The sequence below is a fragment of the Candidatus Leptovillus gracilis genome, from assembly GCA_016716065.1.
In the GTDB taxonomy this organism is placed as follows: domain Bacteria; phylum Chloroflexota; class Anaerolineae; order Promineifilales; family Promineifilaceae; genus Leptovillus; species Leptovillus gracilis.
Genome location: JADJXA010000002.1, coordinates 115,343 through 576,715, shown reverse-complemented (window position 1 = coordinate 576,715; position 461,373 = coordinate 115,343). Strand labels below are relative to the sequence as shown.

The following is a 461,373-nucleotide window of genomic DNA, read 5'->3' as shown; positions in this document are numbered from 1 at the left end:
GGAGAGGAAACAAACCAAAGAAAGGCCCAAATGCTAAGTATCTGGGTATATACACCAGCCTCTGCCCAAGTCGCACCAAAAATTACGGCAAAAAGATCATGGCCGATGAAAGTCAACATCAGCATAGGAAATAACCCAATCATCACCAATCGTTGAAAGGTGTTTTCTACTACAGCAGCTAGCTCTCCACGTAAGTGAGCTTCCGAGGCCCGTTGAAAAAATACCTGACCAATGGCGCTGCCAATGAAACTCATTGGTATTTGTAGAATTCGATAACCAAAAGCATAGTAGCCAACAATAGTTGAAGAGAAGAAACTCGATAGCATAAGTACTGGTAATTGCCACGAAGCTGTATTGAGCAAAGCTGACCATGTGTCGTAAAGTGGGAACTTACGATATCGCTTGATCTCTTGCAACATTTCTTGCCACTTGATAGATCCCAGAAACAGCTTTTTGTCTTCCCGCCAGGTCTGTCCACCAAGAACCGCGGTGGCTAACGCACTCCCACCCACACTGGCGCCGATAAGAGTACCACCGGTGGCAAACCCCACAAACCCAAGTCCAAGCTGCACCGAAGTAGAAAGTACGGATCGGCTCACCTGGGCAATAGAAATTCGACCAAAATGTTTAGTGCGAGAATTCCAGTAATTAAGGGATCCAAAAACACCGGACACAAAAACGGCCACTGGCAGCAACCAGAGATAAGGTCTTAAACCCGGTGCATTTAACCAATATAGCAAAGGTTCTTTAACCAACCAAACTACCAGCACAGTTAATAAGGAGACAATGATGGTAAAAAATAAACTGACACCCAACAGATTAGCTGCTTCCTCATCACTTTCCGGAAGCATGATGGCTAATTCGTAACGCATGCAAACCATCACACCTAAAATACTAGTAATTGAAGTAAAAAGCGCCAGAATGCCAAACGCTTCAGGAGGATATAAGCGTGTTAAGATAGGCGAGGCTGCTATTCCCAAGAATTGGGCAATAGCGGTGCCTGAAACGAGCTTCAGCACATCTCCAGCAAAGCTGGTTTTACGCTTTACCAGCACCGCTTCTGCAGAATCGGCAATAGTCTCAGGCAAATCCATCTGGTCAGCTTCCCCGCCCTATTACCCGGTATACAAAATTACCAGCATTCACCTGGCTCAAGCTAAACAGATGACGACCATCAATCAAAACAGGCGTGCGCATAATCGCGCCAATTTCTATCAAATCAACTGTTTTATAGGCAGTATGAGCCACCATCAAGACGGCCGCGTCACAACCGCGTACACAATCTAACAAGTCGCCCTCGTACTCAGCCACCCAGGGATCATGAATCCGCACCTCAGCCCCAGCAGCCCGGAGCCGCTCCACCAAAACTGCGCTGGGCGTATTGCGCGTATCGTCAGAATTCTCCAGATAAGCGTACCCCAACACCGCCACCCGCGCCTGGGACAGAGCAATCCCCTGTGTCTCCAGGGCGCTCTGCAACAGGTCAACCATGTGCAGCGGCATCTGGTTATTGACCCGCCGCGCCGCCGGAATCAAGGAAAGATCAAGTTGCCCCTGAGCGCCGTAAGCCAATAGCCAGGGATCCTTGGGAATACAGTGTCCGCCCACGCCCGCACCAGGGAAGTGCATATTCCGGCCGGGGCTTTTATTCACCAGTTCGCGCACCCGCCAGACATCACCGCCCACCGCCTCGCAAATCAAGGCCACCTCATTGGCAAAAGCGATATTCACGTCGCGGAAAGCGTTTTCCGTTGTCTTGACCAGTTCGGCGGTAACGCAGTCAGCCACATCCAGATCCGCCGCCACAATATGACGGTACAGGGCAACCATCAATTCGGCAATCTCCGGCGTACTGCCGCCGCAAACGCGGCTCATCTGGCGCAAATTAGCCAGCAGCTTGCCAGGCATCACCCGCTCCGGGCAAGCCCCCAGGTAAAAGCCCTCATTGATGCCCCGGCCGTTCGCTTCCGCCAGCAGCGGTCCCACAACCCGATCCATCGTGCCGGGCGCGATGGTAGATTCGACAATCACCAACGCGCCCTCCCGTAAAACCGCCCCTAAGGCGCGGCAGGCCGCTTTCAGGGCCACATATTGGGGCTGGTGGTTATCATCAACCGGCGTCTCCACATCAATCAAGATCACGTCTGCCTGGCTTAAGTCCTGGTAGTCGGTCGTTGCCTGCAACTTGCCAGCACCCGCCACCTCAGCCAACAGGTCGGCCAATCCCGGCTCTTCCCCCTCAATGGGGCAAACGCCTTGATTGATAAGGTTTACCCGCTCCGCCTTAATATCTACGCCAATGACCTGAAACCCGGTCTGGGCGAAAACGGCGGCCACCGGCAGCCCCACATACCCCAGGCCAATCACGCCAATAACGGCTTCTTTCCGTTCAATTTTTTGTTTTAATTGTGACAGCATAGATTTTCTTACCCAATCTTGATGGGCCGGTTTTCCAGGCCAGAGGTAACAACCGCCTGCGCCAGTTCCAGCGCCTTCAGACCATCCTCGCCGGTGACGGCGACCGGGGCTTCGCCGCGCACGGCCGCCAAAAAGGCTTCCTGCTCCGCCCGCAGCGGTTCTTTCTTGGCCACCACATGGCGAATCATTCGCCCCTCGCTGACGCCGCGCAGCATACGAATGGTGTCCCAATCTTCCCCATTGGCCGTCGCATTCTCATAAAAGTATAGGTCTTGGGTCAAATAATCCACGCGGAACAGGCCAGTTTCGCCCGTTACCAACAGTTCGCGGATTTTGGTCGGCGTCAGCCAGTTGATGATCAACGTACCGATGGCCCCGTCATCCATCCGAATCAGACCGGTCAACAAATCCTCGTGGGAACTATGGATGCGCCGCTCCGTTTCAGCATAAACTCGCACGACTTCAGACCCGCTCACATAACGCATCACATCCAGATCGTGAACGGCCAGATCAATCACCACGCCCACATCCTGCACGCGGGCCGGGAAGGGTCCTTGCCGGTGGGCGTCCATCTGAAAGACGCGCCCCAACTCACCAGCAGCCAGCCGGTTTTTCAAGGCAGTGACGGCCGGGTTAAACCGTTCAATATGGCCGATCATCAGCTTAACTCCCGCCGCATCGGCCGCCTGGATAATCTGACGCGCCTCATCGCCGGTAAAAGCAATCGGCTTTTCAATCAACAAATGAATGCCCCGCTCAATAACAGCCAGGGCCACTTCCAGATGATCCACAGTGGGTACGGCAATGGTGACAGCTTCCGGTTTTTGTTCATCTAACAGACGAATGTAGTCGGTATAGCTCTCCGTGCCATAACGCCGGGCAATTTGGGCGGCAGCCGCTTCGTTGGCGTCAACCACGCCAACCAGCGTCGCCTCCGGTAATTCCGTATACACGCGGGCATGGTTGCGCCCCATAGAGCCTACGCCGATAACGGCAACTTTGGCGCTCATAGCTTGTTCACCTCACTGACAATCGTCTCTAAATCACTCTGGGAAAGCTGCGGATGCACCGGCAGCGAAATCACCTCAGTGGCTATCTGCTCGGTAACGGGCAAGGTATCGCCGCCCAACCCCATCGCCGCCAGATGGCTCTGCTTATTGGCCGGTACAGGGTAAAAAATACCCGTGCCAATGCCTGCTTCCGTCAACTGCTTGACTGCTTCATCCCGGTTACGGCCACCGTTGACGCGGACAGTGTATTGATGCCAGACATGATCGTACCCTTCCTGCACAGTCGGGGTCTTCACGCTGGTAATGTGGGCGTTTAGATAAGCGGCGTTAGCACGACGCTTGCTCGTAAACTCATCAAGGCGGTCTAACTGCGCCAGCCCAATAGCGGCGTGAAGATCGGTCATGCGAAAGTTAAAACCCAACATATCATGGTAGTAGCGGCGCTGCATCCCATGATTGCGGATCATTCGGCAGCGTTGGGCAATATCGTCATCATTGGTGGTGATCATGCCGCCTTCGGCCGACATCACATTTTTGGTGGCGTATAGGCTGAAACAACCCGTGCCAAAGCTGCCAGTCATTTTCCCTTTATAGGTGGCGCCAATAGATTGGGCCGCATCCTCAATAACCGCCAGACCATGCTGGTCAGCGATAGACATAATGGCGTCCATATCGCACGGATAGCCATAAAGATGCACTGGCATAATCGCTTTCGTGCGCGGAGTAATAGCCGCCGCCAGCAGATCGGGGTTGATGTTGAACGTCTCCGGATCAATGTCCACAAAAACCGGCTTAGCGCCTGTATAAACAATGCTGTTCACCGAGGCGATAAAGGTAAAGGGGGTGGTAATAACTTCGTCGCCAGGCCCGATACCGTGAGCCAGCAGCGCAATATGCAGGGCCGTGGTGCCGGAAGAGGCAGCCACAGCATGTTTAACGCCGCAAACAGCGGCAAACTTCTCTTCAAAAGCGGCGGTGCGCGGGCCTTGGGCCAGCATACCGGAGTCCAGGACGGCCATTACCGCCTGTTTTTCAGCTTCACCAATAAAGGGTTTGGAAATAGGGATCACGTGATTTGCTCCTTTGAGTGTTGAACATGATTATTTTACAAGTTGATCATACTCGTTAAGGGGAATAGATATTTCAGCCTGACATTGGGAACAGCGCATTAACACTGTGTTGCCAGTCTGTTCTGATTTAAATGAAGCGCGTTCTAACTTAGCGCCACAAGGACAGACAAAACCGTGCAATTTAGCCGGGTTGCCGTAAACAAGCCCGTAATCGGGGACATTTTTCGTTACCACAGCGCCAGCGCCAATCATGGCCCAACGACCGATGGTCACGCCGCAAACAATGGTTGCATGAGCGCCGATAGAAGCGCCGGTACGCACCAGCGTTTCGCTCAATATCCAGTCGTCAGCCGCTTTTAACGAACCATCGGGATTGATGGCCCGTGGCTGGCGGTCGTTGGTGAAGACGCAGTGGGGGCCGCAGAATACGCCATCTTCCAGGGTGACGCCGTGGTAAACGGAAATGCCATTCTGGATTTTGACGTTGTCGCCAATTTGTACGCCAAAGTCAATATAGACTCCTTTGCTTAGAACGCAATTCCGACCAATAACTGCACTCTCTCTTATCTGGACATGGTTCCAAATAGCAGAACCATTGCCGAGTGATGCTTTGGGGCTTACTTCTGCCGTGGGATGAATACGGATATTCATAAAGGTATACTCTGTCTAAACTATGTTATGTATCGTCTGACCAAATGATCAGCCGCTTTACCGCAAATTCCTTGTCAGCTTACATCCTTTTCAATTTTCAGCAATGGTTATTTTGTCCAACCCGCGTTGGCGGCCAATCAGTCAACAGCGATTATCGGAAATCAAAGTTCTCGCGCCGAGGCGCAAAGACGCAAAGGAAAACACCGCCGCGCCTCTGCGGGCCATCAAGTTATTTCCAATAAAGTCTAATGTAACATCTCAATCATCTGGGGAGCCTCCGGGAGGCTTGTCGTAACCGTCACGGCCGTCTCTAGCCCCGTTTACGGGGCGTCGTTGTTTAGCCTGGGGCTTTAGCTCCAGGCGCAGCAGACAGCCGGCAATGACCAGCTAAAGCGCCGGTCTATAAAACAACGCCGGGTAAACCCGGCTTTTACCTCTTTGCCACCGATTGACCCTGACATATTGAGAAGATACCGGCGGCTGATGGGGGATGGCCGAAGGCGGCAAAGAAGCCCCGCGCAGCGGCAGCCGGGACGCTGTTCCCGGCAAAAAAACCCCAAAGCGCCTGGCGCAAGTTTCTTCCGAAGAAACTTTTTTTTCTTCGGAAGAAACCGATCCGTTCTTGGGAAGAAACTTTTTTTTCTTCGGAAGAAACTCTTCGGAAGAAATTCTTCGGAAGAAACTTCCGGCAAGGAGTTCTTCCGAAGAACAGCACGGACCGATGCCCTAATTAACTGGCGACCATTACTGTCAACTTAAGACCTGACAGGTTTTCTCAGGTCTGCCGCTTAAGTTGACACTTATGAACTGGCGACATTTTCCGGGTTTTGGCCGTTCCACATCGCCACCAGCTCATTGCCGGTTTTGCCGATGTTTTCCCGGTTTTCGATCTTACCCTGGAATGCGCCCTGGGCGTTGATGGCGTTTTTCAGGGATTGGTCGGCGCGGTGGCTGATTTTGATCTTGCCCTCCAGGTCAATGGAAGGGGCATAGGTCCCCAGCCCTTCCAGTTTCACGGACCGTCCTTGTTTGTTAAAAAAGATGACGGTGTCGCGCAGTTCCAACAAAACCTGGCGCACGCCGCTTTCGTTTAGCCCGGTGCTGCGGGCGATAAACTCCACCAGTTCACTGGTTTCGGCCGTGCGCCCCAGTTTTATCTTGGGACGATACGCATTGATAGCCTGAATTCTACTTGCCATGATAATTTACCTCCATTCACAAAAATATAAGATTTTTGTCCCCTCAACAGGTCTGGCGCCCAGACCTGCGGAAACTCGACTGTTGTGCCTGCGCCGCGCCCACTGGCAAGTGGCGCTGTCGGCGCATGGCGTCCAACCGCTGCACGTTTAAGCTGCTGCCGTTGGTCCGGCTGGGGCCGTTGGTTCGGCCGAGGCCGTTGGTCCGGCTGAAGCCGTTGGTTCGGCTGAAGCCGTTGGTTTCGACAGGCTCAACCAACTCTGCCGCGCTTTTTTGAGAAGATACTACCTTGACAATGTTACAGTCATGCACCACAGGCGCCAGGGAATGAATTCCCTGGCTAAGACAGGGCAGTATGCTTCAGCACTATCTTTGCAGTTTTAGTGTAACTACGAAGCCGGTCATTCCCGCGAAGGCGGGAATCCACTCTGGCGATGATGATGGATACCCGCTTTCGCGGGTATGACAACCAGAGGGGGCTTAGTAGTTACGTTTTAGTACGATTTACTTTTTCGGTACGCAAGTTGCAGGTTATGTCATGCTGAACGGAGTCTTCGGCCCTGAGCAACGTCGAAGGAATGACGCCATGGCCGCCGCGGCAGCGCCACAGGTATATGACACCGGCTGTTCGTGTACCGTGTTCCGGGCATGGTTCATTCCAGGCGATATTGTGCTTTACAAATTTGGCAAGAAAGCGCGTCATGCTGAGAGCCTGTGCTGAGGCCGCCGAAGCATCCTCCGAAGCATCCCCCTCCTCTGGCGGGAGCGGGATGCTTCCCCGTTCGACGTTGCTCAGGGCCGAAGACTCCGCTCAGCATGACAACGCAGCGCAAATTTGTAAAGAAGATGTCTTGCTTGATGAACCATGCCGTGTTCCGTACTACGCTTACGGCTTACGGCTTACCACAGCTTATAGCCGCGGTATCCCTACCGCGCTTACTACCCGCCACCGGCCACCTGCGCATACCAGGCAATCGTCTCCGCCAGGCCATCGGCAAACGGCCGTTTCGCCTCAAAACCAAACAACTCCCGCGCCCGCGTCGTATCCAGCTTACGCCGTGGCTGCCCATTCGGTTTACTCGTATCCCAGACAATCCGGCCGGCAAAACCCGTCAACCCGGCAATCGTCTCCAGCAGCTCTTTAATGCTGATTTCATACGCGCTGCCCAGATTCACCGGCTCAGAACCATCATACCGCTCCGCGGCCAGCAAAATCCCCTCCGCGGCGTCCGCCACGTACAAAAACTCCCGCGTTGGCGAGCCATCACCCCAGGCCACCATATGGTCATCGCCCCGCGCCTGCCCATCCAGGCATTTGCGGATCAGCGCCGGGATCACATGGCTGCTCTCCAGGTCAAAGTTGTCGCGTGGGCCATACAGATTCACCGGCAGCAGAAAAATCGAGTTAAAGCCATACTGCTCGCGGTAGGTCTGGCTCTGCACCAGCATCATCTTCTTGGCCAGGCCATACGGCGCGTTGGTCTCCTCCGGGTAGCCATTCCACAAATCCTCTTCACGGAACGGGATAGGGGCAAACTTGGGATAAGCGCACACTGTGCCCACCGCCACAAACTTGGGCACACCGTGCAGATAGCTCTCGTGAATCAGCTGCGCGCCCATCATCAGATTGTCATAAAAAAAGGTGGCCGGATTCTCTCGATTGGCCCCAATGCCGCCAACACGCGCCGCCAGATGAATCACCATGTCAATTTGGGATTGCGGCTTGCGGCTTGCGGATTGGGGATTGTAGCCAGCGTCGCGGAACAGTTGGCGGATGGCCTCTAGTTGGGTCAAGTCGTAGTCGGCGCTGCGCGGTACAATGACCTCCGCCGCGCCACGCTGGCGCAGTTTGTCCACTACAAAGGAGCCAAGGAAACCGGCCCCGCCGGTCACAATCACCTGTTTATCTTGCCAAAAAGCACGGCCGTTCGGCCAATTCTGTTCCGTCATTCATCATCTCCCAAAAACACAACCCATTCACAATTCACAATTCACAATTCACAATTCACAATTCACAATTCCTACAGCCTGACCACACGCCCTTGCGCCGTTAGATTGCGGTGGGTCAATGCGTTGCGTGTGTCCACAATCACCGGGGCGCAGTCGGCAATGGCCTGATAATCAAAATCCCGATGGTCGGTCACAATCACCACACAATCGGCCGCAGCCAGCGTGTCAGCCGTCAGGTCCACCGATTGCAGATCAAAGCCTTCATGTGTCAGGTCGGCCACGTAAGGATCGTGGTAACTCACCACCGCCCCCCGCTCTTGCAGCAGATGGATGACATCCAACGCCGGGCTTTCACGCACATCGCCGACGTTGGGTTTGTAAGCCACACCCAGAACCAAAACCTGGCTGCCATTGACAGCCTTGCGTTCGGTGTTCAGCGCCGCGCCGACCTTGTCTACCACGTATTCCGGCATGTGGCTGTTCACGTCGCTGGCTAATTCAATAAAGCGGGCGGTGTAATTCACCGTCTTCAACTTCCAACTGAGATAATGAGGATCAATGGGGATGCAATGGCCGCCCAGCCCTGGCCCCGGCGTAAATTTCATGAAACCATATGGCTTGGTATCCGCCGCCGCCACCACTTCCCAAACGTTCAACCCCAGGCGGTCGCACATAATCGCCACTTCGTTGACCAGGCCGATGTTCACGGCGCGGAAGGTGTTCTCCAGCAGCTTCACCATTTCGGCCGTGGCCGTGCCGGAAACGGGCACAGGCTGGTCTACCACCGTGCTGTACAGCGCCAGAGCCACTGCGACGCAATCGGCCGTCACCCCGCCCACTACCTTGGGCGTCGTGCGGAAGGTGAAATCAGTCCGGCCGGGATCAATACGCTCCGGCGAAAAAGCCAGGAAAAAATCCACACCCACCTGATAGCCGTTTTCGCTCAGGCGGGGCAGAATCAGCTCATCGGTAGTGCCAGGATAGGTGGTGGATTCCAGCACCACCAGTTTGCCCGCCCCACCACCGGCCGCCATGATGCTGTCGGTGGCGCTGATAATATAAGAAACGTCTGGGTCTTTGGTTTTACGCAGCGGCGTGGGCACGCAGATAAAAATAGCGTCTACCTGGCTCAGGTCGCAGTAATCGGTGCTGGCGCGCAGTTTGCCGGCGGCCACCAACGGCCGTAACTGGCTGTCCGGCACATCCTCCACATAACTCTCCCCCTGGTTCAACATGGCGACTTTACGGCCGTCTACATCCACACCCAATACGGTAAAGCCCTCTTCAGCAAAAGCCACAGCCTCCGGCAGCCCCACATAACCCATGCCAATAATGCCAATCGTCGCCTCTCGGGCGGCAAACTTCTGTAATAATGTTTCCTTCGTAGTCACGTCTTTTTACTCCATAAATTAGAAATCAGTTTCTTGCACGCTCCGCCCTTCCGACACAACGGGCAAGGGCAAGCCAATCATAACCGCCAGGGCACAGAAATCGCCGTCCCTAAACTGCGAGACGGCCGTACCCATCACATTTGTTTTTCGATTGTAGAATGGTTGCCTTAAAGCGCCAATTACCACCCCCGTATCAACCATCGCCATCAACCTGCCGCCAACCATCAGACGTTACCATAAAAGCAACCACCCCAAAACGCCATAGTACCTTACAACCAACGAACCAACTAACCAGCTTCGCCATCCACTTTGCGCACATGCTGCGCATCCAGTTTCACCGGCTTAGGCTGGGCGCTCAGAAAGGCCAGCAGCACCTGCACCCGCTCCTTACCTGGCAGCCGGGCGTCAAAAATCGCCTCATACCCGGCCAGCGGTCCAGACACAATCCGTACCCGGTCGCCAGGCTGAAACGTTTCCGCTGTCAGCCCGCCGACCGCCTCAATCTTCTGCAAACGGCCGCGTATCTCGGCAATCAACGATTCATGGACCACCGCCGGGACGCCGCCAAACATCACCAGGCCATGCACGCCCGGCAGCCAGCGATAGGCGTCCACTCCTTCCTGCTCAATATCTAACTGCACAAAGAGATAACCGGGGAAAAACGGCCGTACCGTCGCCGAGCGTGGATTGACAGGCTTCACCCGCACAGACGGGTAATAAAACTGTACCGACTGCGCCTGTAACTGCTGGCAAACAAACTGTTCCTTATGCGGTTTAACGCGCAGCGCATACCAACGTATAGACATCATGAATCCCGACTCAGACAGGCTTTCTTGAACAGATCAATCTGGTTGCAAGTCTAGCAGGTTGTCGGAAAAGTAGAAATGGATACACGGATGACACGGATTTCTGATTGACTGACAAAACTTATCTAACAGCGGAGAACGCAGAGAGCGCGGAGGCTTTACCAGAGAAAATCTCCGCGTCCTCCGCGCTCTCCGCGGTGAAAATCTGAGATTTGTCACTCAACCAGCCTGCGCGCCATCAAGTTATTTCCGATAGAGTCTCATCACTTGCAAAATTGCAGGGATGAGACAGACAGCGTAAACAGACCGGCGATGCGCATTTTCCGACTGGCGGGCATAAGCCCCTCTTCGTGATAGTAACCACTGTTATGATAGTAATAGTAATTACCGCGGCGCGCATCTATCTTGTTCAGCAAGACGCCAGCGATATGACCATTAACGGCCGTTATCTGCTGCACCGAGTCAACCAGCGCCTGCGTGCGCGTCCGTCCCGCTTCCACAACTATCAGCGTCGTATCGGTGATCTGCGACAGCAAAACCGCATCCGTTACCACCAAAACCGGCGGGCTGTCAAAAATCACATAATCAGCCTGTTCGGCCAAAACCGCAACGAGCCGAGTCATTCGCTCCGAGGCAATCAGTTCAGCCGGAAAAGGCGGCAGTGGACCAGAAGTGAGGACACGCAGATCCGGCACATTGGTCTCCTGAAAATAGGTATCGTTGCCGTCCGGGTTCAACAGCAAATTGGTCAATCCTTCATGGTTCGTCAGGTCAAATAGGCGGTGCAAAGACGGCCGGCGCAGATCGGCGTCCACCAAAAGCGTGCGATGTCCCGCCTGAGCCAGAGCAACAGCCAGGTTGGAAGCGGTGGTTGATTTTCCCTCGGCCATATTGGCGCTGGTGACCAACATAGTCCTTAGTTCATGGATGACGCCCACATACTGAACATTGGTGCGCAGTTGACGATACGCTTCGGCCGTCGGCGAACGAGGCTCATGAATCATCACCAAACAATTTTCCCCTTCGGGCGCCTGCATCCGCGAAATATTGCCCAAAAGCGCCAGCCCCACAGACTGCTCAACGCTGGTTGGATCAGCAATGGTATCGTCCAGATACTCAATCAGGAAAATCGCTCCCACGGCCACCATCCCCCCAACAATAAGCGCCAGCAGCGTATTGGTCACTGTTCGCGGACGGACGGTCACGTCGGGTATGCGGGCATATTCGTCAATGATGATGTTATTCAGGCTGCTGGCTTCGGCGACGCGAATATCTTCAAAGTTTTGCAGGATGCGTGTATGGGTATCGCGCAGTTGAATGGATTGGTTAGAAAGGCGGTCAATCGTAGCCTGCGCCGCGCCATTGCGCTGCGCTTCGGCCAGCGCGGCGTCAATGCCCGTCAACTCTGCCCGCAGATCCAGAAGCTCGCTTTCCAGATTAGCCTTAGAATTGGCGTACCGTTCCAGTTGGATGGCTTGATTTCGTTCGGCAAAAACAGTCGGGATCTCATTAGCCAACAAAGCGGCTATACGCGGATCGGTATGCTCTACATTCAAGGAGATGAGCTGAGAGTTATTCAACAAAGAAACACGGGTATTCTTTTTCAGGTCACCCGGTTCCAACGATATCCCCAAATTGGTAATGGCCTGCGCCAGGACCTCATAGTTGGTCAACCGTTGAACGTAGGATTGCGCCAAACGTTCGCTGTACTGAAGAGAACTGAAATCTGTGCTTGTGTTGGCTGCGCCCTCAGAAATAAACAAAATAGAAGTGGCTTCGTAAACAGGGTCTTGGGCGCGGCTTATCAGGAAAGAGGCTGCCCCGGCAGCCAACGCCCCCATCACAATGAGCCACCACCAACGCCAAAGAACCGCTATATATTGCCGAATTTCCATATGACCACCCAATTTATCATTGCCAGTAACTACCTCTTTTGCCGCGTTGTCTGGCAAAAGAATATGTCATTCTGACGAGTCTTCGAGGAAGAATCCCCTTGCGGCAGGAAAAAGGGGAGTCTTCGGTTCGCAGACTCCGCTCAGACAGGTCCTGAGCAGCGCCGAAGGAATGACAACTAATTGTCGAGAGTGGCTCTGTTAACGCCTATAGGACTAAACTCACTGACTGCGCGGCAAACGAGCATAACAAAAGTCCACAGTTGAAAATGAACGAACCCCGCGCAATTGATTGGCTGCAAACAAGCTGTTGCTTTCCCGGCACGGAAAACTAGAACTAACGCTGGAATCGTTCTAACTTAAAGTGTCAGAACAACCTGGTCCGTACATAACAATACTGCTCCAACATGCCACACTGTTTTGGTTATTCAAATGTCTAACTATTTCGTAGCTGTTCACCACGGCGTCAATGAGAATACCGAGATTGAACGCAACTAAGCCGGTCATTCCCGCAAAGTTCGTAGCTGTTCACCACGGCGTCAATGAGAATACCGAGATTGAACGTAACTAAGCCGGTCATTCCCGCGAAGTTCGTAGCTGTTCACCACGGCGTCAATGAGAATACCGAGATTGAACCTAACTAAGCCGGTCATTCCCGCGAAGTTCGTAGCTGTTCACCACGGCGTCAATGAGAATACCGAGATTGAACGTAACTAAGCCGGTCATTCCCGCGAAGTTCGTAGCTGTTCACCACGGCGTCAATGAGAATACCGAGATTGAACGTAACTAAGCCGGTCATTCCCGCGAAGGCGGGAATCCACTCTGGCGATGATGATGGATACCCGCTTTCGCGGGTATGACAACCAGAGAGGGCTTAGTAGTTACGATTGAACCTGTAAATCCTCGATACGCTCGGCGTCTCGGTGGTGCAATCCCAAAGGGGCTGTATAGTTACAATATTTCTAAGGAATTGGTCCGGCTACTATAATTATTGGCTCAGGAAACAACTATAGACCTCTTTGAGGAATAGTGCAAATCAGGGTGCGCTAGAATCAGCGCTGCGTCCAATGCGCCACGCCCAATGCGCCACGCCCCACAACCCGGCTGCTTGCGCCAGCAGCAGCAGCCCCACGGCCACGCCACCGCCGTTTTGACCCGGCAGGCCAGCCAACAGCGCCCAACGGCCGTTAAACCCCAGCGTCAGCGGCAGCCCCAGCAGCGTCAGGCAGCCATAGGCCATCAAGCCAACGGCCAACGGCCGTCGCCATACCCCCAACCGGCCAACACCAGCCAACAGCAAACCAGCCGCGCGCCCGACATGAATAGACACGGCCGTTTGCCAGCCCAACGCCCCCGGCAGCAGCAAAACCAGCAACCCCGCACCGACATCCAGCAGCAGCAAACTGACCAGCAAATCATCCCAATCAGCCGCCGTCGCCGCCAACAGACCACCCAACACGGCCGTCATCAGCCCACTCCAACGCAGCCAGGTTTGGAACCCAGGATCCGCCTGCCAATCAGGGCGCACTTGCAGCCAGCTAAACAAAAAGGCCATCACCACCAACGGCGCGCCGCCAAACAAAAACGGCCGCAGCAGCGGACCCGCCTGCCGCGCCGTCGGCCGCACCCACAGCATAAATGGAAAACCGCCCACCAGAATAATGGATGCCACCGCCAACACCCGCGCCGCGCCCAATGGCAGGGCGCCCGGCGCGTCGGCCAGCCAACCGACCAACAGCAGCATAGGCAGCGCCAACAGCGCCATCATCAGGTAGCGCCAGGCGGCCATCGCCGACCTTACCCCCGCCGCTCCGTTGGCGGCGGCCACCGCCGCTCCGTTGGCGGCGCCCACTGCCAGCAGAACCGCCGCCAACACCAGGAACAACGCTCCCAGGGTCAACGGCCGTACCATCACCATCGCCGCCAGCGGCGACACAGCCGCCAGACAAGCCGGCAGGGCGTGGCGTCCTGGCGGCCAGCGCAGCGCCAGCACAAACAGCAGCCCCAGCAGCAGGAGAAGCCCCTGGAACAATGCCCGCCCTTCGTCAGTCAGCACAAAAGAAACGCCAAACAGCGGCCACTGGCTGCCGCTGGACAGCCGCAAGGCCAACCACAACGCGCCAGACGCCACCGCGCCACTGACGGCCGTCAGCCGCGCCCAGCGCTGCAATAACACGGCCGTCAGCCCCCCCAGCAGCGGGCCAATAATTAGTAAAAAGGGTCCAGAATTCATCATTGGTAGTTTGACAATGTTAGATTAGCCACCTCTGGAGACCACCGAATGAATTCGGCGGCTGCCATAAAAAGTCTGCTCAAGCAGACTATCAGAGCGGCGCTGCCAGAGTATGCTTCAGCATACTGCCCTGTTTTAGCCAGGGAATTCATTCCCTGGCGCTTGTGGTGCATGAATGTAACACTGTCCAGTTAGTCCTGGTTGACTGACAAATCTCAGATTTTCACCGCGGAGAGCGCGGAGATTTTCTCTAGCAGGTTGTCGGAAAAGTAGAAATGGATACACGGATGACACGGATTTAACGGATTGACACCAACACCATGTTTGCACTTTTGATTGTCATTCCCGCGAATGCGGGAATCCACTCTGGTGAATCAGATGGATACCCGCCTTCGCGGGTATGACATCCTCTCTGGTAGGTCTAAAAACTGCAAAGATAGTGACCGATTTTCTGGTGATTTCTCCGTAAAAATCCGTCGAATCCGTTCAATCCGTGTACCTATCCTGAGTTCTCCGACAGGCTGCTAGTACAGCCTCCGCGCTCTCTGCGTTCTCCGCGGTTAGATAAGTTTTGTCAGTCAATCAGCCAGTTAGTCAGAAGTTCAGCGTTGACAATCTTCTACCATGCCAGGAAACCTTTCGGCTCTTAGCAGCTACAGTTTATCACCGGAAGCCACAAATGCTTAACTTAATCATATTGGCTCGCCACCTGCCGCAAAATCTCGGTGATGAAGTCCGCTTTGGCGTTGGTGTAGGCGAGTGGATCGGCGCGGTATTGGGCGGCCAGGCTGGTTTTCAGACGGCCGTATGCCGCCGCCGCCTCCGGGTGGGCGCGTAAATAGTCACGGAAGCCCAGATGACGGCTGATTTCCAGGCTGCCGGCCTGATAGACGTGGATGTGGTGGGTGTGGAATGCGTCGCTGCCCTTGCGAAAGTAACGGCGGCCAGCGATGCCATGCTCGCCCCTGGCAATGTAACCCAAAGCAGCCATCTGCGGATTCAGGGCATCCACCTGGGCGATGTCCGTGACGACCGGCATGATGTCCAGGGTGGGTTTGGCCGGCAGACCAGGCACGGCCGTGCTGCCGATGTGGTGCAGGGCGACGAGGATAGGGCGGAAAACGGCCGTCAGCCGCTCCGCCTCAGCGACAAACATCTCTGCCCAGGCCGGGTCATACGGACAAATTTCTACCAGACGTTTGGCCTCTTGTCTGTCCACACTGGTCAATTTTAGCGCACCGTCACGTCGGTATATGCTTCATACGTGTTCCCGTCCAGGTCCTCCACGATGAAGCCTACCACATACTCACCAACGGCCGCGTCCAATTCTTGCCAGGTAAACATCTGGTCGCCAAACGTCAGTGTGCCGCCATCCTGGTAAGTGGTCTCGACAACCTCACCGCTGGCGTCCAGGTCCAGCCATTTCTCCAGCACAGTAAACGTGTCCCCGGTTTGCGGGATGATTTCACGCGGCGCGCCGGTACTGTCCTGGCCGGTAAAGCCAAACACCTGCCGCAGCACGCCATCGCGGAAAAAGAGCCGCGCATAGCGCGTTTCACCGCCATCGGCGTAGGTATACATCCCGTCAACCGTGTAAGTGGCGTCGGCCGGTTCCGCCCCGTAGTTTTGCGGCGACAACGCGCCCAACACCGAGTTTGTGCCGTCGCTGATGGCAAACATCAACGGCTCCCACTCAAATTCTAGTGTAAATTCCTCCTGGCCCCAGGCAGGGTAATAGACGCCATCCACCACCAGCGTTTCGCCGCTTTGCAGGTAATCGGTGTCGGCGACAAAAATGGAATTGGCGGCCTGGTCATAAAAACCGGTCCAGAAGTAGATGTAGCCGATAGCGTCGCCGCTGATGTCGGCGCTCAGCAGCACCGGCTGACCGGGCGCGGCTTCGCTGCCAGACAGAGTGATGGCGCTGATCTGGACGGCGGCCGCGCCGGGGGCGGTCACGGCCGTATTGCGGTCCGGCACAGCCAATTCGGCGGCGGTTGGTTCAAAAGCGCGGCTGGTGTAATGGTAGGCCAGATAATCGTCCCACAGGGAGGATTGGGCGAAGCGGCTGGCAATCGCCGTGTACGACTGCGGCCCGGTCAGCGGATTGCGGTACAACTGCGAATTCGGAAAATAAATGGAGATGCCGCTGGCCCCCTGCCGCTGCGGTCCATGCCGCTCCGCAATGATGGACTGGTTGATGGCCGTCAGCAGGGCGTCGCCGGCCTGGGAGACGCTGCTGTTGCGGGCTTCGCGCTGCAAAATTTGCACAAAATGGCCCAGGTCAATATAAGATGCCGGGACATCACCGCCAAACACACTGGTGAAGGATTGGGCATAGGTACGCGCCTGAGCGACGGCCGGTTGATTGGCGGTTTGCAGGGCGTAAGCCAGACTGTTGAGGCGGGTCAGTACGTTGGGGATGGCGGCCAGGTCTACGGCCGTTAACGTAATATCCTGCCCCAACTGCGTGGCGACCTGCCGCGCCGAAGGGCCGCCCAGCAGGCTGCCAAACGGCGACCCCCGCTGCAAAAACTCCGCCCGCGCGGCGTCGTCCACAATGCGCTGATCGTCCTGAATGTAACTGGCGACAATTTGCCGCCCCAAGTCGGCGCCGGTCATGTCCGGGTTGCTGGTGAGATCCGAGAGGAAGCTGGTATAGGCCCAGCCGAGCGCCGGTTCCACCTCCTGCGAGGCGACGGCGTAGCGGGCATGGGGCGCCAGGGCGCTGAACACCTCAATGTGGCTCATCAGGCAGGCGTCCATGCCGATCAGTTCAAACTGGTCCACGCCGGTCTGGCGGCGAATTTCGCCCAGCGCTTCGTCTATTTCCATCAGGTACAACTGGTCGCCTATCGCCTCGGCCAGGGGAATGCGGCTGTCGCCCGCCGCACCCGGCGCGGGGTCGCTCCAGCCGCCCGGCCAACCCATGCCATGATCCGACAAGATGAGGACGTATTTGTCGGCCGGATAAGTTTGCATGGCCCAGGTGGCGAAATCTATGAGGGTACGGCCGTCGGCCATATTCACCTCACCCAGGTCGGCCATCATCTCCGAGTTAATGCGGTTCAGGTCGTCGTCTTGGGTAATATAATAGCGCCGCGCCGATGTCCAGTCGCCATCACCCTGAAAGCCCTTCTTAAAGCGGTCCAGCTGGGCCACAATGTGCACCCGGTCGGTCGAACCAGCGCGCTCCGCCTCGTTCAGGTCCAGGAAAATGTCTTGCTCCAGGATTTTGTCGTCGGCGTCGGCGTAGAGCATGACCAGCCAGGTTTGCCCGGCCGTGCTGGCGGGCGGCGGCAGGAATGGCTCGTTGTTGGTTGTGGCTCCTTCGGCGAAAGAACCGGCCGAATTGGCCGCCGGCTGCCCGGACGAGGCGTTGTTAACCGGCGCGCTGCTGCTTGCCGGTTCGCCGTCGTCATCGCCGCCAAACAGGAACATCAGCGGCAGGCCGCACACCAGCAGCAAAATAACCAGGCCAATCAGCAGCAGGCTGGGCGGCTGGCCGCCGCCGCCGGAACCTGAGGACGAACTCGGTCTGGGTGAACTGCCGCCGCCGCCAGACGGGGGCGGCGACGCCGGGCGTTGGCGCTGCGGCGCCTCGGCGCGATCACGCGGTCCGTCGCTGGTGCTGGGCCGCCGCCGTTCCGCGCGGATGGTTTTTTTCTCGCCATCGGCCAAAAAGATAGTTACTTCGGCTGTTACCAGAAGGTGGTTCATGATTTGCTCCTGCCCGTGGAGCCGATAGGTCTCAAGAAACCTGTCGAGTCTACATAATGTAGGGCGAACCGGCGTCGGTTTTTTTCATGCCATCGGCGTCCAGCATGACATTGACGCAGGCGGGTTGGCCGGAGGCGAAAGCGCGGGCCAGGGCCGGGCCAATATCGCCAGGCTCTTCCACCAGTTCGCCGTAGCCACCGAGCGCCTGCACCACTTTGTCGTAGCGGGCGCGGGTGAGGTGGGTTCCGGGAGCGCGGCCCATCATCGTCTGAATGGGGTTGCGGATTTGCCCCCAGCCGCCGTCGTTGCCGACGATGGCGACGATGGGCAGGTTAAAGCGCACGGCCGTGTCAAATTCAAAGCCATTCAGCCCAAACGAGCCATCGCCGCTGATAATCAGCACCTTTTTGTCTGGGTGAAGGAACTGCGCCGCCAACGCAAAGGGCGCGCCCACACCCAGGCAGCCCAACGGGCCGGGGTCCAGCCATTGGCCGGGTTGGGTCACAGCCACCACTTTAGCCACCGCGCTGACAATGTCGCCGCCATCGCCAATGAGGATGGTATCTTCGTCCACCAGGCGGTTAATCTCCGCCCCCAGGCGAAAGTGGTTAACCGGCGCATCGTCGAACGCTTCCCAGATGGCTTGCTGTGCGCGTTTTTTGGCCTCCATCACGCTCACTTCGCCCAACCAGGCGTCGTAGCGGATGCCCTGCAAGCCTTCAGCCAGCGCTTCTAGCGCCAGCCGCGAATCGGCCACCAGGGCAGCATCTGCCTGGCGGTTGTGGTTGAGTTCGGCCGGGTCGTTTTCGATCTGGATGAGTTTGCTTTGCGGGTTCCAACCCTGCCCGTAGCGCAGGCGAAAATCTATGGGCGTGCCAATCAGCAGCACCAGGTCGGCTTCTTTGAGGGCTTTGCCGCGGCTGGCTTTGAAGCAGTGGGGGTGGGTCATGGGCAGCGTGCCGCGCCCGCCGCCGTTGGTAAAGACCGGGATGCCCGTCTGATCGGTGAGGTCGCGCAGGGCGTCGTGGGCGGCGTCCCAATAGACCTGGGTCCCGGCTACCAGGATGGGCTTTTGCGCGGCGCGCAGCAGCTCGAAGATGCGCTGCATGGCGCTGACCTCTGGCTCGACCGGCGTCACGATCACTTTGGGGTAAATGGTTGCGTCGGCCAGCGTGCCAAACAGCACATCCAGCGGAATTTCGACAAAAACGGGACCAGGACGGCCGTTCAGCGCCGTCTCGAAGGCAGCGTGCAGGTTGGCCGGAATATCCTCGGTTTTTTCGATGGTGAAGCTGGCTTTGGTGAAGGTTTGGAACATCTCCACCTGGGGCATTTCTTGCAGCGCCCCCTGGCCGCGTGTGTTCAGCGGCGCAGACCCGCCCAGTAAGATGAGCGGGCTGCGCGCCTGATAGGCGTTGGCAACGGCCGTTACCGCATCCGTCACCCCTGGCCCGGCCGTCACCACAGCCACGCCGACATTGCGCGTCAGGCGGGCATGGGCATCGGCGGCATGGCCGGCCGCCTGCTCGTGGCGCACGTCTATGATGGCGATGTTGTTGTTGACACAGCCATCAAAAATAGGGGCGATGTGGCCGCCGCACAGGCCGTAAACGGCCGTAACCCCCTGCGCCGCCAACTGCCGGGCAATCAGTTCACCACCATGTAAATACTGCATCTCGTCTCCCTTAATCGTCAATCCCCATATCCCTGCGGATGGGCCACATGCCAATCCCAGGCGGTCTGGATGATGTCGCGCAGGTGTGGGTAGCGCGGCCGCCAGCCCAGATCGTGGTTGATGGTTTCGCTGCTGCCGATGAGGATGGCCGGGTCGCCGGGGCGGCGCGGCCCCACCACCGCCGGGATGGGATGGCCGGTCACGACGCGGGCCGTTTCGATGACTTGTTGGATGGAGTAGCCACGGCCGTTGCCCAGATTATACTTGCGGCTGCCTTTGTCCAGGTCATGCAGCGCCAGGATATGCGCCTGGGCCAGGTCTACCACGTGAATGTAGTCACGCACGCACGTGCCGTCCGGCGTGGCGTAATCATCGCCGAAAATGGTGATTTTGTCACGCTGCCCCAGGGCCACTTGCAGCACCAACGGAATGATGTGCGTTTCCGGGTCGTGGTCTTCGCCGCGCTCGGCGGTGGCCCCGCTGGCGTTGAAGTAGCGCAAGCAGGCGTAGCGGAAACCATACAACTGATCCATCCAATGCAGGTAGCGCTCCAATATGAATTTCGATTCACCGTAGGGGCTGCCGGGCTGAATGCGCTCATCCTCGGCGATGGGCATGTGCAGCGGGTCGTCGAATAAATTGGCCGTAGACGAGAGGATGAAGCGGCGCACGCCATGTTCCACGGCGCTCTGGATCAGGTTCAGGCCGTTGACCACGTTGTCGCGCAGATAGAGAAACGGCCGTTCCATAGATTCGCCCACTAAGGTATACGAGGCAAAGTGCATAATGCCGTCCGGTTGGTGGGTACGCATCAGGGTGTCAACGGCCGTTTTGTCGGCCAAATCCCCCTGCACAAACACAGCCTGCGGATGCACCGCGTCCCGATGTCCCTGGAACAAATTGTCAAAGACAACCACTTCTTCGCCGGCCTCAATCAACTGCTCAACCGTCACGCTGCCAATGTAACCGGCTCCGCCGGTGACTAAAACTTTCATGTAGATAGCCTCTTGGTTGTGTTAGATTCGTTTAGAAATAAGTTCCGACTAGACCACGCTGGCCCCATCGGCCGCCTGGCAAATGTAAATGTTGGGCTGCAAGCCGCTGGCCGCCTGATAACAGGCGGTGACAGCGTCAGCAAAGGCTTTGGCGCTAACGTCGCGGACCAGGGCCACAGCGCAGCCGCCAAAACCGGCGCCGGTCATGCGCGCGCCAAAACAAGCCGTCTCGCGGCGCTGGGCGCAAGTCACAATCTGGTCTAGTTTGGCGCTGGAGACGGCGAAATCGTCGCGCAGGCTGACGTGGCTGGCGTTGAGGAGTTGGCCCAACGCCTGAGCGTCTTGTTGCAGCATAGCAACCATGGCGTCAATGGTACGTTGATTTTCGCTGATGACGTGCCTCGCCCGCTGCCGCGTCAACTCGTCTAGTTCGGCGGCGCGGGCATTGAAAGTTGCCAGGTCCACGTCGCGCAGGGCGGGCACGCCGAAGAAGCAGGCGGCGGCCTCGCACTGGGCGCGGCGTTCGTTGTAGGCGGAATCTACCAGCCCGCGCCGGGTGGCAGTGTCCATGATGACCACGGCTGTGCCCGGCGGTAGCGGCGCGAGCGACGTTTCCAGGCTGCGGCAGTCAATCAGCAGGGCGTGGCCCGCCTTGCCCGCCGCCGAAATCATCTGATCCATGATGCCGCAGTTCACGCCGACCCACTGGTTTTCCGCCAATTGGGCCAGCCGGGCCATCTGCGCCGTGTCCCAGGCAAAGCCAGACACAGTGGCAAAGGTTCGCGCCACCGCCAATTCCAGCGCCGCCGACGACGACAGCCCAGCGCCCACGGGAATGTCCCCGGCGGAGACGCCTTCCCAACCTTGCAGCGCCAGCCCGGCCCCTTGCAGCGCCCAGGCCACGCCCTTCACGTACTCGGTCCAGCCGCCATTCGTATGCTGCAAATCGTCCAGGGCAAAATCGGCCGTCGGCTCTAAATCCAGCGAGTGCAGCGCCACGCGCCGGTCGCTGCGCGGCCGCAGGGCAATCCAGATGGCCCGGTCAATCGCCATCGGCAGCACAAAGCCATCGTTGTAATCGGTGTGTTCACCGATGAGGTTGACACGCCCCGGCGCGCGCACGACGTAGGACGGCCGTTCGCCAAACCGGGCGCTAAATTCTATGGTAACACGTTCATGGAGGTCATTCATGAGAGAAAGTTCTTGCCCTTTCACCAAGTTTCTGGTTTGGTAAAAGTACCCTGAGCATCTTCAAGTGTAGTGGGAAAAAGACACCTGGACAACACGCCTTGCCGGATGTTTTTGACAAAATCTGCATGGGCAATCAACACTTTACTGGGATGCTTCTGAGGATTAAGGATACCGATTTTCTTGCCCAATTCTCGCTTAACAAACTGAATCGGCAACAACAAATCAGAATCATTGGAGACGACAACAGCTACGTCATAAACATTTTTGTAGCCATCGCTTAACAAATGAAGGGCCAAATTGACATCAGACCCCTTTTCTTCGGTCTTAATCACTTTGATATACCCGCTTTGTGGCGGGGCCAGAGGCATCATAATTTCGTGAGTGAGAAAGTGACCGAAGATAATTTTCAGGTTAGGAATGGTGCGCAAAGCGCGCAGATAAACTTGCTGGCGCGTGAGTTGGTCCGGATCGGTGGGTCGTGGATTGACGAGAGCGGTGAAGTATTTTATCTCCTTGATGGTGTCGTGGGGCAGCATCAAGCGGCAAAGTTCAGCGATGTTCAACCAGCGATATGGGGTTTTCTTTAAGGCCCCATAGTAAAGGTTGAAACCGTCTACATAGATGTTTGCTTGCAAGTGGCCTCCGTAAACACGGAGGCCGTCCCATAAGGACGGCCTCGCACCCTTTCGCCGAAGCTACCGGGGGAGATATATAGTAATTATAACACGTTGAACGTCGTTGTGAAAGGACAATTTGATTGTTTATCTGAGCAGCAGGCCGACATCACGGCCGTTTACCACCACCTTCTCCCCCTGCACAACGGCCGTCAACGCCCCATCGCTGAAGTTGAGCAAAATGGTGTAAGGGCCGCGCCGGGCGGCCAGCAGGCCGGGCGGTAAATCGGCCAGGCGCGTGATGGCTAACTGCCCGGCCAGGTGCGTGAGCAGGGCGGTGGCCTGCGCCGGGGTGGGATAGAAACCGAGGTAAAGGACACGGCCGTTACCCACCCCATGCTCCGTCAGCGCCGCACCGGAGCCGTCGGTGTAGGCGGCCAGGGACACGGCTGTTTCGGCCGCCAATGTCTCTACCCAGTAAGTGGCCGGGCCGGTCAGGTTGGGGATGTCGCTCTGGAACGCTGCGCCAATGTCTGGCGGCAGCGAACGCCAGGTCGTCACCCGCGCCCCGGCTAACGGCCGTAACGCGCCGGGCAAAGGCTGGTCGGTGACGCGGTTGTCGGGCAGCTTAAAGCCGGAGCGCACGCCCAGCAGCAGGGTCCCGCCGTTGGTAACGTAGCTGTGCAGGGGAACGGCCGTCTCTTCATCCGCCAGGTGCAGCGATGGCGCGATAACCAGTTTGTAGGCCGACAAATCGGCCTGCCGCGAGACGATCTTCACCGGCACGCCCAACCGCTGCAAGGCGTGGTAAAAGGCGAAGATGTGGCGCAAATAATCAAAATCGCGCCGGTGGGGCAGCATTTGCAGCGCCCACACATCGGCAAAGTCGAACAAAATGGCGACTTCGGCCGTCAGCGGCGCGGCGGCGATTTCGTCTAGCAGCGGCTTGTCTTGCGCCAACTGCAACTGCTCGAAGTAACCCACGTCGGCGCTGCCATCGTGGCGCAGCAGGCCGGAATGGTACTGTTCTTGCGCCAGCAGCGTTGCCCGCCAGCGAAAATGGACGATGGCCTCTGCCCCGGCGCAAATGGCCTGCCAGACCCACAACCGCGGCGTGCCCGGCCGCACCCAGGGATTCACAATGCCCCAATTGATGTGGCCCATCTGCTGCTCCATGATCCAAAATGGCGCATCTTTCAGCCCATACGTCAGGGCGTGGGCCAGGCCGCTGATCAGCGGATCGCCCACGTCGTAGGCGTAAACCGGGTCGCTGCGGCTCCAATCCGCACCCGGCGGATACAACTGCTGCCGCCAACGGTCGGGGTTGCCGGTGGGGTAATTGTCCCAGGTGGCAAAATCCAGCCCACGCGCCAGGTCAAACTGATCCAGGTCGCGGTACAACCCCATGAAGTTGTGGGTGATGAAGCGCCCCGGCGCAAGCTGGCGCAATATGTCTAGCTGCTCCTGCTGGTAGCCAACGTAAGCATCGGACGAGAAACGGTAAAAATCCAGCAGGTGGCCGGGGTTTTTGTAGTTTACCGCGTCGCCGGGCAGAGTGATTTGCGTCCAGTCGGTGTAAGTTTGTGACCAGAAGATGGTCCCCCATGCTTCGTTCAGGGCGTCGAGCGTGCCGTATTTTGCGCGCAGCCAATCACGGAACGCAGCGGCGCAGTGGTCGCAGTAGCAGCGGGCGGTGCCGCCGCCGCCAAATTCGTTGTCTATTTGCCAGCCGATGATGCGCGGATCACGGCCGTAGCGCTCCCCCATCGCCTGCACAATCTGGCGGCTGAACTGGCGGTAGGTGGGGCTGTTGGGGCAATAGTGGCGGCGGGCGCCGTGGTCGCGGGCACGGCCGTTGGCGTCCACGCGCAGCACGTCGGGATGGGCGCGGGTCAACCAGGCGGGCGGCGTGGCCGTGGGCGTGCCCAACACCACCGCCAGCCCGGCGTCGGCCAATACGCCGATAGCCCGGTCCAGCCAGGCCCAATCGAACTGACCCGGCGCGGGTTCCATTTTGGCCCAGGCAAACTCGGCGATACGCACCAAATCCAGACCCAATTCGCGCATCAACCGCGCATCTTCCGGCCAGCGTTCTTCCGGCCAATGTTCAGGGTAATAACAAACGCCAAATTTCATAGGATACTTCCTTGATGGGAGCGCAGGCGTCTCGCCTGCAGCGGACGGGACGTCCGCGCTCCCAGGAGTTAGCCCCAGGCTTGAACCAATTCGATGGCGCGGAGCCAACGGCCGTAACCGGCATCCCGCTCTGTTGTGGTCATGGCTGGCTCGAATAAGGTGTGTGAACCGGGCAGCGGCGGCAGGGCATCTGCGCCGGGCCAAAAGTTGGCCCCCAGGCCGGCCAACAGCCCGGCAGCCCAGGCGGTGGTCTCGGCGAAGGTGGGGCGCAGCACGGGGATACCGAGCAAATCGGCCTGAATCTGGCAGGCCAGGTCGCTGGCGGAGACGCCGCCGCCGACCAGCAGTTGGTCTACCTGCACCCCGGCCTCGTTGGTGATGGTGTCCAGGATGGCGCGAATCTGGTAGCCGATGGATTCCAGAAAGGCGCGGGCGATGTGCCGCCGGTCGTGGCCCAGAGCCAGGCCGAAAAAGGTGGCGCGGGCACGGCCGTCGTTGTAGGGCACGTCTAACCCGGTGAAAGCGGGCACAATGGTGACGCCGCCGGTGTCGGGCACGGCCGCCGCCAGTTCGCTGAGGTGTTCGTAGCTGTCTATCAGCCGGGCGTTGTCGCGCAGCCAGCGGATAGCCGCCCCGGTGACGGTGGTGGGCGCTTCCAGGCAGTAGGTCTGACGGCCGTCCAGATTCCAGGCGTAGTAGACGTTGATATTGGCCTGCTCAGCGGCCTGTTCGCCCAGGAAAACTTTGACATAGGAGGCGGTGCCATGCGTGCATTCGGCCGCGCCGGGCGTGCGGCAGCCGTGGCCGAACAGCGCCGACTGCTGGTCGGCGATCATCGCCAGGACAGGCACGTCGGCGGTTTGGCCGTTGGGGGCATGGATATGCAGGCTGCCGAAGTCGTGGATGGTGGGCACGGCCGTGGGCAGGGCGTCGGCGGGCACGCCCAGCCATTCCAGCCATTCAGCCCAATACACCTGTCGGCGAAAATCGTAAAGGCCGGTGGCCTGCACCAGCGAAGTGTCCATCAGGTGGGCGGACGGCCGTCCCAGGGCGCGTATCAGCCAGGCGGCAGACAGGCCGACCTGCAAATTGTGATCGTGGGCGGCTTCGCGAACGGCCGTCTGGTGTATCAGCCGCCAGGCCAGGTGCAGGGCGGCCATGTAGGGGCCGGGCGGGTAGCCCAGACGGTAGGTGGCTTCGGCGGCCAGGGGCCAGCGTTTCAGGTCGTCGAGCAGGGGTTGGACGCGGAGGTCTTGCCAGGTGATGGCGTGGGCCAGGGAACGGCCGCTGCGGCTGTCCCAGACAAATTCGGTGTTGCGCTGGCTGGTGATGCCGCAGGCGGCAATCTCATCGGGGCGAATGCCCGCCTTGCCGATGGCCTCGGTGATAGCCGCGGCCACGCCCTGGGCGACGGCATTCGGGTCTTGCTCCACCCAGTTGGGCTGGGGATAGAGCCGTTCCAACGGCCGGTAGGCGTAACCATGCACCTGCCCTTCACGGTCTAAAATCACCGCTTTGCTGCCGCTGGTTCCCTGGTCGATGCCGAGTAAGAATGGTTTAGACATGATGATTGGCGATTGGTCCTGAGCTTGCCGAAGGATTGGCGATTTAGGCTGGCAGCAGGTCGCTGAGCCGCCGGATGACGTAGGTTGGTTGGATGGCTGATTGGGCCAGGGCGGTTTCGTCTGTCGCCCCGGTCAGGGTGAGCGCGCCGGACATGCCCGCGTTCAGGCCCATCAGCACATCGGTCTCCAGCCGGTCGCCGGTCATGATACAGCGTTCTGGCGGCAAGTTCAACAGGCTGAGGACAGCTTCGGCCATGAAGTGGGACGGTTTGCCGACGACGGCTTCGACCTGTTTGCCAGTGCAGGCTTCGATGGCGGCGATCATGGCGGCGGCGTCTGGCTGGCCGCCGCCGGGGACCGGGCAGTAGCGGTCGGCGTTGGTGGCAAAGAAGCGCGCCCCGTGGCGAATGGCGTCGAAGGCGATTTGCAGTTTGTGGTAAGTAAAAGTACGGTCAAAACTGGCGATAACGGCGTCTACGGCCGTTGCCTCTTCCGTCAGCTCAAACCCGGCGCGGCGCAGTTCGCCGCACAGCGATTCCTCCCCCACCACAAACAACCTGGCCCCCGGCATTTGTTTTTTAAGAAAATCGGCCATGACGTAAGAGGAGTTGATCACGTCGTCCGACGGCGTGGGCAAGCCCAGCCGCGTCAGTTTAGCCGCATACTCCTCGCGGGTGTGCGATGGATTGTTGGACAGAAAAACCGTGCGTTTGCCCAGGCTGCGCAGGTGGGTGATGGTGGAAACGGCCGTCGGCAGCAGCACCTCCCCCAAATACACCGTCCCATCCAGGTCAAAAATGTAAGCGTCGTACTCTATCATTCACAATTCACAATTACCCATTCACAATTCACAATTCAATCAGCCCTTCACGCCGCTGCTGGTGGCGCTTTCGACGAAAAAGCGTTGGCCGAAAATAAAGATGATCATCGGCGGCAAAATGGCGATGGCTGCGCCGGCCAGGATCAGGTTTGGGCTGTCGGAGGCGCGACCGCGCAAGACGTTCAGCGACAGCGTCAGCACATGATTATCCACGTTGCCGGTGTTGATGACCACCAGCGGCCAGAAAAAGCTGTTCCAGGCGTACAAGAAGGTGAATGTTGCCAGAGTCGCCAGGGCCGGGGTGCTGGCCGGGATAAAAATGCGCCACAAGATTTCCAGCCGCGACGCGCCATCCATTAAGGCGGCTTCTTCAATTTCTTTGGGGACGGTGATGAAGAACTGGCGCATCAAAAATGTGCCGTAAGCCGTAAAAACCCAGGGCACAATCAGCGCCGCCAGCTTATCCACCCAACCAATCGTCACCATCAACTGGTAAAGGGGCGTAATCAGCACCACGAAGGGGATCATGATGGTTCCCAGGTAGACGACAAACAGCTTGTCGCGGCCGGGGAAGCGCAGGCGGGCAAAGGCGTAGCCGCCCAGAATGGAGGTGGTAAGCTGCCCCAGAACCACCAAAATCGTCACCAGGGCGGTGTTGGACAGGCTGCGATCCATGCCTTGCAAGGCCACCACCTGGCTGTAATTTTCCGGGTGGGCGGCCAGTTGTTCGACGGGCTGGCTGAGACGCACATTTTGCAGCACTTCGCGGGAGAGGTTGTTGGGGTCGGCGAAACGGCCGTATGCCGTCTGGCTCACCTGGATCATCGGCACAACCACGCCATTGACCGGCACATCCCATAATTTTTGTTCCTCGCCGTCTATGGTGATGGTTTCCTGGTTGGTGAAGCCGCCACGGGGTTCGATGTCGCTGGACGGCCGTTCCACCGTCGCCGCCAGATTGTTCGGGTCGGCATAGACGCCAATACGGATGTTGCTTTCCACCAGGACAAACTCCTCGCGCTCGCCATCAATGTCCACGTAATACAACGGCAGTGGGGCGTCAAAACCGGTCACTTCCAGCGTCAGGGCGTCTTGGGGCAGCAGCCGGGGCGGGTAGCGGAAGGTATCCTTAGGCAGTTTAAAGGAGGTGGTGAGCATGTACAAAAACGGAAAGATCATCACGGCCGCAAACAAGATCAGCACGGCGTAAATCAAAAAATGTTTGAGGGCGTTGGTTAGTCGGTAAGAGTTCATCTCGTTTTCTCTTTGTTCCGTGTTCCGTGTTCCGTTTACGGTTTACGGCTCACGGCTTACGCATCATACGACGAGCCGCTGGCGCGTTGGCGTTGGAATTGGAAGAGGGTTGCGCCGAAAATGATGACAAACAATACCCAGGCGATGGCCGACGCATACCCCTGCTCGAATCGCTGGAACCCTTTTTGGTACAGATACAGCACCAGGGTCAGCGTAGAGTTGTTGGGGCCGGCCGGGTTCGTCGGTATGAGAATAAACACCTGCTCAAAAATCTGCATGGCCTGGATGGTGGTGGTGGTGATGACAAAAAAGGTGGTAGGGGCTAATAGGGGCAGCGTCACTTTCCAGAACTGCTGCCATTCGTTGGCTCCGTCTACGGTGGCCGCTTCGTAAAGCGTGCGGGGGATGTTTTGCAGCCCGGCCAGGAACAGCACCGTGTTAAAGCCAATCCACTGCCAGGCAGCGACGATGACGACGGCCAGCAGGGCCGTGTTACTGTCGGACAGCCAGCGGATTTGTGGGTCGAAAAATGAGCCGCCCAGGCTGTTGAGAAAATTCACCAGCACGGTGATAAAGTAGTTGATGTAGCCGATGGTGGCATTGAACAACCACTGCCAGACCAGGGCAATGCCGACGACGGCCGCGACGCTGGGCAAAAAATAAATGGCGCGGAAGATTTTCATGCCGGCGATTTTGCTGTTGAGTAAATTGGCAAGAATGAGCGCCGGGATGACGCTGAGCGGCACAGCCAGCAGCACAAAGGCCAGGGTATTACGCAGGGACAGCCAGAATAATTTGTCTTGCGCGCCGACGATGTAGCTGCGGCCCAAAATATCGAAGCGGGTCAATTCGTCGTAGACTTTGACATCTATGGCTTCGCTGGCAAGCTGGTTGATGGCCTCCAGTTGGGCGATGTCCAGGTTGACAATGCGGGCATAATTGTCCAGCCCGATCCAATCCTGGGTGCCAAAGGCGTCTGAATTGGTGAAGCTGACGTACAACGACAGCAGCAGCGGCCCGGCGAAAAAAAACAGGAAGCCCAGCAAATTGGGCGACAAAAACAGGTAGCCGCTGAGCATTTCGTTGTCGGCGTTGGTGGCCTGCATGGCTTCGGCGCTGGGCTGCCGCCACATGGCCCAGAGCGTGATGGCGAACACGGCCGTTCCCCCCACCATCGCCAAAATTAACGGATTCGTCAACTTGCCCAGCAGCGCCAGCACGCCATTGTGGATGCCCACCGCCAACAAAAAAGCCACCCCAGACACAACCATCACCGCTTTGCTGGTTTGCCGCAGGGCGCGCTGCGTGGCCGGGTTTTGGTAACGGTCGGTCAATGTGCCGATGAAAAAACCGGCGAACAGCAAAATCAGGAAGGGAATGCCGCGCATGAAGGAATCGGCCAGGGAATCTATGCCGGTGAAAACGCCGATGAGGTGCATGCTGCCAAAGAGGGTGAAGAGAAAATAGAGGTAGTTGACAGCCAGGGAAATGGTTCGGCCGCGATGTTTGCGCTTGTTGATGTCCACGACGGCGATGGCCGAGAAGACGGCCGTTAACAGCAGCGCCACCGATCCCAAAGCCTGCACCCAAATGCTTTGCTCCGCGCCGCCGAACCATAAGTAGACAATCCCTCCCAGGCTGCTTAGTCCTAGAAACACATGCCAGATCAGCAGCAGACGCAGCCAAAAATCAACCCGTGACTCCGGCGCTTGCTTTTCGCTTAAACCAACAGTTGCAGCGGTCATGGGGAAACTCCACGGTACAAAAAGGGCGGGCTTGAGGCCCGCCCTTTCTCATTTTGTCAGATGTTACTGATTAAACGCTTTGTTGGCTTCGTTGCAAATGCTGGCGGCAAAGTCGTCTATGCTGGTTTGTCCGTTCAACACAGAGGCGACGGCCGGTCCCATCACCGCGTCAAATTCCGGCCAGCTTCCAGCCCACAACGGGCCTTCGGTGGCGGGATTGTTGGCCAGACCGTTCAAGAAAGCCTGGTTATTGGCCGGGGGGGTGAAGGTGACAAAAGCGTCCAACGCTTCCTGGCTGACGCGGCTGGGCACGTTGGCCCCCAGAGAGGCGATTTTGCCTTGCACTTCGGCGGCCGTTAGCGCCTGCACCAGCTTCCACGCTTCTTCGGGATGCTGCGTATTGGCGTTGACGACATAAGCGCCCCAGAAGAGCCAGTTGCTCGGTCCGGCCGGCCCATCTGGCAGTTCGACCACGTCCCAATTAAAGTTGGCGCTGGAACGAACGCCGGGGGTGGCCCAACGGCCGTTCTGGAACAAGCCCACTTTACCGGCCAGGAACGGCGGTTCGCTGTCTTCGCCATACGGCACAGCAATGTCAAATTCCTGGTAGATGCGCTGTTCAAATTCCAAACCGGCCAGCGATTCTGACGTGTCCAGGGCGCAAGCGGTGCGGTCCTCATTAAAGAAACCACCGCCGGCCGAATTGAGCCAATAACCATATGGACCCCACCACGCATTTTGGCCGTAACCAAAAATGTCATCGCCCAGGGCGTCAATCGCCGAAGCAACTTCAATGAAGCTGTCCCAATTCCATTCGCCGTTGGCCGCCAATTCACGCGGGTCGGGCGCGCCGGATTCGGCCAACAGGTCCAGGTTGATGTACAGGGCAAACGTAGACACGTCACGCGGCAGACCCCATAACGCCTCGCCCGTCATGCTGGTTTCCGGGTTGAAGGTCAGGTGGTACATTGGGCCAGGGTAGAAATCGGCGTCGCTGTAGCCGTCAGTGGCGTTCGCCAGATCACGCAGGTTCAGGATCAGGCCGCGTGTGGCAAAGTCGGCCACGTCGGTTCCGGGGATCCAGAAAACATCGGGAGCCGTGCCTGCGCCCAGTTCGGTCTTCAACACGTCCTGGTAGCTGGAGGTCTCGCTGCCGCCCGCTTCATACTTCAGGTCAATCCCTACCAGGCTGCCAGACAGCTCGTCGCTAACGGATTGATAGACATCAATTTCGGCCTGGTTGTCGGGCCGGGTGCGCCAGCGCAGGGTCACGTCGGCCATGGCTGGTTCTTCGGCGGGAGCCTCTACTACGGGAACTTCGGTGGCGGCGGGCGCTTCAACGGCCGTTTCCGTTGCGCCACCACCACAGGCTACCAGCATCAGGCCCAGAGCCAACAATAAGAGTATTAATAGTGAAAATCGTTTGTTCATGATTTAAATTCTCCTCCTAACAGAGATGTGGGTTAATGGGGAAATTGCTTGAACATATTGCGTTACCTATTGGGCGTCTATCTTATTGTGGTCTTCACCTCCTCGTTCATGATTTGGCAGATTGGGCAAATCTTTGAGATTTGCCCAATCTTGTTTTTACCCTTTGGGCGCGCCGGTGGAGCGGCGCACGATTAGTTCTGCCGGCAAGCGTAAATGCTGGCGTGGCGCGCCTGGCGTTTCCAGGCTGCGAATGAGCAGTTTGGCGGCTTCGCGGCCAATTTGCAGGAAATCTTGTTTGATGGTGGTCAGCGGCGGCTCCAGGTAAGCAGCCATGGGAATATCGTCCACGCCGATGACGGCCAACTGTTCCGGCACGCGCCGTCCCAGATCGTGGGCGGCGCGCAAGACCCCGGCGGCCATCAAATCATTTTGGGCAAAAATCGCGCTGGGGATGGCGCCGTTTTCGGCAAAAGCCATCAGCGCGTCATAGCCGGAGCGCGCCGACCAGTCGCCTTCGATGACCCAGGCGGGTTGTGGGGTGATGCCGGCCGTGTGCAGCGCCGTTTCGTAGCCCAGGCTGCGGTCTTGGGAGCAATCTTCGGCCAGCGGCCCGGTGATGAGGCCGATTTCACGATGGCCCAGCGCCAACAGGTGCTTGGTGGCGGCCAGGCCGACGGCTTCGTCGTTCAGGGCGACGGAGTTGGTGGCGTCTTCGCGGGGGCGCGCCCCGCCAAAAACGACGGGAAAATCGGCTGGCAGGTGGGTGTAACGGCCGTCGGCAAACGGGTTAATCACCATCACCGCTTCTGTGCGCCGGCTGGTAATCAGCTCGTCCATCAGGGCGACAAAGGTGCTTTCGTCTGGGGCGGAAGCCGAGAGCAAAAAGTAACCGTGCTGCCGCGCTTCGATTTCGGCGCCGTTGATCAGGCTGGCGAAGGTGTAGTCGGTGAGGTTGGGGGCGATGCAAGCCAGGATGCCGGATCGCCCTTTGGCCATGGATTGGGCGATGGCGTTGGGGCGGTAATCCAGTTGGGTGATGGCCGCTTCGACGCGGGTTCTGGTATGGGGCAAGACGCGCTCGCTGCCATTGATGACGCGGGAAACGGTTTGGTGCGAAACACCGGCCAGCGCGGCAACGTCGCGGATGGTTACGTGGGAACGGGAAGCCATTTTCTCTCCTCGCCAGGCATCTCCGGTGACGGGACGCCATGTTACCGGTCATGTGAACGGTAACATGATGATAAAACAGGAACGGCCGTTTGTCAAGCAGCAAATTACCGGACAAGGTGACATCTAACAGGGTGACAACAAGGGTGAAATCAGGACAATCGGTGGACCGATTTCCGCTTTCTTGTGCGCGGAACGGGCATTTCATACTATGGCCGGAGCGGGACACACCACACACGGGATCATGCCCCAGGAATCTGATAAACTTATATGGATGCAAACCTGCCTGACTGACAATTCTTATTGACATAGGCCGCAAAACACGGATTTCCTGGATTTGCGGAGAAGGTCAATCGAGGAAAGATAGCCGTCAATCCAGCCAATCCGTTGTCAATTGGACTGAGAGTTTTGTCGGTCAACCAGACAGAAAGGCTGTGTTGAAGCAAACTAAAGGGGCAAATAAGATGGCGCAATATCTGAGCATACTCTTGTATGTGGTTGGGTTGGTGGCCGGGCTGTGGCTGGCAGGCGGCACAATCTGGGTCAATCTGGAAACATCGCTGTTTGCTTCGGGCGTGCAGCGGGAGGCGAAGTTGACGCCGCTGGATTGCCCCAAGCTGTTGTCGGCCACGGAGACAGGGGTGGTGCGGACAAAGTTTAGCAATGAGACCGAACGGCCGTTAAACTTTGTAGTGCGCGCCAACATTAGCAATGGGTATCTGACATTGATACGCCAGGAGCGGGCCACGCTGCGGCTGCAACCGGGTGAGACGCAGGAATTGGCCTGGGAGGTAGCGGCGGCGGACGCGGTTTACGGCCGTGTGATTATGGTACGGGTCAATGTGCTGCGCAATCTGTCTAATCCGGCGCGCGATGCCACCTGTGGCATTTTGCTGATTCGTTCGCCGCTGACAGGCGGGCAGGCGGTGGCCCTGGCGCTGCTGTTGACTGTTGGCGGCATGGGCGGTGGGCTGGCGCTGTGGATATGGAGCAAACGGCCGTTAACCGGTCGAGCGCGGGAAATGACTTGGATCGCTGGCTGGCTGGCGCTGCTGGTGATGATGCTGGTGGCTGCCGGGCTGCTGCGTTATTGGATGATTGGGGTGCTGCTGCTGGCCTTTATGTTGTTGATGGCTGGTGTACTGCTGGAACGGTGGGGTCATCTGAAGTCAGTGACCAGTGTTCAATGACCAGTGTTCAGTCTGGATTACTTCTGGCAAACACCCACTTGAATACTGAACACTGAACACCGAATACTGAATACTGAATACTGAACACTCTTCCAACTCACCTCACGGAGTTGCCATGGCGATGATACGCGCATTTGTGGCGGTGCAGCTGCCCGCCGAGGTTCGGACAGAGTTGGGGCTGATGGTTGATGTGTTGGCCGGGCAAACAGCAGAACGCAGCGTTCGCTGGGTGAAGCCGGAGCTGATACACCTGACGCTGCGCTTTTTGGGCGATACGGCCGTCGCCAACCTACCGGGTATCACCATCGCCTTGGACAGGGCCGGCCAGCAGGCTGCGCCTTTTTCACTGCGGCTGGGCAGTCTGGGCTGTTTCCCTAACCCACAGCGGCCACGGGTGATTTGGGTAGGGCTGGATGGGGACAAACAACCGCTGTTGGCATTGAAGCAGGCCGTAGACACGGCGTTGCAGCCGTTGGGCTGGGCAGTGGAGACACGGCCGTTTCAGGCCCACCTTACTCTGGGGCGAGTCAATGACGGCCGTCAGGCGACCGGTTTGCATTGGCGTACAGAGGTGCGGCCGTTGGCGGTTCCGGTAACGGCCGTACATCTCATCGAAAGTCAGTTGCAGCGTGGCGGGCCGGTTTACACGGTACGCCACAGCAGCCATTTGCTGGGGTGAAGCGGCGGACAAATACGGCCGTGTCTGGCGCTATGCAGGGGTAGGCAAACAAACCATCAAACCGGTCAACGAACCAATTTTCTCGCAGCAGTCTGATAGTTCAGCGGATCGGCCAGAAAAAGGCGCATGTCGGTCCGTGAGCGCAGGTGAATGATACGTTTCTCTGCGCCTAACTGGACCAACCGGCGCTCCACATCAGGCCGGGCGCGGTCTGGATACTGCCAGATACGAATCAGAAAATCGGGGAAATCGGGACCAAACAACGTCTCCCGGCAGCCAGCGGCCATGTCTGGTCGCGGACGGTGGTGATATTGAATGCGCCGCCGCATGGCCTGCCAGGCGCACAGCCAACGCGGCATGTCCAAAAAAACGACCGTGTCGGCGGCTTGCAGACGGACGGTCAGGGTTTGGCGATAGTTGCCATCTATGATCCATCGCGGCTGCTGAATGAGTTCGTGGACGGTTTCTTGCCAGAGGGGAACGGCCGTTTCTATCCAGCCCGGCTGCCAGAAATATTGGTCCAGATGAATAACCGGCAGTCCGGTTCGGGTTCCTAACTTTCTCGCCAGCGTAGATTTGCCTGAACCGCTGGAACCGATGATCACCACCCGCTCCATATTAATCTTTGGTTTTCCACCAGGGAGCGCTAAATGACCAATCGGCCGCTCTATGGGATAATAGGCATTAGCCGCATGGTTGCGCTGTGATTGGTCACGAGAGCGGACTAAGTAGGGCGACTTACTCAGAATCATGCGTGTTCTTCCGTTACAAATGTGTGATTACTGGTAATGAATGTTGATGATTGTTCAATAATATCTCTCTGAGTTATGGTCAGAATTATCTGAATCGTAGCGGAAGGATTGGAAATTTGAGTGAATTTGCCGTAAATACTCCCTGGGCATCAGACCAAAGTACTACCTGGCGCTGGTTATATTCCCATTTACGGCGGCACGTTTGGCTGCTGCTGCTGATGTTTGTGGGCGCTTTTGGCAATGCGGCGCTGGCGGCCGTTGTGCCGGTGTTGGTGGGCATGGCCTTTAACGCGGTCCTGGCCGAGCCGATAGATACGCGGCTGATTGGACTGGCGGCGGTGGGCATTATTGTCAGCCAGACGGTGCGGGCTGTGCTGCAATTGGGGCGCAATTTTTCCAGCGCTGTCGTGGGTGAGCGGCTGGAGCGAGACATGCGGCAAGAGCTGTATATCAGTCTGCTGGGCAAAAGTATGACATTCCACGATTTGCAGCCCGTGGGCGACACAATGGCCCGCGCCACCAACGACGTTCATGAATTGAACTTGATGATGTACCCCGGCATCAACCTGGTGGTGGGATCGTTGAATTTTATGATGATGCCGCTGCTGTTTGCGCCGCGCTACGATTGGCAGCTGCTTTTGGCGCCAGCCTTTTTTGTCGTCACCTATGTGCTGGCTTTGGCGCGTTACATGGGCACGCTGGACCCGGTGACAGAGCGGGTGCGGCGGACGTTTGGCGAGATGAACAGCCGACTGGCCGAGGCGATTGACGGCATTGAGATGGTGAAAGGAGTGGCCCAAGAACCGGCCGAGATCGCCCGATTTGGCGTGAATGCCCAGGCGTATCGAGAAGCGGCGGTGGCCCAGGGGAGAATCGAGGCCCGCTTTTTGCCGCTGCTGCTGTTTGGCATCACCGAGGCCATCGGGCTGATCCATGCCCTGCTGCTTTTCCGCGCCGGCCGGATGGACGTGGGTGACGTGGTGGCCTACATGGGGCTGTTGGCGCTGTTTGGCTTCCCCACATTCATCTCGCTGACAGCTTATTCACGGGTTTCTCTGGGGGTGGCCGGCGCGCGCCGGGTGTTGGAACTGATGCGTCAGGAGACGCAGTTGGATGAAAATGTGGCCGGGTATGAAGGGGTGATGAACGGCCGTATCACCTTCGAGCGGGTCACATTTGGCTATCGGCCCGACATGCCCGTGCTGCAAGATGTGTCGTTTACAGTGGAGCCGGGGCAAACAGTGGCTGTGGTGGGGCAGACCGGCGCAGGCAAGAGCAGCCTGGCGAAGTTGGTAAACCGGACTTATGAAGTGGGCAGCGGCCGGATTCTCTAGATTTGCCGTGACGCGCGCGATTGGAACCTGGCTGCTCTGCGCCGCCAAATTTCCATCATCGAGCAAGACATCTTCCTTTTTTCGCGCACGGTGGCCGAAAACATCGCCTTTGGTTGTCCCCAGGCCACCCAGGCGATGATTGAAGCCGCCGCCAGAGCCGCTCAGGCCCACGACTTCATCATGCACTTCAAGGATGGCTACGAGACGCGCATTGGCGAACGGGGCGTCACCTTATCCGGCGGGCAGCGGCAGCGGCTGGCCCTGGCCCGCGCTTTTTTAACCCAACCACACATCCTCATCTTAGACGATTCCACCAGCGCTGTGGACAGCGCCACCGAGGACCAGATTCAACAGGCCATTGTGCAGGCAGCGCAGCGCCAGACGACGATTCTGATCACCCACCGGCTGTCGCAAATTCGCTGGGCCGACCTGGTGCTGGTTTTGCGCCGCGGTCGCCTGGAGGCCGCCGGCAACCACGAGACGCTGATGCAAACATCGCCCGCCTACCGGCGCATTTTTGCGCAATATGAGGCAAGCGCCAAACCAGGAGACGAACAACTCCCAACCAACAACTCCCAACTAACAACTCCTAACTAACAACTACTATGAAACCATTAGTCTATTACTGTCGGTGGCAGGGGGCAGTTTTGCGGCTGCGAGGACGCGATGATACGGCCGTGTGGGGCCATCTGGTCTTTGCCGCCAACGCCAACCCCGAACAAACCCAAGAATTCCACTTCGATTTGCGTACCAGCCAGCTCACCCTGAAAACCGCGGCCGGCGATGAACTGCTGCAACTGGACGAAATGGGCATCGTCCTAAGCCGTCAGTGATCAGCCAGAAATCACATCGCCCAGATTGGACCAATCTTAGAGATTGGTCCAATCTAAAAAACAGGGTAACTATACAGGTCTAAAACCTGTGGTATAAATGATAAGCATGGACGAAGTACAACAACTGCGAGCAGAAAACAAGCAACTTAAGCGAGAAGTCCAAGAACTCCGCGAAAAGTTGACCGTTGCTGAGGCAAATCAAGCATTTAGCCGAGTTGCTTGGTCAAAAGCCACTAACTCCAGTTGGCGTCCAGCCACGATAAGGCGACAAAAGCCTAAGCCCAAAAGTCTGCGGCCACAAACAGAGCGCAAAGCTGGTGGACAGGAAGGACATGAAGGGCATACGCTTGAGTTCAATCCAAAACCAGATCTCATTGAATCGCACGTCCAGCCCAATGTAGCCATGCCAAGCCCCATTGCCCGGGAAGAATTGCAGCCAGTAGTTACCAAACGGCAGGCCTTTGAATACCGCCTCTGCGCCAGGACCATCGAACACCAAGCCGAAACCCTCATATGTCCCTGTTGTGGTGAAGCAACAACAGGTGAATTTCCAGCGGATGTGAGCAATCCGGTGCAGTATGGTTCGCAAGTCGGTTGTCAGTTTATCTGCGCAATGAGCAGTTCATCCCGTATGAACGAGAGCGACAGATGTTGGCGACTTGTTTGAATTGCTGATTGTCTGTTTGTTAGCGGCCAAACAATTGGTTGCCGAAGCCTATCAGGCAGGTGAAACCGAATTGTCAGTCGAGCAACTGCAACGAATCCACCAGGTGTATGACACCATTGTTGCCTTCGGTTTAGAGAAAAACCCGTTACCCGATGAACATCCGCCCCCTGTCAAACGAGGGCGGCGCAAAAAAAAACAAAGGCGCGTAATTTGGTGGAACGATTTGACAAGCAGCAGGAGGCTATCTTACGTTTTGTCCATGATTTTAAGGTGCCGTTTGATAACAACTTGGCTGAACGAGACATCAGAATGATGAAGGTGCAGCAGAAAATCTCAGGCTCTTTTCGCAGTTGGGAAGGCGCTGAACAATTCTGTTCGCTGCGCACCTATATTTCCACGATTCGTAAACAGGGTCTCAATGTATGGGAAGCTTTAGGGTCTCTGTTTGACGATGATGTTCTCATGCCTCAACTCACACCTGTATAGTTACAAAACAGGAAGTTATTCTTAGACGAACCCTTAGCTAACAGCTTACGGCCTAGTCCCATATCACGTCCACCTTTGCCGGCGGGCTTCGATGACGTTGGGCAGGTTCTCGAATTTTTGCAGCAGCCAGTTTAACTGATCCAGAGTAACGATTTCCACCACCAGGTAAACAGTAAGCAAACTGCCGTTGGTGATGGTTTTGGTTTTAGGCGCGGTAATATGCTGCCCGCGCAAAATGCCGGCCATTTCGTCCACCAGGCCAGGGCGTCGGTATGCCTTAACGACGATGGGGATGGGGAATCGCTCTTCCTCGCCGCCCCAGTCCACTTCGATCAGCCGTTCGCGGTCGGTAATTACCTCTACCTGTTTGCAATCTTTACGATGGATGGTGACGCCCTGCCCGCGGGTAATGTAGCCGATAATCTCTTCCGGGGGGATGGGGTTACAGCAGCCAGCCATTTTGGTATACAGCCCGCTCAGCCCGCGCACCATGAGGCCCTTGGGTTTGCTGGGTTCCTGGAGTAACGGCCGTAACTCATCATCCGGCCGTAAACTTTGCTTCAGCATGGCTATCGCCCCGCTGATTTGCGTACTTTGAATGTCGCCAAACCAACCTTCGCCAGAAAAGAGTCTACGTCGTCATATTTTAGCGCTTCAGCAATATCCGCTACGCTGTACACGTCGCTCAGCCCCAGCCGCCGCAGTTCCCGCTCCACTACTTCGCGTCCTTGCAGGATGTTTTGTTCCCGTTCTTGCGCGCGGAACCATTGGCGAATTTTGCTGCGCGTGCGTGCGCTGCCCGTGTAGCCCAGGCTGGCGTTCATCCAATCGCGGCTGGGACCGCCCCGTTTGGCTGTAAGAATCTCCACGCGCTGCCCAGACTTTAGCTTATAATCCAGGCTGACCATCTTGCCGTTCACCCGCGCGCCGCGGCAGCGGTGGCCTACTTCGGTGTGAATCTGGTAGGCAAAATCGATGGGCGTCGAGCCGACAGGCAGATCGACCACGTCGCCGCGCGGCGTGAAGGCGTATATGCGTTCAGCCAGGAGTTCCGTTTCAAAGATTTCGCTGTCGGTGGTGGGGTCGCCTACCTCGCGCAGAGCTACCAGCAGTTCGCGCAGGTTTTGAATGCGCCGCTGCACGGAGGCGGTCACACGCGCGCCATCTTCCTTGTAAGCCCAGTGGGCGGCGATACCTTTTTCTGCCTCTTCGTGCATGCGCGCCGTGCGAATTTGCACTTCTAGCGTCTGGCCGGAGAGATTGTCGATAACGGCCGTGTGCAGCGACTTATATCCGTTAGCCTTTGGCGAAGCGATGTAGTCGTCAAACTCCTTCGGAATCGGCTGCCACAAGCTGTGTACCGCCCCCAGCACCTGATAACAGAGATTGCGGTCTGTTTCATCTTTTTCCTTGAGGCTCATCTTCGCGTAGGCGTCTTTGTCCGACGGCTCCAATATCACCCGCACGGCGTGTACGTCAAAAATCTGCTCAAACGAGATTTGCTTGCGCTTCATCTTGCGGGCGATGGAATAGATGTGCTTGGGCCTGCCGGTCACCGTCGCCTTCAGCCCCATTTCTTTCAGCCGGGTGGATAACCGTCCCGTGGCCTGATCAATACGTTCCGCCCGGCCAGTGCGTCGCTCTGCCAGTTTGCTGGCGATTTCGCGATACGCTTCAGGTTCCAGATAGCGGAAAGCCAGGTCTTCTAATTCCCATTTGAACTGCCACACCCCTAACCGGTTGGCCAGCGGCGCGTAAATGTTCATGGCCTCATTGGCGATGGCCAACTGCTGTTCACGAGGCAAACCGCTGGCCTTGCGCAAATCCTGCAAACAATCGGCCATGCGAATAAGGATCACCCGAATGTCGCCTTCGATAATGCTGAGAATGGCGCGCCGGGTGGCTTCCAGGCGCGCGCTGCCGCTTTCGTCCGTTTGCTGGTTCATGCGGGATTGTTGTTCCGCATAAGCGTAGAGCTTATTGACGCCCACCACCAGAGCGGTGATTTCTTCCCCAAACGCCTGGCGCAAATCTCCCTCACGTTTGGTTGTATGCGCGTACAGACAGTCGTGGAGCAGCCCGGCGACAATGGTGTGGGCATCCACGCCTAACTTAACCAGGACTTGCGCCACCCCCAAATCGTGTTCGAGATACGATTCGCCAGAAACACGTCGTTCTTCGGCGTGGGCCTCTTTGGCGAACAGGTAGGCTCGGGAAATCGAATCCGTGGTTTTGCCAGTTGCGCCTTCAGGTAATGCGGCCAGAAGTTCGGATATGGTCGTAATTTCGGATTGGGTCATGACAAACGTAAAAAAACAGGCGTCTTCGGGATGAAGAGTCGCCTGTTCATATGTTGGGATGAACTTCTAGCGGTAAACTGTCGGAACGCGCTGTTTTAGCTTTGGGCTGCATCCTCATTGGCAGAATCGGCGCCTGCTTCATTCGTAGCCTCCTTGTGGATGCCCGGCTCCAAAATGATTCGCGCCTGTTCCTGGATGCGCTCGCCGGTGGTCGTGGCTCGTTGGCGCGCCTCGGAGATGGCGCTGTCGGCGCGTTCCAAGTATTCCTGGGAATATGAATCGGCCAGTTCGCGATAATGTTGCATTCGTTCGCTGCTGACCTGACGTAGTTCTTGCCCTTTGTTAGCGATTTGACCGCGCATTTCTTGCCCGGACTGCGGGGCCAGGATAAGGGCCGTGGCGGCGCCCACCAGCCCGCCAATGACAAATCCGGCCAAAAAAGCGCCAAAATCGCTGTTGTTTTCGCTCATTGCGTTTACTCCTCAAACTATCTCTACTTTAAATTTTTGCGGGGATTGCCGAATAAAGTTTGCATCCCCCGGCGTATGCCGGCGGCATAACTGCTGGCAGTGGTCATGGGTTTGACGACGTTTTCGCTCATGAACACAGTGGTGCCGCGCACCATGCCGATGGTTTCGTTGGTTCGCTCTAAAATCGGCTTGATTTCAAATTCCAGCATGTTCACCAGTCGAATCACCATCACCAGCAGGATCATCAGGGCGATGCCGAAGATGCAGGATTCTAAAGCCAGCGCGATGATGAAGATGTCGCGCAGGGCTTCGATGGTGGTGGCATGGTATTGGGCGGCCCAGGCGACAAAGGCGATGAACAAGGCCATCAATATCAGGGTGACCACGACGCCAATCACCACGTATTTGGTGGGAATTAGCGGTTCGCGCGGCGATTCGATGACTGTTTGACCATAAGGGTCGTAGTTCACAGGTTGTGTCGATAAATCTGTTGGCGTTTCACTATTCATTGATGTCCCCTCATGGAACCAAGTATAACACCATTAAAAATTGTATTCAAAAGAAAGCGTAATCTCAGCTTTCTTGTCCGGCCAGCCACCAACTGGCGATGAGCGCCAGCCACGCGCCCAAGCTGGCGCTGAAAAGATGCAGTGCGCCAAGTTTGAGAAACTCGATGTTGAGCAGATCGCCCAGGAAATGACCAATGGCGAAGCCCATCCAGGCGGCGAGGAGGTAGAGGATGATGCGCCGCGCCGGGCCGCCTAGTATAAAATGGAAGCCGGCGCCATAGGCGGTGGAAAGCAGAAATCCGAGGACGAGGGCTGATGCTGTTCCGTTCACGTTGGCTCCTTGCCGTTGTTGTGGGCCTGGGTGGGTTGGGTTTCATCGTCGATAATGCCGCCGCCGAGGCATTCGTCGCCCTGGAAGAGGACTACGCCTTGCCCGGCGGTGATCCCTATAACCGGTTCAGGGAAGGTGACCCGGATACGGCCGTTTCCCCCCTCTTCCCTCACGTACCCAGCCACCGGCGCGGCCCGGTAACGTATCTTCACCTGCACTGGCCGGTCGGGAGGGGGCGGCGCGCCGGCGATCCAGTTCACCTGCCGCGCCGTCAGGCTGCGCTGCCCCAGCGCTGCGTGCGGGCCGACGATGAGGGCGTTGTGGGCGCCATCCTTGCGCAGCACAAACAGCGGCTCCGGCGCGGATAGGCCCAGGCCTTTGCGCTGGCCGACGGTGTAGAAAGGTAGGCCGTGGTGCTGGCCGAGGAGACGGCCGTCTTCATCCATAATCGGTCCCGGCTGCCCGGCGCGCTGGCTGTACTGGCGCAAAAAGCGACGATAGTCGCCATCGCCCAAGAAGCACAAATCCTGGCTCTCCGACTTGGCGGCCACCGGCAGGTTGAATCTGACCGCCAACTGGCGCACTTCGGCCTTGGTGTACTCGCCTACCGGCAGTTTGACGTGGGCCAGGTGTTCTTGCGTCAGCATGTGCAGCACATAAGCCTGGTCTTTGGCGGCGTCTACGCCCTGGTGCAGGCGGTAGCCGGCGGACGTAGGGTCGATGCGGGCGTAGTGGCCGGTGGCCAGGTAGTTGGCGTCCAGGGCCAGAGCCTGATTCAGCAGGAAGGTGAAGCGAATCTGGCGGTTGCATTCCAGGCAGGGATTGGGGGTACGGCCGTGTTCGTGCTCATCAATAAAAAACTGCACAATCGTGCGCCGGAAATGCTCTTGCACGTCCACCACATAAAACGGGATGCGCAGTTGGTCGGCCACGCGGCGGGCATCGGCCATCTGGTCAGGGGTGCAGCAGCGGTTGGTCGGGGCGTCGGCGCCAATGGCCGGCTCGCTCCAGAGGCGCATCATCATGCCCACCACATCGTAGCCCTGCTCCACCAGCAGCGCGGCGGCGACGGAGCTGTCTACTCCGCCGCTCATGGCGACCACAACGCGATTTTCGACGGTAGAATCTGGCTTGAAAAGAGTCACAAGGTTTCGTGTAGGTGAGATTGGTCCAATCTTTAAGATTGGACCAATCTTGTGCATATCAGGCAAGCATCGCGGCCAATTTTTGCAGTTTGGGCACGATGGCATGCAATTGTTCCAGAGTGTAATCCACGTCTTGCGCCGTGGTTTGCGTGCCGACAGTGAGGCGCAGCCCGCCTTTGGTCCAGCTTTCGTCCAGGCCGATGGCTTGCAGCGTGGCCGCCGGTTTGGGATTGCCCGTCTTGCAGGCCGAGCCGCTGCTGGCGGCGATACCGGCCATGTCCAGGTGCATCAGCAAATCGTTGCCGCTGAGATGGCGGAAGGCGAAGCTGGCGTTGTGGGGCAGCCGGTCGGTGGGATGGCCGGTCAGGCGGCAGTCTTCCGGGAAGGCGGCCAGCAGGCCGGTTGTCAGGCGGTTGGTAAGCGTGTGGTAATGGGCCGTGCGCGTTTCCAGTTCATCGTAAACCAGCTGTAGGGCGGTGGCGGCGCCAACGGCAAAGGCGACGTTCGATGTGCCGGCGCGACGGCCGTCTTCCTGCCCGCCGCCCGTTTGTGGCGATAATAGCTCAACGCCCTGGCGCACGTATAAAATACCTACGCCCTTCGGCCCGTAAAATTTATGCGGGGCCATACTTAGCAGGTCAATCTGCTCGCGGCGCATGTCCCAGCGGCGCACGGCCGCCGCCTGGATGGCGTCGGTGTGGAACAGCACGCCGTTGGCGCGGGCCAGCGCGCCAATCTCGGCGATGGGTTGGAAGCTGCCGATCTCGTTGTTGGCGGCTATGATGCTGATGAGCGTGGGGTCTGGTTGGATGGCGGTGGTCAGTTTGTTTGGGCGAATCTGGCCGTTTTCATCTACGGGCATGATGGTGAGGTCGAAGCCGAAGTGGTCGCGGAGCTGTACGGCCGTATGCAGCACTGCGCTGTGTTCGATGGCGCTGACGATGAGATGGCTGCCGGTTGCCTGGGCGCGGGCGGCGTGCATCACCCCGCGCAGGGCGATGTTGTCGCTTTCGGAGCCGCAGCCGGTGAAGACGATTTCGTCCGGTTGGGCGCGGATGAGGCCGGCGATGGCGGCGCGGGCTTCTTCCAGGGCGCGGGCAGCGGCACGGCCGTAAGCGTGCATCGACGACGGGTTGCCGTACACGTCGCTCCAAAAGGGCAGCATAGCCGCCAAAACTCGCGGGTCTACCGGGGTCGAAGCCCCATGATCCAGGTAAATCGATCGTTTGGCCATCATAGGTTATCCAGACATCAGGTATCGCCCACAGGGCGTGGAGGCCACGGCGCCTGAATCTCTTAAACATTATTCGCAATTCGCCCTGATCAGGGCGTGATTTGGGCAGCGTTAACGGCTTCCGATATGGGAATAAACTTCGATGATGGGGAAGCGCACGGTGAAGGTTGTGCCTTTGCCTTCGGTGCTGCTGACGTCGATGGTGCCTTTATAATGTTCCACGCTTTCTTTGACCATGTACAGCCCTAAACCGGTGCCGGCGATACCTCGTTCTACGGCCGTTTGCGCTCGGAAGAAACGCCCAAACAAATTGGGCAAACTCTCCTTCGGAATGCCGATGCCCTGGTCTTTAACAACCACATGAACCCAGCCCGCCTTGTGAAAAGCATCCACCCGGATCGTGCCAGACATGGTGAACTTGGTGGCGTTTTCAATCAGGTTCTTAAAAATCAAATAAAACGTGTCCCGGTTGCCCAGCACCGGCGGCAAATCCGCTTCAATACGCTGACTAAAGGCCAATCCCTTTTCTGTCGCCTGGTCAGCCAGCGGGGGCAGCATCTCATCAAACAAAGGATTTAGGTCCACCGGTTCCGGGCTGCGCTGGAGTTCGCGCGCTTCTAGTTTGGCTACTTGCAGCATTTGGCGCACCATTTTTTGCAGCCGGTCACTTTCCCGCTCAATCACGCCCAGGAAGCGGTCCGCTTTTTCTTTGTCTTGCGCTTTGCCTTCGCGCAGCAGGCGGGCATACATCAAAATGGTCGCCAGCGGGGTGCGCAGTTCATGGATGATGCCGTGGAAGAAGTCATCGCGCATCCGCTCCACTTCGCGCACCTGCCGCAAATCACTGAACACGTAAATAATTTCGTTCACCTGGCCGCTGTCGTCGGGCACAGACGCTCCACTGATGAGTACCGGAGCCGTTTCGCCGTCCGGCTGGTAAATGTCTGTGGCCAGTTGGGAAATTCGTGCTCGGCGGCCAGCACGTCCTGGCGGAAGGCTTCCAACGACCCGGAGCGCAGACGAATGGCCGTATTGGCCGGTTTGCCGATCAGGGCCTGGTCTTCAGCGTTGAGCAGCGTCAGTAAGGCGTCGTTGGTGCGGGTGATCAGGCCGTCGCTGTTTACCGTCAGCAGTCCTTCGGACATGCTGTTGATGATGGTTTCGATGCGCCGTTTTTCGGCGATGACGTCGCTGTGCAGGCGGGCGTTTTCAATGGCCGCCGCCAGCGGGCCGCCAATTGCCTGCAGCAGGCGCAAATCGTGCTCATTAAAGTCGCCGCTCTTTTTGTTGATGGCTTGCAGCACGCCGATCATGCGCTCTTCCACTTGCAGGGGGATGCACACCATCGAATTGGTGCGGAAGCCAGACTGCCGGTCTACACGGGCAAAGAAGCGCTGGTCGGATAAACGTCGTTGATGATAACCGCCTGTCCATGTTCGGCCACCCAACCGGCGATACCCTGCCCTTTTTTGATGTGTACCGGCGGTAAATTGGCAAACATTGGCCCCAGGAGAGTCTGAACAAAGGTGATGTCGCCGCTGGTGGCGTCTATCAGGCCAACAGAAATCGTTTCTACAATGAGGGTGCGGCGCACGGGGTCTATCAACTGCTCATAAATTTTTTGCAGGCTCAGCGTAGAGGTAAGGGCAAAACTGATGTCGGAGACGACGCTAAATTCGATGTTTTGCCGGTGGACTTGCTGGCGCAGGTAAGCGCGGTCCAGGAAAACGGTCATGTTGGCGACCAGGGGTTCGATATTGTCCAGGTTCAGAAAGCAATCGCCGCCGGGATCTATCAGGCAGAGGATGCCGGGGGGTGTAACGGGATCAGAATGGCCGGGTAAGGGCATGGGCACGGCCAGGATGCGTTCACGCGGCAGCTGCCATAGGGCGCTGCTGACGAGTTGGCCGGGTGGCAGGGTGAATTTGTCCTGGTAGGCAGCGCGCCCTTTATCCAGCAGGGGATCAAAAGTGGCCCGCTGTGGGTCCCAGCGGGACTGCTGCACGTTGCCTTGTGGATCACACACCCATACGTCGTAGTAATGGCGGCCGGGGTCGCTGATGCCGACGACGGTGGTGGTGTTGGTATGGCGGGCAACTTCGGTGGCGACGGTGGCGCAGACGTAGTGGGCATCGAAGATGCCGGTCAGTTCGGCCGTTAAGGTTTCCCACAGTTGGTGGATGTTGTTGGGCGTAAGGGTGATCGGATCTTGTTTCATCAAAGGGAAGTCTAATCATCTGCGAGGGAGTTGGCAAGAGCAGGTCGGTAAAAGACCGGCCAAGTTCATGACAAATTGAGAATTGATGGGCCGCCGCGCCGCGCATTGGCAACCGGCAAGTGAAGGGCTACAATCGCAGTTTGCGTATGATGACATTTATACCTGGATTGTTGATTGGCTTGCTTTTGCTGGGGGCCGCGTTGGTGGCCGCCGTGACTCGTTACCGTCCACGATGGGTGGGGGCAACGGCCGTTACCCCGCTCATTCTGGCGCTCCTCCTGTGGTTGGGGCTGCGCACGGCCGTACCTGTGCTGCCAGACCCAACCCTTGCCGCATCCGCCTGGCCGACGTTACGCGCCTGGCAGGTGGATGCGTGGACCTGGTCTCTGGGCGGCGTTTGGCTGGTGGTACTGTTGGCGGCTGCCTTGCTGGCGCATCATCCGGCCCGGCAAACGCCGCTTTCTTTCTTTCCTCAGCGTAGTCTCATGTTGCTCATTGGCGCGGTGACGCTGGCGACGCTGTGGGCCGGTACACCAGCGTTGTTGGTGACCGCCTGGTTGGCGTCGGTCTTGGTCTGGGCAGTCATGGCATTGTTCACCAGCCACAAGGCGGAAGATCGTCTTGGGCCGGGCGCAGCGCTGATTCTGCTGCCGGGGGCGTTGGGTCTCTGGTACGCCGCCGCGCTGGCGGCGGCGCCGAGTGGAACACGTGGTCGGCGGCGGCGCGAGCGGCGGCCTTGTTGGCTGGTGTGGCATACCTGACGGCCGTTCCCCTGTTCGGTTGGCGTGTTCTCATTGAAGGGGCGAAACGGGAAACGGCCGTGCTGCTGTTGTTGTCGCCGCTGTTGGCCGGGGCGGCTCTGCTGGCCCGGCTGTCGGCCACCGGACCAATGCCTGGCCTGCTGCTGTTCACCCTGGCGGGCCTGCTGCTCATTTTGGCCGGGTTGTGGCGCGCCTGGGAACATCGGACTGACCCGGCGCGTTTTGGCGCGGCGCTGGCGCTGGCAGCGGCTGGGTTTGTACTGCTGGCCGGTTTGTGGGCTGGTCCAGACGCCGCCGCCGCCGAAGCGCGGGCGTGGAGCCTGGCCGTGGCCGGGCTGTTCCTGGTCGCTCGCTGGCGGCGCGTGGCTCCGGCAGACCAGGCCGGTTGGCTGGCAAATGGACAGCGCCTGATCGGATTGGTTTTGGCGCTGGCGGCGCTGACCGGTCTGCCGCTGACGGCCGGGTTTAACGGCCGTGCCGCTCTGTTTGAGGCGTGGCTGGCAGCCGGTGGCTGGGTATTGGTTGCGGTGCTGGCGCTGCTGCAAGTGGGATTGGTGACGGCCGTTTGCCTCTTTGGTCTGGGGCAGCAAGAAACGTCTGACCAGGCAGGGCCGGCTGCGCCGGACCTGGCAGAAAGCGCGGCGCGGCTGCTGCTGGCGCTGGGGCTGCTGGCCTGGCCGGTTTTGGGCGGCGTGTCCTGGGTCGTTTGGACGGCACTGCTGCTGCCGCTGTTGGGTGGACTGCTGCTGGCTCGTTTATTACAGAATGCACCCCCTGCGCCGACGGCCGTGCGCTGGCCGGTTATTCTTGCCTCAGGCCACTGGGGCGGCGGGCTGCGGCTGCTAGTCAGCGCCGTGCGTGATGCCGCTGCCTTGTTAGAAGGCGAACGCGGCCTGTTATGGCTGCTGCTGTTGGCCGCCCTCATTTTGTTAACACCATGACAATAGACGATTAGCGTATGACAATTTTTGATTGGTTGCAGCGGTTGGAATTTTTGCGCGGTGAACCGGCGGCATGGTTGGTAGGGCTAACGGCCGTCATTGTTGTGGTCGTCCCCGATGCGCGGCTGGCGCTTTTGGCCATGGCCGGGCACTATTTTGCCGCGCTGCTGCTGTTTGTAGACGTGTTGGACCCGCGTTTAGCCATCGTCAAGCTGCTGGTAGGTTGGTTTGTCTGCCTCATTTTGTATCTGACCGGGCGGCAGGTGAATTGGGGCCACGCGCCGGACGACCTGACGGAAGCCGAGGCGGCTCAGTGGCGGCAGCCGCAGACGGTACGAGTGTGGCGGTACCGTTTGCCGCTGTGGGCGGTGCGCGTCCTGCTTGCCGGGTTGGCGCTGCCGCTGGTACTCTGGCTGTCTGGTCGGCCCAACGTCTATTTGCCGCTGCTCCCAGACAACCTGGCTTATCTGAATCTGGCGGTGATTGCGCTGTTGGTTTTAGGGCTGCTGCACATGGCCCTGGCCGTCCACCCGCTGGAGGCCGGTATGGGCGCGCTGTTGTTTCTGACCGGGTTTGAACTATTTTACAGCAGCCTGGACCAATCGTTGGCGGCGCTGACATTGTTGGCGGCCGTTAACCTGGCCGTCGCCCTGGCGACCGCTTATCTGGCGCAGGCACAGTATGAGAAAATTACTCTCGACAGGCTTATACCAGGAGACTCGCCTAAAGACATTTTTGGTATCTACTAAGGGTTCGTTTGCAATTAACTTTGGAGTTTCCAGATTGGACCAATCTCCAAGATTGGTCCAATCTCACCAGGTTAAAAACATATGAACCCTAAGCCCTCACCACGGAGGCGCAGAGAACACGGATTTACAAGATTTGCAGTTTAGCGTGGTCGAGGAGTAAATTCGTAAACCCTGCCAATCATGCTGTCCCTTTAACTGAGATGAAACAGACCCGTTGGCAAATCGCGTTACGACACCAGAAGTCGGCGTAATTTTGCATAGACTCCAGCAAACAAGAATTCGGCCAATGACCCAATTAGACACGCCACGTTTACGCCTGTTGGCTCTTTCGCTGGCTCAATTGCAGCTAATTGACCAAGATCCCGGCCTGCTAAACGTTGCTTTGTGTGTGGCGGTGCTGCCATCTGTGGTGACGCCTGTTGTGGCCCAGGCGATTCGGGCCAAGTTGTCTAAAATGCGTCTGGCCGACCCGCGCAGCCATGATTGGTACACCTATTGGCTTATTACGCGACCAGAGATCAACCTGGGGATTGGCCTGATTGGCTTTAAAGGGATGCCCAACGGCCGTGCCGAGGTCGAAATCGGCTATGGGCTGGCCCCGGAACAGCAGGGCCAGGGTTTGATGACCGAAGCCGCCGGGGCATTGGTCGCCTGGGCGCTGCGCCAACCGGGGTGTACGGCCGTCACCGCCTGGACCCAGGCACATAACGCGGCCTCGCAGCGCGTTCTGGAAAAAATCGGCATGGTGCGCGATGTGCAACAAAACAATCAATACCATTGGCGCACGCCGGAAGCCGCCGCGCATTCCTGATGGGCGAGTGGCGCATCACTAACGGAGTAATCATATGAAAATTGACCAAATTACCCCAGACGCCTGTACTCAGGCTGCCGGCCTCGTAGTCGTCATTGACGTGCTGCGCGCTTTTACCACAGCCGCCTTTGCCTTTGCCGCTGGCGCAGCCGAAATGATGTTGGTCAGCAGCGTGGATGAGGCGTTTGCCGGCCGCCAGCAGTGGCCGGATGCCTTGCTGATGGGCGAAGTAAACGGCCGTCACATCCCCGGTTTCGATTTCAGCAATTCCCCCACAGACCTGGTGGGCGTGGACCTGAACGGCCGTCGCCTCATCCAACGCACCAGCGCCGGGACACAGGGGGTGGTACGCAGCGTGAACGCCACCGCCGTTTTTAGCGCCAGTTTTGTGTGCGCCGGGGCCACCGTCCGCGCCGTCCAGGCCATGCAGCCGGAGCAAGTGACCTTTGTCAACACCGATGACCGCCCTGGTGGTTACGGCGAAGAAGATAGAGCCTGTTCCGATTATCTATCGGCGCTGCTGCGCGGCGAACAGCCCGACCCGGCGCCGTATCTGGACCGGGTACGTCATTCGATGAACGGCCGTTTCTTTGCCAATCCCGCTTTTACCCACGTGCCCATTACCGACCTGGAATACGCGCTGGACCTGGACCGGTTTTCTTTTGCCATGCGCGCCAGGCAGGAGAGCGGTGTGTGGTTGATGACGGCCGTTGCCATCTGAAAAATCCTATCATTGGACGAAAACCCGGCGTAGTGTCAAAATAGAGGCCAGCAAATACCACCCCAATGAGGAACAAATATGGCAAAAGCACAGTATTCTGGAAAGAGTCCGGCTGATCCCCAAAAGCCAGGTAAAAACAACAAACCCTATTCCAAGATAAATGGAACTGGCGCAAAAACGGCCGTCGCCAAACAACGCAAATCCTACCTCACGGCCATTATCCTGCTCATCCTGGTTGTCAACATCGTCTTGACCATCCTGCTGTTCAACGAAAAGCGGATACTGGGCATGAGCTTCGCCGATGTACCCTGGTATGCGTGGCTGATGATCGTCACCAGCGTTATCAACGCATCGCGGCTGCGACCGCTTTGTGGTATTGGAAAAAATGGGGCTTGTATCTCTACCTCGCCTCCGCCGCCGCCACCACCGTGATCATGGTTTTGGCCGGGATGGTCGGTGCGGGCTTCAGCGCCCTGGCCCCGGCAGCCATCGTCAGCTACCTGGTCGGCCTGAACTGGAAGCAGTTTGAGTAGTATCCTGAGATTGACAATTTTTTAGATTGGACCCATCTTGAAGATGGGTCCAACCTGTGCCACATAATTGTTAGACGGCTACTGAGACCTGAGGCCGGTCAGGTTTCCACTCTCAGGTCTCTCTATTTTAGCGAACCTTAAACCTATACCCCCTGTTCAGGCATAACCCCAAAATGGAACCTATTCGCCTCGAACTGCCAACCGGACTCGACGTAGGGCCGGTCAACGTCTACCTTTTTCGTCAGCCGGAACCGGTGCTAATAGACGCTGGCCTGAAGTCGCCGGCCAGTTGGGAGGCGCTGCAATTTGGTCTGGCCGAGCATAACCTGACGGTCATGGACATCTCGCGGGTGATCATCACCCATCCGCACATAGACCATTTTGGGCAGGCGGGAACCATCGCCGCCCACAGCGACGCCGATGTGTGGATTTGCGAATTGGGCGCGGATTGGCTGCGTGATACGGCCGTTATGTGGCAGCAGCGCATGGCTTACTTTCGTGATGCGTTCTTGCGTCGGGTGGGGTTGGATGATGATACGGCCGCATTGATTGTGCTCGGCATGACGGCCGTTGCCGCTCAACTCGACCCCATCCCGCCCGAACGCCTGCACACCTTCCCGGCCAATGGCCTGCTGCAATTGGGCGGCCTGCCCTGGCAGGTAATCCACACGCCGGGCCACGCCAGCGCCCAAACCTGCTTCTACCAGCCAGACACCAAACAGCTGCTTTCCGCCGACCATTTGCTGCAAACGACGCCGACGCCGGTGGTGGAACGGCCGTTATGCGATGAAGAGCGCATCCCCGCCCTGCCCCAATTTATGCAGTCGCTGGACCGGGTAGCGGCGTTGGATATTGAAGCGGTGTTTCCGGGGCATGGACGGCCGTTTGGCCCCCGCTTCAACCTCGACCACCACACTGTCATCCACAAACAGCGCCAGCGCATCCAGCAGCGCAAAGCCGAATGCCTGACCCACATCCAACAAGGCGCCCACACCCCCGCCGCCCTTGTAGACAAAATGTACGCCCATCATCCACCCCAGTTTCGCTTCGCCGGCCTCTGGATGCTCATCGGCTACCTGGACCTGCTTCTCGCCGATGGCGCTATCCACCAGGAAACCATTTCAGGAGTATGGCACTATTTCATAAGCGAGAGCTAGAGCGAGAGAGGGCATCTCTCGCTCATAAAGGACAATGAGACTAACCTTCCCCACCCCCACCGACCTGCAACCACTGCCCTGCTACCTGCGCCAGACCGTGCCGGATGATTATCTGGACGCGATGGGGCATATGAACGTGCGCTACTACCTGGCCTTGTTCGACACGGCCGCCTGGGACTTGTTCACCAGTTTTGGCATGGACCAGGCCTATTACGATTCCAAAGCTGGCGGCGCATTTGCCCTGCAACATTTCATCAACTACCTGGCCGAAGTTCACGAAGGCAACGAATTGACCATACGCGCCCGGCTCATCGGCCGTTCGGCCAAACGGATTCACTTTATGCTGTTCATGATCAATGAAACCCAGGGCAAACTGGCCGCCACCCTGGAATCCATGGGAGCGCACGCCGACCTGACCCAACGCCGCATCTCCCCCTTCCCACCCAACATCGCCGCCAACATAGACGCTCTGATGACCGAACACAGCCAACTTCATTGGCAAGCGCCCGTTTGTGGGGTGATAAGACCGTGATCCGTGTTCCGTAACCGGATTACGGATTACGATTCAGCACAATTTCACAAGGAGAGTATGACAATGCAAGGTTTGATGATGAATTACCAGTTGACGATGGACCGCATTTTGGAATATGCCAACCGCATGTTCCCCAAAAAGCAAATTTCTACCATGCTGCCCGATGGTTCCATGCACCGTTACACCTACGCCGACATGTACAAACGGGTCAAGCGCCTGTCCAAAGCGTTGGTTAAATTAGGCATCGAGCCGGGCGACCGGGTAGGGACCTTTGCCTGGAACCATTACCAACATATGGAACTGTATTACGCCATCCCCGGCGCAGGGGCCGTCTGCCATACCCTCAACATTCGCCTCTTCCCAGAGCAGCTCTCCTACATTGTGGACCACGCCGAAGACCAGATCGTCTTCATAGACGCCACCTTGCTGCCGCTTTATGAACGGGTCGCTCACCAGATTACCAGCGTCAAGCATTACGTTTTGCTCAACGCGCCCAAAGGCACGCCCACCAAATTGCGCAACGTCCTTTACTACGAAGACCTCATCGCCGATTCCGATGAAGACTTTGCCTGGCGCTCCACCGACGAAAACATGGCAATGGGCCTTTGTTACACCAGCGGCACCACCGGCCATCCCAAAGGTGCGCTGTACAGCCACCGCTCCATGTATCTGCACACCCTGGGTGAAAACCAGGCGGCTGCCCTGGGCATGTTGGAATCAGACGTGGTACTGCCTGTCGTGCCGCAGTTCCACGCGATGGCCTGGGGGCTGCCTTATGCCTGCGCTATGGCCGGCTCCGATGTGGTGATGCCTGGCCCACACCTGAAACCGGAACCATTGGCGATGCTTATCGAACAGGAAAAAGTGACCATTGCTGCTGGTGTGCCCACCATTTGGACGGCGCTGTATCACGAACTGAAACAAAACCCCCGCGACATTTCCAGCGTACGCGCCCTCATCGTCGGTGGATCGGCGATGCCGCGCCAACTCATCAAGGATTTTGAGAGCCAATTGGGCGTCAGTGTGCTGCACGCCTGGGGGATGACGGAACTATCGCCGCTGGGCACGGTTTCTATCTTGCAAGGCCATCATCAGGATTTATCCGACGAAGAGAAGTGGGATATCAAAGCCAAACAAGGGTATGCCATTTGCGGCGTGGAGATGCGCATTGTGGACGCCATCGGCCGGGAACTGCCCTGGGACGGCAAGCAAATGGGCGAACTGCAAGTACGCGGCCCGTGGATTATCAGCCAATACTTTAAGCGCGACATTACCGACGATTACATGACCGACGATGGTTGGTTCCGCACCGGCGACGTGTCTACGATTGATGAACACGGCATTATGAACATCACCGACCGCACGAAGGACCTGGTGAAGAGCGGCGGCGAGTGGATTTCGTCGGTGGAGTTGGAGAACGTGCTGATGGCCCATCCGAAAGTGATGGAAGCGGCCGTGATCGCCATCCCGGATGAGAAGTGGTCGGAACGGCCGTTAGCCGCCATCGTCCCCACCAAAGACGGTTACGACCTGACCGTTGACGACCTGAAAGAGTTCCTGGCCGCCCGCGTCGCCAAATTCTGGATTCCCGACGACTTCGTCTTCATCACCGAAATCCCCAAAACCAGCGTTGGCAAATTCAGCAAAGCCACCCTGCGGAAGTTGTACGCGGATGGGCAGCTTGTTCCATAGGCGGTAAGAAGTAAGCAGTGTTCAGTGTTCAGCAAACAGTTTAACGAACACTGAACACTGAACGCTGACCACTGAAAACTCCCATGACCACCCCCCTCACCTCCCTCAAACTCCTGGATTTCTCCACCCTGCTGCCTGGCCCGTTTGCCTCCATGTTGTTGGCCGACATAGGCGCAGACGTGGTGCGCGTGGAAGCGCCGCATCGCGCCGACCTGGTGCGCATGATGCCCCCCTTTGACGGCGCTATTTCCGGCTGGCATGGGGTACTGAATCGCAACAAGCGCTCCATCGGCCTGGATTTGAAACAGCCAGAAGCGGTAGAGGTCGTCAAACGACTGGTGGCCGCCGATGGCGGCGGCTACGACGTGGTGCTGGAGCAGTTTCGCCCCGGCGTCATGGCCCGGCTTGGCCTGGGGTACAACGACCTGAAGGCGGTAAATCCCGGCCTGATCTACTGCGCCATCACCGGTTACGGCCAGACCGGCCCCTACAAAGATCGCGCCGGTCACGACAACAACTATCTGGCCCTGTCCGGCCTGATGAGCCATTCCGGCCGCCAGAGCAGCGGCCCGCCGCCGCTGGGCGCGCAAATCGCCGACGTGGGCGGCGGCTCGTTGGGCGCGGTGATGGGGATTCTCACGGCCGTTATCCACCGCCACGTCACCGGCCAGGGGCAAATGGTAGACGTGAGCATGTTAGATATGGCCATCGCCTGGCAGGCCCACATCGCCAGCCATTTCCTGGTGGGCGGCGAGACGCCGCAGCGGGAAGGCTGGATGCTCAACGGCGGCAGTTTTTATGATTATTACCAGACGGCCGACGGCCGTTACCTCTCCGTGGGCAGCCTGGAACCCAAGTTCTGGCAGGGTTTCTGCCAGGCCATCGGCCGCCCCGACCTGATCGGGCGCGGCCTGGACCAGTCGCCGGCCAACCAGCAGGCGCTGAAGGCGGAGATTGCGGCGGAGATTGGGCAACGGCCGTTAGCGGCATGGACGGCCGTGTTTGCCGAACTGGACGTCTGCGTGGAACCGGTGCTGACCATCCCCAAAATGCTGGAGCATCCCCAGGTGCAGGCGCGCGGACTGGTGGTGGACGTGCCCAAGCCCGACGGCGGCACGCAAAAGCAAATCGGCAGCCCGCTCAAGTTTTCGGCGGGAGAAGCGGAATATAGGGGGGTGGGAACGGCCGTAGGCGCCCACACCGACGAAGTTCTGCAAAAATTGGGGTTTTCTGCTGACAGAATTGAGGATTTGCGCAACTCCGGCGCAATCGGATAATGAACAGCACGTAATAGCCGGGTTCACCCGGCGTCGTTCGGCTGCCGGGGTGTTTACGCCCCGGTTCAAAAGGAGGAGCAAATGAATTTTCAACCGTTTAACCAACCGGCCCCGGAACTGGGCAACCAGTACGACGACGACCGGGTGCTGCGCTCTTACCTGCGGCGCATGCTTCCAGAAGAAATTCGCCGCGACATCGAACCGGCCTTGCGCGAATTAGGTGACTTGTCCGGCGGCGAACTGTACCAGATGCAGCTTGCCGATTTACCCAACGAACCAATCCTTACCCAATGGGACCCCTGGGGCAACCGCATTGATCAGATCGAAATCACATCCCTCTGGAAGCGGGCGGAAAAGCTGGCGGCCGAATTTGGCGTGGTGGCGGCGGCGTATGAGGGACGATACGGCCGTTTCGACCGCCTCAACCAGTTCACCCGCGCTTATCTCTTCCACCCGTCCACCGATGTCTACACCTGCCCACTGGCGATGACCGACGGAGCCACCCGCACGCTGCTCAAATCGGGCAACCGGGCGCTGATTGACCAGGCGATCCCCCATCTCACCAGCCGCGATCCGGCCACCTTTTGGACCAGCGGCCAGTGGATGACCGAATCCACCGGCGGCTCGGACGTGGGCCTGAGCGAGACGGTGGCGCGGCAGGAAGATGGCGAATGGCGGCTGTACGGCCGTAAATGGTTCACCAGCGCCACCACCTCCCCCATGACCCTCACCCTGGCCCGCCCTGAAGGCAACCCCGGCGGCGGACGCGGGTTGGCCCTCTTTTACCTGGAACTGCGCGACGAGGCGGGAAAGCTGCAAAACATCGAAGTCGCCCGCCTGAAGGACAAACTGGGTACGCGCAAAGTGCCCACCGCCGAACTCTACATGCATGGAACCCCGGCCACGCCGGTGATGGAGTTGGCGAACGGCGTGCGCAACATCGTGCCGATGCTGCACCTGACGCGCACCTGGAACAGCGTGACGGCCGTTTCCTTCATGCGGCGCGGGTTGGCATTGGCGCGTGACTACGCGCAAAAGAGATGGGCCTTCGGCGCGCATCTGGCGCAAAAGCCGCTGCACCTGGACACCCTGGCGGCCATCCAGGCGGAATTTGAAGCCGCTTTTATGCTCAGTTTCTTTGTGGTCGAGCTGATCGGCAAAGAAGAAAATGGCGATCTGACGGAGGAAGAAGGCCACCTGCTGCGGCTGCTCACATCCATCAACAAACTGGTCACCGGCAAGCAGGCGGTGGCCGCCGCCAGCGAAGTGCTGGAGGCGTTTGGCGGCGCGGGCTATGTGGAAGATACTGGCCTGCCGCTGCTGCTGCGCGACAGCCAGGTCTTGCCCATCTGGGAGGGCACGACCAACGTGCTGGCGCTCGACGCCCTGCGTGCCCTGACCAGTGAAGAAGGCGAAGGGCTGCGGGCGCTAAAGAGCAAAATACACGCCTGCACCGCCAGCGCCCGGCAGCCGTCGCTGGCGCAAACGGGGCAGTTTGCCATCACGGCCGTCACCCACGCCGAACAATGGCTGCTCCAGGCGCTGAGCGCCGGACAACCGGCGGTGGAAGCCGGGGCGCGCCGTTTTGCGTTAACCCTGGGTAGGGCGTTAGAATTAGCCCTGCTGGCAGAACACGCGCAGTGGTCGTTGGCGGTGGAAAAAGACGGCCGTGCTCTGGCCGCCGCCCGCCGCTTTGCCCAAACCGGCATTGATCTGATTGGCGACATAGACCGGGACGACGCCGTGGCGCTGGCAAACGATTGGCCGCTGCCACTGCCTTAATAGTCTGACTGAGAATGGGATGCGGATAAACGCAGATACAGCGGATTTTCGCGGATAGACCACAAAAAATCCGCGTCCCATTCCCCAAAAGTTGGCCGGGAAACGGCCGTTTATTGGAAGTTGTGGCCCACTCTGACCGGTGACGCCGCCATACCCTCAGGAGGGAAGCGTGAAGTATCGCAAGTTCGCTCTTTTTGTTCTCATCGCCCTGGTGGCGCTGGCCGGCTGCCAGCGCAGCCAGGAAAGCGCCAGCCCACAAAACAATTACGCCGCCGGCTCTTTGGGGTTTCCGGTGCTGCTGAATGGCGTCGGTATTCAGGTGGAGCAGGCCGGTTTATTGTCTGTGCGTGATGAAGGCAACCCGGATTACGCCCACGTTGTCCTGGCGCTAACAATTACCAATCAGAGTGAGTATGACGTGGTGCCGCCAACGATGACGCTGGTGGACGCGCACGGCAACATTTACCCCGCCTGGCAATCTCCCCTGCCCTACGAAGAGCAGATTACCCGCCTGCCGTTATCTGTGCCTCAAGGGGGGTCGGGTATCGGCAATCTGGTGTTTATTGTGCCCAAAACGGCCGTGCAAGACAATTTACGCCTGCGTTGGGACTCAGCCATCCACGGCTCACGCATAGATGTCTACCTCGGCTCCATCGGCCAGCGGATGCAATAACATGCCTGACGACCTGACCATAAAAGAATGTCAGCGGGTTGTAGATGAGTGGGTGACAACCATTGGCGTGCGTTATTATTCGGAGCTGACGAATACGGCCGTTCTCATGGAAGAAGTCGGTGAAGTGGCCCGGCTGATGGCCCGGTTGTATGGCGACCAATCCTTCAAGAAATCAGACGAAGCCTATGACCTGGCCGACGAAATGGCCGACGTGCTGTTTGTTCTTATTTGCCTGGCAAACCAGACCGGCATAGACCTGACGGCCGCCTTCGTTAAAAATATGGCTAAAAAAACCAGCCGCGACCGCGACCGCCACGCCAACAATCCAAAACTAAGAACGATTGACGATTGACCATTCTCTTCAAGGAGTCCCCATGTCCATTGACCTCGAACAAGTCCTTAACCACGCATTCAAGTCTGCGCCGAGCGTTTACGACGAGGATGACGCCATTCTCTACGCCCTGTCCATTGGCATGGGCGCCAACCCGGTAGACCCGGCCGAACTGCCGTTTGTCTACGAACTGCACGGATCCGGCTTTCAAGCGCTTCCCACGCTGGCCGTCACGTTTCCGTTTACGTTGTTCTGGCAAATTGTGGACGTGCCCGGCCTGAGTTTTAACCCGATGATGCTGCTGCATGGCGAACAGAGCGTGGAATTGAAACGGCCGTTACCCCCCAGCGCCACCTTCACCAACCAGGCCCGCATCACCAACATCTACGACAAAGGCTCCGGCGCACTGGTCATCCTGGAAGTACAAACAGTGGACGAAACTGGCGCCGAAGTGGCCCTAAACCGCAGTTCCCTCTTCATCCGCGGGTTGGGCGGCTTCGGCGGCGACCGTGGCCCATCTGCCAGCAAGGCCAATCAGCCGCCCGATCGCGCCCCGGACGCCATTGTCCGCGAACAAACGCAGCCCAATCAAGCCCTGCTGTATCGCCTCTCGTCCAAAGACCGCAATCCGCTGCACGCCGATCCACAAATGGCCGCTTTTGGCGGCTTCGACCGGCCCATTTTGCATGGCCTGTGTACGTATGGCTTCGCCGCCCGCGCTGTGATGAAGACGTTTACTGGCTATGAAGTAAGCCGTTTCAAAGGAATGCAGGCGCGTTTTAGCAAACATGTCTTTCCCGGCGAGACGCTCATCACCGAAATGTGGCAGGAGTCGGCCAATCGGGTTGTTTTCCAATGCAAAGCGGCCGAACGAGACGAAATTGTCTTAGCAAATGCCGTGATAGACCTGCATTAACCCATAGCAATCATCTAAGAATAACTTCCTGTTTTTAGATTGGACCAATCTTGGAGATTGGTCCAATCTGGGCCATGTAATTTCTAGATGATCACATAGTGAGCGGCTGTGAACTGGCCGCTACCCTGCGCCAGGCGACATGGTTCATTTCAGGACACGCTTAGATTGGACAAATCGCAGAAGATTTGTCCAATCTTCCGTATAAACAAAGCGTCCCGTTATTCTGACTGGAGCGGGATGCTTCGCTCTGACTCTGTGCCTTCTGTGTCCCCGTGGTGAGTTGCTGTTGTATTTCTATTGCAGCGGCAGCGGTTCGCCCAACACCGGCGGCGGAACCTGCCGGATCACATCCCACAGAGCCACCAACGTCGCCACCGTTTCACGAAATTCATACCAACCCGCCCCACGATAACTGCGCAAATCGGCCGACACCCCGACGCTTGTCACCCCCAACTGGCGACAGGTGAACAACGCCCGCGGCAGGTGAAACGCCTGCGTCACCAAAACGGCCGTATCCACCTGAAAAATAGCCCGCGCCCGGTAGCAAGTATCATAGGTGCGCCGCCCGCCATAGTCGGGCTGCACGTCTTCGGGCGGCACGCCCTGGGCGATGGCGTAGGCCACCATGGCGCTCGGTTCGTCGTAGTCCAGCGTTTGATTGTCGCCAGACATGATTATTTTGTTGACCTGGCCGCTTTGATACAACTGCACGGCCGTTTGCACTCTGTCACGCAAAATAGGACTGAGACGGCCGTTGCCATACACCGCCGCGCCAAATACCACCGCCGCCCGCTGCGCCGGAACCGCCTCAGCCGTGTAGATGTGGCGCTGGTAATACCACTTAACGGCCGTGCGCCAAAAAAAGGGCAAACTCGCCATCAGCGCCAGACCCATCAGCAGCCAAAAACAGCCGCGATAGCCCAGGCGCACCTTAATAGATTCTTGGTTTTCATCGTTGTCTTGCATAACAGCGATCTTATCCCTACTCCTGAAAAAACGGTAATGTGGCCGTTGGCCCTGTCTCTGGCGGCTAATCCCCTTCTCATAAAGCCGGACAAATATTAGACATCATTGAGATAATGTCTAAATTAGATTGACAAAACATTGACAAACTCGTAAGATGTTGGACATAACCACGTGCTGCCCTTTCAGTGGCAGACAATTGTGCAGAACAATGTGCAAAACAACATGACAAATAGTTCAAGGAGAGATCATTTCATGAAACGCCTGACCCTTTTGAGTTTGTTAACGATTTTAGCCTTATTCATCGCCGCCTGTGGCTCAGCGGAGCCGACGCCCATGCCTACGGCCGTCCCCGCCCCCACTGAGGAACCGATGGCCGCAGCCAATACCATTGTAGACATTGCCGTGGCCGACGGCCGTTTTAACACCCTGGTCGCCGCCGTCACCGCCGCCGGGCTGGCCGAAACGCTGGCTGGCGAAGGCTCTTTCACCGTCTTCGCCCCGACCGATGATGCCTTTGCCGCCCTGCCGGCCGGCACCGTCGAAAGCCTGCTGCAAGACCCCGAAGGCGCGCTGAAAGACATTTTGCTCTACCATGTGGTGGATGGCAAAGTGATGGCCGCCGATGTGGTTAACCTGACATCCGCCACCACCATCCAGGGCGAAGACATCGCTATCAGCGTAGAAGGTGGTAACGTGATGCTGAATGGCAGCGCCACCGTCATTATCACCGACATCGAAGCCTCGAACGGCGTCATCCACGTCATTGACGCGGTGATTTTGCCCCCTACCATGACCACCGCCGCGGAAACGCTGCCCTCTATTGTAGACATTGCTGTGGCCGACGGCCGTTTTAACACCCTGGTCGCCGCCGTCACCGCCGCCGGGCTGGCCGAAACGCTGGCTGGCGAAGGCTCTTTCACCGTCTTCGCCCCGACCGATGATGCCTTTGCCGCCCTGCCGGCCGGCACCGTCGAAAGCCTGCTGCAAGACCCCGAAGGCGCGTTGAAAGACATTTTGCTCTACCACGTGGTAGATGGCAAAGTCATGGCCGCCGATGTGGTTAACCTGACATCCGCCACCACCATCCAGGGCGAAGACATCGCTGTCAGCGTAGAAGGTGGTAACGTGATGCTGAATGGCAGCGCCACCGTCATTATCACCGACATCGAAGCCTCGAACGGCGTCATCCACGTCATTGACGCGGTGATTTTGCCCCCTACCATGACTGCGGCCGCAACTGACACGATGGCCCTGCCTTCTATTGTAGACATTGCTGTGGCCGACGGCCGTTTTAACACCCTCGTCGCCGCCGTCACCGCCGCCGGGCTGGCCGAAACGCTGGCTGGCGAAGGCTCTTTCACCGTCTTCGCCCCGACCGATGATGCCTTTGCCGCCCTACCGGCCGGCACTGTCGAAAGCCTGCTGCAAGACCCCGAAGGCGCGCTGAAAGACATTTTGCTCTACCACGTGGTAGATGGCAAAGTGATGGCCGCCGATGTGGTTAACCTGACATCCGCCACCACCCTGTTGGGCCAGGACGTCGCCATTAGCATAGTTGGTGGCAGCGTTATACTCAACGGCAGCGCCACCGTCATCATCACCGACATCGAAGCCTCGAACGGGGTTATCCACGTGATTGACGCGGTCTTACTGCCCGCCAATTAGTTCAACTAAATCTCCTCCCAAAGCAAACTGAGCGGCCCATCTTTTGATGCTGTCCGCTCAGTTTGCTTTTCCGGCAACTTTCACGGCTGAGAGGGCACAAGCCGCCGCCCGTCTCGCCCTCTTCTTTGCCCGGCACAGGCGTTTATCGGGCAAGTTGGGCAAGATGGCGCGAGAATATGCCGTTCGCTGCGGCAAATACCATACCGCGCCATCTCGCCCCTACACAAGGCGTAACTCAAATGAAACACACCATTAAGAATTGTTGAAATTCTGTGCAATACATTGACGAATCTTTGTGTAATATGTACAATATCTGAAATGCAACGATTTGCACACGTTTAATTGAGACGATCCATGAATTCGAGCAAAACAGCCATGATTTGGGGGGCCAACGGCGGCATCGGCCGTGGCCTGGTTCAGCACCTTGTCGCGCACGATTGGACGGTTGCTGCCATCAACCGCCAACCAGAAAAAACCAGCGATCTCACCCCCCACAGTTTCGCTGCCGATGTCACCAACGACCTGGCAGTGCAAAGCGCTATCATAGATACCCATTATGCCCTGGGGGAAATTGCCTTGTGGGTGTATAGGAAATTGTATTATGCCCAGATTTGATTATGCCTTTATGGTGAATGCGCCACTCACGGCCGTTTCCGCCTTTCACCACAACACCCACGTCCTGAAGACCCTGACGCCGCCGCCCATCTTCGCCCAAATTCACCACTTCGATCCGCTGGCCGATGGGGCCATCGCCGAATTTACGCTCTGGTTTGGTCCGCTGCCGGTGCGCTGGAAGGCGATCCACAGCCAGGTCAGCGAAAACGGCTTCACCGATACCCAGGTTAGCGGGCCGCTGCAAAGCTGGCGGCACACCCATACGTTTGCCGCCGTCACCCCCACCACCACCCGCGTCCACGAGCACATCGAATACAGCCATTTTGACGGCCGTCGTGGACTGCTGAGCCGTCTACTCTTTGCCAAACCAGGGCTGTTTCTGCTCTTCACCGCCCGCCAGCTGATCACCCGCTGGCATCTGGAACTGACGCCGGCGCAGCGGCAAGACGCGCTGGGCGCGGCCGGGCTGCTGGCCGCGGCCAGCGGCCTGCTGCTGTGGCGACGCCGCCGATGATCCGCCTGCCCCACACCCTCATCATCGGCGCAGGCATTGGCGGGCTGACGGCCGCGGCGCTGCTGCTAGACGCCGGCCACCGCGTCACGGTGTTGGAAAGCCACACGTATCCTGGTGGCAGCGCCGGAACCTTTTACCACAAGGGCTTCCGCTTCGACGCCGGGGCGACCCTGGCCGGTGGATTTGCCCCCGGCGGCCCTCACGCCCGGCTGGCCGAAATCTTGCGGCTGGAATGGCCGGTCCATCCGGTAGACCCGGCCTGGGTGGTGCATTTGCCCGACGGCCGGGCCATCACCCAATGGGCCGATCCGCAGCAGTGGCAGGCCGAATGGCGCGCCGCTTTCCCACAAAGCGGCGGCTTTTGGCGCACCCAGGAAAAACTGGCCGACATCAGTTGGGACATTTCCAGCCGTCCCTTTCCCTGGCCGCCAGAATCGGCCGGCGACCTGTGGCGCCTGACCAAAGCGCTGCGGCCCCGCACCATGCAAGCCCTGCCTTATCTGTTTCACACGGTGGGCAGCGTCGCCAATGCCCAAGACCCCATGTTCAAAGCGTTCCTGGACGGCCAACTGCTCATTGCCGCCCAGACCACATCCGATTCGGCCCAGGCGCTGTATGGCAGCGCCGCGCTGGATTTGCCGCGGCGCGGCGTCAACCATGTGCAGGGCGGCATCGGCGCGTTGGCGCAAACATTGGTGGATTGGATTCGGGCGCACGGCGGCGAGGTGTTGTACCGCCAGCGGGTGACAAAAATAGAAGTGGAGAGGGGGCAGGCAACGGCCATTGTCACCCAAAAAGGGCAGCGCTTCAGCGGCGACGCCATCCTGGCGAACCTGACGCCCTGGGCGCTGGCCGACCTGCTGGGTGAACAGGTCCCGGCGAGGCTGCAAAAAGAAATCGCCCGGCGCGAGCCTACCTGGGGCGCCTTTACCCTGTACCTGGGATTGGACGCCGCCCGGCTGCCCGCTCTCAGCGCCGAACACCATCAGGTGATTGTGGACCACACCCAACCGCTGGGCGAGGGCAACTCCGTGTTTATCTCGTTGTCTGATGCGGCGGACAGCCGTCGTGGACCAACGGGCACGCGCACGGCGACATTGTCTACCCATACGGCCGTCGCCCCATGGTGGCGGCTGCGGCAGGGGAACGACGAGGCCGCCTATCGCCAACGGCGTGATGTTTATACCACAAAGCTGCTCAACGCCGCCGAGCAGGCTGTTCCCGGCATCGGCCAGGCCATCACGCTCTGCCTGCCTGGCACGCCGGTGACGTTCCAATTTTATACGGGACGGCCGTTGGGCATGGTGGGTGGTTTTGCCCAAACGTCGCTCTTCAAAGCACGTGGACCGGGCACAGGCGTGGGCAATTTGTGGCTGGTGGGCGATTCGATTTTCCCCGGCCAATCCACCGCCGGGGTGACGTTGGGCGGGATGCGCGTGGCTGCGGCCGTGTTGCAGGCCAACAACCCGACTAGATCGCGCCGGCCAAACGCATTATCTCCCGCCGGAGATTGAGGCGGGCGGGTGATTCCCAGACTGCATGGGCCGGCACGGCGCCGGCCAGCAATTGGTAGAGCGACGGCCGTGCCAGCAATTGTTCCAATACGGCTGTTCGCCCCTGGCGGTAAACCACTTCCGGCACATGGGCATACTCGCGGCGAATGGCCTGGGCATAGGCGTCGTAGCGGAGGGGTTTTGCCGCCAGGATAGCCAGGTCAGCGTCTAGCAGGATATGGCCATCGGTGTCGGTGACGGCCGTTTCGTGCCGTTCAGTTAGCGCAATCAGGCGGCTTACTTCGTCAATCAGGCCCACAGGCAGAGAAAACTGGCTTAAAACAGCGGCCGCGTAGGCGGCGCTTTGCGCTTCGTTGTCGTGGCGGCGCGGGTCATAAATGGCATCGTGGAACCAGGCGGCCAACTGCACGGCCAATGGTTGGCGCGCCTGGGGCAGATGGGGCTGTATGTGGTGGAGAACGTCGTCAATGTGGGCCAGGGTGTGGTGGAAACGGCCGTCGGCCGCATAACGCGCCTGTACGTCAACCCAAACAGCCTCTACCAGACGAAAATCGCCCGGAAGCAAGTCCGGCAAATGCCAGGCGCCAGCCTCAGGCGGCACGAACAGCCGCCGCTTGCCGCACAATCTCGGCAATTTGCTCCAGGTGGTTGGCGTCGTGGTACAGACCGAGGACAAAACGAGCGATGGCGTTAATGGGTCTGACTCCTGGACCTGGCGGCGTCAGGTCCAGGTGGGCCGGCTCCGGCCATACGTCCAGGCAGGCCAGGCGCATTCGGCGGCTTTCTTCCAGGCGTGCGCGGCATTGGGCGATGGTGGTGATGGTTTGCCAGGGGATTTCGTAACGCGAACGGCCGTCGCGCACCACCCCCCGCGCCATTTCCGCCGCCAAAAAGGCGCTCTCCTCGGCGGAAGCCGTAACGTGGACAATCACATGGGCCAGAGTCCAGGAAAGATGCACATCGGCGCTGTCGGTGGCGTAAGCGTCATAAGCGTTGGGGTCGGCAGGTTGAAAGGTGACGGCTGCATCGTCGCTGTCGGTAATCAGATCCACCATCCGGTCAATCATTTCGTTGGTCAGGTCACGCAAATCATCAGCGGTTAACGATTCTGTCAACTGGCTCAGGGTCGTTGTTTTGTTGCGCAGCGTGGTAAAGTCTAGCATGGTGGACGGATTTCGGATTTCGGATTAGGGTCTACGGACAAGTCGGCCAGTCTACGCCTTGCCAGGTATTGGCGTTATTGGACACGCCGTCCACAGGCCAGGTGGCTAATTCACCGGTGTACAAAACCTGAACCATCTGGCCGTAGGGATTGGTCAGGGCGGCCATTTCGGCGGCGATGTCTATGCTCATCTCCACCACCCATTGATTGCTGCCGGTTTCACCGATGACGGCCGTCCAGTTTCCACTGCTATACCCGGCATTCCAGAACTGCCCATCGGAATTGCTGCCAATGCCCGCCTGCACCGCCAGCGAGCCACTGCGCACGATCTGGAAGAACCGGTCAGACGTATCCGGGTCGCCCAGGTTGCGCGTCGTATCAAAGAACAGGCGCAAAGAATCGCTGGCGTCGTTGGTGGTGTCGTTGATTAGCCAGGCCATGTAAAGGGTACTGCCACTGCGCCCCAGAAAACCCTGCACCAGACCGGCCGGATTCCCATCTGGCTGGAATTGGATTTGTGGCAGGCCGGGCCATTCCACCGGGCTGTAACTACCGTCCAACACCGGCGGAACGACCAGACAGGCCACCACCGGATTGGGCTGCGGCGTATTGGTGGGGGTGGCGGTGATGGTCGGCGTGGCCGTCGGCGAACCGGTGGGCGTGGCCGTTGGCGTGCTAGATGGGGTGAAAGTGGCCGTCGGCGTCGGCGTGATAGAGGGTGTCGCCGTTGGCGTCCAGGTGGAGGTGGGTGTCCAAGTGGCTGTAGGCGGTCCTGGCGTGCCGGTGGGTGTGGGCGAGAAGATAGTTGTTACTGTGGGCGTCGGCGTGTGGAAAACCAGTGGGTTTAAGCCTCTGGCTACCGCTTCGCCATCGGAAATGCCATCGCCAGACGTATCACGCCGCAGTGGGTCTGTGCCCCAGGTCAGCACTTCATCGCCGTCAATCAAAATGTCCTTATCGGTGTCCCGGTCCAGGGGGTTGGTTCCATAACGCAGAACTTCTTCACCATCGCTCAGGCGGTCCAGGTCGGTATCCGGGTTGTTGGGGTCTGTGCCGATGATCAGTTCTTGCGCATCGCTCAGGCCATCGCCGTCGCTGTCCTGGCCGGGTGCGGGGGTGATGGTAACGGCCGTTAAATCAACTGTTGGCGTCAGGGCAACGGCCGTTTGTGTCAGGTCAATCGCCGCCACCAGCGTGGGGGTGGCCGTAGAGCGGCCACCGCCAAACAGGTCGTCGCCGACGTTAAACGCCAGCGCCAAGCCGCCCAACGCGCTGCAAAACACCACCACCGCCAGCACCGTGTACAGCAGCGCCACCGGAATAGCCGGTCCGGTCCGCGCCTCGCCGTTCAAGGTGACGCGGCCGCCAGCCTGCGACGCCACATCTACCTCAAAGGGGTACATCTCGCCGCCACCGAGCCAGCTTTGCTGCCGCGCTTCCAACTCCAGGTCAACGGCCGTCGCCTGACCGGCGGCCAAAGGAATACGGCCGCGCTCGCCACGAATTTTCAGGGCGCGCTGCGGATCACGGGTGGTGACGCTAAATTCACCGGCCTCGTTGCCGGTGTTCTCAATACGCACGCTCACGTTGTCGGGTAGGCGAATCTGGCTGCTGCTCATGCTGGCCTCAAACGAGACAAAGCCACCGACAATAAGCGACAGATTGACGCCCACTCTCAGGTGGCGCTGTCGCTGCGAAACCAATTCCAGGCGCACACGCTGCCGCCCAACTGGCGTGCTGCGATGGCGCGGCGGGCGCACAGCCAGGGAGATTTGCGTGGTCGCCCCGGCGGGCAAATCAATAAACTCGCCGGTCGTACTCACCCACTCCTGGGGAATGCCCTGCGCCCGCACCGTCACCCGGTCGTCTACAGCGCCCCGGTTTAAGATTTCCAGATTCACCGTCAGCCGCCGGCCCGGTTCCACTGTGAACGTCTCCTGGGGCAAAAAGATGGCTAACGGCTCTTCCCGGTCAATGGCTTCTGCCGAAGGGGTGGTGCGGCCCAAAGAAACGGCCGTTGCCCCCACCGACGTAACCACTCTGTCAGACTCATACGGTGTCTCTTCCGGCCCACGCAGCGAGAGGGCATAAGGGCCAATTCGCACCCGCATCCCCGGGGCCAACGCCGTGGGATCGTCGGCGCGGAGGCGGTGGTCGTTGAGAAACGTGCCGTTGATGCCGCCCAAATCCTGCACTTCCCAACCCAGGGGGGTCGCTTGCAGGCGCGCATGGTTGCGCGAGACGCCTTCGGCCGGCAGCACAATGTCGTTGTCGGCGCTGCGTCCTAGAGTGATGACTGCCTGGGTCAGCGGCACCTTGCTGGTGGGGTGGCCGGGGGTGTCTATGAGCAGTTCGTAGCCGGGCGGCGGGTCGTTCACCTGCGCCAGGATGTCTGATTCTGGCGTCATAATTTGGGTGGCTGCGCCGGAAAGGGAGAGCGACGCGCCTTGTAGGGCGGTGTCTAGCTCCAGGCCATTGGCGTAGCGGTTAGCCGGGTCTTTGTCCAGCAGTTTGCCCAGAATGGCGTCCAGGATGGGCGGGATGTCCGGGCGGACTTCATGAGCGGGCGGCGGCATCACCCCTTTGCTGTGGGCGGCTACAGCTTCCGACAGGTTTTGGAAGGAGAAAGGCAGGCGGTTGGTGAACAGTTCGTACAACACCACGCCCAGGCCGTAGAGGTCGGAACGGCCGTCTAGCGCCCCACCTTCACACTGTTCCGGCGACATGTAGGTCGGTGTGCCCAGGGTCATGCCCGTTTTGGTCATGTCGGAGCCTTCGGACAGTTTAACCAGGCCAAAATCGGTCAGCACGGCGCGGAAAGGTTGTTCGCCCGGTTTGTCGCCACGGGCCAGGCGCTTGAGGATGATGTTGCCCGGCTTCACGTCGCGGTGGACGATACCCCGGCGGTGGGCGTAATCCAAAGCCAAGGCAATGTGGCTGCCAATTTGCAGGCTCTGCGCCAGCGGCAGATATTTGCGGTCTTGCTGCAAACGGCGCAGGTGTGCCCGCAGGCTGCCGCCATCCACATACTCCATAGCAATAAACAAGCCTTCGTCGGACGAGCCAAAATCAAAGATGCGCACGATGGAGGGATGGTCCAATTGGGCGGCGGTCTGCGCTTCCTGAATAAGCCGGTTGCGAAATTCAGTCTGGCGCGCATATTGCTCGTGCATCAGCTTGATGGCAACTTGCCGGTTCAGGTTGCGGTCATGGGCGCGGTACACGGCTCCCATGCCGCCATCGCCTAACAATGATTCAAGCTGATACCGATTGTTGATGACACGACCCAATTTTGTGGTCATAACCACCTCTCTTTATGGCCGATTTCGGATTTTGGATTGTGGATTATGATGTGAATCGTCACTCGGTCACAATTTGCTGCAAGGTTGCCAGGAAGGTTTCGATATCCTGGTCGCTAATCCAGTAATGGGTGACGGCGCGAAAGCTGCGACGGCCGTTATCGCCCAACCACACATTAGCCCGCTGCCGCAAAGCGGCGATGACATCATCGGCCGTCAGGGGAACTTCATCGCTGAGGGCGAAGAAGACCATGTTGGTCTTCACCATCTCTGGCTGCACGCTGATGCCGGGGATTTGGGCCAATCCCTGGGCCAAATCCTGGGCGCGGCGGTGGTCATCGGCCAGACGTTCGACCATCTGGCGCAGGCTGACCAGCCCGGCGGCGGCCAGAATGCCCGCCTGCCGCATCCCGCCGCCGACTGTTTTGCGCATCCGGTGGGCCTGTTGCATAAATTCGGCCGAGCCGCACAGCACAGAACCAACCGGGGCGCACAACCCTTTGCTGAGGCAGAAGGTGACGGAATCTACGTATTGGGTAACGGCCGTCGCCGGGATATTCTGCGCCACGGCGGCGTTGAACAGGCGCGCCCCATCCATATGCACCGCCAATCCGTGCCGGTCGGCGATGGCGCGCACTTGGGCGAAATAGGCCGGTGGCAGGGGGTAGCCATGTTTGCTGCCATAGCTGTTTTCCACCAGGATGAGGCGGGTGCGGGGAAAATGGGAGTCTGGGGGAGATACGGCCGTCTCGATCCGCCCCAAGTCCATTTGCCCCATTTCGTCCGTCGGCAGCATCCGCGGAAACACACCGCCCAGCGCCGCCATGCCACCGGCTTCATACAGGCAGGTGTGGGAATCCTCGCCGACAATAGCCTCATCGCCGCGGCCGGCGTGGGCTAAAATAGCCACCAGGTTGCCCATCGTGCCGCTGGCGACAAACAAGGCGGCCTCTTTGCCGGTCATTTCGGCCGCCAGCGCTTCCAATTCACGTACAGTGGGGTCTTCCCCGTATACATCATCGCCCACTTTGGCCTGGGCCATCGCTTCACGCATAGTCGGCGTGGGCCAGGAAACGGTATCGGAACGAAAATCTATTCTATCCATGATTTAAGTTTACGTAATATCGGGTAGTTTGCAAGTATGTGGCAGCAATTCTCCATTTGGCGAAACGGTAAACAAAGAAGGCAAATTGGGCAGTTACTATGGTTTATGGTACAGAGATTTCCCTTACAAGCATTTTTCAAAGCGTGTCAAACCGCCTGAGTTGACTCGCCAGACCAGCGTCAACCAGGCCCCAACACAAAGTGTGCTTATACGGAAGATCGGACAAATCTTCGGAGATCTGGCATTGGCATTCGTGCCAGAGAACGGTTTGGAAAATCGTTCGACGCGGTTTACTCTGTCGCCACGCCCAGTTCCTCAGCCAACGCCGCCGCTTCCTGGCGCATGATATTGCTGCGCGAGGCAGCGCCCTGGGCTGCCTCATACTCTGCCCAGGCTTGCAGCGTGCGGATTTGCTCGCGGTAGGTGCGCGGGCTGGGTCCGCCGGCGCGGCGCAGCAGGCGCAGGCTTTCCTGGAAACAATCGCCCGGCTGATAGGCCCGGTCATTGAGCATCAGCGGCAGTTCCTCCGGCGACATTTGCCGGCTTGTCAGCCCCATGACATACCAGGTAATGCCCCGCAACCTATCGTCGGCCATGTGCAGGGCGAGAGTTTGGGCCTGGAGGACAGCTTGTTGGGCTGCGGCCGTTTTCCCCTGCCCCAACACCGCTTCCGCCAAAAACAGATACGCCGCGCCCGTGCCGCGCCATTGGCCGACAGCCTCTTTGCTTTCGGCGTACTGGATAATTCGCCGCAGCAGCCGCTCCGCCACAGCATGTTGCCCAACGCTGGCCAGCGCGCCGCCCAAATCGGTGCGGTAGGCCATTTCGCCATAGCGGTCGCCGACGGCGCTGGCAGTGGCTAACGCCTCGCGGTAGGCGGGAATGGCCGCGCGGGCATCGCCGCGCAAATAAGCCACATTGCCTAATCGGTGCAGCGCCTGGGCCACATCTTGCTGGCGTTCTAGCTGTCTGGCGCGGCGCAGCGCCAGCAGCAGGTCCTGCTCGGCCGCTGCATATCGCCCCATTTTCAGGCGCAAGTCACCCAATGCCTGATACGCCAGAATTAGTGTTGGCCCGCTGCGCTTATCGGCTGCCCAATCGGCCGCCAACGTTTGCAGTCGCTCCAGGAAATGCAGCGCATGGGTCTGCCGTCCCCAATCAATATACAACGAAGACAACAAGTGCAGGCTGCGGATGATGGCCGGGGCATCGCCCAGCCGTTCACTGAATTCCAGGGCTTGCCGCGCCGAAGCCAACGCCAGCGAATTATCGCCCAGGCGGTGATAGGCTTCGCTTTTGAAACAGAGGGCCTGGGCCAACTGCCCATCGTCGCTGACCAGCCAGGCCACTTTTTCAGCGCGGGTGGCGTTTTCCAGCAGGTTGGCGTACTGCATTTGCTCCAGCATAATGTCCGACAAACCGTTTAGCGCCCGGGCCTGAGCCGATAAATCACCGTCTGTTTCGGCCGTCTGGCGCATGGAACGGTAGGTGGCGGCGGCCTCTACCAACTGCGCTTGCAGGCGCAGCAGACGCGCCTGGCGCTCTTGCACGCTCACCTGCCAGGCGGCGTGGACCGGACTATCGGCCAACAAGGCCAGGACACGGCCGTAATGCTGCAAAGCCAACGCCGGATTGGACATCTCCTGGGCGCGCATGGCCGCCATTTCGTGCATCTCGGCGGCGGGCACAGGTTCATCGGCCTGTTCGTAATGCTCGGCAATCAGGCTGGCATATTCGGCCACCCGGTCGCCGCTTTGCTCCGCCAGCCAACCGGCGACCTGTTTGTGGTATGCCGGTCGGGTGCGCAGCAGAACGCTTTCGTAGGTCACTTCGCGCAGCATCTCATGTTTGAACAAAAACGCCTGGCTGCCGGCAAAAACCGAGGCGTCACGGTGGAAGACCATCTCGCGCTTTTCCAGCGCTTGCAGCGCCACCACCGTCTCCGGCTCGCGGATGACGTTTTCGGCGGCCAGGGCATTCATCAGGATAACGGCCGTATCCCAAAATACCCGCCCAATCACCGCCGCCCGCTGCAACGTCACCCGTTCCAGCGAAGAGAGCCGGTCCAGGCGCGCTTGCAGCACGCCGGTCAACGTCAGCGGCACGCGCACATTGGTCAGATGTTTGGCTTGCACACGCCACGCCTGCTCGCCTGGGATGATGACGCCATCTTCGATCAACACCTTGACCAATTCCTCGACGTAAAAAGGATTGCCTTCCGCCCGGTCCACAATCAGGTTACACAAATCGGCCGGAATTTCCGGCAGGTGGCGCAAAATATCTTCCACCAACTGGCGGCTTTCGGCGCGGTTCAACGCCCGTAGGGTGATGGTAGACTGCGGCGTCTGCTCTGGCTGACGTCCACTTTCGCCGCCGCCGCCCCAACCCAGCCGCCGATCAAACAACGAAGGCCGGGTGACAGCCAGAATCAACAGCGGGGCATGGGCGCATAACTGCGCCAGGTGGTCCACCAGGTCCAACGACCCCTCATCGGCCCAATGGACATCTTCCAGGATCATCAGGGTAGCCCGGCTGTGGCTCATCATGGCCTGCAAATAAACGGCCGTATCCTCAAAAGCATGTTCCCGAACCCGTGTCACCTCGCTGCTGTTCAACGCCAACGGGGGGTATTCATCCTCCAGATTCAACCCCAAAAGCTGCGCCAGCGAATGAATGCGGCGCTGCCATTCGGCGGCGTTATGGTCGCTGAGCAGATCGCCCAATCCTTGCTGCAACTTTTCTCTCACCACCACCGCCGAATCGGTGTCTTGAATGCCCAGACTGGTCACCAGCAAGTCGCGCATCAGCGCATAGGGCAGTTGTTTCATGCTCTGGTCCATGCGCCCCTTCAACAGCAAAATCGTCGTCGGCAGCGTCTGCACCCATTGGGTAAACTCATACGTCAGGCGCGATTTGCCTACCCCGGCGTCACCGACGATGGTGATGGCTCGACCGACCTGATTTTGCACCACCCGACCCAGCGCTTTCTGCAAAGACCGCAGTTCGGCGTCGCGGCCTACCATCTGAGTTTCTACGCCTTCCACGCCACGCCCCTTGCGATAAAAACGGTGCGATTTGGCCCCCAACGCCAGATACACGGCGATGGGGTCACGTTTGCCTTTGATCTGAACCGGGCCAAGCGGCTCAAACTCAAAATCGCCGCGCACCAACTGGTAGGTCTCGTGGGAGATGAGGATGCCGCCGGCCGGGGCCAGGCGTTCCAGGCGGCTGGCGACGTTAACCGGATCGCCGATGACGGTGTATTCTTCGCTGGTTCCTACTTCGCCCAGCAGCACCGGCCCGGTGTTGATGCCGATGCGCAGGCGCAAATCGGCCAGGTTGGGAGATGCTGGCGCTTCGTCCGACGGCCGTTCCGCCATCACCTCATTGATAAAGTCACTGAGGACGGCGCGCATCGCCAGGGCGGCGCGAATGGCGTTGGCCGGGTCATCTTCGCCGGCCACCGGCACGCCAAAGAGACCCATCACCGCGTCGCCGATGTGTTTGTCTACCATGCCACCGTGGGCGGTAATGGCCTCGTCCAGCCGCCGCCAGAGCAGGTTGATGATGTTGAGCATACTGGTGTCGGGCACAGATTCGGCCACCCCAGAGAAGCCAAAGACGTTGGCAAAGAGGATGGTGACTTGTTTACGTTGGGTAGCGCGGGGCGGCGGTGGGGGAGGAACGGCCGTTTTCGCAGCCAACGCGGCCAATTTCTCCCGCAGCGCGGCGACGGTTACGTCCGTCACCTTGTCGCCCAGAGCAGCCCGCTGCGCTTCTAGCACCGTGATGGCGTACTGCAAATCCTCTTGTCTAGTCATCAATCTCGCCACCTGCCGAAAAATCTTCGGCCATCATGCGGCGTAAATCGGCCAACAATTCGTGGAAGAACGCCAGCCGCATTCCGGCAGCCCGCCCGGTCAACCAATCCACGATCTGCGCCTGAGCCGCGCGGCGGGTATCGGCCGCTATCGGTGCGGCCGCCACCTGGCGCAGCACATCGTGGGCCACCTGATATTCCAAGACGCCGGGCAGCGCCGAGGTATGGCGGCGGACGATAAAATCCTTTTGTTCCAGGCTGTCCAACGCGCCGGCCACCTGCTGTGGCGGGTGGCCCTGGGCGGCGACCAGCATCTGCACCGGGCCATCCCAAAATTGGTCACCAAACAGCACGGCCGTTTGCAGTATCGTCAGTTCCACCGGTGACAAACAGGCAACGCGGGCCTGAAACAAGGCGGCCAGACTGTCTGGCAGTGGCGCCTCTTCCAATTTACTCAGGTTCACCTGCCAATGGCCCTTCTGCCAGCCAATAACGCCATTGTCCAGAAACAGCCGGGCCAACTGCTCGGCAAACAGCGGGTTGCCTTGCGCGCCATAGGCTGCCAGGTCCAACAGCTTAACAGGCAGGTTGGGCACATCTTCCAAAATGTGGGCCAGCAGGTGCCGGGCGTCAATAGCACTCAGCGGCGGCAAAGCCAGGGTAGTGATAGGGTTGAAGGGATCGTTCGATTGCCAGGACGGCCGTTTCACTACCAGCTCTGGCCGCGTCAGGCAAACCACCAACAATGGCAGGTCGGCGCAGCGCGCCAGCAGCCATTCAATCAGGTCCAGCGAGGCCGCGTCGGCCCACTGCGCGTTTTCCACCAGCCAGACCACCGGCGGGCAGTTGTTCACCAGGTCGGTGAAAAAGCGGGCCAGGTCGTTGTGGGCGTAGGTTGAGAGTTTGACTGGGTCAGCCAACAGATTTTTCAGATAAGGGCTGTCGGCAAAATCGAGGCCAACAAAGTGGCCCATGACATGGGCCTGTTCACGGGCGCTCATCTGGTGCGCCCGCATGGTCTCTTCGACGCCACGCACAAACTTTTCCCGGCTAACGGCCGTGCTGCTGCGCGGATGAATCTCAAACAATTGGGTGAAGAGGTCACGCATCAGGGCATAAGGGGCGTCCTGGGTGCTTTCTCTGGCCTGGGCGCGTAAAACACAACCGCGCACCGGCAGCAAGTCCATGAGGCGTTCAAATTCATCAAACAGGCGCGATTTCCCAACGCCGGTTTCGCCGACCACGGTGATAACTTGCATGATGCTGTTGTTCATCGTCTCTTGCAAAGCAAATTGCAGCCGGTCCAATTCGGCCGTGCGGTCAATAAAGCGCGTTTTGAATTCTTGTCGGCCGCGCCCGTTGGTCTGAAACGCGCGCGCTTTTTCTTTTTGAACCACGTACACGGCCAGTGCGTCCGAACGGCCGGGGATATGCAGCAGTTCCGGGGTGTTGACCTCAAATTGACCATAAACCTGGCGATAGACGTCATAGGAAACAAGGGCACGACCCACCGGCGCGGCCTGCTGCAAGTATTCGGCAATGGTGATGGTTTCGCCAACGGCCGTTAATTCCTTGCTTGTCCCCACCTGAGCCAACACCACAGGGCCGGCATGTATGCCAATGCGCATTCGCAGTTCGCCATTGGCTTTGCGCCACTCTAGCGGACCCGTGTCCGGCCGGCTGCGCGTCGCTTCGTTAAAGAGAGCCATCTCCATTTGCATGTCCAGCGCCGCTAACACCGCCCGTTCGGTGTCATCCTGCCGCGCTGTCGGCGCGCCAAAGAGGGCTATCAGGCCATCGCCGGTATGTTTGTCTATGCTGCCACCCCAGGCGCGGACCACATTGTCCAGCCTGTCCCACAAGGCGTTGACCATGTCGCGCACCTGTTCAGCGTCCATCTCGGCCGACATCGCCGTAAAGCCAGACAAATCTGCCTGTAAAACGGCAACCATCTCATGGGTCTCGGCCACCTGGGTGGAGGATGGAGGCGCGGCCAATGTGTGCAATTTTTCCTGGAGGACAGCAACGGCCGTTGTCACCACCGCGTCGCCCAAAATGGCGCGATGGGTACGAATGGTGTCAATGGCATCCTCAAGAAATCGCTGATCAATCACGACATACCCTGTCAGTACAGACGAGACGCTTTAGTATGAGCGGGCAAAGCCACAAGATGGCAGAGCAAACAACGCCCACGATTATATAGCGAGAAGAAGCGGAAGGCGATTGTTTTACCCTTGCCGAGTTGCCAACTTCTTACTATACTGCCCGACGCGGTGTCGGAATTCCGAGTACAGTAGCCAGTGTACGGTAGCCAGTGTTCAGTATTCACTGTTCAGTTCAGCATCTGAATACAAAACGCGGAACGCGGAATACCGACCACGAAATACGGAATACCGACCACGGAATAGGGACCACGAAATACGGAATACGGAATACATGCGCCTAAAAAAACTAAGCCTGCAAGGGTACAAAACCTTCGCCAGCAAAACCGAGTTTCTCTTTGATGAAGGCATCACCTCCATTGTTGGGCCAAACGGCAGCGGCAAAAGCAACGTCGCCGACGCCATCCGCTGGGTATTGGGTGAGCAAAGCTACGGCGCGCTGCGCGGCAAACGCACCACCGACATGATCTTCGCCGGCAGCCAGACACGTCCGCGCGCCGGCATGGCCCAGGCCATCCTCACCCTGGACAACAGCGATGGCTGGCTGCCCATAGATTACACCGAAGTAGAAATCGGTCGTCGCGCTTACCGCTCCGGCGAAAATGAATACATTCTCAACGGCCAAAAAGTGCGTCTAAAGGACATCAGCGATCTGCTGGCGACCAGTGGGCTGGCCGAACGTACCTATACCATCATCGGCCAGGGGTTGGTAGACCAGGCGCTTTCGCTGCGCGCCGAAGAGCGGCGGGCTTTATTTGAGGAAGCCGCCGGTATCAACCATTACAAAAGCCGTCGCGCCGAAACCCTACGGCGGCTGACCGAAACACAGCATAACCTGGAGCGCGTCCACGACATTTTGGCCGAAATTGGGCCGCGAATGAACGCGCTGAAGCGGCAGGCGGCGCGAGCGCGCAACTACGAGCAGGTGGCCGCCGATTTGCGCCACCTGCTGCGCATTTGGTATGGCTACAAATGGGAACAGGCCAAACGAGAGATGCGCCAGGCGCGGGAAACGGCCGTAGCCGCCGAAAAGTTGTGGCAAAGCGCCCGCATAGACCTGCTGGCCCAACAAGACAAAATAGACGCCGCCCGCCGTCGCATCAACCAACTGCAAGAGCAAACGGCCGTCACCCGCAGCCAACGCGACGACCTCCGCGACCAGCTCGAAAAAGCCCGCCGCCAGGTCGCCATCCTGCAAGAACGGCAAGAATCGCTGCAACGCCAACTGGCCGACGTAGATCAGGAACTGCCAGACCTGGAGCAGCAGCGCCAGCGGGCGCAAGATGATCTGGCCGCCGCCACCGCCGAACTGGGAACGGCCCAGGCCAGCTTGCAGCAAAACCAGGCCGAACTGCGCCAGTTCAACGCCAGTTTCCAGCAGCAGCAGGCGGAAATCAGCCATTGGCAGCAGCAGCTAGGCCAGACCGAGCAGCAGCAGCGGGCCGCGCAGACCCGGCTGGCCCAGGCCGAAGGGCAGCTTAGCCAACTGCAAGAGCGCCTGAAAGAGCAAACGGCCGTCATCCCCACCAACGCCCCCGACGAATGGAGCAGCCTGGAGGCGCGGTCGGAAAAGTTAACGGCCGTCCTCACCTCCGCCCAAAAACAGGCCGACGAACTGGCCCAAAGCCGCAGCGCCGCCCTCGACGAACGGCAGGTGTTGGTAGCCGAACTGAAAAAACTGCGCGCCGCCGCCCACGACCAGCAGCAGCAGCTTAACCGGCGGCGCAACGACCTGGCCCGCCTGGAAGCCCGCGCCGACATGCTGGACCAGATGCGCCACAAAGAAGCCCAACTCGGCGGCGGCGCGCGCGCTCTCGGCCAACTGGCTTCGCTGATGACCATTCCGGCGGCGTATGAAACGGCCGTTGCCGCCGCCCTGGCCCATCATCTGGCCGCCCTGGTGCTGCCCGACAGCGCCAATTTGTGGCGGCTGCTCAACAGCGACGGCCGTCAGGCAGTGACGGCCGTCGCCCTGGACCACCTGCAAGCGCCGCCGCAGCCAGATATGAAGGGAGACACGGCCGTCATCGGCTGGGCCAATCAACTGGTCAGCGGCAACCCGGTGGTGAAACCGGTGATTGATGTGCTGCTGGGGCCAATTTTGCTGGTGAAAGATGCCGCCGCAGCCTACCGGCTGGCGCTCAGTCTGCCGCCGGGCGCACTGGCTGTGGCCCCCGATGGCTTCATCGCCCACGCCGGTGGGTTGGTGGAGACGGGCGGCGCCGACAAGCAGAACAGCCTGCTGGCGCGGGAAGCGGAATGGCGCGCCGCCAAAGCCGACGGCGACAAACTGCGCGCCGAATTGGACCAGCTAGAAAACGACCTGGCCGCCGCCCAGGTGACCATTGAGACCAAACAAACCGCCGCCGACGCCCTGCAAAACGAAGAACGCCGCCTGGCGCGTCTGCAAAATGAAGCCGGGCAGCGGCTGTCCCAGGCGCAGCGCGACCAGGACCGGGTGAAGCAGCAGCAGACCTTTTGGCAGCGGCAGCAGGCCGGGCGGCAGCAGGAAGCGGAACGGCTGCAAACGCGCATTGCAGCGGTGCAGCAGGAGATGGCGCTGGGGCGGGAAACGGCCGTTACCCTGCAACAAGCCGTCGCCACCGCCCGCGCCCACCTGGACGCCCTGCCCATCGCCGAGGCGCAGCAGCAGCGCCAAACCATCCAGCAGCAAATGAACGCCGCCAGCACCATCCTGGCCGGGCGACAGGCGGTGGTAGACAGCCGCCGCGCCACGTTGCAGCAGGTGGAGCGGCAGTTGGCCCGCGTGCAGGAGCGGCAGGCATCGCTGCGCCGCCAGCAGGCGCAAAACATCCTCAGTGACGAGGAACAGGCGTTGTTGGCGCAGCAGAAGCAGTTGGCCGAATTGGATGCGGCGCTGGCGCCGTTACAACAGCAGTTGGCCGACGGCCGTAAAGCGATGATGGCTCTGGAAGAGGCAGCGGCCGTCATCCAAAAACAGGCCCACGACAAAGAAACCCAATACACCCAGGCCAGAATCGCCCTCAGCCAGCAGCAAAACGGCATCGAAGGGCTGCAAGAGCGCATCAAGGCCGACGTTGGCCTGGTAGCCCTGACCTATGATGAAGACCAGACCGGCCCGACGCCGCTGCCCATCGGCGAGGTGGTGGAAGAACTGCCGTTGGTGGATGAACTGCCGGGCGACATCGCCGAGACCATTCAGACCTACCGGGCGCAGATGCAGCGCATGGGGGCCATCAACCCAGACGCCCCGGCTGAATACGACGAAGTCAGCACCCGCTATGAGTTTTTGACGCAGCAGGTAGAAGACCTGGCAGAAACCGACAAACAACTGCGCCGGGTGATTGAGGAATTGGACGAGTTGACCTCGCGGGCATTTGGCGAGACGGTAGACAAAGTGAACGCCGTTTTTGGCGACATTTTCACCCAATTGTTTGGCGGTGGCGCGGCGCGGCTGATTCTGACCGACCCCGACGACCTGACCATCAGCGGCGTGGACATCATCGCCCGGCTGCCCAACCGGCGCGAACAAGGGCTGGGGCTGCTATCCGGCGGCGAACGCTCGCTGACGGCCGCTGCCCTCATTTTCTCGCTGCTCAAGGTATCGCCCACCCCGTTCTGCGTGATGGACGAGGTAGACGCGGCGCTGGACGAGGCCAATATCAACCGTTTCCGTGAGCTGCTGCGCGAATTGAGCCTAAAAAGTCAGTTTGTGGTGATCACCCACAACCGGGGCACGGTGCAGGCGGCGCAGACCATCTACGGCATCAGCATGGGCACAGACAGCGCCAGCCAGGTGATTTCCATCAAGCCAGAAGATTATATCAAGCAGGCAGCGCTGGTTTAGACAAAAAACCTCCGCGGCCTGAGAGGCCGCGGAGGTTTTTTTGAGTGTCCGTTTTAGGTTGTCTGAGCGCTTTCCTGTGGCTGCCCCCGTTTTATTGCGCCTAACGACGGTGAACGGCCGTGCCTTCATCCGTCAACGCGCCAGCCCCATCTTTGAACCGGGTCAAATCAATCTCCAGCGTGGCATACTGCCCATCTGGTTTGCGCGTGATGACATAAGGCAGCTTTTGCAAAACAGTCAAAATGGCGACGTTGTTGTTCATCACATCGGCCACCAATTTCTGAATACCACGGGCGCGCGCTTCTTCGGTAAGCAGTTGCAGCAGCTTTGTGGCAATTCCCTTGCCCTGCATGTCGTCGCGCACGGAAACGGCCGTTTCCGCCCGGCCCTCCCCCAGACAAACGTAACGCGCCGCGCCAACGGGGGTATTGGGCTGGCCTGGTAGATCGGCAAAGGCCAACAGCCCCCCTTGTTTCGCCTGGTCTAGATGAGCGATGCTTTCCGCTTCGCGCCAGATACGCTCCGGCTGCAAGTTATCGGCCGTTTGGTGAAAGCGACGATAGCGGCTTTCTGAACTCATATGCTCAAAAATGTCTACCAGATTGGGGGCATCCGTATAGCGCAGAGGCCGCGCGCCAATCTCTTGTCCATCTTTGGTCTTAAACACGTACTCCATCTCTTTTCTGTTCATTTTTCAACCCTCAATTCGGTTGCGTTTGGCAGTGGCTAAAACCCATCTGGGTTTCACCATGGCATTGTGAATGTTTCACCGATTAGAATCCTTCGGGTTTCTCGGCAGGCTTTACAGCTGCTGAGTTTGGCGTTTACCCAAGGCCGTTTATGACGTCATCGTCAGTTTAACGGTGTGGGATGAAAGGGGTGCAGATTGATTTTAGCTCCCGTGACGCAATGCGTCATAAACGAGAATAACACATATCACCAACGAACGCAAGACAGACAACTGTCCTACTGAGCCAGTCAGAGGAAGGCGCTGCCGGCAACGGCCATTGGCAGCTTGTCATCTGCAAAAGGTGACAAGTGTAACTGGTGGAAACGGCCGTTTCCGCCTACACTGGCATCATCACAACCAAGCGTTTTATTCACCATCATCGTCTACACCGCAATTGCAAGTCGGCCGGCGCTGATCCACCCACCGGCCTATGGAGGTGAAATCATGGCGCAAGTGACAAACGGCAGCAACCACGCCACACAACATTCCCCCGATAAACTCAACGAAATGCGCTTTTTAGCCCGGTCTGTCGGCCTGTTAGCCCTGCTTACCGGCCTCATTTATTTGCGCGTTATCGGCTCCGAGAGCTTCTTGACCACCAGTTCCAGACCAGGAAATGATCATGGCCTTCTCCTATTTGCTCTGGTGGCCGCAGCCACTTTGGGCATTTTGTGCGCCTGGCGTTGGGAAGCGGTCGGCGGCATTGTCGCCAGCGTGAGCGCTTTGGGCATCGCTTTGCTGGCCTACTTTACATTTCCAGAGCAGCGCTGGTTTGCCGCCTTTGCTTACAGTTCGCCCTTTCTGGTGACGGGCTTATTGTTCCTGGGCTGCTGGCAGAGCAACCGCCACCCCGCCTGAATAATAAGAAGTTCAATTTCTGCGGAGAAGTTGAACTTCTCTTATCCCCTCTATCATTCATCATTTGTGCAATAATTCACAAAGAGTACATCCGTCACGCCTTTCGGGTGACACTTGTCACTGTGTGCAAAACGCCCAATAAAGTAATGTATGTTTTTGGAGGTATTGCCTAATGCTGACCGAGCTAATCTTGGTAATTGCCGTTGTTTTGTGCGCGTTTCAGGCGCTGCGAACCAGACAACTCCTGGTAGCGGCCATCTGGTTAGCCTGCAGCAGCGCATTTGTCGCCGCCCTGCTCTATGCGCTTGGCGCGCACGAAGTCGCCGTGATTGAATTAAGCGTAGGCGCGGGATTGGTGACCATCTTGTTTGTGTTTGGCATCACCATTGCCGGTGAAGACGCCATGGAGATGGGGCGGCTGGTCCCGTGGGCATTGGGCGGAGGATTGGCCCTGGCCTTTATTGGATTGGTCGGCTGGTTTGTTTTGCCGTTGAAAGATGCGGCAACGGCCGTTACCGAACCCACCTTCTCCACCATGCTTTGGGAAAACCGGGGCCTGGACATGCTGGTGCAAATCGGTCTGATTTTCGCCGGGGTCATGGGTATTCTGGGTATCCTGGCCGAACGAGAAACAGCCGAAGAACGGGCCAGAGCCAACTTCAAAGCGCGCCAGATACAACCACTGCTGCCGCCAATCCCGGCCAAAACCATAGACCCATCCCCCGAAACCCACATCCAGGAGGCCCACATATGAGTACAGAACTGAACATCATTGCTGGCGGCGTTCTCTGTCTGCTCGGCGTTGCGCTGTATGCCTGTTGATGGTGCGCAACCTGTTCCAGATCATCATCGCCTTGCAGCTGCTGGTCAAAGGGGCGCTCATCGCCCTGGTACTGGCCGGGAAGATCAGCGGGCAGGTGAATTTGGGCCAAAGCCTGGCCGTCACCGTCATCGTCGCCGATACCATTGTGGCTGTGATCGGCCTGGCTCTAGCCGTCCAGGTGAAGCGCCACACCGGCTCGCTGGACGTTAAAGATTTGTCTACCCTGCGGAGGTAAGCCATGAGCGCCTGGTTGATTATGTTAACAATTGGACTGGCCTGGCTGGGCGCGCTGGTGGTCTGGCTGGTCAGCGACAAACGGCCGCGCGCCCAACACGCCCTGGCCGTTGTTTTCTCCGCCGCCGCCGGTCTGGCCGCTCTGTCCCTTATCCCCAACACCAACGCGCAGGCGGTGATCCGCCTGGACATGGGCGGCGTGTTTGGGGTCTTCACGTTCGTACCGGATGGATTGGCGGTATTCCTGGCCATCGTAGCTACGGTGATTGGCAGTCTGGCGGTGATTTTTTCGGTGGAATATATGCGCGGCGAGGCGCAGTTGGGGCGTTATTACGCCCTGGTGCTGCTCTTCATCGGTTCGATGGCCGGGCTGGTGCTGGCCGGCAGCCTGTTCTTGATGTTTATCTTTTGGGAGATGACGGCGCTCTGTTCCTATGCCCTCATCTCATTTTACAACGACGATCCGAAGGCGGTGCGCGGCGGCATGAAGGCGCTAATCATCACCCAGTTGGGCGGCATTGGCCTGCTGCTGGGCACGTTGGCGGCTTACGTTTATCTGGGCGACTACCAGATCGGCACGCTGCTGGCGAACGCCCACACACTGCCGCCGGGCGTACTGAGCTTCATTGCCTTCACCTTCCTCTTTGCGGCGATGGCCAAATCGGCGCAGGTTCCGTTCCACACCTGGCTGCCGGACGCCATGGAAGCGCCGACACCGGTTAGTGCGCTCATCCATGCGGCGACGATGGTGAACGCGGGCGTCTATTTGCTGGCGCGGTTTTATCCGGCGTTTGCCGAGGTGGCGGGCTGGGGCACGGCCGTTCTCATCATCGGTCTTGTCACGGCGCTGTTAGCCGCCCTCATGGCCGTCGTCGCCACCGACCTGAAGCGGGTGCTGGCCTACTCCACCGTCAGCCAGCTTGGCTATATGGTGTACGCCATTGGCGTGGGCGGCGTCTTTGCCAGCCAGTTCCATCTGTTCAGCCACGCTGTTTTTAAGGCGCTGCTCTTCCTGGGCGCAGGCGCGGTCATCCATGCCGCGGGCACGCGCGATATGCGCCAGATGGGCGGCCTGCGCCGACAGATGCCTTTGGTCAGCACTGTTTTCATCATTGGCGCGGCGGCGCTGGCCGGGCTGCCCATCTTGAACGGCTTTTGGAGCAAGGAGCTGATTTTGGAAAGCGGCCTGGAGCATGGACCGCTGTGGGCTTATATTGGCATGGTTTTAGGCGCGGGCATCACCGCCTTTTACACCTTCCGCATGGTGTGGCTGGTCTTCTTCGGCCGGCCGCAGAGCGAGAAACAGGTTCACGACGTGGGCACGCCGATGAAAACGGCGCTTATCCCGCTGGCGCTGGGCACGCTGACGACCTGGCTGCTGATTGGGTTGTTTGGCGAATGGCTGCAAGCGACGCTGCCTTACCACGACCTGCACGTCGAAACCAGCAGCGAGATGCTGCTGGCAATTCTGACGGCGCCGGCCACCTGGCTGGCGCTGGTGGTGGTGGCTTTAGGATTGGCGACCTGGTGGCAGCGCGACCATTTGGGCGGCACAGCCCAGGCGCTGCAGGGGTTGGGGCGCGCCGCTGCCAACGGTTTTGGCTTTGAAGCGCTCAATCGCGGCGCTGTGAACCTGACGCAGAAAACGGCCGTCGCCCTCCAGGTGACCCAAACGGGCCAATTAAACTGGAACGTGCTGGGCATCGTCCTGGCGCTGGTGGTGGTGTTGGTCCTGTTGGCTGGCGCAGCCTGACCGGGAGATATGTTTATGGACATTCTAGCTTTCACCCAACTTCCCGTTTTTCTATGGCTGATCTGGCTGCCACTGTTGTGGTCGCCGCTGATTTATTTGATTGGCCGCCTGGTGCAGCGGCAGACGGTGGCCGACACAGGCGCCGGCCGGTGGGTGGCCCTGTTGGCCGTTCTCAGCACCTGGCTGCCGTTTGGCCTGACATGGCAGGCCTTTCAGGCCAATGGCGCACTCAGCTATACGCTGGGCACGATTACACTGCGGCTGGATGGGATGAGTTTGCTGCTGGCAACGGCCGTCCTCACCCTCTCCACCCTGGTCATTCTGTACTCCGCCATGTACGTGCGCGGCGATTTGGGCGAGACCAAATATTACGCCATGCTCGTCGCCATGTCTGGCGTAATGATTGGCCTGGGCTGCGCCGCCGACCTGTTTAATCTGTGGCTGTGGTTCGAGGCCATGGCCATCACCTCCTACTTGCTAGTCGCTTTTTACCGCGATCAACCCGCCTCTTTGGAAGCGGGCGTGAAATACCTGGTGCAAAGCGCGGTTGGTTCGGTGTTGGTGCTGTTGGGCATCGCCCTGGTATTAGCCCAGACCGGTACGTTGGATATTTTGCAGATCCAGGCTTACGTCGCCGGGCAGCCCACTTCGCTGGCGCTGCTAGCCGCCGGTGGGTTATTCATCATTGGCTTTGGCGTGAAGGTGGCCATTGTGCCCATGCACACCTGGCTGCCAGACGCCCATTCGCAGGCGCCCAGCGGCATCAGCGCCATGTTGTCTGGCGTGGTGATCGAGGCAGGGCTGATTGCCTTGCTGCGCGGGCTGGGACCATTGGCGGGCACAACGGCCGTTTGGGGCACGCTGCTCATCTTCTTCGGCGTGTTGAACATGATTTTTGGCAATTTGCTGGCGCTGCGGCAGCAGCAGGTGAAGCGCCTGCTCGCCTTTTCCAGCATCGCCCATGTGGGCTACATGCTCATTGGCCTGGGCATCGCCATTTCTGTGGGCCAAGCGGCCGGGGCGGAAGGCAGCTTCTTCCACCTGCTCAGCCATGGCCTGATGAAGGGCCTGGCATTCCTCTCGGCCGGGGCGCTGTTGTATGCGCTGCACACGGCGCGCGGCGACCACGACCCACTGCTGATTGGCGACCTGGCCGGGGCGGCGCAGAAGTACCCGTTGATTGCCCTGGTGTTTAGTCTGGCGCTGTTGGGTCTGGGCGGGCTGCCGCCGCTGGTGGGGTTTATGTCCAAATGGCAAATTCTGGTGGCCGGTTTTGCCACGCAGAACCTGGTCATGTATGCGGTGATTGCGTTGGTGGCTTTTAACAGTGTGCTGTCGCTGGCCTATTATGCGCCGCTGGTGAACGCGGTGTACCGAAAACGGCCGTCTACGGCCGTGCAAACCGGATTATCTGTACCAGTTTTGATGAATGTGCCGCTGGTGGTGCTGGCGACGGCCGTGCTCATCATTGGTTTGTGGCCGAGTCTGGTGAGTGGGCTGGTGCAGCCGGCCGGCGCAGCGTTGATGGCCGCGTTCGGCGGCTAATTTCATCGTGGAGTCATCTTATGAGTTTTCTTCTCATCCCACCGATTGCTTTTGTGCTTTATCTGCTGTTGGTAGGCATTTTGTCTGGCCTGGGCAAACTATTGGCCGGCAAGGAACATCCCAACCCGATCAAATCAAGCAGTTACACCGGCGGTGAAGCGATGTCTGGCAAAATTGGCGTACCGGGGTATCGGCCGTTTTTTGTCATTGCCCTGTTTTTTGCCATCCTGCACCTGGGCGTGTTGATGTTGGGCAGCAGCACAGCCTCGCCCATTTCCATCTTATATCTGGCCGGGTTGATGATGGCCCTGGTCGCCTTGATTTTGGGCTAAGTAATCGTCTAAGAATAACTTCCTGTTTTTTAGATTGGACCAATCTTGAAGACTGGTCCAATCGGGGCCATTTAATTATTAGATGATCACTGAGGATCGCCCATGAAATAGCCTACGGAACTGCTGTGGGTGAAAGAGAGCAAATCCATGACGAACTTTAATCTGACCGATGAATGGGACAACATTTTAATCAAGCTCAGAAAATGGGCGCGGGTGAACTCGCCCTGGGCCATTCATTACAACAGCGGCTCGTGCAATGGCTGCGATATTGAGATTTTAGCCACGCTGACGCCGCGTTATGACGTGGAACGACTAGGCGTGAAGTTGCAAGGCAGCCCACGCCACGCCGATGTGTTGATCTGCACCGGGCCGGTGACGCTGCAATCACGAGACCGGCTGCGGCTGATCTACGAACAGATGCCCGACCCCAAGTTTGTGGTGGCGGTGGGTTCGTGCGCCATTTCCGGCGGCGTATTCCAGGGCTGCTACAACGTAGTGGGGCACATTGACGAGGTGATTCCGGTGGATGCTTATATTCCGGGTTGCCCACCCCGCCCTGAAGCAATTATTGATGGGCTGGTGAAGCTGTTGACGATGATTAAGCAAGGCGTCCCGCCAGAAACCGTCGCTGTGCCGCAGTTGGCAACGGAGGTACATGATGCAATCTGAGATTCACGATGCGGTGCAGGCGCAGGTGACGATGGCGCTGCTGGCGGCGCAAAAGCTGTTAGCCCCGTGGGCGACGCAGGCGGCCGAAGCACGACATATGCGGGTAGCCGGCAACGGCCGTGCCGATTCCCTCACCCTCACTATCCAGCCCGACCAACTGCTGGCCGCCGTCCAGAGTTTGATAAACGCCGGTTGGGGCTACCTGATCACCATCACCGGGCTGGATTTGGGGCCGGAGGCCGGGGAAATTGAGGTCTTGTATCATTTTGCGGCTGGCGCGGCCGTGGTGACATTGTGCGTGAAGGTGAAGCGAGAGACGGCCGTTGTGCCCAGCGTTTGCCCCATCATCCCTTCGGCCAGCTTCTTCGAGCGCGAACTCAGCGAAATGTTGGGCGTTACCGTGCAAAACACGCCCAACACCGACCGCCTCTTTCTGCCCGACAACTGGCCGGCCGGCGTTTATCCGCTGCGCAAGGAATTTAAAACCGAAGGCCCACAACCCAGCGACTCTTGAACAACAGGAAGGAAAAGCATATGACGGCCGTTACCACACCTAAAAAAGAAAAATTCATCGTCCCCATTGGTCCGCAGCATCCGGCGCTCAAAGAACCGGGCCACTTTGAATTTGCTGTAGATGGCGAAGTTGTCACCGACGCCACCGTGCGCCTGGGCTACGTCCATCGCGGCATCGAAAAAGGAGCCGAAAACCGCAACTGGACGCAAAACCTTTACCTGGTCGAGCGGATTTGTGGCATCTGTTCCCACATCCACGCCCTTACCTACGCCCTCGGCGTGGAGGCCCTGGCCGAAGTCGAAGCGCCGCCGCGCGCCCAGGCTATCCGCGTGCTGGTTGCCGAATTGGAGCGTGTCCACAGCCACCTGCTCTGGTTTGGCATCGCCGCCCACGAAGCCGGGTTCGACACCCTGTTCATGTACTCCTGGCGCGACCGCGAAACCATCATGGACATTCTGGAAGCGCTAACCGGCAACCGGGTCAATTACTCGGCCAACCTGCTTGGCGGCGTCAAATTCGACGTCACCGACGCGCAGCGCGCTATCATCCTCGAAGGCATCAATTTTCTGGAAGAACGCACCCACCATTATCTCAACGTCGCCACCAGTGATGGCATGTTCTTACAGCGCACCCGCGGCATCGGCGTCACCCGGCTGCAAGACGCGCAGCGATTGGGCATTGTCGGGCCAACCGCCCGCGCCTCCGGCGTGATGCGCGATGTGCGCGTGGACGCCCCCTATGCCGCCTACGACGCCTTTCCCATCAACATCGTCATCGAAACCAGCGGCGACCTGGAAGCCCGCTTTGTCGTCCGCCTGAAAGAGTTGTTTGAGAGTTTTCGGCTCATTCGGGAAATTTTAGACAACTTGCCGCCTGGCGATCTGCAAGTCAAGCGTTTTCCACGGCGCATCAAGCCCGGCGAGGTCATCAGCCGCGTCGAAGCGCCGCGCGGTGAAGTGTTTTATTACATTCGCAGCAACGGCTCCGAGCAGCCAGACCGGGTAAAAGTCCGCACGCCAACCCTATGCAACATGGCCTCCGTCCTCTCCCTATCCATCGGCCACCACCTGGCCGACGTGCCGATGCTGCTGGTGGGCATTGACCCGTGCTTCTCCTGCAATGATCGCGGCGTGGTGGTTTGCTCGTCCGAAGGCAGCCACGACCAATGGACCTGGGAGCGTCTGCGCCAATATGGCATTGAGTATTACGCGAAGAAGGTGTAACGATGGAAAGCGTCATAAACGTAGCTGCCCTGCTTGTCTTTCCTGGGGGATTATTTGTCATTGTCACCGGTCTGTTTTACCAGTGGATTGACCGGAAAATCATCGCCCGGCTGCAAAACCGGTTGGGACCCCGCTGGTTCCAACCCTTTGCCGACACGGTAAAATCGTTGGCGAAAGAAGAAGTTGTGCCCGACCATGTAAACCCTTTTTTGTTTGTGGCTTTGCCCATCGCCGCTCTGGCCGGGGCGTTAACGGCCGCGCTCTACGTGCCCATGGCCGGTCTGCGGCCGGCGTTTAGCTTCCCCGGCGACCTCATCGTCACCGTTTACATGCTCAGTCTGCTGACGCTTTGCACTGGCCTGGCCGGGGCCAATACCCGTGACCGGTTCTCCCTGGTGGGGGCGACACGGGCCTTAACCCAGCTGTTTGCCTACGAAGCCCCCTTCCTGCTGGCTTTGCTTGGGCCGGCCATCGTGGCCGGAAGCTGGCAGATCAGCGAGATTACGGCATACGCGCAAGCCCATACCTGGATGTTGGTGATGCAGCCTATCGGTTTCATCGTGGCGCTGATTGGCTTGATGGGCAAGTTGGAACTGCCGCCCTTCGATTCACCGGAAGCGGAGACGGAAATTGTGGCCGGGGCGATGACCGAATACAGCGGCCGGGGTCTGGCTGTTTTTCACCTGGGGCAGGCCGTGGAATTGGTGATTGGTCTGACGCTGATTACCTCTTTTTACATGGGCGGCTTTAGCAACCCGTTAGAATTTTTGCTGAAAACGATTGGCGTGCTGGTGGTGTTGGCCGGGCTGCAATCGCTGATGACCCGCCTGCGGATTGACCAGACGGTGGGCATGTGGTGGCGCTATGGCGCTCTGCTGGTCCTGGCGCAGTGGTTGGTCTTGTTTGTCGTTGAGCTGCTGTATACCTGAGAAGTATAACGCTTGGCTATTTCGCTTGATTTACGGAGCAAGGTATGAAAATCGCAACAATGTTTAGCGATATCTGGCGTTCAATCTGGCAGCCGCCGGTGACGCAGAAGTACCCGTTTGAACGCCGGGAAGCGCCGGAGCGCCTGCGCGGCAAACTTCATTGGAATTCTGAAAACTGCACTGGCTGCGCGCTGTGCAGCAAAGATTGCCCGGCGAACGCGATTGAACTGATTACGATTGACAAAAAAGAGAAACGCTTCGTCATGAAATATCACATGGACCGCTGCACGTATTGCGCCCAGTGTGTGGAAAGCTGCCGCTTCAACTGCATTGAGATGTCTGACAAAGAGTGGGAATTGGCGGCTGCCACCAAGGAGCCGTTTACGGTTTATTACGGCACGGACGATGATTTACAACAACTCATGGCAAAGCTCGCTGGCGCAGACCCTGAAGCAGCTACGCCAGCAGCGTGAATCTGTGGAACGGCCGTTGCGTCTGGTAATTATGGGCATCGGCCATGAACTGCGGGGGGATGACGCGGCCGGATTGGTTGTCGTTCGGCAGATAGCAGAGAAGTTGGGCACGGCCGTTCCCCCCAACCTGCTCCTCATTGCAGGCGGCCATGCGCCGGAAAACCACACCGGCCCCATTCGCCGCTTTGCCCCGGACCTGGTGCTGCTGATTGACGTGGCGTTGATGGGCCGGGAACCGGGCGAGATTGGCTGGCTGCCCTGGCAGGCCACGTCCGGGTTAAGCGCTTCCAGCCATACGATGCCGTTGTATATGCTGGCGTGGTTTTTAACGGCCGATTTACACTGCGAAGTAGCGCTGATTGGTATTCAACCGCAAGATACCAGCCTGACCAACACACTGACGCCCACTGTACAGGCGTCAGTTGCCGCCATCGCAGCTGGAATAATTGACATAACGCATGGAATCTCCCGGAGGTTGTAAACCTCCGGGAGATTCTAGACTGACCTCTTTTACGGTGACTGCACAAACTGCGGCGGCACAGCCTGGACAAAGATTTCAATCACTTCGTTGGCGTCGGTGAAACCGCGGAAGCGCCACGCCGGTTGGACCACAAACTGGCTCAGTTGAAAGTCCTCAGCAAAAATCGGCGTGAAAATGTACACCAGATCAATACTGTCTATCGTCGCCTCATTGATGCGATACGGCTCAAAGGGCAGGGGTTCAACCATTGGCTCTTCGATGACCGGCTCGTATTCAATGATACGGTCCATGTTTTGCCAGCTAAAACCCGTCTGACCATCGGCCATCGTGGTACGCCAGCCATACAGATACACCCGTTCGCCATCGGCGATGTCTGTCGGTGGCTGTTCCAGCACAAACACCTCGCCGCCATCGGCATTGAACTGCACCCCATCGCCCACGCGCTGAATCGTGCCGGGTAAACCGGGCAGGTATTGGAATGCGTCCTGATCCACCGGCTCCCAGGCTGCCAGTTCAATCGCCTTCTGGGTGGCCGATTGGCGCACCGTGCCGCTGACGCGAATTTGCTGGTAGGCGTATTCGGCAATGGCGCGCAAATCGGCGTCGCTGCCCAGCAGCAGGTATTGGTCCACCTGGATGCGCGGCGGCGCCTGCCCATCTACCGCAACGTGGACCGTGGGGTACGGATAGATGGTGATGGCGTCGCCATCATTGTACTGCCGCTGCCAGCTTTTGTAGAGGTCGGCGTAAGGGTCCACATAAGGTTCCGGCACCGGCGGCGTCCAGTTAGGACCGGGATAGGTGATGAAGGTGGCGCTCTGGTAATCTATGCCATCCGCCAACACCTGCCGCCAGGCATCCTCGGCCGTGCGCAGCGGGTAGAGGCCAATGTTGCTGAGCTGAGTTAAGGGCTGGTAAGAGACGGATATGACCTGACCTTCATCGTTGACACTGACAAAAAATTCGGCCAGCATGACAGGACGGCCGTCTACCAACCGCCGGAATTCCACATCGCTGCCGCCCGCTGTGGGGCGCATCTCATACGGAAAGTCCAACAAACCACGCTCCAACAAGAACGCCTCGGCGATGGGCGCGGACTGTTCATAGCTGCCGGCCTGGGCAAAATAGTCCGGCGCGGCGCTCTGATCAAAGTAATACAGGCCATCGGTGCGCACGGCCAGCGTGCGTGGACCATCAAAGACAAAGTACACCGGTGACATAACGTAATCGGCCGGCATGTCGGGCCAGGGTACATCGGTGAAAATAGGGCCGGCAAGGCCAAAGAGGTCGGCGTAACGCCGCGCGTCTGCCTGGGTTAGCATGTTTTGGCCGGGTTGGCTGTACACCGGCTGCGCCACCGGTTCAGTGGGGAAACCGGCGTTCATGATGTAAGTTGTACCGCTCAAGGGGTTCCAGGGCGCGGGAATGATGTCTACCGGCATTGCTTCGCCGGATAGATCGCCGGTCAGGCTGGCGTCGCCGCCGCCGCCCATGCCCATGCTAATGCCGCTGGCGCTGCCCAGGCCAGGCAAGGGCAGCGCCGAGGCGGGGTCGGCGGTGGGTTGAGACACGGCCGTTGCCGGCGGCGTTATGCGGACCACTTCGGTTGCAGGCCTAAATAAAAGGTCATTGACCAGCGACTCGTCGGTGGGGTAGACTTCGATGACAGCCTCGGTGGGGGCGACGGCCGTTGCCCCCGTATCAGCAATCGCACCCAGTCCAGGCACGACGCTGCTTTGCCAGGCAGACCAGGCAAAGTAGCCGATGATTAGCAGGGTGGCAAGCGCACCTATAGCAAGCGTCATTCGTTTCATGGTAAATCCTTCCTTTATCGTTTCGATAACCTGCTGCCAGACCGAAGGTGGCCTGACAGTCGGTTTGTCGAGCCGGGTTGGGGAGGCAGCAGCGTTTAACCGCGCCTCCAGGTTGGTAAAAAAAGCCGGCTCCAGAGATTGGTTTGCCGCCAATTCCAGCAGCGCCCCGGCCAGACGCGCCTCTTCTTGCACGTCGGCAGCGGGGGTGAACGGCCGTCCCTCTAACTGCGCCGTCAAAAAATCATCCAGTTCCTGCGCCAATCGTTCCTCATTCTTCATCATGATTTCGTCTCCTCCACCAGCCCAGACTGCGCTTGTAAGTCGCGCAAACCGCGAAAGACCAACATGCGCACGGCCGCCTCATTCTTCGCCATCATCCGGGCAATTTCGGCCACTTCCAGGCCGGCAAACAGGCGCAAGGCCACCGCTTCGGCCCGGTCTGGGCTGATGGTATGCAGCTTGCGCGTGACCATTTCCATTTGCAGCGTTCGCCCCACCACTTCGTCCAACGATTCGCTGTGGTCTGCCAGGGCTACGGCCGTTTGCAAATCTTGTTCCGGCCGGCGCGCCCGAAAATGGTCGGCCGCTTTGTGGCGGGCAATGCCCAACAGCCAGGCCACAAAGGGCGTTTGCTGGCGAAAACGGGGCAATCCTTCCATCGCCGCCATAAAGGTCTGCGAAGTCAGGTCTTGCGCGTCGTCCACGTTGCCCACCCGCACCAGCAAATAGCGATATACACGGACAGCGTGCCGCCGATACAGTTCGGCAAAAGCGTCTTTGTTGTGTTGGGCCTGCTGCACCAACACCAGGTCGTCATCCAGACCCACTGACAATCGGTCCGGCGCGCCCATAAGTTGAGTCGTTATCATCTCTTACCCTCCCAGGAAGGTGGTTGTTCGGATTGTCTATGATGTATTCGGGGATGGAACGATTTTTATAACAGACAATTTTAAATGAATTCAGATAGAGAAGAAACTATCTCCCCGATAGGCAAAATTCGGTTACAATACAGGCTGAAAATGGGAGATTTATGCCATGCAAAAAATGACCGCCAACGAAGCAAAAGCCTTTTTGTTAACCGGCACACGAACGGGCAAGTTTGCCTCGGTGCGACCAGACGGCCGGGCGCACGTTGCGCCGGTCTGGTTTTTACTGGATGGTGAAGACCTGCTCTTCACCACCTGGCATGAATCGGTGAAGGCCAAAAACATCCGCCACAATCCTCAGGTGAGCCTGTGCGTAGACGACGAGACGCCGCCGTTTGCCTTTGTGCTGGTGGAAGGAACGGCCGTACTGGAAGACAACCCCACCGCCCTGGCCTATTGGGCTGCCCAAATCGGCGGCCGGTACATGGGCCAGGAGCAGGCCGAGGCCTTTGGCAGGCGCAACAGCGTGCCCGGCGAACTGCTGGTGCGGCTGACGCCAGGCAAAATCATCGCCCAAAAAGACGTAGCCGGCTGGTAAACGTCACACGTCATAGGCAAACCTGGCAGGTTTATGACCTGCACCATGCAAAAGGAAACAAATGGCACGAAAAACAGTTGGTTACACAGAACTCGAATGGACCTGCCCGTTTTGCGGCACGCGCAACCCCGGCTCGGCCAAACTATGCACCGGCTGCCATGCCCCCATGCCCGCCGATACCCAGTTTGAACAGGCCGCCGAAGAAAAGCTGATCACCGACGCGGCCAGAATTGCCGAAGTGCAGGCAGGCCCGGATGTCCACTGCCCCTTCTGCGGGGCGCGCAACCCGGCCGGAGCCACCACTTGCGTGCAGTGTCTGGCCGAACTAAGCGAAGCGACGCTGCGCGAAAAGGGCAAAGTGATCGGCGCGCATCGGGATAAACCGGCCGACGACGTCGCCTGCCGTTACTGCGGCGCGATGAACCCGGCCGCAGCCATGAGCTGCCACCAATGCGGCGCAAGTCTGGCCGAAACCAGAGAAAAACCACCGGTAACGGCCGTGCCCGCCCCCCCCAACCGCAGCGTCATTTATGCCATCATTGGCGTGGTTGCTGTGCTGCTGCTGCTGTGCGGCGCGTTTTTCTTCTTCACCAACCGCACCGACGATGTGGTCGGCACAGTGTCCGATGTGCAGTGGGTGCGCACCGTGTCCATCGAGGCGCTGCAGCCAGTGGAGAAGCAGAACTGGGAGGACCAGATTCCCGCCGGGGCCAAAGTTCTCTCCTGCGAGCAGGAGGTTCGCTCCACGCAGCCCGACCCCGCGCCCAACTCCGTAGAAGTTTGTGGCACGCCTTACACGGTGGATACGGGCACAGGCGCCGGCGAAGTGGTCCAGGACTGTGAGTATCAGATATATGACGATTTCTGCCGCTACACGGCCGAAGAGTGGCAGGTGATAGACCAGGTTCGGCTGCAAGGTAACGATCTGAACCCGCGCTGGCCGGAGTTTCAACCGGCGGCCGGGCAGCGGGCCGGCGCGCAAGACGCCCGCTATGTCATCATCTTCCGCACCGACGGCAATACCTATGAATACAGCACCAACGAAACGGAGTTCTTGCAGGCGCAGCCGGGCAGCGAGTGGATTTTGAAAATCAACACATTTAACAACGTGAATGATATTGAACCGGCGAATTGAGCTGTAGACTGCCGGCTGTCAGCGTATAAGCTAACAGTCGGCAGCTTCATCAATGGCAGCGCGAATTTTGGCGGCCATTACGCTGACATTGGGTTCTTCGAGCAGCATGGCGTGGGTTCCGGGAACCACTTCATGATGCAGTTCCCCGGTGATCAGTTCGGACCAGCGTAAATGCCAGGTTTTGTCGGCCATCAGGGCCGATTCCTGGCTGCGAATGAACAAGACATCCCCGGCAACCACCCCCTCAGCCTGGTACTGCTTGAACGCTTCCCGATGGGCCTTGCGCACATTCACGGCATGGCGAATTTCTGACGACCCGATGCGGTAGGCGATAAACTGCTGGTAAGCCAGCCCTAGCTTCCACTGGAGCGCCGGCCATAAACGGCCGTCTCGCCAATAAAACGCCAACCGATTGAGATAATAACGCCACGCCGGGATAGGGGGCGGCGCGATGTTGGGCGGTTCCGAATCCACCAGGACCAACAAACTCACCTCCTCCCCCTGCATTTGCAGTTGGCGCGCCATTTCAAATGCCACCCAGTTACCGGCGCAGTGCCCGCCAATCATGTAGGGTCCCGTTGGTTGGAGCGTTTGTATTTCCTTGATGTAGTGGGTGGCCATCTCTTCGATGCGCTCATGGGCGGGGTGGACGCCATCTAACCCCTGCGGCTGCAAACCATAAAACGGTTGGTCTGGACCAATATCTTGGGCTAACTGCGAAAAGCTCAGCACGCTAATCAAAAACGGGGCAACGTGGTAAAACGGCGGACGGCTGCCCTTTTCCTGGATAGGAACCAACGATTTCCAGTCGGGCTGCCAACCGGCGCTGCGCAAGACCGCGGCCAATTTGGCCGGTGTGGGGGCGCGAAACAGGGTGGTCAGCGGCAGGTCAACGTTGCTAAACGCCTGAATACCGGCAAATACCCGAATGCCCAACAGCGAATGGCCACCCAGATCAAAAAAATTGTCGTCGCGGCCGATGCCCGACAAGCCTAATACTTTCTCCCAGATGACGATAATCTGGCGTTCCAGAGCGTCTTGGGGCACGGCCGTTGGCCCAGGCGCGCTCCCACCATCCAGGCCGGTTGGCAAGGGCAAGGCGCGGCGGTCAATCTTGCGATTGGGGGTCAGCGGGAAGGCGTCCAGCGGCAGCAGCGCCACCGGGACCATATAATCTGGCAAGAGGCCGCGCAAATAGCTGCGCAAATCATGGGGCGTCACCGCGGCCACGGCTTCGTTGGGGATGTAGTAGCCCACCAACCGCCAGTCGTCGGGACCAAACGAATGCACCGTAACGACTGCTTCACGCACGGCCGTATGCTCCGCCAGGTGCGCCTCAATTTCGCCCAACTCAATCCGGTAGCCGCGCACCTTCACCTGGTTGTCCATACGGCAATAATATTCAACACGGCCGTCGGCTAAAAAGAAGGCCAGATCACCCGTGCGATACACTCGGCTTTTGGCGGCTGCCGGTTGGCGCGCCGGGAGCGCCACATCGTCCAGCGGCACAAATTTCTCCGCCGTCAGTTCTGGGCGGTTCAGGTAGCCGCGCGCCAGACCCGCGCCGCCAATCAGCAGTTCGCCGGGCACGCCGATGGGCAGCGGCCGCTGCGCCTTGTCTACAATGGTAAACGTGGTGTTGTCAATTGGGCGGCCAATGGTGATGGGACCAGCGTCGGCCAACACGCGCTGCACCGATGACCAGACTGTCGTTTCGGTTGGGCCATACATGTTCCACAGCTCGCCGCAGCGCGGCAGCAGCCGGTCGGCCAGTTCGCGGCTCATTGCTTCGCCGCCGCAGAGGACTTTGAGGCGCGGGTCGCCGGGCCAGTCGGCTTCCAGCAACATGCGCCAGGTGGTGGGGGTAGCCTGCATAAGGGTGGCCCGTGATTGCTGCAAAGCGGCCATGAGCGCCTGGGCGTTCACGGCCGTTTCCCGGCTCACCAACTCCACCCGCGCCCCATTCAGCAGCGGCAGAAAAATCTCCAACACGGCAATGTCAAAGGAGAGGGTGGTCACAGACAGCAGCACATCGTCCTGGGTCAGGCCTGGCTGGCGGCGCATAGCGTTGAGGAAGTTGACGGCGCTGCGATGCTCAATTTGCACCCCTTTGGGCTTGCCGGTGGAACCGGAGGTGTAGATGACGTAGGCCAGGTCAGTGGCAACGGCCGTGTGCGGCAGGTTGTGGTCGTCGGTTGGCGAGAATACGGCCGTGTCCCCATCCACACACACAACGGCCAGCCCCGTAACCTCCCGCCGGTCGGCCAGCAGGCTGGTTTGGCTGATGAGGACGCGGGCCTGGGAATCGGCCAGCATGAAGTCCAGGCGCTCCTGCGGGAAGGCAGGGTCCAGCGGAACGTAGGCTGCGCCCGCTTTGTGGACGGCAAAAAGGGCCACCACCATCGCCAGCGACCGCTCCAGGTTGATGCCCACCAGGTCGCCGGGGCCGACGACGCCCAGGCTTTGCAGGTGGCGGGCAAGCTGGTTGGCCTGCCGATTGAGTTGGTCGTAAGTGAGGGAGTGGTCGGCGAATGTGACGGCCGCTGCTTGCGGCATCCGGGCTGCCTGTTCTTCAAAGAGGTGGTGCAGGCAGGCGTTATCAGGATAAGTAACGGCCGTGTTGTTCCACTCGTTTAGCTGCTGGATTTCGGCCTCGGTTAGCAGGGGCAGATCGGCAATCGGGCGGTCGGGGTGGGCGACGGCGGTGGTCAACAAGGTCCATAAATGGCCCAGCAGCCGCTCCATCCGATCGGCGTCGAACAAATCGGTGTTGTATTCCAGAACGGCCGTGTGGCTGACAATCATATCCACCGACAATGACAGATCGAACTGCGCCGCCGCCCGATCAATCAGCAACACCTCCATACCGGTGACGCCGGGTAAAACCGGGAACGCAAAAGGCGCGTTTTGCACGTTGAAAAACGTCTGGAAAAGCGGTGACCGACTCGTGTCGCGGGTCGGCTGCAGCGCTTCCACCAACTGCTCAAACGGGGCATCCTGGTGGGCATAGGCGTCCAACGCCATGGTTTGCACGCGCTGGAGAAGCTGGCGAAACGTAGGATTGCCGGACAAATCGGTGCGCAGCACCAGCGTATTGACCAATGTGGTGATGAGGGTTTCGCTGTCCAGGTGGTGACGATTGGCGATGGGCGAGCCAACAGCAATATCTTCCATGCCGGTGTAGCGATATAGCAGCAGCTTAAACCCCGCCAGCAAGATCATAAATGGCGATACGCTTGCCTGATGGCTCAACCGTTGCAGCCCGTCGAGCAATCCGGGCGGCAGCGGAGCCGTCAAAATCGCGCCGCTGCTGGTCTGTATGGCCGGGCGCGGGCGGTCCGTTGGCAGGTCCAACGGCGTCAGGTCGGCAAGCTGCCGCTGCCAGTAAACCAACTGGTCGGCGAAGGCGCCGTCGGCGGCCAGTTGGCGCTGCCAGACAGCGTGGTCGGCCGCCTGAATGGGCATCGCCGGCAAATCGGGCGGCTGGCCCAGCACAAACGCCCGGTAATAGCTGCCCAGGTCGCGGGTAAAGACGCCCAACGACCACTGGTCGGAGATAATGTGGTGCATGGCGATGAGCAGGATATATTCCTCGTCGTCTAGCTGGAACAGTTTGATCTGGAACAGCGGCAGTTGGTCCAGCCGGAAGGGGGTGCGGGCGGCCTGCTGCGCTGCACCGAGGGCCTGGGGCAAGCGCTGCGCGGGCGGCAGCGCCCGGTAATCGGCCACAGGCAGGGTGAAGTGGTAGGTGGGTTCAATGGTGGTGGTGGGTTGGCCGTCAACGGCCGTAAACCGGGTGCGCAAACTCTCGTGCCGGGCGATGATCTGATTGATGCTCCACTCCAGCGCCCCACTGTCCAGCGCGCCCCGCAGGCGAACCGCGCCGGGGATGTTGTAGGCCGTGCTGTCGGGGTCGAGCTGGTAGAAGAACCACATCCGCTCCTGAGAGAAAGAGAGTGGCAGGGGCGCGGTGCGGCCGGCGGGAAGCAGCGGCCGTGCCGCGCCGGGCGATTGGCTGGCCTGCAAGTCGGCCAATCGTTCAGCCAATTCACCCACAGTGGGCGCTTCAAAAATGGCGCGGATGGGCAGTTCTACCTGGGTCATTTTGCGAATGCGGGAGACGATTTGCGTCGCCAGCAGAGAATGGCCGCCCAGCTCAAAAAAGTTGTCGTGGAGGCCAACTGGCTGTACGTGCAACACCTGCGCCCACAGGTCGGCCAGCAGTTTTTCCTGCATGGTTTGGGGCGGCGCATAGGCCCTGGCCGGGTCCGGCGCCAAGACATCGGGTGGCGGCAGCGCTTTGCGGTCCACTTTGCCGTTAGGTGATAAGGGCAGCGTCGGTAGGGTAACAAAAGCGGCCGGGATCATGAAGTGGGGCAGTTTTTGCAGCAAAAATTGGCGCAGGTCGGTGGGGGTGAGTATCAGGTTTTCATTGGGGACCAGATAGGCGATGAGGCGGTTGTGGCCGTTGGCTTCCGTGTGGGCGGTAACGGCCGTTGCCCGTATCGCCGGATGCAATCCCAATGCAGCCTCAATCTCGCCCAGTTCCACGCGGAATCCGCGCACCTTTACCTGCGAGTCCACCCGTCCCAGATATTCGATGCTGCCATCTGGCAAAAAACGGGCCAGGTCGCCGGTGCGATACAATTTCAGATTTTGGCTTGCGGACTGCGGATTCGGCGCAAACGCGGCCATTCCAGAGCCAACATCGGCCATTGGGACGAATTTCTCGGCCGTCAATTCCGGCCGATTCAGGTAGCCGCGCGCCAGTCCCATGCCGCCGATCCACAATTCGCCGGGCACGCCGATGGGCGCGGGCTGTCGTTGTTCGTTCAGGATGTAAGTCTGGACGTTGGCGATGGGCTGACCGATGGGCACTTTGGCGGCGGGGCTGGCCGGGGCAGTGGTCAGGTCGTGGATGGTGGAGATGATGCTGGCTTCGGTGGCGCCGTAGGTGTTCAGCAGGCGTACACGCTGCCCCACAATCTTTTGCCAGGCAGCGACTCGTTCGGCCAATGCCGCTTCGCCGCCGATGATGACCAATCGTAATGGGGCGGGTAGCGCCGATTGTTCGGCGAGAACGGCCGTAACCTCATGCCAATACGCGGTGGGCAAATCCACCACTGTCACGCCTAGACCGTCGCAGCGCTGCCAGAACAGGGCGGGGTCGTCTATCATCGCCTCGTCGCGCAGCGCCAGCGCCGCCCCAGACGCCAAGCAGGGCAAAATCTCCTCGGCCGAGGTGTCGAAGCTGAAAGAGGCGAACTGCAATACGCGGTCTTGCGGCGTCAGGGCAAACGACTCGATGGCCGCCACGGTGTAATTAACCAGGGAACGATGAGCCACCATCACCCCTTTGGGCGCGCCGGTGGAACCAGACGTGTAAATGACGTAAGCCAGACTGTCAGCGGTGGGTTGGGGTAGATTCTGGTGGCTGTGTTGGGCAATATCGGCCCAGTCGCGGTCCAGACAGATGGGGGATGGTCCGCCCGGTGTCAGGTTCGCCGGTAAGCGAGGCAGCAGGGTTTGCTGCGTCAGCAGCAGCGTTGGCTGCGCGTCGGCCAGCATGAAAGCCAGGCGTTCCGGCGGGTAGGCGGGGTCCAGCGGCAGGTATGCGCCGCCAGCCTTCCACACACCCAACAGGGCGATGATCATTTCTGGCGATCGTTCGAGGAAGATGCCGACGAAGGTTTCTGGGCCAACGCCGCTGGCGCGGAGGTAGTGGGCCAGTTGGTTGGCGCGCCGGTTGAGTTCGGCGTAGGTGAGCTGCTGGCTGCCGGAGATAACGGCCGTCGCCTCTGGCCTCAGTTCTGCCTGCTGCTCAAATAGCTGATGGATGGAGTGAATTGGGGGCAGGGAAACGGCCGTGTCGTTCCAATCCGCCAACAACCGCCGCTCTGCTTCCGGCAGCAGCGACAGGTCGGCCAGAGGGCTGTCGGGATCGGCCAGGATGTTTGCCAACAAGACCTGGAACTGCTCCGCCATACGCACAATGGTTTCCCGCTGGTATAAATTGGCGCTGTATTTCAGGTCGCCAATCAGTCTGTCATCCAGGTCCAAAACGTCCAGATTCAGGCCAAAGTCTTCCACCTGTTGGCCGGTTTCAATATCCAGGCCGCACGCGGTAAACGCCCCCAGCGTTACCTGGCGTCCGCCCGTTGGTTCCAGGGACATGATGACCAACTCTTGCAAATGCTTTGGTGGGCGCAGGAGATTGAACAACACCTGGGTCAAGGGCATGTGCGACGTTTCACGCACTGGCTGCAAGCGTTCCACCAGCAAGGAAAAAGGGAAATCGGCATGAGCCAGGGCTGCCAGAACCCGGTCGTTGGTCGCCCGTAAATGTTGGCGGAAGGATTTTTGGGGGGTGATTTGACCGCGCATCACGGCCGTGTTCACAAAATAGCCAATCTGCTGCAAAAACCGCTTGTCGCTGCGCCCCAAAACCGGCGTGCCAATCAGAATATCTTCCTGACCTGAATAGCGCCACAAGAAAACCTGAAAAGCAGCCAACAGAATCCGGTAAAGCGTGGCCTCTTCGGCGTGCGCCAACTGCCGTAGCTGCCCGGCCATCTCTTGGGGGAAGATAAATTGATGCGAAGCCCCGGCAAAGCGCTGCTTCTGGACCAAGTTAAAATCCGTTGCCATGTTTAAGGCGGTCAGCCCGCCAGCAAGCGTTTCGCGCCAGAACGACCACAACTGCTCCCCTTTTTCGGCGAGCATGTCTGACTGCCACTGCACAAAATCGCTGTATTGATGTTCCAACGGCGCCAGCGGGATGGGCTGATTTGCCAGACGCGCCGCGTACCCCTGTTGTATATCCCCAATTAATATCCAGGCCGACCAACCATCGGCCGAAATGTGGTGAGTCACCATTTGCAGCGCGAATTTGTTCTCGGCACGAACGTAAAGACGGGACCGAAATATTTTGTCGTTGGTGAGATCAAATGACTGGTTCTGATTGCTTTGCAGACTTTGTAAAAAGTCGGCTTCCGTCCAGTTTGTGGCGTCTAATACGGCAAAATCGGCCTCTTGTCTGTCAAAAACGATTTGAAATGGCTGTCCATCAATCGAATCGTAACAAGTCCGAAAGTTAGAATGACGATCCACAACCGCTTGTAGGGCATCGCGCATTGCCTGAATGTCAATGGCTGAAGCAATGTGTAAGGTGACGCCAATATTGTATGAGACGTTGTCTGGCTCAATTTGCTGTATCAACCACAATGCGCGCTGATTATGTGACAGAGGTTGAACCTGATTGTCTGAAACCTGGTACTTTTTTTGCAGTTGGGCAAGTAGACTTTGCTGGTCTATGCTGCCTGGTTTTTCAGTTTGTGCCGCATTCATTTGGATGAAAGTCCTTTCTCTGTTCGCCACAGGAAACGCAAAGCGTGCATGTAGATTTTGGGAAGCCGCCCGGCCAAGACATAAGATATAGTCCAATTGGCTCTTGGTACTACTTGTTGCGGTGAGAGATTCTGGCACGCGAACATAATTCATTTCTTATCTGGTCAGTTCGTTGTTTGCTGCTCAGTGTGCTTCGACCAGAGTGCAACCGTATTATAAGACAATAACTCTTAAATCTAAAGTTAAGCGTTTAGATCAATTGTTTTTGTGCTGGTAAGATGATGTTATGAATAGATGAACGCGACAGTGGGCAACGGCCGTTGGGCGCAATTCGCATTGGCAAAGGCAGCCGCATTGGGTCGAACGCGGTGGTGGTGAAAGACGTGGAACCGAATTACTATTTGTAAAACAAAAGCGGCGCACCTCAAAAAAGTGCGCCGCTTTTACGAACACTTATGGTCCGGCGAAAGTTTCCACCGGGTCATACCGCTCAAAGTAATGGTTAGGGTCGGAGGTGTGGACCCAGACCCACAAGTCGTTGGGGGCGTTTTTGGACCAGTTGAAGACCCATTCGGCGTCGCGGGGGGGCATGTTGATACAGCCGTGACTGTGTTTGTAGCCAAAGCGGTCGTGCCAGAATGCGCCATGCAGCGCAATTTCGGTGACACGATCAATGTACATGGTGTGGGGCACGTCTTCAATAAAGTAATAATCAATTTTGCCTTCCGCGCCAGACATTTTGGTCTTCTCAAAACGGTCCCATACCTGGAAAATCCCTTCATAAGTCGGCCAACGGTTCAGGCCAGTAGAAACCAAACCAGCGTAGACCATGCGGTCGCCCACGTAGGCAGCCATGCGCTGCTCATAAATGTCCACTTCCACCCAATACTCATCCGGGCCAATTTCCTCCGGCCGTTGGTGGATTTCCGTAATGCTGACATAGGTTTGTTTCATCCAATAACCGCTGCCGATGTTGTACCAAATCCAGCCCTGATCATCTATCTGCGCGTCGTAGACTTCAAAGAAGGTGTAGCGGGGCAGTTTGGGATCACCGGGCGTAGGTTCCGCACCCGGTTCGCGGCTGGGCCAATAGTCTACCAGCATCCAGCCAAACGGCCGTACCGGCTGCTGATGAATCTCGACACCGGAAAATTCGGAATCTTCGTGGACACGTAAGTCTTCGGCGCGAACATATTCACCAGGGTTAATCACATACCAGCGGTTGCCGTCGTCACCGGTCACCCACCAGGTGAATGTCACAAACAGGTAGCCATCCCCCACGTTGCGAACCTGCGGGGAAGAAAGACTCGCCTCCGAATAGACCCAAATGTTGTCATTCAGGCGGGCGTATTGCTGCGTGGGGATAAAGCTGCCAATGGGCGACTGCGGTTCCACAAAAGTCGGCTGCGACGGTTCTGCCTCACAAACCAGTCCGATACTACTGGTATATGTGTAGCAGTTGGCGGCCAGAACCGGCTGCAACATAAAAAACCAGGTGGCTGCCATTACCCCCAGAACAACAAAGATACGCATCAATCGAGTCATAAGCTATCCATACTCCTTCGAAAATGTTCCACAGATTTCGCAGATTGCACAGATTAAACAGATTTAGTCCGCATCATCCGCGTTTATCTACTTCCTATTTTCTTTCATACATCGTGGTGCGCTGCCGCCCAGGTGAACTCCTTTGCAATGGACGTCACACGAGCATAAAGCGGTTGAATACAAATTAAGCCAATCATAGTTTACCCGAAATCCGCCTTAACGTCTAATTGCAGGTAAACAGCAATTCCAATGATGAACCTGTTCGTTGAAGGCGGGACAGGCGGGCTAAGGTCTCGGCCATTCTCCAACACCTCTGCGGCCGCCTGCCTCGCCCGGTTGAAGCGAAAATGGGGGACAGGGCGTGGGAAAATACTGTCCCTATCGCCCAGTGAACGATTTGGAAAATCGTTCTACACATTGCGCGAAGATTTCACGGAAGATTTACATGAATCGGAAAAACACCTGATTGCTCAAAAAATAGGCCTTAGGCGTCAGGAATAAACGACCGTTCTCCACCACCACCAACCCCCACTCCGCCAACTGCGCCAAAACCCCCGGATACGCCTCGTCCAATGTCTGGCCGAAGCGGGCAGCGAAGGCGTCCAGGTCCAGCCCTTCTTGCAGCAGGCGCAGTTGGGTGATGATGGCGTCAGTCATGGCCTCTTCGCGGCTGATGGTATGGTGATCGACAACGGCCGTAGACAACGGATACCCCCCAGCCTGACCCGCTTGCAGCCGCCGAATGTACACCCTGGGCTGCTTCACCACCTGATAACGTGTCCCTCCGGCGTGGCCGTGCGCCCCTGCCCCCAGGCCCAGATACTCGCCATCACGCCAATAGGTCAGGTTATGGGCGCATTCGCCGCCCGGTTTAGCCCAATTAGAAATCTCGTAATGGCTGTAACCGCGCTGCGCCAGTAAGGCGCAAGCCAGGTCATATTGGTCGGCGGCCAGGTCGGGGTCGGGAGGCTGGATACGGCCGTTTTGCAGCCAGCGCTGCATCGGCGTGCCCGGCTCAATGGTCAGACAGTAAAGGCTGAGATGGGGCGGTTCCAGGGCCAGTACCGCCTCCAGGCTTTCGCGCCAGGAGGCCAGCGTTTGCCCTGGCACGCCGTAAATCAAGTCCAGGTTAAAGTTGGGCAGTCCGGCGGCGCGGGCCATTTGCACGGCGGCAACGGCCGTCGCAAAATCGTGAGTGCGCTCCAAAAGGGCCAGTTCACCAGCCACCGCGCTCTGCACGCCAAAACTCAGCCGGTTCACACCGGCGGCGGCCACCGCCGCCAGATAAGCGCCATCTACCGTGCCCGGATTGGCCTCCAGGGTAATTTCTGGCGCGCCCAGCGGCATAAAATGGGCGTCTACGGTCTGCAAAATTTGGCGAATGGTCTCCGGCGGCATCAGGGAGGGCGTGCCGCCGCCGAAAAAAAGGGTGTGATACGGCCGTTTCACCTGCCCCGCCACCTGCGCCAACTCCACACACACCGCATCGGCATACACCGCCTTCAAATCACCCAGGCTGGTGTAGGTATTAAAATCGCAGTAAGCACAGCGATGGCTGCAAAATGGAATATGGATATAGAGACTGAGAGTCATGACGATTGGTCCTGAGCTTGCCGAAGGATTGACGATTGATTAAACTCGCTTGTCTGTGCTGCCAGCATACTTTATCATACACACAAGTCAATGCTTGCTCACGGTCAATTCAGGTCCGGCGCAGTGACACCGGCGCGCCACCTGACCAGGAGACAGAATCCATGCCCACGCAGACGCCAAAGCAGCAGTCCTCGTCACACCCCACTGCACAGCCAACCATAGACGCCCCACGCCTGGCCCGTTTGGTGGAGATTAGCCGGGTCCTCAATTCGGCCACCAACGTGGATGAGCTGCTCCATTATATCATCACCCAGGCCGCCGACCTGACCGGTTCGGAGGCGGCGTCCATTATGCTGCTCGACCCACATACCCGCGAGCTTTTTTTCAAAGCCTCCTCGAACGCCCGCGACGCGCTGCCGGCCAACATGCCTATTCCTCTGGATAACAGCATCGCCGGTTCCATTTTGCTGCAAAATCGCCCTCTGCTCGTCGCCGATGTGACACAGGACCCACGCTGGAACCGCGATGTATCACAGGCCATTAATTTCCAGACCCATTCCATTCTGGGCGTGCCCCTGCATGACGCCGAGCGCCAGGCCATTGGCGTGTTGGAGGCGTTGAACAAGCAGCACGGCCGTTTCACCCGCCAGGATGCCGAAACACTCACCATTCTGGCCGACATTGCCGGGGTGGCCGTGGCTCGCGCCCAATTGACGGAAGATTTACAGCGGGCTTACCGCGAACTGAACGAACTGGACCAGGTAAAAACGGATTTCATCGCCGTCGCCTCGCATGAATTGCGCACGCCGCTGTCGGTGATCATGGGCTACGTCTCATTTTTGCGCGAGGAAGCGGGGCCGGAGATGGCCGGGCAGCTGGACAGCGTCATGGACGCGGCCGTTCACCTGCGTAACCTGATCCAGAATATGCTGAATTTGCGTTACGTAGATGCCGGGGAAGCGACGCTGGATTTGCAGACGGTGGATTTGGGCGAACTGGTGGCCGAACTGACGGCCGTTCCCGACGAAACGGCCATCTCCCGCCACCAGACCATCACCTGCCACATCCCGCCGCACCCCCTGCCCATCCACGCTGACCGCGACGTGATGCTGACCGCCCTGAATAACCTGCTGCACAACGCCATCAGATTTACCCCCGATGGCGGTCAGATTGACCTGCGCCTGGTGCGGCGCGGCGACGAAGCCTGGTTCCGCATTCGTGATACCGGCATCGGCATCCCCGCCGATAAGCTGGAATGGATCTTCAAGCGCTTTGGCCAGGTGGAGCCGGCGCTGCGCCGCCGCTACGAGGGGCTGGGATTAGGCCTTTCGATTGCCAAAGATTTGGTGGAACTGCACAACGGCCGTATCTGGGCCGAAAGTGTCCCCCAACAAGGCAGCACCTTCACCATCGCCCTCCCCCTCCTGTTAGAGGCTTAAATGATGCAAAAACTAACCCTCGTTCTTCTGCTTCTGGCTCTACTGCTCACCGGCCTGAGCCAGGCATTCGCCCAAAACAGCAGCGTCCTGCTGCTGGAAATTGAAGGCCCCGTCACCCCGGCCATGGCCGAATATTTCGCCCGTGGCATCCGCGCCGCCGAAAGAGAGGAGGCGACGGCCCTGGTCATCCAACTCAATACGCCTGGCGGGGCCATTGACACCACGCAAAAGATTGTGCAGAGCATCCGCGCCGCCCGCGTGCCGGTCATCGTCTTTATTGCGCCACGCGGGGCGCAGGCCGCTTCGGCCGGCAGCATCATCACCATCGCCGCCCACGCCGCCGGCATGGCCCCGGAAACAGTCATCGGCGCGGCTTCGCCGGTGGGCCAGGATGGCGCGGAACTGGACGAAACCCTTTTCCGCAAAATCACCGAAGATCTAAAAGCCTCCATTCGCAGCCTGGCCGCCCGCCGCGGGCCAGAGGTCGTGGAACTGGCCGAGGCGATGATAGACGAAGCCCGCGCCGTCCACGCCGAAGAAGCGCTGGACGCTGGCCTGATTGACGCCATCGCCAACGACGTGCCCGACCTGCTGCGCCAGTTGGACGGCCTGACGGTCATCGTCGCCGACCAACCGACCACTTTGCATACCGCCGACGCCCCCATACGGCCGGTTCGCATGAATCTGGTAGAAGGCGTCTTGCACGCCCTTTCTAATCCGGTCTTAATCGGACTCTTGCTGGCGATTGGGGTGCAGGCCATTTTAATCGAGATTTCCAACCCTGGCGGCTGGGTGGCCGGGTTCATTGGTGTGGTCCTCTTGTCGCTGGCCTTGTACGGCTTGGGGCAGTTGCCCGCCAATTGGTTTGGCCTGGGGCTGATTATTATCGCCTTTGTGTTATTCTTGTTAGAAGTGAAGGCTCCCGTGCATGGCGCGTTAGCCGTTACTGGAGTAATTACGATGTTTGCCGGCTTCATGGTACTGTTTAACTCACCCGGCACGCCGGAATTTGCCCGAATTTCCATCGTCAGCGCCCTGCTGATCACCCTGCCAACGGCCGCTTTTTTCATCTTTTTGGTCTATATGGTGGTGCGTGGGCAGCGGCGCAAGCCGATCACCGGCCAGCAGGGACTCATCGGCCAACAAGGGCCGGTGCGTAAGGCCATTGTTTTGCAGCCCGGAGCCGAGCAGTTTGCCGGTATGGCGCTGGTTCAGGGCGAATTGTGGCGCGCTGAGGCAGAAGAGGCGATTTATGAAGGGGAAGAGGTGGAGGTAACGGCCGTTCACGGCTTTACATTACAAGTCAAACGAGTATAACCGGTGGGCGGAGCCTGAAAAGTGGCGACTCATAAGCAGCATCACCTGTATCCATGAAGGAGGCTTGTATCATGAATACGATCAACCAGCTTTTACAAAACAAAGGCTACCAGGTGTGGACCATCAGCCCGGACGAAACTGTTCTGGCTGCCCTGGAATTGATGGCTGAGAAGGACATTGGCGCGCTGCCGGTGGTGGAAAACGGCCGTGTCTGCGGCCTCTTCTCCGAACGGGATTATGCGCGTAAAGTGATTTTGCACGGCCGTGCCTCCCACAGCACCCCCGTTCGCGCCATCATGACCACCCAGGTCATCTTCATGCGGCCCACAGAAAGTATCCACCGCTGCATGACCCTGATGACCGACAAACACGTCCGCCATCTGCCCGTCTTAGACGAAGAGGAGCATCTGCTGGGCATTATTTCCATCGGCGATGTGGTCAAAACGATCATTACCGAGCAACAAGCGCTCATTGACCACCTGCAAAACTACATCACCGGCGTCCACAGCTGACGCACATTCATCGTTCATCGTTCACTTATGGCAAAATTCACCATTCATCTTAACAACCAGGACATAGACCTGGAAGTCACCCGGCAGGGCAATTTGCTGTCTGTAACCCATCATGGCCAGACAGCCGCATTAGAGATCGTCTACCGCGAAGGCCCCGCCCTGCTGCTGGAGCTGATTCGGCCCGATGGCACGCGTCAGCGTATTCGCGCCGCCGGGCACATGGAGCAAGGGGATCAACGGCAGGTGTGGGTAAACGGCCGTACCCTCACCTACCAACGGGTGCGGCAGCGCGGCAGCAGCGGCAGCGCGGTTGACAACGCTCTGGCGGCCACCATCCCGGCCGTCGTCACCCAAATCCTCGTCCAACCCGGCGACAGGGTAGACGAAGGCGACAAACTCATCCTGCTGGAATCCATGAAAATGGTGATCCCCATCCTGGCCCCCTACAGCGGCGTTATCGCCGCCCTGAAATGCCAGCCAGGCGAATCTGTCCCCGCCGGCGTGCCCCTGGTCGAAATGGAACGCGCAAGGTGACAAAAATGTCAGACAGATACATATGACCATTGCGCGTATGAACCCATAACGCCAGAATCCCTTCCCCCAACGAGTAAAAAATATGAACCAAATCCGTATTGAACGCTTACAACAAGAAATGACCCGGCGCGGGCTGGATGGTATTGCCCTGATGCCCGGCCCGAATCAAGTGTATTTTAGCCACATCCATACCCACGTCAGCGAACGGCCGATTTTGCTTTTCTTGCCGGCCGCCGCCCCGCCGGCCATCATCATCCCCACCCTGGAAGCGATGAAAGCCCAGGCGGTGGGCATTCCTGAAGAGCGCATCTTTGCCTGGAGCGACGAGGAGTGGTTTGCCGGCGCTTTTGCCCGCGCCGCCGCCGCGCTGAAGTTGGCCGGGGCGCATTGGGGCGTGGAGGCCCTGGCGCTGCGGTTGCTGGAACTGGAAGCGCTGCATCAGGTGGCCCCTGGTCTGCGCACGTCGCACGCCGAACCGGCCGTCATGGCCCTGCGCGCCGTCAAAGACGCCGCGGAAATTGCGGCTATGGAAAAAGCGGTGGCGGTGGCCGAGCGAGCCATCGAGAGGCTGCTGCCGCAAATTAAAATCGGCCAGACAGAAAAGCAGGTGGCCGCCATGCTGAACAACCTGCTCATGGCCGAAGGAGCCGAGACGGTCGCCTTTTCGCCCATCGTCTCCACCGGACCCAACAGCGCCTCGCCCCACGCCGTGCCCACGGAACGGCCGTTAGCCGCCGGTGATTTTCTAGTGATTGACTGGGGTGTATACGTAGACGGCTATCCGTCGGACATTACGCGCACTTTTGCTGTGGGGCATGTAGACCATGAGATGGCCCGCATCTATGACATCGTGCGCCAGGCCAACGAGCAGGGCAAACTGGCCGCCCGTCCCGGCGCAACCGGCGCCGAGGTGGACCGCGCCGCCCGCAATGTAATTGAAGCTGCCGGCTATGGCAGCTATTTTATCCATCGCACCGGGCATGGTCTGGGGCTGGAAGTGCATGAAGTGCCTTCGATGGTCGCGGGGAACCGGGAGCCGCTGGCGGCGGGTAATGTGTTTACGGTGGAACCGGGCATCTATCTGCCGGGGCGCGGCGGCGTGCGCATTGAGGATGATGTGGTCGTGACAGAAACGGGCCACCGCTCGCTGACCAGTTTCACGCGGGAGCTGCTCACGGTTGGGTAAACAACAGCACAACAGCCGCCAATTGTGGATTGTGTGGTGGATGGTAACGGCCGTACTCCTGACGGCCGTTTCCGCCTGCCGCCCCACCGCCCCCACCGCCACACCCATCGTCTTGCCGACGAATACGGCCGCTGCCCTGGTAACGCCGGCCGCGCTGCCAACGGCCTACCCTGCCCCGGAAACGGCCGTGCCCATGGCTCCTCCTTACCCGGCGCCAGTAACGGCCGTGCCATCTGCCCCTTATCCTGCACCCCCTCTCCAACCCGGCAGCGAAGAGACCTACCTGCCCTACGTCGGGCAGGATGGCGCGGCGACTGCCACCCCGCTGCCCTCGCCCAGTCCATCGGCGATGGCGTCGGCGATGCCATCGCCAACGCCTTCACCTACACCCATCCCCACAGTTGACTTCGCCGCCGTTCGCGCCGACTTGCAAGCCCAGGGGCAAGACCTGGCTTTTGTCAAAATCGGCTTCCACGTGGGCGTAGGCGGCAATACCGATGGTCTGGATGAATGGATGGACCAGTTGGACGCTGCCGGTGTGCCCTTTTTCTTGAAAAGTGTGGACAACGCCCAACCTCTCTACATCGCGCAGGAGATGATGCGCCAGAGCGGCGTGCCTCACATCCTGGTGTTTCGTAAGGTGGCCGGCGGCAACCATGTCAGCGTGCCCAATTACAACCTGCCCCCAGAAGCAGCCGCGCAGCAGCATTGGCGGCTGCACACCGACGATTTCCCGCCGGAACTGGACCCCAGCCTGGTGTGGATGGAGACGATGAACGAGGTAGATAAGAACCGGTCTGAGTGGCTGGCCCAATTTGCCCTGACAACAGCGGAATTGGCTTTGCGCGACGGCCGTAAGTGGGCGGCGTTTGGCTGGTCGGCCGGCGAACCGGAACCGGCCGACTGGGAAAGCCCAGTGATGCTGCAATTCCTACGGCTGCTGGGCGACCACCCCGACCAACTGGCAATTGCCGTCCACGAATACAGCTATAACCGGGACGACATTGGCGATGGGTTTCCGTATAAAATCGGCCGTTTTTTGGAAATCTTCCGCGTAGCGGATAAATACGGCATCCCCCGCCCCACCATCCTCATCACCGAATGGGGCTGGACCTACGAACACGTGCCTGAACCGGCGCCAGCCATCGCCGACATTGCTTGGGCCGCCCGCTTTTACGCCCCCTACCCGCAAATTAAGGGCGCGGCCATCTGGTATCTAGGCAGCGGCGATACCTTCGCCGAAATTGCCGAGGAAACCCAGCGCCTCATCACCCCCCTGCGCATCTACGCCCTCACCACCTATTTTGCCATCCCCCAATCCCCCGAGCAGGCCGCGCTAGACGCGGAAGCGTATCGGCCGTAAAGGCCGTTAGCCATTAACCGTATACGTTTAGATTGGACCAATCTTCTGAATCGGTCCAATCTAAACGTCCAGATTATCGGTTTCCGCCCTTCTTCTACACGATTACCGGGCGGAGGCTTGTTTTTTGCCGGTAATGGATACAATTGCAGGCCATATGACGACTTTATCGAACCAGGCCACAAAGCAGGCAGCCTGGCGTCTGTTGACTGTCTGGCTGCTGTTGGCCGTTGGCAGCCTGGCGCTGACGCGGATTTTGTTTGAAGGCTTTTTCCCCTGGCTGCAATGGCTGGCACGGCCGTTTCCGGCCATCACACTTTCTCTGGGAACGGCCGTTCTTCTCACCTGGGCCATGAATAGGCCGCCGATAAACGCGGCTGAACGCGGATTGTTTTGGCTGCCGTTGCTTTTGAATCTGTTGTGGCTGTTTGATCCGGCGGTGGATTTAGTGGGCAGTCGGTTGATTTTTGCCGCGTCCTTGTGGCTGGCGGCGCTGCTGCTGGCCCGCCAGATGGCCGCACCGCAAACGTGGCGCTGGTTGGGCGTGCTGTTTGTGCTGGCCGCTCTGCTGCCCATCTACCTGCTGACCATGCCCCATGCCGTCGGTCAGGCGGATACTTTTGAGTTTCAGGTGGTCGCGCCACAGTTGGGCATCGCCCACCCCACCGGCTACCCGCTGTTTTTGCTGCTGGGCAAGTTATTCACCCTGGTTCCCATCCATACCGTCGCCTGGCGGCTGAATGTTGGCGTGATGGTCTATGGACTGGCGGCGCTTAGTTTGTTGTTTGGCTTGGGGTATCGGTTGAGGGCCAGGGGGGAAGTGGCGGTATTAACGGCCGTTGCCCTCGGCCTCACCCCCACCTTCTGGAGTCAGGCCATCGAGGCCGAAGTCTACACCCTGCACGCCCTCATCGTGGTGGCGGCCTTGTTTGTGATGCGGGAGATTGGCGGTTGGGCATTTGACAAGGAGACAGGGAGACAGGGAGAGGGGGAGACGGGAAGAACAGGCGGCAAGAGGACAATCACTCTCGCACTCCTCTTCTTCCTCCTCGGCCTGGGCCTCACCAATCATCTCACCACCATCTTCCTCCTCCCCGCCGCCTTCCTGACCCTTTTATTCAAGCGTCACGCCGCAAAAATTCACAATTCACAATTCACAATTCACAATTCACAATTTCTCCTCCTCCTCCCTCTCGCCTTCCTCCTACCCCTCCTCCTCTATGCCTACCTGCCCATCCGTTGGGCGGCCATCCATGGCGAACCGATTGGGTTGAGCCGTTTTGTGGATTGGGTGCTGGGCGGCCGTTTTCAGGGAGCGCTGCAATGGCGGGCCTGGTTGGACGACCCCACCCGCTACGAAGTCGTCGGGCGCATCTTCCTGGCGAATTGGGGCTGGGCAAATCTGGCGCTGGTCGGCGTCGGTCTGTTCTATTTGCTGCTGCGCCACCGGCAGCTCGCCGCCATCCTGCTCGTCACCTGGCTTGGCGTCACCTTCTACGCCCTCAACTACTACGTGCCCGACCTGGCCGTCTTTCTGATGGGCGCACAAATCATCACTGCCGTCTGGTGGCTGGCCGGTGCGGAGACAATTGTCAATCACCCATTCACCATTCACCATTCACCATTCACCATTCACAATTCTCTTCTCCTTCTCCTCGCCCTCCCAACCATCCTCCTCGCCGCAGCCAACTGGCGCACCATTGACCAAGCCAACGACGACGGACTGCTGCCCTGGGGCCAGGGCGTGCTGGCGCTGCCGCTGGCCGATGGCGCGGCGATTCTGGCCGACAGCGAAAAAATCGCCCCACTCTATTACTTGCAGCAGGCGGAAGACGCCCGCCCCGACCTGGACATCATGGTGCTGCCCGATGAGGCTGCCTACCGCGCCGAACTCGACCAACGCATCGCCGCCGGACAAACCGTTTATCTGGCCCGTTTTTTGCCAGGCTTGGAAGGCATCTACCACCTGCGCTCAATGGGACCGCTGACCGAAGTGAGCGCCGAACCGCTGACCGACCTGCCAGACACGGCCGTTCCCAGCCAACTCGCTGTCAATTCCATCCAACTGCGCGCCTACGACTGGCAGTCGGAAGCCGCCACAGACCCCACCCAATCAGCCATCACCCTTTACTGGCAAACCAACCAACCAACCAACCAAGCCCTCCAGGTCTATTTGCGCCTGGGCGGTTACACGAGCAGCGGCCGTTTCCCCGCCAACAACTTCTACCCCACCAACGCCTGGAAGGGGGCTGAAATCGTGGCCGATTTCCACCTGCTGCCCCGCCCGATTTTAGACCACCCACAAACGATGAACCTGCAAGTCGCCCTGGCCCCGCCCTTCACCCCGCCCGACGAATTGGACTGGCAGACGGTGACGGCCGTTACCCTGCCCGCCACGCCAACAATGGAATTGACACGGCCGATTCGCGCCCAGATCGGCCCGGCTGCTTTGCTGTCCGCCGACTTCCCGGCGCAAATTCGGCCGCAGCAGCCCTTTACCGTGCTGCTTTCCGGTTATGGCGATCCGTCCGGCATCCAGGTTGTCCTGTTGGGCGCCGGGCAAACCCTGCCGGAAACCACACAGTATCGGACCATCTATCGTCAATCATGGCGTGAGTGGCCGTTTACGGCTGCCAGAATGGTGGAGGGCGCCGGGGAAAACGGCCGTTACCAGCTCCTCCTCACCCGCCCCGACCAAACCATCATTTGCGGCTGGCTCCAGCCGGTCAGCGCCCACTGCGTACTGGGCGAGGTCGTTGTCAGCGGCGCACCGCTGCCGGAAGGGGTTAGCAACTACGACGACAAAATCGCCTTGTTGGACGTAGCCATCGCCGACAAAACGCTGCAACCCGGCGGACAACTTCATCTGACCCTACAATGGCAAGGGCTGGCCCCCATGGCCGACAATTACACCCTCTTTCTGCAAGTGCTAGACGCCCAAGACCGCATTGTCGGGCAGGTGGACGCCTGGCCGCTGCAAGGCACGCTGCCCACCAGCGGCTGGACTCCCGGCCAGACCCTCACCGACCCCCACACCATCCAGCTTTCGGGCGACATGCCACCCGGCAATTACCGCCTGCTCATCGGCTGGTATCGCCTGGCCGACCTGCGCCGCCTGCCCCTCCTCAACGCCGACGGTACGCCGGTGGATGACAAGTTGGTTGTGCCGGGTCTATTGGTGGAATAAACGGCCGTCAGTTGAGCGATCAACGGTTCTTCGCAAATTCATGCAAATATGAGTAATCCTTCCACATAATTGTTGCTTTACAAGAGTATCTGCCTGTTTTAGAATATGATTTACCTTCTGCTGAAGAGGGTTACAAGCAGGCGGCATTAGGATGCATTTTCATATTTAGAATGTGCCGGGAAGCCATTCCCGTGATGGGTGCAATACAGACGTCATATATCCACCTCGAAAGGCCAGATCCATCCGGGTTGGTGAAAAATAAAGTCGTTCCTTAAGTCAATATCCCTTACCATCATGCCATTCTGGCCGGCTCGTCTTACACTCTACTTTCTTTTGTAGCAACAACCTGCAAACCGGCAACCTCTAACAAACACTCAAGGGCATCCAAGAAATTTACCAGAATTAGAGAATTCACCTACGAAAACCGGTAAGTCTCATAATGACTTTCAGAGGAGATTCGTGGCATTATGTCATCAAAGGAAAGTTTCTTGGACTTTCGGAATTTTACCCCAACCTGTGAGTCTCATAATATCAGAGCTTTCTGTTCAACGTACAGGTAGACCCTTCCATAAAGCCACCTGCTACACCGGTCAGCTATGGTGAATGCGTGGAAATGGCTGTAAACGTGTGGCAATAGTGCCTGTTTCATATCTGAGGTGGGCCAGGAGCCATCTCCTGTGGGGGAAAGCAATGGACAAGCTATATATCACCCTGATGGGTCAATTTCAGATGCGCTGGCAGGAAACGGCAGTTATCCCCCTTGCCCCTCCCCGCCATCAAGTGTTGCTCGCCTACCTGGTCCTGCACGCCAACCAGGTACATACACGTCAACATCTAGCCTTCACCTTCTGGCCTGACTCTAACGAGGATCAGGCCCGCACCAATTTGCGTAAAGCCTTGCACCATCTACGGCATGTGCTACCACAAGCTAACCAATTCCTTCTAGCGGATTGGCATGTGGTGAGATGGTGCGAGGATGCGCCTTATAGCCTTGATGTGGCGGAGTTCGCAACGGCCGTTGCCCACGTCCACCAGTCCACCACTCCCGCCGACCGACGGCATTATCTGGAAACAGCCATTCACCTCTACCAGGGCGATCTGCTCCCCGGCCATTACGACGACTGGGTTCTGGCTCACCGCGAAGTACTGCGGCAGCAATATCTTGAATGCCTGATGCAGCAAATTCAACTCCTTGAAGCAGCACGAGAGTATGCGGCAGCAGCCAATTTTGCCCGGCTGCTGCTGCAAGCCGATCCGCTGCACGAGACCGCCTATCGTCGCCTGATGCGCTTGCAGGCGCTTGGCGGCGACCGGGTCGGGGCGCTGCGCACCTATAACGCCTGCGCCGCTGCCTTGCAGCAGGAGCTGAGCGTCCTTCCCAGCGCTTCTACTCAGAAGGCGTACCAGCTATTGCTGACGCCGGTAGCGTCGGCAGATGGTCAGGCAGCGCGGCTCCCACTTGTTGGGCGGACGCGGGCCTGGTCGGCTTTGCAGGCAAGCTGGCGGCGGGTGATGGGGGAACGGCCGTTGTTCACCTTGATTCGCGGTGAGGCGGGCGTTGGCAAAACACGCCTGGCCGAAGAGATGCTGGATTGGACGGCGCGGCAGGGCATCCCGGCACTACACGCTGCCGGGCACGCGCTCACTCACAACCTCCCCTACGCTCCCATCGCCGATTGGCTGCGGGGCGCGGCTTTGCGCCAGCCGTTGCGCAGCCTGGCCGATGTCTGGCTGCGCGAAATTAGCCGCCTGCTGCCAGAATTGCTGGTGGAACGGCCCGACCTGACTCCGCCCGGTCCCATCAGCGAGACGTGGCAGCGAGAGCGCTTCTTCACTGCTTTGGCCCAGGTGGTTTTGCAGCTTCCTCAGCCCTTTTTGCTATTCATGGATGATCTGCAGTGGTGCGATGTAGACACGCTGGAATGGTTCTGCTTTCTGCTGTACTTTGCGCCAGAAGCGCGTTTTTTACTCCTGGGCGCGATCCGGGAGGAAGAGGTGTCCCCCCACCACCCGCTCAGCCCGCTGTGCCACGACTTGCAGCACGGCAGCAGTTTTGTGCAGATTGAATTGGGGCGTCTGGAGGAAATGGCCGTTGCCGAGTTGGCGATGCACGTGACCGGACGGCCGTTGGATGCCGTGCAAACGGCGCAGTTGTATGCGGAAACGGAAGGCGTGCCGCTGTTTGTGGTGGAGATGGCCGGGAGTTGGGCTAATAATGGGGAGTGGGAGTGTGAGCGATTGCCGGATAAGGTACAGGCGCTGCTTGAGGAAAGGCTGGCGGATTTGTCGCCAATGGCGCGCGAAGTGGTGGATCTGGCAGCGACGATTGGTCGTTCTTTTCGTTTCGACCTGCTGGCGGCGGCCAGCGACGCGCCGGAGACAATGCTGGTGGAGGCGCTGGACGAACTGTGCCAGCGGCGCATTCTGCTGGAGCAGGGGGCGGACGCCTATATCTTCAGCCACGACAAGCTGCGCCAGGCAGCTTATGCTTCTTTGAGCTGTGCCAGACGACGGCTGCTGCGCGACCGGGTCAGCGCGGCCCTTGCCAGGTGATCTTTCCTCTTTTCGCCAACAATCGAGCGGTTGCGCCTGCCAGAGAACGATTTGGGAACGGAACGGCCGTTATACTCAGGAAGAATAGTGGTCTAAATGTCCCACACCTTATACGAATTTTCAGGGATTGATAAGCGAATGACTGAAACAGGTAAATTCATTTCGCGAACATTATTGGCAAGGGGCTCGCGTCGCATCCAAAAGAGTAAAAGTGGAGGTTTGAAATGGAACCCAATTTGTTACCAACTGGAGAATTTACTTTTACGATCCCGGCCGATTTGTTGAAGGAGTTCAAAAATGAGGTGCGGATTGTCATCAGACACCCCTGGGTCATTGGTATTCCCGCGCCTGACTTCTTGTTCAAAGACCCATCAATGCTGGCACGGTTGGAGCAGTTTGAGGTTATGCTTGTGCCAAAAGACATGAGGAGACTCTGATTCTTGTTGGGAATGTGAACCGGTTTGCTTTTTGAGAGGTAATCAGTTCACACTCCCATTAGGCCAGAAAAACAAGTGCAACAAAAAGCATTGAGAACAGATCGTTGAAGGCTGGTCATATCGCTATTGGTCACACAATGTCACTCAGCGTATGAGAGGTGATGTTCCATGGAAGATAAGCCATTGGAAATGCCTTTTCTAAAAAACATCGGACTACTGATGACATATAAGTGTCAAGTAGCCTGTCCTCACTGCATTATTGAGGCCGGACCAGACCGGACAGAAGAAATGCCATGCAGTGATCTACTTGACTGGATTCGGCAAATTGCTGATTATCGTGATGGATATATCAAGGTTCTTTCACTGACAGGTGGTGAGCCATTCTTCAATATAGAAGTCTTGAAAAGTGTCTCTGAGTATGGTGCAGCTCAGGGGCTGTTTGTTTCTGTTGTCACAAATGCTTATTGGGCAACAACAGAAAGAGAGGCTGTCCGCTTACTTGGAGACCTGCCAGCCATTCGGATGATCTCCATCAGCACTGATATGTATCATCAAAAATTCATCCCTTTTGCCAGGGTCAGGAATGCTATTGCGGCCGCAGAAACTCATAATATTCCTTATACGATAGCTGTATGCACCGAAAATGAGACAGACCGTGCATATCAGGGCATTATCAAGAAGTTAAAGCAAGTTACCGATGAAGGGAGAATTTTAACGGCCGTTACCTTCCGTGCGGGTCGCGCTCTACACAAAACCGGCAGTAACTATGAAACATTAGCTACTCCGCCAAAATCTGCTTGTGCGGCTGGAAGCTCGCCAATAATTTTCCCTGATGGTCGCATCACAGCGTGTATTGGCCCAATCATAGATCTGACCTCTGATCATCCTTTAGTCTTAGGTGATCTGCGGAAAGAGAGTTTGGCGACTATTTTGGACTGTGCCGAGCTTAATCCTATCTTACATGCTATTCGCATTTGGGGGCCACGTCGGCTGATTTCTCTTGCCGAAGACGCTGGTTTAGGCAAGGAACTGCCCACAGAATATATAAAAGATAGCACATGTCACGCATGTTATGATTTGATGGCTAATGATAGGCTGAGGCAATTCTATGCTGATTTAAAGGACGACGAAGAATTCGTTAGAAAAGTTGCTTATGGACGAGCCTATTATCTGTGTGAGACAGCAATGATTCAGTCTGTTCATGACAGAGAGTAGGATGATCGCGAGAAAAACAAAACTTTTCCTCCCTGGTGCACACTCGCTATTTTCGTCAAGGAGTTGACGTGACCGTTGCAGACGTAGCAGTCTTGATCCCCGGTTTTCTCAGATTCGACCAGATTGGTCAGTCTCCCATACTGAACGCTCGGTCAATCGGCGAATTGCCCTGTTACATGCCCTAAAACAGCTAAAGGAAATCGCGCAAAATCTTAATGAATGAACCTCTTTGCAGGTTCTGGTTTGTATATCCTGACAGATGTCATCTGTCAGGTTAAAGGAGGTTTACATGAAGATCAAGGACCTTAGAAAAGAGCTTAAGGCTCGCAATGCCCGGTGGGAGGTGCCGGCCGATATCTCGGATGATGCCACCGTAGAAGACATAGCCACAAAGTTTCCTCTGGGTGCACTGACACCCAGCCCAGGCGCACCAACTACTCGTTTCCCCAGAATGCGCCGGGTTTCCGATAATGCATTCTTTCTCTGGCAGCCCAATGTGAATCGGCTGGCGCTGGCAGCGGCTAATGCCTTACCGCAATCATGGGATTGGCGCAACGTGGCCGGGAAAAATTGGGTTTCGCCTCCTAAAAGTCAGGGCGGCTGCGGTTCGTGCGTTGCCTTTGGGGTCGCCGCAGCGCTTGAATCGCACCAGCGCATTGAGACGAACGATGCCTCCCTGAACATTGACGTTTCCGAAGCGGCTTTGTTTTTCATCAATGAGCGCCAGTGTAATCAGGGCGACCCTCGTTATGGTTGGTCTACCCCGCCTGCGCTGGATTTTTTGGTTGACGAGGGTGTTTGTTTTGAAGAAAACTACCCATATCGCGGCGTTAATCAAAATGCAGAACTGGTTGAGGGAACTGTATTAACCCTGAAAATCACCGGTTACGATTCGACGACCCAAACCAGTTTGATGAAACGCTGGTTGTGTGAAGAAGGCCCGCTGGTTGCCGGATACACGGTGTATCGGGATTTCGATACGTATTGGGCCACCGGAGCGAACGGCATTTATACCTATGATAGGGTTTCGGCCGTCCGCGGCGGGCACGCGATTGCCGTCATCGGCTATGACGATGGTCAATCGTGCTGGATTTGTAAAAACAGTTGGGGGCCGACCCGCGGCAACGACGGCTGTTTCCGCATTGGATATGGGGAGTGCGGGATTGACGGCCGTATGTACCTGATTCAAGACGTTTACGAAGTCTATACCCGCGACGAACTACCCTACAATCCCAGAAACCTGCGCATTGTTGATGAAGGAGCGCGCGGCTGGTTGCTAACCGACGGCGTCAGTCGCATGAAAATGCTGGACAACAAAGAAGATGCTCGCAACGCCCTGAGAGTTGCCCGACGGCACAACCGGCATGGATTCGTAGGCCGAGACAATCCCCGTGGGAATCGCATTGATTACATTACAGAATATTGGACGGGCAATAGCGGCCTACCGCACGAACCGTTGACCAAAGTTGATTGCATCCCCTATAACCCAACCAAAGTTGTCGCCGAAGACCTGGATGAAAAAGGTTGGCGCTTGAAAGAAGGAAACCACTGGATGCTGCTGGCAGATGATCTCAATGACGCCCTCGCCATCTTGAGACTGGTAGAACGGCATACTAGAATGTGCTTTATTGGCCGAGATAATCACCGCCCCAACCGCAAGTCATATATCATGACCTATTGGGAATAACCATACTAAATAGCGGTTACTTGTATTTTCGGCAGGGCGATGTTGAAGATCGCCCTGCCGTACACCCGATAATGGAGGAGCCAATGATTCGTTACCGCATTTTATCTTTAGATGGCGGTGGTATTCGTGGCTTGCTTACTTTAGTACTCTTGCAAAAACTCGACAAGCTGGTCGCCGACTGGCTTTCGCGCGTGGATTTAATTGCCGGTACCTCTACCGGCGGCATCATCGCTCTGGCTCTGGCCCATGGATTGCCACCTGGCGAAATCCGCAAACTGTATGAGGAGAAGTGTGGCGTCATTTTCGACGATTCCTGGTTGGACGACTTGCTGGATGTGGGCAACCTGAGAGGCGCGGCGTACGACAATAAAGGGTTACGGCGAGAAGTCAGGCGCATCCTGGGTGATACGAAATTGAAAGACCTGGGGAAAAATGTGTTGATTTCCACGTTTGACCTGGACAATGAGGCTGAAGAACCCGCCCAAAGACACTGGAAAGCCAAATACTTCCACAATTTTGCTGGCGCAGATTCCGATGGCGAAGCGTTGACCTATCAAGTGGCACTCTACACCAGCGCCGCTCCCAGTTACTTTCCGGCCGTTGACGGGTACGTGGATGGCGGCGTGGTGACGAACAACCCAAGCATGGCCGCCCTGGCCCAGACCCAGGATTCGCGCGCGCATATTGAAAATCGGCCGGCGCTGGACGAGATTGCCTTGCTGTCCATTGGCACGGGCCAGCAGTTATATCGAATTGAAGGAAAACGACTCGATTGGGGTTGGGGCAATGGGCGCGGCCGATCATCAATGTGATGTTGGATGGCGGGATGCGCGTTGTTGATTATCAGTGCCAGCAAATCCTGAAAGCCCATTACCACCGGGTATGCCCGGTCACGACCCCCCCAATTGCCCTAGATGATTACCGCAAAACGGCCGTTCTCGTCGCTCTGGGTGAAACAACCCCGCTGGACGAAACCGCGCAGTGGTTGCAGACATACTGGATGTAAACAACTCACTTGGCTGGATTCGTCTCTGTCTGATTCTTGCTGTGAAGGAGGTGGGCAATGCGACTAGCAGCTTATAACGTGGAAAACTTATTTGATCGCGCCAGGGTAATGAACCTGGATAGTTGGGATGATGGAAGGCCGATTCTCGAGCGGTTCGCCGCGCTCAATTCGCTGCTTGGGCAGGCTGTCTATAGTTCGGAGCAAAAGCACGAGATGGTCAGGCTCCTCATCGAACTGGGCCTGGAAAAATACGATCAGTCACACTTTGTAATGCTCCGTCGTAACAGAGGGAAGCTGCTAAAGCGTCCGCGAAATGGCGGAATTGAAATCATCGCCAACGGCCGCGCAGACTGGGCTGGTTCATTAGAACTTCGCGATGAGCCAATAGACGTAGACGCCATGCGCAATACGGCTCGCGTTATGAGCGACATTCAAGCAGATGTCCTGGGGGTGGTTGAAGCCGAAGACCGGCCTGGTCTGGCTCTGTTCAATGCCCGGATTCTCCCAGCTATCGGTGGAGTTCCGTTTCGCCATATCATGCTCATAGACGGGAACGACGAAAGAGGCATTGACGTGGGCATCATGACGCGAGAAGGCTTCCCTATTGGTGAGCTTCACAGTCATGTGGATGATCGCCTCCCTAATGGTTCTCCTATGTTCTCTCGCGATTGTCCAGAATTTACAGTAACGACACCGACGGGCAATAAAGTTATCGTCATGGTCAATCACTTCAAAAGCAAGGGGTATGGTGGGCAAGCGGCGTCTGACGCACGTCGTAAAGCACAGGCCGAGCGAGTTAAAGCGATTTATCAGGGTTTAATCGCAGACGGATGGGAATTTGTCGCTGTTATTGGCGATCTCAATGACACGCCAGGCAGCGGCCCACTACAACCCCTTATCGCTAACAGCGACCTGAAAGACGCTTTTGACCATCCTACCTTCGACAATGGCGGATATCCTGGCACGTTTGGTTTGTGCAATGCGGAGAACAAGATTGACTACTTGCTTCTTTCACCAGCGCTGTTTGAGCATGTTCAAGGCGGAGGGGTATTTCGCAAAGGCATGTGGCCTGGAGTTAAGCCAAAGCGGTGGGACACGTATCCCGAACTTTGCAAGCGGAATGATGCGGCGTCCGATCACGCTGCTATCTGGGTGGATATTGATGTGTAACTGAAGGCACCCTCAGACAACTGTCTATCGAAATAAAGCCAAAATCGAATATTAATCCCAAAAAGGAGGCCTCTAAAAAGATACCAGAGTTCAAGTTCCCACACGGCTAAGTAGACAATGAATCTTATGACAAGGAAAACTACCATGAAGAGAATTCTTGTTGTTGGTTCCCTTCACGAAAAAGACCCTAGCAAAAATCCCATCAAAGAGAACCAGCCGTATGACGAAAAGATAAATAGGTTTAAGGCAGCCTGCCTTGCTCTTGGTTGGGCGTTAGCCAAGACCGACCATGTGATAATGGTGGCGATACCTGAATGGAAAATGCTGAAAGACTGTGACACCGCTTGCAATTTTGTCATGGTGGGTGCCGACCAGGCATCTTCTGAAGTTGGGAAAAAGACCAACGTTATTTTCTATGGGCCAAGGGAAATCGCACCAGAAGAGAATCTAACTCCGGATACTGTGGACAGTTTTCAGGAATTAAAGTCCCTGGAACACGTTGATATAACACCTGGATACCTTAGCCATGGAGCATTCAAAGCCAAGCTAATCACCAATGTAAATGATGCAGACGGTGTCATCATCATCGGCGGAACTGACGGAACTGCCACCATAGGGTACGCTGCCTGTTCCATGCATAAACCGATTGTAGCCTTACCCTCATTGGGTGGTGCGGCTCAACAAGTTCACATGGATGTTTTGCAAGATGAATACGATCAACTTATTAGTACAACTGATGTACGCGGTCTGGAAGTCTACTGGGAACCCACGATGGAGGACAACAAGGAAAATGCGTTGAACGTTGTCACCATAATCGACAAGTTAATCGCCGCCAAAAATAAAAGTAGTAAAAAAGTTCGAAATGCCCTGATGATTACTTTGGGCTTTCAGTTGTGTTTCTTATTAGCTTGGATGGTATTTTTTTTGGCCGCATCGCGTTGCACTGCAGAACAAGCATTATGTGGATTAATAGTAAATGTCGCATTCTTTGCACTGCTCTTTATCTCGGCATTGCTAGGAACCGGATTGCGTACTTTGATAGCCTATCATGAAGAAAAGCTGACACAACTCACAATGTCAGGATTTTTTCTAGAATCGGTCATTTCTCTAATACTGGCATTTGCGTTGTCGCTCTTCTACCTGATCGGAGGAATATCGTTCACGGGCGGAGTAGTCGTATTGGACACCTATGGTTCAGATTCAAATACATTCAACGCATTCGCAACGATCTCAATTAGCATGTCACTTATTGGCCTAGCTGCGGGATACTTGGTGCCACTTACGCAACTTCAAGAACGTCTTAATAATATTATTTCGCAAGAGCAGAAGTAACAGAACCTCTGTGCGCTATGGCGATACTCGAGTGCCGAGGAGTCAAACTAAAGGTATTCTTAGACAACCGTCTATTGAAATAGAGCCAAAATCAAATGTTCAATCTCAAAAGGAGGTAAATGGTATGGCAAGGTTAATCGTAAATGCATTCTCTGAAGACACTATGGCAGCTCCTGGAAACCGACAACCCAACTACATCATTGTGTCCGTTACAAATGCTAACGGAACGCCGGTCACAGGGCTTGTAGTGTCCGACTTCAAAGTGGATCCGATGATCGTTGGGCCTGGTGGAGCATTGGTGAATATGACTGGTGTCACAGCGGGAAGACTTCCCGGCTTCTACCACGTCAATGTGGTGCCCATTATAACAGAGACCTGGAAGAGCGGTGTTCATATTTTTGCCATCGCTGTTGAAAAAGGGGCAAATAAGGGCCAGACGCTGGCAACTGTGTTGATGGATTGAAGTAGTCTACACGATTGCTTGCTGGAGTACGAAGGGATAACCACCTGGGGAAACGGCCGTTTCCTGCCGTCACCGCTGCCTAATGAATTTGGGCGGGCAGATGGGGAAACGGCCGTTCCTGATTTTTTTGTTGTGGCGGGAAGCGGTACGCTGGGGAGGCCGCTGCCTGATGGACCAGGTTAAAGGGAGGAAAACATGCAAAAAAAACTTTCATTTCTACTGCGTCGCTGTTTTGGCCAGAGCGGCTGGCTTCAACCCGGCAGACGCACTGACCATCGCCTACGCGTCGCAATATACGGATAACGCCACGGAGAGCGAACAGATCCGGCTGGCGGGTGACGTCAATTTTGATCCGGTTTGCACGACCTATGATAAATTAGAGGATTTGGGCCGGGCTGTTTTGAACTGGTCGGCACAGAAGCGCGTGTATATTCCTTTTCATTTCATTCCACCCCAGCGATTTAACCCTTCCCAAAACGGCTCATATTCCTTTGTCACAAACCAAGATTCAAAATTTGCCAATTGGCTCTTAAACGAGGCTGCCAGAGAGCCATTGAAAAACAATAAGCATCGCCTGTGTCGCATCGGCATCGCTCTACACATGTTTGCCGACACCTGGGCGCACAAGGGTTTTTCGGGGCGTCTAAACCGGGTCGAAAATGATATTGACGGTATCAAGGTTTTTGATCCAGATACCAATCAGTACCAGGCAGTAACGCCGGGCGAGCGAATCCTGTTAAACATTCTCCCAGAAATTGGCCACGCTGAAGCTTGTTATTTTCCTGATTTGTCCTATGCAAAATGGCAGTATGCTTATGAGCGGCAAAACACTCCCCCGGTCCTACGTGACAACGTCACCGATTATTTGCAAGCGGCGCAAAAAATTTACGGCTATCTGAGCCAGGTCAAAAAACAGAATCCGGCGTCCCCTATCCCCTGGGAAGACTTAAAGCCTGACTTCCAGCGCTTGTTTGCTTACAGACCGGCGGACTCGCTGGGCCTGAAAGATTTGTTCTCGCGCGCAGCTTATGACGCTTACCATGCATTTCAGGAAAATGAACGTTGCGAACTATGGCGCACCACATTCGAGCATCTCTTTGCGCCACACGCGCTGACTTATAACAAAGAGGATTGGCGCCGGCAGGCTTTTGCGGGGGATACAAATTGGGATAGTTTCACACCTCAAGAGTGGGCGCAGGGGCCGCCTATTACCCCCCGGCCTGATTTCTGGGATTCCCTATGGGTCCATTTTCATCGGGCAGCGCTGCGCCATAGGCACCTTGTGCTGGAAAACCTGCCCTAAAAATAGATACTGGCTACTCAGGTAGAGGGTTTGGGAAACGGCCGTTCCAAATTCATAGGTTGAGGCGATGCAAGAGGTTCAGACAGAGTCGCAGTTGTTTACGCTGCGGGTATGGCGGGAGGAGGTGGGTGGCGGCCGTTCAGAAATCCGCGGTACCCTCACCCATGTCCTCTCCGGCAAGGCCCATTACTTCCGCGATTGGGCCACCCTCATCCAATTAATCGAATCGTTTGTAGCTTCGGCCTCCCAATCACAATCGCCCTGAGACGGATTCTTTCCGGGCTAAAACAGTTAACAGGCGACCGTTGCTGTGGTTGCTATCGTTAAACCCCCACGCCCCATAACCCACCACCCGCTCCTTCCGCCCGGCCGTGTCGCCAGAGTTGCGCAAATCCAGCCGGTGGACGGTTAGATGGCGCATTTGCGCGGCCAGCAGCAACCCTTGAATGGGCCGCCGCCCACACGCCTGATCACGGCCGATGGCTGCGGGATTAAGCTGCTCAATGGCTTCGGCCGTAGCCGCGTCCATCCGCTGCGCCGTGGCATAATCATGGTAATGGCTCAGGTCAGAACTGATGACGATGAGCGTTTCCGGCCCGCCCCAGAGAAGGTCGAGTACGGCCGTTACCTCTTCCGCCCACACATCGCCCACCACCAACGGAACCAGCCTAAACGCCCCACCCACCACCACCTGCAAAAACGGCAGATGCACCTCCAGCCCATGCTCGCGGGCATGGGCGGCGGGCAATACTTGCACCGACGGCAGCGCCAGGATGCTGTCCAGCGCCGCCCAATCCAACAGCACTTCGCCCAACGGCGTGGCAAAGCTGTCGGCGTCGGGGGCGGCCAAGCCGTCGAAGGCCAGGGTGTGGGCTGGCCCCAGCAGCACAACGCGCTGCACCTGGCTGGCAAACTGCCGCAGCGCCGCATACGCCGCCGCGGCAGTCGGCCCAGAGTAGATGTACCCGGCGTGCGGGGCGATGATGGCTTTGGGCGCGGTCGGGAGCGGTGGGACGACGGCCGTGCCTACAAACTCCTCCACCATCCGGCGCAACTCATCTGGCCGGGCCGGGTAAAATGTACCGGCGACGGCCGGTTGGCGTACTGTGGTGATAACAACCTCCCTGGCAATTGGGGATTTCGGAGTGCGGAGTGAAATGTGCCGTTTGCCGTTCATTTTGCGCCAATCTACCTGTAGTATAATGAATTTTGTCGGGAACTGGCGACAGGTTACAAAACGCTTCTGAGCCTTTTGTAGGCTGCGAACTGGAGAAAGAGCATGAATGCACTCCTAAACGACACGATTTCAACCGTTTACTGGCACAAGCTGGCTGACGGCCGTATCCAATGCGACGTTTGCCCACGCGAATGTAAGTTACACAACGGGCAGCGCGGCCTGTGTTTTGTGCGCCTGGCCCAGGACGACCAGATTGTGCTGACGACTTACGGCCGTTCCAGCGGCTTTTGCATAGACCCCATCGAGAAAAAACCGCTCAACCACTTTTGTCCCGGCACGGCCGTTTTGTCTTTTGGCACGGCCGGCTGCAACCTGGCTTGCAAATTCTGCCAGAACTGGGACATCAGCAAATCGCGCGAATTTGACACGCTGGCCGATCAGGCCGCGCCGCAAACCATCGCCCGCGCCGCCCAAGAACTGGGCTGCCGCAGCGTCGCCTACACCTACAACGATCCCACCATCTTTCTGGAATATGCCATAGACGTGGCCCAGGCGTGCCACGAACGGGGCATTTATTCCGTGGCCGTGACGGCCGGTTACATCAACGAACCGGCGCGGCGCGACCTGTACCGCCACATGGACGCCGCCAACATAGATCTGAAAGGCTTTACCGAGAAGTTTTACCAGCAGTTGTGCGCCGGCAGCCTGTCACCGGTGTTGGATACCCTGCTATATCTGAGACATGAAACGGCCGTCTGGCTGGAGATCACCACTCTGCTCATTCCGGGGCAAAACGACAGCAATGCCGAGCTGGACGCGCTGACGCGCTGGGTGGTGGACGAACTAGGGCCAGACGTGCCGCTGCACTTCACCGCCTTTCACCCCGACTACAAAATGATGGACACCCCGCCCACCCCGCCGGCCACCCTGACCCGCGCCCGCCATATCGCCCAGGCCAACGGCGTGCGTTACGCCTACACCGGCAACGTCCACGATGGCGCGGGCGGCAGCACCTACTGCCACGCCTGCGGCGAAAAGCTGATCGGTCGGGATTGGTATGTGCTGAAAGAGTGGAATTTGGCTGGAGACGGCCGTTGCCGTTTCTGCCACACCCCCTGCGCCGGTCACTTCGACCCGCAGCCGGGGAAATGGGGGGCGCGCCGCCAGCCGGTGAGGATTTAGATTTGTCCAATCTCAGAAGATTGGACAAATCTGCGGACGCCAACTTGCAGTTTGATACACCCCAAGTCATTATGAAGATACAACATAAGCCAATCATCCACCAGCGAACATATCACGCGGGTCCAGGCGGGTGATGCCGTCAATCTGGTCGAAGTGACTGTCCGTGGAGATGATGTGGGTGAGCTGGTGCGTGTGCATAACGGCCGTATGTACCACATCCCGCGCTTTCACCCCTTTTGACGCATACTCAGCAAAGAGAGCAACGGCCGTTTTCATATCCTCAACCGTCACAGGCAGCATGTTGGGAATCAAATCCATGAGATTCTGCGCCAGTTGTACTCCCATTTGGGCCTGCCCTAAAGCTCCGTAACGATACAAGATTTCCTGAATGATTTCGGTACTAATGACGATTTCTAAACGGCCGTTGGCGATTTCCGTCAGCACCCAAACGCAAGATTCCTTATACAGATGCTCTTTACCAGCCGCGTACATTGGCACATTCACGTCCAAGAAGTAGGGTGCATCACTCATCTAGCGCCCCCTGCTCAATTTCTGCTTCCATTTGCGGCCAATCAGCGACCGGCGCGTCTAGCGCCAGCAAATTCGCCAGCGCCTGCTGCCGTTTTTGCGCGTCAACCCTCATCAGATACCGTTCGACAACCGCTTCACGAATCATGACGCTCAGTGGCTTTTGCTCGTTTTCGGCCAGTTCCATTAACTGATCATACTGCTCTTTGGTCAGGACTGTTTGTACCCGTTCTGTATAATTTGCCATTTTCATACTCCCGGCAAGATACTATCTCATAGTAGTATCAAAACGATACTACCGTTTAATCGTATTGTCAAGCGAACCAGACACAAAAAAACGGCCGTTCGCTCTAACAAACGGCCGTTTCACCCAACCTCAATGCAATCATCCACCAACGAACATATTACGTCAGGGCAAGATTAAGATCGTCACGAATCAGTGGAGTGACTTCTTCCTCAAGCTGGACCTCAATTTCGTCGCGCGTCTTTTCCAGGTCGTAAAGCGACTGCAAATTCATCCAGAGTTCTGCGGACGTGCCAAAGTAACGGCTCAGACGTAGAGCGGTATCGGCCGTAATCGCCCGCTGTCCATGAACAATTTCATTGATTTTACGCGGATAAACGTTCATTTCTTTTGCCAGCCGATACTGGCTGATGCCCAATGGCTTGAGGAAATCTTCGAGCAAAACTTCACCAGGATGTACCGGAGGAATTTTCTGTTGGGTCATCATTCACCTTTATTTGTGATAGTCCACAATTTCGACTTCATAAGCATCACCATCTAGCCATTCGAAGCAAACGCGCCACTGATCATTGATGCGAATACTGTACTGTCCTTGTCGATCACCTTGCAGCCTTTCCAACCGATTCGAGGGCGGGAGAAGCAAATCGTTCAAGTCTTTGGCTGAATGCAAAAAGGCCAATTTCCGATAAGCAGTTGATTGAATGTTTTGTGGAAGCCTGCGAGAAAAGAGACGATTAAACACCTTTTCCGCTTCTTTCGACTTGAAGGATTTAATCATACTAAATAATACCGCCGCACAGTAATACCGTCAAACGATGCACAAAGTCTCTAACCAGCTATCCAATCTCTAATCTCCAATCCCCCTCTTCCGGCAAATAAACAACCGCCGCAAACCAACCAGCGGCATCAGGGTGTTTTTCGTGCGCTCCTCAATCCAGTAGCCCAGGTTGATGAACCAGTCCGGGCCGGCCGGGATGAGGACGGTAGTTTCGCTGTGTTCGATGTGGAAACCGACGTCGCGGATCATGGATTGAAGACGGCCGTAGCCCAAAAAGCGGTGTGGCCCTTCCGAATGGTGTAGGCCGGTGATCGCCGCCAGGGCGTGCATCGGCTCCCAAAAGACGTTGGGCGTGCTGAGGATCAGTGCGCCGCCCGGTTTGGTGACACGCGAGAGTTCATGCAGCAGGTAGTATGGTTTGGAAAAATGCTCAATGCTTTCCAGACACAACGCAATATCGAATTCGCCGCTGGCAAAAGGCCAGTTATAGTCGGTGATGTGGACCCAGCGCACAGCTTGCAGCCCGGCGGCGTGCACCCGTTCCAGGCAAATTTTGCCCATCTCGCGGGAAACATCGGCGCAAACGGCCGTGCCCACCTTACCCGCCTTAAAAAACTCGGCCGTGCCATTGCCCGACCGCGCCTGAAAATCGAGAAAATGCGCCCCGTCCGGCAAATCGGCCAGACGCAGCGTATCGGTGAAGCGGCGGAAATAAGAGTCTGCGCCTTTGTTAATCTCGTCGTAATCGGCCGCCAGCCAATCGAAATACGCCTCCACGTCAGCCATCGCCCAATCGCGCTGCGTCCAATACTTCAATTCATCGCCTAGTTGTCTGATTGCTCTGTTCATGGTCAAAAACAAACTCCACGTTCGCCAGCCCCTTCCGCTTGGTCGGTTTGGACAAATCTTTCCAGGTTCTACGCAAGGTATTAAACAGCGGTCCCACCAGGCTGAGGGGCAGCACCTCGATGATTCGCCGCGCCAGCCGGGTGCGGCCTACCAGAAAAATACCGCTGATGACCACCTCCACCAGTTTGCGCGAGATGGGCACGGCCGTTGGCCGGTAGCCATACTCCGGGACCCGCCGCCCCCATTTACGCCGCCAATCCAGCCGGATGAACGCGCCGCGCTTCTTAAAGTCCAGCATGTGGCCGTGCATACTCAGGGCGTCGTCCAGGCTGGTTTCGTCCAGCACGAGCGCACCGTTGGCGGCCATTTCTTGCAGCAGCGCCTCGCCCTGCGCGGTGCGCGCCGCCACCACCGAGAAGCCCGCCCCTTGCGCCTCATAACGTGGATGCCAGGCGTCGCCGACCGAAATGTCGGTCAGTTCGTTGGTGAAATCTACCGACAGCAGGCTGCTGCGGGTGATGAAGAAGGGGATGAGGTAGTTGTAGTAAAACTTTTCGGCGCGGAAGATACGGCCGTCTTTCAGACGTATCAACAAATGGCCCGGCCACTCGCCCTCCCGGTACTTCAACTCAACAACTTCATCCAGCGAATGGACGCCTTGCGAACGCAAATAGCTGGCGATGGCTTCCAGGTACAAATTGGTCCCGGTGTACGGCCCCAGCACCAGAGCCACCTTCAACGCGCCGGGATGGCCCTGCCGCTGCAATTCGCGCAGCGCCGCCACCTGGTCCGGCAGGCCGACGTAGGCCAGACGGCCGTTAAACCCCGCCATCGCCGCCAGAATCTCATTCACCGGCACGGGCTGGTAGACGCTTTGCGCCGCCGCCAAAATTTGCGCCGGGCTGGTGGCGATGATGGGGCGGGCCAAGTAGGCTTTGGGCTGGCCTTGCTGCACGACGACGGCGCCCTGGATACGGCCGTTCTCCAACAAATACAACAACGTCTGCGTGATCACCCCGCCAGACGCGCCGCGCCGCCGCACCCCTTCATCACCGGCGTAGCCAATGAACACGCTCCGGTAGTTGCCCATCAACCCATTTTCCGGCTGGCCGCCAAAGACAAACTGGCGCAAGCCGGGGTAATCCACCCCCTTGCCCGGACAGGCAGCATAGGCCAGCGGCGGCAGGTGTACGTGCTGCCCACCGCGCACCGGCTGCGGCAGCGGGCCATCTGGCGTCTGAACCATCTGCAAATGCCCCCGCGCCAGCCCGACACAAGCGCCGCAGTGGGTACACAACCCGGCGTCCACCACCTCTGTTTGCAGCCTGCGCCACGTCTCGTTAACCGTTACAGCCAAACGTACCAACCTCCTCTACTCCCGATAATCATTTGGCATTCGCCGGTTAATCAGCTCCGCCAGCAGGCCGATGACAAACACCTGAAACGAGGTCATGACGATGACCAGCGTGCTGATGTCGGCGATTTGGCCGGTGACGAGCAGGGTCAGCGTGCCCCAGGCGATACCCAAAATTAGCAGCCACAGGCTGAGCGGCAGGAACAGCTTCAGCGGCGCAAAATAGAGGCCAATGCGCAAAACGAGCTGCATAAAATTGATGGTGTCGTGGATAGGGCGGATTTTCGATTGGCCCACCCGCGCAAAATAATCAATCGGCACATACAGCACCCGGTACTGGTTGGTCAACATCGCCAGGGTGATGGTGGTGGTGAAAGAAAATTGGTTGGGCAAGATATTAAAGAAGCGCATCACCACCTCGCGCCGGAAGACGCGCAGGCCGGAATTCAGGTCGGGGATGGGTTCATTGGCAACGTAGGCGGCCACGCGGCCCAGCGCCCATTTGGCCGGCCGCCGCACCAGCGGAATCTGCACGTTCGCGCCAATCCGCGCCCCAACCACCATGTCGTAGCCCTCATTGGTAAGCAGGTTAACAAGTTGGGGGATACGGCCGTTGGGATACGTGCCATCGGCGTCGGTGATGCAGATGATGTCGTACTGCGCCTGGCGGATGCCGGTTTTCAGCGCTGCGCCGTACCCCTTGTTCACCTGGTGGCGCAGGGCAATGACGGGGTATTGGGCAGCGATAACGGCCGTATCATCCTTCGACCCATCGTCCACCACAATCACCTCAAACGGGCCGCCCGCCTGGGCCATGTCCGCCAGCAGCGCCGTCAGCACTGGCCCCAGGCCATGCTCTTCGTTATAAGCCGGAATGACGATTGAAACAGGTTCCATAAAAGCCTTTACCTCAGTGCTATTGGTTCAATCTTCAAGATTGAACCAATCTGATACAAGCATAACGCACAGGGCAAGCAGCACAAAAAATCTGCATTCAGCCGCGCCCCGCTGCGTCCCAATCCCTTTGGCCCAAATCCGACCAGCGCAGGCCGGCCAACACCATGTAGACCGCGCCCAAAACAGTGCTGGACAGCCAGAAGGTGGTATGGACAACGACAGTATAGGCCGCCGCCAACGCCCCATCCACGCCCATAAACGTCAGGGTGGCGATGATCGGCAAATCGAACGTACCGACAAAACCGGGAGTAGACGGCAAAATTGTCGCCAGATTCACGATGCCATTGGTCAACATCAAGGCCACAAAGCTGACCTGGAACGGGAAGGCCAGCATCACAAACCAATACTTGGCCGTCTCCACCAGCCAGATGAGGACAGAGAGGAGGAGTACGGCCGTTACCCCCCGCCCACTCCTTAACGCCGCCAAGCCTTGCAAAAAACGGCCGCTCATACCCAACACACCCTCGCGCCAGCGCCCCGGCACAAACCGGTTCACCCCCCACACCACCACCCGCTGCGCCCGGTCGGGCTGCAAGGCCAGTCCCACAAACAGCGCCAGCAGGCCAAAAAACAACACGCTGGCCGAAACGACCAGCGCCTGCACCTGAATGCCGGGCAAATCCAGCAGCGGCAGCGCCACAAAAACCAGCGCCAGCACAGCCAACCCATCAAAGACCCTCTCCACCAACAGCGTCGCCAGCCCGCCGCTGACCGGCACGCCTTCCCAGCGGTTTAGCGCCAGCACCCGCAGCAGTTCGCCAATGCGGAAGGGGTAGATATTGTTGCCCAGGTAGCCCAGAACCACCACCCCGGACAAGCGCCGCCAGGCGATCTGTTTGACGGGCGCAATCACCACCTGCCAACGCCAGGCGCGCAGGCCAATGGTGACAAAATAGGCCAGCACAGTCGGCAGCAGCCAGATGTAATTAGCCCCGCGCAGGTTTGCCACCACCTCGCCCAGGTGCAGGTTGCGCAGCGCCAACCACAGAAACACAAAGCTGATGAGCAGCCCCAGGCCAAACTGCCATTGTTTGCTGCGCCGGTTGTGGAAGGGCAGCGACTGCTGCCGTTCATCGTCCATACCCAAATCTCCAGTCCCCAATCATATGCCGAACAAACACCAACACCAACATGACCATTGTTTCATTCACGGCCGTTTTAGCGCACTTTTTATAGACAAGACGCCTCGCTCACTGGCATAATGTCAACATAGCTGGCAGTGGGCAGCGGGCAGCGCGTTCGATTCTGCCCGCCACGCTCTGCACGCCAAAGGAGCCAATTATGCGTCACTTTTTGTTTATTCTCAGTTTGCCGCTTTTGCTCTTGTCCGGTCTGCTGTTGACGCTGCATCTTCACCCCAACCCCACCCAGGCTGCCGCCAACGATCTGGAACCACGCTCCTACCTGCCTGTTGTGGCCTACATCGTCTCCCCGCCACCGCCGCCACCAGGCGCGCCCTGGATCGAGACCGGCGTTATCACCATTCAAGCCTACCAATATGACCATCCCGACTGCCTCATCGCCACCCTGCCCGGCGACTTTGTCTATCCCTACCCACGCCTGAACCACGACTGTGTTTTCCAGAAACCGCTGATGACGCGGGAATTTCGGGCGATTACGCTACATAATGATTACACGGCCGTCACCGTGCTGCCAGAATTAGGCGGCCGTCTCTACCGTTGGCTGGATAAAACCACCGGGCGGCAGCTTTTGTACAACAACCCCGTCCTCAAACCCACCGCCTGGGGAAATCGCGGCTGGTGGCTGGCGGCCGGCGGCATCGAATGGGCCTTTCCCACCGACGAACATGGCCTGAACGAATACCGACCCTGGCTGGCGCAAACGGCCGTCTTCTCGCAAACCGTCACCATCACCGTCAGCGACGTGGAAGACCAGACCGGCATGACTGTCGGCGTTACCCTGGCGCTGGACGCCGACCACAGCTACCTCACCCTCCAGCCCTGGGTGGTCAACAACACCGCCAACGCCCACAGTTACCAATACTGGCTCAACGCGATGATCGCCCCGGACGACAACCACGCCACCGACGCCATCGAATTTGTCTTGCCAACCGCCGAAATTGTCATCCACTCCACCGGCGACCCGCAAATTCCCGGCGAACACAGCCTGATAAGCTGGCCGGAGTATAACGGCCGTTTCCTCAACCAATACGCCACCTGGAACGGTTGGATTGGCTTCTTCGCCCCGGCCATCCAGTCCAATTACAGCGGCGTCTACGACCATCACATGAATCAGGGCCTCCTGCGCATCGCCGACCGGGTGGTCATCCCTGGCCACAAATTCTTCGGCCCAGACACGCTGGGACCTGGCCTGTGGACCGACGACGACAGCACCTATGTGGAGATGTGGAGCAGCGGCGTCACCGCCGATTTCTGGACCTATACCACCCTGGACGCCGGGCAGAGTGTCCAATGGACCGAGCATTGGTATCCGGTCAGCGGCATCGCTGGCCTGGCGGCAGCCAACGAGCAGGGCGCGCTTCGTCTGGCGGAAACGTGGCAGGGGGTGGAGATGGCGGTGGCGGTAACGGCCGTCACCCCCAGTACAGTCCAGCTTTATGTCAACGGCAATATGGTTCAGGAATGGCCGGTGCAACTGGTTCCCGGACCGGCCTGGCAGACGGTGGGACAGCGGCCGTCGGGCATGTCTGGGCCATTGGGCCTGCGATTGATAGACCACAATGGCGGGGTACTGCTAACCACCGGCGTCACGCCGTAAAAATAAGGCGGGTCAGGTCTATTTTTCGTTTTGGTTTTGGCCTGATTTATGCTACTATCTTTCTGGTTATGTGAAGCAAACAGATATTTCCGCGTCAGGGCGAACCAACCGCCAGATACGCACCCATTCGGAGAGCAAGGATATGAGCAACCAGGACCCAACCCGCGCCCAAATGCTTGGCAGTCTAATCCGCGACGCCCGCTTGTACGCCGGCCGTGAACCCGAAGAAACGGCCGTTGTGCTGAGCCTGACGCCGGAAACCTATGCCCAAATTGAGACGGGCGAATACGCCACGTCGCTGCCAGAGTTGGAAGTGCTGGCTCTGTTCCTCAAAGTGCCGATGGGCTATTTTTGGGGACGTGACGAACTGGTGACGCCGCGGCCGGTGGATTACCAGAGCCTGATAGCGATTCGCCACCGTGTCATTGGCGTCATGCTGCGCCAACTACGCCTTCAGGCGCGCCAGACGCAAAAAGATTTCGCCGCCATGCTGGGTCTGGACGAAGCAGCCATTGCTGCTTATGAAACAGGGGCGACGGCCGTTCCCTACCTCCATCTGGAGCAAATCAGCCGCCACCTCAACGTGCCCATCACCTATTTCGTAGATGATCAGCATGGCCCCCTGGGCCGCCACGAGGCGGAGCAGCGCCTGCAAAAGATATTCAGCGAGTTAGGCCCGGACATGCAAGCCTTTCTCACCAATCCTACCAACGTCACCTACATGCAAACGGCCAAAATCCTCAGCGAGATGGACGTGCAGCGGCTGCGACAGGTCGCCGAAAGCATTCTGGACATTACGTTTTAATCCGGCAGGCAAACCCTCATGAACAACACAACAGCCAACTACCTGAAAGAAGAAGGGTTGCAGCAGTTTCAGCGCGGCGAATATGATGCGGCGCTAACGACATTTGCAACGGCCGTTACCGCCTACGCCGCCATCGAAGACCACACCGGCCAGACGGAAATGTACAACAACATCGGCGTCATCCACCGCCTGCGCGGCCAATACGACGACGCGCTGCAAGCCTTTGAGAATGCCCAAACCCACTGTCAGGCGGCCGGCGATGACAACCGCCGCGCCCAAATCTTGGGCAATCTGGGCGACCTCTACAGCAACCAGGGCAGCCGCGACCAGGCCGCCCGCAGCTACAGCGACGCCGCCGCCCTCTTCGCCCAAACTGGCGACCACGCCAAACAAAGCCAGGTCCTACGCGCCCTCAGCCTGATGCAGTTACGCCAGGGGCAGTGGCTGGCCGCCATGATGCGCATGGAAGAAAGCCTCAGCGTCAACCCCCGCCGCGGCGTCTTTGGCGGCCTTTTCCTCAGCATGATCCGCTTTGCCCTCAAGCTGTTTGGCGAGTAGACCGCCCAGTCGCAAACAAACAAAAAAGGGCGACCTGTTCATTCAGGTCGCCCTCTTTGATTCTAGCGAAAGGTCGCCCGTTTTACGCCTGGCGGCGGCGCACCACGAAGATGGTTGCCGCGCCCAACATCACGGCCGCAGCGGCAGCAGCATAAGGCAGCGGGCTGCTAGAACCGCCGCCAATCCCGCTCAGGCTTACCGCCAGCGGACCAGTGCCGGTGCGCACATCCCGCGAAATGTACAATGGCAGCGCGTTCTGGGTATAAGTCAGTTCGCCAAATGTCTGCGGCGTTCCGTTTGGGCCTCCGGAGCAATTGCCAGAAAGTTGGCATTCAAAGTCTATAATGAGTTCAATTACCTGGCCGGGCAAAGGCGACACACAACCGCCAACGCCAGTACAAAGCGTCCCGGTGCCATGCGGTATGCTGACCTGACCATTGGCGTTTAGTTCACCGGTACCCGCAATGGTACCGGTTGTCTGATTCACCAGATAGACATCACCACCCCACACCCAGGGTTGTATTGTCACACTGTCGCGCACAATCACGTTTGCGCCGGTATAGGCCGCGGCGGGCTGCGGGACAAATAGTCCGGCAGCAATAAAACAAATCGCAAAAAGAACGGCAATCCACTTATTTTTCATGATACTACTCCTTGTTCGCTGTCAAGATATTAATAAATGATACGTGTCCAATTCAGGTGATGAAAAATTGTCCACATGATTATTGCTTCCAGATGGCAGACACATGAGGAAAGAATAAGAACTGTTCTTATTGTGGTTCAAACCAGGGGTTTTAGTATAGTACCGCAGTACCAATACAGGTTAAAATTCGGTTATGTTTTTACAGCAGATAAGTAAAAGGAGTGAACGACATGTTACAAATTGGTGATGCTGCCCCAGATTTTGAATTGGTGTCAGCCGAAAACAAGTCTATGAAATTGTCTGATTTTCGTGGGCAGCGGGTAGTGCTGTTCTTTTACCCCAAGGCGGCTACACCCGGCTGCACCACCCAGGCGTGTGGCTTCCGCGATAACTACGCCACCATTAGCGACCACAATGCCACAGTCATCGGCATCAGCCCCGATGAACCGGCGGCATTGGCAAAGTGGCAGGCCGAGGAGCATTTCCCCTACCCGTTGTTGTCCGACCCAGACCACGCGGTGGCCGAGGCGTATGGGGTGTGGGGTGAACGGAAGATGTACGGCCGTGCCTACATGGGCATCATCCGCAGCCATTTCCTCATTGACGAGGCCGGTAAGTTGGCCGACATCCAGCTAAAAATCAGCCCGCAAGACAGCGTGGCGCAAGCGCTGAAAGCATTGTAAGCCCCCGGGGATTGCGGCGCGGTTCGCCTCAATCCCCCACAATAATCTCGGCCGACAAAGGGAAAGCGTCGTTGGGGAAGGCCGCGCCGCTGGCGTCAACGGCCGTTACCCTCCCCCCGCCGCTACCTTCATAAAAGCCCACCAGCAGGCTGTACGCTCCGGGCGGCAGTTGGCTCAGGTTTAGCCGCACCACGTCGGTCACAATCTCGCCCGCCAGCCATTGGCCGGTGGGATACGTGCCGTACAGCGGGAAGCCGTCGCTTTGCGCCAGCGGCGACTGGCTGGCGGCCGGATCAACCAGGTGGACAAAGCGCATATAGTCGGTCTGGCCGTCGCCCAGCGCCTGCCAATACAGCGTCAGCGTCAACACGTCCCCTTGCTGCGCCGCCGTATAACCGGCCAGGGCGATGGCGTCGCCAAACACGGCCGTTTCCCCCACCACCCCATCTGGCAGCACAAACGACGGCGCGATTGGCCCAAACACCCGGCCGGCCTCGGCAGCGACCAGCGCCCCCAAACGCCGCGTCAAGACGGCCGTTTCTGGCGCGCCCACCTCATAAACCTGTATCAATAAGGGATAGGGGCCGGCCGCCGGGTCCAATTGCGGCAGCGACAGCGCCAGCCAATCATGTACCCACTGGCCGGCCGGCCAACCGCTGCTGGGCAAAAAGCCAAAACCTGGCTGTGTATCCAACTGTCGCCGCCAGACGCCCTGGGCATCTGTCAGGCGCAGCGAGACGTTGTAATTATGGCTCAACGGCCGTGCCGTCCACCACGCCAGGCGCATATCCAAAATCGGCGCATCCGCCCGCACCGCCGCCTCTATCACCCGCACATCCAACTCCCCTCTGCTCCCCTGCTCCTGGGCGTTAGAATCGGCCGTCAGGCGCAGCGGCCGCAAAAACAAATCGCCCCGCGCCAGGCCCACGGCCGTTTCCGCGCCATACCCGGCCACCACCAGACGCGGCGCCACCAGGCCAGGGGGGGCATCGGCGGGGATGGGCAAGACAAAATGCATCACCGGGGCCAGCGGCTGCGTCGCTGTGGCGATGGGAGATGGCTCGACCTCGGCCAGCAGCGACGGCCGGGTAATGGCCGGGCTAAACAAGGCCAGACTTACCGGCTGCCCGGCCGCCTCGCCGATTCCCGTCCAGGTCAGGCTGATGGTCAAGCTCCTGCCGGGCAGCATCTCTTCGTGGCTGTACGAATAGCTGTCCAGCGCCAATCCATCGGCGAATAAAACGCCAGCGGGCGCGTGGTGCAAATAAGCCATCTGGGCAAAATCCCAGTTCAGGCTGCCCGGCGAGAGCGCTGGCTCAGGCCAGAGGCGCGCGCTGATCCCGGCCCCGGCCAAAACCAACAACACGGCCGTCAGCCCCCAGCCCACCCGCGCCCAACGGCGCGGCCACAGCAGCCACAACGTCAGCAGCACGGCCGTCACCGAGAGCCATTCTGCCGCCGTCTGCACCGGCGTGCGCCCCAGGCGCAGGGTGATGGTATGCTCACCCGGCGGCGCAGTGATTTGCAGCAGCCCCGACCCGGCGGCCGGTCCAACGGCCGTCGCCACCCCATCCACCGCCGCCGCCCAGCCCGGCCAATACATCGTCGGGAAGACCAGAACAGCGCCACCGGCCGTCTCCACCTGCCATACCTGCCGCGCTGCCCGCCGCTGCAACAGCGATACGACGGCCATGCCATCCAACACCTGCACCCTGTCCCGGTCGCCGTCGTTCAGCCAGGGGCTGGTGGTGGGGCGCGGCTGCACGGCCGTATACAGATATTCGGCGCTGACAGTGCTGCCGATGTTGCCGGTATACCACTCGTACTGCGCCAGACTTTCGGCCGTCACATCGGCGTCGGTGATGGGCAGGTAATCGGGGCGCAGCCCACCCAGCGCCGCGCCAATCAGCAGCAGCGCCGCCAACGGCGCGATGAACTGCCGCCCCGGCAGTTGGGCCAACGCCGCCGCTGCCAGCGCCCCGGCCAACGCCTGCACCGACAAAAAGCGCCAGGGAAACTGGGTAAAATCGAGCAGGGGCAGATGTTCCCACAACGGCCGTGACAGCGGTGTGATCATCAACGTCGCCACCACAAAGGTCAGTCCAATAAAAAGCAACGGCGCGCCCCACATCTCCGCTGCCTCCTTTTGTCCCTTTGTCCCTTTGTTCCTTGGTATAAAAAGAAGGGCGGCTACACCGGCGACGGCCGTTACCGCCTGCACCAGCCCCATGCGAAACGCCCCGCCGCCATCTACCCCATAATCAAACAACCAGGAAGCCTGCACCAAATCCAACCCGCGAAAATGATTGCTGAAATGAAAATACCCCTCTGTCACCGGGCCAAGCTGCGCCCAGCCCTTCTCCGCCAGCGCTGGCACAAAAAACCAGGCCGAAAGAGCGAAGGCCAACAATAAACCGGCGAGGGCAGTTTGAATGGTGAATGGTGAATGGTGAATGGTGAATGGTGAATGAGGGGAAGCACGGCGCACCAGTAAAAGCAGAAGGTAAAGGAGCAGGAAAGGGGAAAAAATCAGCGCCGAGATATTGTGACTCAAAATCAGCCCGGCGTAGGCCAGGGCCAACAGCGCCACGCGCCGCTTCCACGCGCTTCCACCCGAAATCCGAAAATCATCCGCCGCCAGCAGTACCAGCGGATAAAAAGCCATGGCCCAAAATTCGGCCAGCGAATCGCCGCGGACGTAGACGTTGACCATGTGAAAGGGGGCGGTGGTGTAGGCCACGGCCGCCAACAGCCCGGCCCAATCGGAGTGAAACCAACGCCTGGCCAGGCTAAAGGTGGCCCAGGCAGCGACGATAAAACCGGCAAGCTGCGCCAGTTGGATAGCCTGAATGTAACGAAAGCCGAGGAAGCGAAAAACGGCCGTCACATAAAGCGACAACGGCGCGTAAAAATTGTAAAAGGGATAGCCGTAGCCATAATTGGCGTCTGGCATCCAGCGCGCCGGAAAATGGCCGTCGCGCAGCGCCGCTTCCAACTGCTGCAGCCGCTGCAACAAAAAGGGGCTGTCGCCGCCGCCGCGTGTATTGACCAGACCCGGCCCAGACAGCAGCGGCCAGGCGGCCAACAGCGCCACCGCCAGGGCGGCGATCAGATAAAGATGGGAAGCGTTGCGGGGAAATCGTTTGGTGGACAATCTGGCAGCGTGGGCGGGTGACGGCCGTGCCTACGCCATCACCCGCCCACCAGAACAATTAACCTGTCTGACGACGCAGCAGCACGAACAATACCGCCCCCAACAACACAACGGCCGTCACCAACATCGCAATTCCGGCAATCGCCAGACCACTGATGCCGCCCGATGGGCTGCCGGCCGATGAAGACGAGTCGGTATCAGTCTGACCGCCAATCGGCGTTGGCGAAACGGCCGCTATTTCGCTCGTTGGCGTCACTTCCACACGGATGCGGCTGCCAAAAGCAATGCCATAGGGCTGCCCCACCTGCACTTCCAGGTCGGCGTAATCTATGGTTGTTGGCTCCAGGCGCGGCGGCAAAACCTGCCGGATCTGGTAGCGGTCGGGTGGCAGCCCTTCCTGGCAAACCGGCGTCTCTGTGCCAGTGGAGATAGCCTGCCCCACAATCGCGGTGGCATTGGCGATGGTAAACGTCACCCCGGCCATATAGCCTTCATTGGGGTCTTGCACGCCGTTGCCGTTTTCATCATTAAACGCATTGACGCAGATGGTCGCGCCGGGCGGTGTTTCTGTGGGCGTTTCCGTGGGAATGGGGGTAGAGGTGGCCGGCACAGCTGGGGTGTCGGTGGGCGGCGGCGGCACGGGCGTATTGGTCGCCTGCGGCACAACCACTACCGGCGGCGAGGTGGGCTGTGGGGGCGGCGTATTGGTCGCCGCTGGGCCTTGCGCCACCAACTCGGCCGTATCGAACCAGACGTCCAGATGGGTGCGGCATTGGAACGTACCTGCCCGCACCCAATTGGCGGCCGTATAAACGGTGATCTGATTGCCGGTCGCCGTCGCCTCCACCGATACCTGCTGCCATTGATCATGCGGGCTGGCGGCTGCGCCCCAGACCACGTCGCTTTCGTACCAGAGGCCGCTGCCGTTGGGGTCAATGCCGGCGCGCACGCCCATTTGCAGACTGGTATCCGACGGCGCAGGGAATTGATCGTTGCTGCCCCGGCCGCGAGCGAAGAAGGTGAAGCGGTAGGTCGTGCCTGGCGTGGCCGGGACATTTTGCCAGACGCCGGCGTGCCAGGTGTCGAACATATTGCCTACCTGCTGCGACGCCCCGCCGCTGTGGATCAGCGCCGAGTTGGTTTCCGCGCCCCATTTAGGCAAGACGTAATAACCGGCAGTGCAGTCCCGGTTCGCCAGCTGCGCTTCCGTGCTGTTTTGATGCCAGCGGTTCCAATCTACCGCGTTACCATCGGCGCCAAAAGGCTGCTCGAAACCGGGGTTTCTGAGCAGATTGGTTTGCTGCGCTGGGGCGGCTGCGCCGGGCACGGCCGTTATCAATATCGTCACGAGTAGGGCTAAAAGCCCGGTCAATACAAAAAGATTTTTCATATCAGTACCTCTAATTAAGCCGAACAAGTTTTGGAAGCTGTCCAGTCTTATAGTTTATTGCCGTCGCAGGCGAATGGCAAAGATTAACGCCGCCACCGTCAGAACGGCCGCCAGCGCCAATGCGCCCCAGGCCAGCAAATTGGGCGGCGTGGGCTTGGTTGGGCTGACGGCCGTTTCCCCTGGCAGCGTGGCTTGAATAAAAACCGGCAGCGGTGTGGCGGGACTGGGTGTGCCAGATACGGCCGTTGCGCCGACCATCGCCGCCCCACGATAACTGCCAAAAAACAACTGTACCACACTCCCCCGATTCAGCAGCACGGCCACATCACCATCATTGCTCAACGTCTCGTCGCGGCCAATGGAGCGCGTAATGCGATAACTGCCTGGCTCAAGTTCCAGACAGCGCGGCTCAGACAGCCCATCGGTGATGTAGTTAGCCACCACAGCCTGCTCGGTAAAAATGGTAAAGGCCACCGCGCCGCGCAGCGGTTCACCGCCATCATGAATCCCATCCTGGTTCAGGTCATCAAAGGCTGTCAGGCAAACCGACGTTGGCGGCAGCGGCGGCGGTGTGCGCGTCGGCGTGGGTGGCCCCAGTGTGGCTGTGGGCGATGGTTCCGGCGTAACGGTGGGCAGTGGCTCCACCCGGCCAATCAGCAGCCGGTCGCCCGGTCGCACAACGCTGTTTTCCGTCAGGTCGTTCAATTCCAACAAGGTTGGCAGCGAAATCCCGGCGCGGGCGGCTATGCTCCACATAGAATCGTTGGGCTGCACGACCACGTAGATGTTGCCATCGGCGTCCGGCGTTGGCGTGGGCAAAGATTGCGCCAGCAGTGGCGCCCACCCGGCCATCAACCCGGTCAACACGCCAGCCCACACCAAAACAACCCAAAGTCGTCGCATAGCCTTAAGCGTACCCATCTTCTCCTATTCTACCCGACGCCCGGCAAACGACATCTCTGCCATCTACCCATGATCCGCCAGGGGCCAGACCCAAACGTCGCCCACGGGCTGCCCGGCGGCGTTTTGCACCGGCAGACGCGCGCCGGTGTCGGTGTCGTACCAGCCGATATGGATGGCAGTCGGCTGCGCCGCGTTGTCCAGGGGGATGACGCGACGGTCGTGCAGCAGCAGCCCCGCCGTCCACCAGTCGGCGGGCCACAACCCGGCCCCCGGCGGCCCATCGCTTTGGCCGATGAGGCCGTCTGGTCCCACGACATGCACAAATACGGCCAGATTGCCGGGCACGGCCGTTCCCGCCTGCCACACCACATCCACCTGGAGTTCGCCGGTAGGCAGCGTCTCTACGGCAACCTGATGGAGCGTCGCCAGCCCAGCGCCAAACGTGGCCTGCACCGGCCAATCGGGCGCCGGTTGGATGGCGTAACGCGCCACCAGCGGATACGCTTCCGGTTCCATGTCGCCGCGGGCCAGGCTGCCCCACTCGGCCATGACCAGCGCCGGGGGCTGGATGGCCCGCCGCACGGCGTCGAGGTTGTCGTAGGGCCAGGCATAGATGACGGCCGTTTCGGGCAGAGGCGGCAATCCCTCGGCGGGGCGATACAAGAGTACGCGCGCTTCTTCCACCAAAAAAGGCAGGGTCGGGTATTTTTGCCAGTAGCGCTCATCGTCGAGGAAAACGGCCGTGCCAATTGGCTCGGCGTTGATCGCGGCGGCCAGGTCAGTAACGGCCGTTTCAAACAAATAGGCCACATCCGGCTGCCGCGAATAATTGACATAATCGCGTACTGAAAGCCACAAACTACCGGCCAGCAAAACAGCCACCACACCCCGCCGCGCCAATTGTGGCAGGCGCGCCCAATTCCAAAGCCAGTCCAGGCCCAGAGCCGGCAGCAGCAGCGCCGCCGGCAGCACGCCAGCCGCCCGCAAAAAGTGGGGCGTATCCTCGGCCAAAATCGTCGGACCAGACATGATCAGCAGCCACAGCAGGGCAGCGGCCGCCGCCGGTCGCCGCCAATGGTACACGCACCAGGCCAGGCCAAGCAGAAATGGCCCGGCCATCAACCAGTCGAACACCGGCCGCCCGGCGGGATTGTGGCGCAGGATGTCGTCGCCGCGCCAGATGAACATGCCCAGCGCCCGGTCGGTTTGCCGCGCCAGCGCGCCCCACAGGTCGCCGCCGTTTATGGCCGGGTTAAGGATGGATACCTGGCCGCTGCGCCCCAAAATGAGCGCCGGGTCTTGCCAGAAGAGCAGGCCGAGGGGGAGGAGGGCGACGGCCGTACCCAGGCCAAACCACCCCATCCCCGGCCACAAACGCGCCCCGCGCCGCTGCCAGAGCAAATACAGGCACAGCGCCAGCAGCACAAGCGGCGTAAAGCGCACCGCCAGGTAGGTATAAAAGGCGCTCCCATAAACCAACCCGGCGGCCAGCCACAACCACGCTTGCTGCCGCCGGTAAGCCAACGTGCCCAACCAGAAAGCCAGCGCCAACAGCGGCGCCAGCAGCGACACCCGCAGCCCGACGCGCCCCAAGTGAACGCTCCAGACGGTAACGGCCCACAGCCAGGCAGACAACAAACCAACGCGCTGCCCAAACCATTCGCGCCCCAACAGGTAAACGGCCAGCGTCGCCAAGGAGCCAACAACGGCCGCACCCAGGCGCACGGCCGTCACCGTGCGCCCAACCAGGGCAATGGCGGCAGCGGTGAGGTAGATGTAGGCCGGTTCACGGCCGTTGTTTGCCGGGAAGAAGAGGGGATAACGGCCGTCTAGCACCGTCAGGGCATCCAGACCGTTGTAGGCTTCATCGTGGTACAAGCCGGGTGGGTATTGGCCCAACTGGTAGAAGCGGAAAAAAACGGCCGTCACCGCGATTAACAGTAAGAAAGCCCACCCCCAACGGGATGGGCCATGAAGTTGGTTTGCGGAGTTGTTCATGCGATTGCCCGGTTTGTCAAAGCAGGGCAAGTATAGCAAAATAGGTTTTCGCAACAAACCCGGACGATTGACGATTGACGATTGACGATTGACCATTGACGATTGACCATTCTTTATGCGTGTGCTGATGTTGTCCAAAGCCTTGCTGGTGGGGGCTTATCAATCCAAGCTGGCGGCGATTGCCAGCTATGAAGATATAGAGCTGCTGGCTGTTGTGCCGCCAGGTTGGAACGACCCGGCCGGGCCGGTGATGCTAGAACGCGCTCCGGCTAATGGCTATCGCCTGCTGGTGGACCCCATCCGCTTCAATGGCAATTTCCACCTGCATTATTATCCGCGCTTCAAGCAGCGGCTGGCCGAATTTCGGCCAGACATTGTGCATATTGACGAGGAGCCGTATAACCTGGCGACCTGGCTTGCCATGCGGCAGGCGCAGGCGGTTGGCGCTAAAACGCTGTTTTTTAGCTGGCAAAATATCAACCGCAAATACCCACCACCGTTTGGCTGGTGGGAAAAGCAGGTGTTGGCCGGTGGATTATGCCCTGATGGGCAGCAGCGAAGCGGCGCAGGTGTGGCGAGCAAAGGGGTATACCGGACCGTATACGATCATCCCACAGTTTGGCACGGACCCGGATTTGTTTGCCCCACCGGCGCGGCGAGATGACGGCCGTGCCTTTGTGTTTGGCTCGGCCAACCGGCGGCTGGTGGCCGAAAAAGGGGATGACCTGCTGCTGCGGGCGGCGGCCAAACTGCCGGGCGTCTGGCGGCTGCACATTGCCGGTAATGGCCCGTTCCGGCCGTATCTGGAACAGTTGGCGCAGGAATTGGGCATCCGCGAGCGGGTGCAGTTCGATGGGGCGATTCCGTCGGCGCAAATGCCGGCTTATTTGGGGCAGATGGACGTGTTGGTGCTGGCTTCGCGGGCGCTGCCTAACTGGAAAGAGCAGTTTGGCCGGGTGTTGGTGGAAGCGATGGCTTGTGAAACGGCCGTTATCGGCGCCAACAGCGGCGAAATCCCCCAGGTAATCGGTGACGCCGGCTTAATCTTTCCTGAGGACGACGCCGACGCATTGCAAGCCCATTTGCGGCGTCTGTTAGAATCGGTCGAATTTCGCCGCACACTGGGAAAAAGCGGGCGGCAGCGCGTTTTGCAGCACTACACGCAAGGCCAAATCGCCGGGCAAACGGTGGCTGTCTATCGGGACATGCTTTCTAAAGCGGAGTATACTACGCGCCATGAATGATGTACCGTCAAACCAAGAGTCACAGACGCCTGAGACGGCTGCTGCCGGAGAGGTTGAGGTGGTGGCGGGACGGCCGTCGCCGCGCCGGGCAACACGTCTGATCGGCCTGCTGCTGATCATCACCGCGGCGCTGTTGGCCTGGTACTTGCTGGTGGTTTACCTGGGCTGGCAAAACGGGCAGGCGCTGCTGACCGAAAAACGGGCCACCACTCTGGTCGAGCAAATCAACGCCCAGATTGAATTGGCCCAGCAAGACATCACCGCCGAAAAATACCGTCTGGCGCAGCGCCGGCTAGAATGGGTGATAGACCACGATCCCAATCAGAAAGAGGCTGAGGCGCTGCTGCTGGAGATTGCCACGCGCCAAAACAGGCAAACGACGCCCGTGCCGCTAACCACACCCACAGCGACACCGCGACCACTGCCCACACCGACCCCCGGCCTGATCAGCAACCCGGAAGAAGACCTGACACGCATTCGCCAGTTGGTGCAAAATGAAGCATGGGAAGAGGCCATCAGCGGATTGATTTCGTTTCAACTGCAATATCCCAGCTACGAACGGCAAGAAACTGACCGGCTGATGTATACGGCTTATCTGGCGCTGGGTCTGGAATTAATCAGCGGCGATCAGGTGGAACTAGGGGCTGCCTACCTCGAACGGGCGGAAGCGCTGGGCGATTTACCGCAGGAAGCGCTGGATTATCGCTTTTGGGCCAGGTTATATCTGTCTGGTATCGCCTATTATGGCGTCAATTGGGAAATAGCGGCCCTCAATTTCCGCGAGTTGTGTTTATCGGCCCCTTTTTATCAGGGGGCTTGTGAACGACTGGTCGAGTCGTTGGTGAATTTGGGCAACCAATATGCCTATCTGGAAGAGTGGTGTCCGGCCGAATCTTACTTCCGCGAGGCCAGCCGCTGGGGCGCAGCGGTAAATGACCAGATTGGGCAGGCGCAAGAAGGCTGTCTATCGGCCACACCCACGCCTGGAGCCATTACAGATACCCTCTCAATTACGGATACTGTCCCGGTGGAGGAGACAGGAGAGGAATAGTTGGCAGTTGGCTAGTTGGTAGTTGGGAGTGGGTGCTGCAGCGACGATTGGTCCTGACCAAAGTCTTGCGACAAGATAGAGCAGCCAGCCCTAAACCCAACATCTCTAGCTCTAGCTCTATACTTTAATGAACACATGGCTGAACCTGGTGAAACCCTAAGCGAACGCGAACGCGCTGTGTTGCAATCTGTGGTCAACGGCGCGTCGAACAAAGAGGTGGCCGTCGAACTAGCGATCAGCCAGAACACGGTGAAGGTGCATTTGCGCAACATCTACACCAAGTTGGGCGTTTCTTCGCGCACAGAAGCGACGACGGCCGCTTTGCAGCAAGGGTTGGTGACAATTCCAGGCATGGAGGCGACTGATCCCACAGTTTCCCCTTTGCCGGAGCCAGAACCCATTGCCGAGACGCTGACAGAAGAAACGGCCGTTCTCCCCACGCCAACTGTCTCCACTCGGCGGCTGACCGGCAGCACGGCCGTTGTGGTGGGCGGGCTGTTGGTGGCCTTGCTGGCGATCCTGGTTCTGCTCAGTCGCCTGGCTTTTAGCCCAGCGCCGACGCCAACGCCAACAGTGGAACCCTTTCTTTCCGAGCCGATTGGACAAACGCGCTGGATGACGGCACGGCCGTTGACCATGCCGCTGGCCGACATGGCCTCGGTCGCCGTCGGCCTGGATTTGTATCAGATTGGCGGCGAGACGGCCGTTGGGGTCACCAACCGGGTCCTGCGGTTAAATACCATTCAACACGTCTGGCAAGAGATGGCCGCCAAACCAACGGCCGTTGCCGACGCAACAGCGGCCGTCCTCTTTGGCGAAATTTATGTGCCCGGCGGCCGTCTGGCCGATGGTTCCCCCACCAATATTGTCGAAGCCTACAGCCCGGCCAACAACGCCTGGCGGCCCGTCGCCAGCCTGCCCCGCCCGGTCACCGGCGGCCTGGCGCTGACCGATGGCAGCTTTCTTTACCTCTTTGGTGGCTCGGATGGCCGCGTGGTGCTGGACACCGCTTATATTTACGACCAGAGCAGCGACAGTTGGCGCCCCCTGCCACCGCTGCCAGAAGCCAAAACAGCGCTCGCCGGCGGCCAGGTAACGGGCAAATTAGTCGTAGTGGGTGGGTCCGATGGCACATCGGCGCTGGACACCTGCCATCTGTTTGATACCAGCAGCGCTCGTTGGCAGGCGTGTCCGGCTATGTTGTCCCCACGCGCCGGTGCGGGCGCGGCCGTGCTGTTTAACAAGCTTTACCTTATTGGCGGGTTAAATGGGAATGAACTGGTGACGTTTAGCGAGTTTTATGACCCAACCATGGAAACCTGGCAGGTACTCAATACACCGATGCTGGAAAACAACCCGTCTTGGGCCGATATGGGTGTGGCTAACGTGGAAACGCGCATTTACGTGCTGGGCGGCCGGCGCGCCGGCGAGTTACAGAGCGACAACTATTTCTATACGCCGGTGATTTACCAGACCTTTATTCCGGCCACAACATCCGACGGCGAAGGGCGAAACCAGCCGGAACCGTGAGGCGATTGACGATTGACGATTTGGGATTGTCTCTCATTCCTGGGCTACGCCAGGTTTATGGGCTTCTTCAGCAAAGGAATCGCCGTAGAACCAGCTAACAAGTTTGGCCTCAGCCCAGGGCTTGAGGGCCAGCGTCAATTCCAGGCCAGGGGTGGACAACATAGCCGCCTGAAAAGCCCGCTCAGACTCAAAATACAATTCGTACATCAGATGAAAGCGGGATAATCCGCCCGGTTTGCCGATGACCCGGCTGACTTCGGTTTTGAGCAGACCGGGTAGTTGTTCGGCCAGGGGCAAATGGACGCCAGAAAAAAATGCTTCCAGCTTCATCTCATCATCCACTCGCCGGTAAATTGTCACAAATTTAAACATATGATTCCCGGTTAAAAGACCTAGGGGAGATTGGCCCAATCTGGGCCATGCTACTTCTAGATGATCAATTAGTTCCAAATCTCGGCCAGGGCTTCTTTTAGTTCAGCGCGGCGGGCTGTGTAGTCGGCTTCGGCGATTTGCCCGTCTTCAAAGGCGATGTCCAATGTGACGATGGCCTGAAGCAGGCGTTGTTTGTCGTCTTCCACGTCCCCGGCGACCTCTGGCTCATCGTCATCGTCGTCATATTCAGCATCGGCCGCGGCGCGCCAGGAACGAACGGTAAAACCGGCCAGACCAACCACCACCACCAGGAACACACCGCCAATAATGAGGTCTGAGGTCTGGTTGCGGGGAGCGATGGCGCTGCTGGCCGACGTGGTGGTGATTTGGGGACGGCCGTTTAAAGCCAGTTCGAGCGTCGTATCCGGCGGCACATCCACCCGATTGTAGGTGGCAAAGCGGCTGCCACCCATATCTTGCACGCCCCGGTTCTCAAACCCCGCGCCAGAGGCTGTAACCCCGGCATCGGGCATGATGAGGTTGGCGTTGGTCACCCGGTAATGAACCAGCCGGGCTAACGAAGCGCTGTCGGTGTAAGGCAGCTCATACGATATGATGAGATTTGTGCCGCTGGGGCCAGGATTCATGGGGAATGTGTCGGCCCAGCCAACGGCCGTCTGAATCACCTCGTTGGCTGGAATGGTCGAATCCATCTCCCCCAGCGCCCGCTGAAAGGTGACGTTGGTGGCATTTTGCGGCAAAGAAAATTGCAGGGTCCCGGCAGCCGGATCGCCCGTCTCACCCACAAAGACGTTGTTACTGATGTTGCTGGCGATGTAAAACTCATCAATTTGCAGGGCATCGTTGGCGAAATTAACCAGGATGTGCAGTTGATCCAAGACAACAGCCGCCGGGTCAGTGGTGGGTTCAAACACCGTGATGGGCAGGGAAAGCGACGGCTCGGCCGCATTCAGGCGCGCGGCGTCGCTGCTAAAGCCCACATTCTGGTAATTGACGCCAGCCAGATAGACCCAGTTAGGCTGCGCGTCGGTTACGGTGAAGGAGTAGCTGCCATCGGCTTGCAAGGTTTCGGTTAGAATTTGCGTTAATTGGAAGTTCGTGTCAAACGCCCGCAGTCTCACCTGGCCTTCGGTCAATAATTCACCGGTGGAGGCATTGGTGACAATACCGCTGATGGTCGCCGCCGCGATGGGACCAGCAGGGCTGGCCGGGCTGGCGTAACGATAGCTAAAGGTACGGCCGTAATCTACCACCGCCCACAATTCGTCATCGGTCAGGTCATAATCATGGACGGGAATGACCTGATTGGCAACGGCCGTGAAGACGGTTTCATTGCTGCGGCTAAACCAGTAATCCAGATCCGTCAGGTCGGTAGGCGGCGTGTCCTGGGCGGCGTCTGGCCCATCTCCCAGACCGGTATCGCCATGACAGGCGGCGCAGTTGTCTTCGTAGACAATCTGACCAAAGGCCAACGTTTCCGGGGGCGTCGCCAGGCTGTACACAGCGGCCACTAAATCCCAACGATTGCTCTCGTTGATGGGATCGGTCTGGTTATCGGGGCCAAAGGGGGGCATTCCACTGGCGAGATTGCCGTTGGTGATGGCGGTGAACATATCGGCGGGGACTCGCGTGCGGCGAAATTCGGGGTCGGTGATGTCGGCGGGCGGCGCTTCCAGGCGAGCGGCTAGTTCGCCATCACCCTGCCCCGCCGGACCGTGACAATTGGCGCAGCGGTCAGCGAACAGGCTTAGGCCCACTGCGGCGTCGGGCGCGGTTTGGGGGATGGCGGGTTCCTGGGCAGACACGGCCGTCGCCAGCAGCAGAAGGAAAAGCAGGGCAAGAATAAAAAAACGGCCGTATCGGGCGTTGTGTCGTTGTGGTTCAATCATGGGGTTTATCGTCAGGGTTGGGATAGGTGTGGGGTGTGGTCAAACGGCCGTCACCGCCAGTTGGTGGCCGCAAACGGCGCAGAATTTATCACCGGCGTCCACAGGGTGGCCGCACTGCGGGCAAAAATGGGCCTTACCGTTGGTCGGCTCGGCCGGTTTGGGCTGGCGGCGCAGTCTGGCGATGGCTTGTTCGATATCGTCGGTGGGGGATTGGTGGAGTTGGGTAACGGCCGTTTCCACGTCTGGCAAGGTCGAGAGAATATCCAACTGTTTCAGCACGTCGGCGGCCAGGGCTACCAAATCTGCCCGCTGCGGCTCATACACTTCCGCGGGAATTTTGCCCGTTTCATAATCAAAATCTAAGGCGCGCACCTCTTCCAGCAGCGCCTCTTTTTGCGCCAGCAGCATCTGGCGTCGGCTGCGAGAACGGCGCGACTGGCGCTCTTCCGGCATTAACAGCGGCTGCGCGATGAGTAAGCCCACTAAAATTAGCAGGGCCAGACCGATTAAGATAGAACCTGTAGTCATGATACGTGGTCGGCGTTCAGTGTTTGGTAATCCGTATTCGGTAATCTGTAGGGTAGCAGATCCGACGAATGCCAACGGGCTACGGTTTACATGTACCAGTGTTCAGCATAATGTTCACCGCTTACTATTTGTGGTTTGCCGACTCCTCCTCTCCTCGTTTGTTCATTCAGCTAACAGCCGGTTGATCAGTGTGGTCATCGTCGTCTGATTAACCGGGCCAATTTGGACGTGGGCGATGGTCCCATTTTTGTCAATGAAAAATGTTTCCGGCACGCCGGTAATTTCATAATCGTTGGAAATGATGGTTCGTAAATCTGGGGCGTTGGGATAGGTGACGTTAAACTCTTTGAGATAGTTCAGCGCATTGGGTTCCACGTCGGAGTAGGCAATGCCCAACATTACCAAATCGTCATGCTGGTACTGCCGCCAGACCTGTTCCAGTAAATCGGCTTCTATGCGGCATTCGACACACCAGGACGCCCAAAAATTGACGATGACCACCTTGCCACGCATATCTTCCAGAGTGGCAGACGGCCGTCCCTCCCATTCATAGCCATTGAAATACTCCATCACAAAGCCAGGGGCGGTTTGCCCTTGTTCTGGCCGGGTTTTATTAGCGTTCATCAATCCCCAGCCCACCAGGGCCAAAACGCCGATGGCCACCAGCCACAGGGCAATCGTCACCGGTTGCAGCTTTTTCTGTGGCTTGTCGCCGCTCAATTGTTCATTTGTTGTTGGTGCAGTTTCTGTACTCATGGCTTTCTCTTGGGACCTGACAGGTTCTTGAAAACCTGTCAGGCCATGACGGGCTTACTTTCTTTGCAGCTCTCGTTCCACACGGGCCGCGTAATCATCTTGGGAAGGAGAGGGGGGAATAACGGCCGTTTCCACCATCGTGTTTGCCGGGGCAGATGCGCTGCGCAGCCCTTGCAAATAACGTCCAAAAAACAACAGCCCCAACACCACCGCTGCGATGGGAAACAGCCACAAGATCAGGTTAATGCCTTCGCGCGGTGGCCGGGCCAATACACTGTCGCCATACTGCCTGGCAAAATAGGCGTATACATCTTGCGGCGTTTCGCCTTCAGCCAGTTTGGTGCGAATCAGTTCGCGCCAATCGGCGCAAGCCTGGGTTCCGCACACGTCCAGAGGCGTGTTCTCGCACACCGGGCAGTACAATTCCTGGGCGATCTGATTCACTTCGTCATCACTAACCTGGCGCACGACCGGAGGCGTCGCGGTTTGGCCTTCTTGCGCCCGGACGGTAACGGCCGTGCCCAGCAGCAGCAGGCCAACCAACCAGGCTGATAGTACTCTCTTCGGCATGGTCATCAATCTCCTGCAGCGCCTAACGCCGCCCGTTCGTGGCGCGCCTCCAACACGGCCGCGTGGCGCCGGTCCGGCCAGGCAGCAATCAGGGTTCCTAAAACAAATATCAAACCGCCGGCCCATACCCAATTAATCAGCGGGTTGAGATAAACACGGAAAGTTGCCTCATTGGCCGTCGTGGGTTCCCAGTTCACCAGCAGCACGTAAAAGTCTTCGGCGATGGTCGAACGGGCATCGGGGATGGTCATGGGCTGGCCGGTGCGGGTATAAAGTTCGGACTTAGGGGTGAGGGTGGTGACGAAACGGCCGTTATAAAACACATCCAGATTCGCCTCGGTCACCAGCAAATCATCCGGTCCCGCGTAGCGCCTGGCGCCATTAAAAACCATCTCATAATTGCCTAAGCGAATGCTCTCGCCACTGGAGATGTGCATCTGCGTTTGCTGCTGGTACAACTCCGTGCCAATAATGCCAAAAGCCATCACCAAAACGCCTAGATGAATCCAATACCCGCCATAACGCCGGTGATTACGCGCCATTAAGTTGACATAAGCCGTCCAGACTGGTTCGCCGCGCTTCATGCGCGCCCGCGTCCCTTTCCAGAATTCAATCAACGTCAGCAGCGCCGAAAAAGTGACGATCCATAAGCCCAACAGCGCCGCCCAATATTGAACCCCCAGGAAAAACAGAACCACGACAAAAACCAGGGCAGCAGCGGCCGGCCACAAAATCGCCTTTTGCAGCCGCTGCACGTTAGTCCGATACCACATCGTCAGCGGAGCCACGCCCATCAGCAGCAGCAGCGCCGCAAACAGCGGGGCCAACGCCTGCTCATAAACCGGCGCGCCGACAAACCCTTTCTCGCCGGTCACCAATTCTGAAAAAATCGGGTAATAGGTAAACAAAAACACCACCGCCAGAATTGCTATGATGATGAAATTGTTATACAAGAAGGCAGCTTCGCGGGAAAAGAAAGAACCAAGGTGATTCTCCGAATGCAGCAGGTCGCGTCGTCGGGTCATCCAGTAGCCAGAAAAGACAAACATGATGACGATGAAGGCAAAAAAGTAGGGCCAATGGCCGACTGAGCAAACGAATGCACCGAAGAAATGACGCCGCTGCGCACCACAAACGTGCCTAAAATCACCAGGCAGTACGTTAGAACCACCAGGAAAATATTCCATGTCTTAAACATGTCGCGCTTTTCCTGAATCATCACCGAGTGCAAAAAGGCGGTAGCCGACAACCAGGGCATGAGCGACGCATTTTCCACCGGGTCCCAGGCCCAGTAACCACCCCAACCCAACACATCGTAGGCCCAACGGCCGCCCAAAATCAGGCCCAGGCTCAGAAACAACCAGGACACCAACGTCCAGCGGCGCGTATTGCGAATCCAACGGTCATCCAACTGCTTGGAGATTAGCGCCGCCATGGCAAAGCTGTAGGGAATGACAAAACCGGTGAAGCCCAGATAGAGCATGGGCGGATGAATGATCATGCCGGGATGGCGCAGCAGGGGATTGAGGCCATTGCCATCGGGCGGAACCAGCGCCAACCGGGCAAACGGGTGTTCAATAAAGGCGGAGATACCCAAAAAGAAAACTTGGGTCATGCTGATGACAATGATCACATACGGCATCAGGCCGAGGTTTTGCCGCCATTTACGAGCCATCACGGCCGCAGCAAAGGCGGCCATGAGCCAATTCCAGAATAGCAAAGAGCCGGCTTGCCCACCCCACAAGGCGGTGACTTTCAAATATCTGGGCATGTCTATGCTGCTGACGCGCCAGACGTATTCAACGGAAAAATCATCAGTCAGCAGTGATAGGACCAGCATTCCAGCCGATAAGCCAACCAAAGGAAAGACCAGGATGGTGGCGTTGCGGCCGCTTTCAATCCAGCGCGGCTGTCCTGTGCGGCTGCCATACCAGGCGGCAAAAGCAGCGTAGATGGACACACCAAAAGCCATAACCAGGGCAATCGCCCCAATGTCAGGGATCATAAGGTTTCTCCGTTTGGGCCAAAAAGGACGAGACCTGACTGGTAGCAGTGTTCAGTGTTCAGTGTACGGTGTCTGGTTGGCGTTTTCCAGAGGTAACACCGACTGAATACTGATTACTGAATACTGATTCCGTCTGCCAGAAGCCAGTCAGGTCCGTAAATGATTATTGTGGGGGTTCCATCTCTTCATAGCGGGTGGGGCATTTGAGGAACAGGCCGCCGGGATTGGATGTAAACACGCCTGTCTCATCAGCCGTGCCTTCGACCAACGCCTGGGCGTGGTCTTGCAGCAAATCGGGTTTTGGCTCATTGAAGACAACAATATGCAGCCGCTGGCCGGGATTGGCCGGGTTGTCCACAATATCAAACTCCAGGCGCGAGTTGGCCGTATCTATGACTGTGTATTGGATCGTATCACCCAATACATAACCAGAAACACGCAGATCACGGCCAACGAGGCGGCCCTGCTCTGCATAAAATTCATCGACCGTCTTGTAAAGCTGCGTGCTGCCGCTCATGGCGTTGACAACCAGATAGACGATAGCTGCTACCAACAAAGCGCCGGCCACAACAAATTTGAGCCGGCTGCTTTTAGGCTTGTCTAAAGTAATGGTCCCGCTTTGATTGGTCCATGATGTATCAGCCATATCTTACACTCCTCATCATCGAGGGGGGGGAAAAAAGTTCTATTCTTCTTCTTCGTCCCAATTACCTTCATCGGGCGTTTCGGCCAGAATTTCTAATGCTTTTTGCTCGAAGGCTGCTGGCACAACAACATGCCCGGTTCCCAATTTGCCAATAATCAAACCGGTGGCCTGCCCTGCGCCTTCCTGCCAGGCGCGCGCCGGCACACCCTCAGACTGTAAGCGTCCGGCAATGATAGTGGCCTGGGTTAATCCGTAAGTTTTGGCCACAGTCACCCAGCACCTCCTGTGGGCCAGAAGATTTTTTGCCTATTTCTGCTATATCGTCAGGAAGTGGTTGGGAAATTGTATCGCTCATTATCTACTATTTGTTGATTTGGTTGGGTTGGTTAACGATTGCATTTTCAGATTATACTTCGCTTGAAGCCAACTCTGAAATATCTTTAAGGAAACCTATAAGTCAAAGAGGGGTGACTGCTGCATCATTTGCAGGTCTATAAGAGTATAGGCATATCACCGCCAAATGTCCACAGCGGATCATCACGGGCCGTCACTGATAGATATCATCAACGTGGTATGACAATTGTCACCGTGCTAGAATGGAGATGATTCATATACGGCCGTTATCCAACCGGCCCAACGAGGAAGATACAATGATTTACCTGGAAAACATCCTGGACAAATTAGACCGCAGCCGCGAACGGCTGTTGGTGGCTCTGGAAATGCTGCCCGATGAAGCGCTCTTAAGACCCAACGTCGTCGGCGAGTTATCTATTACCGATTGTCTGGCGCTGCAAACTGCCTGGGAAGCGGAATTGGTGACCGGCTTTATGCGCATAGACAAGGGACAAAAACCGGAACATTTGCTGCAAGCCCTGGCGCAGCCGGCCGACTATGACCAGCAGCGCCTGATTGAAAATCGTGCGCGGGACCTGGATGCCATTTTCCACGATTTTCAGCATGTGCGGGTGCAGGTGGAGGAATGGCTGGAGGAGTTTTCAGAGAAAAGCCTGATGAGTCCGCAGCGTTATGCCTGGCTAAACGGCCGTTCCCTGGCCCAACTCACTGCCGCGCTGACCTATGAGCGAGAAGCGACCTACATCCCGGCCATCGCAGCCTTTGCCGCCGATTGGGCCGCGCAGTGGGATGAAGCATACCCTGAGCCAGCCCCAGAGCTGCTCATTCCCCTGACGGCCGTCTCGCTTGAGGAGAATTCCCATGACTATGATGCCAACGAGCCAGAGTGACCCCGTCGTTTACCACGCGGCCCACGATACGGCCGTTGTGGTGGACCACCACGCCACCGGTGTGCTGCAATTCAGCGGCAGCAGCCGGCTGGACCTTCTGCACCGCATGTCTACCCAGGCGGTCAAGGGGCTGGCCGCAGGACAAGGCGCGGCTACTATTCTTACCACCGACATCGGCCGCATCATTGACCGGCTGCGGCTGTACGCCAGCGGCGACGCCGTGACCGTGCTGACCGGCGAAAACAACGCCGATTTTATCGCCCGTTACCTGCTGCGTTTTGTCTTCTTCAACGATGACTTTCGGTTGCAGGATATCAGCGCGGCAACGGCCGTGTTCGGCGTCTACGGCCCTCAGGCTGGACAAAAGCTGGTCAACGCCGGTCTCCCCGAGGCCGACCTGCCGCTGCACCATTGGCTGCCGGCCAACGTAGACGGCGTCCCCCTTTCCCTGCACCGCACGGATCCGATCGCCGGCGATGGCTACCTGGTGCTGGCTGCGGCCGCCGACAAGGCGGCCGTGCAAGCCCGCCTCCTGGCTGCCGGATTGACAACCGCCGATGAAGCCACCGCTGAGTACCTGCGCATCGAAAGCGGCATCCCCCGCCTGGGCCGCGAGCTAACACAGGATTACATCCCGCTGGAAGCCGACTTGTGGTCTGATGTTTCTTTTAACAAAGGCTGTTATATCGGCCAGGAAATCATCGCCCGGCTGGAAAGCCGGGGCAAACTGGCTAAACGCCTCGTCAAGCTGGGCCTGACCGCCCCCGCCGAACCGGGCAGCGACATCACCGCCGCCGGTAAAAAGGTGGGGACGCTGACCTCGTTGGGCAGCGGCCCGGCCGGGCTTGTCGGATTGGGCTATGTGAAAACGGCCGTCCTAAACGAAAACCAGGCGTTGTGGATTGGGGATACGGCCGTTACCCTCCGCTAACGCTTCCTCTTCAACCAACCACCTGAACTGCAAAGTCCCTGGCGCTGGTCAGCACCGGGGACTTTTTGCGTTAAGCGCCAACCATCACTTATCGCCTGACGTTCGACGCGCAGTAACAGCCAAAATACCCCGGCTCTTGTAAAATCAATGTTTTGTCAAACTTAATACTTGACAAAACATATACAGTCTGCTAACCTACTAAGCGTTAGGTAGTTAAACGATAAGGAAACATGATGATTGCTGTTCAAGAAATACAAAACAAAGCGCGTGAACGTGTGTTGCAGACGGCCGAAACCCTGTTCCACCAACGGGGCTACCAGGCCGTTACCATGCGCGATCTGGCTGAAGCGCTGGAAATGCGCCAGGCGTCGTTGTATTACCACGCGCCGCAAGGCAAAGAACAGTTATTTGTGGAAGTGAGCGAACGCGGGCTGGCCCGCCATCAACAAGGATTAGAACAGGCCATCTGGCAGGCCGGGCCAAATCTACAAGCCCAACTGGAAGCCGTCGCTGATTGGTTTATCAGCCAACCACCCCTCAAACTGTTCAGCATGGTAGAAAGCGACATGCCAGCCCTCACGGCCGAAAACGCCCAACGCCTGATGCAGTTAGCCGAGCAGACGTTATTTCAGCCGCTCATCGCCGCCTTTGCCGCCGCCCAACAGCGCGGCGAAATCCGCGCCATTCAACCAGAACGGCTGGCCGGCCTTTTTCTGACCATGATCGAAGGCATTTTATACACCGGCCGGGCGCACTCGTTTCAGACAACACCGCGCCAACTGGCTTACGAAATGATTGATATTTTGCTCAACGGCGTCATGCCCTGCTGCGCCATGAAAAATTAAGGAAACAACTATGACCCTCTCAGTCTCACTTTTTTTGGCATTTAAAGAACTTTGGCGCAACCGGGGCCGCTTCCTGCTGGTCAGCCTGGTTATCGCCCTCATCACTCTGTTGGTCATCTTTCTGGCCGGTTTAGGCGAAGGGTTGGCTACGGCCAACAAAGAATACCTCAGCAATCTGGATGGCGAACTGGTCGTATTCCAGGACCAGGCCAACCTGGCCGTGTTATCCAGCCAACTCAGCCGCTCCAGAATGAACAACCTGCGCCGCATACCCGGCGTGGCCGATGCCGGGGCCATTGGAACCAGCAGCGCATTTGTGCAATATGCCGGCATGGACCCAGCGTCAGACCCCATTTCTTATTCATTGGTTGGCGTGGAGCCGGGGCGTCCGGGTGAACCGGCCGTCACCACCGGACGGCAGCTTGGCGGCATTCGCGCCAACGAAGTGATCATAGATCGGCGCGTGGCCCAACAAACTGGTCTGCAAATTGGCGACACCCTCATCGTCAAGTCTACTCAGGCAGCAATTGACCAGCTTTACCCGGTGACGATAGTAGGTATTACCACCAGCCAGCAATACTTCTTCCAACCATCCATTTTTGTACCGCTGTTCACCTGGGACAACATTCGTTCCAAACCGGTGGTCGGCGGTTTACAAAACGAGCTGACCTACAACATTGTTAATGTCAAGCTGGAAGATCCGGCCGAACAAGAAGTGATGATCGAGCGGCTGCAAAACCAGGTCAGCGGCATCGAAGTGGTGGACGTGGTAACGGCTTATGAGAATTCACCGGGCTATTCGGAACAACAAAGCACTCTCAACACCCAGCGCGGCTTCACGCTGTTGATTGGGGTGCTGGTGGTGGGCGGTTTCTTCCAGATTCAAACACTACAAAAAGTGGGACAGGTTGGCATGTTGAAGGCTTTGGGTGCATCGAACCCGTTGGTTGGTCTGGCAGCTACCATTCAAATTGTAGGAACCAATATGATCGGCGTTTTGATCGGCGCAGCGGCGACGCTGCTGCTATCTTTGGGACTGCCGCCAAACATCCCCATCATCTTCACTGGCCCGCAGGTGCTGATTGCGGTGTTGACCCTGCTGTTTATTGGACCTTTGGGCGGGCTGGTTTCGATTCGCTTCCTGGTACGGGTGGAGCCACTGCGCGCTCTGGGATTGGCTTCATAACAAGAGGCATGGGACAACAGGCAGCATACGTCACAGGGAACCATGACGCATGACGTATGGCGCATAACAGACAAATTGTGCAGCAAGAAAATCAAACAAGGTAAGGCAAAGACCATGAAATCTACTCTGGCAACTCAGAACATTACGAAAGAATATCGAATTGACGACGCGACGATTAAGGCTGTGGATGACGTATCCATCGAATTGCAGCCAGGCGAGTTTGTGGCTCTGGTTGGTCCGAGTGGGTCTGGCAAAACCAGTATGCTGGCGATGATCGCCGGGCTGCTTTCGCCCACCAGCGGCCAAATTATGCTTGGTGGCGAAGATATTAGCCGAATGAGCGACGCGCAGTTGACGGCGTTTCGCCGGCGCAAAATCGGCTTCACGTTTCAGTCCAACAATCTGGTTCCTTTCCTGAACGTGCAGGAAAATGTGGAGTTGATGCTGCGGCTGAACGGCCGTTACGACAAACAAGGTCGTGACCGTGCCATTGAACTCTTACAGCGCCTGGGCCTGGGCGACCGCCTGCACAACCTGCCTTCGCAGCTATCCGGCGGCCAAAAACAGCGCGTCGCCATCGCCCGCTCTCTCATCCACGACCCAGAATTGGTGTTGGCCGATGAACCCACCGCCAGCCTGGATACCACCCTGGCCTACCAGGTGGTGGAAACCTTCGCCGAACTGATCCACGAGCAAAATCGCATCGGCATCATGGTGACCCATGATCTGCGCATGTGCCGCTACGTGGACCGGGTGATTCAGATGATGGATGGCAAACTGGAAAGCATTATCAGCGACCGGGATGAAATTGAGGCGTTGGCCGGTCTGGACAGCCACGCGCCGCGAACGGCCGTTAACAGCCAGGGCAAATTCAGACAAAACGGCCACGTGCAGCTCCCCACCGGCGTCATGGCCGCGGCGCTCTCATAAAACGGGAGGTTGACGACACGACGCCACTCTCTGGCGTCGTCAGGCAAATTAGCAATGGGTGTGTTTCATTTCAATGCCGGGTCTGATATTTATCCCTTGAACCGGGGAATGGGCAGCAAACCCGGCACACGACGGCGATAAGCGTCATACGTCTCGCCGAAAAAGTCGGCCAGGCGGCGTTCTTCGACCCGTGACCCGGCGTAAAAATAGCCAGTTGCCAACAGGTTAAACAAGAAGGTGGGCAGCAGCATTAGCGGGCTGAACCACAACACCAGCATACTAAAAAAGTACAGGGGATGGCGCACAAAAGCATACATGCCGCCGGTAACAAGTTTAGGCGGCAAGGTCATTTCCTCCTGACCATGGAAGAAGCGGACGGCCTGGCGCAGCCCCACAAAGTCCCAGATGTCGGTCTGCCATAAGGCGACAGCCAGCCCAACCAGACCCGCCAGACGCAGAAACTGCGCCCCATAGCTCCAGGGAAGAGGAATTTCCCAGAGCAAGGTGCGCGGCACGGCCGTCCACATCACATAAAACAGGGGCAAAATGGTGAAGAAAGAGAAGATGTTGTAGAGCAGGCGATAAAGGCCGGCAAACGGCCGTTCCCCCATCCATTGCCGCGCCACCGCCTTCGTCCGCCGCATGGCCGTCAGGCTGTGCAGCAAAGCCCACAGCGTAAAAGCAATCAAGAAAGGGAGCATAGCCAGTTTGGAGCAGGGAGTTGATAGGCGATAGCATCTACCCACTCCCTGCCATCCACTAAATCACTGTTCCGTCACGAATGACAGCATTTTTGGGCACAATAATGATGCCGTCGCGCGCCACCCAACCATTGCCTTCGCTGTCTGGCCGGTTGGGAATATCCCGAATGCGGACATTGGAGCCTATGCGCGCATTTTTGTCAATAATTGCCCGCTCAATGTGAGTAGCAGCGCCAACGCCAATGTCGGGAATCCCCTTTTGCCGATTGTCGGCGTGTTCTTTTTCCGTTTCGTAATAATCGGCGCCCATCATCACCGTGGACTGAATCACAGATTCTTTGCCGATAATGCTGCGCAGCCCGACCACCGAATTGCTGATAGATGCATATTGGATGCGGCAGCCATCGGTCAGGAGAACGTTGTCCAGGTGTGAGCCATGAACTTCTGAGGCGGGCAAAAAACGGGCATGGGTATAAATCGGCCGTTCCGCGTCATAAAAATCGAAGGGGGCGTCATAAGCAGCCATGTCCAGATTTACCTGATAAAAACGCCGGATCGTCCCAATATCTTCCCAATAGCCATCAAATACATAGCCCATCACCTTGCGGTCGGCCATGGAAGCCGGAATCAGGTCGCGGCCAAAATCGTCGCCCGGTTTATCCAATAAATCAAACAGTACGTCGGTGGCAAAGACATAAATGCCCATGGACGCCATGTAGGGTTTGCCGGAATCGTCACGGCTGATCAACTCATCTAGCTGCTCTTCCCGCTTGGGTTTTTCGGTAAACTGGGTGATGTGCCCATCGGGGGCCAGCTTCAGAATGCCCAAAGACGGCGCCGATTTGCGGTCTACCGGCTGCACGGCAATGGTGATGTCTGCCTCGCTGTCTACGTGGAACTGCACAAATTTGCGGTAATCCATGCGATACAGATGGTCGCCGGCCAGGATGAGGACAAATTTGGAGCCAGCCTGTTTGATCTCAATCAACTGTTTACGCACGGCGTCGGCCGTGCCCTGGTACCAGTCGGCGCTGCGGGGGGTTTGTTCGGCAGCCAAAATTTGCACCCAGCCCGGCGTAAAAATGTCGCGCACATAGGTGCTGTAGATATGGCGATGGAGTGACGCCGAGTTGAACTGGGTCAAGATCGCTATTTTCTCGATCTTGGCGTGGATGCAGTTGCTCATGGGAATGTCAATGAGGCGATATTTACCGGCCAGCGGCACGGCCGGTTTGGAGCGTTCAACCGTGAGGGGATACAGGCGTGTGCCTGCTCCACCACCTAGAATAATCGCTAATACGTCTTGCATTCGCATAGTTTTTTCCTTATCGAATATGGGTTACTGTAGCAACTACTGAGTTGGCTGGTCTGTTGGTTGGTTGGTTGACCGGCAAACAAACCACCAAACCAACGAACCAACAAACTTTTCCAGAGAGGATTTGTAGTTACCTACTGTAAAGGAGCTGGCTGTCCAGTCATGGGTTTGACGGTACTATTAAAACAGATAACGGCCGTTTTTGCCAGATCATTTCGGCGGCGAACGGCCAGCGGCGGTAGATGGCGATTGGCACAATCACACGGCCGTGCTATCATTCCCCGCCGTCCTGAGGAGAACAGTATGAGCCGAGTAATTAACCTGAACGACCCGACAAAAATACGTAACCAGAACCGGCGCAGCATCGCCGAAATTCTGCGCCATCTGAGCCAAAAACCGGCGATGGACGCCGAAGCCCAAGATATGGCCGCCGCCCTGGTCTTTTTGCTGCGCGAAATTGACGCCGGCGTGAAGCATTCGGCCGAGGCGTGGGAAAAGCGCGGCTACTGGATGAAAGCGGAGCGTTTTATGCGCGATTGGGAGTGGCTGACGGAAACGGCCGTCAACATCGAAGACGTCGTTCGCCACGAAGCCTGGGACCTGCTGCCCGACCTGCTCGGCGACCTCTTCCCCCGCTTCGCCGACATCCAGCTCAAAACCATGACCCGCACCCCGGACCTGTGGCGCGGCAATTACCAAAAGCTGCTGGCCGAACCGCCCAGCGAGCTGCCTTTTTAACCCACTGATCCCTTAGCGCCAGATGTCTGTACGCCGCATTTTCGCCTATTTATCTGTCGCAGTTTTGCTCGCGGCGGTCGTCTGGGCGCTGGGGCAGGCCGCCAGGCCGCCCGATGTAACGGCCGTCATCACCCCGGCCAGCACCGCCATCGTCCCCCTCACCCTGCCACCCAGCGCCACCACAAGGCCCACCAACCCGCCGCCGCCAACGCCGCCGGTGTTGCCCAGCCCAACAACAACGGCCGTGCCCACGCTGACGGCCGTGCCCACCATTCCCACCATTCCCACCGCACCCACCGCCACCCCGTGCGCCCAACCAGGGCGCATCGAAACCGGCTTCTTCCCCAGCGCCATCGCCGGCGAGATGTCTTATCGCATTTATTTGCCACCGTGTTATGGGGAAAACGGCCGTACCTACCCCGTCCTTTACATGCTCCCCGGCAACACCTACACCGACGCCATCTGGGACCAGGTGGGCCTGGACGAAGCCGCCGAAGCCGGGATTCAGGCCGGTCTCTACCCGCCCATCCTCATCGTTATGCCCTACAGCGGCGAGGTGGCCCAGTTCACCTCCGGCGGTCCTGGCTCTTATGAAACCGTCATCCTGGACGAACTGACCGCCTACGCCGAAGCCACCTACTGCGCCAGCCCAGACCCGCAGTTCCGCGCCCTGGGCGGTCTCTCGCGCGGCGGCTATTGGGCTTTAGAGATCGCCTTCCGTCACCCGCAAGCCTTCATCAGCGTCGGTGGACACAGCGCCGCCTTGCTGGATGAATACGCCAAACCCGACATCAACCCCCAATTCACCGCCCTCAGCAATGACCTGGGCGACCTGCGCATCTACCTGGACATCGGCGACAACGATTGGGTGCGCGCCAACACCTTGCAGCTCCACGCCGACATGGCGGCTGCCGGTATTGCCCATGACTGGTTCCTGAATGAAGGGGTACACGAAGAGGCTTACTGGTCTGCCCATCTGGACGAGTACCTGGCCTGGTACACCGAACCCTGGCAGCAGACCACCCATGATTTGCCGCCCTGCATCAGACCTTAGCAGGGGTGTTCAGTGTTCGGTGTTCAGCATTCAGTGGGCTGAGAGAACAAAAAAAACCAGACCGGTGGTCTGGTTTTTTTGTGGTGGTTGGTTGGTATTTCGTAATCCGTAATCGGTATTCCGTGGGGCACATTACTTCTGGTAGCTGGCGACGGAATACGGGATACGGACTTCGGCTTACGGCTGCTGCCGGGCAATTTTACCCAATTTTTCGTTCGTAATCGGGTCCAGCGTGGCCGACCGGGCGGCCCGCATTCGGCGCATGACAACCTGTATGGCTTCAATTTGCAGCGCGACCAGTGCGCCGTTGGGGCGGTGTGCTGGCGTTGCGGATACGGCCGTTTGTTCAGAGCGCTTTTGTGTTGTCATATTACCCATCTCCACGGTAAAGGCTTTAGATTATCTTCACACGATACCCTTAAAGCTGGCGTTAAAGAGCGCACTTTTAAAGGTAAAGCGATGGTAGCAAAAATTCGGCCGGGGATCTGTTACGCCGACAGCGCATCAGAAGTAAACTACCTTACTGGATCGTGGGGACGGGACAGGCGGGTATAACGTTTGCCAATCACCGACGCCTGGCCTCCCGCCTGTCGCGCCCTACGGGTGATATGTCATTTTGGCAAGGAGGGCATCCAGGTTGTCGCGGTCTTCGCCCCAGCGGGCCGGGTTGTTGACGATGTATTGCCGCGTGGCGTTTAACTCGTTCTCGTCACGAATGGTGCGTTCGTAATAGCCGCGCTGCCAGACGTTGGTCCCTTTGGTTTGGCGGAGGGTGTTGATGCGGGTGGTAACGGCCGTTGCCCTCGTGATGGTGTACTAAACAACAGGTGTAATCGTGGGGTTGTAGTGGGGGTGATTGTGCGTTGGGCGCAGCTTGTGAGGAGGGAGGGAACGGCCGTCAGTCCCATATCGCGCCAATTTGCCTATCATGACAACCACCCTCCACTTGCCTGGCGTTTGCTACCGCCTCTTAGACAAATTCATAGACCGGTGTACTAATCTGGCGCACCGGTTTTTGCTGCTGCTTGATGATTTGTTGCAGCTTTTCTACCGTTTCCGGAGCGAACAACTGCTCGCCGGTTTCCAGGTTAACACGGGCCGGCACGCCCTCAATGATGTAGAACTTATCGTCTTTTAGCAGCGTATACGTGACTTTTTTCTCTACCACTCTTTCCGGGTAATCTTGGGTTAGCATCTCACAAAACTCTCGCTTTGAAATTGATCCATTCATTCGGATCAGGTTCGTAAACTGTGACAACCTTGATGAGCGACCGGTCAGGATAGCTGCACTGAATGTGAAGTGGACGGCCGTTGCCGGTGAATCCGCCAATCAGGCAGCTTGCGCCATATTTGTCCTGTGGATAATCTTCGATAACCTCGCCATTCGCGACGGCTTCGCGGACTTCTTGGACAATCACGTCACGCAAGAGCATTCTGTCAACGGCGTGTCGGGAGAATTCAAATCGGTCCTGGGCGAACTTTTGACGTATGGCCTCTATCAGCGGCATCAGATCATCCCTTTTCGCCGAATTATAACAGAAAACGGGTGGGTGGGTCTGCCAGACGCCAGACCCTTACAATGGGTCTTGGGGCGGTAGTTTGCGGCGGCTTAGCCAGATGAGCAGCACAAGCACCAGCGCATACAGCCCCAGCCACAACAAGACTTTGAGCGAGCGAGATGGCACAAGGACAGCAACCAGACCGAAAACGGCCGTTACCGCATAATACCCCACCACGATCCGCCGCGTGGGCAAACCACCATCCGCCAGACGGAAATGCAGATGATCGCGCCCCCCTTGCAGCGGATTGCGCCCCTGCCGCCAGCGGCTGATCACCAGCCAGGCCCCGTCTAAAATCGGCACGGCCAGCACCAGCAGCGCCGTAGACAACTTCGCCGGGGACAAAATCGAAAGCGTCGCCATCTGGTAGCCCAACAAATACGCCCCACCACTGCCCAAAAAGATGCGCGCCGGGGCAAAGTTAAATGGCAAAAAGCCCAACAGCGCCGCCGCCAGAATCAAAGGGAACAACGCCACCGCTGCCTGTCCCAGGCTGTAGCTGTGCCAGGCAAACAACAGCGCAGCAATGGTGCAAACCCCGGCCGCCAGCCCATCCAGCCCATCCAGCCAGTTCACGGCATTAATCATGCCCATCAGCCACAACAGCGTCAGGAACAAAGCCAACGGCCGCCAGACCCACACCAGGCCCGTCGCCGCATCGTAGGTGAAAACCCAGGCCAGCGGCGGCGCCTGCCACATCTCCGGCGATGGCAGCGGATTGCTGAACACTTCAATAAAAATGATGTGGCTCATGGCGATTACCGCGCCCACGGCCTGGATGGCAAATTGGGGGATAGGCGACAGCTCCCAGCGGTCGTCCACAAAACCGCCCAACGCGATGACCAATGTGCCAAGCACCACACCACGCAGCCGCAGCGCGTCGCTGGCGTCGGCCGGGGGTTGCAGCCAATAGATCAGGGCCGCGCCGAGCAAGAATGCCAGCAGCAGCGGCAGCCCACCCAGCTTGGGAATATCTCCCTGATGCAGCCGCCGGCCGCCGGGCCGGGCCACCATCCCCCACCGCCGCGACAGCCGCTGAGCCACCGGCGTCAGGAGGAAAGATGTGGTAAATACGGCCGTAAAAATAAGGAAAGGGACCATGTGGTCAGTGGTCAGTGGTCAGTATTCAGTTAAACGTTTACTGAACACTGAATACTGAATACTGGATACCATCTTCACCCCGTGCCAAACTGCCGGTCGCCAGCGTCGCCGAGACCGGGGAGGATAAAGCCCACGTCATTAAGGCGTTCGTCTATTTTGGCGATGTGGATAGGCACATCGGGATGGGCGGTTTGCAGGCGAGCAATGCCTGCCGGCGCCGCCAGAATGCCCATAAATTTAATCCGCTGCGCCCCCCATTTTTTGAGAATATCCACCGTGGCCACGGCCGAACCGCCGGTTGCCAGCATAGGGTCCAACACCAGGCAGACCTCCACAGTGGGCGAAGTGGGCAGCCGGTTATAGTAGGAAACCGGCTTCAACGTTGCTTCGTCGCGGTATAGGCCAATATGCCATACTTCCGCGCCCGGCATCATCTCCCAAATGCCATCCACCATGCCCAGCCCGGCGCGCAGCACCGGGACCAGCCCCACTTTTTCGGCCAGATCGTAGCCAACGGCCGTTTCCATCGGCGTTTCCACACTCAGTTCAGCCACAGCCAGATCGGACGTAGCCTCATAACACAACAGCATCGCCAATTCCCGAATCAACTCCCGAAACTTCTTCGATTTTGTCCGTTTATCGCGCAGCAGAGTCAACTTATGTTTCACCAATGGATGTTGCGATTCGTAAACCATAAACCCTCCAGAATAATTGTTGGCTGGTTGGCGGCAAACTAACAAACCAACCTCCATTCAAGCCTTGCCCATCGCCGCAAAGTACGCAAGAAGGCGCACTTGACGTATAATCCCATGCAACGAGTTTACAGGCAAACAACGAATCATGACCGATCAACCGACCGCCAACCGACACATCTCCCCCCAACGCAAAGCCGAAGACCGGGGGTTGGATGGCCTCATTCGCCCCCAATTACTGGGCGAGTTTACCGGCCAGGAAAAACTGAAGGCCAACCTGGCAATCCTTATTGAAGCGGCCAAAGCGCGGCAGGAACCACTGGACCACGTACTCTTTCACGGACCGCCAGGCCTGGGCAAGACAACGCTGGCCCATGTCATCGGCAACGAGATGAACGTCAACGTGCGCATCACCGCCGGGCCGGCCATTGAACGGGCCGGCGACCTGGCAGCTATTCTGACCAACATGCGCGCCGGGGACATCTTGTTTATTGATGAGGTGCATCGCCTGGGGCGCGCCGTAGAAGAGATTCTGTACCCGGCGATGGAAGATTTTGTGCTGGATATTGTGGTGGGCAAAGGGCCGGGGGCGAAGAACGTGCGCCTGAAACTGCCTAAGTTCACCGTCATCGGGGCGACGACGCGCCTGGCGCTGCTGACGGCCCCACTGCGCGCCCGGTTTGGCGCGGTGTATCGCATGGATTTTTACGAGCAGGCGGCCATTGAAAGTATTGTGAACCGGGGTGCAGGCATCTTTGGCATTGCCTGTGACCAGGTTGGCGCTACCGAGATTGCCCGGCGCTCGCGAGGCACGCCGCGGGTGGCCTTGCGCCTGCTGCGCCGGGTGCGCGATTATGCCCAGGTGCGAGCCGATGGGGCGATTACGGAGGAAACGGCCGTTGCCGCCCTCAACTTGTTAGAAATAGACCAATTGGGCCTGGATGATCTGGACCGGCGGGTGCTGCGGGCTATCATCGAAAAGTTTGGCGGTGGGCCGGTGGGCCTGGAAACCATCGGCGCATCCATCAGCGAAGAAGCGGATACCATCATGGACGTGGTGGAGCCGTATCTGTTGCAATTGGGCTTTCTGGAACGCACGGCGCGTGGCCGGATGGCGACGCCGCACGCTTACCACCATCTGGGCATTTCGCTGGCCGGCCGTCGGCCAGACAACAAAATCAACCAGCCCACCTTGTTTGGAGACAACGAACCGGCATGATCGAATTCGGCCGTATTCTGGTGATCATTGGCGTCACCATCGCCCTGGTCGGCGTCATCATTCTGGTGGCCGGCCGCTTCTTCCCCTGGCTGGGCAATCTGCCCGGCGATTTCAACTTTGAAGGTCGCAACGTCAAAATCTATTTCCCCCTGGCTACCATGCTGCTCATCAGCATCCTGGGCAGCATCCTGCTAAACATCCTCGTCCGCATCTTCCGCCGCTAATCCTTCGACAAGCTCAGGACCAATCGCCAATCGCTGAAACGGCCGTGTCCAATTAGCGATGAATTAACGCGGCGCCTCTATTCTATGGTCTGTAAAGCAACGACACTTGAATTTAAGTTGGTAAAAGGAATTTACAGACATGAATCCAGGCACAAAGAACCAACTTGTCAGCGAACTGGCAAGAACAGTTGTTCCTCAGGTAGCGCCGTATGAACTGCAATTCTTCCAGGCGCAAAAAGAGGAATACCTGCAAAACCCAGAAAAAGTGATCCGTACCCGCATGGGCAATGTGGCGACGAAAGACAATATGGTCTTCCTGGCGCCGGTTGTCCATGCCATTCTCGAAGACGCCATCGAGTATATCGCCCAGGAGTTTGGGCAACGGCCGTTGTTTGAAGGTGGCGTCTCCCGGCTCATCGCCATCAGCCTCACCGCCCGCCAGGTCGCCCAAATCCGCCAGATGGCCCTGGCTAAAGCACATGAAAACAAACTGTCCATGCTGAAATCGCGCCTCGTGGCCGACGCGGTGATCAACAAATTGGCTATGCCCTATCCCCTAAACTAAAAGACCTGAAAAACTGCGTTCTTTCAAGACCCGCAGGGTTTTCTAAAACCCTGCGGGTCTTTTGCATCCCCAGACGACAGGTTAAAATAGCTGGCATGGATACCAACGAGTTTACCTACAACCTGCCCACGGAACTGATCGCCCAACGGCCATTGTCCCAACGCGACGCCAGCCGGCTGCTGATTTTGGGGCGCGCCGACGGCCGTATCACCCACCGCCGCTTCACCGACTTACTAGAATACCTGCGCCCTGGCGACATCCTGGTCGTTAACGACAGCCGGGTCATCCCCGCCCGGCTCTTCGGCCAAAAACCCACCGGCGGCAAGGTGGAGATTTTGCTGCTGGAAAATTTAGATGAAACACGCTGGAAAGCGCTGGTGGGTGGCAAAAAGCTAGAAGCCGGTGCGGAAATCTTGTTAACCAGACGGGACGGCGGCCGTTCCGATGTGGTGGCTGTGGTGACGGCCGTTCTTGATGGCTCCCAACGCGAAATCACCTTCAGCCGCCCTGTTGACCCCGACCTGAACGAGCTGGGCCACACGCCGCTGCCCCCCTACATCCATGAAACCCTGGACGACGACGAACGCTACCAGACAGTCTATTCTCGCCCGCCCGGCTCCAGCGCCGCGCCCACCGCCGGGCTGCACTTCAGCGGCGATTTGCTGCTGGCGCTGCGCGACAAAGGGGTGATCTTGGAGACGGTGACGCTGCACGTCGGCCTGGATACCTTTAAGCCGGTGGCAGCCAACCAGGTAGCCGACCACGTCATCCACTCCGAATGGGCCAGCCTGACCAGCGAGACTGCCCGGCGCATCAATGAGGCGAAATTGGCGGGGGGGCGTATTGTGGCGGTGGGCACAACGGCCGTGCGTACCCTGGAAACGGCCGCTCTCCGGTCAGGCGGCATTTTGGGCGCGCTGCAAACCATCAGCGCCCGCGACGCCGCCGGGGAGACCAGCAATCTGTGCCCCTGGAAGCCGGTGGCCGCCTTTGAAGGGCCAACCGACCTCTTTATTTACCCCGGCTACAAATTCCGCGCCGTAGACGCCATGATCACCAACTTCCACCTGCCCCAATCCAGTCTGCTCATGCTGGTGGCGGCGTTTGCCGGGCGGGAACAGGTGATGGCGGCGTATGAAACGGCCGTCACCGAGCAATACCGCTTCTTCTCTTTTGGCGACGCCATGCTAATTGCCTGACAAACCAACTGGAAATATGGCTGGTTCTACCGTTTTTTGTGGCTGATAGGTATAAAAACTTATTACAAAGACACAAAGAAACAGAGATATTGCAGCTATTCTCAATGGGTGTGTTTTAAATGGTGGTGGGAGACGGCCGTTCACTCACTTCTGTCTCTTCTGCCGACGAAGGCGGGGCAAAATCAATCTCCAACACACCGTCGCGCATTGCGCCGGACACCGCTTTTCGTTTCGCCAAAACACCAGGCAAAATCATCTCCCGCTTAAAATTGCCGATGGTAATAAACATCTCGTCGCCCCGCTTACGCAGCCGCACATCGCCGCTGGTGACAAACGACATCGGAATCCGCAGCCGGTAGCCGCCATCCGGCAGCTCTAAAAATTCCTGCACCGCGCCCCGGTAAAAAACCTGCCCAGGGTCCTCCGCGCCAAAACAATCAGACGCCAGCCGCGTCAGCGCCGCTATGCCCACCACTTCATCGGCATAATAAGGCGCGCGCCACAACGGCAGCGGCCGGAAATTATCCTCAATCATCTGCAAATACTTGGCCTGTAGTTCGCGCCGTTTCTGGTAGAACTCGCCTTCGCCCACATTTTCGCCCAAAATGCGATTGATAATCACGCTGTCCACCGGATAGTTAAACAGCCCCAGGTAGCTGATGGCCCGTTCCGCCTCGCGCACGACCATTTTTTCCGGCTGTAAGACCACGCGGTAGCTGCTGATTTCCGGGTTGCTGAGCGTCTGGCGCAGTTCGCCGGTGGCCTCGTCCAGCTTTTCCAACGCCTCAAAAATCTCCGCCGGGCCGCGAATAATGCGCCCGGCAAACGGCTTCAACGCCTTGATGACGTTGGTCTCAAAGCGGGACAAATGACCGGCATACCAGCGGAAGGTGTCCGGCATGGTCAGCAGGCGAATTGTCTCACCGGTGGGCGCGGCGTCTATGATCACCCGGTCGAAGTTGTTTTCATTGGCCTGTTTGTTGATGTGCAGCAGACTGACGATTTCGTCCATGCCAGGAAAAGCCGACAATTCATCGGCGACGACGCTGCTGATGCCTTTGCCGCTGATGTTTTGGGAGACAAAGGATTGCAATGTACCCCAATAGTTATGAATGTCAGCGATGGCGCTAATTTCTTGCGCCCACAAATTTTCGGCCAGTTGTACCGGCACGGCGTCCAGCGGCGTGTCGAAGGAATCGGCCAAACTGTGGGCGATGTCCGTGCTGGCAACCAACGTTTTGTAGCCTAATTCGGCGCTGCGCACGGCCGTTGCCGCCGCTACTGTCGTTTTGCCCACACCACCTTTACCCAGATATAGAATGATGCGCATAGTTTCTCCGCGAATAGTTGATAGTTGGTAGTTGATAGTTGACAGTTGATAGTACGGTTGCTGTTTCGATTGGTTGCAGTGGAGCGGATCATACCACCCGACGCAGGATAGCGCACGCCGCCATCGTTCATTGCCCCCCGCCCCCGCCTGCCCTATAATTGCCCTAAACAGACCGGATTCCCCAACACACAAAGGATCTGAATCCGGTTTACTACCAACTATCAACTACCAACTATTAACTTTTAAGGAGAACCCCATGCGTACCCCAATTATTGCCGGCAACTGGAAGATGAATAAAACGGCCGTTGAAGCCGTCGCCTTCATCGAACAAATCCACGATGGCCTCAATGCCGTCACCGGCGTAGACATCGTTGTTTGCCCGCCCGCTCTGGCCATCCCGGCCGTCGCCGAAGCCGTCAAAGGCAGCAAAATCAGCGTTGGCGCGCAAAATATGTACTTCGCCGAAAGCGGCGCCTACACCGGCGAACTGGCCCCCAACATGCTTACCCCCTTCTGCCAATACGTCATCCTCGGCCACTCCGAACGCCGCGCTTACTTCGGCGAAACCGACGAAGGCGTCAACAAAAAGATCAAAGCCGCCCTGGCCCACGGCCTGACGCCGATGGTCTGCGTCGGCGAAAGCCTGGAGCAAAACGAAGCCGGTGAAACCCACAGCTTTGTCAGCGGCCAGGTCAAAGCTGCCTTTGAGGGCCTCACGGCCGAGCAGTCCATCGCCTGCGTCATCGCCTATGAGCCGATTTGGGCCATCGGCACCGGCCGCACCGCTACCGTCGAACAGGCTGGCGCCATCATCGGCGGCACGGTCCGCGCCACCATCGCCGAAATCCTCGGCGATGACGTCGCCCAACAAATCCGCATCCAGTACGGCGGCAGCGTCACCGAGAAAAACATCGCCGAACTGATGGCCCACCCAGACATTGACGGCGCGCTCGTCGGCGGCGCCAGTCTGAAGCCCAGCTTTATAGAACTGGTCGCCAACGCGGCCTGATCAGTATTCAGTGACCAGTGTTCAGTGTTCAGTTTACTGGATACTGAACACTGAACACCGACACCACCATGCCTTTTATCTGGGTCGCCCTGGCTTTCACGGTCTTGGTTTTTTTGCAGCGTTGGATACACGTTCACTTGCATGGGTTGTCCTTGCTCATTACCGGCCGGCCGCAGTATGCCGTCATTCTCTACGCTATCGTGTTGTTTCCGGGGGTGGTGCTGCATGAGGTCAGCCATTGGGTAGCCGCTTCGCTGCTGGGCGTGCGCACGGGCAAACTGTCGCTGATTCCCCGCGTGCAGCCCGACGGGACCATTCAGTTAGGCTACGTGGAGTATTACAAAGGGCGCACCCTGGGGCCAATTCGGGAAAGCCTGATCGGCGGCGCGCCGCTGCTGGCCGGCACGCTGGTATTATTGTTGATTGGCTTCCGCGTGTTCGGCGTGCAGGGGCTAACGGCCGCTTTGCAAACGGGCGATATAGACCAACTTACCCTGGCTCTGGGCACGCTCTTCCAGACCAACGACTTCTTCGTCTGGCTCTACCTGCTGTTTGCCATCGCCAACGCCATGATGCCCAGCGCCTCCGACCGCCGCGCCTGGCCCGCCTTCCTGCTGGTGATGGGCATTGTTGCCGTCATCGCTTACTTCATGGGGCTGGCCGATGTGGTCATCGCCAATCTAGCCGGGCCGGTGGTAACAATTTTTGGCTATTTGGGCGTGGCTCTCTCGATGGCGATTGCCGTAGACCTGGCGTTCATGGTCGTAATCGCTTTTTTGGAAGCGCTCATCGGCCGGATCAAAGGCGTCAGCGTGCGCTACGGCGGCAGCACTGGCGTCACCGATTCCCGCCCACCGGCAAGTTAATGGTCTCTATTCTCATCACCGCCTTTCGGGAAGCGGCCACCATTGGACAGGCGATTGAGGCGTTTCTGTCCCAACTACCGGACGACGCTGAGCTTTTGGTGGTCTGCCCGGATGAAGAGACAACGGCCGTTACCCTCCGTTACGCCGCCGCCCACCCCCAAATCCGCCACGTCCGCGACCCGCAGCAGGGCAAACCGGCCGCCCTCAACGTCGGGCTGGCCGCCGCCCGTGGCGATATCGTCGTCTTTAGCGATGGCGACGTGTGGGTGGCCCCGGATGCCCTGGCTCCCCTGCTGACCCCCTTCGCCGATAAGAAAGTGGGCGCGGTGACGGGACGGCCGTGCAGCGCCAGCCCACGCGCTACGCGGCTCGGCTACTGGTCCCACCTGCTCACCGATGCCGCCCATCAGGAACGGCGGCGCCGCGACGACGCCGGTGATTTCCTGCTCTGTTCCGGCTACCTCTTCGCCGCCCGTCGCGCCCTGCTGCCGCCCATCCCCGAAGACGCCCTGGCCGAAGACGCGGTGATTTCGCAGATGATCGCCGCCCAGGGCCGGCGCATCCGCTACGCGCCGGATGCCCGGGTCCATGTCAAATACCCTACGACCTACGCCGACTGGCTGCGGCAAAAGGTGCGCTCGGCGGGCGGCTACGCCCAGGAGATGGTGCGCCAGTCGCCTTACCAGATGCGCTCGGCGCGGCTGGAGGCGCTGCACGGCACGCGGCTGGCGCTGCGCTATCCCCAATCCGTGCGTGAGTTTGGCTGGACGCTGGCGCTGTTTGCCGCCCGGCTGCATTTGTGGGCGCTGGTGGTCTGGCAGGTAAGGGTGAGGAAACGGCCGTTGGCCTACCTCTGGCAGCGGGTGGAGACGACGAAGTAGGAACGGCCGTGATCTGATAGGGAACATCAGACTGTGGGGCGTGGAAACTTCGTTGTGGGGCGTGGAAACTTCCTTGTGGGGCGTGGAAACTTCGTTGTGGAGCGTGGAAACTTCGTTGTGACTTGATCAAACCCCAAATGCAATGTATATTGCAATGTATACTGCCGATTATCTGGAGGCCGTTCATGGGCACAAAAATTCGCAAACAAATCTACATTGAAGCGGATCAAGAGTCATGCCTGAAACAACTTGCCAACCTGACCAATCTCTCCGAAGCAGAAATTATTCGGCAGGCCATTGACCAGCGCACCCAATCTCTGGGCAGCAAACGACGCAATCTGTCTGCCTGGCAGGCGGAACGGGCCTTTATCCAGCAGTTAATCGCCGCCGGGCCGGTGGCCGACGGCCGTACCTGGCAGCGCGACGATCTGTATGACCGCTAAGATTTTTGTTGACACCAACATTCTGGTATACGCCTACAACCGTTCGGAACCGGACAAACAGCGGCAAGCTGCGCTTATCCTGGACAAACTGGCCCTTTCTGGCCTGGGCGTCATCAGCAGCCAGGTGATGTCGGAGTTTTTTGTAACGGTGACGCGCAAAATCAGCGCGCCGCTTACGCCAGATTCGGCTTATCAACGACTGGAAAATTATCAACAAAGCTGGGAAATCCTGGACGTGACGCCGGCCGTCGTGTTGGAAGCGGCGCGGGGCGTGCGTGATTACCAGTTCAGCTTTTGGGATGCACAAATTTGGGCCACAGCCCACTTAAATCAGATTGCCGCCATTTTTAGTGAAGATTTTAACGTGGGGGCAGTCGTTGAAGGCGTGCGTTTTGTGAATCCCTTAACGGCCGATTTTCAGGTTGAAGATTGGCTGGGTTTGGCGCGGTAAGCAGCGCCTTCTCTGGTCTGCACCGCCGGCAATGTTTTTGTTTGGTGGGTGTGACATGGGGAGAGAACGGCCGTCTGGACTGCATGAATAAACGCCGCCTGCTATAACCCTTCTATGGTACAATCCCTGCCAGGTGAGTATCATGACGCTGCATAACTTGCATGGAGAATGAGTATGAATACCATACAAATATCTATGGAACTGCCGCAAGACGCTTTTTCAGCGCTGCGACAAGAGCCAGTTGTGTTTGTCCAAGAGATGAGACTGGCTGCGGCCGTCAAGTGGTATGAAATGGGCCGTCTTTCTCAAGCAAAGGCGGCCGAAATAGCCGGTATCTCGCGGGCAGAATTCCTGGCAGCGCTGGCTGGCTACAGCGTTACCCCATTTCAATACCAATCAGCCGACGAGTTAATCCACGAGGTCAAGGGTGGCAGTTGAACAGTGGGTTGTTAATGCCTCGCCTATCATTGTTTTGGCAAAAGTAGGCCACGCGCATCTGCTACCGGCTCTGGCTGATAAGATTATTGTGCCACAAAAGGTAGTTGATGAAATCAATGCGGGGCCTTCTGCTGATCCTGCGCGGCTCTGGTTGTCAGATTATCCGCTGCCAGTTCCGGTTGATGAAGTCTGGTGAGTCTCCACATAAGTTTGGGCATTACGGCCGTACCCTGGCCAAACGCAACGGCCGTTCCCCCACCCGCCTCAGCGCATCAAAACCACCAAATAGCAAACAAGGCTTCTCATGGAACGCTCCCCCCTGCACCAACAAATAGACACCTTGCCCGACCTCGTCCGGGTGATGGTAGACCGGCTCACGGCCGTTATCCCCAACACCCTCTCCCCCGCCCTCTGCGCTAACGTCCGGCGCGTCTTTGTCACCGGCTGCGGCGACAGCCACCACGCCGCCCTCAACAGCGAACTCGCCTTCGAGCAGCTTGCCGGGCTGCCCTGCGAACCGATGACCGCCATGCAGTTTGGCCGTTACGCCGCCCGCTTCCTGCCGGACACCGGCCCCGGCCGCAATCTGGTCCTGGCGATTTCCGTCAGCGGGCAGGTGAGCCGCACGGCCGAGGCTCTGGCGCTGGGGCGTAAGGCGGGCGGACTGGCAGTGGCTCTCACCGGCAATCCGGCTGGGGCGTTGGCAAAAGAGGCGGAGGTAATGGTAGAAACGGCCGTTCCTCCCCTCCCCGACGAAACCAACATGGTCGTGCCCGGCACGCGCAGCTATGTGGCCTCGCAGTTGGCGCTGTATCTGACGGCCGTTCATCTGGGCGAATTACGCGGCCATCTCACGCACAAAGCAGCGCGGCAGGCGCGGCAAACGCTGGCCGGCATGGCCGACGCCATGGAAGAGACCATCGCCCGCAGCGACCCCATCGCCCAACAACTGGCGGCGGATTGGCTGGACGGCCGTGAGTTTGTCTTTTGTGGCGCAGGACCGAACGTTGGCACAGCGTTGTTTAGCGCGGCCAAACTCATTGAAGCGGCCGGGGATACGGCCGTCGCCCAAGACACCGAGGAATGGGCGCACCTGCAATACTTCGGCAGGCAGGCGGATACGCCGACGTTGGTCATCAGCGCGGAGGGCTGGGACGCCAGCCGGGCGCGGGAAGTCGTGACGGCGGCGGCCCACATTGGCCGCCGGGTGGCGGTGATTGGGCCGGATAGCATGAAAATGACGGCCGTTCCCCACCTGCCCCTCGCCGATTCGCCTGGTGAGTGCTTTTCCCCCCTGCTGGCCTGCCTGCCCGGCACGCTCTTCGCCGCCTACCGCGCCCAATTCCTGGGCGAACCCTATTTTCGCGGTTTTGGCGGCGGCCGCAGCGTTACCGGCGGTGGTGGCATTTCGCGCATCCGCAGCAGCCAACGAATGGATCAGTAAATTAGCCTATTACCGCCCAAGTGAAGGCTAAACCAACGACGTTAGCCGCGAAAATACATGACACGAACAAATTTGTGGGTATAATTCTTAGTGTATTTGTCTGACGTGGACATAGTGCAAGTTAACACCCCGCAATTTCAAAACCTTAACCATGCTTTGGCAGCCAATCAAACCCCAATAAGGAGGTGCAAGCAATTCAGAATCCCAATAACCTTAGAAAGCAAAGAATCCTTAGCGTTATTCCGTCAACTTTATGTTGGCGAATAATGAGGGATTGTCTTAATTTCCGCCTACGACCACAACAAACCCAATTACTCGTCACAAACTGGATGGTGGGCGCTGGCATTTGCAAGGAGTGAATTGATATGCGTAACCGATTTTTAATTCTATTGTTAATCTTTGCCCTGGTCTCTGGCACGGTGTTCGTTCTAGTGAACGCCTCTGCCTCCCAGGCGGCAATGACGTCTGAAGCGCCGGTTGTTCAGACAGATGGTAACAGCGCGGATGCACCGACTGCGGACAAACAGACGCGCGGTCAACGGGAAGAACTCCCGGCTGACATTCAGGCGCTCTTCGCTGAGGGGATGACGGCCGAAGAGTTTGTGCAGATGGCCGGTTATGTGCCCGCCGCTCTGGCCGACATCGTCACCAGCGACGCCCTGATGATCATTGAGTTTGAGCAGGCGCCGCTGGCTGCTTATTATGCCGCTGAGAAGGCCAACGGCCGTACCCCGGCCCCCACCGCCCTGCAAAGCTATGAGCAAAGCCTGAAAAGCGCACAAACGGCCGTCGCGCCCCAAATCGAAAGCCTGGGCGCCACAATCATCTCCAATTACACGGCCGTCTACAATGGCATCCAGGTCCTCACCCCGCTGAACAAGCTAAACGAACTGCGTGCGCTGCCCGGCGTGAAAGCAATCCATCGCGCCCCCACCCACGAGCCAACCCTTTCCGCCAGTGTGCCGCTGATTGGCGCGCCGGATGTCTGGGAAGACCTGGGATATGCCGGTGAAGGCATCACCATCGCCATCATAGACACCGGCATAGACTACACCCACGCCGTCTTTGGCGGCAGCGGTGATCCGGCTGACTTTGCCAGCAATGACCCGGACTTCATCGAATCGTTCAGCTTCCCCACAGCGAAAGTTATTGGCGGCTACGATTTCGCCGGCACCACCTACAACGCCGATGATACCTCCCCATCCTATCAACCTATCCCCAATCCCGACCCAGACCCGCTGGATGAGGGGGGGCACGGCACACACGTGGCCTCCATTGCCGCCGGTAATGCCGCCGGTGATGTGAGCGATGGTGTGGCCCCTGCGGCCAAGCTCGTCGCGCTTAAGGTCTTTGGCGCCAGCGGCTCCACCAGCCTGGTCATTGACGCGCTGGAATGGGCGACCCACAATTACATGCTCTTTGGCTGGCCGCAAGTCATCAACATGTCCCTGGGCAGCAACTTCGGCACCGATAACGTGGATGACCCCAGCGTCGCGGGCACAGAAAACGCGGTAGCTGCCGGTATCGTCGTCGTTGCTTCAGCCGGTAATGCGGGCAACAACAGCTACATCACTGGCTCACCGGCCACGGCCGACAAAGCCATTTCCGTGGCGGCGTCAACCAGTGGCTTTGTTACCGGTCCGGCCATTAACATTTCTGGGACAACCTACATTACCCAGACCAATATCATCTACACGCCGGCGAGCTTTGACAACGACACAGGGCATTACATCACCACAACGGCCGCGCCGTTGGCATACGTCGGCAACCTGGCTGGAGCCACGAACAATCAGCTATGCTCCACGGCTGGAATCGCCCCCGACGCCCTGGACGGACAAATCGCCCTGATCCAGCGCGGTACCTGCGCGTTCAGCGACAAAGTAAATAATGCTGCGTCCTTAGGGGCGGTAGGAACCATTATTTATAACAATACAGCCGGTGCATTTGGTGGCATTGGCGTGCCGGTGCTGATCCCCGCCGCCTTCATTCAGATGCAAGACGGGATGAACCTGGTCCCGGCAGACGGTGAAATCGTCGTTGTCAACGGCAAAGAGGATGTTGTCACGGTTCCGGATCCTTATACTCCGGCTGATTTCATTGCCAGCTTCTCCTCACGCGGTCCGCGTGGCTACGACTCTGCGCTAAAGCCAGAAATCACCGCCCCAGGCGTGGGCATCTTTGCCGCCGATATGGGCAGTGGTGGTGGCGGTACAAGCCTGAGCGGCACTTCCATGGCCGCGCCGCATGTCGCCGGTGTGGCGGCGTTGATGGTGCAGGCCAACCCAGATTGGACGCCTGAACAAATTAAGGCGGCCATGATGAACACGGCCGTGCCTCTGGCCGACAACACCCCCATCCCCCGCACCGGTTCCGGCCGTGTAGACGCTTACCGCGCAGTGGACACAGATGTCTTCGCCATCGGCAACGACGATCTGGTCAGCCTGAGCTGGGGCGTGCCCATGTCGCGCAACGACGCTGTCACCCGCGTCAGCAACGTCACCCTCTACAATGAAGGCGACAGCGAAGTAACTTACCTGACCGACTGGATGTTCCAGGCCGGTTCGCGCACGGTCGGCGCAGCGCTGACTGTCGAGCCAGGGGAAGTTACCCTCGCCGCTGGTGAAAGCGCGGTTGTCACCGTGACCCTGAGCCTGGACATGACCCAGATTCCGGTCTTGTTCGGCGTCGTGGAAGAGTATTACGGCTGGGTCGTCTTCTCGCCCGCGCCGGTTTACCAGATTTACCTGCCGGTTATCGCCAAAGATGGCGCCGACGTCCCATCGGCCGCCCAGGCTGGCGCCGTGGCCGCCGCAGCTGGCGATCTGGTTGTACCCTTCTACTTCCAACCACGGCCGTACTCGCAGCTAGAAGAAATCGCTGCCAGCAGCGTCATCACCGACCCGGTAAACGATGTGGCAACCTTCGATATTACCCATCGCGGGCCAATCACCTCCAGCCTGTGGGCTTTCCCGGCTCTGGTATGGAACGACACGCCAGATCCGGCTATGGCCGGTCCTGGTGACGTGCGTCTGTTTGGCTTAGATTACGCCGGAGCAGATCCGACTTATGGCGACATCGTTGCCATAGGCATTGACGCCTGGAATTACTGGCATGTGCCCCAACCAGACTTCGCCGAGTTCGATCTGTACATTGACGCTGACCAGGACGGTACGTGGGATTACGTTAACTTCAACTGGAATAACGGCGCGCGCACTGGCGCAGGCAACAACAACGTGTGGGTCGTTGCCCAGGTGGACCTGGCGACCAATCTGGTGTATCTTGCCAGCCCATACGCCATCTACACAGACTACAACGCCTCCTACATGGAATGGTACTTACCGGCCGCCTGGCAAGACCTGGGACCGACCAATTCCACCTTCGATTATCAGTTGTATGGTTTTGATGAGGGCGGCGTCAGCATGAATCCGGCCGGGCAGTTCGACTATGCCAATTCGCCGTTTGCCTGGGACCTGAGCAACGACCCCGGTCCGGCCAATCTCACGGCCGTCATGACTGTGTCTGTAGACAGCCAGACCGGCTATTGGTACAGCGAACCGCTGGGCGTGATGATTGTGGATTACAACGGCGACCCACGCAATGTCAACGGTGGGCAGGCGTACTTTGAGCCAATCACCGTTGGGAGCCTGGATGTGTTTGATCTCACCATCTTGCACACCAACGACTTCCATGCGCGGGTGGACCAATACAACCGCAACGGCGCCCGCTGCAAACCGGCAGATATTACGGCCGGAAACTGTATCGCCGGCGCGCCGCGTGTGGCAGCGGCCGTTAACGACATCCGCGCCAACACCGACAATGTTGTGGTAGTAGACGCCGGTGACCAATTCCAGGGCACGCTCTTCTATAACCTCTTCAAAGGTGATGTCCTGACCATGACCATGAACTACATCGGTTACGATGCCATGGCCGTGGGCAACCACGAGTTCGACAACGGACCGGCAACCCTCGCCAGTTTCATCAGCGGGTCAGACTTCCCCGTCCTCAGCGCCAACATAGACGCCAGCGCCGACCCAGACCTGCAAGGCCTGATTCTGCCTTACACAGTTGTTGTGCGCGGTGGACAGGAGATCGGTATTATCGGTCTGACAACGCCCGATACGACCAACATCTCCAGCCCCGGTCCGAACATCACCTTTACCGCCCCAATTACGACCTTACAGGCAACGGTAGACACCCTGACAGGAATGGGCATTGACAAAATCATCGCCCTGACCCACATGGGGTACGACGTTGATCTGGACCTGGCCGCGGCGGTGAGCGGCGTAGATGTGATCGTCGGCGGGCACAGCCACAGCTTCCTCTATTCCCCGGCGCTGCCTGTTTCCTTTGGGCCGCCTTCTATCGGGCCGCTGACCCCGGTTGGCGAATACCCATCCGTGGTGGAAAGCCCGGCGGGTGAGCCGGTGTTGGTTGTCACGGCTTACCAATGGGGCACGTTCTTGGGCAACCTGGACGTACTCTTTGGCCCGGATGGGCTGGTACACTACTACCAGGGCAACCCCATTTACCTGGGCACGGCCGTCACCCCAGACCCGGTGCTGGACGGCATGTTAGAGCCATTCCGTGACGCCGTAGCAGATCTCATCGCTACCCAGGTGGGCACAACAACAGTTGACCTGCCCATTCTGGTAAGCGGCGTTCAGATATGCCGCATCGGTGAATGTCTGATGGGCAATCTGGTGGCCGACGCCATGCTGTGGAAAGCCAACCAGGCTGAACCAGGCGCCAACTACCAGATCGCCTTCCAAAACGGCGGCGGCTTGCGCGCCCCGATTCTGGCTGGCCCGGTGTCCATGGGCGACGTACTGGAGACTTTGCCATTTGGCAACGCGATTGCCACCTTTGAACTGCAAGGCGTCTACGTCAAAGCCGCATTGGAAAATGGCGCGCGCCTTTACCCGGCTGCCAATGGCGGGTTCACCCAGGTCTCCGGTTTGCGCTATGAGATCAATCCGGCCTTGCCGGCTCAGGCGCGGGTGGTGAACGTGGAAGTGTGGAACGGCTTAAGTTGGGACCCGTTGGACGAAGACGCGATGTATAAAGTTGTGACCAATGACTTTATGCGCCGCGGCGGCGACAACTACCTGATGTTCCGTGACAACGCCGTCAATCCCTATGACTTTGGCCCGGCATTAGACGAGGCGCTAGCGGATTACTTCCTGGCTTTCTCGCCGGTGACACCGATGATTGAAGGCCGCATCATCTTCACGCCATAGGGTTTGTTTGCAATTAACTTTGGAGTTTCCAGATTGGACCAATCTTGGAGATTGGTCCAATCTCACAAGTTAAAAACATATGAACCCATAGGTCTGAGATTCACGCAGTTTGCCAAGGCCCTGAGGGTTTTAGAAATCCTCAGGGCCTAAAACAAAACGGGAAGGAGAGTGTTCTCCTTCCCGTTTTGTTTTAGCGCTGTATAGCCTCAGCCGCTCGTCAAACCTGCCTGAGCGCTAAACAAACGTGATGGCCGGTTCCTGGTTGCAGACGCTTTCCCACCATTGGCGGATGCGGCCGCCAATCGGCCGGCCCACCCACTGCTCCATGTCGTAAATGATCGGCCACAATTTTTGGAAATCTATGCCGGTCCCCAGGCCCATTTTGTAGGCCAGGAACACCAGATCTTCGGTGGCCAGGTTGCCGGCCGCGCCCGGGGCAAAGGGGCAGCCGCCCAATCCGCCCAGGCTGCTGTCGAAGATACGCACGCCAGCCTGCAGGGCCGTGGTAGCGTTCGCCAGCCCCATCGCCTGTGTATCATGCAGGTGAACGGCCAGCCGGTTCATATCCAGGCGGCGGCCTAACTCTTCCATCAGATGGCCGACTGACAGCGGGTCGGCGTGGCCGATAGTATCGGCGATCGCCAACTCGTCGGCGCCCAGTTCCCACAGTTTTTCGGCAAGGGCGATGGTGCGGTAGGGGTTGGTACGCCCTTCAAAGGGGCAGACCCAGGCGGTCATCACGTACACGCGGGTCCAGAGGCCGTCTCGTTTGGCCTGGGAAACCAGGCTGCGGCTGATCTCTAACGCTTCCTGGGTGGACATGCGGGTATTGCTCTGGCTGAAGGATTCGCTGACCGACACGCCGCAGGCAATGGCCCGGCAGCCGGCGGCGATGGCCCGGTCGTAGCCGCGCTGGTTGAAGACGAGGCCGACGAATTGGGTGGGCAGACGGCCGTATTTTCCCAGCGCCGTCACCATCACCTCATCGGCATCGGCCATCTGCGGCACGGCCGTTGGGTGAACAAAACTGGTCAGCTCGATGTGCTGCAAGCCAGCCTCTACCAGACCATCCACCAGCCGGTTTTTACGCGCCGTGCTGATGGGATTGGCTTCATTTTGCAGGCCATCGCGTGGCCCCACTTCATACACCTTGAATAAATCTTTCATGGTTTCATGCTGGACAATGGCGTTTTATTCGCTGCGCATCTCATTTGTGCTGCACGATACAGGCGGGTTGATGGGCAAAGTCTATCATAACTCGCGGCGGGCGGCGATACGGCCGTTCCCCAAAGCCTCCATACCATGACATTTGGCGTTTGACAAGTTGGCTTTCCTGTCCTACATTTTGCACAAATGGCTTTATAACATGGCACACCACCCTGAATGAAAAGGTTTAGGGTTGTCAAATCTTAAAGATTTGACAACCTTATGTTCACAGGAGACATCATGCGTGGGCTGCACCCACCGCCACGAATGAAAACCCTGGGAACGCAGGCGTCTCGCCTGCCGGGGCGGACGGGACGTCCGCGCTCCCATTTTCGAAGGAGAAAAAATGTCTGGCATCATTGCAAAGTTTTTCATTTGTATCACCTTATTCCTGGCGCTGATGGGCTGCACATCTTCAACTGCCTCTACCCCAGAAGCCGCCATCGCCGTCCCCGAAAACCGCGCCCTGGTCATCGGCGACATTTCCGATGAAGCGGCGGAAACGATCAAAGGAACCCAACCAGTGGCCGACTATCTGGCGGCGCAGTTGAGTGACTTTGGTATAACCGAGGGGGTCGTCAGAATTGCGCCCGACCTGGAAACCATGATCACCTGGATGGACAATGGCGAAGTGGACACTTACTTTGACAGCCCATACCCTTCTCTGGTGATCAGCGAGGCGACGGGCGCAACGCCTATTTTGCGCCGTCTGAAATATGGCGTAGACGAGTATCATACTGTCTTTTTTCAGCCGCGCCGGGGCAGACTATCAATCGGTGGACGATCTGGTGGGACAGATGGTCGCGTTTGAGGAGCCTTTTTCCACGTCGGGCTATATGCTGCCGTTGGCTTATCTGATTGGGCGTGGGCTGACGCCGGTGGAAAAGATGGCATTGGCTACGGCCGTTGCCCCCAACGAGATCGGCTACGTCTTCAGCACGGCCGACAATACCACCATTCAATGGGTCATCAGCGGCCTAGTTCCGGCCGGCGTCACCGACAATATCACCTTCGGCCGCCTGCCGGCCGAAACCCAGGCCGAACTGGCTGTCTTCGCCGCCACAGACGATGTGCCGCGCCAACTGGTGCTGGTGCGCGCCGATTTGGACGAGACCCTGGTCGCCGCCCTGAAAGCCGAACTGTTGGCAATGGATGAAAACGAATCCGGTCAGTCTGCCCTGGAGATCTTCCTCACCACTGAGTTCACCGAATTCCCGGAAGGACCGGGAGAAGCCCTGGCGCAGATGAAAACACTCTACCAACTGGTTCAGACGCAGCCATGATTCATTGGGGATGGAAACAGCGGCCGTTGGCGGTTAAGCTGACCTTGATGATCACCTTCATCGTCATTCTGGTGGTGACTTTGCTGACGCTGCTTTCCGTGCGCCGGGAAAGAGCAGCCTTTGAAGACGAATTGGAGCAGCAAGTCACCCTGCTGCTGGATACACTGATCGCCAGCAGCGCGGACTCACTTTATTTTCTGGACGCCGACTTTCTGTCTGACCTGATGGACGACCTGGGCCAGTTTAGGGTGGTGACGTTTGGGCGGATTTATGACGCCGACGGCCGTATCGTCGCCGACGCTTTAAACCCTGATACACGCTTCAACATCACCCCAGACCCCTACGGGCAAACCCTGGTCAACAGCGACGGCGTTCTATTCGACTGGCAGTCTGAACAACTGGTGGCCGGCGAGGCTGTCATTTTAGGCAACCAACGTATCGGGGCCATCAGTGTAGGGCTGCCCACCGCCCCGCTGCGGGCCAAATTAAACCTTCTGGCGCGACAAGTCATTCTGGTAGCCTCTTTTGTCGTTGCCGTGGGGCTAACATTGGCGCTGCTGTTCAGCCGCTCCATCACCGACCCGCTGCAAGAGATGATTCGGGCCACGCAGCGGGTGCGCGACGGCGACCTTTCGCAGCGTCTGGCCATTAGCAGCGGCGATGAATTGGCGCTGCTGGGCGGCCATTTCAACGACATGACCGCCCAATTAGAAGCCACACTCAACCAAATGGAGGCCGAGATTGAGGAGCGCAAGCGAACGCAGTCGGCTTTGGAAGTTGCCAAAGAGGCGGCAGAGGTAGCCAACCAGGCCAAAAGCACCTTCCTGGCTAATATGAGCCACGAGCTGCGCACGCCGTTAAACGCCATTTTGGGATTTGCCGAATTAATGGCCCGCGACCGCACTATCTCGGCGGCCCAAGAGGTGAACTTACAGGTCATCAGCCGCAGCGGAGAACACCTGCTGGAGCTGATCAATCAGGTGTTGGACATGTCGAAGATTGAAGCCGGCCGCATGGCGCTGGACGAACGAGAGTTTGACCTGTTTCGCCTGTTGGCCGACCTGGAAACCATGTTCCACGTAAAAGACCAGGATAAGAAGATTCGTTTTATCGTCCAACGCCACCCGGACGTGCCGCAGTATGTGCGTACCGATGAGGTGAAGCTGCGGCAAATCTTGATCAATCTGCTCAACAACGCCTTTAAGTTTACCCAGGCGGGGCATGTGATGCTGCGGGTAGACTGCCGGGTGGATACGGCCGTTACCCATCCGCCCACCGCCACCCTCCTGTTTGCCGTCGAAGACACCGGACCGGGCATCGAGCCGGAAGAGCTAGGCATCTTATTCGACGCCTTTGTACAGGCCAAAGCGGGCCGCAGCGCTGGTGGCGGCACAGGGCTGGGCCTCTCCCTCAGCCGTCAGTTTGCCCAACTCCTCGGCGGCGACATGTCGGCGCGCAACGTGCAAAACAAGCCCGGTAATGGCGCGTTGTTCCAATTCCACGTTCGCGTCCAGCCATTAACCAATGGTCTGCCTGGTTATGGGCGGCCTGACCAGATTGTCGGCCTGGAACCGGGCCAACCTACCTACCGGCTGCTTATTGTGGACGACAACGAAGACAACCGCCAGGTGATGCTGCGCCTGCTGGAGCCGTTGGGTTTTGCAATTCGTCAGGCGAGCAATGGGCAAGAGGCTTATCAGACATGGCAGGCATGGCAGCCGCATCTCATCTGGATGGACCTGCACATGCCGGTGTTAAACGGCTACGAAGCCACCAAACAGATCAAAAGCGCGCCCGCCGGGCAGCAGACAATCGTCATCGCCACCACAGCCACCGCTTTTACGGCCAACATTGATGACATTGCCGCTTCCGGCTGCGACGATTTTGTACGCAAACCGGTGAAAGCAAGCGAGATATTTGAGGTGTTGCAGCAGCATTTGGGGGTGCGCTATGTGTACCAGAAATGGTTGGATGAGGGGGTAACGGCCGTTACCCATCCCCCCACCGCCAACCCACCACTGCGCGATGCCCTGGCTGCCCTGCCGCCGGCTATGCTGGCCGACCTGCGTCAGGCTGCGACCCAAACCAACATGGCGGCTATCACCGCCTGTCTGGAAAACATCCACCAGCATGATCCGCAATTAGCCCACAACTTGAAACAGATGGCAGATGAGTTTGAATACGATAGAATACTTTTGTTGCTGCCTGAAGATAAGACCTGACAAGTTTTCAATCGCGTACTGGTAAGCAGTTACATCAACTGTCGAGAAAATGTATGGCGTTGTCTAAATCCAATATCCTGATTGTAGACGATACACCGGATAATTTGCGCCTGTTGGCCCGGATTTTAGCAGATGCTGGCTATATGGTACGGCCGTCGCGCAGCGGAAAACTGGCTCTGGCTTCTGTCCAATCCGTCCTGCCGGATCTCATTTTGTTAGACATCATGATGCCTGAAATGGATGGCTACGAGGTTTGCCGCCGCCTCAAAGCAGACGAACTAACCCGCGATATACCGGTCATTTTCATCAGCGCCTTGAATAATATAGACGAAAAAATAAAGTCGTTTGCTGTGGGAGCAGTTGATTATATTGCCAAGCCATTTCATGGCGACGAAGTCCTGGCCCGGGTGAAGACGCACCTGACCATCCGCCAACTACAGAACGATCTGCTGACGCAAATCGCCGAATTAGACGCTTTTGGCCATACCGTCGCCCACGATCTCAAAAATCCGCTGGCGCTGATTGTGGGATTCGCCGAGCTGATGTTGAGCGACAACCTGCGTCTCACTGCCAGCCAGCAGGGTAATTATCTGCGCCAGATTCAAAAAGCGGGCTACAAGGCGGCCAACATCATTGATGAACTGCTGCTGCTGGCGAGTGTGCGCCGGCAAGATGTGCAAATGGTACCCATTGACATGGCGCTGGTGGTGGCCCAGGCCCAAGACCGCCTGTTCACGCTGATTGACGAGTATGGCGCGAAAATTCATCTGCCGGACAATTGGCCGACGGCCGTCGGCCACGCCGCCTGGGTGGAGGAGATTTGGGTCAATTACCTGAGCAATGGTCTAAAATACGGCGGACGGCCGCCATGTATTGAATTAGGGGCGGAAAGAACGGCCGTTAACCAAATTCGCTTTTGGGTCAAAGACAACGGCCCAGGCATTGCGGCGCACAAACAAACCACGCTCTTCACCGAATTTACCCGCCTGAATGAAATCAAAGTGGAAGGGCACGGCCTGGGTCTCTCCATCGTGCAGCGGATTGTCAATAAGCTGTCCGGTCAGGTTGGCGTGATTAGCCAGGAAGGGGCGGGCAGCGAATTTTACTTCACTCTGCCCGCCGCCAATTCTACAGACCTGTCAGAACCGTAAAACAAGTAATCATCTAGAAATGACATGGCCCAGATTGGACCAATCTCCAAGATTGGTCCAATCTAACAAACAGGAAATTATTTAAAACACAGAAGGGCAATCTTGCTACCAGCCGTTGGCGGCTACCAGCCGTTGGCGGCTACCAAGCCGTTGGCGGCAATGACGCCCTTGTACCAATGGGCGCTGTCTTTCAACAAGCGCTGCTGCGTGGCAAAATCTACCCACACCACACCAAAACGCTGCGTATACCCCTTTGCCCACTCAAAATTATCCATCAGCGACCAGACAAAATAACCGGCCAGCGGCACGCCTTCCTGGATGGCGCGATGAGCAGCCAGAAAATGGTCACGCAAGTAGTCGCGGCGGCGCTGATCGGTAATACGGCCGTTCTCATCCGGCCCATCCCCATAGCTGCACCCATTCTCCGTAATGTACAGCTTGGGCGCGCCATACGCGCCATACAACCGCCCCAATAGATGATACAACCCATCGGGATACACTTCCCAACCCATCTCTGTAGGCTCGCCCACCCTGAAAACCTCCTGCGGCGCATTGTCCGGCGCGGTGGCGTCCCGGACAATGAACCGGGTGTAATAATTGACGCCCAGGAAATCCGTCGCCACGGCAATGGTCGCCATATCGTCGGGCTGCACATGGTCGAATCCCTGAGGCAAAAATTGGGCATAATGGGTCATCATATCGGCGGGATACTGACGGCCGTACAGTGGATCCAAAAACCAGCGGTTGATATAGCCATCGGTCAACTGGCTGGCGCGAAAATCTGCTTCGCTGGACGAGGCCGGCTGCACGTGGCTGAGATTTAGGGTGATGCCCACTTCGGCGGCTGGGCTGTTCTGTCGCAGCACCGGGACCGTCCAACCATGCGCCAACAGCAAATGATGGGCCGCCCGCACGGCCGCGGCCGTGTCCTGCCGCCCCGGCGCATGTTCGCCCACCTGGTAGCCCAAAAAAGCGGAAACCCACGGCTCGTTAAACGTGATCCAATGCTTCACACGGTCGCCCAGGTGGCGGGAAACCACATCGGCATAGGCCACAAATGCTTCGGCCGTAGCCCGCACGGGCCACCCCCCGGCGTCTTCCAGGGTTTGTGGCATGTCCCAATGATAGAGGGTGGCAAACGGGGTGATGTTGGCCGCCAGCAGGCTGTCTACCAGACGGCTGTAAAAATCTAGCCCGGCCTGGTTGGCCGGGCCACGGCCGTCCGGCAAAATGCGCGGCCAGGCGATGGAAAAGCGATACGCCGACAAACCCAGGTCAGCCATCAGGGCCACATCATCGGCGTAACGGTGATAGTGGTCGCAGGCCACGTCGCCATGGCCGCCGTCTTTGATTTTGCCCGGCGTGTGGCTGAAACGGTCCCAGATAGATTCACTCTTGCCATCGGCGCGCCAGGCGCCTTCTATCTGGTAGGAAGAGGTGGCCGCTCCCCAAATAAAATGTTGCGGGAATTGAATAGTCGTCATAGTGGATGATACCTTTATGGGATGATGCCCCGCTTTTGCAGCAAGGCGCATAATTGTTCATAGCTGATCCCGTAACGACGGGCTAACTCGGTGGCATAACTGCGACCTAACGGCCGTCCGGGAACAATTTTATAACGGCGCTGCACCAACCCATCGGCGTTTTCGTTCTCCGGGTCAATGCGCGAAGCCACCAGACTGAGCAGCAAGCTGTCGCCGGCCGTTTCGGCGTTCAACTGCTCGGCGTTGGCGGCCAGTTCGTGCATATGGGTGGCATAGATGGCCCGCGCGCCCACCTGCCGCAGCACGCGCAGCAAATCCTGAGCCAGATATAGGCTCTCCCAGGCGCTGGTAGAGGCCAGCGACTCATTCAACAGCACCAGGCTGTGGCGCGAAATGTTGGCGAAAATCTCGCCCAACCGCTGCGCCTCGTCGCCAAAACGACCGGTCCCCCGCTCCAACTTTTCTTCCACCGGAAAGTGGGTGAAGATGGCATCCACCGGGCTGATACGCGCCTGTTGACCAGGCACAGGAAAACCGGCCTGAGCCAACACCTGCGTCAGGCCAATGGCCTGGACATACGTCGTTTTGCCACCCTGGTTAGGGCCAGTGAGGATGAAGATACGGCCGTTGACCCCCATGTCCACGTCATTGCCCACCACACTGCCGCCCAAATCGCTTCCCGGTGAGTCACTGCTCCGTTGCAGCGCCAGCAAGACATTGTAATTGTTTTGCACCTGGAACAGGCGTGCGTCTGGCGGGGCGATGTCTGGTCGGGTCATGGGTAAGCCGGCCGCTTCCATACGCCCCACCAGCCGGCAGCCCACCAGGTAAAAGAGGATGTCGCTGCGCAGGTTTGCCAGGAAACGGCCGTTGATCTGCTTGTAACTCTGCAACGCCTGATTGATCGGTTCACACACCTTGTCCAACACCTGGGCCAGGTCGCGGAACAGCGGGATCATCAGCGGCTTCACCTGATTGTGGGGTTTTTAATTTCCGGTGGCAGCGGCGTGCCAATCAGGTTAGGCGCTGATGGCCCCAACGCCGAATGAACCGGGGCCAGTCCAGTCCAGCGCTGTTTGTTTTTGCCAAAGAACTTTTCCAAAAAGCCAGACGATTCAAAGTGGGTGTTGTTTACCGACAGCAGCGCCGCCTCCACGGGTTGCAGATGTTGATCCAGATTGACGCCGATGGTCAGGCTGCGGCTGGCGCGCAGCGCCTCCAGCAGGCCCGGCAGTTCGCGGGTCAGATTTTGGTAGGTTTCGTCGGCCTGGATACGGCCGATTTCCGCCCGCAGCGCTTGCAGCCCGGCCGATTGCAGGTGGTCGCCAACGGCCGTAAATGCTTCTGCCAACGCTGTGATACACGTGACCACGTTCTCCAATTCCCCGGCGCGCCAGGCCACCTCATACAGCGGCGACGTTTCCTGGATGTTGTGGCGAAAATGGTAAGCTGTCAGATCATCCAGCGTGGGCATTAGCTCTTGAAAGCAGGCCACCAGGGCCGGTTGGGTCAACAAATCGGCCATCACATCCTGGCGGTAGCCGATAACGGCCGTATCCATCTCCAACACCAGCAAAATGTTGGCTAAATCTTGCCGTTGGTCGGGATCGGCTGCCAGGTAGTGCAGGGCATTATCCAGGCCCAAGTCGGCCACGTAGCGCCGATTGACCTCCGATTCGGCCGGTTTGGGCGGCGACGAGAGCGGGCGCAGCAGCGAGAATTCCGGCCGCGAGTCGAACAAATGACGCATGGCGTGCATGGTTATGGGATGGATTGGCGGAGCTGTTCGCGCATTTGCCCCGCCGTTAAGCGCGGTGGCAGGCCGCCAATAATCTCCCACGTTTCGCTGTGGCTCACCGATTCGCCCGGCTGCAGGAGCGTCAGCGGCCCCAAGGATTCCAGTTCCAGACATTGGTCGTTGACGTAGATTTCGGCGTTGCAGCCAAAGTCGGGGTGTGGACGGCCGTCGTAGACTGGGAAGCGTTTGACAAACAGCACATCATCCAGGAAGTACGCCAGCCAACCGCGCCGGTTAAAGCTGCCGATTTTGCACGGCCGTGCCACCACGTCTGGCCCCACAAAAATGTAATCATCGTCCAGATGCAGGCGGCTGTCGGTCAGTTGGGTATAGGGCCACAGGGTCAGTTGGCGGTTGGGCAGCAGGCCAGCTTCGTCTAGCGGACCGATTTGCTGTGGGAAAACGGCCGTGCCGCCCAGGCGCATCTGGGTAATGGCCCAGGGAGCCAGCTCCACCGGCCACATCCCGGCATTGAGCAAGGTATGTTCGATGGTTAGTGCCGGACGGCCGTCGTGCAGGCGTATCGTCATGGTTTTGCCAATGGCCGAGTATGGCTCTTGTGGTCCTTCCAGACGCGCGCCATCCGGCAGGGCGGTCACAAACAGACCGGCGTTGTCGGGCAGGTAGGTGCGGGGCATGGCTTCCGGCGCGTGCCACAACCGATGCCCGCCGCGAATATAAAAACGGCCGTAAGGCGTCTCCCAGAACGTCTCCGGCGCTTCGGCCAGCAAGTTTTGGTCGGAACCAGCCAGGAAAAGGCGCACCAGGCGCGGCCCGGCCTCCGCCAGATATTCCAGCCGCAAAAATTCATTTTCAAGAATCTGAGTGGGTAATCCGTAGAAATCGCTGCTGCTCATGGGTCTCCTTTTCGCGCCACAAACCGTGCCGCGCCACAAACCGTTACTCTGGACAGATGTTTGCCAATCCGCCCAAAAATATCACAATCTGGCGGGTCTGCCTATATTGCCTGGAACGGCCGTTTGGCATAAAAACCTTCCCCCCAAAAGAAACACTATGTTTGCACTTTTTTCCAACAACAAAATTTTGCTGCCGATACGTCATTCTGAGCGGAGTCTTCGGCCATCCGGCTTCGGAGCGAAGAATCCCCATGCTCTGGTCGTTAAAGCTGAATGGGATGCTTCGGAGGACCTCAGCATGACATCAAGCGGAACAATCGCGTCTAGCAACTGATCAGTACCAACCATCAACCGCCCGCTCCGAAGTGCTAGACTTTGCTCGCTTTTTGTCCACGAATCAGGCTGCTTACCCACTCGCCGCCTGAGTGATCATCGTCAGGCCACGCCCAGTTTCACCTGAATGGTAACGGCCGTTTTCCCTTCCGGCGCGCACACCACATTGCCGTCCACCGGCTGCCCGTCTAACAGCAGGGCAACGGCCGTGCCACTCCCCACACGCTCCACCTCAAACCGATACGCCACGCCGCGAAACTGCCGCGTCACCGTAAAACCAGGCCAGTCTGCCGGGACCACCGGGGCCACTTCCAGCCCGGCATACGTCGGCCGAATGCCCAAAATCCATTGGGTAATCGCCACGTAATTCCAGGCGGCCGTGCCCGACAACCAGGAATTTTTGGCCTCGCCAAACGTGGGCGCTTCTTTGCCGGCGATGGTTTGCGCATACACGTAAGGCTCCGAGCGATGCACCTCGCTGATGGCTTCCCGCGCCGAGGGATTGATGCGCCGGTAATAATCAAACGCTGCGTCACCGCGCCCCAGCACGGTTTCGGCGATCATCACCCAGGGGTTGGTGTGGCAGAAGACGCTGCCGTTTTCCTTGTAGCCCGGCGGGTAGGAGGAGATTTCGCCCAGGTGCAGGTGGTACTGCCGGTAAGCCGGATGCAGCAGCACAATGCCATGCGGCGTAGCCAGCCGTTCGGCCACGCTGTCCAACGCTTGCGCGGCACGGCCGTCGGCCAGCCCAATGCCGGCCATCACGCACATGCCCTGCGGCTCGATGAAGATTTGCCCATCGTCGCATACCTGCGACCCCACCGGGTCGCCGTTGTCATCGTAGGCGCGGCGGAACCAACGGCCGTCCCACCCCTGGTCCAGGGTGACGGCCGTCATCGCCGCCGCCGCCTGCCGGTAAGCCGCCGACTCGTCGGCCCGTGCCAGCGCCGCCGCCAGGTCGGCCATTTCCTGCGCCGCCAACACAAACAGCCCGGCGATAAACACCGATTCGGCCACTTTGCCATCCTTGTTGGTCGTCGTCTGGAACGATTCGCCCGGCTCAGAAGAGAAGGTGTTCAGGTTCAGGCAGTCGTTCCAATCGGCGCGGCCGATCAGCGGCAGGCCATGCGCCCCCAGGCGGTCCAGGGTGTATTGCACGCTGCGCTGCAAATGGTCATACAGCGGCGCTTCGCTGCCCGGCTGATTGTCGTAAGGAACCAATTCGTGGAGGATGGCGAAATCGGCCGTTTCCTTGAGGTAAGCCGTCACGCCCAACACCAACCACAACGGGTCATCGTTGAAATTGCCGCCGACGGCGTTGTTGCCCCGTTTGGTCAGCGGTTGGTATTGGTGATACGCGCCGCCGCTGGGTAACTGCGTGGCGGCGATGTCCAAAATGCGCTCGCGGGCGCGGGCGGGAATCATATGCACAAAGCCCAGCAAATCCTGGTTGGAATCGCGGAAGCCCATCCCTCGGCCAATGCCCGATTCAAAATAAGAGGCCGAGCGCGACATGTTAAATGTGACCATGCACTGGTAGGCGTTCCAGATGTTCACCATGCGGTTGGTATGTTCGTCGGGCGTCTCTACCTGATAAATGCGCAGCAAATCGGCCCAATACGCCTGCAAATCGGCAAAGGCGCTCGCCACGGCTGCCGGCTGGAGGAATTTTTGGATGGTCGGCCGCGCGCCGCGCTTGTTGATGATTTGCGAACCGGGTGGGTCGAACTTGGCGTCGCGTGGATTTTCCTGGTAGCCCAGCAGGAAGATCACCTGGCGGCTCTCCCCCGGCGGCAGCGTCATCATGATATGATGGGAGCCGATGGGCGCCCAGCCATGCGCGTGCGACATGCGCGACTGCCCTTCAGCGACCACTTGCGGATTGTCCCAACCGCGATACGCCCCCAGGAACGCTTCTCTCTGCGTGTCGTAGCCGGACACGTCGGCCGAGCAGGCGAAGTAGGCGAAGTGATCGCGCCGTTCGCGGTATTCGGTCTTGTGGTAGATAACGCTGCCTTCCACCTCCACTTCGCCGATATTCAGGTTGCGCTGGAAGTTGGTGGCGTCGTCCCAGGCGTCCCACAAAGCAAACTCCACCGCCGAAAACAGCGACAGCCGCGCCGTTTCAGCCCGCTGGTTGGTGATGGTGGTTTGCCAGATTTCCAATGTCTCGCCCAGGGGGATGAAGTAGCGCGTCTCGGCGCGGATGCCGTGAGCGGCGGCGGCGATGGTGGTATAGCCCAGCCCGTGACGGCAGGTGTAATCCTGCAATGGGCTGCGGGTTGGCTGCCAGGTGGGGGACCAGAAACGGCCGTTCTCATCGTCGCGCAGATACAGGTAACGGCCGCCGCTGTCGGTGGGCACGTTGTTGTAGCGATAGCGCGTCAGGCGGCGCAGACGGGCATCGCGGTAAAAAGCATAACCGCCGGCGGTGTTGGAAATCAGGCCAAAAAAGTCATCGTTGCCCAGGTAATTAATCCAGGGCAGCGGCGTGTCGGGCCGGGTAATCACATACTCTCGCTTTGTGTCGTCAAAATATCCGTAACGCATGATTGAATCCTTGTATCTATCCTGGCAAAGGTCATCCTCTGACATTTATGTCACCTTGTCAGATGCACCTTGTCAAACATTTCCCGCGCCTGAGGTGGCGCGAATGATAAGCTCAGTAGGCAAAATAATGTGGCGCGGTGGCTGCGCACCGTTGGCGATGATGTCCAGCAGAGTTTCGGTGGCTATCGCGCCAAAGCGGCGGATGGGCTGACGGATGGTTGTCAGCGGCGGTGAAGCAATCTCCGCCGCCGGCAGATCGTCAAAACCGACGATGGCAATTTCGTCGGGCGTCATGATGCCCACGGCGCGTAAAGCGCGCAGCGCACCGAGCGCCATCGCGTCCGAGGCGGCAAATACGGCGTCGGGTTGGTGGAGCAGCAGGCGCAGCATGGCGTCGTAGGCCCCAGATTCCTCGAAACGGCCGTCCACCATCAACGCCTCATCCACCGCCAGCCCGTGGTCGCCAAGCGCCTGCAAATATCCTTCGCACCGGTCTATGCCCGCGCTGATGTCCTGACGGCCGTTGATGATGGCAATGCGGCGGCGGCCTTGTTGGATGAGATGAGTGACGGCCGTATACGCCCCGGTCACGTTATCTACATCCACAAAACTCACCTCCGGCGCATTCGCCGGTCGGCCGATAACCACAAAGGGCATCGCGTGGGCCGCCAATCGTTCCACCAGTGGGTCAAATTTTTGCGCCGAAGCAATAATCACCCCATCCACCAATCCTGGCCGCTGCAAAATCGGGTACAACCGCTCTTCTTCATGTTCCGAATGGAACATAAAAAGCGCCATCACCACGTTATGGTCATTGCAGGTCTGGGCCACCCCCTGAATCAGGCGCGGATAATACGGGTCGGTAAACAACGATTGCACAATGCGCGGGATGATCAGACCAATCACGCCAGAGCGGTTAGACGCCAGCGAGCGGGCAATGAGATGGGGTTGGTAGCCAGTTTGGGCAATCACGTCCAACACACGCGCTCGCACGTCGGCGCGCACATTGGGATGGTTGTTTACCACGCGGGACACCGTCGCCCGCGAGACGCCGGCCAATGCGCCAATTTTCTCCAGCGTAAGTCGTTCGTTCATAGCTGCTGCCTGCTTGCTCATTCACCACAGAGATACGGTGGGCATGGAGATTGAACCTTTAAATTGGTCGTATTCCCGTGGTGGCGCGTGTTGTTTTTCAAGTCCTGAGAGCGCTCTCAACAATCGCTGGATCATAACAAATCAACCGGTGGTTGTCAAGGAAAAGGCGGCGAAAATCGGGGGGATGAGAAGGCTGTTGACAAACGGCCGTACCCGATTTACAATTTAGACCGAATGGTTTAACCGATTGGTTTAACCAGTTGGTTTAACAAAAAATGAGACAAGGAGCAGCTATGCCACGACCGCGCTTTGACAATTTGCCGCCAGAAAAACGGGAGCGGCTGTTGGAAACGGCCGCCAAAGCTTTCGCCGCCAACGGCTATGAACACGCTTCCATGAACCAGATTCTGGCCGACGCCGGCATTAGCAAGGGGGCGGCCTATTATTATTTCGACAACAAGGCCGACCTGTACGCGGCGACGGTGAACCATTATCTGGGCGAGTTTTTGGGCGAACAAGGGTTGGATTTTGCGGCGCTGACGGCCGTTAGCTTCTGGCCCACCCTGCTGGAGATTTATCGGCGGCAGTTTAGCGGGTTTGCCGAACGGCCGTGGGTGTTTGGGCTGGCTAAATCGGGTGGGCCGGTGGTGAGCGAAATGTTAACCAGCGGGCCGCTGGCGGAGATGTGGCAGGCCCTGGCCACACTGTTGGACAATCTCATCGGGCGCGGGCAGGAATTAGGCGTTGTGCGCACCGATTTGCCGCAAGACCTGCTCATCGCCCTGGTGATGGCCCTGGATGAAGCCCACGACCGCTGGCTGCTGGCGCGCATTTCCGACCCCACGCCCACCGCGCCAGACGCCGCCGCCGAACGGATGGTGGCTTTGCTGCAACGGCTGCTCGCTCCGGCATGATAGCGCAGCCAAATTGTAACCAACACAAGATAGCGATGATTACTGTACAAGATTTGCAATTTACATATGCAAAAACGGCCGTTCCCGCCGTGCAGCACCTCAACTTTGCCGTGGAACGGGGCGAAATTTTTGGCTTTTTAGGGCCAAGCGGGGCGGGAAAATCCACCACGCAGAAGATTCTGATTGGCTTGCTGAAGGGCTACCAGGGGCGCGTCTCGGTCTTGGAGCGCGAGGTGGTTAGCTGGGGATCGGACTTTTACGAGCGCATTGGCGTGTCGTTTGAGCTGCCCAACCATTATCTGAAGCTAACGGCCGTAGAAAACCTGACCTATTTCGCCGCCCTGTACGGCCGTCCGACCCGGCCACCGCAAGAATTATTGGCGATGGTCGGGTTGGCCGACGATAGCGCTATGCCCGTCGGGCAATTCTCTAAAGGCATGAAAAACCGGCTCACCCTGGCCCGTGCTTTACTGCACGACCCGGAACTGCTGTTCCTTGATGAGCCAACGGCCGGCCTGGACCCGGTGAATGCCCGGCGCGTGCGCGATCTGATCAAAGCGCAGCAGGCGGCGGGCAAGACCATCTTCCTGACGACCCACGACATGATGGTGGCCGATGCCCTGTGCGACCGGGTGGCCTTCATCTTAGATGGGGCCATCGCCCTGATTGAGTCGCCGCGCCAGCTGAAGCTGAATTATGGCGCGCCGTTGGTGCGGGTGGAGTATGGGCTGAATGGCGACGGCCGTACCACACAGGAGGAGTTTGCGCTGGTAGGGCTGGCGGAGAACGGCCGTTTCCAAGAAATCCTGCGCCAGTACCCGCTGCAAACCATCCACTCGCAAGAAGCGACGCTGGAAAACGTGTTCATCCGCGTGACCGGGAGAAGTCTGTCATGACACGTCTACAAGCGACCGTCCTGTGCGACGCCCGGCTGCAATTTCGCAATGGCTTCTATTATGCTTCGCTGGTCATTGTGGTGGTGTGCATTGGCCTGCTCAGCCAGATTCCCACCCAATACCTGACCTGGATTTTCCCGGTGGTCATCCTGAGCAACCTGGTTGTTGGGACCTTTTACTTTTTGGGCGGGCTGGTGCTGCTGGAAAAAGCGGAAGGCACGCTGACGGCGCAGATCGTCACGCCGCTGCGCCAGGGCGAATACCTGGCGGCCAAAGTGCTCACCCTGACGGCGTTGGCGATTCTGGAGAACGGCGCTTTTACCCTCTACGCTTTTGGCCGCGGGGTAGATTGGCTGCCGCTGCTGTTGGGCGTCGCCCTGACCTCCGGGTTGTTTTGCCTGTTCGGCTTCCTGGTCGTGGTGCGCTACGACTCGATTAACGAGTATTTGCTGCCTTCGATGGCGTATACCGCGGCTGCCTCTCTGCCGATGATTGCTTATTTGATGCAGTGGGATTCCTGGCTGGTGTATGTGCATCCCTGGCAAGCGCCGCTGGTTTTGCTGCAAGCCGCCTGGCAGCCCATCGCCGCCTGGCAGTGGACATACGGCCTGGGTTACAGCCTGCTCTGGCTGGCGCTCCTATTTTGGGCCTGCCGCCGCGCCTTTTATCGCTTCGTCGTCCGGGTATGAGTGACCATGATGAATCTTGTGCAAGTTTTTCAATCGTTAGGGCCGGTGGATGCGCGGAATGTGCGGCGGGATGCGCTGCTGCGCTGGCTGGTTTTGGCCCCGGTGGCTCTGGCGCTGGCGGTGCGCTGGGTAATGCCGGGATTGATAACGGCCGTTACCAACCTCATCCAATTCGACATTCAACCCTACTTCGCGCCGATCATGGGTTTCTGCCTGATCATCCTGGTTCCTTATCTGGCCGGCATGGTCATCGGCTTTTTGCTGTTGGACCAAAAGGATGACGGCACGCTGCTGGCTCTGCGGGTGACGCCGTTGTCCATCGAAAGCTACCTGGCTTACCGCCTGTCGCTGCCCATGCTGGTCAGCGTGCTGATGACACTCGTCGCCGCGCCGCTGTCGGGCATTATCCAGTTGAGCTGGTGGCGGCTGCTGTTGGTGGCAGTTGGCGCGGCTCCGGTGGCGCCTTTGTTTGCCCTGTTGTTAACGGCCGCTGCCCAAAACAAGGTCCAGGGATTGGCGCTGACCAAGACGGCCGGCGTCTTCATGCTGCCGCCCATTCTGGCCTACTTCATCGCCGCCCCCTGGCAGATTGGGCTGGGCGTGTTTCCCACTTATTGGCCGGGGCAGATATTCTGGACAGCCCAGGCCGGGCAGAGCGCCTTCTGGTTCTACTGGGCAGCGGGGATGGTTTACCAGGGTTTTGTGCTGTGGCTGCTGGCGCGGTGGTTTAAGAGCCGTAGTCTGTAGTCCGTAATCCGTGATCCGTAGTCCGGCTTAGGTCCGGCGTTTGAACGCGCAATAGTGCGTATTCTCCCAGCGATCTATCATTGAATACTCCCGGAATTCATGACAAAGGGACAAAGGGACGTAAGGGACAAAGGGTTGACCTCAATCCGTTGATGCTGAATTATGGTCAGTAGATCGAACTGATTTGGGAGCGCAGGCGTCTAGCCTGCCAATGCGGGCAAGATGCCCGCGCTCCGTTTCGATCTACTGATAGCGGGAAACGGCCGTTTCACCCCATCCCATTGCCAATTTTCCCCATCCCGCCTACTATCCACTCCCAACTATCAACTATCAACTCTTAAGGAGCAGCTATGGAACGCATCGGATTCATCGGTTTAGGCATTATGGGGCAGGGCATGGCCGCCAACTTGCTGCGCGCCGGTTTTGGCGTGACTGTGTGGAACCGCACCCCGGCGCGGATGGAGCCGCTGCTAGCCGCCGGCGCGCAGGCCGGCGCCAGCCCGGCGGACGTGGCCGGCCGCAGCGACATCATCATCACCTGCGTCTCAGATACGCCGGACGTGGAGGCGGTGGTGTTGGGCGAGGCTGGCGTGCTGCGCGGGGCGCAGCCAGAGTCGCTGCTAATTGATTGCAGCACCATCAGCCCGCAAGCGACCCAGGCGATGGCCGCGCAGTTGGCCGAAAAGGGTGTGCACATGCTGGACGCGCCGGTCAGCGGCGGCAGCGAGGGGGCGGCCAAGGGCACACTGAGCATCATGGTCGGCGGCGACGCGGCGCAGTTGGCGCGGGCGCTGCCGGTGCTGCAGGCGATGGGCAAGACCATCACCCATGTCGGTGAGAACGGCGCGGGGCAGATGGTGAAGTTGGTGAACCAGATTTTGGTGGTGGTGACGATGTTGGGCGTGGGCGAGGCGCTGCTGTTTGCCCAGGCGGGTGGGTTGGACTTAGAGAAGACATTAACGGCCGTTGCCGGCGGCGCGGCCGGCAGTTGGTCCCTCAGCAATCGCGGGCCGCAAATCATCCAGCGCGATTGGCGGCCAGGTTTTACGGTGGATTTACAGCAGAAAGATTTACGCCTGGTGTTGGAAGCGGCCGATCAGCTCGGCGTGCCACTGTTGGGCACGGGCATGGTCTTTCAACTGTACCGCACACTCCAGCAGCACGGCCTCGGCGGCGATGGCAACCACGCCCTGGTCAAAGCGCTGGAACGGCTGGCGGGGATGGAGATAAAGGGAGGGTAGAGGGTAGAGAAAGAGCGCCTCTCTATCCCTACCCTCTATCGCTATCTTTACTCTGCCAGAATGGTTTCGATGGCGGCCAGTTCGTCGCTGCTGAAGGCCAGGTTGTCCAGGGCGGCGACGGCTTCTTCGACGTGGCGGATTTTGCTGGCGCCGATGAGCGAGGAAGTCACCTGCGGCAGACGGAGGGTCCAGGCGATGGCCATTTGGGCCATGGATTGGCCGCGCGCCTGGGCGATTGCGTCCAGCTTGCTCACCTTCGCCAGCCGGTCTTGGGTCACTTTGTCGCCCCAATGCAGTTGATTCTCGTATTTGGCGGCGCGGGAGCCATCGGGCACATCTTGCAGGTATTTGTTGGTCAGTATGCCCTGCGCCAGCGGCGAAAAGCCGATACAGCCGATCCCTTCCTCGGTCAGCACATCCAGCAGGCCATCCTCAATCCAGCGGTCGAACATGTTGTAACGCGGCTGGTGGATGAGGCAGGGCGTGCCCAACTGGCGCAAAATCTGCGCTGCCTGGCGCGTTTGCTCGGGGCTGTAGGTGGAAATACCCACGTACAGCGCCCGGCCGCTGCGCACGATGAAATCCAGCGCGCCCATCGTCTCTTCCAGAGGGGTGTCGGGGTCGGGGCGGTGGTGGTAGAAGATGTCCACGTAATCCAGACCCATGCGCTTGAGGCTTTGGTCGCAGCTGGCGACCAGGTATTTGCGCGATCCCCATTCGCCATAAGGACCGGGCCACATGTCGTAGCCGGCTTTGCTGGAGATGATCAGTTGGTCGCGGTAAGGCTTGAAATCTTTGGCGAAAATATGGCCGAAGTTCTCTTCGGCCGAGCCGTAGGGTGGGCCGTAGTTGTTTGCCAGATCGAAGTGGGTGATGCCCAGGTCGAAGGCGCGGTGGAGGATAGCACGGCCGTTTTCAAACACATCCACGCCGCCAAAGTTGTACCACAAACCCAGCGTCACGGCGGGCAGTTTCAGGCCGCTGCGGCCGCTGCGCCGGTAGGCCATGTTGTCATAACGTGATTCCACAGGTAAATAAGTCATGTGAGGCTCCTTTTGAAATGATGGGAATAGAGTCGGGGATAAGGTCTGGGGGGCTAAAGGCATAAGCGACGACAGCGGTGGTAAAAAGGCGGGCATAGCAGGAGACGTGGGGGGCTTTATACGCCAAATAAAGGGCATACACCTCCGTTTTTAGATTCGCCAGACGCTGTTTCCAACGCAAGAGCAAGGGCGCGCCACTGTGCTGAGGCATGCGTTATTCATCGTAGTTAAGTCTGGCTCTTTCGGCGGCTTTCAAGGACTTCAGCCAGTCGGGGGTGAGGTCGTTGGCGGAAACGGCCGTATACCACCCTTCCCGCCGCTGCTTCATGCCGCGCCACGCCTCAAAACCATATAACAACTGCCCGATGGCCGCCAACAACAGCCCGGGGCCAATGCACAAGCCCACCACGTAGCCAACGTTGGTGTCAAAATCAACCCGTTGGTCATAATAAAAGACAGCCGACAAACCAAAGGAAAGGATGACAGCCCCCATCATCCACAAGACGATGGTGATCAACAAAATCGGCCAGACAATCTGGTAACGGCCGCGCATGGCGACCATTGCCGCGCTGCCGCCAGCAGCCAGAGACAGGCCAAAGAAGAACGGCCCCAAATCATAAAACGGCGCTTGTGGATTTACCAATGAAAGCATGATAGTGGATAATGCGCCTAAAAAAGCCACAACAGACAGCGTCAAAAACAAACCAATCACGACTACATCCGTTTTGGAACGCAAACTTGTTGGTGACATGTGCATCTCCTCAATCGTTTGATAACTCGAACGAACACACTGTTACGCGGTCAGCTCCAGGCTAAAACTGGACGTGCAGAATTGGGAGTGGGAATGAAAACAATGCTCCAGATAGCCTAAATCGAACATTTACCTCGGCAATATCTGTACATCTTGTTAATAACCTGCGAACGGATTATACCTCGATTTGCAAATGTCACACGATCAATTTGGCAACAAGCCGGGGCAATCCCCAATTGTGGTAGGGGAGGGGAGGGGAGGGACGGCGCGGACAGGTAACAGCCGCAGCGGATGGCATTTTCTCGCGCCGTCTCACCCATTTTCGCCTGCACCGGGCGAGACAGGCGGCGGCAGAGGTGTTGGCGAATGGCCGAGACATTGGTCCGCCTGTACCGCCCCTACGAGCAGGTTCATCATTGGCATTGCTGGCAACAAACCATGGTGTGCGGCGGGCGGCGAAGGGTGGGTTTAGCCGCCTTTGAGCCAGGAGAAGAGCTTCTGAACGGTCATTTGTGGCGATTGGCCCTGGACACGGCCGTTTTGCCCATTCACCACCACATCGTAAACCTTATCCTCCAGTTTGTAATGAATCATCCAGACGGGCAGCAGGATGAGTTTAAACGACTCGACCACCATGCCGCTGGAGTTGAACGATAGATCGCTAACCGGTTCGCCGCGGGTGATTTCATACGGCCGTTTGCGAAAATCGTTCAACACCTGTTTGCGTGCCCGCAAGGAGGCTTCCGCCAGGGTAAGTTGGTACCGTTCAGCCGGCCAGTCGGCCAGAAAGCGCGCGTCGTAGGCGACCAGGCCATCCAGGGCAAAACTGTATAAAATACCCATCAGCGCCTGGGGCAGTTTATTGGTCGCCGGGACCAACACATCATCCAATAAAAGCTGTTTGCCGCCGGAAACAACAATCCATTCCTCGCTGCGGCGCATTTTGCCCTGCCAGCGAATCTCGCCACCCACGTCGAAGGTCCAGACTGGCGCATACACGCCGACGATGGGCGAAAGGCGCGGCCGCTCAACTTTATGCGCCTTAAACCAGGTCCGCAGCGCCATTTTTACCTCATCTTCAGTGATGGAAAAGGGGATGAGCGCCTGGGGCGGGTGGATTTCCTGCGTTTCGGCCGCTTCAGTCACGTACACCGAATCGCAGTAAGGACAGGTTAGGGACAAGGTGGCCGGTCCCAGGACAAACTCGATGCCGCAGCCCATGCAGTGGAAGGCGCGCATGGCAACCGGCGGCACATGCCCTTTCTCCGTCGCCAGCACAGCGATGAAGTCTTGTTCGCCGCCGCCCAGTCCATAATGGTTCACTGCGGCCGCGGTCTCGTCCAATTCCTGGCGGTAGCGGCAAAACGTACAGACCAGCGCCCGGCCATCTGGTGTGTAGTTCATGCGGGCGGCGCAGCGCGGGCATTGAAACTGCTCGGCCTGAACCGCCTGGGGGTCGGCCGGCGCGGCCGCAGCCACTTTGTTGGGGTCTATGATGTCGGCCTGGTGAAGACGGCCGTCTAAAATCGCCAATCCGCGCCGGGCTAACGGGTTGTTGGGTTCGTGGATGAGGGCTTGCTCCAGACACACACGGCGCTCTTCGGGCGCGCTGTACACCTGGCTCAACAACAACCACGCTTCGGCGCACTGATGGTCGTTGGCGTCGGTGTGCAGCACTTTTTCCAGGCAGTAATACGCCTCGTCACGGGCGCCTTCGTTGACAGCGCCCCTGGCCTGGGCCAACAGCAGACGGCCGTTGTTCTGAAACGTATGCGGCTCGGCGGCAGCCCCGGCGAATTGGGCGGCGAATTTCAGACCGCGTACCAGCTCGTCGGGCGGCGGGAGTTGTTTGTGGATGGTTTCCTTGTAGCCACACCGTTCGCACAGACGGGAACGGCCGTCGCCACCAAATACCAGTTTTGCGCCACAGTTCGGGCAGTGGGCTGCTTGTATCATGGTTTCACCTACCATCATCTATAAGCGGATAACGTCATCATGGTACTGGAGAATGCCCGTGCCGGCAATCCCCCAAAGGACAATGTAACAGCCATGAACCGAAGTCCGTATACCGTATACCGTTAGCATTTGCCAAAGGCCGCGTCCTACAGAATACTGATTACTGATTACGGAATACTGATTACGGATCCCAGGTCCTTTGAACCATGCCCAATTCCGTTATAATTGCCATACTCACAATTCAACACGTCAGACAGGAAAATCCCATGAGCCAACTTGTCAGTCACCTGCATACCAACAGCAGCGATTATCAGACCAATTACGCCCATAACAAAGCCTTGGCCGAACAGCTCCACGAACGGCAAAAACAGGCGGCGGCGGAACGGCCGTCGGCCACCATCGCACGGCAGCGCCAACGGGGCAAACTGCTGGTCCGCGAGCGCATCGAAGCCATTTTAGACGACAACAGCCCTTTCCTGGAACTGTCGCCCCTGGCCGCCTGGGCGATGTACGATGGCGAAGCGCCCGGCGCGGGCATCGTCACCGGCGTGGGGCGCGTGGAGGGGTTGGAGTGCATGATCATCGCCAACGACCCGACGGTGAAAGGCGGGACCTACTTCCCGGAAACGGTGAAAAAGCACGTCCGTGCCCAAACCATCGCCGAAGAAAATGAGATTCCCTGCATCTACCTGGTGGATTCTGGCGGCGCGTTCCTGCCCCTGCAAGCCGATGTGTTCCCCGACCGAGACCATTTTGGCCGGATTTTTTACAACATCGCCCGCATGTCGGGCAAGGGCATTCCGCAGATTTCGGCTGTGCTTGGCTCTTGCACGGCCGGCGGGGCCTACATCCCGGCCATGTCCGATGAGACGATCATCGTGCGCGAGAATGGCACCATCTTTCTGGCCGGGCCGCCGCTGGTGAAGGCGGCCACCGGCGAAGAAGTGTCCGCCGAAGCGCTGGGCGGGGCCGATGTGCATACCCGGCTCAGCGGCGTGGCCGACCATTTCGCCAACGACGAAACCGAGGCCCTGGCCCGCGTGCGCGAAACGATCAGCCATCTCAACCGGCGCAAAACCATGCCGGTGGTGATGCAGCCAGGCGAAGACCCGGCCTATGACCCGGATGAACTATACGGCGTGCTGCCCGCCGACCACCGCCAGCAGTTCGACGTGCGCGAGGTGATTGCCCGGCTGGTGGATGGCTCGCGTCTGAGCGAGTTTAAGGCGCGTTACGGCACGACGGTTGTGTGCGGCTTTGCCCACATCATGGGCATTCCGGTAGGCATTGTGGCTAATAATGGGCTGTTGTTCAGCGAATCGGCGCTGAAGGCGAGTCATTTTATTCAACTGTGCGGGCAGCGGGGCACGCCGCTGTTGTTTATGCAGAACATCACCGGCTTTATGGTGGGGCAGCAGTATGAGAATGGCGGGATTGCCAAAGATGGGGCGAAGATGGTAACGGCCGTGTCCACCGTCAATGTGCCGCGCATCACCCTGTTCCATGGGGTCAGCCACGGGGCGGGCAACTATGGCATGAGCGGCCGCGCTTACGACCCGCGCTTTCTCTTCACCTGGCCCAACAGCCGCATCAGCGTGATGAGCGGCGACAGCGCAGCCAATACGTTGTGGACGGTGGGCCAGGATCGTGTCATCAGCAAGTTGGCCGACCGCAGCGAAACGGCCGTTGCCGCCGCCGCCGCCGAATTTAAGCGCCCCATCTTGGAGAAGTACGCCCATGAAAGCAGCCCCTATTATGCCACTGCCCGCCTGTGGGACGATGGCATCCTGGACCCGGCGCAAACGCGGCAAGCCCTGGCCCTGTCGTTTTCGGTGACGTTAAACGTGGGAATGGGAGACGGCCGTTATGGGACGTTCCGCATGTAATGGCAGGTGTCTGGATATTTTGATTCGCGCCGAAGACGAAACGGCCGTACTCTTGCGTCTGAAATCGGCCGGTTACAAAGTGTTGCAGCCTTTGTCCATTCCCAGGTACATCTTACAGTGACCCGATGGCGTGGAAATTGACCTGTTAATCGGCAGCCAACCATGGCTTGAAGAGGCGTTGGCTGCACCGGCCCCAGGACAGCGAAGACCTGGAATCGTTAATCTATATCGGGCAACAAGAACGCCGGGAGATTAACGATTGGTCCTGAGCTTGCCGAAGGATTGGTCAGCGAACGCGGGTGATGATTTCGCCCGTGGCCGTATCCACAGCCCAAATCTGGCTCAAATCAACCTCTACCCAGGCCACATCACCATCCCAGCCAATGAGCGAAAACCAATAGGACGAGGCAGTCGTAGCCAGGATGGGCAGCTCTTTTGGCCGCTGCTGGCGCCGTCGCGCAGGCCCAACGTCTCCAAAACCAGGCGCGTAGGGTCTTGCCGCGCTTGCAGCAAACGAACGCCGCTGAGTGAAGGCTGGGCTGTCCAATAACCAGGGCTGCTGGCATGGACCACATCGAGCGAACCAACTGCCATCTCTTTATCAGCCTGGGGCACAAATTTCCACAAAGCGCCGCCGCTGCTTACGTCTACGCCCCACAATTCTTCCCGGCGGCTGCCCACCGAACGAATCGTTTTGACCAGTAACACATTGCTGCGCGTGGTTTGCGGCAGCAGATAATAGGCCGCATCTTCGATTAACGGCCGTACCGCACCATCGCTTTTAGCGGCAGCCACCACCTGGCGGTCGCCGGTATTGTAGTAGAGATTGTTGGCGTCCTGGGTAAACACGGCGTCACTGGGGGGTAAGCCCTTGTCTATGAATGTGTTCCACGCCTGGGTGTTGGTGGCGTAGTTCCATTTTTGGATGCACAGCGGATTAAAAAAGCCGAAGATGAAGTAGACGCTCTGGTCTGTTTCATCCACCAAAATGGGATCGGTAAAGGAAGGTTCCTGGTCGGAGAAGTTGGGATGATCGCAGCGCGGTTCGATGCGCTGCGCCAGACGGCCGTTGGCCGGCTCGAACAAGTCCAGGCCACCACCATTGTCGGCGTTGTCGGTGAGAACGGCCGTCCATTCGCCCACCCGCCACAGCCCGCGCGGCGACGACAGGTCCAGGCCCGTATCCCACACCACCTCGCCAGTGGCGCTGTTCAGGCCGTGCAGTTTGTTATCCAGCGTTTGTACTACCAACCGATCGCCAAACGACAAGATGCAGGTATTGGTACAGGTGTAGGGTAGGCGGTCGCTGAGGGTGGTTTGCCAGACGGTACGGCCGTCGCTGCGGTTCAGCGCCGTCAACTTGTTGTCGCTGATGTAATAAATATACTGCTCATCGGCATACAGGGATTGCGCGCCTAACTTATCGGCAAACGAGGCGCTGCGCCAGCGCGTGACGCCAGCAGCTCCGTCAAAGTAACTCACCCACATCGTTTCCTCATCAAAGTCACGGCTGGTATAGGCGACATCGGCTAAACGGCCGTCGCCCACCGGCAGCAGCAGTTCCGGCCCATTCAAACGCACATTGCTGGGCACGATGGCCCCCTGCCCCACTTCCTGGGAAATAATGCTGATGGCCTCGCTGATAGTGCTCTCGGTTGGAGCCGCCATCAAATAGAGAAATGCGCCAGCGCCACCAATAACCAATACCAGGAGTGCTATAAACACAAAAAAGCCGCCAGCGCAGCCAGCGCTTTTTTGCACCGACGGGTTGATGTTAACGCCGACAGCCGCCTGCTCGCTCCAACCCATTTCCAACGCCTCCACCGAATCTTTGGCAGTTTTTAGATCCACGCGGAAAAATTCGCGGTAGCGTTTGATGGCCTCGATTTTTTCATCGTTCAGAATTAACTGCAGCACTTCCTCAAGGATTTTGTCAGCGTCGGTGGTGGCGGCCAACCCTTTGCCGCTGTGGCGTAATTCTTCTGGCACAATGGCCGTCGTGTTGCAATACGGGCATTTAATGGTCGGCTGCGTCAGAGTTTCCGGCAGATCGAGGCTGGCATGACAAGAGGGACAATTAAGCGCTTTCAACATGGGTTTGGGTTCCTTTTACAAAAACTCAGACACCTTTAGTGTTCATCTAGAAATTACATGGCCCAGATTGGACCAATCTAAAAAACAGGAAGCTATTCCTAGACGTTATTTAGGTCTGAAAAATTAGATTCCATCTTGAGCTGACACGGTTTGGGAAACCCGTCAGGTCTAATCATATGCTGTGCGTAAAGATAATCGGTATAGGGCTGACATGTCAAGAGGAACTCACCAATCCATTGAAAAATTGAAAAAAGGCTCTTGACAAGCGCATGATATTAGATTATCATCTAATGTATTAGACAATCATCTAACATATTAGATAAATCTCTAACGTGTTTTGTTCTGGTGACGAGTCGGTTGCCAGAAATGGAGTTTACGATGTTTTTAGAAAATCCGAACAAAAATGACTTTTTTAGCCCGTTCAGTTACCCGGTCAACCCGCCAAAACCAGCGCCATACCCGGTCTTAGCCGAGTCGGTAGAAAAAACGTGGCGCGATAGAGTATTCATGGGCAGCGGCCAGTTTTTTATCACGCTTGGCTCAGCGCTAAAAGAAAAGGCGCAGGCGAGTACGGCCGTTACGTCCTTACCAACCCCCACCAACATGCGCTGCGACGCCTGACACTCCCCACCCCTAAGCGCGGGCTTCCAAACACTGGCAGGAAGCCCGCGCACTCCACGCTCCCACCCCAAATACCGGCCAATGGCTAACAGGAACAAACGTTTCTTGCTACAATGGAAGCATAATAGAAAGAGGCTCTTGGGGATTTTCATAGAGGTAAAAGAAAGCCATGCGGACGCCAACACTGCTTTGGGACATTGGCACAGCTTACGACATGTTCATCAGCCTGGATGTGCTGCACAATCCAGACAAATTTGGCCTGCGCGGCGCCTGGGCGGCCGGCGTGCGCTCTCGCTTGCCGGCCGCCGAGCGCGACGCGCTGCAAACCATCGTAGCAACCATCAACTGGCCGCTGCACTGGATTTATACACTGCCCGCGCCCAAGAATGGCGATGTGGTCATTCAAACGCTGGCGACCATGCCAGCGCAGGACCGGCTGGAAATCTTCATCCAATCACCCTTCACACCGGCCGACAGCCGCGAATTGATGCGAGCAGTGGCCGCTCGTGGCGCCTGGAATGAGGAGGATCTAAGGCAGATACAAATCGGCTACCAGGCGCATTGGGGCGCGAAGTTGCCGCCAAAAGAAATTAAAGAAAAAGCAGTCAACATGCTTAATTTATGCGCGCTGGGAGCGGAATTTGGCGAGGGCTTGTTGGCCGGTTTGCGGGTATACCAGGAAGTTTTTTTTGCTGAGGAAGAGACGCGCATCCGGCCGGCGCTGGAAAGCGCTTTGCTGCGCGCCCAAAATTTAGCCGCTACGCTGGAACTGCCCGAATTAATCGAGGCGCTTTCTCAGGGCGTGCGTCTGACCGAAGAAATGGAGGTGGCAGAGTTGATTCTGGCGCCTTCATTCTGGGTGGACCCGCTGCTGATCATGGGCAAAATTGATGAAGGGCGGGCTATCTTTCTTTTTGGCGGTCGCCCAGATGACGCTTCATTGGTCCCAGGAGCGATGGTTCCCGATGTCCTCTTCCAAACCTTGAAGGCGCTGGCCGATCCGACGCGGCTGCGTATTTTGCGCTATCTCTCTGAAGAGCCGTTAACCCCGGCGGAATTGGCGCGCCGCTTGCGGCTGCGCCCACCCACTGTCGTCCATCATTTGCACGCCTTACGCCTGGCCCGGCTGGTTCACCTGACCCTGGAACATGAAGGGAAGCAGTACCAGGCGCGGCGCGAAGCGATTGATGAAGCCTTTGCCTTGCTGACATTGTATCTGGATAAAGGGCTGACCGACGATTAACCAATAGAGCTGCCAGGTTTTCTAAAGAAATTGACGTGATAACTGATCGATCTGGCTCATCTCGGCCGGGCTGAGGCTAAAGGCCATTGCTCCGGCGTTTTCCTGGGCGTGGCGCGGTTTGCTGGCTCCGGGAATGGCGACGATTGTTTCGCCGTGGAAGTTGATCAGCCAGTTGAGGGCCACCTGAGACGTAGAGACGCCATGCTGCGCGGCAACGGCCGTTAAGCCCTCTACCAACGGGCGGCTTTGTTCGATTTTGCGGCGCAGTTGCAGACGACGGCCGCGTGGACGGCCGTCCAACAATTCCGGGTTGGCGTGAAATTTGCCCGACAACAAACCCATCTCCAGCGGCGAATAGGCGATGATGGTAATCCCCAGCTTTTTAGCCCATTCCAGCACACCATTACGCTCGATGCGCCGGTCCAACAGGCTGTATTTCATCTGGTTAGACGCCAAAAAATGGCCGCGCTGGTAGAGGCGGTCATGGGCGCGCACCATCATTTTGGCCGGGAAATTGCTAACGCCAACGGCGCGAATCTGGCCCGTTTCCAACAAATCGGCCATGGCATCCATTTCCGCTTCGGGCGTCGAAAAGGAAGCCGGGTTGTGGACCTGGTGCAGGTCTATGGCGTAAGGCGCCAGATTGTTAATCCGTTCATGGATGGTTTGGCCGATAGAATTGGCGCGGCGCAGGAGGGGATTCCATTTGGTGGCGACGACGACATCGCCATTGTTTTGCCCGGCCTGCTGCAATGCCCGCGCCAGACCGCGTTCGGAACGGCCGTTACCATATATTTCGGCCGTATCAAACCAGTTGATTCCCCCGGCTAAAGTCACCTTAACGATCTCGGCCGTATCCTCGGCCGTTAATGAATCCCATACAAACCCGGTAAAGCCCTGACCCTCAGAAAACTGCCAGGCCCCCAACCCAATTGGGGTGATTTGAATCGGCGATTGTCCTAAATGGCGCTTGTTGTTATGCACTGCTTTTTTCCTCGTAACTGAATAGGTTATTGGTTGGCTGACACTGTACCAGTCGGTAGACCAACAGGGAATAGACCGGAGTGTAACAGAAACAATCGGAGCTGCCCCGCCGACGGCCGAACGCTTAGTTACGACTAAAGTCCCGTAGCGAAAGTGGGCGAAACTATGCTAAACTTGCCGGTGTGTCAAGTCACAATTCGAATCTGGTTTGCCATGTCATAGATTCGCAAGTTTTGGTTCACGCCACACACTCAGGGAGGAAACATGTCACGTCAGTCCATCATTATGGTCATCAGCTATTTGTTAATGACGCTGGCGGGAGTTACGGCCGTCTTCGTCTTGTTAGATTGGCCGTTGCCCATCGCCATCCTTTTGATTCTGCTCTTATGGCTGGCGCTGGCGGCCGGGCTGTTTTTCCAGGCCGGGCAGATCGTCGTAGACGAGATGGCTGTGGCGGTCATCTTCTACCGGCACACCAATAATTTCGCCTACTTCATTGATTCCAAGCCCAGCGGCCCGATTGCCCCCGGACGGCCGTTCAACCTGCACACCACCCGATTGATGAACCGGCTGTTTTTTAACCACCACCCCTATCATCATTTCATCAATCCACTCCAGGAAAAGGTCCAGGACCATATCAGCAAACGGCCGCAAACAGCCAAAGGGCATACCGACGGCCTGCGCACCAAAGAAGGCATCCCACTGCGCATTGACTGGTCCCTTGGCTATCTGATGGACCCCGTCCTCATCCGGCCAGGGCTGGAGTTTAAGTTGGCGCGTGGGCTGCCCCAATTTTCTGGCAACATGATCAGCGGCCGGGTTGTCCATTCCTTGCGCTACATCGTCGAGCAGAAAAGCGTGGCCGAGCTGTACCAACTGGATGCCATCAAAAACCTGGAGAAAGAACTGCGGGAGGAAGTGAGCCGCCGCGTTCAGGGCATTGGTTTCCCAGAAATTAGCGCAGTAGATACCAAAATAGGCCCGATTACTATGCCCCAAGAGGTGGAGGATGCCTTAAAAGCAGCCCACGAGCGCGAACTGCAAACAATGACGGCCGTCAAAGCGCTGGAACAATTACGCCTGGTGGTCAGCCAGTTTAGCCCAGACGACATGGAGCGCCTGGCCGAGCTGGAGCGGCTGCGTATCCTGGACCAACATGGCGGCTCGCTCATCTATTCCATGGCCTCACTGGTCAAATCGGTGGACAAGAATCACGTACAGCACGTCCACCACAACGGAGAATAACAACGCCTAGTTTCAACTCCCAACCAGGCCAAACGCACCAGACCACAATTGGTACAGGCCAAACAGCAGCAGCGCCAACGCCGATACGCCGCTCAATACCCGGCTCAAGCGGTCGTCCAGCCTTTTTGTCACGGCAAACAGCGCGATGAAGGCGATAAATCCGCCGATCAACGTGCCATAGAACCCCAGCAAAAAGCTCGCCCCCCAGGCCGGCGACTGCCGCCAGGCGGTGATGAGAATGGGACCGCCAATGGTTCCCCAAAAGATGTAGGGGTTGGGGCTAAGGGCATTCATCAGGGCCGCTTTGAAGACGCTGTGAGAAACGGCCGTGTCTCCCGTCACCGCCACCCCCTGCCCCGCCTGAAACGCCTGAAACGCCCCCCACGCCAGATACAACAAAAACAGACCACCCAACAGCCGCATCCCATTCAAAAACCAATCCGGCGTGCGCGTTAACACCAACAAAACCAGCAAAATGATGGGACCATCACTAATCAGCGGGGCAAACGCCGCCGACAACGTGCGCCGCCACCCATTCCGCATCGTCTGCGACAACAAATATGCCTGAAACGGCCCCGGCTGCGCCGCCGCCGAAAACCCCAATACCAACCCCTGCGATAAATAAACCCACACATCTCCTCCCTTTTCAGCCGCAACCCAATTTGAGTAAAAGCCGTAATATTGGTATTCTCTTAGTGAAATTACATAGCCCAGATTGGACCAATCTTGGAGATTGGTCCAATCTAAAAAACAGGAAGTTATTCTTAGACAATTACTTAGGACAAGCCTGAGCGGAGTCTTCGACCATCCGGCTTCAGAGCGAAGAATCTCCTTTCGTATGCCACAGGAAAGCTCAGAGAATCATTCTTCTTCGAAGACTTGTCATTCTGACAAGTCTTTTGTCAGCATTGCCTGACAAAAGACGTAGATACTGTCAGCAGTTGACTGCTAAGCCAGAAGTTCAACCCTTTCTCTGGCGTTAAAATAAAGAGGGCGGTGAACACGGATCTATAGGATTCGCCGCTGAAACCGGTCGAGAAGTAAATCTGTAAATCCTGCCAATCCACTGTCCCTCTAACTGAAATGAAACAACCCACAGACTATCTATGAGTAAAAGCTGGAGTAAAACAACCCGTTATCTTGTCTTGATATTGGTACTCATTACCATCGTGGCCCTGGTAGTAGCCGCCAGCAACCTGATCGCGCCTATGGCAATTTCGGCGCTGTTGGCCTATGTGCTCAACCCCGCCGTCACCCTGGTCAACAGTTACAACAAGGTCAAACGCCCCTGGTCGGTACTCATCGTTTATCTCACGGCCTTCGCAGCCATTGTCGGCGCTGCGGCCACTCTGGCCCTGTTAGCGCCCAACCAGATCGGCAATCTGGCCATCGAATTAGAAGATGTGATACAGCAAATAACCCCCAGGATAGAAGAACAGCTCTCGAACCCTATTTCTTTCTTTGGCTACCAGATTACCCTGGCAGCTCTGGTAGAAAGCGCGTCAGCCATATCCGCCGAATTTGTCCGCCCAGATATTGTGATCGAATGGCTGCGCGCTGCATCCACCAATCTCGGTTGGATTTTAGTGATTTTGGTTACCACCTATTATCTGCTGCAAGATTGGCCCCGGCTGCGCGATTGGCTCATCAGTCTGGTTCCAGCCGATTACACAGGTGACGCGCACCGCCTCTACCAGGAAATACGGGATGTATGGCAGCGCTACCTGCGCGGCCAACTGCGCCTTTCCTTCATTGTTGGCGTCATGACAGGCGTGCTGCTGCTTATGGTTGGCATGCCAGGAGCGCTGCCATTTGGCGTTTTGGCAGCCATTTTTGACGTGATTTTGACCATTGGCCCGGCATTTGTCATGGTGGCAGCGGCCATTGTGGCCTATTTTGCCGGTTCGTCTTTTCTACCTATCTCGCCGTTGTGGTTTATGCTGTTGGTACTGGCTATTTTCAGCCTGGTGCAAATGTTGGAAAATATCTGGCTGCGGCCGCGCGTGATGGGACAATCTATGAACATCCACCCTGGCGTGGTGTTTGTGGCCATCATTGCTTCGTTGTCTTTGGCCGGCATTTTGGCGGCGTTGATGATTGTGCCGGTGATGGGGTCAACGGCCGTCGTCGGCCGCTACCTCCACGCCAAAATCATGGACATTCCCCCCTGGCCACCAGCCCCAGAGAATGTATCCGATACCCAAGACACAATTCCCGAACCGGCCAACCCCCACTAAAGCCGCGTCAGAATTTCTGGCCCATGCCGGGTAATTGCCAGGCTGTGTTCAAACTGCACCGACAGCGACCCATCGGCGGTGATCACCGTCCAACCATCTTTGAGCAGCACCCATTCATGCGTGCCCGCATTAATCATCGGCTCAATGGTGAAGGTCATTCCCGGACGAAGCTGAGGTCCGCGCGTTGCTTGCCGCACATGGGAGATAGACAGCGGCTCGTGCAGCACACGCCCCAGCCCGTGCCCGCCCCATTCCCGCACCACCGACACATGCTGCGAATCGGCATAATCATGGATTGCCTGACCAATGTCGTTGAGGTAATTGCCCGGCTGAGCCGCTTCAATGCCGACCCGCAGCGCTTCCTGACCAACGGCTAACAAATGCTCGGTTGCCGGCGCTACTTTACCTACCGGAAAAGTGACGCAGGCATCGCCGCAGTACCCCTTGTAGCGCAGGCCAATGTCAATGCCCACCACGTCGCCTTCCTTCAGAAAGCGGTCGTTGGGCAGGCCGTGACAAATTTCATGGTTTACCGAAGCGCAGATAACGCCCGGAAAGGGTGGATGATCAGCGGCGCTGCCCTGATATCCTTTATATAATGGCTCGGCGCCTTGTTTGTGAATATAATTTTCAGCAAGCTGGTCCAGGACTCGCAAACTAACGCCAGGTTTGATATTTTCCTGGAGCAATGCAAAACATTCAGCCACCATGCGCCCGGAGACACGCATTTTGGCGATTTCTCGTTCATTTTTAAGACGACCCCGCATGGGTAGTTTCTCCTTCAATTCAAGTAGTACAGGTGGCGCGAGTATAACACACAAAGAAACCAGGGGCATGAAGCATGACATTTATCACTAACATTGCGTCCTCTTTTTTGCCATACTAAAAACGAGTCGGATCAGACGAGATACCTATGACCACACATGATTTGCAACGAACAGAGGAAGGGGTGCAGGCAGGGGACACGGCCGTATCCTCTCCGCCACCCACGCCCACTGCCAACAACCCAGAAGCGCCCCAACAACCCCTCTCCATTCCCTGGGCTGTCAGGCCGCAAGAGGTACCAGAAAACGCCAGCCTGAAACATCCGTCGCTTTACTTCAACCAGGAACTTGGCTGGATAGATTTTAACTGGCGCGTCCTCCACCTGGCTCTGGACGAGCGCGTCCCACTGCTGGAACGGGTGAAGTTTGTGGCGATTACCGCCAGCAACCTGGACGAGTTTATCCAAAAACGGGTGGGCGCCCTGAAACAGTTGGACGCTGCCGGAGTACGGACGTTGTCGGCCGACGGCCGTACCCCCAACCAACAACTCATCCTCCTACGCCAGGCCATCATCACCATGCACCGCACCATGACCGAAACCTGGGAACAGGTCCTAAAACCCGCCCTGCGCCAGCAAGCCGGCATTGTCATCCAGGATTACGCCGACCTCAGCGGCCGGCAAAAAGAGAAACTAGCCGCCTATTTTCACGCCGAAATCCACCCCATCCTCACCCCATTGGCCGTTGATCCCGGCCACCCCTTTCCCTTCATCTCCAACCTCAGCCTATCGCTGGCCGTTATTCTGCGCAATCCAGCACAAGACACCATTCATTTTGCCCGCCTGAAGTCACCCCCCCAACGCTGGATTCACGTCCCGGCCGATCCACCCCACACCCAACCCAACTGCCAATACTTTCTGCCGGTGGAACAGTTGATCGCCCACCACGCCGGCGACTTATTCCCCAGCATGGAGATCGTCAACGTCCACCCCTTCCGCATCACCCGCAACGCCGACCTGCTGCGCGACGAAGAAGAGGCTGATGATTTGCTGAAAATGATTTCGGCTGAACTGCGACAGCGGCGCTTTGCCTCTGTGGTGCGGTTGGAAGTAGACCACGACATGCCCGATTACAACCGCCGTCTGCTCATCCGTGAACTGAATCTACAAAACGAAGACGTGTACGAGGTCAATGGCCTGATCAACCTGACAGATTGCTTTGCCATCGCCGCCATCAACAAACCTGCATTCCGCGATGAACCGTGGGAACCTGTTACGCCATCCCGTTTGCTACGCGAAAACGAATCCAAGAACAGCAAAGACATCTTCGCCATCATTCGCAAGGGGGATTTGCTGGTCCACCACCCTTACGAGTCATTCACCGCCAGCGTGCAGCGTCTGGTGGAAGAAGCGGCCGTTGATCCCCAGGTGTTAGCCATCAAACTAACCCTTTACCGCACATCGGATGAATCGCCCATTGTGGCCGCCCTGAAACGGGCGGCCGAAAACGGCAAACAAGTGGCCGTGCTGGTGGAAGTGAAAGCCCGTTTCGACGAGGCCAACAACATCGAATGGGCGCAGCAGTTGGAAACCACCGGCGTGCATGTGACCTATGGCCTGGTTGGACTGAAAACCCATACCAAAGCCACGCTGGTGGTGCGCCAGGAGCAGGACGGGCTGCGCATCTATTCGCACATTGGCACGGGCAACTACCATCCTAAAACGGCGCGGCTTTACACCGATTTGGGCCTGCTGACGTGTGACCCGGCCATCGGGCGGGACATGGTGAACCTGTTCCATTTTCTCACGGGGTATGCGCCGGGCCAGCAGTATGAGCGGCTGTTGCTGGCTCCCCGCTACATGCGTCAGGCGTTTACGGACCTGATTCAGCAGGAGATTGACAATGTGGCGCGGTTTGGCAACGGCCGTATCATCGCCAAAATGAATGCCCTGGACGACGTGAAGATGATCCGCGAGTTGTACGCGGCGGCGCAGGCCGGCGTGCAAATAGACCTCATCTTGCGTGGGCACTGCCAGCTGCGCCCCGGTCTGCCGGGTTACAGCGAAAACATTCGTGTTATCAGCATTTTGGGTCGCTTTTTGGAGCATGACCGCGTCTTCTACTTCCACAACAATGGCGCGCCGCGCCTGTATGTCGGCAGCGCCGACTGGCGGGCGCGCAACCTCAATGACCGGGTGGAACTGATCACGCCCATAGAGGAGCCAGCCTTGCAGCAGCGTCTAGTCGCCCTGCTGGAAATGGCCCTGAGCGACAACTACCTGGCCTGGGATTTGCACGCCGACGGCCGTTACACCCTGCGCCACCCCGCCCCCGACGAGCCAGAACGCAACTTCCACGAACTGCTCATGAAACAGGCGCGTAAACGCAGTAAAAAGGAAAAGAATAAGCGATATTGATGGGGGTATTCATCGTTCGGGTTAATTACTGGTTCACGGGAGTCAAATATGTATAAAAAAATTTTGGTCCCACTGGATGGTTCGGAACGCGCCGAAGCCATTTTGCCGCATGTGACCGAGATGGCGCTGTGCAATCAGGCGTCGGTCATATTGCTGCAAGTGGTTGAGCGCGAGATCGTTCTGATCAGCCCCTACGACCCACTGACCTCGTTCGAGTCTGAACACCTGGTCGCCCGCCAGATGGCTGACGCGGAAACCTATCTGGCGCAGAAATGCGCCCAACTGCAAGAGCTGGGCATCACTGCTCGCAGCCGCAGCGAACGCGGCGTGGTTGCAGAGACGATTATCGAGGTCGCTGAGGAAGAAAACGTGGAGCTGATTGCGATGGCCAGCCACGGCCGCAGCGGGTTGTCTCGCGTTATTTTTGGCAGCACGGCCACCGGCGTGCTGCAACGCGCGCAGCAGCCTTTGCTGCTTATCCGTTCTAGCTAGTAGCTGTATCCGGTATTCAGTATTCAGTATTCAGTGTTCAGTATTCAGTATTCAGTGTTCAGTGTTCAGTGCGCGTTTTCCAGAGGTAACACCGACTGAACACTGGTCACTAAATACTGGTCACGGCTAACCACCTATGCACTACATCATTGACGGCCACAACCTCATCGGCAAAATGCCGGATATTTCCTTAGAAGACCCCAACGATGAGGTACGTCTGGTCATGCGCCTGAAAAGCTGGGTCGCCGAAAGCAAACAGCGCCAGGTGACACTGTTTTTTGATGGCGGTGTGCCCGGCGGGCACGTCAATCGACTGTCCAGCCGCGGCCTGAAAGTGATTTTTGCCCCTTCCGGCCAGACGGCCGATTCCTGATCATCGGCCATTTAAAAACGCTCAAAAATTTGGGGGGCTATAGCCTGGTGACCAGCGACCGGGAAATTATCCGCGCCGCCCAAATGCAGCGCATTCGTTTTTTGCAGTCGGAGCAGTTTATTGCGCGGATGGGCTTTGCGCCGGTTACTGCGCCTAAGGAACCGTTAGCGGAAAAAGAGCCGGAAAAGGGAACGGCCGTATCCCCGCCCAAGCCCACCGATCCCAGAGTCAGCGAGGCCGAAGTCCAGGAATGGCTGGATCTATTTGGCCCGGTCCCAGAACGGCCCAAAGCCAGACCCAAACCAACCACGGCGCCACCACCCCCGGCAGCCCAACCAGACGCCCCTAAAAAACCAGCCCGCCTACGTGTCGTCAAAGACGACAGCGAAGACAGGCTGGAAGCCGACGAAGTGGAAGCGTGGCTGAATCTGTTTCGTTCAGACGGCCGTAAAAAGTAAACTTTCTGTATTAGTCAGGAACTACATCTTTTGCCAGACAACGCTGGCAAAAAAGATGTCATTCTGACGAGACTTCGCTCCGCAGCCGGATGACCAAAGACTCCGCCAGTTAGCTCGTGAAGTATACTAAAACCGAATTTCGCCCTCCAACACCGTGTTATCGGCAATAAACTTGCGCTGCCCCGATTCATTGATCAGCCGCACATCCCCCTTGCACACCACATCCTTGCCAAAACGAAAATCTCCCTGCACCACAAAGCTGCGCGCATTCACCAGCGAGGGCGGTCCAAAATGGAACCGCTCGTTCAGGTCATTGATAAACTGGTAATGCGCCGGGTCCAACTCGACCAAAACATTTGGGTAAATCCGATCCGGGTTGGGAATTACGTGGAAATCACCGGTCAGGCTGTAGGCGTCGGAGCGCACCGCCAGCAGATCATCGGTTTTTTTGACCGGCGCAAAGCGCGAGCGCGGCACGCGCACCGCCTGGGAGTTGGAAAAGACAGCAATGGCCGACCCCATGGCTGTTTCCAGTTGGAAAACCGGCGTAGAATCAGGGTCGCGGGGGTCTACAGTCTTGCTGTTACGGATCATGGGCAGGCCTAATTTGTTACTGCGCGTTAACATCAGTTGGCGCAGCGACGGCAGGTGTATCCACAAATTGTTGGTGTTGAAGTAGCGATGACGGCCGATGTCTTGAAAGGCTGCTTTGTCCTCCGGCGGGCACTGCGCCGATTCGCGCAGCAAAAGCTGGCCGTCGGCGCGCTGGGCCAGGTGGCCGCCTTTTTTGTCCATCTCGGTGCGGTCGGCTACTTCCATCAGGAAGGGGATGTTGTTTTCAACCATATAGCCCAGGATGCTCAGATCTATCACCGCGCCCAGGTTATCGGCGTTGGAGACGAAGGCATATTCCATGTTCTGCGACAGCAGGGCGCTGAGCGCGCCGCGCGTGACCAGGGCCGTGTAAATGTCGCCGTGTCCCGGTGGACACCATTCCAGACCAGGGTCTTGCGGCCAGCTTGCCGGGGAGAGGTCGGCTTGCACAATTTTGGGCTGTTTGTGCTGCAAAAAACTGAGGGGGAGCGTACGCCGATTCAGATCATTGTAGAATTGCAGCGCCCGTAGGGAATCGCTTTCGGTGGCAAAGCTGTTCATCAGGGTCAACGGGACGTTGGATTTGATAGATTGGCGGGCGATGATGTCCAGGAAGGTGAGGTCGTTTTTGACGGGCAGCAAAGATTTGGCCTGTTCCAGCCCCATGCTGGTTCCTAAGCCACCGTTGAGTTTGATAACGGCCGTTTTCGCCAACGCCCGCTTGCCCAACAAAGCCTGCTTCGCCGGAAAACTCTCTAAGTCCGGCAGCTTCTTCACCGGTTCAATGTCCGCCTCGGCAATCAGCCCGGTATGGCCCTCGGCCAACTGTGCGTAATAATCGGCAAAAGCCTCAATAAACACCCTGGGCTGGCGCGCAGCCTGCATCCGTTCCGCAAATGGCGTGAAGTCGGCCATGAGAAATCTCCTGAGTTGGTCTAACTTACCCGTCCAAAAGTTCAACTTCGCCGAAGAAGTTGAACTTTTCCTGCAAATTAAGGGCAAACGCTCTACAAGATACCGATCTGGCTGTGGTCGGCGACGGTTAGTTTAAGCGCTTTGGGTTTGATCGGCGAGCGGCTGATGATGACGTTGCGACCGATCAGGCTCTCCTGGATGCGTGTGCCAATATCTTTAATCTGGCTGTTGTCCAGAACCATCGAATGTTCGATCTCGCTGTTTTCAACCTGGCAGTCGTGGCCGATGCTGGTAAAGGGGCCAACATAGCTGTTAACGATGCGCGTATTTTCGCCGATGATGGATGGACCACGCACCACGCTGTTAATGATCTCCGCGCCGCGCTGAATTGTCACGCGCCGCCCCACCTGGCTGTCCCGATCCACGTAGCCTTCAATCTCGTAAGTAATCTCTTCCAATACCAGGTCATTGGCTTCCAGCATGTCGCCGGGCGCGCCGGTATCAATCCACCAGCCGCGGTGGATGTAGGGATGCACCACGAATTGGTTGTCCACCAGCCATTGAATGGCGTCGGTGATCTCCAACTCGCCGCGCCAGGAGGGCGAAATGGCGTTTACTGCCTGGAAGATGTGGTGGTCGAACATGTAAATGCCAACCAGGGCCAGATCACTGGGGGGATTTTTGGGTTTTTCGACCAGGCGGACGATCTGGCCACCCTCACCCAGTTCGGCGACGCCGTATTGTTCCGGGTGTTCGATGCGCGTCAGGACGATCTGGCTGTTCCATTGGCTGCTGGCAAACTGCGCAATCAACGGGCTGATGCCGCCCTCAATCACGTTGTCGCCTAAAAACATCACAAAGCGGTCGTCGCCCAGAAAATCCTGGGAGATTTTGACGGCATGAGCCAGGCCCAACGGCTGGCTTTGTTCAATATAGGAGATATTCACACCCCACCGGCCACCACGCCCCACCGCCTCGATGATTTTAGGGGCGGTGTCACCGACAACGATGCCGATATCCGTGATGCCCGCATCGCGGATGGTTTCAATCACTCGGAACAAAACCGGTTTATTGGCGACGGGGATCAGTTGTTTGGCATTGGAAAATGTTAATGGATACAAGCGAGAGCCTTTGCCGCCGCTGAGAATCAAACCTTTCATGTTAGCTCCTTCGAGAAGAATGAATTACAAAGAAACAAAGGAACGAAGTTACAAAGAAACAACGAGCGCTGCCCGAACTTGCGTTCTTTGGGACTATACGCTGATTAGCTTTCTATAAAGCTGACAGTGACGCGCTTGTTTGGTGGCAATTGTGGAGTGTTCACGGCTACTTGTCAACCTGGTAGATGGTGATGGCTCCCTGGGTGTGAATCGGGTGCAGGTAGTCGGCGTTCTGGGGATCGAAGGTCCCCAGCGCCTGCTCGCGGGGGCCATGCCAGACGTAGCCTATCGCCTCATTTTGCAGCAGTTCGCGCCGCCATGAATCGGGTGTGTCGGCGTTGTAGAATTGGGCGACAACGGCCGTCTTGCCCTCATAATCAATGGTCTCCGCCCAATGCCCCAACACCACCTGGTTGCCGGCGTGGGCGGCCACATAGTTGCCGCTCTGGTAATCGGCCAGGACAACGGCCGTGCGCCGGCCATGTTCACGCAGCCACTGCACGGCCGTTACCTCGTCCACCGGCCGGAACAGCAGATCCGGCTGCTGAATCACCGCCGAAACAGAAACACTGGCGTAAACATATAAGTTAGACAGGCTGATACCCAACAAGAACAGGGCGATAAAAAAGCGCGTCAGCCCCAGTTCAGAATAACGGTCGTGGGTGAGGATGGCGCGGAACGGCCGTGTTTGCCACAACCAGGGAAGGATCACCTCTACAAACCCGGCCGCCGCCAAAATTGAAAGCGGCACATGCACGCCCTGCACAAAGCGGCGCTGTGAACTGAGCGGGGCATAAACCAGCAGCGCCGCCGCCAGCACCCAGGTCCACAAAAACAGCCAGCGCGCCGACATCTTTTCGCCGGCGCGCCATTGATGGTAAACATGGATGCCACCAAACAGCAGCAGCGGCCCATAGGCCATCAGCCAATGGGGCCAGGGTGGCGAGACAGTGGTTTCGCGTTGAGCGTCCCAGCCGCGCAGCACCTCGTTGGTCAGCAGGCTGTAGCCATAATACAGATTCAACAATCCGGGCAAAACCAGGGCGACCACCAGTAAAAAGCCTTCACGCCAGAGAATGCGCCGCGCGCGGATGGTCAGAAACAGCCAGTACAAACTGCCCGTCAGCACAATCAGATACACCAGCAGTGGGTGCAGGATGCTCAGGCTGAGATTAATAAGCGAGGCCAGGATGGCGAAGAGCCAGCCGCGCCGTCTGTCTTGGTGGGCAAGGGCCTGGAGTAGCGCCCAGAAACTCGCCAACAGCAGGGCGGTGCTGAGGATGATATGGGGGAAGGTGAGGCTGGTAAAAAAGAGATGGGCTTCTGGCATTTTGAAATCCACCGGGAAGGTATCCAGCCAGTAAGGTTGGTTGAGCAAAAAGAGCAGCCAGCCCAGCCCGGCGCCAAAAACGGCCGTCAGAAATGCCGTCAGCCGCACGCGCCGGTCGGCGACGAAATAGGCCACGAAGCCGTATACAGCCAGCGCCAGCAGCAGCACAGACACGGCCCGCGCCAGATGCCAGACGGCCGTCAACGTCAACCCCATCCAGCGCGCCAGATGCCCCAGGAACAGGTAAAAGCCGCCCAAAAAGGCTGGTTCGTGGGGTTCGGCGGTGAAGACGATGGTGTAAAGCCAACGGCCGTCGTACCCTTGCAGCATTTTGGCGAAGTAGGTCTGGCTGTCTTCGGGATTCATCAGCGTGCCGGTGAAGACGGTTCCGGGTTGGGCTGTGGTTGTGGCAAGGAGGTAGGGAACGGCCGTCAGGCCCACCAACAACAACCCCACCAGCAGCGCCAATCCCCATTCCTTGTGGCTCACTTTGGCTGGCGGGGTATTGTGGGTTAGGGGAGCAAGCATAGGCGGAAACTCAGGCGTCAGGCGTCATTTGTAATGCCAGGCGACTGACGATACTAGCCGTAGTAGCCATCTATGCCGCTGTCTTTGGGTGCATTGGTCAGGGCAACGCCAATGATGCGTACTTTGGCTTTTTCCAGCATCTCTTTGGCCCGCTCGGCGTGGTCGCGACGCGATTTACCGGCGCTGATGACCAGCAGCACGCCGTCAACCTTCGCACCTAAAACGGCCGCGTCGGTCACAGCAATCACCGGCGGCGCGTCGAACAACACCACGTCATACTCTTTGGTAAGCGCGGCGATGAGCTGGTCTATTTTGCGCGAACCGAGCAAATCGGCCGGGTTTGGCGGTTTGGGACCGGAAGCCAGCAGCCAGAGGTTTTCGACGCTGGTGGCTTGCAGCGGCGGTTTGGCGTCCTCATTGAGGATCATGCTGGTCAGGCCGGTGTCGTTGTTGAGGCCGAAGAAGGTATGCAGCGACGGCCGTCGTAGATCACAATCCACCAACACCGTGCGGCGGCCGCTCTGGGCCATCGTCACGGCCAGATTTGCCACCGTCACGCTCTTTTCTTCGCCCGAAGCCGGCGACGTGACCACCAAACTGCGCAGGGGGTTATCCAGGCTGTAAAACGACAAATTCGTTCGCAGCGTCCGGTACGCTTCACTTACTGGCGAACGGGGATCGGTTAATGTTATTAGATTCATAGTTCACGCTTGTTGGTAGTTAGTTGATAGTTGTTAGTTGATAGTTGATAGTTGATAACTCTGGCTTACAAATCTGGGATGCTGCCGATGACCGGGATGTCCAGGTAACGCTCGACGTCTTCGGTGCGGCGCATGACGCCCGACTCAATCCACTCCAGGGCAAATACAACAATGACGCCGACGAGCGCGCCGAACACAAAACCGGCGGCCGTATTGATTTTGGTATTGGGCCGCGAAAGGCTGGCTTGCGGGTCATCTAAAAATTCGACAGTGATGCGGTCTTCTTTTTGTAATTTGTCGTTGTTGGCGTTGACCCATTGGATGAGCAGGTTGCCCCAGGCGGTGGCGATGTCGTTCGCCAGGTTGGGGTCGCTGTTTTCCACAGTCATCTGGATGACATAGCTGGAATTGTCGGAGGCGACCTTCATATCGCCGAGCAGGGCGCTGGCCGTCATGTCTAGTTGCAGTTCATTGATGACGCCCTGGGCACGGTAGCGACTGTAGAGCCACTGCTCGTAGCTGCGCAGCAGTTCTTTGGCCGCCTGCGCCTGCCCAAAGTCGGTACGCGAGGGCTGGACGAGCATTTTGACATTGGATTCAAACAGTTCGGTTTGCATTTTGCTGAAGCCGAAGGCGGCAACGGCCGTTAACACCGCCATCACCACAATCAGCCAGCCTCGCTGGCGTAAGATGCGCACATAATCACGTAATTCCACAAGACATCTCCTCTGCTACTTTTGGGGGATTTCGCCCAGCACCGGCAGGCCGAGGCTCTCGATTTCCCGTTTATCGCGCACGGTCGGGTCCATATACTCCATCAGCAAAGCCAACCCCAGGCCGGCGGCCAGGGCTATGGCCGCCCGCAGGGGCCAATCTAGCTGGCTGCGAATGCCGGCCGGAATCTGGTTGACTTGAATGGGGTCTAGCTGAATGAGAACGGCCGTTTCCCCGCCCAACTGCGGCAGGGCGGCGGCGTTTTGCTCGGTTAACACCGTGATGGCCGCCTCCATCATCGCTGCCAGCGCTGGGCCATCGCCATGTGTCAGCGACAGCAGCAGCATACTGCGGGTATTGTCGGCGGCCAGACCACCTTGAATGGCCGCTGGCGGCACGTCTAGCCCTGTCTCGGCCAGCGCGGCGCTGACTGTTGCGGCAAATTTGCCGCCGCGCACCCAATCTGTCAGCCCATTGACGATGTATTCCGACGCCAGCCAGTTGTAATAGCGCTGCTCGTCGGCGGTGGCAGCGCCTTCGCCCGGTTCCTGGGCCACCAGAAAGCGCACGCCGACGTTATACACCGGCGCAGGCGGCCGGTAGGTGAGCATTCCCACGCCGGTCACAATCATCGCCGGGATGAGAATGAGCCAACCGCGGCGTTTTAGCACGGCCCAATACTGTTTTAATTCCACAGATTAGCTTCCTTTCACCTGGAGCGCGTCTCGTTTAGGCTGTTGGTGTTCAACCATTTTTTGCTCCACAAAGGTCTGTATTTTTTGTTTGAAGACGGCGCTGTCGTATTGTTGGGCGTGCTGGCGGATGAAACGGCCGTCTACCACCACCCCATCCATCGCTTCAACGGCCGTTATGATGGCCGCCGCCGACTGTTCCGTAAACAACCAGCCAGTCTGCCCGTGGCGCACCGTCTCCAACGAACCGCCGCCAGCGTAGGCGATCACCGGCCGACCGGCAGCCATCGCCTGAATCGGCGCGATGCCAAAATCTTCTTCGCCGGGAAAGACGAAGGCGCGGCAGCGGGCGAATAGATCGGGCAAATCCTCGTCGGGCACGTAGCCAAGAAAGGTGATGGTTGGCCCGGCCAATGTTTCCAACCGTTCCCGGTCCCGACCTGTACCGGCGATGAGTAACGGCCGTGCCAACCGGTTAAACGCCTCGATTAACAAATCCAACCGCCGGTAAGGGACCAATCGCCCCACAAACAAATAATAATCCGCCACACGGCTCGCCGGTTCAAAGCGGTGAACGTCTACCGGCGGATGGATGATAACCGAATCACGATGATAAACCTTGCCGATTCGCCGACGGACCTCTTCTGATATGGCGATGAAATAATCTACCCGGTCGGCCGCCAGCCGGTCCCACATGCGCAGATTGGTCAGGAAAGGGCGTCAGCAGGCTGCGCGTGATTGGCCCCAGGTGTTCCTGCTCGGCGTATTGGTGATAGCGCCAGACATAGCGGGTTGGCGTCAGGCAGTAGCAGATGTGCAGCGTTTCCGGCCCGGTGAGGATGCCATGGGCAAAGCCGCTTTTGTTGCTGATAACCAGTTCGTACTCTCGAAAATCGAACTGCTCAAAGGCAAAGGGGTAAAGGGGAAAATAAATCTGTTGGTTTTGGCGGGCAAAGGGCAGCCGGTCTATGAAACTGGTGCGGATGTCCCATCCACGCCAATGCGCCGGCATTTTCTTAGGTCGGTAGAGCGACGTGTAAATAGGGCAGTGCGGATACAGCTCCACCAGCGCTTCCAGGACGTCTTCCGCCCCGCCAATTTGGTTCATCCAGTCGTGGACAAGGGCGGTTTTCATTAAAGTCCCAGGCGTTCCATGCGGGCGGCCAATTCAGCTTCCACTTCCAGGCTTTGCATGGCGTCGTCTAGCTGCTGGTCCAGGCTGCTGGCCTGCACTTCCCAGGCGGCGTCGGCGTGGTCCAGGCGGCGGCGGATGTTTTCCGCCGCCCGCGACACTTCAAAATCGTTTTCGTTGATGAGGTTATCCAGCGATTGCATTGCTTTGGTGGATAGTTCTTTGGATTTGGCAAGTTGGAGCAGGTAGGCCAACTCCTCGCGTTCTTGTTTGGCGATGGCCAGGCGACCTTCCAGTTTGACTTCTACGTCTTTCAGGGTTTCGGCGGCCGTCACCTGTTTGACCAGCGAACTGTCGTAGGTGCGGATCATGTCCATGATGGAGCTAAACTGCTTTTGGGTGACCATGGCTTCGGTCCGTTTACCGGTTTTTAGAAACTGGTCTACCATCAGGTCCAGGGCCGCCGCTTTGTCGGCCAGAGCTTCGCGCCGCCGCCGGGTGGTTTTTACCTGGGCGAACATCGGCGTGATGGAGCGTTTGAACTCGTCCACCTCGCGTTCGGCCTGGCGAATGTATTCATCGTAAACGGCCAGGTCGCTTTTTTGCAATGCTTTGTCGGCGGCCTCGTGCAAAGAGGCGCGGAAGAGGGTACGTAGTTTTTGGTATAAAGAAGCCATGTCGGGGATTATACTCAAAACAGGAGAGGCCGACACAAAAAAACGGCCGTTCCCTGGGGAACGGCCGTTTCTGTTGCTCTGGCGTCAGGAGATTGTGGCAAACCATCGGCCTGCCAGTGCCAGAGGTGACAGCGGGTTAAGTGGTGGGTCAGTGTTCAGTGTTCAGTGAGCTGAACAGTGTGACCCATCAAGAAGCGTCTTTGATTACGATTTCTTCTTCGTCGAACGGATGGACTTTCGCTACCACGTCGCCTTCTTCCGGCATCACAATGGCCAGGACGGCATAAATCAGCAAACCCCAACCGTGCAGAAGCGTCATCAAGACAAACGCCAGGCGCACAATCACCGGATCGATGTTCATATATTCAGCCAGACCACCGGAGACGCCAAAAAGCATACGGCCGTGACGTTTACGGGTTAATCGTTTTTCTTTCATCGTTCAAACCTCCACAAGTTTGTTTATCCACTAAATACAACCACTATTACGACGCCTGTTGCAAAAGGTTGCGCCGCGCTGCCCGGCTTCATTTTTTACCTGGCGAACTCGCGCCGCGGTTCTTCCACAACAGCCACAGACCAACGGCAATAATCAACAAAGGCCAGAACTGGCCCAACCGACCCAGGCCGTTAAAGGAAGCGGCAAAAATGACAAACAGCACCCCGCTGACAACCAGCGGCGGCCCCCCTTCGCGCAACCCTTGCCTGAATTTACCGCTCAACGTGTGCATCAATAGAACGCCCAACCCGGCCAACCCAGGATACAAGGTCCAGAGGAAAGACCAACTGCCCCAATTTCCAGATATATTCTGGTAATACAAGATGAGACCTGTGCCGCCAATGATCGTCGCCGGTACAGCCAGTGGTGGCGTGCCCAAGAGCGCCCCCAACAAAAACAGCCCGCCAACAAAAATGATGATCAAAGGCCACTGTTGGCTCATGTCGAACCAATTAACCAAACCGGGGAAAAACTGCACCAACAGAAAAAGGACACCCGCAAAGATAAGGATAACACCACCAACGATTGAGCTTTTCTTTTCCACCTTGCACCTCTTCAGGCCGCGAAATAGGGTAACGGCCGTATTATTCTGCCCAGCTATACGCAGTCATTGGCGTTTGGTCGCGTTCCCGCGCAAAATTACCACCTGTGGCAGATCAGCGTGGTGACGATGGTCCCAGATTGCACCAATCTTGGAGATTGGCCCAATCTAAGCTTAGAACGTCATAACTGGGTAAGCCTTTTGCCAGAAACCTGTCGAGCCTGAACAGTGATGACATGTTTGCGCCCCGCCATCCCGTCACCCTGTCACCGACTCATATTTGTGTTACACTCCTGTCTATGAAACAAAATAGTGGGATTTTGTTGTTTGTTTTGTTTATACTCATATGGGGGACGGCAAAACAAACATCTGCTTTAGACAACCAACTTGCCAGGCAACAAACAGCCGAGGCGGACACGGCCGTTGGCATGGCCGACCGAGTGAATGCGCATCGGCAGGCGGCCGGGTTGTTCCCTTACGCGACCAATCAGGCGCTCAGTCTGGCAGCGCAGCAGGTAGCCGACCACATGGCCGCTACCGATTTTACCAGTCATTACGATGGCAATGGGGCCAACCCATCGCAGCGCGCTCTCCAGACCGGGTATGCCGACCACGTCACCGAGATTATTTATGGCGGATTTGGCGGCAGTAACGCGGCCTGGGCCTGGTGGACAGAAAACCAACTGCATGAAGGGCTGCTGTTAAGCACAGATTACCATGAATTTGGGGTTGGCATGGCGGTTGCCGCCGACAGCGGCCGCCTCTATTGGGCGATCATGTTTGGAACCGGTCTACCGGCACAAGAAACCAGAACGGCCGTTTCCCCATCGGTACCTGGTGTGATTACCAAACTGCCTGGCGCAGCGGCAACGGCCGTACCCAACCCATCCCCCACCGCCAGCCAGACAATCACCGAAAGCGCCATCATAGAGGATACGGCCGTGTCCCTGACTTCGCTGGAAAGCGACGCGCTGACGCCGCAGACCGATCCGGCCACTCTGGCAAACGACAGCACCAACGCCGCCGCCACACCTGCCGCGCAGGAGAGCGAAGAAAGCGCCTGGCTCATTATTGCCGCCGCCCTCACCATCCTGGTAGGGGTCGTGTTTTTCTATTTCCCGCGCGCGCGCAATACGCAATCCACTCCCCTCAACCTGTAATTCATCGCCTGTGAATTGACTATCCATGAATTGATTTGCTGACCACAGTCCAAAATCCCTAGTAGCTGTAGGCCGCAGTCCGTATGCGGTTTCCCGGTGACATTTACCAGAGGCAGCACCCTACGGATTACGGAATACGGATTACGGAATACAGATTACAGATTACCGAATACAGATACCAACCCGTTTTGTCGCCATATGTACCAACGTATTGTCATCAAACTCGGAACCAGCGTGCTGACCGGTGGCGCACCGCGCCTGGATTGGCCCCACATGGTAGACCTGGCGCGGCAGTGCGCCGCGCTGCAAGCCCAGGGCAAAGACATCATCATCTGCTCCTCCGGGGCAGTGGCCGCCGGCCGACAACGGCTGGATTTCCCCGATTTACCACCCACCCTGGCCAGCAAGCAGTTATTGGCCGCCGTTGGTCAGAGCTGGCTGATGTGGAACTGGGAGCGCTTTTTTGAAATTTACGGCATCCACGTCGGCCAGATGCTGCTTACCCGCGCCGACACAGAAAACCGCCGCCGCTTCCTCAATGCCCGCGACACCCTTCAGGCGCTGTTGTCTTACCGCGTCGTGCCGATCATCAATGAAAACGACGCCGTGGCCACCGAAGAAATCCGCGTGGGAGACAACGATAATCTGTCGGCGTTGGTGGCGATTTTAGCCGAGGCGGATTTGTTGGTCCTGCTCACCGACCAGCCTGGCCTGTTCACCGCCGACCCGCGCACCAATCCCGACGCCGAATTGATTCCCGAAGTGCGCACCATTGATGAGACGCTGCGCAAACTCGCCAGCGGCAGCGGCACAACGCTGGGCACAGGCGGCATGGCGACCAAACTTCAGGCCGCCGATGTGGCCCGACGCGCCGGAACTGATGTGGTCATCGCCGCCGGCGCCGTCCCAGACGTGATTTTGCGCGTCGCCGAGGGCGAGCGGGTAGGCACTCGCTTCCCGGCGCTGGAAACGCCCCTGGAGAATCGCAAACGCTGGATTTTTGCCGGGCCAAAACCGGCCGGCGTTTTAGTGATTGACGATGGGGCGGCGCGGGCGTTGGTGGGCAACGGCCGTTCCCTCCTCCCCGCCGGCATCATCCAGGTACAAGGCCACTTTGAACGCGCCGACACCGTGAGCATCCAGACGGCCGTTGGGCAAGAACTGGCTCGCGGCATCAGCCGTTATGCCAGCAGCGATCTGGCCCGCATTTGCGGCTGCCAATCCCAAGAGATCGAAGCGCGTTTGGGCTACACCTACGGCCCCGTCGCCGTTCATCGCAACGATTTGATACTGGTGTGAAGCGAGATCCCGATGGAGGAACCATGACCGACTTGATGGCTGTGGGAAAAGCAGCAAAAGCGGCCAGCCGGGTGCTGGCGACGCTGCCGACAGCGCGTAAAAATGACGCACTGCGCGCAATTGCCGACGAAATTGAGGCGCAAACGGCCGTTATCCTGGCCCAGAACGAGTTAGACATTGCCGACGGCCGTGCCCGCGGACTGTCCGACGCCCTGTTAGACCGCCTGCTGCTCACCGAGACGCGCGTCGCTGCCCTGGCCGCCGATACGCGCAACGTGGCCGCCCTGCCAGACCCCGTCGGCGCAGACATCGAAAGCCGGATGCTGCCTAACGGGATGCGCCTGGTACGCCGCCGCATCCCCATTGGCGTGTTGGGCGTCATTTACGAAGCCCGACCCAACGTCACCATAGACATCGCCGCCCTCAGTCTAAAGACCGGCAACGCCGCCATTTTGCGCGGCGGCAGCGAAACACTACGCAGCAATCTGGCCCTGGTCAACGTCATCCAAACCACGCTGGAAAAAGCAGGGCTGCCCACAAGCGCGGTGCAGTACATCGCCAATCCAGACCGCGCTCTGGTCGCCGAACTGCTAAAGCTGGACCAATACGTAGACATGATCATCCCGCGTGGTGGGGCGGGCCTGCACCAGCTGTGCAAAGAGCAAAGCACTATCCCGGTCATCACCGGCGGCATCGGCATTTGCCACTTGTACGTGGACGCCAGCGCCGACCTGACCCGCGCCATAGACATCATCGAAAACAGCAAAGTGCAGCGCCCCAGTGTATGCAACGCCCTGGATACGCTGCTGGTTCATCCGGCGGTGGCGGAGACTCTGCTGCCGCCGCTGGCAGCGCGCCTGGCGCAAAGCGGCGTGGAGCTGCGGGCCACGGCTGACGCCTACAACATCCTGGCGCGCGGCGATCATGAAGCGCGGGTCGTTCTGGCTGGGCCGGACGATTTCGACCAGGAATGGCTGGCGCTGATTCTGGGGGTGCATGTGGTGGCCGACGTAGAGGAAGCCATCGCCTTCATCCAGACGCACACCACCGAACACACCGAGAGCATTCTCACCAACGATTGGACCATCGCCAACCGCTTTGTGGCGGCGCTGAGTTCGGCGGCGATTTTTGTGAACGCCAGCACGCGCTTTAACGATGGGGGGCAGTTTGGCCTGGGCGCGGAAGTCGCCGTCAGCACGCAAAAGCTGCACGCTCGCGGCCCCATGGGGCTGGAAGAGCTAACAACATATCAATGGATCGGGTATGGCGATGGGCATGTACGGCCGTAACATCAAGCCGATAACCAATTGCCAATAGCTCAATTCCCGCCAAGCAACCGAATCGTCCGCGTTCCACTGGTTAGCTGGGGCGCGGGCAGCAGCGTAGATTCCAGCCGAATTTGCCAGGTGAGGTCAGCGCCCAGGCCGGTCAGGTCAGACGGCCGTAGTTGCCAATAATAGTTGTCGCCGAGGTTGGGTTCCAGCAGCTCTCCCAGGCGGCGTTCGTCGCCGCTGCCGGCCAGGTAGATGGCAAAAAATTGGTCTTCACGCAGGGGGTACGGCCACGCCCAATAAAGTGAAAGCGCTGTGGCGGCGCTAAACACGCTGCCATCCGGCGGACCAAGCAAAGTAATGGCCGCCTCTGGTGGCAACGTAGGCAGCGCTGTGGGCGTTGGCGTTGGGGTGACGGTTGGCGTGGTCGTGGCTGGGGGCGGGGTGGCTGAGGCAGCGGGGATGGGGGTAAGGGGCACGGCCGTTTCACCACCAGTTACCAGCGCGGCCATCTCTGCCGCCGGTTCGTCTGAAACAAAATTGATAACGCCCAAACAAAGCAGCAGCAGAAACAGCGGCATGATCGTGTAAATGACCCGTTGTACTTTGCTCAGGTTTGGCTCCTGGCTTGTTGTTTGCGTCACAGAGTACGGCCGTCCTTCATCCAAGATGGTAATCCGTAATCCGTATTCCGTAGGGTGCTGCCACCGGCAAATGCCAACGGAAAACGGCTTACGGACTTCGGCTTACGGTAACTACTCCCCAATGATCTCCAATTTTGCCATGCTGGCGGCCAGACGCTTCATGCCAACGTCCGCAAAAGCCACACTTACCTCTTCATCGCTGCCGGTCGGTTTGCTTTCGATGACAATGCCCTCGCCAAATTTGGCGTGGCGCACTCTTTGGCCGGTGCGATAATTGGCAGCGGCGGGCGCGAGGCGTTCGGGTTCAGGGTCGGGTTGGGACAGGTAATTGGGCCTGGGTAACGGCCGTCGTTCTGGCGGTTGGGTGGTGGGTGTCGGGCGGGGAGTGGATGGACGGCCGTATGCCCCAGACGACGAACCGGCGGCGCTGCTGCGCGCGCGCTCCCCCGCGGCGGACCACGACCAGGATGGCGTCTTCTGATTCCAACTGCTGGCGCGGGCCACACTTTGCTGCCGGCGCGCCTGCGGCCGACCGCCGCTGGTCAGCTCGGCGGGAATGTCCAACAGAAAGCGGGAAGGCTGCGACGGTTCCGTCTCGCCATACACCGAACGGCGGAAGGCGTGCAGCAGATACAACCGGTCTTTGGCCCGCGTAATGCCCACGTAAAAGAGCCGCCGCTCCTCGGCCAACTCCTCGGCGTCATCCAGCGAACGGCTGTGGGGCAGCATCCCCTCTTCCAAACCGGTGATGAAAACCACCGGAAACTCCAGCCCTTTGGCGGCGTGCAGCGTTAACAGCGTGGTGGAATTGGGCACATCCTGCACATTGTCGGTTTCCGACACCAGGGCGACCTGTTCCAGAAAATCGCTCAGAGTCAGGCTGTCGTCGGCGGCCACGTTACGCAGTTCCAGCACATTCTCCCAACGCTCTTGCCCTTCGTCCGTGCCATCATGAATATGTTCGCGGTAATGGGTCTGATCCAAGACCAGGTCGAACAAATCGCCCACGGTGGCGCTGTCGCGCAGATTCAGCCAGGCGAAGAGCATATTGCCAAACTCCTGCAAGGCGGTGAGGGCGCGGGCGCGGAAGGGGTGTTGGGCGTGGGCATTAGTGGCAATTTCCAACACCGCGTCACCAGGCTGCCAGCCGTTGGCGGCGGCCCATTCTTGCAACTGCTCCAGGGTCTTGGCCCCAATGCCGCGTGTGGGCACGTTGATGACCCGGTTAAAGCTGACAGAATCGGCCGTGTTGTGAATCAGGCGCAGGTAGGCAATGATGTCTTTCACCTCGCGCCGTTTGTAGAATTGGGTCGCGCCCACAAGCCGATAGGGCATACTGGCGCGGACAAAGGCTTCTTCCAGCACGCGGGATTGGGCGTTGGTGCGGTACATCACGGCGATGTCGCCGGGCGAGTAGCCATCCAGCAGCAGGCTTTGGATGGTGCTGATGACAATGTCGCCCTCTTCCAGGTCATTATAAGCTTCGCCGATGACGATAAGTTCGCCACCCTGCCGTTCGGTGAATAGTTCCTTATGGACGCGCTGCGTATTGTGGCGGATGACCGCTTTGGCGGCGTCCAGGATGGTTTGGGTGGAACGGTAATTTTGCTCCAGGAGCACCACCTGAGCGTCCTGATAAACCTGCTGGAAGCGCTGGATGTTGCGGAAATCAGCGCCGCGCCATTTGTAGATAGACTGGTCGGAATCGCCGACAACAAAGATGTGGCGATGGGCGGCGGCCAACCGCTGCAGCAGGACGTATTGGGTGGTGTTGGTGTCTTGAAACTCGTCTACCAGAATGTGTTGGTAGCGTTCCTGATACTTTTGCAGCACATCGGGCCGTTCGTCCAGCAGCAGGGCGGCGTTCATGAGCAAATCGTCGAAATCCATGGCGTTGTTGGCTTGCAGCGTGGCCTGGTAGCGCTCATAGACGCGCCGGGTAACTTCGGCGATGTAATTGGTGGCGCTGTATTCTTCCGGGGTGATGAGTTCGTTTTTGGCGCTGCTGATGCCGTTGAGCAGTTTGGGCGGCGGAAATTTTTTGTCGTCCAGGTTGAGTTCTTTGAGGACTTGTTTGATGACTTGGAGCTGGTCGGCCGTATCGAAGATGACAAAATCGCGGCTGTAGAAGGTGAGGTTTTCGGTTTCGCGGCGCAGGATGCGGGCGCAAACGGCGTGAAAAGTGCCCATAGTCAGGCCGCGCGGCGGGCCGCCGAGCATGGTCTCCAGGCGATGGGTCATCTCTTTGGCCGCTTTGTTGGTGAAGGTGACGGCCAGAATGTGCCAGGGAGGAACGCGCAGTTCCTGCATCAGGTAGACGATGCGCTGGGTGAGGACGCGGGTTTTGCCAGAACCGGGACCAGCCAGGACTAATACGGGGCCGGCCGGGGCGGTGACGGCCGTTTTCTGCTGTTCATTTAAGCCTTGAAGGTAATCACTCATGCGGCTTATTGTAACCCGCCGTCGGGGATGCGTCACCCTGAATTGGTGTGCTGCCGATTGCCCATTACAATAGTCATTGGTCAACAAAAAAGCGGACGGGTCTGGACAGCGGTCTTTTGGAGGATTTTATGACAGAGTTGATTTCTTTGGTTGAATTGAAGGAAGCGCATGGCCCATTGTTGGAGCAGGCGCTGGCAATTTATGAAGCCTCTTTCCCGGCAGAAGAACGGGATTCGCCGGAAAATCTGGTGAAAAAAATCAGCCTTTCGGCCAAAGGGCCGTTGGCAGATGAGACGCTGTTTCATTTTTTGGTGGGCGTGTCGGGCGAGCAGGTGTTAGCCATGTCTATGTATACTTACCACGCCCGGCAGCGGTTGGGCTTTTTGGCCTATATGGCGATCACGGCCGTATCCCGCGGCCAGGGTCTTGGTGGCTGGGCATTTAGCGAGACAATGGCCAGACTGGCGCAGGAGGCCGGCGAACGGCCGTTGGGCATGTGTTGGGAGGTAGAACGGCCGTCTGACATCCACGACCCGCGCGAACGGCAGCTTGCCGAGCGGCGCATTCGCTTCTACGAACGCAACGGCAGCATTCTCTTGCCCGATATTGAACTGCTGACGCCATCTCTGGGCGCAGGGCTGCCAGAAATGAGCTATTACCTGATGTACTATCCGCTGACCGATGAACCGGCCATCTCGCCGGAGCGAGTCCGCGCTATGGTTGACGTCATTTTATTAGAAAGCTACGGCGTTGCCCCGGAGAGCGTCTATTATCGCCGGGCCGTCCAATCCATTGGGGAACAAACGTATGCCAGACCAGAAAAAAGCACGGGCGCGTGACCTGGGCGTGCCTTTTCCCGGCGCGCCGGGGCCGCTGAACGCCATCACCGATGTGGCCGGGTTGGCCGTTGGGCACACCACCCTTATCGCCGGCGAAGGGGAGTTGGTGGTGGGTCAGGGGCCGGTGCGCACGGGTGTAACGGCCGTCTGGCCGCGCGGTATTGGCGCAGCCAGCAGCGTGTTTGCCGGTCTGTTTGCCCTCAACGGCGTGGGCGAGATGACCGGGACGCATCTCATCGAAGAGTTTGGCGCGTTCACCGGGCCGGTGCTGCTGACCAATACGCTCAGCGTGGGCGTCGTGCGCGACGCCGTCATCGCCTGGGCGCGGGACCATGTGCCAGACCGCGAAGCGCGGTTCTACTTCAGCTTGCCAGTGGTGGCCGAAACGTGGGACGGCAATATGAACGATGCCTACGGACAGCACGTGCAGCCAATGCACGTATTTGCTGCGCTAGAAAATGCCGCTTCGGGTCCTGTGCTGGAGGGAAACGTGGGTGGGGGCACAGGGATGAGTACGTTTGGGTTCAAGGGTGGCATCGGCACAGCCTCGCGTCTGGTGGCAACGCCAGTGGGCGACTACATGGTAGGTGTGCTGGTGCAGTCCAATTTTGGGCAGCGCGAGCAGTTGTTGGTGGCTGGCACGCCGGCGGGCCAGGAAATTGATGATTTACGGCCGTCGCGTCAATCTCTGCCTGCTGTAAGCAGTTCCATCATCATCCTGGTGGCGACCGACGCCCCTTTTTTGCCCGGCCAGCTCAAACGGCTGGCGCGGCGCGCCGGGCTTGGGCTGGCGCGCACCGGCAGCACCGCCCATCACCATTCCGGCGATATTTTCCTGGCTTTTTCAACGGCCGTGCCCCCCACCATCACCCCAGAAGGGCTGGAACTAGTAACGGCCGTGCCCAACGCCCACATTGATCCGTTTTTCGACGCCGTGGTCTACGCCAGTGAAGAAGCCATCATCAACGCCCTGGTGGCCGCGGAGACCATGCAGGGCATCAACGGCGCCACACTGCACGCGCTGCCACACGGCCGTTTGCAAGAGGTATTACGGCGATATGGGCGGTTGGCAGGGGATGGTGCAGCGGATGGCGCGAGAGTTTGACAGGGTAACGGCCGTTTGTTAGAATCCTTTTGCTAAACGCCCCGTTCGTCTAGCGGCCCAGGACGTAGCCCTCTCAAGGCTAAAACAGGGGTTCGATTCCCCTACGGGGCATAACCAGCCGCCCGGATCATCATAAGGGCGGCTTTTTGTTGTCAGACATCCATCATCAGGCAGCCTGTCGGAAAAAGATTTCGGACGCAGATTTCGCAGATTCAGGCTGACACTATCTTTGCAGTTTAAGAACGATTTACTTTTTCGGTACGCAAGTGCAGGTTATGTCATGCTGAACGGAGTCTTCGGCCCTGAGCAACGTCGAACGGGGAAGCATCCCGTTCACCGGCCTAATCTATGGGGATTCTTCGCTCCGAAGACTCCGCTCAGAATGACAACATGGCCGTTCGAGTTGAACTCTTATTCTTTGAGCCGAAAGTGCAAACATAGTGGCTGATTTTGGCTACTTTTTACCGCAAAATCAGCGTTTATCCGCGTCCTATTAGACATTATCGGTTCTAGTATTATGTCAAAACAAGTGGTCTACAGATTGACACAGATTAAAGAGGCTAAATCTGTGTCAATCTGTGGACAAAATCTTATTTCCGATAAAGTCTATTTTACTTCTCTGCCAGCCCGCCAGGACAACTTACCTATCAAGTGCCAGTCAAAGACGGGAAATTCATCTGGAAAAAGTACAGATTCCCTATCACCAAAAAAGTTAAAACGGGCTACTCTCTCTTCTAAAGCATAACAGTATTAGCAGAAGTGATAATGTCGTTTGAGTTTGATTCTTACGCCTGGCTCCTTTTTCTCACCGTCGCAACAGCCACCCTCGCTGCGTTCACAGTCTGGCGAAACCGGCGTATTCAACGCATCTCATCAATGCCTCGCGCCGTCTACCATTCATTCATGCTGCATCGCCGACAATGGACGACCATTGTTATCAGCCTTGCCATTCCCTGGCTCGCCAACGTATTGTACCAATCAGGCATGACGGCGCTAAACCTGACCCCGTTGGCTGTAATGCTCACCGTTCTCCTCCTGGTGTGGAGTACCCTACATGTATCGTCGGCCAATACATTACCCACAGCGCATACGGCCGTATTCCAAAACCTCAGCGACGCCATTTTCATCCTCGACAGCCAAAACTGCATTATCAATCTCAATCCAGCGGCTGAACTCTTGATCCAACTTCCCCCCGAAACCCTCCTCGGGCTGCCGATTCAGACGGCATTTCGCCATTGGCCGGCGCTGCTGGAACAAATTGAAAACGCGCCAACGGTACATACCGAAATCAGCCTGGAAGATGCTTCAGAACCGGTTTATTATGACCTGAGCATTTTGGCCGTCTACGACCTTCGCCAGCAGCTCATTAGCCGGGTCATCGTCATCCGCAACATCACCATTCACAAACAAACAGAATTGGCGGAACGGGAACAACGCATTTTAGCCGAAGCCCTGCGCGACGCCGCCGCCGCCTTAAACAACACGCTCGATTTAGATGAAGTATTGGATCGCATCCTGTCGGATGTGGGGCGTGTGCTGCCCCACGATACCGCCAACGTTATGCTGCTGCGCGGGGACGTGGCCCATTTTGTCGGCTATCGCGGCTACACCGGTATGCTGGATTTAGTGCATAAAGTATGGCCGTTAGAAAAAACCCCCAATTTGCAGCAAATGGCCCAAACCGGCCGCCCAATCGTCATCTCGGATGTGACCCAAAACCCCGGCTGGGTGGATACACCGGCGACTCGTTGGATTCGCTCTTACGTGGGCGCGCCCATTCAGCGCAAGGGTGAGGTTTTGGGGTTCATCAATTTAGACAGCGCTACTCCTGGTTTATACCAGCAAAAACATGGCGAACGGCTGCAAGCCTTCGCCAATCAGGCGGCCATTGCTCTGGGCAACGCCCGATTGTTTGCCGAACTGGCCGAGCGCAACGCCGAGCTAGACGCCTACGCTCGCACCATCGCCCATGACCTCAAATCGCCGCTGGGTCTCATCAATGGTTACGCCGAATTGGTGGCCGAATATGATCTGCCACCCATGGGTCAGGCGCACCTGGACATCATTCGGGTGACTATCGGCCGCATGGAGGAGATGATTGAGCAGCTTTTGCTGCTGGCTCAACTGCGCGATGTGACGCAAACGGCCGTATCCGTCCCCGTCCTCCCCCTCATTTACGCCGCCATCGCCCGCTTCACCGATCAAATCGAAGCCCACAAAATCGTCATTCAGGTGGACAAAAACCTTCCACCCCTCAGCGGCCACGCCCCCTGGCTGGAAGAAATCTTCGCCAACCTCATTGGCAACGCCATCAAATACATTGGCAGCGACAACAGCGAGCCGTTCATTCACATCCGCGCCGTGGCCGAAGGCAGCATGGTACGCTACACGATCAGCGACAATGGCCTGGGCATCAGCCTGGCCGACCAGGACAAGCTGTTCGATATGTTCACCCGCTTCCACCGCCAGGAAGCCTCCGGCACGGGCCTGGGGCTGCCCATTGTCCAGCGCATCGTGCGCAAATTGGGTGGCGATGTGGGTGTGGACAGCCAGCCAGGGGGAGGCAGCACGTTCTGGTTTACGCTGCCTGCCGGTTAAACCGGGCAGGCTCCGTCGGGTCTAGCAGTTTGTCGGAAAAGTAGAAATGGGTACACGGATGACACGGATTTAACGGATTTACACCGATTTTCTGGTGATTTATCCGTAAAAATCCGTCGAATCCGTTCAATCCGTGTACTTATCCTGAGTTCTCCGACAGGCTGCTAGAGAAAGCCTTAATGAGCATCTAGAAATTACATGGCCCAGATTGGACCAATCTTGGAGATTGGTCCAATCTAAAAAACAGGAAGTTAATCTTAGACGATTACTTAGAGACTTTCATCATGCCACTTGGCAAACGGCAGTTGTAGGGCATAATCCGCCCATCATGAACACCGACAATGATGAACTATACGCCATTGATCAAGAACGCTATCGCCTGATCCTCATTTTTTTTGCCCGCGTAATTGCCCATTTTATCTGGTGGGATATTGTTTATGCCCGCTTCCCCATTGTGGGCGACCGCGCCCGGCGCACGCGGCCAAACCGCTATCGCCTGTTGGCGCGTCGTTTTCGCGGGCTGGCAGTGAAAATGGGTGGGGTGATGATCAAGTTGGGCCAATTCCTCAGCACCCGCGTGGATATGCTGCCGCTAGAAATTACCGATGAACTGAAAGGCTTGCAAGACGAAGTGCCGCCGGAGCCGCCGGAGCGCATTTTTTCGGTGCTGCGCGAGGATTTGGGGGACCTGAATCAGCGATTTGCGCTGGTGGACATTGAACCGTTGGCGGCGGCCTCGTTGGGCCAGGCGCACCGGGCCTGGCTGCTGCCGGAGGATGGAGCAACGGCCGTGCGCGGCGCGCCCGTCGTGGTGAAAATTCGCCGGCCGGACATCGAAATCACCGTTGCCACCGACCTGGCGGCGCTGCGCGTTGTGGCCCACTGGTTTATGCGCTATAAGCCCATCCGCAAACGAGCCAACGTGCCTGCCCTGATGGAAGAATTCGCCACCACCCTGTGGGAAGAATTGGATTATTTGTCGGAAGCGGACAACGCCGAGCGGTTTGCCGCCATGTATGCTGGCAGCAAAAACATCTACATCCCGGCCGTGTACCGCGAACATTCCACCGCGCGCGTCATTGTGTTGGAAGATGTGACGGCCGTCAAAATTACCGACATCGAAGGCATGAAGGCCGCCGGCATCGCCCCGGCGGAAGTCGCCAGCGTGCTGCTGGAGGCATATTTCCAGCAGATTTTTAAGGAAGGCTTCTTCCACGCCGACCCACACCCTGGCAATTTGTTTGTACGGCCGTATACCGACGCCGAATGGCAGCCCGGTGAAGCGAGTAAAAATCGGCCGTTCCGCCTGACGTTTGTAGATTTTGGCATGGTCGGCGACGTGCCCGAGCTAATGGGCGAAAATCTACGCCGGGTCCTGGTCAGCCTCACCCGCCGCGACGCTTACGAGATGACGGCCGCCGCCCAGGCGCTCGGTTTTTTCCTGCCCGGCGCCGACCTGGACCGCATCACCGACGCGCTGCGTACCCTGTTAGACCGCGTGTGGGGGCGTAAACTATTGGATTTGGCGCAGCCAGACCCACGCGAGATAGCGGAATTAAGCCGCGAGTTCCGCGATGTGTTGTTCGCGTTTCCGTTCCAGGTTCCCCAGGATTTTGTCTACCTGGGGCGGGCAGTAAGCATGGTGTCTGGCCTGGTGACACAGCTAAACCCGCAGATTAACCCCTGGTATTATTTCGAGAAGTTTGGCGAGCAGGTGATTCGGGAGCAGAGTGCGCGAGACATAAGCTGGCAAGGGATTTTGGAGGCGATACGGCCGTATCTGGAAACGCCAGACCAGGTACGCCGGGTGCTGTCTATGGTGGAAAACGGCCGTATCCGCGTCCAAAGTGTGCGCGACAATGAATCCAACCGCCGCCTGGAAAAACGCCTCAATCAACTCAGTTGGAGCATCATGGGCGCCGCCAGCATGGTCTCCGCCACCCTGCTTTACCTCAACAAGGGACGGAACACGGAACACGGAACACGGAATACTACTTCTGCAACCGGGCACGAACCCGATCACCCAGACTAGCAGGCTGTCGGAAAAATATCTTCTGAAGGCCCGATGATAGACAAATAACGATTTCAAAGCATCAAGACAAGCAGTTTGCAACTCATATTGGCCTCATTACCATGAATTTTGCACGGTTTTACAGCCCGTTTTCGGGCATCAGGCAGGGGGCAATAACGCCCCATCAACCAACCTGCAAGGTATGCAATCGTTTCAAGTTGTAAGCCAGACAAACCAATGTCCATTCGCCACCGGCAGCAACCAGGCCTCGCAGAGAAAACTGACGGAAACCCAAGGTTTCCTTGATGATACCGATAACCGGTTCAACCGTCGATTTGCGCAAACGGTAGGTGGCTTTGCCGAGGGTGGTCTGGTTTGTAAGCCATTTGCTCTTTGACGGAAGCATCATTGGGTGGCGGGTTGGGATTGTCCAGGAAAAAGGCACGCCAACCCTGATGGTGTGGGCTGCGACCGGTGGCGATGTAGGGGTCAATGCCGCGCGCTTCCAAGCTGGCGATGTTGTTTTCGCTGAAATAGCCGGTGTCCAAATTGACCTTTTTCGGCTGACCCACGACTGGTGGTACGGTGTCGAGAGTTGGCAGGGCGGCCTGTTTATCGTTGGTATGGTCACACAACCAATTGCCCACTACCAGACGACTGTCATGGTCAACCACTACCTGGACGTTATAATGTTGGTCAAAGCCGCTGTTGGTGGCGTTTTTCATGATGCGCGATTCGGGGTCGGTGAAGTTGTACTGGTCTTTATCTCTGGGTCCTGGAGTGGGTGGCTGCGGTGGTTTGCCCGGCGGCTTTTTTTCCCTGTGGGTCGGTCTTTTCGGCCCGGGCTTGCATCTTGGCCTCGTATTCGGCTTGCTCGGCTTCATACCGGGCCTGGGCGCGTTCCTCCAGCACCTTCTTGGCTTCGGCCAGCCGCGCCAATTGCTGCTGGCGTCGGGCAATCTCATCGGGAATGTTCATCTCTTCGGGCAGTTGTCCTCCATCGGCAACTTCAGCCAAAGTGAACAACTCCTCGACTTCGGCTTGCAGATAGGCTTCGATAGCCAACAGCCGCTGGTAACTGACCGCTTTGCTCTTGGACGCATCGGCATGGATTTTGCTGCCATCCAGACTGACGTTACCCAATTGCAAATAGCCCATCGCCTGGGCAATCAACAGTATCTGGACAAACAACTCTTTCAGTTCAGCCAGAAATTGTTGGCGGAAAGCCGCAATCGTGTCATGGTCGGGGTGCATGTCACCGGTAATGAAACGAAAGGGAATCACCTCATGGGTGGCGCGTTCAATCTTGCGCGAACTGAATACGCCGCTGGCATAGCTGCAGAACAGCAATCCCAACATCACTTCCGGGGCGTATGGTGGCGCACCCTGCTCACTATACTTTCTATACACGATCCCCAAATCAAGTTGGGCGACGACAGCGACAATGAAGCGAGCCAAATGGTCGGGTGGCAGGACATCGCGCAAGGTGATTTGCAGGTCCAGGGTCTTTTCGTAATCAGCAGTTCTGAATTTTCTTGCCATACCCAAAGTTTACACCGAAATCATTTTTGTTCGGAGAAACGTATCTTCTCCGACAAGCTGCTAGGATTCTCCAGCCCCAACTTCAGGCGCAGGTCGCGGAGAGATGGCTCGGTGAGTACGCTGCCATCCGGGAAAACCAGCGTGGGCACGCTGGCAAAACCCTGGTTGATGTCAATCAACGTCTGCCGGGCATCCGCGTTTTCGGAGATGTTGATAATTTCGGCAGCTATTTTTTCTTGCGCCAGAAATTCCTCAACCAGACGCGCATGGCCGCAATAACTGGACGTGTACAAAATGATGGTGTCAGATTCACTCATAAAGGGTCTGTATCGCTTTGCGCCTGGCTGTCGGCAGCGCTCGCCGCGTTTTCCGCCTGACGGCGGGCCAATTCACGTTGGACGGCCGCCTCTTGCTGCCACTGCTCATAATCTGCCTCAGTCACAAATTCGCCGCCCTGAATATCGGCATTCTTCACATCATAGCTGCTGTTCAGAGTAACAACGGTCGGTATCGGGCGGAAACATTTGTTGTCCACAATGGTTTTATGCCAGGTGAACTCACTGCCGGTTGTTTCCAGGTCGTAATGTTTGTCAGCCCGCAGCCGCACAACGCAGCCGCAGTTGTTGCAGCGGACGTAAAAATAAACGCCCCGCGTATCCACATATTCTTCACTTTTTTTGCCACCAAAAAGGTTTCGTAAAAATCCCATATTGGCCTCCATTGGTCCGCTAAAACCCGAACGGTTTAGCCAACTGTTCGGGTTTTGGATTCAGGTTGTCCCGAATTATAACAGAGTTTAAACTGGAAGGATGGTAGAGAATGGCGCAGGCGAACGTTTTTGGACGGCCGTAACCGAGGCGGTAGACCCCGGCGCGTACAAACCCCAGCGCATCGCCCAGGTTGAAGTCGCCCGCCTGAAATCCCAGGGGGAAACCTACTACGTCCTTAAACAACCACAAACCAAAACCTACCTGCGTCTAGCCGAATCGGATTACGCGCTGTGGTGGCAGATGGACGGCCGTAAATCGGTCAAAGACCTGCTCTTCTACAACCTGCTGCGCTACAAATCCCTGCCCATTGCCCACCTCAACCGGCTGGTGGCCGACCTGCGCGCCGGCCGCTTCCTGGCCGACCAACCGGCCAATGTCTACGACCAGATCAACGCCGAACTGGCCGCCCGCGCCCCGGAAAATCAGGGCCGCCGCCTGCTGCGCGGCTTCCTGCACACCGAAATCGCCCGCGACGGGCTGGACGGCGCCTTCACGGCTCTGTTCCGCTGGTTGGGCTGGTTGTTTTCCTGGCCGGCCCAATTTGGGCTGCTGGTTATTATTTTTCTCGGTGGGGTGTTGTACGGCCGTCTCTTTTTCAGCGGCAGCGTTTCCTTGCTCAGCGGCGGCCTCAGCGTCGTCACCCTGCTGGCAGCCAACTTCATCGTCATCACCATTCACGAACTGGCCCACGGCCTGACTGTAAAACAAGTGGGGCGCGAACTCAATCGCGGCGGTTTCATGATTTATTGGGGTATGCCCGCCTTTTTTGTGGATACGCGGGACACCTGGCTTTCGACGCGCGCCGAGCGCATTGCCGTCTCCTGGGCCGGACCTCACTCCGGCCTGCTGATTGGTGGTCTGGTGGGGCTGGCGCTGACTTACGTATTGACGGCCGTGCCCGCCGCCGCCGCTCAACTCTGGGTCAGCTTCCTTTTTCAAATGGGTTTCATCGCCTACCTGACCGTCTTTTTTAACCTCAATCCGTTGCTGGAATTAGATGGTTACTTCATCCTGATGGATTGGCTAGACATGCCCGGCCTGCGCCAGCGCGCCTTCCGCTTCTGGCGCGAACAGATGTGGCCGCGCCGCCGCGAACTAACCAACCCCCGGACCTTCTGGCAAAGTCTCAGCCGCCATCAGCGGATTTTTGTCTTTTTTGGCGCACTGGCCTTTGTTTACTCGGCTTACGCGCTGTGGTTTGCCCTCTATTTCTGGCAGACGCGGCTGCTGCCGCTGGGCCAAAGCCTGTGGACCGATTATGGCTGGTGGGGGCGGGCGCTGCTGTTGGGGGTGGTAACGGCCGTCATCATCCCCATCTTGGCTGCCCTGCTGCGCTACGGCTGGAGCCGCCTGCAAACCGCGCTGGAATGGCTCGCCCGGCGCGATTTGCTGTCGCGCAGCGATGTGCTGGCCCTGCTGCTGGGCGCGCCGCTGCTGTTGGGTGTCCCGGCACTCCTGTTTGCTCTCAGTCTGCTGCCTTACGCCGATCTGGCCGTCAGTATGACGCTGTGGCTGGTCCACCTGGCTGGCCTGGCGGCGCTGGTGGGCATTGGCCGCCAACTGCCCGGTTCTCGTTTTCAATGGGGCGTCTGGGCGGTAACGGCCGTTTTCCTGGGCGTCACCCTGGCCTGGGTCAGCCCGGAACCGCCCGCCGCCCAATTCTGGTGCAGCGGCGGGCTGATTCTGGCCGCGTTGGGCGTGTTGACCACCGGCGTCATCACCTGGTTCACCATGCAGCCCGGCATCCTAACGCTGGCGGAACGCCTGGTGATGGGCGCTTTTTTCCTGTTGGGCCTGGCCTACCTGCCGCTGCTGCTGCGCGTGGGCGATGGCGTCAATCTCGCCACCACGCTGCTCATCCTGATGGGCGTCTTCCCAGGATTGGTTTTTCTCACGCCGCTGCTGCTCAATTTTTGGCGTTCTCGTTTTGCCCTGCCCTGGGCGCTGCTGACGCTGGCCTTTCTGATCATCCCCTGGCTGCAATTTTTCCCGGCGCTGCACCTGCCGGCGGCCATAGTGTGGCTGTACGCCACTTTGCTCTATCTGCTGCTGGGCGCATTGGCCCAATTCAGCCGCCTCGACGCCACACCAACCAAAGTGGCCGCCTTCAGCGAACGGGAACGGCTGGTCAGCGCGTTCAACCACTTTATGCAGGCCCTATTTGCCAGCTACGAGGCCGTTTTTGGCCGCCGCCGCCTGCAACGCATCGTGGCCGAAATTCTGGCGGCTGGTCCCATCAATCCCGACGAGGACATTTTAGCCATTGCCGCCCGCGGTCATCGGGCGCTGCTGCTGGCGGTAGACCGGCTGGATGACCTGGCCGGAACGCCGTTCACACGCCAGGCCGGGCAGGCGGCTTACGACAGCCTGCCCTGGCTGGAAGCGGAGACGCTTGGCCGCCATGTGTTGGCGGAAATGGAATGGGGCAGCGGGTTAGCGGCCGGTTTCATTCGGGCGCGGGACCGGCGGCGCAGCCTGCTGCGGCAGGCGGATATTTTTGCCGGGTTTGACGACGACGGGCTGGCGGCGGTGCTGGCGGTGGCCCGACCCTGGCACGGCCGTGCCGGGCATATCATCGCCCACGCTGGCAGCGACGCCGCCGCTTTTTATCTGATTGAGTCGGGGCAGGTGGCGGTGTTTCAGGATGGGGTGCAAACGGCCGTCATCGAACCGGGTGGCTGTTTGGGCGAGTTGGCCTTGTTAGACGCCGGGACATACCCGGCCACTTACTGCGCCCAGACGCCGGTCAGCGCGCTGGTCATAGACCGCCATCACTTCGATCCGCTGCTGCGCGCCGACACGACTTTGGCGTCGCAGGTGAGTTCTGGGGCGCGCGCACGCCGCCTGCTGCAGCAGATGCCGCTGTTTAACAGCCTCAGCCCGCAGCAGTTGGCGGTTATAGACGCCCGCCTTCAGCCGCGTCAGGTGACAGCCGGGGAAGTGATTGTGCGGCAGGGGCAGGCGCGGTCCCATCTGTTTATTGTGGCCGACGGCCGTCTGGATGTGTTACAAGCAGGCGCGGCGGGTGAACAGGTGGTGGGACATTTAGGGCCGGGTGAGCATTTTGGCGAATACGCTCTGTTCGCCGACGTGCCTTATACGGCCACGCTGCGGGCGGCGCTGGATTCGGAGCTGTATCTGCTGGATGAACCAACATTTGACCGGCTGGTGGCTGAGTATGAAAATCTATCGCATTACGTGGAGCAAATTGGCAGCGGCCGTTTGCTGACGATGCAGAGGCGGATGGGGGTGACGGCCGTGATTTCGTGAATCGGTGTCCGGTATCCAGTGTTTGGTGTTCGGTGTTTAGTTGATGGCTTGTGGACTATCCCTTGCCTGCTTAACCGCTGGCTCGTACAATCCCATCACTGTCATGCTGAGCGGAGTTTTCGGGGCGAAGCATCCCACTCCAGCCAGAGGAACGGGATGCTTTGGCAAGCTCAGCACAGGCTCTCAGCATGACGCGCTTTCTTGCTAAATTTGTAAAGCACATATCGCCTGGAATGAGCCATGCCCGTTCAATTATTTTCGCAGGAGACATCACGAGTGGGCTGCACCCACCAACACGAATGAAAACCCTGGGAGCGCAGGCGTCTCGCCTGCCGGGGCGGACGGGACGTCCGCGCTCCCATTTTCGCAGGAGACATCATGAGTGGGCTGCACCCACCACCACGAATGAAAACCCTGGGAGCGCAGGCGTCTCGCCTGCCGGGGCGGACGGGACGTCCGCGCTCCCATTTTCACAGGAGACAGATATGGTTGCCGTAGTAGATAAACAGGCTGAACAAAAGGCCGCTTTGGAAAAAATTCGTAATGGATTGGCGACGAAGGTGCGCATTTTGGTGGGTCAAGATGCCTGCCCGGTGTGCAAAGCGCTGGAAGGCGCTTACGAATTCGACGAAGTACCGGAACTGCCGCACGAAGGCTGTTCGCATCCCGATGGCTGTCGCTGCTTTTATGCGCCGGTGCTGGACCGTTTTGGCCCCTGATTTTGATTGGCCACCGTTGGTTGTTTGCCCTGGCCCGCACGCCAACCGCGGGCCTTTTTATTGGTTGGTTGTTCGCCCACATGAGCTTTCTGCTGCCGGTTGATCGCTTGCGCGAAACCGATACCCTGTTGGCCTTTCACCATCCCCAACCTGCGTACCCAGTTCACATTCTGATCGTGCCCAAACAACGTGTGGCAAATTTGATGGCTCTGCAGCCGGCCAACGCTGCTTTATTGCTGGATTTAATCCCCATTGTGCAAAGCCTGGTATCCGAATTTGGCCTGGAAACGGCCGGCTACCGCCTCATCACCAATGGCGGCCCCTACCAGGACATCCCCCAACTCCACTTTCACCTGATTTCCGACGCGCCTGGGGCTTAAGCCCCAGGCTGAAAAACAACGCCCCGTGAACGGGGCTGAATGCGTACAAGCCGGGTTTACCCGGCGTTGTTTTGTAGACCGGCGCTTCAGCGCTGGTCGTCGCGGGTTGGCCGCTGCGCCTGGGGCTTAAGCCCCAGGCTGAAAAACAACGCCCCGTGAACACGGCTAATGGTTCGGTCGTTTTTGATCTGGCGAGATCAGATCCCAACTGTCTCCAGGTAGCTCAACACCCGCTCCCGAATGTCATCGCGGACCTGGCGAAAGACGGCCGTTTTTTCATCATCTGTGCCGGTGGCCTTAGCCGGATCGGGGAAGCTGATGTGGGTGACTTTGCCCTGCCCCAACCAGAGCGGGCAGTTTTCGGCGGCGTCGTCGCAGACGGTGATGACCAGATCCAGGGGGACGCTGCGAAAGACATCGGCCGTCTTGGAGGTGTGGTCGCTGATGTCTATGCCCAGTTCGTCCAGGGCGGCAACAGCCAGGGGGTGAACATAACCGGCCGGTTCGGTCCCGGCGGAAACGGCTTCCCAGGTCTCGCCCAGAAAATGGTTGGTCAGCCCTTCGGCCATGTGGCTGCGGCAGGAATTGCCAGTGCAGAGGAATAAAACGCGCTTTTTCATTGGTTTGTATTGTCTCCAAATAGACTCTATATCAGATACGGAAAGCGCCGATGCAGCAACTTTTCGTGGATTTTTCTTTGTGTGGGGATGGTACTCTGCAAGGGGGAATAGATGCAAGCATGGGCTGTTAAGGTTTGGTTAACGGCCGTTTAAACTGAAGAAGGCGACCCATAGGTCGCCTTCTTCAATTCCCACTATTTCCCACTGAACCGCGCATTTCAGCACAAGTCACTTAAGATAATACGGGATTTTGTCTGGTTTATCTACGGTGGGATTGCCTAAAAAACGGCCGTACTTCTTTGGTTAACCTGCCCCAAACGGCCGTTCCGGGCAGCAAATGAACCTGCACAATTATCTCACAACTTCCGCATATTTTCTTAAAAAGTTTTCGCTATCGTAGAAAGCAGTTAAGCAAACGCAGTTGTAAACACTGCACAAATCAACAAGAAACAGACAAAAGGAGTCTATTATGTCGAAAATGAAACGTATCTCTGTGCTGCTATTTAGTTTGTGCCTGTTCGCTTTCGTGGCGGCCGTGCCCACGTTTGCCGCCGAACCAGACAGTGTCACTGGCCTTGTCTTTATTGACAAAGAGCTGGATGGCATCTGGGACGCCGGCGAAGAAGGGTACAGCGGTGTGTGGAGTTGGGTGGAGGACGAAGAAATATGGCGGCACGTCGGCGCGATTGTTACCATTACCTCTCCGGCTTACGACGAATTTGTACTGGAATCATCCGGCCCCCGTGAAGCGGAGTATGATGGAGAATCGGCGTTGTGCTCTTACCAAGACACGCTGGTGGATGATGAACTGAACCCATCCCCGATACGGCCGTGTGTGGGCACGTGGGGTCTACCTGGCGTCAGTGAAGACGTGCGCTTTATGGTAACGGTAACTGCACCCGCTGGTTACTACGTTACATCCGAAAATCCACAATACTTCACTACCGGCACAGACCAGGGACCGCTAAACTTTGGCATTGCGCCCCTGGCGACGAAGTAAACAATCCTTCCCCTCCTAATTGTGTTGTACTGGCAAAAATGCGGGGCCTGTCTTGGTAGACAGGCCCCGCATTTTGCTGCGCCGCGCGGCAGATAGCAAGAAGTGTGATACAACTTCACGTCTAGGAGATTTTTGGGGATGTTGAACCGCTTTTCACCACACACACAGGCTGTTTTGCAGGCGTTGTTTGTTACATTTCTCTGGTCCACTTCATGGGTGTTGATCAAATTGGGGCTGGCGGATATGCCGGCGCTGATCTTTGCCGGGCTGCGTTATGTGTTGGCGTTTTTGGTGCTGCTGCCGTTATACCGGCGCACAAAGTCGGCGACACCGCTGCGGGTTTTATCCGGGCGCGATTGGTTGGCGCTGGCGGGGCTGGGGGTGGTGTATTACACCGTCACCCAGGGGACGCAGTTTTTAGGGCTGGTTTATTTGCCGGCCATTACCTTCAGCCTGCTGCTGAACGCAACGGCCGTTGTCACGGCTGTGTTGGGTATTGTATTTCTGGCGGAACGGCCGTCCAGGGGGCAGTGGGTGGGAACGGCCGTGTTCCTGGGCGGCGTACTGGTCTATTTTCTGCCCAAGCAAATCCCGGCCGGGCAGGCCATAGGCTACCTGGTAGCGACCATCACGGTGCTGGCAAATTCCTTTTCCGGCATATTAGGCCGGGCGATCAACCGGCAAAACCGCCTGCATCCGCTGACAGTTACCGTGGTAAGCATGGGCATTGGCAGCCTGCTGTTGTTGGGTTTGGGATTGGCAACCGAACCCTGGCCCACATTAACCTGGCAAAACTGGCTGTTGATCTTATTCCTGGCAGTGATCAATACGGCGCTGGCCTTTACGCTGTGGAACCACACCTTGCGCACATTGTCGGCCATGGAGTCCAGCATCATCAACAACACCATGCTCATCCAGATCACCTTGCTGGCCTGGCTGTTCCTGGGCGAGACTATCAATTGGCTGGATGTGGTTGGGCTGGCTTTAGCGGCCGTCGGCGTCCTGCTGGTGCAGATAAAGCGGGAATAGCGATTGGCGATTGGTCCTGAGCTTGCCGAAGGATTGGGTTATTGGCTATTTTCCTGATGCTGCGGCAGGCGCACAAAAAAGGTGCTGCCGGGGCAGGTTGATTCGTCGTGGCCGGGGCTTTCGACCCAGATTTCCCCCTGGTGGGCGTGGACGATGCCGCGGGCGATTGCCAGCCCCAGGCCCGGCCCGCCGCCTTTGAACTTGGTTTTGCCGGTAGAATGCAGGTCCACCCGGCCAATCTGGTAAAACTTGCTGAAGATAAATTCGTGCTTGTCTGGGGCGATGCCGATGCCGGTATCGTGAATGGAGATTTCGATGGTGTGGGGGGTGGGCAAACGGCCGTCCACCGTAATGCGCCCCCCGTCCGGCGTATATTTGATGGCATTTACCAACAACTGGGTAAACACCTTGTACAGCGCTTCCGCATCGCCATCAATCACCAGCAGGGAACGCAGCCCTGGCTGAATCTCCAGCGTCATATGGCGGTCGGTCAGGGCCGGCAGCATCTGCATCTGAAGCTGCTGCCACAAACCAGACAAAACAACGGGTTGGTATTGCAGCCGTAAATCGGCGTTGTCTATCTTGGCTACATCCAACATGCTTTCCACAATTTCATGCAGGCGTTGCGCGCCCCGATGCAAACCCGCGATGATGCGCGTCTGGTTTTCGTTGGTCTGGAAGGAAGGGTCATCCAACAAGATTTGGGTGTAGCCTTTAATCAGCGAGATAGGGGTAAACAGCTCGTGGGAAGCAACGTTGATGAAGTCTGCTTTGGCCTGGTCCATTTGCGCCAACTGCTCATAGGCTTGTTGTAAAGCGGCCGTGCGCCGGGCGACTTCTTGTTCTAATTGCTGATTAAAGCGGGCCAAACGGCCGTATGACAGCGCATTCTGCATGGCAATAGCCAGTTGATCAGCCATCATTCGCAGCACAATCTGGTCTTCCTGGTCGAAAGCATCCACCTTGTCATCTTGCACATCCAAGACACCGATCATCGTTTGCCCCACCAGCAGGGGAATGGCATATTCTGAGCGGGTGTACGCCAGGGTTTGGGCCGAGACAAACAGAGAATCTGTCCGGGCGTCATTGGTCAGATAAAATTGGCCGCTGCGCCAGACGTGGGCAATGATACCGCGCTCATCATCCAGAGAAATTTCCGAGTGCGCCAGTTGGGGATAATCAATGTCTCGTCCGGCAAAAGCGCGCAGCATCAGCACCTCTGCACGCACGCTCTTGGTCCAAACGGTGACGCTGTAATAAAGAAAGCGCGATTGGATCAGCCGGGTCGCTTTTGTCAACAACTCGTCCATGTCTAAAATGGACGTTACTTGCTGCCCCAGTTTGCTGCTGGTTTCCAGAAAGTTGGCGTGCTGCTGGTAATAGCGTGTCAGGGTTTGGTTCTTAAGATGGGTGGAAATACGGGCCACAAGTTCCCGCTTGCTCAGGGGTTTGGTGATGTAATCTACAGCGCCAAGCTGAAAGCCTTTGATTTTGTCTTCTGTGTGGGCCAGGGCGGTCATGAAAATAACCGGAATGTCGGCCGTAAGTGGGTCGGCTTTAAGCGCCTGGCAGACCTCGAAGCCGCTCATGTGGGGCATCATCACGTCCAGCAGGATGAGATGCGGGCTGTGTTCGCGTACCATGTCTAAACCGAGACGGCCGTTCTCCGCCACCAGCACCGTGAATCCTAGATGGTTTAAATAGGCAGAAACGACGTCTAAATTCGTCTGCGTATCATCTATGGCTAATATGGTGAATTGGGAGAAATCCAGTTCAAGCGGATCCATAGCGCTTGCCCTCTAAACCTGCTGAAATGCCTGCCAGTGGTTTTTGCTGCGTTAAGACACCGGACAAGTATGATTATAATGGTTGGGAGGACAATTGCCAGCAAAAAGAAAAACCGGGTTCAGCTTTTTAGCAGCTAAACCCGGCAGACAAGAACGCTCGCTTTCGCGCCAGTTATAGATATTCAGATAATGATTTTGTGTAGGGGCGGGCCTTGTGCCCGCCCGGCTGCCAGATGGCGACCACAAGGGTCGCCCCTACCAGCCAGAATGTTTTTCTGAAAATCCATATCTACAAAGAAGCTCACATCATCAGGCAGACAACGTGGCTGGCGCCTCAAATTCGCTGTCCAATTCCACGTATTTGCCTACCGCCTTATACACCGTCCACTCGCAGATATTAATCACCCGGTCGGCTGCCCGTTCCAAATTATGCACCGCCCATTGCAGCAAATTCGCCTGCTCATATTTCGCCCTATCTTCCATAACCGAAACAGCCAGAGCAAAAGAGATTTGCTGGTAAAAATCGTCTACTTCATCGTCTCGCGCCGGAATCTCATGCGCGGTCATTGCATTGTTGGTGGCATAGGCGTCTAAAGCCTGATGCAGCATCTGGCTGGTAATCTCGGCCATCGGCAGTATCATTTCGGCTACCTGCTCCGGCAGCCGGGCTTCATCTAGTTTCAGGCTAATTTTGCCAATTCCTTTGACATAATCATGAATACGTTCTAACTCGCCGGCGATCTCGACAGCGGCCGCCAGAGCGCGCATATCTGGCCCGGTGGGCTGCTGTGTGGCAATCAGGGTAAAACAGCCCATCATAATCTCAATGCGTTGGCTATTCACCCATTCATCGGCTTCAATCATTTCCCTGGAAACGCGCAAGTCGCGCGCTTTCAGAGCCTGGGCAACCCGCAAAATATCTTCTTCCACCACATTGCCCAGGCGTAATATCTTCTCGGTTAGCGTTCTCAATTCTCTGTCGAAAGTTTCTCGTGTCATCGTCCGTTTTATCCCTAGGGTCCGTAAAAATACAACTTCTCGTAGAGACCTGACAGGTTTCCCTAAACGTGTCAGGTCATGGTAGCGCTCGAATGATTACCGGCCCTTAACCAAAGCGCCCGGTGATGTATTGTTCGGTCAGCTCATGTTGGGGTTTGGTAAACAACTCATTGGTGTCGTTAAACTCCACAGATAGCCGGCCCGGTCTTCGCCCATGTTGAAGAAAGCTGTGTAATCGGAGGCGCGCGCCGCCTGCTGCATGTTGTGAGTCACGATGAGGATGGTGTAGTTCTTTTTGAGTTCCTGAATCAATTCCTCTATGCGCAGGGTGGCAATAGGGTCCAACGCCGACGCCGGTTCATCCATCAGAATGATCTCTGGTTTGACGGCGATGGTACGGGCAATGCACAGGCGCTGCTGCTGCCCGCCAGAAAGCGACAGGCCACTCTGGTCCAATTTGTCCTTGACCTCATCCCACAGCGCCGCCTGGCGCAGCGACTGCTCCACCAGTTCATCCATGCTGCCTTTATAACCATTGATGCGCGCGCCCCAGGCGACGTTTTCGTAGATGCTTTTGGGAAAGGGGTTGGGCTTTTGGAAGACCATGCCGATGCGCCGCCGCACTTCCACCGGGTCTACCCCACTATCGTAGATGTTTTGCCCCTGGTAGAGGACTTTGCCCTCCAGACGAGAGGTTGGAACCAGGTCGTTCATGCGATTGAAAGCGCGCAGCACCGTGCTTTTGCCGCAGCCGGAGGGGCCGATGAGCGAGGTGATGCGGCGCGGCACAAATTTTAGGGTGACGTCTTTGACAGCGCGAAAGCTGCCGTAATAGATGTGGATATTATGGGCTTCGATGGCGTAATCGCCGTTGCTAGAAAAATTTGTCTCACTCATTGTTGCTTACCCCATGCGGTTGCTGTAGCGATTGCGGAGGAGAACGGCCGTTGCGTTTAACGTCAGCAGCAGCGCCAACAACACCACAATCGCCGCCGCCGCAATATTGCGAAACTCCGCCTGCGGCCGCGATGTCCATTGATAAATTTGAATTGGTAAAGTAGTGAATTTTGAAAATGGACCAGACGGGTCCACCGTAATAAAGGTCGAAGCGCCCACCACTACCAGCGGCGCCGTTTCACCCAGGGCGCGGGACACCGCCAGAATGGTGCCGGTCAGGATGCCAGGCAGGGCATTGGGCAGCACGTGAGACCAGATGGTTTGCCACCTGGTAGCGCCCAGCGCCAGACCCGCCTGCCGCAGTGAATTGGGCACCGCCCGCAGCGCCTCTTGCGAGTTGATGATGATGATAGGCAGAATGAGCAGCCCCAGCGTCAGGCCGGCGGAGAGGATGGTACGGCCGTTGGCCGTCGCCCCAGAGTCTACGGCGCCAAAGAACGCCCCACTGGTCAGAATCTCAAAGGTACGCACAAACACAGCCAGCCCCAACATGCCATAGATGATGGAGGGCACACCGGCCAGATTGTTAATGTTGGTTTGCAGCAGGCGGTTAAGTTTGTTATCGCTGGCGTATTCTTCCAGGTAGATGGCCGCCCCGGTGCCGATGGGGAAGGAAAAGAGAATGGTAATAGCAATAACCCACAGCGATCCCAAAATAGCGGTGCGCACCCCGGCATATTCCGGCGTGCTGGACTGGGAATCGCGCACAAAGTCGGTCGTCAGCCAGGAGCGGAATTGCAGAACGCCATTGGGATACTGCTGCGCCACTTCGGCGGCAATTTCCGACCGGCGAAAGATGGAGTCCACCAGTTTGTAGGTCTTGACCACGTCTTCCTGTACCACTTCACGGATGAGCAGGTCATACACGTCGTCCTGGCTGCGAACGGGGGCGGTGCAGCCAGACGGCCGTTCATTGGCCGGCGCCGCGCATACTTCATTCCACAATTCGGGCGATTCAAAAACCAGGGCATTTTCATAGAAGCGTTGTTCCCGCTCGATGGTGCGGCCGCGCCCGGTGGTAATATTGGCGGCCAAAATCTGCACCAGGTCGTCTTTGGGCAGATCGGCCAGCGTGGTTTCAAAAACCGTTTCGATAAAAAAGTCCAGAGTACCACTGTCACTGCCGGGGACAAAACGATAAATGGGGCGATCCGGCCAGGCGGGGTTGACGTCGGCCCAGGTTTCGGCGGTGGTGAATATGGTTTGCAACTGCTCTGTAGAAAGATCGGTGGCAAAGTTGTTTTCCAGGTTGACAACAACGGCCAACGTGTCTATACCTACCTGAAATTCCAGGGGAAAACGGCCGTTCTTGCGGCACACTTCAAATTCACCCGATTTAATCGGCCGGCTGGAAGCGGCAATGTCCACTTCGCCGGCGCAAAAAGCGGTGATACCGGCGCTGCTGCCCACGGCCGTATTGTCATACGTCCCGGCAAAACCGGCCGCCTGAAACTGCGCCAGCATATGCTCCGTCAGCGGGAAAACAGTGGAACTGCCGGTAATGCTCACGCGGCCGTCTACGCCTTCCGGGTTAATAGCCGCCCATTGACCGGGCGAAAGCCCCAAAGTAGGATTGGCGCGCAGCCAGTTTTGCTGCGCCGTCGCCTGCCCGGCGGCGCTGGTAGGCAGGTAGCCAATCTCATCCATCTGGTCGCCGATATTGGTGAGCAGGTAGTTGAGAAACAGGTTGGCGGCCTGATTTTCTTCTAACACAGAAGCGGAGGAATAAAGGTATAACGGCCGTACCAGCGGGTAATCCTCAGCGACACCGCCCGCTTCCTGACCATCCACCGACACAATCTGCAAATCGTCAGCATTTTCCTGGTAATACGCATACCCAAAAAAGCCAATGCCATCAGGGTTATCACTGATACCGGCGGCCAGCACATGGTCATCTTCGCTAGATGTCGTATTCGGCGCGCTTAACATATTGTTTTGCAGCACATTCAGCGTCAGGCGTTCCGGGTCCACCTTGTTGATGATCGCCACGTAGCCAAAGGCGTCATTGACAATCGTATACAACAGAGACACCAGACTGACGATAGCAATCATTAAGGCGAGTATAAAAACGATGCGCCATATGAAACCCCAACGATGGCGCGTTTGAATCTGCGCCTGTAGGCCGTCCCCTTCCGGGTAAACGCCCGTACCCTGAACATTGGGGAACGGCTCTTTATTTTCTAATTTGCTCATTATTCGTAAACCTCACGAAAACGTTCCACAAAGCGCCGGGCGATCACGTTTAAGATAAACGTCATGATGAACAGGATCAGACCGATGGCAAATAGACTGTTATAGTCAATAGAGTCATAACTCAAGTCGCCGCCGCTGATACGCACGATGTGGCCGGTCATGGTTTCGCCGGCGATAAATGGATTGAGTACAAAACCCAGCAGCGAGTCCTTGCCCAGCTCAAAATTCCGCGGGCCGGCCCCGGCGGCAATCGCCACCACCATTGTCTCCCCAATCGCGCGAGACATGGAGACCACCACAGCCGCCGTGATGCCCGACAGCGCCGCCGGCACCACGACCTTCAATGAAGTCTCCAGGCGCGTCGCGCCCAGGCCATAAGCCGCCTGCCGCAAAGAATTGGGCACCGCGTGCAAAGCGTCTTCACTCATTGAGCTGATCAGGGGCACAATCAAAATGCCGATGACGATACCGGCTGAAGCCACGTTAAAAATTTCCACCGTGCCTTCCCCAAAAACAGAACGCAGCAAAGGCGTCATGAAAATCAAGGCAAAATAGCCGTAGACAACGGTGGGAATACCCGCCAGCACTTCCAGAATCGGCTTCACGATGCTGCGAAAACGCTCAGAGGCATACTCGCTCAGGTAAATGGCCGTTGCCAGGCCAATCGGCAGCGCCACCACCATGGCGATAACGCTGGTCATCAAGGTCGCCAGGATCAGCGGCCATAACCCAAAGTGTCCCAACTGTGGAATCCACTTGGTAGTCGTGAGCGTCTCAATAATGTCCACGTCGTTGGCCCGCAGGATAACCAGGCTGGCGGCGTGAGCGGCCGGGACAGTGTCCCGGTAGCCCCGCTCGACGCGAACGGTAGAGCCATCCACCGCCTCCACCCGCATGATTTCATCATTCAATCGGATCACGTCGTCGGCGCGCAGGGCCGCCCCGGATGTGCCCACCACGATGAACAGGTCCGCCGCTGTGACATCAGCCGCGACCGGCCGGTTGGTGGCTTCCCATTGGGTGCGGCTAAAAAAAGCCACCGACTCTTCTAACAAGATAAAAACAATAGCGATGGTTGTAAAAATGGAGAGAATGCCACAAAAAAAGAGAAAGCCCCTGATCAGACTCTCACCGAGGCGTGGCCGTTTTCGTAAATCACTGTTCATAACATTTGTAACAGGCAGTGGGGTGACAGGATTTTGTGTTGCCATACAGATCCCCTGTGGAAATTATTAGGAATGAAAATTTGATGAAGGCGGCGACCTGCGGTTTTTCGGCCATGATGGTCGCGTCGCTGTAGATGAAGAGCGGGCGAGCCAGCGGATAGGTGCCATCTTCCACATGTCCGGCGGTTGGTTCCACGCCTTCCACATTCAGAATGTTCAACTGGTCGGCGTTTTCTTCATAGTAGGCATAACCAAAGTAACCGATGGCAAACTCGCTGCCGATGACGCCTTGCACCAGGATGTTGTCATCCTCGGATAGCTGCAAGTTGGCGGCTGAAAGCAGCGGCTCTTCGTCTTCGTCAAAGATCACTTCCACAAAGTAGTCGAACGTGCCGGAGTCGGTGCCGGGGCTGAAGCGCAGGATCGGCTGCGCCGGCCAGGAGGGGTCAATGTCGGCCCAGGTCTCGGCCGTGGAGAATGCCAGAGCGATTTGCTCCAGAGTCATGTCGGTGGCAAAGGTGTTCTTGGGGTTAACGACCACAGCCAGCGCATCGGTACCGACGCGGAACTCAATCGGCTCGCGGCCGATGGCGCGGCAGGATTCGATTTCGCTGTCTTTGATCGGACGGCTGGCGTTGGCAATGTCGGACTCACCGGCGACGCAGAAGCGTTCCAAACCAGCGCCGGAACCGATGCTGTCTACGGTGATGTTGCCGCTGTAGCCTTCGCTTTGGAAGCGTTCGGCCATGCGTTCGGTCAACGGGAACACAGTGGAGCTGCCCGCCGTGACGATGTCGCCGGTCACGGCCAGGGCGTCTACCGCTGGCAGAGATACGCCAGAACCACTGCTGGCTGCCACACCGCTCGTGGCGCCGACGATCCAGTTCTGCCGCGCCTGGTTCAAAGCGGCCGTGCTGGCGGGGAAGTAACCGACGGAGACCACTTCTTCATTGACATAAGTCAGGTAGAAGTTGATGAAGTCGGCGACCTGCGGTTTTTCGGCCATGATGGTCGCGTCGCTGTAGATGAAGAGCGGGCGAGCCAACGGATAGGTGCCATCTTCCACATGTCCGGCGGTTGCTTCGACGCCTTCAATGTTGAGGATGCTCAACTGGTCGGCGTTTTCTTCGTAGTAAGCGTAGCCAAAGTAACCGATGGCAAACTCGCTGCCGATGACGCCTTGCCCAGGATGTTGTCATCCTCAGACAGTTGCAGGTTGGCAGCGGAAAGCAGGGGGGCTTCATCTTCATCGAAGATGACTTCGTCGAAGTAATCGAACGTGCCGGAGTCGGTGCCGGGGATGAAGCGGAGGATGGGTTCGGCCGGCCAGGTGGGGTCGATATCGGCCCAGGTCTCGGCGGTGGAGAATGCCAGAGCGATTTGCTCCAGAGTCATGTCGGTGGCAAAGGTGTTCTTGGGGTTAACGACCACAGCCAGCGCATCGGTACCGACGCGGAACTCAATCGGCTCGCGGCCGATGGCGCGGCAGGATTCGATTTCGCTGTCTTTGATCGGACGGCTGGCGTTGGCGATGTCGGACTCACCGGCGACGCAGAAGCGTTCCAGCCCAGCGCCGGAGCCGATGCTGTCTACGGTGATGTTGCCGCTGTAGCCTTCGCTTTGGAAGCGTTCGGCCATGCGTTCGGTCAACGGGAAAACGGTGGAACTGCCCGCTGTAACGATGTCGCCAGTAACGGCCAGAGCATCTACGGACGGCAGGCCGACAACTTCGACCGTTTGCGTTTCCACGACAGTTTCGACAACCGTCTCGACAACGGTTTCAACAACCGTTTCCGTTTCAACGCGGGTCACTTCGACGGTGACAGTTTCGGTGATGACCTGAGGTTCAGTGGCTGCCCCGCCGCTGCACGCGGCCAGAAGCAGAGTAAACAGGGTTGCTAAAATGAGTAATCTAAGGCGCATTTTTCTTCTATCTCCTAAAAAGTTATGGTGTGTTTTGACAAAAAGAGTGCGTGTCTCCGTTCTGGAACACACGCACAATTGCCAATTTTAATTTTCATCCTGCGATGATAGCCCGCTATCTTTAACGATTTGGGTTCATTTAGTTAACGAGAAGCTATGGTTTTGTAAACGATTGGTTAATAAAAATGGGGCGAAATGGCGTTGATTGGGCATGGCAGGAACGGCCGTTAATCATTTGTTAACACAACAGCGCCAGAACAGCCCTGTTTGTTAACAGCTTGTTAACAATAGTATGGTGTTAACAAGCTGTTAACCTAGTAAAATTGCAGCCGTTGATATTTACTATCAAGGAACAAATACAAACTCATATGCGCTTCAACTGTTTGCAATTTCATCGCCCTGGCAACAGGGCTTTCGTGTTTTTATTCATGGGCTTACTGCTGCTAACTGCTTGTAGGGCAACGGCCGTGTCCGTCAACCCCAGCACCACCGCCGCCCAACGCAGCGTGCAAAACAAAGGCTCAGATACCATGGTCAACATCGCCCTGGCCTGGGCCGAAGCCTACCGTAAAGTAGACTCCACCATCTCCGTCGCCGTCACCGGCGGTGGTTCAGGAACCGGCATTGCCGCCCTCATCAACGGCACAGTAGACATGGCCAACGCCTCCCGCGCCATGAAACAAGACGAGATTGACCAGGCTCTGGCCAACGGCGTCGAGCCAGTCGAACACGCCGTCGCCATAGACGCCCTGGCCGTCATCGTCAATCTAGAAAATCCCGTCAGCAAATTAACCATAGACCAACTGGCAGACATTTACACCGGGCGTATCACCAATTGGCAAGAGGTGGGCGGCAACGACGCGCCCATCGTGCTGCTCTCGCGGGAGACCAACTCCGGCACACACGTCTACTTCCTGGAGGAAGTGGTGCGCAAAGGCGATAGCACAAATACGGACATTTTTGCGCCGCAAACGCTGCTCATGCCTTCGTCGGTGGGCATTACCAGCGAAATCCGGCGCAATCCCAACGCCATTGGCTACGATGGCCTGGGTTACGTAGATGTGGCGCATGAAAAAATGATCGCCGTCGCCAAAGACAGCGCCAACCCTTTCGTACTGCCATCTGTGGCCACGGCCGCTTCTGGCGAATACCCCCTCTCTCGCGACCTGTTCATGTACATCACGGCCAATCCCAGCAGTGTTGTCATCAATTATCTAAACTGGATTCTGAGCGCCGAAGGACAAACCATCGTCGCCCAACTTGGCTTTGTGCCTCTGGTATCTGAATAACAATCCGTATCAGTTCAACTGGGCGCAAACCCAGGCCGGCTTCTGGAGATTAAGCTTATGTCTACGCTTGAAGAGGTGACGCCCACTTGGGAAAAGTCGCCATTCGACGACGCGCCCACTGCGCGGCGCAACTGGCGCGAAATGATCATCGAGGCCCTGATTCGCCTGTCGGGCATTTCGGCCGTGGTGATCATTACCCTGATTTTCCTGTTTTTGCTGAAGGAAGGCGCACCCGCCTTCCTCCAGGTTCCGCTGTCTGAGTTGCTAAGTACGCGCTGGTATCCTATCGAGGGCATGTATGGCCTGGTCCCGCTGATCGTCGGTTCGCTGCTGGTGACGGTGGGCGCGGTGGTGATTGCCGTGCCGTTGGGATTAACAACGGCCGTTTACCTGGGCGAATTTGCTCCACTCTGGCAGCGCGAACTGCTGAAACCGATCATCGAAGTGCTGGCCGGCATCCCTTCCATCGTCCTCGGTTTTCTGGGGTGGGTGGCCCTGGCCCCCCTCATCCAACGCGCCGGGGCGGCCACCGGCCTGACAGCCTTCACCGGAGCCATCATCCTGGCCTACATGTCCCTGCCCACCATCATCAGCATCACCGAAGACGCGCTGTACGCTGTGCCTAAAGAGTACCGCGACGGCGCACTGGCCCTGGGTGCAACGCAGTGGCAGACCATCTGGCGCGTCGTTCTACCGGCCGCGCGGTCTGGCATTGTCATTGCCGTTATGTTGGGCATCGGCCGGGCCATCGGCGAGACCATGGCAGTAATGTTAGTGACAGGCAACGCGGCCAACATCCCGGCGTTTGGCCTGGGCGCTTTTTTCCAACCGGTGCGCACCATGACAGCCACCATCGCCGCCGAAATGGGCGAAGTGGCCCAAGGTAGTTTGCATTACTCGGTATTGTTTGCCATTGGTATCGTGTTGTTTGTCATCACTTTCCTGGTGAATTCACTGGCGACGCGCTTCATCGGCGGTGGGGCGCGACGGCGGGGAGGACAAATATGACCCGGCAGCAAACACAGAAATTGGCGGCAAGATTGATTACGGCCGTTGCCGTTATCGTCATCCTGCCCATCATCCTGGTGGTCGTCTACGTCGTCGCCAAAGGGATTGGCACGGTCAATTGGGAATTTCTCTCGCAGCCGCCGCGCAATGGCATGACCGAAGGCGGCATCTTCCCCGCCCTATTGGGGACCATCATCCTCACCTTTGGCACAGCAATCGCCGCCATCCCCCTGGCTATTGGCGCCGCCATCTACCTGGCCGAATACGCTGGCGACAATCGCGCCACCCGCGCCATCCGCCTGGCCATCGTCAACCTGGCCGGTATCCCCTCCATCGTTTACGGCTTGTTTGGCCTGGGCATGTTTGTCCTCTTTCTCAATTTTGGCACATCCATCCTGGCCGGGGCGCTGACCCTGGGGCTGATGACTCTGCCGGTGGTCATCAGCACGGCCGAAGAAGCGATTCTGGCCGTGCCGCAAGAGTTTCGCGTCGTCAGCCTCAGCCTGGGCGCGTCGCGTTGGCAAACCATCCGGCATCAGGTATTACCCCACGCCCTGCCGGGCATCATCACCGGCGTTATTCTAGGATTGGGCCGCGCCGCCGGTGAAACCGCCCCCATCCTCTTCACTGTGGCCGCTTTTTACCTGCCAGAACTGCCCAAATCTGTCTTTAGCCAGACCATGGCCCTGCCATATCACCTGTATGTTATCTCCACGCAGGTTCCTGGTATGCCCCTGGAAATTCAATACGGCACGGCCCTGGTTCTGTTGTTTATTGTGCTGTCGTTCACAATGGTAGCGACGATCATTCGCACAGTGATGCGCCGTCGGCGGGAATGGTGAGGAAGTATGAAGAGTAAACTGTCTATTCGCGACCTCTCGTTTACCTATGCCGATGGGACGGAAGCGCTGCGCGATGTTCAATTGGATATTATGCCCAACGAGTTGTTCGTTCTGTTCGGACCATCGCGGGCCGGCAAGACCACCCTGCTGCGCTTGCTGAACCGGCTGGCCGACTTGCTGGATAATACACAGCGAACGGGAGAAATTTTGTTTAACGGCCGTGACATCTTCGCCCCTGCCCTAGACGTAATCAGCCTACGTCGGCGCATTGGCATGGTCTTTGCCGTACCCACCCCCCTGCCCGGTTCCATCTACGACAACCTGGCCTACGGCCTGCTCATGGCCGGAATGCGCGACAGGCGCGCCATTAACGAGCGCGTGGAACGTTCCCTGCGCCAGGCCGCCCTCTGGGACGAGGTAAAAGACCGGCTGCAAGATTCCGCCTTTGCCCTGTCTGGCGGCCAAAAACAGCGCATGTGCCTGGCGCGCAGCCTGGTGCTGGAACCAGAAGTCATCTTGCTAGACAACCCAACATCGGGCCTGGACCCCATCTCCACGGCAATGGTCGAAAAATCATTGTTCGAGTTGAAGGAGCAGTACACCATCATCATGGTGCCGCACAGCGTGCAGCAAGCCTCGCGGGTGGCCGACAGAGCCGCCTTTTTGTTGGATGGCAATGTGGTGGAGATTGGCTCGCAGCAGCAGATTTTTATCCACCCGCAAGACAGGCGAACGGAAGATTACGTCACCGGCCGATTCGGCTAACTTCTACAAATTTTCCGGCATGGTCGGGGCCACAAATTTCACCATGGCGACGCGGAGCGCACGGAGGTTGAACCGATAAAATCCGCCGTGTCCCTTCGGTTTCATAATAAGGCTTTTATGGAAAACAAAATCGAGGTCCGCAATTTTAATTTCTACTACGGTTCATTTCAAGCGTTAATTGATCTGAACCTGCCCATTCGCGCCAATCAGATCACAGCGCTCATCGGGCCTTCGGGCTGCGGCAAGTCTACTTTTTTGCGGGCGCTAAACCGCATGAACGATACCATCAGTGTTGCCCGCGCCGAAGGCGAGGTGCTGATGGACGGCAAAAACATCTACGACGCCGACGTGGATGTGGCCGATTTGCGGCATCGGGTAGGCATGGTGTTCCAACGGCCGAATCCGTTCCCCCAGAGCATCTTCAACAATGTCGCATTTGGCCCGCGCGTGCTGGGCCTGACCAAAAGCAACGACCTGGAACAGATCGTGACCGAAAGTTTGCAAAGCGCGGCGCTGTGGGACGAGGTGAAAGACAAGTTAGACAAACCGGCGATGGAACTGAACCCAGGGCAGCAGCAGCGTATGTGCATCGCCCGTACCATTGCCGTGCGCCCAGAGGTTATTCTGATGGACGAGCCGTGTTCAGCGCTAGACCCGGTGGCGACGCTGCACATCGAAGATCTGATGCGCCGGTTATCGCAGGATTACACCATCATCATTGTGACGCACAACATGCAGCAGGCGGCGCGGGCTTCGGATTGGACCGGCTTTTTCTGGTTGGGGCGGTTGGTGGAGTTTAACGAGACGACGGAGCTGTTTACCCATCCGCGCCAGGAGCTAACGGAATCTTACATCACGGGGCGGCAGGGGTAGACAGGTTGATAACGGCCGTTGGCAGTTCAACCAGCTCTCCCGTAACCAGATAAATCACGCGTTCGCAAATGTTGCCAACGCGGTCGCCGGCGCGTTCCAGGTTGTGGGCGGCCCACATCAGCTTGTTGGCCTGGGGTGTCTGGTGGAAGTCGGACAGCATCACCGCCAGCAGGTCCTGCTGAATCTGGCTGTAGAGGGCGTCAATCTCGGCGTCGGCGGCGTAGATGACGTAAGCCAGGCTGGCGTCTCGCGCCAGAAATGCGTTCATACTTTGGGTAAGCATGTGGCGGGCCTTTTCAGCCATGACGCAGAGGTCAGACACGGCCGTTGGTCGCGGCTGGTGGCCTAACTGCAAGTTAATCTTGGCCACCCCTTTGGCGTAGTCGTTGATGCGTTCCAGTTCGCCGGCGATGGCCATGACGGCCGTAATAAACCGCAAATCGCGCGCTCTGGGCTGCTGCGTGGCAATAAGCGCCAGACAGACTTCCTCAATGTGAATGTAGGCGGCATTTATCTGCGCGTCGGCGGCGATCAACGCTTCAGAGAAGGCATGATCACACTGCTGCAAGGCAGACGTAGAAGTCACCAGGTTGTCCTCCACCTGGCTGCTCATGATGAGCAATTGTTCCTGTAATTGCTCCAGTTGATGCTCAAAAACAGCGCGCAGCATCAATCCAGCATAACACAAGCCATTTAACGCGCTATTACATTGGGTTAACGGTTGAATAAGGTGTTGTTAACGGGGAGTTAAGGCGATTGACGATTGGTCGTGAACTTATCAAAGGATTGACGGGGTTAACTGGAGCGTAGGGTGAAATAAAACGTGCTGCCTTTGCCTTCTTTGCTTTCGGCCCAGATACGGCCGTTGTGCGCCTGAACAATATGCCGGGCAATGGCTAACCCTAACCCTGTGCCACCCTGCCCGCGCGTCCGCGCCCGGTCCGATTTGTAAAACCGCTCAAAAATTCGCGGCAGATCTTCGGCCGCAATACCCGCACCGGTATCCGACACGGCAATCACCACCGACGGCGGCAGGTTGGCGAGCATCGAACCAATGCTTCTGGGCGCATCTTTGTCTACAAACGCGGCAACGGTTATCTGACCACGCGGCGTAAATTTCAGGGCATTATGGACCAGGTTATTAACCACCTGCTGCACCCGGTCGGCGTCGGCCAAAACGTAGGGCAAATCATCGGGCACATTGACAACCAGGGCAATATGCTCGCGTTCCGCGCGCTGGCGGAACCGTTCCAGGGGGCGTTGGATCAGGTCGGAAACGGCCGTTGGCGCTAACCGCAGCGGCACACGGCCCGACTCAATGCGCGACAACTCCAGCAGCTCTTCGACCATCTGCGTCAGCGTTTCCACCTCGTGCTCGGCCCGGCCTAAAAAGCGCGTGGCCGCCGGGGGATCGTCCAGCGCGCCGTCTTGCAATGTTTCCACCACCGCCCGTAAAGAGGCCAGCGGCGTGCGCAGTTCATGCGACAGGTTGCTGATAAAATCACGCCGGATCGTTTCCAGCCGCCGGATAGTGGTGAGGTCCTGCAAAATCACCAGATACACCAACGACCCCCGGCGCATGATGGGCGTCACCACAGCCTGCAAGAACAGATCGCGCCCCACTTCTACGGCGGCGATTTGCTCCTGGTTTTCTTTCTGGCACTGCTGCCACAAGCCAATGAGTTGATGGTGGCGCAGGGTCTCGGCGATGGGGCGGCCCAGCGCCTTTTTTTCGGTGGTACTCAGCAGGCGCATGGCCGCCGGGTTTACCTGGCGCACGTAGCCGTAGGTATCGGCAATGATCACGCCATCGGCCATGTAGGCCAACACCGAGGCCAACTGGTCGCGCTCTTCGGTTAGTTCATTGATGAGCTGGCTGCCAGCGTCTATGAGCTGATTATAGAGGTGGATAAAGTCGTCGGTTTCGCCACGGCCGTAGTGCATAATGCGCGCGCGTCGGTCGCCGGCCAGGATGCGCTGCGTGGTAACAGTAAGGTCCTTGATGGGGCGGGTGATACGCGCTGCCAGCAGGATGGAGAGGGAAACGGCCGTTATCAGCATCACCGCCGCCCCCAGCCACAATATCCTGTATGGGCAGGCCAGATCATCGCTGCACGCCGGCCGGCTGGCAAAAAAAGCCATCCCCAATGACACCAACAAGACCAGAATGGCATAGGGAATGGCAAGCCGCCAGCGCAGTTGTGAAAACATAACGAAGGTTCCCGACCTGTCAGCCGTCGAAGCGATAGCCAATGCCGCGCACTGTCACAATGCGGCTGGCATTGGCCGGGTCTGGCTCAATTTTCTCGCGCAGCCAACGCACGTGTACATCCACCGTGCGGCTGTTGCCGTCATAAGACCAGCCCCAAACCCGCTCCAAAAGCAAATCCCGCGACAGCGCCATGCCCTGATGACGCGCCAGAAAGAGCAGCAGATCGAATTCTTTGGGCTTCAGACGAATGGCCTTTTCGTCCAGACGTACTTCGCGCCGGTTTTGGTCAATCGCCAGGTTGCCATAAGTCAGCGTGGCAATACCAGGGGGCGCTGCTTGTTCTTCTACCGCTTCCTGCTCGGCGGCCATCTCTTCACGGATCAGCTTTACCCGCCGCAGCAGCGCCTTCACCCGTGCTAACAATTCCCGCATACTGAAGGGTTTGGTCAGGTAGTCGTCGGCCCCCATTTCTAAACCAACGATTTTATCCACTTCTTCGCTGCGAGCGGTTAACATAATAACGGGTATACTGAGTTCTTTGCGTAAGATGCGGCATACTTCAAAGCCGTCAATACCAGGCAGCATCACATCCAGAATGATAAGGTCGGGTTGGTTAGCGCGGGCAAGGGCCAGGGCGTCACGGCCGTTTTCGGCCGTCAACACCCCATAGCCCTGGTGGATAAGATTATATTCCAACGTTTCCAGGAGCGTTGTATCGTCTTCAACAACCAAAACAGTGTAGTCCATATATTCTTTTGTAACAGTGAAGAGGGAGCGTGTCAATAAAGCTGTCAACGACAATCAGAAATACCCGTTAGAAGTGATCAATCGCATTGGTACGAAGAAGTGCCTTCACATGACTATAACCGGCAGCGCGTCAATCTGGCGGCACGCGGGTCTGCCCCAGCGGAATCCAGGGAAGCTGCAATTCGCCGGTAATGCGCTCATCTAAAATGGGCACAGGACGGCCGGTAAAGGCGTCATACAAGCGCACTGTCGCGCCGATGGTCTGGCCGTCGCCGGCCGCCAGGTCTACCCTGACAAAGTGCGGGTCGTTCACCTGCGAACCGGCAATCCACTTCAACGTTGGGATGGCTCCCAGCGCCGGAACGCCATCACTCAGGTCCCACCAGGCCCAATAGAAGCCATCCGCCTCATAACCAATCAACCGCACCGACGCCACCAAATCGGCGGTGACCGGCGTGCTGGCGGCAAACGCCTGCCGCAGCGTCAGCGGCGCGCCGGCGGCAAAGGGACCGGCCGGCAGCAGCCCTCCCGTCCAGACAATGCCCTGGCCCAACGGCACGTAATGCTGCGCGGCATTGGCGGGAGGCAGCCAACCGCGCCGCAAAATTCCCCACGCGCCATACAAATCGGGCAGGCTGTCGCCGGACACGGCCGTTTCGCTGACAAAACCCACCTCTGTCTGCCAATGCAGGTAGAGGCGCGGTTGGCCGGGCAGCGTATTGTCCCAATCGTAGCCAACCAACACGCGCGACCCGTTCGCCAGAGGGTGGCGAACTGGATTTTGGCTGAAGGGTGGGCGCGGCACGGCCGTTACCGGCAGCGTAGCGATGGGCGTGCGGGCGTCGCCAACGGCCGTCAACAACGGTTCCGCGCCATAGGCGCCAATCAACAGGGCGTAATCGCCCGGCTGCGCGCCGGGGCGCGGCGTCAGGCGAAATTGGGTCAGGCTGAGGCCGATTGGCTGCGGCGTGACCGTTACGTCCTGTTGGGCATACAGACGGCCGTCTGACCCTACCAGGTGGGCAAACAGGGAAATAGGTGGTTGGAAGTTGGCGGTGGCCTGCCAGGCCAGGGTGAGAATGGCCTCTTGCCCAACGGTGACGGCCGTGTGGTTGATGACGTAACCGGCAATCTGAACAGCGTCACCCAAAGCCAGGTCCAGGGGCATGAACTCTGGCGGCAGCTCCAGCCGGGCTTCGTGGCGGAACAAAAAGGCGTTGCCGCTGGGTTCCGGCGTGGGCAGATTGGCATAAGCGATCTCGTCGTAATGGGTGGCGATGACCGCCCGGCCGCTGCCCCATTCGGCGGCAATCCGCCCGGCCCAATCGGCTCCATAATCGGCCGTGCGTGGATAGACAAATTCTACGGTGACGTCCGGGCGCTGGCCTTCCACCGCCTGCAAATACCACAGCGGCGTCGCCCAGTGCCAGTCGGCCAGGATGATGCTGCCCGGTGGCGCGTTTTGCAGCAGCGGCTCCATCGCGTCGCGGACGTAGGTGGTGTGGTGGAGTATCTGGTAGCTGGGGTAATGGCGGATGGTTTGCCAGACGGCCGTCAACAACACCCCCACCGCGAGAATGGCGAGGATGTTGTGCACAGATTTCACAGATTTTTCTATCTGGGAAATCTGTGGATCAACCAACCACCCGACAGCAAGCCCCAGGCAAAGGGCCAGCGGCACGTAGGCGGGCAGCATGTATTCGACCGTCTGTGGGGCGCGGTAAGTGGCGGTGATGAACAGATGGAAGGCGAATGAACCGCCCAGCAGCCAGGCCAACGGCCGATTGCGCCAGATTAGCAGAGTCAGCCCCAGCCCTGCGCCCGCCAGCAGCCAGGGCGACATTTGAAACGTCAGCACGTTGCCCATCACCCGCAGCCGCTCCCACAAAATGCCCGGCGCGATGTAGGCAAAAAAGTCACCGCTGAAGCCCAGCCCCAGCGCGTGGGCAGCCAGGCCGGGCAGCGTCGCCAGATTGGGCGCAGCGCCGGGCGCGCCGGAGTTGGCGCGCAGCGGGAAGTAGAGCAGCGGCAGCAGCCCCAACAACCCGGCCAGGACGGGGCGCAGCCAGCGGCGCGGCGTCCGCAGCAGACCGGGGTCCACGATGGGGATGAAGGTGAGGCAAATCAGGCTGATGAAGGCCAGGGAGAGGTGATGGGTCAGGCCAAAGCCCAGGGCCAGGGCAAAGAGAATCAGCCAACGGTCGGCTGTGGGATTGGGTTGGGTTTTAACGGCCGTTTGCCAGCGCAGCAGCGCATAAAAGGCCAGGACGGCAAACAGGGCTGTCAGGCTGCGGATGTTGGCGGTGGTGGCCTGCGCCCAAAACGTGGTGGCTGTGCCCAGAGCAAGTACGGCCGTCAGCGCCGCCCATTTGCTGCGCGTCAGGTGGTGAACGGCCGTCCACACCAGCAGCAGCGCCGCCGTACTGGTGAAAACCGAAAGCAAATTCACCCGGTAAGCGGGCGTGGCCCCCCAGGGCAGACGGGTCATCAGGTGGGCCAGCAGGGTGTACAGGGGGAAGCCAGGCGGATGGGCCACGCCCAACGTGGCGGCGGTTAGCTGAAATTCGCCGTTGTCGGCCGGCAGCAGGTCGGGCGACAGAGTGCGGCTGTACAGCAGCAAAAAGCCGAGGCCGACAGTGAGCAGCACGGCCGTTTGCCCGCGCCCGGTGGACAGAAAAGGAATGGCTAACGGCCGTGCCCACAGCCAGACCAGGGCGACGGCCGTAATCGCGGTAATGGCCGCCGCCAATGAAGGAAAGGGGTAAACCAGGTAGCCAGACAGCAGAAGCAAGGGCCAGGTTTGGGCAAACGGGTAACGGCGCAGCCACCAGGTGAAGAAAAGCATGGTGACGGCCGTCACCATGCAGGCCCAACCGACAGCGCCTGACAAACGCCAGTAAACGGCCGTTCCTTCACTCAGCAGACGGCCGACAAAAAGCCCGGCCACCAGGCCAGGGGTATAGCGGGTAATCAGTTGTTGGCGGTTAGACCACATGCGGCTGATTATAGCGTGGTCATTTCCAGAGGGGTATCAGGCGCGGCAAACCAACCCGGTAGCCGTAGTCCGTATACCGTTGGCATTTTCCAGGGCTTGCGCCCCACGGAATACGGAATACGCATTATGAATTACCAAATACAGTTACCAGGGGCTTCAGGCCCCGCTCGGCCTGCTAGGATGGTTTACTTACAAAGGTTTTATCAGGTTGGCGAAATGCCGGAGAATAGACCGGGGGATGGGCCAGGGCATCACGTGATGTGGCGGTGTTTTCTGCCTGGCTGATTCGGGCAGACAAAACGCAAGACGCCAATACCAACACACCGGCAAATAATGAAACGCCTGTACACAAGATGGCGAAAAAGTTAAGAACTCCCATGCTCTCTTCCTTGCTGCGGCAATGTTGTCTGACTGTTTGAGGATCGAGCTATTGTAGGCTAAATCATCAGGATTACCATTCATGATACGCAGGTTTTGTACTTTTGTCAGTAGTACGTAAGCACTGAAACCCAAATAATCGCGCCGCGGCCATTCCTCACTGCCTGAAGACCCACAACAAATATCTGCGGACAGGCTGACAAAATGTTATACTTGGGCTGGTAAGGAACTGGTTGCCCGAATGGACGAACTAACCCAATCCAAAGGAACAAAGCAGAAATTGGCGATGACGGCCGTGCAAGACCGTCAGCTCCCCCTGATTGCCGGCCGTTACGAAGTGGTCAGCCAGTTAACCGGCGGCATGGGACTAGTCTATTTATGCCGCGACGAGCAAACCAGCGAACTGGTTGCCCTGAAAACCTTCAAACCGGAATATCTCTCGCACCGCATTGCCCGCGACCTGTTTTTGCGCGAAGGGACAATGTGGGTCGAGTTGGGCAGCCATCCCAACATCGTCCGCGCCCATCGGGTAGAGCGCATCGGCGACGGCCGTGAAGTTTACCTGGTGCTGGAATGGATTGTGCAGCCCAAAGGCAAAGACAATCCCTCTTTACGCGCCTGGCTCCGGCCCGGCCGGCCCCTGCGCCTGCAGCAAGCCCTCACCTTCGCCCTGCACATCACCCGCGGCATGAAATACGCCACCCGCCGCATCCCCGGCCTGGTCCACCGCGACCTGAAACCGGAAAACGTCCTCATCGGCCACGATGAAATCGCCCGCGTGACCGATTTTGGCCTGGCCAGCACCCTCACCGGCGTCGGCGCGGAAATCGCCACCCTGCCCCAAGCCAGAGAATATTCGCTGCGCACCCAACTAACCCAGGGCGTGGTGGGCACGCCGCTGTACATGGCCCCAGAGCAATGGTTGCAGCAGCCCACAGACGCCCGCGCCGACATTTACGCTCTGGGCTGCATTTTGTACGAGATGCTCAGCGGCCATTTTGCCGCCGACGGCCAGGATAAAAACGAAATCCGCGACATCCACCTGTCCGGCAGCATCAAAGCGCCGCCCAGCTTACTGCCCCGCGAAGTCATCTTCTTTTTACGCAACTGCCTCATGGTCAACCCCGAACAGCGCTACCGCGACTGGCAGGTGTTGGAAAACGCCCTCATTGACGTGTATCGCCGCGTGGTGGATGGCGATGTGCCTTCGGAACGGCTCAGCGGCGATACAACCCGCCTGGAGCGCGTCGCTCTGGGGCAATCTTACAACAGCATGGGCATGTCTTACCTGGACATCGGCAAATTGGATGTGGCGGTGATGTATTTTGAGCAGGCCATCATGATCGCCCGCGCCGAAAAATCGTTGACTTTAGAAAGCACCGGGCTGGGCAATTTGGGGCTGGCGTACCGGGCTATGGGCTTCACTGAGCGGGCGGTGGAATTTCACGAGGAGCAGTTGTCTATTGCCTATGAAATTGGCGACCGGGCCGAACAGGCGCGCTCTTTAGGTGAATTGGGGCGCGATTTTCGCGCCCTGGGCGACGCCCGCCGGGCGATTCGTTTCCACGAGCAGCAGTTGGCGATTGCCCGCGAGCTAGGCGACCGTTACAAAGAAGCGGCGGCGCTGGACAGCCTGGCGCTGACGTATCAGCAGTTGGGCAGCGTGGACCGCGCCGTAGCCTTGAATAAGGAAACATTGGCGATTGCCAAAGAAATCGGCGATCAGGTGCGGGTAAAAAGTGTGTTGAGCAATATGGGCCGCATCTATCTGGAAGATGGCGAGGCCAAAGAGGCGGTGGCTCTATTTAAGCAGTCGTTGGACATCTCTTACCAATTGGGCGACCGGGTAGGCGAAGGCGAAGCGTATGGCGATTTGGGCGACCTGTACCACTCGCTGGGGCAGATGGATCGGGCGGTGGAACTGTATAAGCGGGCGCTGCAAATTGCGCAGGAGGCGAAGAACGGCCGTAAAGAAGTCGAAAACCTGTGCCGTTTAGGCGACCTGTACCTGGATGCCGGCGACACCGAAAAAGCGGAGTCTTTCTTCCAGAGCGCGTTGGCGGTGGCCCAGCAAATGAACGCCCAGTCCAGCCGGATGACTACGCTGGGCAAGTTGGGCGAAGCAACGATGCGTCTGGGCGACTACATGAAAGCGGCCAGCTTTTACAAACGGCAGCTGATCCTGGCCCGCGAATTGAACTACCATCAGCAAGGCAAGCTGGCCCTGGTAGGCATCGGCCAGGCCTATGACCGCTGGGGCGACCCAACGCGCGCCATCAATTATTTTGAAAGACATCTGAAGATTTCGCGCCAGGAGAAGGATTGGACGGCCGTTGCCGAGATGCTTTATGCCCTGGGTGAACGGTACCACAAAACCAAATTGCTCCAGCAGGCATACGATGCCTACGAAGAGTATGTGGCCTTGATGCGGCAGGCGGAGAATTTTACGGCCGTCGGCGATGGTCTGAACAAACTGGGCAGCGTGGTTCGTGATGGCAATGATCCCAAGCAGTCTATTGAATTCTACAAAGGGGCCATAGATTTGGCCAAAGAGCAAAACGATCTGGTGGGCGAAGCATGGGCAACCAGTAATATGAGCATCGCCTATAACCTGATGGGCAAACAGTGGCAGGCGTCGCGCCACGCCGACCGCGCCCTCAAGCTGGCCGTTCGCAGCGGTGATACGCCGGTGATTGCTCGCGCCAATTATCGCCAGGCGTTGGTCATTTTCCGCCAGGAAAAATGGGATAAGGCGCTGCCCTTTGCCCAACGAGCGCAGCAGTTGTACATGCGCCTGAAAGACCAGGAGATGCTGGACAAAACAGAGCGCCTGCTGGCCGCCATTGAAAAGCGACGTAAAAAGACAGGGATTTTTTCTTAAGTTAATGGGGTGGGCATTGTCCGGTGTATCCCGGCCGTATCTGCCACCACTCATTACAAGACCGGGTGTCCTGAAATGCGCCGGTATCGGCAATGGCGACCACCATGTTACCGCCGCCGGTTGTGCCGAAAACCTGTCCGGCAGCCAGCGTGGGCAGATGATACCCAGCCGACGGATATTGGTAACGAGGGCCGCCGAGCGCATCTAAAGCGTTGTACAGGCTCAATAAGTTAGGGTCCGTACAGATGTGGTCTATGTGGATGGTGTAGCCTCTGGCGGCCGTGTCTTCCCGTGTGTAATGCAAGGTCACCGTATCGGCGTCGGCAAAGAGGAGGACGACTTCTGCGCCGCCGCCGATGTCGTAGCCGGAGATGGGGGCGTGCAGCGTTTGACCGGGGGGCAGGCTGAAGGAAACGGCCGTAACCGGTGGCGCACCAATTGGCCCACTGCGCGTGCCCGGATTGGGCGAGGGCAGCCAGTTCCAATGATGCACCTGATAAAACTCGGCCAAAGCGGGGACCTGATACGGGCTGAACAGCGTGGCAAGCTGCGGCGGCTGCGTGGGGTCATCGGAGCCATAATCAACCAATTCACGTGCCAGGGAAGGGTCGGTGTTGGGCGCATAGCCGCGCAGTTCAATATTCTTGTCGGCATGGGCATAAGCTGGGCGCACCGGATTGTCGGTATCCCATTGATAAACCGGACCGCTGGCATACTGATTGGTGGAACTGGTGGCGCAGGCAAACTGCGGCGGGCCAACCACGATGGGCAAATAAGCTCTGGGGCTTACCTCTGCCTGGGATACGGCATCAGACTGAGCGGTGACGCGGCCAACCATAATGAACAGTACCAGGACAATGATGGTTCGTTTTGTCATAATGATACCTCGTGTTAATTCATGTGGCGTCTTTCCAACTCGGCACGCACATCGTCCCAGGCCAGGTCGTGGGCAGCCAGCATGACAAGCAGGTGATAGATGAGATCGGCCGTTTCCTCAACGATGCGCGTTTTGCCCTGGCCCTTGACGGCGAGAATGATTTCCACCGCCTCTTCGCCCACTTTTTTCACAATTTCATCCTCACCGGCGTCGAACAGGCTGTTGGTGTAGGAACCGGGTTTGGGGTTGGTTTTGCGGTCCTGGATGGTGGCAAATAAGGTGTCAATAAAGTCGGTCATTGTTAGTCCTTTGTCGGGTAGTCGAATAGTTAAGTAGTCAAGACCTGACAGGTTTTCTGAAACCTGTCAGGTCTTAGGCCAGTCGGGTAAAAAAGCAGCTTACCGCGCCGGTGTGGCAGGCGGGGCCGGCCGGGTCCACCAGGATGAGCAGGGTGTCACCGTCGCAGTCCAGCCAGATTTCGCGGACGCGCTGCACGGCGCCGGAGGTAGCCCCTTTGTGCCAGAGTTCCTGGCGGCTGCGGCTCCAGAAGTGGGTTTCGCCGGTTTCTTGCGTCAGGCGCAGGCTCTCGGCGTTCATCCAGGCGACCATGAGAACCTGATGGGTGGTGGCGTCTTGGATAACGGCCGTTACCAACCCCTTTTCATCAAATTTGATTTCGGATTTCGGATTTCGGATTTCGGAGGTCATTGGCGCACCGGGATGCCTTGTTGGGATAGATATTCTTTGACTTCGGTGATGGTGAGCTGTTTGTAGTGGAACAGCGAGGCGGCCAGCGCCGCGTCTGCGCCGCCCTCGGTGAGCGCCTGGGCGAAGTGTTCCAGCGTGCCCGCGCCGCCGGAAGCAATCACCGGGATGCTAACCGCCTCGGCAATCGCCCGCGTTAGTTCCAAATCGTAGCCCGCCTGCGTCCCGTCGCCATCCATGCTGGTGAGCAAAATTTCGCCCGCGCCGCGCCGTTCCACTTCTTGCGCCCATTCCACGGCGTCCAGGCCGGTGGGCGTGCGGCCGCCGGACACGAAAACTTCCCATTTCGGATTTCGGATTTCGGATTTCGGATTGTCGCCGGACTGTTCACTGGTCACTGAATACTGGTCACTGATTCGGCGGGCGTCTATGGCGACGACGATGGCCTGGCTGCCGAAGGCTTGTGCGCCCTGGGTGATGAGTTCGGGGTGGCGCACGGCGGCGGAGTTGATGCTGATTTTGTCGGCGCCGGCGCGCAGCAGGGCGCGCATGTCGTCCACGGTGCGGATGCCGCCGCCGACGGTGAAGGGGATGAAGACCTGTTCGGCGACCGCCTTCGCCATTTCAATCACGGTGTCGCGGGCTTCGTGGGTGGCGGTGATGTCCAGAAAGACCAGTTCGTCGGCTCCGGCTTCGTCGTAGACTTTGGCCTGCTCCACCGGGTCGCCGGCGTCGCGCAGTTGCACGAAGTTGATGCCTTTGACGACACGGCCGTCTTTGACGTCTAAACAGGGGATGATGCGTTTGGCGAGCATGGTTACTTCCTTTTCCGTGTTCCGTGTTCCGTCCTGAAGGTCGTTGTCCGTTTACTATTGGCTGTTGATGGTTAACAGGTTTTCCAGGTCGGCCAGCGCCCGAATCTCATACGTCACCGGCAGGCTGCCTGGCTTGCCCGCCGGATTGTACCAGCAGGTATCAATGCCATAGTTGATCCCGCCCTGCATGTCGGAACTCAGGCTGTCGCCAATCATCAACACGTCGGCTTTGGCGGGTTGGCCCATCCGGGCGAATGCCACGTCAAAAATGGCCGGGTCCGGCTTGGCAACGCCGACTTCTTCGGAGATGACCAACGCTTCCACCAGGTCATGGATGGGCGAGGCGGCCAGGCGCGGGCGCTGTACGTCGGCGATGCCATTGGTGATGATGGCGATGTGGTGGGTTTGGGCGAGCTGGCGCAGCAGCGTTTCGGCCCCATCCAGCAAGTGGCCGGCCTGGGCCAGGTTGATGAGGTATTGGCGGCTGAAGGCTTCGGCGTCTACGGGGAGGTTAACGGCCGTAAACAACCGGCGGAAACGTTCGGCGCGCAGCGCTTGCTGAGTGATGTGGCCCAATTCGTAATCGTGCCAGATTTGGGCGTTGATGGTCCGGTACTGTGCGCCCGTCGTCTGGTCAAAATCCAGCCCAAACTGGTGGAAGCTGTTTGCCAGGGCTGTGGCTTCTGCTTTGTCGTAATCAAAAAGTGTGTTATCCGCGTCAAAGAGTAACCATTGATAGTTCACGTGTGGTTTGCCTCAGTCTCCAGATTTGTAAATGTCGCCTCTGGCTCCGATGTAATCTACGAAAACGGCATCCGTGTCCGTAATGTATTTTCTGGGAATTGATAACATCACACGCACCTTTTTGATCGTCATTGTAGCATAAACCCGGTTTACCGCTGGATGGCTTGTAAAGCAGAATGGAGGTCGAGACGGCCGTCATAAATCGCCCGCCCGGTAATCACGCCCACCACGCCCTGGTCGGCCAGGGCAGCGCAGCGGGTGATGTCGTCCAGCGCCGCCACGCCGCCGGAGGCGATGACTTGTAGTCCGGTAGCCTGCGCCAGGTCGGCGGTGGCTTGGGCGTTGACGCCGGTCAGCACGCCATCGCGGCTGATGTCGGTGTAGATGATGGTTTGCACACCCAGGGCGCGCATTTGTTGGCCGAGTTGGGTGGGGGATACGGCCGTTTCGTGCAGCCAACCGCGAGTTTTGACACGGCCGTCACGCGCATCAATGCCCACGACAACTTTGTCCGCGCCAAACTGTCGGATGGCTTCCGTGACCAGCGCCGGATTTTCGATGGCGGCCGTGCCCAAAATGACGCGCACTGCGCCGGCGTTCAACGCCCGCTCTACGTCGGGCAGCGCCCGAATGCCGCCACCAAACTGCACGTTCGCGCCCAGTTGAGTCAGTTGAGCCAGCACGGCCCAATTGGCTGCCCCTGTTTCGTCAAACGCGCCATCCAGATTGACGACGTGCAGCCATTCCGCCCCGGCGGCGATCCACTGCCGCCCCATAGCTGCCGGGTCATCGCTGAAGATGGTTTGTTTGTTGGGGTCGCCAAATTGGAGGCGGACGACACGGCCGTTTCTGAGGTCAATGGCAGGGTAGATGGTGAAGGACATAGTTCTCCGAGTGGGAAGATTAAAGATTGAAGATTAGTGCATTGCCAGTTCCAATCTCTGATCTTCAATCTTAAATCTTCAGTCTTTTCCTCATATGTTCAGGAAGTTTCGTAAAATTCTCAGCCCCACGCTCTGGCTTTTTTCCGGGTGGAATTGCAGGCCGTACAGATTGTCCCTGGCAACCACCGAGGCAAACGGCAAACCATAATCGGTCCAGGCAAGTACGGCCGTTGCCTCCGTCACGTCACAATAATACGAATGCACAAAATAGGCGTAATCGCCCATCTCCACGCCCGCCAGCAGCGGGTTTTCCCAGGCCGGCTCAAGCTGGTTCCAACCCATGTGGGGAATCTTTAGATTTCGGATTTCGGATTTCGGATTTCGGATTGGGCCGTTGACCATTGACCATTGACCGTTGACCATTGACAATTTTTCCGGGAACCGCACCACTTTACCGGCCATCAAGTCCAATCCCTGGTGGATGCCCATTTCGTGGCCTTCACTGAACATAAGCTGCATCCCGACGCAGATGCCCAGAAAGGGCACACCGCGCTGCACAGCTTCGTGGATGGCTGCCGGTAAATTGCGCTGGCGTAGACCATCCATGCCGGAACCAAACGCCCCAACGCCGGGCAGCACCAGTTTGTCGGCGCGGCGTACCACTTCTGGGTCTTCGGTCAAAATCACGGTCGTGCCAATGTACTCAAACGCTTTCTGCGCCGAGCGAATGTTGCTGGCGCCGTAGTCAATCACGGTGATGGGTTGAGTCATTGGCTTTCTCCGGGGACCCAATCGGTCAGAAAGTGGTCGGGGTGGGGCATGGCGCTGCGCGTTACGGCCGTGCGCAAATCGTCCAGGTTGTAGGCGACGCGGTGCAGGGTGATGTCGAGACGGCCGTTATCTACCGTTACCAGTGCATATTCCGCCCGCGCCGGATTGATGAAACGGCCGTCGGCTCCGCGGTAAAACGGCAGCCCAACGCTGCCCGGATTGAGGACAAAACCGTCGCCGTAGCGGCGCAGCAGCGGGGTGTGGGTGTGCCCGCCGGCAAAAATCGCAGCCTGGACACCGCCCAGTTTCTCGGCCAGTTCTTCGTCCAGCGTGGTTGCCCGGATGACTTCCATGTTGTGCCGGGGGGAGCCGTGGAAACAAAGCAGGGAACGGCCGTAACCCAAATCCAGCTCGATGGTCGGTTGGAAGGTGCGCACAAACGCCTTGTCCTCACCGGTAAGCTGGCCTGCGCCCCACAATTCCACATCGTACAAAATCTGGTCCGCTTCGCTGCGGATGGTGAAAGGCGTGGGCGACAGCAGCCATTCGTCGGTATTGCCCATGACCACCGGACAGGATAGGGCGCGTACGGCCGTCAACACCTCGCGTGGCTGTGGTCCGCCCACCACCACGTCGCCCAGACAAACGATCTGGTCGAACTTTTCCTGGGCAATGGCCGCCAGAACGGCCGTTAACGCCACAAAGTTTCCATGAATGTCAGAAATTAGTGCGATTTTCATAACCAAATCCCCAAGAAAATGCCTGACCGGCTGGGGTCCGGTTCCCTTCGTACTGGCCACATCCGCCCGGCGTGGATCAAAGTCTACGGCCGTTCGCAAAGCCCGCGCCAGCGCCTTAAACAGCGCTTCTGCTTTGTGGTGGTCGTTACGGCCGTCTACCTTCGCGTGTAAGGTCATCCGCCCATGCACCGCTACCGACTCGAAAAAGTGCTGCACCAGATCGGTAGGGAACTGGCCGATGGTTGGTGTCGCCCACGTCGCCTGGAAGATGGTATACGGCCGTCCGCTAAAATCCAGGGCCACAAAAGCCAGCGCCTCATCCATCGGCACGTAGGCATGGCCGACGCGCTGGATGCCTTTGCGGTCGCCTAAAGCATTGTTGAGGACCTGTCCGAAAACAATGCCCACGTCTTCGATGGTGTGATGGCTGTCTATGTGCAAATCGCCGGTGGCCTGCACCTGCAAATCAAAAAGGCCATGGACGGCAACGGCCGTGAGCATATGGTCCAAAAACCCAATGCCCGTGCTGATTTCGTGCTGCCCTGTGCCATCCAGATTAAGCGTGACCGTGATGTCGGTTTCGCCAGTCTGGCGGTGAATCATTGTTGTTCGCCCCATACCAATCTCTAATCTCCAATCTCTGACAGCGCGGCCACCAACCGGTCCGTATCCGACGGCCGTCCCGCACTGATGCGAATACAGTTATCCAGACCGGGTTTGTTAAAGTAGCGTACCAGGACGCCCTGCTGCTCCAAGTCCAGCTTCAATTGTCGCGCATCTCGGCCTAAAACGCGAAAGAGGACAAAGTTGGCCTGGCTGGGATACGGCCGTAACCAATCAAACCGCCCCAACTCCATCACCATCCGCTCCCGCTCCTGCACAATCAGCGCCACTTTCTCGCGCAGCCATTCCCGGTCTTGCAGCGAAGCCAGCGCCGCCAGCGAAGCCGCCACATTCACGTTATACGGCTGCTTGATCTTCCACATGTGCGGCAGCAGCCATTTGGGGAACGCGCCATACCCCACGCGCAGCCCTGCCAGCCCCGCCAGCTTGCTAAACGTCCGCAGAACCGCCAGGTTCTCATACGCCGTCACCCAAGACAATCGGGAAGGATGAACCGCGGAGGGCGCGGAGGGCGCGGAGATTTTTTCCCCTCCGCGCTCTCCGCGTTCTCCGCGGTTAACCTCCCCCACAAAATCCACATACGCCTCGTCCAGCAGCACCAGCACGGGCAGCGCCAGCAGGCGGCGCAGAGAGGCATCGTCTATAGTGCTGCCATCCGGGTTGTTGGGCGAGCAGAGGATGAGGATTTTGGCCTTGTGGGTCGTTACCGCCTGCTCGATGCCCGCCACGTCTAGGCTAAAATCGGCCTGCCGCCGCACCGGGACGTATTGGCCGCTGTTAACGGCCGTGCTAAACGGATACATGCCAAAGCTGGGCGGGCAGTCTACCACCACGTCGCCCGGCGCAAGGACCACGCGCAGCACCAGGTCAATCAATTCATCTGCGCCCATGCCGGCCATGAGATAGGAGGGGGGAACGGCCGTGTACTCACTCAACGCCTCCCGCAGTTCCAATGCCTCCGGGTCCGGGTAGATGTGGTAATACTTGCCCGCCGCCAGCGCCGCCAGCGCCCGCGGCGACGGCCCATACGGGTTCTCGTTGGCGTCCAGCTTCACAATCTCCTCCGGCGCCCGTCCCAGCCGCCGCGACAACACCTCAAACGGCACAATCGGCGTATATGCCTCCATCGCCGCCACGTCCGGCCTGACAAATTCTCTTGGATTCATGGCTTTCTATCCTGCTTGAACTATGTTAAAATTGTACAACATCCTGTACAAAAAGGTGATGAAGTGGAAGCTCTAACAATTTCTGAAGCCCGTAAACGATTGTTTGAACTGCGCCAACAGGTTGTAGACGACAACGACCGGGTGATTATGACCCATAAACAAGGCAATGTGGTCCTCATTTCGTTGGATGAATGGGAAGCGTACCAGGAAACTGTGCGTCTGCTCAACGACAAAGCCTCCCTGAAAGCATTGGTAGATTCCTTTGCCGCCCATGACGCCAACAAAACCCAGGGTAAAACGCCCGATGAACTGTTCGCCGATCTGCCATGACCTGGAAAATCCTCATCCTGCCCAAAGCCGAAAGTGACCTGGATTGGTTTCGTCGCCATGACCGCCAACTGTACTTGAAGTGCTTCGACCTGGTACGCGATATTGCCAACGATCCGCGCCAGGGTCTGGGCAAGCCAGAACGGCTGAAATATTTTGAACGCGAAGTCTGGTCGCGCCGCGTGTCGCATGAACACCGCCTGGTTTATGTTGTGTACTCAGCCGAAGAACAAGTCGAAATTGTCTCCTGTAAATCCCACTACGAAATGGGAGATTAGAGATTGGAGATTGCCAATCTCTAATCTCTAATCTCCATCCGCTTCTCCGCCGCACCCGCGTGGGCGGTCAGCCCTTCGGCGTGGGCCAGTTGGGCGGCGATGGGGCTGAGGCTGGCAGAGGTGGCGTCGTCGAGTTGGATGAGGCTGGTGATTTTGACAAAGTCCAGCACATTCAGCGGTGAGGCAAAGCGGGCCGTACCGCTGGTGGGCATGACGTGGCTCGGACCAGCCACGTAATCGCCCAGCACCTCAAAGCTGCGTTCGCCAATGAACAGGCCGCCAGCGTTGGGGATTTTGCCTGCATAAGCCGCCGGGTCGGCGACGGCCAGGCAGGTGTGTTCGGCGGCAAAATCGCTGGCAAGCTGGCACGCTTCGTCCAGGCTGGCGGTGAGCACGATGCCACCCTGCCCGTTGAGCGATTGGGCGATGATGTTGGCGCGGCTGAGGTGTTCCATCTGCCGACCGATTTCTACTTGCACGGCCGTTGCCAATTCCCGCGATGGCGTAAACAAAATCGCCGTTGCCAGCACGTCATGTTCCGCCTGGGCCAGCAAATCGGCGGCTACCCAGGCGGGATTGGCCGAATCGTCGGCGACAACGGCCGTTTCCGTCGGCCCATACAAGCCATCAATGCCCACAATGCCATACACCTGCCGCTTCGCCAGCGTGGTAAACAGCCCGCCCGCGCCCACCACTTTGTCTACGCGGCGCACACTTTCCGTGCCAAAGGCCAGCGCCGCGATAGCTTGCGCTCCACCCAACGTGTAAATCGTCTCGATGCCGCAAATTTGCGCCGCCGCCAGGATCACGTCGGCCACTTTGCCATCCTTACCCGGCGGCGTGGCGACGACGATTTCGGTCACGCCGGCCACTTGCGCCGGAATGACGGCCATCAGCAGGCTGGAAGGCAGCGGCGCGGTGCCGCCGGGCACGTAGACGCCCACTCGCTGAATCGGCGTGACGCGCTGGCCCAGCAGGCCGCCCAGCGTGTCGGTGGTCCAGTTGGGCAGCGGCTGCAATTCGTGGAACCGGCGGATGCGGTGGGCGGCCTGACCTAACGCTTCGTACAGCGACGTGGAGATGCGCTTGCCGCCCATCTCTCTATCAAATTGACTAACCGACAAACCGGCCAACTGCACGCCATCAATCTTCAGCGTCCAATCGCGCAAGGCGGCGTCGCCCTTCTGGCGCACGTCGCGGAGGATGTGGGCCACGGCCGTTTCCGGCGTCGCCCCACGCCCAAACAAACGGTCCAGACTGGCCTGCAACGCCGGCGGTACGTCCGGCTCCAGCGCCATCTCCCGCCGCAAAATCGTCTTTTGTGCTTCTTCTACCGAAAAAACCTTGATCATGATTGCCTCTTTTTTGAACCGCGGAGGGCGCGGAGGACGCGGAGATTTTCTTCTTCCCTCCGCGCTCTCTGCGTTCTCCGCGGTTAATTTTCTTCCAACGCTGCCAGCATGGCCTTATACCGCTCTGGCTCTTCTTCAAAAATGTAGGTGATGGGCGTGACGATGACGCCGCTGCCGCCGATGGCCCGCAGTTCGGCGATGGCCGGGACCAGGTTGGCCTTGCCCACGACAATGCTCACCGAGTACCAGGTTTCCCGCCGAGTCGGTTGGCGGCACGATGGTGGCGATGGTCGGGCCTTGCAGGCCGCCGATGAACGGTCGTCCCGCCATCTGCCGCGAAATGGCTTGCGGCGATTCGCCGCGCACATTGGCGATGATGAGGTACGACCCCTGGGCGCGCAGGTGGGCTTCGATGTATTCCAGCATCTGCCGGGCGACGCCGCGTACTTCGAGGCGGCTTTGCAACGCTCCCCGGTTGGCAATCAGCGCCGCCTGGGATTCCAGAATGAGGCCGTCGGTTAACGGCCGTAAATGGTTATCCCGCAGCGTCGTGCCCGACGAGACCAAATCGCTGATCAGGTCGGCGAAGCCGATGTCCGGGGCAATTTCCAGCGTGCCTTCGGCGTCGATTAGTTTGTAACCGGTGACGTTGTGTCGGTCGAGAAAGCGACTGGTAGTGCGGGGGAATTTGGTGGCGATGCGCAGGGAACGGCCGTCGGCCGCCAATTCCGCCGCCCACTGCCGCAAATCGGCCATCGTGTACACCGGCGACGGCTCCGGTACGGCCAGGTTGAGCGTGCAGGGGCCAAAACCCAGCGACTCGTGGAGGGTGAGGATGGGCCGGTCGCCGTTCAGGTTGCCCTTCTCGGCGATGATGTCCAGCCCGGTGATGCCAAAATCAATGCTGCCCTGCCGCACCCCAACCACGATGTCGCCCGGCCGTTGGAACAGAACCGACACGCCGGGCAAGGCGGGGATGGTCGCCTTATATTGGCGCGGATTGGGTCGGAACACCTTCAGACCGCAGTCGGCCATCAACTCTAACGCTTCAATTTGCAGCGCCCCCTTGCTGGGCAGCGCCAGACGAATATCTGTGCGGGTCATGGGACCTCCTGAGTAGTGATTTGTGTTCAGTGTTCAGTCGGTTCTTAACTGAACACTGAACACTGGATACTGCATAACTGACTGCAACATAAAAAAACCCTCCCCGGGGTTCCGAGGAGGGTGCTGTGTGACCGACCTGATAGCGCGCCATTACGCGCTGTTTTAACCCAGAGTATGCGAAAATCGCCGCCGATGATGGTGGGCGTGATGACCAAATGCCAAAGCGCTTACGTGGGTTAAGTTTGCCAATGTTTTCATACCGGCGCGGAGTGTAACATACGGGTAGTGAATGGTCAACAGAGGCGGTGTATAATCCTTTGGCCTCCGGCACATAAGAAGTGCCTGACAGTTAAGGCTAGAGAATGCACTTATGACTCAATTAGGCGATTTGCGGCATGAAGCGGCGGTACGCGATTTTCGGCGGGCGCGGCGGGAGGCGGCTTTGCAGCAGTTGTTGGCGCGGGTGACGGGCAAATCGGCCGATTTGTTGGCGTATAACCAGGTCAGTGAGCAGCTTAAAATCTCCGGCGGCGAGGAATTGGGCGTGCAGGAAATTCCACTGGATGCCATTGTGGGCAGCGTGGGGCGTTACCAGGACTTTACGCGCAGTTTTATGCCCCGTTCAGACCAGGATGTGGAGCGATGGGTGCGGGTGAAAACGGCCGTCAACAATATGCACGGTATGTCGCCCATAGATGTGTACAAAGTTGGCGACGCCTATTTTGTCATAGACGGCAATCACCGCGTCTCCGTGGCCCGGCAGTTGGGCAGCGACACCATCACCGCCCACGTCACCGACGTGAAGTCGCGTGTGCCTTTATCTGACCGGGCCGATGCCACCGAGATTATTTGTAAAGCGCGCTACCTGGACTTTTTGGAGCAGACCAATCTGGATAATCAGTTCCCCGGCGCGGATTTGACGATGACATTTGCCGGGAATTATCGGGCGCTGCTGGCGCAAATTGAAACGCAGCGGCGGCGTATTCAGGAGCGGCGCGGCGAACCCATTACCTTTCACGAGGCGGCGGCCGGCTGGTATGAACTGGTCTACCTGCCCATCATCGCCCTCATCCGCGAGCAGGGGGTGCTGCGCAACTTCCCGGAGCGCACCGAAGCCGACATATACATTTTGCTGTCGGAGCGGCGCGCCGAGTTGGAAGAAGTATTGGGCTGGGATGTGGACGTAGAAACGGCCGTATCCGACCTCGCTGCCATGCGTTCCCCTGGTTCGCAATGGCCGGTCTCTGGCCTGGGCGAACGGCTGCTAGACGTGCTGCGCCCGGAAGGCTTTGAAGACGGCCCGGAACCCGGCCGATGGCGGCAGCAAGTTTCGCGGCGCAGCGACAAACGGCTGTTCACCCAAATTTTGGCCCCGGTGCGCGGCAGCAGCGAAGATTGGCGCATGGTAGACCTGGCTCTGGAAGTAGCCCGACGGGAGAACGGCCGTCTGCTCGGCCTGCACATCGTCGAAAGCGACGAGGAGCGAGACAGCGCCGCCGCCAACAATGTCAAAACGGTCTTCGACCAACGTTGTGAAAACGTTGGCGTGCGCGGCGAATTGGTGGTGGCCGCCGGCAGCATCAGCCGCACCATCGTCGAGCGCGCCGCCTATGCCGACCTGGTGGTGGTGAACCTGATGAACCCACCGCGTAACAAACCATTGGTGCGCCTGGGTTCTGGCTTCACCTTTCTCATTCAACGCAGCCCTCGGCCGCTGCTGGTTGTGCCAGGCGGCCGGGGTTCGGCCATGAAGCGGGCGCTGCTGGCTTATGATGGCAGCCCCAAGGCCAACGAAGCGCTGTTTGTGGCCGCTTATCTGGCCTTGCGCTGGCGCACGGCGCTGACGGTGCTGACGGTAGAGACGCCGTTCACCCCGCCCACCGCTTTAACGGCGGCGCAAACCTACCTGGCCGAATACGATGTAGCGGCGGAGTACATCTTGCGTGAAAAACCAATTGCCGAGGCTGTGCTGGAAACGGCCGTCAGCCACAACAACGATCTTCTCATCATGGGCGGCTTTGGCTTTCGGCCGATGCAGCACATGGTTCTAGGCAGCACCGTAGATTACATGCTGCGCGAATTTCCCCATCCCATGCTTATTTGCCGTTAGGAGGTAGAGCGAGAGCTAGAAGGTAAGACCTCTAGCTCTCGCTAAAAAACGTCTGCTACCTATGCAACAACAAGAGTCTATCAACTACCGGTTAGCGATTGAAGATTTCCGCCAGGCGCGGCGGCAGGCGGCGATGCAGCAGGCCGTCGCCCGCCTGCGCGGCGAGTCTGTGGACCTGTTGTCCTACGACGACGTGCGCAAAAAGCTCAAAATGACCGGTCTGGCCGAACAGGGCATTCAAGAAATCCCGCTGGCTGCCATCGTCGGCAGTGTGGGACGGTCGGGCGATTATACCCGCGACTTTTTGCCCGTTAAAGACAGCGACCAGCAGCGCTGGGCGAAAGTGAAGGCCGCTTTTATGTCGCCGACCGGCGTGCCGCCTATCTCCGTCTATAAAGTGGGCGACGCCTATTTTGTGCGCGATGGCAACCATCGCGTGTCTGTGGCCCGCCAGTTGGGCAATAACACCATAGATGCTTACGTCACCGAAGTACGCACCCGTGTCTCATTAAGCCCAGACGACGACCCGGAAGCGATCATTCTGAAAGAGCGGTACGCCAATTTCCTGGAAAAAACTGACCTGGACGAAATTCGCCCCGGCGCGGATTTGCGGATGACCTGGTCGGGCTTTTACAGTATGCTGCTGGAACACATTAACGCCCATCAATATTTTCTGGGCCTGGATTGGCAGCGCGATGTATCTTACGCTGAAGCGGTGGGGCACTGGTACGACGAGGTGTATTTGCCGGTGGTGGCCTTGTTGTATGAGCGCGGTTTGTTTAAGGAATTTCCGGGGCGCACGGAGGCGGATTTGTATGCTCTGTTGGCCGATTACCGCCGGGAAGTGGCCGAGCAGTTGGGTTGGGAGATGGATGCGCAAACGGCCGTTACCCGTCTCGTCGGCCACAAAAGCCCCAAACCAGAAAAGGTCCTCAGCCGCGTGGCCGGTCGCATCCTGGATTCCGTCATCCCCGACGAGTTGGAAGCGGGGCCAAGACCGGGCATCTGGCGCGAAGAGCGGCTGGAACCCATGGTCCCCAGCGCCATTTTCAACGACATCCTGGTGGCCGTAGATGGCGACCCAGACCACTGGCAGACGTTGGACCATGCCCTGACCGTGGCGGCGCACAATAACGGCCGTTTGCTGGGCGTGCTGGTTGCCCGGCCAGACGACGAATTGACCGATGCAGAACAAGTCCAACAAGCGGCGCATATCCGGCAGGTGGAAACCGAATTCCTGGCCCGCTGTGCTGCGGCGGGCGTGCGCTGCGAATTTGCCGTAGACTGGGGCCAGGTTTCCGCCGCTTTGCTGCGCCGCTCCATCTGGGCCGACTTGGTCATCTTTGGCATGAGCCATCCGCCAGACGAAACCCCCGCCGGACGACTGCGCTCCGGCCTGACGCCGCTGCTGCAGCGCTGCTCGCGGCCCATCCTGGCTGTGCCGCTGGAAGCCCACAGCCCCATGGACCGGATGCTGCTGGCATATGACGGCAGCCCCAAATCCAGGGAAGCGCTGTTTATCGCCACCTATCGCGCGGCGCGTTATGGTTTCTCGCTGGTGGTCGTGGTGGTGGTCAATGAGCGCGTGACGCCGGATACGGCCGACAGCGCCCGCCAATACCTGGCCGACCACGGGGTAACAGCGGAATTTGTGGTGCAGTACAGCGACAACGCCGGTGAGGTGCTGCTGACGACGGCCGCTGCCCATCAATGCAACTTGCTGATCATGGGTGGATTTGGCCGCCAGCCATTTTGGCGTATCATGTTAGGTAGCCTGGTAGACCGGATGCTGCGCGAATTTCCCGAACCCATCCTGATCAGCCGTTGAGGTTTATAATCTGAGAGAATAGGACGCGGAAAACGCGGATACATCTGATTTTCGCGGATAATCTCCCAAGAATCTGTGTTCATCCGCCGCATCGGCGGAAATCCGCGTCCCATTCGGGGTATTCTAATTGACCAATCCATTTACGAGCTTTTTGCGGCAGTGGAACCACCGCCCGGATTTAGATGAGTTTGTGCAGCATTGGGATGTGTTGGAGCAGGTGATGGTGGGCGTCTATCGCCAAAAGATGACCCCGGCCGAAGCCGAAGCGGATTTTGCCCAGGCTTGGGGCTGGTTGAGAAGTAGATATGGCGATTGGCGCGAGGCGTTACGGCCGTTTTGGCAGCAAAGCAAAGCCGCCGGCGCACCCACGCAAACGGACCCGTTCCAACTGCTGCTAGACATTGCCACGCCGCAAGACATCGGTGGCGATTGGCGGGCCATGCAGCATTTACCGGCCGCCAGAGAAGCGTTGAACCAATATATTTTGAGCCAGGTGGAGACATAAGATGCAGAAATTGAAGAATCCGATGACATTTGTGTTGGGGCTGACATTTAGCTTGCTGGTGACGGCGATTGCCTGGTACTGGTACAAAAGCACTTCGGCGGAGGAAGGGGCGCTGGATTTGCTGGACCGCATGGCGGCAACAGATGCCCGCCTGCGGACGGCGCAGGCACGGCTGGCGGCCAATGAAACAGCGCCGGCGCAGTACATCACGCTGGAAAAAAATGGGGCATCGCCGGTGAAAACGGCCGTCGCCGACGACGATTTACAGCGTGTCAGAGGCATTGGCCCGGTATTCGCCGCCCGCCTGCAAGCGGCCGGTATCCACACCATTGCCGCTTTACGGCAAACGGCCGTCACCCAATTAGCCACCATCCTGGAAGTCGCCGACTGGCGCGCCCAGGCCATACTGGATGAAGCCGGCCGGTTGGCGTGAGGCGCGAGGCGTATTCCGTATCCCGTATTCCGTCAGCCGTATACCGTGTCCGTAATCCGAATACGGCATACGGCTGACGGGTTACTTTGTTTCTAGACGGCCGTCTACCACCACCCATACCTCTTCGGCAAAACGGTCTATAAAATAGCGGTCGTGGACCACAGCCAGCACCGCGCCCTGAAACTGCGCCAGCGCTTGTTCAAAATTGGTACGCGACGGGATGTCCAGATGGTTGATCGGTTCATCCAGCAGCAAGAAGTTGCAGCCCTGGGCCACCAGGCAGGCCAGCGCCAGCCGAGAACGCTCGCCGAAGCTCAGTTGGGCAATCGGCCGCAGCGGATCATCCCCACGAAAGAGAAAATGATGCAAAAAGGTACGCGCGGCCGTCTGGTTCATCTCCGCCCCCGCCAGAATCGTCTCCAGAGGGGTGCTGTTTGGGTCCAACAGCTCTTGCTCCTGGCTCATATATCCCAGGTGTACACTGCTGCCCAGGCGGGCCTGCCCGGCCTGGGGCGGAAGCTGCCCGGCGATGGTGCGCAGCAGCGTGGTTTTGCCACAGCCATTTTCCCCTGTCAGAACCACCCGCTGCCCGGCGCGGATGAAGCCGTTGACGTTCTGTAGCAGAGGTGAACGGCCGTCATACCCCACCGCCAGATTCTCCAACGTCAACACATCGCGCCCCAGGTGAGCAGCGCGGTCGAAGTCCAGCTTCATCTGCCAGCTTCGCGTCGGCTTTTCCACTCGCTCGTCCGATTCCAGATACCGCTCCAACTTCGTCTCGCGGGCTTTGGCCTTGCGCGCCACCTTTTTGGCAATGCCCTGCTGGTAATCTTTGTACCCTTTTTGTTTCATCACCCCGCCGCCAATGCGGATGGAACTGGCCTGACGTTCAGTATAGGCTGCCTGCGCTTTGGCGCGAGCGGCGTCTTGCTTCAGCCGTCGTGTTTCCGCCTCCTGGTCTTTGTAGGCGGCCCATTGTTTTTCCTGCTCGCTCAAGACCTGCTCCAGATAGCTGCTGTAATTACCTCGATATTCGCGCAGGGCATGGGTTTTGGGGTCCAGGTCCAACACCCGGTTGACGGCACGGTCCAAAAAGGTGCGGTCGTGGGAGACGATGAGCGCCGCCCCGGCAAAGTCGGCCAGCCACGCTTCCAGCCATTCCAACATGCCAATGTCCAGATGGTTGGTCGGTTCGTCCAGCAGCAAAAGCTGGGGATCGCCCAGCAGCACCAATGCCAGCGCCAGCCGCGTCTTTTGCCCCCCGCTGAGATGGCCGACGAGTTGGTTCGGCGCAATCTGGTCCAGGTCGAAGGCGGCCAGGATGGTTTGGGTGCGATTGACATCGCTGGCGGTCAGACGGTTAAGCGTCTGGTCGTAGGCCAGCTGCAAGTCTGCCCGTTCGGGTTGATGCACGAGGGCGTGGGCCAATTGGGTCAGTTTTGTTTCCAGAATGGCGGGGTCGCCAACGGCCGTGTGCAGCACATCCCCCACTGTCTGTCCTGGCGTTACGGGCAGTCCCTGTGGCAGATAGCCCACGCGCAAATCGGTCGGCGTCAGGCTGACATGGCCGCTGTCCGGTCTGTTTTCGCCAGTCAGAATGCGCAGAAGGGTGGTTTTGCCGCAGCCATTTGGCCCAATCAGGCCCACGCGCTCGCCGGCGTTGATGGAAAATGATACGTTTTGGAAAACAGGTTGCAGCCCAAAGTCTTTAGAAAGTTGGTGTGCGGTTAGCATGAGTTCGCCTCCCAATGCGCAACGCGCCGCACATCGCTGCGGGCTGCGTTTCGCCTATGGCTGCCAGCGCAGCCGCCAGTGAAACAAGGGGGAGTACTGGGATGGAGGGAACTCAGCGAATCATTGGTCTACCTGGTAGTATCCGTAAACGGTAATCCGTAGGGCGCTAAATCTGGTAAATGCCATCGGATAACGGACTTCGGCCTGCGGATACTAGTCTAAGTTAGCCGTAAATTAACTCAAAATGGGCTGCGCGTCAAATCTTTTGCCGCCACAAATCTTATTTTGCGCTGCCGGTCCTTTGATGGTTCGGGGGAGCAAGCCAGGGGGGCCGGCGCATCGTGTCCGGCGCGGTTGAGGAGACGGGGACGTTGTGGTTGGTGCGGCGCAAGTGATTGGCCGAACCTTGCGGCACGCAGAAGCTGTGATTGAGAAGTTGGACGGCCGTAACGGCCGTTGCGCCGTCATCCGCAACGATCAATTCAATGACTGGAGAAGCCGCTTTTTGCCGGTTGTCTGGCTTGCCCAATGGCTGCTGCTGGCTGGGCGCTGGCAGAGGCGCAGGCATCTGGTAGGCGAGAACGGCCGTGCCTAACAACAGCACCGTCAGGACGGCCAATACAGCTAGAATGATCCAACGATAAATCCGCATAAGCTTGCTTCGCTAAAAAGAGTGTATTCAATTCCCCTACCTGCAAAAGTATTGGTGTGTCAGGCGATAAGTCCTACGATGCCTGTGATGAAAGTCGCCCAGGTATAGATGACGCCGCGCAATGGGCGTCTAGGTCTTACCCATCGGGCTGAAGTGGCTCCATTTGCCCGATTTCCCCACCAACTAAATTCAAGCCCGGCCAACCAACAGAGATGGCGGTTAAGCCACCGGCCGGGTCCGGCGTCAAGTTGTAACTTGTGTTCGTGTGGGGAACGGCCGTTTGTTCGCGAACGGCCGTTTGTTCGCGAACGGCCGTTTGTCCGCAAACGGCCGTTTGTCCGCAAACGGCCCACCACCCGCCCGATCAATGCCTCTGGCGGCCAGGGTGGGTCGAAAACCAGCGGCCGGTCGCCACGTGTCAACAGCGCCGGCTGGGGGCCGACGGCCGTTTCCCAATAACGGTGAGTCATCATATACGATGCCGAAAACAACGTGATGATATCTCCCCGTCTTAATTGGTCCACAGTCACCGCTTCTAGCAGAACCTGATCGCCCTGCCGCAGCAACGGAGCCATGCTGTTGCTGGTCACTTCTAAACGTGGCATTTGCCCTTGTTGCAAACTCTGTCGCAGCAGGTCCGCCACCACGGGAGCATTGATATTGACCATAGTTTCGGATTCTAGGGCATATAATCCATTTTGGGTTGCGTTTTACCGGGAATTACGCCCTTTCTTAATCAAGATTTAATTGACTCCGCAAAAACGCAGTGGGCTGCTTCATCATACGCCCCTACTCTGACGTAATCCTTGAAATCATCCCAGCAATCCTTTACAATGAGATAGTCCATCCAAATTTGTGACGGTTCACGCCAGAGTATTTTTCAGACTGGTACGCCTACTTGGGCAGCAAACCGCACAGTTGCTGGCGCAAGCCGTTACACCCGTGAGGAGAAAATCTCATGAATGTTCATTGTTCTTACTGCCGTCACTCATTCACGTTAAGCCGTGAATATATGACCCAGGCCGTAGCCGAAGCAGCCGAAGCGCGGCAAAAATATCACGCCATCGAGTGCCCAAACTGCCGCAAAACGAATAAAGTTTCCATCAGCCAGATGAAGCGCTTTGTGCCCAAACCAGCCCCGGCCGATGCCGAAGCGTAAAATGAATCTAAAAGTTCAACCTCTTCAAAGAAGTTGAACTTTTTTCACAGCCTATTTGATCCGCATTCCTAAAAGCCGGACTGCTTGTCAGAAAGCAGTCCGGCTTTTTATACGCGCAAAGGTCACAATCTGCCGTTTTTGTCACCCTATCAAATGTTAGCTTGTCACCTTGTCAGGTATAGTTGACTGGGTTACGGATGACCAACGTTAAGAAGCGTTGGCCGTAAAACGAATGGTTAGCTGCACTTCTTCTTCCACGTTGGCGACGTTCGGCACGGAGGGGATGTTCAGGTTGTAGTCGGCGCGAGAGATAACGGCCGTTGCCGTGCCGGTTAGCTGCGTTTCAGATACGGCCGTGGCCATCACAGTAAACGTCGCCGATTGGGTCACGTCCCGGATCGTCAGGTCGCCGACGATAGTAAAAGTAATGGCTTCACCGATGTTGGCGCTGGCCGACAGGCCATTCACGGCCGTTGGCGTAAAGGTAATAAACTCATAGGCGCCGGTGTTCAAAATTTCATTCTGGATAGCCCGGTTACGAAAATCATTGTCAGTCGCCAGGGTGCGGGCGTTGATTTGCAGCACGCCCACCTGGGCGCTGCTCAGATCAGCCAGGTCCACGCCCAACTGCCCGGCAACCTGGTCCGTCGTGCCCACCACGGTAATGCGCGAGCCACGTAAATCCTCGTCCAGCTCAAAGCTAACCTGGGATTCGCCGCCGGAGGCGATGGTGTACACCCGAACGCCGCCGCTGGAAGGCGCCGGATAGGCGCTGTCGGACGGCGCGGCGTCGGCTGGGGGAAGGGCAGCGGCAGCGGTATCTGCGCCACCGGCCGGATAAGCAGCGTCAGATGGCACGGCCGTTGGTTCGGCGGCGGTCAGCGGCGCGGTGGTTGGCACGGCCGTTGCAATCTCCAGTGGAATTGCCTCCAACGTGGCGCTGGGGGCCGCCGGTTCCTGCATCAACCCGCAGGCCGACAGCCATACAGCAGCGATAGACAAGATAAACAGGGACATTACACGTTTTTTCATAGTTGTTTTCTCCATTTTTTATGACAATGTTGACGGCCGTAATAGGGAACGGCCGTGATTTTCGGCAGCTCAAGCCGATGCAACCTTACTTGTATACGGCAATTTTGCCGATTTGGATCATTTTCTGAGAAACCACTCACGCGGGCCAGGTTCAGCGTCAGCCGCCAGCCGCCAGCAAGCTAAGCTGAGCCTCATTGCCACACCGACAAGTTATTGCCCCCCACCCGCCAAATGCGCTACCATTAAGGTATACGCAGGCAGTCCCCGGCAGTTGGGAAACGGGGGACTGAAGAAACGTTTTATGGAGAAGAACCCACCATGAGTACCCCACTAAATATCAACAACCAACAAGTCACCCTGAACGCTCAACCCACCGACACCCTGCGCGACGCGCTGCGGGGAGCAGGTTATTTTTCCGTGCGCTTTGGCAGCGATGATGGCGTGACCGGCGCAGCGGCCGTTTTGCTGGATGGCAAATTGGTCAACAGCGATACCCTGCTCGTCGGGCAGGTGGCCGGCCACACCATTGAAACGCTTGAAGGATTGAACACGGCCGTTGGCGACCTCCACCCCATCCAAAAAGCGTTCATGGAAACGGGGGCCATCCAATCCGGCTATTCCACCCCGGCCATGATTCTGGCGACGAAGGCGCTGCTGGCCCATAACCTCAACCCCACCGAAGCCGACGCCCGCGATGCCCTGTCCGGCATTCTCTGCCGCGAGACCGGCTACCTGAAACCGGTAGAAGCCGTTCTGCGCGCCGCCGCCTACCTGCGCGGCGAAGAGCTGCCACCCTACGAAGGCCCACCCATCATAGACGCCACCTACTTCGCCGAAATGCCGCCCGCCGACAACCAGAACGACACCCCTAACTTCTCCGGCGGCTCTTCCGAAATCCGAAATCCGAAATCCGAAATCCTCACCAAACCACAGGTAGACATTCAACTCACGTCCGGTGTGCCGGAAACGGCCGTTGTCGGCAAACCAGAGACCAAAGTAGACGCCATCAAACTCGCCAAAGGCAACCCCGCCTTCGTAGACGACATCGAAATGCGTGGCCTGTTGTACGCCAAACTGCTCACCAGCCCTCACGCCCACGCCCGCATCCTGGACATAGACGACAGCGCGGCCGTCGCCTTACCCGGCGTGCGCGCCGTCGTCCATTACAAAAATGTGACGCGGGTGAAATACGCTTCCGGCGGGCAAAGCTACCCCAACCCTCACCCGCACGATCAGGTCAGCTTCGACAACAAAGTGCGTTACGTGGGCGACCGTGTGGCCGCCGTGGCCGCCGACACCCTGGCGATTGCCGCAGCGGCGATTAAGCTCATCAAAGTCGAATATGAACTCCTGCCGGCCGTTTTCGACGAAAACGAAGCCATCAAACCCGGCGCGCCGATCATCCACGACGAGCCGGACACCCTGAAAATCCACGACGCCAGCCGCAACATCGTCCACCACATCAAAGCCCATCTGGGCGACGTGGAGCAGGGCTTCGCTGAGGCTGATTTTGTCTTCGAGCGCAGCTACTACGTCCATCAGGTGCAGCAAGCGCCCATCGAGCCACACATCGCCATTAGTTGGTGGGACAGCGACGAGCGATTGGTGATCCGCACCAGCACCCAAGTGCCGTTCCACGTGCGCCGTATGGTCGCGCCGCTGTTAGGGCTGCCCGTGCGCCAGATTCGGGTGATCAAGCCGCGCATTGGCGGCGGCTTCGGCGTGAAACAGGAGATGTTAATCGAGGACATCGTGGGGCATCTCACCATTAAAACCGGCCGGCCGGTGCGCCTGGAACTGACCCGCAGCGAGGAGTTCCGCAGCAGCCGCACCCGTCACCCGCAGTCCATCACCTGGAAAACGGGCGTCATGAAAGACGGCACGCTGCACAGCCAAAAATTCAGCGTCGTCGCCAACACCGGGGCCTACGGCACGCATGGCCTGACGGTGCAAACCGTCACCGGACTGCGCGGGTTGAGCAGCTATAACTGCCCCAACCGGCAGTTCGACTGCATCGTCGCCTACACCAATCTGCCCGTGCCGGGGGCGTATCGCGGCTATGGCGCGCCGCAGGCGTTGTTCGGCCTGGAGAGCCACATGGACGAAATCGCCCACGAGATGGGGTTGGACCCGATTGAATTCCGCCGCAAGAACTGGGTGCAGGCGGGCGACCCGCTCTCCATCGCCCCGCTGCTGGGCGAAGGGGAGAAGGAGACGGTTGTTGACGTACCGTACATCGAATCCTGCGGCCTGAATGAGTGCTTTGAGCAGGGGTTAAAGGCGATTGAGTGGGAACGCAAATTCCAACCGGGCTGGCACGAAGTGCCGGGCAAGCCCCATCTGCGGCGCGGCCTGGGGGCGGCGATGTGTATGCACGGCACGGCCATCCCTGGCCTGGACATGGGCGGCGCGTCGGTAAAGATGAACGATGATGGCTCGTTTAACGTGCTGGTCGGGGCGACCGATTTGGGCACGGGGTCGGACACGGTGTTGGCGCAGATGGCCGCCGAGGTGTTGGGCGTGCCGCTGGCCGACATTTTGATGTATTCCAGCGACACGGACATGACGCCGTTTGACGTGGGGGCGTATGCCAGCAGCACGACGTATATATCGGGAACGGCCGTTAAACGCGCCGCCGAGCAAGTAGCCGACCAGATACGGGAACGGGCGGCGTTGATGCTGAATGCGTCGGCCGTAAGGCGTGAACCGTATGCCGTAAAACCGGATGAGATTCGGTTGGCGAACAAGATGGCGGTGGCCCCCGATGGGCGCAGCGTCAGCCTGGAAGCCATTGCTCTGCACAGCCTGCACCAGGCCGACCAGCGGCAGATCATGGCCAACGCCAGCTACGTCAGCGTCGCCTCGCCGCCGCCCTTCGCCGGGCAGTTCGCCGAGGTGGAGGTGGACACTGAGACGGGGCAGGTGACAGTGACGAAGTTGGTGATGGCCGTGGACGCCGGCGTGCCCATCAACCCGCTGACGGCCAGCGGGCAGGTGGAGGGCGGCATGGTGCAAGCTCTGGGCTACGGCCACTGCGAAGAGATGGCCTACGACACGACTGGCAACTTAATCAACGACGAATTTGGTCCTTACAAAATCTACCGCGCCGACGAAATGCCCTGGATGAAGGCAATTTTGGTACAGACCAACGAACCGACGGGACCCTTTGGAGCCAAGGCCATCGCCGAAATCCCCAAGGATGGGGTGGCTCCGGCCATCGCCAACGCCATCTTTGACGCGACAGGGGTGCGCATACGGCGGATTCCATTCACGCCACAGCGCGTGTATGCGGCGCTGCAAAATAAGCAATGAGCAGGAAGGAGATCTGTGGGAACGGGCGTTTGCTTGATCAGAGCAAGCATTGAATTTGGGGAAACGGCCGCAGCCAACCCCGAAGACGAAAAAGCGTTAAGGAGGGGGCATGAAAAGATGGACCGAAATGCGTCTTGCAGTGATTGGGGGCCTGATTATTGTAGGGCTTTTAGGGGTGCGGTGGGTTACGGCCGTTAACTTTCTGCCAGCAGCCCACCAAACAGGCATATCGGTCACGCCCACTTTGGCCGCCTATTTGCCTTACATTGCCAAAGAGTCTGGCCGCGGCTCACCAACAGTCATACCCACGTCAACGCCAACCAGCAGCCCAACATCCACACCAACCAGCACGGCTACACCCACGTTAACGCCAACCCACAGCCCAACATCCACCCCATCCAGCACAGCTTCACCTACACCAACTACAACGCCGACACCCGATGGCTGCCCTTACGGACCGACCGATTTAGGTTTTGGCGTGCATCTGCAATTTGAAGATTTCAACTGTGGTGGTGAAGGCGCTGCTTACCATGATATAGACCCCATTAACCTGGGCGGACAATACCGCCCTGATGAAGGCGTAGACCTGGGGATTGCGATCGGCGCCGGCTGGGGCGACAGCTATTTCATCGGTTGGACGGAAAATGGCGAGTGGGTGAAGTATGACATTGTGGTGACGCAGCCAGACCACTATTATTTCCGTGCTCTTGTATCTTCGGTTTATGATACGGCCGTTTTCCATTTAGAACTGGATGGCATAGACATTACCGGCCCCATCGCTGTGCCTGATACAGGTGGCGAGCAAAACTGGACACTCATCAATTTGATACCGTCCGGCTATTGGCTGGATCCCGATAAGTATACATTAACGCTGGTAATCGGCAGCGGCGGTGGCAATTATGATCTTTTGCGCGCCTATCCGGCGACGCCTACCCCTATATCCGAGCACTCGCAGCCATAATCCATGGGTATCTTATGCCCCAAACAATAGCGCTTGCCCTGGCTTCTTGCCGTGAGGTATACTCTATGACATGTCTTTTTGACAATGGCGACCACACCACAATCCCACTATTCAACCCACGCCCTTGTCAATTCCCGCGTTCATTAATATTAGGTCTTTTGTTCACAGCCTGAGGAGGTAATTGAAATGAAATTAGGTGGATATGCAAACCGGATGGCTCATGTAGATTTGACGGCCGGGACCGTTGAATACCGGGGAATCCCCGAAGAATGGGCGCTCAAATACATCGGCGCGCGTGGTTTGGGTGTGCGCTACATGTTGGAAAATGGACCAGAAGTTGACCCCCTTTCGCCCGATAATCTCCTCTGCTTTATGAACGGCCCTCTCACCGGCACGGCGGCGAACATGAGCGGCCGTATGGCTATCGTCACCAAATCTCCCCTCACCGGAACCGTCACCGACAGCCACCAGGGGGGGTGGTCGGCCGCCCGCCTGCGTTGGGCCGGGTTCGACGGCCTCATCTTCAAAGGCAAAGCCGATAAACCCGTTTATGCTTATGTTGAGGATGGTACAGTCGAACTGCGCGACGCCTCCATGGTGTGGGGCAAGGGCATTCACGCCACCATCAAGCATTTCCAGGAAAAATATGGCGAGAAAGATTTAACTGTCATCGCCATCGGCCCGGCCGGTGAGAACATGGTTCATTACGGCTGTTGGGTGAATGAAGATGATCGCGCCAGCGGCCGCGGCGGCACCGGCGGCGTTGGCGGCAGCAAGATGTTGAAGGCTGTCGTCGTCAAGGCCAAAAAGAGTTTCCCCAAACCGGCCAACGCCGAAGCCTGGAAACCAGCCCACGACCGTGCCCTGGCAACCATTATGGACGAGAAAAACATCACCAGTCCGCGCAAAGGTGGGTTGTCGGTGTATGGTACGAATGTCTTGATGAACATCACCAGTAATATGGGCGCGCTGCCGACGTTGAACGGCCGTGTCACCTCTTTTGGCGACCGCGCCGAATTACTCAGCGGCGAATACGTCAAAGAAAATATCCTGGTCAACGACCCCACCTGCCACGCCTGCCCCGTCGCCTGTAAAAAAGAAGTAGAAATCACCGAAGGCGAATTTGCCGGGCTGCGTATGGAGAGCGTGGAATACGAACCGGCCTGGGCGCTGGGCGCGAACTGTGGCAACGACAACATTGCCTCCGTCGCCAAGATGATTGACATGGCAAACGACTTTGGCATGGACGCCATCGAAATTGGCGACGTGCTGGCGACCTATGTCGAAGCGACCAGCAAAGGGTACACCAACGGCGATGGTGGCCTGCCTGAAGGCGACTACCACGTTATGATGGCCTTGATGGAAAAAGTGGCCTGCCGGGAGGGCATCGGTGACGTATTGGCGAACGGCTGCAACGCCGTTGCCGAACATTTCGGCCATCCCGAAATCGCCATGACGGTGAAGGGGCAGGGCATCCCGGCTTACGACCCACGCGGCTTGAAGGGCATGGGCATTGCTTACGCCACCAGCAACCGCGGCGCCTGCCACCTGCGCGCTTACACCCCGGCGGTAGAACTGAGCCTCATCTCCCTGACGGCCGATCCGTTGGAATGGAAAGGCAAGGGTGAGCTGACCAAACTGCTGCAAGATCTGCACGCCTTCTCCGACAGCCTGGACCTGTGCAAATTCAGTGCCTTTGCCGAAGGCGCCGAAGAGTACGCGGCGCAGTACGCGGCCATTGTTGGGTTAGATTCGTACACTGTGGATGATGTATTGGTTACCGGCGAGCGCATCTACAACCTGGAACGGTATTACAATAATCTGGCCGGTCATGGCGAAGGCAGCGACTATTTGCCCAAGCGCTTCACCGAAGAACCTTCCACCATGCCCGGTTCGCTGGGGCATGTGTGTGAATTAGACCTGATGTTGGATGAGTATTACACGGCGCGTGGCTGGCAAAACGGCGTTGTGCCGGAAGGCAAACTGAAGGAACTGGCTATTCTGTAGACGCTTTGTGATAGCGCAGATGATACGGCCTGGCTGAACAGAGCAAACTTATTCAGCCAGGCCGTTTTTGTTTTGTGGGGCGATTTGGAAAATCGCCTTACTGGGGTTAGCCACCGCCGCGCAGCAGTTTGAGGTCCAGCCGTTTTTGAAAGTGGGGCAGGGCCTCGTCTTCAATCTCGACCAGAAATTGGATCTGGCCGACGCGCAGGGCGCCAAGCTGGTAATCTTCGATTTGCTGGACGGTGGCGGACCATTGGGGATGGGTATAACGGCCGTCCCCCGCCGCCACGCCACCCATCTCTTGCAAATACTCGCCCATCAGCCAGGCCGGAATGCCACGAATAATGCGATTGATTGCCGCCATCAGCCGCCGCCCACTGCCGGGAAAATGTTGACCACGTCTTCTGGTTGTATGGTGGTGTCCAGGCCATTTTCCAGGTAAGGAGCGTCACGGCCGTTCACAAATACATGCACATGGCGGTACAAATTGCCATCCTCATCCAGCAGTTCCGCACGCATGGGCGGAAAGCGGGTCACCACGATTTCTACCAGGTCCATGACGGCTGTGTCCTCTGGCACGTTGAATTCTACTGTCTTCTGGCCGGTAATCTGGCGCAGGGTGGCAAAGAAGTTAATTTTCATGGGCATCCTCTTGATGAGAAATATAGGATGGGGGGAAACGGTCGTTTGCCCCTTTACGCTTCATAGGGGGATAGGGATGTGGGGAACGGCCGTTGCCACGACCTGCGCATCTTTAGCCTTCATGATTTCGGACAGCATATCCGTGTCAAGCAAAGTCTTATCCACCTGCTTCATCCTCCAAACGAAACTGGCTCTGCTCACGGTCAAGCAGTGTGGCCTCAGTCACAGCATCGAGCAATGCCGGATCATCGGCAAACAAGCCCAATAATGGATTGGCAACGGCCGTTTTCGCCAAATAATCCTGCAAAGCATCCAGCAAAACCTGATCTTCCGTCTTTTGCGAACGCGCCGCCGCCTGCCGCAAGGCGCGGTAGGTGCGATCTGTTAACTGTAAATTGCATGGTGACATTGCCCATAAAGACCTCCATAAATGGCTTGCCATAGCATAACACAGACTATCGCCCAATCGTCAAGCCTCACATATTCCGCCGATACTGCCCGCCTACTTCGTAAAGCGCCGCCGTAATCTGCCCCAGCGAGCAGACCTTCACCGCCTCCATCAGCGCCGTGAACATATTTTCGTTGTGAACTGGCCGTCTGCTGCAAAGTGCGTAATTGAGCGGCTGCCTGGTCGGGGAAACGACCGTGTAACCCCCGCACCTGCTCAATCTGAAACTCCTTTTCGGCCGTCGTCGAGCGAATCACCTCACCCGGTACAATCGTCGGCGAACCCGCGTCCGACAGGAAGGTGTTCACGCCGATGATCGGCAATTCGCCGGTATGCTTGAGTTGCTCATAATAGAGCGACTCCTCCTGGATTTTGCCCCGCTGGTACATCGTCTCCATCGCTCCCAACACGCCGCCGCGCTCCGTAATGCGGTCAAACTCCACCAGCACCGCCTCCTCCACCAAATCGGTCAACTCCTCGATGATGAACGCCCCTTGCAGCGGATTCTCATTTTTCGCCAGCCCCAACTCCTTGTTGATGATAAGCTGGATCGCCATCGCCCGGCGCACCGATTCCTCCGTGGGCGTGGTGATGGCCTCGTCGTAGGCGTTGGTGTGCAGCGAATTGCAGTTGTCATAAATGGCGTAGAGGGCTTGCAAGGTGGTGCGGATGTCGTTAAAGCCGATTTCCTGCGCGTGCAGGGAACGGCCGCTCGTCTGAATGTGGTACTTCAACTTTTGCGCCCGCTCGTCGGCCCCGTATTTCAACTTCATCGCCTTCGCCCAAATGCGCCGCGCCACCCGGCCGATCACCGCATATTCCGGGTCCATGCCATTGGAAAAGAAGAAGGAGAAATTGGGCGCGAATTCGTTCACGTCCATGCCCCGCGCCAGATAATACTCCACAAAGGTGAAGCCATTCGCCAGGGTGAAGGCCAGCTGGCTGATGGGATTGGCCCCTGCCTCGGCAATGTGGTAGCCGGAAATCGAGACGCTGTAGAAGTTGCGCACGCGGTGATCAATGAAATATTGCTGGATGTCGCCCATCAGCCGCAGAGCGAACTCGGTGGAGAAGATGCAGGTATTTTGCGCTTGGTCTTCTTTGAGGATGTCGGCCTGCACTGTGCCACGAGCGGTGGAGAGGGCGCGGGCCTTAATGGGCGCATACACGTCGGGTGGCAGCACCTGATCGCCGGTCAAACCAAGCAGCATCAGCCCCAGGCCATCGTTGCCTTCGGGCAGGTCGCCATTGTAGCGCGGCCGGGGCAGGTTGCGGTCATCGTAAAGTTCCCGTTTTTTGGCCTCTACCAGGTGTTCCAGGCCGTGTTGGCGGATGTACAGTTCACATTGTTGGTCAACGGCCGTATTCAGAAAAAACGCCAGCATCGTCGGCGCCGGGCCGTTAATCGTCATGCTCACCGACGTAGCCGGGTCGCACAAGTTAAAGCCGCTGTACAGCTTCTTGGCATCGTCCAGGCTGGCGATGGAGACGCCGGAGTTGCCCACCTTGCCATAAATGTCCGGGCGATGGTCTGGGTCTTCGCCATACAGCGTCACCGAATCGAAGGCCGTAGAGAGGCGTTTGGCGGGCATGCCCAACGAGACGTAGTGGAAGCGTTTGTTGGTGCGCTCCGGGCCGCCTTCGCCGGCAAACATGCGCGTCGGGTCTTCGGCCGTGCGCTTGAAGGGGAAGACGCCGGCCGTGTAGGGAAATTCGCCGGGCACATTCTCCTGCAAACTCCAGCGCAAAATATCCCCCCCACCGGTGTAGCGGGGCAGCATCACCTTGGGCACTTTGGTGTGGGAGAGTGATTCTGTTTTGGTGGGCACGCACACATCCCGCCCGCGCACCTGATAGACATACTCATCCCCGGTGTATTGCGCCTTTTTGGCCGCCCAGCCAGCGAGAATTTGCTGGTTGTGCCGGTCTAAATCCAGGCTGGCCTGGGCGTAGAGCGATTCCAATTCCTGGGCTAATTTCTGGCTGTCGGGGCGATTGGCGGTGCGCACGGCCGTTATCGCTTCCCGCAACCCATACAATCTGTCCGCCAACCGGGCCTGCCCTTCCGCCCAACGGCCGTATCCCCGAATCGTCTCCGCAATCTCGCTCAGATAGCGCACGCGGGCCGGCGGGATGATAAACACCTTCTCCGACATCTCTTCGCCGGGCTGCCAATGGGGTTCCAACGCCCCCCCGCTCTTGTGGGCGATGGTGCGCATGACGGCCGTATACAACCGATTCGTGCCTGGATCATTAAACTGGCTGGCGATTGTGCCGTAAACCGGCATCTGCTCCAGCGATTGCGCCCACAATTGATGGTTGCGCTGGTACTGCTTCTGCACATCGCGCAGCGCGTCCTGCGCCCCGCGCTTGTCAAATTTATTCAGCGCGATCACGTCGGCAAAGTCCAGCATGTCAATCTTCTCCAACTGCGTCGCCGCGCCATACTCTGGCGTCATCACGTACAAGGTGGCGTCGGCAAAATCCACAATCTCCGTGTCCGATTGGCCGATGCCGGACGTCTCCAGGACAATGAGGTCGAATTGGGCCGCCTGCAAAATCGCCAGCACTTCACGGATGTGGCGCGAGAGGGCCAGATTGCTCTGCCGCGTTGCCAATGAACGCATATACACCCGCTCGTGGTAAACCGAATTCATGCGGATGCGGTCGCCGAGCAGCGCGCCGCCGGTGCGCCGCTTGGACGGGTCTACGCTGACGATGGCGATCTCTTTGTCGGGAAAATCGAGCAAGAAGCGGCGCACCAACTCATCCACCAGCGACGATTTGCCCGCGCCGCCGGTGCCGGTGATGCCTAGAACGGGCACGGCCGTTAACCCGGCCAACCGCCGATGCACCTCATCCATAATCGGCTGCACCAACTCGGGCTCATTCTCCACGGCGGAAATCAGGCGGGCCAGAGCGCGGTTAGTTACCCACTTGCGGATTGCGGATTGCGGATTGCGGATTTGGGAATCGCCATTCCGCAATCCGCAATCCGCAATCCGAAATCCATCATACGCTTCCGTAATGGCCTCTTTCCATTTGCCCACATCCAGCTTGCCGGTGGGGAAGTCGGCTTGTTGCAGCAGGTCGTTGATCATGCCTTGCAGGCCCAGGGAACGGCCGTCGTCGGGCGAGTAAATGCGCGTGATGCCATAGGCGTGCAGTTCGGCGGCTTCGTCGGGCAAAATGGTGCCGCCGCCGCCGCCGAAAATTTTGATGTGGCCGCAGCCCTGCTCGTGGAGCAGGTCGTACATATATTTGAAGAATTCCAGGTGGCCGCCCTGGTAGCTGGTGATGGCGATGGCTTGGGCGTCTTCTTGTACGGCCGTGTTCACAATCTCCTGCACGCTGCGGTTATGGCCCAGGTGAATCACCTCGCCGCCGCTGGCTTGCAAGATGCGGCGCATAATGTTGATGGCGGCGTCGTGGCCGTCGAACAGGCTGCCGGCGGTGACAATGCGAATTTTGTTGGTGGGGGAATAGGGGGGAATTGGTTGCATGATTCTCCTCAAAACAAGAATTTAACGCCGAGGCGCAGAGACACAGAGAAAACGGAGGCGTCCGGGTATTCGGTTTGGCTGTGCGTTAGTATAGCACAAGGGGAGAGAGGGAGGGGAAACGGCCGTTCCGCCCCATTCACCATCTAGCCTGTGGGTAGTGGGCGAGAATAGTCTGGTCTTTAGAAAACGCTGTTGCCTTGTTGTCAAAATCCGCCACGTCTGATAGGATCACTCGCTGCAAATTTTTTAATTGGAGAGTACTCAGCTATGAAGGTGCTGTTGAAAGAAGATGTAGATAATTTGGGTTTGGCGGGCGAGATCCACGAAGTTGCGCCTGGGTTTGGTCGCAATTACCTGATTCCCAAGGGGTTTGCCGTAAAAGCAACCGCCGGAGCCATGAACCAGGCCACTGTCTGGCGTAAAAAGGCCGAAGCGCGCCGCGCCCAAATCCGCGCCGAATATGAAGCCCTGGCTGTTCAAATCGAAGGCGTTACCCTGACGTTTACGGCGCGCGCCGGCGAAACCGGGAAATTGTATGGTTCTATCACCACCGCCCAGGTGGCCGATGCGTTGAATGAGGCATTGGGCATAGAAATTGACCGGCGCAAAGTGGGCGAAGATCCGCTGCGTCAGTTGGGCACTCATAAAGTGGTGGTGCGCCTGACCGGTGAAATTCACCCCCATGTAACGGTGATCATCGAGTCTGAAGCGGTTGAAGAGACGGCCGCCGAAGTAACGGCCGTTGCCCCCACCGTCTACGAAGAAGAAGTAGACGAATTTGATGCGTATGAAGAATTCGAAGACGCATTCTAATCCTAACTGCCAACGGGCACACCATGCGGCCGTCATCATGAACGCCTGCCTTCCAAGTCACTGGTCTGCATCAGTGACTTTTTTTTAGTATGGACGAACTCGGACACATCCTTCGCGAAGCCCGCGAAACCAAAGGCTTTACCCTGGAGGATGTTCAAGAAGAAATTCGCATCAATGCGAAATATCTAAAATCGCTGGAAAGCGGCGATTATAACGCCCTGCCGACGCCGGTTCACGCACGCGGCTTCCTGCGCAACTATGCCCGTTACCTGGGGCTGGACCCGCAGCCGCTGCTAGACCGCTACGAGAGTACTCTCAGCCGCCTGCCAACCAAAGCAGCCGCCCCAACCAATGGTAGCAGCAGCAAAAAGTTGCCGCCCATAGATTTCGATTCCCCCGTATTTTACGATCCGGTCAATGTCGAGGTGGACGTTGGACAGCGGCGCGACCCGGAATCGGCCTTACGGGTGATCATCGTCATCGCCCTGATAATTGCCGTAGCTCTGGTAGCCAACCGCTTTGTGCCCTTGTTTATGGGCAATGGTGATGGCTCGGCAGCGATCACCGATGGCATCAACGACGCGCTGTTGAACATTACCAACCGCGCCGAGGCTACCGCCACCGCCGCCGCCACCGAGAGCCAAACGCCCACAGCCGACCAGCAGCCCATCTTTGTGCCCGGCAACGTGGTCACCTCCACCAACCGCAATAATTTCGACGCCACACCGGCGCCGCTGCCGACACGGCCGTCACTGCCCGCCACCCTCGACGAAATCAAACTCCGTCTGGACATCACCGAACGCACCTGGATGGAAGTGACCATTGATGGCGACGTGGTATTCAGCGGTTGGGTCAAAAATGGCGATCCACCCTACGAATGGACGGCCACCCGCGAAGCCAAAGTCAACACCGGCAACGCCGTCGGCGTGTTTGTCACCATCAACGACATTGCCTGGGGGCGAATGGGCAATCGCGGCGAAAACAAAGAAGAAATCTGGCGCACAACCAATAATTAGAAATGAGACATAAGACATGAGAAAGAAGAAGGCGAAGCTCCTCTTCCTTCTCATTTTTCTCTTACCCCATGAGCAAACAACAACAGAAGAAGAACTTTTTCTTGCTCAGTCTCGGCTGTAGCAAAAATACAGTGGACTCTGAAAGCATGGCCAGCCTGCTCTACAAAGCAGGTTTTTCCGGCGTCACCGACCCGGAAGACGCCAGTGTCCTCATCGTCAATACTTGCGGGTTTATTGAAGACGCGCGCCAGGAATCTATCGCTGCTCTGCGCGAACTGGCTGAATTAAAGCAGCCCAATCAACTGCTGATTGCCGCTGGCTGCATGGCGCAGCGCTACGGCGCGGAAGTGGTGGAGTGGGCGCCGGGTGTGGATGGAGTGATTGGCACGCGCCGCTGGATGGATATTGTGCGCTTCGTGCGCCGACTCCGGCGCAGCAAACACCCCGAACCGCTCTATCACCTGCCCGACGAGGCGACGACGGTGGGCCGCGATGAGCCGGGGGTGTTGCGAACGGCCGTGCAAGGTCGCAGCGCCTACCTCAAAATATCCGATGGCTGTAGACGGCCGTGCGCCTTCTGCGCCATCCCTCAAATCAAAGGAACCCACGTCAGCCGCCCACCCCAGGCCATCATCGCCGAAGCCCGCCGCCTGCAAGACGCCGGGATGCAAGAACTCATCCTCATCGCCCAAGACACCACCGACTACGGCCACGACCTGGGCCTAAAAAACGGCCTCAGCCAACTGCTGCAAGACATCGTTAACGCCGCGCCCGACATCCCCTGGATTCGCCTGATGTACGCCTATCCCGGCTACGTCACCGATGAACTCATCGAAACGATGGCCACCCACCCGCAAATCTTGCCTTATCTGGACATCCCCTTGCAGCACGGCCACCGCGAAACGCTGAAGCGGATGCGCCGCCCGGCCAATATCGAATGGGTCTACGGCACGCTGGAAAAACTGCGCCGCGCCGTGCCCGACATCGCCATCCGCACCACCTTCATCGTCGGCTACCCCGGCGAAACGGATGAGGAGTTTGACGGCTTAAAACAGTTTGTGCGTGATTTGCAGTTCGACAGGGTCGGCGCGTTCACCTACTCCTACGAAGCCTCTACCCCCTCGGCCAGCGTATCCTGGCAAGTGCCCCAAGAAGTCAAAGAGGCGCGTCAGGGCGAATTGATGGCCTTGCAGCAGCATATCTCCCTGACGCGCAATCAGGCGCAGGTAGGGCGCACCTTGCCAGTGTTGATTGAAGGCTACGGCGATAACGTCAGCATCGGCCGCAGCTACCGCGACGCGCCAGAAATTGACGGCCTGGTATTAATCCCCGGCGAACTGCCGCTGGGCGAACTGGTCCCCATCCGTATTGACGGAGCGATGACCTACGACCTCACCGGCACGCCAGATATTGGTTTGCCAGTTTCAGATTTCGGATTGACACTCAATGCTGCGTAACAGGTATGAATGGGCCATCTGGATTGTGGTGGCGGCGCTGTTGGGCGGCGGCTGGATTGTGCTGTCTAAGGAAGATGTTCGTCAGGCTCAAACCCCGACGCTAACAGAAGCGCCGATTGTGGGACATCTGGCGCCGGATTTTACGCTGCCCACCGTTCTGGGCGAAACCCACACCCTCAGTGCGTATCGCGGACAGCCGGTAGTGTTAAATTTCTGGGCCAGTTGGTGCGGACCATGCCGGGTGGAAATGCCCTTTTTTACGCGGGCGCAGATGAAATTTAACGGCCGTGCCACCATTCTTGGCGTCAATCAGGGCGAATCGTTAACCACCGTACGCGACTTTGCGACACGGCAAGCCATTGGCTACCCGCTGTTGGTAGACGACGACAACGACGTAAACCTGCGTTACACCATCAACAGCCTGCCCACCACCATCTTCGTAGACGCCGATGGCGTGGTCCGCGAAGTCATCGTCGGCGTCGTCTCGCAAGCCGTCCTGGAAGACCGAATTAGCAGCCTGCTGGCGGAGAAGCCTTAAGCAAGCGAGTGAACAGTGATCAGTGTTCAGTAATCAGTGTTCAGTGATAGCCACTTCGGGCAACCAGCTCTGAACACTGACTCCCACTCTACCGTTTATGTACCCAACCCTCAGCCTCGGACCCTTTGTCTTTCCCACCGCCGGACTTGTCTATCTGCTGGGCATTTGGCTGGCGCTGACGCTCGTCGAGCGGGCGGCCAAACGACTGCGCCTGAACGTAGCGGCGACGTATGGCCTGACTGTGACCGGTCTGGTGGCCGGCTTTGTGGGGGCGCGGTTGTTGTTTGTGCTGGAATATTGGGCCGCTTTTCAGGCGAACTTGCTGGGAATTATCTGGCCGTTGACCAATGGCTACAACTTGTGGGGCGGTCTGTTTTTTGGCGTGGCGGCAGCGTTTTTTTACGGCCGTTACAAACAACTCCCCCTCTGGTCCACCCTAGACGCCCTGGCCCCCGGCCTGCTCACCGCCTTTCTCACCATCAGCCTGGCCGATTTTTTGGCCGGACCCGGCTACGGCACACTCACCCGTATGCCCTGGGGCATCCCCGTCTTCGGCGTCCGCCGCCAACCCGTACAACTATACGAAGTCGCTGTCGGGCTGGCTGCCCTGTCCCTCTGGTGGCGCGTCGCCGACCGACGCACCTTTCCCGGCCAACTCTTCTTGCTGACGGCCATCCTCTACAGCGCCGGTCGGCTCTTTGTGGACGCCTTCCGCGACAACGCCTGGCTGACAGCCGACGGCTACCATATCACCCAAATCACCGCCCTGTTTATCCTGCTGTCCAGCCTCATCCTCCTGGCCCGCTTCTCCACCCGCCAACCACACCCACTTCATAATTCATAATTCACAATTCTCGCCCCCTCCTTGCCCCACCTCTGGCGTTGCGTTACACTTTTGCCCATGGGTACTCGTTTTCGTTTTCTGCTCGGTTCCTTACTCGCGGTCAGTCTGATCATCATCTTGTTCTTCGCCTTCCGGCCGCGAGGTCGGGCGGATTTTGGCCCGGCGACGGCCGTTTGCCCCGGCCCGGACCAATTTGGCTACACCTGCACCAGCGCCGATGGCTACGCCTACATTGACGCCACCCAAGACACCGGCCTCTACGACGATGACGGCATCGTCACCCTGCAACTCCCGTTCCCGTTCACCTTTTACGGCACGACCTATACCAGTGTACAGGCCAGCAGCAACGGCAACTTGCAATTCGCCAACGGCAATCCCCATTATTTTAATGAGTGCCTGCTCAACGGCCCACAGCCCGGCATGGGCGACATGATCGCCCCGTTTTGGGACGATTTGGACCTGACGGCCGTCGGCTTTTTGGAAACCGAAGTCGTCGGCAGCGCCCCCAACCGGGTGTTTGTGGTGGAATGGGACGATGTGCCGCGCTTCGGCGAAGGCGGCGACAATCTGGTGACGTTTGCCGTGCATCTGCTGGAAGCGACGCAGAGCATTGCCTTTTTGTATGAAGATGTGACCACGGTGGCCGACAGCAACGGCCGTTCGGCCACCATCGGCCTGCAAAGTGAAGCCGCCGGCATCAGCCTGCAATTTGGCTGCAACCAACCGGCCGTTAATAACAACAGCGGCCTGCTGTTCCCATTCCCCGAGCAGCCAAACCCAGATATAGGCCGCGAAACGGCCGTCTACCTGCCGCCTACAGTCGGTCCCAACGCCAAAGGGGAAGTCCTGACACTGCTGACGGCTGTGAACCAGCGCGGCGCGGCGGCCCTGCCCCAATTGCAGCGCCACTGGCTCAGCCAGACGCCGCAGCGCCTCAGCGAATGGACCTGGGCGGATCTGGACGGTAACGGCCGTGACGAACTTATCCTCCTCTGGCGCGGCCCGGCAAGGCAGCCGCAGCTAAGCCAGCTTGTCGTTCTCACACCGGACGACGACGGGCAGATGGACCTCATGTTGGACCACCGCTTCAGCCGCCGCAGCGACCCTACGCCGCAGTTGACCCTGGCGGAAACGGCCGACCTGACCGGCGACGGCCGTCCCGATCTACTGCTGACGGACAAACAAAATGGCTATCAGTTCGCCCTGACAACTGCGGATGGTAGTCTCAACTTGCTGCCGCTGCCAGACCGCTGCCAGGGTGGGCTGCGCTTGCTAACGCCTGCGGGCAGCCCTGTCCCCCAGATCATCCGCGATGGCTGCGCTGCGCCGGGGCGCACGGCCGTTGCCTGGAACGGCCAGGCATTTACCACCGCGCCAACAACCACTCCCTAAACTCCTCTGAAAATAGAAGCGCGGACGTCCCGTCCGCCCCGGCAGGCGAGACGCCTGCGCTCCCAAGGTTTTCATTCGTGGTGGTGGGTAACCCACTCATGAAGTCTCCTGTAAGTTTCGACTTGCAATCTGGAGACGAAAACGATACTATGCACGCCCAAACGAAACCGGACCATGTGCATCGGGATTCGGTGTGGTGGCAGTCGTTACCAGAATTCGGAAAATTGGAGAGATAGATGTTTGAAGTTAACGGCGTTTACGCCAATCGCAAAAGCAAATACACGGTGTTGGATATAAATCCACCAAAAATGTTTGTGCGTTACGAAGACGGCAGCGAGGCCGAATTAAACATAAACGTTCAGGCGCGGATTTGGGAAAATATCGCTGCCGAAATGGAAGCGCAAGAAGCCAAACGTAGCGCTCGCGCGGCCCGGCAAGGCGGATCCATCAACCAGCATTTCCTGAAGCTGATCAGCCTGCCAGACACAGATGACCTGACTTTCCCCGGTTGGCCGGAACGGGTGATCATGGCGCTGACGGCCGAAGATGTAGAAACCGTCAAAAAAGGGGATCGCATTATTGTGTACCTCATCGAGCCGCAAATCTTTTTTGCCGTCGCCACCATCACCAGTGATCCCTTTCCCAACAATCCCAAAGATTATTTCTTTAATGTAGACGCGCATCCCGCCCACTTCTTTTCGATTGACATTGACGCCGAGGCCCACAACATCAAACAGGCGGTCTCAATTGACAGCGTCGAGTTAGAGAGCTACCCTAACCTGATGAAAATGCGGCTCCAGCCAGAAGCGTTCCTTAAAATGAGCGAAGATGACTTTGAACTGCTGGCCGAACTGCTGACAGAAGTGAGCGAAGATGAAGAAGAAGAACTAGAAGATGAGGAAGAATTCGAAGAGGACGATATCGAATAGATGAGTAACGAATATATTTTGGTTTGTGTGGCCTGGCCCTATGCCAACGCAGACATTCATCAGGGCAACGTCACCGGTTCTTATTTACCGGCGGATATATACGGCCGTTTCCACCGCCTGCAAGGCAACCACGTCCTCATGGTCTCCGGCTCAGACAGCCACGGCACACCCGTCACCGTCAAAGCCGAGGAAATGGGCAAATCGGTCGAAGAAGTGTTCGGCTACTACCACGACCGCTTCTTGCAGCTTTTCCAAAAAATGGGGCTGTGCTACGACCTGTTCACCCACACCGATACCGAAAACCACTTTCAGGTTTCGCAAGACATCTTCCTTTCCCTGCTGGAAAACAAGTATCTCTACCGCAAAGTCACCCGGCAAATGTACTCGCCCAAGACGCAAAAATTCCTGCCCGACCGGTACGTGGAAGGGACCTGCCCCAAGTGCGGTTACAGCCGCGCCCGCGGCGACCAGTGCGACAACTGCAACACCCTGTTTGAAAGCGCCGCCGAACTCGTCAACCCGCGCAGTAAGATAGATGACAGCGTGTTGGAACTGCGTGACACCGAGCATTTTTTCCTGGACTTACCGGCTGTCGCCGAAGACGGCCTGCAAGCCTGGCTCCACGACCAAGACAAGAGCCACTGGCGGCCGCAGGTGATCAATTTTGCCCGTAACTTTGTGGACCAGGGACTCATCGGCCGCGCTGTGACCCGCGACATGGATTGGGGCATCCCGGTGCCGGTGGAAGGCACGGAGGGCAAGGTGCTGTACGTCTGGTTCGAGGCAGTGATTGGCTACCTGTCGGCGACCATCGAATGGGCCAAAAACAACGGCGCGCCAGACGTCTGGCGCAACTGGTGGCAAAACCCGGCCGCTCGCACCGTCTATTTCATCGGCAAGGACAACATTCCGTTCCACACGGTCATGTGGCCGGCGCAGTTGATGGGGGCCAAAGGGCTGTATTCTGACGACAGAACGGCCAGCCTAAACCTGCCCTACGATGTGCCCGCCAACGAGTTTATGAACATGGAAGGGCGTAAAATCAGCGGCAGCATGAATTGGGGCGTGTGGATGTTGGACGCGCTGGAGCGCCACGATCCAGACCCGCTGCGTTATTATCTGACGGCCGTAATGCCCGAAAGCCGCGACAGTGATTTCACCTGGCAGGGTTACGTCGAACGCAACAACAACGAACTGGTCAACAACTGGGGCAACCTGGTCAACCGGGTGCTGAACATGACCAAACGGTACTTCCAGGGCATCGTGCCCGACCCTGGCGAATTAACCGACAAGGACCGCGACCTGCTGACGGCCGTTGACGAAGGGTTCGAGACGGTGCGCCAGTTGTACGACGCCTGCAAATTCCGCGCCGTCGCCCAAGAAAACCTGCGCCTCTCCACCCTGGTCAACCAATATCTGGAAGAGACCAGCCCCTGGACCAGCGCCAAAACCGACATGCAAGCGACGGCCCGTTCGCTCTATACGGCCGTGCAAGCCATTAGCGGCCTGAAAATCTTGTGGTCGCCCATTCTGCCCTTCACCAGCCAGCAGGTCCACGAGATGCTGGGCGAGGCAGGCCAACTGTTTGGCGTGCAAAAGGTGGAAACCTACCAGGAAAGCAGCAAAAGCCATGTGGGGTTGACATATGACGGGACAACGGCCGTAGGCGATTGGACCCGCCGCGAAATTCCTGTCGGCCGGCAGCTTCCCGCCCCCCACCCCCTCTTCAAACGCCTCGACGACAGCGTTGTCGCCGATGAGTTAGGACGGTTGGGAACGCCGAGTTAGTTGGGAGTTGATAGTTGATAGTTGGGAATTTGAAATGCCACCGCTTTGCCGGTGGCATTTTTGTGTAGGGGAGAAAACGGTTCTTAACGAACGAGTGTTTAGACCGGTACAGCGACATATTCGCTTATGGAGTGAGGCTGGGGAATTGGCAGACCATCCTCTTGCAACATCTCCAAATGCAGGGTGATGGCTTCCTGAATTAACAACAAAACGTCGTCACGTGTGTCGGCAACAGCCACGCATCCGGGTAAGTCTGGCACATAAGCTCCATAACCATCTTCGCTTTTTTCCATAACAACCATATATCGCATAAACCAGCTACTCCTTTAATTGCGCCTGTTTCAAGACACTATTAAATGTTCCCGGTGGCATTTCTTTGTTTGAATTGCCTGAAACCGTCACGATGCCAGATTTTTGGTCAATCAGCCAATGCTCGTTTGGCTTGCAGGCGAGTCAGGCGGTGGGTCAATTCTTCTTGCGCCAGGTGGGCGCGGCTGGAGGGCCAGGTCTGGCAGAGGACAAGCGCTTGTTCGGTCCAGCGCACGGCCGTCGCCAGATTCACCTCGTGCCATTCATAGTGCATCGCCAGTTCCACGTGGGCGTTGATGTCGTCGAAGCTGGTGGCGGCGATTTGCTGCCAGCACGTCACCGCCTCGGCGCGACGGCCGTCTCGCTTGAGCAGCCCGGCCAATTCATACAAGGCGCGATGGTACACTTCCAACGACAAATCGCCACCGATGGCCCAGCGCAAGGTTTGCTCGGCAGCGGCCGTCTGGCCCAACGCCGCCTGCCATTTGCCCAGGCTGTACAGGTCAATGGGATGGTCGGCGGGCTGCGCCTGGGCAAACTGGCGCACCACGCGCTGCGCCAACGTCACCATCGAGACCATGTCCAGTTGATTGTGGTAAAAAACGCGGCGCAGTTCGCGGGCATCGCCGCTGCGCAGATAGTTGTTGTACAGGCTGGGAATCAACCAGCCGGGCACGTCTTCCTGCGTGCGCTGTAAGCCCAACAGGCTTTGCTCCAGGCTGCCCAGAGCGCACGATTCGAGCCGCTGTCGCCACAAGCGGCGCGACGGCGGCAGCAGGTCAATATGCGGCTTGTGGCGCAAATCGCTGACCATGCGGTTCATGAGGAAGCGGTTGTCCAGCAGGGGGATGTCGAAGGAACGGCCGTTAAACGTAATCAGCCCCGCTTTGCCCGCCAGCAGATCTTCCAGCAGCAGCAGCATCGCCGCCTCGTCGCCGTGGTCGCGCAAAAAGTATTGGCGCACCACAAACACATCGTCGGCCGCGCCCGATTCAAAAAAGGCGACCCCCACCATAAAAGCCAGCGTACCCGCCCCGGCCAACCCGGTGGTCTCCGTATCCAAAAAGAGAAAATCACGGAAGTTCAGCTCTTGCAGGCGTGGGTCGCGGGTGAAAACGGCCGTCGGCGCGGGCGATAAATCGAGCAAACCACGCAAAGTATCCTGCCCGTGCCGGTAGCTGAGCGGGTATACTTTATCCAGAATGTAGCAGCCGCCTTCGGCCGTCTCCTGGCGGCGAATACCGGGCAGCAGGGCATCCACCGGCTGCGGCGCATCGCAGCCTTCGACAAACGGGTCCGGCGCGGGAGGGGGCGACGGCCGTTCCGTTGGCGGTTTAAGCGGCGCAGGTTTGATATTGCGCGCCCCCTTCACCACACCCAGGCGGCGCAGTTTCGCCTGAAAATTCTCGTCCATATGTTCTGATTGTATGTGTGTCTCAGGTGAATGGCAACTAAAAGCCGAAGAGAATAACCCTCGGTTTCTCGCCAATTCAGCTATACTTGCGCAGCAAAATAGCGACAAGCAGCAAACGGCCGTTGCTCGCTGTAAATGATTGCTATGCAGGAATCAATTTATGCCAATTATCATCGGAATCTTTTTCATTTTGGGCCTGGTTATGCTGGCGAACTTCATCGCTATGAGCAATCGGCCGCGCCTGGCGTTGTTATTTGATGGGCTGCTGGCGCTCATCAACGTCCCGATATTGCTGCTGGGGCTTGTGCTATTGGTTGTCCCGACAGACCGGCTGGCCTCGATGACGGCCAACAACTCGCTGTTGGCGCTGGATTGGTCGGCGGCCGGATGGTCATTGGTGGGCATGGGGTTGTGGGGGTTGTTGGTCAGCCTGCGGCCTGTGCGGCGCGCCCTGGGCCGGTTGCTGCCCGTGGACGTCCTATCGCCGGTTCATACGGTGGCGCTGGTCTTTAGTGGCTATCTGGTAGGCAACACTGTGTTTTCGCTGACCCAAGGTGGGTTGGAGGAGTTGGCGGCAACGGCCGTTTCTGCTTCCATTTTAGACATTCTCTTCGTGCAAGGTCTGTTCATGATTCTGGCTGTACTAGGGACAGGTCTTTATACCCGCCGCAGCGCTCCGGATGTACGCCAACGCCTGGGGCTGTTCCGCCCTACGCTGAAGCAGCTGATAACCGGCGTCGGTTGGATTTTCGTTTTGGTCATGCTGCAAGCAATTGGCGGCGCTGTTTGGTCGCTCATAGACAGTTCACAGGCAGAATTGGTGGAAGGCATCAGCAGCGAATTGTTGGGCGACATGGATACCTTTGCTGAATGGCTGCTGCTGGCGGCGGCCACTGGCATTGGCGAAGAGTTGTTGTTTCGCGGCGCTTTGCAGCCGGTGTTTGGGTTGGGTTTTACTTCGCTGCTGTTTGCTTTTGCCCACGTGCAGTATGGGTTTACACCGGTGACGCTGGTAGTCTTCATCATCGGCATCATTTTGGGATTAATTCGTCGGCGGCAGGGAACGGCCGTTGCCATCTTCGTTCATTCCGGCTACAACTTCACTCTGGGCATGATCAGCCTGTTGGTTTTACGCTATGGGGACGCGCTGCAATAACAACACGAGCGGACAGGTCGCCGAGACCCGCCGGCTCTTTCAGGCAAAATTGGCGCACAGACATTGTTTTTGTTATAATGCCGCCGCATTCGGGGCATGGCGCAGCTTGGTAGCGCGCTTCAATGGGGTTGAAGAGGTCGTGGGTTCGAATCCCGCTGCCCCGACCAGAAAAGATAAACGCCGCGCTAGTTAGCGCGGCGTTTTCTATTTTCCGCATAGAAAGATAGTGAAATTCTTATTTTCATAGTCGTCAAGATAGGTGAACAAACGGGGCAAACAATGAACAACAACGATAAAACAATTCCCCTACAACGTAAAATCGCATTGGTATTTTTTCTTCTGGGGGTCTTGCTTAGCGCCATTGCGCTGGGGGCTGAACTATTGGGCCTGGAATTTACGCCGGGCTTCGGCATGGTGCAGATGTTCCAACTACTGTTGGGCATTACCTGCCTTACTGTCGCCGGTTTTTTATATTTGCGCACGCTGCACGCCGCCGACGCGCCCCGCTCTTTGCAGGCGGACATTGGCGTGCGGTTGGCAGCCACCGGGCTGGTATTCATTTACGTGGCCGGGTTTGCCGACCTGATCGGCATTGGCACGCACGTAGACCCGGAATTTGCCCGGCCGTTTGTCGGCCCATTGCAGCTAGGCGGCATTTTTCTCGGCACGGTGTCCATTGTCGTAGGGATGATGTTTTACCATACCAGCCGTCGCCTGCGCGACACGTCGTCGCTGGAGTTTCTGATGAATGGCAAGGGGGACAAAAAGGATTCGTCGGCGGACAAGGGCCTGTAAAAGGGACTGTTCCATCCCGACCTGAGCTGGTTAACGGACGAGGGTGAGTTGGAACGGCTGGTTGAGCACCGTAAATACAAAGGTATCAACCGGCGGCCGTTGGTAGGTGACAAAAAATTGCAGCGTCTGCCCTGGGGGAACGGTCCAGGGAAAAGCGGGATTGGTAGACAACAGCAAAAACTGTGTGCCTTCGGTCGTGCGCAGAGACAGGTCCGATTCCGTAACCACTACCGGCTGTTGGCCCAGATTGGTAATTTGCCCTTGCAGCAGCAGGGAAATCTGATCGGCGGCGATGGCAGCGTCAATCAGCGAAATGCTGGTTTGCGCCAATGCGCCGCTGCCGCCGGCAAAGGGCAGCACCACCTGAATTCTTGCGCCGGTATCATTGTCGGTGACAATCCATTGGACGGTCTCGCTGTTGAGGCCCAGAGGGACCTGATAACCGGCGGTCGCCTGGATAGATTGCCCGGCGTTTAGAAAGCCACTGAGAACCGGGAAATTGCCCGATTGACTGGCGAGCGGGCTGAGGGCGTATTGGTTGCCCAAATCGTCGGAGAGGATTAACTGGAGGCGATTGGTATTGACGGCCGTTAACCCCACATTTTGCACCTGATAATCCACGCGGAAGAAGGCGAACCCGGTCGGCGCTTCGGCGCGGCTGGGGTCGAAAGCCGTGCCCGTCACCGTAATTTGCAAGTCGCCCAACTGCACCGGTTCACCCAACTCCACCGTATTCGCCTGGAGATTACCAGCCGCGTCGGAAACGACGTAACGGCCGTTTACCACCAGCCGGTTCTCATTGCCATTCCCCAGCAAAATAATCGTCGTTCCTGGCGTCTGCTGGTTAAAAATGTCCCGATTGTTGGGCGGCACTTCCTGGCGGCTGCTAAACGAAAAGGCAAACCGCTGCCCATTTTGCGTCACCATCACAATTTCGTCACCAACCGTCATCTGCTCCAGCAGCGTTCGCGTTTCCGCTGTGTCGCGCAAGCCAAACACATAATTCACAATCGTGCCAAATACCCAGGCTGCGGTACTGGCATCCGGGTCCGGCGACCAGATGCCATCGGCCCCCACCAACTGTGGCTGAACCGTAAACTCCCGCCCACGCAGCGACAGCGTGGCCGGCATATCCAGCGTCACAGAAATGGTGTCCGACGGGCTGACGCCAACAACCAGGGGGTCCTGGCTGGAGATAACCGAGCTTTGCGACGTGGGAAATGGCGTCGGCTGTCCACCACCGGTAAACAAACCACCCTGACGGAACGACAACAACATCAAGACGGCGATCAGGCACAGGGCCATCACCCCAACCACAACAATGCCCATAAACAGGGCCAACCAACGATTGGCGATCACCCACCCTTTCCAGGATGCGGCTGGTGAACTTTCCGACTCTAGTTCTTGTGGCTCTAATTCTGGCAACATAGATTTCATCCTGGCAGTGGTCTGTATCCAGTCATCAGTATCCAGTCATCAGTGACCAGTAAACGGTGAACAGTTCACTGTACAGAAAAGTGGATACTGCCTTCTGCTACCTGCCACTAGGGGATTCCCCCTGGCAATGGTTGTGGAGCAACCCGAATGAGGATGTTGGAATCATCGCCCAGGACGACCTGGCTGTAATTCAAAAACGGCACCACAACGCGCAGTGCCCCGGAGGTGACAATGGCGTCAAAGCGGATCATACCCGCTTCGTTGGTGTAGCCAAAGGCTAACAATTGGCCGGTGTTGTTGTCGTAAAGGGCAACGGCCGTATCCACAATACCTTCCGTCAATTCCGGCATGTAATTGTTATTGCTGTCATAAAAAAGCGTCACGTTCACCGAGACAGTGCGCTGCCCACCGGAGGCTGGCGTCGCCGTTGGCAACGGCAGAATCTCAACATTGGGCGGCGGTGGCGGTGTCAGCGTCTGGAATATGGAGTTGAAGTCAATCGGCGTCACGGTGGGGAACGGCGTTTCGGCAAACGAGGTTGGCGTGGCGACCGGGCCACCGCTGCCGCTACCAGGGAACGACGGCGCTGGCGTATTGGTGGCTGTTGGCGCAGGTGTGGGAGTGACAACTTGTTCCGTACACAACAAATCATAGGTGTGCAGCGGCGACTCATCGTAAAGTGGCGGGTTCACCGGACCAACTACCACAGACAAATAGCCGGTGTAGGGGGCGCGGATGCTGAGTTTGCTGCCTCTATCACCCGGCGCTTTGTCGTCGTTGCCCAGGTTGGGGTTAAAATCACGGCCGTTACCATCCAGAAATATCATATTGGTATCGGCATAAGGCGACAGATTCAGCGTCTCGCACGTATATTCCAACCCCGCCTTCATCCACAGCCGGAAGTAATCGGTGTCTTGCAAACTGCCCAAAGTAGGCACAAAGCTGAGGTTATAGACCAACCCCACACCGATGAGGCAGGCATACTGCAATGTGCTGTTAAACTCACAAGCGTCAGCCCCGGCGATAGGCGTTTGCGAAGGTGTGGCCGTTGGTTGGGCTACTTCCAGCACTTCCAGGCAATACGTCCGTCCGGTGGGGTCCGATGGGTCTTTGTTTTCGACGTAGGCGAAATAAAACCCTTCTGAACCGGCCGTTATCTCCACCTGCGAACGCCGGGTAGTCACGTCTATGTCGTCATTTTGCGCCAGCAAATTGCCTTGTGGATCATACACCCGCAGCAGCGTATCTATCCCCACCACCAGGTCCCTGGTGGCGATGCGATAACGCGAGCCACTTTTGGCGAAAAAGCGAAAATAATCCACGTCGCCCACCGGCCAAAACGTGGAGCGGCAGGCCGAAAGGCCAACGCCCAGGGCAAACGCTTCACGGAAGCTGTTATTTGGCTCGTATTCATCCAGCAGAATCACGCCGCCAGGCGTGGCTGTCGGGGCGGAAGGGAGATCGTTGTCCAGGATGGTAATGGTGATGCGCGAAGGGGTTCCTAATGTGGCGTTGATCGGATTTAGCAGTTCAACATAGAAGAACTCGTTCGGTTCATCAATGGAATCGTCTATGATCGTAATGGCGATAGTCCGAGTGGCGACATTCGTTGGGAACTCCAACACGCCGCTCACATTGGTGAAGTCCACACCATTGCCGGTGGCTGAACCAGAAAAAGATTGGTAATTCACGCGCACCGTCTGGGTGGCAGTCACTAAAGTGCGAGCCACAACGATATTAAAGACGCCAATGTTTTCAGCGACGTCTACCGACGCGCTGGAAAAAAAGACCTGTGGCAAGGTTTGGGCGGAAGTGGTGGGGGTGGAGGTTGCGGCAAGTTGGATCGAGAATAAGACCGCCAGAAATAGCACAGTCAGCCCGCCTGTCATCAGGAGCCGATTGACACGACGCCAGTGGGATCGATCCATAATCACCTCGCAATAAAGATAATCAAAATTATAAGTAGTGTATCAATCAATGGCAAGTTTACCGGAAAATAAAAAAAGCGCCCCCTCTGACAAGGAGGCGCTTGTGCTGCACGGCCGTCTACCGGTAAACTGCCAAATTTTTATTTCGATGCCTGGTTTTCCAACACACCATCCACCAGGCCATACTCTTTGGCCTGCTGCGCTGTCATGTACAAATCCCGGTCTGTATCTTCTGTGATTTTTTCTACGGTCTGACCGGTATGATGGCTGAGTACCTGATTCAAGGTGGTTCGCAGACGCAAAATCTCTTGCGCCTGAATGGCAATGTCGGAAGCCTGCCCTTGCGCGCCGCCCAGCGGTTGGTGCATGTGAATGGTGGCGTGGGGCAGGGCATAACGCATTCCTTTGGTGCCGGCCGTCAACAAGATCGTGCCAAAACTGGCCGTAAAGCCGACAGCCACCGTCGAGACCGGACATTCCACCTGCTGCATCGTGTCATAAATCGCCATGCCGGCGTAGACCTGGCCGCCAGGGCTGTTAATGTACATACGAATTGGCTTGGTGGGGTCCTCGCGGGCCAGATAGAGCAGTTGAGCGACGGTGAGATTGGCAATCTGATCATTAATCGGTGTGCCCAAAATGATAATGCGTTCTTTGAGCAGCAGCGAAAAAATATCGAAGGCGCGTTCGCCGCGCCCGGTTGTTTCTATGACCATCGGAACCAAAGAGGTTGGTATATTCATCCTTCTGTTTTCCTTTCGTTGGCATCTCTTTCTCTATTCAGGCGCGCCGAGAAAATGATGCAAGGGTGATAAATGGTGCACAGCCTGTCGCAGAGTGTACTCACCTTCTATAAGATTTGCGTTATTCCTCTTCGTCGGCCGCAGCAGCATCACCAATCTCTAATGAATCCAGGTCTGGGGCTTCACCGCGCAGCACGGCTTTCATCCGTTCGTGGGCTTTGTTCATCAGGATTTCCGAGCTGATCATCTCAAAGGCGTAGCCGCTGTAGAAGTAATCGCGCATACTTTGCAGCAGTTCCGGGTTGTCGCCGAAGCTTTGCAGGCGCTCGTCAATTTGCGCGTCAATATCTTCCGCGTTGATGGTCAGTTTTTCGTCAAAGATGAATTGGCGCAAGACCAGCTGACGCTCCAGACGGGTAACGGCCGGTTCCTGGAACTGATCGCGGATTGTTGTTTCATCCATGCCTTGCAGGCGCAGATAATCTGCCCATTCCCAACCGGACCGGGTGATCTGGCTTTTGAGCGAATCTACCATGGTGTCAATTTCCAGCTCTACGGCCGTAGGCGGATAAACTATCGTGGCGTCTTCCATCAGATCGCTGATTACGATTTCAACCAGGTCATTCTTGGCGGTGGTCTGCGCCTGCTTCAGAAGAGTCTCGCGCACAGAATCACGCAGCTCTTCCAGGGTTTCATAGGACCCTTCTAATTTAGCCAGTTCGTCATCCAGCTCAGGCAAGGTGCGGCTTTTCACATCCAACAGCGAAATATCGAACGCCACCTCTCGTCCGGCCAGGTGCGCATCTTCATATTCGGCCGAAAAAGTAAAGCGGAATGACTTTTCATCGCCAGCGGACATCCCGACAATTTTTTCCACAAATGGCGTAGCCGGGAACAAGACGTTGGCGTCGAGCATCAGTTCCGTCTGCTCCTCATCAAACAGCGTTTCTTCGGGCAGGGAAACGGCCGTTTCCCCCTCTACCGTCTCTTCTTCCGCGGCAACCGCCAGCAGTTTGCCCACGCCAGACAACGTCACCAGATCGCCCAATGTCGCCGGCCGTTCCACAGGTTCCACAGTCTGGTGGCGTTCCTGAATGGCGTGCAGGGCTGCGGCAACCGCTTCCTCGGTGATTTCCGGCTCCACGACTTCGCGGCGCAGTTCCCGGTAATTGCCCAAAGTAACTGTCGGCGTTAATGGGACAGTAAATTTATAGACCAGTGGGTTCTGTTCCACATCGTCCAGGCTCGGCTGCCCATACACCTCTAGCTCGGCTTGCTGCAAAGCCTCTTCAAAGACCGTTTGCACCATATCTTCAATCGCTTCAGCGCGCAGCGCCTCTTCACCCACACGGCGCAAAATCACCTGATACGGCGCTTTGCCTTTACGAAAACCAGGGATATACGCATCCTTAGCCATCTTACGCGCCGCGGCGCGCATCGCTTTCTGCACGCGGTCTTCGGCAACTTCCACCGTTACGGCCATTTGTCGTTGGTCATTTTCTTCTGTATGAATTGTCAGGGTCACAGGTGTACCTCGCTTAAAAAATTTTCGTCAACAAAAAAAATGCGTTGCCGGAGCAACGCTGCATGTTTTAAATGGGGATGGAGGGACTTGAACCCACACGCCTTACGGCACATGATTCTAAGTCATGCGCGTCTGCCTATTCCGCCACATCCCCGGCGAACGGTGATTATACCACTGGCAACTGCTTTGCCAAACAACCTTTAGTCTGCGCCGGACCCAACCAACCCTTCAACAGTGAACGGGGAACGGCCGTTTCTCCTATTCCATGGAAGATTCCAGTGCGCGCCGCGTAGACGCCGCTTCCAAACGTTCGGCCAACCATATTTTAATGATAGATTGGCGCGTAACACCCAGCCGACTCGCCTCTTTATCCAGGGACTCAATCATCCAGGTGGGGAAATCCACATTCACCCTTTTTTGCTCGTGAAGTACGCGCCTTTTCTTGGACAAATCCAAGTCCGCCGTTACATCTTCACCCACGTCAAACTTTTCGTCGAAATCTTTAGCCTTCATACAAAGCCACCTCTTCCGGTCGAGATCGCCTGACTGAAATAAGGCGAATAACTGTCCCGCGATAGGTAATAACCGCCGACCAATGTTTATCATGAATTTTGCCAATCACCAGAAACCGCGGTTCATCTTGTGTTCTGGCCGGTATCTCCAGCAAATCGGCATCAGCCCATAATAGTTGAGCCTGATTAAAGTCAATGCCGTGCTTGGCAAGATTGGTTTCACTCTTGGAATTATCAAACTCAAAATCGAACATGGTATATTTATTATACCACTATAATTCAGGCACAAACTTCTTTCAAATTCTTAGAGAAAAACCAAACGGCCGTTTCCTATCCCTTCACCTGGATAAATTTCGTGAGCTGCGGGGGTAACGGCCGTTTCCCCGCTACACCGCGAAAAGAGGCACAGCGACACTTCTTGCGGCGGCAATCAACTTCTCATCTAACGTGGCAATAGGCACTCCCTGTCGCATGGCCAGTTCCAAATACGAGGCATCATAACCCGAAAGCTGATTCGCCCTTCCCAGGGCTAAAAGCTCGCCCATTCTTCCTTCCAGGCGCGACTGGTCAACGACGATGGGGAGTTGGGACAACAAAGCCAAAAAACGCGCGCTATCCGTCTGTTGCAGCCTTTGACAGCGCTCGGCGACCAGCAGCACATTGAGGACTTCCAGCGGCCAGATGGACGGCACAATCGCCGCCGCATCTGTCAGGCTGTTCAGGACGGCATCAGCATAATCGTTCGCCTCGTCCTGGAAACACCAGGTCATCACGATTGAGTTGTCCACGACAAACGATGGGTTCATGTTACCGCCGGCCTTCCTCGATCATGCCGCGGATGGTCAGGTCTTCCAGCCGATTTTGCGCGCGGAAATCGCGCAGCTCGGCGATGACTGCGGCCACGTTGATTTGTTTGTCAGGATCGTAAGGCTGCAAGACGGCCACAGGCACGCCGTGTTTGGTGATGGTGATGCGGTCACCGCGGGACACACGTTCCAGTAATTGGGGGAGATGGGTTTTGGCCTCATAAACGCCAATCGTTTCCATAATTCACCTCAACAGACCAGTATAAGACCAGTCTATTTCGTTTTGTTTCTTTGTCAACAGGTATCTTCCCAATATCTTGGGGTCAATCGGTGGCAAAGAGGTAGAAGCCGGGTTTACCCGGCGTTGTTTTATAGACCGGCGCTTTAGCGCGGGTCGTCGCCGGTGGTCGGCCGCGCCTGGAGCTAAAGCCCCAGGCTAAAAAACGACGCCCCGTAAACGGGGCTAAGGACGACCGTGGCGACAGCGACAAACCTCTCGTAGGCTCCCCCGATTTATTGAGATGTTACGTTAACAGCATGGTGTGGATCATCAGGGTTTTGCAGCAGTCGGTAATCCCAGTGATGCGGCCGCGAAATCCTTTTCGCGTTCTCGTGTGGTGGAGCAAACGCGATGATGAAATCGCGGCTACAAAACTGAAACGAACGGGGAACGGCCGTTCCCCGTTCCCACCCCACAACCGTCTTGCACATTGCCAACCCCCAACGGCCGTGCTACAGTTATCTCACCCATATTTACCAGCTTTAACAAAGGAGTCGGAGCCTGACATGAGCACATTACTCGTCAAAAACACGGCCGTCCTCGTCACCCTGGACGACCAGCGCCGCGAAATCCCCAACGGCGGCCTCTATGTCGTTGACAACGTTATCCAACAAGTCGGCCCCACCGCCGCCCTGCCCGCCACCGCCGACACCGTACTCGACCTGGCCGGACACGTCGTCCTGCCCGGCCTCGTCAACACCCACCACCACCTCTACCAGACCCTCACCCGCGTCCTGGCCCAAGACGCCGACCTCTTCACCTGGCTCAAAACCCTCTACCCCATCTGGGCCAACCTCACCGACGAAGCCATCTACGTCAGCACCCTCACCGGGCTGGCCGAACTGGCCCTATCCGGCTGCACCACCAGCAGCGACCACCTCTACATCTTCCCCAACGACTGCACCCTGGACAGCCAGATTCGCGCCGCCCAAGAAATCGGCGTGCGCTTCCACGCCGCCCGCGGCTCCATGTCCCTCGGCGAAAGCAAAGGCGGCCTGCCGCCCGACCGCGTCACCGAAGACGAAGCCTTCATCCTCAAAGACAGCCAGCGCCTCATCGAAACCTACCACGACGCCAGCCGCCACGCCATGATGCGCATCGTCCTGGCCCCCTGCTCCCCCTTCTCTGTCACCCCCGACCTGATGCGCGAATCGGCCCGGCTGGCTCGCGCTTACGGCGTGCGCCTGCACACCCATCTGGCCGAAACGCTCGAAGAGGAAGAATTTTGCCTGGCAACCTTCGGCCATCGCCCCGTGCCCTACGTCGAATCGCTCGGCTGGACCGGCGATGACGTCTGGCACGCCCACTGCGTCCACATGAGCGAGTCAGAAATCAGCCTGTTTGGGCGGACGGGAACCGGCGTAGCCCACTGCCCCTCCAGCAACATGCGCCTCGCCAGCGGCATCGCCCGTGTGCCGGCCATGCGCCGCGCCGGTGTGCCGGTGGGCCTGGGCGTGGATGGCTCCGCCTCCAACGACGGCAGCCACCTGTTCACCGAAGCGCGGCAGGCCATGCTGCTCCAGCGTGTCGCCCCAGACCGCTACCTCAGCGAAGCGCCGGGCGGGCGCGGCGGCTTCGGCGGCAAACCAGATGCCATGACGGCCCGCGAAGCGCTGGAGATTGCCACCCGCGGCGGCGCGGCCGTGCTGGGCCGCGACGACATCGGCTACCTGGCCCCCGGCATGAGCGCCGACTTCATCGCCGTGAACATGAATCAGGTGGCCTTCGCCGGCGCAGGCCACGACCCGGTCGCCGCAATGGTCCTGTGCCAGCCGCCCGGCGTGGATTGGTCGGTGATTAACGGCAAAGTGGTGGTGGCAAACGGCCGTCTCGCCACCATCAACCTGCCCGCTAACCTGGAAAAACACAACCGCATCGCTGCCGCCATGGTGCGCGGCGAGTAGTCGCTCCAGATTTGTCCAATCTTAAAGATTGGACCAATCTCACAGACACACAAATTATGCAAGTTGGCGCAAATGGCATCGTCATAAACGAATACGGCGAAGTACTGCTCATCCGCCGCGACGATACGCGCACCTTCGCCCCGCCCGGCGGCGGCGTCCACGCCGACGAACTGCCCACGGAAAACGTCATCCACGAGGTGGAAGAGGAGACCGGGCTGAAGGTGCTGCCGGTGCGACTGGTCGGCGTCTACCATTTTGACTGGCAAAAAGAAGGCAACCTGGATTTTATCTTCCGCTGCCTGCCACGAGGCGGCCAACTGACCACCTCGGCAGAATCGCCGCAGGTAGGCTTTTTCCCGACGAACCGGCTGCCCACGCCCATCGCCCCGGCGCACCGTGAACGGTTGGAACGCAGCTTTGCCCATGGCGGCGGCCCGCCTTATTGGGGCGTGCAGAAGTTGGACCCGGTGTCGCGGCTGGGCAAATTTTTGGTACGGCAAATTTTGTACCCATGGCGCGATTGGAACCGCAAACGGCGCGGCGAACCGACCCACGTCTACCCGCCCATCTGGAAGCTGGCCGCGTTTACCATCATCCGCAATGATGACGGGGCGGTGTTGTGGGTGAAGCGCACCGACCAGGATGTGTGGAACCTGCCGGGCGGTGGGGGCCACTTTAACGAAGCGCCCTGGGATACGGCCGTGCGCGAAACCCGCGAAGAAACCGGCCTGCTCGTCCACCTGACCGACCTGACAGGGGTTTATGTGAAGCCAGATACGCTGCAAATGATTTTGGCTTTTACGGCCGTACCCATCTCCGGCCAGCTTACCACCGGGCCGGAAGCGGCCGAATTTGCCTACTGTATGTCGGGTTCTGAACCGGCCAACAGCCTGCCGCTGCATGTGGAGCGCGTCGCCGACGCGCTTGGACCCTATGAGGGCGTCATTTTTCGGCGGCAGGGGTGAGGGATAGACATGAATGGATTGACGTTTGCTGAACAACGGCCGTCGCAAATCCCCATCGTCGTTTTAGACACCGAAACCACTGGCCTAAAACCTTACCTGGGCCACAGGGTGGTAGAAATCGCCGCCGTGCGCCTGGAAGAGTGGCAGCGAGTGGCCGAATTCAGCCGCCTCATTCAGCCGCAGCGGCCGATGGACCAGGACGCGGCGCGCGTCAACGGCATTACCGACAATGATCTGATCGGCCAGCCCATTTTTGCCGACATTGCCGCCGAGTTGGCCGCTTTTCTCGATGGCGCGCTGCTGGTGGCCCACAACGCCGCTTTTGACGCCGGATTTGTCGGCCAGGAGTTTGCCATTGCCGGATACGCCGGCCACCGTTTGCCAGGGGAGCCGGTGCTGCCGCAGCCCTGGTTGTGTACGCTGGAACTGGCGCGCCGCCACTTTTATTTTGGCAAAAACAACCTGGGGCACATTGCCCGCCAGTTGGGCGTGCGTGTGGGGCGCGCCCACCGGGCGCTGACAGACGTGTACACCACGGCCGAAATCCTAAAACGCATGGCCCGCGACCTGGAAAAGAAACGATTGGCAACGGTGGCCGATTTGCTGCACGCCCAGGGTGGCCCCATTTACACGCCGCCCGCGCCGGGAACGGCCGTGCCGCCGCTCATCGCCCAGGCTATCGCCCAGAAGCAACCGCTGCGCATCCGTTACCGCAGCCAGTCCGGCGAAGCGCTGCGGCGCATCAGCCCCAGGTTTGTCACCGAAGGCGAAGGAGCCGCCTACCTGATCGCCTACTGCCACGAGCGGCAGGCGCAGCGCACCTTCCGGCTGGACAAGATTTTTGATGTGGAATTGCTGGGGTAACGGCCGTTGGCAAGATAGAGACACGGGTGACACGGATTGACACGGATTTTTGTAATAGCGGGATTCTTCCTCGAAGACTCGTCAGAATGACATCGCTTCCAACCAAAGCGGGACCATTACAAAAAATCCGTCAAATCCGTGTACCTATTTCTTGCTTTTTAGAAGGCGCCTTTGCCGCGTAGGACGACCCAGGGCGTTTTAAACAGGATGTAGAAGTCCATCCACAGCGAGTAGTTTTGCACGTAGTAGATGTCGTCTTCAGAATGCAGGTGCATCGGTTTGTTGGCACGGCCGTTCACCTGCCACCAGCCGGTCATACCCTGGGGTACGGCAAAGCGTTTGTGCTGCCACGGTTCATACTCTGTCAGCATCCAGGGCATTTCCGGGCGCGGCCCCACCAGACTCATCTCGCCCTTCAACACGTTAACTAACTGCGGCAGTTCGTCCAGGCTGGATTGGCGCAAAAAGCGCCCCACCCGCGTCACTCGTGGATCATTGGGCTGCTTGTGGATCATCTGACCATTGCCATTGGTCTGGTTAACGGCCGTTTGCATGGCTTCGGCCCCGTCTACCATTGTGCGGAACTTGTACATGGCAAAGAGACGGCCGTTCTCCCCCACCCGTTCCTGCCGAAAAATAACAGGTCCCACCGAGTCCAGACGCACCAACAAAGCAATCAGCCCCATCACTGGCAGCAGCAGCAGCGTCATCACGCCGCCTATTGTCAGATCAAATAATCGCTTGATCAGCCGTTGGAAATCATTCAAAGCCGGGTCGCGCAAATTAATCATCGGGATGCCGCCAAAATCATCCACCGTCGCCCGGTACAACGTCAGGCTGAAATAATCCGGCACAACACGCAGCCGCACCGGGGCCTGGCTTAACTCCAACACGAGCTTATTCACCTGCCCATACGCGCGCCGCGGCAAAGCAATAACGACATCATCAATGCGATTCTGCTGCACCACCTGGCAGGCATCTTGAATCTCGCCCAAAATAGACAGATCATCCGCCTGTTTGCCAGTATCATCGTCCAAATAGCCAACCAGTCGCAGGCCGGTCAGCGTGTACGTTTCGATCATCTTGCCTACGCGCTGGCCCACTTCCCCGGCCCCCACAATCAGGACACGCTGTTCCACATCGCGCACGCGCCCCATCTTATACAACAAGCGGGTGGCAATACGCCAGCCTAACAAAGCCGCGGCATTGATGACCACAAAGGTAATAAACAACCAGCGCGAAACGTCCCGAAACGCCAGATAAAGCAGCCCGGCCACCACCAAAGCGGCGAAGGCGCTGGCTAAGGTTACATGCTGCAATTCGTCAACAACTTTGTAAGTGCGCTTCGAATCGTATACAGAAGCCCCCAAAAACACAATGACCCACAACACGGGAATAATAATATACAGGGCCAGCGGCAGTTCAACGTCGTTGAGGGCAACCAGCAAGGGTAGTTGCAGCAAAAAAGGGCGCAGCCAAACGGCGCACAGCAAAGCCAAAAATGTCAACAGGCCATCCAACACCATAGACAAGATGGCGAAGTTAATTCCAAAGCGCCGAAACATGCTTTTCCTTCTCCCGTTTTCCTCTGTGTTTTTAAGTGGTTTTTTAGCGACGAAGCCAGCACCTCAAAGAGGTGCTGACCCACAAAGTTTGACGAACTATGACTTAAGTACCAGGTCCATTTTAATCAAAAAAGTGACGCTTGCCCAATTATTCACAAGCGGCAAACGGCCGTCACCCAACCAACAACCCATCCAACGCCTGCGCCACTTCGTGCAGCGACGGATACAGGGCATGGACAAAGCTAAAATCGGCCGTCTGCGTCTCTTCATTGGGGACCGCCACCACCTTCATCCCGGCGGCGGCGGCAGCCCGGCAGCCCGGCGTTGAATCTTCCAGCGCCAGGCAGCGCGCCGGCTCCACGCCCAGGCGCTGCGCCGCCAACAGGTAAATGTCCGGCGCTGGTTTGCCTTGCGCCACCTCATCTCCAGCAGCGATGGCGGCGCAAACCGCCAGCAGCCCCAACTGCGCCAGAATTTCCTCCGCATGGCGGCGTGGGCTGGAGGTGGCGACGGCCCAGGGGATGCCGCGCCGGGCAACGGCCGTTTGCAGCTCCATCAGCCCTGGCATTGGCGGCACACCCTGCGCCCGGCGGATGGCAAACAGGTCGTTTTTGTGGGCGGCCAGGGATACGGCCGTATACGGCAAATCGTAATGGCGCAGCAGCAGGTCGGCGCTTTCCACTGTGCGTTGGCCGATCATCTGGCGGTATACATCGTCGTGTAATACGTGCCCATGCCGGGCAGCGATGGCCGCCCAAACCGCCCGCGCCAACGGCTCCGTATCCACCATCAGCCCATCCATGTCAAAAATAATCGCGCTGTAACCCATAAGCCATTCACTTCATCAATCCTTCGGCAAGCTCAGGACCAATCGTCAATCTTGCCTGGGCGTAGGCGGAAACGAAACTGCACCCGCCCCAGGCCAATCTGGTCGCCATCTTGCAGCCGTTGGGGCGCCAGACCAACACGGCCGTAATTATGGAACGTGCCAACGGCGCTGCCCTCGTCATACAACCAATACTCATCACCCTGCTGCAAGATACGCGCATGAAGCCGGGCGACGCTGGCATCAGGCAGAACCAGGTCGGCGGTGGTGTCTCGGCCGATGCTCACACTGCCGGTCAGGGGGATGGGGCCATCTACGCCGGCATCGCCCAGGAACGGTTCCAACACGGCCACCAGCGGCTTCGCGTCGGCCACAGGCGTCTCGTCGGCCGCGGCGTCGTCTGGGTCTGGCAGCGCGGCGGCATTGTTGGCCTTTTGGGCGCGGCGTTGGCGCTGCCACAGCCAGCCAGCCGCCGCCAACCCGACGACCAACAGCAGCCACAGCCCTGGCTGCGACGCCAGTTTAGCGCCAGGAATGGTCGAAATGACCGGCGGCGGAGTCGGCGTCGGCGCTGGGGTGGGGGTGGGCGTGGGGGGCAGCGGCCGTTCCTCGACCACCGTCAAAGTCACCGGTGGGCTGACCGCCGTCAGGCCAAATTCGTCACCCACCTGCACGACCACCTCATAGGCGCCAGCCGCCGCCGAACGGGCGTCCCAATCCAGCAGCAAACGGCCGTCGGCGTCCGGCGTCAGCGATTGTGGCGCGGGCTGTGGCCAGCCGTTCACCGTCCAGGTCAGCGCCAGCAGACGGCGCGGTTTACCATCGGGCCAGGTGATGACGAGCGGCAGCGGTTGGCGCTGCGGCTGCAGCTCGGCCAGCGGTGTGTCTGGCGCAGCGCCGGTGCGCCGAATCAACGGCTCAAACGGCGCAATCGCCACTTCCGGCGGCAATAAAACCAGGTCCAGGCTGGTCAGGGCGCGCACTTCGCCCAGGTTCAGCGAGATGGGATATTGGCCGCTCTGCCGCTGCAACGATTCGTACCGAAGCTGCAACTGGCGGCGCTGCTGCGCCCAAATGTCGTAGATGGGGTCGGCCGCCTCCGGCAGGGGGACGTGGACGGTGGTCGCCAGGGTTGGCCCCGACAGGCGGTTGGCGCGGAACAGTTCATCGGCGTCGGCGCGCGCGCCTAAAATGGCGACAAACAAGGGCAGCTGGATGGCCTGCGCCTGCTGCGTCAGGGCATCAAAAGCCAACTGCGCCTGGATTTGCCCGGCGTCGGTCAGCAGCAGGATGGCCTGGTAACGGCCGTCATCCACCTGCCCGGCCGCCTGTTCAATGGCCTGGCGCATCATGGCGTCCAGCGGCGTGGGATTGACCAGCACCGGCTCTACCGCCCGGACAGCCGCCGCAACGGCCGTAGGGTCGCTTTCGTTGGTGATGAGGAAACGGCCGTTTGCTCCCACTTCGTCCGGCAGCACAACCGTCACCCGATCCAGGCCGGTCGGGTCCATAAACTCTGTGGCAAAACGGCCGATGGTGTCCTGGATTTTTTGCCAGCGCGTCTGGCCGCTGTCGTCGTCCACCTCCAGCATCGTGGCGTTGGCGTCTACCACAAACAGCACGTCCACACCGACGGGCGCGCTGCCCAACTCATAGGCCACCGGAATGCCATTTTCACGCAGGCTCAGGCCGGTCAGGTCGGCGATTGGTCCGCCGGGTGGGGCGATGGTGAGGACGTTTAAGGTCACCAACGGGAATTGGCTGTCGTTGACGGCCGTCACGCGCAGCACGGCCGTTGGGGTGGGCTGGGCCGACGCACTAGTCGCCGTCCACAAACAAAACAACAACAACCAGCGCATCCTTTTCAGTTTGTTTGTCAATGGAATGATTGCTCTCTCATTTCCTGGTTAGACCCGACAAGTTATGGAAAGCCTGTCGGGACCTGAAAACATGTTTGATTATGTTTACTTTCCGACCCTGGTTTGATATTATATCAGGCAACGATCAAAGATGATGAATCCATAGTGGAGTCTGATACAGTTAGCTCCTCTGCGATGCGCGGCACAATTTGGGAAGCGGCGTGCATCGTCCAAACAAGCCCAAGAGGTAGCAATGATGCCCCAAACGAATCGGAAACGGCCGTTTTTACTCCTTCTTCTTATCCTGCTCCTTGCCGGGCTAAGCGGGGCCACGGCGCGAGCGCAGGGAACCACCCCCGCGCCACCCCGCCTGCGCATCACCGCCAGCGACACCACCAGCCCGCCCAGCATCGAGCTGCAAGCCTACGGTATCAACAGCGATGGCACGGCCGTACCGCTGTCGGCCAGTAATGTGCTTATTTCCCATGATGGGCAAGCCATGACGCCAGAAGTGGCCGGGACCAGGAGCGTCGGCACGCTGACCATCTTTTTGGTAGACATTCCCACCGGCGTCGCCGACCAGATTCCCGCCATTCAAGACGCCATCCTGCAATTTGCCAGCGCCCCCACCATGCAAGAAGGGACCGATTACCTGGCCGTCTATAAAGTGGGTGAAACCGAACCGAGCCAACTGCTGGCTCCCACCAACTTCCACAACAGCGTGCGCAACCTGTTCGCCACCCCCCTCGCCGCCGACACCGGCGCAACAGCGCTGATAGACAGCGCCATGTCGCTGCTGAACGAGACGGAGAGTCTAAAACCAGACCCGGCGATGGTGGCCTCACTGGTGATTGTGTCTGATGGCACAGACGCTGTCAGCAAGCAGTACGCCGACGTGGACGTGGCCCCCCACGCCGCCAGCCTGGGCATCCCCGTGCATACCATCTGGCTGACCAACACCGATCTACCGCCGGTGGGCCAGGACATCGGCCAAAATTACCTGAGCAGCGTCTCGGCCGGTTCGCGGGGCATGGCGGCGCGGTTGGAAAACGCGGGCGAACTGCCTCCCTTGTGGCAGCGCATCGCCAGCTTCCGCGACCAGACGCGGCTGCGCTACGTGGTGGCAAACCCTGGCGGCGCGGCGCAGGTGATCCTCAGTCTGGCCGACAACCCGGAAGCGCGCGCCGAGACAACAGTGGAAATTTCCAGCAGCGTGCCGAGCATTGTGATCAACTTGCCGCCGGAAAGCCGCGTATTGACCCTGCCCAGCCTGGATGATCCGGTGACGCTGCGATTTACAACGGCCGTTTCCTGGCTAGATGGCGTGTCGCGCAGCGTGCAGGCGGCCCAACTCATCGTCAACAGCGCCGTCGTCCAAGACATCCCCGTCGCCAATCTCTCCTCCTTTGAGGCCGAAATCAACAACCTGGTCTATGGCGATAACACCGTCCAGGTTGCCATCCTGGACGAGCAGGGCATCCCCGTTACCAGCCCGCCCATCGTGCTGACGGTGCAGCAAGGCAGCCGCTCCATCCCCGATGAATTGGCTGCCGGCAGCAGCCTGGGCAGCGTTCTCAGGACGCTGGTCATTCTAATTCTGGTGGTCGCCCTCGTCGGCGGGCTGATTTTCCTGGCGCGCCGCCAGGGGTGGTTGAACCGGTTGGCGCGGCCATCCCGCGCAGCCGGCCCGCGTGACCGCCGTGAAAGACCAGCCACCGCTGCTTACGATCAGCCCCTAAGCGATTCGGCCGAACCGGTTGTCACCTCCACCGAACCTATCGCCTATCTGGAAATTCTGGGTTCAGTGACGCGCATGCCCGATTATCTGTCCCTCAATACAAACGTGATCAAACTCGGCCGTTCACCCGCCCAGTCAGACGTGGCCTTTGAAAACGACATCACCGTCTCCCGGCTGCACGCCACGCTGCACCTGGAAGGGGCGCACTTCCGCATCTTTGACGAACGTTCCACCAGCGGCACCTGGGTGAACGAGCAGCAAGTGCCGGAATACGGCATTCAACTCATGGATGGCGACGAAATTCATCTGGGGGCCGTCCACCTGCGTTACCGCGAGGCATAAATGGAACTGATTTCTGGCATACCCAATCGTTTTTTGATTATTGGTGGGCTGCTGTTATTGATCTGGGGGCTGCGGCTGGTAGATGGGTTGGCGATGGGGAACAGGCTGAACGGCCGTTTCGCCATCCAACCCCGCACCTCTTTCCGTTTAGCCCCATTTATCGTCGCCCCATTCCTACACAAAGATTTCCGCCACCTCATCAGCAACACCATCCCGCTGGCGGTGCTGGCCTATCTGGTCATGCTGCCCAACGCCACCGCCTTTTGGATCGTCACGCCCATCGTCATGCTCGCCAGCGGCCTGGGTATCTGGTTGTTCGGCAAAGCCGGCACCGGCCACGTAGGCGCCAGCAGCCTGATTCTGGGCTACTTCGGCTACGTCCTGGCCCGCGGGATTCTGTTGGCCGATTTTGTCTCTATCCTCATCGCCGTGGGTGTGTTGGTCTTAGGCGTCCTGTTTTACGGCGCGTTTGGCATGATCAAACAAATCGTCCCCGGCAAACAAGGCATTTCCACCACCGGCCATCTGTTTGGCTTTCTTGGCGGTGTGCTGGCCGCCTGGTTGGTCAGCTTGCTGGTAAGCTAGATGTTTGCGCTTGCGCCAGTTCAAGAAGCCGCCATTCACGCCGAAGGGACCAGCTTTTTGCTGGGCGCGGCCGGGACCGGCAAAACCACCGCCTTGCAGCAGCGCCTGCTGCGTTTGCTGGCGGATGGCGAACCGGCCTATACGCTCCTGGTGCTGGTTGCCGAACCCAACCACGCACAAGGCTACCTGGACGCGGTGCATCAATCGGGCCTGGGACCCTACGCCGACCTGAAAATTACCGCCTACACGGAGATGGCCCAGGAGATGGTCTTGTTGTTTTGGCCGCTGGTGGCCCGGCCGGCCGGATTTGCCCGCCCCTACCAACCACCCACTTTTCTCAGCTACGACCTGGCGCAGTTGTTGATGTGGCGCATCATCAACGCTATGCTGCGCGAGGGGGCGTTTGCCGATTTGCGGCTGCGGCCGCAGCAGATTGTGAGCCAGTTGTTGGACACGCTCAATCGCGCTGCCTTAAATGGCCTATCGCTGACAGCGGCCATTGAGCGGCAGATCAATACCTGGATTGGTGAGCCGGAACGGGTGCGCCATTTGCAAGAAGCGGCTACGGCCGTTACCCACTTCCGCCAACATTGCCTGGACCACAGTTTGCTAGATCTGTCGTTGGCGGTGGAAGTTTTCGATACCCAGCTGGTGCAGCACCCGGAATTTCACCGCTACTTCCGCGAACGTTTCCGCCATCTCATTGTGGACAACGTGGAGGAGCAGACGCCGGCCGGGCAAAATTTCGTCGCCAGCCTGATGCCAGAAACGCAGACAACGGCCGTCGCCTACGACGCCGGCGGGGGGTACAAACGCTTCATGGCCGCCGACCCGCTGGGAGCCAACCGCTTCCGCAGCGCCTGTAAGCTGGCCTTCGACTTTACGCATAACTATGTAGCCACGCCACCTCTGACGGCGCTGGCAAATGTGGTGGAGAACTTTCTCATGCACACGGCCGTGCCAGAAATAGGCGCGGAACAGGGAGTGCTGAAGGTGATAAACGGCCGTTACCGCCGTGAAATGATCGCCCAACTCGCCCCCAGCCTGGCCGACCTGGTCGCCCACGGCACACCTACCAACCAGATCGCCATCATCGTCCCCTACCTGGATGGCGCACTCCGCTACATGCTCACCCAGGCCCTCACCCAAGCCGGCCTGTCTTACTACCTGCTGCGCCGCCGCTCCAGCCCCCGCGAAGAGCCACGCATTCGCGCCTGGCTCACCTGGCTGGCCCTGGCCCACCCCGATTGGGGCATCGCCCCCTCCGTCTATGAAATTGCCGAAGCCCTCACCCTAAGCATCCACGGCCTGGACCCGGCCCGCGCCAGTCTGCTGGCCGAGCGGCTTTACCAGCCCCAAACCATCCACCTGCTGCCCGGCGCCGAACTGCCCCGCCCCATCACCGAACGCATCGGCGCGGACAAAGTGGCATTGGTGGAAGAACTGCGGCTGTGGCTGGCGGCGCAAGACCCGGCGCTGCCCATAGACGCCTTCCTTTACAATCTGTTCAACGACCTGCTGGCCCAACCCCGTTTTCAGCCAGAGCCAGACCTTTCGGGCGCGGCCGTGTGCGATTGGCTGGTGCAGTCCGCCACCCGCCTGCGCCAATCCGCCCCAGCCATCGGCTTCAACACCGCCGCCGCCATCGGCGCCGTGTTCATTGACGGCATCCACCAGGGTCTTGTCACTGCCAACCCACCCGACCTGGGCGACCCACCCGACCCTGACGGCATTATGATTTCCACCATTTATGGCTATTTACTGGCTGGCAAACCGGTAGAAGTTCAGGTATGGCTGGAAACGGCCGCTACCGGCTGGTGGGACATCCCCAAACAACCCCTCAGCAACGCCTTCGTCCTGGCCCAAAGCCGCGCCGCCGACGCCCCCTGGACCACCGACGAGGAATTTGCCATCCGCAACCAACTGCTCAGCCGCATCATTCGTGGGCTGACCAACCGCTGCACCGGCGGCGTCATCCTGGCAAACAGCGACCTGGACCGGCGCGGCCTGCGGCAAGATGGCCCTCTCTGGCGCGCCTTGCAGCCCACGCTGCGCCACCCCAAATAAAACGTAACGGCACAGTTAATTTCAGCCGATAGGTGCTTTACAAATTTAGCAAAAAAGCGCGTCATTCAGCGTAAATTTGTAAAGAAGATGTTTCGCTCGATGAACCATGCCCCAAAACACCATTTTCGTGCAGGCGCTGTGGCAAAAAGTTACTTCACATAATCGCTGAGTTTGACACGGCCGTATGCCCCGCGCTGATATTTGCTTTTATCCGCGCCCCAGGGGATGGTGCAGTCCAACCCCATCTTGGCCGTCAGGCTTTTTTGCCCCGGTTCATGCCGCCCGGACGGGTCCAGCGAACTGCCCGGCTGGTCGGCCAGGACGATCAGGTCGCGGTCGGACTGGAAGCGGGTGGCGACAGCCCATTCTACCTGCATCGGGTCGTAAATGTCCACGTCGCTGTCTACTACCCAAACGTGTTTCAGCGAGCCGTGGCCGCGGAAGGCAGCTTCGATGGCGCGACGGCCGTCGTCCGGCCCCTGTTTTTCGATCTGCACCACCGCATGCAGCCAGGACGCGCCGCCGGGGGTGATCGCCGCGCCGGTGCAGCGCGTGACCTTGTTCACCTCGTTGAAAATAGTCGGTTCGCGTGGCATCCCCATCAACAATTTGTGTTCCAGACCGCCCGGCAGCAAGGCGTGGAAGATTGGGTTGCGCCGGTGGGTCATCAGATCAATCTCTATCACCGGCTGCTGGCGGGTGATGTCCATCGTCTCCGTCAGGTCCATAAACGGCCCTTCGCTGACACGCCGCCGGGTGATGCGCCCTTCCAGCACAATTTCGGCGTCGGCCGGCACTTCCAGGTCACTGGTCAGGCACTTTACCAGCGGCGTGGGAGCCAGCGCGTGGGCCACCGACAGCTCGTCTACTCCCGGCGGTGGCGACATAGAGGCCGCCAGGTGCGTCGCCAGGGAAACGCCAATGCAGATAGCGACCGGCAAATCGCCTTCGGTCTTGCTCATGGCGGTGTGCGTGCCGCGCCGCTCCACAATGCGCGCCGCAAAATGGTCCTCATCGAGCCGCAGCAGCCGATGGTAACACATGTTGCGCCCCAACTCCGGGTCTTTGGTGATGACGACGGCGCTGGCGATGTAGTACCCGGCGTCTTGCGGCAGGTGCAGCAAAATCGGCAGGTCGTTGAGGTTGACGGCTTCCACGACAATTTCCTGGCAGGGAGCCGATTCGACCAGGGGCGGCAAAATGGGGTTTTCCAGGGCGTGGGCCAGGTGGTGCATCAGTTGGCCGATAGGCACGCCCAGGCTCATGGCAAAGTATTGGCGGTCGGAGCAGGGTCCGGCGCAGACGCGCCAGCCGGGATGCCCTTCGATGTGGTTGAACAAAGACGGCCGTCCCTCCAAAGCGTGGGCCACATTCGCCAGTTCAAAGGTAATGCTGACCGGTTTATCTATGGTTACCAGGTCGCCGCTCTGCCGGGCCTGGTCTAAAAATTCGCGGAAGCTCATAGTTCACTCTTTCCTTCGCCAAATTGGTGATTCTATTTTAAACTGTTACGGCCGTTTGCGCATTCGCCGCGACGGGCGTAGTGTGACAAGGTGACATCTGGCAAGGTGACAAGAATGTCAGATTATGACCCTTGCGAGTAACATCTCAATATTTTGGGGAAACGGGGCCTGAGTTTGTCGAAGGCCGTTGGTTTCGACAGGCTCAACCAACTCCGCCACGAGTTATTGAGAAGATACATAAATATGGAGGTTGGTATGCAGCGTCAGCGGATGGTGTGGATGTGGGCAGGTTTGTTGGCCGTGGTTTCATTGGCCTGTAATGCGTTTGCCGGGCCGTCGCAGCTGCCGCTGCTGCCGCCGCCGGGGCAAACGGCCGTCAATACGGCCGTTCCCTCCACGCCATCGGGCAATCTGGCGCCTACAGTCACGCTGCCCGGCCAAAGCGTAACGGGTACGGCCGTTGCCCCCACCCCTAACGACGGTCAGCCGGCCGTGCGCATGGTGGTAGACCTGAACATTCGCAGCGGTCCTGGCGTGCAGTATGCGCGGGTCGGCTTTTTCCTGGCCGGCGACCGGGCCAGCGTCACCGGGCGGCACGCGGCCAGCGGCTGGTGGCGCGTGCAGTGCCCACCGTTGGCCGATGGGCCAGATTGTTGGGTCTCTGGCGGCTCGGCTTACACGACGGCCGTCAACACCGCCGCCGTGCCCGACATCGCCGCCCCGCCGCCGCCCAATCCACCACCCACCGCCACCCCACGCCCTGCCCCGTAAAGATTCACCCCCCGCCGGTTGAGCCTGTCGAAACCGCGCCCCCTTCGACAGGCTCAGGGGGCGGGAGTGCATGATTACTACCGGAAAATAGTTGCGAAACAGCCCGAAAATAGTAGTATTAAGCATCGGCCGTTGGAAACGGTTCCGACAAGTTTTCTACACCATCTTTCCCACTGTTAAACATTTCAACCTCCCCGGAGTTTGGTAGCGGAAATCCCCGGAGGTTATTACTGATGAACAAGGATGAACACATGAAACGAATAGGCGTATTCACCAGCGGCGGCGACGCGCAAGGGATGAATGCCGCTGTACGCGCTGTCGTGCGCACGGCGTTGGATCGAGGCGGGGAGGCGTTTGCCATTTATGAAGGTTATCAGGGCATGGTAGACGGCGGCCACAACATTCGCTCTATGAGCTGGAATGAAGTGGGTGGCATTTTGCAGCAGGGCGGCACGGTCATTGGCTCTGCTCGCTGCGCTGAATTTCGCGAGCGGACCGGCCGTTTGCGCGCCGTTGCCAACCTGCTGGCGAATGGCATAGACAAACTGGTGTGCATCGGCGGCGATGGCAGCCTGACCGGCGCTTATACGCTGTACCAGGAATGGCCCAGTCTGGTGGATGAACTGCTGCAAACCGGCGTCATTACCAAAGAAGCGGCCGAACGACACAAATATCTGGCGGTAGCCGGTATTATTGGCTCGATTGACAACGATATGTATGGCTCCGACATGACCACCGGCGCGGACACGGCGCTGCACCGCATTGTCGAAGCGGTAGACGCTATCACCAGCACGGCCGCCAGCCACCAACGCAGCTTTGTCATAGAAGTGATGGGGCGGCGCTGTGGTTATCTGGCTTTGATGAGCGCTCTGGCGACCGGCGCGGACTGGGTGCTGATTCCCGAAGCGCCACCTAATCTGGACGATTGGGAAGCGAAAATGTGTGAGGTACTGGCCAAGGGGCGGGAGAACGGCCGTCGCGACAGCATTGTCATCGTCGCCGAAGGGGCGCAAGATCGGTATGGCAAACCAATCAGCAGCGAGTACATTAAGCAAGTCCTGGAGGATCGTTTACACGAAGATGCGCGCATCACCGTGTTGGGCCATGTGCAGCGCGGCGGTGTGCCCAGCGCCTTCGACCGTAACCTGGCGACGCAGTTGGGCGTGCGCGCCGTCGAAGAGATTCTGGCCGATGAACCAGGCGTGGAACCCTTTGTCATGGGCATTCAGGGCAACAAAATTACGCGCACGCCGCTGGCGCAGTGCCTGGAAATGACTCAGGCCGTGACCGAGGCGGTGCAGGCCGGGCAGTATGAAAAGGCGATGGATTTGCGCGGCCGCAGCTTCAAAAAATCGTTCCGCACACTGCGCACGCTGGTGCGGGCGCTGCCCCATCCGCCTACACCCGGCCAGCGCCGTTTACGGCTGGCGGTATTGAATGCCGGAGGGCCGGCGCCGGGGATGAATACGGCCGTGCGCGCCGCCGTGCGCCTGGGTACGGACAAGGGCCACATCATGTTGGGCATCAATCGCGGTTTTCGTGGCCTCATTCGCGGCGAAATCAAGGAATTGAACTGGATGGACGTGTCTGGCCTGGCGCCGCGTGGCGGCTCCGAACTCGGCACAAATCGCACGGCCCCGGAGGGAGGTGAATGGTACGCCATCGCCCGTAACCTGGAAGAACATCAGGTGGAAGGCATCTTGATGATCGGCGGCTGGACAGGCTACAAAGCGATCCACGAAATGCACCGCTTGCGTGAAAATTATCCCGCCTTCCAGATTCCCATGATTTGCCTGCCGGCCACCATCAACAACAATTTGCTGGGGTCTGAATTGAGCGTCGGCGCGGATACGGCCCTGAACAGCATTGTGGACGCCGTGGACAAGATCAAGCAATCGGCCGTTGCTTCCCGGCGCACGTTTGTGGTGGAAGTGATGGGGCATTATTGCGGCTATCTGGCCCTGATGAGCGCCCTGGCGACCGGCGCGGAACGTTTTTACATCCATGAAGAGGGCGTCACCTTAAAGGATTTGGTGGAAGATGTGGCGCAGTTAATGGAAGGTTTTCAGCGTGGCAAACGAGTCGGTTTGATGATTCGCAATGAACACGCCAACGACATTTATTCCACCGACTTTATGCGCGCCTTGTTTGAAGAAGAAGGCGGCGACTTGTTCGACGTGCGTCAGGCGATTTTGGGCCATATGCAGCAGGGGGGCAACCCAACGCCCTACGACCGTATCTTAGCCACCCGTCTGGCTTCGGACTGTGTGGATTACCTGGAGGACCATATTTTAGACGGCCGTGTCGAAAGCGCTTATATTGGCCTGGTCGGTGGTCAATTTGTCCTGACTGACGTGGAAGATTTACCCCGGCTGATGGACAATGAACATGTACGGCCCAAGAAACAGTGGTGGATGGATCTGCGCCCGATTGCCAAAACTCTGGCCCGGCCGGCGCCACGCGGCCTAGTAGCGGAACCGCGGGATGAATGACGGTGTTCAGTGTTCAGTATTCAGTAGGTGTCTGCCACACTGAACACTGGATCAAGATGTCAGCGAATCAATGATGCTTTGCAGCTCTGGCGGGAGTTCGGCGGTGATGGTTAGCTCACTGTTGTCAGACGGCCGTCTAAAAGTCAGTTCCGCGGCGTGCAAGAAGTGGCGGCGCAGGTCGGCAAAGGATTTTTTACGACGGCCGTAAATGTGGTCGCAGACAATGGGATAACCAATATAGGCCAGGTGAACACGAATCTGATGGGTGCGGCCGGTAAGGGGAGCGCAGGCCACCAGAGTAAAATTGTCATAACCAGTCACTGTCTCATAGCGCGTGCGCGCGCTGCGGGCCACCGCCGAGATATTGGGCGGGATAACGGCCATTTTCTTGCGGTTATTGGGGTCGCGGCCAATCGGCGCGTCAATCAGCGCCGCCGGGGGTTGAAGCTGGCCTTCCACCAGAGCCAGGTATTTCTTCTGGATAGTGCGCCGTCTAAATTGCTCCTGCATAAACCACAAAGCGCGTTCATTGCGCGCCACAACAATCAGCCCAGAAGTGTGTTTGTCCAGCCGGTGTACGATGCCCGGCCGTCGCTCGCCGCCGATGTCTTCCAGGTCTGGGTAATGGTACAAAATGGCATTCACCAGTGTCCCCTGTTCGTCTGTTAGCGAAGGGTGGGTCACCATGCCAGCCGGTTTGTTGACAACCAGAATGTCGCGGTCTTCATAGCGCACGTCCAGGGGGATGTCTTCGGCGATCAGGCCGGTTTCGACCAGCGGCGGGATGACGGCCGTTATCCGTTCGCCGCCGTTTAAGCGCAGACTGGCTTTGGTGGTGATACGGCCGTTTACCGTCACCCGCTTCTCTTGAATAAGCCGCTGCCACTGCATCCGTGAAAAATCGGGCAGAGCCGCCGCCAGGGCGTGGTCCAGCCTGTCGCCGCGGGCGTCGGCGTCTAGGGTTAGTTCAATGGATTCGTCGAGGGGAATTTCCTGGCTCATTGGACTCCGGTTTTTTGGTGTTCTGTGGTTAGTAGACAGTGTTCAGTGTTCAGTGTTCAGTTGTCAGTTCTTTGTGGTGTTTTGCCAATGATATACGCCCAAAGATCATCATCTGACATTTCTGTCACCTTGTCAGGTATACCGTTTGCTTAAAACTGCCCACTGTTCTAAAGCATTTCGTTATCGCGGCTAATGTCGCTGGTGGTGGCTATGTGCGGCAGATCGCGGGATTCCGCGCGGGACTCCGCGCGGGACTCCGCCCACATCAACCAGGCCAACAGCAGCGCCCCGGTGACAACGGCCGTATCGGCGACGTTAAAAATCGGCCAGGGGCCAAAATCGAGAAAATCGGTCACATGGCCCAGCCGTATTCGGTCAATCAGGTTGCCCAGCGCCCCGCCAATCAACAGCCCCAACACCACCCGCAGGCCCACGTTGCCGGCCGGCAGCGTATAGTTGTAGACCAAAATGGCTACCGTCGTTACCAGAGCGACAATGGCAAACAGCCCGCTTCCCCCGGCGAACAGGCCAAAAGCAATGCCGGTGTTACCGGTGTGGGTGAGCTGAAAGATAGGCGCCAACTGGGGAAAAGGCGCCCAACTGGTGTTGTATGGGATGTTGGCCTCAATGAGATATTTGGTTACCTGATCGAGAATGAGGATTACAGAGCCGATCAGCAGCGGCAAAAAGCGTTGTGCCCAGGTGGCGGGCTGTATAGTGTCTTCTACGGCTGTTTTGCCTTCTGTTGGAGCCAGACTGGTTGGTTCAAGTTTTGTCATAATGGCGCAATAAACCTTCCTTGTGATGATAGAGAGGCATTTTACCAGGGTGAATCTCTTTGGGCGAGAGGCAGGGGTGGGCGACGGCCGTTTCACATCCCCCACTCAGGCAGCCATTTTGTGGGCAATCAGCACCGTCACCTGGCTGCGCGGCAGAGCGACACGCTCGAACTGCACCTGAAACCCGGCGGCCTGAAAACGGACCAGATAGGGCTGCCAGACGGCCGTTTCTGCCTGGTCTGGCAGCGCGCCTGCCGCGCCACGCTGCCCGGTAATGGCATACAGCCACTCGATGACCTGGCGCAGCGCCCCCCCACCGGTCAGCCGACTTTCAGGCACAATGACAAAACGGCCGTTTGCCCGCAAGACCCGCGCCACCGCCGCCAGTGTGGCCGGCTCTATCACGTAGTCGGTGGGGAAAGTGGACAGAACAGTGTCGAAAACGGCCGTGCCAAACGGCAAATGCTGCACCCGTCCGCCCACCAGCGGGACGGTGCGCTGGGTGCGCCGCCGCGCCTGCCGCCCCATCTGAGGCGACAAATCCAACCCCACTACCTCGAAACCGGCATTTTGCAGCGCCAACAACATGTGACCCGGCCCGTGCCCAATCTCCAGCACCTCTCGCCCGGCGACAAACGGCAGCGCCGCCTGCTGCCAGGCGCGCCAATCGCCCAGCGATACCAGCCAGCTCACCAGGTCATACGTCCAGGCCAGCTCGTAATAAAGCAGCCGAAAACCGAAGCGTACCAGCCGATTCCATAGGTCTTTGAGCCTCATCATTCATCCATTGTATACTAGAAGCGGGGTTCAGTGCGGGCTATGTCTGACCGATTCCCGCTGAACACTGGATACTGAACACAGACGCACAATTTATGTCAATTGGAACATTGGGTGAAAAGTCGCTGCACGCGGCCTTAAAAGAGTGGCTGACACAGCCGGGCGACCGGGTTGAGGTAGCTGTGGATGGTTTTGTCATAGATGTGGTACGCGGCGAGACGCTGCTAGAGGTCCAGACGCGCCACCTGTATGCCATGAAGCGCAAGCTGGCGCGGCTGCTGCCCCAATACCCGGTATGTGTCATTCACCCCATTGCCCAGGAAAAGTGGATTGTGCGGCAAACGGCCGTCGGCGATCCCATCAGCCGACGAAAATCACCCAAACACGGCCGTCCCGCTGACCTCTTTCAGGAATTGGTCCGCCTGACAGAGTGGCTGCCGCACCCCAACCTCACCATCGAACTGCTGCTAACCCAGGAAGAAGCAATCTGGCGCGATGATGGCCTGGGAAGCTGGCGGCGCAAACATTGGAGCCTGTACGATCACCGTCTGTTGGCGGTGGTAGACCGCCTGGTTTTGGCTGAAACGGCCGATTTTCTCGCCCTACTGCCACCCAACCTGCCTGATCCCTTTACCAACCGCCAGTTAGCCGAGGCATTGTCTTGTCAGCCTGCGCTGGCGCAAAAGATCACCTACACCCTGCGTCATATTCAGGCGCTTACGGCCGTTGGCAAAGAAGGCCACAGTCATTTGTACACCACCAATTCTCGTCGGTAGAAGTCAGGCGCGCAAGCCGCAGGGTTGGTGTATCAACGCATCAACTTGATCGGTTATCGGTTCATGGTAAATGGTTATTGGGGGATGGGGAACGGCCGTTGCCGTTTGGCGCGGCTTATCTCAAACGTTGGGCTGCATGGCGCAGCAGCCAACAAATACGCACCGTAATTAGAAGCAAGGTGAACGTGGATACAGCACATAAAAGTGGTTGGGAAATAGCGGAAGTCGTTTTTGGGATTCCATTTCTGATAAGCATCGCTTTGCACTTCGTTGTGCCATTTTCATTACCGCCAGGAATCCTGCGGCAAGTTCTAATACCTGTTGGGATTGTGCTGATTGTCACCGGCATCGGCTTTGTCGTTTCGGCGCGCCGCGAGTTTGCTCGTTTCCGTCAGCCTACTGATCCAGGCCAGCCAACAAGTAAGATTGTTAAAACAGGTGTGTTTTCTATTTCCAGAAACCCGCTCTATCTTGGCGTTGCGGTTCTGCTTTTTGGCATCGCGCTGACCTGGAATATTCTCTGGGCTTTAGTGGCGCTCCTGGTTTCAATGATTGCCTGTCAGTACGTTTTGATCAGTCCTGAGGAAAAATATCTGGCGGCTAAGTTTGGCGAAGCGTATGAAGAATACCTCGCCACGGTTCGGAGATGGATTGGCCGTCGTTAAAATCTGTCAAGGTCTTTCGAAAAGCGGCATGGTTCATTCGCACCAAGCTGTCCTTTACAAATTTTTACACGGAGGAACACGGAGAATTCACGGAGAAGATGCTTGCTTCTCCTGCAAAACTTCCGTGCCTCCTCCGTGCCTTCGTGTTAATTCCGAAAATTTGTGAAGGGGCGTTCCGCCTGATTGGACCATGCCAAACAGCCCTAATCCGCAGTTTGACATTCGCCACTGCCTGGAGTATTATTGTCAGGCTTTAATATTGTAAGTCCTGATCAAGTTGCATGTAAGCGCCGCCCAGACTCACAAAAAGGGCGGCGTTTTTTGTCCTGGTAGGATGCGCGAATATTGAGCGAATTTGTTGAGTAGATTTAGTTAAGATAGGAGTTACTTTGGTATGAGTGATCAACGATTTTCTGGGACCGTGAAATGGTTTAGCGATCAAAAAGGCTACGGCTTTATTTCCCGTGAGGGCGGTAAAGACGTTTTTGTCCACCATTCGGCTATTTTGGCGGAAGGGTTCAAGAGCCTGGCCGAAGGCCAGCGCGTCGAATTTGCAATTGAAGAAGGGCCGCGTGGCCCATCTGCTGTTCAGGTCCGCCCGGCCTAAGCACAGACCCCAAACTGTAAATAAAGAAAAAGGTTGGCCTTCAGGCCAGCCTTTTTTAGTTCAGAGGCTATTCGTTAGGCAATAGGCAGGAGTACGGGGCCAAAACAGATAAACACGGCCCCATGCCGGTGATATAATTGAGAATTCCTGTGTGGAAAAAGGAGATGGCACGTGATTATGATAAAGCAAATTCGCATACTTTTGCTGTTGTTGACTTTGCCCTTGCTTTTTGCCGCTTGCACGGCGCAGACAATTGAAGTGACCCGCATTGTTGAGAATGAAGTACCGGTGACGGTGGAAGTCACCCGGATTATGCCGCAACAGATTACGGTGCAGGTCCCTGTCGAAGTGACGAGCATCGTGGAGGTGGCGGTGGAAGTGGTGGTCACGGCCACGCCAGAAACCCCCGCCACTGAGACCCCAGCCGACCTACCAACGCCAGTATCGACGGCTGCGATTGCTCAGGCAACGGCCGTTCCCCCCACCGGCGCTGTTTATGTGGTGCAAACGGGCGATACCCTGTCTACCATTGCCACTAAAACGGGTGTTACTGTCGAAGATATTCTGGCGGCCAATAACCTGACCAACGCCAACATCATCTCGGTTGGGCAGCAGTTGATCATTCCTGGCTGGTCGGGAGAAACGGCCGCTGCCGTCAATCCCAACCCCGCCCCCACCAACCCGACCGAACCCGCGCCACCACTGACAGTGACCAGCGGCAATTTGCTGCCCAATCCCTCGTTTGAAGAAGGCTGGTACTTCTTCAGTGGCGTCTCCGAATGGCAGCTGCCCAACCAATGGCAGTTAGCGGTGGATGAAGGTCCCAACAACCTGTCGCCCGGCAGCGGCGGGCGCTTCTTCCGGCCAGAGATTCGCGTTTTGTCCCGCGCCAGCATTCCCCCCGCCGAGCAATCTCTCTTCTTATTCAATGGCGAAAACACGATCAAAGCCTTCAAGGGAGACGCCCCCACCAATTTCTCTATCTTCAGCGACGTGGCCTTACAGCCAGGCACTTACCGCTTTGTCGCCAATTTCTTCCCCGATGCCGTCAGCGGCTACGTTGGCAGTGAAAAGGTTTGGAATGGCGACCCCCTGGCCGCTGAATACCGCATCATCCACAATGGCGGGGGCACAGGTTGGGCATCAGCGCCGGCCGGGCGCAAAAATACGGCCGTCTACGAATTCACCCTCACCGCGCCAGAAACCGTGCGCCTGGGCGTGGGCTTCCGCAATCGCTTTGCCCAATCGAACAACGGCTGGTTTATAGACGATTGGTCCTTACAGGCGTTGAGTCAGCCGTAGTGTTCACCGTTGTAGAGAGCTGACAGGTCTGGCGTCTGTCTAAGTTCAACTTCTTTGGAGAAGTTGAACTTTTTTCTTGCTGTTACTGCGCCAGCAAATAACGCAGATCGGCGGTGATGGCTGTGTCTGGGGCGTCGTGGGGGTAGGCGATGAGGATACGGCCGTCCCGGTCCAGCAGGTAGGTGCGGGCGGTGTGGTCTACCAGATAACCCGATGCGGCTGTGCCATCGTGCTTTTGGTAAAACAGGCCAAAGGGCGCGCCGGCGGCGTCTACCTCTGCCGGGCTGCCTGTCAGACCGATGAAGCTGTCGCTAAAGTGCTCGACATACTCGGCCAGTTTATCTGGCGTGTCGCGCTCCGGATCCACGGAAATCATGATAACCTGCATCTGGTCGGCCTGGTCGCCCAACTGCCGCCGCACGCGGGCCAATTTAGCCAGCGTATCGGGGCATAAATCGGGGCAGTAGGTGTAGCCGAAATAAACAAAGACAAATTGGCCGCGATAGTCGCTGAGGCTGATGCTTTGCTTGTTGGCGGCCGCCAGGCTGAAATCGGGCACGGGTTGGGCATCTTCAAAGAGCAGCCCGCCAAATTCATGCGGCTGAGGGCGGCAGGCGGCCAAAAAGAGCAGGCCAAGGATGAGAAGGGAAATTCGCAAAGGCATGTGCATAGGTTGACTCCTCTGATAGTAGCCAGCAGCCGTAAGCGGTGTTCAGTGACCAGTGTTCAGTGACCAGTTTTCAGTCGGAGTTACCTCTGGAAAACGCGCACTGAATACTGAATACTGAATACTGAATACTGAATACTGAATACAGCTGCCAGAGTATTGCTGGCGTTGTATGGTTAAGGGTGGATTTGCCAGAGGCGTAGGGCGTTGTCCTGGCCGCTGGTGACGAGTGTTTGTCCGTCGGGGGCGAAGGCCAGACGCTGCACAACGCCGGTGTGACCGGGCAGGGAGGCCAGAATACGACCGTTATCCACCTGCCACAATTGTACCTCATTGCCGTTGGCCCCGGCCGCCAGCAAACGGCCGTCGGGTGAAAATGCCAGGTCGCTCTGTTTGTGCTTCTGGCCTTCAAAGGTGCGCACCAGTCGGCCGTCGGCCGCTTCCCACAAGTAGATGTTGCCCAACATGTCCCCGGCCGCCAGGTAACGGCCGTCGGGCGAAAAATCCAGCGACCAAAACCCACCCACCGAGCCGGTGAGCTGGTGAACCAATGCATAATCAGATAGTTGATACACGCGGATGGTGGCGTCTTCTGAGGCTGAGGCCAGGAAACGGCCGTCAGGCGACAAGGCCACCTCCAGCACGGCGTCGTTATGGGGCGGGAAGGCATGAACCAATGAGCCATCGCTCATTTGCCACAGACCAACGGTGAAATCGTGCGAGGCGGAGGCAATGAACTGCCCATCGGCGCTGAAGGCCAGACTGTTGCGGAAGAAGGAGCAGGCGGGCACATCTTCTTTTTCCCCGGCGAAACTGCGGCGCCATACGCCTTCGGGCATTTGCCAAAGGGTTACGGTGTCGTCGAAGGCAAAAGGGCCGATTCGTTCGCCCAGACCGGAAGCCAGGAAACGGCCGTCAGGCGAAAACGCCACGCTATCCACTTTGCCGTCTGTCTGGCCCAGGGTTTGCCGCAGGCCGCCAGCCATGTCCCAAATCTGCACCCCGCCGCTGGACAGACTGGCAGCCAGCGACAGGCCATCGGGGGCAAAAGCCACGTCGGTGATGGCGCTCTGGGTGTGGGCGGCCAGGCTGTGTACGAGACGGCCGTCTGGCAGTTGGCGAATTTCTACCAGCCCATTTTGGCCGATGGTGACAAACTGGCCGGCGGCCGGGTTGAGGCGCAGGGCGTTCAGGGGAGCGCCGGCAGCGACGGCCGTCGCCGCTGTATTCTGGCTGGCATCCCACAGGCGCAGTTCGCCGTCTGGCCCGGCCACGATGAGCGTCTGCCCGTCAAACAGCACTTTCAACCCGGCCGCGTCTTCTGGGACGACGGACAGCGCCAGGCTGGCGATGGTTTGGCCGCTGTCTAGCTGCACAATTTCAACCTGTCCGCTTTGGTTGGTGACGGCCAGCAAACGGCCGTCTGGCGACATGGCCCAATTGTCCTCGGTGATGAAACCGCCGACAGCGCGCCGGTAGGTCACATTGGGCACGGCCGTTTGCCAGATAAACAGGGCATTGTCGCGTTGAAGGGTCCTGTCGGTGACGATGGCGGCGTAATAAACACCATCGGCGGCAAGACGGCCGTTTTCCAGAGCCATGCCACTTTCACTGAGCAGCGTCACCAACGGCGCGGCGGCCAACAGCGGCCAGATTTCCACCGCGGACTGCTCTGCCGTATGCACCGGCACGGCCAACAACCAATCGGCGTCGGCGCCCGCCCAGGAAATGCGCCCAAGACGGCCGTTGACCGGGGCCGCCGCCAGCACAGTGGGCGAGGCGTCTGGCTCCATATAGCCCACAACCTGCGCCGCGCTGCCGCTGACCAATTGGCCGTCGGGAGTGAATGTGATCTGGTAAATGGGTTCATTGCGGTCGTTTGCGGGCAGCGCCTGTGGGCTGCCACCCAGTGGCCACAGGCTAATTTGACTGCTTTGCCACCCGGCGACGGCCAGAGAACGGCCGTCGGGCGCAAAAACAGCGCTGCGAACCAATTCCGCCGTCGGCAAAAAATCGGTCACGCGCCAGTCGGCCGTGTTGTAGACGTACAGCCCGACAGTGGTGAGAACACCCAACTGTTGGCCGGAGGGGTCCAGGACGACGTCGAACGCTCTGCCCTCGCCCCACACGGCAGCGGCCGTCAACTGCTCAACCGTTGCCGGGGTAATGGCCTGGGTTGGATGGGGGACATCGCCGGTAACGGCGTCTTGGATGGGCGACAACTCCTGGCAGCCGTTGAAAAGGAAAAGAGTCAGCAGCAGGAATAGGGCGCGGTGAAGGGGGAACGGCCGTTTAATCCGCAAATTGCACCGTTGGCAAAAAGCGTGGCGCCTGCCGCGCCTTCGTCGCCTGCTCAAAGGCGTAGGCCAGCTTCAGCAGGGTGGGTTCCTGGTAAGCCGCGCCGATGAAGGAAATGCCCACCGGCAGCCCGCGCACAAAGCCGGCGGGTACGGTGAGGTTGGGATACCCGGCGACGGCCGTTGGCGATGAACTGCCGCCGCCATAATGGTCGCCGTTGACCCAATCAATCAGCCAGGCCGGGCCGCCGGTGGGGGCGACGATGGCGTCTAGTGTATGTTCTTGCAGCACTTTGTCTATGCCTTCAGCCCGCGCCAACCGGTGGTTGAGGGCCAATGCTTCCAGGTAATCCGTCTCGCTGAGCGCCCCTTTTTCTTGCGCCGCCAACATGCGTTCCTGTCCAAAATAGGGCATCACGGCGGCGGCGTTGGCCTGGTTGAAGGCGATGATGTCGGCCAACGTTTTGACCGGCGCTTCTGCACCCAGCGTCGCCAGGTAGGCGTTCAGATCAGCCTTAAATTCATACAGCAAGACAGTCACTTCCGCTTCGCCAAAGCCCTCCAGGGAATCCAGGTCGGCCGGGTCTACGATGTCTGCGCCCTGGGCTTTCATCGCGGCAACGGCCGTTTCCATGATGGCGTCTACGTCCGGGTGAAGGCCGAAGAAATTACGCGCCACGCCGATGCGCGCGCCGCGCAAGCCAGCGGGGTCGAGAAACTGCATATAGTCCGTGTGGAACTGTCCGCCGCTGGCAGCGGTCGCCGGGTCGCGGGGGTCCACGCCGGTGAGCGCCCCCAGGAGGATGGCGGCGTCGGCGACGCTGCGAGTGAGGGGACCGGCCGTATCCTGGCTGTGGGCGATGGGGATGATTCCGCTGCGGCTGACGAGGCCCAGGGTCGGCTTAAGGCCGACGATGCCATTGCTGTGGGCGGGGCAGACGATGGAGCCATCGGTTTCTGTGCCGATGGCCGCGGCGCAAAAGCTGGCGGCCACGGCCACCGCCGAACCAGAGCTAGAGCCGCACGGGCTGCGGTCCAGGGCGTAGGGATTGCGTGTTTGCCCGCCGCGGCTGCTCCAGCCGGAGGAGGAGCGGCTGGAGCGGAAGTTAGCCCATTCGCTGAGGTTGGCTTTGCCCAGGATAATGGCCCCGGCAGCGCGCAGGCGCTCCACCAAAAAAGCGTCTTGGGCGGCGATGGATCCGGCCAGGGCCAGCGAACCGGCGGTGGTGGACATCTGGTCGGCGGTGGCGATGTTGTCTTTCAGGATGATGGGGATGCCGTGCAGCGGGCCGCGTGCCCCTTTTTCGGCGCGTTCGGCGTCCAGGTCGGCAGCGATGGTCAGCGCGTCGGGGTTGAGTTCGATGATGGCGTTGAGGCTGGGGCCTTGTTGGTCTAGCTGTTGGATGCGGGCCAGGTAGTGGCGGACAAGGGTATGGGCGGTGAAACGGCCGTTGCTCAGGCCATCTTGCAAGTCAGAAATGGTGGCTTCGAGTAGGGGGAAATCATCAGACATTGTTTTTTCCCAGGGGCAAGTTCACGCGCACGCGCGTGCCGCTGCCGGGTTCGCTGTCCACTTCGATATGCCCATTATGCAGGCCGGCAATGCTTTTGGCAATGGTCAGGCCCAGGCCGATGCCGGGCACGTTGGATTGACTGGCGCCTTTGCCCCGATAAAAGCGCTCGAAAACGTGGGGGATGTCTTCTGGGGCGATGCCCATGCCGGTGTCTTCAATTTGCAGGCCAACAAGCTGTTGATCGGGCGAATTGATCCACGTGTGGAGACGAATTTCGCCGTTGGCGGTGTATTTCAGGGCATTTTCCAACAGCGTGATGGTCATCTCGACCAATTGTTTGAAGTTGCCGTAGATAAGGATGGGGTTTGTCTCAGGGGTGAAGGTCAGGCGCAGACCCTGCCGTCCCACCTGGTTTTGATATTTGTCCATGACGTAGGCGACGACATCGTTTAGATTGATCTGTGACCAGATCAGGCTGTCCTGGTCCAGATCGAGATTAGACAGTCTGAGGATGCTTTCGACCAATTCTTTGAGACGTTCGGTTTGTTGGTTGAGTACGGCCGTATAATGGGGATGTTTGGCCGGTGGTCCCTTTTTGAGCAAGTCCAGGTATAGGATCAGGTTAGACAATGGTGTGCGCAGTTCATGCGAAATGTCGTCTGAACTTGGACTTGAGCCGGTCCAACTCTTGCAGTTGGCTGTAAGCCTGGCGTAGTTCTTGGGTGCGTTCGGCGACGCGGGTCTCCAGCTCATCGGCGTAGCGCTGGATTTGTTCATACAACTGGGCATTAACAATGGCGATGGTTGCCTGGTGAACAATGGCGGCGGCGATGGCCGCGTCTTTGTGGCTGTAGAAATCTGGTTCGGCTTTGAGCAGGCTGAGCAGCCCGATAGCTTTTTCTTTAACGATCAGAGGGACGCCTAACCAGCAGTGGCTTTCAGGAATGCCGCCCGGCTGGGAAGGGTCCCCGGCGGTTTCTGGGCGAATGAGTGGGACACGGCGTGTTAACACGTCTAACATATGGGGCGGGATATGATGAGCCGGTTGGGATGCTGTCCCTGCTTCTGATGCCAGGCGAGAACGATGGGCGACGTTTTGCAGACGGCCGTCTACCAGCAGTAGAACAGAAGCCGCATCATAAGTGACCACCTGGGCCAGTTGGGCCAGAATAATGTTTAGCACTTGTTGGCGATCCAGGCTGCTGTTGAGAACCCCGATCACCTGGCTGAGCGTCTCAGCCAATTCGCGCTGCTCTTGTTCTGCCTGAAGGGAGCGCGCTTTGGCCAGCGCCAGCGACAGATGGCTGACCACTTGCTCGCCTTGCCGGATCTCATCTGGCGTAAACCGGTGCGGCGCCAGGAAAATAACAAAGGCCGCGCCCAATTTTTGCTCGCCGGCGATAAGGGGCAACGCCAGCATGGATTGGCTGGGGAACAGGGTGGCGGTGTGCATGGCAGCATACGCCGACTGGGCCACGTGCTCCAGTACCAGCGCTTGCTGCGACGTTAACACCGCCGCCGTCATACTTTTTTGCCGTGTGTCTGGCTCGGTCAGCGGCTCTTCATCCGCCAGACTGTGGCTGATGGCGCCGGATACGGCCGTTTGTCGCTCTTCATCCCACAGCGTAATCCTGCACCCATCGGCCCCAAATAACTCACCCAGCCGGTCGGCAAAAATTTGCAGCATGGCATGGAAGTCTGGCGTTTCCAGGGCGGCCCTGGTGATCTCATTCAGCCAGGCCAGGAAATGTTCACGCGCCCGCAGCCCATCTTCCGCCTGCTTGCGTTCGGTGATGTCGCGCAGCGAGGCCAGATAAGCGGGTTCACTTTGCCAATCAATCTCCACGACACGCATCTCGGCCACTTTCGTCGTGCTGTAAGGATTGACCACATCAATCTCTGTCGTCTCGTCAGCAACAACCGGGTAGCCGAACATCGCGCCAATTAAGGTGCTTTGGCTGCGGGCAAACAAAGATGCCGCCGCCGGATTGGCGTATTGGATAATGCCATGTCTGTCCACAATGACAATACTATCGGCATTGGCCTCAATCACCGTCCGAAAACGACTTTCGCTGGCTTGTAATAATAAACTGTTCATTTAAGCAAAGGAAAACATTCTGTAACGGTTCAACCTGTCTGGAAAATTCTGTTGGTTAGCAAAAAAGCCAACCAACCAACAAAACATCTTGCTCATTTAGATGCCAAGATCACCTCTAAATAAGGTCCCAATCCGGTCAATTTCATGCTGCGAGATGTACATGGGATTACCAACCAGAATACCAGTGACGTTGTTAAATGCTTTACCAATGTGCATCCCACGGCCGTCAATCGTAAACTCGCGGATTTCTTTATCGTGCATCGAACCGCGCATTTTCAAAACGGTCAGCCCGCGGCGCATTTCGCCATACATTTCCACATAACGCAGCATAATAATGGAATCGGTAACGGTGGAGATGTGGGCTTCGGTGACAGACGCGCCGCCCATAAGGGTTGGCGTGGTCGCCGTAAACAAGCCGGCCGTCTCTTTGTGCTTAATAAACGACGTCAGGCCGATGACAAATTCGCGGAATCCTTTCATCGTGGCTACGCGCTCCAAAGCTGAAAGACTATCTACGGCGATGCGATTGGGCGCAAACCGTTCGATTTCCATCTTCATGGTAATCAGGTGGTCTTCTGGTCCGGCAACTTCCGGGTAACGACAGATCAGCTTGAGATTGCCTTCCTGTTCCATTTTATGAAAATCCACGCCCCAACCAGTGGCGTTGCGGAAAAGCTGTTCGCGGCTTTCTTCAAAGGCAAACAGCAGGCAGCGCTCCCCTCTGGCCGCGCCGCCGGCAATAAATTCGGTGACGGTAAGGGTTTTGCCGGTTCCGGTAGCCCCGGAAACCAGGATGATAGAGTCGCGGAAGAAGCCGCCGCCGCACATTTTGTCCAGCTCTTGGTTGCCAGAAGTAATGCGGATATTGGAGGAACTTTGTTTTAGTTCGATGGCCGACAAGGGAATGATGGCGATGCCTTCACCAGGCATGATGGTGAAGGGAAATTCCCCTTTTTGGTGCGGGGTGCCGCGAAATTTAAGAATCTCAATAGTGCGCCGCCGTTTTTCGTCTTCCAAAACATTGCGCAGGATGATGACGTTGTCGGCAACGAACTCTTCAACGCCATAGCGGGCAATTTCGCCATATTCCCGGATGCGTTCGGCAGTCAGGATGGCGGTGACGCCCATTTTTTTGAGCGCGGAAGCGATGCGAAACAACTCGTTACGGATGGAGCCTTGATCAGCCAGTTGGGTGAATATGGCGCCTAAGGAATCAACCGCGACGCGCCGGGCTTGCACTTTCTTAACGGCGTGTTCGATGCGCGCCAGCAGCGCGCCGAGATCGTAGCTGCCGGCGAAGATAACATCTTCGGCCAACTGCGGCGATGCGTCTACGAAAGCCCATTTGCCCTGCTCTTCCCAGGCGGCGATGTTCCAGCCGAAGCTGGCCATGTTTTGCCGAATATCGTCAGGCGATTCTTCAAAGGTGACAAATACCCCGGAATCGTCTGATTTTTCAATGCCGGATCCAAGGAATTGTACGGCGAAGACAGTTTTGGCGCTGCCGGCTGTACCGGAAATGAGGGTGGTACGGCCCTGGGGTAGACCGCCATTGGTGATGTCGTCGAAACCGGGAATGCCTGTCTTGAGTTTGCGAATGGGAGATGGCAGGTGTTCACTCATTATACGGGAGTCCTTTCGGAAAATGGTTGGTATGGCTGATTTGTAGATCGAGACCGCGAAGCACTTTTGCGGTATCGGACAGGTCGCCGATGATGCGCCTGAGGGGCAAAGGCGCTGTTTTGATAAGGGTGGGCGTCGCCAGAATTTTGTCGGTTTCGGCCAGTTCCGGGTGCTCTAGCACATCTATAATAGTCAGTTCGTAACGGCCGTCTAGCACCTCCTGACAGGTTCGATACAGGTTGTGAATGGCCTGCTGTGATCGTGATGTTTGGCCGGTAATGTAAAGTTTAAGCAGATATTGCGCCATTCCCTCAATCCTCCGTCGCCACATGGTTGCTATTGCGGGGCATGTTGTGTGTCGCGGCGTTGGCAACACCTTGCCTGAAAAATAGGGAGTGGCTGCGATAATAAGCCACCACGTAGCCCATCAGCTGCAAGACAAGCAGCCGACCTTCCTGGAAATAGACGTTGGCTTTGGCATAAGGGACGTCGGCGACTTTGGCCTTCAACGCGGTGCTGTGTAACGATACCACGTCGTGGGGACCGGCGTTGAGTAAGCCAAGCCGTTCGGCAAGCAGCCGCAGCCTGGCCGCTAAATCTATGTCGGTTTTGTATGTTTTTGTTTCCAGCGCCAGGTCAAGAAGTTCGCCGTATTGGGCCACCAATTCGCCAAAGATAGTTGGCAGGCTTTCGGCCACCGACAGCAGATTGTAAGCCTGGAGGGTGACGGTGGAAGTCGTGGTCAGCGAAAGCTGATCCAACGAGGATAATTCTTGTTGTAGTTGTTCCTGGCGTTGGGTTAACTGCATGGTAAGTAAGCGCAGCTCTTCTTCGACACGCTGCCGCTCGATGATTTCTTGCCGCAGTTCCTGGTTTACCTGGCGGAGTTCAGCGGTTTGCCGCGTGACTTCTTGTTCAAGGCGTTCCTGGGCTTGTTCCTGGGCTTTTTGCACGGCCGTTTCCATCAATTTACGCTGGGTAATGTCGCGCACAAAAGCTGTCACCACTGTTCCCTCCTCCATTTTCCAGGGGATCAGGCTGACCGCCACAAAAATCTCGTGGCCTTGTTTGTGTAGAGCTGCCAAGTCCAGACTCAGTCCCATCGGTCTGGGCCAGGGATTCTGAAAATACGCATTTAAATGGTGTTGGTGGCTAACGCGAAAACGTTCTGGCAGCAGAAAACCCAGGCTCTGCCCCTGCAATTCATCCCTGGTGTAGCCCAGAATCCGCGTCGTTTCATCATTGATCGAAACGATTACGCCCTGGCTGTTAACCACCAGCACCGCATCTGGGACAAAAGCTAACAAATCGTGGCATTCGCCTTTAGTCCATGTAGGCCGAACCGTGTGCTTCTCCATAGGCTCCTTATGGGGCGGTCATCGAACGTTATCTAAGCAAACATGTTTCAGGCAAAGTGCAGCCCGGTTCTATTAATCTACAACGTGAATGCTCTCTATTGAACAGCAAAAAGACTCGATTTTCAAGGGCTTTGACAATGATATTAGATTAAGATTTTGTTATAAATATCATAATAAATTCATTTGGTTCTTGATGCAAGAAAAATAAAATGGCAGGCGCTGCCAGAGCGCCTGCCATTTATTTGGTTAGAACTATCCGCGTACTCAGCGATCTACGCGGCTAATTCCGTTTACTCCGTAATTGTAAACAACATCCCATCCGTGCGACCGAATACTTCTGGGAAGAATTCCTGCTGCGCCAGGGTGGGCATCACCTGATACGCCCCCGGTATGTTGGCTTGTAAGTAGTAGGTGTATTGGTACGTACCGGCCGGTAAGAAGTCGGCGTAGAACACAACCCGCTCGTCGCGGTACTCAATGCGGTTAAAGGCCCACCAACCCCACCAACCCCAGAAGTTGTCCGTCTGATCGGTCCGTTCTACGCTGTCGCTCAGCCGGTTGGAGGTTGTCTCAAGCCCAGGATCAATGCCCTCCGCGCCCGAAGGCAGCGGGTCGGAGACTACCGCGTACAGCAGGTTATTGGGAGCGATGATGGTCAGTTCTACCCGCACCTGCCCGCCAGCGGCAATGCTGTTGATGGGCAGGCAGGTGGTCGTGGTCGGGTCGCAGGCGGCGTCGTAATAAGCGCGCTGCACGATAATGCCCCGGTTGGTAGATTGGACCGATTCGGCCGGTAGATAGGCGTTGAGGTGCAGGTTGTAATAGAGACGGCCGTCACCAGACCCACGCTCGAAGCCCAGGAAGTTGGTATCGCCGACCACCAACTGGTTCATGGGTATAGATTCATACACCCGTTCCGTCACGTTGGCCTCGGAAAAGAAGCCAGCGGCGGCCGGTTGCAGATTCACCGTCAGCGCCCAATCATAGTTGGCGTCTAGCTCCTCCGTCGCCGCCAGCCAATCGGTTAGCGCCAGGATGCTCCAGGCTGTTTCGTGGCCGGTAGACCAGCGCACGGCCGTGCGCGCCACCATCAGCCAGTTCACCGTTTGCGGGGCAAAGGGGGCTGTGGGCTGCGTGCGCGCCAGGGCGTCCAACACAATCGCCGTGCCGCGTATGTCGCTGTTCAGGTTGTCGAAGTCCTGCGCCGCGTCTTCCCAATGCGCGCCGGTCGCGCTGAAGATCACCGCGTCATTCAAGTCGGCCAGCAGCGTCGCCTGATTTTCACTGGCAAAGGCGTTGGCTTCATAGGCCAGGATCAGGAACGCTTTGGCATATGGGTCCAGCAGGCCGCGCTGCTCGGCAAACAAGGCGTTGGCCTCGTCCACCACGTCCACGCCCCGCTCGGCCAGCACATACAGGAAAAACGCCTGCCGGTTCGCCTGCCAGGGCCGGTCCAGGCCGCTGGCGCTGCGCAGTTCCCGCTGCAAATAGCTTGTCGCCTGCCGCAGCACCCCGGCATTGACGCCATAGCCCGCTTCTTCGGCTTTCGTCAGCGCCAGCAGACCGTAGGCCGTCAGCCAGGGCTGGCTTTCGGCGCTGAAACACCAGCCCCAACCGCCGTCAGGCTTCAACAGACCTTCCAGTTGGCTGATGTCGGCGATGATCTGGCCGTCTAACTGCGCCAGCAGCGCCGCTTCGTCCAACCCCAATTCGGTGATGGCGCGGGCGGTGGCGGTGTTGGGCAGCAGCCGGTCTATCACCGACGAGGCGCATATTGATTGGTAATATTCGTCGTTGAGCGCTTCCAGAGCGTCTATCATCGCCGCGGCCAGGGAGGCGCTGATCTGCACGTCCACGGAGCCGCGCCGGGTGTCTATGTTGGCCGGCAGCAGGATGGCTTCGATTTGCCGCCCTGGCTCTTCCAGCACGCCCGACGTGCCGACGATGTCCGGCGCGCTGTAGCGATAAACCGGGATCACGTTGTCCGGCCCCACGCCGAAGCTGGGTTTGGTGGCGTCGCTGTGGCCACCGCCGGCCACGCGGAAGGTCAGGTCGGCAAATTCCACGTCGTCCACCGTAACCGGCCAGCGGACCAGGGTACGGCCGTTCGCCGGCACACTCACCACCTGATCGGCAAAACTGGCCTCGACAAAGCCGTCGGCTTCCAGACTGACCGTCGCTTCAATCGCCGCGCCGGTCAGGTTGTTGACGATGGCCCCAATCTGCACCACGTCGCCCACAGTGAAGAAACGGGGCGTCACCGGACGCACCAACAGCGGCAAACTGACAACAATGTCTACGTTGGACTGGCCGACCAGCGAATCGTTGTTCACCACTTTGCTGCTCAACCGCCAGGTGGTCAGGGTATCGGGCAGCGGAATTTCCACCGTCGCCTGCCCACCGCCGTCGGTGAATAGTTTGGCTTGCCAGTAAGCGGTGTCCGGGAAGTCGCGGCGGGCGTTATCATCTTCATCGCCCACAGCCCGGCTTAGGGCCGCTTCGGTTACATCGCCGCCACCGCCACCGCCGCCGCCCAGGAACTCCTCAGGCACTTCAATCGCCAATCCTTCGCCAGACACCAGCAGACCGGCGCCAACGTAGCTGTACAACGGCTGCTCGGCGTAAAAGGCGTCCAGGATGGGCGGCGCGTTGTCCGGTTTTAGGGTGAGTACGGCCAAATCCACCAGAGCCAACGAGAGTTCGGCCTGGGCTGGCTGCCCGGCGAAGTTGGTGACCTGGATGTCGAAGACGGCCGTATCCCCCGGTTCCAGTTCGGTTTCACGCGGCGTCAGCGTTAGGAGCAGTTCTTGCTGTTCTGGCGAGACGGAGAGTTCGATCATGCCAGTGCGGATGTCGGCATACGGCCGTGTCTCATCGGTGGGATTGACCGGTTTAACGGCCGTTACCCCCACATACACGTTCGGCGCAAAGATGGGCGTGATGGGGATTTCGATGATCTGACCGCCGGTCACTTGCACCACTCGCTGTTCAATCATGTTGCCGCGTTCGATGGTCAACCAGGCATTCACCGTTCCGGCAAAGGGCGACTGCACCAGGATGCGCGCCGTGTCGCCGGGGCTGTAACTGGGCTGGTCGGCCACCAGGTCCAGGGTGTATTCGCGCGGCGCAGAGCGCCAATCGCTGAAGTTTTCATCCATAGCCCACAGGCCGGTGGTGGCTGTTTGTTGGCGGCCACGGCCGTCGGTCAGGGTGGCGACGGCGAGGTAAGAGCCGCCTTCGTCGGGCGTAAAGCTGGCTGTCGCCCGGCCTTGCGCATCGGTGGTCACGTCTACCTGCGTCAGTTCCGTATCCACCGGAATCCAGCGCGTGTAATATTGCCCAAAGTCACTGGTGCGGTCGCTTTCCCATTCGCGGCGATAAAAGGTGACGGACACATTTTGGTTGGGCAGCGGCGCGCCGCTCCAATCTACTGTCAGGAGTTCGACGGCCGCTTCCGTCCCGGCCATGACGGAATAGTTGGCCGAACGCACGCCCACGTAGCCGGCGGCGGCATGGAAGGTAACGGCCGTCTGGCTGGTGACCGGGAACTCGGCCAGGTCGCTTACGGAGGCTTCCACCGTCACTTTGCGGCTGCCGTTTTCGGCGTCTTGCAGCAGACTGGCAGGCAAGGTGATGGTGACACGGCCATTGGCGTCCGTTTTGCCCTCGCCAGAGGTCAGCCAGCGGCCATACGTCCCGCCGCCGCCGCCGATGCGTCCCCAGGGGCCAAAATCTTCATAATACAGGCCGCCGTTGTCGCCAAAGGCGTAATAGGGGCCATCCACCGTCGGGTAAAAGGCGTCTTCATAGATGGCCCAGGTCACGTTCAGGTCGGCCGCCGAACCGCCGAAGAAGTAATCGGCTTGCAGTGTCACGTTCACCGTCTCGCCGCGCAGCGCTTCCGGGTTGTCGGCCGTCATGCTGATGAGGAACTCTGGAGCGCGATATTCGGCCACGCTGAAGGAGCGCATGGTTTCCCAATCTTGCCCTTCCATGTAGATGTTCAACGCCCCCAGCGGCGCGTCATCGGGAATGACCCACTCGCCATAAAAGACGCCATCGCTGTCCAGCGTCACGGGGATCATCTCCTCTATGCCCCCTTCGGAATAGTAGTTGACCGGGGTGATGCGCACCGTCGCTTTTGTCAAGTTGGGCAAGCTGAAGCGGCCAAAATTGGGGTCGCGCACGATGCCTTTGTAGTGTACGGTGTCGCCTGGCCGGTAAATGGGCCGGTCGGTGTAGAGATAGGCAAAGGGCAGGCTGGTGTCGTTGTATCCCTGGCTGATGCCCATGCGCCACGGCTCAAAGCCGCCGTTCCAACGGCTGTTGGCCACACCAAAGCCGGTCTGCCCCGGCGCACTGCTGACGACGGTGACGCTGCCACCATAGCTGTTGGGGCTGCGCGTGTAGTCAAAACGGGCAAACCCACTGGCGTCGGTAACGGCCGTGCCGCTGGGCGCGCCATTCACGTCATACAGCGTGATGGTTAAACCCTGGCCTGGCTGGCCGGAGGCGATGTTGGTGGCCCATACGCGCACTTCGTTGGGCATTTCTTTCACCACCAGGTTGGTGTCGGCCACAATCAGCATCACCCGCTGCAACTGCCAATAGCGGAAATCGTCGCTGACTTCTGGGGCGCGCGCGCTGAGGAAGTAAATGCCGGTAGGCAGCGCACCACCATCGGCCAGAGACAGCGATTCGACGCCGCTGCCGGACGGGTTCAGGCTCCAGGTGCGCAGCGGATCGGTGTTGGGTAGGTAATCGTAGAGGTTATAGCTGTCGCCGAAGTATTGGATGGGCAGTCCTACATCGTACAGATTCACCGTTACCTGGGAGACATTGCGGTAGATGAGGTTGACGGCCGTTTCAAAACTGGTACTCAACTGGGTAATTGCGCCGGGCAGGTTAAACGAAGCCAGCGGTGAAGCAGCCGGCGTGGTGAATTGGAAGGTGTAATCCCGGCCCAGCGTATTGCCATATGGATCGGCAGCACTGCCGGGAATGGTGATGCGATAGGTGGTAGAACGTTCCAGCGGGAAGTCCAAATACATCTGGAAGCCATCCCATTCACCAAACGAATAACGCGGATTGCGTGGCGCCGGTTCGATGACCACGCGGTCTTCCAGCGTGGCGATGTCCATGGGCGAGGCAAAGGTGACGCTAAAACCGCGCTGCCACACTTCCGGCGTCGCCTCATTTTTCGGTTCGGTGCTGCGCACGGCCGGGAAGGGCACGGTGGTAAAGGGTTTGATGGCCTGTTCGCTCAGGTTGGTGGCGCTGGCGGCGGCCTGGGCGCTGGTTGCCACGACAACCTGGTAATCGGTCGCCAATTGCAGCATGGGGTCAGCCGTTAAGGTGACGACGCGGTCGCCATCTGACCAGGCGTAACGCAGCGTGGCCGCCGGGGCGTCTACGCCGCGCACGGAGATGGCCGACTGGGTAGCGGCACGGTTCATCGGCATGTTAAAGGTGACAGTGATGGCCTCGGTGGGGCGGACCGGCGCGCCTTCTGACCGGTTTTCTTCCAGGCCAATCTGGATGCGCACCACTTCAGGCGCGGCTGTGGCGAAGCGCCAGGTGTAGTCACTCTCCAGCAGTGCGCCGGTCACATCTTCCAATCCGGCGTTGACCGTGACCTGGTAATTGGATGCGCCGTTCATGGCAACGCTGGGCGTGAAGCGGTAAATGCTGGTGGAGGTCCATTCCCCCTTGCCTTCAACAGGTGGGTTGAAGGTGAGCGGTTGAGGCAGCCGGGCCTGCTGGTCGGTGGTGACCAGTGGCACGACGGGACGGTTAAACAGCACGGTGATGGTCCCATCGGCGGCAACGCCGGTAGTCCCGTTGGCGGGGATGACCTGGGCTACGGCCAGCGCGCCAATGGTTTGCAGGTCAAATTCGGCCGGGGCGCTCATGGCCTGGCCGTTGGCCCCTTTGGCTGTTTCACCGACCATCACGCGGTAGGTTTGCTGCCGGTTGAGCTGACCGGCTGGGGTGAAGATGACGGTATCGGGGCGAGACCAGGTGAGGCTGCCGGAAACGGCCGTATCATCGGCCACATTTTGCACGGCCAACGCCTGCGCCACGCTGTTCTGGTCCATGGGCTGGTCGAAGCGGAGGGTGATAGCCCCATCCAGCAGCACCTCCTCGCCCACAGACGGGCTGGAGTAGATAACCTGCGGCGGCCAATCTATGTCGGCCGGATCCACGGCGGATTGGGCTGGTTGGGGGACGGCCGTTGGTTGGCGGGTTGGTTCGTTGGTGGGTTGGGGCAGGGCGGCGGTGGGAACGGCCGTCGGCAGTTCTTCGGTCGCTTGGCCGCGGCGGCAGGCCGCCAATAACACGAGCAGCATGAGGCTGATTACTATGAGGGGCGCAATAGATTTACGCATGGTTCATCTCCTGATGATTGGTCCTGAGCTTGTCGAAGGCTTGACGATTATCTGCACTATAACAAATTCTTAACAGGTAGCAAGCTGCCATAGGCGCATTGCCTGCCGGCAGCAGAGCAATCGTTGTTCAAAGTGGTTGTTTCTTAGGCTATCTCAATCATAACATAGGTTGTGGTGCGTTTGACGGCCGTTTGGCAGGCGTTTCACCTCCTGGCAGCATGGGTCCGTCGCGATTAATCGGCTGGTATTTGTAACGATGCAGGGTTGTCATTGGTTCCCTCAGGTTTTGGGCGCGGTCGGTGTTATAATCCGGCGCATGGTGGACGATTTATGGCGGCAGAAACCCATCCCCGATGATGTGGTGCTAGAGTCGGACGTGTATTGGATGCGCCTGGCGCTGGCGCAGGCCGGGCAGGCGGCCGCGTTAGGCGAAGTGCCGGTAGGCGCGGTGGCTGTGCTGAATGGCGCGATCATCGGCGCTGGTTTTAATCGCAAAGAAATTGACCGGGACCCACTGGCTCATGCGGAGATAGTGGCGCTGCGGGCGGCGGCAGCGGCCGTGCAAAACTGGCGGCTCATCGGCGTAACGTTGTACTGCACGCTGGAACCATGCCCCATGTGCGCCGGGGCGATGATTCAGGCGCGGCTGCCCCGGCTGGTGTACGGCGCGCGCGACACCCGCTTTGGCGCGGATGGCTCCGTGGTGGACGTGCTGCGCGCCCCCGAATTTAACCACCGCGTGGCGATTACCACTGGCGTTTTAGAAGAGGAAGCGGCCGCCCTGCTGCAGCAGTTTTTTCAGGGGCTGCGCGAGAAACGGGGGAGGGTGTAGGACGTATTCCGTAAGCAGTAAGCGGAACACCGAACACTGAACACTGAACACTACTTTCTTCCCAGCCGCCGACGGCCGTAGGCCACAAACTGCCCCAATTCCTGCACGCGCAGCAGGGCGCAGGCCAGCAGGTAAGCCGCGCCGCCGACCACCGACCCCACGATAAGCTGCGGCCAGGGGGTGGCGGGAATGCGCGCGAGGGTGAAGAGGGTAACGGCCGTCATCAACCCCGCCGCCAGCCCCATCCGCCAGCCGCCATCCAACAGCGCCCGCCCTTCCAGCCGCCCCATCTTGCGCCGCAGCAGCCACAACAGCAGCGCCACCTCAACATAGTTGGACAGGCTAAAGCCCAGCGCCAGCCCCCCCAACGGCAGCAGCCCGCGCTGCGGAAAAACCGACTGGCTCAGCCACAAACTCAATCCGGCCATGATGATAATTTGCACCCCACCGGCCAACACCGGCGTCAGCGTATCGCTCAGCGCGTAAAAGGCGCGGGCGATAACCTCCAACATCATCAGGGCAATCAGGCCCAGCGCCAGATAAAACAGGGCCACCGATGCATATTCGGTAGACCCGGCGTCGAACAGGCCGCGCTCAAACAAAATGGTAATGATCGGTTTGTTGAGCAGCAGCAGCAAACTGGTGATGGGGAAACCGAGAAACAGCAGCAGCCGCAGTGAATCGGTGATGATGACGCGCATGTCGTCCAGGGCGTGGCGCGCCGCCAGCGTGGACAACGTGGGGAAGGCGGCAATGCCCAAAGCCAACCCCAAAATGCCCAACGGCAAATTGATGATGTGAAAGGCGGTGTTAATAGCCGGCAGGCTGCCCAGAGCCATCACGGCCGTGCCCGTGAGAAACAAAATTACAAACTTGTTGATCTCGCTAAACGACAACCCCAACACCCGCGGGGCCATCAACCTTAATACCTGGACCATTCCCGGATCGCGCACGGTGACGATGGGTGTGTAACGCGCCTGTTTCTGCGCTAATCCCGGCAGTTGGACCAAAAAATGGCCCAACGCGCCGATCACTGTGCCTACCGCCAGCCCCATTGCCTTGCCCTGAGTCGGACCGGCGTCTGGCTGTACCCACAAGACAGCTCCGGCGATGATACCCAGATTGTAGATGGTGGGGGCCAGCGCCGGCAGCAAAAAGTGTTGGCGGGCATTCAGCGCCCCCATGATTACGCCGCTGGCGGCAAAAATGACCGTTGACAGCAGCATGATGCGCATCAACGAAACGGTGAGGGGCAGCAGTTCCGGGGCCAGAGCGATCTGGTCGGCGTAAAAGAACCGGATCAGCGGCGCGGCAAACACGGCCGCCAAAATGGCAACGGCCGTCACCACCAGGGTAATCAGATTGATGACCGACGAAAACAGCCGCCACGCCCCTGGCTCGTCATCGCGCACGAAGTAGGCGGCAAAGGTGGGGATAAACGCCGAGCCGATGGCTCCCCCGGCGACAATCAAGAAAATCGCTTCCGGGAAGCGGCTGGCGACGGCGTAAGCGGTGGCTTCCAGCGTTTCTGTACCCAGGTAATTTAGCGTCACCATGTCGCGCAACAGCCCGATGACTCGGCTGAGCAGCACAGCGACGCTCATTAATCCGGCGGCGCGTAAAACCTGGGCACGGCCGTTATCCATTACCTTGTTCTCTGATTCCGGTGTTGACATAGCGAGGGGATTATACGGTGAACGCTTTAAAACAAAAACGGGCTGGTCCCCAACAGACCAGCCCGGTTATTGTTTGGAGAGCCAGGAACGCCGAAACCTGACTCTCGTTAAAAAGGAGGAGAAGAAGAAGAGATTTTACCCTTCACGAACTATTCTATGACAAATCCCCTACGCCACACTGTACGCGGGTCCTACGCAAAACCTACGTGAAACCTACGCTTGTGAAAATTAGAGCAATGTAGGGCGAAATTGGCGATTTCGGATTGGCAATTTCGGATTGACGATTTACGATTGGTGATGGCGGAGCCGCCGCGCAGCGATATTGACCCATGACGTTTAACAGCCAACAGGCTAAAATCCTCCTCCATGATCCACATCAACCGCCGTCATGCGCTGCTCTTTATGTTGTTGTGTCTGCTGGTAGCTGCCATACTGCGCCTGCCCGACCTGGCTGCCATCCCTCCCGGCGTCCATTACGACGAGGCGGCCAACGCCATTCTGACGGCCGAAATTGGCCGGGGCGAGAGCCGCCCTATCTTTATTGAAAGTTATACCGGCAAAGAAGTCTTGTTTTTTTACCTGACGGGGCTGATGGCACGGCTGGTAGGCGAGACGACTTTTGCCTTGCGGCTAACGGCCGCTTTTGTCGGCCTGCTGACGGTGGCGGCGACTTACTGGCTGGGGCGCGAACTGTTTAGCGACCGGCGGGTGGCGCTGCTGGCGGCGGCGCTGTTGGCAGTCAGCTTCTGGCATCTGCTGTTTAGCCATTTGGGGTTCCGGGTAATTACCCAGCCCTTGCTGCAGGCGTTGATGACGGCGGCGCTGTTTCGGGGCCTGAAGCGGCAGCAGTGGCCTTGGCTGGTGGTCAGCGGTTTGTTTCTGGGATTGGCTGGTTATACCTATCTGGCGGTGCGCTTGTTTCCGGCGCTGCTGTTGGTAACGGCCGTTCCCCTGCTGTTCAGCCGTGGTCAGGCTAACATGCGCTGGCGGCAGTTGTTCCTGGTGGCCGGGGTGGGGCTGGTGGTCCTGTCGCCGCTGCTCTATTTCTTTGCCGCCCATCCCCAAGCCTTTTGGGTGCGCATCGGCCAGGTGGGTTCGGTGAGTTGGCTGACGCTGTTGGCCAGTTACGGCCGTACCCTGCAAATGTTCTTCTTGCGCGGCGACCCGTATATTCGTTTTAACGTACCAGGACGGCCGTTGTTCAGCGCGTTTTGGGGCGCATTGCTGCTGGTGGGCTGGTTGGTTTGTTTGCTGCGCTGGCGGCGCTGCCAGGCGGATTGGCAGCGGGCAGCGGCGGTGCTGCTGCTCAGCGCCCCCTTTATCATGATTTTGCCCACCGCCCTGGCCGTCAATGAAATCACGCCCAGCAATTTGCGCGCCATTGGCCTGATCCCGTTTATTTTTTACCTGCCGGCGGTCGGCTTTGTGGTTTTAATGGATGATCTGGCGCAGCGGCTGCAACGGCCGTCTCTCTCCCGCTATGGCTTTGTGGTTATCTGCGGCGTGCTGTTGTTTGCCGAAGGCTACATGGTAGAGCGGTTGTATTACCGCCAATGGGGCGTAGACCCGGCTCTGTTTTATGCGACGGATGGGGATTTAACGGCCGTCGCCGCTTTCCTCAACGGCCTGCCGCTCGATCCCGAAGAAACCCTCTATGTCGCCGCGCTGCATTACCAGCACCCCACCATCGCCTACCTCAGCCGCCGTTACAGCGATGTGAAGTGGCTGCCCAACAGCGCCGCCTTTGTGCTGCCGCCAACCGGCTCAGCGCTGATCATTTATCCGGCCAACAGCCCGCAGCCCGATTGGACAGCGCCATTTTTGGCCGGGGCGGAATCATTGGCGGCGGTGAATGGGCCGGATGGACAACCGGCGTTTGTGGCCTATCGGCTAACGGCTGTGCCCACCATCTCCCCAGGCCACGCCCAAACCGTTCACTTTGGCAATAACGTGACCCTCTTAGGTTACGACATAGACCCAGCCGCTGCCGGGGAAAGCCTGCCGCTGACGCTGTACTGGCGCATCAACGCCGTGCCTGCGGCCGAATTTGCGCCGTTTGTCCACCTGGAAGATGCCTGGGGGATGCGCTGGAGTCAGGCGCAAACCTTTGCTTACCCGGTGTCGCAGTGGCAGCCGGGTGAAACCGTCGTGCAGCGGGTGGATGTGCCCGTGCCACCGGGCGCGCCGCCGGGCGATTATCGGCTGCGTCTGGGCTGGTTTAACGAGGCCAGCGGTGAACGGCTGCCGGTGCTGGATGAAGACGGCCGTTTCGCTGGCGACTCTTTTGTGCTGCCGGGCGCGGCCGTCACGCCCGGAACGCCGCCTGACCCGCTGCCCCAACCACCCACCCTGGTGGATGAACAGATACGGCCGGGGCTGCAACTGTTGGGCTACCAGCGGGGCGGCAGCGCCATCAGCACCGGCGAGGCGTTGGACCTGGCTTTCTGGTGGCTGGCCGACAGGCCGCAGGCGCGTCTCGCCATCCGGGTGGAGGCGTATCGGGCGGATAACGTGGGTCGGATTTTGCTGACGACGCAGCCGGTACATGGCACATACCCCTTCGTCAGTTGGGCCACGCCGCAGTTTGTCATAGACAGGCAGCGCCTGCCGATCCCGTTAAATTTGCAACCGGGCGTCTATCGCTTGCAGCTTCGGCTGCTAGATGCGGCCAATGAATCGCTGTTTGAACAAGACCTGGGGCCGTTGGTCGTGAACCAGACGGAACGCCTGTTCACGCCGCCCGAGACGCAGTTTGCGCAAGATGCCACCTTTGGCGGCGAGATTCAGTTGTTGGGCTACGATTTGGAACCGGGAGAAGCGAACGGCGTGTTTGATTTGCGCCTGGTATGGCAGGCCATTACGCCGCCGACGGCCGATTACACGGTGTTTGTCCATGTTTTGAACCAGGATGGCACGTGCTGCCTCTGGCAGCAAGACAGCCCGCCGCAGCAGGGACGTTACCCCACCAGCCGCTGGGTGGCCGGGGAAGTGGTGGTGGATGAATACCAGATTATTCTGCCGGAAACAGCCGCCCCTGGCGCTTACGTGGTGGAAATTGGGCTGTACGTGCCGGAAAACGGCCGTCGCCTGCAAGTGCAATCTCCCCTGCTGCCGCCCTCAGACGTGGTCTATTTGCAGCCGCTCATCGTCAGAGAGTGAATCGTTAATTGTCAATCGTCAGTTGTTTTGCTGCCGGATATGAGCCTAAGACCTTCAAAAACGATGCCTGCTTGAGAATGCCCAACAGCGCATCACGCACCGGCGGGTCATCTTCATGCCCTTCAAAATCCACGTAAAACAGATAGTGCCAGGGGCGGTTGCGCCGCGGCCGCGACTCGATCTTTGTCAGGTTGATGTTGCGCTTTGCCAGTTCGCCCATCACCGCGTACAACGCGCCGGGCACATGGCGTGTGGTGAAAATGATCGAAGTTTTGCTGGGGTCTTGCCGCGGCGGCGTGGATTTGCCCAAAACAAAAAAGCGCGTGAAGTTAAAATCCAGGTCTTCCAGATTACGCGCCAGGATTTCCAGATGATACGTCTGAGCGGCCAGTTCGCTGGCGATGGCCGCCGTGCCCGGTTCTGGGTTGGCGGCCAGGTCGCGGGCCGCGCCGGCCGTGTCGTAATACTCAACCGGCGTGATGCCCAGGCGGCGGATGGTTTGCTCGCATTGGGCCAACGCCTGATGGTGCGACCTCACCCGCTTCAGGTCGGCCAATTGCGTCCCGGCCGGGGCCATGAGGCAATGTTCCACTTTGACGATGGCTTCGGCCTGCACCGAAAGGTCGTGGTCCATCAATAGATCGTAGGCGGGGATGACCGTTCCGGCCAATGAGTTTTCGACCGGTAACATGCCGTGGGTAACACGGCCGTGATGCAGCGCCTCGAATATCTCTGTAAACGTGCGGCAGGGCAGCGTGTGCGCCCCCGCGCCAAAATGCTGCCGCACCGCCTGCTCCGAATAAGCGCCCGGCTCCCCCTGAAAAGCAATTATTTGTTCCCCGACCATAAGAACCTCGTCTAATTTTGGATATTTGATTTCGCATTTCCGACAACCACTACCAACTATCAACTATCAACTCCCCACAGTATAACCACAAACCCGGCCAGGCACGAACCACTATGACGTGATAAAGATCATCCGCAAAACACGCCGTTTGCAACTATTGGGAGGCGAGAAAGATGGTATATTTCATAGTAGGGGGTACCAGATTCAAAGGTACAATTATTTGTGGAAGTGTGAATTGGCTTTCGACTGCATTTTGGGTTTGGCGACAAAAACGGGCGAAAGATTTGCCAAGACACATTGTCACCCATTGGGAATAAAAGGAGAGCGTTCGATGGAGATCACATATGCTGATAAGCCCTGGCAAAAGTCTTACGACGCGGGTGTGCCTTACGACATTCCACCGCTCAAGGCCACGATTTTGGACATGCTCGAAGAGTCTGCCCGCAAATATCCAGCACATGTAGCGATGAATTTTAAGGGACAGCCCATTTCCTACCAGAAGTTCAAAGAAGAAACCGACGCCATTGCCGCCGCCTTGGCCGCCAATGGGTTCAAAAAAGGGGATCGCGCTGTCATTTACATGGCAAACACTCCCCAATTTGTCATCAGTTATTTTGGCATCATGAAAGCTGGCGGCATTGTCATCGCCACCAACCCTCTCTACACTGAACGAGAATTGGAGCATCAACTGGCCGACTGCGGCGCCGAAACCGTGTTCGTGATGAGCCGCTTTTATCCACTCCTTAAAAGCGTGCAGCGCGCGGGTCATACCAGGGTCAAGCGGGTCATTGTCACCAACATCAAAGAATATTTCCCCCCGGTTCTCAAACTCCTCTTCACCCTCTTGCGTGAAAAGAAAGGGGGCGACGACGCTAAGCCAGAAAGTGGCGATATGACCTTCCAGGATTTCCTGGCTTTAGGGCGGCGCAGCCCGGCGCCCAAAGTGGAAGTGACGTTAGATGACGTGGCGATGCTGCAATACACCGGCGGCACAACCGGCCTGGCCAAAGGGGCAATTGGCCTGCACCGCAACCTGGCGGCCAATATGGAAATGTTGAAATTGTGGCTCGATTGGCAGGAAGCCAAAGAAGGTTTTGTCGGGTCCATCCCCTTCTTCCATTCCTATGGCATGATCACCGCCATGATTTTTTCGGCGGCTATCGCCGGTACGTTGTACGTTGTGCCTGACCCACGCGACCAAAAGGATTTGCTGGCTACCATTGACAAGTACAAGCCAACGCTTTTCCCCGGCGTGCCGGCTATGTACATCGCCATCAACAACAACCCCGACGTGGCTTCCGGCAAATATGACGTCACCTCTATTCGCGCTTGCATTTCTGGCTCCGCGCCGCTGCTGATTGAAACGAAGCGCCGTTTTGAAGAGCTGACCGGTGGCAAGTTGGTCGAAGGCTTTGGCATGACCGAGACCTTTGTCGCCACTCACTGCAACCCACTGCGCGGGGAAAATCGGGAAGGCTCGATTGGTTTGCCGCTGCCGGGGGTAGAGTGCCGTATTGTGGATGCCGTTGATGGCGAAACCGACATACCCGTGAATGAAATTGGCGAACTGCTCATTAAGGGGCCGACGGTGATGAAGGGTTACTGGAACATGCCCACCGAAACCATCAACGCCTTGCGTGACGGCTGGCTGTTCTCCGGCGACATCGCCCGTATGGATGACAGAGGGTATTTCTACATCGAAGACCGCAAGAAAGACATGATCATTGCCGGTGGTTATAACGTCTATCCACGTGAAGTGGAGGAAGTGCTGGTGCAGCACCCGGCGGTGGTGGAAGCGGCCGTAGCCGGTGTGCCCGACCCGAAGCGTGGCGAAACGGTGAAAGCGTGGATCGTGAAAAAACCGGGCGACCCGACGACCGAAGAAGAGATCGTAGAGTGGTGCAAGACGCAGTTGGCAAAATACAAATATCCGCGCATCATTGAATTCCGCACGGAACTGCCTAAGACGACGGTGGGCAAAGTATTGAAGCGGGATTTGATTAAAGAATATAAGGAAAATCTGGACAAGTAACCTGGACCCATCTTGAGCCGTTGACCGATAAAACCACAAAAGTCTCGGAGACTTTTGTGGTTTTATTGTAACTGCTCACCACGAAGACACCGAGGGTACAGAGATTAAACCTGTAAAAACTCCGTGTTCCTTCGACTACGCTCAGGACAAGCCTCCGTGGTGAAATCCCAGAGAGGCTCCGTAGTTACGCAGTAAAAGCGAAAGGCGCGTCGCACCTGATAATGGTGATTTATGTTAGAAAATTTACAGACATTTTTGCAGTCTCAATTCCAACTCAGCCCGGAAACCCAGGACAAACTGTTCGCCACGCTGCTCATTTTTTTATTGATGACCGCTGCGCGCTGGTTTTCTGTGCGCTACATCAACCAACGCTTGCAAGAAAATACACGCGCCCTGTACAGTTGGCGTAAAGCGGCGGAGTACATCGCCTTCATCGTCGGGGCTATCTTGATTGGGCGCATCTGGTTGGCGGGCATTCAATCTATGCTCACCTACCTGGGCATTTTATCGGCCGGGCTGGCCATCGCCTTACAAGATATGATCAGCAACCTGGCGGGTTGGGGCTTTATTGTGGTGCGACGGCCGTTTACCGTCGGCGACCGCATCGAAGTGGGTGAATTTGCCGGTGACGTGATAGATATCCGCCTGTTCGAGTTTAGCATGTTGGAAATTGGCGGCCGGATAGACGCCGAACAGAGTACCGGGCGCATTCTACACGTGCCCAACGGCCGTGTCTTCACCGACATCATCGCTAATTTCAGCCAGGGGCTGCCCTTTATCTGGAACGAAATCCCCATCCTGGTGACCTATGAAAGCGATTGGGAAAAAGCCAAAGCCATCCTCACCGAAGTCATCAACACCTATGCCCCGCAAGTAGACCGCAACCAACTCAAACAGCGCCAGGTAAAGGGGATGCGCTTTGTCATCTCCTACAGCAACATCGCCCCGGCCGTCTATACCAAGATCGCCAGCAGCGGTGTGCTCATCACCCTGCGCTACCTGGTGCAGCCGCGCCAGAAACGCGACAACGAGCAGACCATTCACGAAGCGATTTTGCGCGCCTTCCAACTCCACGACGATATAGACTTCGCCTACGAGACCCAACGCGAATACATTCACTATCAGGAAAAGCGACGGCCGTCTTACGACCCACCCTCCGCCTCCTTCAGCCGCCCCGATACCAACCAACCAACCAACCAACTAAACAACCCCAAAGGACTTTATGTCAATCATTTCACTCAACCCCAGCCAACAAGCTATGCTGGACGGCGAACAAGGTCTGGCCCGGCAAATGGCGATGCGCCTGCTGCTAGACATGGCCGCCGCCGCTGGCGCTGCCGAACTCATCCCCATTCACAGCGCCCACCTTTCCGGCGTTTCGCCGCTGACCGGCGGATTGGGCCTGCGCCAATTCCTGGCTCGCCTGGCCAAAAACGGCGGACCCGGCGTCGCCGTGCCCACCACCCTCAATGCGGCCGGCTGCGACGAGGCCCAATTCGCCGCCATGCGGATCACCGCGCCCGACTTTTTAGCCCAGCACCAGGAGATCATCCGGCTCTACACCCAGTTGGGCGTGCAGCCTAACCAGTCCTGCACCCCCTACGAATGGGAGGGCGTGGTGACAAGCGGCGTGGCCGCCTGGGCTGAATCCAACGCCATCTGCTTTGGCAATTCTTATTGCGACCTGACCACCAACCGCGAATCGGGCCTATCGGCGCTGGCCTGTGCCCTGACCGGCTACACACCCAAATATGGCCTGCTGCTGGAAGGCGCGCAGCGGCCCAACCTGGAAGTGATTGTCACGACGCCCCTGGACGACCCCACCGATTTCTCCATTTTGGGCGACTGGATCGGCAAGCAGCGCAAACCGGGCTGGCAGCAGCCGCTCGGCCCCATCCCGCTCATCAAAGGTTTGCCGGCCGAGTTGAACCACGAGCAGCGCAAAGCGCTAACGGCCGCGGCCGCCAACTACGGCTGCCCCTTGCTCTATATCGAGGGTCACGGCGACGTGCCCGACGGGGAGTTTCAGGACCATTTGCTGTTTGATGGGGCCGCCCTGCAACAGCGGTATGACGAACTGCGGCCACGGCAGCCGGTGTCGCTCATCGCCATTGGCTGCCCGCAGGCGTCTGTGGGCGAACTAAAAGCAACGGCCGTGCTGCTGCACGGCCGTATCCTGCCCGCCGACGCCCCGCCGCTGTGGGTCTTCACCTCTTCCCACAACAAAGCCATCGCCGAAAAAACCGGCCTGGCCGACGTGATCCGCGCCAGCGGCGCCCTGCTGCTGGAAAACACCTGCCCGGAAGTGGTGCCCTACGACCAGAGCTGGGTCCACCACGTCCTCACCAATTCCATGAAGGCGGAACATTACATCAAATCCGGTCTCAATGGCCTGCCCACCTCGGTGATGAAACTGGCAGATTGTGTGCGCGTGGCGCGTGGCGCGTGGCGCATGGATGAAAATGCGGAACGCGGCACGAGGAACGGTGAACAGGGCAAAAAATCCAGTTCACCGGCTCATCCGCTCCCCCTTTCACCCACCCCTCTGCGCACCGGAGCGTTTGCGGCGAACGGCCGTGGCCTGCCCTCGCAAACCAATTTTGTGGTACAAGGCGAAGCATTTGTCACCGATGCGCCCATCACCTTGTTGGGCTTTGTCAATCGCGAGACGGGAGTCATTGAGGAAGAAGGGCATCCGGCTAATGGGCAAAGCATGGCCGGCAAAATCGCTATCTTCCCCAAAGGCAGCGGTTCAACGGTGGCCCCCTATGTGCTGCTAGAACTGTTTTATCGCGGTCAGGCGCCCATTGCCATTGTGAATACCGACATAGACCAGCAAAGCGCCCCGGCCTGCTCGCTGGAAGGCATTCCCTACGCCTATGGCTTTGATGGCGACGTGATCGGCGCCATTCAATCGGGTGACTTGGTGGCGCTGCGGCGGCGCGGCGAGCAGGTAGAGATTGAAGTGATAGAAAGAAGACCCATAGGGTTTTGAAAACCCTTTCGGTCTTGTCGCCTTTCCAACTGCAATCAGCCCGGTTATACTTCGCTTTGGGAGCCAAGCCGTATTACCAAAGGCAAACGATCTATGTCGAGTGAATTTCTTAACTTCATCCTGGCCCTGACGATTATCCTCATCGTCGCCAAAGCCAGTGGTTATTTAAGCGTCCGTCTGGGGCAGCCATCGGTGTTGGGCGAACTCCTGGCCGGTATCCTGCTCGGCCCGACGCTGGTAGACATACTCCATCGCTGGCTCATTTTTCGTGAAGACATTCACCTGTCGGAAGAAATCTCGCTGCTGGCGGAAATCGGGGTGATTTTGCTGATGATGTTGGCCGGGTTGGAGCTGAATCTGTCTGACCTGCTGCGGTCTGGTAAGGTGGCGGCGTTCGCCGGGACGCTGGGGGTGATACTGCCACTGGCGATGGGCGCGGGCGTGGCCCTGTTGTTTGGACTGCCCATGAACAGCGCCATTTTTATTGGGCTAACGCTGTCGGCCACCAGTGTCAGCATTTCGGCCCAAACGTTGTTGGAATTAGACCTACTGCGCACGCGGGTGGGATTGGCCCTGTTGGGGGCGGCGGTGTTCGATGACGTTTTGGTCATTTTGGCGCTGTCCATAGCGACAATTATGGTCACCAACAGCGGCGGCTTCGACAGTATTCTGATTACCATTGCGCGGATGGTGGGGTATCTGGTGGGGGCAACGGCCGTTGGTATTCTGGTACTGCCCCGATTAGCGGCCCTGATAGAACGGCTGCCCATCAGCCAGGGGCTTATCGCCTTCTCGCTGGTCTCTTGCCTCTTGTTTGCCTGGTCGGCCGAGGTAATTGGTGGCATGGCGGCCATTACCGGCGCGTTTTTGTTGGGCCTGTTTCTAGGGCGGCTGCCCTTTCGTGAAGAGATCGAACAAGGCATTATCACCCTGGCGTATGGCTTTTTTGTACCCATCTTTTTTGTCAACATTGGGCTGGCGGTGGACATGCGGGCCATGAGCGGCAATATCTGGGTGCTGGCGGTGGTGATTACGGCCGTAGCCATCTTCAGCAAAATCGTCGGCTGCGGTCTGGGGGCCAGACTGGCCGGTTTTAGCAATCTGGAAGCCTTCCAATTAGGCGTGGGCATGGTATCACGCGGTGAAGTCGGGCTAATTGTCGCCACCTTTGCTTTAGCCGAAGGGCTGATCAGCCAGGAGGCGTTTTCCGTCGTCGTCTTCATGGTCATTGCGGCCACCCTGGTGACGCCACCCATGCTGCGCGCCGCCTTTGCCATCAAGCCCAAAGAGCCAGAAACGGCCAAAGTCTAAAAAAACGGAGCGCCAGCAAGATGCTGGCGCTGAATGGAGGAAGGAGACTTCACCGGCTGCGGCCGACCACCATGAATGAAAACCCTGGGAGCGCAGGCGTCTCGCCTGCCGGGGGCGGGCGGGACGTCCGCGCTCCCATTTTCAGAGGAGACAACGTCCGATGTACCAGATGGTTATGTTAGTCATTGATGATGTCAACGTGTGCAGCGCGGTTCTCGACGCCTGGGAAACGGCCGGAGCGCCGGGCATCACTATTTTAGACAGCACCGGCATCGGCCGTGTGCGCAAAGCTGGCCTGCGCGACGACATGCCCCTGCTGCCCAGCATCGCCAACCTGATGCGCGCCCGTGAAGAACACCACCGCACTTTGTTCACCGTGGTGGACAAAGAAGAGTTGGTGGATAAACTGATTGAAATCGCCGAAAGAATCATCGGCGACCTGTCTCAACCCAACAAAGGCATTTTGTTTGTGATGCCAGTTTCGCGGGTGGTGGGGCTGCGGAACAAAATCAAATAAAAAAAGCCCTCGTCTAAAACGAAGGCTTTTTCATTGCGAGTGGGCGAAGAGGGACTCGAACCCACGACCTCACGGATGTGAACCGTGCACTCTAACCAGCTGAGCTACTCGCCCATAGAAGCGAGCGGAATTATAACACCGAGGTAATTGCCTAGCAAGTGGCTTCTTGGCTCACCAGCAGTTCTCGATTTGCCCGGGTGTGCTGGTAGGGGCGGGACGGCGCGGACAGGTAACAGCCACAGCGAACGGCATTTTCCCGCGCTGTCCCGCCCCTACGACAGGATCGCAAATTTAAAATTGCTGATTGGCTCAATGGTACACAGTTTGCCCGCTTATCCTGCTTCTCAGTATAATGCATAGGGTCAGCTTCGCGGTGCTGACGAAGGATAATTTTATGAAAGCATTTGTAACTGGTGGAACAGGTTTCATCGGCCAACAGGTCATCAAAAAGCTGTTGGCGCGCAACTATGAAGTGTACGCGCTGGCGCGCTCGGCCGCCAGCGCGCAGATCGTGGCCGATTTGGGCGGCGTTGTGGTTCACGGCGACATCACCGACGTTGAGTCCATGCGCGCCGGTATGGCCGGCAGCGACGTGGTCTTCCACATCGCCGCCTGGTACAAGGTGGGGGTCTCTGACGGGCTTGAGGCCGAAGCGATCAACGTCGGCGGCACGCGCAAGGTGCTGCGTCTGGCGCATGAATTGGGCATTCCCAAAATCATCTATACCAGCACCATCGCCGTTTTCGGCGATACGCACGGCCAATTGGTGGACGAGAGTTTCTACCAGGGCGGCCCTTTCTTGTCTGAGTATGACCGCACGAAATGGTTGGCGCATTACAAGGTGGCGCTGCCGCTCATCGAAAAAGGCGCGCCGATCATCATTGTGATGCCCGGCATGGTCTATGGCCCCGGCGATACCAGCGTACTGGCCGAAATGATGCAGCTGTTTTATCGCGGACTGCCGGCCTTGCCCGGCCCAGAAACCATGTTCACCTTTGCCCACGTGGAGGACATTGCCGAGGGGCATTTGTTGGCTCTGGAAAAAGGGCAGATTGGGGAGAGTTACATTCTGGCCGGCCCGGCGATCCCGTTGGGAGAGATGATGGATTTTTGGGGCCATCTGACGGGTAAGTCAGCGCCGCTGCTGCGTATTCCGGCGCAGATGGTACGGCCGTTTGCCCCAATCATGGGCGCCGCCAATGCGCTACTGCCTTTGCCATCTAGTTTTAGCCAGGAAGCGACCCGTTCCCTGGGCGCGACATACATCGCCCGGTCTGATAAGGCGCGGGCGCAGTTGGGGTGGCAGACACGGCCGTTGCAAACCGGCATGTTAGAAACGTTCCAGTGGATAGAAGCGCAAGAAACCGCCGCCGGCAGCGCGCCCAGCCGAGAGAGGCAGCTAGCCGGTCTGGCTGTTCTGGCGGCTGCGGGATTGTTCCTGCTCTGGCTGCTCGGCCGCCGCCGCAAATAGACATAAAACAAGAGGCAGGGAATGGGCTTGTTCCCTGCCTCTTGTGCTACCAATACAATTCAGACTACAGATTAATTCTAGTCTCTTTACCGCCAAAGAAAATAGGTGATATTGCCTATAACCGGCGGCCTCTCCCCTGGTTCCCCTCACCTAATAAACCCCAACAGCCTGCTTGCTGTTCATTGATGCGCCGCAAAACGGCCGTGCAGCTTGACATCTCGCAAAATAATCCTATAATCAAGACTGAATAGTCAAATTTGACTATTCAGTTTCGAGGTCACAGGTTAGAATGGAACGCGAACTACTCCTTCTGGGACTCTTACAGCGGCAGGAAATGCACGGCTATCAACTGCACGAGTTCATTGACAGCTATATGCAAACATGCGTTGATCTCAAAAAGTCAACCGCCTATTACCTGCTGGAAAAGATGGCCCGCGAGGGATTGGTCAGCAGCAGCGAGGAAAGGGAAGGCAACCGCCCACCGCGCCTGGTCTACAGTCTGACGGCGGCCGGCGAGGCCCACTTCCTGGATCTGCTGCGCCAAAACCTGTCCACCCACCTGCCGGCCCGCTTCCCCGGTGACACCGGCCTGACCTTTCTGGATAATTTGCCCCGCGCCGACGCCATTAGCCTGCTGCAAACCCGCCAGACCGCTTTGGCCCAGGAACTGGCGCGCGTTGAGCAGGCCCCGACGCATACCGGTTCGCTGCAACTGCTGATCGAACACCAGATTGTCCATTTGCGTTCAGAAGCAGGTTGGCTGGAGCAAGTTATCAATCACCTGGCAAACGAGATTTAACGCAGCGTCAGTTTGGAGCCAACAAAAAGTCATTACTAATCCCTATCAAAAAGGAGTCAAAAGACTATGTATCCTCTTGTGCTTGGTTTACACAATATCACCCGCTGGCTGGTCCTCATTGTGGGCATTTTGGCGATTATCCGCGCGTTCATAGGCTGGTCTGGCAAGAAACAATGGACCGGATTAGATAACTCAGCCGGCCTCTTTTTTACCATCAGCCTGGATGTGCAGCTGCTGTTAGGTCTGCTGTTGTACGGGGTACTCAGCCCCATTACCACCGGCTCTTTTTCTAATTTTGGCGCGGCTATGTCGAATTCCGATACGCGTTTCTGGCTGGTGGAACATCTTTTCACCATGGTCGTGGCCGTCGTTTTAGCCCACGTCGGCCGTTCCCTATCCAAAAAAGCGCCAACACACGTGGCAAAACACAAGCGCGCCGCCATCTTCTTTACCCTGGCCCTGATCGCCGTGCTGGCGGGCATTCCGTGGTTCCGACCGCTGCTGCCGATATTCTAAAAACAATATGGGGGCTGGAAGCCGTGTTCCGTAATCCGTAATCCGTAGGCATTTGCCAGAAGTGGCGCCCTACGGATTACGAAGGATCTGAGGGAGTCGTATGGACACAAAACAAGTCGCCAACAAGACGGCCGTTGCCGCCGAAGACAAGCTTGATTTCAAACGCATTCTACCCATCTTTGTCATCGTCCTGATTGACTTATTGGGCTTGACCATCATCATTCCCTTGATGCCTCTGTATGCCGCCTCTTTCAATGCGTCACCGGCGGTCATCGGGATGTTGGGGGCTACGTACCCGGTAATGCAATTTATTGGCGCGCCGATATTGGGGCGGTTATCGGATAAGTACGGCCGTAAACCCATCCTCGTCATCAGCCAGATTGGCACCTTGAGCGGCTTTTTGCTGTTGGGCGTCGCCAACACACTGCCGCTGCTCTTCCTGTCGCGCATCATAGACGGCATCTCTGGGGCCAACATCGCCACCGCCCAGGCGGCCATCACCGACTCCACCACCGAAAAAACGCGCACCCAGGGGTTGGGGCTGATTGGCGCCGCCTTTGGGCTGGGCTTCATCGTTGGTCCGGTCATCGCCTTTGTCGCCCTGGCCCTGACCAACAACAACTACCACGCGCCAGCCTTTGCTGCCGCCGCCTTCTCTTTTCTCTCCATCTTGCTGACCATTTTCTGGTTCAAGGAAACATTGCCCGAAGAAAAGCGTGGTCAGGGCGACAGAAAACCCACCTTCTCTTTTGCGGCCATGGCCAAAGCGCTCAGTTATCCCACAGTCGGCATTTTGCTCATTCTCATGTTTGCCCAGCAGTTGGCCTTCGGTGGATTCGAGCAGCTTCTCTCGCTTTTCACCCTCAATCGTTTGGGCCTCAACGCGGCCGGAAACTCGATCATTTTTGTCTACATCGGCGTCATCGTCGTGGCGGTGCAGGGGGGTCTCATCGGCAAATGGAGCCGTAAGTATGGCGACCGGCGGTTGATTTATGGCGGGCTGGCGCTGTTGGCGGTCGGACTCATCTTGTTGGGACTGACGCCGAGAAACCCTGTGCCCTGGTACTCACAAACGGCCGTCACCGAAGAGCTAGGCGGGAACCGCACTCTGCCAGGCGAAACGCCACCCACACAAAACATCTCCCTGGACCTGCCCAACGAGGCGAACAAGGGGTGGTTGGGCTTTTTCTGGCTCATGGTGGCCGTTGTGCCTGCTTCCATTGGTGGCGGTATTCTGTCACCGGCCATCAACAGCCTCATCACCAAACGAGTCAGAAACGACGAAATCGGCGGGATTTTGGGGATTTCATCTTCCTTCGTCAGCGCGGCCAACGCCTTGGGACCATTGTTAGGCGGGTTTGTTTTTCAGGCATTGGGAGCCAGCGCGCCCTTTGTGGCCGGCGGGGTATTGTCTGGCCTGATGTTGGCTCTGGCCTTGCAGCGGGTGAAACCGGGGCAGGAAGAGCAGATGAAAGCCGGTCTGGCGCGCGGTGGGGGGCATTAGGGACAGTGACCAGCGTTCAGTGTTCAGTATCCAGTGAGTGTCACTGGATACTGAACACTGAATCCAATTACTGGGGAACGGCCTGAATAGTAAGCTGCATGACGGCCGTTGCATCCTGATTATTTGCCAGGTCCCAGGCGTAGGCGCGGTAGAACAATACCCCGGCGGCATATGGCCCGCCGGCAAATTCACAAATCGTCACCGCCAGACAGCTTTGCACGCGCACCAGGTCTGTCTGGCCGGGGCTTTGCAGCCAGATTTCGATGCGGGCGACAGCCTGATTGTCCTCGGCCCGCGCCGTAAATGTCAACACATCGCTGGCGGTGGGCCGCAGCGGCAGTACGGTAATAGACACCACCGGCGGCCGTATATCCGGGTTAAGGGTTGGCGTCAGCGTGGGAGTGGCGGTGGGGGTTGGGGTGTTGGTGGGCGTGGCCGTGACGGTGGGCGTCGCTGTTGGCGGCGCGGGGGTGGGCACGGCCGTTACCCCGGCCACACAAGCCGTCTCCACCACATCGTCAGATACCCAAAATTCGCCGCTGCCGGGCAGCTCTAAGCGCCACCAACTGCTGGTGGAGTTACGGCCGTTAATCGTCGCCGTTCTGCCCTGGGGTAGGGTGGTGGCAACAGGATAGGCCACCCCCGGCCCACGCCGCACATTCACGCCAAATTCGGCTGTCACCGTGATGGTTGGCGTGCAGGCCGCCTCGTCTGTCGCTGTCGCCGATGGCGCGCCGGTTGGCGGTGAACCGCTGGGAGCCAGCAAATTCTTCGACGGATCAATGACGATGGCCCGCGCGGCCGGTGGCTCTTCCACATTGCCGACGTTATCAGTAGCCGAAACCAACACCAGAAAACGGCCCGGCGTGCCGCCAAAACTCTCCACCAATTCCTCCGGCAGTTCTGGCAGTTCGCCATTGGCTTGCAAAACAAACGGCCCGGTATAGGGCTGCCAGGTCGTGCCCGCGTCCAGGCTGTATTCGATTGTCGCCACGCCCGCCGGATCTGTGCTGCTGACCGACACCGTGACACGTTCGTACCACGCGCCATCCACGCCGGGCGGCCCTTCTACCTGGATAGTGGAAGTGGGGGGAACCACATCGCGCAGCGGCTGGCCCATAAGGGCGCATTGGCCGGGACGGTTGGTGGTGGCAATCGCCAGCCCATTGGCCTCGTCAATAAAGGTGGGCAGCGGCTGCCACGTTTCGCCGTCTACGCCCAGCCAGTAAATCGCCAATGTGTTGGGGTCTACGTTGCTCAAATCGGCCGATGCCAGGGGAATTTCCACGTTTAGCGGGGCGCTGAACTGCGTCAACTGGTTGCCAACGGCATCGGTGACAGACAGAAGGCAGCCGCTGCCCGTACCGACCAATTCGTGGGTGAAGTGCGGATCGGGTGACCAGGCGAAGGTGAGGCGGCCGCCGGGCGGCAAGCTGCCCGGTTCGGCGCACAGCCCGACCGGCGCGGCGCTCTGCTCGGCCGCTGTGGGGCGGCTGATCTGGCCGCCGCCGGTCTCGGGAATGGTGACGACCACGCCCAACGGATGGCGCCAGAGGTAGAGGCTGGGGCTGCCGGGGTGGGCATAGGTGTCGCCGCGCGCATCTACAAACTGCGTGGCCTGCCCCCAGGGATCGGCTGGATGGGCGGCGCTGGGCAAAAAACCAAAGGGGTCTACGCTTTCGCTGGCGCTGAAACGGCCGTTGCCATCCCAATCCACGCGCACTTCAAAATGCAGATGATGGCCGGTGGACCAGCCGGTATTGCCCATGCTGCCCAGGCGCGTCCCGGCCGCCACAAACTGGCCGACGCGGCCGGACATGGCAGCAAAATGCTCATCCGGGTCCAGATGCCAATAAGTGGTCTGCACGCTGCCCAACTGCGGCACGGTGTGGATCAGCTTGACAAACAGCGCCCCGGAGGAGGAGTCTTCACCAGCCTCGGCAACCACGCCATCGGCGGCGGCGAACACCGGCGTACCCGGTTGGCGGACGACAAAGGTGGAAAAATCGTACCCAGGATGGCCGCTGTAGCTGTCCTGGTTACTGAGTTGGCCGTTGAACAACAGCATAAAGCGGCCCACCGGCGGCTCGGCCGGTTCGCGCCCAAAGACCACGCCAGGGTCTTGCGGCGCAGGATAGAGCGGGTAAAGATGGTCAAAAAAGCTGTTCAAGCGGCCGCCAGCCTGAGCGCGCTGCACCGCTTTCAGGAAGGCGGCATCGTCGCCGCCAAAAGTTTCGTTATCGCCGGTGTAGGGGAAGGGCAGTTCCAGCAGAGGGATGGATTGCACCACCGCATCGGTGGGCTGGGTGGATGGTTGGCTGCCGCCAATGGGGGTAACGGCCGTCATCACCGGTTCCTCACAGGCGGCCAGGGTTACGGGCTGGGTGGGTGGCAAGATAGTTGGGTTGGCTTCCGCCTCTGGCGTGGGTGGCGTATTGGTGAACCACCAGACAGCGACAATGCCTAACAGGCACACGGCGACGGCGAACAACAGGGCGACGATGATGACCGACGGCCGTCGCCAGGGTGATGGCGTGGCAGCTTCATAGAGCGTGGGCAGGGGTTGGGCAAAAGCGGGCGCGCTGTCGTTCCAGGTGTCAGCGGCAGAGGCGGGCGGGGTGTAGCTGAGGGTTGTGTCGCCCAGCGTGAGCGATTGTCCTGGCTGCCAGGCGACAGATTGATTCGGCGTCAGCCGTTCGCCGGCCAGGAACGTGCCGTTGGTCGCCCCCAAGTCCATTAGCCAGACGCCTTGCTGGTTAACAGTCAGGCGCAGGTGGCGTTTGGAGACCAATTCGTCGGCGAGTTGTACATCGGCTTCGCCAGAGCGGCCAAGGATAACGTCGGGCGCGGCCAGGTCTATGACGGCCGTTGCGCCACCGGCGAAAGTGAAGGTAAGGGTTCCGTAGGACATATGGTAGTTGGGAGTTGGGAGTTGGGAGTTGGTTGTTGCTATCAACTCCCAACTCCCAACTAACCCCATCAACTCCTGATTAAATGTTCTGTCAGGAAGCCGGTGAAGGTGGGACGGCCGTTGGCGGTGAAGTCTACTTGCAGGATGGCGGCGTTGGGCATCTGGACAGCCTGAATAAAAGTAGCGTAACGGGCCATGAAGTCGGGCGTGGCTTCCTTGTGGCCGATGATGAGCGTAAGCAGCAAAGCGCGCAAAAAGAGGCCGTGGCTAAAGACGACAATGAATGACGCGGGACAGGCCTGGATTTGGGCGGTAACGGCCGTTACCCGGTCCATCAATTCGGCAAACGATTCTGACCCTGCACCGCTGTGGTGATGGGGATCATTGCGCTGCCAGTAGGCCAGGGCTGCCGGCCAACGCTCGCTGCCGGTGGTATCTTTGTAGTGAAGCGGGTCCAGGTAGACAAATTCGTGGACCGGCCAGGTTTCTACGGCAATGTGGGGATAACGAGCGAGAGCGGGTACGGCCGTTTGCCGGGCACGCAAGAAGGGTGACACCACAAATAAATCGGGCGGCTGCGGTAAGGCAGCGGCGATTTGTCCGGCCTCTTCGTGGCCCAAGAGGGTCAGGGCCGATTCGGCAGGGTGGGTAGTAGGAAGATCAGCGTTAGATTCGCTTTGACCATGACGAATAAACCAGACGGCCGGCATCAATCTCCTCCTGATGATGGTGTCAACGATAATTCCAGCAAACAGTTTACCAAAAGCGGGCTATTTGTCACATTTGTGTAATGGTCATAGGCTAGCCACACTCATCAAGTTAAGGACATCGCGTCGCATTGTCATTCTGAGCGTAGTCTTCGGAGCGAAGAATCCCTATCGGTTGACGGGAAGGGATTCTTCCTCGAAGACTCGTCAGAATGACAACGATTCCACCAACCCTTGACTATTACACTATTTGTCACATTTGTATCAGTGTTGCCGCCAGTCCAGTTTTGAAAAAACAGCGCCATTCATTGAAATTGCCGCCTCTTTAGTGGCGTGGCTGTTGGGCATCTGATAAAACAAATGGATGTCAATCAGACCAATCATCAAGAAGGAAGAAACCCAAATGCTCCAGAAATCCATTTCTGTGCCCGATGAACGTGGTAAATTTGGCCCTTATGGCGGTCAATTTGTGCCAGAAACCTTGATGCCTGCCCTGGAAGAGCTGATCCGCGCCTACGAGGAAGCGCGGCAGGACGTGGCTTTTATGGCCGAGTTTGAGTTTTTGTTGCAGAGTTATGTGGGACGGCCGTCGCCCATTTCCCATGCCCATCGTCTCAGCCAAAACCTGGGCGGGGCGCAAATTTACCTTAAACGCGAAGACCTCAACCACACCGGCGCGCACAAGATCAACAACGCCCTGGGGCAGGCGCTGCTGGCGCAGCGCATGGGCAAACGGCGCATCGTCGCCGAGACGGGCGCGGGGCAGCATGGCGTCGGCTCGGCCACAGCCTGCGCCCTGTTGGGGCTGGAGTGCATCGTTTACATGGGCAGCATAGACATCGCCCGGCAGCAGCCCAACGTGCTGCGCATGAAACTGCTGGGAGCGGAAGTGCGCCCGGTGGAAAGCGGCAGCAAAACCCTCAAAGACGCCATCAACGAAGCCATCCGCGACTGGGTGACCAACGTAGACACCACCCATTACCTGCTCGGCTCTGTTCTGGGGCCGCACCCTTACCCGATGATGGTGCGTGATTTCCAAAGCGTCATTGGCCGCGAAGCGCGGCAGCAGATGTTGGCCCTGGTCGGCCGTCTGCCAGACAGCATCATCGCCTGCGTCGGCGGCGGCAGCAATGCCATGGGCATCTTCCACGCCTTCCGCGATGACGAGGATGTGGAGCTGATCGGCGTAGAGGCCGGCGGCGAAGGGATTACCGGTGGCAAACATGCCGCCCGGTTTGCCGACCCAAACATTGCGCGTCTGGGGGTGCTGCATGGCACAAAAAGCTACGTGATGCAGACGGCCGACGGCCAGATTCGCGACACCCACAGCATTAGCGCCGGGCTGGATTACCCCAGCGTGGGGCCGGAACACGCCCTGCTGCGTGACCAGGAGCGCGCCGGGTATACCTACGCCACCGACGCTGAAGCGCTGGCGGCTTTTCAGACCTTGTGCAAAACCGAGGGGATCATCCCCGCCCTGGAATCGGCCCATGCCGTCGCCGAAGCCATCAAACGCGCCCCCACCATGCGGCCGGACCAGATCATCCTGGTGAATTTAAGTGGACGAGGGGATAAGGACTTGGATACAGTGGTCGCAGCGCTGGAGTAAAGACAAAGGAGACAAGGAGACAGGGAGACAGAGGGGCAAAAGGTCTCCCCCTCTCCTCGTCTCCCCCTCTCCTTGTCTCCCCATCTTCCCCTCTCCCTATCCGCCTGCTTCTTGCCAGATGGTCTCGAATTCTTGGATGAAGTAGCTGGCGAAGGTCGGGTCGTGGATGATGAGGATGTTTTCGTCGTTGCGGCGGTTGGCGTTGTCGCTGAAGTTGAAAGAGCCAAAGATGACCGTCTGGCGGTCTATGATGATGACTTTGTGGTGCATGACCCGCGGATTGCCATCGGTGCGCACCTGGGCGTTGGCGGCAGACGAGGCGGCGGTCATTTTGGGGAAGTAGCTGAACTCGGTGTTGGAACCAACAGTCTCAAAGACGCCGCGCAGGGGAACGCCGGCATCGGCGCGGCCAAGCATCGCTTCGCCAATTTGATCGTCGGTGAAGGAAAAGGCCATGAAGAGGATTTCGCTTTGGGCGCGGGCGACGGCGCGGGCGATGATCGGCGAAATGGCTTTTTCGGAACCGAAGTGGTTTTCTACGGAAACGCCGCCGATGGTGAGCTGCTCGTGGGGGGTGTTGTTGGGCGATGTCGGGCCAAAGATGCGGCTGACATACATCTCGTCCATTTCGGCCATGTAGTTGGCCGCCAGTTCCGGAGATTCGATGCGGACCAGGTTGTTGTTGTTGCAGTGAGAGCCGTTGCTGGTGAAGTTGAGGGAGCCGGTATAGACGACACGGCCGTCTATGACCACGAATTTATTGTGCATCAGACCACCACGTTTGTCCTCGGCCACGCTGATGCCGTTGCGCCGCAGGCGGTTGATGCTGTTCTTATTGGCGTTGTCGGTGTCGGTAACGGCGCGGACGACGATGCCCCGTTTCTCCAATTCAATCAGGGCGTTGACGATGGCTTCGGAGTCCAGGTCGTAGGCGGCAATGTCTACCTGGGTTTGGGCGGTTAGGATGTCGGCGGCGATGATTTCATCCAGGCCGCCGACGCGCTGCTCGGCCGGAGGGCAGGTGGGGTTGGTGAAGTAGATGTCGTACCAGTCGGCGGCGGTGGGGTTGGGCGGATTGGCGGCGACGGCCGTTACCGTCACTGTCACCACATCTGGCTCGTCTAACCCAAGTTCAGTCAATAAGTCACGCCCCAGCCAGATGGAGATGATGGCGATGATGACCAAAAAAACGGTCCCTAAACCGGCGCTGCGTTTTTTCATTCTTCCTCTTCTTTTTCCCAGGCAATGCGTTGATAAAGCTGCGCAAAAGTCGCTTCATTATCCCACGCCCCGCGCAAATAGACCAACTGTTCGGTTTCTGGGGTCAGAACCGGCTGCCCGGTGAGGGTTTGCACCGTTTTGAGGAAGGTACGCCAGCGGCGCACGGTCGTTTTGTCGTCTAGTTGGGGCAGGCTGGCAGTCAGGTCATTTACCTGGCGCATGAGGTCGGCAACGGCCGTTACCGCTTCATCGAGCGCTTCTTCGGCATCGGTGGGGGGCAGTACGGCCGTTTGCCATACCGCTTCATTGACAAAAGCCAGCGCCCAATCCAGCAGCCGCTGCGCCTGATCATCATTCAGGTCATCGCGCCAACGGCTGCTGCCGGTTAACTGCTCTTCGGCCAACCGCCGCCGCTGGCGCAAAATGTCTGGGGATGTGGTCATGGGGAAAGGAAGGTTGGTTGGCTGCCGGTTATCAAACCAACCAACCAAACAATTTCATGCCAGTTTGAATCCCGGCAGTTCTAGCAGCCCACCATCGGCCGTTTGCAGCAGGTGATAGGGCATCCAGGCCACGCCAAACAGTTCTGGGACGACATCTTTTTTAAGCGGCGTCACCTTTATCTCACTGACATTGGCGGCGACGTTGGCCCATTTTCTTTTTACGTCGTCCAGAGCTGCGCCCATCTCTTTGGTCAGGCTGTCTATTTCTTTGTTGAAGGACTGGATGGCTTCTACCGATTCCTCTACCTCGGCTTTGGCTTTTTCGGTCATACGCCGTTTGGTGAGGGAGGTAGAAACGCTGCGTTTGCGGCGGCTGAACAGGCTCATAAAGGTTTCGGCGTGGGTCGCCATTTCTTCCTGCTTGCGCTGCGACAATTCCGCTTCATCTTCGCGCAGTTCGCGCTCTTCACGGGCCAGTTTCACTTTGATGGCCTCGGCTTTTTTTTCGTAAATGGCCTCTACTTTGTCTAGTTCGGCGTCTAACAGTGCGTCGGCGGCGTCTACGCACAGCCGGGCAAACTGCGCCTCAGACACCTCAGGCCCGGCGTAGACTTTGAGGGTCTCGTTGGCGCGGACCGTGACTTGGGCGTTGCGATAGACCCAATCCACAAAATCGGTGTTCAGGGCGGCTATGGTGCGGGCATCTTGCAGGGCGCGGGGGAGTTCGGCGAAGCGGGCCTGGGGCGCGGGTTGGGGGTCCAGGGCACGGCCGTCTAGCGGTGGCGTTTCATGTTCTTGCCAGCGCACCACGCCGCGGTCGTCGGTGGCGAGTACCAGAGCGGCGCGTTTGCTGTCGGTGTCCAGGTTGTATTTGCGGTTCAGAAAGCGTACATCGGCCTGGGCCAGCAGGGCGGGCCGATACAGCAGGCCGATGGGTTGGGCGGAGGGGGGCAGGGAACGGCCGTCTCGCGCCGCCGCCTGGCTGACCGTCAGGTTATTGGGCAGGAAATACTCCACCACCCGCGCCGGAACCGCCGGACGAGTCGCTGTGCCGCTGCTAGGGGCTGAGGGCTGAGGAGTGGGGAGTGGCGTCTGGGCGCTGGCGTCTGAAGACTGCGCCTGGCTAACGTGCAACTGGCTGCTATCCCCGGTCAACGGTTCCGGCGCACCTGCCAGTTTGTTCAGCGCCGGAATTTGCGTCCGGGTGACGGGACCGGCCAGGTAGTTCATCGCCCAACGGGTTTGGAAGAGAAGCGGCTGTTTTCCATGCACGTTGCGCATCAGAAAGACGCGCTTGCCGATGGCCGAAATGAGATTATCGTAGGTTCGGCGGTCCAGGCCGCCCGGCGTGGCCGAGGCCAGACCATCCAGCAGGCGCTGCTTGTCCTGGTCTGTGCCCAATTTGCCGATGAACCAGGTGCCGGCGTTGGAGAGGGCTTTGTAATCTACGTCCACCGGATTTTGCGTCGCCAGGACCAAGCCCACGCCAAAGGCGCGGGCTTGTTTCAGCATCCGCAGCATCGGTTCTTTGGAGGGCGGGTTGCCGACGGGCGGCAGATAGCCGAAGATTTCGTCGAAGTAGACCAGGGCGCGCAGGCTGGTGGTGCCGCTTTGGGCGCGCATCCACGATTCCACGGCCGAATAGAGCAGGGTAATGAAAAACATGCGCTCGGCTTCGGGCAGGTGGGCGATGTAGAAGATGGTGTGGCGGGCACGGCCGTCTGGCTCATATAGCAGTCGGGCGATGTCCAGCGGTTCACCTTCGATCCACGCCTGAAAAGCCGGGGCGGCCATGATGTTGTTCAGCCGCATGGCCAGGTCGAAGCGCTCTTTTTCGGGGAAGAAGCGGTTGATGTCGAAAACGCCCAACTTCTCGAAGGGGGGCGATTGGGTCTGCATGATCAGTTCGCCCAGGTCCAGGTCTTGGCCCTGGCTCCAGGCGGTCTCGAAAATGTTTGCCAGCAAGATATGTTCACGGGAGCGCACCGGGTCTATGTCTTTCAGGCCGACCAGGCCCAGCAGGGCGGTGACGGTGCCGGAGATTTGCTCGCGCAGCAGCTCTTTGTTGTCGTTCCAGGGGATGGTGGGCGCTTTGAGGGAGGCGAGGATGCTGATGGGCAGCCCGGCGTCGGAGCCAGGGGTGTAGATGGTGAAGCGCACGCTCTCTTTGAGCGCTTGCAGCCGTTCCGGTTGGATGTCCCATTGACCAAGACCGCTGCGCCAGAGCACGGCCGTTTCTTCAGCCGCTTGCTCCACCGTTTTGCCTTCGCGCCGGGCCTGGTCGGCATTGATCCAGGGTTGGAAATCTGTCGGCAGCAGCTCTGGGAAGTGCAGCAGGGCGTTGGTAATGTCCCCTTTGGGGTCAATCATCAGCGCCGGGATGTGGTTGAGCGCCGCTTCTTCCAACAGCCCCAGGCAGAGGCCGGTCTTGCCGGAGCCGGTCATGCCGACCACGACGGCATGGGTAGTCAGGTCGGCCGGATCGTAGAGCAGGGGAGTGTCGCCTGTTTTAGCTGTTTGTGGGTCGTGGATGCGTCCCAGGTAAAACTTGCCTTTGGTGTCTATCATGGGTCTGTCCTCCGGGCATACATGTTTGACAAGGTGACATTTGACAAGGTGACGGAAGTGTCAGATTGTGACCTTCGCGAGTATATCACAAATCGCGGGACGAGAAGCTGGCGAGGGCGAGGGCCAGCAGGCTGAACATGTAGACGATGGCATAAGCTATCATCAAATCACTGGGCTGGGAGGCGACGGCGAAGGGGCCGGCGACCAGGGGGGTGTTCGCCAGATTAGGCTGGAAGAGGAGCAGCGCTTTGCGCCACAACGCTTCACTGGGCATGATGAGACTGGTGACGATGCCGATTTGTACGGCCGTTTCATTCTCAAACAGCGCCCCAATCTGCTCGATCCAACTGCCCAGAAAGGCGATACCATACAACATAAAGGCCAGCGCGCCGTTTGCCAGCGTGGGCAGGCGTGTGCCCCCGGCCAGACTCAGCGACAGCAGCGTCAGCCCCTGGAGGAAAATCAGCCCCATGCCCGGCCAGATATGCTCCACTTGCGCCCCAGTAATCGCATAGGAAACAAGCAGCACACCGCCGGGCAGCAGAGCAATATAAGCCAACAGCAGCAGGGCAAAACCCAACCATTTACCCAGAATCAACTCCCAGCGCCGCAGCGGTTTGGTCACCAGGGTGTCTATGGTGTGCGACTCGATTTCGCCGGAGACGCTGGCGGCCGACATGAGGACGGCCATCAGGGCGATGAGAAAATTGGTGACGTACAGGCCAATGGTGAGCAGTCCGCCGGTGATGGTGGATAAATCGGCCTGGGGCGGCAGGTTTTTCGCCAGGTCGCGGTAGATGTAGTGCAGGCCGATGCCGTAGAGCGCCAGAAAACCCAGCGCCAACAGCAGCACGATCCACAAGATGCGGCGGCGCTGGGTTTCACGGATGGTCAGTTGGGCGATGAGGAGTATCATGGGTCAACAGGATGCGTTTTTCGGCATGGTTCATTCCAGGCGATAGGTACTTGACAAATTTGGCAAGAAAGCGCGTCATGCTGAGGTCCTCCGAAGCATCCCCCTCCTCTGGTGGGAGCGGGATGCTTCCCCATTCGACTTCGCTCAGGGCCGAAGACTTCGCTCAGCATGACAAATCTGATAGGCTACCACCAATCTTCTAGCAGCAGCGGCCTGATCAATCGAGCATCAGGCTCTGTGGTAGGGGCTTCTATGTAGGCGGCACGGCCGTTGTACCAGTCCAGCACCTCATCGTGGTTTATTTTGGTTGGTTTGGGCGACAGTATAGCCCCATAAGATGACCAGGGCCACTCGCGGAAGTCGGTGATGAACCCGTGTTTTTGCGGGTTGTGGTGGATGTAGGTAATGAGGGTGAGAAGCAGCGCTGGCTGTCTACCGGTTTGCGGTGGAAGGGTGTTTCAAACAAAACGCCGGTGCGTTTTGTGGCTTTGTGGTAGATACGGCCGTATTGCCAAAGTTCGTTGGCCATCGGCTGTTCTCTCGCTGGCATCAGATTGGTCCATTCTTTAAGAATGGACCAATCTCGCTTACGCCACCACCCAGCCGAGCTGTTCTAACTGCTGCGGCGAGGCGGCCAGGGCGATTTCGGCGATGGCTTTGTAGTCGGCCAGCCATTGGTCCAGTTCGTCCAGTTTGGCGTCGCGCAGTTGGGTGACTTCCTGCGCTTCGCCGCGCTCCTTGTTTTGCGCGGCGCGGGCTACGACGACGGCCTGCACCAGGGCGGCTTCCCCTTGTAATTTGGCCTTGTCGTAGCCGTAGGTAGACAGGGCGGCCACCAGCTCGGTGTCGCCTGTCAGATTCACATAGAAAGTTGTCACTTGTTCGATCCAGCCGCCCAGGCTCTTTTTGCGGCTGCCGTTTAAGCCGAGGCTGTTTTGGGCTTTGGTTCCATCTCTAAAGGCGATGCGGCAGATTTTGAGGGTGCGTTTGTAGGCCAGGTCGGCGGCATCCCAGGCGGCTTGCAGGTCGCCGGTGGCTTCGTACTGCTCACCGTATTCCCGCTTTTGCGCCGCCACCAGGACCATCACCTCGTCGTAGAGGGCGCGGGCGGCTTGCAGGCGGGGCTGGTCGTAGCCCATGCGGGCGACGGCCTGCAAAATGGCCGGGTTGTTCAGGCTGTTGTCTATGGCTTGCTGTGCTTCTAACAAACGTTGATCGATGCTTTTTGTTGGTCTTGTCATGATGAACCTCCCATTTGTTGGTTATCCGATTTCAATTGAAAACGGCTGAAAAACGCTTCTGGATGACTGCTTGATGCTTCTGGGTCGCTGCTTAATGCTCCTGAATCGTTGCTTGCTGCTTCTGGATGGCTGCTTAATGCTCCTGGGTCGTTGCTTGACGCTTCTGGATGGTTGCTTGCTGCACCTGGGCCGTTGCCTGTTGTTTCTGGGTGACTGCTTGCTGCACCTGGGCCGTTGCTTGTTGTTTCTGGGTGACTGCTTGCTGCTTCTGGTTGGCTTTGGCGGGAATTTTAGAGGGGGAACGGCCGTTTGGCAAAAGATTGGTCCAATTTTGTTGTGGATTAAAAAATAAATCCGGTAATGGAGAGACGTGTCATGCTGAGAGCCAGTGCTGAGGCCGCCGAAGCATCCTCCGAAGCATCCCCTTAGCCTGAAAGGCTCAAGTCATGGGGATGCTTCGCTCCGAAGACTCCGCTCAGCATGACAATGTGGCGTAAATTTGTAAAGAAGATGTTCGGCTCGATGAACCATGCCTTAAAGCCCAATAAGATTGGGCCAATCTCCTAACCATCCCCGCCACATTCCGCCAGCGCGGCCTGCGCCGCCGCCAACTCGTCTGGCTGGCGCAGATGTGTGAAGATGGCGACGGCGCGGCGGGCGTAGGGCAGCCCCTCTTGCGGCCGACCCTGCCGCGCCAGCGCTTGGGCAAGCTGCTGACAAATCCCCCCAACCAACTCCTGCCGCCCCACTGTTTCCGCCAACGCCAGCGCCTCGCGGGCCAGCGCTTCCGCCGCCGCCCACTCCTCGCGGGCCAGCGCCAGTTCGGCCAGGTTGCCGGTGTAAAGGGCGACGCCTTCGTGGTGATCGAGCTTCTGCGCCAGGCGCAGCGCCTCGCGGTAGCTGCGTTCGGCGGCGGCATACTCCCCTTGCGCCTGTTCCGCCCCGGCCAGGCTGTTCAGTCCAACAGCCACATCCACGCTCTCCGGCGCGATGGCCTGCCACAGCGCGAGCGCCTCTCGATACGCGGCAATCGCCGCCGTGACCTCTTGCGCCAGTTCGTGGCCCAGGCCGCGCAGGCGGATGGCGGCGGCCTTCTCCCGCGCCCCGGCGCGGGGGGCTTTTTCCCAGTGGTCGGCGCAGCGGTCGGCGCAGGCCAGCGCGTCGGCCGCCTGTCCGCGCAAAACATGAATCCAGCCCGCTTCATACGCCCGCCAGCCCGCGTTGTACAAATCCCCGGCGGCCTCCGCCTTGGCCTCGGCCTGCCGGCTGAGGGCCAGCCACTCATCCCAACGGCCGGAGAAGTTGAGGAAGTTTCTGAGGGCAGCGCACACCGTTTGCAGCCGGTCATTGCCGCTATCGCGGTCGCGGGCGTCGGCGCCCTGCGCCAGCAGCGGCAGGGCGCCGGCCAGCGCCGGCCAGGCCGCTTCCAGCGCCGGGAAACGTTCGTACTCATCGTAGCCGTTCTCCAGCGCCAGGGCGTAGGCGCTGTCGGTCAGGCGGCCGCCCGTCTGCCCCACCGCTTCGGGGTGTTTGCGCCGCAAAAACGTGGCCGCCAGCGGCGGCAGCAAAAAGCATTCCAGCGCCTCGTCGCCCACCAGCAGGGCGCGGTCGGTCAGGTCTTCCAGGGCGGTGCGCGCGGCCAGTTCGGCCAGGTCGGCCACCGCCGCAATCCATTTCACCGGGGCGGGCTGGTTAAAATGCACCAGGGCGGTCAACACGCCGGTTTCGGCGGCGGTAAAAGTATCCAGCAAATCGCCAAAGATATATTCCAGCGGGTCGTTGTCTGGCGGCGCGTTTTCCAGAAAGGCGCAGGCATCGGCAATGGTGCGGCACTGGCTGCCCGGCCGCCCCAACTGCCCCGCCAGCCAGCGAATGAGCAGCGGATTGCCGTGGGTGATGGCGTACAGTTCCTCCCGTTCGGCGGCGGGGGTGCGGCGCAGCCGGGGGTTGTTCTTGGCCAGTTCGTCCAGCAGCGCCAGCGCCTCCTCCCGCGCCAGCCGGTCCAGGCGCACAATGCGGGCGTCTATATCGCGGCGGCGGCGGCTGGTGACAATGGCTTTGCAGCCGGACGGCAGGCGGGAGAGGAATTGATAGAGCCGGTCGCCTTCCGGCCCGGTGAAGGTTTCCAAATTGTCTATCACAATCAGGGCGCGCACGCCGTTCAGGGCGCGGCGCACGGCGTTGGGCCGTTCGTCGGGCGGCAGCCGGGCCAGGCTGTCGTCGCCCAGTTCGCGGGCCAGTTCGGCCAGCAGGGCCATGTAGTTGGGCAGCATAAAATCTTCCAGAGGCTGCTCGCCCGTGGGCGTCAGTTCCCGCACCTTGGCGGAGAGAAAGATTTTGCGGTCGAAGTCGGCGGCGGGGGCCAGATGGCCGCTGCGGATGGCGAGGGCGGTCTTGCCGATGCCGCCGGGGCCGTCAATCAATGCGCCCCAGGTACGCGCCTCCGGCGCGATGGCTTCGGCGATGGTTGCCAGCTCTTTCTCGCGGCCAAAGAAGAAGGGTTGCAGCGGCAGGGTGGAGGCGGCGCGGTTGGCGGCGGCAGGCGCTTCCAGTTGCGCGGCGTACCGGTTATATTGGTAGGGGTTGGTGGCCTGGACGTATGCGAGGAGTTCGGGGAGACGGCCGTGTTTTTCAGCCTTCTCTACGACGGCCCGAATCATTTGCCCTTTGGTCATCCCCGTTGAAAAATCATCCTGCACGGCATGAAAGCGATCAAACGCCAGGGTCTTGATTTCTTCGCTGTCGAAAGCGTCGGTGAGCAGTTGGCGGATGGTTGCCAGGTTGTAGGTCATTGTCCCCTCCGATGTGGGTTGGATGGATTCAAGATTGAACCATTCTTAAAGAATGGTCCAATCTGCACGCTGTTCAAAAGTATAAGGGGGAAGGGGGTGTTTGGGAAGGGGAAACGGCCGTATTCCGCCAGCGCCGCCTGGGGCTAAAGCCCCAGGCTAAAGAACAACGCCCCGTGAACGGGGCTAACAGAAGAAAAGCCGGGTTTACCCGGCGTCGTTGTTTTGCCGGGGCGTAAACGCCCCGGCGTCCTGGTGGGATGCAGAAGATTTGTCCAATCTTTAAGATTGGACAAATCTCCTTACTTACTGCCGCGCCGCCAGCGCCGCCGCCAGCAGGCGGTTCACCACCGCCGGGTCCGCCTTGCCGCGCATCTCGCGCATCACCTGGCCCACGAAGAAGCCCATGAGCCGCTCCTTGCCGCCCAGGTAGGCGGCCACGTTGTCTGGGTGGGCGTCGAGGGTGTGGTTGATGACGGCCGTAATCGCCCCCTCATCGCTCACCTGCGCCAGCCCCTGCGCCTGCACAATCGCCGGGGCGCTTTGGCCGCTGGTGAACATCGCCGCCAGCACCTCTTTGGCCGTGTTGTTGTTGATGGCCCGCCGCTCAACCATTCCTACCAGTTCCGCCAGCCCGCCGGGCGTGACGCGCACCTCGGCGATGCTTTGCTTATGCTCGTTCATCAACGAGAAAAGGTTGTTGATGATCCAGTTGGCGAGGGTTTTGGGGTCGGGGGAGGTGGGGGGGGTGGGGGTAACGGCCGTTTCAAACCACGCCGCCACCGCCTGCTCCTCCGTTAAGACCCGGGCATCGTAAGCCGAGAGGGCGTATTCCGTCTGGTAGCGGGTCGCTTTGGCGTCGGGCAGTTCGGGCAGGCTGGCCTTTACTTCGGCGATCCACTCGTCGCTGATGGCGAGGGGCGGCAAATCTGGCTCCGGGAAGTAGCGGTAATCCTCCGCCTCTTCCTTGCTGCGCTGGCTGAAGGTGACGCGCTTCGTGTCGTGCCAGCCCCGCGTCTCCTGCACCACCTGACCGCCGCTGTTGAGTACGGCCGTTTGGCGGGCAATCTCAAACGCCGTGCCATCGGCCAGCGACTTAAAGCTGTTCAGGTTTTTGAGTTCCGTGCGCCTGCCAAAGGCCGTCGCGCCCACGGGCCGGATGCTGATGTTGGGTTCCACGCGAAAGACGCCCTTCTCCAGATCGCCGGCGTTCACGCCCAGATAGCGCAAAATCTGGCGAATTTTCATGGCGTAGGCCCGCGCCTCCTCACCGCTGTAAATCTCCGGCTCGGAGACGATTTCCAGCAGGGGCACGCCGGAACGGTTGTAATCCACCAGCGAGCCGCCGCCCTCCAGGTGGGTGAGTTTACCGGTGTCTTCCTCCATGTGGACGCGCCGGATGCCGATGCGTTTGGTCGCGCCGTCTTCCAGTGCCACGTCCAGCCAGCCGCCCAGACCAATCGGCAGTTCATACTGGCTGATCTGGTAGGCTTTGGGCAGGTCGGGGTAGAAATAATTTTTGCGGGCGAAGATGTTGTGGGGCTGCACGGTGCAGTTCAGCGCCAGGGCCACGCGCATGGCAAATTCGACGGCGCGCCGGTTGATGACGGGCAACATGCCGGGCATACCGAGACAGACGGGGCAAACGGCCGTGTTGGGTTCGGCTGCTACGCTGTCTACCACCTGGCAGGGGCAGAACATCTTGGAGCAGGTCATGAGTTCGGCGTGAATTTCCAGGCCGATGATGGGTTCGTATTGGGTCGTTGGGTTGGTCATAAATTCGTGTTCCGTCATTCGCGAGGTAGTGGTGTGGGAACGGCGGTGCGTTTGCTTGGACCAGGTTTATTCAATCAGTACAACAGGAATTTCTTGGCACAGAGAAAGCTGCCGGTCGTTGGTCAAAAACATATCGCAGCGGTAATAAATTGCGCAGGCCAGATGAAGCGCATCGGGTGTACGAAAGTTGTAACGAGCGCGCAAGTCGGCAGCCTGGTCGGTGACGGCTCTGGAGAGGGGCAATATTTCCGCAGCGATGTCATTGAAATAACTGTCGTAAGCAGCCAGTAAGACCTTGTTTTTCTCACGAATGGGTTTAACGCGACATTCAAGACGAGACAGATCACTGCATATTTGCAACGTGCTTTCAAAGGCTAATCGCGCGGCGAGTGGTTCAGCGAAGGGCGTGACATTTTCAATCAAATAAATGATGGGAGCCGAATCGAGGTACAGGCGCGTCATGACTCTTCCCAGGTATCGCGTTCGAGTTCGAGGCGTGAATCCACTTCTTGCTTCGTCGGTGGTTGATGGCCGCTGGCCTGTAAACTTGCGTGAATGGCTTGCAGACGGGCAAGAAAATCTAATCCAGAGGGCGCTGGAGGAAGTGCTTCTACTGTAATACGAACGCGACCTGCCGGAATAGGCACCGGGGAATCGAGCAATAAAGTGCGCTTGTCGGAAAGAGTCGCTGTTGTGGTGTATGTTTGTCCTTGCATCAGAATACTCCTCACAGGTTTTTAACGGCGTACATGCGGCCGATGATGCTGCAACAATTTTACCAGATCAGGCAAACGGCCGTCCTACCCATGCCGCCGCATAAACGATTCAATCCGGTTCAGCGCCTCTTCAATCTTCTCGAACGACTGCGCATAGGCGGCGCGCACAAAACCATTGCCGCTCTCGCCAAATGCCTCACCGGGGATGACGGCCACCTCTTCCTCTTCCAACAGCCGGTTGGCAAAATCGTCGCTGCTCATGCCGCTGCGAGCCACAGAGGGGAAGGCGTAAAACGCCCCCTTCGGCTCGAAGCAGTCCAGCCCCAGGGTGTTGAAGCCGTCCACAATCAGCCGCCGCCGCCGGTCGTATTCGGCGCGCATGGCGGCGACGTGGGCGTCGCCTTGCTCCAGGGCGACCAGGGCCGCCGCCTGCCCGGTGGTCGGGGCGGACATGATGGTGTATTGGTGGACTTTGCGCATGGCGGCCAGCAGGTCAGGATCGCCGCACACGTAGCCGATGCGCCAGCCGGTCATGGCGTAATCTTTGCTGAAGCCGCCCATGAGGATGGTGCGCTCTTTCATGCCGGGCAAAGCGGGCACGCAGGTGTGTGGCACGCCATAAACGAGTTGGTCGTAGATTTCGTCGGACAGGACCAGTAGATCATGTTCTTCGGCGACGGCGGCAATCTCCAACATGCGCTCGCGGCTCATCACCGCGCCGGTGGGGTTGTTGGGGTAGCCGAGCAGGATGGCCTTCGTGCGGTCGGTGATGCGCGCGGCGATGTCTTCGGCCGTGACCTGAAACTGGTGCTGCACGTAGGTGGGCACGGTGACGGGCACGCCGCCGGCGAAGGTGACTTCGGGCGCGTAGGCGACGAAGCAGGGTTCGGGGATGATTACCTCGTCGCCGGGGTCGAGAACGGCCGTCATCGCCAGATACAGCGCCTCACTCACGCCCACCGTAATCAGAATCTCCAGTTCGGCGTCGTACTGCACGCCATACAGCCGCTGCAAGTGCTGGCTGAGGGCGCGGCGCAGCTCAATCGTGCCGCTGTTGGAAGTGTAGCCGGTCTGCCCCTTCTCCAACGAGGCGATACCGGCGCGCAGGATGGGGGCCGGCGTGACGAAATCCGGTTCGCCAATGCCCAGCGAAATGACGTCTTTCATGGTGGCGACGATGTCGAAAAATTTACGAATGCCTGATGGCGGGGTTTGCGCGACGCGCTGGGAAATGTATTTGTTCATGATGCCTCCAGATGATAGGTTCAGGATGACTGACGATGTAGTCCGGTAATTTGTTGGTTCGCCCACTCACGAATGGTCTGTAGCCAGACGGCCGTTTCGTCCACAAAACTTACTTCGTTTTCCCAATCGTCATAGCGCATCATAACCGCAAAGGGGTTGAGACGACGCAAAGAACTATCGGACAGCGGTGGTTCGATGGCGTGTTGGCGGAGCAGAAAAGAGAGGCGAACTAAATCGTGTGTACGCTCAAATTCAATTTGGCGGGCAAACAGCACTGCTTTGAGTGATTTTTCTATCGCCTGTTGCGCGTGAAAACCGATGATAGAGGAATGGATATGAGATGCCTCTCGCAGAACAGCAAAAGCTTCAATGTCTCGGTCGGCCAGACGCAAGGCACGAAAGGCTTCTTCAAGATGGGGCGGCATAGAGCGATTTTCCTTCCTGGCGCGCCCAATAAGGTAATGTGCCTGGTACCTGGCTGCGGCGTTCAAATTCAGCTTCTGTATAAACGAGCAGGTCAATGCCCAATCCCAGATTGCCCAGCGCTTCATGCAAACGGAGCGTTTCGCGGTAACGGTCGGCGATTTCCGGCTGGATGACCAACAAGTCCAGGTCGGCGGCGTTGGCTTGCTGCCGTGCCTGGGAGCCGAACAGGATGATACGGCTCGGTTGGGCAACGGCTGTTATTCGCCGCACCGCCTCCTGCAATGTTTTTTCGTCAACCATTTTCGGTTTCCCTTCGTCGAAACGATTAACCCGTCTCGACCATAGAATCGTCACCGATAAAAAAGCTAGCTGGCTTTCCCGTTATTTTAGCACGTTCTCCCACCAGCGCGCCGTCAAGGATGCAATTCTCCACCTGCGCGTCGGCGGCGATGATGCTGTGGCGCACGATGGCGTTTTTGATTACCGCTCCGGCGTGGATGCTGGCGTAGGGACCGATCACGGCCGCTTCCACATACGCTTCTTCGTCAATGAATACCGGCGGCAGCACAGTGAAATCTTCGGCGTAGCTGCGCTCGATGGCATCGGGGGTAGCCCCGTAGCTCAGGCTCAGAAGCCGTTGGTTGGCGTGGAGCAGCGTGTCGGGGTGATGGGTTTCTAGCCAGAAGTGAGCCGGTTTGTCGGCGATGACTGCCCCTTGCGCCTGCATGGCCTGACGGATGTCGCCCAAGCTGGCGGCTGGGTCGAGGGATTGTAGGGTATGGTAGAGGGAACGGCCGTTCCTGAACCAGGCAATGGCGGCAGTGGGGTCAGTGGAGACGGCCGTTTCCGGCGGCGACAAAAACGTGGCAGCCACGCCACGATCGGGCAGGTCGGCAAACGCCGCCTCGACCAACACCATGCCTGCGACCACCAACACACCACCCTGGTCCAAATAGGCGTCGCACAAAGCCAGGGCCTGCCCCTGCCCCACCTCTTCACTCTGCACCACAAAATGCGCCTCTAGCTGTGGGTAATGGTCGGCAATCCACTCTTTCACAGCCTCGTCAGACGCACCAACAACAAAAATTGCTTCGTCGGCCAGCACCTCCATCAGCAAATCCAGCAGATGGCCGAGGATGGTTTTACCGGCGACGTTCCACAACGGCCGTGGCCTTTCCCAGATAGCCGGGTGCGTCGGGATACCTTGATCGGCGAGCAGGATGATGGTTTTCAATGGATTTACTCCTATGAAGGTTAGTGAACGGCTCCATGGCCTTTTGTCAATGAGCCGCTGGCATATTGAGTTTGCTGGCTCGTGTCCGTTTTCGGCTGTTAAGGGGCATTTGGGTGATGACGTCGAGATACCACCACCAGTGGCTTACCGGCACATTTTCATCACGTCGCCAGGCAGCCAAATCGGCAATCTTACCAATTGCCTGGAAAAACAGGTTGGCTTTTTGCAGCAGCAATCTGTCTGCTTTCAGCAATCGCTGCCTTTCCTGATCGGTCAGGTGTGCTTCGCTTTTGGCGATTTCGCTGCGATTCATGAGCATGTCTAAATGTTCCATGCCGCTAATATTGGGAAACTGCACGTCGGCTTCATAAGCCGCAATTCGCTCTTTATAGTTCATTTTCCACCTCGCCGAGCCGTCCAATCCATTCAAAGCCGGGCTTGTTCAGGTAGCGTTCTGGGCGATCCATCACAAATGCGCTCTCTAAAACGCCGTCATACGAAAACATCACCAACCAGGTTTTGCTCTCAATGACGGTGACAACAGTTACATAGGCTGATTGATTGTACCAATAGCGAAAAACCTGAGCCGAGGCGTCTTGTAACACCGCCTGGATAATTTGTTCGTAGTCGGCGATGGTCGCTGTGGCGGGCAAATGGCCGCGCAGTTCGCGTTTTTCCAGGTGACGGTCGGCGCTGCCCGCAGGCCAATGGGCTTGTTGCCGCACGCGCTGGATGGCCTCTAGCAAAAGTTTAAGGCCTGGTTCTGCGGATTTGCCCATTGATTGTTTATGTGACGGCCGTTGACAAAACCATCAATCCTCTTGCGAATAGTTTACCAAGCCGGGCGACTGTTTGTGCCACGCAGTCGCCTGCTCATAAGCGAACGCCGCGTTCAAAATGGTCGCTTCTTGCAAGGTGTTGCCGATAAGCTGCAAGCCGATGGGCAGCCCCTGGCTGTCGAAACCGCAGGGCACACTCAGGCCGCAGCTTGCACTGAGGTTCACCGACAGCGTAAAAATATCCGCCAGATACATGCTCAACGGGTCGTCGGCCCGTTCGCCGATTTTGAAGGCGGTGGTGGGGCTGGTGGGGCAGGCGATCACATCCACCTGCGCAAAGGCGGTGAGGAAGTCTTGTTTGATAAGGGTGCGCACTTTGAGCGCACGGCCGTAATATTCATCATAATACCCCGCGCTCAGGGCATACGTGCCCAGCATGATGCGCCGCTTTACCTCCGGGCCAAAGAGGGCGCGGGTTTTCTTCACCGTGTCAATCATGTCGGCCCCGGCCAGGCGCGGGCCATAGCGCACACCGTCGTAGCGGGCCAGGTTGGCGCTGGCCTCGGCGGGGGCGATGAGGTAGTAGACGGGCAGGGCGTAGCGGGTATGGGGCAGGCTGATGGGCTGGATTTCCGCGCCCAGTTCTTCCAATTTGGCGATGGCGGCGCGCACGGCCGTTTCCACCTCCCCATCTATCCCGGCAATAAAATATTCGGCCGGCACGCCCACACGTAAGCCGCGAATATCGCCGGTCAGCGCCGCTGCATAGTCCGGCACGGGCGCATCCAGCGAGGTGCTGTCGCGGGGGTCATAACCGGCGGTCGCCTGGAACAGGGCGGCGCAGTCGGCGACGGTGCGGCCAAACTGACCCACCTGGTCCAGCGACGAGGCAAAAGCCACCACCCCCCAGCGGGAGAGACGGCCGTAAGTCGGTCTTAAGCCGACAATGCCGCACAACGACGCCGGTTGGCGCACGCTGCCACCCGTGTCTGTGCCCAGAGCGGCGTAGGCCATGCCCGCCGCCACTGCCGCGGCGCTGCCGCCGCTGCTGCCGCCAGGCACGCGCTCTATATCCCACGGATTGCGGGTTGTAAAATAGGCCGAGTTTTCGGTGGACGACCCCATGGCAAATTCATCGGTGTTGGTTTTGCCCAGGATGACCGCGCCGGCTTCCTTCAATTGTTGCACCACAAAAGCGTCGTAGGGCGGAATAAAGCCATCCAGAATTTTGCTGCCGGCCGTGGTCGGCGCGCCGCGCACGCTGATGATATCCTTCACGGCTACCGGAATGCCCAACAGCGGGCCATTTTCACCCTGGGCGCGCCGCGCATCGGCGGCCAGCGCCTGTTCCAGGGCCATCTCATCGGTGATGGTGAGATAGCTCTGCACATCGTTGTCCAGGGCGACAATGCGGTCCAGCATGGCCTGGGTCAGCGCCACACTGCTGATTGCGCCGCGTTGCAAGGCGTCTTGGGCTTCGGTTAAAGTCGTTGGAATCATAGGCGGATGGATGGTTGGCTGGCTGGCGTTAACAAACCAACCAACGAACCAACTTACTCTTCTAACACCGACTGGATAAGGAACTGGTTTTGCGCCTGCTGCGGGGCGTTAAACAACACTTCGTCAATGGGCAGGGAAGGAGCAACCAGGTCGTCGCGCAGCACGTTTTGTTGGGCGATGGCGTGGGCGGTTGGCGGCACGCCTTCCAGGTTTAGCTCATTGAGCATCTCGGCGTAGTCCAAAACGGCCGTCATCTGTTCCAGGTATTGCCCTTTCTCCGCGTCGGTCAGTTCCAGCCGCGCCAGATGGGCGATTTTTTCAACGTCTTGCAAGGTCAACGTCATGGGTTTCTCCAAACGAACGGCCGTATCCTCCCATTAAACAGGCGACTGCGCGGCCGTTTCCTCTTCGCCGTTCTCAAACCGCTGCTGGAACTCTTCCTCAGTCCAGAAGTTTTCTGGGGCTGTCAGCTTATCAATGTAAAGAACGCCATTCAAATGGTCAATTTCGTGCTGAAAAATGCGCGCCGTCCAACCGTTCAGGCGCAGCTTAATCTTTTTGCCATGCCGGTCTTGGGCACGCACGCGAATAGATTCGTGCCGGTCCACTTCGCCCACATAACCAGGAATCGAGAGGCAGCCTTCCACACCATCCACCACCGAACGCGACCGCCAAACAATTTCCGGGTTGATAATCACAAACGTCTGGCGCGAATCAGGGATGTCTTGCCCGGCGGCGTCTTGTTTAGGTGGGGTCTCAATGACAGTGAGCTGTAAATCGCGGTTAATCTGCGGGGCAGCCAGTCCCACGCCGTTGGCCTGGCGCATCGTTTCAAACATATTTTCGATGAGCTGCTGCAATTCGCCGTCGAATTTGGTTACTGGCCGGGTTTTCTGGCGCAAAATTTTGTCAGGTAATTTAACAATGTTCAATGTACTCATAACTCTATTTTAGCGAAAGATGGGTTTGTTGGCAGTAATCTGGGCAATGTTTCTGGCGCTTCTCAGGCGCCGACGGATGGGCAGGCGCGCTGTCAGGTTGGGCTGCCAGCATCGTTTACCTGGACATATTCACCGGGGCGAGGGGTGCGCTTGGGGATACGTTCTTGCTCTATGGCTTGCCGATACACGTCTAACAGCACAGCATATTCTTCCCGCCGGTCTGCGCCGCTTTGCCGCCGCTGCTGCTCTTCATACAGCTCTAGCTTATGGAAAATGTCGGCCTGAATCAGACTGGGTTTGGGTACTCTCTCGAAGGTGATGTCTGTATCCACACCAGCCGTATCCACATACACATAGCCATAGTTGAAGAGGGTTGGCAGCAGTCCCGGACGTTCGGCATTCACGTTTTGTACGCGGGCAATCGGCGCTTGTTTGCGGCTTATGCCAAACCCGAAAGGCTTACGATCAATATCAATCACAAAGCGGTCTGATACCTGGAAAGTGTCGTTGCGCCAATCTTCAAAATTCCAGATGAACCAGCCCAGGTTTAGCAGAGCCAAAAAACCAAAGATAAGCACCAGCCAGCGGTCGCTGATGGGCGTATAATGACCCAGGGCAAACCCAATACCAATGAGGACGAAACCGGCAATCGCTGGCAGCCACACGCCAGCTAACAAAACGAAGATGTGCTTACGATAGGTGATAACATTGCCTTCTTCGACGCGCCAGGCGGACCATTTTTTCAATCTTTCCCAGACAGTCAGGTCGGCGGTCGGTGTCGCCAGCCGCGCCACAACATCTTCTTCCTCTTCGTCAGTAACGGGGCGATAAGCCGGTGGGGTGTTGAAGTGCCTTTCCACGGACGCGCGCATGGTGGTCTGGGCTTCGCCAGCGTCCATGCTGCGCACGCGGGAGGTAAGGCGATTCAGGGTTTCTTGTACCTGGGTGGGGCTGTCTATATTGTCGAAAAGAATAACCCCCTTTTGTGCGGCCGTGGTCACTCTGGCCGAGCCAATCTTAAATAGGTTGGCAATGAGGGTGGGCTTAAGAATCTCAACGCTTTGGACTTGCTTGATGGGGATTTTGCTGACGGTGATACGGAACGATTTCAGTTCAAATTCGCGGTGGATGAGGTGTTTATTGGTGATCACAAAGTAATCGTTGGACCAATCGAGCAGACGGAAGCCGACGAAGACCAGGGCGATCAATGTCACCACCACGGCGATGCTGGCCGCAATCGTCGTAGAGACGACGGTTGTGAGCAAGGCGAAGGTGATGGTGGGGGCGAGCAGCAGAACCACCATCGGCCAAAAGAGGCGCACCAGGAGGTGCCACAGGCTGCGCCGGGCCTGGTATTCTACCAATTCATCGGGCAGCAAGCCGACGGCCGTACTCTTGCTGTCGGCCCGCCCTTCAATTTTCAGCGCCTCGGTCCAGGCTGCTTCCGATAGGCCACCAACCACATTGCCCTCGTCGTCTAACTGCGGGGCCAGGTTGGACAGTGCGTCTGGGTGTTGGATCAGGTAAGCCAGGAAGTCGCGCCCGTTGATGATGAGCAAACGGCCGTCTTGCGCGGCCGTTACTGTATGAGGATGGGTCTGGGGCACAAACAGCCACACATCGCCAAAATAATCGCCGGGAAAGTGCTGCTTAGAACTGCGCACGACACCATTTTCATCCATCTGTTGGGCATACAGACGGCCGCTGCGCAGAATATACATGCTGTTCACCACATCACGCTGATAGGCAATCGCCGCCCCGGCGTCGAACTCATACTCGTGGCAAATCAACGCCAGGTCTTCAAGCTGGTCTTCGTCCAGGTGTTCAAAAATGGCTAACTGCCGCAAAAATTCCACTTTATCAGTCACGGTCAACCTTCCTTCAGACCCGACGATCATTTTAACATAATAATTTTTACCGGAAAAGGCTTTTGCTTCCCTCACTGGCCTGCTGTATGATTCCTCAGCGAAGGTGGAGACAAACCATGTTTACCATAACGAGCCTGTTTGACATTTTTGCCTTTTTGTATGTGCTGCGCAGCGCCCAATTGTTGGTGACGCTGGGGCGGCAGTGGTCTACCTTTCGCGCCGGCCCTCTGACCGCCGCCAAGAAAGGATTGGCCGAGCAGTCTGCCTTCTTTATTGCCGTTCCCCTCTCCGTTTTTTTTCATGAATTGGCCCACGCCCTGGCTGTGTGGTCTTTTGGCGGGCAGGTTTTAGGATTTACCTATCGGTTCTTCTGGGGCGCAGTGAACCACGTGGGCAGCTATACGCCGGCCGAGCGCTGGTTTATTGCCCTGGCCGGAACCATTGGCTCGTTGTTGTTTGGCCTGGCAGTCTGGTTGGGCCTGCGTCGCAGCCAATCGGCGGCCCTGAACTACTTTGGTCTGCGCGCTTTTCGTTTCCAGATTTATTTTTCGCTGCTGTATTACCCGCTGTTTTCGGCTGTTTTGCCCATTGGCGACTGGCGGGTGATTTATGATTTTGCCGCCACGCCTCTCTTAAGTGGGATCACGCTGGTTGTCCACCTGGCTTTCCTGTTCTTCTACTGGCGTTATGATCGGCAGGGCTGGTTTGAAGCGCCCAGCCACGAAACGGCCGTTGCCCAAGCGCAATTCGACACGCTGCAGCGGGAAACGGCCGTGCAGCCACAAAACACCGCCCTCCAACTGCAATACATAGATGCCCTACGCCGCGGCGGCGCGCCCAACCGGGCGGCTACCACCCTCAAACGTTTTTTACACGCCAATCCTCATTCCGCCCTGGCCTATCTGGAAATGGCCGCCTTAGAGGCCGATAAACGCCGCTCCGTCTCCAAACAGGCGGGGCAATACGCCGAAAAAGCGCTGCAACTCGGCCTGACCGAGCCGCAGCAAATCGCTATGGCGAACCAGATGATTGCCGGCTATCAGTTGGAAATGGGGCAAGGGGTAATGGCCGTACAGCATTACAACCAGGCCATTGCCGCCCTGCAAAACACCGCCTGGGCCGCCCCAAACTCGTCACCCGATCCGTACCTGTTGGCAAATTTATACCGTTCGCGCAGCCTGGCCCACCGGCGGCAGCAGCAGTATGACCTGGCTTTCCAGGATTTACAGCAAGCGATGGCTATGGCTAAACAGCTTGGCGATGATCACCTCCTGGCAGCGTATCAGGACGATTTAGCCATTCTGGAAAATCATGCCGGCCGTGCGCTGATGAACCAGACCTGACCTGTTTAAAAAGGCTGACAACTGTCACGTCAAAATCAGGAACAATGACAGTAGACGATTATCTTATTCCCCACTATCCTCAACACGTGATCTTCACGACAACCTCGCGCACTGAGTATCCGGTTTTACGGTGGCCCAACCCCACAAGCCGCCGCATGTCGCCCGGCATGATGCGCACGCCGCGTCCCCTGATTTCTGGTATACACACCAATTCCATAACCGGCAGACGGCCGTTAAACTGGCCTGCCAATCCTTCAAGGAGGTGATAGACGACGGGAACTATTCACACCAACAATCCTTTAACATCCGGTAAGCAAACTATTTGTACGTTAAATTTTGAGAGGAGAAACTCGACATGATCACCAAACAACGCCTTTGGATCGTAATGCTTTTAACCGTTGTACTCAGCCTGTTATTGGCTGCCTGCGGCGGTGGAACCACCGAACCGGCCGCTCAAGAACCGGCGCTTGTGGAAGCAACGGCCGTAGCGCCAGCCGCCGAAGAACCAGCCGCTCAAGAACCGGCCGCCGAAGAACCGGCCACCACCACCGGCCAGTACCAGATTCCGGCCGTTCAAGAGGGCAAATACAACGTCGCCTTCGTCTATGTTGGCCCCCACGACGATGGTGGCTGGAGCCAGGCCCACGACGTGGGTCGCATCTACGTGCAAGAAAACGTCACCGACGTACACACCGCCTATGTTGAAAATGTCGCCGAAGGCGCGGACGCCGAACAGGTGATCCGCTCCCTGGCCCGCAAAGGTTTCGATGTCATCTTCACCACCTCCTTCGGCTTCATGGACGCCTCGGAAATCGTCGCCGAAGAATTCCCCGACGTAGACATCATCCACATCAGTGGCTTCAAATCCAACGAAGAGAACTTTGGCAACCTGATGGGCGCCATGGAAAACATGAAATACCTGGCCGGTATGTTGGCCGGTTCCCGCGCCAAAGTAGATGGCAACCCCAAACTGGGCTACATCGCCACCTTCCCCATCCCCGAAGAACTGCGTTTGGGCAATGCCTTTGCCCTGGGCGCGCAAGAAACATGTCCGGAATGTACCGTAGACGTGCGTTGGATCTTCACCTGGCATGATCCTATCCTGGAAAAAGAAGCGGCCTCTTCCCTGTTTGGCAGCGGCGTGCAGGTGGTGATGACCGGCGCGGACACCCCCGCCCCGGCCGAAGCTGCGCCCGCCGGCAAATGGGGCATCACCTACGACTATGTAGGCAACTGCACCATTGACGCCTGCCTCACCTCCATGTACTGGAATTGGGGACCGGAATATGCCCGCATCGTCGAAGGCTCCCGTGAAGGAACGTGGCGTGGTGGTTGGGAATACTTCGACGCCGACAGCGGCGCGCTGGGTCTCTTTGGCTTCATGGAAGGCGAAACGCCAATGCCTGGCGTTGAAGGCTTGCCGGCCGAAGACCTGGCGATGATCCGTGACATCCTGGCGAAAATGTTGGCCGGCGAGTTCACCCGCTTCGACGTTTTCCGCGGCCCCATCACCGACAACCAGGGCAACCTGGTTCTAGCCGATGGCCAAAGCCTGGAGCAAATTGATCTGGACGGTTTCAAGCAGTTTGGCAGCTCTTGCGAGACCTGCATGTATTGGTGGAATGAAAACGTCACCGCCGAACTGCCCAGCCTGGATTAAACAGTAACCAGTAATCAGTAACCAGTGTTCAGTAGGCAGTCATACTGTTTACTGAACACTGAACACTGAACACTGGCTTTCCCACCGAGGTACCCATGTCTGAATCACCCTTGGCTGTTGACATGCACGAAGTCGTCATTCGGTTTCCCGGTGTGCTGGCGAATGATCGCGTCAACTTTACGCTGCGGCAGGGGGAAATCCATGCCCTGTTGGGCGAAAATGGCGCGGGTAAAAGCACGTTGATGAATGCCCTGGCCGGTTTGTACCGACCCACATCGGGAACCATCAAAATTAACGGGGAATTGGTCAGTTTTAGTTCGCCCAAAGACGCCATCGCCAAAGGAATTGGCATGGTCCACCAGCACTTTATGCTGGTCCCCACCCAAACGGTGACCGAAAATATTCTATTGGGTCTGGATGAGCCGCGTTTCTTCATGAAGTTGAAGCAATACGACCAGAAAGTGCTGGCTCTGCAAGAGCAGTTTGGGCTGCGCGTGGACCCAACGGCCAAAATCTGGCAGCTTTCGGTGGGCGAGCAGCAGCGGGTGGAGATTTTGAAGACGCTGTACCGGGGGGCGAATATTTTGATCATGGACGAGCCAACGGCCGTTCTTGCGCCGCAAGAAATAGACGACCTCATCGAAACGATGCGCGCGATGGTGGCCCAGGGCAAGTCTATCGTCTTCATCAGCCACAAGCTGCACGAGGTAACGGCCGTTGCCGACCGTGTCACCATCCTGCGCAAAGGCAAAGTCACCGCCGAAGGCGTAGACATCGAAGGCATGACCAAACGGGACCTGGCCCAACTGATGGTCGGGCGCGACGTGGTCTTTTCTGTCGCCAAAACCCCCCAACAACCCGGCGATGTGGTCCTTTCTGTTCAAGACGTGCACGCTGAAAATAACAAGGGCGTTCCCGCCCTGCGCGGCGTCTCGTTGGAAGTGCACCAGGGCGAAATTTTGGGCATTGCCGGCGTTTCCGGCAACGGCCAGAGCGAATTGGCCGAAGTGATCACCGGGATGCGGTCGTGCCAGGGCAGCATCCTCGTCAATGGCAAAGAAGTCGCCAACCAGCCGCCCATTGTCTCCATTCACAGCGGCGTGGCCCATGTGCCCGAAGACCGCACCCACGTCGGCAGCGCCCCCAACCTCAGCATCACCGACAACACCATCATGAAGGCGTACCGCGAAGAACCGGTGGCCAAAGGCTGGAGCGTAGATTTCAACTTCGCCCGCGAAAACGCGCGTAAACTGAAACGAGCTTATGAAATTCTGGCCCCCAGCGTCGAAACGATGGCCCGCAAACTCTCCGGCGGCAACCTGCAAAAGGTGATTCTGGCGCGGGAAATCTCTGGCGAGCCGCTGCTGATGGTGGCCGTACAGCCGACGCGCGGCCTGGATGTGGGAGCCATTGAGGCCATTCAGACCCTCATCTTGGCGCAGCGGGAAGCAGGCACGGCCGTTTTGCTGGTCTCTGAAGAATTGGAAGAACTGCTCTCCCTGAGTGACCGCATCGCCGTCATTTATGAAGGGGAAATCATGGGCATTGTTCCCACAGAGGAGGCCGATGTCGAAGAGTTGGGGTTAATGATGACCGGGTCGCATCTGGCCGAAATACAGAAACAGCGGGCAACGGCCGTCACCGGGAGGGTAGAAGCATGACACTGCCATTCACCGTCTTGTTCGAAAAACGCATGGACGACGTGCCCAAATGGCTGCCAGCGGCCACCTCCGTCGGCTCGGTGGTGATCGCCTTTATCATCAGCGGCATCATCCTCAAACTCATCGGCGGCGACCCCATGCGCGTGGGGCGGTTTTTCTTCGACGCCACCTTCGCCAGTTGGGCCGCCTTCTCAGACACACTGGTCAAAGCCACGCCATTGATTATGGTCGGCCTGGCCTGCACTGTCGCCTTCAAAATGAAGCTGTGGAACATCGGCGCCGAAGGCCAGTTCTACATTGGTGCTTTTGCTGCCAGCCTGGTCGTTCTCATTCCCATGGTCCCGCTGGACAGCCCCAAAATCGTCATCATCGGCCTGATGATCATCATGGGCATGATCGGCGGCGCGGCCTGGGGTTTTATCCCCGGCGTTCTCAAAGGCAAATTTGGCGTGAACGAGATCATCACTACCCTGATGCTCAACTACATCGCCATTTTGTGGAACAACTTCTGGATTTTTAACAAATGGTCCGACGCCGGTTTCCAGATGACGCCGGCCTTCCCCAAATCGGCCTGGCTGCCCCGGCTGGCCGATTACGCCCGCGAGTACAAGGCATTTTCCGGCATTACCCTGCACCTGGGGGTGGTCATTGCCCTGGTAGCCACCGTGGTGGTCTGGTGGGTGCTGGAACGCAGCCGTTGGGGCTACGAAATTAAGCTAACCGGCGACAACAAAGAAGCGGCCCGTTACGCCGGCATCAACATCGTGCGCAACGTCATTTTGGTGATGATGTTTTCCGGGGCGCTGGCGGGGCTGGCCGGCATGTCGGAAATTAGCGGCGTGGTCCACCGCCTGCAAGAGCGTATCTCGCCTGGGTATGGTTTCACCGGCATCATCGTCGCCTGGCTGGCCAAGCTCAACCCCTTCGCCGTGGTGCTGGTCGCTGTTCTGTTTGGCGCGCTCATCGTGGCCGGGCGAGAAATTCAACCCTCTGGGTTGGCCCAACTGCTGCAAGGCATTATCCTCTTCATGGTCATCAGCAGCGATGTTCTCCTACGGTATAAGATTCGCATTATTCGGCTGCAACCCGCAACGGCCGTAGAGGTAGAGACCGCATGAATCTAGAAATTATCCTGCACGCCGGTCTGGCTACCGGCACAATTTTGCTGTTTGCGGCCATTGGCGAAATTTTTTCCGAGCGCGCCGGGGTGTTGAATCTGGGTGTGGAAGGCATGATGCTTATGGGGGCCATGGCCGGATTTAGCACGTCGCTGTCCACAGGCAATGTGTGGCTGGGTTTATTGGCGGCTCTCATTGCCGGTGGCATCCTCAGCCTGGCGCATGGCCTGGTGACGATCCATTTCCAGGCGGATCAGGTGGTCAGCGGTTTGTCGCTGACATTCCTGGGCACAGGGCTGGCCCTGGTATTGGGCGAAGGGCTGACCGGCAAAAACCCGCCGTTGGTCCCCTCCTTCAGCATCCCTGGTCTGGAAGCCATTCCCTTTATCGGCCCGGTCTTTTTTACCAACCACAGTTTGTTGGTATACGTCGGTTATTTGTTCGCGCCGCTGGCCTGGTATTACATCTTCCACACCCGCCCAGGGCTGCACCTGCGCGCCGTAGGCGAAAAACCGGACGCCGCCGATACCATGGGCGTCAGCGTCTATGGCCTGCGCTACCTGTATGTGTTCATCGGCGGCTGCCTGGCAGGGCTGGCCGGAGCAACCATCAGCTTGTCGGTATCGCCGGGCTGGTACAGCGCCCAAACCACATCCGGGCAGGGCTGGATCGCCGTCGGGTTGGTGATTTTTGCCCAATGGAACCCACTACGGGCGGCGTTTGGCGCGTATCTGTTTGGGGCGCTGCGGCGCGGGATTCTGGACTTACAGGGACCGGCTATTTTGTTGGGGATGAAAAATCCCTTGTATGTTAATTCTAATTTTGGCTTCTTTTTGCAGATGACGCCGTATATTTTGACGATTCTGGCGCTGGTGATTGGCTCGCGGCAGGCGGCGCGCAAGCGGTTGGGCGCACCGGCGGCGCTGGGGCTGCCCTATATTCGCGGGGAGCGGGGATTGTAGTGGGGTGTGGTTTGTAGCTGAACCATACCGTCACCTTCACCATAACGGCCGTCCAAAACAGATTCCCAGTTTGTATTGGGCTTTTGACAAAATGCTCGACATAAGATTCGCGTCGGCAAATTATTGCTCGGCTGCTGCCAGGCAGACGCTACAAATTGGCGTTTTGAATAAAGGCGCGCACTAGAGCATGGTCTTTTTTACCGGGCGCGGCCTCCACGCCGCTGGCAGTATCAACGGCAAAGGGGCGCACCTGGCGCACAGCGGCGGCCACGTTAGCGGCGCTGAGACCGCCCGCCAGCATGAGTCCGGGGATGTCTTGCGCCAGTCTGGCGCTCAACGCCCAGTCGCCGGTCTCCCCGGTACCACCACGCAGCGTGGGGTGATAGGTGTCGATGAGTAAACTGGGACGCGCCTCTTTTGCCTTTTGTCTTTGGCCTTCTTTCCTATCAGGTGGTGGCAAAAACCACTCCGCTTCCACCTCCGCTTCAGTGAGGGTAGCGGGGCGCAGCGCCTTGTAGGCCCGGCCAAAGAGAGGAGATGAGGCTTCGCCGATGAGCGAAGGCACTTCTTCGCCGCTGAGCTGGGCGAAGTCCAGACGGCAGTCGGCTAAAATTTGGGCCATGCGCGTGCCGGTTTCGTTGACAAACACACCTACCAGATAAGGGCAGCGGTCACGGCCGCGGAGAACGGCCGTTATCCTCTCCACTGTATTCACATCTACAGCCCGTTTGCTGGGCGGGTAGAAGATAAACCCCAGGTAATCCGCGCCGGCGTCGGCCGACGCCAGGGCGTCTTCCAGGTTCGTGATGCCGCAAATTTTTACTTTGGTCATCGGTTTATGGTAAGGCATCCAGCAGCAAAATGGCCTGCTCCACGCTGATGAGGCCGTCGCGCACCAGTTGTAGAATTGGGGTGCGGTTTTCTGCCTGGTTGGGAGTCTGGGGTTCGGTTGGGAGAACGGTCACTGGCGCAGGAGCCGATTCCGCCGGTTCCTGGCCTGCCAGGGCTGCCGTCAACGCCGTGACCAACCTGTCTTCCAGAGCGGCAGAATCGGCAGAACCGGCGAGGGCAGCGCGCACGGCCGTTCTCACTTTTTGCGTCAGTGCATCATCAGGCATGATCGGCACGGCGAACTCCTCCGGCGAGAAGCGGGGCGGTTCCGCGCCCAGAGGTCTGAGAGCGACACGCTGCCCGGCTTGGACATACAGATCCACCTGACCCTCTTCGATGTGTCCGGTGAGCGTTGTCTGATCGTTTTCTGTTGTTTGAACGGCTTTTGCCAACGGCAGCCGGTGGTCAACCGCTGCGCCGCGCGCCGTCAGGTTCAGCGGCGCGTCGGCCGGCCAGTAAACGTACACGTTGGCTTCGGCGGCCAGGCGGTGCGACCCGTTCGCCAGCCCGCCCACCAGCCAGATAGATTGGGTGACGGCCGTTACCTGCACCTGCCGCCCCACATTCGCCAATACCACATCGCCTTGCACTGTTTCTATATGGATGTCGCCGTTGACGGTGCGGATGTCTACAGTGCCGGCCACGCGGCTCAGGCGGACGTGGCCGTTGACAAATTGCAGCGTCACATTGCCTGACGCCTGGTGGATTTGCACCCCGCTGGCGCTGCGCAAAGCCACGAAGCCACCTACTTCTTGAAGAAGCAGGGCGCCGTTGATATTGTCACCCTGCACCGCCTGGGCGGCGCGTGTGATGGCCACGGCGTCCACGTTGCGCAGGGTGACATTGCCCAGCACCTCGTCTACGCTGACCCCACCACTGACGTGTTTGATGGACAGGCTGCCGCCCACGCGCCCGAACGTCAGGCGGGCGTTTTGCGGCACAGCCAGGTACAAATCGCCAACGGCCGTTAGCCGCAGTTCATTTGCCGTGGCTTGCTCCACCGTAACAGCAGGACCCTGAACGGAAACGGCCGTTTCTCGCCAGCTTTTCACCACCACATCGCCATCACAATGCGCCACCACAATCTGCGGCGTCTCATTCATTACAAATCGTTGTTCATTCATAAGGAGTTTTCGTTCTGGTCAAAGCGCCGCCCAGCGGAAGCCGCGCCGCGCCTGATTTGACAGCACGGGCGTCTTGCCCGCTTATGGCGGACAGGATGTCCGCGCTCCGTTGTGATTAACTGATAGTGTACCGCGACTGAATTGAGAATGGCAAACAGACCCCAGATGCAAAAGACCCGAAGGGTTTTTTGGGGAACCCTTCGGGTCTGAGTCTATGACATCTCGTTCAGGCGCGTTTTTTAATCGCCGGTGGGGATTTCCATACGCCAGGGATAGTCTGGCGCGTAAGAACTCAGAACTTTCATATAGTTGGCCCGTTCAAACGCGGCCGGTTCCGGGCAGTTAATCTGGCTCATGCTGCCTTTCAACTGCGCCAGCGACTCGTATTCGTTTTCGACGAGCCACTCTTCCAGACCCAGCGACAACACTTTGAGGCGATTGATGCCGTTGCGCAGCAGTTCCGAGGCCATCATGGTGATGTCGGCGCCGGCGGCGACAGCCTTCAACACATCGGTGACGGTGTGGATGCCGGTGGTGAGGGCAAGACTGGTATTGATACGGCCGTACAAAATAGCCACCCAGCGCAGCGGCAGGCGCAGTTCTGTAGACGTACTCAGCTTCAGATTCGGCACAACTTCCAACGTCTCCAGGTCCAGGTCCGGCTGGTAAAAACGGTTAAACAACACCAGCCCATCCGCCCCGCCATCGGCCAACCGGTGGGCCATATTGGCCATGGCGCTAAAATACGGATTCAACTTCATCGTCACCGGAATGGTAACGGCCGATTTCACGTCTTTGAGTACATCCAGATAAATCTGCTCCACTTCACTGCCTGTCAGATGAGGATCCGTGGGGATGTAGTAAACATTCAATTCCAAAGCGTCTGCCCCGGCTTCCTGAATCTGGCGAGCATACGTCACCCACCCCCCAGTCGAAACGCCGTTCAGGCTGGCAATCACCGGGATTTCCAAAGCCGATTTGGCTTTTTGAATGTGTTCCAGATATTCCTGCGGGCCGGTTCTGTAATCCTGGGCCTCCGGGAAATAAGACAGAGCTTCGGCAAAACTTTCCACACCTTGCGTCAGGTAATGATTCAAGGTGTGGCTTTCGATATTAATTTGCTCTTCAAACAGCGAATGCAGCACAACGGCCGCTGCGCCGGCGTCTTCCATCCAACGCAAGTTATCCACGGTGCGCATCAACGGGGAAGATGAGGGAACCAGTGGGTTTTTAAGTTTCATGCCAAGATAGGTCGTGGTCAGATCCATGTCGTGTCTCCTGTAAAATGAATCAAAGATGACGCAGATTTTGTAAATTAATCTGCGTCATCATCTTCAGGTCACTGGTTAGCTACTCTTTGCCGTTGCTGCCAGAGCCTTTCGCCAACTGCGTGTATTGTTCCCAACGCGCTTCGACGTCCCCCTGGGCCAGTTCAAGCAGCTTTGCCGCCCGCTCCGGGTGGCTTTGGGTTAACATCTTATACCGCCCTTCACGGTAGATATATTTGTCCAAAGACATCTTCGGTTCACGCGAATCCAGGCTCAACGGATTCTTGCCTTCCATCACCAGGTCTGGATTAAAGCGATACAGCGGCCAGTAAGCGGTGTCCACGGCCGCTTTTTGCTGCTCCAGACCATACTTCAGATCGTAACCATGGGCCACGCAGTGGCTGTAGGCCAAAATCAGCGAGGGTCCATCATACGCTTCCGCTTCCAGGAAAGCGCGGATGGTTTGCGCGTCGTTGGCCCCCATGGCGATGCGGGCCACGTAGATGCTGCCGTAGGTCATCGCCAACAGCCCCATGTCTTTCTTAGCCATTGGCTTACCGGCGGCGGCAAACTTGGCCACCGCCCCGCGTGGGGTTGCTTTAGACATCTGTCCACCGGTATTGGAATACACCTCGGTGTCCATGACCAGGACGTTGACGTTGCGGCCAGACGCCAGCACATGGTCTAACCCACCATAGTCAATGTCGTAGGCCCAACCATCGCCGCCCACAATCCAGACGCTCTTGCGCACAAAAACGTCGGCCATGCTGCGCAGGTTTTCCAATTGGCTGCGAACGCTGCCGGCTTCCAACTCCGCCAACAACGCTTCCAGGCGTTTCTTCAAATCCACCACCCGCGTCCGCTGGGCATTGATCTCTGCCTCGTCGGTTTGTTCGGCAAACAGGATGGAATCGGCCAGTTCGGCGCCAACCACTTCCCGCAAATTGCGCAGGATAAAGGTAGCCCCTTCAATGCGTTGATCCAGCGCGACGCGCATCCCAAAGCCAAACTCGGCATTGTCTTCAAACAAGGAGTTGGACCAGGCAGGGCCACGGCCGTCATCATTTTTTGCCCAGGGTGTTGTGGGCAGGTTGCCACCATAGATAGAAGAGCAGCCGGTGGCGTTGGCAATCATCGCCCGGTCGCCGAAGAGTTGGCTCAGCAGCTTCAGGTAAGGCGTCTCGCCACAACCGGCGCACGCGCCAGAAAACTCAAACAACGGCTCCAACAACTGCGAATATTTCACCTGATTCAGCGGGATGCTGGTGCGGTCTACTTCCGGCAGATTGAGGAAAAAGTCCCAGTTTTCCCGTTCCGCGTCGCGCAGCGGAATTTGCGGGGCCATGTTGATGGCTTTGAACTTCGGCTGCTGTTTGTTCTTGACCGGGCAGACCTCCACGCACAGCGTGCAGCCGGTACAATCTTCCGGGGCCACTTGCAAGGTGAACATCTGATCCTTAAATTCTTTGAAACGCGCCGGTGAAGATTTAAAGGTTGCTGGCGCATCCGCCAGCAGTTCTGTGTCATAAATCTTCATGCGGATAACGCCGTGCGGGCAGACCAGCGAGCATTTACCGCACTGGATACAAATTTCCGAGTCCCATACCGGGATTTCGGTGGCGATGTTGCGTTTCTCCCATTTCGTCGTGCCGGTGGGGTACGTTCCGTCCACGGGCATGGCGCTGACGGGCAGGTCATCGCCCAGACCTTCAATAATGCGGGCGGTTACTGATTGGATGAATTCCGGCGCATAGTCGGGAACCATCGGCGCACGCTCGAAGGTGCTGCTGGCTTCGGCCGGCACGCGGACCAGGTGCATTTGGGCCAGGGCGCTGTCTACGGCGTTGTAATTTGCCTGCACCACCACATCGCCCCGCTTGCTGTAGGTCTTTTTGATGGCGTATTTGATGGCCGCGATGGCTTCGTCGGTGGGCAGCACGCCGCTGATGGCAAAGAAGCAGGTTTGCATGATGGTGTTAATGCGGTTGCCCATGCCCACGTCTTTGGCGACACTGTAGGCATCTACCACGTAAAACTTGATGCGCTTTTGGATGATGATTTCCTGCATAGAGCGGGGCAGTTGGTCCCAAACTTCGTCAGGACCATAAGGGCTGTTGAGCAGAAAGACGGCGCCGGTTTTCGCCAGCCGCAGCACGTCGTACCGTTCCAGGAAGCTGAATTGGTGGCAGGCGACAAAGCTGGCCGTCTGCACCAGGTAGGCGGCGTTGATGGGGCGCGGACCAAAGCGCAGGTGGGATACGGTGACGGAACCCGCTTTTTTGGAATCGTAGACAAAGTAGCCCTGGGCGTAGTTGTCGGTGTCTTCGCCGATGATTTTGATGGAGTTTTTGTTGGCGCCCACGGTGCCGTCGGAACCGAGGCCATAGAATACGGCGCGCACCACGTCGTCGGCTTCGATGTCGAATTCTTTGTCCCATTCCAGGCTGGTGTGGGTGACGTCGTCGTTGATGCCAATGGTGAAGCTGTTCTTGGGTTTGGGCTGGGTCAGCTCGTCGTAGACGGCTTTAACCATGCCGGGGGTAAATTCTTTGGAGGAGAGGCCGTATCGGCCGCCAATGATGCGCGGGAAGGTAGTGAAGGGGGCTTCGCCGGTGGCTAAGGCTTCGGCAACGGCCGTTACCACATCCAGATACATCGGTTCACCAGTTGAGCCTGGCTCTTTGGTGCGGTCTAACACAGCAATGGTTTTTACGGTGGACGGCAGCACCTTCACAAACGCGGCAATATCAAACGGCCGATACAGGCGCACTTTCACGACGCCCACTTTTTCGCCTTTCGCCGCCAGGTAGGCGGCCGTTTCTTGCACCGTCTCCGCGCCAGAACCCATGATCACAATGACCCGTTCGGCATCGGGCGCGCCGGCATACTCAAACAATTGGTACTGCCGGCCGGTCAGCGCCGCAAATTTATCCATCGCCTTCTGCACGATGCCCGGCGCCACCAGATAAAACGGATTGGCGCTTTCCCGCGCCTGGAAGTACACGTCTGGGTTTTGCGCTGTGCCGCGCAGCACCGGCTGGTCTGGCGTGAGACCTCGTTCCCGATGGGCGCGCACCAGTTCATCATCAATCATCGCCCGCATCACTTCTTCTTCTAACAGCTCAATTTTATTCAGCTCGTGCGACGTGCGGAAACCGTCAAAGAAGTGTAAGAACGGGATACGCGCTTCCAGCGTGGCCGCCGAAGCAATGAGGGCAAAGTCGTGGGCTTCTTGGACTGAATTAGATGACAACAAAGCCCAGCCAGTATTACGGGCAGCCATCACATCGGCGTGATCGCCAAAAATAGACAGCCCTTGCGCCGCCAGAGAACGCGCCGCAATGTGAAACACTGTGGACGTTAGCTCACCGGCAATTTTGTACATATTGGGGATCATCAGCAGCAGCCCCTGCGAGGCGGTAAAGGTGGTGGTTAACGCGCCAGTCTGCAATGCACCATGCACCGCGCCAGCCGCGCCGCCTTCCGACTGCATTTCCACCACCATGGGAACGGCGCCCCAGAGGTTGGTCTGGCCCTCAGCCGACCATTGGTCGGCAAACTCGCCCATCGCCGAAGAGGGGGTGATGGGGTAGATAGCGATCACTTCGTTTACCTTGTGGGCAACATAAGCCGCAGCTTCATTGCCATCCAGCGTGGTCATTTGTTTTGTCATACCGGTTCTCCTTCACAAAAACATGTCAGGCGCGCGCCCAAAATTGGGCGACAAGACATTGGCTGTATTTCCTTTTTACGGATTCATTTGATTGGTACGTGGGCTGAATTTTCATTGGGTCCAGCAGTCTGTGGTTATTTATAAGGCCGCTTACGGCCGTGTTTCGGGCTTATTGTATGTCGGTGAGCGCACTACCAGACAGTGACAGATTGCATGATTGCTGATGACGAAAGTCATCTGGTCAGGCGCAGCCCATGCGGATCCTCGCCTGAATCTACCGGAAAAATAAAGGAGTGAATGAGCTTTCTTGACAGTGCCTGGGTGATTCGGTAGCATCGCTTTCTGCTGCCGGGTAATACGCGCTATACTTACCAGGCCAACCAACAAGTCCTGGCAGGTTTCGTTAACCTCTCAGATTTGCAGGAAAGTTACCTTTTTACGAACCCTGAGCAACCACTTGCCACGAGGATGTATGAAACAAGAAGATTTGCAAAAAACGCTAGAAAAACCAACGCTGACCGACAGATTACGGGTTAAAACAGTCGGCATCATTGACCCCATCGTGACTTTTCTGGCCAGATACCACTTTTCGCCGGATACGCTGACGGTGTTAGGCATGTTGTCCCATTTCTTCCTGGCGTACCTGATCGCCATTGGGCAGATGCGCTGGGCAGGCATCGCCATGATTTTTTTGGCGCCGTTGGATGCTCTGGATGGCGCATTAGCGCGTAAACTGGGACGCAAGCAAGGGGGGTTTGGCGCGTTTTTGGATTCTACGCTGGACCGGCTGGCTGAGATTATTCTGTTTGGCGGCTTTATTTATTACTACCTGCAAGCTGGGGATGTGACCATGCTGGGCCTGTCTTACGTGGCAATTACTGGTTCGCTGATGGTCAGTTACACCCGGTCTAAGGCCGAATCACTGAAATTGTCGGCCAAGGTGGGTATGATGAGCCGGGTGGAACGGTATGTACTGATGCTGTTCTTCTTGATTATTGGCTATCCTGGCGTGGCCGTGGGCGCGTTGGCGGTGTTGACTTATGTGACATTGGGGCAGCGGATGTACCATGTGTGGTATCAGTTTTACGGCGCGCAAAAGGAAGGGGGTAACGCGCCATGACCAGAAGTCAATCAGCCAACGAACATTTGCCTGTCTGGCGCAAGATGGGCAGCCTGGAAGCGTATTGGTATGTGATCGGCTTCTTGCTGGCGCTGCTGGCGGTGGTATATGGCTATCATCTGGCAACGGCCGTTACCCCAACCGCACAGCCATCTCATTGGGCGGCGGGTTCGATGTGTATTGGTACGGCATTTGCATTGTCGGGGGCATTGCCTTAGGCGCTTACGTGGTCTCGCAGTTGGCGCTGCGCCGGGGCACGGCCGTTATGCAGCAGCACGTCCCCCCAGCCATGCAAACCCGGTCCCTGGCCGACCTGTCCCTGCCCGACGAAGTCAACCAGGTCCTTGCCAAAAACAAAATTACCACCTGGGGCGGCTTACTGCTGGCGTGGGGCTTTCAGCCGCGTAACAGCGGCCTAAACGCGGCTGGTATCGAACAAGTGCAGGCTCGCCTGGAAGCACAAAAGGACATTCAGAAAATGTGGCTGGTGGACGCTCCCTGGCGCATTTGGAACCCGGAACACGTATGGAGCGGCCTGATCTGGAGTCTGATTTTAGCCGTCATTGGGGCGCGTTTGTACCATGTGCTGACCCCATCCCCCAGCATGTCTGCCTTCGGCATCAACTCGCCAATGGATTATTTCCGCAACCCCTACCAGATGATCAATTTGCGCAACGGCGGGCTGGGCATTTACGGGGGCATTCTAGGTGGCTTCGTTGGCCTGGCGATTTATGCCCGTCGGGCGCGTATTCCTTTGCTCGGTTGGGCCGACCTGGCCGTGGTGGGGCTGGCGCTGGGGCAGGTGTTTGGGCGTTGGGGCAACTTTTTTAACCAGGAATTATACGGCCGTCCCACCAATTTACCCTGGGCTGTCTATATAGAACCCATATACCGGCTGCCGGCGTACAGCGATTACGGCCGTTTCCACCCCGCCTTCCTCTACGAATCCCTGTGGAGCCTGCTCACCTTCTTTGTCCTTTACACACTCATTCGCCGCTACGACAAGCGTCTGTTGTCTGGTGAAGTCATGGCCCTTTATTTCATCTTCTATGCCATCGGCCGCAGCTTGTTGGAACTCATCCGCCTGGACAGCCGCATGGTCAACCTCGGTTTTGTGCAGCTAGATATGGCAATTGCCACCTTTGTCTCCATGCTCATCGCCGTGGGCATGGCCGCCTGGATTGCCATCCGCCGCTACCGCCGCGCCTGAGTTCCTATTGTCAATGGGTTGGGAAGGCATTACCCTAATACAATGCACGCAACCCGACAGGTTTATTAGAGTTGTCACAACCAGCCAGCGGGCGGTGTTTTAGTCAGCAAGAGGGCAACGCAGGAGAGTAGCTATGATCATTGCCGAAAACCTCGGTAAGACGTTCGATAATTTTACGGCCGTTCGCCAGCTCGATCTCAACGTCGGCGCGGGCAAACTGCTGGCGTTATTGGGGCCAAACGGGGCCGGCAAAACCACCACCGTGCGCATGTTAAGCTCCATCCTGCGCCCCACCACCGGCCGCGCCACCATCAACGGCCACGATGTGGTCACAAACGCCCCCCAGGTGCGTCAATCCATCGGCGTGTTGACAGAGCAGCCGGGCCTGTACCTGCGCATGACGGGGCTGGAATATCTGCTGTTTTACGGCCGTCTCTATGGCATGGCCGACAGCGCCATCCGGCAGCGCGGCCTGGAGCTTTTCGAGCGCTTTGGCATGGCCGACGCCCACCAGCGCCGCCTGGGGCAATATTCCAAAGGGATGCGCCAAAAAGTTGGCCTGATTCGCGCCATGCTGCACCAACCGACCGTGCTGCTGCTAGACGAGCCAACTTCGGCCATGGACCCGCACAGCGCCAAACTGGTGCGCGACACCATCAAAGAAATGCGCGACGACCAACGCACCATCATCCTCTGCACCCACAACCTGGCTGAAGCCGAAAGTCTGGCCGACCATATCGCCATCATCAAAAAAGGCAGCATCGTCGCTCAGGGCAGCCCAGTGGAACTGAAGCTGGCGCTGCTGGGGCATCCCCAATTGGAAGTGCGCGTGGACCAACGCCTCAATGGCCAGGTCAAAGAACTAGACAGCCTGGTGGTGGTGGAGTCAATGAGCGACCACACCATTCGTTACCGCACCCCCAACCCGCAGCAGGCCAACCCGGCCCTGGTCCGTCGTCTGGGCGAATTGGGCCTGGGCGTCGTCGCCCTGCAAGAAGTCAGCCAAAGTCTGGAAGATGTCTACCTGCGCGTCGTGGCAGATGAAACAGCCGCCGGTTGATAGTGACAAGAGACATCATGGGTTTAGAGTTGTCAAATCTTAAAGATTTGACAGCTCTATTTTCAAGAGAGACTTCATGAGTGGGTTACCCACCACCACGAATGAAAACCCTGGGAGCGCAGGGTCCGGGGTCCTCCCATTACCTAACTGGCAGCACCCCCAAGGTTTCTATGGCTCAGATAACCCTCAAAACAATTCCCCTGAAACAACAAGATTGGCGCATGGCCGCCGTGGTGGCCCGCCGTGAAATCAAAGACTCTTTCCGCGATTGGCGCATAATGACGCCGATTATTCTGCTGACGGTATTTTTTCCGGCGTTGATGAATTTTGCCGCCGGCCGCATGATGTCTTTTGTCTCCAACTATGGGGCGGAAATCATCGCCACCCAGTTAATCCCGTTTTTGCTGCTGGTGGTGGGGTTTTTCCCAATGTCCTTTTCGTTGATCATCGCCCTGGAGACCTTTGTGGGTGAAAAAGAGCGCAAAAGCCTGGAACCGCTGCTGGCCACGCCGCTGACCGATACGCAGCTTTACCTGGGCAAAATGGTCGCCGTGCTGGTTCCGCCGCTCCTGGCGGCCTACCTGGGCATGACCGTCTACCTGGTGGGCCTGTACTTCAGCCTGGGGTGGACGCCATCGGCGCAGTTGTTGGGCCAGACAGTGATGCTGACCACCGTGCAGGGCGTGATTATGGTGGCGGCGGCCGTGGTCATTTCCAGCCAGACAACCAGTGTGCGAGCGGCTAATTTGTTAGCCAGCTTTATCATCGTGCCGATGGCGCTGCTGATTCAGGCCGAAGCGGCGTCGCTGTTTTGGGGCAACCATGTGGGCTTATGGTGGCTGATATTGGCGCTGATGATTACGGCCGTTGTCCTGGTACGCATGGGTCTCCACCTGTTCCGCCGTGAAGAGCTGATGGGCCGCGACCTGGACGAGTTTCGCCTGGGCTGGATTGCCGGCGAGTTTTGGGCGATGCTGAGTGGACGGCGGCTGAATAACGGCCGTTACCCCACCCCCTTCCTCTGGTATCGGCAAACCTTCGCCATTGTTCCACAGTTAGCCCGCCCCATCGGCGCCCTGGTTCTGGCTTTGTTCGGCGCAGCGGGCATGGGCGTCGCCCTGGCCTTCACCTATCGCCTGCCGCCCGACATGTTAGGTCAGATCAGCGGCGGCGGGATTGCCGCCAATCTGGAACAACTACAAATTGTCGCCAAAGGGCTGCCGCTGGCAATTTTTATACAGAACGTGCGCGTGCTGCTGCTGCTGGCTCTATTGGGAACCTTCACCTTTGGCATCCTGGGCATCCTGGTCTTTATACTGCCCTGGGTCATCGTCGGTTTTGCCGCCGGGCAAATCTTCCTGGCCGGTGAAAATGCCCTGCTGTTCGTGGCCGCCTCCATTCTACCGCACGCCATTGTTGAACTGCCGGCCATCTTGCTGGCCGCTGCCGCTGCCCTGCGCTGGCACATCACCGTCATCGCCCCACCGCCAAACCGCACCCTCAGCGAAGCCTTTATTGCGACATCCGCCGAATTTGCGCGCATCTTTATTGGCCTGGTACTGCCCCTGCTGCTGCTGGCTGCCTACGTCGAAGCCTTCATCACGCCCCAAGTGCTGCTGGCAGTATATGGAAATTAGAAGGACGCTCTGTAAATTTGCCCAAGACTTGTAGGGGCAACCACAAGGGTTGCCCTACAAATCTGTTAACAACTCCGATTTGTGCGGGCATCCGGCGATTTGCGACTTACAGCCCACGACTCATTTCATACTGGGCGATGAAATCGGCCGGGGGCATGCTGGCAACCACCTGGGCAATCAAATCCAGCGGCAAATCCTCCAACTTGCGAAACCGCACGCAAGATTTGCCCATATCTAATTTCTTGCCCATCTGTTCATACGCTTCTTTCAGCCATTCGGTTTGCAATTGGTCTTGATAGAGACCCATCAGGTACAGCGCGTAGTGGTTTTTCTGCGCCGCCAGACTGATGTATGTCAATGGCTGTTTGTTGTAGGTTTTGGGGTAGTCGGCCAAGGGAATTTCGTAGCTGATCATGCCCCAGTTCATGGACTCAGCATAGCCATCGGGCAAATTACGGCGGATCAGGTCGCGCACGGCCGTTACCACCTGGCGCTGTCCTTCAGGCAGTTCAGCCAAAGCCCCTGTGGCGTAGCGCCTCCTTTAGGTTTGGCTCCGCGCCCTTCGCCCCTTGCGGGCCGGGGGCGGCGCCTGGGCCCCGGGCCCCCGCCGGGGCCGCTGGCTCCCGGCCGGCGTTAGCTTCTACGGTGTTCGCATTACTTTTCACCATTATCAAACTCCTTCAATTAACTTTGTTTTCATTTCTTGGCACATCATACCACAAAGCCATAGGCGTTTCGTCGGGAGTTCGCCACTCGCCCGGCGCTGGCGGCTTTGGTACACTTGCGCCACTATGCAACAGAAGAAAAACACACCGGTTATTGTGGGCCTCGTTGCCCTGCTCATCGTTTTGGCCGCCGTGGCCATCGGCTGGCGGCTGCTCAATGGCGACAGCAGCCTGCTGCGCAACGTGTCTGTGCAGCACGACACCATCACTCCCAACGCCGACGGCGATACCGACGCTACCCGCATCCGCTATCAATTGGCCGGCAATGCGGCCGTGTCCATTTATCTGGAAAATGCCAGCGGCGACCGATTTTATTTTCGTCAGGATAAAATTCGGGGCGCGGGCGATTATGAGGTCCTGTTCAGCGGCGTGGTAGATGGCTACACACTGCCGGGCGAGACAATTACCGGCCAGGTCCTGGCCCGCCTGCTGCAAAACGGAACCTACACCTGGACGGTTGAAGCTACCGATGAGAACGGCCGTACCGAAACCCAACAGGGCCAGCTCACCATCGCCGACGCCGACGCCACCCTGCCCGAACTGCGCGACTTCTCGCTGGACCGCGCCACCTTCACCCCCAACCGTGATGGCATAGACGATCGCATCCAGGTGCAGTTTTACCAGACCAAAGAGGCCACCGTGCGCGTCTTCTTGCAGCTGCCAGACGGCCGTGAACTGCCCATCGCCGAACTAGAACGCGCCATCCCCGCCGGAATGCCCGGCCGCCACATCTATGATTACGAAGGCGGCGTGGACAACAGCGAAACGCCGCCGGCCGATGGAACCTACCCCATCATCGCCATCGCCGAAGACGCCGAAGGGCAGAAGATTCGGGTGGAGAACGAACTAAGCATCGCCTACGGCGGCGTGCCCCGCGCCGACATCTTTGCCCCGCCGACTGGGAATACGCTGAGTTTTAGCGCAACGGCCGTTGCCATCTGCGATACCCTCTACTTCACCATGACCATCGAAAACTACGGCACAACCCCCATCCGTACCACCGGTCCCGAACCAGGAACCGTCTACGACTCCGATTGGAACTACAACACCCTGGGTTGGCACACCGAATCCGGCGCCTGGCGCGCGGCCATCGGCTTCGAGAACGAACTGAGCAACTACCCCTTCCGCTGGGCCGTCGGCGGGCCGGCCGATTTGCAGCAAATCGGCGATTATACCTACCTCATGCCCGGCGCGCGGGCCATCGTCACCGGTGGCATCCGCGTGGTGGATGTGTTTGGCAACCGCAACCCGCAGCCCGTGTGGGCCGGCCTCATCCACGAAGATGTCGCCATCACCCAATTCAACAACCGCGTAAACCCGCAAGCCATTTTGGTAGACATCCCCGACGCCGCCAATATGCCTATCTGCGAACCCCGCGAAATCCCCATGAAACCGCAGCAGCCGTAGACCGAAGTCCGTATCCCGTTATCCGATGACATTTTCCAGAGATAGCACCCTACCGATAACCGATTACCGCTTGCGAGTACTAGCCAAACCACCCGGCGCGGTCTGAACCAGCGACTGCTTTTCTCGATCTAAGCAGCAGGTTAGCATCGGTGGCAGGGGAACGGCCGTCACGGTAAACTAACAACGTTCACGCGATCATGTAGCGCTGACCCGCACTTGAGAGGATTGGGAAAACAGGTTCATGGCAAAGGTTTGGCTAATTGTGGCCTGGGGGCTGCTTATTTTGTTGTCTGCGTGCCAGCCACAGGTGTTGGAAGTTGAGGTAACGCGCCTGGTAGAAAACAACCCGGCAAGCAGTGGCCCAACGGCCGTCGCCACCCCCGCTCCCGTCCAAATCGAAGTTACCCGCCTGATCACGACCGAAATCGTCACCGAACTTGTGCAAGAAATCCCCGTCGAAATCACCAAAGCCCCCCTCGGTACAAGCGAACGACCGGTGCAAATTTTATTCTCGCCCATCAGCAGCGCGGCCGTCATCATGACGCGCGGGCAAGGTTTGGCCGACGCCCTGGCCCAGGCCACCGGGCAGCAGTTTGTTGTCGGCGTTGCCGACAGCGAAGCGGCCCTCATAGACCTGATGTGCGCCGCCCCGGCCGACACCATCGGCGTGTTGTCGCCGTTGGGGATGGCCCAGGCCAGCGCCCAATGCGCTGCGCAGCCCGGCAGCGTCGCCGTCCACGCCGACGGCCTGAGCTGGCAGGCGGGCATGATCGTCACCCGGCGCGACAGCGGCATTCTTACCCTGGCCGACCTGGCCGGCAAACGGGGCGCAGTGCCCGACGCAGCCAGCATCCCCAACGCCAAAGCCATCGAAACCATGCTGCGCAGCGCCAGCGTGGCCGCCGCCGAAATCATCGAACTGCCTGGTGACAACAGCGCCATGCTGGCCGTGTTTAACGGCGATGTGGATTTTGCCGTCGGCTCCTACACGCCGCCCATCATGCCTTATGAAGATCGGCTGTGGCAGTATGGCGTAGACAGCCCTGAAATATGGCGGCAGTTGGGCATCGCCCCAGAGCGCAGCCCCATTGGCTATGTGTTGGTCATTGGCGAGCCGGAATTTGGCGGCTATCGTCTGCGCGACGCCCGCGCCGGTATTTTCGACATCCAGCCGGAAATTTACACCCAAACGCGCATCGTCGCCCTCAGCCCACAAATTCCCAACGAAACGGTGGCCTTTGGCCGCGATTTCCCACTGGCGCTGGCACGGCAGGTGGTCGCTGAATTACAAACGTTTGCCCTGTCCGAGGCGTGCGCCACATCGGTGTGCGCCAGCGATTTTTACGATTGGCGCGGCCTGGAGCCGGCCACAGACGCGCTCTATGCTCCGCTACGCGACATTCTCGCCGCCGGAGCGCTGACCGAAGAATAAACCATGTTAGATGTAGCGGTTATCATCGTTAGCTGGAATGTGCGCGATTACCTGGCGGACTGCTTACGCTCTGTGCATAAGGAGATTTTGCGCACCCGGTTACGGGCGCAAATCTGGGTGGTGGACAACGATTCCACCGACGGTACGGTGGAACTGCTGCGCAGTCTTTTCCCGCATGTGCATCTCATTGCCAACAGTCATAATCCCGGTTTTGGCGCGGCCAATAACCAGGGGATAGCCGCTGCCGCCAAATTGGAGCCGCGTTATTACTTTTTGCTGAATCCAGACACAACACTGCGGCCGGGCGCGCTGAAGCATCTGGTTGAATGCCTGGATGAACGGCCGAACGCCGGCATGGCGGGGGCGCGGCTGGTCTATCGCGACGGCCGTTTCCAGCACAGCGCCTTTTACTTCCCCGGCATCACTCAACTCATCTTCGACCTGTTTGTGATGCCGCCGCGATTGTACGACAGCCGGTTAAACGGCCGTTACAGCCGCCAACTCTTCCGCCCCGACCACAAACCCTTTGCCATAGACCATCCGCTGGGCGCTTCGATGCTGGTGCGGGCCAGCGTTGCCAGCGCCACCGGCGGCTTCGACGAAAGCTACCACATGTATTGTGAGGAAATTGATTGGAGCTGGCGCATTCGTGAAGGTGGTTGGGATATTTACGCCGTGCCCGCCGCCGAAATCGTCCATTATGGCGGCGAAAGCACCAAACAGGCGCCCACCCAGTCGGTCATTAATCTATGGACCAGCCGGGCGCAGTTGTACCGCAGACATCACGGCCGTGTGCGGCAGGTCTTGGCGACAAAATTGGTGCAGATAGCCATGCGCCGCAAAGCCGCCAAAACCAACGACCCCGATTTGTTACGCGCTTATGAAGAAATCATCAACGCCTGGACTCAAGACGCCGCCCCACGCACGGCCGTCAGCCAGCCCGACGGCGGCTAAATCCCCAGCCTCTTTGCCAGATGTTCCCATGATCGAAATAACGGCCGTTATCCTTACCTATAACGAAGCAGCCCACATACAGGCCTGCATCGCCAGCCTGGCCTGGGCCGACCGGGTGCTGGTCTTCGACTCCTTCAGCCAGGATGATACCCTGGCGCTGGCGCGGGCGGGCGGCGCCGAAACAGCGCAAAACAGCTTTGAAAATTACGCCCAGCAGCGCAATGCCGCCCTGGCCCATCTGCAGACCGACTGGGTTTTTTTTGTAGACGCCGACGAACGTGGCACGCCAGAACTGGCGGCCGAAATCCGCCAGGTGGTGGCGCAGCGGCCAGAAATGGGTTGGTATGTGCCGCGCCACAATTATCTCTTTGGCAAATTGACGTTGGGCGCGGGCTGGTTCCCGGATTACCAACTGCGCCTGTTCCAGCACGGCCGTGTCCATTACGAACGCCCCGTGCATGAACTGGCGCTGGTGGACGGGGCCATCGGCCACCTGCAGAACCCACTCATCCATTATAACTACCGCGACGTGGCCCATTTTCGCGCCAAACAGCGCGCTTATACCGATTACGACGCCTCTATCTTGCGGCAACACGGCGTGCGCCCCAAACCACACAATTACGTGCTGCAACCGTGGCGGCAGTTCTGGTGGCGTTTTGTCAGCCTGAGAGGGTATGGCGACGGCCGTCATGGGTTGCGCCTCAGCCTGTACATGGCTTACTATGAATGGGTGAAGTACCGCAAGCTGGCGGCGCTGTGGGGCGAAGGGGATGACGAGGTGAAGGACTGACGGAGGAACCATGAGTTCAATTGGCGTTGATTGTACTTTTGCCGCCGACGGCCGTATCCAGGTGCGGCGCATTGAGCTAGACGGCCACTGGCAGGCGGTGGAACAAGGCCGCCAATGGGCGGACGCCACAGGCCGCCACATCTTAATCATGATGCCCAATGGCCCGGTGCGTGAACTTGTCTTGCGGGCAGATAGGCTGACGTGGGAATTGGGAAACGGCCGTACACCCCCCATTCACCTGGCCTGACAGCCCATGAAGGAATGAAAATTAAATAACATACGGAAGATTGGACAGATCTCAGAAGGTTGGTCCAATCTAAACGAATTATCGAAAACGTGTCTGGGCTGCCAGCCGCAGCTACCCCCTCAAACATCTGCCAATCGCATAGCAGCAGTAGGACTTAAGTCGCTTGATTTCCTTCGCCAATCGTCGGAACGCGGGGATAATAGGGGATTTTGTATAAACAAACACTTTGATGTGAGGGTTTCGCATGGCAACAACAACATTCACCCGACGAACGGCCGTGATTCCGGCCGAACATCGCCGTAACTTTTTTCATCTATACATGGACATCGCCTGGTTTGGCGTGCTAAACGCCAGCGCCATCTCTTTTATGGCGGTGTACGCCACACGCCTCGGCGCGACCGGCTGGCAGATTGGCTTGCTCAGCGCCGCGCCGGCCGTCGTCAGCCTGATGGTGACGCTGCCGATGGGCAGTTGGCTGCAAAAAGGGGGAGCCATCAGCCGCAAGGTGTTTTGGACCTCGGTGGGGTATCGCCTGTTTTACGCGGTGTGGGTGTTTTTACCCTTCTTTTTGCTGCCCCAGGCACAGGTTACAGCCCTGATTGTGCTGGTCTTTTTGATGAGCATTCCCGGCACAGCGCTGTCGGTTGGTTTTAACGCCCTGTTCGCCGCGGCTGTGCCCGTGGAGTGGCGCAGCCACGTTACCGGCATTCGCAACGCGCTGCTGGCGGTGACCTTTATTGCTGTGTCACTGCTGTGTGGTTGGCTGCTGCAAGTGCTGCCTTTTCCAATTGGCTATCAGGTGGTGTTTGCCATTGGCGCGTTGGGGGCAGCCATGAGCAGCGTGCATTTGTGGTATGTACGGCCGTTACATGAAGCCACCTACACTCCCCGACATGGCGAAAGTGTCGGCGACCTGGCCCGGCCTGGCGCAGTGCGGGTCTGGTTGGGAGGAATGCGCACGGCCGTTGGCGATTGGCGCTTTTTACTGAACCGTCACCCCGACAAAGGGCTGCAACTGCGCAGCGTAGACCAGGCCTTTCGCCTGGTGTTGTTGGCGATGTTCTTCTTTCACCTGGCGCAGTACCTGCCCATCTCGCTGCTGCCGCTGTTCTGGGTGAACCACCTGAACCTTTCCGACCAGGACATCGGGTTGGGGAACGCCGTTTTTTACGGGACCGTGCTGCTCACTTCGATGCAGCTCAGCCGGTTAGCGCGGCGACTGAGCAACCGGGCGATGTTGGTGATTGGCGTGTTGGGGATGAGTATGTATCCGGTGTTAACGGCCGTCACCCGCGACCTGACTCTCTTCCTTATTGTTTCGGCCGTTGGCGGCATTACCTGGGGATTGGTGTCTGGTTCGCAGGCCAATTACCTGCTGGAACGTATTCCCGAAGACCGTCGCCCCGCTTACCTGGCCTGGTATAACCTGGCGCTGAACGCGGCCGTGCTGTTAGGCTCGCTGGGCGGCCCGCTGCTGGCCGCGCGAATTGGGCTGGTAACGACGCTGTTTGTCTCTGGCGCATTCCGCTTTCTGGCGGCATTGTTCGTCTGGCGACGAGGTTAGCAGCCGTAAACCAAAGCCCGTATCCCATTTTCCGTTGGCATTTGCCAGAAGTATCGCCCCACGGAATACGGATTACCGAATACGGATACCAGGCGATTGGCGATAGTTCCGCTCAGGGCGCGTCAAAAACGGGGATGATTTCCTCTAATTCGGGTCGAGTTTGCTTACGGCGGTGGATGAGCGAGGAACCGGCTTTCTTAACACCAGCTACGGCCGTGCCGCCGGCCGCTTTTATCTTCTTCCCGCCGCTCACCAATACATCACGGTTCAGGCCGGTTAGAGCCTGAGCCGTCAGCCGCCAGTCGTCCATCGCTTCCGGCCCCAGGCTAAAATAAGCCCGCGCCCGCTGGCCGATGATATAAGTCATCACGGCATTGGTAGACGCCGAGGCGACCACCCCGGCCACCGGCAGCGCCCCGGTGACATATTTGGAACCGGCGCGCGCCGCGACCCGGCGCGAGATGTGGTTGCCGGCGCGGTGGGCCAGGGTGGTGGTCCCGGCGCTGAGGCCAGTCACCAACAAAACGGCCCGCCGTTTTTCGCTGGGGGAAAGGACACGGCCGTATAAAGTGGCAATTTCCAGCACCAATTCCGCTTGCAGCTTAAAAGTAACCCCAAAGTCAGCGGCCACGCCCAGCGCCAGCCCGGCAAACGTGCCCACGCCGGGAATAATGGCTGCGGCTGAAGTGGTGGCCCCGATAACGGCCGTTTCCCGAGACTTGCTGGCGATCAGGCGGTCGGCCAGCTTTGCCACCGGTTCATTGGGATGGGCCACCTGCATCTTCGCCACCCGCGCCGCAGCCGCCTGTTCATCGGTTTCATCAATGACCTGCCCCAAACGATTGAGGAGTTTATCGGTCAGGGTAAGACGTTTGGATTGTTTATTGGTTTGCTCCAGAGCAGCATTGGTCATCAGGTTATCCATAGGGAGAACAACAAACCGCGAAGGTGTGGAGGATGCAGAGATTGATGGACATCTCTCTGTGCCCGTCACACTCTTCGCGGTTAGATTCTTACAGGTTTAGCAGCCGCCAATAGGCGGCAGCTTAAATGATACCGGCCACCACCATCACGCCGAAAGCGACGGCAATGATGTTTAAGAGTATTAACAAGGCCAAAACCAGACGTTGGCCGGGGGTAAACTTGCTCCAGGCAAAAGAGCCGCCAGAACTTGTCGCCGTTGTGCGTTCGGCGGCTTCCATCTCGTCTTGCATGGAGCCGGTGCGCGTACTTTTGCGACGGAGTTGATCGAACTCGTCATCGCCGCCGGTCTCAAAGTCGTCGGTTGCTGATTCCAATGGCGTCGCGTCATCATCCAACAGCCAGTCGGGTGTTTCATCAAAAGAATCGTCGCTGAAGCGACTAAAATCATTGCTCATGGTTCATCTCCTGGTATCAATTGGGCAACAAATCCACTCCGAAAGGCTACCCGACATACTCATAAATGTCAATGGTAGACTCGACTATGGCGCAGGCGTATGGCGGTGTTTTGTGTTGAACCCCAAGGGGTTCGCCAACACTTTAGGGACTGACACCGCTTATGGCACTTGCCTGATTACGGCCGTTCCTCAGCCGCGCAAGGAAACATCGCCAGCTGCGATGGTGTGCTGACGGCCGTCGGCGCTCTGCACCAATAACTGACCCCATTCATCCACGCCTACGGCCTGGCCGGCCAACAGCGGCTGGCCGGGTCGGCTGACAGTGACCATCTGCCCCAGGGTAATCAGACGCGCCTGCCACTGCGGCTGGGGGGAACGGCCGTCCTCTGCCGCCGCATAATACCCTTCCAGCCGGGTTAGAATATCTACCAGCAAGGCCAACCGGGACACCGGCCGGCCGGCCGCCAGCGACAGGCTGGCGGTGGGGGTGATGCCCTGGGGAAGCTGGCTGGTGGTCATGTTCACGTTGAGGCCCAGGCCCATGACGACGGTTTGTAGACGGCCGTTTTCTGCCACACTGCCTTCCAGCAGCAGTCCGCCCCATTTCCGCCACACGCCTTCCTGCCAGATCATCAGGTCATTGGGCCATTTCACGCCCATCGGCGCAGCGTGAATGCCAACGGCCGTTTCTGCCGCTTCCAGGACTGCCAGGCTGGCCATCATCGTCAGCCACAAAAGCTGCTGCCCCGGCCAATCAGGGCGAAACAACAGCGACATCATCAACGAAGTGCCTGGCGACGCCTCCCAGCGGCGGTCCAAGCGGCCACGGCCAGCGCTTTGATAATCGGCCACCAATACCGTGCCCGCGGGCGGCCATTGGTCGCTGCCTTGCCGCACCATTTCTTTGAGCACGTCATTGGTGGAGGAAATAGTGGGGTAATAATGGTAGGCGTGGCCTAACCAGCCTGTGTGCAGATGGGGCAGTACGGCCGTTGACGCTAATTCTTCCACCATTTATTCCTCCGAAAACGGCAGCTCAACCTCTCCGGTTGTTCACCACCAAAATAACAAGACAGCCTGCTTTCTCAGGACCTATTATAACCTGCGGCCATCAATCAGTGCGACCGAGGCACAGGCGTATAAAGCAGATGCAGCAAATCCGCATCATGGAAAACCACGCCGCGCCTGGGCCTCAGCGTTCCGGTTGACACAGGAATAGCAAAGCCTATAATTAGGAATAAAGTACTATGCTCATTAGGTTACAGACAAGCGGCTATGGCGTGCGTTGTGTGACAATTTTATCCGAGTAACAGCATATGAATCTCCAATCTTCCCAGGCGTCTCCCGAAACAAACCAGCGAGATGATTCTTTTTGGGCCGCTTTATTGTCACACAAAGAAAACGAGCCACATATAACCGACCGTGACCAGGCTGCCGCTTCCGGTCGTTATGAGGTGGTAAGTGGCGACGACGATTGGCTTCCCGAAATAGGAACGTCGCTGATGGACCCCTGGAAATTGGCCCAGGAAGCTCTGGACGCCAGGCAGAAGTTAGAACTCGCCATCGTTGGCTATAACAAAGGGGGGTTGCTTGTGCAGTGGCAGGGTCTGCCCGGTTTTGTGCCAGCCTCGCAACTGATAGATTTCCCCCAGTTCCACATCGCCTCGCAGCGCATTCAAGTACTCAAAGACACTGTCAATCGCGTCCTCACCCTCCGAATCATCGAAGTGAATCCGCAGATGAACCGGCTCATTTTGTCTGAAAGAGCCGCCGTGGTAGAGCCAGAACAACGTCAGAACGTTTTAGACGCCCTTAAATCGGGCGACATCCTCACCGGCCGCGTGACCAATCTAACTGATTTTGGCGCATTTGTAGATTTGGGCGGCGTGGAAGGGCTGATCCATATCTCCGAGTTGTCCTGGAGCCGCGTACCCCACCCTAGCAAGATTGTGCAGCCAGATGAACAATTGGAAGTTCTGGTGCTGGGGGTAGACTCAGGGAACGAGCGGGTGGCCCTGAGCGTCAAGCGTCTGTATCCAGATCCTTGGGCAACGGCCGAAACACGCTACCAACCAGACCAAATCGTCGCCGGTATCATCAACAATATCACCAACTATGGTGCGTTTGTGCTGTTGGAACGGGAGCTAGAAGGGTTAGTCCACATTTCTGAACTGGCTGAAGGCTCTTTTTTGCATCCGCGCAACGTGGTCAATATCGGGGACCGCGTTGTCGCCCGCGTGCTGCAAGTAGACGGCCGTGCCAAACGTCTGGCCCTCAGTTTACGCGGCGTCCCCCAAAATCAGTAGATAGTTGGGAGTTGGGAGTTGACAGCCTGAAAGCGGCGTCCTCACGCCGCTTCCTCACGTCGGCTGTTGATTTGTTGTATACTTGCTGTCAACTATTAATCTTCAGCTACCGACTACTTTTATGACCCGCAAAACCACCACCCGTTCCCCCAAAACAGAACCCCCGCCACCGCCGCCAACCTGGGATGAAAAGTTTATCAACGGCCTCATCCCCTGGCGGGTGGAAATCGCCGGTGGACTGTTGTGTCTCTTCGCGCTGATCACTTTGCTGGCGCTGCCCGGCTTTACCCAGGCCGGCTGGCTGACGTGGTGGACCAGTTTGCTGCGCCAGGTGTTTGGTTGGGGAGTGTATCCTTTGTTCTTTATTCTGGCGGCCGTAGGGCTGCATCTGGCTGTTCGGCGGGTGAAACGGCCGTATCAATTCCACGCCTCCCAGGTTGTCGGGCTAGAACTGCTGCTGTTCACCGCCCTCCCCCTCAGCCACCTACTCACCAACGCCACCCTGTCCGACGCCTATCGGGGTCTAGGCGGCGGGCTGGTTGGCTGGGCATTATCAGAACCGCTGCTGGAATTGATCGGTCCCTTTCTCATCAGCATTCTGTACGCCATTTTGCTGATTTGGGGCTTTGCTTTGCTGGTCAACTATGGTTGGCTGGACCTGTTAGAGACCCTGAACCACATCACTATCGGCCTGCGCCATTGGGGCGCCAGGATTGCCCCACCAGAGCGGGCAGCGGTAGCGCGGCCAACATTGCCCCAGGAAACGGCCGTGCCTCTGCCCCAGTCCCATCTGCGCAGCCCCAACGACCTCATCATCATCGAAGACTCCGCGCCGCAGGAAGATGGCATGGATTGGCAGCGGCGCGACCAACGCCTGCCGGCCATCACCCTGTTAGAAGAAGGCGTGCCCACGGCCATGTCCCCCGCCGAAATTGATGAAAAGAAGCGCATCATCGAAAGCACCCTGGCCGACTTCCACATTCCGGCCATCGTCACCGAAATCCGGCGCGGCCCGGCCATCACCCAGTTCGGCGTACAGCCCGGCTATGTGGAACGCACCGGGCCAGATGGCGACCCCAAACAGCAGAAAATCCGCATCGGCCAGATCGCTTCGCTGCACCGTGACCTGGCCCTGGCGCTGGCCGTCACCCGGCTGCGCATTGAGGCGCCGGTCCCGGGGCGCGGCGTGGTCGGCATCGAAGTGCCCAACGCCGAAACCAGCATCGTGCGCCTGCGTTCCATCCTGGAATCCGACGCCTTTGCCAAAATCAAAAGCCCCCTGGGCGTCGCTCTGGGGCAGGACGTTTCCGGGGCAGCCCAGGCGATAGACCTGGCAACCATGCCCCACCTGCTGATCGCCGGGACGACCGGCTCTGGCAAGTCGGTGTGCATCAACGCCTTCGTTTCTTGCCTGGTGTTCAACAATTCACCGGAACGGCTCAACCTCATCATGATAGACCCCAAAAAGGTTGAACTGATCCGCTTTAATGGCCTGCCCCACCTGATCGGCAAGGTGGAGGTGGAGGCCGACCGGGCGGTGGGCGTGTTGCGCTGGCTGACGGCCGAAATGGACCGCCGCTACGAGATGTTTACCCTGGTCAGTGCCCGCAACCTGAACGGCTACAACCACAAAGTGGCCCGCCACCCAACGCTAAAAAAGCTGCCTTACCTGGCGGTTTTCATTGATGAACTGGCCGATTTGATGTACACCTATCCCGGCGACGTGGAGCGGACCCTTTGCCGGTTGGCGCAGATGGCGCGGGCGACGGGCATTCATTTGATTGTGGCGACGCAACGGCCGTCTACCGACGTAATCACCGGCTTGATCAAAGCCAACTTCCCCGCCCGCCTCTCCTTTTCGGTGGCCTCCGGCGTAGATTCGCGCGTCATCCTGGATACGGGTGGTGCGGAGCATCTGTTGGGCAAGGGCGACATGCTTTTTCAGGCCCCAGACGCCGCCGGACCGGTGCGCGTGCAGGGGGTTTTTGTCAACGACAATGAAATCGAGCGCCTTGTCAACCATTGGCACACCACATTACCCGATTTCGAGCCAATCCCGCCGCCCTGGGAGACGCTTATCGCCAAACACGCCCTGCTGGACGAAACTGACCAGCTATTGGAACAGGCGATCGAAATCGCCCAAAAACAAGACAGTATTTCCAGTTCCATGTTGCAGCGTCGGCTGCGCATCGGCTACCCACGCGCCGCGCGCATCATGGAACACCTCTTCGAGATGGGCCTGGTGGAAGACCCGCAAACGGGCGGTAAAACCCGCAAAAGCCTCGTCGAAGAAAGCGACAATCCGCTGGAAGAAATCCTCTCTGATTCGTAGGCAGGGCGACAAATGTCCTTCACACATGCTGTCATGGTGAGACACGAAGAAAGAGCTTGTTTCTGCGCCAAAATCTCCGTGACTCCTCCGTGTAACTTCTGAGAATTCATAAAAGATGAACCCGCCCCTGTTGAACCATACCTATTTTTCTAAAATGATGGGTCATGCCGTAAAAATTCAAAGCATATCGTTTATAATGGTGTGACTCATTGGTTTTGTCCTCAATCGTTCACCCATACCCGCACCACTCCACCATCATCACCATCGTTACGCAGCCAATTAATTCATCCATCAAACTGCTTTTGTTCTACGACAGAAAACATTAGCATAATTCATCTGGTTCCCCGACAAACAGATTGTTGGGCCATCACGAAGAGGCGCACGCATGGATCAGTTGCAAATCTCGTTGTTTGGCAAGTTTTGTGCCCGCTGTGGGGAGCAGGCGTTAGACGGGCTAGATGCATGTAAAGTTCAGGAGTTGTTGTGTTATCTGCTTTTGCACGCAGACCGGCCACACCATCGGGAATCACTCGCCAGTTTACTTTGGCCGGAACAGCCATCGGCGCAGTCGAAGAGTTATCTGCGACGCACGCTGTGGCAGTTGCAAAGCGCGTTTAGCGGCTATGATGATTTAAACACCATTGTGCAGATTGAGTCGGATTGGATTCAGATAGGTCTTACGGCCGTTTTGCGGCTGGATGTGGCCTTATTTGAGCAGGCGTTTGTCTGCACGCAGGGAAAAGCGGGGGCTGAACTGGACGAAACGGCCGTGCGCACCCTTGCCGAAGCCGTGCAGCTTCATCGCGGCGATTTGCTGGAAGGCTGGTACCAGGATTGGTGTTTGTTTGAACGTGAACGGTATCAGCAGATGTTGTTGATGATGCTGGACAAATTGATGGAGCATGGCGAAAGCTGCGGCGCCTATGAATCGGCCATCAGCTATGGGATGCAAATTCTGCGCCACGACCAGGCGCGGGAGCGCACCCACCGCCGCCTGATGCGGCTCTATTACCTGGCCGGCGACCGAACCAGCGCACTGCGGCAGTATGAACGGTGTACGGCCGTTCTCTTACGTGAATTGGGGGTGCAGCCGGCCGCCTCCACGGAACACCTCCACGCCCAAATCCAGGCCGACCGGCTGGAATACCCCGCCCCGGCCATCACCCCGTCGGCTAATCCCTTTACCCTGCAGGCTGCTCTGGGCCGCCTGCAAGAGTTCGACGCCATCTTGCAGAAAACGCGGCAGCAAATTCAGCAAGAAATTCACCGCGTTGAATCCACTCTTTTCCTAGGAAACTGAGGCGCTGTTTCTGGAAAACGTACACTGAATACTGAATACTGAATACTGAATACTGAACACTGGCTACCGCTGCTAACCACCGGCCAGCAGTGGCAGCCCGCTCAGGCCCGCCTGCCGCGCAAGTTCAAACCAGGCGCCAGGCAGTAAGCCGATGAGGAATGTGACTAGAACCATCACGACAACGGCCGTCCTCAATGCCGGTTTGGCGTTTATTTCAGCCTCACCTTCAAACATAAACATCAGGTAAACCACGCGCAAGTAGTAGAAAGTAGAGACAACGGCCGTTACCACCCCCACCACCGCCAGCCAGGTTAAATTCGCTTCAACGGCCGTGCGAAAGACAAATAACTTGCCCACAAAGCCACCCGTCGGTGGGATGCCCGCCAGCGACAACATAAACACAACCATCGCCAGCGCCATCGCCGGGCTGCGCTGCCACAAGCCTTTGTAATCGTCCAGCAGCACGCCCTGATCGTCCCGTTTTTCCATGGCAATCACAATGGCAAACGCGCCCAGGTTGCTGAAAAGATAAGCCATCATGTAAAACAGCGCCGCACCCACCCCATCCGGGCTGTTGGCGCTGGCAGCCACAGCAATCAAAATATAGCCCGCGTGGGCAATGCTGGAATAAGCCAACATGCGCTTGATGTTGGTTTGGGCAATGGCGACCACGTTGCCAATGATCAACGTCAGCGTCGCCAGAATCGCCAACGCGCCAACCCAGGCATCGCCGACATAGGGAAAAGCGACCATCAAAATGCGCAGCAGCGCGGCAAACCCGGCCACCTTCGCCCCGACCGACATAAAGGCCGTCACCGTCGTCGGCGCACCTTCATACACATCCGGCGTCCACATGTGGAAGGGGGCAGCGGCCACTTTAAAGGCCAGCCCCACCAGGATGAAGGCCATCGCCCCAATGCCCAGGGCGCTGTTCAGGCTGATCCGCGCCACAATCAACGGCAGAGAAGTCGAGCCAGACGCGCCATAGGTCAGGGCGATGCCAAACACAAAAATGCTGGAGGAAAACGCGCCCAACAAGAAATATTTCAGCGCCGATTCTTCTGATTTAACGTTGGGCCAGGCAATGCCCGACAGTATATACAGCGGAATGGAGAGCAGTTCCAAAGCGACAAAAATCAAAATCAGGTCGTTGGACATGCCCATCAGCATCATGCCACTCAGGGAGAACAGCATGAGCATGTGATATTCCGGCTTGTTGAGGTTGGCGTCTTCCAGGAAATTGAGAGAGATAAGCAGGCTGAGAATGCCAGCCAGCAGCAGGGTAACGTTGAGGAAAACGGCAAAATTGTCCACCACGATCATCGGCGCGTCGCCAACGGCCGTAAACGTCGCCCCAGCCATCCCCCACTGACTCACACTCACCGCCAAGGCGGCAAACAGGCCAACAATGGTCAGCCAGGGCGCCCAGGCGCGCTGCTCGTCAGCCACAAACAAGTCCACCACCATCAGCAGAATGCCAGATCCCGCAACGATGACAAAAGGTAGGATTACAAACCAATCAATTGCTGGCGCTTCAAACATAGCTTTAACCTTCTTGTTTGCTCGTTATTTCACGATCTTACCACATAGTGGAGGAGTTAGTTAGTTGGTTGGTTGGCTAACCAACCAGCAAACGAACCAACCATTAACCCGCTTTTCTCAGCCACACCCGGTTGCTGTGAAATGTGCTTTGCCCAGCCATGTCGCCCAGGGCATCGGGCGTGGTCCAATTGATGTTACGGCCGTCGCCCAACCGACTCCAGCGCCCCTTCGGCGACACCACCACCCCTGGCCGCACGCCATCGGTGACGATGGCTTTTAGCTCGCACCAACCACGTCCGTTTTGCACGACCACCTGGTCGCCCTGCCCAATCCCGCGCCGGGCGGCGTCGTCGGGGTGGATTTCCACAAATGGCTCGCCTTCGCGGGCCAGCAGCCCGGCCTGGTTGGCAAAGCTGCTGGTGACAAAATGATGCGCCGCGCCGGTGATGAGGCTAAGCGCTTCTTCAGGTGGGAAACGGCCGTCATTGGCCCCATCATCCTCCGCCGCCACGTACCCCGGCAGTGGGTCCAGCCCCAAATCGGCCATGGGCTGGCTGAACAGTTCCACCCGGCCGCTGGCGGTGGGGAAACGGCCGTCGGCAAAGGGCACATCCGGCTCATAGCGCAGTTCAATCGAACGTTCGGCTTGCAGGCGTTCCAGGGTGACGTCGGCCAGAGCGGGGTTGGTAACGGCCGTCGCCCGCAGCACATCGGCAATCACCTCGTCGGCGCTCTGATGCAGCCAGGGTTCGTCGAAGCCCATCGCCCGCGCCAACAAGCCCATCACCTCCCAATTGCTCTTGCTTTCGCCCAATGGCGGGATGGCCGGGGCATTGTAGGCCAGCACCGTATGGCCGTAGGCTTTATGTAAATCGGTGTGTTCCAACTGCGACGTGGCGGGCAGCACGATGTCGGCGTAAACGGCCGTGTCTGTCATAAACAGCTCATGCACCACCGTAAACAAATCTTCGCGCTGCAAACCGGCCACCACCTGCCCGGCATTGGGGGCTATCGCCGCCGGATTGGAGCCAAACACGTACAGCGATTGGATGGGCGGATCGGCCGCCTCGCCCAAAAGCGCCGCACCCAGCCGGTTCATATTCACCGACCGCGCCGGGGGCGGACAGTCGGCCCATTTTTTCAGCACCGCGCCATCCCACTGCAAATAACCGCTGGCCGAATAAGCCAGACCGCCGCCGCGCGCGCCATACTGCCCGGTGACGGCCGGCAGGGCGCAAATCGCCCGCACCGTCTGCCCGCCGTTCAGGTGGCGCTGCAAGCCATCGGCGATTTTGATGAGCGCCGGTTGGGTGGTGGCGTACAGGCGGGCCAGTTGGATGATGTCGTCCACCGGCAGACCGGTGATTTGCGCCACGCGCTCCGGCGGGTAATCGGCCAGACGGTCGCGCAGCTCCGGCCAGCCCACCGTGTGTGCCGCCAGCCATGCTTCGTTGTGCAAATTTTCGGCGGCGATGATATGCGCCAGACCCAATGCCAGCGCCCCATCGGTGGCCGGTTTGGGGGCGATGTGCCAATCTGCACCTTTGGCGGTGCGCGTGCAGCGCGGATCAATGACGATTACCTGGGTTCCGGCGCGCTGCGCATCTTTCAGGTGGGGCATGAAGTGGGGCGCGGTGCTAACAGGGTTATGTCCCCAAATGATGACCAGCTTGCTGTGGGCCACGTCGTCATAGCGCGCCGTGTGGCGCGCACCCAGGGTGGCCTCTACGGCAAATTCGGCTGCCGCGCCGCAAATAGAACGCTCTAAGCGGCTGGCGCCCAAACGGTTCCAGAAACGGCCGTTGCACACGCTCATCTGCACCAGGCCCAACGTGCCGCTGTAGCTGTAGGGCAAAATGGCCGCCGCGCCATACTCGGCGATGATTTCGCGCCAGCGCGCCCCAATTTCAGCCAGCGCCTCGTCCCAGGTGATGGCTTGCCACTGCCCATCCCCTTTGGGTCCAATGCGACGCAAGGGAGTTTGCAGCCGGTCGGGGTGGTACACGTGGTCCAGATACGGCCGTACCTTGGCGCACAACCAGCCCTGGGTGATGGCATGGTCGGGGTCGGCGTAGAAATTGACAGCACGGCCGTTTTCCACCTCGGTAATCACGCCGCAGGTATCGGGACAATCATGAGGGCAAGCGCCGTAAATTTTCATAATGGTCAATGGTTAATGGTTAATGGTCAATTGTCAATTGTCAACGGTTCGCGCTCTTTAGTTCGCCATTGACTATTAACAATTGGCTATTGGCAATTCTTCTGGCCGGGCAAAGGTGTGCTGGTGGATGATGGTCTGCCCTGGCAGCAAGTGAACGAAAGCGTAGCCAGGGTCATCGTCGAAGGCGTGGCGCACTGTCATGTCGCCGGGCCAGGCGGCGAATTGGGTGTAGGCGCTGGCGGCGCTGCTGTAAAGGATGCCATCGCGCACAGTTTGCATGGGTTGGTGGACATGGCCGTGAAACACGCCCCGCAGCCGGCCGCGCGCCGGGAGCAGAAGGTTATGCAGGAGACGGCCGTTTTGTACCAACATGTGCGCATCCATCCATTCGGCGTTCAGCGGCCAGATGGGATGGTGCATAAAAATTGTCAGCGGCCGGCCGCCTGGCTGCGCTTCGGCGCGGGCGGCGGCTAACTGCGTTTCAGAAAGCCAGCCCTGCGGGTCAATTTCGTCTGGACCGCGCGTGTCCAGCACCAGGAAACATTCTCCTTTCACGTCAAAGGTATAAGACACCGTATTGGGGTCGCCGCTAACATCCATCTTAGGACCCATCGGCAGATGGGCGTTGATCAGGTGCGCCGCGTCGTGGTTGCCGTTGACGTAGTAGATGGGCACGTTGAGGCGGACGAAGGTGGCAGCGGCCAATTCGTAGGCCGCCGGGTCCGGCGCGTAGGCCACATCGCCGGTATGGATGACAAAATCGGGCCGAACCGGCAAATCGTTGATGATGTCTACCAGCCGGTTGGCGCACGGCCAGGGATAAACGCCATGCTGATCTGGGGAAACGGCCGTTGGCCCAATGTGCGTATCGCTAAGATGGACGAAGTAAACGGGCGACATGGGGAATGATGAAGGATGAACGATGAGCGTTCTGCGTTCATCGTTCATCGTTTTAATTATTGTCCGACCAGCACCGTGGCGCTGATGTCGCTGACCAATTGGGACACCGAACTGTCCATCAGGTTAAAGTAGCCGGAGGGGGCGATGCCGATCCAGACGATGAACAGCAGGAAAGCGAGGAAGATAGCCAGTTCACGGCCGTTCACATCGCGCAGCGCCTGGTTTTTCGGATTATTCAACGGCCCCATAAAGACATTTTGGAACATCCACAGCAGGTAAACGGCCGCCAAAATCACGCCCGACGCGGCAAAGGCGGTGAAAATCCAGGGATGCGTGCCCAACGATTCCGCGCCCATCGAACCCAGCAAAATGGTAAATTCGCCCACGAAGCCGTTCAAGCCAGGCAAGCCCATGCTGGACAGCACCACAATCAACGACAACACCGAAAACAACGGGATCGCCTTCCACAAACCACCAAACTCCGACATCAGGCGCGTATGGCGCTGCTCGTAAATGACGCCCACCAGGAAAAACAACGCGCCTGTGGAAAGGCCATGATTCACCCCTTGCAAAATACCGCCCTGAATCCCGGCCGAATTAAGCGAAAAAATGCCCAACATCACAAACCCCAAATGGCTGATGCTGGAGTAAGCCACCAACTTCTTCACGTCCTTTTGCGGGAAAGAGACAAGTGCGCCATAAATGATGCCGATAATCGCCAGCACAGCGATGGCCGGGGCATAATCAAAGGACGCCTGTGGGAATAGGGGCAGATTAAAACGCACAAAACCATAGGTGCCCATCTTCAGCAGCACGCCGGCCAGAATAATGGAACCGGCCGTGGGCGCTTGCGTGTGGGCATCCGGCAGCCAGGTGTGGAAGGGGAAAATCGGCACTTTGATGGCAAAGGCAATGGCAAAACCCAGGAACAACATATGCTGCGCGTGGGCAAAAGCGGCCCGGCCGACAATCAAGTCCGGCACAGAGAAGGTGTCGTTGGTGATACCCATGTACAAAATCGCTAACAGCATCAGCAGGGAACCGGCCATGGTATAAAGGAAGAACTTAAGGGAGGCGTACACCCGTTCGCTGCCACCCCAAATGCCGATCAGGAAATACATGGGGATGAGCGTAAATTCCCAGAAAATGTAAAACAAGAACAAGTCCTGCGCCAGGAAAACGCCCATCATGCCCACTTCCATCAGCAGCATCAGGATATAGTACCCTTTGATTTGCTTGTCAATAGCCGTCCAGGAAGCAGCAATGGCGATGACGCTGATGAACGCGGTCAGCAGGACCATCAAAATGCTCAAGCCGTCTACGCCCAGGTGGTAATCAATGCCCCAGGCCGGTATCCAGGCAAAGCGGTCCACCAATTGCAGGCCGCTGAGGGCGCTGTTGTAACTGGCTAAAACCACCACCGAAATCACCAACGTGATGCCACTGGTCGCCAGCGCAATCCACTTGATCAGATTGTCCGATTGTCCCTTACCCCGGTCAGCAATCAGGATGGCAATCACCCCCAGCAGCGGGAAGAAAACTAGAATGGTTAATAACATGCTCATTGCTTCTCCAAAGTCGGTATTTCTTGAACCGTGTTCCGTGTTCCGATTACGGACTACGGATTACGGACTACAGGTGACAAATCCTAGTTAAGCACCCACAAAAAATATACCAGCAGCGCCACCGCGCCGAAGAAAACGCCGAGGGCAGAGGTGCGGGCAAAGCCGGTCTGGGTGCGGCGTAAAGTGCCGGCCAACCCTTTGGTGGCGCTGCCAATGCCGTTTACCGTGCCGTCAACGCCATATTTGTCGAAAATGTCGGCCAGGAAAGTGGCAAAGCTGCCAAACAAGTCGCGGATGAGGTTGTTGTGGACAAAATCGTGCCAAAATTCCCAATCTACGGTATAGGCCAGCCAGTTTGCCAGCCGGTTGAAGGGGGGCACGACAAATTTCATGTAAAAGGTTTCCAGCGGCAAGATGCGGAACCACCAAAGCGGCTTGAGTTTTTCCAGCGGGTCGGGCGAGACGGCCGTTTCCGGTCTACGCCGGTAGACAAGCAGCATCGAAAGCCCCAGGCCAGCCAACGCCAGAGCCGACGAAATGAGAGCCACATTGTATTGGATCCAGGTGGGTGTATACGGCGGCTCTTCGGCAAAGACGCCCTCTTCGGCCAATTCAAAGACCGGCAGCGATTCTTCCAGCCAATGTTCCAACGCCAGGTTGATGCCCGGATCGTGGGCCACTTTGCTGGCTTTGTAGGCCGCTTCCGACGCGAAAGGCAAATTGAGCAGACCACCAAAGAGGGTTAATCCAGCCAGGATCATCAGCGGCACGGTCATTAAGGGGGAGCTTTCAGAAGCGTGTTCGGCCGCTTTGTGGCGCGGCTGGCCGAAAAAGACCATCATCAGTTGGCGGCCCATGTAAAAGGCGGTGCAGAAGGCAGCTGCCGTTAAGACCCAATAGACTATGGTGAAGGTAGAGCCATGATTAAAGCTCTCGTGGGCCAACAGTTCGTCCTTAGACCAGAAACCAGCCAGCGGGAAGATACCCGCCAGAGCCATCGCACCAATGAGATAGGTCCAGAAGGTGAAGGGCATTTTGTGGCGCAGGCCGCCCATCGTGCGCATATCCTGGGGATCAAAATGCCCTTCGTCGTGGCCGTGATGGCTGCCATGGCCGTGATCATGCAGGTGGTGGTGGCCGTGTTCCATGCCGTGAATGACCGAGCCGGAGCCGAGAAAGAGCAGCGCCTTGAAGAAAGCATGGGTGATCAAATGGAACATGGCGGCGACATAAGCGCCCGTGCCAGCCGCGGCAATCATAAAACCTAGCTGGCTGACGGTAGAGTAAGCCAGCACTTTTTTGATGTCGTATTGGGTGAAAGCGATCAGACCGGCCAGCAAGGCGGTGAAAGCCCCGGTGTAGGCGATGAGGTCGGGGGCGGAGATGAGGTTGAATACGGCCGTTCCTTCTTCAATAAAGCTCGCCCGTGAAATCTCCACCAAAACATTGCTGCGCACCAGCAAATAAATGCCCGACGTGACCATCGTCGCCGCGTGGATGAGGGCGGAGACGGGCGTGGGGCCGGCCATGGCGTCTGGCAGCCAGACGTACAGCGGAATCTGCGCCGATTTACCGGCCGCGCCCAACAAGAACAGCGCCGTTATCGCCGTCACCACCACGCCAATGGGCGCAGAAAACAGGCCAAACTGGACGATGTGCTGTGTCTCGAACATGTGTACGGCCGTGTCAAACACCGCCTCAAATTCCAGCGAACCAAACGCCCAAAACATCAGGAAGATCGCCAGGATCATGCCAAAATCGCCCACGCGGTTGACAATAAAGGCTTTACGGCCGGCGTCAGCGTTCATCGCTTTCCCGGCCGCATTGGTGCGGTCGAACCAGAAACTAATCAGCAGGAAGGAACACAAGCCCACCCCTTCCCAACCAACAAACAGCACCAGATACGTGCTGCCAGACACCAAAATCAACATGAAAAATATAAACAGGTTGAAATAGGTAAAAAAGCGGGAGAAATTGGGATCGCCGTGCATGTAGCCGATGGCGTAGATGTGGATGAGCGAGCCAACGCCGCTGACCACCAACATCATCGTCACCGACAGCGTATCTACACGAATAGCCCAGGGGACATGAAAGTTAGCCGATGGGATGGAGATCCAATCCATAATCGGCACAATCACAGCCTGAAATTCATTGGCCCGTAACGCGAGAAACAGCAAAACGGCCACCACAAACGAACTGATCGCCATGAGGCTGGCAAACCAACCCGACCAGCGTTCGCCAATTTTGGCGTCGGCCTCCACAAAACGACGGCCCACCAACCCATTGAATAGCACGCCAATGGCCGGGAAGAGTAACAGCAGAGGGGCTAATCCATACGCATTCATAATCGCGCTATCCCTTCAATAGATTCATTTCATCAATATTGATGCTCTTCCTGGTGCGGAAAATGGCGACGACTAACGCCAGCCCAACGGCAACTTCCGCCGCCGCCACCGTAATAACAAAGAACACCAGCACCTGTCCATCCAGATCGCCGAGGTGGCGGGCAAAGGCCACAAAGGCCAGATTGGCCGAGTTCAGCATCATCTCGATGGACATGAAGATAATAATGGCGTTGCGGCGCAGCAAAACACCCAGAGAGCCAATGGTAAACAAAATGACGCTGAGCGCGATGTACCAATCAATCGTGACCTCAGGCATCCTGACCTCGCTTTTTGATTTTGCCAAAAATAAACACCCCAATCATGGCCGCCAACAGCAGAAGGCCGGTCACTTGAAAGGGAAAGACATAACCAGCAAACAGACGCAGCCCCAGAGCGGTAGGGCTGCTGTCTAGCATCGGCGCCGTCGCGGCGGGCGCTTCGCTCTGGAAGATGAGCAGAGCGGTGGTCAGGAGCAAAACGGCCGCCAACAGACCAGCCGCAGCACGATGAAACCGCTCGCCGCCATGAACGTCTGTGATACCCTGCAATTGATCGGCGCCCAACAGCATAATGACAAACAAGAACAGCACCATGATGGCTCCGGCATACACCGTAATCTGCACCATCGCAATGAACGGGGCGTTCAAAACGATGTAAAAAATGCCAATCGTGGCAAAGTTCAGCACCAGGTAGAGGGCGCTGTGGACGGCATTGCGGCTGGTCAACATGCCTAGCCCTGAACCGATAGCTACAATCGCCAGCAGAAGAAAAATGATCGGATTACCCATATGAAATCGCCTTCAATTCGTAACTGCTTACCACGGAGACGCGGCGGGCACGGAGTATTTACAGGTTTGATCTCCGTATTCTTCCTACCTTCAGGGTGAAATACCAAAAGGACACAGAACACAGCCTGTGGATCACGCCGGATTCTCCATCTCTGGGATGGCCTTTGTGAAAACACCGGGTTCGACAACTTGTGGCGTCGGACGGCCGTTCACGGGCACATCCACAATCAACATATCTTTGGTGTAAATGGCGCTCTGCCGGTCATAAAAACTCAACTCGTAATTGTGTTCCAGCACAATCGCCTCCGTCGGGCAGGCATCTTCGCAGTAGCCACAAAAGATGCAGCGCAGCATGTTGATTTCATACACCCGCGCAAAACGCTCGCCCGGCGAGTATCGCTCGTCGTCTGTATTCTCCGCCGCTTCCACAAAAATAGCGTCGGCCGGGCAGGCCGCCGCGCACAAAGAGCAGCCAATGCACTTCTCCAGGCCATTGTCGTACCGCTTTAGTTCATGACGCCCCTTAAAGCGGTTGCGCACCGGGCGCTGCACGTCCGGGTATTGGATGGTCACAGGCGTCTGAAAAAAGTGCTTCAGCGTGATCCCCATCCCTTTGGCCAGTTCAGCAATCATTCCAAACATAACGGTTCTCCAGCAGGTAGATTCGTGTTCCGTGTTCCGTAATCTCGTAAACCGTCATCCGTATGCCGTGTTGCACAAACGATGGTGGCTTACGCCTACGCGCGGGTCAAAAGCCAAAAAAGCTCAATATAGGCGCAAATAGACCTTCTTCAGCCAGGACGATGAAGACAGCGACCACCAGGAAATTAACGACAGAAATAGGCAGCAGTACCTTCCAGCCAAACAACATCAACTGGTCATAGCGCAGGCGTGGGAAGGTGGCCCGAATCCAGATCATCAAAAACAGGCCAATAAAAATTTTGATGAACAGGTATACAAAGCCCAACACCGGGACCTGATCCACAAACGGGCCGCGATACCCGCCAAAAAAGAGGGTGGCGGCGATGGCGCTGAAAGAGATCATCTTCATGTACTCGGCCATAAAAAACATACCAAAGCGCATCCCGGCATATTCCACGTTAAACCCGGCCGATAATTCCTGCTCCGCTTCCAACAAATCGAAGGGCGCGCGCTGTAATTCAGCCAGCGCAGCAATACAAAAGACAATCGCGGCCACCGGCTGCAAAAAGATGAACCATTGGCCTTTCTGCGCCGCCACAATCACTCCCAGGTCCATGGAATTGGCGATCATGACCGGGACCAGCAGCGACAAAGACATTGCCAGTTCGTAGCTGATCATCTGGGCCGAGGCGCGAATGCCGCCCAACACGGCATATTTGCTGTTAGAAGCCCAGCCAGCCAACACCACACCATACACGCCAATAGACGTTACCGCCAGCACAAACAAGGCAGCCACATCCAAACCGGGCACGATGGCGAAGTAATCATACTGCTCAGGCACCAGGCCAGGAATTTTACCCGCCCAGGGAATCACCCCCAGAATCAAAATCGCCGGGATGACGGCCAGCATGGGCGCCAGATTGTAAACCAGCCAATCGGCCTTAGCCGGCGTGGGGTCTTCTTTGAAGAAGAGCTTGACGGCATCGGCCGCCGGCTGCATGAAACCGGCCAAGAGCTTCTTCTCTTGTTTGCCGCGCCCTGGCAGGGGAATATAACCGGCGCGATTTGGCCCCACCCGCGCCTGCATTCGCGCCAGGACTTTACGTTCGAGCAGGGTGGTGTAGGCAAAGCCGGTTATCACCACCAGTGACATGACCAGGCCGACAACCAAGCCCCATAATGCGATTTGCCCAAGTGTCATATGAGCCTCTGTGGGTTAGTTGATAGTTGAAAGTTGGGAGTTGATAGTGGTTGGTTATCTATCAACTACCAACTCCCAACTTTCAACTTTCTTAATCTCTGCTACGGCCGTTCCCGGCCACCAGTTTACGCCAGATAGCAGCGCCAATCCGGTCGGGGTGCTGCCATGAACGTGGGCAGTGGCTTGCACGGCCGTTCCATCCACCAGCACCACCACCAGCTCGCCATCGGCCACGCCCGCCTGGGCCGCGTCGTCGGCGTGCAGCGCCAGCGCCGGGGCGGCCATGCGCGGCGCAAGCACCGACGATTGATCGAGCAGGATACCAGGGGCATAGAGTACGGCCGTCCACATCACCTGCAACCCCTCTTGCCGGGTGTTCTTCAGCGCGGGCACATCAAAATGGGCTACCGCCCCTTTTTCGGCCGTCGCTGCCCACTGCTGCCCCAGACCGGAGCGATTTTCATAGGCGTTGCCGCCATAATACAGGTCTTCGCCACCGACGTCCGGCCACTGCTTTTCCACCTGGGCCAGCGTGCGGTAATCCATGCCCTTGTACTGCGTCACAACGCGGGCCGCATCCTTAAACGCCAGGCTGGCGGCAAAAGGTGGCTTGCCCAACCCAACCCGCTCGCCAATTTGGGCCAAAATCTGCCAGTCTGGGCGGCTTTCGCCCACCACCGGGATGGCCGGGTAATAGCGCTGCACACGGCGTTCGCCGGTGGTATAAGTACCTTCGCGCTCGGCCCAACTTTGCGCCGGCAGCACCACATCGGCCAGAGCGGCCGTTTCGGTCAGGAACAATTCCTGCACCACCAGGAAATCCAGCTTGCCCCGGTCGGGCAGCAGGCCATCGCCCACCGGGTCGGCCCCGGCGAGGAATAAGGCGCGCATACGGCCGTCGGCCACAGCAGCATAGACGGCCGCTGCGTCCAGTCCAGCTTCTTTCACCGGCTTATAGCCCGGCCCCAAAGCGGGATGAACGCCCATGTCCCAGGCCCCCTGGGTGTTGTTGTGCGGCCACACCGGGACCAGGCCGTTATTCACCCGGCCGGCGTGTTTGTGCCCATTCTCCAGAAGCAGCAGATTGCCCAACAGCTTCGCCAGGGCATCGGTTTCGTCGTAGGTCAGCCCTTCCGCGCCGTAAAAAATCACCAGATTATCGGCGTTGATGAGGGCGGTGGCCGCGGCGACGAGCATGTTGGAAACGGCCGTTTCCGTCTCCACCTTGGCCATATTCACCACCTGCTGCACCGTTGCCAACGCCTGCCCCGCTTCATAGTGCAGACTGTGGGCGGCGAATGTGTCCAGGCGCGTTGGCCGGGCATTGACCACCACCAGGGTGACGCCACGCTCGGCGGCCTGCTTCACTCGCAGCCACCAGACGGGCGCTTCGGCGTGTAAATCGGTGGCAACCACCAAAATGGCGTCGCCCCGGCCTAGCTCTTTTAGATTACTGCCGCCGGCCAGACCAACCTGGGCGGTTACGTCACCGCCGGCCAGGCGCGGTTTAGCCAGACCTACATGTTGGCTCTTCAAACCATCACGGAAGAGATGTTGGAACCAGAAAAGGTCTTCGTTGCTCAGGTGGTCACCGGCCAAACCGGCGACCGCGTGGCTGTCTTGTTGCAGTTTGCCGGCCACATAATCCAGCGCCTCATCCCAACTGGCTTCCACCAATTCGCCGTTCTGACGAATCAACGGTTTGTGAAGACGGTCGGCGGCGTCGGCGAAGTGGTGGGCAAAGCGCCCTTTGTCGCATATCCAGATTTCGTTGACGGCTTCGTTTTGCCGGGGCATGATGCGCTTGATGACGGTACGGCCGTTGGCCGCTGCCTCGCGCCGGGTACTCATGGTGGTATTGCAGCCCACCGGGCAGTGGGGGCAAATGCTGGCGACGGGGGTCAGTTCCCACGGCCGTGCGCCAAAACGGAAATCGGCCGTCGTCAGCGCCCCTACCGGGCAAATATCGGTCGTATTGCCGCTCCACACACTGTCAAACCCAGGGTCAGACAGGGTAACAATTTCCAGGCTGCGCCCCCGGTTGTGGAAGCGAATCACCGGGTCGTCCACCACTTCTTCCTGGAAGCGAATGCAGCGCGCACACTGGATGCAGCGCTCGCGGTCCAGGTAGATCAACTCGCCGAGAGGGACGTGTTTCGCCAGCTTCAGCTTGTCGGTGTAGTGCATCCGGCTCTGGCCCGCGCCATGTTCCATCGTCAGATTTTGCAGCGGGCATTCGCCCCCTTTGTCGCAAATCGGGCAGTCCAACGGATGGCTGGTGAGCAAAAATTCAATGACCGATTTGCGCGCTTCCAGCACCGCCGGGGTCGCTGTGCGCACCACCATGCCCTCCGCCACTTGCACGGTGCAGGCGGTTTGCAGGCCCCGGCCAAAATTCAACTGCGGCGAGCCATCGGCGTTGGTCAGCGGTTGGCCGGTGGCGCGGTCGCGCACGGGCAGGCCCACTTCCACCAGGCACATGCGGCACATGCCCACCGGTTCCAGCTTGGGGTGGTGGCAAAAGACGGGGATGTCGTTGCCAATGCGTTTAGCGGCGTCTACGATTTGCGTGCCGGGGGGCACACTCACTTCGACGCCGTCTATGGTCAGGGTAATCAGATCACTCATGTGGTAATCTCTACTCCGGGGTTAAGAGGGGACGGCCGTTCTCGCCGCCACCTGTTTCATCTGTCCGTTCGACGAACCCTGCACCTTCGCCCGGTACTCTTCCGGGAAATGCTTGATCGTCGAGAGAACAGGGTTAATGGCAAAATCGCCCAGGGCGCACAATGTCCGTCCACCAATCTGGTTGGCGACGCTCTCCAATGTGATAATGTCCTGTGGCGTGCCATGCCCATCATAGATGCGATGGAGCAGCTTCTCCATCCAAAAAGTCCCTTCACGACACGGCGTACATTTGCCGCACGACTCATGCTTAAAAAAGTGCGACATCTTCAACGCCGCCCACACCATATCGGTGCTTTCATCCATCACAATCACCGACGCCGACCCCATCACCGAGTCAAACGGCGTCAGTCCTTCGTAAGTCATGGGTGCGTCCAGCGCCTTATCCGTAATCACCGGACCAGAGCCGCCGCTAGGCAGCAGCGCTTTAAACTTTTTGCCGCCACGCATCCCCCCGGCCATTTCAATGAGTTGGCGATACGTAACGCCCATCTCCACTTCATAATTGCCCGGCTTTTCCACGTGGCCGCTCATGCACACAATTTTGACACCCGGACTCTTGTCCGTGCCCAGACCCATGTACCACTCCGCCCCATTCACCATGATCAAGGGCACATTGGCCAGCGTTTCTGTGTTGTTCACCACAGTTGGTTTGCGGTACAGCCCTTCCACGGCCGGAAACGGCGGCTTCGACCACGGCTGACCCAACTCACCTTGCAAGGAGTTGATCAACGCCGTCTCTTCACCACAAATATAGGCTCCGGCGCCATAATGGCAGTAAAAATCACAGCTAAACTCACTGCCCAGAATGTTTTTACCCAGGAAACCGGCCGCATACGCCTCGCGGATGGCTTCTTCCATCGCATAACCCGCGTCCATAAACTCGCCGCGGAAGTAGTTGTAAATGGTCTTTGCGCCTATCGAATAGGCGGCAATGATCGCCCCTTCAATCACCTGATGCGGGTTCTTTTCCGAAAGTTCCCGGTCCTTAAACGTGCCGGTCTCCGATTCGTCTGTGTTAATGACCACGTATTTCTCGCCCGGCCCCTTGGGAATGAAGCTCCACTTAACGCCGGTGGGGAAGCCCGCCCCACCCCGGCCGCGCAGTCCCGACGCCCGTACCACGTCTATCACCTCTTGTGTGCTCATTTCCAGCACGGCTTTGCGCAAACCGTTATAGCCACCATGCGCCTGGTAGACGTCAATTTGGTGCAAATCGGGAATGTCCCGGTGACGCAACAAAAGATAGGTCATAGATTTCACCTCAGCACGTCATTCGCCGATGGCGTATGACGTGATTTTTTCCACCACAGATAGTTGTTTGGCATCCTGGCGCAGCCGGGCCAACAACGCAGCAAATTTCGCCTCGTCCAGGTTCTCTTCAAAGCGCAAATTGCATTGCAGCATCGGCGCGCGGTCGCAAGCGCCCAGGCACATCACGGTTTTCAGGGTGAACAGGCCGTCTTCAGTTGTGCCATCTACCGGGATGCCTAATTTGGCAGAAGCCATCTCCACAAATTCATCCGCGCCGCGCAGGGCGCAGGCCAGGTCGTTGCAAATTTCCAGCACGTATTTGCCTACCGGCTCTTCGTAATACAGCGAATAGAAACCGGCCAGCGACAACACGTGGGTGGGATCCAGACCCAGGATGGCGGCTACTTCGCGTTTGGCTTCGTCGCTCATGTAGCCGTATTCATGTTGGGCCAGGTGCATCAGGGGCAAAACGGCCGATTTCTTCGTGGGAAACCGCGCCAATATCCCTTCTATTTCTTTGGCGTACTTTTCAGCGATCAAGGTTTTCTCCCAGTTACCAATTGACAATTAACGATTGACCATTTGTTACCGGTCTATCTCACCCAACACAATGTCAATGGAGCCGATAATGGCGACCACGTCGGCGACAAACAGGTTTTTAGACATACGCGGCAGGGAAGCGAGATTGACATAAGAGGGACCGCGAAAATGCACCCGCGCTGGTTTGGGTCCGCCATCGCTGCGCAGGTACACGCCAAATTCGCCGCGCGGTGATTCAATCGCCAGGTAGACAAAACCGGCCGGCACGCTAAACCCTTCCGTCCACAGCTTAAAGTGGTGGATCACCGCTTCCATGCTTTTGCCCAGTTCAGAGCGGGGCGGCGGCACAATTTTGCGGTCGGAGATTTGCACCGGGCCATCTGGCAGTTTGTTGATGGCCTGCTCGATGATGCGCAAACTCTGCCATATCTCGGCCACGCGCACCCGATAACGGGCGTAGACGTCGCCATCCGTTTCCAGGGGCACGTCAAAATCGTACTGCTCGTAGCCGCAGTAAGGGTTGGCTTTACGCACATCGTAGTTCACGCCAGAACCGCGCAGGCAGCCGCCGGTTAAGCCCCAGGCAATGGCGTCTTCGGCCGTCACGACGCCCACGCCTTTGGTTCGTTTGAGGAAAATCGGGTTGTTTTTCAGCAGCCCTTCGTAATCAGCAATTTTGCCGGGCATGAAGTCCAGGAAGTGGCGCACGGCCGGTACAAATTCGTCCGGTATGTCGCGCCACAGCCCGCCAGGGCGAAAGTAGCTGACCATCATGCGCTGCCCGGCGACCATCTCGAACAGGTCTAAAATGTATTCTCGCTCGCGGAAGGCGTACAAAAACACTGTCATGGCCGCCAGGTCCAGGGCGCTGGTTCCCAGCCAGACCAGATGGCTGGCGACGCGCTGAAGCTCGGTGAGAATAACGCGGATGGCCTGGGCGCGGGGCGTAGCTTCAACGCCTAACAGTTTCTCTATCGCCAGGATATAGCCCAGGTTGTTGGACATCGGCGAGAGGTAATCCATGCGGTCGGTCATGACCAGGGCTTTGGTGTAGGTTTTGGCCTCCATGTTTTTTTCGATGCCGGTGTGCAGGAAGCCAATGTCTGGGGCCAGGTTGACGACGGTTTCGCCATCTAATTCGACCAGGAGACGCAGAACGCCATGGGTGCTGGGATGCTGTGGCCCCATGCTCAGGAGCATGTGTTCTTCGGCATCCTCAATTTCCATCCCGGTTCCAACCTTATTGCGCAGTTCTTCGAGGGTTAGTTCTTGGATGGTGTCGTTTCCAGGAGTCAGTAACATAGGTACCTTTGGGTTGGTGGGCAGTGCTCAGTGCGAAGAAGAGTGAACAGAGATAGACGGCCGTTCCCCCTTAATCTTTCGTAGCGTGTGGTTTCTTGGCGTTGATTTCGTCGAAGTTAAACGAAAATTGGACCTCTTCGTAGCCCAATGGGTAATCTTTGCGCAGGGGATGGCCCTGCCAATCTTCGGGCAAGAAGAGACGCCGCAGGCTGGTGTTGCCCTTAAACCGCACACCCATCAAGTCCCAAACCTCCATCTCCAGCCAGGTGGCAATGGCCCAAATTAGGGCAACGGTTTCCGGCCCATCTTCTGGGTCTTCCACGCGCACGCGCAGGCGCAGGCGATGGTTATGGGGAATGGAGTAAAGCTGGTAATTGACAGCGAAGCGGGGAAAGTCTGGCAGCATGTCGTCGGCGCAAATGTCGCTGAGGAAGTTGTAGCGCAGCGTCGGTTCGTCGCGCAGGAATTGGCAGACCGCTTTCAGGTCGGCTTTGCGGATGTAGAGGGTGCGTTCGCCGCGATGGTCGTAAATTTCTTCCAGGGCGTCCGGGTAACTTTGTTTGATTTTTTCTACAACGAGGTCATGGTTGTTCATCAGGCCCAATCCCCTAATTTTTCGTTGCGGATTTTTTCATGAAGGGACATGATGCCATCAATGAGGGCTTCTGGCCGGGGCGGACAGCCGCCGACGTAAACGTCCACGGGGATAATTTCGTCTACGCCCTGGACGATGGCGTAGTTGTTGAAGATGCCGCCGCAGGAGGCGCAGTCGCCCATGGCGATGACCCACTTCGGCTCCGGCATCTGGTCGTAGAGGCGGCGTACCACAGGGGCCATTTTGCGGGTGACGCGGCCGGCGACAATCATGAGGTCAGATTGGCGCGGCGACGGCCGATTGAGTTCCATGCCAAAACGAGAGGCGTCGTAGTGGGCGGCCTGTGACCCCATCATTTCGATGGCGCAGCAGGCCAGACCAAACAAAATAGGCCACATCGCATTGGTGCGGCCCCAGTTAACCAAATCTTCCAACCGATAGGTGACAACGCCGAGGTTGCCGAGTTTTTGTTCTATTCCCATTCGAGTACTCCCTTTTTCCAGACCCAGACATCCCCCAAAATGAACATGAACATAAAGATGAACATCACCGCCAGACCATACAATCCTAAATCACGGAAGGTCATGGCCCAGGGCACGAGCAGGATGATGTCTACGTCGAACAAAATGAATAGTACAGCGATGCGGTAAAATTTGACGGGTAAACGACGTTGGGCTTCGCCAATGGCCGTCATGCCGGATTCATAGGGAGCTTGTTTGCGCTGCGACGGCCGTTTCGGGCCTAAATTGAGCGATAAAATGGGCAGCAGCAAGGCAAAGAAAAGAGCGATTCCCAACAATACCGCCAGGGGAAGATAATCAACGAGTATTTGGTTTGGCATAGGCGTTTACTATCTTACTTGAATTCAGGGTGAGGCTAACCTCGTCAAAGCGTGTGCATTCTATCACAAGCAAAAGGGTCTAGCAAAGGGTTACGGCCGTCGCCAGGAACCCTCCCCAGCGCCATCAAATCAAAATACGCAATGTGCCGGGCTGCACATTGCGTATTATCAACAAACTGCTGGTAATCGTATTCGGTAAGCGGTGGGTCGCTGCCTCTAATAACCGCCATCGGCAACGGAATACGGACTTCGGAACACCGGCACTAGGTCAAATAATCGCGCAGCGACTTACTGCGGCTGGGGTGGCGCAGTTTACGCAGGGCCTTTGCCTCAATCTGGCGAATCCGCTCACGGGTGACGCCGAAGCTCTTGCCTACTTCTTCCAGGGTATGGTCTTTGCCGTCGTTCAGGCCGAAACGCAT

General features: G+C 58.0%; 397 protein-coding genes, 4 tRNA genes and 7 pseudogenes (2 of these 408 only partly in view). 190 read left to right on the top strand and 218 right to left on the bottom strand.

All coding sequences use genetic code 11. The features are described 5' to 3' along the window. The 5 genes in view from IPM39_06860 to IPM39_06840 are tightly spaced (at most 30 nt apart) and all read right to left on the bottom strand, a layout consistent with a single transcriptional unit that may run on beyond the window. Nucleotides 1–1,094 carry the 5' portion of an oligosaccharide flippase family protein gene (locus IPM39_06860; GenBank protein MBK8985790.1) on the bottom strand. The gene continues 388 nt to the left of window position 1, outside the view, so 1,094 of the gene's 1,482 nt are visible here — the first part of the coding sequence; the start codon lies at nt 1,092–1,094; its stop codon lies beyond the left edge, outside the window. 4 nt (nt 1,095–1,098) lie between these two features. Next, complete coding sequence (locus IPM39_06855; GenBank protein ID MBK8985789.1) at nt 1,099–2,418, bottom strand: nucleotide sugar dehydrogenase; 1,320 nt, start codon at nt 2,416–2,418, stop codon at nt 1,099–1,101. Between the two features lie 8 nt (nt 2,419–2,426). Then, nucleotides 2,427–3,428, bottom strand: coding sequence for a Gfo/Idh/MocA family oxidoreductase (locus IPM39_06850; protein MBK8985788.1), 1,002 nt, complete (start codon nt 3,426–3,428; stop codon nt 2,427–2,429). Continuing rightward, complete coding sequence (locus IPM39_06845; GenBank protein MBK8985787.1) at nt 3,425–4,498, bottom strand: DegT/DnrJ/EryC1/StrS family aminotransferase; 1,074 nt, start codon at nt 4,496–4,498, stop codon at nt 3,425–3,427. The genes IPM39_06850 and IPM39_06845 overlap by 4 nt, the downstream gene beginning before the upstream one ends. A gap of 30 nt (nt 4,499–4,528) precedes the next feature. Then, complete coding sequence (locus tag IPM39_06840) at nt 4,529–5,149, bottom strand: N-acetyltransferase (GenBank protein MBK8985786.1); 621 nt, start codon at nt 5,147–5,149, stop codon at nt 4,529–4,531. A 490-nt stretch (nt 5,150–5,639) separates the two neighbouring features. On the opposite strand from IPM39_06840, the gene IPM39_06835 reads away from it, so the two are divergent. Next, on the top strand, nt 5,640–5,879 hold the full coding sequence (locus IPM39_06835; GenBank protein ID MBK8985785.1) for a hypothetical protein: 240 nt from the start codon (nt 5,640–5,642) through the stop codon (nt 5,877–5,879). Nucleotides 5,880–5,949: 70 nt separating this feature from the next. Here IPM39_06835 and IPM39_06830 read toward each other — a convergent pair whose 3' ends face one another. From IPM39_06830 to IPM39_06735, 20 genes are all read right to left on the bottom strand, one after another. Then, entirely contained in the window at nt 5,950–6,348 is a 399-nt protein-coding gene (locus IPM39_06830) for a hypothetical protein (protein MBK8985784.1), read from the bottom strand. Between the two features lie 43 nt (nt 6,349–6,391). Further along, nucleotides 6,392–6,604 (bottom strand): hypothetical protein, encoded by a 213-nt coding sequence (locus IPM39_06825; GenBank protein MBK8985783.1) that lies wholly within the window; start codon nt 6,602–6,604, stop codon nt 6,392–6,394. Nucleotides 6,605–7,285: 681 nt separating this feature from the next. After that, nucleotides 7,286–8,296 (bottom strand): GDP-L-fucose synthase, encoded by a 1,011-nt coding sequence (locus IPM39_06820; protein MBK8985782.1) that lies wholly within the window; start codon nt 8,294–8,296, stop codon nt 7,286–7,288. A gap of 71 nt (nt 8,297–8,367) precedes the next feature. Continuing rightward, nucleotides 8,368–9,687 carry a nucleotide sugar dehydrogenase gene (locus IPM39_06815; protein ID MBK8985781.1) on the bottom strand — a complete coding sequence of 440 codons (1,320 nt, stop codon included), beginning with the start codon at nt 9,685–9,687 and terminating at the stop codon, nt 8,368–8,370. A 287-nt stretch (nt 9,688–9,974) separates the two neighbouring features. Then, nucleotides 9,975–10,496: a transcription/translation regulatory transformer protein RfaH gene (locus tag IPM39_06810; GenBank protein ID MBK8985780.1), complete on the bottom strand. Its 522-nt coding sequence runs from the start codon at nt 10,494–10,496 to the stop codon at nt 9,975–9,977. A 260-nt stretch (nt 10,497–10,756) separates the two neighbouring features. Further along, entirely contained in the window at nt 10,757–12,388 is a 1,632-nt protein-coding gene (locus IPM39_06805) for a polysaccharide biosynthesis tyrosine autokinase (GenBank protein ID MBK8985779.1), read from the bottom strand. Nucleotides 12,389–13,421: 1,033 nt separating this feature from the next. Next, on the bottom strand, nt 13,422–14,621 hold the full coding sequence (locus IPM39_06800; protein ID MBK8985778.1) for a hypothetical protein: 1,200 nt from the start codon (nt 14,619–14,621) through the stop codon (nt 13,422–13,424). Nucleotides 14,622–15,306: 685 nt separating this feature from the next. After that, nucleotides 15,307–15,774, bottom strand: a complete 468-nt coding sequence (locus IPM39_06795) for a GrpB family protein (protein MBK8985777.1) — start codon at nt 15,772–15,774, stop codon at nt 15,307–15,309. Between the two features lie 74 nt (nt 15,775–15,848). Beyond that, the gene (locus IPM39_06790) at nt 15,849–18,338 is read right to left on the bottom strand and encodes a hypothetical protein (GenBank protein MBK8985776.1); all 2,490 of its coding nucleotides are present in this window, start codon (nt 18,336–18,338) and stop codon (nt 15,849–15,851) included. Nucleotides 18,339–18,387: 49 nt separating this feature from the next. Then, complete coding sequence (locus IPM39_06785; protein MBK8985775.1) at nt 18,388–20,013, bottom strand: hypothetical protein; 1,626 nt, start codon at nt 20,011–20,013, stop codon at nt 18,388–18,390. A gap of 17 nt (nt 20,014–20,030) precedes the next feature. Beyond that, nucleotides 20,031–21,008, bottom strand: a complete 978-nt coding sequence (gene galE, locus IPM39_06780; protein ID MBK8985774.1) for a UDP-glucose 4-epimerase GalE — start codon at nt 21,006–21,008, stop codon at nt 20,031–20,033. A gap of 48 nt (nt 21,009–21,056) precedes the next feature. Further along, nucleotides 21,057–22,199: a galactokinase gene (gene galK / locus IPM39_06775; protein ID MBK8985773.1), complete on the bottom strand. Its 1,143-nt coding sequence runs from the start codon at nt 22,197–22,199 to the stop codon at nt 21,057–21,059. A gap of 20 nt (nt 22,200–22,219) precedes the next feature. After that, nucleotides 22,220–22,834, bottom strand: coding sequence for an NYN domain-containing protein (locus IPM39_06770; GenBank protein ID MBK8985772.1), 615 nt, complete (start codon nt 22,832–22,834; stop codon nt 22,220–22,222). 126 nt (nt 22,835–22,960) lie between these two features. Beyond that, complete coding sequence (locus IPM39_06765; protein ID MBK8985771.1) at nt 22,961–24,949, bottom strand: beta-galactosidase; 1,989 nt, start codon at nt 24,947–24,949, stop codon at nt 22,961–22,963. A 68-nt stretch (nt 24,950–25,017) separates the two neighbouring features. Further along, entirely contained in the window at nt 25,018–26,514 is a 1,497-nt protein-coding gene (locus IPM39_06760) for a carbohydrate kinase (protein ID MBK8985770.1), read from the bottom strand. Between the two features lie 43 nt (nt 26,515–26,557). Then, nucleotides 26,558–27,334 (bottom strand): HAD-IIA family hydrolase, encoded by a 777-nt coding sequence (locus tag IPM39_06755; protein ID MBK8985769.1) that lies wholly within the window; start codon nt 27,332–27,334, stop codon nt 26,558–26,560. A 39-nt stretch (nt 27,335–27,373) separates the two neighbouring features. After that, nucleotides 27,374–28,588, bottom strand: a complete 1,215-nt coding sequence (locus IPM39_06750) for a carbohydrate ABC transporter permease (protein MBK8985768.1) — start codon at nt 28,586–28,588, stop codon at nt 27,374–27,376. Nucleotides 28,589–28,644: 56 nt separating this feature from the next. Further along, on the bottom strand, nt 28,645–30,333 hold the full coding sequence (locus IPM39_06745) for a sugar ABC transporter permease (protein ID MBK8985767.1): 1,689 nt from the start codon (nt 30,331–30,333) through the stop codon (nt 28,645–28,647). A gap of 63 nt (nt 30,334–30,396) precedes the next feature. Next, nucleotides 30,397–31,764, bottom strand: a complete 1,368-nt coding sequence (locus tag IPM39_06740; protein ID MBK8985766.1) for a sugar ABC transporter substrate-binding protein — start codon at nt 31,762–31,764, stop codon at nt 30,397–30,399. Nucleotides 31,765–31,920: 156 nt separating this feature from the next. Then, nucleotides 31,921–32,934, bottom strand: coding sequence for a LacI family DNA-binding transcriptional regulator (locus tag IPM39_06735; GenBank protein MBK8985765.1), 1,014 nt, complete (start codon nt 32,932–32,934; stop codon nt 31,921–31,923). A 461-nt stretch (nt 32,935–33,395) separates the two neighbouring features. Here IPM39_06735 and IPM39_06730 point away from each other — a divergent pair, with 461 nt between their 5' ends. Together IPM39_06730 and thpR are read left to right on the top strand one after the other, a co-directional pair. Then, entirely contained in the window at nt 33,396–34,121 is a 726-nt protein-coding gene (locus IPM39_06730) for a hypothetical protein (GenBank protein MBK8985764.1), read from the top strand. Between the two features lie 115 nt (nt 34,122–34,236). Continuing rightward, nucleotides 34,237–34,800, top strand: coding sequence for an RNA 2',3'-cyclic phosphodiesterase (gene thpR, locus IPM39_06725; GenBank protein MBK8985763.1), 564 nt, complete (start codon nt 34,237–34,239; stop codon nt 34,798–34,800). Nucleotides 34,801–34,865: 65 nt separating this feature from the next. Here thpR and IPM39_06720 read toward each other — a convergent pair whose 3' ends face one another. Then, nucleotides 34,866–35,417 carry a hypothetical protein gene (locus IPM39_06720; protein MBK8985762.1) on the bottom strand — a complete coding sequence of 184 codons (552 nt, stop codon included), beginning with the start codon at nt 35,415–35,417 and terminating at the stop codon, nt 34,866–34,868. Between the two features lie 353 nt (nt 35,418–35,770). On the opposite strand from IPM39_06720, the pseudogene IPM39_06715 reads away from it, so the two are divergent. The 4 genes and pseudogenes from IPM39_06715 (at nt 35,771) to IPM39_06700 (ending at nt 38,872) form a co-directional block, all read left to right on the top strand. After that, nucleotides 35,771–37,483 (top strand): annotated as a pseudogene (locus IPM39_06715) (ABC transporter ATP-binding protein). An 8-nt stretch (nt 37,484–37,491) separates the two neighbouring features. Continuing rightward, on the top strand, nt 37,492–37,719 hold the full coding sequence (locus tag IPM39_06710) for a hypothetical protein (protein MBK8985761.1): 228 nt from the start codon (nt 37,492–37,494) through the stop codon (nt 37,717–37,719). A 106-nt stretch (nt 37,720–37,825) separates the two neighbouring features. Further along, complete coding sequence (locus IPM39_06705; GenBank protein ID MBK8985760.1) at nt 37,826–38,386, top strand: hypothetical protein; 561 nt, start codon at nt 37,826–37,828, stop codon at nt 38,384–38,386. A gap of 213 nt (nt 38,387–38,599) precedes the next feature. Further along, the gene (locus IPM39_06700) at nt 38,600–38,872 is read left to right on the top strand and encodes a transposase (protein ID MBK8985759.1); all 273 of its coding nucleotides are present in this window, start codon (nt 38,600–38,602) and stop codon (nt 38,870–38,872) included. Between the two features lie 63 nt (nt 38,873–38,935). On the opposite strand, the gene IPM39_06695 is transcribed toward IPM39_06700, so the two are convergent. The 10 genes from IPM39_06695 to IPM39_06650 form a co-directional block, all read right to left on the bottom strand. Then, a complete protein-coding gene (locus tag IPM39_06695; protein MBK8985758.1) occupies nt 38,936–39,439 on the bottom strand; it encodes a bifunctional (p)ppGpp synthetase/guanosine-3',5'-bis(diphosphate) 3'-pyrophosphohydrolase in 504 nt (167 codons plus the stop codon). Between the two features lie 2 nt (nt 39,440–39,441). Then, nucleotides 39,442–41,172, bottom strand: a complete 1,731-nt coding sequence (locus IPM39_06690) for a bifunctional (p)ppGpp synthetase/guanosine-3',5'-bis(diphosphate) 3'-pyrophosphohydrolase (GenBank protein MBK8985757.1) — start codon at nt 41,170–41,172, stop codon at nt 39,442–39,444. 95 nt (nt 41,173–41,267) lie between these two features. Beyond that, nucleotides 41,268–41,642, bottom strand: coding sequence for a YtxH domain-containing protein (locus tag IPM39_06685; protein ID MBK8985756.1), 375 nt, complete (start codon nt 41,640–41,642; stop codon nt 41,268–41,270). Nucleotides 41,643–41,665: 23 nt separating this feature from the next. After that, nucleotides 41,666–42,151 carry a hypothetical protein gene (locus IPM39_06680; protein MBK8985755.1) on the bottom strand — a complete coding sequence of 162 codons (486 nt, stop codon included), beginning with the start codon at nt 42,149–42,151 and terminating at the stop codon, nt 41,666–41,668. A gap of 64 nt (nt 42,152–42,215) precedes the next feature. Further along, a complete protein-coding gene (locus IPM39_06675; GenBank protein MBK8985754.1) occupies nt 42,216–42,482 on the bottom strand; it encodes a hypothetical protein in 267 nt (88 codons plus the stop codon). Continuing rightward, the gene (gene mnmA, locus IPM39_06670) at nt 42,479–43,684 is read right to left on the bottom strand and encodes a tRNA 2-thiouridine(34) synthase MnmA (protein MBK8985753.1); all 1,206 of its coding nucleotides are present in this window, start codon (nt 43,682–43,684) and stop codon (nt 42,479–42,481) included. Before mnmA ends, IPM39_06675 begins: the two co-directional genes overlap by 4 nt. A gap of 1 nt (nt 43,685) precedes the next feature. Then, nucleotides 43,686–44,861 (bottom strand): cysteine desulfurase, encoded by a 1,176-nt coding sequence (locus IPM39_06665; protein ID MBK8985752.1) that lies wholly within the window; start codon nt 44,859–44,861, stop codon nt 43,686–43,688. Nucleotides 44,862–44,972: 111 nt separating this feature from the next. Continuing rightward, complete coding sequence (locus tag IPM39_06660; GenBank protein MBK8985751.1) at nt 44,973–45,752, bottom strand: HAMP domain-containing histidine kinase; 780 nt, start codon at nt 45,750–45,752, stop codon at nt 44,973–44,975. Further along, complete coding sequence (locus IPM39_06655) at nt 45,728–46,309, bottom strand: GAF domain-containing protein (GenBank protein ID MBK8985750.1); 582 nt, start codon at nt 46,307–46,309, stop codon at nt 45,728–45,730. Before IPM39_06655 ends, IPM39_06660 begins: the two co-directional genes overlap by 25 nt. Next, nucleotides 46,237–47,079 (bottom strand): hypothetical protein, encoded by an 843-nt coding sequence (locus tag IPM39_06650; GenBank protein MBK8985749.1) that lies wholly within the window; start codon nt 47,077–47,079, stop codon nt 46,237–46,239. The genes IPM39_06655 and IPM39_06650 overlap by 73 nt, the downstream gene beginning before the upstream one ends. A gap of 146 nt (nt 47,080–47,225) precedes the next feature. On the opposite strand from IPM39_06650, the gene IPM39_06645 reads away from it, so the two are divergent. From IPM39_06645 to IPM39_06575, 15 genes are all read left to right on the top strand, one after another. Next, nucleotides 47,226–47,840, top strand: a complete 615-nt coding sequence (locus IPM39_06645) for a hypothetical protein (protein MBK8985748.1) — start codon at nt 47,226–47,228, stop codon at nt 47,838–47,840. Next, complete coding sequence (locus IPM39_06640; GenBank protein MBK8985747.1) at nt 47,819–48,781, top strand: hypothetical protein; 963 nt, start codon at nt 47,819–47,821, stop codon at nt 48,779–48,781. Before IPM39_06645 ends, IPM39_06640 begins: the two co-directional genes overlap by 22 nt. A 17-nt stretch (nt 48,782–48,798) precedes the next feature. Continuing rightward, on the top strand, nt 48,799–49,530 hold the full coding sequence (locus IPM39_06635; protein MBK8985746.1) for a hypothetical protein: 732 nt from the start codon (nt 48,799–48,801) through the stop codon (nt 49,528–49,530). A gap of 286 nt (nt 49,531–49,816) precedes the next feature. Beyond that, the gene (locus tag IPM39_06630; GenBank protein ID MBK8985745.1) at nt 49,817–50,341 is read left to right on the top strand and encodes a GNAT family N-acetyltransferase; all 525 of its coding nucleotides are present in this window, start codon (nt 49,817–49,819) and stop codon (nt 50,339–50,341) included. A 34-nt stretch (nt 50,342–50,375) separates the two neighbouring features. Then, nucleotides 50,376–51,062, top strand: a complete 687-nt coding sequence (locus IPM39_06625; protein ID MBK8985744.1) for a 2-phosphosulfolactate phosphatase — start codon at nt 50,376–50,378, stop codon at nt 51,060–51,062. A 78-nt stretch (nt 51,063–51,140) separates the two neighbouring features. Then, nucleotides 51,141–51,494 (top strand): hypothetical protein, encoded by a 354-nt coding sequence (locus IPM39_06620; GenBank protein MBK8985743.1) that lies wholly within the window; start codon nt 51,141–51,143, stop codon nt 51,492–51,494. Next, nucleotides 51,455–51,595: a hypothetical protein gene (locus IPM39_06615; protein MBK8985742.1), complete on the top strand. Its 141-nt coding sequence runs from the start codon at nt 51,455–51,457 to the stop codon at nt 51,593–51,595. Before IPM39_06620 ends, IPM39_06615 begins: the two co-directional genes overlap by 40 nt. A gap of 173 nt (nt 51,596–51,768) precedes the next feature. Beyond that, nucleotides 51,769–52,752, top strand: a complete 984-nt coding sequence (locus tag IPM39_06610) for an MBL fold metallo-hydrolase (protein MBK8985741.1) — start codon at nt 51,769–51,771, stop codon at nt 52,750–52,752. A 34-nt stretch (nt 52,753–52,786) separates the two neighbouring features. Then, the gene (locus IPM39_06605) at nt 52,787–53,284 is read left to right on the top strand and encodes a thioesterase family protein (protein ID MBK8985740.1); all 498 of its coding nucleotides are present in this window, start codon (nt 52,787–52,789) and stop codon (nt 53,282–53,284) included. A 63-nt stretch (nt 53,285–53,347) separates the two neighbouring features. After that, entirely contained in the window at nt 53,348–54,976 is a 1,629-nt protein-coding gene (locus IPM39_06600) for a long-chain fatty acid--CoA ligase (protein MBK8985739.1), read from the top strand. An 83-nt stretch (nt 54,977–55,059) separates the two neighbouring features. After that, nucleotides 55,060–56,253, top strand: a complete 1,194-nt coding sequence (locus IPM39_06595) for a CoA transferase (GenBank protein ID MBK8985738.1) — start codon at nt 55,060–55,062, stop codon at nt 56,251–56,253. Between the two features lie 81 nt (nt 56,254–56,334). Continuing rightward, entirely contained in the window at nt 56,335–58,035 is a 1,701-nt protein-coding gene (locus tag IPM39_06590) for an acyl-CoA dehydrogenase family protein (GenBank protein ID MBK8985737.1), read from the top strand. A 169-nt stretch (nt 58,036–58,204) separates the two neighbouring features. Beyond that, nucleotides 58,205–58,708, top strand: coding sequence for a hypothetical protein (locus tag IPM39_06585; GenBank protein ID MBK8985736.1), 504 nt, complete (start codon nt 58,205–58,207; stop codon nt 58,706–58,708). Nucleotides 58,709–58,721: 13 nt separating this feature from the next. Continuing rightward, nucleotides 58,722–59,060: a nucleotide pyrophosphohydrolase gene (locus tag IPM39_06580; GenBank protein MBK8985735.1), complete on the top strand. Its 339-nt coding sequence runs from the start codon at nt 58,722–58,724 to the stop codon at nt 59,058–59,060. 22 nt (nt 59,061–59,082) lie between these two features. Further along, on the top strand, nt 59,083–59,955 hold the full coding sequence (locus tag IPM39_06575; protein ID MBK8985734.1) for a MaoC family dehydratase N-terminal domain-containing protein: 873 nt from the start codon (nt 59,083–59,085) through the stop codon (nt 59,953–59,955). A gap of 294 nt (nt 59,956–60,249) precedes the next feature. Here the strand turns inward: IPM39_06575 and IPM39_06570 are convergent, their stop codons facing one another. Further along, nucleotides 60,250–60,849 (bottom strand): YdcF family protein, encoded by a 600-nt coding sequence (locus IPM39_06570; protein MBK8985733.1) that lies wholly within the window; start codon nt 60,847–60,849, stop codon nt 60,250–60,252. Between the two features lie 324 nt (nt 60,850–61,173). Here IPM39_06570 and IPM39_06565 point away from each other — a divergent pair, with 324 nt between their 5' ends. The 4 genes from IPM39_06565 to IPM39_06550 all read left to right on the top strand — a co-directional run bounded on the left by IPM39_06565 (nt 61,174) and on the right by IPM39_06550 (nt 65,229). After that, complete coding sequence (locus IPM39_06565) at nt 61,174–62,586, top strand: fasciclin domain-containing protein (protein MBK8985732.1); 1,413 nt, start codon at nt 61,174–61,176, stop codon at nt 62,584–62,586. Nucleotides 62,587–62,940: 354 nt separating this feature from the next. Further along, nucleotides 62,941–63,201 carry an NAD(P)H-binding protein gene (locus IPM39_06560; GenBank protein ID MBK8985731.1) on the top strand — a complete coding sequence of 87 codons (261 nt, stop codon included), beginning with the start codon at nt 62,941–62,943 and terminating at the stop codon, nt 63,199–63,201. After that, nucleotides 63,188–63,715: a hypothetical protein gene (locus IPM39_06555; protein MBK8985730.1), complete on the top strand. Its 528-nt coding sequence runs from the start codon at nt 63,188–63,190 to the stop codon at nt 63,713–63,715. The genes IPM39_06560 and IPM39_06555 overlap by 14 nt, the downstream gene beginning before the upstream one ends. After that, on the top strand, nt 63,712–65,229 hold the full coding sequence (locus IPM39_06550) for an FAD-dependent oxidoreductase (protein MBK8985729.1): 1,518 nt from the start codon (nt 63,712–63,714) through the stop codon (nt 65,227–65,229). Before IPM39_06555 ends, IPM39_06550 begins: the two co-directional genes overlap by 4 nt. Here IPM39_06550 and IPM39_06545 read toward each other — a convergent pair. The 6 genes from IPM39_06545 to IPM39_06520 all read right to left on the bottom strand — a co-directional run bounded on the left by IPM39_06545 (nt 65,186) and on the right by IPM39_06520 (nt 76,729). Further along, complete coding sequence (locus tag IPM39_06545) at nt 65,186–65,830, bottom strand: hypothetical protein (GenBank protein ID MBK8985728.1); 645 nt, start codon at nt 65,828–65,830, stop codon at nt 65,186–65,188. The genes IPM39_06550 and IPM39_06545 overlap by 44 nt on opposite strands. Further along, on the bottom strand, nt 65,820–66,392 hold the full coding sequence (locus IPM39_06540; protein ID MBK8985727.1) for a DinB family protein: 573 nt from the start codon (nt 66,390–66,392) through the stop codon (nt 65,820–65,822). The genes IPM39_06545 and IPM39_06540 overlap by 11 nt, the downstream gene beginning before the upstream one ends. A 31-nt stretch (nt 66,393–66,423) precedes the next feature. After that, nucleotides 66,424–69,693 (bottom strand): protein kinase, encoded by a 3,270-nt coding sequence (locus IPM39_06535; protein MBK8985726.1) that lies wholly within the window; start codon nt 69,691–69,693, stop codon nt 66,424–66,426. Between the two features lie 58 nt (nt 69,694–69,751). Beyond that, complete coding sequence (gene ltaE, locus IPM39_06530; protein ID MBK8985725.1) at nt 69,752–70,795, bottom strand: low-specificity L-threonine aldolase; 1,044 nt, start codon at nt 70,793–70,795, stop codon at nt 69,752–69,754. A 290-nt stretch (nt 70,796–71,085) separates the two neighbouring features. Continuing rightward, nucleotides 71,086–74,616 carry an AAA family ATPase gene (locus tag IPM39_06525; protein ID MBK8985724.1) on the bottom strand — a complete coding sequence of 1,177 codons (3,531 nt, stop codon included), beginning with the start codon at nt 74,614–74,616 and terminating at the stop codon, nt 71,086–71,088. Next, nucleotides 74,609–76,729 carry an AAA family ATPase gene (locus IPM39_06520; GenBank protein MBK8985723.1) on the bottom strand — a complete coding sequence of 707 codons (2,121 nt, stop codon included), beginning with the start codon at nt 76,727–76,729 and terminating at the stop codon, nt 74,609–74,611. The genes IPM39_06525 and IPM39_06520 overlap by 8 nt, the downstream gene beginning before the upstream one ends. Nucleotides 76,730–77,051: 322 nt before the next feature. On the opposite strand from IPM39_06520, the gene smc reads away from it, so the two are divergent. Then, nucleotides 77,052–80,606, top strand: coding sequence for a chromosome segregation protein SMC (smc, locus tag IPM39_06515; GenBank protein MBK8985722.1), 3,555 nt, complete (start codon nt 77,052–77,054; stop codon nt 80,604–80,606). 100 nt (nt 80,607–80,706) lie between these two features. On the opposite strand, the gene IPM39_06510 is transcribed toward smc, so the two are convergent. Continuing rightward, nucleotides 80,707–81,297, bottom strand: a complete 591-nt coding sequence (locus IPM39_06510; GenBank protein MBK8985721.1) for a GNAT family N-acetyltransferase — start codon at nt 81,295–81,297, stop codon at nt 80,707–80,709. A gap of 483 nt (nt 81,298–81,780) precedes the next feature. Here IPM39_06510 and IPM39_06505 point away from each other — a divergent pair, with 483 nt between their 5' ends. From IPM39_06505 to IPM39_06450, 12 genes are all read left to right on the top strand, one after another. Then, the gene (locus tag IPM39_06505; GenBank protein ID MBK8985720.1) at nt 81,781–82,194 is read left to right on the top strand and encodes a hypothetical protein; all 414 of its coding nucleotides are present in this window, start codon (nt 81,781–81,783) and stop codon (nt 82,192–82,194) included. Between the two features lie 172 nt (nt 82,195–82,366). Further along, on the top strand, nt 82,367–82,948 hold the full coding sequence (locus IPM39_06500) for a hypothetical protein (GenBank protein MBK8985719.1): 582 nt from the start codon (nt 82,367–82,369) through the stop codon (nt 82,946–82,948). A 67-nt stretch (nt 82,949–83,015) separates the two neighbouring features. Next, nucleotides 83,016–83,252: an NADH-quinone oxidoreductase subunit K gene (locus IPM39_06495; GenBank protein ID MBK8985718.1), complete on the top strand. Its 237-nt coding sequence runs from the start codon at nt 83,016–83,018 to the stop codon at nt 83,250–83,252. Nucleotides 83,253–83,255: 3 nt separating this feature from the next. Next, a complete protein-coding gene (locus tag IPM39_06490) occupies nt 83,256–85,004 on the top strand; it encodes an NADH-quinone oxidoreductase subunit L (protein MBK8985717.1) in 1,749 nt (582 codons plus the stop codon). Between the two features lie 15 nt (nt 85,005–85,019). Next, nucleotides 85,020–86,549: a hypothetical protein gene (locus tag IPM39_06485; GenBank protein MBK8985716.1), complete on the top strand. Its 1,530-nt coding sequence runs from the start codon at nt 85,020–85,022 to the stop codon at nt 86,547–86,549. 20 nt (nt 86,550–86,569) lie between these two features. Next, nucleotides 86,570–86,881, top strand: a complete 312-nt coding sequence (locus IPM39_06480) for a hypothetical protein (GenBank protein ID MBK8985715.1) — start codon at nt 86,570–86,572, stop codon at nt 86,879–86,881. A 147-nt stretch (nt 86,882–87,028) separates the two neighbouring features. After that, on the top strand, nt 87,029–87,550 hold the full coding sequence (locus IPM39_06475) for an NADH-quinone oxidoreductase subunit B family protein (GenBank protein MBK8985714.1): 522 nt from the start codon (nt 87,029–87,031) through the stop codon (nt 87,548–87,550). Beyond that, complete coding sequence (locus tag IPM39_06470) at nt 87,537–88,064, top strand: NADH-quinone oxidoreductase subunit C (protein MBK8985713.1); 528 nt, start codon at nt 87,537–87,539, stop codon at nt 88,062–88,064. Before IPM39_06475 ends, IPM39_06470 begins: the two co-directional genes overlap by 14 nt. A gap of 20 nt (nt 88,065–88,084) precedes the next feature. Next, nucleotides 88,085–89,287 (top strand): nickel-dependent hydrogenase large subunit, encoded by a 1,203-nt coding sequence (locus IPM39_06465; protein ID MBK8985712.1) that lies wholly within the window; start codon nt 88,085–88,087, stop codon nt 89,285–89,287. A gap of 2 nt (nt 89,288–89,289) precedes the next feature. Further along, on the top strand, nt 89,290–90,216 hold the full coding sequence (locus IPM39_06460) for an NADH-quinone oxidoreductase subunit H (GenBank protein ID MBK8985711.1): 927 nt from the start codon (nt 89,290–89,292) through the stop codon (nt 90,214–90,216). A 44-nt stretch (nt 90,217–90,260) separates the two neighbouring features. Beyond that, the gene (locus IPM39_06455; GenBank protein MBK8985710.1) at nt 90,261–90,689 is read left to right on the top strand and encodes a 4Fe-4S binding protein; all 429 of its coding nucleotides are present in this window, start codon (nt 90,261–90,263) and stop codon (nt 90,687–90,689) included. Further along, entirely contained in the window at nt 90,622–91,170 is a 549-nt protein-coding gene (locus tag IPM39_06450; GenBank protein ID MBK8985709.1) for a hydrogenase 3 maturation endopeptidase HyCI, read from the top strand. Before IPM39_06455 ends, IPM39_06450 begins: the two co-directional genes overlap by 68 nt. 29 nt (nt 91,171–91,199) lie before the next feature. On the opposite strand, the gene IPM39_06445 is transcribed toward IPM39_06450, so the two are convergent. Then, nucleotides 91,200–93,266, bottom strand: coding sequence for a hypothetical protein (locus IPM39_06445; protein ID MBK8985708.1), 2,067 nt, complete (start codon nt 93,264–93,266; stop codon nt 91,200–91,202). After that, nucleotides 93,263–93,853: a sigma-70 family RNA polymerase sigma factor gene (locus IPM39_06440; protein MBK8985707.1), complete on the bottom strand. Its 591-nt coding sequence runs from the start codon at nt 93,851–93,853 to the stop codon at nt 93,263–93,265. The genes IPM39_06445 and IPM39_06440 overlap by 4 nt, the downstream gene beginning before the upstream one ends. 166 nt (nt 93,854–94,019) lie before the next feature. Between IPM39_06440 and IPM39_06435 the strand changes: the two genes are divergently transcribed. Together IPM39_06435 and IPM39_06430 are read left to right on the top strand one after the other, a co-directional pair. Beyond that, complete coding sequence (locus IPM39_06435) at nt 94,020–94,448, top strand: PPOX class F420-dependent oxidoreductase (GenBank protein ID MBK8985706.1); 429 nt, start codon at nt 94,020–94,022, stop codon at nt 94,446–94,448. A gap of 61 nt (nt 94,449–94,509) precedes the next feature. Further along, nucleotides 94,510–95,583 (top strand): zinc ribbon domain-containing protein, encoded by a 1,074-nt coding sequence (locus IPM39_06430; GenBank protein MBK8985705.1) that lies wholly within the window; start codon nt 94,510–94,512, stop codon nt 95,581–95,583. 30 nt (nt 95,584–95,613) lie between these two features. On the opposite strand, the gene IPM39_06425 is transcribed toward IPM39_06430, so the two are convergent. The 3 genes from IPM39_06425 to hemW all read right to left on the bottom strand — a co-directional run bounded on the left by IPM39_06425 (nt 95,614) and on the right by hemW (nt 106,068). Then, nucleotides 95,614–102,930, bottom strand: coding sequence for an amino acid adenylation domain-containing protein (locus tag IPM39_06425; GenBank protein MBK8985704.1), 7,317 nt, complete (start codon nt 102,928–102,930; stop codon nt 95,614–95,616). Nucleotides 102,931–103,383: 453 nt separating this feature from the next. Further along, complete coding sequence (locus IPM39_06420) at nt 103,384–104,475, bottom strand: L,D-transpeptidase (GenBank protein ID MBK8985703.1); 1,092 nt, start codon at nt 104,473–104,475, stop codon at nt 103,384–103,386. Between the two features lie 441 nt (nt 104,476–104,916). After that, complete coding sequence (gene hemW, locus IPM39_06415; protein MBK8985702.1) at nt 104,917–106,068, bottom strand: radical SAM family heme chaperone HemW; 1,152 nt, start codon at nt 106,066–106,068, stop codon at nt 104,917–104,919. A 161-nt stretch (nt 106,069–106,229) separates the two neighbouring features. On the opposite strand from hemW, the gene IPM39_06410 reads away from it, so the two are divergent. The 19 genes from IPM39_06410 to IPM39_06320 all read left to right on the top strand — a co-directional run bounded on the left by IPM39_06410 (nt 106,230) and on the right by IPM39_06320 (nt 127,034). Then, complete coding sequence (locus tag IPM39_06410) at nt 106,230–107,507, top strand: HAMP domain-containing histidine kinase (GenBank protein MBK8985701.1); 1,278 nt, start codon at nt 106,230–106,232, stop codon at nt 107,505–107,507. Then, nucleotides 107,508–108,824: a nodulation protein NfeD gene (locus IPM39_06405; protein MBK8985700.1), complete on the top strand. Its 1,317-nt coding sequence runs from the start codon at nt 107,508–107,510 to the stop codon at nt 108,822–108,824. A gap of 71 nt (nt 108,825–108,895) precedes the next feature. Further along, on the top strand, nt 108,896–109,336 hold the full coding sequence (locus IPM39_06400) for a CBS domain-containing protein (protein ID MBK8985699.1): 441 nt from the start codon (nt 108,896–108,898) through the stop codon (nt 109,334–109,336). A 27-nt stretch (nt 109,337–109,363) separates the two neighbouring features. After that, complete coding sequence (locus IPM39_06395) at nt 109,364–109,870, top strand: hypothetical protein (protein ID MBK8985698.1); 507 nt, start codon at nt 109,364–109,366, stop codon at nt 109,868–109,870. Between the two features lie 82 nt (nt 109,871–109,952). Continuing rightward, a complete protein-coding gene (locus IPM39_06390; protein MBK8985697.1) occupies nt 109,953–111,056 on the top strand; it encodes an aminopeptidase P family protein in 1,104 nt (367 codons plus the stop codon). Next, nucleotides 111,049–112,419, top strand: a complete 1,371-nt coding sequence (locus IPM39_06385; GenBank protein ID MBK8985696.1) for a hypothetical protein — start codon at nt 111,049–111,051, stop codon at nt 112,417–112,419. Before IPM39_06390 ends, IPM39_06385 begins: the two co-directional genes overlap by 8 nt. Before the next feature lie 154 nt (nt 112,420–112,573). Further along, a complete protein-coding gene (locus IPM39_06380; GenBank protein MBK8985695.1) occupies nt 112,574–115,603 on the top strand; it encodes a DUF2723 domain-containing protein in 3,030 nt (1,009 codons plus the stop codon). A gap of 690 nt (nt 115,604–116,293) precedes the next feature. Then, on the top strand, nt 116,294–118,156 hold the full coding sequence (locus IPM39_06375; GenBank protein MBK8985694.1) for an AAA family ATPase: 1,863 nt from the start codon (nt 116,294–116,296) through the stop codon (nt 118,154–118,156). 224 nt (nt 118,157–118,380) lie between these two features. After that, nucleotides 118,381–118,593, top strand: a complete 213-nt coding sequence (locus tag IPM39_06370; GenBank protein ID MBK8985693.1) for a hypothetical protein — start codon at nt 118,381–118,383, stop codon at nt 118,591–118,593. A 168-nt stretch (nt 118,594–118,761) separates the two neighbouring features. Further along, complete coding sequence (locus tag IPM39_06365; GenBank protein ID MBK8985692.1) at nt 118,762–119,808, top strand: radical SAM protein; 1,047 nt, start codon at nt 118,762–118,764, stop codon at nt 119,806–119,808. Nucleotides 119,809–120,097: 289 nt separating this feature from the next. Next, nucleotides 120,098–121,495 (top strand): hypothetical protein, encoded by a 1,398-nt coding sequence (locus tag IPM39_06360; GenBank protein ID MBK8985691.1) that lies wholly within the window; start codon nt 120,098–120,100, stop codon nt 121,493–121,495. A gap of 83 nt (nt 121,496–121,578) precedes the next feature. Then, nucleotides 121,579–122,307, top strand: a complete 729-nt coding sequence (locus IPM39_06355; protein MBK8985690.1) for a patatin-like phospholipase family protein — start codon at nt 121,579–121,581, stop codon at nt 122,305–122,307. Between the two features lie 14 nt (nt 122,308–122,321). Continuing rightward, nucleotides 122,322–122,501, top strand: a complete 180-nt coding sequence (locus IPM39_06350; GenBank protein ID MBK8985689.1) for a hypothetical protein — start codon at nt 122,322–122,324, stop codon at nt 122,499–122,501. A 57-nt stretch (nt 122,502–122,558) separates the two neighbouring features. After that, the gene (locus IPM39_06345) at nt 122,559–123,671 is read left to right on the top strand and encodes an endonuclease/exonuclease/phosphatase family protein (protein MBK8985688.1); all 1,113 of its coding nucleotides are present in this window, start codon (nt 122,559–122,561) and stop codon (nt 123,669–123,671) included. Between the two features lie 144 nt (nt 123,672–123,815). Then, nucleotides 123,816–125,003 carry a hypothetical protein gene (locus IPM39_06340; GenBank protein MBK8985687.1) on the top strand — a complete coding sequence of 396 codons (1,188 nt, stop codon included), beginning with the start codon at nt 123,816–123,818 and terminating at the stop codon, nt 125,001–125,003. A gap of 124 nt (nt 125,004–125,127) precedes the next feature. Beyond that, nucleotides 125,128–125,466: a hypothetical protein gene (locus IPM39_06335; GenBank protein MBK8985686.1), complete on the top strand. Its 339-nt coding sequence runs from the start codon at nt 125,128–125,130 to the stop codon at nt 125,464–125,466. Between the two features lie 18 nt (nt 125,467–125,484). Further along, the gene (locus tag IPM39_06330; GenBank protein ID MBK8985685.1) at nt 125,485–125,649 is read left to right on the top strand and encodes a hypothetical protein; all 165 of its coding nucleotides are present in this window, start codon (nt 125,485–125,487) and stop codon (nt 125,647–125,649) included. Beyond that, nucleotides 125,636–126,769: a hypothetical protein gene (locus IPM39_06325; GenBank protein ID MBK8985684.1), complete on the top strand. Its 1,134-nt coding sequence runs from the start codon at nt 125,636–125,638 to the stop codon at nt 126,767–126,769. Before IPM39_06330 ends, IPM39_06325 begins: the two co-directional genes overlap by 14 nt. A gap of 67 nt (nt 126,770–126,836) precedes the next feature. Continuing rightward, complete coding sequence (locus IPM39_06320) at nt 126,837–127,034, top strand: hypothetical protein (protein MBK8985683.1); 198 nt, start codon at nt 126,837–126,839, stop codon at nt 127,032–127,034. Here IPM39_06320 and amrB read toward each other — a convergent pair. Further along, entirely contained in the window at nt 127,020–127,946 is a 927-nt protein-coding gene (gene amrB / locus IPM39_06315) for an AmmeMemoRadiSam system protein B (protein ID MBK8985682.1), read from the bottom strand. The two genes, IPM39_06320 and amrB, sit on opposite strands and share 15 nt — an antisense overlap. 102 nt (nt 127,947–128,048) lie before the next feature. Between amrB and amrS the strand changes: the two genes are divergently transcribed. Next, complete coding sequence (gene amrS, locus IPM39_06310) at nt 128,049–129,128, top strand: AmmeMemoRadiSam system radical SAM enzyme (protein ID MBK8985681.1); 1,080 nt, start codon at nt 128,049–128,051, stop codon at nt 129,126–129,128. A gap of 93 nt (nt 129,129–129,221) precedes the next feature. On the opposite strand, the gene IPM39_06305 is transcribed toward amrS, so the two are convergent. The 8 genes from IPM39_06305 to IPM39_06270 all read right to left on the bottom strand — a co-directional run bounded on the left by IPM39_06305 (nt 129,222) and on the right by IPM39_06270 (nt 134,919). After that, nucleotides 129,222–129,659, bottom strand: a complete 438-nt coding sequence (locus IPM39_06305) for a type II toxin-antitoxin system VapC family toxin (protein MBK8985680.1) — start codon at nt 129,657–129,659, stop codon at nt 129,222–129,224. Next, entirely contained in the window at nt 129,652–129,903 is a 252-nt protein-coding gene (locus IPM39_06300; protein MBK8985679.1) for a hypothetical protein, read from the bottom strand. Before IPM39_06300 ends, IPM39_06305 begins: the two co-directional genes overlap by 8 nt. Nucleotides 129,904–130,060: 157 nt before the next feature. Then, nucleotides 130,061–130,384, bottom strand: coding sequence for a HigA family addiction module antidote protein (locus IPM39_06295; protein ID MBK8985678.1), 324 nt, complete (start codon nt 130,382–130,384; stop codon nt 130,061–130,063). A 9-nt stretch (nt 130,385–130,393) separates the two neighbouring features. After that, entirely contained in the window at nt 130,394–130,678 is a 285-nt protein-coding gene (locus IPM39_06290) for a type II toxin-antitoxin system RelE/ParE family toxin (protein ID MBK8985677.1), read from the bottom strand. 69 nt (nt 130,679–130,747) lie between these two features. After that, on the bottom strand, nt 130,748–131,527 hold the full coding sequence (locus tag IPM39_06285) for a methyltransferase domain-containing protein (protein ID MBK8985676.1): 780 nt from the start codon (nt 131,525–131,527) through the stop codon (nt 130,748–130,750). Beyond that, nucleotides 131,496–132,884 (bottom strand): Coenzyme F420 hydrogenase/dehydrogenase, beta subunit C-terminal domain, encoded by a 1,389-nt coding sequence (locus IPM39_06280; protein MBK8985675.1) that lies wholly within the window; start codon nt 132,882–132,884, stop codon nt 131,496–131,498. Before IPM39_06280 ends, IPM39_06285 begins: the two co-directional genes overlap by 32 nt. Nucleotides 132,885–132,899: 15 nt before the next feature. Continuing rightward, on the bottom strand, nt 132,900–133,778 hold the full coding sequence (locus IPM39_06275; GenBank protein ID MBK8985674.1) for a glycosyltransferase family 2 protein: 879 nt from the start codon (nt 133,776–133,778) through the stop codon (nt 132,900–132,902). 97 nt (nt 133,779–133,875) lie between these two features. Further along, the gene (locus IPM39_06270; GenBank protein ID MBK8985673.1) at nt 133,876–134,919 is read right to left on the bottom strand and encodes a flippase-like domain-containing protein; all 1,044 of its coding nucleotides are present in this window, start codon (nt 134,917–134,919) and stop codon (nt 133,876–133,878) included. A 200-nt stretch (nt 134,920–135,119) separates the two neighbouring features. Between IPM39_06270 and IPM39_06265 the strand changes: the two genes are divergently transcribed. From IPM39_06265 to IPM39_06255, 3 genes are all read left to right on the top strand, one after another. Further along, nucleotides 135,120–136,577 (top strand): DUF5107 domain-containing protein, encoded by a 1,458-nt coding sequence (locus IPM39_06265; GenBank protein MBK8985672.1) that lies wholly within the window; start codon nt 135,120–135,122, stop codon nt 136,575–136,577. Nucleotides 136,578–136,719: 142 nt separating this feature from the next. Further along, a complete protein-coding gene (locus IPM39_06260) occupies nt 136,720–137,382 on the top strand; it encodes a helix-turn-helix transcriptional regulator (GenBank protein MBK8985671.1) in 663 nt (220 codons plus the stop codon). 18 nt (nt 137,383–137,400) lie between these two features. Next, the gene (locus tag IPM39_06255; GenBank protein MBK8985670.1) at nt 137,401–137,940 is read left to right on the top strand and encodes a tetratricopeptide repeat protein; all 540 of its coding nucleotides are present in this window, start codon (nt 137,401–137,403) and stop codon (nt 137,938–137,940) included. A gap of 82 nt (nt 137,941–138,022) precedes the next feature. On the opposite strand, the gene IPM39_06250 is transcribed toward IPM39_06255, so the two are convergent. Then, entirely contained in the window at nt 138,023–138,583 is a 561-nt protein-coding gene (locus tag IPM39_06250) for a hypothetical protein (protein MBK8985669.1), read from the bottom strand. Nucleotides 138,584–138,813: 230 nt separating this feature from the next. Here IPM39_06250 and bcp point away from each other — a divergent pair, with 230 nt between their 5' ends. Beyond that, nucleotides 138,814–139,266 (top strand): thioredoxin-dependent thiol peroxidase, encoded by a 453-nt coding sequence (bcp, locus tag IPM39_06245; GenBank protein MBK8985668.1) that lies wholly within the window; start codon nt 138,814–138,816, stop codon nt 139,264–139,266. 28 nt (nt 139,267–139,294) lie between these two features. Here the strand turns inward: bcp and IPM39_06240 are convergent, their stop codons facing one another. The 4 genes from IPM39_06240 to IPM39_06225 are packed head-to-tail and all read right to left on the bottom strand — an operon-like array spanning nt 139,295 to nt 146,711. Then, nucleotides 139,295–142,420: a hypothetical protein gene (locus IPM39_06240; GenBank protein ID MBK8985667.1), complete on the bottom strand. Its 3,126-nt coding sequence runs from the start codon at nt 142,418–142,420 to the stop codon at nt 139,295–139,297. Between the two features lie 58 nt (nt 142,421–142,478). Beyond that, nucleotides 142,479–143,810, bottom strand: coding sequence for a hypothetical protein (locus tag IPM39_06235; GenBank protein MBK8985666.1), 1,332 nt, complete (start codon nt 143,808–143,810; stop codon nt 142,479–142,481). Between the two features lie 54 nt (nt 143,811–143,864). Then, nucleotides 143,865–144,731, bottom strand: coding sequence for a LysM peptidoglycan-binding domain-containing protein (locus IPM39_06230; GenBank protein MBK8985665.1), 867 nt, complete (start codon nt 144,729–144,731; stop codon nt 143,865–143,867). A 45-nt stretch (nt 144,732–144,776) separates the two neighbouring features. Continuing rightward, the gene (locus tag IPM39_06225) at nt 144,777–146,711 is read right to left on the bottom strand and encodes a glycosyltransferase family 39 protein (protein ID MBK8985664.1); all 1,935 of its coding nucleotides are present in this window, start codon (nt 146,709–146,711) and stop codon (nt 144,777–144,779) included. A 115-nt stretch (nt 146,712–146,826) separates the two neighbouring features. Between IPM39_06225 and IPM39_06220 the strand changes: the two are divergent. The 3 genes and pseudogenes from IPM39_06220 to IPM39_06210 all read left to right on the top strand — a co-directional run bounded on the left by IPM39_06220 (nt 146,827) and on the right by IPM39_06210 (nt 150,536). Then, nucleotides 146,827–147,955 (top strand): annotated as a pseudogene (locus tag IPM39_06220) (glycosyltransferase family 4 protein). Beyond that, a complete protein-coding gene (locus IPM39_06215; GenBank protein MBK8985663.1) occupies nt 147,948–149,006 on the top strand; it encodes a hypothetical protein in 1,059 nt (352 codons plus the stop codon). The pseudogene IPM39_06220 and the gene IPM39_06215 overlap by 8 nt, the downstream one beginning before the upstream one ends. Before the next feature lie 135 nt (nt 149,007–149,141). Next, the gene (locus tag IPM39_06210; protein MBK8985662.1) at nt 149,142–150,536 is read left to right on the top strand and encodes a hypothetical protein; all 1,395 of its coding nucleotides are present in this window, start codon (nt 149,142–149,144) and stop codon (nt 150,534–150,536) included. Nucleotides 150,537–150,569: 33 nt separating this feature from the next. Here the strand turns inward: IPM39_06210 and IPM39_06205 are convergent, their stop codons facing one another. From IPM39_06205 to IPM39_06165, 9 genes are all read right to left on the bottom strand, one after another. After that, the gene (locus IPM39_06205) at nt 150,570–150,908 is read right to left on the bottom strand and encodes an EthD family reductase (protein ID MBK8985661.1); all 339 of its coding nucleotides are present in this window, start codon (nt 150,906–150,908) and stop codon (nt 150,570–150,572) included. A 68-nt stretch (nt 150,909–150,976) separates the two neighbouring features. Further along, nucleotides 150,977–152,818, bottom strand: coding sequence for a c-type cytochrome (locus tag IPM39_06200; GenBank protein ID MBK8985660.1), 1,842 nt, complete (start codon nt 152,816–152,818; stop codon nt 150,977–150,979). Between the two features lie 39 nt (nt 152,819–152,857). Beyond that, nucleotides 152,858–153,346, bottom strand: coding sequence for a zinc ribbon domain-containing protein (locus IPM39_06195; protein ID MBK8985659.1), 489 nt, complete (start codon nt 153,344–153,346; stop codon nt 152,858–152,860). A gap of 162 nt (nt 153,347–153,508) precedes the next feature. Beyond that, nucleotides 153,509–154,102: a TlpA family protein disulfide reductase gene (locus IPM39_06190; GenBank protein ID MBK8985658.1), complete on the bottom strand. Its 594-nt coding sequence runs from the start codon at nt 154,100–154,102 to the stop codon at nt 153,509–153,511. Nucleotides 154,103–154,156: 54 nt separating this feature from the next. Continuing rightward, complete coding sequence (locus tag IPM39_06185) at nt 154,157–154,672, bottom strand: cytochrome c-type biogenesis protein CcmH (GenBank protein MBK8985657.1); 516 nt, start codon at nt 154,670–154,672, stop codon at nt 154,157–154,159. A gap of 5 nt (nt 154,673–154,677) precedes the next feature. Beyond that, the gene (locus IPM39_06180; protein ID MBK8985656.1) at nt 154,678–155,697 is read right to left on the bottom strand and encodes a hypothetical protein; all 1,020 of its coding nucleotides are present in this window, start codon (nt 155,695–155,697) and stop codon (nt 154,678–154,680) included. After that, complete coding sequence (ccsA, locus tag IPM39_06175) at nt 155,694–156,677, bottom strand: cytochrome c biogenesis protein CcsA (GenBank protein ID MBK8985655.1); 984 nt, start codon at nt 156,675–156,677, stop codon at nt 155,694–155,696. The genes IPM39_06180 and ccsA overlap by 4 nt, the downstream gene beginning before the upstream one ends. 163 nt (nt 156,678–156,840) lie before the next feature. Further along, the gene (locus IPM39_06170) at nt 156,841–157,323 is read right to left on the bottom strand and encodes a cytochrome c maturation protein CcmE (protein MBK8985654.1); all 483 of its coding nucleotides are present in this window, start codon (nt 157,321–157,323) and stop codon (nt 156,841–156,843) included. A gap of 39 nt (nt 157,324–157,362) precedes the next feature. Next, nucleotides 157,363–157,596, bottom strand: coding sequence for a DUF2007 domain-containing protein (locus tag IPM39_06165; protein MBK8985653.1), 234 nt, complete (start codon nt 157,594–157,596; stop codon nt 157,363–157,365). A gap of 377 nt (nt 157,597–157,973) precedes the next feature. Between IPM39_06165 and IPM39_06160 the strand changes: the two genes are divergently transcribed. The 5 genes from IPM39_06160 (at nt 157,974) to IPM39_06140 (ending at nt 162,459) form a co-directional block, all read left to right on the top strand. Beyond that, the gene (locus IPM39_06160) at nt 157,974–158,567 is read left to right on the top strand and encodes a ClbS/DfsB family four-helix bundle protein (GenBank protein ID MBK8985652.1); all 594 of its coding nucleotides are present in this window, start codon (nt 157,974–157,976) and stop codon (nt 158,565–158,567) included. Further along, on the top strand, nt 158,539–159,498 hold the full coding sequence (locus IPM39_06155; GenBank protein MBK8985651.1) for a glycine cleavage system protein T: 960 nt from the start codon (nt 158,539–158,541) through the stop codon (nt 159,496–159,498). Before IPM39_06160 ends, IPM39_06155 begins: the two co-directional genes overlap by 29 nt. A gap of 230 nt (nt 159,499–159,728) precedes the next feature. Then, nucleotides 159,729–160,343: a TetR/AcrR family transcriptional regulator gene (locus tag IPM39_06150; protein MBK8985650.1), complete on the top strand. Its 615-nt coding sequence runs from the start codon at nt 159,729–159,731 to the stop codon at nt 160,341–160,343. A gap of 10 nt (nt 160,344–160,353) precedes the next feature. Next, entirely contained in the window at nt 160,354–161,529 is a 1,176-nt protein-coding gene (locus IPM39_06145) for an ABC transporter permease (protein MBK8985649.1), read from the top strand. Nucleotides 161,530–161,643: 114 nt separating this feature from the next. Further along, the gene (locus tag IPM39_06140) at nt 161,644–162,459 is read left to right on the top strand and encodes an ABC transporter ATP-binding protein (protein MBK8985648.1); all 816 of its coding nucleotides are present in this window, start codon (nt 161,644–161,646) and stop codon (nt 162,457–162,459) included. 89 nt (nt 162,460–162,548) lie between these two features. On the opposite strand, the gene IPM39_06135 is transcribed toward IPM39_06140, so the two are convergent. Further along, nucleotides 162,549–163,160 carry an isoprenylcysteine carboxylmethyltransferase family protein gene (locus IPM39_06135; GenBank protein MBK8985647.1) on the bottom strand — a complete coding sequence of 204 codons (612 nt, stop codon included), beginning with the start codon at nt 163,158–163,160 and terminating at the stop codon, nt 162,549–162,551. Nucleotides 163,161–163,218: 58 nt separating this feature from the next. After that, nucleotides 163,219–164,469 carry a glucose-1-phosphate adenylyltransferase gene (locus IPM39_06130; GenBank protein MBK8985646.1) on the bottom strand — a complete coding sequence of 417 codons (1,251 nt, stop codon included), beginning with the start codon at nt 164,467–164,469 and terminating at the stop codon, nt 163,219–163,221. A 309-nt stretch (nt 164,470–164,778) separates the two neighbouring features. Here IPM39_06130 and IPM39_06125 point away from each other — a divergent pair, with 309 nt between their 5' ends. Together IPM39_06125 and IPM39_06120 are read left to right on the top strand one after the other, a co-directional pair. Continuing rightward, nucleotides 164,779–165,213 carry a hypothetical protein gene (locus IPM39_06125; GenBank protein ID MBK8985645.1) on the top strand — a complete coding sequence of 145 codons (435 nt, stop codon included), beginning with the start codon at nt 164,779–164,781 and terminating at the stop codon, nt 165,211–165,213. Between the two features lie 22 nt (nt 165,214–165,235). Further along, nucleotides 165,236–166,267 (top strand): hypothetical protein, encoded by a 1,032-nt coding sequence (locus IPM39_06120; GenBank protein ID MBK8985644.1) that lies wholly within the window; start codon nt 165,236–165,238, stop codon nt 166,265–166,267. Between the two features lie 177 nt (nt 166,268–166,444). On the opposite strand, the gene IPM39_06115 is transcribed toward IPM39_06120, so the two are convergent. The 5 genes from IPM39_06115 to upp form a co-directional block, all read right to left on the bottom strand. Further along, nucleotides 166,445–166,636 (bottom strand): hypothetical protein, encoded by a 192-nt coding sequence (locus IPM39_06115; protein MBK8985643.1) that lies wholly within the window; start codon nt 166,634–166,636, stop codon nt 166,445–166,447. 601 nt (nt 166,637–167,237) lie between these two features. Then, nucleotides 167,238–167,462 (bottom strand): hypothetical protein, encoded by a 225-nt coding sequence (locus IPM39_06110; GenBank protein ID MBK8985642.1) that lies wholly within the window; start codon nt 167,460–167,462, stop codon nt 167,238–167,240. A 1-nt stretch (nt 167,463) separates the two neighbouring features. Continuing rightward, nucleotides 167,464–167,769: a DUF4258 domain-containing protein gene (locus IPM39_06105; GenBank protein MBK8985641.1), complete on the bottom strand. Its 306-nt coding sequence runs from the start codon at nt 167,767–167,769 to the stop codon at nt 167,464–167,466. A gap of 72 nt (nt 167,770–167,841) precedes the next feature. Next, nucleotides 167,842–168,927 (bottom strand): undecaprenyl/decaprenyl-phosphate alpha-N-acetylglucosaminyl 1-phosphate transferase, encoded by a 1,086-nt coding sequence (locus tag IPM39_06100; protein MBK8985640.1) that lies wholly within the window; start codon nt 168,925–168,927, stop codon nt 167,842–167,844. Between the two features lie 74 nt (nt 168,928–169,001). Then, nucleotides 169,002–169,622: a uracil phosphoribosyltransferase gene (gene upp, locus IPM39_06095; GenBank protein ID MBK8985639.1), complete on the bottom strand. Its 621-nt coding sequence runs from the start codon at nt 169,620–169,622 to the stop codon at nt 169,002–169,004. Nucleotides 169,623–169,767: 145 nt separating this feature from the next. Between upp and ruvB the strand changes: the two genes are divergently transcribed. From ruvB to queA, 4 genes are all read left to right on the top strand, one after another. Continuing rightward, nucleotides 169,768–170,838 carry a Holliday junction branch migration DNA helicase RuvB gene (gene ruvB, locus IPM39_06090; GenBank protein MBK8985638.1) on the top strand — a complete coding sequence of 357 codons (1,071 nt, stop codon included), beginning with the start codon at nt 169,768–169,770 and terminating at the stop codon, nt 170,836–170,838. After that, nucleotides 170,835–171,062, top strand: a complete 228-nt coding sequence (locus IPM39_06085; GenBank protein MBK8985637.1) for a DUF2905 domain-containing protein — start codon at nt 170,835–170,837, stop codon at nt 171,060–171,062. Before ruvB ends, IPM39_06085 begins: the two co-directional genes overlap by 4 nt. A gap of 139 nt (nt 171,063–171,201) precedes the next feature. Next, on the top strand, nt 171,202–171,627 hold the full coding sequence (locus tag IPM39_06080; protein MBK8985636.1) for a hypothetical protein: 426 nt from the start codon (nt 171,202–171,204) through the stop codon (nt 171,625–171,627). Nucleotides 171,628–171,722: 95 nt separating this feature from the next. Beyond that, on the top strand, nt 171,723–172,826 hold the full coding sequence (queA, locus tag IPM39_06075) for a tRNA preQ1(34) S-adenosylmethionine ribosyltransferase-isomerase QueA (GenBank protein ID MBK8985635.1): 1,104 nt from the start codon (nt 171,723–171,725) through the stop codon (nt 172,824–172,826). 115 nt (nt 172,827–172,941) lie between these two features. On the opposite strand, the gene IPM39_06070 is transcribed toward queA, so the two are convergent. Beyond that, nucleotides 172,942–174,156 (bottom strand): ArsA family ATPase, encoded by a 1,215-nt coding sequence (locus tag IPM39_06070; protein ID MBK8985634.1) that lies wholly within the window; start codon nt 174,154–174,156, stop codon nt 172,942–172,944. Between the two features lie 256 nt (nt 174,157–174,412). Between IPM39_06070 and IPM39_06065 the strand changes: the two genes are divergently transcribed. The 9 genes from IPM39_06065 (at nt 174,413) to IPM39_06025 (ending at nt 184,925) form a co-directional block, all read left to right on the top strand. Further along, nucleotides 174,413–175,165 (top strand): triose-phosphate isomerase, encoded by a 753-nt coding sequence (locus tag IPM39_06065; GenBank protein MBK8985633.1) that lies wholly within the window; start codon nt 174,413–174,415, stop codon nt 175,163–175,165. Nucleotides 175,166–175,233: 68 nt separating this feature from the next. Beyond that, nucleotides 175,234–176,031 (top strand): hypothetical protein, encoded by a 798-nt coding sequence (locus IPM39_06060; protein MBK8985632.1) that lies wholly within the window; start codon nt 175,234–175,236, stop codon nt 176,029–176,031. Further along, entirely contained in the window at nt 176,031–176,912 is an 882-nt protein-coding gene (locus IPM39_06055) for a glycosyltransferase (GenBank protein ID MBK8985631.1), read from the top strand. Before IPM39_06060 ends, IPM39_06055 begins: the two co-directional genes overlap by 1 nt. A gap of 185 nt (nt 176,913–177,097) precedes the next feature. Next, on the top strand, nt 177,098–177,355 hold the full coding sequence (locus IPM39_06050; protein ID MBK8985630.1) for a hypothetical protein: 258 nt from the start codon (nt 177,098–177,100) through the stop codon (nt 177,353–177,355). Further along, complete coding sequence (locus tag IPM39_06045; protein ID MBK8985629.1) at nt 177,345–177,806, top strand: PIN domain-containing protein; 462 nt, start codon at nt 177,345–177,347, stop codon at nt 177,804–177,806. Before IPM39_06050 ends, IPM39_06045 begins: the two co-directional genes overlap by 11 nt. Before the next feature lie 174 nt (nt 177,807–177,980). Next, on the top strand, nt 177,981–178,244 hold the full coding sequence (locus IPM39_06040) for a UPF0175 family protein (GenBank protein MBK8985628.1): 264 nt from the start codon (nt 177,981–177,983) through the stop codon (nt 178,242–178,244). After that, nucleotides 178,234–178,440, top strand: coding sequence for a hypothetical protein (locus IPM39_06035; GenBank protein ID MBK8985627.1), 207 nt, complete (start codon nt 178,234–178,236; stop codon nt 178,438–178,440). Before IPM39_06040 ends, IPM39_06035 begins: the two co-directional genes overlap by 11 nt. 108 nt (nt 178,441–178,548) lie before the next feature. Continuing rightward, a complete protein-coding gene (locus IPM39_06030) occupies nt 178,549–179,688 on the top strand; it encodes an SIS domain-containing protein (GenBank protein ID MBK8985626.1) in 1,140 nt (379 codons plus the stop codon). 365 nt (nt 179,689–180,053) lie between these two features. After that, complete coding sequence (locus IPM39_06025; protein ID MBK8985625.1) at nt 180,054–184,925, top strand: S8 family serine peptidase; 4,872 nt, start codon at nt 180,054–180,056, stop codon at nt 184,923–184,925. Nucleotides 184,926–185,159: 234 nt separating this feature from the next. On the opposite strand, the gene IPM39_06020 is transcribed toward IPM39_06025, so the two are convergent. Then, complete coding sequence (locus IPM39_06020; protein ID MBK8985624.1) at nt 185,160–186,092, bottom strand: hydroxymethylglutaryl-CoA lyase; 933 nt, start codon at nt 186,090–186,092, stop codon at nt 185,160–185,162. 385 nt (nt 186,093–186,477) lie between these two features. Here IPM39_06020 and IPM39_06015 point away from each other — a divergent pair, with 385 nt between their 5' ends. The 4 genes from IPM39_06015 to IPM39_06000 are packed head-to-tail and all read left to right on the top strand — an operon-like array spanning nt 186,478 to nt 190,787. Continuing rightward, nucleotides 186,478–186,942, top strand: coding sequence for a PhnD/SsuA/transferrin family substrate-binding protein (locus IPM39_06015; GenBank protein MBK8985623.1), 465 nt, complete (start codon nt 186,478–186,480; stop codon nt 186,940–186,942). Continuing rightward, on the top strand, nt 186,908–187,414 hold the full coding sequence (locus IPM39_06010; protein ID MBK8985622.1) for a PhnD/SsuA/transferrin family substrate-binding protein: 507 nt from the start codon (nt 186,908–186,910) through the stop codon (nt 187,412–187,414). Before IPM39_06015 ends, IPM39_06010 begins: the two co-directional genes overlap by 35 nt. Continuing rightward, the gene (locus tag IPM39_06005; protein MBK8985621.1) at nt 187,411–189,636 is read left to right on the top strand and encodes a response regulator; all 2,226 of its coding nucleotides are present in this window, start codon (nt 187,411–187,413) and stop codon (nt 189,634–189,636) included. The genes IPM39_06010 and IPM39_06005 overlap by 4 nt, the downstream gene beginning before the upstream one ends. Before the next feature lie 53 nt (nt 189,637–189,689). Further along, nucleotides 189,690–190,787, top strand: coding sequence for a response regulator (locus IPM39_06000; protein ID MBK8985620.1), 1,098 nt, complete (start codon nt 189,690–189,692; stop codon nt 190,785–190,787). A 122-nt stretch (nt 190,788–190,909) separates the two neighbouring features. Here IPM39_06000 and IPM39_05995 read toward each other — a convergent pair whose 3' ends face one another. The 6 genes from IPM39_05995 to IPM39_05970 all read right to left on the bottom strand — a co-directional run bounded on the left by IPM39_05995 (nt 190,910) and on the right by IPM39_05970 (nt 198,904). After that, nucleotides 190,910–192,271, bottom strand: a complete 1,362-nt coding sequence (locus IPM39_05995; protein MBK8985619.1) for a beta-glucosidase — start codon at nt 192,269–192,271, stop codon at nt 190,910–190,912. A 14-nt stretch (nt 192,272–192,285) separates the two neighbouring features. Then, on the bottom strand, nt 192,286–193,230 hold the full coding sequence (locus IPM39_05990; protein ID MBK8985618.1) for a hypothetical protein: 945 nt from the start codon (nt 193,228–193,230) through the stop codon (nt 192,286–192,288). An 8-nt stretch (nt 193,231–193,238) separates the two neighbouring features. Continuing rightward, nucleotides 193,239–194,021: a hypothetical protein gene (locus IPM39_05985; protein ID MBK8985617.1), complete on the bottom strand. Its 783-nt coding sequence runs from the start codon at nt 194,019–194,021 to the stop codon at nt 193,239–193,241. Between the two features lie 11 nt (nt 194,022–194,032). Next, on the bottom strand, nt 194,033–194,926 hold the full coding sequence (locus IPM39_05980) for a hypothetical protein (GenBank protein ID MBK8985616.1): 894 nt from the start codon (nt 194,924–194,926) through the stop codon (nt 194,033–194,035). 435 nt (nt 194,927–195,361) lie between these two features. Next, nucleotides 195,362–197,809, bottom strand: a complete 2,448-nt coding sequence (locus IPM39_05975; protein MBK8985615.1) for a glycosyl transferase — start codon at nt 197,807–197,809, stop codon at nt 195,362–195,364. Between the two features lie 72 nt (nt 197,810–197,881). Continuing rightward, nucleotides 197,882–198,904 carry a LacI family DNA-binding transcriptional regulator gene (locus IPM39_05970; protein ID MBK8985614.1) on the bottom strand — a complete coding sequence of 341 codons (1,023 nt, stop codon included), beginning with the start codon at nt 198,902–198,904 and terminating at the stop codon, nt 197,882–197,884. A gap of 293 nt (nt 198,905–199,197) precedes the next feature. On the opposite strand from IPM39_05970, the gene IPM39_05965 reads away from it, so the two are divergent. The 5 genes from IPM39_05965 (at nt 199,198) to IPM39_05945 (ending at nt 203,391) form a co-directional block, all read left to right on the top strand. Then, nucleotides 199,198–199,818: a TetR/AcrR family transcriptional regulator gene (locus IPM39_05965; GenBank protein ID MBK8985613.1), complete on the top strand. Its 621-nt coding sequence runs from the start codon at nt 199,198–199,200 to the stop codon at nt 199,816–199,818. Between the two features lie 35 nt (nt 199,819–199,853). Next, nucleotides 199,854–200,714 carry an ABC transporter ATP-binding protein gene (locus tag IPM39_05960; protein ID MBK8985612.1) on the top strand — a complete coding sequence of 287 codons (861 nt, stop codon included), beginning with the start codon at nt 199,854–199,856 and terminating at the stop codon, nt 200,712–200,714. Beyond that, entirely contained in the window at nt 200,711–201,403 is a 693-nt protein-coding gene (locus tag IPM39_05955) for an ABC transporter permease (protein ID MBK8985611.1), read from the top strand. The genes IPM39_05960 and IPM39_05955 overlap by 4 nt, the downstream gene beginning before the upstream one ends. Nucleotides 201,404–201,409: 6 nt before the next feature. Further along, entirely contained in the window at nt 201,410–202,150 is a 741-nt protein-coding gene (locus IPM39_05950; GenBank protein ID MBK8985610.1) for a hypothetical protein, read from the top strand. Nucleotides 202,151–202,500: 350 nt separating this feature from the next. Further along, nucleotides 202,501–203,391: an NAD(P)-dependent oxidoreductase gene (locus tag IPM39_05945; protein MBK8985609.1), complete on the top strand. Its 891-nt coding sequence runs from the start codon at nt 202,501–202,503 to the stop codon at nt 203,389–203,391. Between the two features lie 47 nt (nt 203,392–203,438). Here the strand turns inward: IPM39_05945 and mgrA are convergent, their stop codons facing one another. From mgrA to IPM39_05925, 4 genes are all read right to left on the bottom strand, one after another. Next, nucleotides 203,439–204,434, bottom strand: coding sequence for an L-glyceraldehyde 3-phosphate reductase (gene mgrA / locus IPM39_05940; protein ID MBK8985608.1), 996 nt, complete (start codon nt 204,432–204,434; stop codon nt 203,439–203,441). Next, complete coding sequence (locus tag IPM39_05935; protein ID MBK8985607.1) at nt 204,403–204,645, bottom strand: DUF1232 domain-containing protein; 243 nt, start codon at nt 204,643–204,645, stop codon at nt 204,403–204,405. The genes mgrA and IPM39_05935 overlap by 32 nt, the downstream gene beginning before the upstream one ends. A 3-nt stretch (nt 204,646–204,648) precedes the next feature. Further along, entirely contained in the window at nt 204,649–205,185 is a 537-nt protein-coding gene (locus IPM39_05930; GenBank protein MBK8985606.1) for a hypothetical protein, read from the bottom strand. A gap of 468 nt (nt 205,186–205,653) precedes the next feature. Then, a complete protein-coding gene (locus tag IPM39_05925) occupies nt 205,654–207,141 on the bottom strand; it encodes a hypothetical protein (GenBank protein MBK8985605.1) in 1,488 nt (495 codons plus the stop codon). 266 nt (nt 207,142–207,407) lie between these two features. Here IPM39_05925 and IPM39_05920 point away from each other — a divergent pair, with 266 nt between their 5' ends. Then, complete coding sequence (locus IPM39_05920; protein MBK8985604.1) at nt 207,408–209,027, top strand: methylcrotonoyl-CoA carboxylase; 1,620 nt, start codon at nt 207,408–207,410, stop codon at nt 209,025–209,027. After that, nucleotides 209,008–209,148 (top strand): hypothetical protein, encoded by a 141-nt coding sequence (locus IPM39_05915; protein MBK8985603.1) that lies wholly within the window; start codon nt 209,008–209,010, stop codon nt 209,146–209,148. The genes IPM39_05920 and IPM39_05915 overlap by 20 nt, the downstream gene beginning before the upstream one ends. A 233-nt stretch (nt 209,149–209,381) precedes the next feature. Here the strand turns inward: IPM39_05915 and IPM39_05910 are convergent, their stop codons facing one another. Further along, a complete protein-coding gene (locus tag IPM39_05910) occupies nt 209,382–211,121 on the bottom strand; it encodes a PQQ-binding-like beta-propeller repeat protein (protein ID MBK8985602.1) in 1,740 nt (579 codons plus the stop codon). A 378-nt stretch (nt 211,122–211,499) separates the two neighbouring features. Here IPM39_05910 and IPM39_05905 point away from each other — a divergent pair, with 378 nt between their 5' ends. Continuing rightward, nucleotides 211,500–211,742, top strand: coding sequence for a hypothetical protein (locus IPM39_05905; protein MBK8985601.1), 243 nt, complete (start codon nt 211,500–211,502; stop codon nt 211,740–211,742). 169 nt (nt 211,743–211,911) lie between these two features. Continuing rightward, nucleotides 211,912–212,985, top strand: coding sequence for a winged helix-turn-helix transcriptional regulator (locus IPM39_05900; GenBank protein MBK8985600.1), 1,074 nt, complete (start codon nt 211,912–211,914; stop codon nt 212,983–212,985). A 21-nt stretch (nt 212,986–213,006) separates the two neighbouring features. Here the strand turns inward: IPM39_05900 and IPM39_05895 are convergent, their stop codons facing one another. After that, entirely contained in the window at nt 213,007–213,969 is a 963-nt protein-coding gene (locus tag IPM39_05895) for an aldo/keto reductase (protein ID MBK8985599.1), read from the bottom strand. A gap of 264 nt (nt 213,970–214,233) precedes the next feature. Here IPM39_05895 and IPM39_05890 point away from each other — a divergent pair, with 264 nt between their 5' ends. Then, on the top strand, nt 214,234–215,214 hold the full coding sequence (locus IPM39_05890) for a hypothetical protein (GenBank protein ID MBK8985598.1): 981 nt from the start codon (nt 214,234–214,236) through the stop codon (nt 215,212–215,214). Between the two features lie 12 nt (nt 215,215–215,226). Here IPM39_05890 and IPM39_05885 read toward each other — a convergent pair whose 3' ends face one another. After that, on the bottom strand, nt 215,227–215,847 hold the full coding sequence (locus tag IPM39_05885) for a LysE family transporter (GenBank protein MBK8985597.1): 621 nt from the start codon (nt 215,845–215,847) through the stop codon (nt 215,227–215,229). A 473-nt stretch (nt 215,848–216,320) separates the two neighbouring features. Here IPM39_05885 and IPM39_05880 point away from each other — a divergent pair, with 473 nt between their 5' ends. Then, nucleotides 216,321–217,451 (top strand): AI-2E family transporter, encoded by a 1,131-nt coding sequence (locus IPM39_05880; GenBank protein ID MBK8985596.1) that lies wholly within the window; start codon nt 216,321–216,323, stop codon nt 217,449–217,451. On the opposite strand, the gene map is transcribed toward IPM39_05880, so the two are convergent. Then, nucleotides 217,448–218,218, bottom strand: a complete 771-nt coding sequence (gene map, locus IPM39_05875; GenBank protein MBK8985595.1) for a type I methionyl aminopeptidase — start codon at nt 218,216–218,218, stop codon at nt 217,448–217,450. The genes IPM39_05880 and map overlap by 4 nt on opposite strands. A gap of 146 nt (nt 218,219–218,364) precedes the next feature. Between map and ppk1 the strand changes: the two genes are divergently transcribed. The 4 genes from ppk1 to IPM39_05855 all read left to right on the top strand — a co-directional run bounded on the left by ppk1 (nt 218,365) and on the right by IPM39_05855 (nt 221,955). Further along, nucleotides 218,365–220,632: a polyphosphate kinase 1 gene (gene ppk1, locus IPM39_05870; GenBank protein ID MBK8985594.1), complete on the top strand. Its 2,268-nt coding sequence runs from the start codon at nt 218,365–218,367 to the stop codon at nt 220,630–220,632. 48 nt (nt 220,633–220,680) lie between these two features. Next, the gene (locus IPM39_05865; protein MBK8985593.1) at nt 220,681–221,124 is read left to right on the top strand and encodes a universal stress protein; all 444 of its coding nucleotides are present in this window, start codon (nt 220,681–220,683) and stop codon (nt 221,122–221,124) included. 136 nt (nt 221,125–221,260) lie between these two features. Further along, a complete protein-coding gene (locus IPM39_05860) occupies nt 221,261–221,497 on the top strand; it encodes an NYN domain-containing protein (GenBank protein MBK8985592.1) in 237 nt (78 codons plus the stop codon). Between the two features lie 29 nt (nt 221,498–221,526). Then, nucleotides 221,527–221,955 carry a hypothetical protein gene (locus tag IPM39_05855; protein ID MBK8985591.1) on the top strand — a complete coding sequence of 143 codons (429 nt, stop codon included), beginning with the start codon at nt 221,527–221,529 and terminating at the stop codon, nt 221,953–221,955. Nucleotides 221,956–222,081: 126 nt separating this feature from the next. On the opposite strand, the gene IPM39_05850 is transcribed toward IPM39_05855, so the two are convergent. The 10 genes and pseudogenes from IPM39_05850 to IPM39_05805 all read right to left on the bottom strand — a co-directional run bounded on the left by IPM39_05850 (nt 222,082) and on the right by IPM39_05805 (nt 231,438). Further along, nucleotides 222,082–223,434, bottom strand: coding sequence for a UTP--glucose-1-phosphate uridylyltransferase (locus tag IPM39_05850; GenBank protein ID MBK8985590.1), 1,353 nt, complete (start codon nt 223,432–223,434; stop codon nt 222,082–222,084). Between the two features lie 122 nt (nt 223,435–223,556). Continuing rightward, a complete protein-coding gene (locus IPM39_05845; protein ID MBK8985589.1) occupies nt 223,557–224,624 on the bottom strand; it encodes a glucose-1-phosphate thymidylyltransferase in 1,068 nt (355 codons plus the stop codon). Between the two features lie 166 nt (nt 224,625–224,790). Next, on the bottom strand, nt 224,791–226,482 hold the full coding sequence (locus IPM39_05840) for a hypothetical protein (protein MBK8985588.1): 1,692 nt from the start codon (nt 226,480–226,482) through the stop codon (nt 224,791–224,793). 53 nt (nt 226,483–226,535) lie between these two features. Next, nucleotides 226,536–227,183 (bottom strand): CpsD/CapB family tyrosine-protein kinase, encoded by a 648-nt coding sequence (locus IPM39_05835; GenBank protein MBK8985587.1) that lies wholly within the window; start codon nt 227,181–227,183, stop codon nt 226,536–226,538. Between the two features lie 65 nt (nt 227,184–227,248). Then, nucleotides 227,249–227,899: a hypothetical protein gene (locus tag IPM39_05830; GenBank protein MBK8985586.1), complete on the bottom strand. Its 651-nt coding sequence runs from the start codon at nt 227,897–227,899 to the stop codon at nt 227,249–227,251. 15 nt (nt 227,900–227,914) lie between these two features. Beyond that, a complete protein-coding gene (locus IPM39_05825; protein MBK8985585.1) occupies nt 227,915–228,592 on the bottom strand; it encodes a hypothetical protein in 678 nt (225 codons plus the stop codon). 3 nt (nt 228,593–228,595) lie between these two features. After that, a pseudogene (locus IPM39_05820) lies at nt 228,596–229,724 on the bottom strand (glycosyltransferase). After that, complete coding sequence (locus IPM39_05815; protein MBK8985584.1) at nt 229,724–230,398, bottom strand: PspA/IM30 family protein; 675 nt, start codon at nt 230,396–230,398, stop codon at nt 229,724–229,726. Before IPM39_05815 ends, IPM39_05820 begins: the two are co-directional and overlap by 1 nt. A gap of 187 nt (nt 230,399–230,585) precedes the next feature. Next, nucleotides 230,586–230,834: a PspC domain-containing protein gene (locus IPM39_05810; protein ID MBK8985583.1), complete on the bottom strand. Its 249-nt coding sequence runs from the start codon at nt 230,832–230,834 to the stop codon at nt 230,586–230,588. An 88-nt stretch (nt 230,835–230,922) separates the two neighbouring features. After that, complete coding sequence (locus tag IPM39_05805; protein ID MBK8985582.1) at nt 230,923–231,438, bottom strand: hypothetical protein; 516 nt, start codon at nt 231,436–231,438, stop codon at nt 230,923–230,925. 296 nt (nt 231,439–231,734) lie between these two features. Here IPM39_05805 and IPM39_05800 point away from each other — a divergent pair, with 296 nt between their 5' ends. The 3 genes from IPM39_05800 to IPM39_05790 all read left to right on the top strand — a co-directional run bounded on the left by IPM39_05800 (nt 231,735) and on the right by IPM39_05790 (nt 235,183). After that, nucleotides 231,735–232,595 carry a hypothetical protein gene (locus IPM39_05800; GenBank protein ID MBK8985581.1) on the top strand — a complete coding sequence of 287 codons (861 nt, stop codon included), beginning with the start codon at nt 231,735–231,737 and terminating at the stop codon, nt 232,593–232,595. Between the two features lie 198 nt (nt 232,596–232,793). After that, the gene (gene proB / locus IPM39_05795) at nt 232,794–233,894 is read left to right on the top strand and encodes a glutamate 5-kinase (GenBank protein MBK8985580.1); all 1,101 of its coding nucleotides are present in this window, start codon (nt 232,794–232,796) and stop codon (nt 233,892–233,894) included. A gap of 23 nt (nt 233,895–233,917) precedes the next feature. Next, nucleotides 233,918–235,183, top strand: coding sequence for a glutamate-5-semialdehyde dehydrogenase (locus IPM39_05790; GenBank protein ID MBK8985579.1), 1,266 nt, complete (start codon nt 233,918–233,920; stop codon nt 235,181–235,183). Nucleotides 235,184–235,212: 29 nt separating this feature from the next. On the opposite strand, the gene IPM39_05785 is transcribed toward IPM39_05790, so the two are convergent. Both IPM39_05785 and IPM39_05780 read right to left on the bottom strand, forming a co-directional pair. Then, a complete protein-coding gene (locus tag IPM39_05785; GenBank protein ID MBK8985578.1) occupies nt 235,213–235,809 on the bottom strand; it encodes a hypothetical protein in 597 nt (198 codons plus the stop codon). Nucleotides 235,810–235,920: 111 nt separating this feature from the next. After that, nucleotides 235,921–238,251 carry a UvrD-helicase domain-containing protein gene (locus tag IPM39_05780; protein MBK8985577.1) on the bottom strand — a complete coding sequence of 777 codons (2,331 nt, stop codon included), beginning with the start codon at nt 238,249–238,251 and terminating at the stop codon, nt 235,921–235,923. Between the two features lie 128 nt (nt 238,252–238,379). Between IPM39_05780 and IPM39_05775 the strand changes: the two genes are divergently transcribed. The 5 genes from IPM39_05775 (at nt 238,380) to IPM39_05755 (ending at nt 244,825) form a co-directional block, all read left to right on the top strand. Beyond that, the gene (locus tag IPM39_05775; protein ID MBK8985576.1) at nt 238,380–239,090 is read left to right on the top strand and encodes a hypothetical protein; all 711 of its coding nucleotides are present in this window, start codon (nt 238,380–238,382) and stop codon (nt 239,088–239,090) included. Continuing rightward, entirely contained in the window at nt 239,059–240,195 is a 1,137-nt protein-coding gene (locus IPM39_05770; GenBank protein MBK8985575.1) for a P1 family peptidase, read from the top strand. Before IPM39_05775 ends, IPM39_05770 begins: the two co-directional genes overlap by 32 nt. Nucleotides 240,196–240,233: 38 nt before the next feature. Beyond that, nucleotides 240,234–240,306 (top strand) — tRNA-Glu (locus IPM39_05765). A 654-nt stretch (nt 240,307–240,960) separates the two neighbouring features. After that, on the top strand, nt 240,961–242,793 hold the full coding sequence (locus tag IPM39_05760) for a GAF domain-containing protein (protein ID MBK8985574.1): 1,833 nt from the start codon (nt 240,961–240,963) through the stop codon (nt 242,791–242,793). A gap of 328 nt (nt 242,794–243,121) precedes the next feature. Further along, nucleotides 243,122–244,825, top strand: a complete 1,704-nt coding sequence (locus IPM39_05755) for an AarF/ABC1/UbiB kinase family protein (GenBank protein ID MBK8985573.1) — start codon at nt 243,122–243,124, stop codon at nt 244,823–244,825. Nucleotides 244,826–244,988: 163 nt separating this feature from the next. Here IPM39_05755 and IPM39_05750 read toward each other — a convergent pair. The 3 genes and pseudogenes from IPM39_05750 to IPM39_05740 form a co-directional block, all read right to left on the bottom strand. Continuing rightward, nucleotides 244,989–246,346 (bottom strand): annotated as a pseudogene (locus tag IPM39_05750) (transposase). A 20-nt stretch (nt 246,347–246,366) separates the two neighbouring features. Continuing rightward, nucleotides 246,367–246,663, bottom strand: coding sequence for a glutaredoxin family protein (locus IPM39_05745; GenBank protein ID MBK8985572.1), 297 nt, complete (start codon nt 246,661–246,663; stop codon nt 246,367–246,369). After that, on the bottom strand, nt 246,660–247,055 hold the full coding sequence (locus IPM39_05740) for a hypothetical protein (protein MBK8985571.1): 396 nt from the start codon (nt 247,053–247,055) through the stop codon (nt 246,660–246,662). The genes IPM39_05745 and IPM39_05740 overlap by 4 nt, the downstream gene beginning before the upstream one ends. 100 nt (nt 247,056–247,155) lie before the next feature. Between IPM39_05740 and IPM39_05735 the strand changes: the two genes are divergently transcribed. The 3 genes from IPM39_05735 to IPM39_05725 all read left to right on the top strand — a co-directional run bounded on the left by IPM39_05735 (nt 247,156) and on the right by IPM39_05725 (nt 251,485). Further along, on the top strand, nt 247,156–250,386 hold the full coding sequence (locus IPM39_05735; protein MBK8985570.1) for a cyclic nucleotide-binding domain-containing protein: 3,231 nt from the start codon (nt 247,156–247,158) through the stop codon (nt 250,384–250,386). Nucleotides 250,387–250,871: 485 nt separating this feature from the next. Further along, the gene (locus tag IPM39_05730; GenBank protein MBK8985569.1) at nt 250,872–251,105 is read left to right on the top strand and encodes a hypothetical protein; all 234 of its coding nucleotides are present in this window, start codon (nt 250,872–250,874) and stop codon (nt 251,103–251,105) included. Between the two features lie 2 nt (nt 251,106–251,107). Then, nucleotides 251,108–251,485 (top strand): HIT domain-containing protein, encoded by a 378-nt coding sequence (locus IPM39_05725; protein MBK8985568.1) that lies wholly within the window; start codon nt 251,108–251,110, stop codon nt 251,483–251,485. A gap of 197 nt (nt 251,486–251,682) precedes the next feature. Here the strand turns inward: IPM39_05725 and IPM39_05720 are convergent, their stop codons facing one another. Next, a complete protein-coding gene (locus IPM39_05720) occupies nt 251,683–252,105 on the bottom strand; it encodes an arsenate reductase ArsC (protein MBK8985567.1) in 423 nt (140 codons plus the stop codon). Between the two features lie 469 nt (nt 252,106–252,574). Here IPM39_05720 and IPM39_05715 point away from each other — a divergent pair, with 469 nt between their 5' ends. Together IPM39_05715 and IPM39_05710 are read left to right on the top strand one after the other, a co-directional pair. Beyond that, nucleotides 252,575–253,105, top strand: coding sequence for a hypothetical protein (locus tag IPM39_05715; GenBank protein ID MBK8985566.1), 531 nt, complete (start codon nt 252,575–252,577; stop codon nt 253,103–253,105). Nucleotides 253,106–253,243: 138 nt separating this feature from the next. Continuing rightward, the gene (locus IPM39_05710) at nt 253,244–254,134 is read left to right on the top strand and encodes a DMT family transporter (GenBank protein MBK8985565.1); all 891 of its coding nucleotides are present in this window, start codon (nt 253,244–253,246) and stop codon (nt 254,132–254,134) included. A 38-nt stretch (nt 254,135–254,172) separates the two neighbouring features. Here the strand turns inward: IPM39_05710 and IPM39_05705 are convergent, their stop codons facing one another. The 6 genes and pseudogenes from IPM39_05705 to IPM39_05680 form a co-directional block, all read right to left on the bottom strand. Then, nucleotides 254,173–255,921, bottom strand: coding sequence for a response regulator (locus IPM39_05705; GenBank protein ID MBK8985564.1), 1,749 nt, complete (start codon nt 255,919–255,921; stop codon nt 254,173–254,175). Between the two features lie 309 nt (nt 255,922–256,230). Then, nucleotides 256,231–256,920, bottom strand: coding sequence for a phosphate signaling complex protein PhoU (gene phoU, locus IPM39_05700; GenBank protein ID MBK8985563.1), 690 nt, complete (start codon nt 256,918–256,920; stop codon nt 256,231–256,233). A gap of 106 nt (nt 256,921–257,026) precedes the next feature. Continuing rightward, a pseudogene (pstB, locus tag IPM39_05695) lies at nt 257,027–257,817 on the bottom strand (phosphate ABC transporter ATP-binding protein). A gap of 6 nt (nt 257,818–257,823) precedes the next feature. Further along, the gene (gene pstA, locus IPM39_05690; protein ID MBK8985562.1) at nt 257,824–260,070 is read right to left on the bottom strand and encodes a phosphate ABC transporter permease PstA; all 2,247 of its coding nucleotides are present in this window, start codon (nt 260,068–260,070) and stop codon (nt 257,824–257,826) included. Next, entirely contained in the window at nt 260,070–260,966 is an 897-nt protein-coding gene (gene pstC, locus IPM39_05685) for a phosphate ABC transporter permease subunit PstC (protein MBK8985561.1), read from the bottom strand. Before pstC (IPM39_05685) ends, pstA (IPM39_05690) begins: the two co-directional genes overlap by 1 nt. 259 nt (nt 260,967–261,225) lie before the next feature. Next, nucleotides 261,226–263,159: pseudogene (locus IPM39_05680) on the bottom strand (PstS family phosphate ABC transporter substrate-binding protein). A gap of 428 nt (nt 263,160–263,587) precedes the next feature. On the opposite strand from IPM39_05680, the gene IPM39_05675 reads away from it, so the two are divergent. The 5 genes from IPM39_05675 (at nt 263,588) to pstB (IPM39_05655) (ending at nt 267,936) form a co-directional block, all read left to right on the top strand. Continuing rightward, a complete protein-coding gene (locus IPM39_05675; protein MBK8985560.1) occupies nt 263,588–264,448 on the top strand; it encodes a phosphate ABC transporter substrate-binding protein in 861 nt (286 codons plus the stop codon). A 57-nt stretch (nt 264,449–264,505) separates the two neighbouring features. Further along, on the top strand, nt 264,506–265,456 hold the full coding sequence (gene pstC / locus IPM39_05670) for a phosphate ABC transporter permease subunit PstC (GenBank protein MBK8985559.1): 951 nt from the start codon (nt 264,506–264,508) through the stop codon (nt 265,454–265,456). Then, a complete protein-coding gene (gene pstA / locus IPM39_05665; protein ID MBK8985558.1) occupies nt 265,453–266,298 on the top strand; it encodes a phosphate ABC transporter permease PstA in 846 nt (281 codons plus the stop codon). The genes pstC (IPM39_05670) and pstA (IPM39_05665) overlap by 4 nt, the downstream gene beginning before the upstream one ends. Before the next feature lie 6 nt (nt 266,299–266,304). Next, nucleotides 266,305–267,063, top strand: coding sequence for a phosphate ABC transporter ATP-binding protein (locus IPM39_05660; protein ID MBK8985557.1), 759 nt, complete (start codon nt 266,305–266,307; stop codon nt 267,061–267,063). A gap of 117 nt (nt 267,064–267,180) precedes the next feature. Then, nucleotides 267,181–267,936, top strand: a complete 756-nt coding sequence (gene pstB / locus IPM39_05655) for a phosphate ABC transporter ATP-binding protein (protein ID MBK8985556.1) — start codon at nt 267,181–267,183, stop codon at nt 267,934–267,936. On the opposite strand, the gene phoU (IPM39_05650) is transcribed toward pstB (IPM39_05655), so the two are convergent. The 4 genes from phoU (IPM39_05650) to IPM39_05635 form a co-directional block, all read right to left on the bottom strand. After that, nucleotides 267,917–268,606, bottom strand: a complete 690-nt coding sequence (phoU, locus tag IPM39_05650; protein ID MBK8985555.1) for a phosphate signaling complex protein PhoU — start codon at nt 268,604–268,606, stop codon at nt 267,917–267,919. The genes pstB (IPM39_05655) and phoU (IPM39_05650) overlap by 20 nt on opposite strands. A gap of 125 nt (nt 268,607–268,731) precedes the next feature. Then, a complete protein-coding gene (locus IPM39_05645; protein MBK8985554.1) occupies nt 268,732–270,147 on the bottom strand; it encodes a PAS domain S-box protein in 1,416 nt (471 codons plus the stop codon). Nucleotides 270,148–270,166: 19 nt separating this feature from the next. Continuing rightward, on the bottom strand, nt 270,167–270,895 hold the full coding sequence (locus IPM39_05640) for a response regulator transcription factor (GenBank protein MBK8985553.1): 729 nt from the start codon (nt 270,893–270,895) through the stop codon (nt 270,167–270,169). Nucleotides 270,896–271,025: 130 nt separating this feature from the next. Continuing rightward, nucleotides 271,026–273,890 carry a DUF2723 domain-containing protein gene (locus tag IPM39_05635; GenBank protein MBK8985552.1) on the bottom strand — a complete coding sequence of 955 codons (2,865 nt, stop codon included), beginning with the start codon at nt 273,888–273,890 and terminating at the stop codon, nt 271,026–271,028. Between the two features lie 619 nt (nt 273,891–274,509). Here IPM39_05635 and IPM39_05630 point away from each other — a divergent pair. Continuing rightward, nucleotides 274,510–277,149, top strand: coding sequence for a tetratricopeptide repeat protein (locus IPM39_05630; protein ID MBK8985551.1), 2,640 nt, complete (start codon nt 274,510–274,512; stop codon nt 277,147–277,149). A gap of 1 nt (nt 277,150) precedes the next feature. Here the strand turns inward: IPM39_05630 and IPM39_05625 are convergent, their stop codons facing one another. The 9 genes from IPM39_05625 to hisC all read right to left on the bottom strand — a co-directional run bounded on the left by IPM39_05625 (nt 277,151) and on the right by hisC (nt 284,475). Further along, nucleotides 277,151–278,026, bottom strand: coding sequence for a hypothetical protein (locus tag IPM39_05625; GenBank protein MBK8985550.1), 876 nt, complete (start codon nt 278,024–278,026; stop codon nt 277,151–277,153). Between the two features lie 14 nt (nt 278,027–278,040). Beyond that, complete coding sequence (hisE, locus tag IPM39_05620; protein MBK8985549.1) at nt 278,041–278,325, bottom strand: phosphoribosyl-ATP diphosphatase; 285 nt, start codon at nt 278,323–278,325, stop codon at nt 278,041–278,043. A 73-nt stretch (nt 278,326–278,398) separates the two neighbouring features. Continuing rightward, nucleotides 278,399–278,734 (bottom strand): phosphoribosyl-AMP cyclohydrolase, encoded by a 336-nt coding sequence (hisI, locus tag IPM39_05615; GenBank protein MBK8985548.1) that lies wholly within the window; start codon nt 278,732–278,734, stop codon nt 278,399–278,401. Beyond that, nucleotides 278,731–279,546: an imidazole glycerol phosphate synthase subunit HisF gene (hisF, locus tag IPM39_05610; GenBank protein ID MBK8985547.1), complete on the bottom strand. Its 816-nt coding sequence runs from the start codon at nt 279,544–279,546 to the stop codon at nt 278,731–278,733. The genes hisI and hisF overlap by 4 nt, the downstream gene beginning before the upstream one ends. A gap of 54 nt (nt 279,547–279,600) precedes the next feature. Further along, nucleotides 279,601–280,290: a noncanonical pyrimidine nucleotidase, YjjG family gene (locus IPM39_05605; GenBank protein MBK8985546.1), complete on the bottom strand. Its 690-nt coding sequence runs from the start codon at nt 280,288–280,290 to the stop codon at nt 279,601–279,603. Between the two features lie 149 nt (nt 280,291–280,439). Next, nucleotides 280,440–281,174, bottom strand: coding sequence for a 1-(5-phosphoribosyl)-5-[(5-phosphoribosylamino)methylideneamino]imidazole-4-carboxamide isomerase (hisA, locus tag IPM39_05600; protein ID MBK8985545.1), 735 nt, complete (start codon nt 281,172–281,174; stop codon nt 280,440–280,442). Nucleotides 281,175–281,264: 90 nt separating this feature from the next. Further along, nucleotides 281,265–281,945, bottom strand: coding sequence for an imidazole glycerol phosphate synthase subunit HisH (gene hisH / locus IPM39_05595; protein MBK8985544.1), 681 nt, complete (start codon nt 281,943–281,945; stop codon nt 281,265–281,267). Then, a complete protein-coding gene (gene hisB, locus IPM39_05590) occupies nt 281,942–283,303 on the bottom strand; it encodes an imidazoleglycerol-phosphate dehydratase HisB (GenBank protein MBK8985543.1) in 1,362 nt (453 codons plus the stop codon). Before hisB ends, hisH begins: the two co-directional genes overlap by 4 nt. Nucleotides 283,304–283,311: 8 nt before the next feature. Continuing rightward, nucleotides 283,312–284,475, bottom strand: a complete 1,164-nt coding sequence (hisC, locus tag IPM39_05585; GenBank protein ID MBK8985542.1) for a histidinol-phosphate transaminase — start codon at nt 284,473–284,475, stop codon at nt 283,312–283,314. 63 nt (nt 284,476–284,538) lie between these two features. Between hisC and IPM39_05580 the strand changes: the two genes are divergently transcribed. Both IPM39_05580 and IPM39_05575 read left to right on the top strand, forming a co-directional pair. Beyond that, nucleotides 284,539–284,805, top strand: coding sequence for a type II toxin-antitoxin system prevent-host-death family antitoxin (locus IPM39_05580; protein ID MBK8985541.1), 267 nt, complete (start codon nt 284,539–284,541; stop codon nt 284,803–284,805). Next, nucleotides 284,802–285,080: a Txe/YoeB family addiction module toxin gene (locus IPM39_05575; protein MBK8985540.1), complete on the top strand. Its 279-nt coding sequence runs from the start codon at nt 284,802–284,804 to the stop codon at nt 285,078–285,080. Before IPM39_05580 ends, IPM39_05575 begins: the two co-directional genes overlap by 4 nt. Nucleotides 285,081–285,100: 20 nt before the next feature. On the opposite strand, the gene hisD is transcribed toward IPM39_05575, so the two are convergent. Both hisD and hisG read right to left on the bottom strand, forming a co-directional pair. Next, complete coding sequence (hisD, locus tag IPM39_05570; GenBank protein ID MBK8985539.1) at nt 285,101–286,432, bottom strand: histidinol dehydrogenase; 1,332 nt, start codon at nt 286,430–286,432, stop codon at nt 285,101–285,103. Nucleotides 286,433–286,567: 135 nt separating this feature from the next. Continuing rightward, entirely contained in the window at nt 286,568–287,536 is a 969-nt protein-coding gene (gene hisG / locus IPM39_05565; GenBank protein MBK8985538.1) for an ATP phosphoribosyltransferase, read from the bottom strand. Between the two features lie 370 nt (nt 287,537–287,906). Here hisG and IPM39_05560 point away from each other — a divergent pair, with 370 nt between their 5' ends. From IPM39_05560 to IPM39_05545, 4 genes are all read left to right on the top strand, one after another. Next, entirely contained in the window at nt 287,907–289,646 is a 1,740-nt protein-coding gene (locus tag IPM39_05560; protein MBK8985537.1) for a universal stress protein, read from the top strand. A gap of 61 nt (nt 289,647–289,707) precedes the next feature. Beyond that, the gene (locus IPM39_05555; protein MBK8985536.1) at nt 289,708–291,474 is read left to right on the top strand and encodes a universal stress protein; all 1,767 of its coding nucleotides are present in this window, start codon (nt 289,708–289,710) and stop codon (nt 291,472–291,474) included. Between the two features lie 127 nt (nt 291,475–291,601). After that, nucleotides 291,602–291,979: a hypothetical protein gene (locus tag IPM39_05550; GenBank protein ID MBK8985535.1), complete on the top strand. Its 378-nt coding sequence runs from the start codon at nt 291,602–291,604 to the stop codon at nt 291,977–291,979. A 1-nt stretch (nt 291,980) separates the two neighbouring features. After that, nucleotides 291,981–292,412, top strand: coding sequence for a DUF4332 domain-containing protein (locus IPM39_05545; GenBank protein ID MBK8985534.1), 432 nt, complete (start codon nt 291,981–291,983; stop codon nt 292,410–292,412). A gap of 81 nt (nt 292,413–292,493) precedes the next feature. Here IPM39_05545 and IPM39_05540 read toward each other — a convergent pair whose 3' ends face one another. The 3 genes from IPM39_05540 to IPM39_05530 form a co-directional block, all read right to left on the bottom strand. Continuing rightward, nucleotides 292,494–294,146, bottom strand: coding sequence for an ABC-F family ATP-binding cassette domain-containing protein (locus tag IPM39_05540; GenBank protein ID MBK8985533.1), 1,653 nt, complete (start codon nt 294,144–294,146; stop codon nt 292,494–292,496). 280 nt (nt 294,147–294,426) lie between these two features. Beyond that, entirely contained in the window at nt 294,427–294,798 is a 372-nt protein-coding gene (locus IPM39_05535; protein ID MBK8985532.1) for a hypothetical protein, read from the bottom strand. A 59-nt stretch (nt 294,799–294,857) separates the two neighbouring features. Next, the gene (locus IPM39_05530) at nt 294,858–295,466 is read right to left on the bottom strand and encodes a hypothetical protein (protein ID MBK8985531.1); all 609 of its coding nucleotides are present in this window, start codon (nt 295,464–295,466) and stop codon (nt 294,858–294,860) included. 290 nt (nt 295,467–295,756) lie between these two features. Here IPM39_05530 and IPM39_05525 point away from each other — a divergent pair, with 290 nt between their 5' ends. After that, nucleotides 295,757–295,957 (top strand): hypothetical protein, encoded by a 201-nt coding sequence (locus IPM39_05525; protein MBK8985530.1) that lies wholly within the window; start codon nt 295,757–295,759, stop codon nt 295,955–295,957. 207 nt (nt 295,958–296,164) lie between these two features. Here the strand turns inward: IPM39_05525 and IPM39_05520 are convergent, their stop codons facing one another. Beyond that, entirely contained in the window at nt 296,165–296,989 is an 825-nt protein-coding gene (locus tag IPM39_05520; GenBank protein MBK8985529.1) for a YceI family protein, read from the bottom strand. 318 nt (nt 296,990–297,307) lie between these two features. On the opposite strand from IPM39_05520, the gene IPM39_05515 reads away from it, so the two are divergent. From IPM39_05515 to IPM39_05505, 3 genes are all read left to right on the top strand, one after another. Then, nucleotides 297,308–300,301: a molybdopterin-dependent oxidoreductase gene (locus tag IPM39_05515; protein ID MBK8985528.1), complete on the top strand. Its 2,994-nt coding sequence runs from the start codon at nt 297,308–297,310 to the stop codon at nt 300,299–300,301. A gap of 109 nt (nt 300,302–300,410) precedes the next feature. Further along, nucleotides 300,411–301,262 carry a carbohydrate-binding protein gene (locus IPM39_05510; GenBank protein ID MBK8985527.1) on the top strand — a complete coding sequence of 284 codons (852 nt, stop codon included), beginning with the start codon at nt 300,411–300,413 and terminating at the stop codon, nt 301,260–301,262. Nucleotides 301,263–301,448: 186 nt separating this feature from the next. Then, a complete protein-coding gene (locus IPM39_05505) occupies nt 301,449–303,269 on the top strand; it encodes an aldehyde ferredoxin oxidoreductase family protein (protein ID MBK8985526.1) in 1,821 nt (606 codons plus the stop codon). Nucleotides 303,270–303,375: 106 nt separating this feature from the next. Here IPM39_05505 and IPM39_05500 read toward each other — a convergent pair whose 3' ends face one another. The 4 genes and pseudogenes from IPM39_05500 to IPM39_05485 all read right to left on the bottom strand — a co-directional run bounded on the left by IPM39_05500 (nt 303,376) and on the right by IPM39_05485 (nt 307,862). Further along, nucleotides 303,376–303,633 (bottom strand): DUF1952 domain-containing protein, encoded by a 258-nt coding sequence (locus tag IPM39_05500; protein ID MBK8985525.1) that lies wholly within the window; start codon nt 303,631–303,633, stop codon nt 303,376–303,378. Further along, a complete protein-coding gene (locus tag IPM39_05495) occupies nt 303,633–303,911 on the bottom strand; it encodes a MoaD/ThiS family protein (GenBank protein MBK8985524.1) in 279 nt (92 codons plus the stop codon). Before IPM39_05495 ends, IPM39_05500 begins: the two co-directional genes overlap by 1 nt. 157 nt (nt 303,912–304,068) lie before the next feature. Then, nucleotides 304,069–304,320: a hypothetical protein gene (locus IPM39_05490; protein MBK8985523.1), complete on the bottom strand. Its 252-nt coding sequence runs from the start codon at nt 304,318–304,320 to the stop codon at nt 304,069–304,071. A gap of 67 nt (nt 304,321–304,387) precedes the next feature. Then, nucleotides 304,388–307,862 (bottom strand): annotated as a pseudogene (locus tag IPM39_05485) (methylmalonyl-CoA mutase family protein). Between the two features lie 267 nt (nt 307,863–308,129). Here IPM39_05485 and IPM39_05480 point away from each other — a divergent pair. The 8 genes from IPM39_05480 to IPM39_05445 all read left to right on the top strand — a co-directional run bounded on the left by IPM39_05480 (nt 308,130) and on the right by IPM39_05445 (nt 316,639). Next, entirely contained in the window at nt 308,130–308,675 is a 546-nt protein-coding gene (locus IPM39_05480; GenBank protein MBK8985522.1) for a 50S ribosomal protein L9, read from the top strand. Between the two features lie 89 nt (nt 308,676–308,764). Beyond that, nucleotides 308,765–309,691 (top strand): helix-turn-helix domain-containing protein, encoded by a 927-nt coding sequence (locus IPM39_05475; protein ID MBK8985521.1) that lies wholly within the window; start codon nt 308,765–308,767, stop codon nt 309,689–309,691. Between the two features lie 68 nt (nt 309,692–309,759). Further along, entirely contained in the window at nt 309,760–311,148 is a 1,389-nt protein-coding gene (gene rimO / locus IPM39_05470) for a 30S ribosomal protein S12 methylthiotransferase RimO (protein ID MBK8985520.1), read from the top strand. Beyond that, nucleotides 311,138–311,686: a TlpA family protein disulfide reductase gene (locus IPM39_05465; protein MBK8985519.1), complete on the top strand. Its 549-nt coding sequence runs from the start codon at nt 311,138–311,140 to the stop codon at nt 311,684–311,686. Before rimO ends, IPM39_05465 begins: the two co-directional genes overlap by 11 nt. Before the next feature lie 97 nt (nt 311,687–311,783). Continuing rightward, nucleotides 311,784–312,530, top strand: a complete 747-nt coding sequence (locus IPM39_05460) for a prolipoprotein diacylglyceryl transferase (GenBank protein MBK8985518.1) — start codon at nt 311,784–311,786, stop codon at nt 312,528–312,530. A 57-nt stretch (nt 312,531–312,587) separates the two neighbouring features. Next, entirely contained in the window at nt 312,588–313,922 is a 1,335-nt protein-coding gene (locus IPM39_05455; GenBank protein ID MBK8985517.1) for a hypothetical protein, read from the top strand. A gap of 236 nt (nt 313,923–314,158) precedes the next feature. Continuing rightward, a complete protein-coding gene (locus IPM39_05450) occupies nt 314,159–314,851 on the top strand; it encodes a hypothetical protein (protein ID MBK8985516.1) in 693 nt (230 codons plus the stop codon). Next, nucleotides 314,852–316,639 (top strand): methionine--tRNA ligase, encoded by a 1,788-nt coding sequence (locus IPM39_05445; protein ID MBK8985515.1) that lies wholly within the window; start codon nt 314,852–314,854, stop codon nt 316,637–316,639. Between the two features lie 98 nt (nt 316,640–316,737). Here the strand turns inward: IPM39_05445 and IPM39_05440 are convergent, their stop codons facing one another. Genes IPM39_05440 through IPM39_05430 form a run of 3 tightly spaced genes read right to left on the bottom strand, consistent with a single transcriptional unit; the run spans nt 316,738 to nt 318,362 of the window. Continuing rightward, the gene (locus tag IPM39_05440; GenBank protein ID MBK8985514.1) at nt 316,738–316,950 is read right to left on the bottom strand and encodes a type II toxin-antitoxin system HicB family antitoxin; all 213 of its coding nucleotides are present in this window, start codon (nt 316,948–316,950) and stop codon (nt 316,738–316,740) included. Nucleotides 316,951–316,957: 7 nt separating this feature from the next. Further along, nucleotides 316,958–317,065, bottom strand: coding sequence for a type II toxin-antitoxin system HicA family toxin (locus tag IPM39_05435; GenBank protein ID MBK8985513.1), 108 nt, complete (start codon nt 317,063–317,065; stop codon nt 316,958–316,960). Next, entirely contained in the window at nt 317,058–318,362 is a 1,305-nt protein-coding gene (locus tag IPM39_05430; protein MBK8985512.1) for a ribonuclease H-like domain-containing protein, read from the bottom strand. Before IPM39_05430 ends, IPM39_05435 begins: the two co-directional genes overlap by 8 nt. 160 nt (nt 318,363–318,522) lie before the next feature. Here IPM39_05430 and IPM39_05425 point away from each other — a divergent pair, with 160 nt between their 5' ends. The 3 genes from IPM39_05425 (at nt 318,523) to IPM39_05415 (ending at nt 320,313) form a co-directional block, all read left to right on the top strand. Beyond that, nucleotides 318,523–319,518, top strand: coding sequence for a CPBP family intramembrane metalloprotease (locus tag IPM39_05425; protein ID MBK8985511.1), 996 nt, complete (start codon nt 318,523–318,525; stop codon nt 319,516–319,518). 90 nt (nt 319,519–319,608) lie between these two features. Beyond that, nucleotides 319,609–319,685: transfer RNA gene (locus tag IPM39_05420), tRNA-Pro, on the top strand. 112 nt (nt 319,686–319,797) lie between these two features. After that, entirely contained in the window at nt 319,798–320,313 is a 516-nt protein-coding gene (locus IPM39_05415; GenBank protein ID MBK8985510.1) for a hypothetical protein, read from the top strand. 30 nt (nt 320,314–320,343) lie between these two features. On the opposite strand, the gene IPM39_05410 is transcribed toward IPM39_05415, so the two are convergent. From IPM39_05410 to IPM39_05370, 9 genes are all read right to left on the bottom strand, one after another. Beyond that, the gene (locus IPM39_05410) at nt 320,344–321,741 is read right to left on the bottom strand and encodes a DUF4352 domain-containing protein (protein ID MBK8985509.1); all 1,398 of its coding nucleotides are present in this window, start codon (nt 321,739–321,741) and stop codon (nt 320,344–320,346) included. A gap of 116 nt (nt 321,742–321,857) precedes the next feature. Next, the gene (locus IPM39_05405; protein ID MBK8985508.1) at nt 321,858–323,678 is read right to left on the bottom strand and encodes a pre-peptidase C-terminal domain-containing protein; all 1,821 of its coding nucleotides are present in this window, start codon (nt 323,676–323,678) and stop codon (nt 321,858–321,860) included. Between the two features lie 140 nt (nt 323,679–323,818). Further along, nucleotides 323,819–324,421: an ATP-dependent Clp protease proteolytic subunit gene (locus IPM39_05400; protein MBK8985507.1), complete on the bottom strand. Its 603-nt coding sequence runs from the start codon at nt 324,419–324,421 to the stop codon at nt 323,819–323,821. Between the two features lie 121 nt (nt 324,422–324,542). After that, nucleotides 324,543–325,946: a trigger factor gene (tig, locus tag IPM39_05395; GenBank protein ID MBK8985506.1), complete on the bottom strand. Its 1,404-nt coding sequence runs from the start codon at nt 325,944–325,946 to the stop codon at nt 324,543–324,545. Nucleotides 325,947–326,018: 72 nt separating this feature from the next. Beyond that, nucleotides 326,019–326,100, bottom strand: a tRNA-Leu gene (locus IPM39_05390). Nucleotides 326,101–326,204: 104 nt separating this feature from the next. After that, complete coding sequence (locus IPM39_05385; protein ID MBK8985505.1) at nt 326,205–326,459, bottom strand: CopG family transcriptional regulator; 255 nt, start codon at nt 326,457–326,459, stop codon at nt 326,205–326,207. Further along, nucleotides 326,449–326,712: a BrnT family toxin gene (locus IPM39_05380; protein ID MBK8985504.1), complete on the bottom strand. Its 264-nt coding sequence runs from the start codon at nt 326,710–326,712 to the stop codon at nt 326,449–326,451. The genes IPM39_05385 and IPM39_05380 overlap by 11 nt, the downstream gene beginning before the upstream one ends. A 132-nt stretch (nt 326,713–326,844) precedes the next feature. Further along, nucleotides 326,845–327,264, bottom strand: a complete 420-nt coding sequence (locus tag IPM39_05375; GenBank protein MBK8985503.1) for a type II toxin-antitoxin system VapC family toxin — start codon at nt 327,262–327,264, stop codon at nt 326,845–326,847. A 1-nt stretch (nt 327,265) separates the two neighbouring features. Next, on the bottom strand, nt 327,266–327,505 hold the full coding sequence (locus tag IPM39_05370) for a type II toxin-antitoxin system prevent-host-death family antitoxin (GenBank protein ID MBK8985502.1): 240 nt from the start codon (nt 327,503–327,505) through the stop codon (nt 327,266–327,268). Between the two features lie 545 nt (nt 327,506–328,050). Here IPM39_05370 and IPM39_05365 point away from each other — a divergent pair. From IPM39_05365 to IPM39_05355, 3 genes are read left to right on the top strand one after another with little or no spacing between them, the layout of a single operon-like run. Further along, nucleotides 328,051–329,448 (top strand): 8-oxoguanine deaminase, encoded by a 1,398-nt coding sequence (locus IPM39_05365; protein ID MBK8985501.1) that lies wholly within the window; start codon nt 328,051–328,053, stop codon nt 329,446–329,448. A 56-nt stretch (nt 329,449–329,504) separates the two neighbouring features. Then, nucleotides 329,505–330,413, top strand: coding sequence for an NUDIX domain-containing protein (locus tag IPM39_05360; protein MBK8985500.1), 909 nt, complete (start codon nt 329,505–329,507; stop codon nt 330,411–330,413). A gap of 9 nt (nt 330,414–330,422) precedes the next feature. Continuing rightward, complete coding sequence (locus tag IPM39_05355) at nt 330,423–331,277, top strand: WYL domain-containing protein (GenBank protein ID MBK8985499.1); 855 nt, start codon at nt 330,423–330,425, stop codon at nt 331,275–331,277. 158 nt (nt 331,278–331,435) lie between these two features. Here IPM39_05355 and IPM39_05350 read toward each other — a convergent pair whose 3' ends face one another. From IPM39_05350 to IPM39_05340, 3 genes are all read right to left on the bottom strand, one after another. Next, complete coding sequence (locus IPM39_05350) at nt 331,436–332,842, bottom strand: sugar transferase (GenBank protein MBK8985498.1); 1,407 nt, start codon at nt 332,840–332,842, stop codon at nt 331,436–331,438. A 172-nt stretch (nt 332,843–333,014) separates the two neighbouring features. Further along, nucleotides 333,015–333,671: an HAD-IA family hydrolase gene (locus IPM39_05345; protein MBK8985497.1), complete on the bottom strand. Its 657-nt coding sequence runs from the start codon at nt 333,669–333,671 to the stop codon at nt 333,015–333,017. A 32-nt stretch (nt 333,672–333,703) separates the two neighbouring features. Further along, the gene (locus IPM39_05340) at nt 333,704–335,548 is read right to left on the bottom strand and encodes an FHA domain-containing protein (GenBank protein MBK8985496.1); all 1,845 of its coding nucleotides are present in this window, start codon (nt 335,546–335,548) and stop codon (nt 333,704–333,706) included. A 232-nt stretch (nt 335,549–335,780) separates the two neighbouring features. Between IPM39_05340 and IPM39_05335 the strand changes: the two genes are divergently transcribed. From IPM39_05335 to IPM39_05325, 3 genes are read left to right on the top strand one after another with little or no spacing between them, the layout of a single operon-like run. Further along, on the top strand, nt 335,781–337,607 hold the full coding sequence (locus tag IPM39_05335; protein MBK8985495.1) for an FHA domain-containing protein: 1,827 nt from the start codon (nt 335,781–335,783) through the stop codon (nt 337,605–337,607). Next, nucleotides 337,608–338,192 (top strand): rhomboid family intramembrane serine protease, encoded by a 585-nt coding sequence (locus IPM39_05330; GenBank protein ID MBK8985494.1) that lies wholly within the window; start codon nt 337,608–337,610, stop codon nt 338,190–338,192. It begins immediately after the preceding gene. Beyond that, nucleotides 338,193–340,259, top strand: a complete 2,067-nt coding sequence (locus IPM39_05325; protein ID MBK8985493.1) for a UvrD-helicase domain-containing protein — start codon at nt 338,193–338,195, stop codon at nt 340,257–340,259. A 149-nt stretch (nt 340,260–340,408) separates the two neighbouring features. On the opposite strand, the gene IPM39_05320 is transcribed toward IPM39_05325, so the two are convergent. Continuing rightward, complete coding sequence (locus tag IPM39_05320) at nt 340,409–341,722, bottom strand: UbiD family decarboxylase (GenBank protein ID MBK8985492.1); 1,314 nt, start codon at nt 341,720–341,722, stop codon at nt 340,409–340,411. A 255-nt stretch (nt 341,723–341,977) separates the two neighbouring features. Here IPM39_05320 and IPM39_05315 point away from each other — a divergent pair, with 255 nt between their 5' ends. After that, nucleotides 341,978–342,493 carry an SH3 domain-containing protein gene (locus IPM39_05315; protein ID MBK8985491.1) on the top strand — a complete coding sequence of 172 codons (516 nt, stop codon included), beginning with the start codon at nt 341,978–341,980 and terminating at the stop codon, nt 342,491–342,493. A gap of 251 nt (nt 342,494–342,744) precedes the next feature. Next, nucleotides 342,745–344,985, top strand: a complete 2,241-nt coding sequence (locus IPM39_05310; protein ID MBK8985490.1) for a 6-phosphofructokinase — start codon at nt 342,745–342,747, stop codon at nt 344,983–344,985. A 51-nt stretch (nt 344,986–345,036) separates the two neighbouring features. On the opposite strand, the gene IPM39_05305 is transcribed toward IPM39_05310, so the two are convergent. The 3 genes from IPM39_05305 to IPM39_05295 all read right to left on the bottom strand — a co-directional run bounded on the left by IPM39_05305 (nt 345,037) and on the right by IPM39_05295 (nt 347,546). Then, nucleotides 345,037–345,987 (bottom strand): RluA family pseudouridine synthase, encoded by a 951-nt coding sequence (locus IPM39_05305; protein ID MBK8985489.1) that lies wholly within the window; start codon nt 345,985–345,987, stop codon nt 345,037–345,039. Nucleotides 345,988–346,154: 167 nt separating this feature from the next. Further along, on the bottom strand, nt 346,155–346,766 hold the full coding sequence (gene lspA / locus IPM39_05300) for a signal peptidase II (GenBank protein ID MBK8985488.1): 612 nt from the start codon (nt 346,764–346,766) through the stop codon (nt 346,155–346,157). Between the two features lie 105 nt (nt 346,767–346,871). Continuing rightward, on the bottom strand, nt 346,872–347,546 hold the full coding sequence (locus IPM39_05295) for a methyltransferase domain-containing protein (protein ID MBK8985487.1): 675 nt from the start codon (nt 347,544–347,546) through the stop codon (nt 346,872–346,874). A gap of 146 nt (nt 347,547–347,692) precedes the next feature. Here IPM39_05295 and IPM39_05290 point away from each other — a divergent pair, with 146 nt between their 5' ends. The 4 genes from IPM39_05290 (at nt 347,693) to IPM39_05275 (ending at nt 350,893) form a co-directional block, all read left to right on the top strand. Further along, nucleotides 347,693–348,319 carry a hypothetical protein gene (locus IPM39_05290; GenBank protein ID MBK8985486.1) on the top strand — a complete coding sequence of 209 codons (627 nt, stop codon included), beginning with the start codon at nt 347,693–347,695 and terminating at the stop codon, nt 348,317–348,319. Between the two features lie 185 nt (nt 348,320–348,504). Further along, nucleotides 348,505–348,984, top strand: a complete 480-nt coding sequence (locus tag IPM39_05285) for an isoprenylcysteine carboxylmethyltransferase family protein (protein ID MBK8985485.1) — start codon at nt 348,505–348,507, stop codon at nt 348,982–348,984. Nucleotides 348,985–349,378: 394 nt separating this feature from the next. Further along, nucleotides 349,379–349,591: a cold-shock protein gene (locus IPM39_05280; protein MBK8985484.1), complete on the top strand. Its 213-nt coding sequence runs from the start codon at nt 349,379–349,381 to the stop codon at nt 349,589–349,591. A 177-nt stretch (nt 349,592–349,768) separates the two neighbouring features. After that, nucleotides 349,769–350,893, top strand: coding sequence for a LysM peptidoglycan-binding domain-containing protein (locus IPM39_05275; protein MBK8985483.1), 1,125 nt, complete (start codon nt 349,769–349,771; stop codon nt 350,891–350,893). A gap of 82 nt (nt 350,894–350,975) precedes the next feature. Here IPM39_05275 and IPM39_05270 read toward each other — a convergent pair whose 3' ends face one another. The 9 genes from IPM39_05270 to IPM39_05230 form a co-directional block, all read right to left on the bottom strand. Then, nucleotides 350,976–351,563: an SCO family protein gene (locus IPM39_05270; protein ID MBK8985482.1), complete on the bottom strand. Its 588-nt coding sequence runs from the start codon at nt 351,561–351,563 to the stop codon at nt 350,976–350,978. 173 nt (nt 351,564–351,736) lie between these two features. Continuing rightward, nucleotides 351,737–353,863: a hypothetical protein gene (locus tag IPM39_05265; protein ID MBK8985481.1), complete on the bottom strand. Its 2,127-nt coding sequence runs from the start codon at nt 353,861–353,863 to the stop codon at nt 351,737–351,739. After that, entirely contained in the window at nt 353,853–355,370 is a 1,518-nt protein-coding gene (locus IPM39_05260) for an amidase (protein MBK8985480.1), read from the bottom strand. Before IPM39_05260 ends, IPM39_05265 begins: the two co-directional genes overlap by 11 nt. After that, a complete protein-coding gene (locus IPM39_05255) occupies nt 355,363–356,001 on the bottom strand; it encodes a HAMP domain-containing histidine kinase (protein ID MBK8985479.1) in 639 nt (212 codons plus the stop codon). The genes IPM39_05260 and IPM39_05255 overlap by 8 nt, the downstream gene beginning before the upstream one ends. 13 nt (nt 356,002–356,014) lie before the next feature. Further along, entirely contained in the window at nt 356,015–357,469 is a 1,455-nt protein-coding gene (locus IPM39_05250; GenBank protein MBK8985478.1) for a GAF domain-containing protein, read from the bottom strand. A gap of 96 nt (nt 357,470–357,565) precedes the next feature. After that, on the bottom strand, nt 357,566–359,092 hold the full coding sequence (kaiC, locus tag IPM39_05245) for a circadian clock protein KaiC (GenBank protein ID MBK8985477.1): 1,527 nt from the start codon (nt 359,090–359,092) through the stop codon (nt 357,566–357,568). Beyond that, complete coding sequence (locus IPM39_05240; GenBank protein ID MBK8985476.1) at nt 359,085–359,399, bottom strand: circadian clock KaiB family protein; 315 nt, start codon at nt 359,397–359,399, stop codon at nt 359,085–359,087. The genes kaiC and IPM39_05240 overlap by 8 nt, the downstream gene beginning before the upstream one ends. A 4-nt stretch (nt 359,400–359,403) precedes the next feature. Next, the gene (locus IPM39_05235; protein ID MBK8985475.1) at nt 359,404–360,399 is read right to left on the bottom strand and encodes a PAS domain S-box protein; all 996 of its coding nucleotides are present in this window, start codon (nt 360,397–360,399) and stop codon (nt 359,404–359,406) included. A gap of 341 nt (nt 360,400–360,740) precedes the next feature. Further along, nucleotides 360,741–366,839: an Ig-like domain-containing protein gene (locus tag IPM39_05230; GenBank protein ID MBK8985474.1), complete on the bottom strand. Its 6,099-nt coding sequence runs from the start codon at nt 366,837–366,839 to the stop codon at nt 360,741–360,743. Nucleotides 366,840–367,155: 316 nt separating this feature from the next. Between IPM39_05230 and tadA the strand changes: the two genes are divergently transcribed. Next, the gene (tadA, locus tag IPM39_05225; protein MBK8985473.1) at nt 367,156–367,671 is read left to right on the top strand and encodes a tRNA adenosine(34) deaminase TadA; all 516 of its coding nucleotides are present in this window, start codon (nt 367,156–367,158) and stop codon (nt 367,669–367,671) included. Between the two features lie 50 nt (nt 367,672–367,721). Here the strand turns inward: tadA and murJ are convergent, their stop codons facing one another. Then, nucleotides 367,722–369,317 carry a murein biosynthesis integral membrane protein MurJ gene (murJ, locus tag IPM39_05220; protein ID MBK8985472.1) on the bottom strand — a complete coding sequence of 532 codons (1,596 nt, stop codon included), beginning with the start codon at nt 369,315–369,317 and terminating at the stop codon, nt 367,722–367,724. Between the two features lie 396 nt (nt 369,318–369,713). On the opposite strand from murJ, the gene IPM39_05215 reads away from it, so the two are divergent. Further along, nucleotides 369,714–372,506, top strand: coding sequence for a glycosyltransferase family 39 protein (locus tag IPM39_05215; protein MBK8985471.1), 2,793 nt, complete (start codon nt 369,714–369,716; stop codon nt 372,504–372,506). Between the two features lie 4 nt (nt 372,507–372,510). Here IPM39_05215 and pheA read toward each other — a convergent pair whose 3' ends face one another. Then, nucleotides 372,511–373,353: a prephenate dehydratase gene (gene pheA, locus IPM39_05210; protein ID MBK8985470.1), complete on the bottom strand. Its 843-nt coding sequence runs from the start codon at nt 373,351–373,353 to the stop codon at nt 372,511–372,513. Nucleotides 373,354–373,684: 331 nt separating this feature from the next. Between pheA and IPM39_05205 the strand changes: the two genes are divergently transcribed. The 4 genes from IPM39_05205 (at nt 373,685) to IPM39_05190 (ending at nt 380,208) form a co-directional block, all read left to right on the top strand. Then, the gene (locus IPM39_05205; GenBank protein MBK8985469.1) at nt 373,685–375,385 is read left to right on the top strand and encodes a long-chain fatty acid--CoA ligase; all 1,701 of its coding nucleotides are present in this window, start codon (nt 373,685–373,687) and stop codon (nt 375,383–375,385) included. A gap of 1,222 nt (nt 375,386–376,607) precedes the next feature. Then, nucleotides 376,608–378,380: a DUF521 domain-containing protein gene (locus IPM39_05200; protein MBK8985468.1), complete on the top strand. Its 1,773-nt coding sequence runs from the start codon at nt 376,608–376,610 to the stop codon at nt 378,378–378,380. A gap of 93 nt (nt 378,381–378,473) precedes the next feature. Further along, complete coding sequence (locus IPM39_05195) at nt 378,474–379,691, top strand: cation:proton antiporter (protein ID MBK8985467.1); 1,218 nt, start codon at nt 378,474–378,476, stop codon at nt 379,689–379,691. Between the two features lie 160 nt (nt 379,692–379,851). Beyond that, complete coding sequence (locus IPM39_05190) at nt 379,852–380,208, top strand: P-II family nitrogen regulator (protein ID MBK8985466.1); 357 nt, start codon at nt 379,852–379,854, stop codon at nt 380,206–380,208. Nucleotides 380,209–380,248: 40 nt separating this feature from the next. Here IPM39_05190 and IPM39_05185 read toward each other — a convergent pair. Continuing rightward, nucleotides 380,249–380,322: transfer RNA gene (locus tag IPM39_05185), tRNA-Val, on the bottom strand. Between the two features lie 280 nt (nt 380,323–380,602). Here IPM39_05185 and IPM39_05180 point away from each other — a divergent pair. The 4 genes from IPM39_05180 (at nt 380,603) to IPM39_05165 (ending at nt 384,498) form a co-directional block, all read left to right on the top strand. Continuing rightward, complete coding sequence (locus tag IPM39_05180) at nt 380,603–381,679, top strand: NAD-dependent epimerase/dehydratase family protein (protein MBK8985465.1); 1,077 nt, start codon at nt 380,603–380,605, stop codon at nt 381,677–381,679. 289 nt (nt 381,680–381,968) lie between these two features. After that, on the top strand, nt 381,969–382,478 hold the full coding sequence (locus IPM39_05175) for a PadR family transcriptional regulator (GenBank protein MBK8985464.1): 510 nt from the start codon (nt 381,969–381,971) through the stop codon (nt 382,476–382,478). A 66-nt stretch (nt 382,479–382,544) separates the two neighbouring features. Then, entirely contained in the window at nt 382,545–382,994 is a 450-nt protein-coding gene (locus tag IPM39_05170; GenBank protein MBK8985463.1) for a hypothetical protein, read from the top strand. 100 nt (nt 382,995–383,094) lie between these two features. Next, nucleotides 383,095–384,498, top strand: a complete 1,404-nt coding sequence (locus IPM39_05165; protein ID MBK8985462.1) for an MFS transporter — start codon at nt 383,095–383,097, stop codon at nt 384,496–384,498. Between the two features lie 67 nt (nt 384,499–384,565). Here the strand turns inward: IPM39_05165 and IPM39_05160 are convergent, their stop codons facing one another. Continuing rightward, the gene (locus IPM39_05160; GenBank protein ID MBK8985461.1) at nt 384,566–387,454 is read right to left on the bottom strand and encodes a peptidoglycan DD-metalloendopeptidase family protein; all 2,889 of its coding nucleotides are present in this window, start codon (nt 387,452–387,454) and stop codon (nt 384,566–384,568) included. Nucleotides 387,455–387,477: 23 nt separating this feature from the next. After that, complete coding sequence (locus tag IPM39_05155; GenBank protein MBK8985460.1) at nt 387,478–388,119, bottom strand: phosphoglycerate mutase family protein; 642 nt, start codon at nt 388,117–388,119, stop codon at nt 387,478–387,480. Between the two features lie 400 nt (nt 388,120–388,519). Between IPM39_05155 and trpB the strand changes: the two genes are divergently transcribed. Continuing rightward, the gene (gene trpB, locus IPM39_05150) at nt 388,520–389,725 is read left to right on the top strand and encodes a tryptophan synthase subunit beta (GenBank protein ID MBK8985459.1); all 1,206 of its coding nucleotides are present in this window, start codon (nt 388,520–388,522) and stop codon (nt 389,723–389,725) included. A 96-nt stretch (nt 389,726–389,821) separates the two neighbouring features. On the opposite strand, the gene IPM39_05145 is transcribed toward trpB, so the two are convergent. The 20 genes from IPM39_05145 to IPM39_05050 form a co-directional block, all read right to left on the bottom strand. Continuing rightward, nucleotides 389,822–390,946, bottom strand: a complete 1,125-nt coding sequence (locus IPM39_05145; protein ID MBK8985458.1) for a hypothetical protein — start codon at nt 390,944–390,946, stop codon at nt 389,822–389,824. After that, entirely contained in the window at nt 390,943–391,437 is a 495-nt protein-coding gene (locus IPM39_05140) for a hypothetical protein (GenBank protein MBK8985457.1), read from the bottom strand. The genes IPM39_05145 and IPM39_05140 overlap by 4 nt, the downstream gene beginning before the upstream one ends. A gap of 6 nt (nt 391,438–391,443) precedes the next feature. Further along, complete coding sequence (locus IPM39_05135) at nt 391,444–393,957, bottom strand: DUF87 domain-containing protein (GenBank protein ID MBK8985456.1); 2,514 nt, start codon at nt 393,955–393,957, stop codon at nt 391,444–391,446. Nucleotides 393,958–394,042: 85 nt separating this feature from the next. Then, the gene (locus IPM39_05130; GenBank protein ID MBK8985455.1) at nt 394,043–394,873 is read right to left on the bottom strand and encodes an ABC transporter permease; all 831 of its coding nucleotides are present in this window, start codon (nt 394,871–394,873) and stop codon (nt 394,043–394,045) included. Nucleotides 394,874–395,460: 587 nt separating this feature from the next. Further along, entirely contained in the window at nt 395,461–396,114 is a 654-nt protein-coding gene (locus IPM39_05125) for a hypothetical protein (GenBank protein ID MBK8985454.1), read from the bottom strand. A 133-nt stretch (nt 396,115–396,247) separates the two neighbouring features. Then, entirely contained in the window at nt 396,248–396,430 is a 183-nt protein-coding gene (locus IPM39_05120) for a hypothetical protein (protein MBK8985453.1), read from the bottom strand. A 247-nt stretch (nt 396,431–396,677) separates the two neighbouring features. Next, entirely contained in the window at nt 396,678–398,906 is a 2,229-nt protein-coding gene (locus IPM39_05115; GenBank protein MBK8985452.1) for an ATP-binding protein, read from the bottom strand. A 303-nt stretch (nt 398,907–399,209) separates the two neighbouring features. Beyond that, nucleotides 399,210–400,679, bottom strand: coding sequence for an Asp-tRNA(Asn)/Glu-tRNA(Gln) amidotransferase subunit GatB (gene gatB, locus IPM39_05110; GenBank protein ID MBK8985451.1), 1,470 nt, complete (start codon nt 400,677–400,679; stop codon nt 399,210–399,212). Nucleotides 400,680–400,745: 66 nt separating this feature from the next. Then, the gene (locus IPM39_05105; GenBank protein MBK8985450.1) at nt 400,746–401,141 is read right to left on the bottom strand and encodes a PIN domain-containing protein; all 396 of its coding nucleotides are present in this window, start codon (nt 401,139–401,141) and stop codon (nt 400,746–400,748) included. Continuing rightward, complete coding sequence (locus IPM39_05100) at nt 401,138–401,395, bottom strand: hypothetical protein (protein MBK8985449.1); 258 nt, start codon at nt 401,393–401,395, stop codon at nt 401,138–401,140. Before IPM39_05100 ends, IPM39_05105 begins: the two co-directional genes overlap by 4 nt. An 84-nt stretch (nt 401,396–401,479) precedes the next feature. Continuing rightward, nucleotides 401,480–402,562: an aminotransferase class I/II-fold pyridoxal phosphate-dependent enzyme gene (locus tag IPM39_05095; protein ID MBK8985448.1), complete on the bottom strand. Its 1,083-nt coding sequence runs from the start codon at nt 402,560–402,562 to the stop codon at nt 401,480–401,482. 98 nt (nt 402,563–402,660) lie between these two features. Continuing rightward, on the bottom strand, nt 402,661–403,065 hold the full coding sequence (locus IPM39_05090) for a HEPN domain-containing protein (protein MBK8985447.1): 405 nt from the start codon (nt 403,063–403,065) through the stop codon (nt 402,661–402,663). Further along, nucleotides 403,049–403,366 (bottom strand): nucleotidyltransferase domain-containing protein, encoded by a 318-nt coding sequence (locus IPM39_05085; protein ID MBK8985446.1) that lies wholly within the window; start codon nt 403,364–403,366, stop codon nt 403,049–403,051. The genes IPM39_05090 and IPM39_05085 overlap by 17 nt, the downstream gene beginning before the upstream one ends. A 25-nt stretch (nt 403,367–403,391) precedes the next feature. Then, on the bottom strand, nt 403,392–404,300 hold the full coding sequence (locus tag IPM39_05080; GenBank protein ID MBK8985445.1) for a hypothetical protein: 909 nt from the start codon (nt 404,298–404,300) through the stop codon (nt 403,392–403,394). 46 nt (nt 404,301–404,346) lie between these two features. Next, entirely contained in the window at nt 404,347–404,697 is a 351-nt protein-coding gene (locus IPM39_05075) for a hypothetical protein (GenBank protein MBK8985444.1), read from the bottom strand. Continuing rightward, nucleotides 404,687–405,046: a hypothetical protein gene (locus tag IPM39_05070; GenBank protein MBK8985443.1), complete on the bottom strand. Its 360-nt coding sequence runs from the start codon at nt 405,044–405,046 to the stop codon at nt 404,687–404,689. Before IPM39_05070 ends, IPM39_05075 begins: the two co-directional genes overlap by 11 nt. Nucleotides 405,047–405,112: 66 nt before the next feature. Continuing rightward, entirely contained in the window at nt 405,113–406,579 is a 1,467-nt protein-coding gene (gatA, locus tag IPM39_05065) for an Asp-tRNA(Asn)/Glu-tRNA(Gln) amidotransferase subunit GatA (protein ID MBK8985442.1), read from the bottom strand. Nucleotides 406,580–406,632: 53 nt separating this feature from the next. After that, nucleotides 406,633–406,923: an Asp-tRNA(Asn)/Glu-tRNA(Gln) amidotransferase subunit GatC gene (gene gatC / locus IPM39_05060; GenBank protein MBK8985441.1), complete on the bottom strand. Its 291-nt coding sequence runs from the start codon at nt 406,921–406,923 to the stop codon at nt 406,633–406,635. Between the two features lie 33 nt (nt 406,924–406,956). Continuing rightward, entirely contained in the window at nt 406,957–407,520 is a 564-nt protein-coding gene (gene def, locus IPM39_05055) for a peptide deformylase (protein MBK8985440.1), read from the bottom strand. A 92-nt stretch (nt 407,521–407,612) separates the two neighbouring features. Beyond that, nucleotides 407,613–409,388: a cyclic nucleotide-binding domain-containing protein gene (locus tag IPM39_05050; protein MBK8985439.1), complete on the bottom strand. Its 1,776-nt coding sequence runs from the start codon at nt 409,386–409,388 to the stop codon at nt 407,613–407,615. A 116-nt stretch (nt 409,389–409,504) separates the two neighbouring features. Here IPM39_05050 and IPM39_05045 point away from each other — a divergent pair, with 116 nt between their 5' ends. The 6 genes from IPM39_05045 (at nt 409,505) to IPM39_05020 (ending at nt 416,132) form a co-directional block, all read left to right on the top strand. Next, nucleotides 409,505–410,731 (top strand): M50 family metallopeptidase, encoded by a 1,227-nt coding sequence (locus tag IPM39_05045; GenBank protein MBK8985438.1) that lies wholly within the window; start codon nt 409,505–409,507, stop codon nt 410,729–410,731. 130 nt (nt 410,732–410,861) lie between these two features. Continuing rightward, nucleotides 410,862–411,044, top strand: a complete 183-nt coding sequence (locus tag IPM39_05040) for a hypothetical protein (protein MBK8985437.1) — start codon at nt 410,862–410,864, stop codon at nt 411,042–411,044. A gap of 72 nt (nt 411,045–411,116) precedes the next feature. Then, on the top strand, nt 411,117–412,391 hold the full coding sequence (locus IPM39_05035) for a BMP family ABC transporter substrate-binding protein (protein ID MBK8985436.1): 1,275 nt from the start codon (nt 411,117–411,119) through the stop codon (nt 412,389–412,391). Between the two features lie 95 nt (nt 412,392–412,486). After that, a complete protein-coding gene (locus IPM39_05030; GenBank protein ID MBK8985435.1) occupies nt 412,487–414,052 on the top strand; it encodes an ABC transporter ATP-binding protein in 1,566 nt (521 codons plus the stop codon). Next, on the top strand, nt 414,049–415,170 hold the full coding sequence (locus IPM39_05025) for an ABC transporter permease (GenBank protein MBK8985434.1): 1,122 nt from the start codon (nt 414,049–414,051) through the stop codon (nt 415,168–415,170). The genes IPM39_05030 and IPM39_05025 overlap by 4 nt, the downstream gene beginning before the upstream one ends. Then, the gene (locus IPM39_05020) at nt 415,167–416,132 is read left to right on the top strand and encodes an ABC transporter permease (protein MBK8985433.1); all 966 of its coding nucleotides are present in this window, start codon (nt 415,167–415,169) and stop codon (nt 416,130–416,132) included. Before IPM39_05025 ends, IPM39_05020 begins: the two co-directional genes overlap by 4 nt. Nucleotides 416,133–416,280: 148 nt before the next feature. On the opposite strand, the gene IPM39_05015 is transcribed toward IPM39_05020, so the two are convergent. From IPM39_05015 to nifJ, 4 genes are all read right to left on the bottom strand, one after another. After that, on the bottom strand, nt 416,281–416,964 hold the full coding sequence (locus tag IPM39_05015) for a phosphoribosylanthranilate isomerase (GenBank protein ID MBK8985432.1): 684 nt from the start codon (nt 416,962–416,964) through the stop codon (nt 416,281–416,283). A 4-nt stretch (nt 416,965–416,968) separates the two neighbouring features. Then, a complete protein-coding gene (locus IPM39_05010; GenBank protein MBK8985431.1) occupies nt 416,969–418,147 on the bottom strand; it encodes a hypothetical protein in 1,179 nt (392 codons plus the stop codon). A gap of 239 nt (nt 418,148–418,386) precedes the next feature. Beyond that, complete coding sequence (locus IPM39_05005; GenBank protein ID MBK8985430.1) at nt 418,387–419,415, bottom strand: dihydroorotate dehydrogenase-like protein; 1,029 nt, start codon at nt 419,413–419,415, stop codon at nt 418,387–418,389. Between the two features lie 82 nt (nt 419,416–419,497). Next, on the bottom strand, nt 419,498–423,088 hold the full coding sequence (nifJ, locus tag IPM39_05000; GenBank protein ID MBK8985429.1) for a pyruvate:ferredoxin (flavodoxin) oxidoreductase: 3,591 nt from the start codon (nt 423,086–423,088) through the stop codon (nt 419,498–419,500). Between the two features lie 472 nt (nt 423,089–423,560). Between nifJ and IPM39_04995 the strand changes: the two genes are divergently transcribed. From IPM39_04995 to IPM39_04975, 5 genes are all read left to right on the top strand, one after another. Continuing rightward, nucleotides 423,561–424,208 (top strand): CDP-alcohol phosphatidyltransferase family protein, encoded by a 648-nt coding sequence (locus IPM39_04995; protein MBK8985428.1) that lies wholly within the window; start codon nt 423,561–423,563, stop codon nt 424,206–424,208. Next, on the top strand, nt 424,205–424,426 hold the full coding sequence (locus IPM39_04990) for a hypothetical protein (protein MBK8985427.1): 222 nt from the start codon (nt 424,205–424,207) through the stop codon (nt 424,424–424,426). Before IPM39_04995 ends, IPM39_04990 begins: the two co-directional genes overlap by 4 nt. Continuing rightward, nucleotides 424,384–425,418 (top strand): prolipoprotein diacylglyceryl transferase, encoded by a 1,035-nt coding sequence (lgt, locus tag IPM39_04985; GenBank protein MBK8985426.1) that lies wholly within the window; start codon nt 424,384–424,386, stop codon nt 425,416–425,418. Before IPM39_04990 ends, lgt begins: the two co-directional genes overlap by 43 nt. Nucleotides 425,419–425,551: 133 nt before the next feature. Beyond that, on the top strand, nt 425,552–426,478 hold the full coding sequence (locus IPM39_04980; protein MBK8985425.1) for an ABC transporter ATP-binding protein: 927 nt from the start codon (nt 425,552–425,554) through the stop codon (nt 426,476–426,478). Between the two features lie 170 nt (nt 426,479–426,648). Further along, nucleotides 426,649–428,115 (top strand): stage II sporulation protein M, encoded by a 1,467-nt coding sequence (locus tag IPM39_04975; GenBank protein MBK8985424.1) that lies wholly within the window; start codon nt 426,649–426,651, stop codon nt 428,113–428,115. A gap of 106 nt (nt 428,116–428,221) precedes the next feature. On the opposite strand, the gene IPM39_04970 is transcribed toward IPM39_04975, so the two are convergent. Continuing rightward, entirely contained in the window at nt 428,222–428,632 is a 411-nt protein-coding gene (locus IPM39_04970) for a DUF1801 domain-containing protein (protein ID MBK8985423.1), read from the bottom strand. A gap of 274 nt (nt 428,633–428,906) precedes the next feature. Here IPM39_04970 and IPM39_04965 point away from each other — a divergent pair, with 274 nt between their 5' ends. The 6 genes from IPM39_04965 (at nt 428,907) to IPM39_04940 (ending at nt 435,234) form a co-directional block, all read left to right on the top strand. Further along, entirely contained in the window at nt 428,907–430,247 is a 1,341-nt protein-coding gene (locus IPM39_04965; GenBank protein MBK8985422.1) for a hypothetical protein, read from the top strand. Between the two features lie 241 nt (nt 430,248–430,488). After that, nucleotides 430,489–431,679, top strand: coding sequence for a PhnD/SsuA/transferrin family substrate-binding protein (locus IPM39_04960; GenBank protein MBK8985421.1), 1,191 nt, complete (start codon nt 430,489–430,491; stop codon nt 431,677–431,679). A 3-nt stretch (nt 431,680–431,682) separates the two neighbouring features. Then, nucleotides 431,683–432,633 carry a glycosyltransferase family 2 protein gene (locus tag IPM39_04955; protein MBK8985420.1) on the top strand — a complete coding sequence of 317 codons (951 nt, stop codon included), beginning with the start codon at nt 431,683–431,685 and terminating at the stop codon, nt 432,631–432,633. A gap of 28 nt (nt 432,634–432,661) precedes the next feature. Continuing rightward, entirely contained in the window at nt 432,662–433,423 is a 762-nt protein-coding gene (locus IPM39_04950) for a glycosyltransferase family 2 protein (protein MBK8985419.1), read from the top strand. A gap of 10 nt (nt 433,424–433,433) precedes the next feature. Then, nucleotides 433,434–433,670, top strand: a complete 237-nt coding sequence (locus tag IPM39_04945; protein ID MBK8985418.1) for a hypothetical protein — start codon at nt 433,434–433,436, stop codon at nt 433,668–433,670. A gap of 244 nt (nt 433,671–433,914) precedes the next feature. After that, the gene (locus tag IPM39_04940) at nt 433,915–435,234 is read left to right on the top strand and encodes an MFS transporter (protein MBK8985417.1); all 1,320 of its coding nucleotides are present in this window, start codon (nt 433,915–433,917) and stop codon (nt 435,232–435,234) included. 112 nt (nt 435,235–435,346) lie between these two features. On the opposite strand, the gene IPM39_04935 is transcribed toward IPM39_04940, so the two are convergent. The 3 genes from IPM39_04935 to IPM39_04925 all read right to left on the bottom strand — a co-directional run bounded on the left by IPM39_04935 (nt 435,347) and on the right by IPM39_04925 (nt 437,627). Continuing rightward, on the bottom strand, nt 435,347–436,147 hold the full coding sequence (locus IPM39_04935; GenBank protein MBK8985416.1) for a hypothetical protein: 801 nt from the start codon (nt 436,145–436,147) through the stop codon (nt 435,347–435,349). 133 nt (nt 436,148–436,280) lie between these two features. Beyond that, nucleotides 436,281–436,613 carry a hypothetical protein gene (locus IPM39_04930; protein ID MBK8985415.1) on the bottom strand — a complete coding sequence of 111 codons (333 nt, stop codon included), beginning with the start codon at nt 436,611–436,613 and terminating at the stop codon, nt 436,281–436,283. 189 nt (nt 436,614–436,802) lie between these two features. Beyond that, nucleotides 436,803–437,627 (bottom strand): biotin--[acetyl-CoA-carboxylase] ligase, encoded by an 825-nt coding sequence (locus tag IPM39_04925; GenBank protein ID MBK8985414.1) that lies wholly within the window; start codon nt 437,625–437,627, stop codon nt 436,803–436,805. A gap of 302 nt (nt 437,628–437,929) precedes the next feature. Here IPM39_04925 and IPM39_04920 point away from each other — a divergent pair, with 302 nt between their 5' ends. The 3 genes from IPM39_04920 to IPM39_04910 all read left to right on the top strand — a co-directional run bounded on the left by IPM39_04920 (nt 437,930) and on the right by IPM39_04910 (nt 442,551). Then, on the top strand, nt 437,930–438,919 hold the full coding sequence (locus IPM39_04920; protein ID MBK8985413.1) for a S1 RNA-binding domain-containing protein: 990 nt from the start codon (nt 437,930–437,932) through the stop codon (nt 438,917–438,919). Nucleotides 438,920–439,040: 121 nt separating this feature from the next. Beyond that, nucleotides 439,041–441,251, top strand: coding sequence for a DNA translocase FtsK 4TM domain-containing protein (locus IPM39_04915; protein ID MBK8985412.1), 2,211 nt, complete (start codon nt 439,041–439,043; stop codon nt 441,249–441,251). Nucleotides 441,252–441,636: 385 nt separating this feature from the next. Continuing rightward, entirely contained in the window at nt 441,637–442,551 is a 915-nt protein-coding gene (locus IPM39_04910) for a hypothetical protein (protein ID MBK8985411.1), read from the top strand. A gap of 72 nt (nt 442,552–442,623) precedes the next feature. On the opposite strand, the gene IPM39_04905 is transcribed toward IPM39_04910, so the two are convergent. The 17 genes from IPM39_04905 to rpoD form a co-directional block, all read right to left on the bottom strand. Continuing rightward, nucleotides 442,624–444,093, bottom strand: coding sequence for an NADH-quinone oxidoreductase subunit N (locus tag IPM39_04905; GenBank protein ID MBK8985410.1), 1,470 nt, complete (start codon nt 444,091–444,093; stop codon nt 442,624–442,626). Between the two features lie 103 nt (nt 444,094–444,196). Beyond that, a complete protein-coding gene (locus IPM39_04900; protein MBK8985409.1) occupies nt 444,197–446,254 on the bottom strand; it encodes a molybdopterin oxidoreductase family protein in 2,058 nt (685 codons plus the stop codon). Between the two features lie 75 nt (nt 446,255–446,329). Further along, a complete protein-coding gene (locus tag IPM39_04895) occupies nt 446,330–447,202 on the bottom strand; it encodes a metallophosphoesterase (protein MBK8985408.1) in 873 nt (290 codons plus the stop codon). 8 nt (nt 447,203–447,210) lie between these two features. Next, complete coding sequence (locus IPM39_04890; GenBank protein MBK8985407.1) at nt 447,211–448,719, bottom strand: NADH-quinone oxidoreductase subunit M; 1,509 nt, start codon at nt 448,717–448,719, stop codon at nt 447,211–447,213. 83 nt (nt 448,720–448,802) lie between these two features. Continuing rightward, entirely contained in the window at nt 448,803–451,064 is a 2,262-nt protein-coding gene (locus IPM39_04885) for an NADH-quinone oxidoreductase subunit L (GenBank protein ID MBK8985406.1), read from the bottom strand. A gap of 7 nt (nt 451,065–451,071) precedes the next feature. Next, entirely contained in the window at nt 451,072–451,380 is a 309-nt protein-coding gene (nuoK, locus tag IPM39_04880) for an NADH-quinone oxidoreductase subunit NuoK (GenBank protein ID MBK8985405.1), read from the bottom strand. Next, nucleotides 451,373–451,891 (bottom strand): NADH-quinone oxidoreductase subunit J, encoded by a 519-nt coding sequence (locus IPM39_04875; GenBank protein ID MBK8985404.1) that lies wholly within the window; start codon nt 451,889–451,891, stop codon nt 451,373–451,375. Before IPM39_04875 ends, nuoK begins: the two co-directional genes overlap by 8 nt. A 132-nt stretch (nt 451,892–452,023) precedes the next feature. Continuing rightward, nucleotides 452,024–452,524: an NADH-quinone oxidoreductase subunit NuoI gene (gene nuoI, locus IPM39_04870; protein MBK8985403.1), complete on the bottom strand. Its 501-nt coding sequence runs from the start codon at nt 452,522–452,524 to the stop codon at nt 452,024–452,026. A 115-nt stretch (nt 452,525–452,639) separates the two neighbouring features. Next, nucleotides 452,640–453,734, bottom strand: coding sequence for an NADH-quinone oxidoreductase subunit NuoH (nuoH, locus tag IPM39_04865; protein MBK8985402.1), 1,095 nt, complete (start codon nt 453,732–453,734; stop codon nt 452,640–452,642). A gap of 54 nt (nt 453,735–453,788) precedes the next feature. Then, nucleotides 453,789–456,362 carry an NADH-quinone oxidoreductase subunit NuoG gene (gene nuoG / locus IPM39_04860; protein MBK8985401.1) on the bottom strand — a complete coding sequence of 858 codons (2,574 nt, stop codon included), beginning with the start codon at nt 456,360–456,362 and terminating at the stop codon, nt 453,789–453,791. Nucleotides 456,363–456,383: 21 nt separating this feature from the next. Next, nucleotides 456,384–457,673 (bottom strand): NADH-quinone oxidoreductase subunit NuoF, encoded by a 1,290-nt coding sequence (nuoF, locus tag IPM39_04855; GenBank protein MBK8985400.1) that lies wholly within the window; start codon nt 457,671–457,673, stop codon nt 456,384–456,386. A gap of 18 nt (nt 457,674–457,691) precedes the next feature. After that, the gene (locus IPM39_04850) at nt 457,692–458,213 is read right to left on the bottom strand and encodes an NAD(P)H-dependent oxidoreductase subunit E (protein MBK8985399.1); all 522 of its coding nucleotides are present in this window, start codon (nt 458,211–458,213) and stop codon (nt 457,692–457,694) included. 45 nt (nt 458,214–458,258) lie between these two features. Continuing rightward, nucleotides 458,259–459,440 carry an NADH dehydrogenase (quinone) subunit D gene (gene nuoD / locus IPM39_04845; protein MBK8985398.1) on the bottom strand — a complete coding sequence of 394 codons (1,182 nt, stop codon included), beginning with the start codon at nt 459,438–459,440 and terminating at the stop codon, nt 458,259–458,261. 145 nt (nt 459,441–459,585) lie between these two features. Further along, on the bottom strand, nt 459,586–460,110 hold the full coding sequence (locus IPM39_04840; GenBank protein ID MBK8985397.1) for an NADH-quinone oxidoreductase subunit C: 525 nt from the start codon (nt 460,108–460,110) through the stop codon (nt 459,586–459,588). Further along, complete coding sequence (locus tag IPM39_04835) at nt 460,110–460,592, bottom strand: NADH-quinone oxidoreductase subunit B (GenBank protein MBK8985396.1); 483 nt, start codon at nt 460,590–460,592, stop codon at nt 460,110–460,112. Before IPM39_04835 ends, IPM39_04840 begins: the two co-directional genes overlap by 1 nt. After that, nucleotides 460,583–460,939 (bottom strand): NADH-quinone oxidoreductase subunit A, encoded by a 357-nt coding sequence (locus IPM39_04830; GenBank protein ID MBK8985395.1) that lies wholly within the window; start codon nt 460,937–460,939, stop codon nt 460,583–460,585. Before IPM39_04830 ends, IPM39_04835 begins: the two co-directional genes overlap by 10 nt. Nucleotides 460,940–461,214: 275 nt before the next feature. Further along, nucleotides 461,215–461,373, bottom strand: the 3' portion of a protein-coding gene (gene rpoD / locus IPM39_04825; GenBank protein MBK8985394.1) for an RNA polymerase sigma factor RpoD. 1,536 nt of this gene lie beyond the right edge of the window; the window shows 159 of its 1,695 coding nt (coding positions 1,537–1,695); its start codon lies off the right edge, out of view; its stop codon occupies nt 461,215–461,217.

Bases quoted from the DNA above. Each gene is read 5' to 3' on its own strand.
- IPM39_06855 (MBK8985789.1), bottom strand. From the start codon at position 2,418: ATGCTGTCACAATTAAAACAAAAAATTGAACGGAAAGAAGCCGTTATT.
- IPM39_06850 (MBK8985788.1), bottom strand. From the start codon at position 3,428: ATGAGCGCCAAAGTTGCCGTTATCGGCGTAGGCTCTATGGGGCGCAAC.
- IPM39_06840 (MBK8985786.1), bottom strand. From the start codon at position 5,149: ATGAATATCCGTATTCATCCCACGGCAGAAGTAAGCCCCAAAGCATCA.
- IPM39_06835 (MBK8985785.1), top strand. From the start codon at position 5,640: ATGGCCGAAGGCGGCAAAGAAGCCCCGCGCAGCGGCAGCCGGGACGCT.
- IPM39_06830 (MBK8985784.1), bottom strand. From the start codon at position 6,348: ATGGCAAGTAGAATTCAGGCTATCAATGCGTATCGTCCCAAGATAAAA.
- IPM39_06820 (MBK8985782.1), bottom strand. From the start codon at position 8,296: ATGACGGAACAGAATTGGCCGAACGGCCGTGCTTTTTGGCAAGATAAA.
- IPM39_06810 (MBK8985780.1), bottom strand. From the start codon at position 10,496: ATGATGTCTATACGTTGGTATGCGCTGCGCGTTAAACCGCATAAGGAA.
- IPM39_06805 (MBK8985779.1), bottom strand. From the start codon at position 12,388: ATGGAAATTCGGCAATATATAGCGGTTCTTTGGCGTTGGTGGTGGCTC.
- IPM39_06800 (MBK8985778.1), bottom strand. From the start codon at position 14,621: ATGATGAATTCTGGACCCTTTTTACTAATTATTGGCCCGCTGCTGGGG.
- IPM39_06795 (MBK8985777.1), bottom strand. From the start codon at position 15,774: ATGTTTGTCGCTGAGGCGGAGCGGCTGACGGCCGTTTTCCGCCCTATC.
- IPM39_06790 (MBK8985776.1), bottom strand. From the start codon at position 18,338: ATGAACCACCTTCTGGTAACAGCCGAAGTAACTATCTTTTTGGCCGAT.
- IPM39_06785 (MBK8985775.1), bottom strand. From the start codon at position 20,013: ATGCAGTATTTACATGGTGGTGAACTGATTGCCCGGCAGTTGGCGGCG.
- galE (MBK8985774.1), bottom strand. From the start codon at position 21,008: ATGAAAGTTTTAGTCACCGGCGGAGCCGGTTACATTGGCAGCGTGACG.
- galK (MBK8985773.1), bottom strand. From the start codon at position 22,199: ATGAATGACCTCCATGAACGTGTTACCATAGAATTTAGCGCCCGGTTT.
- IPM39_06765 (MBK8985771.1), bottom strand. From the start codon at position 24,949: ATGAAATTTGGCGTTTGTTATTACCCTGAACATTGGCCGGAAGAACGC.
- IPM39_06760 (MBK8985770.1), bottom strand. From the start codon at position 26,514: ATGTCTAAACCATTCTTACTCGGCATCGACCAGGGAACCAGCGGCAGC.
- IPM39_06755 (MBK8985769.1), bottom strand. From the start codon at position 27,334: ATGATAGAGTACGACGCTTACATTTTTGACCTGGATGGGACGGTGTAT.
- IPM39_06750 (MBK8985768.1), bottom strand. From the start codon at position 28,588: ATGAACTCTTACCGACTAACCAACGCCCTCAAACATTTTTTGATTTAC.
- IPM39_06745 (MBK8985767.1), bottom strand. From the start codon at position 30,333: ATGACCGCTGCAACTGTTGGTTTAAGCGAAAAGCAAGCGCCGGAGTCA.
- IPM39_06740 (MBK8985766.1), bottom strand. From the start codon at position 31,764: ATGAACAAACGATTTTCACTATTAATACTCTTATTGTTGGCTCTGGGC.
- IPM39_06735 (MBK8985765.1), bottom strand. From the start codon at position 32,934: ATGGCTTCCCGTTCCCACGTAACCATCCGCGACGTTGCCGCGCTGGCC.
- IPM39_06730 (MBK8985764.1), top strand. From the start codon at position 33,396: ATGGCGCAATATCTGAGCATACTCTTGTATGTGGTTGGGTTGGTGGCC.
- thpR (MBK8985763.1), top strand. From the start codon at position 34,237: ATGGCGATGATACGCGCATTTGTGGCGGTGCAGCTGCCCGCCGAGGTT.
- IPM39_06720 (MBK8985762.1), bottom strand. From the start codon at position 35,417: ATGGAGCGGGTGGTGATCATCGGTTCCAGCGGTTCAGGCAAATCTACG.
- IPM39_06710 (MBK8985761.1), top strand. From the start codon at position 37,492: ATGAAACCATTAGTCTATTACTGTCGGTGGCAGGGGGCAGTTTTGCGG.
- IPM39_06705 (MBK8985760.1), top strand. From the start codon at position 37,826: ATGGACGAAGTACAACAACTGCGAGCAGAAAACAAGCAACTTAAGCGA.
- IPM39_06695 (MBK8985758.1), bottom strand. From the start codon at position 39,439: ATGCTGAAGCAAAGTTTACGGCCGGATGATGAGTTACGGCCGTTACTC.
- IPM39_06690 (MBK8985757.1), bottom strand. From the start codon at position 41,172: ATGACCCAATCCGAAATTACGACCATATCCGAACTTCTGGCCGCATTA.
- IPM39_06685 (MBK8985756.1), bottom strand. From the start codon at position 41,642: ATGAGCGAAAACAACAGCGATTTTGGCGCTTTTTTGGCCGGATTTGTC.
- IPM39_06680 (MBK8985755.1), bottom strand. From the start codon at position 42,151: ATGAATAGTGAAACGCCAACAGATTTATCGACACAACCTGTGAACTAC.
- mnmA (MBK8985753.1), bottom strand. From the start codon at position 43,684: ATGCACAAGATTGGTCCAATCTTAAAGATTGGACCAATCTCACCTACA.
- IPM39_06665 (MBK8985752.1), bottom strand. From the start codon at position 44,861: ATGGCCAAACGATCGATTTACCTGGATCATGGGGCTTCGACCCCGGTA.
- IPM39_06650 (MBK8985749.1), bottom strand. From the start codon at position 47,079: ATGAAACAAGATCCGATCACCCTTACGCCCAACAACATCCACCAACTG.
- IPM39_06645 (MBK8985748.1), top strand. From the start codon at position 47,226: ATGATGACATTTATACCTGGATTGTTGATTGGCTTGCTTTTGCTGGGG.
- IPM39_06635 (MBK8985746.1), top strand. From the start codon at position 48,799: ATGACAATTTTTGATTGGTTGCAGCGGTTGGAATTTTTGCGCGGTGAA.
- IPM39_06630 (MBK8985745.1), top strand. From the start codon at position 49,817: ATGACCCAATTAGACACGCCACGTTTACGCCTGTTGGCTCTTTCGCTG.
- IPM39_06625 (MBK8985744.1), top strand. From the start codon at position 50,376: ATGAAAATTGACCAAATTACCCCAGACGCCTGTACTCAGGCTGCCGGC.
- IPM39_06620 (MBK8985743.1), top strand. From the start codon at position 51,141: ATGGCAAAAGCACAGTATTCTGGAAAGAGTCCGGCTGATCCCCAAAAG.
- IPM39_06610 (MBK8985741.1), top strand. From the start codon at position 51,769: ATGGAACCTATTCGCCTCGAACTGCCAACCGGACTCGACGTAGGGCCG.
- IPM39_06605 (MBK8985740.1), top strand. From the start codon at position 52,787: ATGAGACTAACCTTCCCCACCCCCACCGACCTGCAACCACTGCCCTGC.
- IPM39_06600 (MBK8985739.1), top strand. From the start codon at position 53,348: ATGCAAGGTTTGATGATGAATTACCAGTTGACGATGGACCGCATTTTG.
- IPM39_06595 (MBK8985738.1), top strand. From the start codon at position 55,060: ATGACCACCCCCCTCACCTCCCTCAAACTCCTGGATTTCTCCACCCTG.
- IPM39_06590 (MBK8985737.1), top strand. From the start codon at position 56,335: ATGAATTTTCAACCGTTTAACCAACCGGCCCCGGAACTGGGCAACCAG.
- IPM39_06575 (MBK8985734.1), top strand. From the start codon at position 59,083: ATGTCCATTGACCTCGAACAAGTCCTTAACCACGCATTCAAGTCTGCG.
- IPM39_06570 (MBK8985733.1), bottom strand. From the start codon at position 60,849: ATGGGTCTGGCGCTGATGGCGAGTTTGCCCTTTTTTTGGCGCACGGCC.
- IPM39_06565 (MBK8985732.1), top strand. From the start codon at position 61,174: ATGAAACGCCTGACCCTTTTGAGTTTGTTAACGATTTTAGCCTTATTC.
- IPM39_06560 (MBK8985731.1), top strand. From the start codon at position 62,941: ATGAATTCGAGCAAAACAGCCATGATTTGGGGGGCCAACGGCGGCATC.
- IPM39_06555 (MBK8985730.1), top strand. From the start codon at position 63,188: ATGCCCAGATTTGATTATGCCTTTATGGTGAATGCGCCACTCACGGCC.
- IPM39_06550 (MBK8985729.1), top strand. From the start codon at position 63,712: ATGATCCGCCTGCCCCACACCCTCATCATCGGCGCAGGCATTGGCGGG.
- IPM39_06540 (MBK8985727.1), bottom strand. From the start codon at position 66,392: ATGCTAGACTTTACCACGCTGCGCAACAAAACAACGACCCTGAGCCAG.
- IPM39_06535 (MBK8985726.1), bottom strand. From the start codon at position 69,693: ATGACCACAAAATTGGGTCGTGTCATCAACAATCGGTATCAGCTTGAA.
- ltaE (MBK8985725.1), bottom strand. From the start codon at position 70,795: ATGGATAGAATAGATTTTCGTTCCGATACCGTTTCCTGGCCCACGCCG.
- IPM39_06525 (MBK8985724.1), bottom strand. From the start codon at position 74,616: ATGACTAGACAAGAGGATTTGCAGTACGCCATCACGGTGCTAGAAGCG.
- smc (MBK8985722.1), top strand. From the start codon at position 77,052: ATGCGCCTAAAAAAACTAAGCCTGCAAGGGTACAAAACCTTCGCCAGC.
- IPM39_06510 (MBK8985721.1), bottom strand. From the start codon at position 81,297: ATGAACAGAAAAGAGATGGAGTACGTGTTTAAGACCAAAGATGGACAA.
- IPM39_06505 (MBK8985720.1), top strand. From the start codon at position 81,781: ATGGCGCAAGTGACAAACGGCAGCAACCACGCCACACAACATTCCCCC.
- IPM39_06500 (MBK8985719.1), top strand. From the start codon at position 82,367: ATGCTGACCGAGCTAATCTTGGTAATTGCCGTTGTTTTGTGCGCGTTT.
- IPM39_06495 (MBK8985718.1), top strand. From the start codon at position 83,016: ATGGTGCGCAACCTGTTCCAGATCATCATCGCCTTGCAGCTGCTGGTC.
- IPM39_06490 (MBK8985717.1), top strand. From the start codon at position 83,256: ATGAGCGCCTGGTTGATTATGTTAACAATTGGACTGGCCTGGCTGGGC.
- IPM39_06485 (MBK8985716.1), top strand. From the start codon at position 85,020: ATGGACATTCTAGCTTTCACCCAACTTCCCGTTTTTCTATGGCTGATC.
- IPM39_06480 (MBK8985715.1), top strand. From the start codon at position 86,570: ATGAGTTTTCTTCTCATCCCACCGATTGCTTTTGTGCTTTATCTGCTG.
- IPM39_06475 (MBK8985714.1), top strand. From the start codon at position 87,029: ATGACGAACTTTAATCTGACCGATGAATGGGACAACATTTTAATCAAG.
- IPM39_06470 (MBK8985713.1), top strand. From the start codon at position 87,537: ATGATGCAATCTGAGATTCACGATGCGGTGCAGGCGCAGGTGACGATG.
- IPM39_06465 (MBK8985712.1), top strand. From the start codon at position 88,085: ATGACGGCCGTTACCACACCTAAAAAAGAAAAATTCATCGTCCCCATT.
- IPM39_06460 (MBK8985711.1), top strand. From the start codon at position 89,290: ATGGAAAGCGTCATAAACGTAGCTGCCCTGCTTGTCTTTCCTGGGGGA.
- IPM39_06455 (MBK8985710.1), top strand. From the start codon at position 90,261: ATGAAAATCGCAACAATGTTTAGCGATATCTGGCGTTCAATCTGGCAG.
- IPM39_06450 (MBK8985709.1), top strand. From the start codon at position 90,622: ATGATTTACAACAACTCATGGCAAAGCTCGCTGGCGCAGACCCTGAAG.
- IPM39_06445 (MBK8985708.1), bottom strand. From the start codon at position 93,266: ATGATGAAGAATGAGGAACGATTGGCGCAGGAACTGGATGATTTTTTG.
- IPM39_06440 (MBK8985707.1), bottom strand. From the start codon at position 93,853: ATGATAACGACTCAACTTATGGGCGCGCCGGACCGATTGTCAGTGGGT.
- IPM39_06435 (MBK8985706.1), top strand. From the start codon at position 94,020: ATGCAAAAAATGACCGCCAACGAAGCAAAAGCCTTTTTGTTAACCGGC.
- IPM39_06430 (MBK8985705.1), top strand. From the start codon at position 94,510: ATGGCACGAAAAACAGTTGGTTACACAGAACTCGAATGGACCTGCCCG.
- IPM39_06425 (MBK8985704.1), bottom strand. From the start codon at position 102,930: ATGAATGCGGCACAAACTGAAAAACCAGGCAGCATAGACCAGCAAAGT.
- IPM39_06420 (MBK8985703.1), bottom strand. From the start codon at position 104,475: ATGACTCGATTGATGCGTATCTTTGTTGTTCTGGGGGTAATGGCAGCC.
- hemW (MBK8985702.1), bottom strand. From the start codon at position 106,068: ATGACTCTCAGTCTCTATATCCATATTCCATTTTGCAGCCATCGCTGT.
- IPM39_06410 (MBK8985701.1), top strand. From the start codon at position 106,230: ATGCCCACGCAGACGCCAAAGCAGCAGTCCTCGTCACACCCCACTGCA.
- IPM39_06405 (MBK8985700.1), top strand. From the start codon at position 107,508: ATGATGCAAAAACTAACCCTCGTTCTTCTGCTTCTGGCTCTACTGCTC.
- IPM39_06400 (MBK8985699.1), top strand. From the start codon at position 108,896: ATGAATACGATCAACCAGCTTTTACAAAACAAAGGCTACCAGGTGTGG.
- IPM39_06395 (MBK8985698.1), top strand. From the start codon at position 109,364: ATGGCAAAATTCACCATTCATCTTAACAACCAGGACATAGACCTGGAA.
- IPM39_06390 (MBK8985697.1), top strand. From the start codon at position 109,953: ATGAACCAAATCCGTATTGAACGCTTACAACAAGAAATGACCCGGCGC.
- IPM39_06380 (MBK8985695.1), top strand. From the start codon at position 112,574: ATGACGACTTTATCGAACCAGGCCACAAAGCAGGCAGCCTGGCGTCTG.
- IPM39_06375 (MBK8985694.1), top strand. From the start codon at position 116,294: ATGGACAAGCTATATATCACCCTGATGGGTCAATTTCAGATGCGCTGG.
- IPM39_06370 (MBK8985693.1), top strand. From the start codon at position 118,381: ATGGAACCCAATTTGTTACCAACTGGAGAATTTACTTTTACGATCCCG.
- IPM39_06365 (MBK8985692.1), top strand. From the start codon at position 118,762: ATGGAAGATAAGCCATTGGAAATGCCTTTTCTAAAAAACATCGGACTA.
- IPM39_06360 (MBK8985691.1), top strand. From the start codon at position 120,098: ATGAAGATCAAGGACCTTAGAAAAGAGCTTAAGGCTCGCAATGCCCGG.
- IPM39_06355 (MBK8985690.1), top strand. From the start codon at position 121,579: ATGATTCGTTACCGCATTTTATCTTTAGATGGCGGTGGTATTCGTGGC.
- IPM39_06350 (MBK8985689.1), top strand. From the start codon at position 122,322: ATGCGCGTTGTTGATTATCAGTGCCAGCAAATCCTGAAAGCCCATTAC.
- IPM39_06345 (MBK8985688.1), top strand. From the start codon at position 122,559: ATGCGACTAGCAGCTTATAACGTGGAAAACTTATTTGATCGCGCCAGG.
- IPM39_06340 (MBK8985687.1), top strand. From the start codon at position 123,816: ATGAAGAGAATTCTTGTTGTTGGTTCCCTTCACGAAAAAGACCCTAGC.
- IPM39_06335 (MBK8985686.1), top strand. From the start codon at position 125,128: ATGGCAAGGTTAATCGTAAATGCATTCTCTGAAGACACTATGGCAGCT.
- IPM39_06325 (MBK8985684.1), top strand. From the start codon at position 125,636: ATGGACCAGGTTAAAGGGAGGAAAACATGCAAAAAAAACTTTCATTTC.
- IPM39_06320 (MBK8985683.1), top strand. From the start codon at position 126,837: ATGCAAGAGGTTCAGACAGAGTCGCAGTTGTTTACGCTGCGGGTATGG.
- amrB (MBK8985682.1), bottom strand. From the start codon at position 127,946: ATGAACGGCAAACGGCACATTTCACTCCGCACTCCGAAATCCCCAATT.
- amrS (MBK8985681.1), top strand. From the start codon at position 128,049: ATGAATGCACTCCTAAACGACACGATTTCAACCGTTTACTGGCACAAG.
- IPM39_06305 (MBK8985680.1), bottom strand. From the start codon at position 129,659: ATGAGTGATGCACCCTACTTCTTGGACGTGAATGTGCCAATGTACGCG.
- IPM39_06300 (MBK8985679.1), bottom strand. From the start codon at position 129,903: ATGGCAAATTATACAGAACGGGTACAAACAGTCCTGACCAAAGAGCAG.
- IPM39_06295 (MBK8985678.1), bottom strand. From the start codon at position 130,384: ATGACCCAACAGAAAATTCCTCCGGTACATCCTGGTGAAGTTTTGCTC.
- IPM39_06290 (MBK8985677.1), bottom strand. From the start codon at position 130,678: ATGATTAAATCCTTCAAGTCGAAAGAAGCGGAAAAGGTGTTTAATCGT.
- IPM39_06285 (MBK8985676.1), bottom strand. From the start codon at position 131,527: ATGAACAGAGCAATCAGACAACTAGGCGATGAATTGAAGTATTGGACG.
- IPM39_06275 (MBK8985674.1), bottom strand. From the start codon at position 133,778: ATGGAACCTGTTTCAATCGTCATTCCGGCTTATAACGAAGAGCATGGC.
- IPM39_06270 (MBK8985673.1), bottom strand. From the start codon at position 134,919: ATGGACGATGAACGGCAGCAGTCGCTGCCCTTCCACAACCGGCGCAGC.
- IPM39_06265 (MBK8985672.1), top strand. From the start codon at position 135,120: ATGCGTCACTTTTTGTTTATTCTCAGTTTGCCGCTTTTGCTCTTGTCC.
- IPM39_06260 (MBK8985671.1), top strand. From the start codon at position 136,720: ATGAGCAACCAGGACCCAACCCGCGCCCAAATGCTTGGCAGTCTAATC.
- IPM39_06255 (MBK8985670.1), top strand. From the start codon at position 137,401: ATGAACAACACAACAGCCAACTACCTGAAAGAAGAAGGGTTGCAGCAG.
- IPM39_06250 (MBK8985669.1), bottom strand. From the start codon at position 138,583: ATGAAAAATAAGTGGATTGCCGTTCTTTTTGCGATTTGTTTTATTGCT.
- bcp (MBK8985668.1), top strand. From the start codon at position 138,814: ATGTTACAAATTGGTGATGCTGCCCCAGATTTTGAATTGGTGTCAGCC.
- IPM39_06235 (MBK8985666.1), bottom strand. From the start codon at position 143,810: ATGAAAAATCTTTTTGTATTGACCGGGCTTTTAGCCCTACTCGTGACG.
- IPM39_06230 (MBK8985665.1), bottom strand. From the start codon at position 144,731: ATGGGTACGCTTAAGGCTATGCGACGACTTTGGGTTGTTTTGGTGTGG.
- IPM39_06225 (MBK8985664.1), bottom strand. From the start codon at position 146,711: ATGAACAACTCCGCAAACCAACTTCATGGCCCATCCCGTTGGGGGTGG.
- IPM39_06215 (MBK8985663.1), top strand. From the start codon at position 147,948: ATGAATGATGTACCGTCAAACCAAGAGTCACAGACGCCTGAGACGGCT.
- IPM39_06210 (MBK8985662.1), top strand. From the start codon at position 149,142: ATGGCTGAACCTGGTGAAACCCTAAGCGAACGCGAACGCGCTGTGTTG.
- IPM39_06205 (MBK8985661.1), bottom strand. From the start codon at position 150,908: ATGTTTAAATTTGTGACAATTTACCGGCGAGTGGATGATGAGATGAAG.
- IPM39_06200 (MBK8985660.1), bottom strand. From the start codon at position 152,818: ATGATTGAACCACAACGACACAACGCCCGATACGGCCGTTTTTTTATT.
- IPM39_06195 (MBK8985659.1), bottom strand. From the start codon at position 153,346: ATGACTACAGGTTCTATCTTAATCGGTCTGGCCCTGCTAATTTTAGTG.
- IPM39_06190 (MBK8985658.1), bottom strand. From the start codon at position 154,102: ATGAGTACAGAAACTGCACCAACAACAAATGAACAATTGAGCGGCGAC.
- IPM39_06185 (MBK8985657.1), bottom strand. From the start codon at position 154,672: ATGCCGAAGAGAGTACTATCAGCCTGGTTGGTTGGCCTGCTGCTGCTG.
- IPM39_06180 (MBK8985656.1), bottom strand. From the start codon at position 155,697: ATGACCCGACGACGCGACCTGCTGCATTCGGAGAATCACCTTGGTTCT.
- ccsA (MBK8985655.1), bottom strand. From the start codon at position 156,677: ATGATCCCTGACATTGGGGCGATTGCCCTGGTTATGGCTTTTGGTGTG.
- IPM39_06170 (MBK8985654.1), bottom strand. From the start codon at position 157,323: ATGGCTGATACATCATGGACCAATCAAAGCGGGACCATTACTTTAGAC.
- IPM39_06160 (MBK8985652.1), top strand. From the start codon at position 157,974: ATGATTTACCTGGAAAACATCCTGGACAAATTAGACCGCAGCCGCGAA.
- IPM39_06155 (MBK8985651.1), top strand. From the start codon at position 158,539: ATGACTATGATGCCAACGAGCCAGAGTGACCCCGTCGTTTACCACGCG.
- IPM39_06150 (MBK8985650.1), top strand. From the start codon at position 159,729: ATGATGATTGCTGTTCAAGAAATACAAAACAAAGCGCGTGAACGTGTG.
- IPM39_06145 (MBK8985649.1), top strand. From the start codon at position 160,354: ATGACCCTCTCAGTCTCACTTTTTTTGGCATTTAAAGAACTTTGGCGC.
- IPM39_06140 (MBK8985648.1), top strand. From the start codon at position 161,644: ATGAAATCTACTCTGGCAACTCAGAACATTACGAAAGAATATCGAATT.
- IPM39_06135 (MBK8985647.1), bottom strand. From the start codon at position 163,160: ATGCTCCCTTTCTTGATTGCTTTTACGCTGTGGGCTTTGCTGCACAGC.
- IPM39_06130 (MBK8985646.1), bottom strand. From the start codon at position 164,469: ATGCAAGACGTATTAGCGATTATTCTAGGTGGTGGAGCAGGCACACGC.
- IPM39_06125 (MBK8985645.1), top strand. From the start codon at position 164,779: ATGAGCCGAGTAATTAACCTGAACGACCCGACAAAAATACGTAACCAG.
- IPM39_06120 (MBK8985644.1), top strand. From the start codon at position 165,236: ATGTCTGTACGCCGCATTTTCGCCTATTTATCTGTCGCAGTTTTGCTC.
- IPM39_06115 (MBK8985643.1), bottom strand. From the start codon at position 166,636: ATGACAACACAAAAGCGCTCTGAACAAACGGCCGTATCCGCAACGCCA.
- IPM39_06110 (MBK8985642.1), bottom strand. From the start codon at position 167,462: ATGCTAACCCAAGATTACCCGGAAAGAGTGGTAGAGAAAAAAGTCACG.
- IPM39_06100 (MBK8985640.1), bottom strand. From the start codon at position 168,927: ATGGTCCCTTTCCTTATTTTTACGGCCGTATTTACCACATCTTTCCTC.
- upp (MBK8985639.1), bottom strand. From the start codon at position 169,622: ATGGTTTACGAATCGCAACATCCATTGGTGAAACATAAGTTGACTCTG.
- ruvB (MBK8985638.1), top strand. From the start codon at position 169,768: ATGACCGATCAACCGACCGCCAACCGACACATCTCCCCCCAACGCAAA.
- IPM39_06085 (MBK8985637.1), top strand. From the start codon at position 170,835: ATGATCGAATTCGGCCGTATTCTGGTGATCATTGGCGTCACCATCGCC.
- IPM39_06080 (MBK8985636.1), top strand. From the start codon at position 171,202: ATGAATCCAGGCACAAAGAACCAACTTGTCAGCGAACTGGCAAGAACA.
- queA (MBK8985635.1), top strand. From the start codon at position 171,723: ATGGATACCAACGAGTTTACCTACAACCTGCCCACGGAACTGATCGCC.
- IPM39_06070 (MBK8985634.1), bottom strand. From the start codon at position 174,156: ATGCGCATCATTCTATATCTGGGTAAAGGTGGTGTGGGCAAAACGACA.
- IPM39_06065 (MBK8985633.1), top strand. From the start codon at position 174,413: ATGCGTACCCCAATTATTGCCGGCAACTGGAAGATGAATAAAACGGCC.
- IPM39_06060 (MBK8985632.1), top strand. From the start codon at position 175,234: ATGCCTTTTATCTGGGTCGCCCTGGCTTTCACGGTCTTGGTTTTTTTG.
- IPM39_06055 (MBK8985631.1), top strand. From the start codon at position 176,031: ATGGTCTCTATTCTCATCACCGCCTTTCGGGAAGCGGCCACCATTGGA.
- IPM39_06050 (MBK8985630.1), top strand. From the start codon at position 177,098: ATGGGCACAAAAATTCGCAAACAAATCTACATTGAAGCGGATCAAGAG.
- IPM39_06045 (MBK8985629.1), top strand. From the start codon at position 177,345: ATGACCGCTAAGATTTTTGTTGACACCAACATTCTGGTATACGCCTAC.
- IPM39_06040 (MBK8985628.1), top strand. From the start codon at position 177,981: ATGAATACCATACAAATATCTATGGAACTGCCGCAAGACGCTTTTTCA.
- IPM39_06030 (MBK8985626.1), top strand. From the start codon at position 178,549: ATGGAACGCTCCCCCCTGCACCAACAAATAGACACCTTGCCCGACCTC.
- IPM39_06025 (MBK8985625.1), top strand. From the start codon at position 180,054: ATGCGTAACCGATTTTTAATTCTATTGTTAATCTTTGCCCTGGTCTCT.
- IPM39_06020 (MBK8985624.1), bottom strand. From the start codon at position 186,092: ATGAAAGATTTATTCAAGGTGTATGAAGTGGGGCCACGCGATGGCCTG.
- IPM39_06015 (MBK8985623.1), top strand. From the start codon at position 186,478: ATGTCTGGCATCATTGCAAAGTTTTTCATTTGTATCACCTTATTCCTG.
- IPM39_06005 (MBK8985621.1), top strand. From the start codon at position 187,411: ATGATTCATTGGGGATGGAAACAGCGGCCGTTGGCGGTTAAGCTGACC.
- IPM39_06000 (MBK8985620.1), top strand. From the start codon at position 189,690: ATGGCGTTGTCTAAATCCAATATCCTGATTGTAGACGATACACCGGAT.
- IPM39_05995 (MBK8985619.1), bottom strand. From the start codon at position 192,271: ATGACGACTATTCAATTCCCGCAACATTTTATTTGGGGAGCGGCCACC.
- IPM39_05990 (MBK8985618.1), bottom strand. From the start codon at position 193,230: ATGATCCCGCTGTTCCGCGACCTGGCCCAGGTGTTGGACAAGGTGTGT.
- IPM39_05985 (MBK8985617.1), bottom strand. From the start codon at position 194,021: ATGCGTCATTTGTTCGACTCGCGGCCGGAATTCTCGCTGCTGCGCCCG.
- IPM39_05980 (MBK8985616.1), bottom strand. From the start codon at position 194,926: ATGAGCAGCAGCGATTTCTACGGATTACCCACTCAGATTCTTGAAAAT.
- IPM39_05975 (MBK8985615.1), bottom strand. From the start codon at position 197,809: ATGCGTTACGGATATTTTGACGACACAAAGCGAGAGTATGTGATTACC.
- IPM39_05970 (MBK8985614.1), bottom strand. From the start codon at position 198,904: ATGAACGAACGACTTACGCTGGAGAAAATTGGCGCATTGGCCGGCGTC.
- IPM39_05965 (MBK8985613.1), top strand. From the start codon at position 199,198: ATGCCACGACCGCGCTTTGACAATTTGCCGCCAGAAAAACGGGAGCGG.
- IPM39_05960 (MBK8985612.1), top strand. From the start codon at position 199,854: ATGATTACTGTACAAGATTTGCAATTTACATATGCAAAAACGGCCGTT.
- IPM39_05955 (MBK8985611.1), top strand. From the start codon at position 200,711: ATGACACGTCTACAAGCGACCGTCCTGTGCGACGCCCGGCTGCAATTT.
- IPM39_05950 (MBK8985610.1), top strand. From the start codon at position 201,410: ATGATGAATCTTGTGCAAGTTTTTCAATCGTTAGGGCCGGTGGATGCG.
- IPM39_05945 (MBK8985609.1), top strand. From the start codon at position 202,501: ATGGAACGCATCGGATTCATCGGTTTAGGCATTATGGGGCAGGGCATG.
- mgrA (MBK8985608.1), bottom strand. From the start codon at position 204,434: ATGACTTATTTACCTGTGGAATCACGTTATGACAACATGGCCTACCGG.
- IPM39_05935 (MBK8985607.1), bottom strand. From the start codon at position 204,645: ATGCCTCAGCACAGTGGCGCGCCCTTGCTCTTGCGTTGGAAACAGCGT.
- IPM39_05930 (MBK8985606.1), bottom strand. From the start codon at position 205,185: ATGTCACCAACAAGTTTGCGTTCCAAAACGGATGTAGTCGTGATTGGT.
- IPM39_05925 (MBK8985605.1), bottom strand. From the start codon at position 207,141: ATGATACAAGCAGCCCACTGCCCGAACTGTGGCGCAAAACTGGTATTT.
- IPM39_05920 (MBK8985604.1), top strand. From the start codon at position 207,408: ATGAGCCAACTTGTCAGTCACCTGCATACCAACAGCAGCGATTATCAG.
- IPM39_05915 (MBK8985603.1), top strand. From the start codon at position 209,008: ATGGGACGTTCCGCATGTAATGGCAGGTGTCTGGATATTTTGATTCGC.
- IPM39_05910 (MBK8985602.1), bottom strand. From the start codon at position 211,121: ATGTTGAAAGCGCTTAATTGTCCCTCTTGTCATGCCAGCCTCGATCTG.
- IPM39_05905 (MBK8985601.1), top strand. From the start codon at position 211,500: ATGTTTTTAGAAAATCCGAACAAAAATGACTTTTTTAGCCCGTTCAGT.
- IPM39_05900 (MBK8985600.1), top strand. From the start codon at position 211,912: ATGCGGACGCCAACACTGCTTTGGGACATTGGCACAGCTTACGACATG.
- IPM39_05890 (MBK8985598.1), top strand. From the start codon at position 214,234: ATGTCACGTCAGTCCATCATTATGGTCATCAGCTATTTGTTAATGACG.
- IPM39_05880 (MBK8985596.1), top strand. From the start codon at position 216,321: ATGAGTAAAAGCTGGAGTAAAACAACCCGTTATCTTGTCTTGATATTG.
- map (MBK8985595.1), bottom strand. From the start codon at position 218,218: ATGCGGGGTCGTCTTAAAAATGAACGAGAAATCGCCAAAATGCGTGTC.
- ppk1 (MBK8985594.1), top strand. From the start codon at position 218,365: ATGACCACACATGATTTGCAACGAACAGAGGAAGGGGTGCAGGCAGGG.
- IPM39_05865 (MBK8985593.1), top strand. From the start codon at position 220,681: ATGTATAAAAAAATTTTGGTCCCACTGGATGGTTCGGAACGCGCCGAA.
- IPM39_05860 (MBK8985592.1), top strand. From the start codon at position 221,261: ATGCACTACATCATTGACGGCCACAACCTCATCGGCAAAATGCCGGAT.
- IPM39_05850 (MBK8985590.1), bottom strand. From the start codon at position 223,434: ATGCAGGCTGCGCGCCAGCCCAGGGTGTTTATTGAGGCTTTTGCCGAT.
- IPM39_05845 (MBK8985589.1), bottom strand. From the start codon at position 224,624: ATGAAAGGTTTGATTCTCAGCGGCGGCAAAGGCTCTCGCTTGTATCCA.
- IPM39_05840 (MBK8985588.1), bottom strand. From the start codon at position 226,482: ATGCTTGCTCCCCTAACCCACAATACCCCGCCAGCCAAAGTGAGCCAC.
- IPM39_05835 (MBK8985587.1), bottom strand. From the start codon at position 227,183: ATGAATCTAATAACATTAACCGATCCCCGTTCGCCAGTAAGTGAAGCG.
- IPM39_05815 (MBK8985584.1), bottom strand. From the start codon at position 230,398: ATGGCTTCTTTATACCAAAAACTACGTACCCTCTTCCGCGCCTCTTTG.
- IPM39_05810 (MBK8985583.1), bottom strand. From the start codon at position 230,834: ATGAAAGAAAAACGATTAACCCGTAAACGTCACGGCCGTATGCTTTTT.
- IPM39_05800 (MBK8985581.1), top strand. From the start codon at position 231,735: ATGAAACAAAATAGTGGGATTTTGTTGTTTGTTTTGTTTATACTCATA.
- proB (MBK8985580.1), top strand. From the start codon at position 232,794: ATGTACCAACGTATTGTCATCAAACTCGGAACCAGCGTGCTGACCGGT.
- IPM39_05790 (MBK8985579.1), top strand. From the start codon at position 233,918: ATGACCGACTTGATGGCTGTGGGAAAAGCAGCAAAAGCGGCCAGCCGG.
- IPM39_05780 (MBK8985577.1), bottom strand. From the start codon at position 238,251: ATGAGTGATTACCTTCAAGGCTTAAATGAACAGCAGAAAACGGCCGTC.
- IPM39_05775 (MBK8985576.1), top strand. From the start codon at position 238,380: ATGACAGAGTTGATTTCTTTGGTTGAATTGAAGGAAGCGCATGGCCCA.
- IPM39_05770 (MBK8985575.1), top strand. From the start codon at position 239,059: ATGCCAGACCAGAAAAAAGCACGGGCGCGTGACCTGGGCGTGCCTTTT.
- IPM39_05760 (MBK8985574.1), top strand. From the start codon at position 240,961: ATGTCGTTTGAGTTTGATTCTTACGCCTGGCTCCTTTTTCTCACCGTC.
- IPM39_05755 (MBK8985573.1), top strand. From the start codon at position 243,122: ATGAACACCGACAATGATGAACTATACGCCATTGATCAAGAACGCTAT.
- IPM39_05745 (MBK8985572.1), bottom strand. From the start codon at position 246,663: ATGAGTGAATCTGACACCATCATTTTGTACACGTCCAGTTATTGCGGC.
- IPM39_05740 (MBK8985571.1), bottom strand. From the start codon at position 247,055: ATGGGATTTTTACGAAACCTTTTTGGTGGCAAAAAAAGTGAAGAATAT.
- IPM39_05735 (MBK8985570.1), top strand. From the start codon at position 247,156: ATGGTAGAGAATGGCGCAGGCGAACGTTTTTGGACGGCCGTAACCGAG.
- IPM39_05730 (MBK8985569.1), top strand. From the start codon at position 250,872: ATGGTTGCCGTAGTAGATAAACAGGCTGAACAAAAGGCCGCTTTGGAA.
- IPM39_05720 (MBK8985567.1), bottom strand. From the start codon at position 252,105: ATGAAAAAGCGCGTTTTATTCCTCTGCACTGGCAATTCCTGCCGCAGC.
- IPM39_05715 (MBK8985566.1), top strand. From the start codon at position 252,575: ATGTCGAAAATGAAACGTATCTCTGTGCTGCTATTTAGTTTGTGCCTG.
- IPM39_05710 (MBK8985565.1), top strand. From the start codon at position 253,244: ATGTTGAACCGCTTTTCACCACACACACAGGCTGTTTTGCAGGCGTTG.
- IPM39_05705 (MBK8985564.1), bottom strand. From the start codon at position 255,921: ATGGATCCGCTTGAACTGGATTTCTCCCAATTCACCATATTAGCCATA.
- phoU (MBK8985563.1), bottom strand. From the start codon at position 256,920: ATGACACGAGAAACTTTCGACAGAGAATTGAGAACGCTAACCGAGAAG.
- pstA (MBK8985562.1), bottom strand. From the start codon at position 260,070: ATGAGCAAATTAGAAAATAAAGAGCCGTTCCCCAATGTTCAGGGTACG.
- pstC (MBK8985561.1), bottom strand. From the start codon at position 260,966: ATGCGGGTGGAGGCGGTGGATGGCTCTACCGTTCGCGTCGAGCGGGGC.
- IPM39_05675 (MBK8985560.1), top strand. From the start codon at position 263,588: ATGGGCTTACTGCTGCTAACTGCTTGTAGGGCAACGGCCGTGTCCGTC.
- pstC (MBK8985559.1), top strand. From the start codon at position 264,506: ATGTCTACGCTTGAAGAGGTGACGCCCACTTGGGAAAAGTCGCCATTC.
- pstA (MBK8985558.1), top strand. From the start codon at position 265,453: ATGACCCGGCAGCAAACACAGAAATTGGCGGCAAGATTGATTACGGCC.
- IPM39_05660 (MBK8985557.1), top strand. From the start codon at position 266,305: ATGAAGAGTAAACTGTCTATTCGCGACCTCTCGTTTACCTATGCCGAT.
- pstB (MBK8985556.1), top strand. From the start codon at position 267,181: ATGGAAAACAAAATCGAGGTCCGCAATTTTAATTTCTACTACGGTTCA.
- phoU (MBK8985555.1), bottom strand. From the start codon at position 268,606: ATGCTGCGCGCTGTTTTTGAGCATCAACTGGAGCAATTACAGGAACAA.
- IPM39_05645 (MBK8985554.1), bottom strand. From the start codon at position 270,147: ATGTTTTCACAACTGCGCTGGCGGCTTGCCATTCCCTATGCCATTCTG.
- IPM39_05640 (MBK8985553.1), bottom strand. From the start codon at position 270,895: ATGGACTACACTGTTTTGGTTGTTGAAGACGATACAACGCTCCTGGAA.
- IPM39_05635 (MBK8985552.1), bottom strand. From the start codon at position 273,890: ATGTGGTCTAACCGCCAACAACTGATTACCCGCTATACCCCTGGCCTG.
- IPM39_05630 (MBK8985551.1), top strand. From the start codon at position 274,510: ATGGACGAACTAACCCAATCCAAAGGAACAAAGCAGAAATTGGCGATG.
- IPM39_05625 (MBK8985550.1), bottom strand. From the start codon at position 278,026: ATGACAAAACGAACCATCATTGTCCTGGTACTGTTCATTATGGTTGGC.
- hisE (MBK8985549.1), bottom strand. From the start codon at position 278,325: ATGACCGACTTTATTGACACCTTATTTGCCACCATCCAGGACCGCAAA.
- hisI (MBK8985548.1), bottom strand. From the start codon at position 278,734: ATGACCTCCGAAATCCGAAATCCGAAATCCGAAATCAAATTTGATGAA.
- hisF (MBK8985547.1), bottom strand. From the start codon at position 279,546: ATGCTCGCCAAACGCATCATCCCCTGTTTAGACGTCAAAGACGGCCGT.
- hisA (MBK8985545.1), bottom strand. From the start codon at position 281,174: ATGTCCTTCACCATCTACCCTGCCATTGACCTCAGAAACGGCCGTGTC.
- hisH (MBK8985544.1), bottom strand. From the start codon at position 281,945: ATGACTCAACCCATCACCGTGATTGACTACGGCGCCAGCAACATTCGC.
- hisB (MBK8985543.1), bottom strand. From the start codon at position 283,303: ATGGGGCGAACAACAATGATTCACCGCCAGACTGGCGAAACCGACATC.
- hisC (MBK8985542.1), bottom strand. From the start codon at position 284,475: ATGAATCCAAGAGAATTTGTCAGGCCGGACGTGGCGGCGATGGAGGCA.
- IPM39_05575 (MBK8985540.1), top strand. From the start codon at position 284,802: ATGACCTGGAAAATCCTCATCCTGCCCAAAGCCGAAAGTGACCTGGAT.
- hisD (MBK8985539.1), bottom strand. From the start codon at position 286,432: ATGATCAAGGTTTTTTCGGTAGAAGAAGCACAAAAGACGATTTTGCGG.
- hisG (MBK8985538.1), bottom strand. From the start codon at position 287,536: ATGACCCGCACAGATATTCGTCTGGCGCTGCCCAGCAAGGGGGCGCTG.
- IPM39_05560 (MBK8985537.1), top strand. From the start codon at position 287,907: ATGACTCAATTAGGCGATTTGCGGCATGAAGCGGCGGTACGCGATTTT.
- IPM39_05555 (MBK8985536.1), top strand. From the start codon at position 289,708: ATGCAACAACAAGAGTCTATCAACTACCGGTTAGCGATTGAAGATTTC.
- IPM39_05545 (MBK8985534.1), top strand. From the start codon at position 291,981: ATGCAGAAATTGAAGAATCCGATGACATTTGTGTTGGGGCTGACATTT.
- IPM39_05540 (MBK8985533.1), bottom strand. From the start codon at position 294,146: ATGCTAACCGCACACCAACTTTCTAAAGACTTTGGGCTGCAACCTGTT.
- IPM39_05535 (MBK8985532.1), bottom strand. From the start codon at position 294,798: ATGCGGATTTATCGTTGGATCATTCTAGCTGTATTGGCCGTCCTGACG.
- IPM39_05530 (MBK8985531.1), bottom strand. From the start codon at position 295,466: ATGGTCAATATCAATGCTCCCGTGGTGGCGGACCTGCTGCGACAGAGT.
- IPM39_05525 (MBK8985530.1), top strand. From the start codon at position 295,757: ATGAATGTTCATTGTTCTTACTGCCGTCACTCATTCACGTTAAGCCGT.
- IPM39_05520 (MBK8985529.1), bottom strand. From the start codon at position 296,989: ATGAAAAAACGTGTAATGTCCCTGTTTATCTTGTCTATCGCTGCTGTA.
- IPM39_05515 (MBK8985528.1), top strand. From the start codon at position 297,308: ATGAGTACCCCACTAAATATCAACAACCAACAAGTCACCCTGAACGCT.
- IPM39_05510 (MBK8985527.1), top strand. From the start codon at position 300,411: ATGAAAAGATGGACCGAAATGCGTCTTGCAGTGATTGGGGGCCTGATT.
- IPM39_05505 (MBK8985526.1), top strand. From the start codon at position 301,449: ATGAAATTAGGTGGATATGCAAACCGGATGGCTCATGTAGATTTGACG.
- IPM39_05500 (MBK8985525.1), bottom strand. From the start codon at position 303,633: ATGGCGGCAATCAATCGCATTATTCGTGGCATTCCGGCCTGGCTGATG.
- IPM39_05495 (MBK8985524.1), bottom strand. From the start codon at position 303,911: ATGAAAATTAACTTCTTTGCCACCCTGCGCCAGATTACCGGCCAGAAG.
- IPM39_05490 (MBK8985523.1), bottom strand. From the start codon at position 304,320: ATGTCACCATGCAATTTACAGTTAACAGATCGCACCTACCGCGCCTTG.
- IPM39_05480 (MBK8985522.1), top strand. From the start codon at position 308,130: ATGAAGGTGCTGTTGAAAGAAGATGTAGATAATTTGGGTTTGGCGGGC.
- IPM39_05475 (MBK8985521.1), top strand. From the start codon at position 308,765: ATGGACGAACTCGGACACATCCTTCGCGAAGCCCGCGAAACCAAAGGC.
- rimO (MBK8985520.1), top strand. From the start codon at position 309,760: ATGAGCAAACAACAACAGAAGAAGAACTTTTTCTTGCTCAGTCTCGGC.
- IPM39_05465 (MBK8985519.1), top strand. From the start codon at position 311,138: ATGCTGCGTAACAGGTATGAATGGGCCATCTGGATTGTGGTGGCGGCG.
- IPM39_05460 (MBK8985518.1), top strand. From the start codon at position 311,784: ATGTACCCAACCCTCAGCCTCGGACCCTTTGTCTTTCCCACCGCCGGA.
- IPM39_05455 (MBK8985517.1), top strand. From the start codon at position 312,588: ATGGGTACTCGTTTTCGTTTTCTGCTCGGTTCCTTACTCGCGGTCAGT.
- IPM39_05450 (MBK8985516.1), top strand. From the start codon at position 314,159: ATGTTTGAAGTTAACGGCGTTTACGCCAATCGCAAAAGCAAATACACG.
- IPM39_05445 (MBK8985515.1), top strand. From the start codon at position 314,852: ATGAGTAACGAATATATTTTGGTTTGTGTGGCCTGGCCCTATGCCAAC.
- IPM39_05440 (MBK8985514.1), bottom strand. From the start codon at position 316,950: ATGCGATATATGGTTGTTATGGAAAAAAGCGAAGATGGTTATGGAGCT.
- IPM39_05430 (MBK8985512.1), bottom strand. From the start codon at position 318,362: ATGGACGAGAATTTTCAGGCGAAACTGCGCCGCCTGGGTGTGGTGAAG.
- IPM39_05425 (MBK8985511.1), top strand. From the start codon at position 318,523: ATGCCAATTATCATCGGAATCTTTTTCATTTTGGGCCTGGTTATGCTG.
- IPM39_05415 (MBK8985510.1), top strand. From the start codon at position 319,798: ATGAACAACAACGATAAAACAATTCCCCTACAACGTAAAATCGCATTG.
- IPM39_05410 (MBK8985509.1), bottom strand. From the start codon at position 321,741: ATGTTGCCAGAATTAGAGCCACAAGAACTAGAGTCGGAAAGTTCACCA.
- IPM39_05405 (MBK8985508.1), bottom strand. From the start codon at position 323,678: ATGGATCGATCCCACTGGCGTCGTGTCAATCGGCTCCTGATGACAGGC.
- IPM39_05400 (MBK8985507.1), bottom strand. From the start codon at position 324,421: ATGAATATACCAACCTCTTTGGTTCCGATGGTCATAGAAACAACCGGG.
- IPM39_05385 (MBK8985505.1), bottom strand. From the start codon at position 326,459: ATGAAGGCTAAAGATTTCGACGAAAAGTTTGACGTGGGTGAAGATGTA.
- IPM39_05380 (MBK8985504.1), bottom strand. From the start codon at position 326,712: ATGTTCGATTTTGAGTTTGATAATTCCAAGAGTGAAACCAATCTTGCC.
- IPM39_05375 (MBK8985503.1), bottom strand. From the start codon at position 327,264: ATGAACCCATCGTTTGTCGTGGACAACTCAATCGTGATGACCTGGTGT.
- IPM39_05370 (MBK8985502.1), bottom strand. From the start codon at position 327,505: ATGGAAACGATTGGCGTTTATGAGGCCAAAACCCATCTCCCCCAATTA.
- IPM39_05365 (MBK8985501.1), top strand. From the start codon at position 328,051: ATGAGCACATTACTCGTCAAAAACACGGCCGTCCTCGTCACCCTGGAC.
- IPM39_05360 (MBK8985500.1), top strand. From the start codon at position 329,505: ATGCAAGTTGGCGCAAATGGCATCGTCATAAACGAATACGGCGAAGTA.
- IPM39_05355 (MBK8985499.1), top strand. From the start codon at position 330,423: ATGAATGGATTGACGTTTGCTGAACAACGGCCGTCGCAAATCCCCATC.
- IPM39_05350 (MBK8985498.1), bottom strand. From the start codon at position 332,842: ATGTTTCGGCGCTTTGGAATTAACTTCGCCATCTTGTCTATGGTGTTG.
- IPM39_05345 (MBK8985497.1), bottom strand. From the start codon at position 333,671: ATGGGTTACAGCGCGATTATTTTTGACATGGATGGGCTGATGGTGGAT.
- IPM39_05335 (MBK8985495.1), top strand. From the start codon at position 335,781: ATGATGCCCCAAACGAATCGGAAACGGCCGTTTTTACTCCTTCTTCTT.
- IPM39_05330 (MBK8985494.1), top strand. From the start codon at position 337,608: ATGGAACTGATTTCTGGCATACCCAATCGTTTTTTGATTATTGGTGGG.
- IPM39_05325 (MBK8985493.1), top strand. From the start codon at position 338,193: ATGTTTGCGCTTGCGCCAGTTCAAGAAGCCGCCATTCACGCCGAAGGG.
- IPM39_05320 (MBK8985492.1), bottom strand. From the start codon at position 341,722: ATGAGCTTCCGCGAATTTTTAGACCAGGCCCGGCAGAGCGGCGACCTG.
- IPM39_05315 (MBK8985491.1), top strand. From the start codon at position 341,978: ATGCAGCGTCAGCGGATGGTGTGGATGTGGGCAGGTTTGTTGGCCGTG.
- IPM39_05310 (MBK8985490.1), top strand. From the start codon at position 342,745: ATGAAACGAATAGGCGTATTCACCAGCGGCGGCGACGCGCAAGGGATG.
- IPM39_05305 (MBK8985489.1), bottom strand. From the start codon at position 345,987: ATGAGCCAGGAAATTCCCCTCGACGAATCCATTGAACTAACCCTAGAC.
- lspA (MBK8985488.1), bottom strand. From the start codon at position 346,766: ATGACAAAACTTGAACCAACCAGTCTGGCTCCAACAGAAGGCAAAACA.
- IPM39_05295 (MBK8985487.1), bottom strand. From the start codon at position 347,546: ATGATGAGGCTCAAAGACCTATGGAATCGGCTGGTACGCTTCGGTTTT.
- IPM39_05280 (MBK8985484.1), top strand. From the start codon at position 349,379: ATGAGTGATCAACGATTTTCTGGGACCGTGAAATGGTTTAGCGATCAA.
- IPM39_05275 (MBK8985483.1), top strand. From the start codon at position 349,769: ATGATAAAGCAAATTCGCATACTTTTGCTGTTGTTGACTTTGCCCTTG.
- IPM39_05270 (MBK8985482.1), bottom strand. From the start codon at position 351,563: ATGCACATGCCTTTGCGAATTTCCCTTCTCATCCTTGGCCTGCTCTTT.
- IPM39_05260 (MBK8985480.1), bottom strand. From the start codon at position 355,370: ATGTCTGATGATTTCCCCCTACTCGAAGCCACCATTTCTGACTTGCAA.
- IPM39_05250 (MBK8985478.1), bottom strand. From the start codon at position 357,469: ATGAACAGTTTATTATTACAAGCCAGCGAAAGTCGTTTTCGGACGGTG.
- kaiC (MBK8985477.1), bottom strand. From the start codon at position 359,092: ATGAGTGAACACCTGCCATCTCCCATTCGCAAACTCAAGACAGGCATT.
- IPM39_05240 (MBK8985476.1), bottom strand. From the start codon at position 359,399: ATGGCGCAATATCTGCTTAAACTTTACATTACCGGCCAAACATCACGA.
- IPM39_05230 (MBK8985474.1), bottom strand. From the start codon at position 366,839: ATGCGTAAATCTATTGCGCCCCTCATAGTAATCAGCCTCATGCTGCTC.
- tadA (MBK8985473.1), top strand. From the start codon at position 367,156: ATGGTGGACGATTTATGGCGGCAGAAACCCATCCCCGATGATGTGGTG.
- murJ (MBK8985472.1), bottom strand. From the start codon at position 369,317: ATGGATAACGGCCGTGCCCAGGTTTTACGCGCCGCCGGATTAATGAGC.
- IPM39_05215 (MBK8985471.1), top strand. From the start codon at position 369,714: ATGATCCACATCAACCGCCGTCATGCGCTGCTCTTTATGTTGTTGTGT.
- pheA (MBK8985470.1), bottom strand. From the start codon at position 373,353: ATGGTCGGGGAACAAATAATTGCTTTTCAGGGGGAGCCGGGCGCTTAT.
- IPM39_05205 (MBK8985469.1), top strand. From the start codon at position 373,685: ATGGAGATCACATATGCTGATAAGCCCTGGCAAAAGTCTTACGACGCG.
- IPM39_05200 (MBK8985468.1), top strand. From the start codon at position 376,608: ATGTCAATCATTTCACTCAACCCCAGCCAACAAGCTATGCTGGACGGC.
- IPM39_05195 (MBK8985467.1), top strand. From the start codon at position 378,474: ATGTCGAGTGAATTTCTTAACTTCATCCTGGCCCTGACGATTATCCTC.
- IPM39_05190 (MBK8985466.1), top strand. From the start codon at position 379,852: ATGTACCAGATGGTTATGTTAGTCATTGATGATGTCAACGTGTGCAGC.
- IPM39_05180 (MBK8985465.1), top strand. From the start codon at position 380,603: ATGAAAGCATTTGTAACTGGTGGAACAGGTTTCATCGGCCAACAGGTC.
- IPM39_05175 (MBK8985464.1), top strand. From the start codon at position 381,969: ATGGAACGCGAACTACTCCTTCTGGGACTCTTACAGCGGCAGGAAATG.
- IPM39_05170 (MBK8985463.1), top strand. From the start codon at position 382,545: ATGTATCCTCTTGTGCTTGGTTTACACAATATCACCCGCTGGCTGGTC.
- IPM39_05165 (MBK8985462.1), top strand. From the start codon at position 383,095: ATGGACACAAAACAAGTCGCCAACAAGACGGCCGTTGCCGCCGAAGAC.
- IPM39_05155 (MBK8985460.1), bottom strand. From the start codon at position 388,119: ATGCCGGCCGTCTGGTTTATTCGTCATGGTCAAAGCGAATCTAACGCT.
- trpB (MBK8985459.1), top strand. From the start codon at position 388,520: ATGCTCCAGAAATCCATTTCTGTGCCCGATGAACGTGGTAAATTTGGC.
- IPM39_05145 (MBK8985458.1), bottom strand. From the start codon at position 390,946: ATGAAAAAACGCAGCGCCGGTTTAGGGACCGTTTTTTTGGTCATCATC.
- IPM39_05135 (MBK8985456.1), bottom strand. From the start codon at position 393,957: ATGATAGACACCAAAGGCAAGTTTTACCTGGGACGCATCCACGACCCA.
- IPM39_05130 (MBK8985455.1), bottom strand. From the start codon at position 394,873: ATGATACTCCTCATCGCCCAACTGACCATCCGTGAAACCCAGCGCCGC.
- IPM39_05125 (MBK8985454.1), bottom strand. From the start codon at position 396,114: ATGACAAGACCAACAAAAAGCATCGATCAACGTTTGTTAGAAGCACAG.
- IPM39_05115 (MBK8985452.1), bottom strand. From the start codon at position 398,906: ATGACCTACAACCTGGCAACCATCCGCCAACTGCTCACCGACGCTTTC.
- gatB (MBK8985451.1), bottom strand. From the start codon at position 400,679: ATGACCAACCCAACGACCCAATACGAACCCATCATCGGCCTGGAAATT.
- IPM39_05105 (MBK8985450.1), bottom strand. From the start codon at position 401,141: ATGACGCGCCTGTACCTCGATTCGGCTCCCATCATTTATTTGATTGAA.
- IPM39_05100 (MBK8985449.1), bottom strand. From the start codon at position 401,395: ATGCAAGGACAAACATACACCACAACAGCGACTCTTTCCGACAAGCGC.
- IPM39_05095 (MBK8985448.1), bottom strand. From the start codon at position 402,562: ATGAAAGACGTCATTTCGCTGGGCATTGGCGAACCGGATTTCGTCACG.
- IPM39_05090 (MBK8985447.1), bottom strand. From the start codon at position 403,065: ATGCCGCCCCATCTTGAAGAAGCCTTTCGTGCCTTGCGTCTGGCCGAC.
- IPM39_05085 (MBK8985446.1), bottom strand. From the start codon at position 403,366: ATGGTTGACGAAAAAACATTGCAGGAGGCGGTGCGGCGAATAACAGCC.
- IPM39_05075 (MBK8985444.1), bottom strand. From the start codon at position 404,697: ATGAACTATAAAGAGCGAATTGCGGCTTATGAAGCCGACGTGCAGTTT.
- gatA (MBK8985442.1), bottom strand. From the start codon at position 406,579: ATGATTCCAACGACTTTAACCGAAGCCCAAGACGCCTTGCAACGCGGC.
- gatC (MBK8985441.1), bottom strand. From the start codon at position 406,923: ATGACGTTGACCTTGCAAGACGTTGAAAAAATCGCCCATCTGGCGCGG.
- def (MBK8985440.1), bottom strand. From the start codon at position 407,520: ATGAGTACATTGAACATTGTTAAATTACCTGACAAAATTTTGCGCCAG.
- IPM39_05045 (MBK8985438.1), top strand. From the start codon at position 409,505: ATGTTTACCATAACGAGCCTGTTTGACATTTTTGCCTTTTTGTATGTG.
- IPM39_05035 (MBK8985436.1), top strand. From the start codon at position 411,117: ATGCTTTTAACCGTTGTACTCAGCCTGTTATTGGCTGCCTGCGGCGGT.
- IPM39_05030 (MBK8985435.1), top strand. From the start codon at position 412,487: ATGTCTGAATCACCCTTGGCTGTTGACATGCACGAAGTCGTCATTCGG.
- IPM39_05025 (MBK8985434.1), top strand. From the start codon at position 414,049: ATGACACTGCCATTCACCGTCTTGTTCGAAAAACGCATGGACGACGTG.
- IPM39_05020 (MBK8985433.1), top strand. From the start codon at position 415,167: ATGAATCTAGAAATTATCCTGCACGCCGGTCTGGCTACCGGCACAATT.
- IPM39_05015 (MBK8985432.1), bottom strand. From the start codon at position 416,964: ATGACCAAAGTAAAAATTTGCGGCATCACGAACCTGGAAGACGCCCTG.
- IPM39_05010 (MBK8985431.1), bottom strand. From the start codon at position 418,147: ATGAATGAACAACGATTTGTAATGAATGAGACGCCGCAGATTGTGGTG.
- IPM39_05005 (MBK8985430.1), bottom strand. From the start codon at position 419,415: ATGGATCTGACCACGACCTATCTTGGCATGAAACTTAAAAACCCACTG.
- nifJ (MBK8985429.1), bottom strand. From the start codon at position 423,088: ATGACAAAACAAATGACCACGCTGGATGGCAATGAAGCTGCGGCTTAT.
- IPM39_04995 (MBK8985428.1), top strand. From the start codon at position 423,561: ATGAAACAAGAAGATTTGCAAAAAACGCTAGAAAAACCAACGCTGACC.
- IPM39_04990 (MBK8985427.1), top strand. From the start codon at position 424,205: ATGACCAGAAGTCAATCAGCCAACGAACATTTGCCTGTCTGGCGCAAG.
- IPM39_04980 (MBK8985425.1), top strand. From the start codon at position 425,552: ATGATCATTGCCGAAAACCTCGGTAAGACGTTCGATAATTTTACGGCC.
- IPM39_04975 (MBK8985424.1), top strand. From the start codon at position 426,649: ATGGCTCAGATAACCCTCAAAACAATTCCCCTGAAACAACAAGATTGG.
- IPM39_04965 (MBK8985422.1), top strand. From the start codon at position 428,907: ATGCAACAGAAGAAAAACACACCGGTTATTGTGGGCCTCGTTGCCCTG.
- IPM39_04960 (MBK8985421.1), top strand. From the start codon at position 430,489: ATGGCAAAGGTTTGGCTAATTGTGGCCTGGGGGCTGCTTATTTTGTTG.
- IPM39_04955 (MBK8985420.1), top strand. From the start codon at position 431,683: ATGTTAGATGTAGCGGTTATCATCGTTAGCTGGAATGTGCGCGATTAC.
- IPM39_04950 (MBK8985419.1), top strand. From the start codon at position 432,662: ATGATCGAAATAACGGCCGTTATCCTTACCTATAACGAAGCAGCCCAC.
- IPM39_04945 (MBK8985418.1), top strand. From the start codon at position 433,434: ATGAGTTCAATTGGCGTTGATTGTACTTTTGCCGCCGACGGCCGTATC.
- IPM39_04940 (MBK8985417.1), top strand. From the start codon at position 433,915: ATGGCAACAACAACATTCACCCGACGAACGGCCGTGATTCCGGCCGAA.
- IPM39_04935 (MBK8985416.1), bottom strand. From the start codon at position 436,147: ATGACCAATGCTGCTCTGGAGCAAACCAATAAACAATCCAAACGTCTT.
- IPM39_04930 (MBK8985415.1), bottom strand. From the start codon at position 436,613: ATGAGCAATGATTTTAGTCGCTTCAGCGACGATTCTTTTGATGAAACA.
- IPM39_04925 (MBK8985414.1), bottom strand. From the start codon at position 437,627: ATGGTGGAAGAATTAGCGTCAACGGCCGTACTGCCCCATCTGCACACA.
- IPM39_04920 (MBK8985413.1), top strand. From the start codon at position 437,930: ATGAATCTCCAATCTTCCCAGGCGTCTCCCGAAACAAACCAGCGAGAT.
- IPM39_04915 (MBK8985412.1), top strand. From the start codon at position 439,041: ATGACCCGCAAAACCACCACCCGTTCCCCCAAAACAGAACCCCCGCCA.
- IPM39_04910 (MBK8985411.1), top strand. From the start codon at position 441,637: ATGGATCAGTTGCAAATCTCGTTGTTTGGCAAGTTTTGTGCCCGCTGT.
- IPM39_04905 (MBK8985410.1), bottom strand. From the start codon at position 444,093: ATGTTTGAAGCGCCAGCAATTGATTGGTTTGTAATCCTACCTTTTGTC.
- IPM39_04900 (MBK8985409.1), bottom strand. From the start codon at position 446,254: ATGAAAATTTACGGCGCTTGCCCTCATGATTGTCCCGATACCTGCGGC.
- IPM39_04895 (MBK8985408.1), bottom strand. From the start codon at position 447,202: ATGAACGATGAACGCAGAACGCTCATCGTTCATCCTTCATCATTCCCC.
- IPM39_04890 (MBK8985407.1), bottom strand. From the start codon at position 448,719: ATGAGCATGTTATTAACCATTCTAGTTTTCTTCCCGCTGCTGGGGGTG.
- IPM39_04885 (MBK8985406.1), bottom strand. From the start codon at position 451,064: ATGAATGCGTATGGATTAGCCCCTCTGCTGTTACTCTTCCCGGCCATT.
- nuoK (MBK8985405.1), bottom strand. From the start codon at position 451,380: ATGCCTGAGGTCACGATTGATTGGTACATCGCGCTCAGCGTCATTTTG.
- IPM39_04875 (MBK8985404.1), bottom strand. From the start codon at position 451,891: ATGGGTAATCCGATCATTTTTCTTCTGCTGGCGATTGTAGCTATCGGT.
- nuoI (MBK8985403.1), bottom strand. From the start codon at position 452,524: ATGATTGCTGAACTGGCCAAAGGGATGGGGATCACGCTGAAGCACTTT.
- nuoH (MBK8985402.1), bottom strand. From the start codon at position 453,734: ATGACACTTGGGCAAATCGCATTATGGGGCTTGGTTGTCGGCCTGGTC.
- nuoG (MBK8985401.1), bottom strand. From the start codon at position 456,362: ATGAGTGATCTGATTACCCTGACCATAGACGGCGTCGAAGTGAGTGTG.
- nuoF (MBK8985400.1), bottom strand. From the start codon at position 457,673: ATGACCTATCTTTTGTTGCGTCACCGGGACATTCCCGATTTGCACCAA.
- nuoD (MBK8985398.1), bottom strand. From the start codon at position 459,440: ATGGAAATTGAGGATGCCGAAGAACACATGCTCCTGAGCATGGGGCCA.
- IPM39_04840 (MBK8985397.1), bottom strand. From the start codon at position 460,110: ATGAACAACCATGACCTCGTTGTAGAAAAAATCAAACAAAGTTACCCG.
- IPM39_04835 (MBK8985396.1), bottom strand. From the start codon at position 460,592: ATGGGAATAGAACAAAAACTCGGCAACCTCGGCGTTGTCACCTATCGG.